397 protein-coding genes, 6 tRNA genes, 3 pseudogenes and 2 riboswitches (2 of these 408 cut by a window edge) are annotated in these 456,523 nt (G+C 67.5%); of the genes and pseudogenes, 190 read left to right on the top strand and 216 right to left on the bottom strand.

The window, feature by feature from the left end:
• Both ACEN9H_RS18210 and ACEN9H_RS18205 read left to right on the top strand, forming a co-directional pair.
• Nucleotides 1-822: the 3' portion of a LacI family DNA-binding transcriptional regulator gene (locus tag ACEN9H_RS18210; RefSeq protein WP_413671530.1), read on the top strand. Its footprint begins 216 nt before the window's first position; only the last 822 of its 1,038 coding nucleotides appear in the window; its start codon lies off the left edge, out of view; it ends in the stop codon at nt 820-822.
• A 98-nt stretch (nt 823-920) separates the two neighbouring features.
• Entirely contained in the window at nt 921-1,643 is a 723-nt protein-coding gene (locus ACEN9H_RS18205) for an SDR family oxidoreductase (protein WP_413671529.1), read from the top strand.
• Here ACEN9H_RS18205 and ACEN9H_RS18200 read toward each other — a convergent pair.
• Genes ACEN9H_RS18200 through ACEN9H_RS18175 form a run of 6 tightly spaced genes read right to left on the bottom strand, consistent with a single transcriptional unit; the run spans nt 1,605 to nt 9,944 of the window.
• Entirely contained in the window at nt 1,605-2,474 is an 870-nt protein-coding gene (locus tag ACEN9H_RS18200) for a LysR family transcriptional regulator (protein ID WP_413671528.1), read from the bottom strand. The genes ACEN9H_RS18205 and ACEN9H_RS18200 overlap by 39 nt on opposite strands.
• 27 nt (nt 2,475-2,501) lie before the next feature.
• Nucleotides 2,502-3,536, bottom strand: a complete 1,035-nt coding sequence (gene tssA, locus ACEN9H_RS18195) for a type VI secretion system protein TssA (RefSeq protein ID WP_413671527.1) — start codon at nt 3,534-3,536, stop codon at nt 2,502-2,504.
• 14 nt (nt 3,537-3,550) lie between these two features.
• Complete coding sequence (locus ACEN9H_RS18190) at nt 3,551-4,345, bottom strand: OmpA family protein (RefSeq protein ID WP_413671526.1); 795 nt, start codon at nt 4,343-4,345, stop codon at nt 3,551-3,553.
• Between the two features lies 1 nt (nt 4,346).
• Nucleotides 4,347-5,333, bottom strand: coding sequence for a type VI secretion system-associated protein TagF (gene tagF / locus ACEN9H_RS18185; RefSeq protein ID WP_413671525.1), 987 nt, complete (start codon nt 5,331-5,333; stop codon nt 4,347-4,349).
• Complete coding sequence (gene tssM / locus ACEN9H_RS18180; protein WP_413671524.1) at nt 5,330-9,088, bottom strand: type VI secretion system membrane subunit TssM; 3,759 nt, start codon at nt 9,086-9,088, stop codon at nt 5,330-5,332. Before tssM ends, tagF begins: the two co-directional genes overlap by 4 nt.
• 16 nt (nt 9,089-9,104) lie before the next feature.
• The gene (locus ACEN9H_RS18175; protein WP_413671523.1) at nt 9,105-9,944 is read right to left on the bottom strand and encodes a M15 family metallopeptidase; all 840 of its coding nucleotides are present in this window, start codon (nt 9,942-9,944) and stop codon (nt 9,105-9,107) included.
• Between the two features lie 199 nt (nt 9,945-10,143).
• Between ACEN9H_RS18175 and ACEN9H_RS18170 the strand changes: the two genes are divergently transcribed.
• On the top strand, nt 10,144-10,935 hold the full coding sequence (locus ACEN9H_RS18170; protein WP_413671522.1) for a hypothetical protein: 792 nt from the start codon (nt 10,144-10,146) through the stop codon (nt 10,933-10,935).
• Nucleotide 10,936: 1 nt separating this feature from the next.
• Here ACEN9H_RS18170 and ACEN9H_RS18165 read toward each other — a convergent pair whose 3' ends face one another.
• The 4 genes from ACEN9H_RS18165 to ACEN9H_RS18150 all read right to left on the bottom strand — a co-directional run bounded on the left by ACEN9H_RS18165 (nt 10,937) and on the right by ACEN9H_RS18150 (nt 15,072).
• A complete protein-coding gene (locus tag ACEN9H_RS18165; RefSeq protein ID WP_413671521.1) occupies nt 10,937-11,716 on the bottom strand; it encodes a substrate-binding periplasmic protein in 780 nt (259 codons plus the stop codon).
• A 9-nt stretch (nt 11,717-11,725) separates the two neighbouring features.
• The gene (locus tag ACEN9H_RS18160) at nt 11,726-12,085 is read right to left on the bottom strand and encodes a c-type cytochrome (RefSeq protein WP_413671520.1); all 360 of its coding nucleotides are present in this window, start codon (nt 12,083-12,085) and stop codon (nt 11,726-11,728) included.
• A gap of 90 nt (nt 12,086-12,175) precedes the next feature.
• Nucleotides 12,176-13,840, bottom strand: coding sequence for a pyrroloquinoline quinone-dependent dehydrogenase (locus ACEN9H_RS18155; protein ID WP_413671519.1), 1,665 nt, complete (start codon nt 13,838-13,840; stop codon nt 12,176-12,178).
• A gap of 29 nt (nt 13,841-13,869) precedes the next feature.
• Nucleotides 13,870-15,072, bottom strand: a complete 1,203-nt coding sequence (locus ACEN9H_RS18150; RefSeq protein ID WP_413671518.1) for a hypothetical protein — start codon at nt 15,070-15,072, stop codon at nt 13,870-13,872.
• A 265-nt stretch (nt 15,073-15,337) separates the two neighbouring features.
• Here ACEN9H_RS18150 and ACEN9H_RS18145 point away from each other — a divergent pair, with 265 nt between their 5' ends.
• From ACEN9H_RS18145 to ACEN9H_RS18105, 9 genes are all read left to right on the top strand, one after another.
• Complete coding sequence (locus tag ACEN9H_RS18145; protein ID WP_413671517.1) at nt 15,338-16,348, top strand: thiamine pyrophosphate-dependent dehydrogenase E1 component subunit alpha; 1,011 nt, start codon at nt 15,338-15,340, stop codon at nt 16,346-16,348.
• A gap of 15 nt (nt 16,349-16,363) precedes the next feature.
• Nucleotides 16,364-17,431: an alpha-ketoacid dehydrogenase subunit beta gene (locus ACEN9H_RS18140; protein ID WP_056125893.1), complete on the top strand. Its 1,068-nt coding sequence runs from the start codon at nt 16,364-16,366 to the stop codon at nt 17,429-17,431.
• The gene (locus ACEN9H_RS18135; RefSeq protein ID WP_413671516.1) at nt 17,428-17,673 is read left to right on the top strand and encodes an acetyl-CoA carboxylase biotin carboxyl carrier protein subunit; all 246 of its coding nucleotides are present in this window, start codon (nt 17,428-17,430) and stop codon (nt 17,671-17,673) included. The genes ACEN9H_RS18140 and ACEN9H_RS18135 overlap by 4 nt, the downstream gene beginning before the upstream one ends.
• A 3-nt stretch (nt 17,674-17,676) precedes the next feature.
• On the top strand, nt 17,677-18,354 hold the full coding sequence (locus ACEN9H_RS18130) for a dihydrolipoamide acetyltransferase family protein (protein WP_413671515.1): 678 nt from the start codon (nt 17,677-17,679) through the stop codon (nt 18,352-18,354).
• Complete coding sequence (locus tag ACEN9H_RS18125) at nt 18,354-19,127, top strand: biotin/lipoate A/B protein ligase family protein (RefSeq protein WP_056125899.1); 774 nt, start codon at nt 18,354-18,356, stop codon at nt 19,125-19,127. Before ACEN9H_RS18130 ends, ACEN9H_RS18125 begins: the two co-directional genes overlap by 1 nt.
• A gap of 11 nt (nt 19,128-19,138) precedes the next feature.
• Nucleotides 19,139-19,714 carry a gluconate 2-dehydrogenase subunit 3 family protein gene (locus ACEN9H_RS18120; RefSeq protein WP_160408995.1) on the top strand — a complete coding sequence of 192 codons (576 nt, stop codon included), beginning with the start codon at nt 19,139-19,141 and terminating at the stop codon, nt 19,712-19,714.
• A 34-nt stretch (nt 19,715-19,748) separates the two neighbouring features.
• On the top strand, nt 19,749-21,326 hold the full coding sequence (locus tag ACEN9H_RS18115; RefSeq protein WP_413671514.1) for a GMC family oxidoreductase: 1,578 nt from the start codon (nt 19,749-19,751) through the stop codon (nt 21,324-21,326).
• Nucleotides 21,327-21,334: 8 nt separating this feature from the next.
• Nucleotides 21,335-22,348 carry a lipoyl synthase gene (lipA, locus tag ACEN9H_RS18110; RefSeq protein ID WP_413671513.1) on the top strand — a complete coding sequence of 338 codons (1,014 nt, stop codon included), beginning with the start codon at nt 21,335-21,337 and terminating at the stop codon, nt 22,346-22,348.
• An 83-nt stretch (nt 22,349-22,431) separates the two neighbouring features.
• On the top strand, nt 22,432-24,384 hold the full coding sequence (locus ACEN9H_RS18105; RefSeq protein ID WP_413671512.1) for a sigma-54-dependent Fis family transcriptional regulator: 1,953 nt from the start codon (nt 22,432-22,434) through the stop codon (nt 24,382-24,384).
• A 3-nt stretch (nt 24,385-24,387) separates the two neighbouring features.
• Here the strand turns inward: ACEN9H_RS18105 and ACEN9H_RS18100 are convergent, their stop codons facing one another.
• From ACEN9H_RS18100 to ACEN9H_RS18070, 7 genes are all read right to left on the bottom strand, one after another.
• On the bottom strand, nt 24,388-25,644 hold the full coding sequence (locus tag ACEN9H_RS18100) for a HupE/UreJ family protein (RefSeq protein WP_413671511.1): 1,257 nt from the start codon (nt 25,642-25,644) through the stop codon (nt 24,388-24,390).
• Nucleotides 25,617-26,207: a VOC family protein gene (locus ACEN9H_RS18095; RefSeq protein ID WP_413671510.1), complete on the bottom strand. Its 591-nt coding sequence runs from the start codon at nt 26,205-26,207 to the stop codon at nt 25,617-25,619. The genes ACEN9H_RS18100 and ACEN9H_RS18095 overlap by 28 nt, the downstream gene beginning before the upstream one ends.
• Before the next feature lie 163 nt (nt 26,208-26,370).
• Entirely contained in the window at nt 26,371-27,060 is a 690-nt protein-coding gene (locus ACEN9H_RS18090) for an MOSC domain-containing protein (protein ID WP_413671509.1), read from the bottom strand.
• The gene (locus tag ACEN9H_RS18085) at nt 27,057-27,284 is read right to left on the bottom strand and encodes a hypothetical protein (protein WP_371762804.1); all 228 of its coding nucleotides are present in this window, start codon (nt 27,282-27,284) and stop codon (nt 27,057-27,059) included. The genes ACEN9H_RS18090 and ACEN9H_RS18085 overlap by 4 nt, the downstream gene beginning before the upstream one ends.
• Entirely contained in the window at nt 27,281-27,985 is a 705-nt protein-coding gene (locus ACEN9H_RS18080; protein ID WP_413671508.1) for a glutamine amidotransferase, read from the bottom strand. The genes ACEN9H_RS18085 and ACEN9H_RS18080 overlap by 4 nt, the downstream gene beginning before the upstream one ends.
• Nucleotides 27,982-28,527, bottom strand: a complete 546-nt coding sequence (locus ACEN9H_RS18075) for a carboxymuconolactone decarboxylase family protein (protein WP_413671507.1) — start codon at nt 28,525-28,527, stop codon at nt 27,982-27,984. The genes ACEN9H_RS18080 and ACEN9H_RS18075 overlap by 4 nt, the downstream gene beginning before the upstream one ends.
• An 84-nt stretch (nt 28,528-28,611) precedes the next feature.
• The gene (locus ACEN9H_RS18070) at nt 28,612-29,265 is read right to left on the bottom strand and encodes a MarR family winged helix-turn-helix transcriptional regulator (RefSeq protein ID WP_413671506.1); all 654 of its coding nucleotides are present in this window, start codon (nt 29,263-29,265) and stop codon (nt 28,612-28,614) included.
• A gap of 96 nt (nt 29,266-29,361) precedes the next feature.
• Here ACEN9H_RS18070 and ACEN9H_RS18065 point away from each other — a divergent pair, with 96 nt between their 5' ends.
• Nucleotides 29,362-29,670, top strand: a complete 309-nt coding sequence (locus ACEN9H_RS18065) for a hypothetical protein (RefSeq protein WP_413671505.1) — start codon at nt 29,362-29,364, stop codon at nt 29,668-29,670.
• Between the two features lie 39 nt (nt 29,671-29,709).
• Complete coding sequence (locus tag ACEN9H_RS18060) at nt 29,710-30,975, top strand: cytochrome P450 (protein ID WP_413671504.1); 1,266 nt, start codon at nt 29,710-29,712, stop codon at nt 30,973-30,975.
• Here the strand turns inward: ACEN9H_RS18060 and ACEN9H_RS18055 are convergent.
• The 11 genes from ACEN9H_RS18055 to ACEN9H_RS18005 are packed head-to-tail and all read right to left on the bottom strand — an operon-like array spanning nt 30,962 to nt 43,828.
• On the bottom strand, nt 30,962-31,585 hold the full coding sequence (locus tag ACEN9H_RS18055; RefSeq protein ID WP_413671503.1) for a hypothetical protein: 624 nt from the start codon (nt 31,583-31,585) through the stop codon (nt 30,962-30,964). The genes ACEN9H_RS18060 and ACEN9H_RS18055 overlap by 14 nt on opposite strands.
• A 54-nt stretch (nt 31,586-31,639) precedes the next feature.
• Entirely contained in the window at nt 31,640-32,719 is a 1,080-nt protein-coding gene (locus tag ACEN9H_RS18050) for a protein-glutamate methylesterase/protein-glutamine glutaminase (RefSeq protein WP_056125911.1), read from the bottom strand.
• 6 nt (nt 32,720-32,725) lie between these two features.
• Entirely contained in the window at nt 32,726-33,544 is an 819-nt protein-coding gene (locus tag ACEN9H_RS18045; RefSeq protein ID WP_413671502.1) for a CheR family methyltransferase, read from the bottom strand.
• A 3-nt stretch (nt 33,545-33,547) separates the two neighbouring features.
• Nucleotides 33,548-34,063: a chemotaxis protein CheW gene (locus ACEN9H_RS18040; protein ID WP_371771266.1), complete on the bottom strand. Its 516-nt coding sequence runs from the start codon at nt 34,061-34,063 to the stop codon at nt 33,548-33,550.
• A 14-nt stretch (nt 34,064-34,077) separates the two neighbouring features.
• Nucleotides 34,078-36,240 carry a methyl-accepting chemotaxis protein gene (locus ACEN9H_RS18035; protein WP_413671501.1) on the bottom strand — a complete coding sequence of 721 codons (2,163 nt, stop codon included), beginning with the start codon at nt 36,238-36,240 and terminating at the stop codon, nt 34,078-34,080.
• A gap of 16 nt (nt 36,241-36,256) precedes the next feature.
• On the bottom strand, nt 36,257-38,173 hold the full coding sequence (locus ACEN9H_RS18030; RefSeq protein ID WP_413671500.1) for a methyl-accepting chemotaxis protein: 1,917 nt from the start codon (nt 38,171-38,173) through the stop codon (nt 36,257-36,259).
• Between the two features lie 30 nt (nt 38,174-38,203).
• Nucleotides 38,204-39,844, bottom strand: coding sequence for a methyl-accepting chemotaxis protein (locus ACEN9H_RS18025; protein ID WP_413671499.1), 1,641 nt, complete (start codon nt 39,842-39,844; stop codon nt 38,204-38,206).
• Between the two features lie 24 nt (nt 39,845-39,868).
• Nucleotides 39,869-41,989, bottom strand: coding sequence for a chemotaxis protein CheA (locus ACEN9H_RS18020; protein WP_413675598.1), 2,121 nt, complete (start codon nt 41,987-41,989; stop codon nt 39,869-39,871).
• A 2-nt stretch (nt 41,990-41,991) separates the two neighbouring features.
• A complete protein-coding gene (locus ACEN9H_RS18015; protein WP_371762816.1) occupies nt 41,992-42,294 on the bottom strand; it encodes a lipid asymmetry maintenance protein MlaB in 303 nt (100 codons plus the stop codon).
• A gap of 44 nt (nt 42,295-42,338) precedes the next feature.
• Nucleotides 42,339-42,707: a response regulator gene (locus ACEN9H_RS18010; RefSeq protein WP_056128750.1), complete on the bottom strand. Its 369-nt coding sequence runs from the start codon at nt 42,705-42,707 to the stop codon at nt 42,339-42,341.
• A gap of 14 nt (nt 42,708-42,721) precedes the next feature.
• Nucleotides 42,722-43,828, bottom strand: coding sequence for a methyl-accepting chemotaxis protein (locus tag ACEN9H_RS18005; protein ID WP_413671498.1), 1,107 nt, complete (start codon nt 43,826-43,828; stop codon nt 42,722-42,724).
• A 351-nt stretch (nt 43,829-44,179) separates the two neighbouring features.
• On the opposite strand from ACEN9H_RS18005, the gene ACEN9H_RS18000 reads away from it, so the two are divergent.
• Nucleotides 44,180-44,932 carry a sulfite exporter TauE/SafE family protein gene (locus tag ACEN9H_RS18000; RefSeq protein WP_056128757.1) on the top strand — a complete coding sequence of 251 codons (753 nt, stop codon included), beginning with the start codon at nt 44,180-44,182 and terminating at the stop codon, nt 44,930-44,932.
• An 86-nt stretch (nt 44,933-45,018) separates the two neighbouring features.
• On the opposite strand, the gene ilvD is transcribed toward ACEN9H_RS18000, so the two are convergent.
• Nucleotides 45,019-46,881, bottom strand: a complete 1,863-nt coding sequence (gene ilvD, locus ACEN9H_RS17995; protein ID WP_413671497.1) for a dihydroxy-acid dehydratase — start codon at nt 46,879-46,881, stop codon at nt 45,019-45,021.
• Nucleotides 46,882-47,167: 286 nt separating this feature from the next.
• Between ilvD and ACEN9H_RS17990 the strand changes: the two genes are divergently transcribed.
• Together ACEN9H_RS17990 and ACEN9H_RS17985 are read left to right on the top strand one after the other, a co-directional pair.
• Nucleotides 47,168-49,501, top strand: coding sequence for a pyrroloquinoline quinone-dependent dehydrogenase (locus tag ACEN9H_RS17990; RefSeq protein ID WP_413671496.1), 2,334 nt, complete (start codon nt 47,168-47,170; stop codon nt 49,499-49,501).
• A gap of 102 nt (nt 49,502-49,603) precedes the next feature.
• Nucleotides 49,604-50,503, top strand: a complete 900-nt coding sequence (locus ACEN9H_RS17985) for an alpha/beta hydrolase (RefSeq protein ID WP_413671495.1) — start codon at nt 49,604-49,606, stop codon at nt 50,501-50,503.
• A 259-nt stretch (nt 50,504-50,762) separates the two neighbouring features.
• Here ACEN9H_RS17985 and ACEN9H_RS17980 read toward each other — a convergent pair whose 3' ends face one another.
• On the bottom strand, nt 50,763-51,656 hold the full coding sequence (locus ACEN9H_RS17980; RefSeq protein WP_160409010.1) for an NAD(P)/FAD-dependent oxidoreductase: 894 nt from the start codon (nt 51,654-51,656) through the stop codon (nt 50,763-50,765).
• Nucleotides 51,657-51,828: 172 nt separating this feature from the next.
• Between ACEN9H_RS17980 and ACEN9H_RS17975 the strand changes: the two genes are divergently transcribed.
• A complete protein-coding gene (locus tag ACEN9H_RS17975) occupies nt 51,829-52,533 on the top strand; it encodes a TetR/AcrR family transcriptional regulator (protein ID WP_413671494.1) in 705 nt (234 codons plus the stop codon).
• A 43-nt stretch (nt 52,534-52,576) separates the two neighbouring features.
• On the opposite strand, the gene ACEN9H_RS17970 is transcribed toward ACEN9H_RS17975, so the two are convergent.
• Together ACEN9H_RS17970 and ACEN9H_RS17965 are read right to left on the bottom strand one after the other, a co-directional pair.
• Nucleotides 52,577-54,244 carry a sodium:solute symporter family transporter gene (locus ACEN9H_RS17970; protein ID WP_413671493.1) on the bottom strand — a complete coding sequence of 556 codons (1,668 nt, stop codon included), beginning with the start codon at nt 54,242-54,244 and terminating at the stop codon, nt 52,577-52,579.
• 231 nt (nt 54,245-54,475) lie between these two features.
• A complete protein-coding gene (locus ACEN9H_RS17965) occupies nt 54,476-56,080 on the bottom strand; it encodes a methyl-accepting chemotaxis protein (protein WP_413671492.1) in 1,605 nt (534 codons plus the stop codon).
• Between the two features lie 203 nt (nt 56,081-56,283).
• Here ACEN9H_RS17965 and ACEN9H_RS17960 point away from each other — a divergent pair, with 203 nt between their 5' ends.
• The 14 genes from ACEN9H_RS17960 to ACEN9H_RS17895 all read left to right on the top strand — a co-directional run bounded on the left by ACEN9H_RS17960 (nt 56,284) and on the right by ACEN9H_RS17895 (nt 68,943).
• Complete coding sequence (locus ACEN9H_RS17960; RefSeq protein ID WP_258853805.1) at nt 56,284-56,934, top strand: cytochrome c3 family protein; 651 nt, start codon at nt 56,284-56,286, stop codon at nt 56,932-56,934.
• On the top strand, nt 56,913-57,677 hold the full coding sequence (locus ACEN9H_RS17955) for a hypothetical protein (protein WP_413671491.1): 765 nt from the start codon (nt 56,913-56,915) through the stop codon (nt 57,675-57,677). The genes ACEN9H_RS17960 and ACEN9H_RS17955 overlap by 22 nt, the downstream gene beginning before the upstream one ends.
• A gap of 21 nt (nt 57,678-57,698) precedes the next feature.
• Entirely contained in the window at nt 57,699-59,675 is a 1,977-nt protein-coding gene (locus tag ACEN9H_RS17950; RefSeq protein WP_413671490.1) for a 4Fe-4S dicluster domain-containing protein, read from the top strand.
• On the top strand, nt 59,672-61,036 hold the full coding sequence (gene nrfD, locus ACEN9H_RS17945) for an NrfD/PsrC family molybdoenzyme membrane anchor subunit (protein WP_056128782.1): 1,365 nt from the start codon (nt 59,672-59,674) through the stop codon (nt 61,034-61,036). Before ACEN9H_RS17950 ends, nrfD begins: the two co-directional genes overlap by 4 nt.
• A complete protein-coding gene (locus tag ACEN9H_RS17940) occupies nt 61,033-61,569 on the top strand; it encodes a DUF3341 domain-containing protein (protein ID WP_413671489.1) in 537 nt (178 codons plus the stop codon). The genes nrfD and ACEN9H_RS17940 overlap by 4 nt, the downstream gene beginning before the upstream one ends.
• Complete coding sequence (locus ACEN9H_RS17935) at nt 61,566-62,162, top strand: c-type cytochrome (RefSeq protein WP_413671488.1); 597 nt, start codon at nt 61,566-61,568, stop codon at nt 62,160-62,162. The genes ACEN9H_RS17940 and ACEN9H_RS17935 overlap by 4 nt, the downstream gene beginning before the upstream one ends.
• Nucleotides 62,159-63,166 carry a hypothetical protein gene (locus ACEN9H_RS17930; RefSeq protein WP_413671487.1) on the top strand — a complete coding sequence of 336 codons (1,008 nt, stop codon included), beginning with the start codon at nt 62,159-62,161 and terminating at the stop codon, nt 63,164-63,166. Before ACEN9H_RS17935 ends, ACEN9H_RS17930 begins: the two co-directional genes overlap by 4 nt.
• Nucleotides 63,159-63,479: a hypothetical protein gene (locus ACEN9H_RS17925; RefSeq protein WP_413346231.1), complete on the top strand. Its 321-nt coding sequence runs from the start codon at nt 63,159-63,161 to the stop codon at nt 63,477-63,479. Before ACEN9H_RS17930 ends, ACEN9H_RS17925 begins: the two co-directional genes overlap by 8 nt.
• Complete coding sequence (locus ACEN9H_RS17920; protein WP_413671486.1) at nt 63,476-64,231, top strand: SCO family protein; 756 nt, start codon at nt 63,476-63,478, stop codon at nt 64,229-64,231. The genes ACEN9H_RS17925 and ACEN9H_RS17920 overlap by 4 nt, the downstream gene beginning before the upstream one ends.
• The gene (coxB, locus tag ACEN9H_RS17915; RefSeq protein ID WP_413344591.1) at nt 64,221-65,171 is read left to right on the top strand and encodes a cytochrome c oxidase subunit II; all 951 of its coding nucleotides are present in this window, start codon (nt 64,221-64,223) and stop codon (nt 65,169-65,171) included. Before ACEN9H_RS17920 ends, coxB begins: the two co-directional genes overlap by 11 nt.
• Entirely contained in the window at nt 65,146-66,729 is a 1,584-nt protein-coding gene (gene ctaD, locus ACEN9H_RS17910; protein WP_413344589.1) for a cytochrome c oxidase subunit I, read from the top strand. The genes coxB and ctaD overlap by 26 nt, the downstream gene beginning before the upstream one ends.
• Nucleotides 66,726-67,370: a cytochrome c oxidase subunit 3 gene (locus ACEN9H_RS17905; RefSeq protein WP_413344588.1), complete on the top strand. Its 645-nt coding sequence runs from the start codon at nt 66,726-66,728 to the stop codon at nt 67,368-67,370. The genes ctaD and ACEN9H_RS17905 overlap by 4 nt, the downstream gene beginning before the upstream one ends.
• 1 nt (nt 67,371) lies before the next feature.
• Nucleotides 67,372-67,698 carry a cytochrome C oxidase subunit IV family protein gene (locus ACEN9H_RS17900; RefSeq protein ID WP_413671485.1) on the top strand — a complete coding sequence of 109 codons (327 nt, stop codon included), beginning with the start codon at nt 67,372-67,374 and terminating at the stop codon, nt 67,696-67,698.
• A gap of 93 nt (nt 67,699-67,791) precedes the next feature.
• Complete coding sequence (locus ACEN9H_RS17895; RefSeq protein ID WP_413345677.1) at nt 67,792-68,943, top strand: diguanylate cyclase; 1,152 nt, start codon at nt 67,792-67,794, stop codon at nt 68,941-68,943.
• Nucleotide 68,944: 1 nt separating this feature from the next.
• Here ACEN9H_RS17895 and ACEN9H_RS17890 read toward each other — a convergent pair whose 3' ends face one another.
• The 9 genes from ACEN9H_RS17890 to galB all read right to left on the bottom strand — a co-directional run bounded on the left by ACEN9H_RS17890 (nt 68,945) and on the right by galB (nt 80,953).
• The gene (locus ACEN9H_RS17890) at nt 68,945-69,739 is read right to left on the bottom strand and encodes a YdcF family protein (RefSeq protein WP_413671484.1); all 795 of its coding nucleotides are present in this window, start codon (nt 69,737-69,739) and stop codon (nt 68,945-68,947) included.
• Between the two features lie 53 nt (nt 69,740-69,792).
• Nucleotides 69,793-70,977: a family 1 glycosylhydrolase gene (locus ACEN9H_RS17885; RefSeq protein ID WP_413344061.1), complete on the bottom strand. Its 1,185-nt coding sequence runs from the start codon at nt 70,975-70,977 to the stop codon at nt 69,793-69,795.
• On the bottom strand, nt 70,978-72,135 hold the full coding sequence (locus ACEN9H_RS17880) for an L-lactate dehydrogenase (RefSeq protein WP_413344063.1): 1,158 nt from the start codon (nt 72,133-72,135) through the stop codon (nt 70,978-70,980).
• Between the two features lie 12 nt (nt 72,136-72,147).
• A complete protein-coding gene (locus ACEN9H_RS17875) occupies nt 72,148-73,776 on the bottom strand; it encodes a GMC family oxidoreductase (protein ID WP_413344065.1) in 1,629 nt (542 codons plus the stop codon).
• Nucleotides 73,773-74,384, bottom strand: a complete 612-nt coding sequence (locus ACEN9H_RS17870) for a gluconate 2-dehydrogenase subunit 3 family protein (protein WP_413671483.1) — start codon at nt 74,382-74,384, stop codon at nt 73,773-73,775. Before ACEN9H_RS17870 ends, ACEN9H_RS17875 begins: the two co-directional genes overlap by 4 nt.
• Nucleotides 74,381-75,199 (bottom strand): hypothetical protein, encoded by an 819-nt coding sequence (locus ACEN9H_RS17865; protein WP_413675597.1) that lies wholly within the window; start codon nt 75,197-75,199, stop codon nt 74,381-74,383. The genes ACEN9H_RS17870 and ACEN9H_RS17865 overlap by 4 nt, the downstream gene beginning before the upstream one ends.
• Before the next feature lie 77 nt (nt 75,200-75,276).
• Nucleotides 75,277-77,064 (bottom strand): thiamine pyrophosphate-requiring protein, encoded by a 1,788-nt coding sequence (locus ACEN9H_RS17860; RefSeq protein WP_413671482.1) that lies wholly within the window; start codon nt 77,062-77,064, stop codon nt 75,277-75,279.
• A gap of 17 nt (nt 77,065-77,081) precedes the next feature.
• Nucleotides 77,082-78,083 carry an SDR family oxidoreductase gene (locus ACEN9H_RS17855; RefSeq protein WP_413671481.1) on the bottom strand — a complete coding sequence of 334 codons (1,002 nt, stop codon included), beginning with the start codon at nt 78,081-78,083 and terminating at the stop codon, nt 77,082-77,084.
• A gap of 104 nt (nt 78,084-78,187) precedes the next feature.
• Nucleotides 78,188-80,953, bottom strand: a complete 2,766-nt coding sequence (gene galB / locus ACEN9H_RS17850) for a beta-galactosidase GalB (protein WP_413675596.1) — start codon at nt 80,951-80,953, stop codon at nt 78,188-78,190.
• 162 nt (nt 80,954-81,115) lie between these two features.
• Between galB and ACEN9H_RS17845 the strand changes: the two genes are divergently transcribed.
• Nucleotides 81,116-83,824, top strand: coding sequence for a glycosyl hydrolase 115 family protein (locus ACEN9H_RS17845; RefSeq protein ID WP_413671480.1), 2,709 nt, complete (start codon nt 81,116-81,118; stop codon nt 83,822-83,824).
• 125 nt (nt 83,825-83,949) lie between these two features.
• A complete protein-coding gene (locus tag ACEN9H_RS17840) occupies nt 83,950-84,840 on the top strand; it encodes an SDR family NAD(P)-dependent oxidoreductase (RefSeq protein ID WP_413671479.1) in 891 nt (296 codons plus the stop codon).
• Here the strand turns inward: ACEN9H_RS17840 and ACEN9H_RS17835 are convergent.
• The 3 genes from ACEN9H_RS17835 to ACEN9H_RS17825 all read right to left on the bottom strand — a co-directional run bounded on the left by ACEN9H_RS17835 (nt 84,829) and on the right by ACEN9H_RS17825 (nt 89,566).
• Entirely contained in the window at nt 84,829-87,366 is a 2,538-nt protein-coding gene (locus tag ACEN9H_RS17835) for an EAL domain-containing protein (protein WP_413671478.1), read from the bottom strand. The genes ACEN9H_RS17840 and ACEN9H_RS17835 overlap by 12 nt on opposite strands.
• Nucleotides 87,367-87,429: 63 nt before the next feature.
• Entirely contained in the window at nt 87,430-88,884 is a 1,455-nt protein-coding gene (locus ACEN9H_RS17830) for a sensor histidine kinase (RefSeq protein WP_413671477.1), read from the bottom strand.
• Nucleotides 88,868-89,566 (bottom strand): response regulator transcription factor, encoded by a 699-nt coding sequence (locus ACEN9H_RS17825; protein ID WP_371764907.1) that lies wholly within the window; start codon nt 89,564-89,566, stop codon nt 88,868-88,870. The genes ACEN9H_RS17830 and ACEN9H_RS17825 overlap by 17 nt, the downstream gene beginning before the upstream one ends.
• 66 nt (nt 89,567-89,632) lie before the next feature.
• Between ACEN9H_RS17825 and ACEN9H_RS17820 the strand changes: the two genes are divergently transcribed.
• The 5 genes from ACEN9H_RS17820 to ACEN9H_RS17800 all read left to right on the top strand — a co-directional run bounded on the left by ACEN9H_RS17820 (nt 89,633) and on the right by ACEN9H_RS17800 (nt 101,212).
• On the top strand, nt 89,633-90,871 hold the full coding sequence (locus tag ACEN9H_RS17820) for an ABC transporter substrate-binding protein (protein WP_413671476.1): 1,239 nt from the start codon (nt 89,633-89,635) through the stop codon (nt 90,869-90,871).
• Nucleotides 90,872-91,087: 216 nt separating this feature from the next.
• Nucleotides 91,088-94,114, top strand: coding sequence for a TonB-dependent receptor (locus ACEN9H_RS17815; protein ID WP_413671475.1), 3,027 nt, complete (start codon nt 91,088-91,090; stop codon nt 94,112-94,114).
• 167 nt (nt 94,115-94,281) lie between these two features.
• The gene (locus tag ACEN9H_RS17810) at nt 94,282-96,609 is read left to right on the top strand and encodes a dockerin (protein ID WP_413671474.1); all 2,328 of its coding nucleotides are present in this window, start codon (nt 94,282-94,284) and stop codon (nt 96,607-96,609) included.
• Nucleotides 96,610-96,906: 297 nt separating this feature from the next.
• Nucleotides 96,907-99,249, top strand: coding sequence for a dockerin (locus ACEN9H_RS17805; protein WP_413671473.1), 2,343 nt, complete (start codon nt 96,907-96,909; stop codon nt 99,247-99,249).
• A gap of 61 nt (nt 99,250-99,310) precedes the next feature.
• Nucleotides 99,311-101,212: a sialate O-acetylesterase gene (locus ACEN9H_RS17800; protein ID WP_413671472.1), complete on the top strand. Its 1,902-nt coding sequence runs from the start codon at nt 99,311-99,313 to the stop codon at nt 101,210-101,212.
• Here the strand turns inward: ACEN9H_RS17800 and ACEN9H_RS17795 are convergent, their stop codons facing one another.
• Nucleotides 101,213-102,013 (bottom strand): LytR/AlgR family response regulator transcription factor, encoded by an 801-nt coding sequence (locus tag ACEN9H_RS17795; RefSeq protein ID WP_413675595.1) that lies wholly within the window; start codon nt 102,011-102,013, stop codon nt 101,213-101,215. It abuts the gene before it with no gap.
• A gap of 2 nt (nt 102,014-102,015) precedes the next feature.
• A complete protein-coding gene (locus tag ACEN9H_RS17790) occupies nt 102,016-103,128 on the bottom strand; it encodes a sensor histidine kinase (RefSeq protein WP_160409928.1) in 1,113 nt (370 codons plus the stop codon).
• Nucleotides 103,129-103,242: 114 nt separating this feature from the next.
• Here ACEN9H_RS17790 and ACEN9H_RS17785 point away from each other — a divergent pair, with 114 nt between their 5' ends.
• The 3 genes from ACEN9H_RS17785 to ACEN9H_RS17775 all read left to right on the top strand — a co-directional run bounded on the left by ACEN9H_RS17785 (nt 103,243) and on the right by ACEN9H_RS17775 (nt 107,380).
• Nucleotides 103,243-104,208 (top strand): MBL fold metallo-hydrolase, encoded by a 966-nt coding sequence (locus ACEN9H_RS17785; protein ID WP_413671471.1) that lies wholly within the window; start codon nt 103,243-103,245, stop codon nt 104,206-104,208.
• Nucleotides 104,209-104,471: 263 nt separating this feature from the next.
• Complete coding sequence (locus tag ACEN9H_RS17780; protein WP_371769535.1) at nt 104,472-106,814, top strand: family 43 glycosylhydrolase; 2,343 nt, start codon at nt 104,472-104,474, stop codon at nt 106,812-106,814.
• A gap of 11 nt (nt 106,815-106,825) precedes the next feature.
• Nucleotides 106,826-107,380 carry a PEP-CTERM sorting domain-containing protein gene (locus ACEN9H_RS17775; RefSeq protein WP_413671470.1) on the top strand — a complete coding sequence of 185 codons (555 nt, stop codon included), beginning with the start codon at nt 106,826-106,828 and terminating at the stop codon, nt 107,378-107,380.
• A gap of 5 nt (nt 107,381-107,385) precedes the next feature.
• Here the strand turns inward: ACEN9H_RS17775 and ACEN9H_RS17770 are convergent, their stop codons facing one another.
• Nucleotides 107,386-108,114: a siderophore-interacting protein gene (locus ACEN9H_RS17770; protein WP_413671469.1), complete on the bottom strand. Its 729-nt coding sequence runs from the start codon at nt 108,112-108,114 to the stop codon at nt 107,386-107,388.
• Nucleotides 108,115-108,202: 88 nt separating this feature from the next.
• Here ACEN9H_RS17770 and ACEN9H_RS17765 point away from each other — a divergent pair, with 88 nt between their 5' ends.
• Nucleotides 108,203-108,622 (top strand): MarR family winged helix-turn-helix transcriptional regulator, encoded by a 420-nt coding sequence (locus tag ACEN9H_RS17765; protein ID WP_413671468.1) that lies wholly within the window; start codon nt 108,203-108,205, stop codon nt 108,620-108,622.
• Here ACEN9H_RS17765 and ACEN9H_RS17760 read toward each other — a convergent pair.
• Both ACEN9H_RS17760 and ACEN9H_RS17755 read right to left on the bottom strand, forming a co-directional pair.
• A complete protein-coding gene (locus ACEN9H_RS17760) occupies nt 108,619-109,683 on the bottom strand; it encodes an oxidoreductase (RefSeq protein WP_413671467.1) in 1,065 nt (354 codons plus the stop codon). The genes ACEN9H_RS17765 and ACEN9H_RS17760 overlap by 4 nt on opposite strands.
• A 22-nt stretch (nt 109,684-109,705) precedes the next feature.
• The gene (locus ACEN9H_RS17755; RefSeq protein ID WP_413671466.1) at nt 109,706-110,920 is read right to left on the bottom strand and encodes an ROK family protein; all 1,215 of its coding nucleotides are present in this window, start codon (nt 110,918-110,920) and stop codon (nt 109,706-109,708) included.
• A 501-nt stretch (nt 110,921-111,421) separates the two neighbouring features.
• Here ACEN9H_RS17755 and ACEN9H_RS17750 point away from each other — a divergent pair.
• Nucleotides 111,422-114,772, top strand: coding sequence for a TonB-dependent receptor (locus tag ACEN9H_RS17750; protein WP_413671465.1), 3,351 nt, complete (start codon nt 111,422-111,424; stop codon nt 114,770-114,772).
• A gap of 784 nt (nt 114,773-115,556) precedes the next feature.
• Nucleotides 115,557-117,227, top strand: coding sequence for a TIM-barrel domain-containing protein (locus ACEN9H_RS17745; protein WP_413671464.1), 1,671 nt, complete (start codon nt 115,557-115,559; stop codon nt 117,225-117,227).
• Between the two features lie 57 nt (nt 117,228-117,284).
• Here ACEN9H_RS17745 and ACEN9H_RS17740 read toward each other — a convergent pair whose 3' ends face one another.
• From ACEN9H_RS17740 to ACEN9H_RS17715, 6 genes are all read right to left on the bottom strand, one after another.
• Entirely contained in the window at nt 117,285-117,731 is a 447-nt protein-coding gene (locus tag ACEN9H_RS17740; protein WP_413671463.1) for a DoxX family protein, read from the bottom strand.
• Between the two features lie 11 nt (nt 117,732-117,742).
• Nucleotides 117,743-118,501 (bottom strand): putative DNA-binding domain-containing protein, encoded by a 759-nt coding sequence (locus ACEN9H_RS17735; RefSeq protein WP_413671462.1) that lies wholly within the window; start codon nt 118,499-118,501, stop codon nt 117,743-117,745.
• Nucleotides 118,498-119,334, bottom strand: coding sequence for a DUF692 domain-containing protein (locus tag ACEN9H_RS17730; RefSeq protein ID WP_413671461.1), 837 nt, complete (start codon nt 119,332-119,334; stop codon nt 118,498-118,500). Before ACEN9H_RS17730 ends, ACEN9H_RS17735 begins: the two co-directional genes overlap by 4 nt.
• A 61-nt stretch (nt 119,335-119,395) precedes the next feature.
• A complete protein-coding gene (locus tag ACEN9H_RS17725) occupies nt 119,396-119,671 on the bottom strand; it encodes a hypothetical protein (protein WP_056128887.1) in 276 nt (91 codons plus the stop codon).
• Between the two features lie 26 nt (nt 119,672-119,697).
• Nucleotides 119,698-120,450: an alpha/beta hydrolase gene (locus tag ACEN9H_RS17720; RefSeq protein WP_413671460.1), complete on the bottom strand. Its 753-nt coding sequence runs from the start codon at nt 120,448-120,450 to the stop codon at nt 119,698-119,700.
• 15 nt (nt 120,451-120,465) lie between these two features.
• Nucleotides 120,466-120,732, bottom strand: a complete 267-nt coding sequence (locus tag ACEN9H_RS17715) for a DUF2282 domain-containing protein (protein WP_413671459.1) — start codon at nt 120,730-120,732, stop codon at nt 120,466-120,468.
• 570 nt (nt 120,733-121,302) lie between these two features.
• On the opposite strand from ACEN9H_RS17715, the gene ACEN9H_RS17710 reads away from it, so the two are divergent.
• Nucleotides 121,303-124,419, top strand: a complete 3,117-nt coding sequence (locus tag ACEN9H_RS17710) for a TonB-dependent receptor (protein ID WP_413671458.1) — start codon at nt 121,303-121,305, stop codon at nt 124,417-124,419.
• Between the two features lie 117 nt (nt 124,420-124,536).
• Here the strand turns inward: ACEN9H_RS17710 and ACEN9H_RS17705 are convergent, their stop codons facing one another.
• The gene (locus ACEN9H_RS17705) at nt 124,537-125,694 is read right to left on the bottom strand and encodes an alkene reductase (RefSeq protein ID WP_413671457.1); all 1,158 of its coding nucleotides are present in this window, start codon (nt 125,692-125,694) and stop codon (nt 124,537-124,539) included.
• Between the two features lie 86 nt (nt 125,695-125,780).
• On the opposite strand from ACEN9H_RS17705, the gene ACEN9H_RS17700 reads away from it, so the two are divergent.
• A complete protein-coding gene (locus ACEN9H_RS17700) occupies nt 125,781-126,158 on the top strand; it encodes a winged helix-turn-helix transcriptional regulator (protein ID WP_056128905.1) in 378 nt (125 codons plus the stop codon).
• 40 nt (nt 126,159-126,198) lie between these two features.
• Here the strand turns inward: ACEN9H_RS17700 and ACEN9H_RS17695 are convergent, their stop codons facing one another.
• Complete coding sequence (locus tag ACEN9H_RS17695) at nt 126,199-128,259, bottom strand: family 43 glycosylhydrolase (protein ID WP_413671456.1); 2,061 nt, start codon at nt 128,257-128,259, stop codon at nt 126,199-126,201.
• A 292-nt stretch (nt 128,260-128,551) separates the two neighbouring features.
• Here ACEN9H_RS17695 and ACEN9H_RS17690 point away from each other — a divergent pair, with 292 nt between their 5' ends.
• Nucleotides 128,552-129,541, top strand: coding sequence for a GlxA family transcriptional regulator (locus tag ACEN9H_RS17690; RefSeq protein WP_413671455.1), 990 nt, complete (start codon nt 128,552-128,554; stop codon nt 129,539-129,541).
• Here the strand turns inward: ACEN9H_RS17690 and ACEN9H_RS17685 are convergent.
• The 4 genes from ACEN9H_RS17685 to ACEN9H_RS17670 form a co-directional block, all read right to left on the bottom strand.
• Entirely contained in the window at nt 129,514-130,278 is a 765-nt protein-coding gene (locus tag ACEN9H_RS17685) for an SDR family oxidoreductase (protein ID WP_413671454.1), read from the bottom strand. The genes ACEN9H_RS17690 and ACEN9H_RS17685 overlap by 28 nt on opposite strands.
• A gap of 13 nt (nt 130,279-130,291) precedes the next feature.
• Nucleotides 130,292-130,771 carry a carboxymuconolactone decarboxylase family protein gene (locus ACEN9H_RS17680; RefSeq protein WP_056128915.1) on the bottom strand — a complete coding sequence of 160 codons (480 nt, stop codon included), beginning with the start codon at nt 130,769-130,771 and terminating at the stop codon, nt 130,292-130,294.
• A 126-nt stretch (nt 130,772-130,897) separates the two neighbouring features.
• Nucleotides 130,898-131,710, bottom strand: coding sequence for a DMT family transporter (locus tag ACEN9H_RS17675; RefSeq protein WP_413671453.1), 813 nt, complete (start codon nt 131,708-131,710; stop codon nt 130,898-130,900).
• A complete protein-coding gene (locus ACEN9H_RS17670; RefSeq protein WP_413671452.1) occupies nt 131,707-132,705 on the bottom strand; it encodes a LysR family transcriptional regulator in 999 nt (332 codons plus the stop codon). The genes ACEN9H_RS17675 and ACEN9H_RS17670 overlap by 4 nt, the downstream gene beginning before the upstream one ends.
• A 201-nt stretch (nt 132,706-132,906) precedes the next feature.
• Here ACEN9H_RS17670 and ACEN9H_RS17665 point away from each other — a divergent pair, with 201 nt between their 5' ends.
• Nucleotides 132,907-133,302, top strand: a complete 396-nt coding sequence (locus tag ACEN9H_RS17665; RefSeq protein ID WP_056128923.1) for a cupin domain-containing protein — start codon at nt 132,907-132,909, stop codon at nt 133,300-133,302.
• Here ACEN9H_RS17665 and ACEN9H_RS17660 read toward each other — a convergent pair.
• The 6 genes from ACEN9H_RS17660 to ACEN9H_RS17635 all read right to left on the bottom strand — a co-directional run bounded on the left by ACEN9H_RS17660 (nt 133,280) and on the right by ACEN9H_RS17635 (nt 142,739).
• The gene (locus ACEN9H_RS17660; RefSeq protein ID WP_413671451.1) at nt 133,280-135,187 is read right to left on the bottom strand and encodes a response regulator; all 1,908 of its coding nucleotides are present in this window, start codon (nt 135,185-135,187) and stop codon (nt 133,280-133,282) included. The two genes, ACEN9H_RS17665 and ACEN9H_RS17660, sit on opposite strands and share 23 nt — an antisense overlap.
• Nucleotides 135,184-136,686 carry a sensor histidine kinase gene (locus ACEN9H_RS17655; RefSeq protein ID WP_413671450.1) on the bottom strand — a complete coding sequence of 501 codons (1,503 nt, stop codon included), beginning with the start codon at nt 136,684-136,686 and terminating at the stop codon, nt 135,184-135,186. Before ACEN9H_RS17655 ends, ACEN9H_RS17660 begins: the two co-directional genes overlap by 4 nt.
• 69 nt (nt 136,687-136,755) lie before the next feature.
• Nucleotides 136,756-138,549: a sensor histidine kinase gene (locus ACEN9H_RS17650; RefSeq protein ID WP_413671449.1), complete on the bottom strand. Its 1,794-nt coding sequence runs from the start codon at nt 138,547-138,549 to the stop codon at nt 136,756-136,758.
• Between the two features lie 398 nt (nt 138,550-138,947).
• Nucleotides 138,948-140,315, bottom strand: a complete 1,368-nt coding sequence (locus ACEN9H_RS17645; protein WP_413671448.1) for an MFS transporter — start codon at nt 140,313-140,315, stop codon at nt 138,948-138,950.
• Nucleotides 140,302-141,354 (bottom strand): glucokinase, encoded by a 1,053-nt coding sequence (locus tag ACEN9H_RS17640; RefSeq protein WP_202114473.1) that lies wholly within the window; start codon nt 141,352-141,354, stop codon nt 140,302-140,304. Before ACEN9H_RS17640 ends, ACEN9H_RS17645 begins: the two co-directional genes overlap by 14 nt.
• 44 nt (nt 141,355-141,398) lie before the next feature.
• Nucleotides 141,399-142,739: a GH1 family beta-glucosidase gene (locus ACEN9H_RS17635; RefSeq protein ID WP_056131084.1), complete on the bottom strand. Its 1,341-nt coding sequence runs from the start codon at nt 142,737-142,739 to the stop codon at nt 141,399-141,401.
• 191 nt (nt 142,740-142,930) lie between these two features.
• On the opposite strand from ACEN9H_RS17635, the gene ACEN9H_RS17630 reads away from it, so the two are divergent.
• Nucleotides 142,931-143,950, top strand: coding sequence for a LacI family DNA-binding transcriptional regulator (locus ACEN9H_RS17630; RefSeq protein ID WP_371764946.1), 1,020 nt, complete (start codon nt 142,931-142,933; stop codon nt 143,948-143,950).
• Between the two features lie 8 nt (nt 143,951-143,958).
• On the opposite strand, the gene ACEN9H_RS17625 is transcribed toward ACEN9H_RS17630, so the two are convergent.
• Nucleotides 143,959-144,705 (bottom strand): SDR family oxidoreductase, encoded by a 747-nt coding sequence (locus tag ACEN9H_RS17625; RefSeq protein WP_413671447.1) that lies wholly within the window; start codon nt 144,703-144,705, stop codon nt 143,959-143,961.
• A gap of 112 nt (nt 144,706-144,817) precedes the next feature.
• On the opposite strand from ACEN9H_RS17625, the gene ACEN9H_RS17620 reads away from it, so the two are divergent.
• The 5 genes from ACEN9H_RS17620 (at nt 144,818) to ACEN9H_RS17600 (ending at nt 150,219) form a co-directional block, all read left to right on the top strand.
• Entirely contained in the window at nt 144,818-145,729 is a 912-nt protein-coding gene (locus ACEN9H_RS17620) for a LysR family transcriptional regulator (RefSeq protein ID WP_413671446.1), read from the top strand.
• 82 nt (nt 145,730-145,811) lie between these two features.
• Nucleotides 145,812-147,500, top strand: a complete 1,689-nt coding sequence (locus ACEN9H_RS17615) for an alkaline phosphatase family protein (RefSeq protein WP_413671445.1) — start codon at nt 145,812-145,814, stop codon at nt 147,498-147,500.
• Nucleotides 147,501-147,586: 86 nt separating this feature from the next.
• Entirely contained in the window at nt 147,587-149,038 is a 1,452-nt protein-coding gene (locus ACEN9H_RS17610; protein WP_413671444.1) for a Ppx/GppA family phosphatase, read from the top strand.
• A 68-nt stretch (nt 149,039-149,106) separates the two neighbouring features.
• The gene (locus tag ACEN9H_RS17605) at nt 149,107-149,553 is read left to right on the top strand and encodes a nuclear transport factor 2 family protein (protein WP_413671443.1); all 447 of its coding nucleotides are present in this window, start codon (nt 149,107-149,109) and stop codon (nt 149,551-149,553) included.
• A 21-nt stretch (nt 149,554-149,574) separates the two neighbouring features.
• A complete protein-coding gene (locus ACEN9H_RS17600; RefSeq protein WP_160409912.1) occupies nt 149,575-150,219 on the top strand; it encodes a GNAT family N-acetyltransferase in 645 nt (214 codons plus the stop codon).
• On the opposite strand, the gene ACEN9H_RS17595 is transcribed toward ACEN9H_RS17600, so the two are convergent.
• Nucleotides 150,146-151,318, bottom strand: coding sequence for a helix-turn-helix domain-containing protein (locus tag ACEN9H_RS17595; protein WP_413671442.1), 1,173 nt, complete (start codon nt 151,316-151,318; stop codon nt 150,146-150,148). The genes ACEN9H_RS17600 and ACEN9H_RS17595 overlap by 74 nt on opposite strands.
• Nucleotides 151,319-151,364: 46 nt before the next feature.
• Entirely contained in the window at nt 151,365-152,750 is a 1,386-nt protein-coding gene (locus tag ACEN9H_RS17590) for a polysaccharide deacetylase family protein (RefSeq protein ID WP_413671441.1), read from the bottom strand.
• Nucleotides 152,751-153,181: 431 nt separating this feature from the next.
• On the opposite strand from ACEN9H_RS17590, the gene ACEN9H_RS17585 reads away from it, so the two are divergent.
• Complete coding sequence (locus ACEN9H_RS17585) at nt 153,182-154,117, top strand: hypothetical protein (RefSeq protein ID WP_413671440.1); 936 nt, start codon at nt 153,182-153,184, stop codon at nt 154,115-154,117.
• A 95-nt stretch (nt 154,118-154,212) separates the two neighbouring features.
• On the opposite strand, the gene ACEN9H_RS17580 is transcribed toward ACEN9H_RS17585, so the two are convergent.
• Both ACEN9H_RS17580 and ACEN9H_RS17575 read right to left on the bottom strand, forming a co-directional pair.
• The gene (locus ACEN9H_RS17580; protein ID WP_413671439.1) at nt 154,213-155,355 is read right to left on the bottom strand and encodes a helix-turn-helix domain-containing protein; all 1,143 of its coding nucleotides are present in this window, start codon (nt 155,353-155,355) and stop codon (nt 154,213-154,215) included.
• A 1-nt stretch (nt 155,356) separates the two neighbouring features.
• Nucleotides 155,357-156,148, bottom strand: a complete 792-nt coding sequence (locus tag ACEN9H_RS17575) for an AraC family transcriptional regulator (RefSeq protein WP_413671438.1) — start codon at nt 156,146-156,148, stop codon at nt 155,357-155,359.
• A gap of 89 nt (nt 156,149-156,237) precedes the next feature.
• On the opposite strand from ACEN9H_RS17575, the gene ACEN9H_RS17570 reads away from it, so the two are divergent.
• Both ACEN9H_RS17570 and ACEN9H_RS17565 read left to right on the top strand, forming a co-directional pair.
• Nucleotides 156,238-157,452 carry an MFS transporter gene (locus ACEN9H_RS17570; RefSeq protein WP_413671437.1) on the top strand — a complete coding sequence of 405 codons (1,215 nt, stop codon included), beginning with the start codon at nt 156,238-156,240 and terminating at the stop codon, nt 157,450-157,452.
• Nucleotides 157,453-157,640: 188 nt separating this feature from the next.
• Nucleotides 157,641-158,579, top strand: coding sequence for a S41 family peptidase (locus ACEN9H_RS17565; protein WP_413671436.1), 939 nt, complete (start codon nt 157,641-157,643; stop codon nt 158,577-158,579).
• A 39-nt stretch (nt 158,580-158,618) separates the two neighbouring features.
• Here the strand turns inward: ACEN9H_RS17565 and ACEN9H_RS17560 are convergent, their stop codons facing one another.
• The 6 genes from ACEN9H_RS17560 to ACEN9H_RS17535 form a co-directional block, all read right to left on the bottom strand.
• Nucleotides 158,619-159,083 carry an N-acetyltransferase family protein gene (locus ACEN9H_RS17560; protein ID WP_413671435.1) on the bottom strand — a complete coding sequence of 155 codons (465 nt, stop codon included), beginning with the start codon at nt 159,081-159,083 and terminating at the stop codon, nt 158,619-158,621.
• Between the two features lie 89 nt (nt 159,084-159,172).
• Nucleotides 159,173-159,646, bottom strand: a complete 474-nt coding sequence (locus ACEN9H_RS17555; RefSeq protein ID WP_413671434.1) for a SixA phosphatase family protein — start codon at nt 159,644-159,646, stop codon at nt 159,173-159,175.
• Nucleotides 159,612-161,765 (bottom strand): polyphosphate kinase 1, encoded by a 2,154-nt coding sequence (gene ppk1, locus ACEN9H_RS17550; RefSeq protein WP_413671433.1) that lies wholly within the window; start codon nt 161,763-161,765, stop codon nt 159,612-159,614. The genes ACEN9H_RS17555 and ppk1 overlap by 35 nt, the downstream gene beginning before the upstream one ends.
• 111 nt (nt 161,766-161,876) lie before the next feature.
• The gene (locus ACEN9H_RS17545) at nt 161,877-162,386 is read right to left on the bottom strand and encodes a DUF1993 domain-containing protein (RefSeq protein ID WP_413671432.1); all 510 of its coding nucleotides are present in this window, start codon (nt 162,384-162,386) and stop codon (nt 161,877-161,879) included.
• The gene (locus ACEN9H_RS17540) at nt 162,383-163,255 is read right to left on the bottom strand and encodes an AraC family transcriptional regulator (RefSeq protein ID WP_056131153.1); all 873 of its coding nucleotides are present in this window, start codon (nt 163,253-163,255) and stop codon (nt 162,383-162,385) included. The genes ACEN9H_RS17545 and ACEN9H_RS17540 overlap by 4 nt, the downstream gene beginning before the upstream one ends.
• Nucleotides 163,256-163,341: 86 nt before the next feature.
• Nucleotides 163,342-166,353, bottom strand: coding sequence for a two-component regulator propeller domain-containing protein (locus ACEN9H_RS17535; protein WP_413671431.1), 3,012 nt, complete (start codon nt 166,351-166,353; stop codon nt 163,342-163,344).
• A 133-nt stretch (nt 166,354-166,486) separates the two neighbouring features.
• Between ACEN9H_RS17535 and ACEN9H_RS17530 the strand changes: the two genes are divergently transcribed.
• Nucleotides 166,487-167,173, top strand: coding sequence for a hydrolase (locus ACEN9H_RS17530; RefSeq protein ID WP_056131159.1), 687 nt, complete (start codon nt 166,487-166,489; stop codon nt 167,171-167,173).
• A 50-nt stretch (nt 167,174-167,223) separates the two neighbouring features.
• On the opposite strand, the gene ACEN9H_RS17525 is transcribed toward ACEN9H_RS17530, so the two are convergent.
• A complete protein-coding gene (locus tag ACEN9H_RS17525) occupies nt 167,224-168,339 on the bottom strand; it encodes an RNA-guided endonuclease InsQ/TnpB family protein (RefSeq protein WP_413671430.1) in 1,116 nt (371 codons plus the stop codon).
• Nucleotides 168,340-168,443: 104 nt separating this feature from the next.
• Here ACEN9H_RS17525 and ACEN9H_RS17520 point away from each other — a divergent pair, with 104 nt between their 5' ends.
• The 3 genes from ACEN9H_RS17520 to ACEN9H_RS17510 all read left to right on the top strand — a co-directional run bounded on the left by ACEN9H_RS17520 (nt 168,444) and on the right by ACEN9H_RS17510 (nt 169,793).
• The gene (locus ACEN9H_RS17520) at nt 168,444-168,722 is read left to right on the top strand and encodes a XapX domain-containing protein (protein ID WP_160409902.1); all 279 of its coding nucleotides are present in this window, start codon (nt 168,444-168,446) and stop codon (nt 168,720-168,722) included.
• Nucleotides 168,706-169,101, top strand: a complete 396-nt coding sequence (locus ACEN9H_RS17515; protein ID WP_413671429.1) for a response regulator — start codon at nt 168,706-168,708, stop codon at nt 169,099-169,101. The genes ACEN9H_RS17520 and ACEN9H_RS17515 overlap by 17 nt, the downstream gene beginning before the upstream one ends.
• 68 nt (nt 169,102-169,169) lie before the next feature.
• Nucleotides 169,170-169,793, top strand: coding sequence for a response regulator transcription factor (locus ACEN9H_RS17510; protein WP_413671428.1), 624 nt, complete (start codon nt 169,170-169,172; stop codon nt 169,791-169,793).
• Nucleotides 169,794-169,795: 2 nt separating this feature from the next.
• On the opposite strand, the gene ACEN9H_RS17505 is transcribed toward ACEN9H_RS17510, so the two are convergent.
• From ACEN9H_RS17505 to ACEN9H_RS17465, 9 genes are all read right to left on the bottom strand, one after another.
• Nucleotides 169,796-170,551, bottom strand: a complete 756-nt coding sequence (locus tag ACEN9H_RS17505) for a hypothetical protein (RefSeq protein WP_413671427.1) — start codon at nt 170,549-170,551, stop codon at nt 169,796-169,798.
• A 105-nt stretch (nt 170,552-170,656) separates the two neighbouring features.
• Entirely contained in the window at nt 170,657-171,487 is an 831-nt protein-coding gene (locus ACEN9H_RS17500; protein WP_413675594.1) for an alpha/beta fold hydrolase, read from the bottom strand.
• A 231-nt stretch (nt 171,488-171,718) separates the two neighbouring features.
• Nucleotides 171,719-172,414: a YoaK family protein gene (locus tag ACEN9H_RS17495; RefSeq protein WP_371764968.1), complete on the bottom strand. Its 696-nt coding sequence runs from the start codon at nt 172,412-172,414 to the stop codon at nt 171,719-171,721.
• 16 nt (nt 172,415-172,430) lie between these two features.
• Nucleotides 172,431-174,293, bottom strand: coding sequence for an amidohydrolase (locus ACEN9H_RS17490; RefSeq protein WP_413671426.1), 1,863 nt, complete (start codon nt 174,291-174,293; stop codon nt 172,431-172,433).
• 24 nt (nt 174,294-174,317) lie between these two features.
• The gene (locus tag ACEN9H_RS17485) at nt 174,318-174,644 is read right to left on the bottom strand and encodes a helix-turn-helix domain-containing protein (RefSeq protein ID WP_371769582.1); all 327 of its coding nucleotides are present in this window, start codon (nt 174,642-174,644) and stop codon (nt 174,318-174,320) included.
• Nucleotides 174,637-176,652: a sensor histidine kinase gene (locus ACEN9H_RS17480; RefSeq protein WP_413671425.1), complete on the bottom strand. Its 2,016-nt coding sequence runs from the start codon at nt 176,650-176,652 to the stop codon at nt 174,637-174,639. The genes ACEN9H_RS17485 and ACEN9H_RS17480 overlap by 8 nt, the downstream gene beginning before the upstream one ends.
• 130 nt (nt 176,653-176,782) lie before the next feature.
• Entirely contained in the window at nt 176,783-179,020 is a 2,238-nt protein-coding gene (locus ACEN9H_RS17475; RefSeq protein WP_413671424.1) for a molybdopterin cofactor-binding domain-containing protein, read from the bottom strand.
• Nucleotides 179,017-179,475, bottom strand: a complete 459-nt coding sequence (locus ACEN9H_RS17470) for a (2Fe-2S)-binding protein (protein ID WP_056131184.1) — start codon at nt 179,473-179,475, stop codon at nt 179,017-179,019. Before ACEN9H_RS17470 ends, ACEN9H_RS17475 begins: the two co-directional genes overlap by 4 nt.
• Nucleotides 179,472-180,728: a c-type cytochrome gene (locus ACEN9H_RS17465; protein WP_413671423.1), complete on the bottom strand. Its 1,257-nt coding sequence runs from the start codon at nt 180,726-180,728 to the stop codon at nt 179,472-179,474. Before ACEN9H_RS17465 ends, ACEN9H_RS17470 begins: the two co-directional genes overlap by 4 nt.
• A gap of 213 nt (nt 180,729-180,941) precedes the next feature.
• Here ACEN9H_RS17465 and ACEN9H_RS17460 point away from each other — a divergent pair, with 213 nt between their 5' ends.
• Nucleotides 180,942-181,898, top strand: a complete 957-nt coding sequence (locus ACEN9H_RS17460; RefSeq protein ID WP_413671422.1) for a TIGR03571 family LLM class oxidoreductase — start codon at nt 180,942-180,944, stop codon at nt 181,896-181,898.
• Here the strand turns inward: ACEN9H_RS17460 and ACEN9H_RS17455 are convergent.
• Nucleotides 181,879-182,814 (bottom strand): LysR family transcriptional regulator, encoded by a 936-nt coding sequence (locus ACEN9H_RS17455; protein ID WP_413671421.1) that lies wholly within the window; start codon nt 182,812-182,814, stop codon nt 181,879-181,881. The genes ACEN9H_RS17460 and ACEN9H_RS17455 overlap by 20 nt on opposite strands.
• Before the next feature lie 110 nt (nt 182,815-182,924).
• Between ACEN9H_RS17455 and ACEN9H_RS17450 the strand changes: the two genes are divergently transcribed.
• Nucleotides 182,925-183,092, top strand: coding sequence for a hypothetical protein (locus ACEN9H_RS17450; protein WP_371764976.1), 168 nt, complete (start codon nt 182,925-182,927; stop codon nt 183,090-183,092).
• A gap of 5 nt (nt 183,093-183,097) precedes the next feature.
• Here the strand turns inward: ACEN9H_RS17450 and ACEN9H_RS17445 are convergent, their stop codons facing one another.
• From ACEN9H_RS17445 to ACEN9H_RS17430, 4 genes are all read right to left on the bottom strand, one after another.
• Nucleotides 183,098-183,937 (bottom strand): alpha/beta fold hydrolase, encoded by an 840-nt coding sequence (locus ACEN9H_RS17445; RefSeq protein WP_413671420.1) that lies wholly within the window; start codon nt 183,935-183,937, stop codon nt 183,098-183,100.
• Nucleotides 183,938-184,060: 123 nt separating this feature from the next.
• Nucleotides 184,061-185,008: a LysR substrate-binding domain-containing protein gene (locus ACEN9H_RS17440; protein WP_413671419.1), complete on the bottom strand. Its 948-nt coding sequence runs from the start codon at nt 185,006-185,008 to the stop codon at nt 184,061-184,063.
• Between the two features lie 33 nt (nt 185,009-185,041).
• Nucleotides 185,042-185,641, bottom strand: coding sequence for an NAD(P)H-dependent oxidoreductase (locus ACEN9H_RS17435; protein ID WP_413671418.1), 600 nt, complete (start codon nt 185,639-185,641; stop codon nt 185,042-185,044).
• Between the two features lie 291 nt (nt 185,642-185,932).
• Nucleotides 185,933-187,606 (bottom strand): AMP-binding protein, encoded by a 1,674-nt coding sequence (locus ACEN9H_RS17430; RefSeq protein ID WP_413671417.1) that lies wholly within the window; start codon nt 187,604-187,606, stop codon nt 185,933-185,935.
• A gap of 225 nt (nt 187,607-187,831) precedes the next feature.
• Between ACEN9H_RS17430 and ACEN9H_RS17425 the strand changes: the two genes are divergently transcribed.
• From ACEN9H_RS17425 to ACEN9H_RS17410, 4 genes are all read left to right on the top strand, one after another.
• Nucleotides 187,832-188,533, top strand: a complete 702-nt coding sequence (locus ACEN9H_RS17425) for a pirin family protein (RefSeq protein ID WP_413671416.1) — start codon at nt 187,832-187,834, stop codon at nt 188,531-188,533.
• A gap of 50 nt (nt 188,534-188,583) precedes the next feature.
• Nucleotides 188,584-189,003, top strand: a complete 420-nt coding sequence (locus ACEN9H_RS17420) for a DoxX family protein (RefSeq protein WP_056131209.1) — start codon at nt 188,584-188,586, stop codon at nt 189,001-189,003.
• 80 nt (nt 189,004-189,083) lie between these two features.
• Nucleotides 189,084-189,467, top strand: coding sequence for an OsmC family protein (locus ACEN9H_RS17415; protein ID WP_160409893.1), 384 nt, complete (start codon nt 189,084-189,086; stop codon nt 189,465-189,467).
• A 1-nt stretch (nt 189,468) separates the two neighbouring features.
• Entirely contained in the window at nt 189,469-190,389 is a 921-nt protein-coding gene (locus ACEN9H_RS17410) for a pirin family protein (RefSeq protein WP_413671415.1), read from the top strand.
• Nucleotides 190,390-190,391: 2 nt separating this feature from the next.
• Here the strand turns inward: ACEN9H_RS17410 and ACEN9H_RS17405 are convergent, their stop codons facing one another.
• On the bottom strand, nt 190,392-190,589 hold the full coding sequence (locus ACEN9H_RS17405) for a hypothetical protein (RefSeq protein WP_056131219.1): 198 nt from the start codon (nt 190,587-190,589) through the stop codon (nt 190,392-190,394).
• Between the two features lie 103 nt (nt 190,590-190,692).
• Here ACEN9H_RS17405 and ACEN9H_RS17400 point away from each other — a divergent pair, with 103 nt between their 5' ends.
• The gene (locus ACEN9H_RS17400; protein WP_413671414.1) at nt 190,693-192,474 is read left to right on the top strand and encodes an amidohydrolase; all 1,782 of its coding nucleotides are present in this window, start codon (nt 190,693-190,695) and stop codon (nt 192,472-192,474) included.
• On the opposite strand, the gene ACEN9H_RS17395 is transcribed toward ACEN9H_RS17400, so the two are convergent.
• Nucleotides 192,471-193,370 (bottom strand): LysR family transcriptional regulator, encoded by a 900-nt coding sequence (locus tag ACEN9H_RS17395; protein ID WP_413671413.1) that lies wholly within the window; start codon nt 193,368-193,370, stop codon nt 192,471-192,473. The genes ACEN9H_RS17400 and ACEN9H_RS17395 overlap by 4 nt on opposite strands.
• 107 nt (nt 193,371-193,477) lie before the next feature.
• Here ACEN9H_RS17395 and ACEN9H_RS17390 point away from each other — a divergent pair, with 107 nt between their 5' ends.
• Nucleotides 193,478-194,467, top strand: coding sequence for an aldo/keto reductase (locus tag ACEN9H_RS17390; RefSeq protein ID WP_413671412.1), 990 nt, complete (start codon nt 193,478-193,480; stop codon nt 194,465-194,467).
• Nucleotides 194,468-194,490: 23 nt separating this feature from the next.
• On the opposite strand, the gene ACEN9H_RS17385 is transcribed toward ACEN9H_RS17390, so the two are convergent.
• Nucleotides 194,491-194,736, bottom strand: a complete 246-nt coding sequence (locus tag ACEN9H_RS17385) for a hypothetical protein (RefSeq protein ID WP_413671411.1) — start codon at nt 194,734-194,736, stop codon at nt 194,491-194,493.
• On the bottom strand, nt 194,729-195,133 hold the full coding sequence (locus ACEN9H_RS17380) for a hypothetical protein (RefSeq protein WP_413671410.1): 405 nt from the start codon (nt 195,131-195,133) through the stop codon (nt 194,729-194,731). The genes ACEN9H_RS17385 and ACEN9H_RS17380 overlap by 8 nt, the downstream gene beginning before the upstream one ends.
• Nucleotides 195,134-195,335: 202 nt before the next feature.
• Here ACEN9H_RS17380 and ACEN9H_RS17375 point away from each other — a divergent pair, with 202 nt between their 5' ends.
• Nucleotides 195,336-195,977 (top strand): PEP-CTERM sorting domain-containing protein, encoded by a 642-nt coding sequence (locus ACEN9H_RS17375; protein ID WP_413671409.1) that lies wholly within the window; start codon nt 195,336-195,338, stop codon nt 195,975-195,977.
• 57 nt (nt 195,978-196,034) lie between these two features.
• Here ACEN9H_RS17375 and ACEN9H_RS17370 read toward each other — a convergent pair whose 3' ends face one another.
• Genes ACEN9H_RS17370 through ACEN9H_RS17345 form a run of 6 tightly spaced genes read right to left on the bottom strand, consistent with a single transcriptional unit; the run spans nt 196,035 to nt 202,135 of the window.
• Entirely contained in the window at nt 196,035-196,508 is a 474-nt protein-coding gene (locus ACEN9H_RS17370; RefSeq protein ID WP_413671408.1) for a hypothetical protein, read from the bottom strand.
• Nucleotides 196,505-196,909, bottom strand: a complete 405-nt coding sequence (locus ACEN9H_RS17365) for a tetratricopeptide repeat protein (protein WP_413671407.1) — start codon at nt 196,907-196,909, stop codon at nt 196,505-196,507. Before ACEN9H_RS17365 ends, ACEN9H_RS17370 begins: the two co-directional genes overlap by 4 nt.
• Entirely contained in the window at nt 196,902-197,630 is a 729-nt protein-coding gene (locus tag ACEN9H_RS17360) for an SMI1/KNR4 family protein (RefSeq protein ID WP_413671406.1), read from the bottom strand. The genes ACEN9H_RS17365 and ACEN9H_RS17360 overlap by 8 nt, the downstream gene beginning before the upstream one ends.
• Before the next feature lie 31 nt (nt 197,631-197,661).
• The gene (locus ACEN9H_RS17355; protein ID WP_413671405.1) at nt 197,662-198,912 is read right to left on the bottom strand and encodes a PAAR domain-containing protein; all 1,251 of its coding nucleotides are present in this window, start codon (nt 198,910-198,912) and stop codon (nt 197,662-197,664) included.
• Nucleotides 198,913-199,755 (bottom strand): DcrB-related protein, encoded by an 843-nt coding sequence (locus tag ACEN9H_RS17350; RefSeq protein WP_413671404.1) that lies wholly within the window; start codon nt 199,753-199,755, stop codon nt 198,913-198,915.
• Between the two features lie 4 nt (nt 199,756-199,759).
• Nucleotides 199,760-202,135, bottom strand: a complete 2,376-nt coding sequence (locus ACEN9H_RS17345; RefSeq protein ID WP_413671403.1) for a type VI secretion system Vgr family protein — start codon at nt 202,133-202,135, stop codon at nt 199,760-199,762.
• A gap of 138 nt (nt 202,136-202,273) precedes the next feature.
• Between ACEN9H_RS17345 and ACEN9H_RS17340 the strand changes: the two genes are divergently transcribed.
• The 13 genes and pseudogenes from ACEN9H_RS17340 to ACEN9H_RS17280 all read left to right on the top strand — a co-directional run bounded on the left by ACEN9H_RS17340 (nt 202,274) and on the right by ACEN9H_RS17280 (nt 213,892).
• Nucleotides 202,274-206,758 carry a DUF6861 domain-containing protein gene (locus ACEN9H_RS17340; RefSeq protein ID WP_413671402.1) on the top strand — a complete coding sequence of 1,495 codons (4,485 nt, stop codon included), beginning with the start codon at nt 202,274-202,276 and terminating at the stop codon, nt 206,756-206,758.
• Complete coding sequence (locus tag ACEN9H_RS17335) at nt 206,755-207,078, top strand: hypothetical protein (protein WP_413671401.1); 324 nt, start codon at nt 206,755-206,757, stop codon at nt 207,076-207,078. The genes ACEN9H_RS17340 and ACEN9H_RS17335 overlap by 4 nt, the downstream gene beginning before the upstream one ends.
• A 607-nt stretch (nt 207,079-207,685) precedes the next feature.
• Nucleotides 207,686-208,090 carry a hypothetical protein gene (locus ACEN9H_RS17330; RefSeq protein ID WP_413671400.1) on the top strand — a complete coding sequence of 135 codons (405 nt, stop codon included), beginning with the start codon at nt 207,686-207,688 and terminating at the stop codon, nt 208,088-208,090.
• Complete coding sequence (locus tag ACEN9H_RS17325) at nt 208,087-208,242, top strand: hypothetical protein (protein WP_413671399.1); 156 nt, start codon at nt 208,087-208,089, stop codon at nt 208,240-208,242. The genes ACEN9H_RS17330 and ACEN9H_RS17325 overlap by 4 nt, the downstream gene beginning before the upstream one ends.
• A 152-nt stretch (nt 208,243-208,394) precedes the next feature.
• Nucleotides 208,395-208,709 carry a hypothetical protein gene (locus ACEN9H_RS17320; protein ID WP_413671398.1) on the top strand — a complete coding sequence of 105 codons (315 nt, stop codon included), beginning with the start codon at nt 208,395-208,397 and terminating at the stop codon, nt 208,707-208,709.
• 156 nt (nt 208,710-208,865) lie between these two features.
• Nucleotides 208,866-209,237: pseudogene (locus ACEN9H_RS17315) on the top strand (transposase); the annotation flags it as partial.
• 232 nt (nt 209,238-209,469) lie between these two features.
• Nucleotides 209,470-209,706 (top strand): transposase, encoded by a 237-nt coding sequence (locus tag ACEN9H_RS17310; protein ID WP_413671397.1) that lies wholly within the window; start codon nt 209,470-209,472, stop codon nt 209,704-209,706.
• Between the two features lie 336 nt (nt 209,707-210,042).
• Nucleotides 210,043-210,177 carry a hypothetical protein gene (locus ACEN9H_RS17305; protein ID WP_413675593.1) on the top strand — a complete coding sequence of 45 codons (135 nt, stop codon included), beginning with the start codon at nt 210,043-210,045 and terminating at the stop codon, nt 210,175-210,177.
• Between the two features lie 11 nt (nt 210,178-210,188).
• Nucleotides 210,189-210,746 (top strand): SMI1/KNR4 family protein, encoded by a 558-nt coding sequence (locus ACEN9H_RS17300; RefSeq protein WP_413671396.1) that lies wholly within the window; start codon nt 210,189-210,191, stop codon nt 210,744-210,746.
• Between the two features lie 314 nt (nt 210,747-211,060).
• Complete coding sequence (locus ACEN9H_RS17295) at nt 211,061-211,456, top strand: DNA/RNA non-specific endonuclease (protein WP_413675592.1); 396 nt, start codon at nt 211,061-211,063, stop codon at nt 211,454-211,456.
• Nucleotides 211,386-211,916, top strand: a complete 531-nt coding sequence (locus tag ACEN9H_RS17290) for an SMI1/KNR4 family protein (protein ID WP_413671395.1) — start codon at nt 211,386-211,388, stop codon at nt 211,914-211,916. Before ACEN9H_RS17295 ends, ACEN9H_RS17290 begins: the two co-directional genes overlap by 71 nt.
• Before the next feature lie 24 nt (nt 211,917-211,940).
• Nucleotides 211,941-212,165 (top strand): HNH/ENDO VII family nuclease, encoded by a 225-nt coding sequence (locus ACEN9H_RS17285; protein ID WP_413671394.1) that lies wholly within the window; start codon nt 211,941-211,943, stop codon nt 212,163-212,165.
• 1,265 nt (nt 212,166-213,430) lie between these two features.
• The gene (locus ACEN9H_RS17280) at nt 213,431-213,892 is read left to right on the top strand and encodes a VOC family protein (protein WP_413671393.1); all 462 of its coding nucleotides are present in this window, start codon (nt 213,431-213,433) and stop codon (nt 213,890-213,892) included.
• A 67-nt stretch (nt 213,893-213,959) separates the two neighbouring features.
• Here ACEN9H_RS17280 and ACEN9H_RS17275 read toward each other — a convergent pair whose 3' ends face one another.
• Nucleotides 213,960-214,910: an AraC family transcriptional regulator N-terminal domain-containing protein gene (locus ACEN9H_RS17275; protein WP_413671392.1), complete on the bottom strand. Its 951-nt coding sequence runs from the start codon at nt 214,908-214,910 to the stop codon at nt 213,960-213,962.
• Nucleotides 214,911-214,990: 80 nt separating this feature from the next.
• On the opposite strand from ACEN9H_RS17275, the gene ACEN9H_RS17270 reads away from it, so the two are divergent.
• Entirely contained in the window at nt 214,991-216,055 is a 1,065-nt protein-coding gene (locus ACEN9H_RS17270) for an aldo/keto reductase (RefSeq protein ID WP_413671391.1), read from the top strand.
• Between the two features lie 6 nt (nt 216,056-216,061).
• On the opposite strand, the gene ACEN9H_RS17265 is transcribed toward ACEN9H_RS17270, so the two are convergent.
• The 3 genes from ACEN9H_RS17265 to ACEN9H_RS17255 all read right to left on the bottom strand — a co-directional run bounded on the left by ACEN9H_RS17265 (nt 216,062) and on the right by ACEN9H_RS17255 (nt 219,818).
• Nucleotides 216,062-216,619 (bottom strand): TetR/AcrR family transcriptional regulator, encoded by a 558-nt coding sequence (locus tag ACEN9H_RS17265; protein ID WP_413671390.1) that lies wholly within the window; start codon nt 216,617-216,619, stop codon nt 216,062-216,064.
• Nucleotides 216,620-216,850: 231 nt separating this feature from the next.
• Entirely contained in the window at nt 216,851-218,758 is a 1,908-nt protein-coding gene (locus tag ACEN9H_RS17260) for a putative bifunctional diguanylate cyclase/phosphodiesterase (RefSeq protein WP_413671389.1), read from the bottom strand.
• 88 nt (nt 218,759-218,846) lie between these two features.
• Nucleotides 218,847-219,818 (bottom strand): GlxA family transcriptional regulator, encoded by a 972-nt coding sequence (locus ACEN9H_RS17255; RefSeq protein ID WP_413671388.1) that lies wholly within the window; start codon nt 219,816-219,818, stop codon nt 218,847-218,849.
• 173 nt (nt 219,819-219,991) lie between these two features.
• Here ACEN9H_RS17255 and ACEN9H_RS17250 point away from each other — a divergent pair, with 173 nt between their 5' ends.
• Nucleotides 219,992-220,666: a M24 family metallopeptidase gene (locus ACEN9H_RS17250; protein WP_413671387.1), complete on the top strand. Its 675-nt coding sequence runs from the start codon at nt 219,992-219,994 to the stop codon at nt 220,664-220,666.
• Here the strand turns inward: ACEN9H_RS17250 and ACEN9H_RS17245 are convergent.
• The 3 genes from ACEN9H_RS17245 to ACEN9H_RS17235 are packed head-to-tail and all read right to left on the bottom strand — an operon-like array spanning nt 220,657 to nt 223,238.
• Nucleotides 220,657-221,544 (bottom strand): LysR substrate-binding domain-containing protein, encoded by an 888-nt coding sequence (locus ACEN9H_RS17245; protein WP_413675591.1) that lies wholly within the window; start codon nt 221,542-221,544, stop codon nt 220,657-220,659. The genes ACEN9H_RS17250 and ACEN9H_RS17245 overlap by 10 nt on opposite strands.
• A gap of 31 nt (nt 221,545-221,575) precedes the next feature.
• Nucleotides 221,576-222,475, bottom strand: coding sequence for an SDR family NAD(P)-dependent oxidoreductase (locus ACEN9H_RS17240; protein ID WP_413671386.1), 900 nt, complete (start codon nt 222,473-222,475; stop codon nt 221,576-221,578).
• A gap of 13 nt (nt 222,476-222,488) precedes the next feature.
• Complete coding sequence (locus ACEN9H_RS17235) at nt 222,489-223,238, bottom strand: SDR family oxidoreductase (RefSeq protein WP_413671385.1); 750 nt, start codon at nt 223,236-223,238, stop codon at nt 222,489-222,491.
• Between the two features lie 239 nt (nt 223,239-223,477).
• Between ACEN9H_RS17235 and ACEN9H_RS17230 the strand changes: the two genes are divergently transcribed.
• Nucleotides 223,478-223,813 carry an energy transducer TonB gene (locus ACEN9H_RS17230; protein WP_371765008.1) on the top strand — a complete coding sequence of 112 codons (336 nt, stop codon included), beginning with the start codon at nt 223,478-223,480 and terminating at the stop codon, nt 223,811-223,813.
• A gap of 200 nt (nt 223,814-224,013) precedes the next feature.
• On the top strand, nt 224,014-224,706 hold the full coding sequence (locus ACEN9H_RS17225; RefSeq protein ID WP_371765009.1) for a hydrolase: 693 nt from the start codon (nt 224,014-224,016) through the stop codon (nt 224,704-224,706).
• Between the two features lie 66 nt (nt 224,707-224,772).
• On the opposite strand, the gene ACEN9H_RS17220 is transcribed toward ACEN9H_RS17225, so the two are convergent.
• Nucleotides 224,773-225,237 carry a hypothetical protein gene (locus tag ACEN9H_RS17220; RefSeq protein ID WP_056131294.1) on the bottom strand — a complete coding sequence of 155 codons (465 nt, stop codon included), beginning with the start codon at nt 225,235-225,237 and terminating at the stop codon, nt 224,773-224,775.
• Nucleotides 225,238-225,378: 141 nt separating this feature from the next.
• Here ACEN9H_RS17220 and ACEN9H_RS17215 point away from each other — a divergent pair, with 141 nt between their 5' ends.
• Nucleotides 225,379-225,870 (top strand): lysozyme inhibitor LprI family protein, encoded by a 492-nt coding sequence (locus ACEN9H_RS17215; protein WP_413671384.1) that lies wholly within the window; start codon nt 225,379-225,381, stop codon nt 225,868-225,870.
• Between the two features lies 1 nt (nt 225,871).
• Here the strand turns inward: ACEN9H_RS17215 and ACEN9H_RS17210 are convergent, their stop codons facing one another.
• From ACEN9H_RS17210 to ACEN9H_RS17195, 4 genes and pseudogenes are all read right to left on the bottom strand, one after another.
• Nucleotides 225,872-226,279: a response regulator gene (locus ACEN9H_RS17210; protein WP_413671383.1), complete on the bottom strand. Its 408-nt coding sequence runs from the start codon at nt 226,277-226,279 to the stop codon at nt 225,872-225,874.
• Between the two features lie 16 nt (nt 226,280-226,295).
• Nucleotides 226,296-226,956 (bottom strand): annotated as a pseudogene (locus tag ACEN9H_RS17205) (response regulator transcription factor).
• A complete protein-coding gene (locus ACEN9H_RS17200) occupies nt 226,928-228,397 on the bottom strand; it encodes a sensor histidine kinase (RefSeq protein ID WP_413671382.1) in 1,470 nt (489 codons plus the stop codon). Before ACEN9H_RS17200 ends, ACEN9H_RS17205 begins: the two are co-directional and overlap by 29 nt.
• 71 nt (nt 228,398-228,468) lie before the next feature.
• Nucleotides 228,469-231,183: a putative bifunctional diguanylate cyclase/phosphodiesterase gene (locus ACEN9H_RS17195; RefSeq protein ID WP_413671381.1), complete on the bottom strand. Its 2,715-nt coding sequence runs from the start codon at nt 231,181-231,183 to the stop codon at nt 228,469-228,471.
• 181 nt (nt 231,184-231,364) lie between these two features.
• Between ACEN9H_RS17195 and ACEN9H_RS17190 the strand changes: the two genes are divergently transcribed.
• Nucleotides 231,365-232,093 carry an SDR family oxidoreductase gene (locus tag ACEN9H_RS17190; RefSeq protein ID WP_413671380.1) on the top strand — a complete coding sequence of 243 codons (729 nt, stop codon included), beginning with the start codon at nt 231,365-231,367 and terminating at the stop codon, nt 232,091-232,093.
• Here the strand turns inward: ACEN9H_RS17190 and ACEN9H_RS17185 are convergent.
• Nucleotides 232,090-232,800: a glutathione S-transferase N-terminal domain-containing protein gene (locus ACEN9H_RS17185; RefSeq protein WP_413671379.1), complete on the bottom strand. Its 711-nt coding sequence runs from the start codon at nt 232,798-232,800 to the stop codon at nt 232,090-232,092. The two genes, ACEN9H_RS17190 and ACEN9H_RS17185, sit on opposite strands and share 4 nt — an antisense overlap.
• 98 nt (nt 232,801-232,898) lie before the next feature.
• On the opposite strand from ACEN9H_RS17185, the gene tssF reads away from it, so the two are divergent.
• Genes tssF through ACEN9H_RS17170 form a run of 3 tightly spaced genes read left to right on the top strand, consistent with a single transcriptional unit; the run spans nt 232,899 to nt 238,191 of the window.
• On the top strand, nt 232,899-234,740 hold the full coding sequence (gene tssF / locus ACEN9H_RS17180; protein ID WP_413671378.1) for a type VI secretion system baseplate subunit TssF: 1,842 nt from the start codon (nt 232,899-232,901) through the stop codon (nt 234,738-234,740).
• Complete coding sequence (tssG, locus tag ACEN9H_RS17175) at nt 234,731-235,732, top strand: type VI secretion system baseplate subunit TssG (protein ID WP_413671377.1); 1,002 nt, start codon at nt 234,731-234,733, stop codon at nt 235,730-235,732. The genes tssF and tssG overlap by 10 nt, the downstream gene beginning before the upstream one ends.
• Before the next feature lie 53 nt (nt 235,733-235,785).
• Nucleotides 235,786-238,191, top strand: coding sequence for a heavy metal translocating P-type ATPase (locus ACEN9H_RS17170; protein WP_413671376.1), 2,406 nt, complete (start codon nt 235,786-235,788; stop codon nt 238,189-238,191).
• Here the strand turns inward: ACEN9H_RS17170 and ACEN9H_RS17165 are convergent.
• The 4 genes from ACEN9H_RS17165 to ACEN9H_RS17150 all read right to left on the bottom strand — a co-directional run bounded on the left by ACEN9H_RS17165 (nt 238,172) and on the right by ACEN9H_RS17150 (nt 243,474).
• Nucleotides 238,172-240,154 carry a TonB-dependent receptor gene (locus ACEN9H_RS17165; RefSeq protein WP_413671375.1) on the bottom strand — a complete coding sequence of 661 codons (1,983 nt, stop codon included), beginning with the start codon at nt 240,152-240,154 and terminating at the stop codon, nt 238,172-238,174. The two genes, ACEN9H_RS17170 and ACEN9H_RS17165, sit on opposite strands and share 20 nt — an antisense overlap.
• Before the next feature lie 95 nt (nt 240,155-240,249).
• Entirely contained in the window at nt 240,250-241,617 is a 1,368-nt protein-coding gene (locus ACEN9H_RS17160) for a multicopper oxidase family protein (RefSeq protein WP_413671374.1), read from the bottom strand.
• Nucleotides 241,614-242,999 (bottom strand): TolC family protein, encoded by a 1,386-nt coding sequence (locus tag ACEN9H_RS17155; protein ID WP_413671373.1) that lies wholly within the window; start codon nt 242,997-242,999, stop codon nt 241,614-241,616. Before ACEN9H_RS17155 ends, ACEN9H_RS17160 begins: the two co-directional genes overlap by 4 nt.
• Before the next feature lie 127 nt (nt 243,000-243,126).
• The gene (locus ACEN9H_RS17150; protein WP_413671372.1) at nt 243,127-243,474 is read right to left on the bottom strand and encodes a hypothetical protein; all 348 of its coding nucleotides are present in this window, start codon (nt 243,472-243,474) and stop codon (nt 243,127-243,129) included.
• A 132-nt stretch (nt 243,475-243,606) separates the two neighbouring features.
• Between ACEN9H_RS17150 and ACEN9H_RS17145 the strand changes: the two genes are divergently transcribed.
• Nucleotides 243,607-243,996, top strand: a complete 390-nt coding sequence (locus ACEN9H_RS17145) for a hypothetical protein (RefSeq protein ID WP_156403795.1) — start codon at nt 243,607-243,609, stop codon at nt 243,994-243,996.
• Here the strand turns inward: ACEN9H_RS17145 and ACEN9H_RS17140 are convergent.
• On the bottom strand, nt 243,957-244,907 hold the full coding sequence (locus ACEN9H_RS17140) for a cation diffusion facilitator family transporter (RefSeq protein WP_056131341.1): 951 nt from the start codon (nt 244,905-244,907) through the stop codon (nt 243,957-243,959). The genes ACEN9H_RS17145 and ACEN9H_RS17140 overlap by 40 nt on opposite strands.
• A gap of 87 nt (nt 244,908-244,994) precedes the next feature.
• Here ACEN9H_RS17140 and ACEN9H_RS17135 point away from each other — a divergent pair, with 87 nt between their 5' ends.
• Complete coding sequence (locus ACEN9H_RS17135) at nt 244,995-247,685, top strand: GNAT family N-acetyltransferase (RefSeq protein WP_413671371.1); 2,691 nt, start codon at nt 244,995-244,997, stop codon at nt 247,683-247,685.
• Complete coding sequence (locus ACEN9H_RS17130) at nt 247,682-248,179, top strand: N-acetyltransferase family protein (protein WP_413671370.1); 498 nt, start codon at nt 247,682-247,684, stop codon at nt 248,177-248,179. The genes ACEN9H_RS17135 and ACEN9H_RS17130 overlap by 4 nt, the downstream gene beginning before the upstream one ends.
• Nucleotides 248,180-248,346: 167 nt before the next feature.
• Here the strand turns inward: ACEN9H_RS17130 and ACEN9H_RS17125 are convergent, their stop codons facing one another.
• The 4 genes from ACEN9H_RS17125 to ACEN9H_RS17110 form a co-directional block, all read right to left on the bottom strand.
• Entirely contained in the window at nt 248,347-249,615 is a 1,269-nt protein-coding gene (locus ACEN9H_RS17125) for a DEAD/DEAH box helicase (protein WP_413671369.1), read from the bottom strand.
• A gap of 45 nt (nt 249,616-249,660) precedes the next feature.
• On the bottom strand, nt 249,661-251,034 hold the full coding sequence (locus tag ACEN9H_RS17120; RefSeq protein WP_413671368.1) for a D-amino acid dehydrogenase: 1,374 nt from the start codon (nt 251,032-251,034) through the stop codon (nt 249,661-249,663).
• Nucleotides 251,021-251,125: riboswitch (TPP riboswitch) on the bottom strand. It overlaps the preceding gene by 14 nt.
• A 91-nt stretch (nt 251,126-251,216) precedes the next feature.
• A complete protein-coding gene (locus ACEN9H_RS17115; protein WP_267873850.1) occupies nt 251,217-251,345 on the bottom strand; it encodes a hypothetical protein in 129 nt (42 codons plus the stop codon).
• 65 nt (nt 251,346-251,410) lie between these two features.
• The gene (locus ACEN9H_RS17110; RefSeq protein WP_413671367.1) at nt 251,411-252,082 is read right to left on the bottom strand and encodes a hypothetical protein; all 672 of its coding nucleotides are present in this window, start codon (nt 252,080-252,082) and stop codon (nt 251,411-251,413) included.
• A gap of 178 nt (nt 252,083-252,260) precedes the next feature.
• Between ACEN9H_RS17110 and ACEN9H_RS17105 the strand changes: the two genes are divergently transcribed.
• Together ACEN9H_RS17105 and ACEN9H_RS17100 are read left to right on the top strand one after the other, a co-directional pair.
• Nucleotides 252,261-252,764, top strand: coding sequence for a hypothetical protein (locus tag ACEN9H_RS17105; RefSeq protein ID WP_056131354.1), 504 nt, complete (start codon nt 252,261-252,263; stop codon nt 252,762-252,764).
• Between the two features lie 79 nt (nt 252,765-252,843).
• Nucleotides 252,844-254,148: an NAD(P)/FAD-dependent oxidoreductase gene (locus tag ACEN9H_RS17100; protein WP_413671366.1), complete on the top strand. Its 1,305-nt coding sequence runs from the start codon at nt 252,844-252,846 to the stop codon at nt 254,146-254,148.
• A 15-nt stretch (nt 254,149-254,163) separates the two neighbouring features.
• Here ACEN9H_RS17100 and ACEN9H_RS17095 read toward each other — a convergent pair whose 3' ends face one another.
• Nucleotides 254,164-254,877 (bottom strand): sensor histidine kinase, encoded by a 714-nt coding sequence (locus tag ACEN9H_RS17095; protein WP_413671365.1) that lies wholly within the window; start codon nt 254,875-254,877, stop codon nt 254,164-254,166.
• A 156-nt stretch (nt 254,878-255,033) separates the two neighbouring features.
• Here ACEN9H_RS17095 and ACEN9H_RS17090 point away from each other — a divergent pair, with 156 nt between their 5' ends.
• Nucleotides 255,034-255,543 carry a hemerythrin domain-containing protein gene (locus tag ACEN9H_RS17090; RefSeq protein WP_413671364.1) on the top strand — a complete coding sequence of 170 codons (510 nt, stop codon included), beginning with the start codon at nt 255,034-255,036 and terminating at the stop codon, nt 255,541-255,543.
• Between the two features lie 9 nt (nt 255,544-255,552).
• Here the strand turns inward: ACEN9H_RS17090 and ACEN9H_RS17085 are convergent, their stop codons facing one another.
• On the bottom strand, nt 255,553-257,208 hold the full coding sequence (locus tag ACEN9H_RS17085) for a response regulator (RefSeq protein ID WP_413671363.1): 1,656 nt from the start codon (nt 257,206-257,208) through the stop codon (nt 255,553-255,555).
• A gap of 226 nt (nt 257,209-257,434) precedes the next feature.
• Between ACEN9H_RS17085 and ACEN9H_RS17080 the strand changes: the two genes are divergently transcribed.
• Nucleotides 257,435-257,881, top strand: a complete 447-nt coding sequence (locus ACEN9H_RS17080; RefSeq protein ID WP_229412137.1) for a hypothetical protein — start codon at nt 257,435-257,437, stop codon at nt 257,879-257,881.
• 52 nt (nt 257,882-257,933) lie between these two features.
• Here the strand turns inward: ACEN9H_RS17080 and ACEN9H_RS17075 are convergent, their stop codons facing one another.
• The 5 genes from ACEN9H_RS17075 to ACEN9H_RS17055 all read right to left on the bottom strand — a co-directional run bounded on the left by ACEN9H_RS17075 (nt 257,934) and on the right by ACEN9H_RS17055 (nt 266,818).
• A complete protein-coding gene (locus tag ACEN9H_RS17075) occupies nt 257,934-260,252 on the bottom strand; it encodes a TonB-dependent receptor (protein ID WP_413671362.1) in 2,319 nt (772 codons plus the stop codon).
• Between the two features lie 309 nt (nt 260,253-260,561).
• Nucleotides 260,562-261,488, bottom strand: a complete 927-nt coding sequence (locus tag ACEN9H_RS17070) for a hypothetical protein (protein WP_413671361.1) — start codon at nt 261,486-261,488, stop codon at nt 260,562-260,564.
• A 133-nt stretch (nt 261,489-261,621) separates the two neighbouring features.
• The gene (locus ACEN9H_RS17065; RefSeq protein ID WP_413671360.1) at nt 261,622-262,644 is read right to left on the bottom strand and encodes a diguanylate cyclase domain-containing protein; all 1,023 of its coding nucleotides are present in this window, start codon (nt 262,642-262,644) and stop codon (nt 261,622-261,624) included.
• A 158-nt stretch (nt 262,645-262,802) separates the two neighbouring features.
• A complete protein-coding gene (locus tag ACEN9H_RS17060; RefSeq protein WP_413671359.1) occupies nt 262,803-265,847 on the bottom strand; it encodes an ATP-binding protein in 3,045 nt (1,014 codons plus the stop codon).
• A 248-nt stretch (nt 265,848-266,095) separates the two neighbouring features.
• Nucleotides 266,096-266,818 carry a response regulator gene (locus ACEN9H_RS17055; protein ID WP_413671358.1) on the bottom strand — a complete coding sequence of 241 codons (723 nt, stop codon included), beginning with the start codon at nt 266,816-266,818 and terminating at the stop codon, nt 266,096-266,098.
• A 718-nt stretch (nt 266,819-267,536) separates the two neighbouring features.
• Between ACEN9H_RS17055 and ACEN9H_RS17050 the strand changes: the two genes are divergently transcribed.
• On the top strand, nt 267,537-268,121 hold the full coding sequence (locus ACEN9H_RS17050; protein WP_413671357.1) for a YfiR family protein: 585 nt from the start codon (nt 267,537-267,539) through the stop codon (nt 268,119-268,121).
• Nucleotides 268,121-270,010, top strand: coding sequence for an ATP-binding protein (locus ACEN9H_RS17045; protein ID WP_371765043.1), 1,890 nt, complete (start codon nt 268,121-268,123; stop codon nt 270,008-270,010). The genes ACEN9H_RS17050 and ACEN9H_RS17045 overlap by 1 nt, the downstream gene beginning before the upstream one ends.
• A 49-nt stretch (nt 270,011-270,059) precedes the next feature.
• Here the strand turns inward: ACEN9H_RS17045 and ACEN9H_RS17040 are convergent, their stop codons facing one another.
• The 7 genes from ACEN9H_RS17040 to ACEN9H_RS17010 all read right to left on the bottom strand — a co-directional run bounded on the left by ACEN9H_RS17040 (nt 270,060) and on the right by ACEN9H_RS17010 (nt 276,056).
• A complete protein-coding gene (locus tag ACEN9H_RS17040; RefSeq protein WP_202114470.1) occupies nt 270,060-270,611 on the bottom strand; it encodes an FxDxF family PEP-CTERM protein in 552 nt (183 codons plus the stop codon).
• A 409-nt stretch (nt 270,612-271,020) separates the two neighbouring features.
• Nucleotides 271,021-271,097: transfer RNA gene (locus tag ACEN9H_RS17035), tRNA-Arg, on the bottom strand.
• A gap of 104 nt (nt 271,098-271,201) precedes the next feature.
• Nucleotides 271,202-272,463 (bottom strand): IS3 family transposase gene (locus ACEN9H_RS17030; RefSeq protein WP_413671356.1). Its coding sequence is split into 2 segments (ribosomal slippage): nt 271,202-272,116 and nt 272,119-272,463, totalling 1,260 coding nucleotides; the frame shifts between segments, so codons are not numbered across the junction.
• Between the two features lie 90 nt (nt 272,464-272,553).
• A tRNA-Arg gene (locus tag ACEN9H_RS17025) sits at nt 272,554-272,630 on the bottom strand.
• 48 nt (nt 272,631-272,678) lie between these two features.
• Nucleotides 272,679-274,454, bottom strand: a complete 1,776-nt coding sequence (locus ACEN9H_RS17020; protein ID WP_413671355.1) for a S8 family serine peptidase — start codon at nt 274,452-274,454, stop codon at nt 272,679-272,681.
• Nucleotides 274,455-274,543: 89 nt separating this feature from the next.
• Nucleotides 274,544-274,630, bottom strand: a riboswitch (cyclic di-GMP riboswitch).
• Nucleotides 274,631-274,935: 305 nt separating this feature from the next.
• Complete coding sequence (locus tag ACEN9H_RS17015; protein ID WP_413671354.1) at nt 274,936-275,568, bottom strand: PEP-CTERM sorting domain-containing protein; 633 nt, start codon at nt 275,566-275,568, stop codon at nt 274,936-274,938.
• A 411-nt stretch (nt 275,569-275,979) separates the two neighbouring features.
• Nucleotides 275,980-276,056, bottom strand: a tRNA-Arg gene (locus ACEN9H_RS17010).
• Nucleotides 276,057-276,206: 150 nt separating this feature from the next.
• On the opposite strand from ACEN9H_RS17010, the gene ACEN9H_RS17005 reads away from it, so the two are divergent.
• Entirely contained in the window at nt 276,207-277,061 is an 855-nt protein-coding gene (locus ACEN9H_RS17005) for an SPFH domain-containing protein (protein WP_229502066.1), read from the top strand.
• 12 nt (nt 277,062-277,073) lie between these two features.
• Nucleotides 277,074-277,268, top strand: a complete 195-nt coding sequence (locus ACEN9H_RS17000) for a hypothetical protein (RefSeq protein ID WP_056131399.1) — start codon at nt 277,074-277,076, stop codon at nt 277,266-277,268.
• A 38-nt stretch (nt 277,269-277,306) separates the two neighbouring features.
• Here ACEN9H_RS17000 and ACEN9H_RS16995 read toward each other — a convergent pair.
• From ACEN9H_RS16995 to ACEN9H_RS16985, 3 genes are all read right to left on the bottom strand, one after another.
• A tRNA-Arg gene (locus ACEN9H_RS16995) sits at nt 277,307-277,383 on the bottom strand.
• Nucleotides 277,384-277,428: 45 nt separating this feature from the next.
• The gene (locus ACEN9H_RS16990; protein ID WP_371763470.1) at nt 277,429-277,890 is read right to left on the bottom strand and encodes a GNAT family N-acetyltransferase; all 462 of its coding nucleotides are present in this window, start codon (nt 277,888-277,890) and stop codon (nt 277,429-277,431) included.
• Between the two features lie 62 nt (nt 277,891-277,952).
• Nucleotides 277,953-278,029 (bottom strand) — tRNA-Arg (locus tag ACEN9H_RS16985).
• Between the two features lie 87 nt (nt 278,030-278,116).
• Here ACEN9H_RS16985 and ACEN9H_RS16980 point away from each other — a divergent pair.
• Nucleotides 278,117-282,022, top strand: a complete 3,906-nt coding sequence (locus tag ACEN9H_RS16980) for a two-component regulator propeller domain-containing protein (RefSeq protein ID WP_413671353.1) — start codon at nt 278,117-278,119, stop codon at nt 282,020-282,022.
• Here the strand turns inward: ACEN9H_RS16980 and ACEN9H_RS16975 are convergent.
• Both ACEN9H_RS16975 and ACEN9H_RS16970 read right to left on the bottom strand, forming a co-directional pair.
• The gene (locus ACEN9H_RS16975) at nt 282,019-282,963 is read right to left on the bottom strand and encodes a D-2-hydroxyacid dehydrogenase (protein WP_413671352.1); all 945 of its coding nucleotides are present in this window, start codon (nt 282,961-282,963) and stop codon (nt 282,019-282,021) included. The two genes, ACEN9H_RS16980 and ACEN9H_RS16975, sit on opposite strands and share 4 nt — an antisense overlap.
• Nucleotides 282,964-283,079: 116 nt before the next feature.
• Nucleotides 283,080-283,409: a hypothetical protein gene (locus ACEN9H_RS16970; protein ID WP_056131410.1), complete on the bottom strand. Its 330-nt coding sequence runs from the start codon at nt 283,407-283,409 to the stop codon at nt 283,080-283,082.
• A 211-nt stretch (nt 283,410-283,620) separates the two neighbouring features.
• On the opposite strand from ACEN9H_RS16970, the gene ACEN9H_RS16965 reads away from it, so the two are divergent.
• Both ACEN9H_RS16965 and ligD read left to right on the top strand, forming a co-directional pair.
• Complete coding sequence (locus tag ACEN9H_RS16965; RefSeq protein WP_413671351.1) at nt 283,621-285,291, top strand: M28 family metallopeptidase; 1,671 nt, start codon at nt 283,621-283,623, stop codon at nt 285,289-285,291.
• Nucleotides 285,292-285,364: 73 nt separating this feature from the next.
• Complete coding sequence (gene ligD / locus ACEN9H_RS16960) at nt 285,365-287,956, top strand: DNA ligase D (RefSeq protein WP_413671350.1); 2,592 nt, start codon at nt 285,365-285,367, stop codon at nt 287,954-287,956.
• A gap of 56 nt (nt 287,957-288,012) precedes the next feature.
• Here the strand turns inward: ligD and ACEN9H_RS16955 are convergent, their stop codons facing one another.
• Genes ACEN9H_RS16955 through ACEN9H_RS16945 form a run of 3 tightly spaced genes read right to left on the bottom strand, consistent with a single transcriptional unit; the run spans nt 288,013 to nt 290,397 of the window.
• Complete coding sequence (locus ACEN9H_RS16955) at nt 288,013-288,309, bottom strand: hypothetical protein (protein WP_307168578.1); 297 nt, start codon at nt 288,307-288,309, stop codon at nt 288,013-288,015.
• Nucleotides 288,310-289,404, bottom strand: a complete 1,095-nt coding sequence (locus ACEN9H_RS16950) for a Ku protein (protein ID WP_413671349.1) — start codon at nt 289,402-289,404, stop codon at nt 288,310-288,312. It abuts the gene before it with no gap.
• A 21-nt stretch (nt 289,405-289,425) separates the two neighbouring features.
• Nucleotides 289,426-290,397: an SDR family oxidoreductase gene (locus ACEN9H_RS16945; protein ID WP_413671348.1), complete on the bottom strand. Its 972-nt coding sequence runs from the start codon at nt 290,395-290,397 to the stop codon at nt 289,426-289,428.
• A 147-nt stretch (nt 290,398-290,544) separates the two neighbouring features.
• On the opposite strand from ACEN9H_RS16945, the gene ACEN9H_RS16940 reads away from it, so the two are divergent.
• From ACEN9H_RS16940 to ACEN9H_RS16890, 11 genes are all read left to right on the top strand, one after another.
• Nucleotides 290,545-291,981, top strand: coding sequence for a diguanylate cyclase (locus ACEN9H_RS16940; RefSeq protein WP_413671347.1), 1,437 nt, complete (start codon nt 290,545-290,547; stop codon nt 291,979-291,981).
• Nucleotides 291,982-291,995: 14 nt separating this feature from the next.
• Complete coding sequence (locus ACEN9H_RS16935; protein WP_413671346.1) at nt 291,996-293,648, top strand: SulP family inorganic anion transporter; 1,653 nt, start codon at nt 291,996-291,998, stop codon at nt 293,646-293,648.
• A 91-nt stretch (nt 293,649-293,739) separates the two neighbouring features.
• Nucleotides 293,740-293,901, top strand: a complete 162-nt coding sequence (locus ACEN9H_RS16930; RefSeq protein ID WP_156133696.1) for a hypothetical protein — start codon at nt 293,740-293,742, stop codon at nt 293,899-293,901.
• 256 nt (nt 293,902-294,157) lie between these two features.
• On the top strand, nt 294,158-294,982 hold the full coding sequence (locus ACEN9H_RS16925; RefSeq protein WP_413671345.1) for an urease accessory protein UreD: 825 nt from the start codon (nt 294,158-294,160) through the stop codon (nt 294,980-294,982).
• A gap of 9 nt (nt 294,983-294,991) precedes the next feature.
• The gene (locus ACEN9H_RS16920; protein ID WP_371763482.1) at nt 294,992-295,294 is read left to right on the top strand and encodes an urease subunit gamma; all 303 of its coding nucleotides are present in this window, start codon (nt 294,992-294,994) and stop codon (nt 295,292-295,294) included.
• A 7-nt stretch (nt 295,295-295,301) separates the two neighbouring features.
• Nucleotides 295,302-295,607 carry an urease subunit beta gene (locus tag ACEN9H_RS16915; RefSeq protein WP_413671344.1) on the top strand — a complete coding sequence of 102 codons (306 nt, stop codon included), beginning with the start codon at nt 295,302-295,304 and terminating at the stop codon, nt 295,605-295,607.
• Nucleotides 295,607-297,307, top strand: coding sequence for an urease subunit alpha (ureC, locus tag ACEN9H_RS16910; protein WP_413671343.1), 1,701 nt, complete (start codon nt 295,607-295,609; stop codon nt 297,305-297,307). The genes ACEN9H_RS16915 and ureC overlap by 1 nt, the downstream gene beginning before the upstream one ends.
• Nucleotides 297,308-297,322: 15 nt before the next feature.
• Nucleotides 297,323-297,823, top strand: coding sequence for an urease accessory protein UreE (ureE, locus tag ACEN9H_RS16905; protein ID WP_413671342.1), 501 nt, complete (start codon nt 297,323-297,325; stop codon nt 297,821-297,823).
• Complete coding sequence (locus ACEN9H_RS16900) at nt 297,820-298,485, top strand: urease accessory protein UreF (RefSeq protein WP_413671341.1); 666 nt, start codon at nt 297,820-297,822, stop codon at nt 298,483-298,485. The genes ureE and ACEN9H_RS16900 overlap by 4 nt, the downstream gene beginning before the upstream one ends.
• 13 nt (nt 298,486-298,498) lie before the next feature.
• Nucleotides 298,499-299,110: an urease accessory protein UreG gene (gene ureG / locus ACEN9H_RS16895; protein ID WP_056131442.1), complete on the top strand. Its 612-nt coding sequence runs from the start codon at nt 298,499-298,501 to the stop codon at nt 299,108-299,110.
• Nucleotides 299,111-299,121: 11 nt separating this feature from the next.
• Nucleotides 299,122-299,736 (top strand): HupE/UreJ family protein, encoded by a 615-nt coding sequence (locus ACEN9H_RS16890; protein ID WP_413671340.1) that lies wholly within the window; start codon nt 299,122-299,124, stop codon nt 299,734-299,736.
• Here ACEN9H_RS16890 and ACEN9H_RS16885 read toward each other — a convergent pair.
• On the bottom strand, nt 299,710-300,342 hold the full coding sequence (locus ACEN9H_RS16885) for a 1-acyl-sn-glycerol-3-phosphate acyltransferase (protein WP_413671339.1): 633 nt from the start codon (nt 300,340-300,342) through the stop codon (nt 299,710-299,712). The two genes, ACEN9H_RS16890 and ACEN9H_RS16885, sit on opposite strands and share 27 nt — an antisense overlap.
• A gap of 160 nt (nt 300,343-300,502) precedes the next feature.
• Here ACEN9H_RS16885 and arsC point away from each other — a divergent pair, with 160 nt between their 5' ends.
• The 4 genes from arsC (at nt 300,503) to ACEN9H_RS16865 (ending at nt 305,774) form a co-directional block, all read left to right on the top strand.
• Nucleotides 300,503-300,850, top strand: a complete 348-nt coding sequence (arsC, locus tag ACEN9H_RS16880) for an arsenate reductase (glutaredoxin) (RefSeq protein WP_056131450.1) — start codon at nt 300,503-300,505, stop codon at nt 300,848-300,850.
• A 101-nt stretch (nt 300,851-300,951) separates the two neighbouring features.
• Nucleotides 300,952-302,430 carry a glycoside hydrolase family 30 protein gene (locus ACEN9H_RS16875; RefSeq protein ID WP_413671338.1) on the top strand — a complete coding sequence of 493 codons (1,479 nt, stop codon included), beginning with the start codon at nt 300,952-300,954 and terminating at the stop codon, nt 302,428-302,430.
• A 256-nt stretch (nt 302,431-302,686) separates the two neighbouring features.
• Nucleotides 302,687-304,795: an elongation factor G gene (gene fusA, locus ACEN9H_RS16870; RefSeq protein WP_371763492.1), complete on the top strand. Its 2,109-nt coding sequence runs from the start codon at nt 302,687-302,689 to the stop codon at nt 304,793-304,795.
• Between the two features lie 148 nt (nt 304,796-304,943).
• Nucleotides 304,944-305,774, top strand: coding sequence for an aldo/keto reductase (locus tag ACEN9H_RS16865; protein WP_413671337.1), 831 nt, complete (start codon nt 304,944-304,946; stop codon nt 305,772-305,774).
• A 7-nt stretch (nt 305,775-305,781) separates the two neighbouring features.
• Here the strand turns inward: ACEN9H_RS16865 and ACEN9H_RS16860 are convergent, their stop codons facing one another.
• The 3 genes from ACEN9H_RS16860 to ACEN9H_RS16850 are packed head-to-tail and all read right to left on the bottom strand — an operon-like array spanning nt 305,782 to nt 309,268.
• On the bottom strand, nt 305,782-307,527 hold the full coding sequence (locus ACEN9H_RS16860; RefSeq protein ID WP_413671336.1) for a putative bifunctional diguanylate cyclase/phosphodiesterase: 1,746 nt from the start codon (nt 307,525-307,527) through the stop codon (nt 305,782-305,784).
• Nucleotides 307,524-308,885, bottom strand: a complete 1,362-nt coding sequence (locus tag ACEN9H_RS16855; protein WP_413671335.1) for a diguanylate cyclase — start codon at nt 308,883-308,885, stop codon at nt 307,524-307,526. The genes ACEN9H_RS16860 and ACEN9H_RS16855 overlap by 4 nt, the downstream gene beginning before the upstream one ends.
• Nucleotides 308,882-309,268: a phosphonate transporter gene (locus tag ACEN9H_RS16850; RefSeq protein WP_371763496.1), complete on the bottom strand. Its 387-nt coding sequence runs from the start codon at nt 309,266-309,268 to the stop codon at nt 308,882-308,884. The genes ACEN9H_RS16855 and ACEN9H_RS16850 overlap by 4 nt, the downstream gene beginning before the upstream one ends.
• A 166-nt stretch (nt 309,269-309,434) precedes the next feature.
• Between ACEN9H_RS16850 and ACEN9H_RS16845 the strand changes: the two genes are divergently transcribed.
• Both ACEN9H_RS16845 and ACEN9H_RS16840 read left to right on the top strand, forming a co-directional pair.
• Nucleotides 309,435-310,724 (top strand): AMP-binding enzyme, encoded by a 1,290-nt coding sequence (locus ACEN9H_RS16845; protein ID WP_413671334.1) that lies wholly within the window; start codon nt 309,435-309,437, stop codon nt 310,722-310,724.
• 126 nt (nt 310,725-310,850) lie between these two features.
• The gene (locus tag ACEN9H_RS16840) at nt 310,851-311,219 is read left to right on the top strand and encodes a hypothetical protein (RefSeq protein WP_413671333.1); all 369 of its coding nucleotides are present in this window, start codon (nt 310,851-310,853) and stop codon (nt 311,217-311,219) included.
• A 26-nt stretch (nt 311,220-311,245) separates the two neighbouring features.
• On the opposite strand, the gene ACEN9H_RS16835 is transcribed toward ACEN9H_RS16840, so the two are convergent.
• Both ACEN9H_RS16835 and ACEN9H_RS16830 read right to left on the bottom strand, forming a co-directional pair.
• Nucleotides 311,246-311,692: an acyl-CoA thioesterase gene (locus ACEN9H_RS16835; RefSeq protein ID WP_056131469.1), complete on the bottom strand. Its 447-nt coding sequence runs from the start codon at nt 311,690-311,692 to the stop codon at nt 311,246-311,248.
• A 78-nt stretch (nt 311,693-311,770) separates the two neighbouring features.
• Nucleotides 311,771-312,637: an endonuclease/exonuclease/phosphatase family protein gene (locus ACEN9H_RS16830; protein WP_413671332.1), complete on the bottom strand. Its 867-nt coding sequence runs from the start codon at nt 312,635-312,637 to the stop codon at nt 311,771-311,773.
• Between the two features lie 130 nt (nt 312,638-312,767).
• On the opposite strand from ACEN9H_RS16830, the gene ACEN9H_RS16825 reads away from it, so the two are divergent.
• Entirely contained in the window at nt 312,768-313,148 is a 381-nt protein-coding gene (locus ACEN9H_RS16825; RefSeq protein ID WP_413671331.1) for a hypothetical protein, read from the top strand.
• 19 nt (nt 313,149-313,167) lie between these two features.
• On the opposite strand, the gene ACEN9H_RS16820 is transcribed toward ACEN9H_RS16825, so the two are convergent.
• From ACEN9H_RS16820 to ACEN9H_RS16810, 3 genes are all read right to left on the bottom strand, one after another.
• Complete coding sequence (locus ACEN9H_RS16820) at nt 313,168-313,986, bottom strand: hypothetical protein (protein WP_413671330.1); 819 nt, start codon at nt 313,984-313,986, stop codon at nt 313,168-313,170.
• 2 nt (nt 313,987-313,988) lie between these two features.
• The gene (pepN, locus tag ACEN9H_RS16815; protein WP_413671329.1) at nt 313,989-316,637 is read right to left on the bottom strand and encodes an aminopeptidase N; all 2,649 of its coding nucleotides are present in this window, start codon (nt 316,635-316,637) and stop codon (nt 313,989-313,991) included.
• Nucleotides 316,638-316,832: 195 nt separating this feature from the next.
• On the bottom strand, nt 316,833-317,897 hold the full coding sequence (locus ACEN9H_RS16810; protein WP_413671328.1) for an alkene reductase: 1,065 nt from the start codon (nt 317,895-317,897) through the stop codon (nt 316,833-316,835).
• Nucleotides 317,898-318,059: 162 nt separating this feature from the next.
• Between ACEN9H_RS16810 and sugE the strand changes: the two genes are divergently transcribed.
• Nucleotides 318,060-318,380 (top strand): quaternary ammonium compound efflux SMR transporter SugE, encoded by a 321-nt coding sequence (gene sugE / locus ACEN9H_RS16805; protein WP_056131479.1) that lies wholly within the window; start codon nt 318,060-318,062, stop codon nt 318,378-318,380.
• An 18-nt stretch (nt 318,381-318,398) separates the two neighbouring features.
• On the opposite strand, the gene ACEN9H_RS16800 is transcribed toward sugE, so the two are convergent.
• A complete protein-coding gene (locus ACEN9H_RS16800) occupies nt 318,399-319,166 on the bottom strand; it encodes a substrate-binding periplasmic protein (RefSeq protein ID WP_413671327.1) in 768 nt (255 codons plus the stop codon).
• Nucleotides 319,167-319,371: 205 nt separating this feature from the next.
• Between ACEN9H_RS16800 and ACEN9H_RS16795 the strand changes: the two genes are divergently transcribed.
• From ACEN9H_RS16795 to ACEN9H_RS16780, 4 genes and pseudogenes are all read left to right on the top strand, one after another.
• The gene (locus ACEN9H_RS16795; RefSeq protein WP_413671326.1) at nt 319,372-320,412 is read left to right on the top strand and encodes a glycosyltransferase family 2 protein; all 1,041 of its coding nucleotides are present in this window, start codon (nt 319,372-319,374) and stop codon (nt 320,410-320,412) included.
• Nucleotides 320,409-322,007: an ArnT family glycosyltransferase gene (locus ACEN9H_RS16790; protein ID WP_413671325.1), complete on the top strand. Its 1,599-nt coding sequence runs from the start codon at nt 320,409-320,411 to the stop codon at nt 322,005-322,007. Before ACEN9H_RS16795 ends, ACEN9H_RS16790 begins: the two co-directional genes overlap by 4 nt.
• 4 nt (nt 322,008-322,011) lie before the next feature.
• Nucleotides 322,012-322,875, top strand: a complete 864-nt coding sequence (locus ACEN9H_RS16785; RefSeq protein ID WP_413671324.1) for a phosphatase PAP2 family protein — start codon at nt 322,012-322,014, stop codon at nt 322,873-322,875.
• A pseudogene (locus ACEN9H_RS16780) lies at nt 322,868-323,095 on the top strand (lipid-A-disaccharide synthase N-terminal domain-containing protein); the annotation flags it as partial. The gene ACEN9H_RS16785 and the pseudogene ACEN9H_RS16780, both read left to right, overlap by 8 nt.
• 24 nt (nt 323,096-323,119) lie before the next feature.
• Here ACEN9H_RS16780 and ACEN9H_RS16775 read toward each other — a convergent pair.
• Nucleotides 323,120-323,731: a LysE family transporter gene (locus ACEN9H_RS16775; protein ID WP_371763509.1), complete on the bottom strand. Its 612-nt coding sequence runs from the start codon at nt 323,729-323,731 to the stop codon at nt 323,120-323,122.
• Between the two features lie 68 nt (nt 323,732-323,799).
• On the bottom strand, nt 323,800-324,774 hold the full coding sequence (locus ACEN9H_RS16770) for a succinylglutamate desuccinylase/aspartoacylase family protein (RefSeq protein WP_056131492.1): 975 nt from the start codon (nt 324,772-324,774) through the stop codon (nt 323,800-323,802).
• A 99-nt stretch (nt 324,775-324,873) separates the two neighbouring features.
• Here ACEN9H_RS16770 and ACEN9H_RS16765 point away from each other — a divergent pair, with 99 nt between their 5' ends.
• On the top strand, nt 324,874-326,022 hold the full coding sequence (locus tag ACEN9H_RS16765) for an acyltransferase family protein (RefSeq protein ID WP_413671323.1): 1,149 nt from the start codon (nt 324,874-324,876) through the stop codon (nt 326,020-326,022).
• On the opposite strand, the gene ACEN9H_RS16760 is transcribed toward ACEN9H_RS16765, so the two are convergent.
• The 3 genes from ACEN9H_RS16760 to ACEN9H_RS16750 form a co-directional block, all read right to left on the bottom strand.
• The gene (locus ACEN9H_RS16760) at nt 325,991-326,476 is read right to left on the bottom strand and encodes a hypothetical protein (protein ID WP_413671322.1); all 486 of its coding nucleotides are present in this window, start codon (nt 326,474-326,476) and stop codon (nt 325,991-325,993) included. The genes ACEN9H_RS16765 and ACEN9H_RS16760 overlap by 32 nt on opposite strands.
• A gap of 108 nt (nt 326,477-326,584) precedes the next feature.
• Nucleotides 326,585-327,478, bottom strand: coding sequence for a pirin family protein (locus tag ACEN9H_RS16755; RefSeq protein WP_413671321.1), 894 nt, complete (start codon nt 327,476-327,478; stop codon nt 326,585-326,587).
• A gap of 25 nt (nt 327,479-327,503) precedes the next feature.
• On the bottom strand, nt 327,504-328,097 hold the full coding sequence (locus ACEN9H_RS16750; protein ID WP_413671320.1) for an FMN-dependent NADH-azoreductase: 594 nt from the start codon (nt 328,095-328,097) through the stop codon (nt 327,504-327,506).
• Between the two features lie 109 nt (nt 328,098-328,206).
• Between ACEN9H_RS16750 and ACEN9H_RS16745 the strand changes: the two genes are divergently transcribed.
• A complete protein-coding gene (locus tag ACEN9H_RS16745) occupies nt 328,207-329,118 on the top strand; it encodes a LysR family transcriptional regulator (RefSeq protein WP_371763403.1) in 912 nt (303 codons plus the stop codon).
• A gap of 3 nt (nt 329,119-329,121) precedes the next feature.
• Here ACEN9H_RS16745 and ACEN9H_RS16740 read toward each other — a convergent pair whose 3' ends face one another.
• Entirely contained in the window at nt 329,122-329,688 is a 567-nt protein-coding gene (locus tag ACEN9H_RS16740; RefSeq protein WP_413671319.1) for a DUF7010 family protein, read from the bottom strand.
• Nucleotides 329,689-329,744: 56 nt separating this feature from the next.
• Complete coding sequence (asd, locus tag ACEN9H_RS16735; RefSeq protein ID WP_413671318.1) at nt 329,745-330,596, bottom strand: archaetidylserine decarboxylase; 852 nt, start codon at nt 330,594-330,596, stop codon at nt 329,745-329,747.
• A gap of 145 nt (nt 330,597-330,741) precedes the next feature.
• Here asd and ACEN9H_RS16730 point away from each other — a divergent pair, with 145 nt between their 5' ends.
• The 4 genes from ACEN9H_RS16730 to ACEN9H_RS16715 all read left to right on the top strand — a co-directional run bounded on the left by ACEN9H_RS16730 (nt 330,742) and on the right by ACEN9H_RS16715 (nt 339,142).
• Nucleotides 330,742-332,916 (top strand): TonB-dependent receptor plug domain-containing protein, encoded by a 2,175-nt coding sequence (locus ACEN9H_RS16730; RefSeq protein ID WP_413671317.1) that lies wholly within the window; start codon nt 330,742-330,744, stop codon nt 332,914-332,916.
• 279 nt (nt 332,917-333,195) lie between these two features.
• The gene (locus ACEN9H_RS16725; protein ID WP_413671316.1) at nt 333,196-336,051 is read left to right on the top strand and encodes a TonB-dependent receptor; all 2,856 of its coding nucleotides are present in this window, start codon (nt 333,196-333,198) and stop codon (nt 336,049-336,051) included.
• A gap of 73 nt (nt 336,052-336,124) precedes the next feature.
• Nucleotides 336,125-337,645: a tryptophan halogenase family protein gene (locus tag ACEN9H_RS16720; protein ID WP_413671315.1), complete on the top strand. Its 1,521-nt coding sequence runs from the start codon at nt 336,125-336,127 to the stop codon at nt 337,643-337,645.
• Nucleotides 337,646-339,142: a glycoside hydrolase gene (locus tag ACEN9H_RS16715; RefSeq protein WP_413671314.1), complete on the top strand. Its 1,497-nt coding sequence runs from the start codon at nt 337,646-337,648 to the stop codon at nt 339,140-339,142.
• Nucleotides 339,143-339,144: 2 nt separating this feature from the next.
• Here the strand turns inward: ACEN9H_RS16715 and ACEN9H_RS16710 are convergent, their stop codons facing one another.
• The 6 genes from ACEN9H_RS16710 to ACEN9H_RS16685 form a co-directional block, all read right to left on the bottom strand.
• Complete coding sequence (locus tag ACEN9H_RS16710; protein WP_413671313.1) at nt 339,145-339,981, bottom strand: EamA family transporter; 837 nt, start codon at nt 339,979-339,981, stop codon at nt 339,145-339,147.
• Nucleotides 339,978-341,213 (bottom strand): TCR/Tet family MFS transporter, encoded by a 1,236-nt coding sequence (locus ACEN9H_RS16705; protein WP_413671312.1) that lies wholly within the window; start codon nt 341,211-341,213, stop codon nt 339,978-339,980. The genes ACEN9H_RS16710 and ACEN9H_RS16705 overlap by 4 nt, the downstream gene beginning before the upstream one ends.
• Before the next feature lie 73 nt (nt 341,214-341,286).
• Nucleotides 341,287-341,967: an HD domain-containing protein gene (locus ACEN9H_RS16700; RefSeq protein ID WP_413671311.1), complete on the bottom strand. Its 681-nt coding sequence runs from the start codon at nt 341,965-341,967 to the stop codon at nt 341,287-341,289.
• Nucleotides 341,948-342,616, bottom strand: coding sequence for a ribonuclease HI family protein (locus tag ACEN9H_RS16695; protein WP_413671310.1), 669 nt, complete (start codon nt 342,614-342,616; stop codon nt 341,948-341,950). The genes ACEN9H_RS16700 and ACEN9H_RS16695 overlap by 20 nt, the downstream gene beginning before the upstream one ends.
• A 52-nt stretch (nt 342,617-342,668) precedes the next feature.
• The gene (locus tag ACEN9H_RS16690) at nt 342,669-343,235 is read right to left on the bottom strand and encodes a binary toxin-like calcium binding domain-containing protein (RefSeq protein WP_413671309.1); all 567 of its coding nucleotides are present in this window, start codon (nt 343,233-343,235) and stop codon (nt 342,669-342,671) included.
• Between the two features lie 133 nt (nt 343,236-343,368).
• Nucleotides 343,369-343,587 (bottom strand): hypothetical protein, encoded by a 219-nt coding sequence (locus ACEN9H_RS16685; RefSeq protein ID WP_413671308.1) that lies wholly within the window; start codon nt 343,585-343,587, stop codon nt 343,369-343,371.
• Nucleotides 343,588-343,772: 185 nt separating this feature from the next.
• On the opposite strand from ACEN9H_RS16685, the gene ACEN9H_RS16680 reads away from it, so the two are divergent.
• The 7 genes from ACEN9H_RS16680 to ACEN9H_RS16650 all read left to right on the top strand — a co-directional run bounded on the left by ACEN9H_RS16680 (nt 343,773) and on the right by ACEN9H_RS16650 (nt 354,881).
• Complete coding sequence (locus tag ACEN9H_RS16680; RefSeq protein WP_413671307.1) at nt 343,773-346,796, top strand: penicillin-binding transpeptidase domain-containing protein; 3,024 nt, start codon at nt 343,773-343,775, stop codon at nt 346,794-346,796.
• Nucleotides 346,797-346,893: 97 nt separating this feature from the next.
• Entirely contained in the window at nt 346,894-348,114 is a 1,221-nt protein-coding gene (locus tag ACEN9H_RS16675; protein ID WP_413671306.1) for a hypothetical protein, read from the top strand.
• Nucleotides 348,107-348,670 (top strand): hypothetical protein, encoded by a 564-nt coding sequence (locus ACEN9H_RS16670; protein ID WP_413671305.1) that lies wholly within the window; start codon nt 348,107-348,109, stop codon nt 348,668-348,670. Before ACEN9H_RS16675 ends, ACEN9H_RS16670 begins: the two co-directional genes overlap by 8 nt.
• Nucleotides 348,667-349,701 carry a hypothetical protein gene (locus tag ACEN9H_RS16665; RefSeq protein WP_413671304.1) on the top strand — a complete coding sequence of 345 codons (1,035 nt, stop codon included), beginning with the start codon at nt 348,667-348,669 and terminating at the stop codon, nt 349,699-349,701. The genes ACEN9H_RS16670 and ACEN9H_RS16665 overlap by 4 nt, the downstream gene beginning before the upstream one ends.
• Nucleotides 349,698-350,690: a hypothetical protein gene (locus ACEN9H_RS16660; RefSeq protein ID WP_413671303.1), complete on the top strand. Its 993-nt coding sequence runs from the start codon at nt 349,698-349,700 to the stop codon at nt 350,688-350,690. Before ACEN9H_RS16665 ends, ACEN9H_RS16660 begins: the two co-directional genes overlap by 4 nt.
• Before the next feature lie 34 nt (nt 350,691-350,724).
• On the top strand, nt 350,725-352,692 hold the full coding sequence (locus ACEN9H_RS16655; protein ID WP_413671302.1) for a hypothetical protein: 1,968 nt from the start codon (nt 350,725-350,727) through the stop codon (nt 352,690-352,692).
• Complete coding sequence (locus ACEN9H_RS16650) at nt 352,689-354,881, top strand: SUMF1/EgtB/PvdO family nonheme iron enzyme (RefSeq protein ID WP_413671301.1); 2,193 nt, start codon at nt 352,689-352,691, stop codon at nt 354,879-354,881. Before ACEN9H_RS16655 ends, ACEN9H_RS16650 begins: the two co-directional genes overlap by 4 nt.
• 186 nt (nt 354,882-355,067) lie before the next feature.
• On the opposite strand, the gene ACEN9H_RS16645 is transcribed toward ACEN9H_RS16650, so the two are convergent.
• The 3 genes from ACEN9H_RS16645 to ACEN9H_RS16635 form a co-directional block, all read right to left on the bottom strand.
• Nucleotides 355,068-356,546, bottom strand: a complete 1,479-nt coding sequence (locus tag ACEN9H_RS16645) for an FHA domain-containing protein (protein ID WP_413671300.1) — start codon at nt 356,544-356,546, stop codon at nt 355,068-355,070.
• Between the two features lie 134 nt (nt 356,547-356,680).
• Complete coding sequence (locus ACEN9H_RS16640; RefSeq protein ID WP_413671299.1) at nt 356,681-357,640, bottom strand: PP2C family protein-serine/threonine phosphatase; 960 nt, start codon at nt 357,638-357,640, stop codon at nt 356,681-356,683.
• Between the two features lie 40 nt (nt 357,641-357,680).
• A complete protein-coding gene (locus ACEN9H_RS16635; RefSeq protein ID WP_413671298.1) occupies nt 357,681-358,934 on the bottom strand; it encodes an MFS transporter in 1,254 nt (417 codons plus the stop codon).
• 107 nt (nt 358,935-359,041) lie between these two features.
• Between ACEN9H_RS16635 and ACEN9H_RS16630 the strand changes: the two genes are divergently transcribed.
• Entirely contained in the window at nt 359,042-359,512 is a 471-nt protein-coding gene (locus tag ACEN9H_RS16630) for a GNAT family N-acetyltransferase (RefSeq protein ID WP_413671297.1), read from the top strand.
• Here ACEN9H_RS16630 and ACEN9H_RS16625 read toward each other — a convergent pair.
• The 5 genes from ACEN9H_RS16625 to ACEN9H_RS16605 form a co-directional block, all read right to left on the bottom strand.
• On the bottom strand, nt 359,486-359,902 hold the full coding sequence (locus ACEN9H_RS16625) for an SH3 domain-containing protein (RefSeq protein WP_413671296.1): 417 nt from the start codon (nt 359,900-359,902) through the stop codon (nt 359,486-359,488). The two genes, ACEN9H_RS16630 and ACEN9H_RS16625, sit on opposite strands and share 27 nt — an antisense overlap.
• A 7-nt stretch (nt 359,903-359,909) precedes the next feature.
• Nucleotides 359,910-361,442, bottom strand: coding sequence for a hypothetical protein (locus tag ACEN9H_RS16620; RefSeq protein ID WP_413671295.1), 1,533 nt, complete (start codon nt 361,440-361,442; stop codon nt 359,910-359,912).
• Entirely contained in the window at nt 361,412-363,727 is a 2,316-nt protein-coding gene (locus ACEN9H_RS16615) for an FtsW/RodA/SpoVE family cell cycle protein (protein WP_413671294.1), read from the bottom strand. The genes ACEN9H_RS16620 and ACEN9H_RS16615 overlap by 31 nt, the downstream gene beginning before the upstream one ends.
• Nucleotides 363,724-364,659: a protein kinase domain-containing protein gene (locus tag ACEN9H_RS16610; RefSeq protein ID WP_413671293.1), complete on the bottom strand. Its 936-nt coding sequence runs from the start codon at nt 364,657-364,659 to the stop codon at nt 363,724-363,726. Before ACEN9H_RS16610 ends, ACEN9H_RS16615 begins: the two co-directional genes overlap by 4 nt.
• Nucleotides 364,660-365,135: 476 nt before the next feature.
• On the bottom strand, nt 365,136-365,636 hold the full coding sequence (locus ACEN9H_RS16605; RefSeq protein WP_413671292.1) for a glycine zipper domain-containing protein: 501 nt from the start codon (nt 365,634-365,636) through the stop codon (nt 365,136-365,138).
• A gap of 206 nt (nt 365,637-365,842) precedes the next feature.
• Here ACEN9H_RS16605 and ACEN9H_RS16600 point away from each other — a divergent pair, with 206 nt between their 5' ends.
• Complete coding sequence (locus ACEN9H_RS16600; RefSeq protein ID WP_413671291.1) at nt 365,843-366,985, top strand: metallophosphoesterase; 1,143 nt, start codon at nt 365,843-365,845, stop codon at nt 366,983-366,985.
• Nucleotides 366,986-367,065: 80 nt separating this feature from the next.
• Nucleotides 367,066-368,511, top strand: coding sequence for a M20/M25/M40 family metallo-hydrolase (locus ACEN9H_RS16595; RefSeq protein ID WP_413671290.1), 1,446 nt, complete (start codon nt 367,066-367,068; stop codon nt 368,509-368,511).
• A 44-nt stretch (nt 368,512-368,555) separates the two neighbouring features.
• Here ACEN9H_RS16595 and ACEN9H_RS16590 read toward each other — a convergent pair whose 3' ends face one another.
• The 3 genes from ACEN9H_RS16590 to ACEN9H_RS16580 all read right to left on the bottom strand — a co-directional run bounded on the left by ACEN9H_RS16590 (nt 368,556) and on the right by ACEN9H_RS16580 (nt 370,868).
• Complete coding sequence (locus tag ACEN9H_RS16590) at nt 368,556-368,900, bottom strand: DUF1566 domain-containing protein (protein ID WP_229412127.1); 345 nt, start codon at nt 368,898-368,900, stop codon at nt 368,556-368,558.
• Between the two features lie 185 nt (nt 368,901-369,085).
• Nucleotides 369,086-369,757 carry an SOS response-associated peptidase gene (locus ACEN9H_RS16585; RefSeq protein ID WP_056131587.1) on the bottom strand — a complete coding sequence of 224 codons (672 nt, stop codon included), beginning with the start codon at nt 369,755-369,757 and terminating at the stop codon, nt 369,086-369,088.
• Between the two features lie 82 nt (nt 369,758-369,839).
• Nucleotides 369,840-370,868, bottom strand: coding sequence for an acyltransferase (locus ACEN9H_RS16580; protein WP_413671289.1), 1,029 nt, complete (start codon nt 370,866-370,868; stop codon nt 369,840-369,842).
• A 231-nt stretch (nt 370,869-371,099) separates the two neighbouring features.
• On the opposite strand from ACEN9H_RS16580, the gene ACEN9H_RS16575 reads away from it, so the two are divergent.
• The 3 genes from ACEN9H_RS16575 (at nt 371,100) to ACEN9H_RS16565 (ending at nt 373,455) form a co-directional block, all read left to right on the top strand.
• Nucleotides 371,100-372,239, top strand: coding sequence for a diguanylate cyclase (locus ACEN9H_RS16575; protein WP_413671288.1), 1,140 nt, complete (start codon nt 371,100-371,102; stop codon nt 372,237-372,239).
• Between the two features lie 70 nt (nt 372,240-372,309).
• Nucleotides 372,310-373,278: a glycosyltransferase family 2 protein gene (locus ACEN9H_RS16570; RefSeq protein ID WP_413671287.1), complete on the top strand. Its 969-nt coding sequence runs from the start codon at nt 372,310-372,312 to the stop codon at nt 373,276-373,278.
• A 90-nt stretch (nt 373,279-373,368) separates the two neighbouring features.
• Nucleotides 373,369-373,455 (top strand) — tRNA-Leu (locus ACEN9H_RS16565).
• Between the two features lie 157 nt (nt 373,456-373,612).
• On the opposite strand, the gene ACEN9H_RS16560 is transcribed toward ACEN9H_RS16565, so the two are convergent.
• Nucleotides 373,613-373,879 (bottom strand): hypothetical protein, encoded by a 267-nt coding sequence (locus ACEN9H_RS16560; RefSeq protein ID WP_413671286.1) that lies wholly within the window; start codon nt 373,877-373,879, stop codon nt 373,613-373,615.
• 163 nt (nt 373,880-374,042) lie between these two features.
• On the opposite strand from ACEN9H_RS16560, the gene ACEN9H_RS16555 reads away from it, so the two are divergent.
• From ACEN9H_RS16555 to ACEN9H_RS16510, 10 genes are all read left to right on the top strand, one after another.
• Nucleotides 374,043-374,837, top strand: a complete 795-nt coding sequence (locus ACEN9H_RS16555; RefSeq protein ID WP_371769714.1) for a hypothetical protein — start codon at nt 374,043-374,045, stop codon at nt 374,835-374,837.
• Nucleotides 374,838-374,850: 13 nt separating this feature from the next.
• Nucleotides 374,851-377,067 (top strand): penicillin acylase family protein, encoded by a 2,217-nt coding sequence (locus ACEN9H_RS16550; protein WP_413671285.1) that lies wholly within the window; start codon nt 374,851-374,853, stop codon nt 377,065-377,067.
• A gap of 88 nt (nt 377,068-377,155) precedes the next feature.
• Nucleotides 377,156-377,707, top strand: coding sequence for a thymidine kinase (locus ACEN9H_RS16545; protein ID WP_056131610.1), 552 nt, complete (start codon nt 377,156-377,158; stop codon nt 377,705-377,707).
• A 12-nt stretch (nt 377,708-377,719) separates the two neighbouring features.
• Nucleotides 377,720-378,280, top strand: a complete 561-nt coding sequence (locus ACEN9H_RS16540) for a hypothetical protein (RefSeq protein WP_413671284.1) — start codon at nt 377,720-377,722, stop codon at nt 378,278-378,280.
• A gap of 165 nt (nt 378,281-378,445) precedes the next feature.
• Complete coding sequence (locus ACEN9H_RS16535) at nt 378,446-380,710, top strand: carboxy terminal-processing peptidase (RefSeq protein WP_413671283.1); 2,265 nt, start codon at nt 378,446-378,448, stop codon at nt 380,708-380,710.
• A gap of 189 nt (nt 380,711-380,899) precedes the next feature.
• Nucleotides 380,900-381,772, top strand: coding sequence for a PEP-CTERM sorting domain-containing protein (locus ACEN9H_RS16530; protein WP_413671282.1), 873 nt, complete (start codon nt 380,900-380,902; stop codon nt 381,770-381,772).
• 141 nt (nt 381,773-381,913) lie between these two features.
• Nucleotides 381,914-383,104, top strand: coding sequence for an acyl-CoA dehydrogenase family protein (locus ACEN9H_RS16525; protein WP_413671281.1), 1,191 nt, complete (start codon nt 381,914-381,916; stop codon nt 383,102-383,104).
• An 8-nt stretch (nt 383,105-383,112) separates the two neighbouring features.
• Entirely contained in the window at nt 383,113-384,333 is a 1,221-nt protein-coding gene (locus ACEN9H_RS16520; RefSeq protein WP_413671280.1) for an acyl-CoA dehydrogenase family protein, read from the top strand.
• Nucleotides 384,330-384,800, top strand: a complete 471-nt coding sequence (locus tag ACEN9H_RS16515; protein ID WP_413671279.1) for a MaoC family dehydratase — start codon at nt 384,330-384,332, stop codon at nt 384,798-384,800. Before ACEN9H_RS16520 ends, ACEN9H_RS16515 begins: the two co-directional genes overlap by 4 nt.
• Complete coding sequence (locus ACEN9H_RS16510) at nt 384,793-385,260, top strand: MaoC family dehydratase (RefSeq protein WP_413671278.1); 468 nt, start codon at nt 384,793-384,795, stop codon at nt 385,258-385,260. The genes ACEN9H_RS16515 and ACEN9H_RS16510 overlap by 8 nt, the downstream gene beginning before the upstream one ends.
• 4 nt (nt 385,261-385,264) lie before the next feature.
• Here the strand turns inward: ACEN9H_RS16510 and ACEN9H_RS16505 are convergent, their stop codons facing one another.
• Together ACEN9H_RS16505 and ACEN9H_RS16500 are read right to left on the bottom strand one after the other, a co-directional pair.
• Entirely contained in the window at nt 385,265-386,197 is a 933-nt protein-coding gene (locus tag ACEN9H_RS16505; protein WP_056131635.1) for a diguanylate cyclase domain-containing protein, read from the bottom strand.
• Nucleotides 386,194-390,669, bottom strand: coding sequence for a PAS domain-containing protein (locus ACEN9H_RS16500; protein ID WP_413671277.1), 4,476 nt, complete (start codon nt 390,667-390,669; stop codon nt 386,194-386,196). The genes ACEN9H_RS16505 and ACEN9H_RS16500 overlap by 4 nt, the downstream gene beginning before the upstream one ends.
• Nucleotides 390,670-391,125: 456 nt before the next feature.
• Here ACEN9H_RS16500 and ACEN9H_RS16495 point away from each other — a divergent pair, with 456 nt between their 5' ends.
• The 11 genes from ACEN9H_RS16495 to ACEN9H_RS16445 all read left to right on the top strand — a co-directional run bounded on the left by ACEN9H_RS16495 (nt 391,126) and on the right by ACEN9H_RS16445 (nt 402,028).
• A complete protein-coding gene (locus tag ACEN9H_RS16495) occupies nt 391,126-392,832 on the top strand; it encodes a GspE/PulE family protein (protein ID WP_160409818.1) in 1,707 nt (568 codons plus the stop codon).
• Between the two features lie 9 nt (nt 392,833-392,841).
• Nucleotides 392,842-394,089: a type II secretion system F family protein gene (locus ACEN9H_RS16490; RefSeq protein ID WP_056131643.1), complete on the top strand. Its 1,248-nt coding sequence runs from the start codon at nt 392,842-392,844 to the stop codon at nt 394,087-394,089.
• Nucleotides 394,090-394,099: 10 nt separating this feature from the next.
• Nucleotides 394,100-394,585 carry a hypothetical protein gene (locus tag ACEN9H_RS16485; RefSeq protein WP_413671276.1) on the top strand — a complete coding sequence of 162 codons (486 nt, stop codon included), beginning with the start codon at nt 394,100-394,102 and terminating at the stop codon, nt 394,583-394,585.
• 46 nt (nt 394,586-394,631) lie between these two features.
• A complete protein-coding gene (locus ACEN9H_RS16480) occupies nt 394,632-395,150 on the top strand; it encodes a type II secretion system protein (RefSeq protein ID WP_056131647.1) in 519 nt (172 codons plus the stop codon).
• A gap of 221 nt (nt 395,151-395,371) precedes the next feature.
• A complete protein-coding gene (locus tag ACEN9H_RS16475; RefSeq protein WP_413671275.1) occupies nt 395,372-396,319 on the top strand; it encodes an agglutinin biogenesis protein MshI in 948 nt (315 codons plus the stop codon).
• Nucleotides 396,316-396,987, top strand: coding sequence for a PilN domain-containing protein (locus ACEN9H_RS16470; RefSeq protein ID WP_413671274.1), 672 nt, complete (start codon nt 396,316-396,318; stop codon nt 396,985-396,987). The genes ACEN9H_RS16475 and ACEN9H_RS16470 overlap by 4 nt, the downstream gene beginning before the upstream one ends.
• The gene (locus tag ACEN9H_RS16465) at nt 396,984-397,691 is read left to right on the top strand and encodes a hypothetical protein (protein WP_413671273.1); all 708 of its coding nucleotides are present in this window, start codon (nt 396,984-396,986) and stop codon (nt 397,689-397,691) included. The genes ACEN9H_RS16470 and ACEN9H_RS16465 overlap by 4 nt, the downstream gene beginning before the upstream one ends.
• Nucleotides 397,676-398,074: a hypothetical protein gene (locus ACEN9H_RS16460; protein ID WP_413671272.1), complete on the top strand. Its 399-nt coding sequence runs from the start codon at nt 397,676-397,678 to the stop codon at nt 398,072-398,074. Before ACEN9H_RS16465 ends, ACEN9H_RS16460 begins: the two co-directional genes overlap by 16 nt.
• A gap of 12 nt (nt 398,075-398,086) precedes the next feature.
• Nucleotides 398,087-399,904, top strand: coding sequence for a pilus (MSHA type) biogenesis protein MshL (mshL, locus tag ACEN9H_RS16455; RefSeq protein ID WP_413671271.1), 1,818 nt, complete (start codon nt 398,087-398,089; stop codon nt 399,902-399,904).
• Nucleotides 399,905-400,798, top strand: a complete 894-nt coding sequence (locus tag ACEN9H_RS16450; protein ID WP_413671270.1) for an ExeA family protein — start codon at nt 399,905-399,907, stop codon at nt 400,796-400,798.
• A gap of 12 nt (nt 400,799-400,810) precedes the next feature.
• Complete coding sequence (locus ACEN9H_RS16445; protein ID WP_413671269.1) at nt 400,811-402,028, top strand: tetratricopeptide repeat protein; 1,218 nt, start codon at nt 400,811-400,813, stop codon at nt 402,026-402,028.
• Nucleotides 402,029-402,035: 7 nt separating this feature from the next.
• Here ACEN9H_RS16445 and ACEN9H_RS16440 read toward each other — a convergent pair whose 3' ends face one another.
• Together ACEN9H_RS16440 and ACEN9H_RS16435 are read right to left on the bottom strand one after the other, a co-directional pair.
• The gene (locus ACEN9H_RS16440; RefSeq protein WP_413671268.1) at nt 402,036-403,193 is read right to left on the bottom strand and encodes a pyridoxal phosphate-dependent aminotransferase; all 1,158 of its coding nucleotides are present in this window, start codon (nt 403,191-403,193) and stop codon (nt 402,036-402,038) included.
• Nucleotides 403,190-403,660 (bottom strand): putative toxin-antitoxin system toxin component, PIN family, encoded by a 471-nt coding sequence (locus ACEN9H_RS16435; protein ID WP_413671267.1) that lies wholly within the window; start codon nt 403,658-403,660, stop codon nt 403,190-403,192. The genes ACEN9H_RS16440 and ACEN9H_RS16435 overlap by 4 nt, the downstream gene beginning before the upstream one ends.
• Nucleotides 403,661-403,698: 38 nt before the next feature.
• Between ACEN9H_RS16435 and yaaA the strand changes: the two genes are divergently transcribed.
• Entirely contained in the window at nt 403,699-404,469 is a 771-nt protein-coding gene (gene yaaA / locus ACEN9H_RS16430) for a peroxide stress protein YaaA (RefSeq protein ID WP_413671266.1), read from the top strand.
• A 215-nt stretch (nt 404,470-404,684) separates the two neighbouring features.
• Here the strand turns inward: yaaA and ACEN9H_RS16425 are convergent, their stop codons facing one another.
• Entirely contained in the window at nt 404,685-405,524 is an 840-nt protein-coding gene (locus ACEN9H_RS16425; protein ID WP_413671265.1) for an outer membrane protein assembly factor BamD, read from the bottom strand.
• Nucleotides 405,525-405,591: 67 nt separating this feature from the next.
• Here ACEN9H_RS16425 and ACEN9H_RS16420 point away from each other — a divergent pair, with 67 nt between their 5' ends.
• On the top strand, nt 405,592-406,629 hold the full coding sequence (locus tag ACEN9H_RS16420) for an RluA family pseudouridine synthase (protein WP_413671264.1): 1,038 nt from the start codon (nt 405,592-405,594) through the stop codon (nt 406,627-406,629).
• On the top strand, nt 406,629-407,423 hold the full coding sequence (pgeF, locus tag ACEN9H_RS16415; protein WP_413671263.1) for a peptidoglycan editing factor PgeF: 795 nt from the start codon (nt 406,629-406,631) through the stop codon (nt 407,421-407,423). The genes ACEN9H_RS16420 and pgeF overlap by 1 nt, the downstream gene beginning before the upstream one ends.
• Nucleotides 407,424-407,434: 11 nt before the next feature.
• Here pgeF and ACEN9H_RS16410 read toward each other — a convergent pair whose 3' ends face one another.
• Nucleotides 407,435-407,704 carry a hypothetical protein gene (locus ACEN9H_RS16410; protein WP_413671262.1) on the bottom strand — a complete coding sequence of 90 codons (270 nt, stop codon included), beginning with the start codon at nt 407,702-407,704 and terminating at the stop codon, nt 407,435-407,437.
• A gap of 50 nt (nt 407,705-407,754) precedes the next feature.
• On the opposite strand from ACEN9H_RS16410, the gene phaC reads away from it, so the two are divergent.
• The 4 genes from phaC to ACEN9H_RS16390 all read left to right on the top strand — a co-directional run bounded on the left by phaC (nt 407,755) and on the right by ACEN9H_RS16390 (nt 413,131).
• A complete protein-coding gene (gene phaC, locus ACEN9H_RS16405; RefSeq protein ID WP_413671261.1) occupies nt 407,755-409,509 on the top strand; it encodes a class I poly(R)-hydroxyalkanoic acid synthase in 1,755 nt (584 codons plus the stop codon).
• A 175-nt stretch (nt 409,510-409,684) separates the two neighbouring features.
• Nucleotides 409,685-410,239 (top strand): polyhydroxyalkanoate synthesis repressor PhaR, encoded by a 555-nt coding sequence (phaR, locus tag ACEN9H_RS16400; RefSeq protein WP_413342679.1) that lies wholly within the window; start codon nt 409,685-409,687, stop codon nt 410,237-410,239.
• Nucleotides 410,240-410,452: 213 nt separating this feature from the next.
• A complete protein-coding gene (gene rimO / locus ACEN9H_RS16395) occupies nt 410,453-411,856 on the top strand; it encodes a 30S ribosomal protein S12 methylthiotransferase RimO (protein ID WP_413671260.1) in 1,404 nt (467 codons plus the stop codon).
• 108 nt (nt 411,857-411,964) lie between these two features.
• On the top strand, nt 411,965-413,131 hold the full coding sequence (locus ACEN9H_RS16390; RefSeq protein WP_413671259.1) for a cystathionine beta-lyase: 1,167 nt from the start codon (nt 411,965-411,967) through the stop codon (nt 413,129-413,131).
• Here ACEN9H_RS16390 and ACEN9H_RS16385 read toward each other — a convergent pair whose 3' ends face one another.
• Entirely contained in the window at nt 413,132-413,494 is a 363-nt protein-coding gene (locus ACEN9H_RS16385) for a DUF4870 family protein (RefSeq protein ID WP_413671258.1), read from the bottom strand.
• A 46-nt stretch (nt 413,495-413,540) separates the two neighbouring features.
• Nucleotides 413,541-413,984 carry a thioredoxin TrxC gene (gene trxC / locus ACEN9H_RS16380; RefSeq protein ID WP_413671257.1) on the bottom strand — a complete coding sequence of 148 codons (444 nt, stop codon included), beginning with the start codon at nt 413,982-413,984 and terminating at the stop codon, nt 413,541-413,543.
• Between the two features lie 113 nt (nt 413,985-414,097).
• On the opposite strand from trxC, the gene ACEN9H_RS16375 reads away from it, so the two are divergent.
• Genes ACEN9H_RS16375 through ACEN9H_RS16365 form a run of 3 tightly spaced genes read left to right on the top strand, consistent with a single transcriptional unit; the run spans nt 414,098 to nt 416,031 of the window.
• The gene (locus tag ACEN9H_RS16375; protein WP_413671256.1) at nt 414,098-414,883 is read left to right on the top strand and encodes a DUF72 domain-containing protein; all 786 of its coding nucleotides are present in this window, start codon (nt 414,098-414,100) and stop codon (nt 414,881-414,883) included.
• Entirely contained in the window at nt 414,847-415,605 is a 759-nt protein-coding gene (locus tag ACEN9H_RS16370; RefSeq protein ID WP_413671255.1) for a Mut7-C RNAse domain-containing protein, read from the top strand. Before ACEN9H_RS16375 ends, ACEN9H_RS16370 begins: the two co-directional genes overlap by 37 nt.
• A 12-nt stretch (nt 415,606-415,617) precedes the next feature.
• Nucleotides 415,618-416,031 (top strand): hypothetical protein, encoded by a 414-nt coding sequence (locus tag ACEN9H_RS16365; RefSeq protein ID WP_371762486.1) that lies wholly within the window; start codon nt 415,618-415,620, stop codon nt 416,029-416,031.
• Here the strand turns inward: ACEN9H_RS16365 and ACEN9H_RS16360 are convergent.
• From ACEN9H_RS16360 to ACEN9H_RS16325, 8 genes are all read right to left on the bottom strand, one after another.
• A complete protein-coding gene (locus ACEN9H_RS16360; RefSeq protein WP_056131699.1) occupies nt 416,028-416,438 on the bottom strand; it encodes a hypothetical protein in 411 nt (136 codons plus the stop codon). The genes ACEN9H_RS16365 and ACEN9H_RS16360 overlap by 4 nt on opposite strands.
• A gap of 181 nt (nt 416,439-416,619) precedes the next feature.
• The gene (locus ACEN9H_RS16355) at nt 416,620-416,967 is read right to left on the bottom strand and encodes a hypothetical protein (RefSeq protein WP_056131704.1); all 348 of its coding nucleotides are present in this window, start codon (nt 416,965-416,967) and stop codon (nt 416,620-416,622) included.
• Nucleotides 416,964-417,419, bottom strand: a complete 456-nt coding sequence (locus ACEN9H_RS16350; RefSeq protein ID WP_413671254.1) for an N-acetyltransferase family protein — start codon at nt 417,417-417,419, stop codon at nt 416,964-416,966. The genes ACEN9H_RS16355 and ACEN9H_RS16350 overlap by 4 nt, the downstream gene beginning before the upstream one ends.
• Entirely contained in the window at nt 417,403-417,978 is a 576-nt protein-coding gene (locus ACEN9H_RS16345) for a hypothetical protein (protein ID WP_413671253.1), read from the bottom strand. Before ACEN9H_RS16345 ends, ACEN9H_RS16350 begins: the two co-directional genes overlap by 17 nt.
• 4 nt (nt 417,979-417,982) lie before the next feature.
• Nucleotides 417,983-418,786, bottom strand: coding sequence for a lipid II flippase Amj family protein (locus tag ACEN9H_RS16340; RefSeq protein WP_413671252.1), 804 nt, complete (start codon nt 418,784-418,786; stop codon nt 417,983-417,985).
• A 123-nt stretch (nt 418,787-418,909) separates the two neighbouring features.
• Nucleotides 418,910-419,530, bottom strand: a complete 621-nt coding sequence (locus ACEN9H_RS16335; RefSeq protein WP_413671251.1) for an ATP-binding cassette domain-containing protein — start codon at nt 419,528-419,530, stop codon at nt 418,910-418,912.
• Nucleotides 419,531-419,538: 8 nt separating this feature from the next.
• Nucleotides 419,539-420,258 carry a hypothetical protein gene (locus ACEN9H_RS16330; RefSeq protein WP_413671250.1) on the bottom strand — a complete coding sequence of 240 codons (720 nt, stop codon included), beginning with the start codon at nt 420,256-420,258 and terminating at the stop codon, nt 419,539-419,541.
• A 6-nt stretch (nt 420,259-420,264) separates the two neighbouring features.
• Nucleotides 420,265-420,675, bottom strand: coding sequence for a hypothetical protein (locus tag ACEN9H_RS16325; protein ID WP_413671249.1), 411 nt, complete (start codon nt 420,673-420,675; stop codon nt 420,265-420,267).
• Nucleotides 420,676-420,852: 177 nt separating this feature from the next.
• Here ACEN9H_RS16325 and ACEN9H_RS16320 point away from each other — a divergent pair, with 177 nt between their 5' ends.
• Both ACEN9H_RS16320 and ACEN9H_RS16315 read left to right on the top strand, forming a co-directional pair.
• Nucleotides 420,853-421,992: a glycerate kinase gene (locus tag ACEN9H_RS16320; protein WP_413671248.1), complete on the top strand. Its 1,140-nt coding sequence runs from the start codon at nt 420,853-420,855 to the stop codon at nt 421,990-421,992.
• A 49-nt stretch (nt 421,993-422,041) separates the two neighbouring features.
• Nucleotides 422,042-423,208 (top strand): aminotransferase class V-fold PLP-dependent enzyme, encoded by a 1,167-nt coding sequence (locus ACEN9H_RS16315; protein WP_413671247.1) that lies wholly within the window; start codon nt 422,042-422,044, stop codon nt 423,206-423,208.
• Here ACEN9H_RS16315 and ACEN9H_RS16310 read toward each other — a convergent pair.
• From ACEN9H_RS16310 to ACEN9H_RS16290, 5 genes are all read right to left on the bottom strand, one after another.
• Nucleotides 423,187-423,909 carry an ABC transporter ATP-binding protein gene (locus ACEN9H_RS16310; RefSeq protein ID WP_413671246.1) on the bottom strand — a complete coding sequence of 241 codons (723 nt, stop codon included), beginning with the start codon at nt 423,907-423,909 and terminating at the stop codon, nt 423,187-423,189. The genes ACEN9H_RS16315 and ACEN9H_RS16310 overlap by 22 nt on opposite strands.
• Nucleotides 423,910-423,918: 9 nt before the next feature.
• Nucleotides 423,919-425,865, bottom strand: a complete 1,947-nt coding sequence (locus tag ACEN9H_RS16305; RefSeq protein WP_413671245.1) for an ABC transporter permease subunit — start codon at nt 425,863-425,865, stop codon at nt 423,919-423,921.
• Nucleotides 425,862-426,752 carry a branched-chain amino acid ABC transporter permease gene (locus ACEN9H_RS16300; RefSeq protein WP_056131728.1) on the bottom strand — a complete coding sequence of 297 codons (891 nt, stop codon included), beginning with the start codon at nt 426,750-426,752 and terminating at the stop codon, nt 425,862-425,864. Before ACEN9H_RS16300 ends, ACEN9H_RS16305 begins: the two co-directional genes overlap by 4 nt.
• Nucleotides 426,753-426,916: 164 nt before the next feature.
• Entirely contained in the window at nt 426,917-428,074 is a 1,158-nt protein-coding gene (locus tag ACEN9H_RS16295; protein WP_413671244.1) for an ABC transporter substrate-binding protein, read from the bottom strand.
• A gap of 224 nt (nt 428,075-428,298) precedes the next feature.
• Nucleotides 428,299-428,706 carry a hypothetical protein gene (locus ACEN9H_RS16290; RefSeq protein WP_056131734.1) on the bottom strand — a complete coding sequence of 136 codons (408 nt, stop codon included), beginning with the start codon at nt 428,704-428,706 and terminating at the stop codon, nt 428,299-428,301.
• A gap of 180 nt (nt 428,707-428,886) precedes the next feature.
• Between ACEN9H_RS16290 and ACEN9H_RS16285 the strand changes: the two genes are divergently transcribed.
• From ACEN9H_RS16285 to ACEN9H_RS16270, 4 genes are read left to right on the top strand one after another with little or no spacing between them, the layout of a single operon-like run.
• Complete coding sequence (locus ACEN9H_RS16285; RefSeq protein ID WP_413671243.1) at nt 428,887-429,780, top strand: EamA family transporter; 894 nt, start codon at nt 428,887-428,889, stop codon at nt 429,778-429,780.
• Nucleotides 429,777-430,292: an N-acetyltransferase family protein gene (locus ACEN9H_RS16280; protein WP_413671242.1), complete on the top strand. Its 516-nt coding sequence runs from the start codon at nt 429,777-429,779 to the stop codon at nt 430,290-430,292. The genes ACEN9H_RS16285 and ACEN9H_RS16280 overlap by 4 nt, the downstream gene beginning before the upstream one ends.
• 32 nt (nt 430,293-430,324) lie before the next feature.
• Nucleotides 430,325-431,308, top strand: coding sequence for an aldo/keto reductase (locus ACEN9H_RS16275; protein ID WP_056131747.1), 984 nt, complete (start codon nt 430,325-430,327; stop codon nt 431,306-431,308).
• A complete protein-coding gene (locus ACEN9H_RS16270; protein ID WP_413671241.1) occupies nt 431,308-432,309 on the top strand; it encodes a ThuA domain-containing protein in 1,002 nt (333 codons plus the stop codon). Before ACEN9H_RS16275 ends, ACEN9H_RS16270 begins: the two co-directional genes overlap by 1 nt.
• Here the strand turns inward: ACEN9H_RS16270 and ACEN9H_RS16265 are convergent.
• The 8 genes from ACEN9H_RS16265 to ACEN9H_RS16230 form a co-directional block, all read right to left on the bottom strand.
• On the bottom strand, nt 432,266-434,767 hold the full coding sequence (locus ACEN9H_RS16265; RefSeq protein ID WP_413671240.1) for a TonB-dependent receptor plug domain-containing protein: 2,502 nt from the start codon (nt 434,765-434,767) through the stop codon (nt 432,266-432,268). The two genes, ACEN9H_RS16270 and ACEN9H_RS16265, sit on opposite strands and share 44 nt — an antisense overlap.
• 330 nt (nt 434,768-435,097) lie before the next feature.
• Complete coding sequence (locus ACEN9H_RS16260) at nt 435,098-435,487, bottom strand: hypothetical protein (protein ID WP_413671239.1); 390 nt, start codon at nt 435,485-435,487, stop codon at nt 435,098-435,100.
• Between the two features lie 178 nt (nt 435,488-435,665).
• A complete protein-coding gene (locus ACEN9H_RS16255; RefSeq protein WP_413671238.1) occupies nt 435,666-436,085 on the bottom strand; it encodes a hypothetical protein in 420 nt (139 codons plus the stop codon).
• Between the two features lie 31 nt (nt 436,086-436,116).
• Nucleotides 436,117-437,349 (bottom strand): SGNH/GDSL hydrolase family protein, encoded by a 1,233-nt coding sequence (locus tag ACEN9H_RS16250; protein ID WP_413671237.1) that lies wholly within the window; start codon nt 437,347-437,349, stop codon nt 436,117-436,119.
• An 82-nt stretch (nt 437,350-437,431) separates the two neighbouring features.
• Nucleotides 437,432-438,280, bottom strand: a complete 849-nt coding sequence (gene serB / locus ACEN9H_RS16245) for a phosphoserine phosphatase SerB (RefSeq protein ID WP_413671236.1) — start codon at nt 438,278-438,280, stop codon at nt 437,432-437,434.
• A gap of 20 nt (nt 438,281-438,300) precedes the next feature.
• Nucleotides 438,301-441,750: a transcription-repair coupling factor gene (mfd, locus tag ACEN9H_RS16240; protein ID WP_413671235.1), complete on the bottom strand. Its 3,450-nt coding sequence runs from the start codon at nt 441,748-441,750 to the stop codon at nt 438,301-438,303.
• Nucleotides 441,751-441,890: 140 nt separating this feature from the next.
• Entirely contained in the window at nt 441,891-442,178 is a 288-nt protein-coding gene (locus ACEN9H_RS16235; RefSeq protein WP_413671234.1) for a hypothetical protein, read from the bottom strand.
• 182 nt (nt 442,179-442,360) lie between these two features.
• Complete coding sequence (locus ACEN9H_RS16230) at nt 442,361-444,757, bottom strand: penicillin-binding protein 1A (protein ID WP_413671233.1); 2,397 nt, start codon at nt 444,755-444,757, stop codon at nt 442,361-442,363.
• 180 nt (nt 444,758-444,937) lie between these two features.
• Between ACEN9H_RS16230 and ACEN9H_RS16225 the strand changes: the two genes are divergently transcribed.
• Nucleotides 444,938-447,193, top strand: coding sequence for an OPT family oligopeptide transporter (locus ACEN9H_RS16225; protein ID WP_413671232.1), 2,256 nt, complete (start codon nt 444,938-444,940; stop codon nt 447,191-447,193).
• On the opposite strand, the gene ACEN9H_RS16220 is transcribed toward ACEN9H_RS16225, so the two are convergent.
• Entirely contained in the window at nt 447,194-448,087 is an 894-nt protein-coding gene (locus tag ACEN9H_RS16220; RefSeq protein WP_413671231.1) for a LysR substrate-binding domain-containing protein, read from the bottom strand.
• Between the two features lie 136 nt (nt 448,088-448,223).
• Here ACEN9H_RS16220 and ACEN9H_RS16215 point away from each other — a divergent pair, with 136 nt between their 5' ends.
• Nucleotides 448,224-449,153 carry an NAD-dependent epimerase/dehydratase family protein gene (locus ACEN9H_RS16215; RefSeq protein ID WP_413671230.1) on the top strand — a complete coding sequence of 310 codons (930 nt, stop codon included), beginning with the start codon at nt 448,224-448,226 and terminating at the stop codon, nt 449,151-449,153.
• 48 nt (nt 449,154-449,201) lie between these two features.
• Here the strand turns inward: ACEN9H_RS16215 and ACEN9H_RS16210 are convergent, their stop codons facing one another.
• Complete coding sequence (locus ACEN9H_RS16210) at nt 449,202-450,704, bottom strand: peptide MFS transporter (RefSeq protein ID WP_413671229.1); 1,503 nt, start codon at nt 450,702-450,704, stop codon at nt 449,202-449,204.
• A 235-nt stretch (nt 450,705-450,939) separates the two neighbouring features.
• Here ACEN9H_RS16210 and ppnN point away from each other — a divergent pair, with 235 nt between their 5' ends.
• The gene (gene ppnN / locus ACEN9H_RS16205) at nt 450,940-452,310 is read left to right on the top strand and encodes a nucleotide 5'-monophosphate nucleosidase PpnN (RefSeq protein ID WP_056131785.1); all 1,371 of its coding nucleotides are present in this window, start codon (nt 450,940-450,942) and stop codon (nt 452,308-452,310) included.
• A 153-nt stretch (nt 452,311-452,463) separates the two neighbouring features.
• Here the strand turns inward: ppnN and lysS are convergent, their stop codons facing one another.
• The 3 genes from lysS to prfB form a co-directional block, all read right to left on the bottom strand.
• Complete coding sequence (gene lysS / locus ACEN9H_RS16200; protein WP_413671228.1) at nt 452,464-454,008, bottom strand: lysine--tRNA ligase; 1,545 nt, start codon at nt 454,006-454,008, stop codon at nt 452,464-452,466.
• 23 nt (nt 454,009-454,031) lie between these two features.
• Nucleotides 454,032-454,700 carry an HAD family hydrolase gene (locus ACEN9H_RS16195; protein ID WP_413671227.1) on the bottom strand — a complete coding sequence of 223 codons (669 nt, stop codon included), beginning with the start codon at nt 454,698-454,700 and terminating at the stop codon, nt 454,032-454,034.
• A 4-nt stretch (nt 454,701-454,704) separates the two neighbouring features.
• A protein-coding gene (prfB, locus tag ACEN9H_RS16190; RefSeq protein ID WP_156403785.1) for a peptide chain release factor 2 occupies nt 454,705-455,809 on the bottom strand; the annotation gives its coding sequence in 2 pieces (ribosomal slippage) (nt 454,705-455,727 and nt 455,729-455,809; 1,104 coding nt in all).
• Between the two features lie 77 nt (nt 455,810-455,886).
• On the opposite strand from prfB, the gene ACEN9H_RS16185 reads away from it, so the two are divergent.
• Nucleotides 455,887-456,523: the 5' portion of a bifunctional 2',3'-cyclic-nucleotide 2'-phosphodiesterase/3'-nucleotidase gene (locus tag ACEN9H_RS16185; RefSeq protein WP_413671226.1), read on the top strand. 1,388 nt of this gene lie beyond the right edge of the window; 637 of the gene's 2,025 nt are visible here — the first part of the coding sequence; the start codon lies at nt 455,887-455,889; its stop codon lies off the right edge, out of view.

The raw sequence follows: 456,523 nt of genomic DNA, 5'->3' as shown, positions 1-456,523 counted from the left end.
TTGTACAGCAATCCCAGCGAAGCCTTCCTCAGCGCGTTCCTCGTGGGCGCGCTCACGGAGTGCGGCCAGAGCGGCGCGCACCTGATCCTGGAGCACTGCGACAACCTGAAGAGCCAGCGCAAGGCGATCGACCGATTGATCGACGACGGCGCCGACGGCATCCTCGTGCCGCCGCCGCTGTGCGATTCGAAGTCGGCCCTCAAGATGCTGGCGGAACTGGGCATCCCGTCCGTCGCCGTGGCCACGGCGCGGCCGTCGCCGCAGATGTCCGCGGTGCGCATCGACGACTACGAAGGGGCGCTGACGATGATGCGACACCTGCTCGCGCTGGGCCACACGGACATCGGCTTCATCAAGGGCGACCCGGAGCACACGCCGACCCAGTTGCGCTACCAGGCGTTCATCGACGCGATGCGCGGCGCGGGCCTCGACGTGCCCGCCGAGCGGGTCGCGCAGGGCATGTTCACGTACCGTTCCGGCCTGCTGGCGGCACGCGAGCTGCTGGGGCAACCGACGCGGCCGACCGCGATCTTCGCCAGCAACGACGACATGGCGGCCGCCGTCATCGCGGTGGCGCACGGGATGCACCTGCAGGTGCCGGACGATCTTACGGTCTGCGGCTTCGACGACACGCCCGTCGCGACGACCGTGTGGCCGGAACTGACGACCATCCACCAGCCGATCACGGACATGGCGCGCAGCGCCGTCGCGCTGCTGATCGAACACGTCCGCGCGCAGCGCTCGGGCCACGCCTATGAGCGGCGGCACCAGCTGATGCCGTACACGCTGGTGGTGCGCGAGTCCACGTCCGGCGCCGAGTAAAGGTCATCGGCGTTTCCGATGGCGCCGATCGCTTTTTCCCGTTTCTCTTTCCGGGACGGTGCGCCGACAATCCCGCCATCGATGTCACGGGAGGGGAAATGAACAAGGAAAAGGTATTGGTCGTCGGCGGCAGCTCGGGGATGGGACTGAGTCTCGCACGGTCGCTGCTCGCGGACGGCAACGCCGTCGTCATTGCGGGGCGCTCGCCCGACCGGCTGGATCGGGCGCGGGCCGCGCTGGCCGACGTGGGCGACGTCCACACCGTCGCCGCCGACATCACGCGGGAGGACGACATCGTCCGCCTGTTCGGCGAATGCGGCCACCTGGACCACATCGTGTCCACCGCTGCGGACATCGAAGGCGCGTATGAACTGCTGCCCGACCTGGAACTGGCCGCGGCGCGCAACGTCTTCGATTCCAAGTTTTTCGGGCCGCTGCTGTTGGCGAAGCATGGCGCGTCCCGCCTCGCCGCGCACGGCTCCATTACGTTCACGTCCGGGATCGCGGCCTACCGCCCGGCACCGCGCGGGTCCGTCGTCGCCGGCGTCAACGGCGCCCTCGCGTCCCTCGCGTACGCGTTGGCCGTCGAGCTGGCGCCGATCCGGGTCAACGTCGTATCGCCGGGCTGGGTCGATACGCCGATCTGGCAGCACGTCGCGGGCGCCGAGGCGCCGGCCCGGCTGCACGCCATGGCGCAGAAGCTGCCCGCCGGCCGCATCGGCCGCCCCGACGACATCGCCGACGGCATCCGCTTCCTGATGCGCAACGGCTACGCCACCGGTTCAGTGCTGCATCTCGACGGCGGCCACCGCCTCGTGTAACGCGATCAGCCCGGACGACGCACGCGCGCGCCAGGCAAGTGAAACGGGCACCGTGGCGCCTTCGCCATGCCAGGGCACGATCGCGACGGGCGCCTCTGCGAGCGCCGGCACCATGCGCGGCACGATGGCGCAGCCCAGGCCCCGTTCGACCATGCGGACGATCGCCGCCACGCTGTCGGACTCCCCGGCGATGACGGGTTCTCCCTCCACGCGCGACCGGAACGCCGCCTCGAACATCCGGCGATAGGCGCAGCCCGACGCGGTCACGAGGAAGCGTTCGTGTGCGACGTCGTCGTGGCCGGCGCTCGCACGCGCCGCCAGCCGATGGCCGGGCGGCACGATCAGCACGAGGCGCGCCTGGGCGATCACGCTGCACGCGAGGTCGTCGTCCTGGGGAAGCGTACCGAAGAAGAGGGCGGCGTCCAGCATGCCGTCCTTCACCTGCGCATGCAGTGCCGACGTCTGGGCCACGGTCACGCGGACGGCGATGTCCGGATGGGCGGCCGCCATGCGCGCCACGACGTCCGGCAGGAACGCGGCGGCGAGGGTCTCGATGCCGCCCACCGCCAGCGTCCGGCACGCGCTGCCGGCCGCGGCCAGCACTGCGTCGCGCGCCTCGTCCGCCAGGCCGATCAGCCGGTCCGCGTAATCGAGCATGCACGTGCCCGCCGCCGTCAACGCGAGCCTGCGGTTCGAGCGGTCGAATAGCGCCACGCCGAGGTCGGCCTCCAGCGCCTGGATCTGCTCCGTCACGCTCGATTGCGTGCGGTGGATTTGCCGCGCGGCCTCGCTGAGGTTCAGCGTGCGGGCGACGCGGACGAAGGTTTTCAATCGTTTGAGGTCCATGATGCGGAGAGTTTACCCCGCCGGCGGCACCCCCAGCATTTCCTCGAGATGGGCCAGCGCGCCCTGGTCCTTGACCACGGAACGCAGCCACGTGTGCAGGTCCTGCTCGCCCGCGGCCGCGGCCTTCTCGACGAAGTACGACACGGGGCTGTGCGGCTCCGTCTCGCGGAAGAACTTCGCGATCAGGCGCAGTTGCGCGATCGCGTCCGCGCGCGAGCGGATCGCGCCGGCGGCCGCGGCCTGCGGCTGCGGCGCCGCCACTACGGCTTGCGCCACGGCGGACGGTTCCGCGGGGGCTTCCGCGGCAACGACGGCCTGCGGCGCGGCCGCGGGCGCCGGCAGCGTGTGCAGCAGCGCCTGCACGGCTTCGCGCGCCTGCGAAAAACCGGGGCTGTCCTGGCCCAGGCGTGCGTCGGCCGCGCGTTCCAGTTGCGCGAGCGCGTCCAGGCAGTGTTCCGCGTCCGCGCGCATGCCCTCGATGAAGGCGGTTGAGTTGCCGCGTTTTGCCGCTTCCATGTCCGCCAGGCGCGGCGGCGTGTCGGCGTCGCCGCCGGCCGCGGCGCGGCGGCGTGCGGCTTCGAAATCGACGGTGGCATACGCGGTGCCGCGGCCTTCCGTCAGCGGCATCTCGCGCACGAGGGCGCGCGTGCGCGACAGGATCCACGCGAGGTTGCCGATGCGCTGTTCCTGGTCGCCCCCGTCCGCCTCCGGATACAGGCCCAGGTCCCAATAACGCTCGCACAGGCCGGCCAGCACGCGGAACCCTTCGCCCAGGCCGCGCATGTGGTGGCGCTTGGCAGCGGCCTCCGTGAGCCAGACGGCGAGGCGCAGGTCCTTCGTCTGTTCGGCCAGCAGCCGCGCGCAGCGGTCGACGACGAAGCCCCAGTCGGCCTCCTTCAGGTCCGTGACCCATTCGCCCTGCGCGAGCGACGGGTCGTCGAACTGGCGCGCGCGGGCGATGGCGTCCAGGTCGGGCGAGAAGGCGAGGTCGGCGCCGCATGGGGCGGCGTCGGAGATCGGGGCGAGCAGGGCGTCTGCGTTGAACATGATGTCTTTCCTGGTCATTGCGCGAGGCGGAATTCGATGCGGCGGTTGCGCGCGCGGCCCTCGGCGGTGTCGTTGCTGGCGATGGGGCGGTCCGGGCCCTGGCCGCTGGCGGACAGGTTCTCTTCCCCGATGCCGTGCGCGGCCAGGTAGGCTTTCACCGTGGCGGCGCGCGCCTGGCTCAGGCTCACGTTGCTGGCGCGCAGTCCGGCGCTGTCGGTGTGGCCGATGATCTCGATGCGGCGGCCCTTGAGCTTCTGCATCGCCGCGACCATCTCATCGAGGATCGCGCGCCCGGTCGGCGTCAGGGTCGCCTTGCCGCTCTCGAATTCCACGGTGCGGTTGGCCAGCGTGTTGTCGAGCAGGGCCTGTTCGGCGGCCGAGACGCGCAGGCCGTTGTTGACGGTGTAGGTCGGATTCAGGTTGGTGGCGACGTTGCTCGCGATGCGCTGGCGCAGCGCCTCGTTCGCAACTTCGCCGCGCAGGCTGACGTTGCTGCCGTCGATCTTGAGCTGGCCGCGGCTGATCTGGCGCAGGTCCGGCGTGATCAGCTTCTGCACGTAGCCGTTCCAGTTCGCGGGCATGGCGACGGGGCCGATGGCGATCTGGTCGACGACGCGGTCGGCGCCGTAGACCTCGCGCAGCTTCGCGAGCACGGCGGCCTTGGTCGCCTCGTCCGGCACGGTGCCGCTGGCCGTGACCTGGCCCGGTTGGGCGGCGGCGGGGGCGGGCGCGGTGTTCTGCGCGGCGGCGATGCCGGCGTGGCACGTGACGAAGAACGCGAGGAAGGCGCGCTGGGTGAAGATTCGCATATCAGGTTCCGATGAATGCCGCGGCGACGGAATCGAGCGCGGACTTGAGGGACAGGCTGCCCTGCGCCAGCCAGGCGGAGAGCTTGCGCACGGCGTAGTCGCCGTCGACCTGGTCCTCGACCCATTCGAGGTCGGCGAAGCCGATGAGGTGGTCGAGGCCCGCCTGCGGGTCGATGAGGGTGCGCAGCGTCTGCGCCGATGCGCCGGAAAAGCCGACGACGAGCGCCGGCCGGCCGTCCAGCCGCGTGACGAACAGCGCCAGTTCGAAGTCGGCGCGTGCGAGGAAGGGCGCGATCACGTGCATCCAGAACGTGGCCACGAGGTTGCGGTGGATCGGGTCTTCCGGCAGCGGCAGCACGAGGCTTTTTTCCAGGCGCCCGGACCCGCTGGCCAGCACGGGCTGAAGCAGCATGCCCAGCGCCAGCAGCACCTGGCGGGTGGAGACGGCGAAGCCGGCGTCCGCCAGCAGCGCGTCCAGCGCGGCGATCGTCTGCACGTCGAGGAAGTCGTCGAACGCGGGGTCGTACGCGGCCGCGCGCAGGTCCAGGTCGATCGGCTGGCTGCTTGCGGCGGCCAGCGGCGCGGCCGGATCGCCCGCGTTGCGCACGCCCGCCGTCAGCGTCTCGAGGCGGCTCCACAGGCGCGTGAACACGAGCGGCGTCGTGGGCAGGAACGCGGCGGGTTCCGCGATTTCCATCGCGCCGGCCATCAGGAACGGATAGCGCCGGCTCGATTCGTCGCTGCTGGCGACGATGTGGCCGCCGATCGCGTGGCGCCGGCGCGGACCGACGAACGCGAAGTGCAGCGGCGCGGCGGCGTCGTACGCGAGCTTCCAGCGCGCGTTGGTGCTCATCAGGTCCATCGCTTCCGACAGCCAGTCGTCCAGCACCTTGAGGAGGGCCGGACTGGCGCTGCCGCGCACGAAGTCGCCGCGGCTGGGCAGCTTGCCGAAATAGCCGACGCTGACGGGGGTCGTGAGGCGGCTCATTGCGCACCTCCCGCCAGCGCCGTCTGCACCGGGGCGGTGCGCGGCGCCGTGATCGTTTCCGGCAGGCGCAGGCGCTTGAAGCCCTGGCCCGACGTGGACGCCTGCACCGGTGCCGGTGCGGGCGCGGGCGCGGCCGGCAAGACCTTCAGGTTCGCCGTCACCGTGACGCCGCCGGCCTGCCACGACAGCTCGAACGCGCCGTCGGGCTTGCGCTTGCGCTGGGCCGCGTCGATCATCTTCTTCAGGCCGAAGTGGCCCGGCTCGTCCAGCACGACGACGTTGCGGCCTTCCGGCGTGAGCGCGGTGATCTTCGCGCCCGGCACGCCCTGCGGATTCGGCCACACCATGTGCACCCACGGTTGCGGCTGGCCGCGCCAGCGCAGCGACTGGCCGTCGATCTCCAGCGTGAATTCGGTGGCGCCCTGCGTACCCAGCGCCTGCAGGTCGAAGCGCGTCTGCGCCTCGCCGCCGCTGCTCGCCGCGGCATTGGCGACGCCGCCGGCCGCCAGCGGCGCGACCCAGCCCGGGAAGCTCGCGACGACGTTCGGCGCCAGGTTCACGCCCATGTCCGCCCACGTGCGTGGGCTGAGCGAATCGCCGCGGCGCACGACCAGCGGACCCACCGTCGTGTTGAAGAATTTCGCGATGGCGCCATCCGGGCCGAAGACCTGGCCGATCTCCGCATTGCTCGCCTCGGCCTTGGACTCCGTCGAGAACGGATACTTCGTCGCCAGGTCGCGGTTGAACGGCTGGACGACCTGCGCCGCCCACACCTTGTTGATCTCCGCTTCCGCCGGCTGCACGATCACGGCGAACGTCTGCATCAGCGGGCGCACGAGCACGGGGCGCAGCGCCTGGCGCTGGACGTCCGTCATCCCCACCAGCATCTGCTCGTCCACGTATTTCAGCGCGTCGGCCAACTCGGAGCCGCTGCCGTCCAGCGTCTGCTGCATCAGCTGCTTGGCGCCGGGGCCGGGGTCGCCCTGGTTCTTGATCTGGTTGAAGCGGGCGCGCAGCTTCGACAGGTTGTCGACGTAGCCGCGCATCAGCGAGGCATCCTTGTCGCGCGCGATCACGAGGCGGGCGACGCCGGCGAATTCGCGGCCGACGGGGCCCAGCGCCGGGGTGGACGCGGCTTGCGTGCCTTGCGCCGGCAGGCTGACGTTCACGATGGCCGGCTTCTGGCGCAGGATCGTTTCGCGGAACCAGCCCGTCAGGCCGCTCTGCGCGCGCTGCAAGGTGGCGCCGGCCAGCGTCGGGTTGTCCCACGACGTCTGTTCGTACACGGTCGACACGAGCTTGTTGATCGGCGAATTCTGCGGATCGCCCAGGCGGTTCATCGCGGCGGCGGCGCCGTCGAAGCCTTCCAGGTCCTTCACCGTCACGCCCTGCATGAACTTCTGCCATTCACGCGCGTACTCCGTCTTGTACAGGTCGACGAGCGATTTCTGGATCTGTTCCGGGCTCCCTTCCAGCGTGAGGTCGTCGCGCGCGGCGGTCTTCAGCACCCAGTCGGCGCTCTGCAGCTCGCGGTTGGCGGCGTCGCGGAACGCCTGCTGCACGAAACCTTCCCAGGCCTGGCGCGTGAATGCGCCGGAGATGGCGTAGCTGCCGAGGACGAGGTCCTTGTCCTGGTCGCCGACAATGCGCGCCACGGTGATCGACGGGTAGCGCGTCGCGGCGCGCGCCTTCACGTCGGCGTACACGCGTTCCCTCGCCGGCATGCCGCGCACGACCTTGCGCAGGCTGTCGCGGGTCTGGTCGACGAGCGCGAGACGCGTGTCGATGACGGGCCACGACGGGTCGTTCACCTGCGCGAGGTAGAACGAGATCATGCGCTCGGCACTGCGGATCATCTGCTCGCGCGGCATCGCGCCGCGGTTCGATTCCAGCCAGTTGCGCCAGAAGCGCGTCAACTGGTCGTTCAGGTGGGCGCTCTCGGCGCGCGATTTATCGCCCAGCATCAGGTACGTCTTCAGCGCGTTGTACGCGTCTTCGGTGTCCGCGGGCGACGCATCCTTGAACTGCTGCGGCGCGTCGGCCGCCGGGGCGGTGCCCGCCGGCTTGTTCAGCGGCTGCAGCTGGCCCGCATTGCCGTTCACGTCGACGAGGTACGATTCCAGCGATTGCCCGACGGGCTTGAGCATCAGTTCGCGCACGCCGGCGAAGTACTCTTCCTTCAGTTTCCGGTTCAGCAGGTTGCCCTGGTACAGGCCGAGGCTGAGGCTCAGCGGGCGGTGTTCGGCATAGCGGTCGAGCTGTTCGATGCGGTCCTGCAGGATCTCCAGCGCCTGGAAGCGCGACTGCAGGTCGAGGCTCTTGCCCTGCACGCGGATGGCCTGGTCCAGGTCGGCCTGGACGTTGGCGACGAGCTGGCGGTTGTTCATGTACGACCAGCTCCAGCCCCCGAGCGCGAGGCCGACGATGGCCGTCGCGGCGAAGAACGCGGCATAGCGCAGGCGCGTCTTGGCGGGGCTGGCGTACTGCGCCACGAGGTCCTTGTCGGCGAAGATCACCTTGCGGAACAGGTTCAACAGGAAGTAACCCTGCTGCTGGTGCTGGTCTTCGTGCGCGGGCGGCGCGAGGCGCAGGTCGAAGCGCTGCGCGACGCGGGCCGACGACGTGGACACCGTCTCGCCTTCCTGCAGCGCGCTCGTGAAGTAGAAGCCGCGGAACACGGGCTTGAACTGGAACGGGTTGTCCTCGAACAGCGTGGCGACGAACGCGTGCAGCGCGGGCTTGATCGACGCGAATTCGAGCGGGAACGTGAACACGCCGGACGGCATGCTCTCGCGCCGCTGCAGCGCCATGTTGGCGAGGCTCAGTTCCTTGAGGCCGTCGTACAACTCGTCGAAGCGGGCGTCGAACTGGTCGAGCAGGCGTTCGCTCGTCACGTTCTGGTCGTAGGGCAGGGTGGCGCCCCACACTTTTTCGCGCTCGGCGCGCTCGCTGTCCTGGAAGAATTCGTTGAAGCCGTCGATCAGGTCGGCCTTCGTGAAGACGACGTAGACGGGCGCGTGCACCTCCAGGCGCTCCGTCAGTTCCTGCACGCGCTGGCGCAGGTTCTTGGCCAGGTTGATCGCGAACTCGGGGCGGTTGCGCGTGAGCTCCGCGATGCTGACGGCGATGATCACACCGTTGATCGGCGCCTTGCGGCGGTGCTTCTTGAGCAGGTCGAGGAAGCCGAACCACTCGGCGCGGTCCTGGTCGACGACTGAGTAGCGCCCGGCCGTGTCGAGCAGGATGCCTTCGGTCGTGAAGAACCAGTCGCAGTTACGCGTGCCGCCCACGCCCTGCACGACCTTGCTGTCGGCGAAGGGGAACTGCAGGCCCGAGCTGGCGATCGCGGTACTCTTGCCGGCCGCCGGGTTCCCGATGATCATGTACCACGGCAGTTCGTACAGCGCGGCGCTGCCGGACAACTGGCCCAGCTTGGAACCCTTGATCGTCGCGATGGCGTCCAGCAGGCGCTTGCGGATCACTTCCGTTTCCTGGCGCTGGGTGGCGTCCGGGACAGGCTGGTCGGCTTGCTGCTCGAGCATGTCGCCGATCTGTTTGGCCTTGCGGGCATGGCGCCAGCGGCGGAACAGCCAGATGGCGGCGCCGACGGCGAGCGCGATGCCGAGCACGATCCACGGCAGCGAGGCAGGCCATTGCAGCAGCCGCGCGGCCACGAACAGCAGCGCGGCGAAGGCCACCCAGCCGATGAGGGCCAGGCTGGTGCGGGTGGTCAGGAAATCCCAGATTTTTTGCATGATTACGAGAGTGTGATTAATGCTTCATGACCCCGGGCAGGCGCAGTTCCGTATGCCCGAAGTCCATCATTTTCCAGCGTCCGCCCCACGTGAGGCCGACCGATTCGGCCACCTGGCCGTACAACTGGTAGCCGCGCATCGCCCATGGATCCTTTTCCGAGATCACGAGCTTGCCGTCGCGGACGAACGCGCAATCGGCGGCGAGGCCGTACTGGTGCCAGCTTTGCCACGAACGCGCGTTCGTGACGCCCGGTCCCAGCGCGGCCAGCGCATCCTGGCGCGCGGGACTGCGGTAGCCTTCCAGGATCGCCATCTCGTAGCCATGGCGCTCCTTCATGATCCGGAAGACGGTCAGCAGGCGCTGCGTGTAGTCGGCGTTCAGCATGGCCCAGTCGCGGCGCGCAGAAGCGAGCAGCGGCCGTTCCTGCGCCACTTCGGCCGTCGTGAACGCGAGCGGCGGCAGCGGGGGCGGCGGCACGAGCTGCTCGCCCTGCAGCAGGTCGGCCACCTGCGCGTTCATGGGGCGCTCCGTCGACTCGTAGCCGTTCAGCGTGGGCCGTTCCGCGAGCAGCAGGGCGGCCAGCGGCGGCAGGCAGACCAGCGCCGCGCCGCACGCGCAGGCGATCCAGTGGCGCCGCACGAAGCCGGCCAGGCTGTCCGCCGCCGCGCGGCCGTTCGCGGCCAGCGCATCCGCGTCGCGCAGGCGCTGCTGCGCGAGCGCGCCCGCACGCCGGCCGAGCCGCAGCCCGGCCCCCGCCAGCGCGTTCAGCACGAACTCGCGGCCAGCCGGAAACAGCACCATCCAGCTGATCGCGCACGCCAACACGAAATACGCCGTTACTGCCAACACCCACACTGCTCTCTCCGGAAGCTGTTCACATTGTTGTCGAAGAAATATTTCCCGAAAGTATAAATCCGGTAAGCGAGAACCCCGCGCACGATTGAAAAAACGCAAAAACTCACCAATTGTGTTAATCGCGCACGATTAAAAGCAAAATAGAGGCACAATTGTCTTGATTCTTGTAAAGTAATGCAAACTTTTTTAAGGAGCTGATTTGCAACATCAAGGCGATCGCCCGGTCCGTGGCGGCCGGCCCAGCCTGCTCTCGCCCGAAGAGCAGCCGGTTCAGGAGCGGCAGGGCATCCTCAGTTCGCTGGACGGCATGCCCGGGCAGGCAGCGGCGGCACCCGGGCCGCGGCCCCGTTCGCGTGCGCTGGCCTGGGGCGGCGTGGCCGCTGGCGTGGTCGCCGTGTGCGGCGCGTTGTTCCTGTTCGGCGGGGGCGACGAACGGTCCGTGCCTGCCGCGGCGCCGGTCCAGGTCGCGGCCGCACCGGCCGCACCGGCCGCGCCGTCCGTCACACCGGTCGCGCTGCCGGCGCCCGCACCGGCACCGTCGGCCGCCGTGCTGCACGACGAGCCGGCGGCGCCGGTCGAGCCCATGACCAATCCGCTGGCCGACATGGCGCCGGCCGCGCCGCACAAGGAACGTGCGGCCAAGCCGGAGAAGTCCGCGAAGGCGGAGAAGGCCGAACGCAAGGAAGCGCATGCGAAGGCTGCGCATGCGAAAGCCCAGGAGCGGGCGCGCGAGGCCGCGAAGGACAAGAAGACGAAGGCGAAGCCGGGCGCGGTGCGCGAGCAGGACAGCGACGTCGTGCTGCTGGCGGCCCTGATCGGCCATATGGAGCCGAAGCGGGGCAAGGCGACGCCGGCGGAACAGCTGGCGTCGTGCCGCCGCTACAACGCGGCCGGCGAAGAGCAGTGCCGCGCACGGGTGTGCGCCGCGGCGGCCCCCAAGGAGCCCGCGTGCAAGCGTGTGCACGCCGCGCGCGCGGACGCCGAGTCGTGACCTAGCGCTGCCCGGCCGGCGGCCGGTACGCGCCGTAGCGCAGCCCGATCGCCGCGATGGCGCCGTCGGCCAGGCGCGCGCGCACGATGCCGTTCACGCGGGCCAGCGTGGCGGCGTCCGTGTCGAGCAGGTCGATCGCCACGTCGAAGGCGAATTCGGCCGGATCGAGCAGCGTGTCCAGCACGCGCAGGTTGGCCGCGCCGGCTTGCTGCCGATACCAGCCGGCCGCCACGTCCGACACGACGCCGGCGTCCGCGTCGCCCCGCACCACGGCGCCGATGATCTCGGGATCGGTCCGGAACCGCACCCACACGGGCACGCCGTGCGCATCGAGCCAGCGGTGCGCCCACGAGCCGCTCGGCACCGCGACGTGGCCCGTGCGCAGCGTGTCCAGCGTGGCGGCGGGACCGCGCCCCGTGTCCACCACGACCGCGCCGGCCCGCATCCACGGCACCGTCAGCACGTTGCGCCACGACGTCGGGCGGTCCTCCGCCCTGACGACGGCCGCGCCCATGATCGCATCGCAGCCCACGCGGCGGGCGAGCTCGCGGCGCGGGATCCAGCGCACGGCGAGCGCAAGACCGAGGTTGGACGCGACGAGCCGGCCCAGGTCGACGTACAGCCCTGCGGGCGTGCCGTCGCGCCGCGAGAACGGCATGTCGTCCGGCGCCGCGCAGATCACGAACTCGTTCGACGCCGCCATCTCGGGCAGCGTACGCGCCTGTGCGGTGGCTGCCACGCAGGCCAGGGCGACCAGGCCATGCTTCCGAAGACGCGCCATGGCGGCCTCCTATTGCGCCGCGCCGGCGTTCTTCAGCGACAGGATGTACGCGGTGAGCTCCTGGATCTGCTGCTCGTTGAACGCGCCTTTCCACGCCGGCATGTTGAAGGCGCCGCGCTGCTTGCCGTTCGCGATCGTCTCCATGACGTATTCCTTGGTCAGGTCGTCGCGGCCCTGCAGCGGGGCCGCCTTGCCGCCCGAACCGGCATTGCCGTGGCAGTAGACGCAGCTCTGGTTGAAGCGCTTCGCGCCCGCCTCGATCATGGCCTGGTCGGGCTTGGCGGGGCCGGAAATGGTCGGCGCGACGGCCATGGCGGCGGATGCGCACAGCAGCTGGACCGCGAGGGCGCAGGCGATGGGTTTGAACATGAGTGTCTCCTTGATTGTCGTTAGTTGTGAAAGCGGGCGCGCGCGGCGCCCGCGTTGAAGCAAAAACGAGCGCGCCGTGCGCGCTGAACGTCACTCGAGCGCGAACACGACCATCGCCGCGCCGCCCGTCAGCTGCTTCACGGCCGGGAAGGCGGAGGCCATGAAGCCGGGCGCCAGCGAGCCCCAGCCGCTCGGCACGGCGATGTACTGCTTGCCGTTCACCGCATAGCTGACGATGCCGCCGCGGATGCCGGAGCCGGTCTGGAACTTCCACAGCTCCGCGCCCGTGTCGGCGTCATACGCGTGCACGAAGCCTTGCGGATCCCCGTTGAACACGAGGCCACCGCCCGTCGTCAGCACGCTGCCCAGGCCGGGGACCGGGTACTTGACGCTCCATTTCAGTTTGCCCGTGAGCGGATCGCGCGCATCGAGGCGGCCTTCGGCGGGACGGTCCGGCGGCGGCACCGCCTCCAGCTTGTCGACGCCGAGGTACAGGCTCGCGATGCCCATGCCGGACGTCTCCTGCTTCGCCGGGATGACGTTCTGGCAGACTTCCATCGCGTTCGTGTACCACAGCTTCGTCTTCGGGTTGTACGCGCCCGCGTTGTAGCTGCGTGTGCCGAGCAGGTAGGGGCACAGCAGGGTCTCCTTCCCGACCGGCATCTCGCGCCGGCCGATCAGTTCCCCGGTCTTCGGATCGATCGTCTTGACGAAGTTGTAGGTCTGGCTCAGGGGCCACACGTTTTCCAGCTTGCCGTCCGCCTTGTCCATCACGAACACGAAGCCGCTCTTGTTCAGGTGGACGACGACGTCCTTGCCGTCCTTCTTGAGGAGCAGGGCCTCGTACGTGGAGTCGTAGTCGAACGTGTCGTGCGGGATCTCCTGGCGATGCCATTTCAGCTTGCCCGTCTTCGGGTCGAGCGCCAGCAGGCTCGCCGTGTACAGGTTGTCGCCCTTGCGGCCGTCGCCGTAGAAATCCGGCGCCGCGTTGCTGGTGCCGATGAAGAACGTGTCCGACGCGGCGTCGTACGTGCCCGGCATCCAGGCGCCGCCGCCCGCGACTTCGCCCGTGTCGCCGGGCCAGCTGGCCGAGTCGTCGCGGATCGTGTCGAAGGTCCACATCTTCGCGCCCGTGAGGGCGTTCACCGCGTAGATCTTGCCGCGCTGCGCCTGATCGCCGCCCGTCGTGCCGCCGATCAGGACGTCGCCCGCCAGCACCGGCGAGGACGAGAACAGGCAACCGAAGCATTTCTTCAGGTCCGTCAGCTGCGTGGACCACACTTCCTTGCCGGTCTTGTCGTCGATGGCGACGAAGCGGCCGTCCAGCGTGCCGAGGTAGATGCGGCCGTGGCCCATCGTCAGGCTGCGGCCCAGCGACGCATAGAAACTCTCGGACGCGACGGCGGCCAGCTTCGGCTGGTAATGCCACAGCGGCTTGCCGGTGGCGCCGTCCAGCGCGAACACATTGTTGTTGGGGCCCACGTAGTACAGCACGCCGTCCTTGACGAGCGGCGTGGAGACGAGGCCGGACGTGATGTCGCCCGGCTGGTGGATCCACACGGGTTTCAGCTGCTTGACGTTGCGCGTCGTGATCTGGTCCAGCGGCGAATAGCGCCAGGCGTTCGACGTGCGGTGGTATTGCGTCCAGTTGGCGGCGTCCTCGTCGTCGTGCGCGGCCGCCGGCTGCGCGAGGGAGAGGGCGAGCAGGAAGGCGGCGACGGCGGCCGCCGTGTTGGAACGGGTGGTCGGATGCATGTTGGATTCCTCGGAATGCGTTGGATGGATTACCACACGAAGCGGCCGCCGAGGGTCGCGTAGCGGGTGTTGGTCGGCCGGCCGAACACGGGGTTCAGCGAGAACGTCGAGCGCGCGAGTTCGGCGTACACGGTCACGTGCGGGTTCACCGCGTAATAGGCGCCGCCGATGCGCGATTGCGCGAGGTGGCCCGGCGTGCTCGCCGTGTCGTCGATGCGCGTGCGGCCGTAGCTCGCGCGCAGCGACAGCGCATCCGTCGCATGCCACACGAGCTGGGCGAAGCCGCCGCGGCTGCGGCGTTCGCGCCCGGCCGCGTCCAGCGCGTCGACGTCCTGCATCAGCACGGACCCGAGGCCGTCCGCCTTGAAGCCGGACAGGTGGAAGTTCAGCGGGCCCACGTCGACCGTCGTGCCGGCCGAGATGCCGCGCGTGTGCACGTCGTCCTGCACGCAGGCGCCGCCGCCCGCGACGGTGCAGTGGCGCGCCGTCTGCCATGTGAAGTCGCCGTACAGCTTGAACTTCGCGCTGCCCAGCTGGTCGTTGTAGTACACGCCGCCTTCCACGCGCGGCGAATTCGTCTGGTCGGCGCCGGCGCCCGTGAACGTGTTGCGGATCTGGCTCGGGTCGTACAGCGCCACCGAGAACGACAGCGGCACGGTTTTCGGCGAGTTGTAGCGCAGGCCCGCGTTGAAGTTGGTGTACATGTAGCCGGCGTTGAACGTCGCGGCCAGCGCATTCGTCGTGTTGACGACGTCGTAGCCCGTCAGGCCGCCCGCCAGCACGGACGCATCGGCCAGCACGGGTTCCGCCTGGTAGATGCCGTAGGACTTGCCGATCACGATCTCGCCCCAGGACGCGGACGCCTTCGCCCACATTTCGCGCGGGTCCAGCGACTTGCTGCCCGTGTTGCCGACGTTGCCCGCGTTGCGGAAGTTGCCTTCGCCCGACTGTGAATTGATGTACAGGCCCACGCGGCTGCTGTACGTGATCCCGTCGATGGCGGGCGAGGTGACGGTGAACGCGAACAGGCTCGGCGTCGTGCCGGAGGTCATGCGAAAGCCCGTCGTGCCGGCGTCGTCGCCGTTCTGGCGGTGCGCCTGCACGATGATCCAGCCGTCCGTGCCGAGCTTCCAGCCGCCCGGCGTCTCGAATTCCACGGCCGCGTGGGTGGAACCCGCGACCGCGCAGGCTAGCAGCGCAAGCAGCTTGCGCGTCTTGTGTGTCTCTTTCATGTCGTCTCCATTGATTGTTGTAGGTACTGCGCTGGTCGCATCTGCAAAAACGGTGCCACCACGCCGCTTCTCTCTTGCAGGGCTGCGCGCGGCCGTCCGCGCTGAAACAGATGTCGCAGCCGGGCGGCCCGCGCCTGCGACAGATGGCGCGTCCGGGCGGCCGGAACAGGCGTTTTTGCCCGTCGCGACGGGGGAAACGGGCATGGCATCGAATTTGCTGAAGGGGTAGGTGCATGCACCAACCCACAGACAAGGAGACAGCAACATGCAGCCGACACGGGAACACCTGCTCTGGATGTACGAGAAGATGATCGAGATCCGCGAGTATGAAGAAACGATGGCGAAGGTTTACCTCGAGGGCAAGCTGCCCCCGAAGATCCAGAAGGGCCTCGCGTTCGACATCGGCGCCGGCCCCGTGCCGGGCGAGATGCACCTCGCCGCCGGCCAGGAGCCGGTCGCCGTCGGCGTGTGCGCGCACCTGGGCAATGACGACAGCGTCGTCGGCGCGCACCGCTCGCACCATTTCGCCATCGCCAAGGGCGTGCCGCTCGACGCGATGACGGCCGAGATGTTTGGCAAGGACACGGGGCTGGGCCGCGGCAAGGGTGGCCACATGCACCTGTTCCACGTGCCGACCAAGTTTTCCTGCAGCGGCATCGTGGGCGCCAGCGCACCGCAGGCCTGCGGCGCCGCGCTCGCGGCGCGCAAGCTGGGCAAGGACTGGGTCGCCATCGCGTTCTTCGGCGAAGGCGCCGCCAACCAGGGCGCGTTCCACGAGGCGCTGAACCTGGCCGCCGTGTGGAAGCTGCCCGTCGTCTTCGTCTGCGAAGACAACAAGTACGGCATCTCGGTGGAGAAATCCGTGTCGACGTCGGTCGCGTCGAACGCCGTGCGCGGCGCCGGCTACGGCATGCCGGGCGTGCTGGTCGAGCGCAACGACGCGGTCGAGGTGTACGCGGCCGCCGGCGCCGCCATCGCCCGCGCGCGCCGCGGCGAAGGCCCGACCCTCATCGAAGTCAAGACGGACCGCTACTTCGGCCACTTCCAGGGCGACCCCGAGACCTACCGCCCGAAAGGCGAAAGCGCCGCGCTGCGCCAGGACGATCCGATCGGGCGGCTCGGTGCGCGCCTGCGTGCGGAAGGGCTGATCGACGACGCGCAGGACCAGGCGATGCGCCAGCGCATCGCCGGCCGCGTGGAAACCGCGTTTGCCTTCGGCCGCAACAGCCCGTACCCGGCGCCGCAGGACGCCCTGAAACACGTATTCGCCGAATGAGACAAGGAGACCCACATGCAAAGCACAATTAAAACCGGCGTACGCACGCTCACCATGGCGCAGGCCATCGCCGAAGCCATCGGCCAGGAAATGGAACGCGATCCGTCCGTGTTCGTGATGGGCGAGGACATCGGCAAGTACGGCGGCATCTTTTCCGCCACCACGGGCCTGCTCGACCGCTTCGGCCCCGAGCGCATCATGGAGACGCCGATCTCGGAAACAGCATTCATGGGCGCGGCCGTGGGCGCGGCGGCGGAAGGGCTGCGTCCCATCGCGGAACTGATGTTCGTCGACTTCTTCGGCGTCTGCTTCGACCAGATCTACAACCACATGGCGAAGAATTCGTACATGTCCGGCGGCGCACTGAAGCTGCCGGTGGTGATCACGACGGGCATCGGCGGCGGCTACAACGACGCGGCCCAGCACTCGCAATGCCTGTACGCGAGCTTCGCCCACATGCCGGGCCTGAAGGTGGTCGTGCCGTCCAATGCGTACGACGCGAAAGGCCTCATGGCCCAGGCGATCCGCGACGACAACCCGGTCGTGTTCTGCTACCACAAGGGGATCATGGGCCTGTCGTGGATGTCCTACTTCGAGGGCAGCACGAACGCCGTGCCCGAGGAAGCCTATGCGATCCCGTTCGGCGAGTCGCGCATCGTGCGCGAAGGCAGCGACGTCACCATCGTCACCCTGAGCCAGATGGTGCAGAAGGCGGCCATCGCGGCCGAGCAGCTGGCGCAAGAAGGCATTTCCGTTGAGGTGCTGGACCTGCGCACCATCGTCCCGCTCGACCGCGCCGGCGTGCTGGCCTCGGTCGCCAAGACGGGCCGCGTGCTGATCGCGGACGAGGACTACCTGAGTTTCGGCCTGTCCGGCGAGATCGCCGCGCTCGTCGCCGAGCACCTCGACACCATCCAACTGCGCGCGCCGGTAAAACGCCTCGCGGTGCCCGACGTGCCGATCCCGTTCAGCCGGCCGCTCGAACAGGCCGTCATCCCGCAGGTGGACGCCATCGCCGACGCGGTGCGCGGCCTGATGCGCGCGCAACCCATTCATCAACTTCAACAAGGAGCACAAGCATGATCGACGTGAAACTGGACGGTGGCGTCTGGGACGATGTGGAAGAGGGCACGGAAGCCCTGCTGCAGGACTGGCAGGTCGAAGTGGGCCAGCAGGTGGCGGCGGGCCAGACGCTCGTCGTCGCGGAACTGGTCAAGACGACGCACGAGGTGACGGCGCCCGCCGCCGGCCGCCTGGCCGCCATCGAGGTCGCCGCGGGCGACACGTTCGGCCGCCACACCGTGCTGGCGCGGATCGAGGGGTAGGCCATGGATGCCGTGACCGTACCCGCGACGGTGCCGCTGACGGGGATGCGCGGGGCCATCGCACGCAACATGGAGCAGGGCTGGCGCGTGCCGCGCGTGGCGCAGTCGGTCGAGGTGGACGTGACCGCGCTGCAGGCCCTCCGGGCGGCCGCGCCGGAGGACGGGCGGGTCAGCCTGACCGCCTACGTGCTGCGCGCCGTCGCGCTGTGCCTGCGCGAGCACCCGCGCCTGAATGCCCGCATGCGCGAGAAGGACATCGAGCTGCTGGACGACGTCAACCTGGGCCTGGCCGTCAGCCTGGACGACGGCCTGATGGTGCCCGTGCTGCGCAACGCCGACCGCAAGAGCGCGGCCGAGCTGGGGCGCGAGGCGCGCACGCTGGCGGAAGGCGCGCGTGCCGGTACGCTGTCGGCCGGCAGCTACCAGCGCGGCACGTTCACCGTGACGAACCTGGGCAATACCGCCATCGACAGCTTCACGCCGATCATCAACAGCCCGCAGGTGGCCATCCTCGGCGTGACGCGCGTCGCGGCCCGGCCGGTGGCGCGCGGGAGCGAGGTCGCGATCGCGCCGATGATGGGCCTGCACCTCGTGTTCGACCACCGTGCCGTCGACGGCTTCCCGGCCGCGCTGTTCCTGACGGACCTGAAACGGCGGCTGGAAGCCGCGAAGGAGCTGTAATGGATGCCCGGATGGTCTTCATCGACACGGTGACCTCGTACGAGGAACAGGCGTGGAACGCGGCCCAGCTGCGCGAACCCGTCACCGAGCCGCGCGTGCGCCTGTGGACCTACCGGGTGCCCGGCGTCGTGCTGGGCTGCTCGCAGGCGGCGCTGCGCGAGCGGCTCGTGGCCGGCCATGCGCTGGCCGGCTCCGTGGTGCAGCGCGGCTCGGGCGGCGGCGCCGTGCTGACGGGGCCGTGGATGGTCAGCGCGTCCGTCGTGCTGCCGCCCGACCATCCGCTGCTCGGCCGCAGCACGCTCTCCAGCTACCGCTGGCTGGGCGCGCTGCACGCGGGCCTGTTGCGCGACGCCGGCATTCCCGCCTATGCGATCCCGCCCGAGGAAGTGCGGCTGCGGCCGGGCGACGCGCGCCTGAAGTGGGCCTGCTACGGCGGGCTGTCGCCGTGGGAGGTCGTCGTCGGCACGCGCAAGATCGTCGGCCTGGCCCAGCTGCGGCGCCGCACGGGCGTCCTGATGACGTCGGGGACGCTGATCGCGCCGCCCGACTGGTCGCTGCTGTGCGGCGCGCTCGGGCAGGAAGCCGCCGATGCGGCGCTGCTGGACGACTGCACCACGTCGTTCGCCCAGCAGCTCGGCGCCCCCGTGCTGGCGGAGGTGCTGGCCGAGCGCCTGCACCACATGCTCACCGACGTGCTGGGCGCCGCGTCCGACGCGTTCCCCCCGCGGCCGCCCGGCGCCGCGCCGGTCCATTTTCCCACCCTGTCTCATTGAAAGAGGTTCACATGAAAGATCAACCATCGAACGCATGCACGGGCATGCGCGTGCTGCCGAAGGTCGTCACCGTCACGCGCCGCGGCTTCCTGCGCGGCGGCGCCATGGCCATCGGCGCGGCGGCCGCAGGCCCGGCCGCGCTGGCCGCCTCCAGCGACAAACACCTGGCGCAGGACTTTCCCACGCTGGGCGCGGCCACGGCACAGACCTTGCTGCGCATGGCGCGCGACGTCTTCCCGCACGACAAACTGGCGGACCGCTACTACGTCGAGGCGATCCAGCCGTTCGAGCGCGCGGCCGCCAAGGATCCAAAGCAGGCGGCCCTGTTCCGCGACGGCGTGCGCGACCTGGACAAGGCCGCGATGAAGCGCTTCGGCAAACCCTATGCGGCCGTGAAGCGCGAGCCGGAGCGCGTCAGCCTGCTGAAGGCGATCGAGCCGTCGCCGTTCTTCCAGAAGGTGCGCGGCGAGATGGTGACGAGCCTGTACGACAACAAGGCCGTGTGGCCGCTGCTCGGCTACGAGGGATCGTCGTGGGAGCAGGGCGGCTACATCAACCGCGGTTTCAACGACATCGACTGGCTGTAAACGCCCACACCATAACAAAAGACAGGAGACGGCAATGAGCAAGAAAATCGAACTGGGCGACGACGACGCCATCGTCATCATCGGCTCGGGCGCGGGCGGCGCGACGCTGGCCAACGAACTGGCCCAGCGGGGCGTGGACAAGATCGTGATCCTCGAAGCGGGCAAGCATTTCACGCAGGCGGATTTCGAGAACGACGAGTGGGCCATGTTCAACAAGATCTCGTGGCTCGACAAGCGGATCTCGGCCGGCGGCTGGCACCACACGAAGACCTACCCGAACCTGCCGGCGTGGATCGTCAAGGCGGTGGGCGGGTCGACCGTGCACTGGTCGGGCGTCGCGCTGCGCTTCCAGGAGCACGATTTCAGGACGCGCACGATCTACGGCAAGGTCGACGGCGCCAACATCCTCGACTGGCCCATCTCGCTGGCGGAGCTGGAGCCATACTACGAGCTGGCGGAAAAGAAGATGGGCGTGGCCGGCACCCGCGCGAGCGGCCTGCCGCCGATGCCGGAATCGAACCAGACCAAGGTGGTGGCGGCCGGCGCGCGCAAGATCGGCTACAACAAGATCATCCGCCCCGTCGCATCGAATTCGCAGCCGTACGACGGGCGTCCCGGCTGCCAGCAGATCGGCTTCTGCATGCAGGGCTGCAAGGTTGGTGCAAAATGGTCCACCCTGTACACGGAAGTGCCGAAGGCGCTGGACACGGGCCGTGTCGAACTGCGCCCGGAAAGCATGGTGCTGCAGATCCAGCACGACAGGACGGGCAAGGTGAACGGCGTGCTGTACGCCGACAGCCAGGGCCGCCACGTGCTGCAGAAGGCGCGCCTCGTCGCCGTCGCCGGCAATTCCATCGAGTCGCCGCGCCTGCTGCTGAACTCCGCGTCGTCGATGTTCCCGAACGGCCTCGCGAATTCGTCCGGCCAGGTGGGCCGCAACTACATGAATCATTCGACGGCGGCCGCCGTGGCGATCCACAAGAAGCCCGTGTACATGAACCGCGGCTTCGACATCGGCGCCGTCGTCGCCGACGAGGTGGCGCTGAACACGCAGCGCGGCTTCAACGGCGGCTACTATCTCGAAGGCCTGGCCCTGGGCCTGCCGTACACGGCGGCCTTCATGAAGCCGGGCGGCTGGGGCCGGGACGTGACGTCGGCGCTGGAGATGTACGACCACATGACGGCGATCTGGGTCTGCGGCGAAGACATGGCGCGCGAACAGAACGGCATCACCCTGCACCCGACCGAGAAGGACCAGTACGGCCTGCCGATCCCGATCGTGTCCAAGACGTACCACAAGAACGACAACGCGATCGCGGCGCACGGCCTGGTCCAGTTCCGCAAGCTGTCCGAAGCGGTGGGCGCCACCCGCGTGATCGACATGCCCGCGTACCCGGCCAGCCACAACCTCGGCACGAACCGCATGAGCGAGCATGCGCGCGACGGCGTCGTCAACAAATGGGGCCGCACGCACGACGTCAAGAACCTGTACATCTCCGACGGCAGCCAGTTCGCGTCGAGTTCCGCCGCGAATCCCACGTTGACCATCGTCGCGCTGGCGATCCGCCAGGCCGAGCACATCGCGGGCGAGCTGGCACGCGGCGCGGTGTAGGAGCAGAGATGAAGCCGACCTCCAAACAGCTGGGCGCGGCCAAGACGAGCCGCATTCCCATCAAGATCGTGCCGGCCGAGCGCTTGCCGAAACCGGACTGGATCCGCACGCGGGCGCCGGCGCCGTCCTCGCGGTTTTTCGAGATCAAGGCCATCCTGCGCGCGAACGCGCTGACGACGGTGTGCGAGGAGGCGAGCTGTCCGAACATCGGCGAATGCTTCGGCAAGGGCACGGCCACGTTCATGATCATGGGCGACAAGTGCACGCGCCGCTGCCCGTTCTGCGACGTGGGCCACGGCCGGCCCGATCCGCTCGATGCCGCGGAACCGGACCGGCTCGCGCGCACGGTGGCGGCGCTCGGCCTGCGCTACGTCGTGATCACGTCCGTCGACCGCGACGACCTGCGCGACGGCGGCGCCGGCCACTTCGCCGCCTGCATCCGCGCGGTGCGCGCCGCGGCGCCGGCGACCCGCATCGAAGTGCTGGTGCCGGACTTCCGCGGACGCCTGGATTCCGCGCTGGAAGCGCTGGATGCGGCGCCGCCCGATGTCCTGAACCACAACATCGAGACCGTGCCGCGCCTGTACGGGCCCGTGCGGCCCGGTGCCGACTATGCGCATTCGCTGGCGCTGCTGGAACGGTTCAAGGAGCGCCATCCGGACGTGAAGACCAAGTCGGGCCTGATGGTGGGCCTGGGCGAGACCGACGACGAGGTCGAGGACGTGCTGCACGACCTGCGCGCGCACGGCGTGGACATGGTGACGATCGGGCAGTACCTGGCGCCGTCCGGGGCGCACCTGCCCGTGCGCCGCTACGTCACGCCGGACGCGTTCGCGCGCCTGCGCGACGCCGCGGAAGCGCTGGGCTTCGCGCATGCGGCCGTGGGCCCGCTCGTGCGGTCGAGCTACCACGCGGACGTGCAGCATGCGGCGGCGGACCTGGACCGCGGCTGGCTGTTCGGCGCCAGCGATCCGCTGGACGAACTGCAGCCGTTCCGCGCCGCACCCGAACACATGGGATGAGTTTTCAGTTCATAAATGGAGTACCATAAACCGTAAGTACACGACCGGCAAACGACGAGTTGCCGGCGCTGCAGGAGACGACGATGACGAACCAGACACAAAGCCGGCACATCGACAACGTGATGTCGGTGGCCATGCACGGTACCGCCGCGAACGGCGCCAACGAGTTGATCCACAACTCGTGGCGCCGCTGCGTGAACGACTACGGGCTCGATCCGGCGCGCCCGAAGGCGCCGCACATCGTGACGTCCGCCACGCTGCGCGCGCACCAGGAGCAGATCGAGGAATTCATGCAGGTGGCCCGCGTGGGCATGGAGCAGATGTACAAGCGCGTGTCCGGCCTCGGCTACGTGCTGCTGCTGACGGATGCGCAGGGCGTCACCGTCGACTACATCGGCAACGACGCGCGCGCGCCGGACCTCAAGAAAGCGGGCCTGTACCTGGGCGCCGAATGGAGCGAGCGGTCGGCCGGCACCTGCGGCGTGGGCACCTGCGTGGCCGAGCAGACGGCGCTGACGTGCCACCGGGACGACCATTTCGATCCCACCCACATCCCGCTGACCTGTTCCGCCGCGCCGCTGTTCGACCCCGAGGGCAAGTTCCTCGCGGTGCTCGACCTGTCCGCGCTGACGTCGCCCACGTACAAGGAAAGCCAGCACCTCGCGCTGCACCTGACGATGATGTATGCGGAAATGATCGAGGACGCGAACTTCCTGCGCCATTTCCAGGACCGCTGGATCCTGCGCCTCGGCACGGCGTGGGCGCTCGTCGAGGTGAGCGGCGAGATCATGCTGGCCTATGACGACGACGGCGTCGTGGTCGGCGCCAACACGGGCGCACGCCGGCTGTTCGGCCGCGCGGCCGGCGACGTCGTCGGGCAGCCGCTCACGGCGCTGTTCGACCTCGCGCCGGACGACCTGCTGCGGCTCGCGCGCGCCGGCACGATGGGCGAGCGCTCGATCGTCACGCGCGGCTCGAACCAGATGTTCTACGCGAGCGTGAAGGCGCCGCGGCCGCGTCCGGCCGCGCGCGGCAGCGTCGTCGTCGAGGTGGCGGACAGCGCCGCGCCCGCCCACCATCCGGAACTGGATTGCCTGGCCGGCGACGACAACACGATGCGGCGCCTGCTGGACCAGGCCAAGCGCCTGCTGAACCGCAAGCTGAACATCCTGATCCACGGCGAGACGGGCACCGGCAAGGAAGTCATCGCCAAGGCGCTGCACCGGTCGAGCGAACGCGCCCACAAGCCGTTCGTCGCCGTGAACTGCGGCGCGATTCCGGAGTCGCTGATCGAAAGCGAATTGTTCGGCTACACGGCCGGCGCGTTCACGGGCGGCCGCGCGAAAGGCATGAAAGGCCTGATCCTGCAGTCCGACGGCGGCACCCTGTTCCTCGACGAGATCGGCGACATGCCGCTGCACCTGCAGACCCGGTTGCTGCGCGTGCTGTCGGAAAAGGAAGTCCTGCCGCTCGGCGCGGACAAGCCCGTCCCGGTGGACCTGACCGTGATCGCGGCATCGCACCGCGACCTGCGCAACCTGATCGGCGCCGGCAGCTTCCGCGAAGATCTGTATTACCGCCTGTGCGGCGCGACGCTCCATCTGCCGGCGCTGCGCGACCGCGCGGACAAGCGCTACCTGATCGAAAAAGTCCTGGCCGAGGAGGCGGAACTGCTCGGCATGGATGCGCACCTGGCGCTGGACGCCATGCACGCCATGCTGTGCTTCGCGTGGCCGGGCAACATCCGCCAGCTGCGCAACGTGCTGCGCTTCGCGCTGGCGGTGTCCGACGGCCGGACGATCACGGCGGCCGACCTGCCGCAGGAATTGACCGAGCAGTTTTCCGTCCTGCCGGCCGCGCCTGCAGTCCCCGCCATTGCTTCCGGCGGCGAGGACTGCGAGGCCGCGCCGCTGCTCGACGCGCTCGTGCGCCACAAGTGGAGCGTGACCAAGGTGTCGGAAGAGCTCAACCTGGCGCGCGCCACCGTGTACCGCTACATGAAGAAGTACGGCATCGTCCCGCCGAACCAGCGCTAGCCGTCACGCGAAGCCCGTCTGGAGCGCATCCCAGACGGGTCCCGTCCGTTCCATCACCCAGGCCAGCGACACCACCGCGACGCCCAGCGCGACGCACCGGCGCACGCTGTCGTCGCGGCCCGGTACCACGCGCCGCGCGCCCGCCAGCAGCAGCCACACGGCGGCGCCGACCAGCAGCTGGCCCGCTTCCACGCCCACGTTGAACGACACGAGCGACGCGACGACGTTCGGGCCCGTGTCCGACAGGAGTTCGCGCAGCCCGACGGCGAGGCCGCAGCCGTGCACGAGGCCCACGACGAAGACCAGGGCCGGCGTACCCCCGCGTTCGCGCCGGCCCGCCATCAGCAGCGCGGTCCCGAGCACGGACAGCGCGATCAGCAGCTCCACGCCGGGGATCAGCCACGGCCGGTCGGGCAGCAGGCCGTAGAAGCTGGCCGCGATGGCGCACGCATGGCCCGCGCTGAACGCGGTGATGCGCAGGGCGATCGCGCGCAGGCGCATGTCGCCCGCGACGAGGCACACGACCAGCAGCAGGTGGTCCGCTCCTTCGAGGATGTGGGCGGCGCCCGCGCGGATGAACTGCCAGGCCGACAGCCACCAGGAAGGGTTGACGTCGATGGCCGCGCCATCCATGCGGTACTGGTCCGTCGCGCCGGCGCGGTGCGACAGCAGGATCGTGTTCAGCGGCGCGTCCGACAGCTTGCCCGGCGCGAGCGTGCCGGCGAAGCGGAAGGCCGCGGGCCGCACGCCGGGATACGCGATGGCGGCGTCCAGCACGACGTCGCCGATGTCCGGCATCGCCGCCGGCAACGGCGTGGGCGCCGCTGCCGCCGCGCGCGCTTGCGCGGGCGTGGCGAACGGCGGCACGCTGCCCTTCACGTGCAGGGCGGCCGCCAGCACGTTCGGGGCGACCGCCCGGCCGTCGACGGACACCGTGTGCGCGGCGGCGAGCACCCGCGCGGCCGCCAGCGGATCGACGGCGGCCGTGTCCACGTAATGAAACCACTGGCCGCTTTCCTTCCTCGCGACGACGTACGGTGCCGGTCCCAGTGGCGCGAGCGACACGCGGTAGTACGCGGTCATGCCCGCCGCGTCGTAGGTGAAATGCACGACCCGCACGCTGACCCGGCCGTCGAAATGCGCCCACGCGCTGCCGGGCAGGCACACCGCGACGAGGATCGTGGCGCAGATCGCGACGCATTTCGCGGCCAGCACCACCATCGTCGCCGTCTTCATTTGGCCGGGGAGCGCGGATCCCACAGGGCGCGCCTGGCCGTCTTCTCGTAGGCCATGCCCTTCGGCGTGCTGACGATTTCCAGCTGCAGGCCCCATGGTGCGAGGAAGTACATCCACGTCAGGCCGGCCGCCGGACCTTCCGTGAACGTGCTGGGCGCGCCCAGCGTGCGCACGCCTTTCGATTTCAGGTAGGCGACGGCCTTGTCCATGTCGTCGACGTAGAACGCGAGGTGATGGCCGCCGACGTCGCTGTTGCGGGGCGGTGTCTTGCCCTGGTTCGGCGCCGAATATTCGAAGATCTCCAGGTTCGTGCCATGGCCGCAGCGGACCATCTGGAAGCGCTTGATCTCGGCGCGCGGGTTGACGTTCAGGTGCACGTTCATCCAGTCGTCGGCGAACTTGAATGAACCGAGCTTGATGGATTCCTCGCAGCCGATGACGTCGACGAAGAAGCGGACGGCGTCGTCCATGTTCGGCACCGTGAGGCCCACGTGGTGGGCACCTTCCATGCCGGGCATGGCGGCGTGGGCGCTGAAGGGCAGGGCGAGGGCGAGGCCGATGCCGGCCAGTGTGCGTTTGAAGTTCATGCTGTCTCCTGATGTTGATGGTGGTCCGCCGTCGCTGCGGCGGCATCCAGGAGAGAGCAAATTGCAAGCCAGGCCGGCGCCAGGGGCGCGCGCCCCTGCGCGGGCCGCGCGGGCGGCACATCTGTCGCGCAGGTGCGCAACATCTGTCGCAGCCCGCGCCGCCTCACGGCTCGGCAAGCCGGCGCGACCAGTCCTCGATCCGCCGCGTCTCGACGCGGCGCGCGAACGCCGTCCGCCAGCTGGGCGCAAGCGGAGCGAGGGCGGCCGCGCGGCGCCATTCATCACGCAGTTGCGCCGCATCGGCCGGGAACAGCGCGCGGATCAGCCGGGCCAGCGGCCAGTCCGGGCAGGGACGCTCCAGCAGCACGAAACCGTCGCCGGGCGCGATCGCGCCTTCTTCCAGCACGCGGTAGTACCAGCCGGTGGCGCCCGAACGCTGCATGGCGAGCGCCGCGTCCGGACGGGCGAAGCGGCGGTTCAGCTTCCAGCACGGTTGCCGTCCCTGCGACACCTGCAGCAGCACGGTGCCGGCCCGGTAGACGTCGCCGATGCACACGTCTTCCTCCGTGATGCCGTACGTCGCGACGTTCTCGCCGAACGCGCCCGGCGCGAGCGGCACGGGACTGTCCGGCCAGCGCACGCGCCAGGCCGCGTAATGGTCGGCCGCGTAGTGGTGCACGGCCTTTTCCGGCCCGCCGTGGTAGACGGTGTCGCCCTGCGCATCGCCATCGAAGCCGTGCACGGACAGGCGCACGGGCCCGGCGCGCGGCTGCTTGACGATGCCGCTGGGGACAGGCGGGTCCCCGAGCGGCCGCACGGGGCCCGTGAACAGCGCGGCGATCGTGGCGTTCATGCGTGCGCGGCTACGTCGCCGATGCGCGAGTGCGGCGCGACGGGCAACACGCGGCCATCGACGACGAGGCAGGGCAGGTCGCGCACGCCGGACGCCATCGCGTCGAACGCGGCGTCCGGGGCGAGGCCGAGGTCGACGACGGCGAGGTCCGGCATGGCCGCCTGCAGCACGCGCGCGATGTCGAGGCAAACGTTGCAGCCGTCGTGGTAGAGGGTCGGGGTCATGGGGTCTCCTGTGGTTGGATGCCGGCCAGCCAGCGGCGCAGCAGTTCGGTGCCCGCGAGGGCGAGATCCCGGCCGTGGCGGGCGGTCGCGGCGCGCAGGGCGTGCAGGTCGGTGCCGGCATGGGCCAGTTCCACCGCATGCCCGGCCAGCCATTCCTCCAGCGCGGCGGCGGCGAACTCGACGTGGCATTGCAGCGCCAGCGCGTGGCTGCCCACCGCGAAGGCCTGGCACGGCGTACCGTCGGTGGCGGCGAGGCTCGCGCTGCCGTCCGGCGGCACGATGTTATCGCCATGCCAGTGCAGCACCGGGATGCCGCGCAGCGCGTCCAGCGGGCCGGCGTCCGCGCCGAGGTCCAGCCGCGACCAGCCGATCTCCATCGCATGGCGGCGCACGATGCGGCCGCCGAGGGCGACGGCCATCAGCTGGGCGCCGAGGCAGATGCCGAGCGTCGGCCGGCGCAGCGCGAGCCGGTGCGCGAGGCCGGCCAGCTCCGCGTTCAGCCATGGATACGCCGGTGCGTCGCCGACGCCGATCGGGCCGCCCAGCACGACGACCAGGTCGGCGTCGCGCCACTCGTCCAGGCTGAATGGCGCGGCGCCCGCATGGCGGTACTCGACGGCGTAGCCGGCCCGTTCGAGGGGCCCGGCGAAGACGCCGAGATCCTCGAAGCGCACGTGGTAAAGAGCGAGGCACTTCATCATTTGGCGCGCAGGCCGACGTGCGGGAAGTCGACCGGCACGGCGAAGGCGACGTTCACGTAGTTGGTGAAGAGGTTCAGGGCCACGTGCGCCATGATCTCCATGATCTGCCCGTCGTCGAAGCCGGCATGGCGCAGCGCGTCCACGTCGGCAGCATCGACCTTCGCGCGCTGGCGCACGACGCGCGTGGCGAAGGCCAGCGCGGCGGCCGTCTTCGGATCGTCGGCGTGGCCGGCCTGCGCCGCGGCCATCTCGTCCGCCGTCGCGCCGGCCTTGCGGCCCAGGACCGTGTGCGCGGCCAGGCAGTATTCGCAATCGTTGATGTCGGCGACGGCGACGGCGATCTGTTCCCCGAGTTTCGCACCCAGCGTGCCGTCGCCGAGGGCGCCGAACGCGCCCCACATGCTGGCCAGCGCTGCCGGCGAATTGGCGACGGCGCGGAACATGTTGGGCGTGGCGCCGAACGCGCCATGGATCTGGTCGAGCAGGTCGCGCGAGGGGGCTGCGGCGGTGGCGCGGGTCTGGAGGGCGAGGCGTGCGGTCATGATGTTTCCTTTCATGTTGAACTACATTAGGAGTCCTAAATATTAAGGACAAAAAAATCTCGGGCGAATACCGCCCGGTTGAACTCAGGCGAATGCCGCCCAGTTGCGCCGTTCCGTGACCGGATCCGTCGGTTCCTGTTCGGCGCAATCGATCCTGAGGAAAGCAATCGGTAGCGGCGCCTTGACGAGCGCGCAATGGTGCGGCGCGGGGCTGCCCGGGAACTTGTTCGCCTCGAAGTAGCGGCACGACAGGCATGCGCGCAGGGCGGGGAAGCGCTCCGTCTTCTGCAATTCCGCGATCAGCTTGAACAACCCGACGAGGAGCCGCTCCTGGACTTCCCGGTCGAGCGCGGCCGCGGCATCGTCCGCGAATCCCAGCGCCTTCGCCTGCTTCTCGGCCAGCGTCTTGCCGGCCTCCGTCAGCCACAGCGCGGTCGCCCGCTTGTCGTCCTCGGCCCGGTCCTTGCGCACGAGGCCCTTGGCGACGAGGGCTGCCACGGAATCGCTGGCGCTCGCCGCCGACACGGACAGCTGCACCGCGAGCCACGACAACCGCACGCCATGCGTACGGTCGCGCAGCAGCTGCAGGATGTCGGCCTGCGTCGGGTTCAGGTTCTCCGCCGTCGCGAACTCCCACATGCCGGCCCGCAGCACGCTCGCGACGCGGTTGATCGCGACGACGATGCGGGCCGAAATGTCCGGGGTGCCATCCCATGGGGTTTCGGGTTTCAGTTCCATGGACGGCATCATAACACGGCCGGGATAATGGTAAAGAGTCCTAACTAATATTTTTCGACCCGCCGTTGTAGACTGGGCGTCGACAAGGAGAAACACATGGATGACCTGACGAGAGCCGACATCATCAAAATGGGCTGGGGGATACACCGCGTGGTCGAGGAGCGCCTGCTGAGCCACCCGGCAACCAAGGGCACCGACGACTGGCTCGACAAACAACGCCTGTTGTTGGCCGACATGGCGATCCACCTGCTGCAGACGGCGCTGAAGCCGGGCGAGATCGAGCTCGACAAGCTCAGGAACAACCTGCACGCGGTCCTGACGATTTCGGACCAGTTTCTGCCGCACGCCGGCCTGAAACAGGCAACCGCGACTATTTACGACGGCGGGTGCCGCGCCGAAAGATGATAAAGTGCGGCCCGGAATAACCATCAGCTTGAGAATCGCATGAGAGATTTCGCGCAAGTCGTGCCCGATGCTTCGGACACGGCACCGTTCGACGCCGCCTTCCTGCACGATCCGTATCCCACCTATCGCCGCCTGCGCGCGGCGGGACCGGTGCTGTGGCGCGACGACGTGTTCCAGGGCGCGTGGGTGCTGACGCGCCACGCGGACATCGAGCTGGCGCTGCGCGATCTGCGCTTCTCGTCGCAGCGCACGGGCGGCTGGGTCAAGCGCATCCCCGGCGTCGACGCGAGCCTGTCGGGACGGCGCGCCCAGGCGGGCCTCGACCTGTTCCAGCGCCTGTTCGGCAGTGCGATGGTGTTCCTGGACGGCGCCGACCACCAGCGCGTGCGCAAGGCGATGGCGGCCGGTTTTCATCCGACCCTGATCCGCACCTTGCGGGCCGACGTCGAGCGGCTCACCGACGAGTTGCTGGACGGCCTCGACGCGCACGCGGGCTTCGACTTCATCGCCGAAGTCGCGCGGCCGCTGCCGTCGCGCGTCATCGGCCTGATGCTGGGGATAGACCGCGAGGACGAGGCGCGCTTCATGGCGTGGTCGGACGACCTGGCCGCCTTCATCGGCGCGCTGCAGCCCACGGCCGACCAGTTGCGCGCGGCCCAGCGCAGCCTGCTGCAGATGGTGCGCTATTTCGATGCGCTGCTGCCCGCGCGCCGGGCGTCCCCCGGCACGGATCTCGTCAGCCGCCTGCTGCAGGCCGAGGCCGCGGGCGAACTGCGCGCGGACGGCGAACTGCTGGCGCAATGCGCGATGCTGCTGTTCGCCGGCCACGAGACGACGCGCAACCTGCTCGGCAATGGCCTGTACACGCTGCTCACGCACCCGGACGCGTGGGCGCGGCTGCGCGCGGACGAAGACGGCATGACCCTGGCCATCCGCGAACTGCTGCGCTACGACAGTCCCGTGCAGTACACGGGCCGGCGCGTCGCCACGGAACTCACGCTGCACGGCACGACGCTCGGGCGCGGCGACCTCGTGATCGCGCTGATCGGCGCGGCGAACCGCGATCCGGAGCGCTTCGCCGATCCGGACACGTTCGACATCACGCGCCGCGCCGGCAGCCACCTGTCGTTCGGCAGCGGGCCGCACGTCTGCATCGGCGCCGGGCTGTCGCTGCTGGAGGCCGACGTCGTGCTGCGCGCCGTGCTGCGCCGCTGGCCGACGCTCCGCCTGGTGGACGCGGCCCCGCGCTGGAACGGCATCGCCGGCCTGCGCGGGCTGGCCGCGTTGCCCGTCAGCGTTTCGTGAAGCGCTCGACGGCGTCGTAGTTGACGGCGTTCGACTTGACCTCGACCAGTTCGCCGCCCACGATGGCCAGCCCGTCGAACGGCGCCGGTTCGGCCGCGTAGATCCGGTCGGGCACGCACACGGAACCGCCCGCGTAATCGATGCACCAGTTGGGCTGGCCGTCGACGATCTTGCGGCTGACGAAGGTGCCCGTCAACGTGACGCTGCGTTGCGGCTGCTGCGCCGTCACCTTGTCGATGGAGGCCGAGACCGATCCCGGCATGATGGAGGACGCGACGGTGCCCACGTACGTCGCCGTCGTGGGGGCGCTCCACACCTGCGTGGCGATCACGTCGCCCGTGCAGGCCGTGTTGGCGTAGTAAGTCGTCGTGACGGCGATCGTGAGCGCATTGTTCGATCCGGCCGCGCGCGCGATGACGGCCGTGTCGACCGCGTGCGACGCGCACGCGGAGGCCCACGTGCCGACGTACGCGTCGAGGTTGCCGTTGCTGGACACGGGCGGCGTCAGCGGGGTATTCCCCGTGCCGGCGCTGCCGCCGCCACCGCCGCACGCGCTCAAGGAGGCCGTCAGGCAGGCGGCGAGCGCGGCGATACACATTCCTGTTTTCATCTCGTTCTCCTGGCATCAGCTTCTGGATCGGCTGTTCAGGGAGATGATACGCGATCAGCGCACCCCGAGCTGCTGCAGGATCTCGCGGTCGATCGCTTTCAACGGCACGGATTTCTCGACGCCGCCCCGTTTCACGGCTTCCTTCGGCATGCCGTAGACGACGCAGCTGTCCTCGTCCTGCGCGACGGTGCGCGCGCCCGCCTTGCGCATCTCGAGCAGACCGGCCGCGCCGTCGTCGCCCATGCCCGTCATGATGATGCCCAGCGCGTTCGCGCCCGCGTGCCTGGCGACGGAGCGGAACAGCACGTCGACGGACGGGCGATGGCGATTGACGAGCGGGCCGTCGATGACGTCCACGTGGTAGTTGGCGCCGTCGCGCCGCAGCAGCATGTGCTTGCCGCCCGGCGCGATCAGCGCGCGGCCCGGCAGTACGCGGTCGCCGTGGCGCGCCTCGCGCACCTCGATCTGGCACAGGCCGTTCAGGCGGTCGGCGAAGGCGGCCGTGAATTTTTCCGGCATGTGCTGCACGATGACGATGCCGGGCGTGACGCGCGGCAGCGCCGTCAGCACTTCTTCCAATGCCAGCGTGCCGCCCGTGGAGGTGCCGATGGCGACGACGCGCTCGGTCGTGCGCAGCAGGGCACGCGTCTCGGGCGCGGCCGCCAGCACGGCGTCCGCGGTCAGCTTCGCGGCGACGGGCGCGGGCGCGGCGCGTGCCGCGAGCCTGCGCACGTTCGCGTGGCTCGCCGCGCGCACTGCGGCGATCAGTTCGTCCGCGCTCTCGCTGAGGAAGTCCTTCAGGCCCAGCTTGGGTTTCGTGATGATGGACACGGCGCCCGCGGCCAGCGCGGCCATCGTCGTCTCCGCGCCTTTTTCGGTCAGCGTCGAGCAGATGACGACGGGCGTGGGCCGCTCCGCCATGATCTTGCGAAGGAACGTAATGCCGTCCATGCGCGGCATCTCCACGTCCAGCAGGATCACGTCGGGCCAGGCCTGCTTCATGCGCTCGATGGCGAGCAGCGGGTCGGCCACGGCGTGCAGCAGGCGGATGCCGGGCGCGGATTCCAGCACCGCGCCGACGACCTTGCGCACGACGGCCGAGTCGTCGACCACCATCACATCGATTGTTTTCATGCCGGATTACGGTAGACGGTAGACGGAAGGGATCACGGCACGGAGCACGTCGCCCATCTCCTGCAGGCTTTCCGAGTGGCCGATGAACAAATGGCCGCCCGGCTTGATGCGCTGCATGATGCGCGTGACGACCTGGCGCTTGGTGTCGCCGTTAAAGTAGATCATCACGTTGCGCAGGAAGACGAGGTCGTAGGTGCCCAGGTCGCCGGGCAGCGCCGTGTTCAGGTTCACCTGGCGGAACTGCACGCGCTCGCGCAGGCCGCGTTCCACGAGCAGCGTGCCCTGCTGGTCGCGGATGCCCTTCAGGCAGTAGCGGCGCAGGTAGTCCTGCGGCACGTGGGTCGCGCGTTCCATCGGATAGTGGCCGGTGCGGGCGCGCTCCAGCACGCGCGTGCTGATGTCTGAGGCCACGACTTCCCACGGCGCCGATCCCAGCACGTCGGCCAGCACCATCGCGATGCTGTACGGTTCCTCGCCGGACGAGCAGGCCGCGCTCCACACGCGGAACGGCGCATTCGCACGCAGGGACGGGCGCGCCGTCTCGGCCGCTTCGCGCAGCAGCTCGAAATGGCGCGCCTCGCGGAAGAAATAGGTCTCGTTCGTGGTCAGCAGGTCGACGGCCAGCTGCACCTCGTCCTTGTGCGCGCCGTCCGTCAACAGCTTGAAATAGGCGTCGTACGACGGTAGGCCGAAGTGCTGCAGGCGCTTGGCGAGGCGGCCGCTGACGAGGGCCTTCTTCGAATCGGACATCGAGATGCCGGCGATGTCGAAGATGAAGCGCTGGAAGCGCGCGAACTCGCCCTGGCTGATCGAGCAATGCTGCATGGTTCAGGCGGCGAGGGCGTCGGCGCCGGCCAGGTCGGGCAAGCCGTCCAGCGCGAGCACCTGCTGCACGTTCAGCAGGATGACGAACTTGCCGTTCACCTTGCCCATGCCGGCAATGAAGTCGCCGCGGATGCGCGTGCCGAACGACGGCGCGGGCTCGATGTCGGCGGCCGGAATGTCCAGCACGGCGCTGACGGCATCGACGACGACGCCCGTCAGCTGGCGCTCGCCGTCGTGTTCCAGCTCGACGATGACGATGCACGTGCGCTTGCCCGCCACGGATTGCGGCCGGCCGAAGCGGGCCGCGAGGTCCATCACGGGCACGACGGCGCCGCGCAGGTTGATCACGCCGCGGATCGCGTCCGGCATCATCGGTACTTCCGTGAGGCCGGAGAACTCGATGATCTCCTTGACGGCCATGATGCCGATGCCGAAGGCTTCGCCGCCCAGCATGAAGGTGAGGTATTGGGCGGACTGGCCGGCGGCCGCCGCGTTGGCTGCTTGGTTCGTGTGATTCATTCGGTCACCGCGGGTCAGAAATTGGTGAAGTTGGCTTCGTCGGGCGCGGCCAGCGGCGCCGCGGCACCGGCCAGGCGCAGCGGGGAACGCTTGGCGCGGGGCGCCGGGCGCGGCACGGCCGCCTGGCCCGCGGCGCCGGCCGCGAGGCGGAAGAAGCCCATCGTCTGCTGCAGCTGCTCGGCCTGGGAACTCATTTCCTCGGCCGTCGCGGCCAGCTCTTCGGAGCTCGAGGCGTTCTGCTGCGTCGTCTGGGACAGCTGGCCCACCGCCGCGTTGATCTGGCCGACGCCTGCCGACTGCTCTTCCGACGCGGCCGTGATTTCCTGCACGAGGTCCGACGTCTTGCGGATGTTCGGCACCATCTGGTCGAGCAGGGTGCCGGCGCGTTCCGCCAGCTCCACGCTGTTGGTCGCCACTTCGCCGATCTCCTGTGCCGCGACCTGGCTGCGTTCGGCCAGCTTGCGCACCTCGGCGGCGACGACGGCGAAGCCCTTGCCGTGTTCACCGGCGCGGGCGGCTTCGATGGCCGCGTTCAGCGCCAGCAGGTTGGTCTGGTAGGCGATGTCGTCGATGATGCCGATCTTCTTGGCGATCTGGTTCATCGCGGCCACGGTTTCCTTCACGGCGGCGCCGCCTTCGGTCGCTTCGTGCGCAGCCTTGGTCGCCATGCCGTCGGTGACTTTCGCGTTCTCGGTGTTCTGCGCGATCGATGCCGTCATCTGCTCGATCGACGCGCTGGTCTCCTCGACGCCCGCCGCCTGTTCGCCCGATGCCTGCGACAGCGACTGGGCCGTCGCGCTCACCTGCTCGGACGCGCTGGCGAGGGAATCGGCGGCCGCGTTGACCTCGGCCACCACCTGCGCCAGCTTGTCCACGGTGTTGTTCGCGTATTCCTTCAGCTTGGCGAACTCGCCCTCGTAGGACTTGTCGATGCGCTTGGTGAGGTCGCCTTCCGACATCGCGCCCATCACGCGCACCACGTCCTCGACCGATGCGCTCGTCGTCGCCACCAGCTGGTTCAGCCCTTCGCCCATCTCTTTCTGGAAGCCCTGCAGGCCCGCGAGTTCCACGCGCTCGTCGAAGTTGCCGCGATTGGCCGTCTGCACGACGCGGCGCTGGCCCTCGATCACCTGCGTCAGCTTGTGCACGGTGTTGTTCGTAAATTCCTTCAGCTCGCCGAACGCGCCCTGGTAGGGCTTGTCGATCTGGTTCGAGAGGTCGCCGCGCGACACCGCGCCCATCACGCGCACCACGTCGGCGATGCTCGCGCCGGTCGTCGCCATCAGCTGGTTCAGGCCTTCGCCCATCTCCTTCTGGAAGCCCTGCAGGCCGGCCAGGTCGACGCGCGCATCGAAATTCCCACGGTTCGCGGCTTCCACCGCGGCGCGCTGGCCGTCGATGACCTGAGTGAGCTTCGCGACCATGCCCTTGACGGCGGCCAGCATGCTGGCGTCGTCGCCCGGCTTCGTGTGAATGTCCGCGTTCAGGTCGCCGCCCGCGATGCGGGCCATGACGGCCCCCGCGTACGCCGGCTCGCCGCCCAGCTGGGCCAGCAGGCTGCGGGTGATGTAGAAGCCGAGCAGGCCGACGGCCGCCAGCGTGGCGGCGGCAAAGGCGAGCGACATCGTCTCCGCCGCGTCCTGGATCGCGACGGCACGCTCGCCGCCGTTCTTCGCCAGTTCCTCGTTGTACTTGCGGTGGTTCGCGAACGCTTCCCAGTTCCTGTCCGCCGCGCCGACGTTCGCCATCATCAGGTCGCGCGCCTCCGTGTTCTTGCCGCCGCGCGAGAGCTTCAGCACCTCGTCCACGATGCGGCCGTAGTCCGCGAGGCTGGCGCGGTCGGCCGCGAGCAGGGCCTTGTCCTTGTCGTCCGAAACGAGCGATTCGTATTTCTTCAGCGTCTCGTCGATCTTGCGGCGGTTCTCGTCGATCTGCTGGTCGATCGCGGCCAGTTTGTCCGCGTCGGTCTGTGCGATATGCTGCCACACGCGGGTGCGGTACACGGCCAGCTGTTCGAATGCTTCGTCGAGCGCGAGGAAGCTGGGAATCGAATTGACCGTGCCGTAGCTGGCCGCATCGTAGACGCGGACGAGCTGGTAGCGCCCCATTGCCGCCAGGGCGACGATACCGATGAGCGCTGCCAGCACGAGCAGGATCATCTTCTTTACGACTGTCATGGTATTTCCTTAACTTTTAAAAGCGTGCGAAGTCGGCTTCGTCCGGTGCGCCGACCGAGGCGAGTGCCAGCGTCCCGATCGTCCTCGGGGCATGGCGCTTCACCGTACCTGTTTTGAACGGCTTGCCGGCGGCCGCTTTGATGCTGTGTCCTGCGTCCAGCTTGAAGAACGCCATCGCCTGCTGCAGCTGCTCGGCCTGGGAACTCATTTCCTCGGCCGTCGCGGCCAGCTCCTCGGAACTGGATGCGTTCTGCTGCGTCGTCTGGCTCATCTGGCCGACCGCCGCGTTGATCTGGCCGACGCCGGCCGATTGCTCTTCCGATGCGGCCGTGATTTCCTGCACGAGGTCCGAGGTCTTGCGGATGTTCGGCACCATCTGGTCGAGCAGGCCGCCGGCGCGCTCGGCCAGCTCCACGCTGCTCGTCGCCACTTCGCCGATTTCCTGCGCGGCGACCTGGCTGCGTTCGGCCAGCTTGCGCACCTCGGCGGCGACGACGGCGAAACCCTTGCCGTGTTCACCGGCGCGGGCCGCCTCGATGGCGGCGTTCAGCGCCAGGAGGTTGGTCTGGTAGGCGATGTCGTCGATGATGCCGATCTGCTTCGCGATCCGCTTCATGGCGGCGACGGTCGCCTTCACGGCTTCACCGCCTTCCGCCGCCTCGCGCGCGGCCTGCGTGGCCATGCCGTCGGTGACGCGGGCGTTCTCCGTGTTCTGCGAGATCGATGCCGTCATCTGTTCCAGCGAGGCGCTCGTCTCCTCGACGCCGGCCGCCTGTTCGGATGCCGACTGCGACAGCGCCTGCGCCGTCGCGCTGACTTCTTCCGACGCGGACGCCAGCGACTGGGCGCTGCCGTTGACGTCGCCCACGACCTGCGCCAGCCGGTCCATGGTGCCGTTCGAGTAATCCTTCAGCTTCGCGAACGCGCCCTGGTAATCCTTGTCGATGCGCTTCGTCAGGTCGCCTTCGGCCAGCGCGGACATGACGCGCACGACGTCGTCGATGCTGGCGCCGGTCGTCGTCACGAGCTGGTTCAGGCCATCGCCCATCTCCTTCTGGAAGCCCTGCATCCCGGCCGTATCGACGCGTACGCCGAACTCGCCGCGGTTGGCCGCTTCCACGACGGCGCGCTGGCCGGCGATCACCTGGCGCAGCTTCGCCACCATCTGGCCGACGGCATGCAGCATGCTGTCGTTGTCGCCGCGGCGCAGCGTCACGTCGCCGGACAGGTCGCCGTTCGCGATGCGCTTGAGCAGGTCGGCCGCGTAGGCCGGCTCGCCGCCCAGCGTACGGGTGAGGCTCAGCGTGATCCAGAAGGCCATGCCGATGCCCATCAGGACCGCGGCGGCGCCCAGCAGCGTGAGCCGGTTGCGGGTTTCGAGGTATTCGGCCGACGCGTCCTTGGCCGATTGCTCCATCGCCGCATTCTGGTGTTCGATCAGCTTTTCGATCGCCTTGATGTACGCATCCTGCAGCGGCTGGATCTGCGTCGCCAGCAGCGCTCCGGCCTCGGTGCGCTTGCCTTCGTGCACGAGGCGGACGAACTGGTCCTGCACCACCAGGTTCTTCTGGCGCTGCTGGTTCATGCCGTCCATGATCTGGCGTCCGGAGGCCGACTTGACGAGGTTCTGCAGCTTCTCGATATCCGCGCGCTGGTCGTTGCGCGACTCGTCGATCTGCGCCAGCTCGCGCCGAATCGCTTCCGGATCCTCCGTCAGCACGATGTTGCGCATCGCGGTGGCGATCTCGTGGATGTTGCCGATCGCGTCGTAGCTGAGCACGACCTTCGGATACTTGTCGTTGGCCATATCGCCAACGTTGTCGCTGACGCTGGCGACGCTGTGGATGCCCATCGCGACGACGGCGGCCAGCAACACGCTGACGGTGCCGAAGCCCAATGCCAGGCGGGCGCTGACTTTCAGATTACGGAACATGGCAGTTCTCCTCGGGGCGGCTGCGCGGTATCAGAAACGGGTGAAGCTGGCTTCGTCCAGGTCCGCCTCGGCGGCGTACGCGGGGTTGTGCAGGGCGATGCCCTGGCGCTTCGGCGTCGCGCCCGGATGCGCGGGCGCGCGGCGTGCCGGCTTGCGCGCCGGCGGCGCATCGCCGCCCGCCAGGCGGAAGAACGCCATCGCCTGCTGCAGCTGCTCGGCCTGGGAACTCATTTCCTCGGCCGTCGCGGCCAGCTCCTCGGAACTGGAGGCGTTCTGCTGCGTCGTCTGGCTCATCTGGCCGACCGCCGCGTTGATCTGGCCGACGCCGGCCGATTGCTCTTCCGATGCGGCCGTGATTTCCTGCACGAGGTCCGAGGTCTTGCGGATGTTCGGCACCATCTGGTCGAGCAGGCCGCCGGCGCGCTCGGCCAGCTCCACGCTGCTCGTCGCCACTTCGCCGATTTCCTGCGCGGCGACCTGGCTGCGTTCGGCCAGCTTGCGCACCTCGGCGGCGACGACGGCGAAACCCTTGCCGTGTTCACCGGCGCGGGCCGCCTCGATGGCGGCGTTCAGCGCCAGGAGGTTGGTCTGGTAGGCGATGTCGTCGATGATGCCGATCTGCTTCGCGATCCGCTTCATGGCGGCGACGGTCGCCTTCACGGCTTCACCGCCTTCCGCCGCCTCGCGCGCGGCCTGCGTGGCCATGCCGTCGGTGACGCGGGCGTTCTCCGTGTTCTGCGAGATCGATGCCGTCATCTGTTCCAGCGAGGCGCTCGTCTCCTCGACGCCGGCCGCCTGCTCGGACGCCGACTGCGACAGCGCCTGCGCCGTCGCGCTGACTTCTTCCGACGCGGACGCCAGCGACTGCGCGCCGCCGTTGACGTCGCCGACGACCTGCGTCAGCTTCGCGATCATGTTCTTCATCGCGGTCAGCAACTGGCCGGCCTCGTCACGCGCATGGCTCTCGATGTGCACCGTGAGGTCGCCGGCTGCCAGGCGGTCGGCCGCGTCGACGGCGATGCGCAGGGGGCGGGTGACGGACAGCGTGATGAACGTGGCGACGCACAGCGCGAGCAGGGCGGCGCCGGCCGTCATGGCGAGCACCAGCTGGCGGGTCTCGTCGTACGTGGCGGCGGCCTCGTTGGCCTTCTGCTGCATCTTGTCCGACTGGTGCTTGGCCAGTTCGTCGATCGCGTCGATCAGCTCGCGGTTGAGCGGCATGTAATCCTTGCTGACGTATTCCGCCGCATGCGGGCGGTCGCTGCGTACCAGTTCGAAGAACCGGGCATACGTCGGGTCCAGTGCCGCGTGCTTGTCGATGATCCGCTTGAGCATCTTCTTGCCGGTGTCGCTGGCGACGAGTTTCGTCAGCTCGGCGATGCGGGTGCTCGTGTCGGCGCGCAGTTGTTCGATCAGCTTGCGATAGCGCTCGTTCTGCGCCTCGTCCGCGGTCAGCAGCATGCCGCGCATCTGGCGCGGGAGGTCCACGGTGTCACGGATCAGGTCTTTTGCGATGACGACTTTCGGATACGCGTCCGCCGTGATGTAGGCGGCGGCATCGTTCATGACCGCCATGCGGTTCATGGCCAGCAGCGCGATCGCCAGCAGGAGCAGCAGTACCGCACCGAAGCCGAGGCCCAGGCGGATGCCGATTTTCAGGTTCTTGAGCATGTGGCTCTCCACTTCAGTTAATTGTCAGGCCGCGGCGGCCTGGCTTTCGTGTTCGACGCCGGCCAGCAGGGCCGCCATGTCGAGGATCAGTGCGACGTCGCCGTTGCCGAGGATCGAGGAACCGGACAGGAAGCGCGCGCCGGCGAACACCTTGCCGAGCGGCTTGATCACGGTCTGGAATTCGCCCAGCAGGCTGTCGACGACGAGGCCGGCCTTGCTGCCGCCGTAGCGCACGACGACGATGCTGCGGCGCCGTGCCGGCGCGCCTTTGACGCCGAAGCGTTCCCTCAGGCGCACGAAGGGCAGGGGCTGGCCGCGCAGATCGACCCAGTCGCAGCCCGGCTGTTCGACGAACTCGATGCATTCCTCGACCATGTCCATCGGGATCACGAACACCGACTTGCCGACGCCGACCTGGAACCCGTTGATGATCGCCAGCGTCAGCGGCAGGCGCACCGTGACTGTGGTGCCTTGTCCCTCGGTGCTGGCGATGTCGACGCTGCCGCGCAGCGCGACGATGTTGCGCTTGACGACGTCCATGCCCACGCCGCGGCCGGACAGGTTCGTCACCTGTTCCGCCGTCGAGAAGCCCGGTTCGAAGATCAGGTTGAAGATTTCCTTGTCGGTGAGCGTGCGGCCCGGCTCGACGAGCCCGCGCTCGACGGCTTTCGCGAGGATGCGGTCCCGTTTCAGGCCGCCGCCGTCGTCCGACACTTCGATCACGATGCTGCCGGAGTCGTGGTAGGCGTTCAGCGCGACGGTGCCTTGCGCCGGCTTGCCGCGCGCGGCGCGCACGTCGGCCGGCTCGATGCCGTGGTCCATCGCGTTGCGCACGAGGTGCGTGAGCGGGTCGCCGATCTTCTCGACGACGGTCTTGTCCAGTTCCGCGTCCTCGCCGCTGACCGCCAGGCGGATGTCCTTGCCCAGCTCGCGCGCCACGTCGTGCACGACGCGCTGGAAGCGGTTGAACGTGGCGCCGATCTTCACCATGCGCAGCTGCAGCGCGCTGTCGCGCACTTCCTCGACGAGGCTGGACAGCGTCGACGTGCATTCCAGCAGCTCGGGGATCTGCGTGCGGCGCGCGACGAGGTTGGCGCCCGCGCCCGCGATGATCAATTCGCCCACGAGGTTGATCAGGCGGTCCAGCTTGTCCGCGTCCACGCGCACCGAGCGGCTTTCCTGCTGCTGGCGCGGCGCGTCCGGCGCCTGGCGCTGCTTCGCGAGGGCCGCCTCGACGACGGGTGCGCGCACGGCGCCCTGTTCGACGAGGATCGCGCCGATCGGTTGCGCCGGTGCGCTGCTTGCGGCCTGCGCCGCCAGCGCGTGTTCCAGTTCGTGCGCGGTGACGCTGCCGCAGCGGACGAGCATCTGGCCCAGGCGCTCGCGCTGCGCCGGCGCCTCGTCCAGCCAGGCGAGGTAGCCGGCGATGCGGTTCTCGGGCGGCAGGATGCGGATCGCGCAGTCGTCGCGCACGAAGTCGAACACGCCGTCGATCGTCGCCTTGTCGGCGGTGCTGTGGAAGCCGATCTCGAAGCCGAGGTAGCACGACTCGGGATCGAATTCGTCCAGCGCCGGCAGGTCGTCGGCGATCGTCGCGATGCCGGTGATGGAGCCCAGCTGGCCCAGGTAGCGGATGAACGACAGCGGGTCCATGCCGTTGCGCAGCACGTCGGGGCCGAAGCGCAGCGAGATGTGCCAGTGGCCGGCCGCGCCGTCGCTCGCTTCGGGTTCGGCGGCGCCGGTGGGCGCCGGTGCCGCGCCGCCGTCGAGGTAGGCCTGCAGTTGCGCGACGAGCGGCGCGCCTGCCGCGGCGAGATCCGCGTCGTCCAGCGTGCCGCGCTCCACCGCGTCGACGAGGGCGCCGATGTGGTCGCGGCATGCGAGCAGCAGCGCGACGAGTTCGTCGCCGACGGGGATGGCGCCGTCGCGCACCTTGTCCAGGACGCTCTCGGCCACGTGCGTGAATTCGACAACGGGGTCGAGGCCGAACATGCCGGCCGATCCCTTGATCGTGTGCGCCGCACGGAAGATCGCGTTGACGGCATCGAGGCCGTCGCGCGTGACCGCGAGCAGGGCGGTTTCCATCTGCTCCAGAAGTTCGCGGCTCTCGGCGATGAAGGTGTGTGTCACCTGGTCGATGTCGATGCTCATGCAGGCTCTCCTTCCGCGCTCATGCCGAGCATCGCGAATGCGTCGCACACGGCGGGGCTGGCGCCGCGCAGCACGAGCGCCTTGCCGAGCCGCTGCGCTTCGCGCCGCGCCACGAGCAGCAGCTGCATGCCGGCGCAGTCGAACTCCGTCACCTGGGACAGATCGAGCGCGGGCGCATCGATCGTGCGTACGGCGTCCAGCAGCACGGGATGCAGCTCCGCGGCGCGGTAGATCGTCATTTCGCCTTCGACCGCCAGGCATGCGGCGGCCCCTTGGCTCGTTTCGCCAATAATCGTCATTGCGTCATTGCTCCGGGATGGCCGGCCTGCGCCGGCGCGGTGGGTCAGCCGAACGTCAGCTTCTGGACGGCGGCCAGCAGGGCTTCCGGCTTGAACGGCTTGACCATCCACGCCTTCGCGCCGGCGGCCTTGCCCTGTTCCTTCTTGTCTTCCTGCGACTCGGTGGTCAGCATCAGGACCGGGGTGAACTTGTAGGCGGGTCGGGTCTTCAGTTCGCGCACGAACGCGATGCCGTCCATGTTGGGCATGTTGACGTCGCTGATGATCAGGTTGACCTTCTGGCCGGTCAGCTTGGCCAGCGCGTCCTGGCCATCGACGCCTTCGATGACGTCATAGCCGGCCTGCTTGAGTGCGATGCCGACGACCTGGCGGATCGAGATCGAATCGTCCACCACCATGATGGTTTTTGCCATGGTTAAATCCTAGTCTAGAAAAACGTGATGTCTTCGGCCAGCTGCGGCGCGGGCTTCGCGGTGCTCTTGTGGAGCGTGCGTTCCTCGGCCATCGCGTAGGTGCTTTCGAGTTCGGCGAGCAGGCTGCGGGCATCGAGGCCGCCGCCTTGCTGTTGCTCGTCCAGCCACGAGGGCAGGCGGGCGATGTTGTCGCGCACGTGCGACAGGATCTGGCTGACGCGGTCCTGGAACTGCAGCTGCACGAGCGCGTCGCCGACTTCCGCCTGGATGCCGGCGCTCTCGTGCTGCAGCAGGTCGGACGAGGCCACGAGGGCGTCGGTGACGCCGCGCAGGGACCCGAGCACGTTGCCGATCATCTGTTCGGACGCCTGCACGGCGCGCGTCTCCGCGCGCATGGAGTCCTCGGCCGCGCGGCACGTGACGTCGATCGCGGCGCTGATGCGGCCGACCTGTTCGGCGATGTGCTTGCCCGCGTCGGCCGAACGGTTCGACAGCATGCGCACCTCGCTCGCGACGACCGCGAAACCGCGTCCCGCCTCGCCCGCGCGCGCCGCCTCGATGGCCGCGTTCAGCGCCAGCAGGTTGGTCTGCCACGCGATGCTGGCGACGTCCGCCGCCATCTTCTGCAAGGTGGCCGTGATTTCCTCGAGGCCTTCGATCTTCTGCAGCATCTGCCGCTTGCTGGCGGCCGCGCCGGCCAGCATGTCCAGCAGCGAGCGCAATTCCTTTTCGCTGGCCGCGAACGCGTCGACGATGTTGTCGCCGTTGCGCGCGGTGCCCGACGCGTCCAGTGCCTGGCCGAGGCGGGTGACGATGCCGGAGAAGCGTTCGACGAGGGCGACGACGGCCGTCTCCATCTGGTCGCGCGACGCATCGATGTGCGACGTCCAGACGTCGGCCACGTCGACGCTGAACGCGCGGCGCTCGGCGAGGTCGGCGCCGGCGGATTGCCCGGCCTGCGGCGCGGGCGCACGCAGGGCGGCGAACGCGCCGCCGGCCAGGAGGAGGGCGGCGCACAGCCAGCCATGCCACTGCCAGCCGGCCAGCGGAACGATGACGCAGGTCGCGGCCGCGGCCACGATCAGCGGGGAATAGGTTTGCAGGGGGCGTAGTCGCGGCACGCGGCGCTCCGTCGATGTTCGGGTAGGTTTCGTGTTTGCGGTATCTGGGACCGCACCGGTGCTGATCATGTCAGATCGAATTGCCGTGTAGCAAGCTCTTTGCCGAGAAATGTCATGGATACGCGGGGAAAACAACACTTGATTAAGCGATCAATAACTAAATTTTACAAAAGGATTTTCGATTCGCTACGCGATTTTGACGCCTTGTCAACGCAGCAGGAGTCATCTGATTTGTCGTTCCGATATTTAACAGGCGGGCATGGCGGGCGTGATTGTGCCTTCGGCTGGGCCGAAGCGTGACGCCGGAATTGCCGGATTGCGGGCGCACCGCCCGCAGACTACCATCGTGGCATGAATACTATGATTCCTACGTTCGCGGCAGGCGTGGCGGCCGGTGCGATGAATGCGCTGGCGGGCGGTGGTTCGTTCGTCAGCCTGCCGGCGCTGATCGCGGCCGGTGTGCCTCCGGTCCAGGCGAATACGTCGAGCACCGTCGCGCTGTTTCCGGGTGGATTGGCCAGCGCGTGGGCCTACCGCGACGGCCTGGGGCCGGTCGGCACCGTGCCGCTGCGTGCGCTGCTCGTCGCGACCCTGTGCGGCGGGCTCGTCGGCGCCGTGCTGTTGCTGCGGACGTCATCCGCCGCGTTCACGGCCGTGCTGCCCTGGCTGCTGCTGGTGGCGTCCATCGCGCTCGCGTTCGGGCGGCGCATCGGTGAAGCCCTGCGCGCGCGCTGGCGCATCCATGCACGCGCGGTGCTGGCCGTGCAGTTCGCGCTGGGCGTCTACGGCGGTTATTTCGGCGGGGCGGTGGGGATCATGATGATCGCGATGTGGGGGCTGCTCGACAACCGCGACCTGAAACTGTTGAATGCGCCGCGCACGCTGCTGGTGAGCGCGGCGAACACGGTGGCGGTACTCGCGTTCATCGCGGCCGGCGCGGTGCGCTGGCCGGAGACGCTGGCGCTGCTGGCCGGCGCGACGCTCGGGGGGTACGGCGGCGCGCACATCGGACGGCGGGCGCCGCCGGGCGTGATCCGCGCCGTCACGCTGTGCGCGACGACCGCGATCACGGTTGCCTTCTTCGTCAAAACCTACTTTGTGTGAGGACACCATGCTGCAGGCATTGCTCGCAACCATAGGCGTGCTGGCCATCGCGGCCAGCATCGCCGCCAAGTTCGTCAGGCTGCCGGTCAGCGCTTCAGTTGCGACAGGTCGCGCACCGCGCCGCGGTCGGCCGACGTGGTCAGCGCCGCGTAGGCCCGCAGTGCCTGCGAGACTGCGCGCTCGCGGTTGACCGGCTGCCACGCGGCGTCGCCGCGCGCTTCCATCGCCGCGCGGCGGTGCGCCATCTCTTCAGCCGTCACGCGCAGGTTGATGGTGCGGTTCGGGATGTCGATGTCGATCGTGTCGCCTTCCTCGACGAGGCCGATCGCGCCGCCTTCCGCCGCTTCCGGCGACGCGTGGCCGATCACGAGGCCCGACGAACCGCCGGAGAAGCGGCCGTCGGTGAACAGCGCGCACGCCTTGCCGAGACCCTTCGACTTGATGTACGACGTCGGGTACAGCATTTCCTGCATGCCCGGGCCGCCTTTCGGGCCTTCGTAGCGGATGATCACGACGTCGCCGGCGTGCACCGTGTCGCCCAGGATGCCTTCGACGGCCGCGTCCTGGCTTTCGAACACGCGCGCCTTGCCGGAGAACTTCAGGATGCTTTCGTCGACGCCGGCCGTCTTCACGATGCAGCCCTTTTCCGCGATGTTCCCGTACAGGACCGCGAGGCCGCCGTCCTGCGAGTACGCGTGGGCGCGGTCGCGGATGCAGCCTTCGGCGCGATCGAGGTCGGCGCTGTCGAAGCGCTCGGCCTGCGAGAACGCGACCTGCGTCGGCACGCCGCCCGGCGCCGCGCGGAACAGTTGATGCACGGCCTGGTCGTCGCTGCGCTTGATGTCGTATTTCTCGATCGCGTCGCCCAGGGTCGGCGAGTGCACGGTCGGCAGCGACGTGTCGAGCAGGCCCGCGCGCGCCAGTTCGCCGAGGATGGCGACGATGCCGCCGGCACGGTGCACGTCTTCGATGTGGTACTTGTTCGTCATCGGCGCGACCTTGCACAGGCAAGGCACGTTGCGCGAGATGCGGTCGATGTCGGCCATCGTGAATTCGACGCCCGCCTCGTGCGCGGCGGCCAGCAGGTGCAGCACGGTGTTGGTCGAACCGCCCATCGAGACGTCCAGCGCCATCGCGTTCTCGAACGCGGTCTTGGTCGCGATGCTGCGCGGGAGGATCGTGTAGTCGTCGCCTTCGTAGTGGCGCTTGGCCAGGTCGACGATCAGGCGGCCGGCGCGCAGAAACAGTTCCTTGCGGTCGGCGTGCGTGGCGACGATGGTGCCGTTACCCGGCAGCGACAGGCCCAGCGCCTCGGTCAGGCAGTTCATCGAGTTCGCCGTGAACATGCCCGAGCAGGAACCGCAGGTGGGGCAGGCCGAGCGTTCGATTTCCGCGACGTCGGCGTCGGAGATCTTCGAGTCGCCGGCCTGGATCATCGCGTCGACGAGGTCCAGCTTGATGATCTTCTTGTCGTTGTTGACGACCTTGATCACCTTGCCCGCTTCCATCGGGCCGCCCGACACGAACACGGTCGGGATGTTGATGCGCATGGCGGCCATCAGCATGCCCGGGGTGATCTTGTCGCAGTTCGAGATGCAGACCATCGCGTCGGCGCAGTGGGCGTTGACCATGTACTCGACGGAGTCGGCGATCAGGTCGCGCGACGGCAGCGAGTACAGCATGCCGCCGTGGCCCATCGCGATGCCGTCGTCGACGGCGATCGTGTTGAATTCCTTGGCGACGCCGCCCGCCGCTTCGATCTCGCGCGCCACCAGCTGGCCCAGGTCCTTCAGGTGCACGTGGCCCGGCACGAACTGGGTGAACGAGTTGACGACGGCGATGATCGGCTTGTCGAAGTCGCCGTCCTTCATGCCGGTCGCGCGCCACAGGGCGCGGGCGCCCGCCATGTTGCGGCCCTGGGTCGTGGTGTGGGAACGGTAAGTCGGCATGGTGTCTCCTCGGGAAATCGTAAAACCCCAAGAGTGCCGTGGGTATGGCAAGTTGTCCAATATATGATTCGGTGGGCTGTGATTCGCATTTCATATCACATGCGCAGCAGGGTTTCGAATCGAACGGCCCGCCGCGAAGGCGAGTCCTATAATTTCTTCAACTGAATTCACAAGCGGCAAGCTACGTCTTGTCTGGATGGACCACGGTGTGGCCTGGGTGATGGGTTCGCGTCTTCCCGGCTACGGAGAAAGCACCGAGCCGATTCTAGTGGAGGAGCGTACGGGCATGGCACGGAGATTTCATGGTGTAGCGAGGGCGACGCTGACGATCGCGGCGCTGACGGGGCTCGGCGTCGCACTGTTCAATTATTTCGCGCCGATGACGGGCGTGACCGGAACGATAGGCGCCCTCGCTGTCGTCGTGTCCACCCTGTTGCTGGCGTTGCTCGGCATTGTCCTGGTGCGCGGGCGTACCGGCCGCTCCCGGCTCGTGCCGGTCCTCGCCCTTCTGATGGCGCTCGGCACCCTGGCGGCGGCCTGGCTGCTGCATGAGTTCCTGCTGGTCGCCGCCATGGTCATCGCGCTGCTGGCGCTGGCGGTCGATTCGATGAGTGGTCCGGACAGGCACCCGGTGACGACCGTCGCGTCGCTCTTGCTCGTGCCTGCTCTCTGCATCAGCCTTGGCCTCGCAGCCATCGGCCGGCTGCCGCCTGCGACGGCGCAGGGGGCGGCGGCAGCCGATCATGGTCGCGACTCATCGGGGCAACAACCACCGGCAGCCCCAAAGCCCATCTGGAATAGCTTCCACGGGCAATTGAGCGCGCAGAAATACTCACCGCTGGCGCAGATCGATACCTCGAACGTGGGCAAGCTGAAGCTGGCATGGCAGTACCATACCGGGGATGTCTCCGACGGCAGCGGCGGCAAGCCGCCTACCGTCTGGTCGGCCACGCCCATCTACGCCAACGAGACCCTGTACATCGGCACGCCTTTCTACCGGATCATCGCCCTCGATCCGGCGACCGGAACAGAGCGTTGGCGGTTCGACACCCACTCGACCCTGAAGGCGCTCACGCAGCCCGCGTTGAAGACCCGCGGCGTCGCCTACTGGGAAGCCCGGCATCCGGTCGCGGGCCAGGCCTGCCAGAAGACCGTCTACATCGGCACCATGGATGCGAGGCTGTTCGCCGTCGATGCGGACACGGGAAAGCCGTGCCCCGGCTTTGCCGACCACGGCGTACTCAACGTCAACAAATGGAACAACATCAATGATGCCTGGCCGCTGTCGGTGCTCCAGCCGCCCACCGTGGCGGGCGACCACCTCATCATCGGCTGGGCCGGCAAGGACTGGGCGCTGGCCGAGGCGCCGCCGGGCAGGGTTTTCTCGGTCAATGCGCGCACCGGCAAACTGGAGTGGGTCCTGAACGTTCTTCCCGACGATATCGTCAGGCAGAGCGGCACTGCCAACGTGTGGACCGCGATGTCGGTCGACGAGGAGCTCGGGCTCGTGTACTTGCCGGTGTCGTCGCCTTCGCCCAACTACTGGGGCGGCAATCGCGCCGAACCCGTCCCGCTTGCGACCTCCACCACGGCTGTCGACATCGACACCGGCAAGGTGGTGTGGTCGCGTCAGTGGGTGCACCATGACCTCTGGGACTACGACATCAATTCGGCACCGACGCTGATGGACATCACGGTCGATGGCAAGACGATCCCGGCGCTGATGCAGGCGACCAAGATGGGCTACCTGTTCGTCGTGAACCGCAGGACCGGCGAGGATGTCTGGCCGATCGAGGAGCGCCCGGTCCCTACCGGCAATGTCCCCGGTGAGGTTTACGCGAGGACCCAGCCGGTTCCTACCCGACCTGCGCCGCTGCTGGACCAGTCCCGCAAGCCGAAGGTGTGGTGGATTGCCGACATGGTTGGCTTCGGCCAGTGCTCGCGCCTGTTCGATGCAATGCATTACGATGGCATGTACACGCCGCCGACCGCCGGGGATGCAGGCACGCTGGGCTATCCGTTCAGCGCCGGCGCCGTCCAGTGGGGCGGTGTCGCTTTTGACCCGCGCAGCGAGACGGCGATCGTCAACACGTCACATCTCGTGCAGCAACTCAAGCTGTTGCCACGCGACGTGTACAACAGCGTGGCCAAGGGCTCCGGCGCCGAGCAGGGCTTCTATCCGCAAAAGGGGGCGCCGTTCGGCATCATGCTGGAAAACGCGCTCAACTGGCTCGGCATGCCATGCTGGGAACCGCCCTTCGGCGAACTTGTCTCGATCAATATGAAGACCGGCGCGATCAACTGGCGTCGCCCCGTCGGGGCATCCCAGCAGTACGGCTTCTACATGCCCGAGAGCCTGGGCTCGCCGACCATAGGCGGGCCGGCCGTGACCGCAGGCGGCCTGATCTTCATCGGCGCCTCGATGGATGCGAAAGTGCGGGCCTATTCGCTGGCGACGGGCAAGGAGTTATGGTCCGACCTGGTCCAGGCCCCGGTGGTCGCGAATCCGGCGGTGTACGAATACAAGGGCCGTCAGTACGTCGCCTTCGTGGCCGGCGGCAATCCGATCATCAAGGACCAGGTGGGCGACCAGCTGGCGGTGTACGCGCTGCCACGGTGACCTGTATCGACCGGGCCGCGCGGAGAACGATGGGCAACGATGGTCGAGCTCGATCGCGTGCGCAAGCAGGCCAGGTGTCGGCATGAAAATGTAATATAAGGCATGCTAATCCGAACCATCGTGAATGCGGGGTTGCGCCGCACCCTGAAGCCCCTCTGGAACGACATCCCGTCCGTCGCGCGCATGCGCGCCGCGTATCACCGGATCGACCGCCTGGGGACGCTCGGCAGGCGGCCCGTACGCGTCGATGTCGCCGACGTCGGCGGCGTGGCCGTCGAATGGATCGGGCGGCCCGCTGCGGCGCGCGAGGGCGTCATCCTGTATCTTCACGGCGGCGGTTTCGCGGTGCGTGCCGCGGCGGCCGATCGCCGTTACTGTGCCGGCCTGGCGCGCCGTACCGGATGCCCCGTCGTGCAGGTGCCGTACCGGCTCGCGCCCGAGTTCCCGTTCCCGGCGGGCCTGGACGACTGCTGCGCCGTCTACGCCGGCCTGCTTGCCGCCGGCATCCCGGCGCACAAGATCGTCGTGATCGGGCATTCCGCCGGCGCGAACCTGGCGCTCGTGTCGCTGATGCGGGCGCGGGACAACGGCTGGCCCCAGCCGGCGGGCTGCATCCTGCTGTCGGCGCCGGTCGACCTGACGGCCGGCAGTCCGTCCGCGACCGCCAACGCGGCGCGGGACAGCATGCAGTCACCGAACATCTGGCCTTGGGTGCGGATGACGTACCTTGGCGGCGTCGCGCCGGACCACCCGGACGTGTCGCCCCTGTTCGGCGACTGGGCGGGACTCGCGCCGCTCCATTTCCACGTGTCCGACACCGAGATCATCCTCGACGACAGCAGGCGCGCGGCCGAACGCGCGCGCCGGGCCGGCAACCGCGTGACGCTCACCATCTGGCACGATGTGCCGCACAGCTTTTATTACATGAACGCGTTGCGCGAGGCGTGGCGGTGCCGGGCGGAAGCGGTGGCGTTCATCGGCGCAGCCTTGCAGCGGCGATAGAACATGTCCGCCGTCAAGATCGTTGATGAGCGATGCAGCGCGGCGATAGGCTTGTGGGACAACAGGGGGCAGGTGCGTATAGGCGCTTCGCGGTGGAAAGCGCATAGCCGTGGCCTGCCGCAAGACGTCCTCGAAAGCGAAAGCGCTGCCCACAGGCTGCGCTTTCATTCAGGATTCGCCAGCACCTATCAGCGCGTCCTGCGCGGTGACCGTCGGAACGGCGAATCGCCAGAAGAACGCTGGGAGGGAATCGGCGTACTCAAACCAGCATCGACTGCTGGGCAAAGATGCCGGCCATCGCGCCTTGCCACGTGGCCGTGGTCACCGAGGGCATTTGGGGATTGGCGAGGTCGCCTGCGGCATAGATACCCCGCATGCTGGTTTCGCGGCGCTCGTCGACTTTGAGGGCGATGCCCTGGGGCGTATCGACTGTGGCAAGGCCCAGCGATTCGTGCAGGCGTGCGGATGGCTTGTTGCGCGGATGCGCGAACAGGATGTCGACCGCGACTTGGGGGCCGGCATCGACTTTGACGGTGGTGTTATGGCTCTCGTGGTTGTCAATCTCGGTGATGCGGCCACCGACGACCGGGATGCCGCGGCGTGCCAGATCTGCCCGGATCTCCGGTGGAATGTCATGACCGTTGGCGAAGACCGTCAGGGTGTCGGTCCAGTCGTGGTACAGCCTGACATAGTTGTGCGATGGGGGGCCGGACCAGACGAGGCCCCAATGCCGGCCGGCGACTTCAAAGCCGTCGCAATAGGGGCAAGGCACGATGGAGGTACCCCAGCCTTCGGCGAAGCCCGGAATGCCAGGCATTTGATCGGCGACGCCGTAGCTCAGGATCAGACGGCGCGCTTTGAGGCTTTCGCCATTGCCGGTGAGGACGGAGAAATCGTCTATGGCGCCAGAGACGCTCTCGGCCCGGGCATTGACCAGTTTGATCATGGGATAGCGCGCCAGCTGCTGCCGCGCCTCAACCAGGATATCCAGCGGTGGCTTATGGTCGTGGCCGAGCAGCCCATGCGAATGGTCGGCGAAACGATTGCGCGGCAGGCCGGTATCAAGAACTGTGACCGTGCGGCGGGCACGACCGAGCTGCAGCGCGGCGGCGAGGCCGGCAAAGCTGCCGCCGATGATGATGACGTCATTCATGGTGGTGGGTTCCGTGTTGTCGATGGTTGAGGTTGACTTTGCGGTGGAACGTGCTTGGGCGAGACCGGTGGTGGAAAGCGCGATCAATTTCAATCACAGTGGATTGCACATTTCGGATACTATGCAGTATCCTAGATCGTGAATTAAGATACTGTCAAGTACCGAAAACAACGTGAGCGAAAAAAAACAGGGGCGCCGCGGCCGCCCCACCAACGAAGCACTTGGCCAAACGATAGTCAGCGCCGCAAACGAACTCTTTGTAGAGCTGGGGTTTCAAGCGACGACAATGGACAAGGTCGCCCAGCGGGCGAAGATATCCAAGCTAAGCATTTATCGGCATTTCGAGAACAAGGAGGCGCTGTTCAGCGCGGCCATCACGGCCGGCTGCCATCAGTTGTTTGCGCCACAGACCGTTCTTGAAGGCGTCGACGGTTCGGTCGAAGATCGACTGATGGCGGTGGGATCATCGCTGCTTCGCGTGCTGTTGAGATCAGACGTCCGCAGTGTCGAAGCCATGGTCATGGCCGACAAGACGAATCAAAACTCGTTAAGCAAGCTCCATTACGAAGCCGGCCCCGCCCATGTCATCGCCCAAATCGAGGCCCTGTTGCGTCAGTTGCACGCGAACGCGCTTCTGAACGTGCCCGATCCTCTCGGGTCTGCCCGCCTGTTTGCCGCGCTTTTCAAAGGATCGGATCTCCTGATGATCGCACGCTTCGATCAGGCGAGAGCAGCGGACGACAACGAAATCGAATCCTACTGCCGTTCCGCCGTCACGATGTTCATCGCCGCGCACGGTAGCAACGGCCACGCAGGCGGATGTCCGAAGCTGCAGCGTAGTCCGGCGAAGCCCAGTGCTGGAGTCATCCTGAAATAAAAAAAGGCAGCCCGCAGGCTGCCCTTGTTTTACGCGAAGGTGGTTACCACCACATGCCGTAGATCGTGGCCAGCACGACGCAGATGACGGCCGAGCCCAGGGCAAACGCGCCGTCGACCTTGAACAGCTTGGTGTCGACGATCAGTCCCTTCACCTTGCCGCGGGCGAACACGGTGCTGAGCAGGACCATGCCGGCGACGACCAGCCAGAACACGATGAACATGCGGTCCAGGAACGGGATCTCGTAGACACCGCTGCCGTTGTCGTGGGCGAAGCCGATCGGGGCGAGGAAGGACAGGTCCATCATCCCCGGCAGGAACTTCAGGATGATCGAGAACACGAGACCGCCCACGGTCGCGAACATCGCGGCGCTGGACGTGGTCTTTTTCCAGAAGAAGCCCAGCAGGAACATGGCCAGGATGCCCGGCGAGACGAAGCCCGTGTATTCCTGGATGTACTGGAAGCCGCCCTTCTTGTCGATGCCCATCAGCGGCGCGATCAGCACAGCCAGCAGCATCGACACGACGACGGTCATGCGGCCGATCCACACCATCTTCTGCTCGGTGACGTTCGGGTGGAGGCGCTTCTGATAGATGTCCAGCGTGAAGATCGTGGCGATCGAGTTGGCCTTGCCGGCCAGCGACGCGACGACGGCGGCGGTCAGCGCCGCGAACGCGATGCCTTTCAGGCCCGACGGCAGCAGTGCCAGCAGGGTGGGGTAGGCGCGGTCCGGATTCAGTTCGCCGCCGACGCGCATCGCATCGCCCAGCACGCCGGAACGGTCCAGCGCGAACGCGGCGATACCCGGCATGACGACGATGACCGGCATCAGCAGTTTCAGGAACGCGGCGAACAGCAGGCCTTTGCGGGCGGTGGGCAGGTCGGCGCCCAGCGCGCGCTGCGTGATGTACTGGTTGCAGCCCCAGTAGTTCAGGTTCACGATCCACATGCCGCCGATCAGCGTGGACAGGCCCGGCAGGTCCATGTAGTTCGGGTTGTCGCGGCCCAGCACCATTTCGAAGTGGTCGCGGGTCGAGTTGTACAGGGTCGAGAAGCCTTGCAGCGCGCCGTGGCCGTTGCCGAGTTTGGCGACGAGGTCCAGCGCCAGCCACGTGGTCACGAGGCCGCCGATGACGAGGCAGGTCACCTGGATGACGTCCGTGTAGCCGATGACCTTCATGCCGCCCAGCGTGATGATGGCGGCGAAGACGGCGAGGAACAGCATGCAGGGCAGCACGCCGATGCCGGTGACGCTGCCGATGGCCAGCGCGCCCAGGTACAGGATCGAGGTCAGGTTGACGACGACGTACAGGCCGAGCCAGAACAGCGCCATCGTCGTGGCGACGGCCTTGCCGTAGCGCTGTTCGAGGAACTGGGGCATCGTGTAGATGTGGTTCTTCAGGTAGACCGGCATGAAGAACACGGCGACGATGACGAGCGTGGCGGCGGCCATCAGTTCGTACACGGCGATGGCCATACCAATGCGGAAGCCCGAACCGCTCATGCCGATGAACTGCTCGGCGGAGATGTTGGACGCGATCAGCGAGGCGCCGATGGCCCACCACGTGAGCGAGCCTTCGGCGAGGAAGTAGTCGTGCGAGGCGGAGGTGTTCGCGCTCTTCTTGCGGCGGTAGACCCACAGGCCGTAGCCGGCGACGACGACGAAGTAGAACAGGAAGACAATGGTGTCCAGGCGGGAGATCAGGTTCATGAGCGTTGTCTCGAATGACGGACAGTGCTCGAACGAAGCGCCATCCGCTGGTTGTTATATCGTCCGCCGAAGCCGGCGACGCCGACTCCGAGCTTCCAATCTACAAGAGATTATCGGAAACGCCCAGGAATTGCTATTCCAAAATATGCTTTTCGCACACTTTTATAACATAGTTTGTTTGCGCAAACATCGCCTTCCACGGCGCCGGGCGGCGCCGTGGGGTGGATGAGATCAGGCGACGACGAGCGCCCGGCCGCCGGACGAACGGCGCGCGGCCTCTTCCAGCTTGAACACGCTGACGAGATGGTCGAGCGCCTCGGCCTGTTCGTGCAGGCTCTGGGCCGCCGTCGCCGCTTCTTCGACGAGGCCGGCGTTCTGCTGGGTGACGGTGTCCATCTGCGAGACGGCCTTGTTCACCTGCTCGATGCCGGCACGCTGTTCGCGGCCGGCGTGGCTGATCTCGACCATCAGCTCGTGCATCTGCTGCACGGTCTGCAGCACTTCGCGCATCGTGGCGCCGGCTTCGGAGACGAGACCCGCGCCCGCTTCGACCTGCTGGACGGAGGCGCCGATCAACTCCTTGATTTCCTTGGCGGCGGCGGCCGAACGCTGGGCCAGCGTGCGCACTTCGCCCGCCACGACGGCGAAGCCGCGGCCCTGTTCGCCGGCGCGCGCCGCTTCCACGGCCGCGTTCAGCGCGAGGATATTGGTCTGGAAGGCGATGCCGTCGATGACGGCGATGATGTCGACGATCTTCTGCGACGACGCGTGGATCGATCCCATCGTGTCGACGACGCGCGCGACGGCCGTGCTGCCCTGCTGGGCGACGCCGGCCGCCGTGTCGGCGAGGGCGTTGGCCTGGTTCGCGTGTTCCGCGTTGTTGCGCACGGTCGCGGTCAGCTCTTCCATCGAGGCGGCCGTCTGCTGCAGGGCGCTGGCCTGCTGCTCGGTGCGCGAGGACAGGTCCAGGTTGCCGGCCGCGATCTGCGTGGAGGCGCTGGAGATCGTGCCGGTGGCGGCGCGCACGTTGCCGACGATGTGGGCCAGGTTGCCCTGCATCGCCTTCATCGCGGCGAGCAGGCTCGATTGGTCGCCCGGGCGGGTCTGCACGTCCATCGACAGGTCGCCGGCCGCGATGTGCTTGACGATGTCGGTCGCGTAGTCCGGCTCGCCGCCCAGGCGGCGCATCAGCCAGCGCGTGAGCAGCGTGGCGCCGGCGGCGCCCAGCAGCACGCAGCCGCAGACGAGCGACATGATCAGCACGCGCGATGCCGCATAGCGGCGCGAACCATCGAGCGCGGCGGCGCGCCCGCCTTCGGTGTATTTGTCGACGGCCTTGTCGACGTTGGCGCGGATGGCGACGATCAGCTTGTTCGATTCGCCGCGGATCAGCGACTTGGCCAGGTCGTCGTCGTTCTGGCGCGCGGCGGCGCGGACCTTGGCGTCTTCCGCCATGTAGCGCTGCCACAGGTCGAGGAATTCCGCGTAGCTCTGCTGTTCATCCGGCGATTCGAGCAGCTTGACGTAGTCGTCCTGCATGCCCTTCAGGTCTTGCAGGTCTTGCGCGATCACCTTGTCGTACTTGTCCATCTCGGCCGGGTCGCTGGAGATGATGTATTGCAGCTCGCGCGTGCGGATGCGCGCGACTTGCGACTTGATGTCTTCGATGACGCGGATGCCCGGCATCCAGTGCCCGGACAGGCGCAGCGAGGTGTCGTTGACCTTCGCCAGTTGATGGATCGAGATCGCGCCGACCAGCGCGGTGAGGGCGAGGACGGCGGCGAATGTAATGCCCAGCTTGCTTGCCAGGCGTAAGCGGTTGAACCAGTTCATCATCTGATACTCAAAAATGTTTCTGTAAGCCAACTATGATAACCGACATTCAATGTTGATGTCATGCAATCTGGATATACGTATATTCCACAATCAAATTATTTTGTACAAATGCTTGCTGCCCAGCGGTAACGTGTGCGGTGTTGCATGATTGACAGCCTATACTGCGTTCGTGTGTTCCGGATCCACTACCGTTCTCATGCACGATGACGCCACCGTTCTCCCGTTCCGCAGTCCTGCTCGTCAAGCTGATCCTGCTGGGTCTGCTGGTCGGGGTCGCAACGTGGATCGCGCTGGCCCGCTGGACCATGTCGCCGCGTAACATGACCTTTGCCCCCGTCGCCCAGCCCATCCCGTTCAGCCACAAGCACCACGTGGCCGACGACGGCATCGATTGCCGCTACTGCCACACCTCCGTGGAGAACTCGGCCACGGCCGGGATGCCGTCGACGTCGGTCTGCCTCAGCTGCCATTCGCAGCTGTTCCTCGATTCGCCGCTGCTGGCCAAGCTGCACGACAGCGCCCGCACGGGCAAGCCGCTTCACTGGGCGCGCGTGCACGACCTGCCGGATTTCGTCTATTTCGAACACGACATCCATGTGGCCAAGGGCGTCGCCTGCATCGAGTGCCACGGGCGCGTGGACCAGATGCCCATCACATGGCGCACGGCGTCGCTGGAGATGCAATGGTGCCTGCGCTGCCACCGCGACGCGCCCAACCACGTGCGGCCGCTGAACCAGGTGCTGTCGATGGCGCCGCAAAAGCCGCTCAGCGCGGACGAGATCCGCCAGCTGAACCGCCTGTACCACCTGCGCGATGCCCAGGCGCTGACCAATTGCTCCACCTGCCACCGATGAAGACGCATCCTGTTTTCCCGATCGCCCAGGACGAGCCGGCACGGCGCCGCTTCCTGAAGCTGATGGCCGCATCGGCCGCGCTGGCGGGCGCCGGGTGCAGCGGGCCGCCGGGCGAAACCATCGTCCCGTACGTGACGATGCCGGAGCAGGGCGTGCCGGGCCTCCCCATGTTCTATGCCACCGCGTTCGTGCGCAACGGGCTCGCGCACGGCGTGCTCGTGGAATCGAACATGGGGCGGCCGACGAAGGTCGAGGGCAATCCGGACCATCCGGTGAGCGCGGGCGCCACCGACGTGTTCGCGCAGGCATCCATCCTGCAGTTGTGGGACCCGGACCGGTCGCAGGCCGTGTTCCGCGGCGAGGAGATGGCGACGTGGGGCGCGTTCGAGGCCGCGCTGCAGGCACGCCGTCCCCGCTTCGAACGGGACGGCGGCGCGGGCTTGCGCATCCTGACGGGCACCGTCACGTCGCCCACGCTGGCGGCGCAGATCGCGGCGCTGCGGCAACGGCTGCCGAACCTGCGCTGGCATGCGTGGGACCCGCTGCACGACGAGGGCGCCGCGCCCGGGGCGCAACTGGCGTTCGGCCGGCCGCTCGATCCGGTGTACCGGCTGGACGAGGCGCGGGTCGTGCTCGCGCTGGATGCCGATTTGTTCGGCACGCTGCCCGGCAGCCTGGCGCACGCGCGCGCGTTCACGGCGCCGCGCCGGCTGGGCGACGCGCCGGACGCGAACCGCCGGTAGGTGCGGGAGGCGACGCCCACGTTGACCGGCGCCTATGCCGACGCGCGCCTCGCGCGCGCGCCGCACGAGATCGAGGCTGCGCTGATGCGCATCGCGGCCAGGCTGGGCGTGGGCGCCGACCCGGGCCGCGGCGCCGATGCGACGCTGGACCGGTGGGAGGCGGCGGTGGTGAAGGCGCTGGACGGCGCGCGCGGTCACGCCCTCGTCGTCGCCGGCCCGAACGTGAGCCCGGCCGGCCGCGTGCTTGCCCACGCGCTGACCCAGCGCCTGAACGGTCCGCTCGCCTTCATCGAGCCGGTCGAGCGCAGCCCGCTGGACCACGGCGCGTCGATCGCCGCGCTGGCCGACGACCTGCGCGCCGGCCGCGTCGACACCTTGCTCATGCTGGACGCGAACCCGGCCTACGATGCGCCCGCGGACCTCGATTTCGCCGCGCTGCTGCAGCGGGTGCCGCTCGCCGCCCACCTGGGCCTGTACCGCGACGAGACCGCGCGCGCGGCCGGCTGGCATTTGCCGATGGCGCACTGCTACGAAGCGTGGAGCGATGCGCGGGCCCACGACGGCACGGCGAGCATCGTGCAACCGCTGATCGCGCCGCTGTACGGCGGCCGTTCCGCGCACGAGATCCTCGCGCTGCTGGACGGCGCCGGGACGCGCAATGGCCACGCGCTCGTGCGCGCGACGTGGGGCGGCGAGGACGCGGCGTGGCGCGACAGCCTGCGCCGCGGCAGCGTCGCCGGGAGCGCCGCGCATCCCGTGGCCGTGCCCGGCGCGCGTCCGCCCGGCCCCATGCCCGTGCCGGCCGCGCCGCCGCTCGTCGCCCTGTTCGCGCCCGACCCGGCCGTCGACGGCGGCGCCTTCGCCAACAACGCGTGGCTGCAGGAGTTGCCGCGGCCCCTCACGTCGCTCACGTGGGACAACGCGGCGCTCATCGGTCCGGCGACGGCGCAGCGCCTCGGCCTCGCCGACGGCGCCGTCGCGCGGCTGCGCGTGGAGGGGCGGACAGTGGATGCGCCGGTGCTCGTCGTGGCGGGGCAGGCCGAGGGCGTCGTCACGCTGCCGCTGGGCTATGGCCGGCGCGCGGCGGGCGGCGTCGGGGAGGGCGTCGGCTTCGATGCGTACCGGCTGCGCACCCGCGTTGCCCTGCCCGCGCTGACGGTCGAGCGCACGGGCCGCACGCACGCTCTCGTGGTCCGCCAGAAGGAAGTCGACATGCAGGGCCGCGACCCTGTGCACATACGCGAGCTGGCACGCGAGCGGCCGGCGCAGGCGTCGATGTATCCCGAACGCGAATACAAGGACTACAAATGGGGCATGGCGATCGACCTGAATGCGTGCATCGGCTGCGCGGCATGCACGATCGCGTGCCAGGCCGAAAACAACATCCCCGTCGTCGGTAAGGAGGAAGTGGCGCGGGGCCGCAGCATGCACTGGATCCGCGTCGACCGCTACGTGGCCGGCCCGCGCACCCTGTTCCAGCCCGTGCCGTGCATGCATTGCGAGCACGCGCCGTGCGAGGAGGTGTGCCCGGTCGGCGCCACGATGCACGACAGCGAAGGCCTCAACGTGCAGGTCTACAACCGCTGCATCGGCACGCGCTTCTGCTCCAATAACTGCCCGTATAAAGTCCGGCGCTTCAATTTCCTGCAGTACGCGAACCAGCAAGTGGAAAGCCTGAAGGCGCTGCAGAACCCGGAAGTGACCGTGCGCCGGCGCGGCGTGATGGAGAAATGCAGCTACTGCCTGCAACGGATCACCCGCGCCCGGATCGAGGCCGAGAAGGCGGGACGGCGCATCCGCGACGGCGAGATGGTGACCGCGTGCCAGGCCGTGTGCCCCACGCGCGCGATCCGCTTCGGCGACCTGAACGACCCCGCCAGCGACGTCGTCGCGGCGAAGGCGTCGCCGCTCGATTACCACCTGCTGGAAGAACTCAACACACGCCCGCGCACGAGTTACCTCAGGCGCGTGCTGAACCCCGATCCGGAGCTGGAATGAGTACCCCGGAGAATGCCGACGTGCTGCGCCCCGGCTGGGGCTATGCCAGCGTCACGGACAAGATCGCGGGCATCGTCCTCACCGGCCATTTCGGCTGGCGCTGGTGGACGGCGTTCCTCGTCGCGTCCGCGGGCGTGTGCGCGCTGCTGGCCGCCGTCTCGTGGCTGCTGGTGAAGGGCATCGGCATCTGGGGCGTCGACATGCCGGTCGCGTGGGGCTTCGCCATCGGTAACTTCGTGTGGTGGATCGGGATCGGCCATGCCGGCACCTTCATCTCCGCCGTGCTCCTGCTGCTGCGCCAGAAATGGCGGACGTCGATCAACCGCTTCGCCGAGGCGATGACGCTGTTCGCGGCGGGCATCGCGGGCCTGTTCCCGATCCTGCACCTGGGTCGGCCGTGGTTCTTCTACTGGCTCGTGCCTTACCCGAACGTGATGAACGTGTGGCCGCAGTGGCGCAGCCCCCTGGTCTGGGACTTCTTCGCCATCGCGACCTACCTGACCGTGTCGCTGCTGTTCTGGTACGTCGGCCTGATCCCGGACCTCGCCACCCTGCGCGACCGCGCCGGCCAGCGCGGCCAAAGGAAAAGCCAGGTCGCGTACGGCCTGCTGGCGCTGGGCTGGCGCGGCGAGGCGCGGCACTGGGCGCGCTACGAATGGGCGTATTTGCTGCTGGCGGGGCTGGCGACGCCGCTCGTCGTGTCGGTGCACACGATCGTGTCGCTCGACTTCGCCGTCGGGAACACGCCCGGCTACCACTCGACGATCTTCCCGCCATACTTCGTCGCCGGCGCGCTGTTCTCCGGCTTCGCGATGGTGCTGACGCTCGCGATCCCGCTGCGCGCCGCGTTCGGCCTGCAGGATTTCATCACGGGGCGCCACCTCGCCAACGCGGCCAAGGTGCTGCTGGCCACGTGCTGGCTCGTGAGCTACGGCTACCTCGCGGAGATCTTCACGTCGTTCTACAGCGGCGACATCTACGAGCGCTACATGACGATCAACCGCTTCACGGGGCCGTACGGTCCCGTGTACCTGGCCATGCTGGCCTGTAACGTGCTGGTGCCGCAGCTGTTCTGGTTCCGGCGCGTACGTCACAGCGCGGCGCTGCTGTTCGTGCTGAGCCTCGTCATCAACTGCGGCATGTGGATGGAGCGCTTCCTCATCGTCGTCACGTCGCTGCACCGCGACTACCTGCCGTCCGCGTGGGGCATGTTCTATCCGACGCGCTGGGACTGGATCACCCTGTTCGGTTCCATCGCGCTGTTCGTCTGGCTGTTCCTGCTGTTCGTGCGCTTCCTGCCGCTGATCTCGATCGCGGAGATGCGCGAGCTCGTACGCGAATCGGCGAAGGGGGAGGCATGAGCGGACCGGCCATGTACGGCCTGCTGGCCGAATTCCCCAGCGCGGACGCTCTGTGCGCGGCCGCGCGCCATGCGCGCGACAACGGCTACACGCGCGTGGAGGCCTATTCGCCGTTCGCGATCGAGGGGCTGGACGACATCGTCGGCGCCGACAAGGGCTGGATCGCGCCGCTCACGCTGCTGGGCGGGATCCTCGGCGGGGCAGGGACGTACTTCCTGCAATGGTATGCGGCCGTCGTCGACTACCCGATCAACATCGGCGGCCGGCCCCTGCACAGCTGGCCCGCTTTCATCCCGGCCACGTTCGAGATCACGATCCTCGGCGCGGCCGTGGCGGCCGTGCTCGCGATGTTCGTGCTGAACGGCTTGCCGCGGCTGTACCATCCGCTGTTCGAGGTCGAGGAATTCGAACTGGCGAGCCGCAACCGCTTCTTCCTGTGCCTGCCCGCGCGCGACCCCGTGTTCGCGCCCGGCCCCGCGCGCGACCTGCTGGAGGAACTGCACCCGCTGCTGCTGCGCGAGGTGCCGGCATGAAGCGCATCCTGTTCACACTTTCGTTATGCGTCCTGGCTGGCTGCGAAGGCGCGAAACAGGACATGTACGACCAGCCGCGCTATAAAACGTATGCGCCGAGCGCGCTGTTCGAGGACGGCGCGTCCGTACGGCCCCCTGTCGCCGGCACGGAGCCGCGTGCGCGGGGCGCGTTCGCCGACAGTTCCGGCGGCCGCGCGGGCACGGACCTCGTGCGGCGCGACGCGCTGGCGGAAGACGCGCAGGCGAACCCGTATCCGGTCGACATGGCACTGTTGAAGCGCGGCCAGGACCGCTACATGATCTATTGCATGCCGTGCCACAGCCCGGCCGGCGACGGCGATGGCCTCGTCGTGCGGCGCGGCTTCCCGGCGCCGCCGACGTATCACCAGGACCGCCTGCGCAATGCGCCCGACCGCCACATCTACGACGTCATCAGGAACGGCTACGGCGTGATGGCGCCGTACGGCGACCGCGTGGAGCCCGCCGACCGCTGGGCCATCGTCGCCTTCGTCCGCGCGCTGCAACTGAGCCAGCATGCGGACGCGGCGAGCCTGCCGCCGGACGTGCGCGCGCACCTGGGAGCGCAGCCATGAAGGCGCGCACGCTCGTCGTACTGGCGCTCGTCGCCGCGGTCGCCGGCTGGCGCCTCGACCTGCGCGCGCTGCTGGCCAGCTATCTCGCCGCGTGGTGGTTCATCACGGGCGCGCTGCTGGGCGGTCTCGCCAACGTGTGGCTGCACCAGCTGACGGGCGGGGCGTGGGGCGAAACGATCCGCGGCCCGCTGCTGCGCGCGGCGCGCTGGCTGCCGCTCGCGTGCATCCTGTTCCTGCCCGTGCTGCTGGGCGCACCGCTGCTGTATCCGTGGCAGCACGGCGTGCAGGACGGCGCATTCCGCCAGATATGGCTGAGTCCCGTCTTCTTCACGATCCGCAGCATCGGCTATCTGCTGCTGTGGTGCGGACTTGCCATCGTCGAGACGCGCGCCCGCACGCGGTCGCCTTTGCGCGCGGCCCTGTGCCTGGTCGCCTACGGCTTCTCCGTGAGTCTCGCGGCCGTGGACTGGATCATGTCGCTGCAGCCCGAGTGGTATTCCAGCGTGTTCGGCTGGCTGGCGGGCACGGGCCAGATGCTGACCGGGCTCGCGCTGGCCGTGCTGCTGATCGACCGCGGCGCGGCGCGCAAGCGCCTGCCCGACCTCGGCAACCTGCTCATGATGTACGTGCTGACGTGGGCCTACCTCGCGTACGTGCAATTCCTGATCATCTGGGCCGCGGACCTGCCGCACGAAATCGCGTGGTACCTGCGCCGCGGCGCGCCCGGCTGGCAGGCCGTCGCGTGGGTGCTCGTCGTCGGCCACTTCGCCGGGCCGCTGTGCATCCTGCTGTCGCGCCACGCGAAGACGGCGCCCGCGCTGATGGGCGTGCTGGCCGCCGCGCTGCTGGCGGCTCACCTGCTGGACTGCTGGTGGCTCGTGCTGCCGTCCGTCGAGCATTTGACGCGCCACTGGCTGTGGCTCGCGCCGCTCGTCGCGGCCGGGTTCGGACTGGCGGCGTGGCTCGCGCTGGACAGGACGAGGAAGGAGCGTATCCATGCCTGACTACACGGGCGGCGATCTCGACCTGCGCGGCCTGCGCGTCGGTGCCTGCATCATCGTGGCCGGCATCGCCTGTGCGCTCGGCGCGGCCGCGCTGATGCTGGGCGAGCAGGCGCCGGCCGCGAACACGCCGCCTCACGCATTCGCCGGCAAGGCCCCGCTGCTGCAGCCGGCCCCGCAGCCGGACCGCGCCGCCTACCTCGAGGAAAAGCGCCGCGCGACGCAGGCCTATGGCTGGGTCGACCGCGAAGCCGGCATCGCCCGGATTCCGCTGGACGAGGCCATGAGGCTGATGGCGGCGAAGGGGGCAAGATGATCGCCGCACTCGCCTTCCTGCTGATGCTTGCCTGCGGTCCGGCCGCCGCGCAGGCCCTGCAACTGCCGCCGCCCCCGGCCGCGCGCTTCGATCCCGTGCCCGGCACCCGGCTGCCGCTCGACGCCGTGCTGCGCGACGATGCCGGGCAACCCGTCCGGCTGGCCGCGTTGTTCGACCGTCCGGTGGTGCTGGTGCCCGGCTATTACACGTGCCCGAACCTGTGCAGCACGGTGTTCGAAGGCGTGCTGCAGGCGCTCGCGCTGTCCGGGCTCGCGGCCGGGGACTATCGCCTCGTCGGCCTCTCCATCGATCCGCGCGACGGCGCCGCCGCGGCCGCGGAGAGAAAGCGTGCGTATGCCGCGCTGCTGCCTGGCGGCGCGCGCGATCTCGCGCTGCTGACTGGCGACGCGCAAACGCTGGCGCGGCTGGAGAACGCCCTCGGCTACCGCTCCGTGGCGGACAAGGACACTGGCGAGCTGGCCCACGCGGCCGGCTTCGTCGTGCTGGACGCCGACGGCCGCATCGCGCGCGCCTTCTCCGGCGTGCGCTTCGATCCGGCCGCGCTGCGCGCTGCGGTCAGGACACCGGCGCCCTCGTTCGGCGAGCAGGTGCTGATGCTGTGCGCGCACTTCGCGCCCACGTCCGGCCGCCACACGGCGGGTGCGCTGGCGTTCGTGCGCGCAGGCGTGCTGCTGTTGCCGTTGCTGTTCCTGGGCTGGCTGTGGCGGCGGGGAGGGCGCCGTGCGTCCTGAATTCCACCTGCTCCCGGCCGACGCCGCCGTCTCCGCCACGCGCCTGGACAGCCTCGCGCTGTGCCTGCTGTTGCTGTGCGGTGCCGTCGCGCTGGTGCTGTTCGTGCTGATGGTCGGCTTCTCGATCCGCTACCGGGCCGGTTCCAGCGCGGACCGCACGCACGTGCCGAAGAAGGGGCTGCCCGTCGAAATCGCATGGACCGTGATCCCGCTGCTGCTGTTCCTCGGGATCTACGCATGGGGCGCGATCGACTACCTGAAGCTGTACCAGGCCCCCAGCAATGCGATGCCCGTGTTCGTCGTCGCGAAGCAGTGGATGTGGGAGGCGGAGCACCGCAACGGCCGCAGGGAAAAGGGCGAGCTGCACCTGCCGCTGGGCCGGCCGATCCGCATGGTGATGACGTCGCAGGACGTGATCCACAGCTTCTTCGTGCCGGACTTCCGGGTGAAGCAGGACGTCGTCCCGGGCCGCTACACGTCCATCGTGTTCACGCCCAGCCGCACGGGCGAATACCGGCTGTACTGCGCGGAATACTGCGGCACGGAGCACGCGATGATGCTGGGCCGGATCGTCGTCATGCGGCCGGCGGCGTTCGCGCAGTGGCTGGACGCGGGCCCGCACCAGCCGGGCATGGCGGCGCGCGGCTACGAACTGTATCGCCGCTACGGCTGCAGCGGCTGCCACGACCCGGGATCGAACGTGCACGCGCCCAACCTCACGGGCCTGCTGGGCCGGCGCGTGCATCTCGCGGACGGCCGCGAACTGACGGCGGACGAGCCGTACGTCCGCGATTCCATCCTCGTGCCCACGAAGGACGTCGTCGCGGGCTACGCGCCCATCATGCCCTCGTTCGCGGGGCAGATCGGCGAGGAAGACATCCTGGCCATCATCGAATACATCAGGGAGAGCGCGCATGACGAGCTACCTCGCGGGCGGTGACAGGCTGGCCGACTGGCTGACGACGCGCGACCACAAGCGCATCGCCGTGCTGTACGCCATCTCCATCACCCTGTTCTTTTTCCTGGGCGGCGTGGCGGCGGCATTGATCCGCCTGGAGCTGGCGACGCCGCAGGGTGACCTCGTCAGCGACGACACGTACAACAAGCTGTTCACGGCGCACGGCATCATCATGGTGTGGCTGTTCCTGATTCCGTCGATCCCCGCGGTGCTGGGGAATTTCCTGATGCCGCTGATGATCGGCGCGCGCGACCTCGCCTTCCCGCGGCTGAATCTCGCGAGCTGGTACCTGTACCTGGCGGGCGGCGCGATCGTCCTGTGGGCGCTGCTGGCGGGCGGCGTCGACACCGGGTGGACGTTCTACACGCCGTTCTCGTCGATGTTCTCGAACTCGCACGTCGTCGCGGCGCTGTGCGGGGTGCTGGTGCTCGGGTTCTCGTCGATCCTGACGGGGCTGAACTTCATCGTCAGCGTGCACACGCTGCGCGCGCCGGGCCTCGGGTGGTTCCGCCTGCCGCTGTTCGTGTGGGCGAACTACGCGACGTCGCTGATCCTCGTGCTGGCCACGCCCGTGCTGGCGATGACCCTGGTGCTGGTCGCGATCGAGCGGCTGTTCCAGGTCGGGATCTTCGACCCGGCGCTGGGCGGCGACCCGCTGCTGTTCCAGCACCTGTTCTGGTTCTATTCGCACCCGGCCGTGTACATCATGGTGCTGCCGGCGATGGGCGTCGCCAGCGAGATCATCCCGTGCTTCGCGCGCCGGCCCGTGTTCGGCTACCGCTTCATGGCGTACGCGATCCTCGCCATCGCCGTCATCGGCTTCCTCGTGTGGGGCCACCACATGTTCGTCAGCGGCCAGTCGATGTACGCGGGGATGGTGTTTTCGCTACTGTCGTTCCTCGTCGCGATCCCGTCCGCGATCAAGGTGTTCAACTGGACGGCCACGCTGTACAAGGGCAGCATCCGCTTTTCCGCGCCGATGCTGTACGCGCTGGGTTTCGTCGGCCTGTTCACGATCGGCGGGCTGACCGGCCTGTTCCTCGCGGCGCTCGCGCTGGACGTGCACCTGTCCGACACCTATTTCGTCGTCGCGCACTTCCACTACATCATGGTGGGCGGCTCCGTGATGGCCTACCTGGGCGGCATCCACTTCTGGTGGCCCAAGGTCACGGGGCGGATGTATTCGGAAACGTGGGGGAGAATCGCGGCCCTCGTGATCTTCGCCGGCTTCAACCTGACGTTCTTCCCGCAATACCTGCTGGGCTATGCGGGCATGCCGCGCCGCTACCACAGCTATCCGGAAGAATTCCAGCTGCTGCACGTGCTGTCGTCCGCGGGCGCCGTCACGCTGGCCATCGGCTACCTGATGCCGCTCGGTTACCTCGCATGGTCGCTGCGCCATGGCGCGCGGGCGCCGGCGAATCCATGGCTGGCCACGGGACTCGAATGGCAGACGGCGTCGCCGCCGCCCGAACACAATTTCGCGACGCCGCCGGTCGTCGTGCGCGAGCCGTATGCCTACACGCCGGAGGGGCCATGAACGCGCCGGTCCTGGAACCGCAATTCCGCGACCACGCGCAGCAGGACTTCGCGCGCTCGTTCGGCATGTGGGTGTTCCTGTCCAGCGAGCTGCTGTTCTTCGGGCCGCTGCTGTTCGGCTACCTGTATCTGCGCATGCACCACCCGGAAGCGACCGGAATGGCCAGCCGCCACACGGACATGCTGCTGGGGACCGTCAACACGGCCGTCCTGCTGACCAGCAGCTTCTGCATGGCGCTGGCCGGCCACGCGGCGCAAAAAGGGAACGACATGCGGGATCGCCGCCGCGCCGCGCGCCTGCTGGCACTGACGGCGGCGCTGGGCATTGTCTTCCTCGCCATCAAGGGCGTCGAATGGCACCAGGAATTCGACGAGCACCTGTTCCCCGGCGCCGGCTTTCACCCGTCCGACGGCAGGGACCTGGGCACCGTCCACGGCATGGAACTGTTCTTCCTGCTGTACTTCGCCGCGACCGGCCTGCACGCGCTGCACCTGTTCATCGGCGTGTCGGCCTGCCTGTGGCTGATGCGCAGTCCGCGCGCCGAAGCCGTGGAACTGGCCGGCCTGTACTGGCACTTCGTCGACGTGGTGTGGATCTTCCTGTACCCGTTGCTGTACCTGTCCCTGCGCTCGGGAGGCTGACGTGGACCGGACCGTACGCCCGCTGGTGCTCACGTGGCTCGCGCTGATGGCGCTGCTGGCCACGACGGCCGCCTGCGCGCTGCTGCGCCTGGGCTGGCTGAACACGGCGATCAGCCTCGCGGTGGCGCTGGCGAAGGCATTGCTGGTGGCGTTCGTGTTCATGCGCCTGAAGCGCGCGCCCGCGCTGCTGCGGCTCGCGGCCGTCGCGGGCGCCGTCACGCTCGCGCTGCTGTTCGGGCTCGCGCTGACGGATTACACGACGCGCACGGCACTCAAGGCGCCGTGGCAACAGCCGGCGACGGTGGCGCCGCGGCTGGGGAGCCGGTAAGCGATGTAAGTAAATTTCCGTATGGCAAATTTAGTTACCTTGAATTAAAATGACTGGTTGCCGCCATTCGCCCCGCTTCCACCGAATCCCGCCGTGTTGCCCCAAGATCCCCAACGTCCCAACCTGGCCATCGACTGCCGCCGCGCCGAGTTCGCGGACCCGGCCAGCGAGTCACGCTTCACGCGCCACTTCCTGCCCGAGCGGAACCGCCAGCTGAAGGCCAGCCTGCTGTTCGCGGCCGCGTTCTACGTCGCGTTCGCGGCCACCGACTTCGCCACCCTGGGCGCCACGGCGATCGCGTGGATGCTCATGGGCCTGCGCATCGTCGTGGCGCTCGTGGGCCTGGGCTGCTTCGCGGCCATCGTCCGCCGCCCGCGGTCGGTGCGCGTGTCGATCCGGGCCGCGTGTACCCTGCTCGTCGTCGCGCTGGCCGTGTTCATGGTCGTGTGCTGGTTCCAGCCGGAGGTGCTGGCGTGGAATGCGATGTCGCAGGCACTGATCCTGATGGCGGTCTACGTCACAATCCCCAACCGTTTCATCTACGCGGTGGCGATCGGCGTCGGGTCCAGCATCGTGTTCGCCGCGCTGCTGGTCATCCAGGGCAATCTGCGGGCGGACGACCTCTTGACCCTCGTGCTGCTGCTCGTGATGGGCAATGCGCTCGGCTATATCGCCGCGCGCCGCTTCCACGTCGCCCAGCGCGAACAGTTCCGCGCCTCGATCCAGCTGCAGCAGCTGGCCGACCGCGATCCGCTGACGGGCTGCTACAACCGCCGCTTCCTGCAAAAAGGCCTGTTGAACGCGGAGCTCGAGCGCACGAGGCGCTACGGCACGCCGCTGTCGGTGGTCCTGTGCGACCTCGACCATTTCAAGCGCATCAACGACACCTACGGCCACGCGGCCGGCGACCAGGTGCTGGCGGATTTCGCCGGCCTGCTGCTGTCGCTCACGCGCGACACGGTCGACAGCGTGGTCCGCTACGGCGGCGAGGAATTCCTGCTCGTGCTGCCGCAGACGGACCTCGCGGGCGCGCAGACGCTCGCGGAACGCATCCGCGCGGCCTTCGCCGACGCGCCCGGCGCAACCGTCAAGGCGACGGCGAGCTTCGGCATCGCGTCCGTGCCCGCGCAGGCGCCGGTGCTGCCCGCGTCGTCCGAAGCGCTGATCGGCGCCGCGGATGCGCAACTGTATGCCGCCAAGCGGGGCGGGCGCAACAGGGTGTGCGCGACGCTCGCCGGACGGTGAATCAGCGGCCGCCGGCCGCGCGCACGCGGTACCAGGCGAGGCCGATCCACTCGTACGTCGCATACCACGACCGGCGCATGCCCTCGGCGCTGGGCACCCAGGCGTGGATCGACAGCGGCTGGCGGCCGAAGAACATCGTGGGCGCGCTGACGACGTCCAGCCCGGCGCGCGCGAACACGGCGCTGGCGCGCGGCATGTGCATCGCGTCGGTGACGAGCAGGATCCGGTGGATGCCGTGCGCGCGCAGGATGGCGGCGCTGAAGGCCGCGTTCTCCGCCGTGTCGCCGGAGCGGTCCTCGAGCCACTTCACCGGCACGCCGAAGTCTTCGCGCAGGGCGGCGGCCATGCTGTCGGCTTCCGAGCCGCCGGGGTTGCCCTTGTCGACGCCGCCGTTGCCGCCGCTGACGAGGATGGGCAGTCCCGTCTCGCGCTGCAGGTGCGCCGCGTAGCGCAGGCGCGCGAGGGCGACGTAGTCGGGGATGTCGCGGTCCCCGTATTCGGGGGCATGCCGCACGCGGCCTGCCGCCAGCACGACGATGGCCTGGGCGCCGGCACGTTCGGGTTCCTGCAGCGGGGTCGTCAACCGCTCCAGCGGCGCGACGAGGAGAGTGGCGCCGCCCGTCGTCGACAGGAATGCCAGCAGCGCGAACCCGGTGCCGGCGACGACGCGGCCGGCGCGCGGCCGGCGGCGCCACAGCACGAGGCCGATGACGATGACGAGGAACAGGCTGGCGGGCGGCAGGATCAGGCCGCGCGGGATCAGGTTGACGATGTCGAGCAGCGGTGCGAAGGTCATGGATCGTGGGCGTGATGGTGGCGCCCGGAGTAGACCGCAGCCGGGCCGCCGCGTCAAGCCTGCATTGCGCCAGTACGCCCATCCCAGGCCGCGATCAGGTCGCGGTACGCCGTCCCGACGGGCCGGATGCGGCGGTCCAGGTCGTACAGCCCGCGCGGATTGACGATGCCGCGGTCTTCGCGCAGTTCGAAGTGCCAGTCGACCTGGTCGGTCAGCGAATACCACGTGAAGCCGACGACCCGCACGCCGCTCCGCATCAGACCGCGCACGTGGGCCCACTGGCAGCGCAGCCACTCGCGCGCTTCGTCGCCGCGCGGGCCCTGGTCGAGGTTCGTTTCCGTGTGCATCAGCGGCAGGCCGTAGCGCTGTGCGTATTCCTGCGCGATCATCGCGTACCCAAGTGTTTCGCCCGCATCGCGCGCCGTGCCGTCCGGTTCGACGTCGTGTTCGTTCGTCATGTAGTAATCGGTGCCGAGGATGCAGCGGTCGCGCAGCGCGTGGTCTTCGAAGAAGCGGCATTCGTCCGGTGTCATGCCGTGCGCCAGCACGAACTCGCGCTGTACCGGCTCGAGCGGGCGGCCGTAGTTGAAGTCGAGCGACAGGAAGCGCAGCCGGTTGCGCCGTTCGGCTTCCGCGACGGCGCCGGGATGCGTCGCGTGGAAGTATTCGCTCGATTCGCTCTGGATGAACACGGCGTCGGGGCGCAGCGTCACGATCTCGTGCATCGCCAGCACGTTGGCGCGGGCCAGGTGCTTCAGCGCCGTCACGTACGACCGGAAATCGCGCGCCTGCTCGTTCCACCACCCGAACAGCGCGGAGAATTTCGCGCACACGTACATTTCGTTGACGGGCGTGTACAGCCGGATCCACGGATAGCGCGTCGCGAAGGCCCGGGCATAGCCCTGGAACAGCGCCGGGAAATCCGGGTTCTGGAAGTTGCCGACCCAGTCCGGCACGCAGAAGTGGCACAGGTCGGCGACGGGGTCGATGCCGAGCCGCTGGAGTGTCCCGAACGCCTGGTCCGCGAATGCCCAGTCGTAGCGGTCCGGCCCCAGCCACGTGCGGTGCAGCGGCACGCCGTAGCGCAGGGTGCGGACGCCCAGGTGCGCCACCAGCGCGAAGTCCGTCTGCCACAGCCGGTAGTGGCCGCATTCTTCCATCTGGTCGCGGCGGATGCGGCCATCGGCTATCGTCGGTGCGCTGTTCTCGATTCCGGTGGCGAACATGAACGGCAGCATTCAGCGCCTCCCCAGCGGCGGCTGCGCGGTGACGACGCCCGGCTCGATGCGCTGCAGGTTGTCGAGGCCCGTGAGCAGCATGCAGTCCTGCAGTTCCTGTTCCAGCAGGGTGAGGGCGCACGCGACGCCTTCGCGCCCGCGCGCGGCCAGGCCGTACAGCCACGCGCGCCCGGACAGGCAGGCGTGGGCGCCGAGGCCGATCGCCTTGACGATGTCGCCGCCCGTGCGGATGCCGCCGTCGAACAGGACTTCGATGCGGTCGCCCACGGCATCGACGATTTCCGGCAGCACGGAGATCGACGACGGCGCGCCGTCCAGCTGGCGCCCGCCGTGGTTCGACACGATGATGGCGTCCGCGCCGATGTCGATGGCGGTGCGCGCGTCGTCCGGATTCATCACGCCTTTCAGGATCAGCTTCCTCTGCCATTTCTCGCGCACCCAGCGCGCCGTGTTCACGTCGAACGAAGGATCGAACTGCTCCTCGATCCACTTCGACAGCGAGCCGATGGAGCCGGCCTCCTTGATCTCGTGCTCGAAATTGCCGAACGTATGGCGCTTGCTGCCCGCCATGTTCGCGAGCCAGCGCGGGTGGCCCACCATCTGCATGATGTTCGCCGGCGTCAGGCGCGGCGGCACCGCGAGGCCGTGCTTTTCGTCGGCCCAGCGCTTGCCCTGCGTGTGCAGGTCGATGGTCAGCACGAGCGCCGAGCAATTTGCATCGTGGGCGCGGCGCATCAGGCTTTCGTTGACCTTGTGGTCCTTCATCAGGTACAGCTGGAACCAGAACGGTTGATTGATCGCCTCCGCCACGTCCTCGATGGAATTGATGGAGCACGTCGACAGGCAGAACGGCACGCCGAAGTCCACCGCCGCGCGCGCCGCCTCGCATTCGCCATTGGCCCACGTGAGGCCCGCGAGGCCCGTCGGGCCGAGGGCAAGCGGGATGCGCGCGGGGTCGCCCGCCATCGTGACGCCGGTGTCGCGGTGCGACACGTCGCGCAGGCTGTGCTGGCGCAGCGCGAGCGCGCGCATGTCGTCCAGGTTGCGCCGCACGGTCAGCTGCTGTTCGCTGCCGCCGTGGATGTAGTCGAACACGACGCCGGGCAGGCGTTCGCGCGCGAGGCATTCGAGGTCGAAGATGCTGGCTACCTTGCTCATGTCCGGTCCTTCCTACAATTCCCCGCGCGCCGCGAGCGCCCGGATGCGCGCGCCCATGCGGCAGGCGAGGGCCTGGATCGTCAGCGACGGATTCACGCCGCCCGCCGTCGGGAACAGCGAGCCGTCGCAGATCCACAGGTTCGGCACGTCCCAGCTGCGGCCGTCCGCATCCACGACGCTCGTCTCCCGGTCGCCGCCCATCCGGCACGTGCCGAGGATGTGGCTCGTGTCGTCGCTCGTCCAGGTGTCCTTGCCGCCGGCCGCCGCCAGCATCTCGCCCATGAAGCGGCGCGCGTGGTCCTGCATGCGGCGGTCGTTGGCGGAATATTCGAACGTCACGTGCGCGACGGGCAGGCCGTGGCGGTCGCGCACATCCGCCAGTGCCACGCGGTTGCACGCGCGCGGCTCCGTCTCGGCGACCGCGACGAGGCCCGCCATGTGGTTGTAGTCCGCCATCTCGCGGCGCAGCGCCATGCCCCATAGATGCCGTTCCGTCACGAGCAGCTGGGCCCACGCGCGCGGCAGCGGGCCCTGGCTCATGAACGCATAGCCGCCATGGAAATCCTTGCCCGCGTCCGTGTAATTCCAGTGCTCGCACACGGCCATGTTGGGCGGGCCCTTGTACCAGCGGATGGCTTCGTCGAACCGGGCCCACACGCCGGGGCCTGCGTGCGTCGTCAGGTGCGTGCCGACGAGGCCCGAGCCGTTCGCGAGGCCTTGCGGGAAGCGGCCGCACGCGGAATTCAGCAGCAGGCGCGGCGTCTCGATCGCATAACCCGAGACGACGACGTTGCGCGCGCGCTGGAAGCGCCAGGCGTCGTTGCGGCGATAGTGCACGCCCGCCGCGCGGCCGTCGGCGCCGAGTTCGATGCGGCCGGCCATCGCGAGGTCGCGCACTTCCGCGCCCGCCGCCAGCGCGCGCGGAATCCACACGATCAGCGCGCTCTGCTTCGCATTCGTCGCGCAGCCGAAGTTGCAGAAGCCCCGGTACACGCACGGCGGCGATTTTCCGCGCGGTGCCGACACGGTCGCCAGCGGCACGGATGACCACCTGATGCCCATCTTTTCCGCGCCGCGCGCGAGCACGAGGCCCGCCGCGTTCATCTCGTGTTCGCGGTACGGGTAGCGGCGGCGCGGCGGTCCCCACGGATAGTTGACCGGGCCGGACACGGCCAGCGCCCGCTCCGCCTCGTCGTAATAGGGCGCCAGTTCGTCATACGTGATGGGCCAGTCGAAGCCGTAGCCCAGTTGGCTGCGCGATCGGAACCACTCGGGCCGGAAGCGCAGCGAGATCATGCTGAAGTGGACGGTCGACCCGCCCACGCCCCAGCCGGAATTGTTCCCGCCGAGGGCCAGTGCATCGGCGCCGCCGGACAGCCGTTCTTCCAGCCAGTACAGCTGTTGTTGCGCTTCCTCGTCCGACGCGAAATCCTCCAGCGGGCGCCAGAACGGGCCCGCTTCCAGCACGACGACGGAAAAGCCGGCCTCCGCCAGCTTGCACGCGAGCGTGGCGCCGCCCGCGCCGGCGCCGACGATGGCGAAGTCCACCACCTCGTCGTCGCCGTATTCGCGCATGCTCACCCAGCCCCCGCGCTTGAATACGTCGGGGGCGCGGCCGCCGCCAGTCCGCGGCGCGGTCACCGCGCCTCCTTCGCTTCCCACGGGTCGCGGCTGTCGAACCCGAGGCGCACGTACCCGCGGGGGTTCGCCGGCCCGCCGAAGCCGATCTCGTTCCAGGCGCGGGGATGCGCGTAATAAAAGCCGGCCGCCGTCTTGAGCAGGTGATGGATGAAGAAGCGCTGCGCGTCGAGACCCTGCCAGCGGGGAGACATGGCGCGGCCGCCTTCGAGGGCATGCAGGAGCGCGTCCTGCGCGTCCGCGTCGAGCCGGACGAACGGGCGGTCGTGCAGCCGGCGCGCCTCGTCGTCGACGGCGGCCAGGCCCTGGCGCCAGGCGGCGCGCAGCGGGGGCATGTCCGGATGGCGGAAGCCTTCGCCGCGGTCGTCGTGCAGCATGGCGTCGATCCACGGCGTGATCGGGATGGGGTGCGCGCGGTCGGGCTGGGGCAGCAGGCGCGCGTGGATCGCGTCCAGCAGGTCCCACTCGTCCTGCGTCAGCCAGCGCCGGGGCGGCACCTCGTCCAGCCGGGCCGCGAGCGTCCGGCGGGTGATGCCGTCGAACGACGGGCTGTCCCACCTGGCCAGCACGTCGTAGCCGGGAAAGCGCGGCGTGGGCGCGTCCTCGTTCATGGCCGCTCCTGCGCCGCACGCAGCGCCAGCGCGGCGCGGCCTGCGAGTGCGAGCGCGGAAAAGCTGGGCGGCGCCGGCAGCGGCGGGCCGGCAAGCAGGTTCTGGCTCCAGTTGCGCCAGCCGCCCATCTGCCTTGCGATGCCGCGGGCGTGGAAAACCATCCCCAGTGCGCCCAGCCACGTGCACGCCTTCAGCAGCGCATCCGTCCGGCGGCGCGGGCCTGGCCGGCCCGGCAGCGCCGCGCCGGCCAGCAGCACGGCCGCCGCGGGCGGCACGCTGACCGGCAGCCACATGGCGGGATGCTGGAACGCGCCCCGGAAGTGCAGCAGCGCCGCTTCCGCGCTCGTGCCGGTGAGGCCGAATGCGGCAAGGCCGCACAGCGCGCGGCCGGACGGCAGGCCGGCGAGCGTGGGCGCGCCGGCGGCGACGGGACGGGCGGCGAGACCCAGCACGCCGGCCAGCGTGAGCGCGGCCGGCGCGCCGAGGGGCGCCGCATAGAACAGATTCGCCCACGACAGCCCGCCGGGCCGGCGCAGCACGTTGTACGCGTGGAAGCCGAGACCCGCCGTGCCGATGGCGCAGGCAGTCGCATACGGTGCGGAAGAGGGCTTCGCGCGCAGCGCACAGCCCAGCACGACGGCCGCGCTGGCGAGCGGCGCGAACATGCCGGGATTCTCGAAGCCGCCGCGGTAGTGTTCCAGCGCGCTGTCGCTCAGCACGGACGCGGCCAGCAGCGCGGCGGCCTGGTACAAGCGGTGGGCGGTCCGGTCAGGTGCGGGCGGAGGCGGCGCGGCCCGTCGCCGTTGCAGCAGCAATGCGCCCAGCGCCAGGCCGAGGGTGGCGGCGCCGAGCGCACGCGCCGTGGAGCGCGCGTGGGCGGGCGCCACCGTGTTCACTTCCTGTCTCCGGGGAGGATGGTGCTGAGCACCTGCTTCGCCACGCCGGCCAGCATCGAGCCTTCGCTCGGGTCGCCCTTGGCGATCGTCGTCATGAAGTGCCTGGCCTGCTCCAGCGTGATGTGCGACGGCAGCGGCGGCACTTCCGGGTCCGTCTTGAATTCGAGGACGACGGGACGGTCCGCCGCCAGCGCCTCGCGCCACGCTTCGCCCACCCGGTCGGGATCGTTGCAGAAGATGCCCTTCAGGCCGATCAACTCGCCGAAGCGGTGGTACGGGACGTCGGGGATCCGCTGCGTCGCCTCGAATTTCGGATTGCCTTCCATGACGCGCTGTTCCCACGTCACCTGGTTCAGGTCCTGGTTGTTGAAGACGCACACGATCCAGCGCGGGTCCTTCCACCGCTTCCAGTACTTCGCCACGGTGATCAGCTCCGCCATGTTATTCATCTGCATGGCGCCGTCGCCGACGAGCGCGATCACGGGGCGGTCCGGGTGCGCGAACTTGGCGGCGATCGCATACGGCACGGCCGCGCCCATCGACGCGAGGCCGCCGGACAGCGAATACATCTGGCCCCGCTGCACCTTGAGGTCGCGCGCATACCAGTTCGCGCAGGAACCGGAATCGCTCGTGACGATCGCGTCGCGCGCCAGCAGCGGCGACAGCTCGTAGCACACGCGCTGCGGATTGATCGGGTTCGCGGATGCCAGTGCCCGTTCTTCCAGCGTCTGGTACGACTCGCGCACTTCCTTTTCGACCTTCGCGCGCCAGTCGGTGTCGGTCTTTTCCTTCAGCAGCGGCAGCAGCAGGCGCAGGGTCTCGGCGCTGTCGCCGTGCAGGTTGACCTCGGCCGGGAAGCGTATGCTCAGCATCGTCGGGTCGATGTCGATCTGCACCGCGCGCGCCTTGCCTTCCTTCGGCAGGAATTCCGCGTACGGGAAGCCGGTGCCGACCAGCAGCAGGGTGTCGCAGTCGTTCATCATCTCCCAGCTGGCCTTCGTGCCGAGGATGCCGATGGAGCCCGTCACCCACGGCAGGTGGTCGGGCAGGGCGGCCTTGCCCAGCAGGGCCTTGGCGCAGCCGGCCTTCAGGCGCTCGGCCACGGCGATGACTTCGTCCGTCGCCTGCAGCGCGCCCGCGCCGACGAGGATCGCCACCTTGCTGCCGGCGTTCAGCACGTCGGCCGCGCGGACGAGATCGGCCTCGTACGGAACGACGCGCGGCTTCGTGTAGCCGATGCCGGAGAACACGGAGCCGTGCTTGCGCGGCGGGTCTTCGTACGGCTTGTCCTGCAGGTCGTTCGGCAGCACGAGGACGCTGACGCCGTTGCGGCCCAGCGCCGTGCGCATGGCGCGGTCGAGCAGGTGGCGCACCTGCGACGGCTGGCTCGCCTCGTAGACGTAATCCGCCACGTCCTGGAACAGGCGCTCCAGGTTCAGCTCCTGCTGGTAGTGCGCGCCGCGCGCCGTCGTCGGCGCCTGGCCGCAGATGGCGAGTACCGGCACGTGGTCGCACTTGGCGTCGTACAGGCCCGTCACGAGGTGGGCCGCGCCGGGGCCGCCCGTCGACAGGCACACGCCCGGCTCGCCCGTGAACTTGGCGTGCGCGGCGGCCATGAAGGCGGCCATTTCCTCGTGCCGCACCTGGATGAACTGGATCTTGCCTTCCGCGCGGTCCAGCGCGCCCAGCACGCCGTTGATGCCGTCGCCGGGATAGCCGAAGATGGTACGGACGCCCCATTCATACAGGCGTTCCACGAAGAAGTCGCCTACGGATTTGCTCATGTCGTGTCCTCGCTGGTTTAGTGTTTGCGCAGTTGCCTCAGGCCCAGCGCCACGCCCGCCGCGCCGATGCCGGCCAGCAGCCACGCGCGGTGCGTCGTCGCCCACAGCTGCAGGCTGCGGGTACTCGCGCCGTCGTCGAAGGTGCCGTGCGCGGCGTACGGTCCGGGCACGGGCCGCCACAGGTTGTCGGGCCGGTCGGCCGGGATGGCACGCGGACCCTGCTGGCCGGCCACGCCCTTGCGGGCCAGGTAGCGGTCGAGCAGGCGCGGGACGAATTTCTCCGCCATCACGGTGGACAAGGTCGGCGCGCCCACGCAGATCTCGGCCCGGCGCGCATGGGCCGCCCAGTAGATGGCGCGCGCGGCGACCTCGGGCTGGTAATACGTGCCGATCGGCTTGGGATGGTGCGTCAACGTGGTCTTGCACCACTCGAATTGCGGCGTGTTCACGCCCGGCATGTCGACGACGGCGATGTGGATATCGCTCCGTTCATGCTCGAGTTCCGTGCGGATCGATTGGGTAAAACCCTTGATCGCGTGCTTGGCGCCGCAATAGGGCGATTGCAGGGGAATCGAGCGGTACGCGAGGGCCGAGCTGACCTGCACGATGGTGCCCCGGTTGCGGGGCCGCATGCGTTTCAGCGCGGCCATCGTGCCCCACACGAAGCCGTGGTAAGTGACGTCGGTGACGCGCCGAAAGTCTTCCGGAGAAATATCGGCGAACGGCGCGAACACGGTCGCCATCGCATTGTTGATCCAGATGTCGATGGGGCCCAGCTCGGTCTCGGCCCGTCCGGCGGCGGCCTCGACCTGGTCATGGTCGGCCATGTCGGCCGGGATGGCGATGGCTTGCGGCGAGCCGAGCCGTTCGGCTTCCGCGCGCGCCGCTTCCAGGCGTTCCGGGTCGCGCGCGATCAGCGCGATGCGTGCGCCGGCGCGGGCGAACTGCTGTACCGCGGCACGGCCGATCCCCGCGCTGGCGCCCGTGACGACGACGACTTCATGGCGTGCTTCCGGCATAACCGAGACCCTCCGATGGTGCGATGCAGGGAAAGCTTAGCACCAACCGTCGATGAGCCTCGTTACGTTATGTTTGTGAAAATGTTCTTGAACAGATGCACATACTATCGGGTTGCCGGACGGCTGAGCAACGTCACGACAGCACCTTTCAGCCCGGCACCATCGGCGCGCACCGTGATCGTGCCGCCGGCACCGGCCCGGGTCCGCACGATGCCCAGCACGAGGCCGTTGAACGCGGCCCTGTCCCTGGCCTGGAACGATTCGAAGCTCGTCGCGTCGCCGTTGTCGGTGGCGACGACGTCCGCCGGCCCCTCGACGGTGAAGCGCACGCGGTCGTTGGCGCGCGGCGCGGGCAGGCCATCCTTGTCGACGATGCGCACGGTGACGAAGGCGAGATCGCGCCCGTCGCTGGCGAGTGCGGTGCGGTCCGCATGCGCCTGCAGCGCGGCCGGGGCGCCGGCGGTTTTCACGGTGTCCCGTGCCCATTCCTTGCCGTTCTTGTACGCGACGACCGTGATCTCGCCCGGCTCGTACTTCACGGCATCCCAGCGCAATCTGTAGGCGAACGGCGCCTTCTTCTGGCGGCCCTGCGACTTGCCGTTGACGAACAGCTCGGCCTCGTCGCCCGACGTGAACACGTGCACGGGCGTGACCTGGCCCACGCGCTCCGGCCACGTCCAGTGCGGCAGTACGTGGACCATCGGCAGGTCCGGGCGCCAGCGCGACTGGTACAGGTAATAGCGGTCCTTCGGGAAGCCGGCCAGGTCGACGATGCCCGAATACGAGCTGCGCGCGCCGTAATAAGGCGTCGGCTCGCCCAGGTAGTCGAAACCGGTCCAGACGAATTCGCCGGCCACGTACGGGTTGTGGTCGAGCTGCGCGAACACCTTGTCGGCGGACGCGCCGAAATCGACGGCGTACAGTTCGTAGCCGCTGACCTGCTGGCTGTGGGAGTCGCCGCCCCGGCCGTCGCGGACGATGGAACTGTTCGACGGATGCACGGGGAACAGATACACGCCGCGGCTGCTGAACGCCGACGCGGATTCCGTGCTGAGGATCATCTTGTCCGGGAATTTCGCATGGAACAGCGGGTACTGCGGGGGCGTGCGGATCCGGTCGGTGCCCTCGAATTCCGGATCCTGGCGGATGCCTTCGCCCTGGTAGTTCAGGCCGATGACGTCGACCTCCGCCGGCAGCGGCATGTCCGACTTGGCGTAGTTCATCGCGGTCGTCGTCGGCCGGGTCGGATCTTCCTCGCGGGCGATCCGGTGCAACTCGTGCGCCACGGCGGCGCCGGCCTTGTCGGTGTACTGCTCGCCGACCTCGTTGCCGATGCTCCAGATGATGATGGACGGGTGGTTGCGGTCGCGCCGGATCATCGCGCGCAGGTCCTGTTCGTGCCAGTCGGGGAAGATCAGGTGGAAGTCCAGCGGGGTCTTCTTGCGTTCCCACGAGTCGAATACTTCGTCCATCACGAGGAAGCCCATGCGGTCCGCCAGGTCCAGCAGCTGCGGGTCGGGCGGGTTGTGGCTCAGGCGGACGGCGTTGGCGCCCATCGCGCGCATGATCTCCAGCTGGCGCTCGGCGGCGCGGACATTGAACGCGGCGCCCAGCGCGCCCAGGTCGTGGTGGTTGTTCACGCCGTGCAGGGGGATGTGCTCGCCGTTGACGAGGAGTCCTCGATCGGGATCGAAACGCACGGTGCGGATGCCGAACGGCGTCTCGGTGCGGTCGACGATCCGGCCGTCCTGGCGCACGGTCGCCACCAGCGCGTAGCGGTGCGGCGTCTGCGTCGGTGGCGGGCCCCACAGGCGCGGCTTGCTCACGGTCGTCGCGCCGCTGACCGTGCCGCTCGTGCCGGCGGCGACCGTCGCCGGTGCCGATACGGCCGTGGCGACGGGCTTGCCCGCGATGTGTCCGCGGTCGTCCAATATATACAGTTCCGTCGTCACCGTCGCGCTGGCCGGCGTGCCGCCCTCGTTGTCGACGGCGACCTGCCACGCCACGCGCGCCGATTCGGCCGACACTTCCGGCGTCGTCACGGTCACGCCCCATTGGCCCACGTGCACGGGCGCCGTCTTCGTCAGCCACACGTTGCGGTACAGGCCCGCGCCCGGGTACCAGCGCGCGGATTCCGGCGGGTTGTCGAGGCGGATCGCGAGCTGGTTCGCACCGCCCGGCCGCAGCCACGGCGTCAGGTCGATGCGGAACGAGTTGTAGCCATAGGGCCAGCCGCCCGCGAGGTGGCCGTTGACCCACACGCTCGCGTACGACATGGCGCCGTCGACGTCGAGGAAGATCTTCTTGCCGCGGTCGGCGGCGGGAATGTCCAGCTTGCGCCGGTACCAGGCCGGGCCCCACGTCTTGAGGCGGCCCATGCCGCCGTACGGGCCCGTCGTCAGGAACGGGCCTTCGATGGCCCAGTCGTGCGGCAGGGTGACGGGGCGCCAGTTGCCGTCGTCGAACGCGAGCTTCGCGAACGGTGCGTCGACGGCCGGTTCCGTCGCGGGACGCCGGTAGCGGCGGGCCGGATCGCGGATGAACGCATTGCCGCTCGGGAGGATCCAGGGCTTCAGCACGGGCGTGTCCGTGCGCGCGACCCGGGCCGCTTCCTCGGGCCTGGCGTCGGCCACCTTGCCGTCCGCGGACGCCGTCACTTGCGGCCGGACGTCGTACAGGTACGGTGCGGAGCCGCCGTCCGGGTCGCCGGCGTGGAAGCGCCAGCCGTCGTCCAGCAGGATGTGCTGGCGTGGCGCCAGGCGGTCGGCCGCCCGGGCCTGGACGGCGAGCGGTGAAAGGGCGGGCAGCAGGCTCGCCGCGACGGCGATGCCGAGCGTGGATACGAGCCGGCGTGCGGCCTGGCGATGCATGTCTTGCACAGTCTCCTCCTGGTAGGCAGCTGCGCATTTGTTATAACATCTTAAATGGTAGCGCAACCATTCGCAGTGTATGCGTGAAGGACTGGATGGTCAAATGCAAATGATCAATTTCTTGATTGTTTCGCCGGCGCCGCAGCACTACCATGTCGGCCCATGCGCCGCCTCGCCCTCATCCTGACCCTCACCGCCAGCCTCGTTCACGCCCAGCCGTTCGAGCTGCACGACACTACCATCGTCCACGCCGGCCAGCCCACGATGCGGCTCGCGGCCGGCATGCTCGCGCGCGACCTCGAACGCGTGAGCGGCACCGCGCCCCCGCTGGCGACGCGACTGGCGGATTGCCCGCGCCGCTGCGTCGTCGTGGGCACGGCGGATTCGGCGCTCGTGCAGGAGGCCGCGCGGGCGCTGGGCGCGGACCTGGCGCCGCTGGCCGGCCAGTCCGAGCGCTACCTGCGGGTGGCGGGCGAGGCGGACGGCCGTGCGCTGCTGCTCGTGGCGGGATCGGACCGGCGCGGCGCGGTGTACGGCGTCGTCGACCTGTCGCGCGAGCTCGGCGTCTCGGCCTGGGAATGGTGGGCCGACGTCGCGCCGGCGCACCTGGACCGCCCGGCCGTCGACGGCGCGCTGCGGCTGTCGCACGCGCCTGCGGTGGCCTACCGCGGCATCTTCATCAACGACGAGGACTGGGGGCTGCAGCCATGGGCGGCCAGGACGTTCGACCCGGCCCACGACATCGGTCCGAAGACCTATGCGCGCGTGTTCGAGCTGCTGTGGCGCCTGAAGGCGAACCTCGTGTGGCCCGCGATGCACGAATCGACGCGGCCGTTCTACACCATTCCCGGCAATGCGCAGACGGCCGACGATTACGCGATCATCGTCGGCACATCGCACGCGGAGCCGATGATGCGCAATAACGTGCGCGAATGGAAGAGCGGCCCGTTCGACTGGTTCCGCAACCGCGACCGCCTCGTCGACTACTGGCGCACGCGCATCGACGAAGTCAAGGGCATGGAGACGATGACGTCGCTGGGCCTGCGCGGCGTGCACGATTCCGCGATGGAGGGCGCGGCCAGTCCCGAACAGGCGCGCGACACGTTGCAGGACGTGTTCAAGGTTCAGCGCGCGATGCTGGGCGAAGCGCAGGGCAAGCCGCCCGCGCGCATCCCGCAAGCCTTCACGATGTACAAGGAAGTGCTGGATTACTGGAACCTCGGCCTGGCCGTGCCCGACGACGTGACGCTCGTGTGGCCGGACGATAACTACGGCTATCTCGCGCAACTGGGGACGGACAGGGAGGGCAGGCGCGCGGGCGGGCAGGGCATCTATTACCACGTGTCGTACTGGGGCCGGCCGCACGACTACCTGTGGCTGGCCACGACGCATCCATCCCTGATCCGCGACCAGCTGGAGCGCGCGTGGGCGACCGGTGCGCGCCGCCTGTGGGTGCTGAACGTGGGCGACATCAAGCCGGCCGAATACCTCACGCAGTACTTCCTCGACGCGGCGTTCGACGCCGACGTGTTGCGGCAGGACCCCGCGCGCCACCTGGAGGCGTGGGCCGCCACGCAGTTCGGACGGGTTCACGCTGCGGAAACGGCGGCCATCCTGCGCGAGTACTACCGCCTCGCGTGGGAGCGCCGCCCCGAATTCATGGGCTGGAGCCAGACCGAACCCACGCGTCCCGTGCGTACCACGGCCTATGTGCGCACGGGCGGCGACGAAGCGGAGCGGCGGCTCGCGGATTACCGCGCGCTGACGACGCGGGCCGAAGCGCTGGCCGCACGCATCCCGGCGCGGCTGCGCGACGCCTTTTTCGAACTGGTGCTGTACCCGGTGCGCTCGAGCGCGAACCTGAACACGCGCATATTGAAACTGGACCTCGCGGCGGAATACGCGCGCCAGCAGCGGCCGTCCAGCAACCTGTACGTGCGCCAGGCGCGGGCGGCGCATGCGGGGCTCGTCGCGGACGCGGCCGCGTACAACGGCCTCGCGGACGGCAAGTGGCGCGGCATCATGGACATCGCGCCGCGCCGCCTGCCCGTGTTCGCGGAGCCCGTGTATCCGACGTGGAGCGTATCGAGCCGGCGCGGCTGCGGCATCGTCTACCCGGCACCATTCGCCGTCGACGGCGACCGGCTCGTGCTGCGCCGGGGCCGGCCCGCCACGCGCACGGTGACGTTGGTGAGCTACGGCGGACAGGATGCGCGCTGGTCCGTGCGTACGGGAACACGCGCCGTGCAGGCGGACCTGGACGGCGGCATGCTGGATGCCGCGCACGGCCACGAACAGCGCATCGTGCTGCGCTACGACGGCGGCGCGGACCCGGCCCTGTCCCTGCAATGCGGAGAGCAGGCCGTGAACCTGCGCTTCGGGGAAGGCGGCATCGTCGCGCTGCGCGCCGGCAGCGCCGCGGCCACGCGCGACTGGACGCCGCAGCCGGGCCTCGGCACGTCCGGCGGCGCGATGCGCGCGCGGCTCGACCTGCCGTCGCGCGCGCTCGCCGACCTGGCGGCCAGTGCGCCGCTGCAGTATCGTTTCGCGACGGCGGGCGACGGCGAGGTGCAGCTCAGGCTCGTCGCGGTGCCCGAGCATCCGCTGACGGCGGCGAACCGCGTGCGCTTTGCCGTGAGCCTCGACGGCGCCGCGCCGGAAGTCGTCGACATCACGACCGTGGGCCGCAGCGAGCAATGGAAGGAAGACGTGCTGTCCAACATGGCGGTGCGCACGTGGCGCGCGGGGCGCCTGGCGCCGGGCATGCATACGCTGGCGGTGCACGCGCTCGACCCCGGCGTCGTGCTGGACCGGATCGACGTCGTGCCGGACGGCGCGCCGGATGACTATGGCATGCCGCCGGCGGATTGAATGATGCTTGGAATTTTAGGCAAGACTTTCGGAAAATCGCCCATGGAACCGTACCCGTCGAGCATCTAGAATCATCTTCCTGGAGTACCTAAAGTCTGGCACTCCGCACGCAGCAAGGAGGAACGATGTCGCAATCCACGCAACCCGTCTGGTTCATCGCCGACGCCACCACCGGCCTCGCCGCAGCACTGGCGGAGGCCGTGCTGGCGTCCGGCCAGCATGCCGTCCTCGCGGCGCGCGCGCCGGGGCAGCTGCAGGCCCTCGTCGAGCGCCATCCGGACCGCGCGCTGGCACTCGCGCTGGACGTGACGGATGCCGCCAGCGTCGACACGGCCGTCGTCGCCGCCGAGCGGCGGTTCGGGCGCATCGACGTGCTGGCGACGAGCGCCGCCCAGCGTTATCCGGGCGCGATCGAGGAAGTCGAGGAGGGCGCCATGCGCGCCCTGTTCGAGGAAAACGTGTTCGGCCCGATCAATCTGGCGCGCCGCGTGCTGCCCGGCATGCGCGCGCGCCGCGCCGGCCACATCGTGATGCTGGCCCGCGCGTCCGTGCAGGCACCCGCGTTCGAAGGCTTCAGCCATGCCGCGCGCTCCGCGCTGGAAGCATTGGCGGAAGCGCTGTTCTATGAAGTGGAACCGCTCGGCATCGGCGTCACGCTCGTCGATCCGGGCAGCGGTGACGACGCCGACGCGGCCGTCCCGCGCGCGGCCGGCATCGCCGACTACGATGGCATGGTGAGCCGCGCGGCACTCGGCCGGGGCGCCGCCCAGGTCGACGCCGCGCGCGGCGCGCAGGCCATCATGCAGGCCGTGGCCGCCGGCCGCGGTCCGCTGCGCCTCGTGCTGGGACGGGCGGCGCTGCAGCGTGCGTACGACCGCCTGCGCGTGCTGAAAGTGGGATTCGATGCGTGGGCGGACCTGGCCGTATCGGCCGACGTCCCGGCACCGGCGCGTCCCGCGCACCCGTTGCCGCCGGCCGGCGGCCGGCCGCGCCGGGCCGTGCGTTCACGCGCCTGACGCGACGGGGCGGCCGAGCAGGGCCGGCACGGCGGCGGCGTCCATCGGCCGCGCGAACAGATAGCCCTGGTATTCGTCGCAGCCGAGCGCGCGCAGCAGCGCTAGCTGCTCCTCGGTCTCCACGCCTTCGGCCACGATGCGCATCGAGAGGCCGTGGCCCAGCGCGACGACGGAGCGGACGATGGCCGCGCTGTCGGCGTCGCGCCCGAGGTCGCGCACGAACGCCCGGTCGATTTTCAGGCGCTGCACGGGGAAGCGCTTCAGGTAGGCCAGGCTCGAATAGCCGGTGCCGAAATCGTCGATCGAGAGTTCCACGCCGAGGTCGCGGATGCCGCCCAGCAGGCGCTCGACGACGTCGACGCGGCTCATCGCGATGCTTTCCGTGATCTCCAGTTCGAGCGCGTGCGGGGGCAGGCCCGCGTCGTCCAGCGCGCCGGCGATCACTCTCAACAGGTCTTTCTGGTAGAACTGGCGGATCGACAGGTTCACGGCGACGCGGGTCGCGATGCCGTGCTCGCGCGCCCAGCGGCTCGCCTGCGCGCACGCGGTGCGCAGCACCCACGTCCCGATCGGTACGATCAGGCCCGTCTGCTCGGCGATCGGGATGAAGCGCGCCGGCGACACGGGGCCGAGCACGGGGCTGTTCCAGCGCAGCAGCACCTCGAAACCGGTCACCTGTCCCGTCGCGATGTCGACCTTCGGCTGGTAGTGCGGCGTCAGCTCGCCGCGCGCCAGCGCATGCCGCAGCTGTTCCTCGATGGTGAGCCGCTCGTCCAGCTGGAGGTGCGTGGACTCGGAATGGAAATGCACTGGTTCGCCCGCGTCGCTGCGGGCGCGGTGCTTGGCGATGTCGGCCAGGCGCATCAACTCGTTGGCGGACGCGGCATCCTGCGGATACGTCGCGATGCCGATCACGGGCGCCAGGTGGAACTCGCGCCCGCCCACGCGCACGGGTTCGGCCAGCAGCGCGTGCAGTTCGAGCGCGACGGCGTCGACGGGGCGGTGGCCCGGCCCCGCCGGCAGCAGCACCGCGAATTCGTTGGCTTTTACGCGTGCGACGCAGAGCGCCGCGGGCGCGAGCCCGTCGAGCCGCGCGGCGACCTTGCGCACGGCGTCGTCGCCCGCTTCGATGCCGAGCAGGTCCGCTACTTCCTGCTGGCGTTCCAGCGCGATCAGCAGCAGGACGATCTGTTCACCCTGCAGCGCGTCCGCCAGCACGCGGCGCAGGTAATTCAGGTTCGGCAAACCGGTCAGCGGGTCGTGGTCGGCCAGGTAGGCGAGGCGCAGTTCGACCTGCTTGCGTTCCGTGATGTCGGTGAGGCTGTTGACGATCTGGACGGCGTCGCCTTCGCTCCTGAGCTGCGCGGCGAGCTGGATCGCGGTGCGGGTGGCGCCGCTGCCGTCGCGGATCTCCGCCTCCAGCGCATGCACGCCGTCGGCCGTGCTGTCCGCATACAGCCTGGCGCGCGCATCGGCGCCGGCCGGGTCGAGCACCTCCGTTTCGAGCCGTCCCGTCACCGCGTCCTCGTTCCGGCCCGTGAACTGCAGGAACGCGCGGTTGAACAGGACGATACGCCGCTTCGCATCGAGCACCCAGAGCGGCGTGGCGAGCGAATCGAGGATGGTCTTCAGGTAGCGCGCACCGTCCGCGAGCCGGCGCTCGCTGGCCTGCAGGCGGGCGATCAGCGCGGCCTGGCGCGCCGCCTCGCGGCTCATGCGCCAGGCCAGTAATGCCAGCGTGACCGACAGCAGCGCCCAGGCCAGCACGGCGATCCACAGCCAGCCGCGCCACACGGCCAGCGTGTCGGACAGGTCGCGCCCCGTGACGATCAGCAGGGGGTAGCCGGCGACCGCGCTGTAGCCGTACAGGCGGCTCACGCCGTCGATGGGACTCGTCGCCTCGAATGCGCCGACGGCCGCGCGCGGCAAATGCGTCTGGAACAGCGGCGTGTGGATGAAGGAGTGGCCGATGGCCCTGGGCAGCGTCGGGCTGCGCACGAGCATCGTGCCGTCGCGCTGGTGCAGCGTGACGGAGCCGCCGTGTCCGAGGTCGGCGGAATCGAAGATGCGCTGGAAGTAGGCGGCGTCCGCCTCGATGACGGCCGGGCCGTTGGGCAGCACCCGCGCCAGGGTGATCGTGGCGGGACCGCCGTCCGGCGGCAGCGCGATGCCGATCTTCGGCGCGCCGGAAGGGAGCGGGCGGCGCGGCGCGTCCGGCCCGAGCCTGCGCACACGTGCGGGAATCGCTTCGGGCGCGCCGCCGGGCAAGGCGGCCGCCGTGTCCGTGCCGTCCTGCGGCGCGTGCTCCGCGGCGCGCGCGAGGGCCAGGTCCAGCGCGAGCGTGGCGTAATGGGTCTGGGCGGCGAAGGCCTCCGCCAGGTTGCGCAGGTTCGTCTGCTCGCGTTCGATCGTGTCGTGGTAGCTCGACACCAGCAGGCCGGCGAGCGTCACCGTGAGAGCGACGATCAGCATGGCCGCAGCCGCGAGCGGCCGCGTGTCGCGCGGGGAAGGGGTCGGAGTGGGCACGTTCGTCAATACGTTGATGTCGAGCCTGAGTATAAACCGGCGGACGCCCGCCGGGGGCGCCGATCACCGCCTGGGCAGGCGGATTGCCACGCGCAGGCCATGCGGCCGTGCATCCTGCAGGTCGACGGTGCCGCCGTGCTGCGCGACGATGTCGCGCACGATCGCCAGCCCGAGCCCGCACCCTTCGCCGTGGTCGGTGGCGCGCACGAACCGTTCGAACACGCGGGCGCGGTCCGCTTCCGGGATGCCCGGGCCGTTGTCGGTGACGGTCACGAGGACGTCGGCGCCGTCCGGCGCGACGCGGACCGTGATCTCGCCGCCGCGGCCCGTGTACTTGATCGCGTTGTCGATCACGTTGGTGAGCGCTTCGCGCAGCAGCAGGGCATTGGCCTCGATGCGCAGCGGCGCGGCGGCGGGCGGCTCGGCGTCGTCCATGCCGAGGTCGACCTGCGCCCGCAGCGCGCGCGGCACGTATTCGGCGACGATCTCCTGCACGAATGCGGGCATGTCCAGCGGCGCCTTGTCGGATGCCGCCGCGGCCTCGGGATCCGCGCGCGCCAGCATCAGCAACTGGTTGATCAGGTGGGCGCCCCGGGTCGCGCTCTGGTCGACCAGTTTCAGCCGCGCGATCAGGGCCGGGTCGTCGGTCGCCGCCATCGCCAGCGCCGTCTGGCTCTTCAGGCCCGCCAGCGGCGTGCGCAGCTGGTGCGCCGCGTCCGCGATGAAGCGTTTTTGCGCGTTCACGTTCTGGCGCACGGACGCGAGCAGGGCGTTCAGCGCGCGAACGAGGGAGTGGACTTCCTGCGGCGCCGATTCGATCCGCAGCGGCGCCAGGTCGAGCGGCGAGCGGCCCTCGACCTCCTTGCGCAGGCGCAGCAGCGGCGCCAGGCCGGCGCCGGTGCCGATCCAGACGATGAGCGTCAGCAGCGGAATCAGCGCGGACAGCGGAAGCAGGGTGTCCATCAGGATCAGCTTGAAGATGTCCTCGCGGTGCGCCATGTTGCGCGCCACCTGCACGAGCATCCATTGCTCCTTGCCTTCCGGCGCGGCGTAAGGGAGATAGAGCGCCGCGATCCTGACCTTGATCGATTCCCGGAGGCCGCGCCCGCCGGCCGGACCGGCGGACCGGATCTCGCCGTCGTAGAAATACGGATCGTTCAGGCGCGGCCGCATGGACGCAGGCGGCATCGGGATGCTGTTGTTGCCGAGGATGAATTCACCGGGCGGCGTGCTCACCATGTAGAACAGGCGGTCGTTGGGATCCGTCTCGAGCACTTCCTGCGCGGCGCGGGGGAAATCGATCAGCAGGCCGCTGCCGATGGGCTTGACGCGCCGCGCGAGCGCCCGGGTGGCCTGGGACAGGGTCGCGTCGGCCGCCTGGTTGACGTAGCGGACGGCCAGCCGGTACGTGGCGAAGCCGCCCGCGACCCACAATACGAGCTGGGGCAGCAGCACCCAGAGGACCAGCTGGCGGCGCAGGGAGAGCGTGCGGGTTCCCCGTTCAGGCCGGTCGTCCATCGGCGCGCTCGACGGCCAGCAGGTAGCCGAGCCCGCGGACGGTGCGGATCTCGAGGCCCGAACCTTCCAGCTTGCGGCGCAGCCGGTGGATGTGGACTTCCGCCGTGTTGCCCGCGCCGACCTCGGTGCCGTCGCCCGCCCACGCGGTGGCGATCTGCTCCTTCGTGACGACCTTGTCGGCATGGACCAGCAGCAGTTCGAGCAGGGTCGCTTCGCGCGGGCTCAGCTCGACTGGTTCGCCGTGGATGACGGCGCGCCGCGCGGCCCGGTCGAAGTGGAGGCCGGACAGCGCGACGTCGGCGGGCGCCGCCGCCGACGACGTGCGTGCGCGCCGCAGGATCGCCCGCAGGCGCGCTTCCAGTTCCGGGAACTCGAACGGTTTCGTCATGTAGTCGTCGGCGCCGGCGTTCAGGCCCGCCACGCGGCTGTCGAGCCGGTCGAGGGCCGTCAGGACGAGCACCGGCAGGTCGGGCCGGGTCGCGCGCAGGTTCTTCAATACCGTCAGGCCGTCGACCATGGGCAGGCCGAGGTCGATGATGGCGATATCGAAGTTCTGCCGGGTGAGCAGGTATTCCGCCACCGGGCCGTTCGGCGCGTGTTCGACGGTGAAGCCCGCGGCTTTCAGTTGCGCGGTCAATCCGTTTGCGAGGATGGGGTCGTCTTCGGCGAGTAAAAGTTGCATTTCTTAATATTAACGGATTTGTGGCGGCGTTACCATCGGCGACCGTTTCGAGCTAAGATGCACGCCATGAAAGTCTTCGCCACGGCAATCGCGCTCGTTACCGCCTGGTGCGCCACTGCCGTACACGCGGGCGAACTCGAGGTGCTCCACTTCTGGGACGTGGGCGACGACGCACGCGCCGTTAACGTGCTGAAATCGACCTTGCAGCGCCAGGGACATACCTGGAAGGACTTCGCCGTGACGGCCGACGCGAACGGCTTTCCGCTCTTCCTGCTGCGCTCGCGCGTCCAGTCGGGCAATCCGCCGGCCGCGGCCCAGGTGAAGGCGCCGGTCATCCGGCAATGGGCGCGCGAAGGCGCCCTGGCGAACCTGGATGCCACGGCACGCGCCGGCCAGTGGGACGCGGTGCTGCCGCGCGTCGTCAGCGACGCCATGAAGTACAAGGGCAGCTACGTCGCCGTGCCGGCCAATATCCACCGCGTCAACTGGCTGTGGATTAACATGCGCATCCTGAAGCGCGCCAATGCCCAGGTGCCGGTCACGTGGGACGACTTCTTCGCCGCGGCCGACGCCATGAAGCGGGCCGGGTATATCGCCGTCACGCACGGCGGCCAGCCCTGGCAGGACTTCCTCCTGTTCGAAAACGTCGTGCTGGGCGTCGGCGGTCCCGAGTTCTACCGCAAGGCGTTCGTGGCACTGGATCCCGGCGCACTGGCGGGCCCGGTCATGGAACAGGCGTTGCAGACGTTCCGCCGCATCAAGCCGTACACCGACGTCGCCGCGATGGGACGCAACTGGAACGTGGCGGCGTCGCGGCTGGCGAACGGCGAGGCGGGCATGCAGTTCATGGGCGACTGGGCCAAGCCCATCTTCCAGACGGCGCAGCGCAGCGGCAGCCTGGAGTTCGCCTGCGTGCCCGCGCCCGGGACGGCCAAGTCCTATGCCTATACGGTCGACTCGTTCGCCCTGTTCAAGGTGAACAGCCCCGCCAAGACCCGCGCCCAGCAGGACTTCGCCGCCGACCTGCTGGCGCCCGGCGTGCAGGAGGAATTCAACCTCGTCAAAGGGTCGATTCCGGTGCGCCAGGGCGTCGACCTCAAGAAATTCGACCGCTGCGCGAAGCAGTCGGCCGCCGCCTTCGAGGCCGCCTCCCGTGGCGGCACACTCGTCCCCAGCATCTCCATGGCCCTGCCGCCCACGGTCGAGGACGCCATGCGCGAAGCCGTCAGCGCCTACTGGCACGACGACCGCATCACCGCCCGCGCGACGATGCAGCGCCTCGTCGCGGCCGCCCGCCGTCCCTGATTCCTCCTGTTGTTCCTTGCGCCGTCGCGCCTCGGCCCGGCGTGTGAGTTTTCGCGCGTATCTATCCGGCCACATCGATGAACATTGTCACTATTTAATTTGACGAGCAAAAACATTGCGGCGTAGACTTAATTAATGCCACATTAATTTAAGGCGCATATTCGTTAACAATGTTTCACGCCGCGTCGACGGCGCATTACAAACCAAGGAGATGATGTGAACCAGTTCAGGAAAACGGCTATCGCCGTCGGCGTGTCTCAAGTCGTGCTGCTCGCCAGCGGCATGGCATACGCACAAACCACCCCCGCCACCGACAACGGGACCACGTCGGTCATCGTGGTCGGCCAGCGCGCCTCGCTGGAAAATGCCCAGAAAATCAAGCAGAACGCCGACGAAGTCGTCGACTCGATCGTTGCCGACGACATCGGCAAACTGCCGGACCGTTCGGTCACGGAGGTGCTGCAGCGCGTGGTCGGCGTGACCATCGACCGCACCATGGCCAAGGGCGACCCGGAACACTATTCGGTCGAAGGTTCGGGCGTGATGGTCCGCGGCCTGAGCTACGTCCGTTCCGAGCTGAACGGCCGCGACTCGTTCTCGGCCAACGGCGGCCGCTCGCTGAATTTCGAAGACGTGCCGCCCGAGCTGATGGCCGGCATCGACGTCTACAAGAACCCGTCGGCCGAACAGATCGAAGGCGGCATCTCCGGCCTGATCAACCTCCGCACCGCGATGCCGTTCGACTTCAAGGGCCGCAAGATGTCGGTCTCGGCGCAGGATACGTATTCCACGCTGAAGAAGGGCAAGCCCCAGCCGTCGTACTCGATGATGTTCTCCGACCGCTGGAAGACGCGCTTCGGCGAATTCGGCGCCCTGTTCGACCTGGCCACGTCGCAGAGCGGCACCCGCACCGACGCCTTCCAGGTCTCGCCTTATTATCCGCGCACCGACGTCGTGCCCGGCCAGACGGTCTGGGTGCCGAACGCCGCGAGCTTCCGTTCGCTGGAATTCGACCGCAAGCGCGACGGCGCCTATGCCGCGTTCCAGTGGAAGCCGAACAGCAACGTCCAGTCGTCGCTCACCTACTTCAAGTCGCGCTACAAGATGAAATGGGACGAGCAGGCGATCTTTGGCCAGTCCAGCCCGTACAACCTGCAGGTCGCGAACGGCAAGTTCGATCCGAAGGGCGCCATGATCAGCGGCGTGCTCACCGATCCGACCGACGGCGGCGTCAACTTCAACGACGACACCCGCACCTCGACGCGCAAGTCGGCCACGACCGACATTTCGTGGAACCTGCGCTGGCGCCTGAACAGCCAGTGGACCGTGACGACCGACCTGCAGAAGGTGCGCGCCACCACCGGCAGTTTCGACTCGACGGTCGCCACCGGCCTGCAGATCCCGCAGATGGGCATGGACATGAGCGCGACGCCGGCCCGCCTGACGTTCGACGACGCCACCAAGGCGTACATGGCCAATGCGAACAATTACTACTGGGGCTTCACGATGGAGCACCAGGATGCGAGCGTCGCCAACGAAAAGGCCTGGAAAACCGACGTCAAGTACGAGTTCGACCACCCCGTGCTGCGCGACCTGCGCGTGGGCGTGCGCCTGACCGACCGCGATGCGACGACGATCAACTCCGTGCCGGGCTATAACTGGGCGGCGATCACCCAGCCGTGGCAGGTGGGCCCGGTCGGTTCGTGGCAGCCGCTGACCCAGCTGGCCTACCTGGGCGATCCACGCTTCTCCGCCGGCACGCACCTGAACACGTTCCCGAACTTCTTCAACGGCAAGGCGTCGGTGCCGGCCGTCGTGTTCCCGAACACGTCGCTGGCCGACGGCTATCCGGGCACGTATTCGCAGCTGCACCAGTATTACAACGTGCTGTGCGCCGAACGCAGCGGCGGCACGCTGGACAGCTGCGGCGCCTGGAAACCGGCGACGTTCGGCACCGATCCGTCGGGCACCAACGACCAGCAGGAGCGCAGCAAGGCCCTGTACACGCAGCTGCGTTTCGGCTTCGACGACCTGAAATATCCGATCGACGGCAACATCGGCGTGCGCTACGTGAAGACGAACATGGTCGCCCACGGCTACACGGTGTTCAGCTTCACGGCCCCGAGCATCCCGGCCGGCGCCACGGTGACCGGCGTGCCGATCCCGAACATCCCGAACTTCCAGCAGAAGCAGGACTTCGACAATTCGTACAGCAACGTGCTGCCGACGCTGAACCTGCGCATGAAGGCGTCGGACAAGCTGCAATTCCGCTTCGCGTACGGCAAGGCGATGTCGCGTCCGGACTTCTCGCAACTGCAGGCCTACACGAACCTGTCGGAAGCGACCACCACGAGCACCAACACCGCGACCAACATCGTCAACGTCAGCAACGTCAGCCTCACCGGCACCGGCAGCGGCAATCCGATGCTGCGTCCGACGATGGCCAAGCAGGCCGACATCACGGCCGAGTGGTATTTCGCGCCGACCGGTTCGTTCACGGCCGCGCTGTTCCACAAGAAGCTCAGCGACGTGATCATCAACCAGAGCTACAACTTCGCGCTGCCGGACGTGAACGGCACGATGCATGACTTCGTGACGACGGGGCCGGTGAACGGCGCGAACGGCACGGCCAAGGGCATCGAACTGGCTTACCAGCAGTACTTCGACATGCTGCCGGGCTGGCTCGCGGGCTTCGGCGTGCAGGCGAACTACACGTACGTGAAGAGCAGCCAGGACCTGTTCCACCCGGTGTACCAGGCGTACTGCTCGGGCGGCAGCGGCGCGGACAACCTGAACCTGAACCTGAACGGTTGCGACGTGGACGGCAAGACCTTCGGCAACCTGCCGCTCAACGGCCTGTCGAAGAACTCGTACAACCTGGCGCTGCTGTTCGACCGTGGTCCGATCTCGGCCCGCGTGGCGTACAGCTGGCGTTCGAAGTCGCTGCAGGCGATCAACGCCAACGGCACGAACGGCGGCGACGGCACCGACACCAACCCGGCCAGCCCGACGTTCGGCCAGCACAACGTGCAGTACGCGCTGCCGACGTGGTCGGATGCCTACGGCCAGGTGGATGCGTCGATCTTCTACAAGATCACCGAGAACCTGTCGTTCGGCCTCGAGGCGCAGAACCTGAACAACGCCATGTACAAGCAGTTGATGCAGCAGGGCGTCGGCTTCAAGATCCGCGGCGCGTACGTGACGGGCCCGCGCTACACGGCCCAGATGCGTTATTCGTTCTGACGCGGACCAGGTCTCTCTCCTCTGCTGACGGCAGATGTTTCAGGCGGCTTCGGCCGCCTTTTTTATTTCTGTTGACAGTGGAAAAGTGTGAGCATTAGACTGCGTTAAGGTTCATTAACTCTTTTGCGCAAAGCGTTAATGTTCCGTCTAATAACACTGGAGACATCATGAAACGGAAACCGAACATCATCATCCCGGCCTTGCTCGCAGCACTCCTCGCCGGCTGCAGCGGCGGCAGCACGACGCCCGGCGCGACGGGCACGGCCGCCCCGGTCCTCGCCGCGACCGTCGGCTCGGCCACCAGCTGGACCAGCGTGAAGTGGGGCGGCGGCGGCTACGTCACCGGCCTGGTCTACCACCCGCGCAATGCGAGCCTGCTGTACGCCCGCACCGACGTGGGCGGCGCCTACCGCTGGGATGCTGCCGCGGCGAAGTGGATCCCCATCACCGACGGCATCGGCTGGGGCGGCGGCGAAGGCCGGTTCCACGGCGTCGAAAGCCTGGCCCTCGATCCGAACAACGACCAGCTCGTCTACATGATGACCGGCGACAGCGTGAACAACGACACGCCCGGCCGCATCTACATCTCCAGCGACCGCGGCAACACCTGGACGCACTACGACCTGCCATTCTCGATCGGCGGCAACGACGACGCCCGGGCCTATGGCGAACGCCTGGCGGTCGACCCGCAGAATCCGACGACGCTGATGTACGGCTCGCGCAAGTCCGGCATCTGGAAGAGCACGGACTCGGGCCATACCTGGAACCAGGTCACGGGCTTCTCGACCCAAACGGTGCTCAAGGGGCCGAACCTGTATGGCGTCGAGCAGATCATCTTCGATACCCCGTTCGTGCAGAGCCAGAACGCGTCGCCGACCCAGATCGTCTGGGCCACCGTCGCCTCCGACTACGCGCAGGCCGCGGGCCTGACCTCGACCCTGTACAAGTCCACCAACGGCGGCGCCACATGGGCGCCCGTCGCGGTCCCGTCCAACGTGGCCGGCTACGATATTCCCCACGTCGTGCGTTCGGCCGACGGCAACTTCTACATGGCGTTCCGCGCGCATCCCGATACGGCCGCGGGCGCCCAGGCCCAGGGTGCCGGCGGTCCCAGCTATCTCTACAAGTTCGGCGCCAGCAACAATGGCATTTGGAACCAGCTCAAGTTCGACGCCAACGTCGGCTTCGCCGGCCTGTCCGTGTCCGGCACCGGCCCGACGACCCGCATCGCCCTGGGCGTGACCGGCTGGGCCGACTCGAACCAGCTCATCCAGTTGTCCGATAACGACGGCCTCGCCTGGCACGAAGCCGAAGCCAACATGCCGCATACCGGCATCGCCGCGGGCGACTGCGCCGGCTGGGTCGAGGGCGTCGCGATCGACCCCGCCAACCGCGACCACATCATGCACATCCACGGCGGCGGCATCTGCGAAACCACGAATGCCTCGGCCAGCACGCCCACCTGGAGTCCCAAGGTCGCCAACCTCGAGGAGACCGTCACGCTGTCCCTCGTCACGGCGCCGGCCGGCGCGCCTTACAAGTTCATCAACAGTGCGGGCGACATCGGCACCTGGGCGCAGACCGACCTCGCGACGCGGCCGACGCGCGGCCCCATGAACTGGTGGAGCAGCGGTAACGCGGCCGACCTGGCGTGGTCCGACCCGACCTACATCGCCGCCTCCGGCGTCGACAACAAGAACGGCCACACGGTCAAGGCGTTCTGGTCGGGCGACGCCGGCAGCAGTTGGAACCAGTTCGCGTCCCTGCCGACCGGCGCCGCGGCCAGCCAGAGCCACGTGCAGAGCATCGCGGTCACGTCGCGCAACAACCTGGTCTGGGCACCGCCCGATGCGGTGCCGTCGTACAGCACGAACAGCGGCGCAAGCTGGACCGCGACCAACCTGCCGGCGTTCACCGCCGTCTGGAACGGCTTCCAGCGCGCCTATCGCGTGGTCGCGGACCGCGTGAATCCGAGCAAGGTCTATGCGTTCGATTCCGGCGGTGCGCCGTGGAGCAGCGAGCCGGGCAAGGTGTACATCTCGTACGATGGCGGCCATAACTTCGGGCTGAGCGGGATGTGGGGTGCGCAGGCCATGGCGCCGAACGCCTGGGGGGACACGGCCATGGTCGTCAACCCGAACGCCGAGGGCGACATCTGGGTGACCGACGGCAATGCCCTGTACCACTCGGTGAATTCGGGCTGGAACTGGGTGCAGGTCGGCTCGTTCGCGTCCGCCAACGGCACGAAGGGCGCCACCAAGGTCGCGCTGGGCAAGGCACTGGCCGGCGCGTCGTACTCGGCCGCGATCTACGTGGAAGGCACGCTGAACGGCCAGTGGGGCATCTTCCACTCCGACGACGGCGGCGCCACCTGGGCGCGCTTCAACGACGACAACCACCAGTTCGGCGACTCCGGCGTGATGGCGGGCGACTGGAACACGTACGGCCGGCTCTACGTCAACGGCGCCGCCCGCGGCATCATCTACAGCAACTGAGCAATACGACCTTGAGGCAAACCAAGACCGCTGCAGTACGGGAACGATCTGCAGCGGTTTTGTCGTTCATTTCCTGTTACGTCTCCTGTAACCGTGAGTTGTGTTGACAGTTGAAAAATACGGGCGTTAAACTCTTTAATGTTTGTTAATAAAAACGAGACAGCACATTAATGTGTTCCGATCGGGGATGTCCAAGAGAACGACACAGTAGTCACCATAACGAGTGCCGGCACACGCATGCGGGCGCAGCCAGGACGGCGGAGCTACGTTCTCAGCCAATCCAATAGAGGAGATCTCATGCATCGGAAGCACCTGTTCATCATTTCGGCCGCGGTTGCGGCGTTCGTCGCGGGCTGCAGCGGCGGCGACCGCACCGCCGGCCCATCGGCCACGGCGCAAGGCCCCGTCCTCGCCGCCACCGTCGGCTCGGCCACGAGCTACACGAGCGTGAAGTGGGGCGGCGGCGGCTACGTCACCGGCCTCATCTACCATCCGACCAGCTACAACGTCATGTACGCCCGTACCGACGTCGGCGGCGCCTACCGCTGGAACGGGGGCGGCTCGTGGACGCCCATCACCGACGGCATCGGGTTCGGCGGAGGCGACGGCGCCTACCACGGCGTCGAAAGCATTGCCGTCGATCCGACCAACGACAACAAGGTCTACCTGGTCACGGGCATCACGTCGCACGACTGGCAAGGCACCCCGATCAACGGCCGCATCTATGTCTCGGGCGACCGCGGTGCCAGCTGGACGCATTACGACCTGCCGTTCCCGGTGGGCGGCAACGAGAATGCCCGCGCCATCGGCGAACGCCTGAAGGCCGACCCCACCAACCCGTCGACGCTGTTCTACGCCTCGCGCACGGCCGGCCTGTGGAAGAGCACGAACTCAGGCCAGACCTGGACCCAGACCGGGTTGTCGAGCAAGGTGCTGTCGGCCAGCGAGATCCAGGGGCTGGGTAGTTCTCCGGTGGGCGTCGAGCAGATCATGTTCGACAACTCGAACGTGGGCGGCGGCGCGACGACGTGGATCATGTACGCCGCCATCGCGCCGGACTACGTGCAGAAGGCGGGCCTGACCTCGACCATGTACAAATCCGTCAACGGCGGCGCCTCGTGGACGCCGGTGGCGGTGCCGTCCAGCGTGTCCGGCTACTACGTCCCGCACATGGTGCGCACCAGCGACGGCAACTACTACGTGGTGTTCAACCAGAACGCCGGGCAGGGCGCCGGCGGTCCCGGCTACCTCTACCGCTTCGGCGGCGTGAGCTTCAACGAGTCCTGGACCCAGCTCGCCACCACCACGCAGGGCGGCTACGGCGGCGTGTCCGTCTTCGGCACCGGCTCGACGGCCCGCATCGCGCTGGCCGTGACCGGTACCTGGAGCGCCGGCCAGCCGGTCGTCCAGCTGTCCGACAACGGCGGCGCCCCCGGGACCTGGCGCGAAATCGCGGACGGCATGACGCATTGGGGCGGCGGGTACAGGGGCTGGGTGGACGACATCGAGATCGATCCGACCAACAAGGATCACATCCTGCACATCCACGGCGGCGGCGTCTGGGAAACCTGGAACGCGTCGGCCACCAACCCGAGCTGGGACGCTCCGGTCAACAACCTCGAGGAAACCGCGACCCTGGCGCTCGTCACGCCGCCGGCCGGTGCGTCGTACAAGTTCGTCAACAGCGCGGGCGATATCGGCAACTGGGTCCAGACGGACCTTGCGACGACGCCGACCCGGACGCCCAACAGCGCCTGGGGCAACGGCGACGCCGCCGACGTGTTGTGGTCCGATCCGAACTACATCGTCGCTGCCGGCATCGTCTCCGGCTCGCCGACGGTCCCCTACGGCGCCTGGTCCGGCGACAGCGGCAACACGTGGTCGAACTTCGCATCGCTCCCCGCCGGCGCCTCCACCAACTTCGCCGACACGGTGAGCATGGTGACGACCTCGCGCAACAACATCGTCTGGGCGCCCGCCAACTCGATCCCGTCCTGGACCACGAACAACGGTGCGAGCTGGACCCAGGCCAGCGGCCTGCCCACGCCCAACGGCGGCCTGAATAACGCCTATCGCCTGGTCGTCGACCGCCAGAGCCCGAACAAGGTCTACGCCTTCGATGGCGGCGGCGCGTGGTGGAACGGCACGACGGGCAAGGTCTACCAGTCGACCGACGGCGGCCATTCGTTCGCGCTGGTCCAGGGTTCGGTCGCGGCGAACTTCGCCCCGAACGACTTCGGGCTCACGACGATGGTGGGCAATCCCAACGCCTCGGGCGACCTGTGGGTGGCCGACGGCAACGCCGTGTACCACTCGACCAATTCGGGCGCGAGCTGGACCAAGCTCTCCGGCTTCGCGACGGTCGCCGCCAGCGGCTCGACGGGGGCGCTGCAAGGCGCCACCAGGATCGCGCTGGGCAAGGCGCAGGCAGGCTCGTCGTACTCGGCCGCGGTCTACGTCGTGGGCACGCGGGGCGGCGTGTGGGGCATCTGGCACTCCGACGACGGTGGCGCAACCTGGGCGCGCTTCAACGATGACGCCCACCAGTACGCCGGCATCGGCGTGATCGCGGGGGACTGGAACACGTACGGACGCGTCTACTTCAGCGGCAACGGCCGTGGCGTGATCTATACTAACTGAGCAGTATCGACCGCCGCGGCACCGGCCGCGGCGGTCTTTTTTTTCATCGAAACGACACATCATGAAGCAGACCTTCCTCTTGCTCGCACTCGCCGCCTGCGTGCCGGCGCACGCGGCCGACCTGGGCCTCGCCCGTATCTTTTCCGACCACGCCGTGCTGCAGCGCGACCAGCCCATTGCCGTGTGGGGCACGGCGGGCGCGGGCGGCAAGGTCACGGTGACCCTGGGCGGCCAGGCGGCGAGCGCCAGCGCCGACGCGCAGGGCAAGTGGAAGGTGCAGCTGCCGCCGCAGCCCGCGGGCGGGCCGTACGCGCTGACCGTGGCCTCGGAGGGGCGGGAAGTCAGCCGCGCCGACATCCTGCTCGGCGACGTTTACCTGTGCTCGGGCCAGTCGAACATGGAATTCCTCCAGCGCGCGTCGACGAACGCCATCGGCGCCACCTATACCGCGCAGAACGACCGCATCCGTTACCTGAACGTCCCGCGCAACAGCGCGCTGGCGCCGCAGGACGACCTCCTCGCGCCGGCCGCTTGGACGCCAATGAACGCGGACACCATCGGCGACGCCTCCGCCGTCTGCTACTACATGGCCCGTTCGCTGCAGGCGGACTACAAGGTGCCGGTCGGCTTCATCCAGGCCAGCTGGGGCGGCACGACGATCCAGGGCTGGATCGGGGCCGAGTCGCTGCGCACCTTCGGCGACTACAAGACGGGCATCGACCTCGTGGCGCAATACGGCACGGATCCCGCGGCCGCGCAGCGCGCCCAGGATGCGCGCACGGAAGCCTGGTGGCGCGCGCACGACCCGGCGACGGCCGCGCAGCGCGCCTTTGTCGCGCCGGACTTCGACGACAGCGCCTGGGAGAGCGTGACGCCGGCGGGCTCCGGTGTCGACGGCGTGACGTGGTACCGCACGACCGTCATGCTGACGGATGCGCAGGCGCGGGCGGCGAACGCGCTGCACCTGGGCCCCGTCGACACGTACGACACCACCTGGGTCAATGGCCAGCGCGTGGGCGGCGCCGGGCTGGCCTGGCTGGGGCGCGACTATACGGTGCCGGCGGGCGTGTTCCAGCCGGGCCGCAACGTGATCGTCATGCGCGTGCTGGGCAGCGGCGGCATGACGGGCGCGCCGGCCAACCGCACCATCGGTTTGAGCGACGGCCAGGCGATCCCGCTGCCGGCCGCGTGGAAGATCCGGCGCGGCAGCGCGCTGAAGGGGCTCGCCGTGCCGCCGGCGCCATGGGACATGCTGACGAGCTACACGACGCTGTACAACGGCATGATCGCGCCGCTGGTCGGCTATAAATTCAAGCTGGCGGCGTGGTACCAGGGCGAGGCGAACGCCGACGCGGCGGACGAATACCGCAGCCTGTTGCCCATGCTGATGCGCGACTGGCGCCAGCGCTTCGGCCAGCCCGCGCTGCCTTTCCTCGTCGTGCAACTGACGTCGTACGGCGCGACCGCAACACAGCCGGGCGCTTCCCAATGGGCCGAGCTGCGCGCGGCGCAGGCCGACACCGTCGCGCACGACCCGCACGCGGGGCTCGCCGTCACGCTCGACGTGGGCGACCGCTTCGACATCCACCCGACCCAGAAGACGGTCGTCGGCGAGCGTCTCGCGCGCGCGGCGCGCGCCGTCGCGTACGGCGCGAAGACGGCGCCCGGCAGCCCCACTGCCGTCGCGGCGGCGCGCAAGGGCAAGGACATCGTCGTGACGTTCCGGGACACGGGCGGCGGCCTCAAGACGTATTCGGCCGACCGCGCGATCGGTTTCGAGGTGTGCGCGGGCAAGGCGTGCCGCTATGCCGACGCGCGCGTCGCCGGCGACCGGATCGTGCTGCCCGGTGCGGCCAGGGCTGGCGTCACGCGCGTGCGCTATGCGTGGGCCGATGCGCCGTTCGTGAACCTGTTCGGTGGCGACGGCCTGCCGGCCGCGCCGTTCCAACTGGACGTGCGCTGATCACATCTGCCTGAACAGGTGCGCGAACAACGGGCTGACGCGCAGCTTGTCGGTCCGGTTGCGCAGGTGCAGCGTCAGCTTGCCGGCGTCGTCGCGGCTGGCGCTCGTCACATGCCGCATGTTGACGATGGCGCCGCGGCTGATCTGGCGGAACTGGTCCGGATCGAGCTGGGGCAGCAGGTCCTTCAGGCTCAGGCGGATCAGCGCGTCGCCGTCGCCGCTGGCCACGTTCACGTACTTGTCGAGCGCCTGGAAGTACAGCACGTCCTGCACGGGAATCATGCGGATGATGTTGCCGACGGCCGCGCGGATCACCGTCAGGCGCTCGGCCGGCGCCGCGGCGGCCGGGAGCAGGGCGCGCATCTGCTCGACGAGTTGCGCGAGGCCGTCATCGGCCGGCGCGTCCCGCAGCGTGAGCACCTGCAAACGCTCGACGGTGCGCGCCAGGCGCGTGTCGCTCACCGGCTTCATCACGTAATCGACGGCGGCCTGCTCGAACGCCTGCACCGCGTAATCGTCGTACGCCGTCACGAACACGATGTGCGGGAACGGACGCGCACCCTCCCAGCGCTCGGCCAGTTCCTGCGCCGCTTCCAGGCCGGTCTGGCCCGGCATCTTGATATCCAAAAACAGGACGTCCGGCTGCAGTTCCAGCGTCTGCTGCACGGCGGCGACGCCGTTCGGCGCGGTGCCGGCGATCTCGAGTTCGGGCCACAGGCGCCGCAGCGTCGCGGCAAGCGTGGCGGCGAGGATCGGTTCGTCCTCGGCGATCAGGGCGCGGACGGTCGCGGGTGTGGTCATGCTCATGCGGTCTCCAGGGGAAGCGTCAATCGGGCCAGCACGCCGTGCGGCTGGGCGGGAATGAGGGTCAGGGCGGCGCGCGCGCCGTACAGCACCTGCAGGCGTTCGCGGGTCGTCGTCACGCCGACGCCGGTGCCCTTGGCCGCGGTCTGCGTGTCGTCCAGGCCGAGGCCCGTGTCGCAGACGCAGATCTCGAGCAGGCCGGCGCGCGCGCTCGCCTCCACGGTCACGGTGCCGCCTTCGATCTTCGGCTCGAGGCCGTGGATGATGGCGTTTTCCACGAGCGGCTGCAGCAGCATCGCCGGCAGCCGCGCGCTGCGCAGTTCGGCCGGCAGGATGCAGCGGTACGCGAGGCGCGCACCCATGCGCACGGCCATCAGGCCGAGATAGGCTTCGGCCGCCTCGAATTCCTGGGCCAGCGTCGTCGTTTCGGCGCGGGTGGCGGACAAGGTGGCGCGCAGGTACTGGATCAGGTGGTCCAGCATCTGGCTCGCCTGTTGCGGATCGATGGCGATCAGGCCCTGCAGGTTCGCCAGCGTATTGAACAGCATGTGCGGCTCGATCTGGGCCTGCAGCAGCCGCAGTTGCGCCTGCAGGGCCTGGCGTTCGATGGTCTCGGCGCGCGCCTTGGCCTCGGTGCGTTCCAGCTTGATGCGCTCGACCCGTTCGCGGTTCAGGATCAGGAGGGCCATCGCGCAGATGGCGAGGAATGTGAGGCCGACCATGCCTTTCTCGCCGTGGTCGTTGGGGTAGTCGGCGAAGTTCGGCAGCGGCCGGCCCAGCATCAGGCTCCCCAGCGAGATGCCGGAAAGATGCGCGACGGGCGCCATCATGACGAGCGCCACGACGCACGGCACCAGCCAGCGCCGGCGCCGCGCGGGATCGTCGAGGAGGGTGAAGCGCAGGCCGTCGAGGACGACCAGCCCCACCAGCCCGACGCAGAGCGAGTACACCATCTGGTCGTACAGCTCGAACGTCCTGCCGTTGACGAGCGTGATCAGGACGGCGATCAGCACGCAGACGATGACGGTCAGGCCGACGTCGTCGGCGATACGGCGCAGGAGCGGCCGGTGCGTGCCCGGCGCCGGCGGGAAGAAGCGGGTGAAAGTATTCATGCCGGAATTGTGCCGCCGGGGGCGGGCGGCGGCAACCCGGCTGCGACGAAACCGCCTTGGGGCCGACCGAAACGGGGCATAATCGGACCGAAACCACTGATTGGCCCATCCAGCATGGAATTCCAGTTCCTCGGCACCTCGTCCGGCACCCCGAGCAAGACCCGCAACGTGAGCGGCCTGGCCCTCCGGGGGCCGGGCGGGGGCTGGTCGCTCGTCGACTGCGGCGAAGGCACGCAGCACCGCATCCTGAATACGACGCTATCGCTGCACGACCTGCGCGCCATCTTCATCACCCACCTGCACGGCGACCACTGCTACGGCTTGCCCGGCCTGCTGGCCAGCGCCGGCATGCTGAACCGCACGGCCCCGCTGGCCCTCGTCGGCCCGCCGGCGCTGCGCACCTTCATCGGCGGCGTGATGGCGACGAGCGAACTGGGTCTGCCGTATCCGCTCGAATACATCGCCGTCGACGGCCTCGCCGGCGCGCCCGTCCTGCCCGACCTGGCCGTGGACGCCATCGCGCTGTCGCACCGGATGCCGTCCTGGGCGTACCGCTTCACGGAGCGCACGGTGGAGCGCAAGCTGGATGCGGCCCGCCTGCGCGCGGCCGGCATCGCGCCGGGCCCCGTCTGGGGCGCACTGCAGCAGGGCCTCGATGCCGTGCTGGACGACGGCCGCGTCCTGCATGCGGCCGACTGGCTGCTGGCGCCGCGCAAGGTGCGCACGGTCATCGTGGGCGGCGACAACGACGACCCGTCGCTGCTGCTGGAGGCGGCGCGCACGGCCGAGGTGCTGATCCACGAGGCGACCTACACGGAAGAGGTGCTAGTGAAAGTGGGGCCGGGGCCGATGCACAGCTCCGCGCTGCGGGTGGCGCGGATGGCGCAGGCGGCCCGGTTGCCGAACCTCGTGCTGACCCATTTCAGTCCCCGCTACCAGGACGGCGCAGGGCCGTTGTCGATGGGTGCGCTGGAGGCGGAGGCGCGCGGCGTGTACACGGGCAGCCTGTTCCTCGCGCGCGACTTCGACCGGTACGTGCTGGGCCGCGACGGCACGCTGGCCGCAAAATATTTTTTGTAAAACGCAAAAAAACCTGCGATATCTTTTTTGGTTTTCGAATCGATTCCATTCCAAAAAAAGTTATCGCGGATTCCCTCATCGATCATCATATTTTTTATTTGCGACCTTAAATCCGTTTTTTTGGAATCGCAGTTGTTTCTCTGCTGAAATCTGTAAATTATCCGGTCGAATCAGTGACTTAGATGCGCTGCCGACCCTGTTGCAAAGCATTTGAAAATGCCGCATTCTCCGTCCGCAACCATAATTATTAGACGGAGACTACAGTGAACAAACCCTTGTCCCTGGCGGGATTGGGCGCGCTATTCGCGTCCTGCTTCATCGCCGCCAATGCATTTGCCCAGGCGGGCGCCACGCTCCCCACGTTCCAGAACGCGTCCGTGCACGACCCGTCGGTGCTCAAGGCCGGCGACACGTTCTACGTGTTCGGCTCGCACCTCGCGTCGGCCAAGTCGAAGGACCTCATGAAGTGGACGCAGATGACGGACGGCGTCAGCGCCACCAATCCGCTGTTCCTGAACGGCTCGAAGAATGTCTACACGGAGCTGGCCGAGACCTTCGCATGGGCGAACACGACGACCCTGTGGGCGCCGGACGTGCGCCAGCTCGCGGACGGCAAGTACTATATGTACTACGACGCCTGCCAGGGCGACGCGCCCCGGTCCGCGCTGGGCATCGCCGTCGCGAACAGTCCGGAAGGCCCGTACGTCAACAAGGGCGTGATCCTGAAGTCGGGCATGTGGGGCCAGGCGAGCTACGACGGCACGGTCTACGACGCGCTGAAGCACCCGAACACCGTCGACCCGAACGTCTTCTTCGACAACGCGGGCAAGCTGTGGATGGTCTACGGCTCGTACTCGGGCGGCATCTTCATCATGCAGATGAACCCCGCCACCGGCTTCCCGTATCCGAACCAGGGCTACGGCAAGCGCCTCACGGGCGGCAACCACTCCCGCATCGAAGGCGCGTACATCATGTACAGCCCGGCCACGTCGTACTACTACCTGTTCACGTCGTTCGGCGGCCTCGATGCCAACGGCGGCTACAACATGCGCGTCGCGCGCTCGACCAATCCGGACGGTCCGTACTACGACGCCCAGGGCAATGCGATGGCGAACGTGAAGTCGGATCCGGGCAAGCCGCTGTTCGACGACGCGTCGATCGCGCCCTACGGCGTCAAGATGATGGGTAACTTCCTGTTCGAGCGCAAGCTGGGCGAGGCGGGTACCGGCATCGGCACGGGTTATGTCTCGGCGGGCCACAACTCGGCCTGGTACGACCCGGCGACCGGCAAGCACTTCCTGATCTTCCACACGCGCTTCCCGGAACGCGGCGAGCAGCACGAGGTGCGCGTGCACCAGATGTTCATGAACGCGGACGGCTGGCCCGTCGTGGCGCCGTACCGCTACGCGAACGAGACGGCGGCGACCGTGCGTCCGGAATTCGTGTTTGGCGACTACCTGTACGTCAACCACGGCAAGGACATCACGGCGACCATCAAGAAGTCGCAGCTGATCACGCTGAACGCCAACGGCAGCATCACCGGCGCAGTGACCGGCACGTGGCGCAGGATGGGCACCAACCAGGTGGAGATCAACCTGCCGGGCGCGTCGACGTACAAGGGCGTGCTGCTGACGCAGTGGGACGAGACGTCGAAGTCGTACGTGACGACGTTCACCGCGTCGTCGCGCGAAGGCGTGGCCATCTTCGGCAGCCGCCTGATCCCGCGCACCGACATGCAGGTCGCGACCGCCATCTACAATGAGCTGAGCCTCGGCGCCACGACCGCCGTCACGGGTAACCTCGCGTTGCCGACGAGCGCGGCCCGCAATGCCGTCATCAGCTGGACGTCGTCGAACCCGGCGGTGGTCAGCAACACGGGCGTCGTGACGACGCCGGCCAGCGGCGCCGTGAACGTCACGCTGACCGCGCGCATCACGAAGGGCACGGCCACCCTGACGAAGACGTTCACCGTCACCGTGCGCAAGCTGGGCGGTCTCGTCGCGTACTACGCCTTCGACGGCAATCTCGCGGATTCGAACGGCGCCTTCGCGGCTGGCTCGGTCAGCGGCGGCAAGATCGACACGGCGGGCGGCAGCCTGACGTACGGCGCCGGCATGCGCGGCAACGCGGCCGTGTTCGACGGCGCGACCGGCGTGCGCCTGCCGAACGGCCTGATCTCGTCGAACACGTACACCGTCGCGATGTGGCTGAAACCCGCGCAACTGACGGCGTTCACGACGACGTTCTTCGGCGCGCGCACGACGGATTCGTGGGTCAGCTTCCTGCCGATGGGGCATGGCGGCGTGGGCGGCGCGTCGATGCTGTGGTCGGGCGCCGCCTGGTACGACGCGGGACTGGGCATGAACATCCCCGTGAACCAGTGGTCGCACGTGGCGTTCACCGTCAACAATGGCGCCGTCAACGTGTACGTGAACGGCGTCAAGCGCTTCTCCGGCACGAACTTCCCGAACGTGTTCACGACGACGACCGGCACCTTCGCGCTGGGCGTGAATTACTGGGACACGCCGTACAAGGGCGCGATCGACGAACTGCGCATCTATAACGCGGCCCTGAGCGATGCCGAAGTCGCCGGCATCGCACACTGAAAGGGATGGACATGAAGAAGACGATCATCGGCCTGCTGGCCATGGCGACCTGCGCGCTGGCGCATGCGACGGTCATCCATTTCGACGACCTGTCGGGCGACGAGTCGTTGCCCATCGACGCCGGCTACGCGGGCTTCAACTGGGACAACATGGGGACCGTCAGCGCCGCCGCGTATCCGGGCAGCGGCTTCGAGGCGGGCGCCGTGTCGCAGTCGAACGTCGCCTATAACTGGTACGGCAACCCTGCGACGATCACGAAGGCGGACGGCAACGCGTGGGAGTACACGGGCGCGTGGTTCACGTCGGCGTGGGTCGACCAGGAGATCTCGTTCGAAGGCTGGCGCAACGGCCAGCTGCTGTTCGCGTCGAGCGCGTTCACGCTGGACACGACGACGCCGCGCTGGATCCAGCTCGACTGGGCCGGCATCGATACGCTCGTCGTCTACAACAGCAGCCCGACGGCGTGGGCGATGGACGAGTTCACGGTGCCGGAGCCGGGGTCGCTGGCCTTGATGGGGGTGTCGCTGGCCGGGTTGATGACGGCGCGGCGCCGGCGCAAAGCCTGACGTCGTTATTCGAGGTTCTCGTGGTGCTCGGCGACGCCCTGTTTCCAGTACGCCGACACCCGCGTCGCCTCGCGCGGCACGCCCTGTTGGTTCAGCACCTGGCGCACCCGCGCCATCATTGACGCTTCGCCGCCGCCCCACGCGAATCCGCGGCCGGGCGGCGGCGCGAGCGCCTGCAGATCGGCGACGAGCGCCTCCGGCGTATCGAACCAGCGCAGGTCCACGTCGGCGCCACTCCTCAACACGCGCCGGTCGGCCGGCGCCGCGTGCACGAGCACGATCGCCCGGCTCCCGCCCGGCAGTTCTTCCAGCCGCCGCGCGATGGCGGGGAGGGCGGTCGCGTCGCCCGTCAACAGGTGCCAGTCGAGTTCCAACGGCACGATCATCGAACCTTTCGGCCCGCCGACGAGGGCGCGCTGCCCCACCACCGCGTTGCGTGCCCAGTCGGACGCCTTGCCGTCGCCGTGCAGCGCGAACTCGATCGTGAGTTCCAGGGCTTCGCGGCTGAAGCGCCGTGGGGTATAGTCGCGCCTCACCTGTTCTCCGTCCGCGTCCGGGAACATGAACTTGACGTGGTCGTCGAACGACAAGGACGTGAAATCGGCCAGCGCGTCGCCCGTGAAGGTGATGGCGGCGAAGCCGTCGCCCAGGCGTTCGATGCGCGCCACGGTAAGGTCGCGCAGCTTGAGTTCGTGGCGTACGCGGCGGACGAAGGGGTCTGCAGAGTGCTGCATCGTTTCTCCGAATTAGTTGATAATGTCCCTCATTATGCGAACAATAGTTGATGAAGTCAACCAAAATCCCCCATCGCCCGCGCTCGAGGTGCTGGAACGCGTCCACGCGATCATGCACCTGTACCGTTCGGCCCAGCAGCGCAGCCTGCGCGCGGGGCCGCACGACCTGGCGCACATGGAGATCAAGGTACTGGGTTTCTTCGCGCGCCGGCCCGGTGCGACGCAGAGCGACCTCGCCGCGCATTCGGGACGCGACAAGGCGCAGCTGGCGCGCCTGATCCGCGGCCTGCGCGACCGCGGGCTGCTCGACGCGGCCGCGGACGAGACGGACAAGCGCAGCACGCGGCTGTCGCTGTCGGAGGCGGGCAAGGCGATGTTCGCGGCGCTGCACCGCCATGACGGCGCGCTGGCCGAGACGGCGCTGGAGGGGATTGCGGAGGCGGACCGCGCGACCCTGCTCGACTTGCTCGAGCGGGTGCGCGCGAACCTGGAGGCGGGGCAGGCTTAAGCCGGGATGTCGGACAGCAGCACTTCACGCCGTTCCGCCGCGCTGAGGCGGCCGGCATCCAGCAGGCGCATGACGGTCAATGCCTGGCGCGCCGGCACCGGGTTCGGCGCCTTGCCGAGCAGCGCGTCGCGGATGCCCGCGTAGTACGACGGGTACGCGCCGTTTTCGGTCGGCAGCGGCGCCGGCGTCACCTTGCCGTCGCGCTGAACGGCCAGCACGCCGGTTTCGGCGTCCACGCCCCACGCGGCCGCATCGCCGCTGGGCGTGCGGCCCGCGATCAGGTCCGCTTCCTGCGGGTCGAGGCTCTGCTTGACCCAGCTCCCGTTCAATCCATGCAGCGCCACGCGCGGGCGCGCGACGGCGGCCAGCATGCTGGCGCCGAGGTCCACGCGCAGGCCGTCCGCATAGCGCAGGCGCGCCTGGAACTGGTCTTCGCAGCGGCCGCCGGGACGCAGGACGGGCAGGTCGGCCTCGATGGCGAGCGGCTCGCCGAAATACAGCAGGGCTTCGTCGATCAGGTGCGGGCCCAGGTCCATCCAGATGCCGCCGCCGGCCTCCACCTCTTCCTTCCAGCGCGCCTGCGGCTGCGGGCGGAAGCGGTCGAAGTGCATCGCGGCGTGGCGGACCTGTCCCAGCGTGCCGCCGGCCAGCAGGCGCAGCGCGGTGCGCGTCGTGCTGTCCCAGCGGCGGTTGTGATAGACGCTCAGCAGCAAACCCTTGTCCTCGGCCAGGCGCACGAGTTCCGCGGCCTGCGCGGCGGTATCCGTGAACGGCTTGTCGACGACGACGTGCTTGCCGGCTTCCAGCGCGGCCTTCGCCAGCGGATAGTGCGTCACGTTCGGGCTGGCCAGCACGACGAGGGCGACGTCCGGATCGGCGAGGAGGGCGGCCGGCGCCGCATGGACGGCGACGGCGCCGAGGTCGGCGCGTACCTTGTCCGGATTGCGGCTGGAGACGGCGGCGATGGCGAGGCCCGGGGTCGTGCGCAGCAGCGGCGCGTGGAAGACCTGGCCGGCGAAGCCATAGCCGATGAGTCCAACATTGATCGTGTCAGCGGTCATTCTATTCCTTGTGATGGGGCGGTCAGTGCGGCAGCGCGAGTCCGGCCGGACGGGTGGCCGTAGCGCGGCCGGTCTCGCGCTCGATGCGCAGCACGTCGAGCGGACGCGTGACGCGGTAGCGCGCGAGCGCGGCGGCGCCCACGGCGACGGCCTGGGCGCCGAAGTGCGAGGTGCGGATGTCGGGCGGCGACAGCATGGCGGCGTGCGCGTACGCGGCCAGCACGTGCCGTGCGGGTTCGATGAAGGTGTCGCCCAATTGCAGCGCGGGGCCGCCGATGACGATCGCCATCGGGTCGAAGCCGGCCCACAGGTTGTTCAGCAGGATGCCGAGCTGGCGGCCGGCCGCGTCCACGGCGGCGCAGGTCGCCGGGTCGCCGTCGGCCACGCGCCGGAACAGGTTTTCCAGCGCCGGATGGCTGGGACGTTCGCGGCCCAGCAGCGAGCCGAGGCCGATCAGCGCGTCGGCGCAGCCGCGCCGGCCGCACTGGCACAGCGGGCCGCCGGCCTGCAGGATCGCGTGGCCCACCTCGCCGGCATAGCCGTGCAGGCCCGTCAGCAGGCGGTCGTTGACGATCACGCCGGCGCCCACGCCATACCCGATCGACAGGTAGATCAGCGGATCGGTGCCCGACTGGTCGGCGAATTCGAATTCGCCCAGCGCTGCCACGTTCGCCTCGTTCTGCATGTACAGCGGCAGCCCGTCCAGCGGCGAGCCGGCGACGTGCGTCTGCACGATGCCGGCCACGTCGATGTCGCGCCAGCCCAGGTGCGGCGCGTGGCGCAGCAGGCCCAGGGCCTCGTCGACGGCGCCGTGCAGGCCGATGCCCACGCCGAGCACGCGCCGCGGCTTGCCGTGGCCGGCAGGGCGGGCGAGCCGCTTCGCCAGTTTCACGAGCGCGAGCGCAACGAGGCGGATGCAGGAGGCGGGATCGGCCGGGTCTTCGTACGTGAGGATGCGCGTGTCGAGCACTTCGCCCAGCAGGTTCGTCGCGACGACGCGGGCCTCGTCCACGCCCAGGTCGGCGCCCAGCAGGGCGAGCCGCGCCGGGTCCAGGTGCAGGGGCGTGGCGCGCCGGCCCACTTCGCCCGTCACGAGCAGTTCGCTTTCCGTGAGCCAGCCTTCGTCGACCAGTTCGCGCACGAGGAGGCTGATCGTGGATTTCGTCAACCCCAGCACATCGGCCAGCGCCGCGCGCGACAGTCCAGGCTGGATGCTGACCTGGCGAACCAGTGCCATGCGATTCAGTTGCTTGAGGAGTTGCTGGTCACCGGTAACGGGCATGGGTGGGAAAAATCAAGTGGGTTGTGATGATTATGCAACAGATTGGAAAATTTTGTTGGTCATGCATTATGCATAATCATAACCCCCGCGCTGTCGGCTGGTGAAAAGTATAACGGGATGGGCTTTGTAGCGGTTCCGAACGAAGTGATTGATTTATTTATGAAATCGATTTCTTGAGCAAAAACCGGACACGGTCGTACGTATGTTACGTAATACATCATTCTCACGAATAACCACCGTCCAAACCGGTGCGCGGACGCCTCCGAAGCGTGCAAACTTTGGTTCGACCGATTGACCAATGGAAGTAATGTTCTTAATCTTAAATAAATGATGTCCGCTATCAGTGACCAAAGAGTCAATCCATGAAGCGGATACGCCAGGAGTAGTACCACCACCACCACGGACGTCGCCGCCCAGCGGGCGGGGCGTTTTTTTCGAGAGACGAGAGGAGACACAGTGCTGCACACCAAGAGGGTCTTTACCCACCACCTGAACACCAGGCACCGCCTGATCAGCCTCGCCGTTGCGAGCGCCTGCGCCGCCCTGGTTGCACCGGCATTCGCACAGGACGCGAGCAATGGTGCTTCCAATGGCATCGCATCGCCCAACGACCCGGCCGTCACCGCGCCGGTGCAGGGCGTCGCGACGAACACAGTCGTCGTGAAGGGTATCCGCGCCAGCATGCAGTCCACGCTGAACCTGAAGCGTAACTCCGATGGTATCGTCGACGGCATCGTCGCCGACGACATCGGCAAATTCCCCGACACCAACCTCGCCGAATCGCTGCAGCGCATTTCCGGCGTGTCCATCGACCGTTCGCGCGGCGAGGGCGCCAACGTCACCGTGCGCGGCGTCGGCCCCGACCTGAACGTCGTGCTGCTGAACGGCCGCCAGATGCCGACCGCCAGCCTGGCCGACCAGGCCGGCCGCGCATTCGACTTTTCGAACCTCGCTTCGGAAGCCGTGTCGCAGATCCAGGTGTACAAGAGCGCACGCGCCGACACGCCCCCGGGCGGCATCGGCGCCACGCTGAACATCATGACCGGCCGTCCGCTCGATCTGGGCAACCAGGCCAGCATCGGCGTCAAGGCCGTGTACGACAAGTCGAACAACAACCTGCCGTCCATCGACGCCGGCAAGAAGGTCACGCCGGAAGTCTCGGGCCTGTACAGCACCACGTGGAACGACGGCATGTTCGGCCTTGCGGTCACGGGCAGCTACCAGTCGCGCAACCTGGGCGTGAACCAGGCGGCCATCACCAACGGCTGGCTCGGCCCGTACCAGGGCAACACCGTCAGCGACGACCCGGGTCCGATCCCCGCGAACGGCGCCGGCGTGACGAATCCGCCGAAGGCGTCCGACATCTACCTGACGCCGCAGAACCTGTCGTACTTCGTGCGCGGCTCGCAGCGCCAGCGTACCAACGGCCAGCTGACGTTCCAGTTCCGCCCGGTCAAGGAACTGACGACCACGCTGGACTACACGTACGCGCAGAACAAGATCCAGACCAAGTACCACGAACTGTCGGTCTGGTTCAATCACCCGCTGAACGCCCAGACCAGCAGCTGGACCAACGGCCCGCTCGCGTCGCCGATCTATTATGAAGAGCAGGTGAAGAACCAGGACTTGGCGATGAACGGCGGTGACTTCGCCACCAAGTCGACCCTGGACTCGATCGGCTTCAACACGCAGTGGCGCGCCTCGCCGGCCCTGCGCCTGTCGCTGGACATGCACCACTCGCAGGCCAAGGCCGAGAAGGACAGCCCGTTCGGTTCGAACAACGACCTCGCGACCGTCACCTTCAGCCGCAACACGACCGGCGTCGACTTCTCGCAGGAGATGCCGATCCTCGTCATCCCGGGCGGCGCCAACTACCAGGCCTCGCCGAACCAGGTGTCCGGTTCGTGGTTCCAGGATGGCCTGAACAAGATGAAGATCGACCAGATCCAGGCCGGCGGTAGCCTGAAGCTGTTCCAATCGTCGAACCTGAACTTCGGCCTGTCGCACACGAAGGTCAACAACCACTCCGTGTTCCAGCAGGTGCAGCGCGACACGTGGGCGGGCGGCACGTCGAACAACGCGGGCGTCGACTATGACCAGAGCCTGTGGCATGCCGACTCCATCAGCCAGTACTTCAGCAAGCTGGGTGGTTCGGGCGATCCGCGCATGTACAACCAGTTCATGCTGTTCGACTTCGCCAAGGTGCGCGACAACGCGATCAAGGTCACGGGCGACCAGGCCGGCTACACCCCGAGCCTCGCGAACCCGAGTTTCGACCGCACCACGATCGAGAAGACCAAGGCGTTGTACATGCAGTTCAACACCGACTGGGATACCGCGCTGCCGATGCACACCGGTATCGGCTTCCGCTACGAGAAGACCGACGTCGCCTCGACCGGCCTCGCCAAGCTGCCGGTCGGCGTGCGCTGGATCTCGCAGAACGAACTGCCGGTGGACTTCGGCAGCCAGGTCTTCCAGACCCAGCACGGCAACTACAGCAACTTCCTGCCGACCGTGGACTGGGACATGGACCTGCGTTCCGACCTGAAGGTGCGCGCGAGCTACGGCGTGTCGATCGGCCGCCCGCGCTACGACCAGATTCAGGGCGGCACCACGTACAGCTCGACGGCGGGCGTGACGGGCGTGACGGGCAGCAGCGGCAACCCGGCGCTGACGCCGGTGAAGTCGAAGAACCTGGACCTGTCGGCCGAGTGGTACTACACGAAGCAGAGCATGGTGTCGCTGGGCCTGTTCCACAAGGACCTGTCCGACTACGCGGGCCAGACCGTCGTCACGTCGCCGTCGCCGACGGCGCTGACGCCGGTGGGCGGCGCCTACTGGAAGTCCGCGATCGCGTCGGGCTGCGTGGCGACCGACACGACGTGCATGCGCGACTACATCCTGAAGAACTACAACGGCCAGCCGGGCGTGACGTCGACGGGCATCAACGGGGAAGGGCACTACACCGGCACGATCACCGGCGTGCAGGGCGACCCGGCGCTGCCGTACCAGATCACGACGTACATCAACCAGAAGAAGGCCTCGCTGAAGGGTGCGGAAGTCAACTGGCAGCACATGTTCAGCAACGGCCTGGGCTTCCAGGCGAACTACACGTACGTGAAGTCGGACCTCAAGTACGACAACCTGGGCACGGGTAACCAGTTCGCGCTGGTCGGCCTGTCGAACTCCGCCAACCTGGTCGGTATCTACGAGGACGACAAGTGGTCGGTGCGCCTGGCCTACAACTGGCGCGGCGAGTTCCTGGCGAACGTGGCCGACAACGGCAAGCCGAACCCGCAATACGTCGAGCCGTATGGCCAGACCGACCTGTCGATCGGCTACAACGTCAACAAGAACCTGTCCGTGTCGCTCGAGGCGATCAACCTGAACGACTCGACCCAGCGCACGCACGGCCGCAGCGACCAGCAGGTGCTGCAGGTCACGACCGGCGGCCCGCGCCGCCAAGGCGAGCATGCTGCTGCTGCTGTTCGAGCAGGCCGAGCTGCTCGTCACCTGCTGCGCCTGCTCGATCGAAGGCTGGTCTCGGCAAGGCCCTCGCCGCTGGTCGAACTGGCCGAGCTACGACGGCCGACCAGTCGATACTTCGATCAATACCTGGCGCTGGCTGGTCGACCACGAGATCTGCTGTTCCCGCCGCATGGTGCTGCCCGCCTGCACCGGCGTGATGGGAACAGCCTGCAGGCGACCTTGCTCTCCGCGCGAGCTGATCCAGTCCAGCTGAAATGTTTAACTGAACTGTTTGATGGGTATGCAGAAAATTTGCTGAGCTTCCTGGGTATGTTTTAGTGACAGTATGACTAAGCACAAGGATAATAGTAATAAGTTCAACAATACAGCACAAGCCTGCAAAAGTTTATAGATGTCTAAACACAGCAGAAGGATGCAACAGACATTCAGAATGAGAAGCCCAATATCATGGTGCTATCATGAGAACAAGGCCTGGATACCCCTCATGAGGAGACTTGATAGACGACATCAAAATTGCATTGACAGCAATACGAAAGCTGAAACACAAATCAGTGATACTCTGCTGTCAAGGACACCCCGGGACGCACGAAACAAAGGTTGCAGTGGCATCGGAACATTGTCCATGCAATGATCATGCCGACAAGGACTATTCCAGGCCTGGACACAACGTAGCAGCACCAGATAATGGAGAACGCCATTGCAATAGACGACACATGCCCTCACTCTGTCAAGATCGCACGGGGATGTGCAGGACCACGGGTGCATGCTGGAGCCAAGCTGGAAGACTACAAGTCATGGTTGGGTGGGTTGCAGTCAAGATCTGGGTATATGGATCTGAGATGCAGGGCGAGATGGGGCTGCTGGAGATTACCCCTCACAGGGGAAGACCCACCAGCCAGGGGACGCAAAGCCAGGAAGGCTGCCCAGATTGGAGGACATTACAAGGGAATGGAACGAGACCTGACGGGTCCCCACCTGTGTGGCTGCACGCTCATATCACAGCACATCAGGTGCATGACGGCAACACCAAGACCCACCTGAAAAGCAAACCATGTGTCACCAGACACACTGTGGGATGGGACCCGTTTATCACACAGCCATCATGGGTATCCATGGGCACGAGCTGCAGTTCATCCACATGAGCGCAGCTGGCCTGGCCATTCCATGGCAGACCACCGACGAGATCTACTCGGGCTACGCGCGCCTGACCGGCAAGACGCCGATCCCGCCGAAGGCCGCGTTCGGCCTGATCCAGTCGAAGGCGCGTTACGACAGCCAGCAGGAAGTGCTGCGCGTCGCGAACACCTATCGCCAGAAAAAATACCCGCTCGACGTGATGGTCGTCGACTGGTTCTACTGGACCCGCATGGGCCAGATGGACATCAACCCGGCCGAGTTCCCGGACCCGGACGGCATGAACAAGCAGCTGCACGACATGGGCATGCAGTCGATCATCTCGATCTGGCCGCGCTATGAAACGGCGGGCCGCTACTTCAACGAGCTGGATGCGAAGGGCTATCTGCTCAAGGACAAGGACGGCAAGACCGTCGACGGCCTGCCGTTCCGTTCGGACCGCACCGGTGGCCTGATCGACGCGACCAATCCGAAAGCACGCCAGTGGTTCTGGGAGAAATCGCGCGACAACATCCTGTCGCACGGCTTCGACTACCCGTGGCTCGACGAGACCGAACCGGACCTCGTCCCGGACGGCTACTTCTACTCGATCGGCTCGGGCGACCGTTACCACAACCTGTTCCCGCTGCTGCACGTGGAAGGCTTCGCCGACAACATGCGCACGTGGAAGCCGAACAAGCGCGTGCTGATCCTGTCGCGCGCCGCCTATCTCGGCTCGCAGCGTACGGGCGCGCTGTTCTGGTCCTCGGACGTGAACGCGACGTGGGAAGCGCTGCAGCGCCAGATCCCGACGGGCCTGAACATGACGGCGTCCGGCATCGCGCTGTGGGGTAACGACATCGGCGGCTGGCAGGGCATCCCGGGCAAGAGCGACGGCACCAAGCCGCCGCTGCTCGATCCGTCGGATGCGCGCGACGTCGTCGGCCAGAACGACGACTATCCGGAGCTGCTGACCCGTTGGTTCCAGTACGGTACGTTCCTGCCCACGCTGCGCCTGCATGGCCAGCACAAGCACACGGACATCTGGTCCTTCGGCAAGCAGGCGGAAACCATCCTGGCCCGCTACGATACGCTGCGCTACCAGCTGATCCCGTACATCTACAGCCAGGCCAAGTTCACGCACGACACGGGCGCACCGTTCATGCGCGCCCTGTGGATGGACTTCCCGAACGACCCGAACGTCGCCAACATCGGCACGCAATACATGTTCGGCCCGGCGTTCCTGGTGGCGCCGGTGACGGAGCAGGGCCAGACGGAGAAGAACGTCTATCTGCCGGCAGGCACCGACTGGTACAACTTCTGGACCGACGAGAAGCTCGCCGGCGGCCAGTGGGTCAAGGTCGCCGCACCGATCTCGCAGATCCCGGTGTTCGTGAAAGCCGGTTCGATCGTCCCGCTCGGCACCGAGATCCAGTCGACCGCGACGAAGCAGGGCATCGCTTCGGTCAAGGTCTACCCGGGCCGCGACGCAACCTTCGACCTGTATGACGACGACGGCGTGTCGTACGATTACGAGAAGGGCAAGGGCACGACGACCCGTCTGCAGTGGAACGACGGTGCCGGCAAGCTCGAGGCCCGTGGCGGCGATGCGAACCTGGCGAAAAACCTGCCGTCGCTCATGAAAGTCGTCGGCAAGTAATCGCGGTACGCATGGTGGGCACGTTTCATTCGAGGCCCTCGGCCTCGAATGCCCACCCTACGGCCGCGTCGGATGCGTAGGGCGGGCTCCCCGAGCCCGCCAATTCCCAGTTACCCGGTCCAGCGACCAATTCCCACCTCCTTGCGCCACCAGCGGCAACAGCAGCGCCGCCCAGCTCAAATGCGTCGGCCACGCATCCGGATACACGAAGATCTCGATGACGGCCGTCATCCCCAGCAGCCCCAGTGCCGCGCCCCGCGTGCACAGTCCCAGCACGAGCAGCAGCGGAAACACGTGTTCGGCCGCCGCCGCCATCTGCGCCGCCAGTTCGGGCGGAATCAGCGGCAGCGCATATTCGGACCGGAACAGTTCGTACGTCGAGTCCTTGATCGTGAACAGGCCTTGCACCTTCGTGCGCCCCGACAGGAAGAAGATCGCCGCGACGGCCACGCGGTCGAGCAGCAGCAGCGTGGCGTCGGGCAGCAGGCGGGCAGTATTCAGCATGGTGGTTCCTTTCATGATTGACGGATGCCGCTCACGCGCGTGAGCAGCTCGTTGCCGATCCACTCGGCGAGCAGCGCGCCGGCCCTGGCGATGCCGTCGTCCGCGCCGAGGCGCTCGACGAGCCGCGTGCACAGCGCGCCGAAGCTCCCTTCGGCGCGGGCGAACTGCAGCGCTTCGAAATCCGCAGCCGCGAGCACGCGCAGGCGCGCGACGTGGCCGCGGCGCCAGACGATCGCGCCTGCGGGCGCGGGCAGCATCGCCGCCTCGGGCGCCTCGATGCCGTCCTGCAGCGCGGACCAGATGTCGGCCGCGTTGGTCGTCAGCCGCGCCATGTGCAGCGACGGCGCGAAGCCCAGGCGCGCGCGGTCCCAGTCGGCGTGCGCGAGGCGGGCCGGATCCAGCGGCGCGGCGTCGCGCGCGACGAAAGCCGTCGCCAGCGACCACTCGATCCACGCCAGTTCGTGCAGGTCCGGGTTGTCCGGGAAGACGGTGCGCAGCGTCGCCTCGACACCGGCGCCGTAGGCATCCAGCGTCCACGCGCGCGGCGGGTTGCGCTGGATATGCACGGCCGCCGCGTGCCGGAACGCGGCGTCGCCGATGAACGTGCGGAGAATCGGATAGGTCGCTTCCAGGCAGCCCATCAGCTGGACGCGGTAGTTGTTCTGGTAGACGTCGAGGCCGCGCCGATCGGCGGCCAGGCGGTGCGCGCAGGCCATGTCGGCCGTCGTCAGCCAGCGGCGGAAGTCGCGCTGCATCATGTTCAAATTCATGCCGCCTCCCTGAGCCCGAGGCGCCGCGCGAGCGCCAGTTCGGCCAGCAGCTCGGACAGCGGCGGGATGTCGGCATCGCGCTCGATCATCGTCGCGACGGGGCCGCAGCGCGCGACGGCGTGCGCGTAGAGGGCCCACACGCCATCGGGCACCGGCTGGTCGTGCGTGTCGATCAGCAGCCCGTCGCCCTGGCTGTGGCCCGCGAGGTGGACCTGGCGCACGTGCTGCGCGGGGATGCCGTCGAGATAAGCGAACGGATCGAAACCGTGATTCGCGGCGCTGACGTACACGTTGTTCACGTCCAGCAGCAGGCCGCAACCCGTGCGCTCGCACATGCGCGCGAGGAACTCCCATTCCGTCATGGGCGCGCCGGCAAAGGCGAGATAACTGGACGGATTCTCGAACAGCAGCGCGCGGCCCAGCGCGTCCTGGGCGCGGGCGATGTTCGTGCAGACGACGTCGAGGGCTTCGTCCGTGTACGGCAGCGGCAGCAGGTCGTGCGAGTTGAAACGGCCGATGCGCGACCACGAGAGGTGATCCGACACATACAGGGGGTCGACTGCGGCGACGAGCGCCTTCAGGCGCACGAGGTAGTCGCGGCGCAGGCCGTCGGCGGAACCGATCGACATCGACACGCCGTGCAGCGCCACCGGATGCCGTTCGCGCACGCGGCGCAGGATGTCGAGCGGCTTGCCGCCGGCCACCATGAAGTTTTCGGAGATGACTTCGACGAAGTCGACGGGGACGTGCGTCTCGAGGAAGTCGCGGTAGTGTTCGCGCCGCAGGCCGAGGCCGTAGCCGGCGAACGTCGGTGGGGAGGGATGGGCTGGCATGGCTCGCTCATTGTCGAAAGTGATACGTCGCCCCCGCCTGCGCGGGGGCGACGTCGTGCTGTCATTCCTTCTCGGTCAGCGTGCCGCCGAGCGCCTTGCATTCCGTCGGCGTCTTGACGATCACGCCCTGGCCCTTGCACTGGTTCAGGCCCTTGCAATCGTTCTTCGCCGTGGCGCACAGGCTTTCGCCCTTGCAGCCGTTGACGCCGTAGCAGCGGCCCGGCTGTTCCTTGCCGTTGTCCGCTGCGTGCGACGGGTTGGCGATGCCGAGCGTGGCGATGGCGAGGAGGGCGGCGGCGCCGGCCAGGCCGACGCGGTTCGTACGTTGTGCTTTCATGGTGTTCTCCTTGTGGTGTGGGTGAATCAAAGGGTGTCGCGGGCGGCCCGTTCGATGACCTGGGCCACGTCCTCGGGACGCGACATGTGGACGGCGTGGCTGCCCCGGATCTCGACGATCTGCGCCCTGGCGCGGCGGTACATCATGCGTTGCGTGTCCGGTGCGAGGATGCGGTCTTCCGTCGCGACGACGGCGTAGCTGGGCTTCGCGTGCCACACCGCCGCGGAACTGGGCGTGCCGAGGAACGCGAGGCCGACGGGCGTCTGCGACGCAGCCAGGAAGTTGGCGCGGTTGGGCGTCAGGTCGGCCGCGAAGTCGTCATGGAAGCGTGCGCGGTCGGCCCAGTGGTAGCCGGCGAAATCGGCCTCGATCGGCGCCGGCATGCCGTCCGGGCCGCGCAGCAGCTGCAGGGGACTTTCGCCCACTTCGGGCGCCAGCGCCGCAACGTACACGAGGGCCTTCACCTTCGCGCCGCCGCCGGCGTTGCCGATCACGGCGCCGCCGATCCCGTTGCCGACGAGGACCACGTTGCCGAACTGCTGGAACAGCACGCGGCGGGCGATGGCGACGTCGCCCTCGAACGTCGCGTGCGCGGCCGGCACGACGGTCACGTGGTAGCCCTTCTGGCTCAGGATGTCGTGGACGACGTGCCAGCCGGAGGCATCGATGAACTCGCCGGGCACGATCACGATGTTCTTCGTGGCTGCGGCAGCCGGATCGGCGGCCAGCGCGGGCAGGGCGAACGCACCGGCGGCCATGGCGGCAACGAGCGTTTTCATGGTCGCGTTCATCGCTTACTTGCGCGGCGCGAGGGAGCCGTAGCCCTGCGGCGTCTTGATGCTCGTGCACGTGCCTTTCTCGACGAGCATCCAGGCGTCGCCCTGGTAATCCTTCTTCGCCGTGCCGGCGCAGGAGGTGCCGGCGCCGGCCGCGCATTCGTTCTGGCCGGCGAGCGCCACGCCATAGCATTTCTCGGTCGGCTTCTTCGCTTCGGCGGCCTGGGCGCCGGCGCACAGGGTCAGGGCCAGCGTGGCGGCCAGCGCGGTGTGGGTCGTCTTCATCGGTCTCTCCTTCGGTTATTCGACGCGGCGCGTCGGTGAACGTCATGAGACCAGCCCGGTGTGTCGGGGGATTGTCCGTTGCATGTCCGGAAACCCCGGCAATGTGTCGACGCGGAATTACGACACATTCGGACACAAACCCGATGAGGCATGCAGCGCGAATAAGGTCAGACATCCTATGTGTTGTTATCGCATAACACCGCTAACACGATTTTTATGGTAGCGGATAGCAAATCTCAGAGGGAGCGCCCTCGTCTATGAAGCGAGGGATATGAATTCGAGTATCGATAGCGAAAAAAAATTTATTGGTTCGATGATATTTACTCAAGTATGGTACTTACATGTCAGACGTCGTACTTGAACAACAAGCTTTTTGGGTGTTTTCATCGATAGTCCGGCGCAGTTCCTGCCGTGGCCAAAAATGTTAGCGTTTAACATTTTGTGTTAGGGCGAGCGCAAAAAAATACCGAACAAGGAGAACCGTTACCGGAAAATGAACGCAGCACCGACCATCTCACTGCAAGACCAAAAAGGCCACAAGGCCGCTAGAGAAGAAGAGAGAGGAGACAAATGATGCACCACTGGAACAGCGCCGCTCGGCGCAAGGCGCCGTATTGCCGCAACGCGTTTGCACTGACCGTCCTGGCCGGCCTCGTGTCCAGCGCCTGGGCGCAGGACAACACCGAACTGAAGGCACAGGGCAGCGCCCCGACCGTTACCGTGACGGGCTACCGCAGCTCGCTGGCATTGTCCGCGCTGGAGAAGCGCGAGAACAACGGCCTCACCGACACCGTGTTCTCCGAGGACATGGGCAAATTCCCCGACCCGAACATCGCCGACGCGCTGTCGCGCGTGCCGGGCGTCACCGTGACCCGCGCGTCGATCGACGGCGAAGGCATGAACATCTCGATCCGCGGCATGGGTCCGGCGTTCACCCGCGTGCTGCTGAACGGCGCCCCGATGGCATCCGCTTCGGCCGGCAGCTGGGGCGGCAACATCAGCGCGAACCGCGAAGTGGACATGGACTTCCTGCCGTCCGAACTGTTCCGCAGCGCGACCGTGTACAAGAGCCAGCAGGCGGACATCAGCGAAGGCGGCGTGGCCGGTACCGTCAACATGCGCAGCGTGCGCCCGTTCGACAAGAACGGCTTCCGTTCGGCCTTCACGGCCAGCGGCAACTACCGCGACAAGGACGGCAAGTGGGGCAACACGGGCTCGGCCCTCGTCAGCAACACGTGGAACACGCGCTTCGGCAAGGTCGGCGCGCTGTTCGGCTTCGCCTGGGGTAACACGAAATACCATACCGACGTGTTCCAGACCGTCGACATGCGCACGTTTCGCCTGAATGCGGACCAGCGCAACGCCTCCGACCCGGCCTCGATCGGCGGCGACTACTTCAACAGCCCGACCACCGTCCCCAGCGGCATGGACCTGTCGTCCCTGCCGGCGTACGCGCAGGCCGTGCTGAAGCCGGGCGCGCCGATCGACCGCGCGATGCTGCTGGCGCTGAACCCGGGCGCGACGATTCAGCAGATCGACAACGGCCTGATGGGCCGCCTGCCGCGCTACCTGGTATACGACGGCGAGCGCCGCCGCCGCGGCGAGACGCTGAGCTTCCAGTGGCAGCCGAACGAGGACTGGATGGTCTACACGGACCTGATCTTCGCCCAGAAGGGCAACAAGATGCAGCAGGAAGACATGGCCGCCGGCATGCGCGCGAACACCCCGATCCCGATCGGCCTGACGTTCGACCGCAGCGACTGCTCGGCCTATTGCACGATCACGGGCGGCACGCTGGCGAATACCTTCTGGGGCCTGGAATTCCGCCCGATGAAGGAAAACACGCACTTCCGCAGCATCAATCCGGGCTTCGAGTGGCACGCGTCCGACCGCCTGACCATCGACGGCCACGTCAATTACACGGACAGCGAGTTCTACCGCGACATGCCGACCGTGCTGGTGGCGACGCAGTCGGCGCCGACCGTCGTCAAGTACGACAACACGACGCCCGGACAGATTCCGGTCATGTCCAGCAACATCGACATCAACGACCCGACCAAGTTCGGCTGGTACCAGGCGGGCCAGGGCCTGTCCGGCCTGCGCGGCGACGTCTACCAGCGCCGCAACACCACCAAGGGCTCGCGCCTGAACCTGAACTGGGGCGACGACACGTTCGCGATCAAGGTGGGCGGTTCGTTCGACGACATCACGCGCCGCTACACGGACTACGGCAACGCCGACCCGTGGATGAACTACACCTGCGGCAACCAGACCAGCTACCAGTTCATCCAGCCGAACACCGCGCTGCAGGGCCAGTGCGACGGCCGCTTCGCGCCGGGCGCGATCCCCGCCACCGCTTATCCGGGCTACGGCACCGGCTACACGCAGGGCCAGACGGCGCCGCTGACCTACCTGGGCTCCGTCGTCACGAACGGCGACCTGGCGAAGTACGTCCACAAGAGCGATCACGGCTTCATCACGGTCGACTGGGACAAATTTGCCAAGGACACCAACTACGAGAAATACCGTGAACTCTTCTTCGCCGCGCCGACGACCAACGGCGGCTACCTGCGCGAGAAGGTGACGGCGTTCTACGTCGAGACCAATGGCCGCTTCCCCGTGTTCGGCCGTACGCTGCGCTACAACGCCGGCGTGCGCTACGCGACGACGGAGCAGACGATCGGCGCCCCGGTCAGGACGGCCGACCCGCGCAACGCCGCCCAGGGGCTGCAAAACGGCGGCCGCTACCCGGACCTGCAGACGTGGGTGTACGAGACGACCAAGTACCACAACATCCTGCCGTCGTTCAACCTCTCGTACAACCTGACGAAGAACGTGATCGCCCGCCTGTCCGGCTCCAAGTCGCTCACGCGCGCCAACCCGGCGGACCTGCACCAGACCCAGCTCTCGATCGGCGACCAGGGCGTCAACCAGGGCAACGTGACGAACCCGAACCTGAAGCCGTTCAAGGCCAACAATCTGGACGCGGGCGTGGAATGGTATTTCAGCCGCGAGGGCTATGTCGCGCTGTCCGGCTTCGCCAAGGACATCGTGAGCCGCCCGGGCCAGCGCCAGATCGATTACCTGCTGTCCGACCTGGACAAGATCTACGGCACGGTGGGCCTGACGGACGCGCAGCAGGCGGCCGTGGACGCCGCCGGCGGTCGCGACAAGAAGCACGTGATCATCACCGAGCCGTACATGATCGACTCCAAGCTGAAGGTACGCGGCCTGGAATTCACGTGGCAGCAGCCGCTGGACATGCTGCCGGTAAAAGGCTTCGGCTTCACAGGCAACTTCACGTACACGAAGCAGAAGGATGAAGCCGCGGGCGCACCGCCGGTGGCCGGCGTCCCGCCGCGCACCAACAACCTGACCGTGTATTACGAGAAGGACGGCCTGAACCTGCGCGTGTCGCGCCAGTACCAGTCCAGCCTGATCAGCAACACGAACACGGGTCTGGGCAATGGCGTGTATGCGTATTCGACGGGGCGCTCGCAGGTCGACATGTCGGCCGGCATGAACCTGCAGAAGGTGTTCGGCTTCGGCTACAACGCGGACCTGACGGTCAGCGTCTGGAACCTGAACAACGCGAAGAGCCAGAACTACACGGCGTTCTCCAACGCGATCTTCGACGAGAACAAGCCGGGCCGCAGCTACACCATGTCCCTGCGCACCTCGTTCTGATCACTTAGTTGCGTCTCCCCGGGCCGTTTTGCTGGCGGTCCGGTATTCATGGAGCGGTCGTGTTTCCGGCCGCTCCTTTTTTTTGTCGCTGTTTCCGGCCCGCAGGCGGCGCGCCCGTCAGGCCGCGCGAGCGTCGCCGTCGGGCGTCGAGTAGACCGGGAAGTCCGTATATCCGGCTTCGCCACGGCGCGTGTAATAGACCGAGGGGTCCGCTTCGACCAGTGGCCAGCCGTGCCGCAGCCGTTCGGCCAGGTCGGGGTTCGCGATATAAGGCCGGCCGAAGGCGATCAGGTCGACGAGGCCGGTGTCGAGAGCACGTTGCGCACTGTCGCGGCCGTTGAAGCCGCCACACCAGATGATCGCACCCTTGAACTTCGTTCGCACTTCCGCAAGCAGGGCGTGATCGATGTGGCTGGCCTTGAACTCGGCGGTTTCCATATTCCCTTCGGGCATCAGCTCGTACACGAGATGCAGATAGGCGACGCCGCGGCGCCCCAACTGCTCGGCAACATGGATCAGGGTTTCCACCGCAAGAGGGTCCGTCGACATGGCGTTGAATGTTCCGAACGGGGACAGGCGCACGCCGACGCGTCCGGGGCCAAGCTCCCGTACCGCCGCCTCGACGACCTCCATCAGGAAACGGGTACGGTTGGCCGCGCTTCCGCCCCCATAGCGATCCGTACGGGTATTCAGTACCGAGTTCATGAATTGATCGAACAGGTAACCGTTGGCACCATGGATTTCGACCCCATCGAAGCCGGCGTCGCGGGCATGGGCGCATGCCTGGGCGAAGGTCGTCACCAGTTCCGCGATTTCATGGGTATGAAGCGCCCTGGGCGCGCCGGCCGGGACATGCCCCAGCCTTCCGTCCGGGCCGTGTGCGAAGACAGTCGCCTCAGCCCTTTCATCGGAGACGCCCAACGGCGCCTGCCCGTCCGGCATCAGCGACGGGTGCGCCATCCTGCCTACGTGCCATAACTGCAGGAAGATCGTGCCCGCTGCGCGGTGCACTTGTTCCGTCACCTTGCGCCAGCCCGCTCGCTGGGCTTCCGTGTAGATGCCGGGCGTCAGCGCGTAGCCGTTGCTCGATGGCGCAACGTCGGTCGCCTCGGTCACGAGCAGGCCGCCGCTTGCCCGTTGCGCGTAGTAGGCCGCCATGAGGTCGTTGGGAACATCGCCTTCGGACGCCCGCGTACGTGTCATGGGCGCCATCACGATCCGGTTCTTCAGCTGAACAGATCCGCCAAGCATAAAAGAGTCGAACAGGTCTATCATGGATTTCCTTCGGGTTGGTTCGGTCGAAAGAAAATCTTAATGTTCGATGGCCCCCGCGATCTACACACCAATCGGTCAGCAGAGAAATGAAGATCATGAAGCGATTGCCGGGCTTGCCGGTCGAGCGTGCGCTGGGTGTCCTCGCCGGACGCTGGAAAGCGGTGCTTTTGTATGTATTGTTGGACGGGCCGCAACGGACCCGTGATCTGGAGCGGCGTATCGTCGGGATATCGCAAAAGGTGCTGATCGAGCAGTTGCGCGCGCTGGAAGAACACGGGACGGTGACGCGACGGTCAAGTGCCGGGGACCCCCAGGGCGTCGAGTACCAGCTCACCCCGCTCGGCGCGAGTCTGAAGCCCGTCCTGGAATCGCTCATCGATTGGGGGACGTTTCACGCCACCGAGCTCGACGAAGCGGACAGGCTGCTGCCCTGCGCCGCCGTCGTGCGCCATCGCGCTGCCTGAAAGCCGCGCGCGACCGGAATGCGCCGCTCGCGCGCGGCGATTATCGCTGGATGGGCGACCAGGTGAACCGCACCCCGTCGCTCCCATCCGGCACCGGCCCCGGACTGTCCGCCCGCACCGCATGCGTGACCGGATCGACCCGCACGAACCGGTTCGTCACCAGCGACATCAGCACCAGTTCCCCGGTCGGCGTCTCGATCCACTGGAAGCTCTCCGCCTTGCCGGGCGACCCTTTGCGCACACCCACGTTACCCTTCGCGTCGACGCTGACCCAGGCCGCGCCGGACTGCAGGGCGACACGTCCGAGACCCATGTCCTTCACCCGATACGGCGCCACCTTGCGGCCGGTCTTGAACTCCGCGAGCTGGATGTGCTGCCCGAACGGGATCGCGCGCATCAGGCCGTGCGGATTCGGCTGGTAGACGTCGATGCTGTCGAAATCCGCGTGCCCGCCCGTCTTCCCTGACTGGTTGTAGTTGAAGAGGGCATAGCGCACGCCCTGGAAGGTCTTCAGCTGGAACACCATCGTGAAGGGCTCGCCGATGGGTGCGAAGTCCTTGCCGTCGACGGACCAGGAAAAGCGCGCCTGCTCGGTGAGGAAGTCGCAATCCGCGCGCAGCTGGACGCGCGTGGCGCCGGCCGGCAGCGGCACGCGCACGGTGCGGTTGGTGATCTGGTCGTACAGTGCCACTTGCAGGCCGGTCGCCGTCTTTTCCACGCCCAGCGTCGCATACGGCAGGTTCAGCAGGGCGAGGCCGGCGACGTCGCCGGCAGCCAGTCCGGACGCATCCAGCGTCACCGTCGGCGACGAGCGCGGGCCGATGGCGCGCTGGGTCAGGCTGTTGCGGGCCTGCCAGAACGACGTCGCCGGCAGCGCGTGCAGGCGCAGGAAGCCGGGGCGCTCCGTCAGCGACCACTGGCCGTCGACCGGCACGTGGTTCCACTGCCAGAGCGGCTGCAAGGTCGTGCCCGAAAAATCGTCGCTGCGCGCAAACGGTACCGCGATCGGGGAGGGCGCGGCCGTCTTCGGCTTGACCCACGTGCGCGGATTGCGGCCCAGGTTGCCCGGCAGGCCGAAGTACGGCCAGCCATCCTTCCACGTGATCGGGGAAAGACTGAGCAGGCGGCCGACCGAATTAAAATCCATCATCGAGAAGCCCCACCATTCGCCGGCCGGCGTCAGCACGATGCCGCCCTGGTGCAGCGAGTTGGCGTTGCGGGCCGACGGGTCCGGCGGCTCGATCGCGGGCGGGGTATTGTTGTCCTTCAGGCGGTAGCCCTTGGCCATGCCGAAGTCCTCGTCCTTGCTGATGGCCTGGTTCACTTCATACGGACCGTCGACCTTGTCCGCGCGCGCGGCGGGCATGCGGAAGCCGCCCGCGTAGTTGGCCGAGAGGATGTAGTACTTGCCCTGGATCTTGTAGATGTGCGCGCCTTCGCCCATGCCGGCGTCCTGCGCGAACAGCACTTTCTCGGTGCCGGGCACGATGTCGGTCAGGTCGTCCGTCAGCTGCGCGATGTGCATGCGCTGGTGGTCCCACACGACCCACGCCTTGCCGTCGTCGTCGAACAGGACGGACAGGTCGTGCAGGCTGCGCTTCATCTCGCGATGCGTCCAGGGACCGCGCGGATCGGTGGCGGAGAAGATCTGCGTGGCGCGGCCGTTCACGTTGCTGAAGATGTAGAACGTGCCGTTCCGGTAGCGCAGGCTCGGGGCCCAGATGCCCTGGCCATAGATGCTCTTGCCGTCCTCCAGGCGGTAGGCCGGGCCGAAGTCCAGCTTGTCGACGGCATAGCCGAGGAATTCCCAATTCACGAGATCGCGCGAGCGCAGGATCGGCAGGCCGGGCATCGCGTGCATCGTCGTGCCGGTAAGGTAGAACCAGTCGCCCACGCGGATCATGTCGGGGTCGGAGAACTCGTCGTAGAACAGCGGGTTCGTGAACGTGCCGTTGCCGTTGTCCGGCGTCCAGGTGGACGTGGACAGGCCGGTGGCGGGGCGCAGTTCTTCCTGCGCGCGTGCGCCCATGCAGGCGATGGCGGCGCAGAGGGCGAGGACCGTCGCGGCAAGGCGCGGCGGGCGGGGGCGGTGTACGGTCATGTGCGGTCCGGTGGATTCAGGGCATCCGGCAATGTAGGGCATGCATGGTAGCGATGTCAAAGCCGCGGTCCCGCGCCGCCGCGGGCAGCGCCCGCGTAGGCTCGCCGGCCAAGTCATTGTTATTGCAGGGGTTTTGTAAGGCTGGCGAGATAATTGCAACTAACCGACGAATGCGATACCGAACCCGGTATCGGTCGCCAGGAAAAAATCATCGCAGGACGCAGGCGTCGCGGGCCCTTGACACCGTTTTCACGCGCAGTAAGATCGCACGATTCACTCAGCCGTACGTACGATGACATCCACGCCCGCCGCACCGCTCGTCCTGTTCGTCGCCTTCCCGGGCATGGGTCTGCTCGACCTGACCGGACCGCAGACCGTGTTCTGGTGCGCCGCCAAGCGGATGGCGGAGCGGGGCCTCGTGCCGTACGATCGGCACACGGTCAGCGCGGACGGCGGCCTCGTGGTGACGGCCGAAGGCGTCGCGCTCGACACGCTGCCGGCCGCGCAGTTCGCCGGGCGCGCGATCGACACGATCCTCGTGCCCGGTGCGCCGGGGATCTCGGCCGTGCTCGCGGACGTGGGCACGACGGTCGACTGGATCGCCGGCGCCGCGCCCCACGCGCGCCGCGTCACGTCCGTATGCACGGGCGCGTTCCTGCTCGCGCAGGGCGGGCTGCTGGACGGACGGCGCGTGGCGACGCACTGGAACATGGCGGACGTGCTGGAACAACGCTTCCCCGCGCTCGAAGTCGACCGCGAAGCGATCTTCGTGCGCCAGGACCCCGTGTGGACGTCGGCCGGCGTCACGGCCGGCATCGACCTCGCGCTGGCCCTCGTCGAAGAAGACTGCGGGCGCGCGCTCGCGATGGACGTCGCGCGCGAACTGGTCGTGTTCATGAAGCGTGCCGGCGGCCAGGCGCAGGAGAGCGAACTGCTGCGCGCCCAGGTGCGCGACGACGCGGCGTTCGATGCACTGCACGGCTGGATCCTCGACAACCTGCACGACGCCGGTCTCACCGTGGAACGCCTGGCCGCGCGGGTCCATATGAGCGCCCGCAACTTCGCCCGCGTCTACAAGCAGAAGACCGGCCGCCCGCCGGCGAAGGCGGTGGAACTGTTCCGCATCGGCGCGGCGAAGCGCATGCTGGAACAGTCGGAAGCGAATCTCGCCCAGGTCGCCCGCCAGTGCGGCTTCGGCGACGAGGACCGCATGTGCACCGCGTTCCGGCGCAACCTGGGCGAGACGCCGTCGGCTTACCGCAAGCGGCTCGCCGGCGCCTGAGCCTGCAGCCAGTTGCCGATGCGGCTGGCGCCGAGGCGCGCGGTACCCTGCGGCACCAGCGTGTCCTCCTTCAGCTCCGCGCCGAAATAGCGTGCGTGGACGTCGGCGCGCACCGTGCGCGTGTCGCCCTTGACCGCGAGGTAGTCGCGCACGAGGTCGGACAGGCGGAAACGGTCCGGCCCCGCGATCTCGACGATGCCGTTCACGGGCGCACCGAGGACCACGTCCGCCAGCGCCGCCGCCACGTCGTCCGAGGCGATGGGCTGGATGTACGCGGGCGACAGGGCGATCGTGTCGTCCTGGCCTGCCGATGCAGCGATCCCGCTGAGGAATTCGAAGAACTGCGTCGAGTGCACGATGGTGTACGGCAGGCCTGATGCGCGAATGAGCTCTTCCTGCGCGATCTTGGCGCGGAAGTAACCGCTCTCTGCGAGGCGCTGCGTGCCCACGACGGACAAGGCCACGTGGTGCCGCACGCCCGCGCGGCGTGCGGCAGCCAGCAGGTTGCGGCCCGAGGTCGTGAAGAAGTCGAGGACGGCGTCGTCCGCGAACGACGGCGAGTTCGCCACGTCCACGACGACGTCGCAGCCTTCCAGCGCCGCGTCCAGGCCTTCGCCCGTCAACGTGTTCACGCCCGAGTTGGGAGATGCGGCCAGCGCTTCATGGCCGCGCGCACGCAGCAGGGTCACGAGCTTGCTGCCGATGAGGCCCGTGCCGCCGATGACGACGATGTTCATGGATGTCTCCTCGTTACGCGAGATTGGCGCGGTCCAGGCCGAAGTCCTTGTCGTACGAACCCGGCACGGTCTGGAACGCGACGTTGATGCGGTTCCACGCATTGGTCGCCATGATCTCGTAGGTCAGGTCGACGAGTTCCTGCTCGGTGAGCTGGCTGCGCACGCGCTCGTAGATCTCGTTCGGCACGCCCTGGCGCGACAGCGTCGTCAGCGCTTCCGTCCACGCCAGCGCGGCCCGTTCGCGCGGGGCGAACAGGGTCGATTCGCGCCACGCGGCCAGGTGATGCAGGCGCAGCGCGCGCTCGCCGTGGATCGTGGCCTGCTTCACGTGCATGTCGATGCAGAAGGTGCAGCCGTTGATCTGCGACGTGCGGATGGCGACGAGGTCGCGGATGCTTTCCTCGATGCTGCCGTCGTTGATCAGGGTGCCCAGTTCGACGAGCTTCTTGAAGAGGGCGGGGGACTGCTTGAGGTAGTTGATACGCTGGGTCATCTCGTTCTCCTTGGTGGTTGTGGTACGAAAGGAGTGTAGGCAGCGCGCCGCGCGGCCGGTAGGCGGCTGGCCGGCCGCACGGTGGTGCCAGAAACGCACCAATGAGCGCACCGATGAGCGCACCAGTCAGCGCGACAGGCGCACCCCGGCGACGACGAGCAGCAGCGCGGGTCCGAGGCGCCACCAGCTGCCTGCGGACACGGCGCCCGTGACGGCCAGCGCGAGCGTGGACAGCACGGGCGTCAGGTAGGACAGCGACCCGATCGTCGCCGCGCGGCCCGTGCGCATGGCGCGGTCCCACAGGACGAACGAGAGGCCGAGCGGCCCGATGCCGATGGCGGCCATGCCCGCGAGCTCCGTGCCGGACGGCCGGTACGGTGTTTCGAACAGCGCGTGCGCCGCCAGCGCGAGCAGGCCGGCGCCGAGGCAGAAACCGCCCGTGGCCCAGGACGAATAGGCGGGCAGGCGGGCCGGCGCCAGCGAATACACGGCCCACGTGAACGCGGCGAGCACCGCGAGCGCATGGCCGGCGAGATGCGTGACGGTGGGCGCGGACGGTGCGATGACGAGCGCGCCGCCCGCGAAGGCGATGACGCAGCCGGCCAGTTGGCTGCGCCGCAGCGGCACGGCGCGCCGGGCCAGCACGACGATCAACAGCGGCCACAGATAATTCAGCAGGTTCGCCTCGGCGATGGGCGCGAGCCGGAACGCGGCCACGAGGCACGCGTGGTACAGGAACAGGCTGGCGATCCCGAAGCCCAGGATGGCGGCCGGCACCCTCCATTCGCGCCACCGGTGGATGGACGCGAGGCCGCCGCAGCACAGCGCGACGCCGGTCAGCAGCAGCGGCGGCGCGTCGCCCGCCAGCCGCACGAGGGTCGCGAACAGCGCCCACAACAGGATGGCGCCGAGCGCGCACGCCCAGGCGGTCCGGCTCATGGCCGGCCTCCGCCCGCCAGGTCGGGATCGTCGAGGCCGAGGGCGCGTATGCGCTGCGAGATGTCGTCGACGAAGACGCGCACGCGCATCGGCATGTGGTGCCGGCTCAGGTAGCAGAGAAAGTGCCCGCGGTCGTCCGGCGCGTATTCCGCCAGGCAGGCGACGAGGCGCCCGGCGCGCAGGTGCTCGCGGATCTGGTAGCCGGCCATCTGGGCGATGCCGTCGCCGTCGAGGACCGCCTGCAGCACGAGGTCGGCGTCGTTGAAACAGAGCCACCCCTGCGGCGTGTGCTTGCGCACCGCGCCGTCGACCTTGAATTCCCAGTCGAACAGCCGGCCCGACGCGAAGCGGAAGTTGACGCAGCAGTGGCCCGCCAGTTCGTCCGGCGTGCGCGGCAGGCCGTGGCGCTGAGCGTATGCCGGCGACGCGCACACGAGCATGTGCATCGGGACCAGCTTCTTGGCGACGATCTGGCTGTCGTCCATGCGGCCGTTGCGGAAGGCGACGTCGATGCGGTCCGACGTGAAATCGGTGGGGCGGTCGTCGAGGATCAGGTCGACCGTGATGTCCGGGTAGCGCGCATGAAAATCCTTCAGCAGCGGCGCGACGATCTTGCGCCCGAAGCCCACGGTGGACGAGATGCGCAGGTGCCCGCGCGGGATGCCGGTACGGAGCTCGCGCATCTCGTCGAGCGCCTGGAAGATGCGGTCGACGCCGGGCCGGCAGCCCTCGAAGAAGCGCTGGCCCTCGGCCGTGAGGGACGTGCTGCGCGTCGTGCGCAGGAACAGCCGCGTGTCGAGCTGGGTCTCCAGTTTCAGTACACTGCGGCTGACGGCGGAGCGCCCGATGCCGAGCCGCTCGGCCGCCCGGGCGAAGCTGCCTTCGTGGACGACGGCCATGAACGCGACCACGCCTGCATACGTTGTCGCGAAGCTGGATGCCAGCGCGTCGTTGCAATCGGGGCTGGGAAGAACGGAAGTGAGGCTGCGGGGCACGGCGGTCCTGTCGGTACGTAAGTACGCCGATGGTAGGCCTGCTCCCCTTCGGCGGCAATGACAAGAATCCCCGATTTCCTGCCAGCGTCCCGCGCGCCGATTGGTGTTTTTGCGGCACCGCCGCGCGTCCCCGCCGGCGCCTGTCGCAGGGCAGGCGCCCTGTCTACACTGGCGTTTTCACGCACAACGAGGACCTCGATCATGTTCCGCTACCTTCCCCTTGCCCTGGCCGCCTGCGCCACGCTCGCCCATGCGGCCCCGCCCGAACCCGTTGTCACGACGCTGATGCACCAGGCGCTGGCCGACGCGCCGGGCAAGGAAGTCATGATGCTCACCGTCGACTACGCGCCCGGCGCGGCCGATCCCGTGCACCGCCACGACGCGCACGGCTTCGTCTACGTGCTCGAAGGGACCATCGTCATGGGCGTGGAGGGCGGCAAGGAAAAGACGCTGCGCGCCGGCGAGACTTTTTACGAAGGGCCGCGCGACGTGCACACGGTCGGCCGCAACGCGAGCCGGACGAAGCCGGCGCGCTTCGTCGTGTTCCTGCTGAAGGACAAGGACAAGCCGGCGCTCATCCCGGTGGGGAGCCATTGACGGCAGCGAGCAGCTGCGCCATGTCGACGGGCTTCACGAGCCGCACGTCGAAGCCCGCGTCCAGCGCCTGGCCGCCGTCGTGCTCGATGCCCCAGCCGGTCACGGCGACGAGCCGCACGGCCGCGCCCCACGCCTGTGCGCGTACCCAGCGCGCGATCTCGTAGCCGTTCGCGCCCGGCATGCCGATGTCCAGCACCATCACATCCGGACGGTGCGCGTCGGCCAGGGCCATCGCGGTGATGCCGTCGAAGCCCGTGTGGACCGTGTGTCCCTCGGCTTGCAGCAGCAGCGCCAGCAGGTTCGCCGCGTCGGCATTGTCGTCCGCGAGCAGCACGCGCAGGCCGCGGGCGTCGCCGTCCGCCGCCGGTGCGTTGGATGCTGCGGCAGGCGCGGGTTGCGCCAGGGCGGGCAAGGTCACGCGGATGCGCGTGCCCTGGCCCACGCCCGCGCTGAACGCGCGCACGGTGCCGCCATGCAGGCCGACGAGCGAGCGCACGACCGCGAGGCCGATGCCCAGCCCGGGCGTGCCGCCGTGCGCCTTCGTCTCGCCCTGCGAGAACATCTCGAACACGCCGTCCAGCCGGTGCGGCGCGATGCCGATGCCGTCGTCGGCGACCTCGATCACGGCGTCCATGGCGTCGCGCGCCACGCGCACCTCGATGTGTCCCGGCGTCGGCGTGAACTTGGCGGCGTTGACGAGCAGGTTGGCGACGACTTGCGTGAGGCGGACCTCATCGCCGACGACCATCACCGGTTCCGCCGGCAGCGACAGGCGCAGGTCGTGGCCCTTGCCCTCGAGCGTGGGCAGGGCGTTCTCGCACGCGAGTTCGGCGATCCCGCGCAGGTCGAGCGCCGCCCGGTGGAGTTCGACGCGGTTGTGGGCGATGCGGCTCAGGTCCAGCAGCTCGTCCAGCATCTTCGCCATGTGGCCGATCTGGCGGTCGATCACGTCGGTGGCGCGGGCGCGCACGGCGGCGTCGTCCGGGGCCTGGCGCAGCAGCGCGATCGAATAGCGCGCGGCGCCCAGCGGGTTGCGCAGCTCGTGCGCGAGGATCGCCAGGAATTCGTTCTTCTGGCGGTCGGCCCGTTCCAGTTCCTCGGTCTTGCGTTCCAGGTTCTGGCGCGTCTCGATGTCGGCCGTGACTTCGCGCGCCGTGCCGATCACCATCGACGGCTTGCCGTCCGCGCCGCGCAGCACGCGCGCGCTCGACGCGATCCAGCGCACGATGCCGTCGGCGCCGCGGAACCGGTATTGCATGCGGTAGTGGTCCGCACCCGCGAACGCGGCCTTCCACGCGTCGACCACGCGGGGCCGGTCCTCGTCGTGGATGTCGGCCAGCCAGGCATCCACGGTCGCCGGCGCATGGCCGGGCGGCTGGCCCAGCATCGGCCCGAGGTCGCTGGAGGCGGCGATCGAGCGGTCGCGCGGATCGTACTGCCACGTCGCCATCCCGGCCGACCGCAGCGCGATCTCCAGGCGCGCCTGCGCCTGTTCGGCCCGCGCGCGCTGCGCCACGTTGTCGAGGCAGGCACGCACCGCATAGCCGATGCGCGGGTAGTGCTTGGGCGTCTTGGTGATGTAGTCGTCGAGGCCTTCCTTCATGGCCTCGACGGCGATTTCCTCGTTGCCGCTCGCGGTGAACATGATCACGGGACGCGCGGGGAAGCGGCATTTCAGCTCGCGCAGGACCGTGATGCCGTCCGTGAAGCGCAGGCGGTAGTCGGTGATGGCGATGTCGAAGCGGCCGTCGGCGAGCGCCGCCGCCAGCGTCTCCGGGCTGCCTGCCTCGGTGATGCGGACGTCGGGAAAATGCCGCCCCAGCTCGCGCACGACGAGCGCCCGGTCGTCCGGGCTGTCGTCGACGAGGAGGGCGGCGAACGTCACACAGGCTCCGGCGGCGCGGGCAGGTCGACCACGAACGTGGCGCCGCCGCCCGGAGCCGACTCCACGGCGACGCGGCCGCCCATGCGCTCGACGCCCTTCTTGACGATCGCGAGGCCGATGCCCGTGCCCGGATATTCCTCTTCGCTGTGCAGGCGTTCGAACACGTTGAAGATGCGGGCCTGGGCCGCCGGTGCGATGCCGATGCCGTCGTCGCTGACCGTGACGCGCACCATCGATCCCGCTTCGCTTGCCGCGATGCGCACGACCGGCGCTGCGCCGGGCCGCACGAACTTGACGGCGTTCGACACGAGGTTCGTCAGCGCCTGCACGACGGTCTGGCGGTGCGCGCGCACGGTGAGATCGTCCGGCACCTCGATCTGCAGCCGCGCCTTCGCCTGCTGGATCTCGGCGTGCAGCGCGGCCGTCACTTCGTGCAGCGCGTCGTTGACGACGACGTTTTCGGTGGCGATCTCGGTGCGCGACAGGCGCGCGAATTCCAGCAGGTCGGTCACCATCGTGTCGACCCGGTGCGCGACGGCCTCGATACGGCCGATGTACAGGCTGGCCTTGTCGAGGTGGCCCTCGGCGAAATCCTGCTTGAGGACGTTGGCATAGCCCTGGATCGTGCGCAGCGGCTCGCGCATATCGTGCGAGACGGAGAAGCCGAACGTCTCCAGTGCCTCGTTCGCATCCTGCAGCTGGCGCGTGCGCGTGGCGATGCGCTGTTCCAGGTCGGCGTTCAGGCGCAGGATCTCCAGTTCGGCGCGGCGCAGCGACGTCACGTCGTCGACGATGCCGTCGACCGCGTCGTGCCCGTTTACGCGCACGCGCACCAGCCTCACCTTGAAGGCGCGGCCGCCCATGTCGAGGTCGCCCGCGTCGAGCTGCAGGTCGGCCGCATCCAGGGTCGCCTTCAGTTCCGGGATGTGCTGCCGCACGTCCTCGATCAGCGGGTGGTGCGCCGCCTTCGTGAATTCGCCCGACCCGAGACCCAGCATGCTCCAGAACGCGCGGTTGCCTTCCTCGATCTCGCCTTCGAGCGACATGCGGAAGACGCCCACCTGGATGTTCTCGAGCAGCGATGCGAGCCGCGTTTCGCTGCGGATGGCGCGCGAGCGGATCTCGGTGCGGTCGAGGCACGTGCGCACGGCGACGGGCAGCCGCGCGTAGTGGCGCGGGCTCTTGATGACGTAGTCGTCCAGGCCGTGCTTCATGGCTTCGACCGCGATTTCCTGGGTGCCCGTCGCGGTGAACATGATGACGGACAGTTGTGGAACGTGCGCCTTGATCAGCTTGAGCACGTCCAGGCCGGTCGTCCAGCGCATCTGGTAGTCGGTGATGGCGAGGTCGAACGGGAAGCCGGCTGCGGCGACCTGTTCGAAGCCTGCGCGGTCGCCCACTTCCGTCGACTGGCACCCTGGAAAATGGCGTTCGAGTTCGCGGCGGGCGAGCAGGCGGTCGTCGGGATTGTCGTCGAGGAGGAGAAAGCGCAGGGGCATGGTGGGTTCGCGGACGAGGCTTGGCGTGGTGCAGGGACTTCTATTGTAGCCGTAATATGACTGGCCCCGTCAGGCCACCGGCGGCGCATCCGCCGGCGCGGCGGCAGGCAGGGGCTGCGGACGCGGTCGTTGCAGGCACAGTCGGAACACGGTGCCGGCCGGCGCCGGTTCGACCCGGATCGTGCCGCCCAGGCGCTCCACGCCCTTTTTCACGATCGCGAGGCCGATGCCCGTGCCCTGGTACTGGTCTTCGCCGTGCAGGCGCTCGAACACATCGAACACGCGTTCGCGCTTGTCTTCCGGAATGCCGATGCCGTTGTCCGCGATGCGCACCCAGGCCGCGTCGGCGTTGACGTGGGCATCGATGCGCACGTGCGGCGTCACGCCCGGCGCGACGAACTTGATCGCGTTGCCGATCAGGTTCTCGAATACCTGCACGAGGACCGCTTCGTTGCCGAGCACCGCCGGCAGCTGGGAGGCGGCCTCGATGCGGGCGCCGGCGGCCGCGATCTGCATCTCCATGTCGCCCAGCGCGAGCTGCACGACGCGGTCCAGTTCGACGGGCTGCAGGCGCAGCTCCGCGCGCGCCAGCTGGCTGTAGGCGAGCAGGTCGGTCACGAGCCGGTCCATGTGCTGGCTGACGGCGAGGATGCGGCGCAGGAACCGTTCGCCCGCGGCGCTCAGCGTGGCCGCCTCGTCTTCCAGCAGCGCGGCCGCGTAGCCCTGCACGTTGCGCAGCGGCGCGCGCAGGTCGTGCGCGATCGTGTGGGCGAAGGCGCGCAACTCGATGTTGGCCTCCGCCAGCTGCTCCGTACGGTCCTGGATGCGGTGTTCGAGCAACAGGTTGGCGTCGGCGAGTTCGCGCTGGGCGTGCTTCAGCGCCGTCACGTCCAGCATGCTCATCACGGCGCCGCGGACCTCGCCGTCGACGAGGAGGGGCTGGCAGTTGAGCTGCCACGCGCGCATCCGCTCCGGTTGCGCGGAGCTGCTGCCGGTTATCGGAATGCCGGTCACGGCCTGCTTCTCGCGCAGCGCCGCCCGCAGCGCGGCGGCCAGTGCGTCGTCGTCGCTGCTCGAGCCGGCGATGCGGAATACCGTCGTCAGCAACTGGTCGCGCGCTTGCGCCTCTTCGCAGCCGAGCAATTGTTCCGCGACCGTGTTCATGAACCGCACGCGGCCGAACGTGTCGACCGCGATCACGGCTTCGCCGATGCTGCGCAGGGTCGCGTCGAGGTTGGCCCGCTGATCGGCAAGGAAGTCGGCGTCGCGGCGCGCCATGGCCCGGACGAAGAACAGCAGCGCGACCGACAGCACGGACACGGCGCCGGCGGCTGCGATCGTGCGCGCGCGGTCGGTGCCCGCGGCCGCGTCGCGCAGCACGAGCAGCCGCTCTTCCTCGGCCAGCAACGCGGCGATGCGCAGGGCGATTGTCTGGCGCAAGGCCCGCTCGCCTTCCTTGCTGGGATAAGCCATGGCGCGCTCCATGCCGGTGCGCAGGTTGCGCACGTACTCGTCCAGCAGGCGGCGCAGGTCGGCCAGCGTGCGCTGCTGGGTTGGATTGTCGCTCGTCAGTTGCGTCAGCGTTTGGAGTGCGCGGGGCAGGGCGGTCAGGCGCTCCTGGAAATCCGCATCGTCGCGCCGACTGTATTCGAGCCGCAGCGATTTCTGCAGCGCATCGGCCTCGTTGATCAGGCTTTGCGTGCCCTGCACGTGCTGCAGCACCTCGCGCGTGTGGTTGACCCAGCGCCAGGACGCGGCCGTGCGCTGGATGCTGGCGGCAAGCGTGGAGATGCCTGCGAGCAGTACAGCAATGCTGATGGCCGCTGCGATATTGACGTACCGATGTGTTCTTTGGATGAGCATTGTGTCGGCGCCGGGCTTCATGTTTAACTATTCTACCCATGTAGGGGGCGATTGCGGGCTCGACGACGTGTGTGTCCCCTGTGTTTCGGGATGGCCATTCCCATCTGCCGGGCCGGAACTAATTCGGGGTCAGAGCACATTTTCCGAAAAATTCGGGGTCAGAGCACTTTTTGGTGCAAAGTCTTTCAGGCAAACCTGTTGGTCGGAAGGACCGGTGCTTCGCTCGTACACGCACCGGTACGACGCTGCTGATGGGAAAGCAATGGCTAAGTGAACATTGATCGAAAATGTGCTCTGACCCCGAATTCGGCAAAAAATGGGGTCTGACCCCGAATCTGGGAAATTGGCGCGAAAAAAAAGCCGGGCGCGCGGCCCGGCTTGAAATGACGGCCTGGATCTCAGGCCGCGCGGTGACTGGCGTTCGCGTCGTTGGCGGCCGGGGCGAGCTTGGCGCTGTCGCTGCCGGCGCCCATGCCGTCGTCGTGGTGGAACGGCGCGAACCACGTCGCGAGGAACGACGGGATCGTGGCGATCATGACGGCGACGAAATAGCTGACGTAGCCCAGGTATTCCTGCAGCATGCCGCTGAGCGAGCCCGTGACCATCATGCACAGTCCCATCAGGCCCGTGCCGAACGCGTAGTGCGTCGTCGTGTACTTGCCCGGCGCGAGCTGCTGCATCAGGTAGATCATGTAGCCGACCGAGCCGAAGCCGTAGAAGAATTTTTCCACGATGACGCCGGCTGCGATGGTCCACGAATCCGTGGGCAGCGTCATGGCCATCGCGAGGAAGGTCAGGTTCGGAATGTTGACGGCGCAGCACAGGATGAACAGCGTGCGCTTCAGGCCGCGCTTCGCGACGAACATGCCGCCCAGCAGCGAGCCGGCGAGCACCGCGATCAGGCCCCAGGTGCCGTAGATGATGCCCAGGCTCTCGTTGGAGAGACCGAGACCGCCCTTCGCGGCCGAATCGACCATGAAAAAGGGGCCGATCTTTTCCAGCATGCCGATGCTGAAGCGGAACAGGAAGGCGAAGGCGATCATCTTCCACACGTCGCGCTTCTGGAAGAACGTGACGAACGAATCGAGCAGGATGACCGCGGCGCCGCGCACGTTCGTCGGCGTGTTTTCCGCGCGCGCGCCCTCGGGCATCACGCGCGCATGCCAGGCGGCCATCACGAGGACGAGGCCGGCGACGATGAAGAAGATCACGCGCCACGCGTCCATCCAGTCCGGCCCGAAGACCTTCGGATCGTGGTGGAACACGTCCGTGTGCAGGCGCCCGCTCAGGTAGACGAGGAAGCCGGAAGCGACGATCGGCCCGACGTTCCACGACAGGCTCTGCACGCCGCAGTACAGCGCCTGCGTGCGCGTGTCGAGCGACGTCACGTAGACGCCGTCGCTGGCGATGTCCTGCGTCGCGCCGATGAACGACATCAGGACGAACAGGGACAGCATCACCACCATCCAGTTGGGCAGGCTCATCGCCAGCCCGGCGCCGGCGAAGCCCAGCGCGATGAGCACCTGCATCAGCAGCACGAAGAATTTCTTCGTCCGGTACATCTCGACGAACGGCGCGAACAGCGGCTTTGCCGTGTAGGCGAAGATCAGCAGGCTCGAATACGCGGCGGCGCGCGTATTGTCCATGCCGATGTTCTTGAACATGATGGCGGTCACGCTCGTCAGCATGATGTAGCCCATCGCCATCGTGAAGTACCCGGTGGGTACCCACAGCAGGGGGTGGCTGATGCGGTCAGGCGTGCGCATGATGGGTCGAGGTGACGGAGTCGATCGGGGCGCGCTGCGCCGCGGCGCGGGCGTCGACGAGCTGCTGGTCCAGCATCGCGGCGGCGCCGGCCAGGGCAGGGTACGGCGCGTGGATCACGTACACCGGGATCTGCTTGCAAAAGTCGGTGAAGCGGCCCTTGTTCTCGAAGCGGGCGCGGAACGACGACTTCGCGAAGAACTCGCCCAGGCGCGGCACGACGCCGCCGCCGATGTAGATGCCGCCGCGCGCACACAGCGTCACGGCCACGTTCGCGGCCATCGTGCCCAGCGCGCCGCAGAAGACGTCCAGCACTTCCGCGCACAGTTGATCGCCCGCCAGGCCGCGCTCGACCACCTGCGCCGGTTCCAGCGCCGCGCCGGCGACGCCGTCGATGGCGCACAGCGCCTCGTGGATGGTGGCGAGGCCCGGGCCCGAGATCAGGCGCTCGGCCGACACGTGGTCCCACTTCGTCCAGCAGTACGCGAGGATCGCCTGTTCGCGCGCGTTCGACGGCGAGAAGGCGACGTGGCCGCCTTCGCTCGGCAGCACCTTCCAGCGGCCGGCGTCGGGAATCACGCCGCCGACGCCGAGACCCGTGCCGGCGCCCACGAGGCCGATCACGGCGTCCGGGCTCACGCGGGTGCCGCCGACCTGTTCGAGGTCCGCGTCCGCCAGGCTGGGCACCGACATCGACAGCGCGGCGAAGTCGTTCACGACGAGCAGCGTGTCGAGGCCGAGGTCGCGGCGCGCGGCGTCGATCGAGAACTGCCAGTGGTGATTCGTCATCTTGATGAAATCGCCCTCGACCGGATTCGCGATCGCGATCACGGCATGGCGCAGTTCACGCGCGGCGCCGGGATGGCCGGCCAGGTAGGCACGCACGGCATCCGTGAACGTGGCGTGGGCGGCGCAGGCCAGCGTCGCGATTTCCTCGATGCGGCCGGGGCCGCGCTGCAGCGCGAAGCGGGCGTTCGTCCCGCCGATGTCGGCGAGCAGGCGGGCGCCGCCGAAAAGCACATCATCCATGGTGTCCCTCATGTCTTCCTCGGTCTCCTGTTTTTCTCACCTCACCCCCGTGGGGGTCAGGCTGCGCGCAATGCGGCGCGCTGTCCGGCGATGAAGTCGCGGTACCACAGCGCGCTCGCTTTCGGGATGCGCTGCTGGGTCGCGTAGTCGACATACACGATGCCGAACCGCTTCTCATAGCCGGAATTCCATTCAAAATTGTCCATCAGGCTCCACAGGAAGTAGCCGCGCACGTCCACGCCCGCGTCCATCGCGGCCTTCAGGGCCTCGAGGTGGGTGCGGACGTATTCCACGCGCTGGGTGTCGTCGACCTGGCCGTCGGCGCCGACGCTGTCGACCGCGGCCATGCCGTTTTCCGTAATGTACACCGGCGGCAGGTCCGGGTATTCCTGTTTCAGCTGCACGAGCAGGTCCGTCAGGCCCTGCGGGTAGATTTCCCAGCCCATGTCGGTGAAGCCCAGGCCGCCTTCCGGCTTGCGCGGCGGGACTTCCGCGCTCATGACTTCGCGGCGGTAGTAGTTCACGCCCAGGAAGTCGAGCGGCTGGGCGATGATGTCGAAGTCGCCGGCATGCACGACCGGCGCGTTCGCGCCATGCGCTTCCAGCGACAGGGCGGGATAGCGGCGCTTGAAGATCGGGTCCATGAACCACTCGACCGAATTGGCCCATTCCAGTGCGGCCAGGCGGCGGTCGGCTTCCGTGTCCGTGGCCGGTTCCGCGGTCCACTGGTTCAGCACGATGCCGAGCTGGCAGGTGGGATTCACCGCGCGCATCGCCTGCATGGCCAGGCCGTGCGACAGCAGCAGGTGGTGCGACACCTGGATCGCCTGTTTTTTATCCGCGACGCCGGGCGCGAACTGGCCGTTGCCGTAGCCGAGGTTCGCCGTGCACCACGGCTCGTTGTGCGTGGCGATGCTGGCCACGCGGTTGCCGAAGCGGCGCGCCACTTCGGCCGCGTAGTCGGCGAAGCGGTGCGCGGTGTCGCGCGACATCCAGCCGCCGTCGTCCTGCAGGCCCTGCGGCAGGTCCCAGTGGTACAGCGTGATGTGCGCGACGATGCCTTTTTCGTCCAGCGCGTCCAGCAGGCGCGTGTAGAAATCGAAGCCCGGTTCATTCCATGCGCCCTTGCCGGTCGGCTGCACGCGCGCCCACGCCATCGAGAAGCGGTAGGCGTTCACGCCCAGCGACGCCATCATCGCCACGTCGTCGCGGTAGCGGTTGTAGTGGTCGCACGCGACGTCGCCGTTGCTGCCGTCGATGATGTTGGCCGGATCGTGCGAGAACGTATCCCAGATCGAAGGGCCCTTGCCGTCGGCGTCAAAGGCGCCTTCGATCTGGAAGGCGCTGGTGGCGACGCCCCACGTGAAGTTGGAAGGAAAACGGATGGAGTCGGTCATGGCGCGTTGTAGTCGTTATGAGGATGAACTTGGAATTCGTTTGAAATCGATTTCATCGTACATGCGTCATCGGCAGGGTGTCAACACCATTTTTTCCTTCCAAGCATCAATGCTACATGTCAAACGGGCATGTCTGGTGTATATTCACGAGCTTCGCGGCAGCCGCCGTGTAACGATGCAGGCCGAAACGCATGAAAAAGGATTCCAGCAGTTCGCCGATGGTCACGGTCCACGAGGTCGCCCGTGTGGCGGGCGTGTCCGCGGCGACGGTCTCGCGCTTCCTGAACGGCACCGCCAAGGTGTCGGAGGAAAAGCGCCAGGCCATCGAAAGCGTCATCGAAAAGCTCAATTACAAGCCCAATGTGCTGGCCCAGAACCTCAAGACGGGCAGCTCGCGCACGATCGGCGTCCTGACGCAGTCGCTCGTGTCGGGCTACTTCGCCGACGCCATGGCCGGCATCGACGAGGCCCTGCAGGGCACGGGCTACGCGCCGCTGATCGTGTCCGGCCACTGGCATGCGGACGAGGAGGCCGAGCGCATCGAGCTCCTGATCGCGCGCCGCGTGGACGGCCTCGTCATCCTGAGCGGTAAATTGAAGGATGCGCAGATCCTGAAACTGTCGCAGCGCGTGCCCATCGTCGCCTTCGGCCGCGACCTGAGCGCGCCGCGTGCGTACGGCTTCTGCCTGGATAACTATTGGGGCGCGTGCGAGGCGGTGAGCTATCTGATCGAGCAAGGCCACCGCAACATCGCGTTCATCACCGGCCCGTCCGACCATCAGGATGCGCTGGCCCGCCTGGCCGGCTACCGCGACACGCTGGCGAAGCACGGGATCAAGGAGCAGCAGCAGCTGATCGTCGGCGGCGACTTCCAGGAATCGAGCGGCCTGCTGGCCGTCGAGCGCCTGCTGGAATCGGGCCAGCGCTTTTCCGCGATCTTCTGCGCGAACGACCTGACCGCGTACGGCGCCCGGCTGGCGCTGTACCGGCGCGGCATCCGCGTGCCGGAGGACATTTCGGTGATCGGCTTCGACGACCTGCACAGCTCGATGTACACGACGCCGCCGCTGACCACCGTGCGCCAGCCGCTGTTCGACGTCGGCAAATGCCTGGGCCGCGCGATCGTCAAGATGATCGGGCACGAGATGCTCGACATCGAGGTGCCGCAGCTGAACCTCGTCGTGCGCGAGTCCGTCAAGCGCGTCGACTGAACCCCGGTTTACGCTGCGAAGCCGCCGTCGACCGCCAGGTCCGACCCCGTGACGAAGCTCGCCTCCGGGCTCGCCACCCAGGCGACCATCGCCGCGACTTCTTCCGGCCGGCCATGGCGCGGCAGGGCCATGAAGCCGTGCAGCGATTTGCCGAAATCCGTGTCGGCCGGATTCATGTCCGTATCGACGGGCCCCGGCAGCACGTTGTTGACGGTGATGCCGCGCGGCCCCAGGTCGCGCGCCAGGCCTTTCACGAGGCCCGTCAGGGCCGACTTGCTCATCGCGTACACCGCGCCGCCGGCGAACGGCATCCGCAGCGCGTTCGTGCTGCCGATGTTGATGATGCGGCCGCCGTCCGGCAGGTGGCGCGCGGCCGCTTGCGCCGCGGCGAACACGGCGCGCACGTTCACGGCGACCGTCTTGTCGAAGTCGGCGAGCGAGAATTCCGTCACGTGGCCGCCGAGGAAGACGCCCGCGTTGTTGACGACGATGTCCAGCCGGCCGAATTTGCGCGCGGCCGTGTCGATGGCGGCGGCGAGCGCCTGCGCATCGGCCACGTCGGCGCGCAGCGCGAGGGCCCGGCCGCCGGCCGCTTCGATGCGGCCGGCCAGCGCCTGCGCGGCGTCGTCCGATGACTGGTAGGTGAAGGCGACCGCCGCGCCGTCGCGCGCAAGACGCTCCACGATGGCCGCGCCGATGCCGCGCGATCCGCCGGTGACGAAGGCGACTTTGTCGTTCAGGTTCGTGTTTGCCATGATGCTCTCCATTCGGTTGGGGTGGTTGATGTCTGCAGTATCATTCCAACTCCCGGTTCAAACTAGCCGGTCAAAAAGCACAAGACTTTCAACCCTTAGTTAAAGGTCGGCCATGGAGCATCTGGATTCCTTCATCTACAGCGCCGAGGACGGCGGCTTTTCGGCGGCGGCGCGCCGCCTGGGCCTGACGCCGGCCGGTGTCAGCAAGAACGTGGCCCGGCTCGAGGCGAACCTGGGCGTGCGCCTGTTCCGGCGCAGCACGCGCAAGCTGAGCCTGACGGAGGAGGGCGAGCAGTTGCTGCGCGAGGTGGCCGAGCCCTGGCACCGCATCCAGGACGCGATGGCCGTCGTGCGCCAGGGCGCCAACCGCGCCGCGGGGCCGCTGAAGGTGGCGATGGCGCCGGCCGTCGGGCGCATGCATTTCGTGCCGATGCTGGCGGAATTCCGCCGCCGCTATCCCGAGGTGCTGCCCGACCTGCACTTCGATAACCGCCAGGTCGACCTGATCGCGGAAGGGTTCGACGTCGCGATCGGCGGCGGCGTCGAGCTGCCGCAGGGCGTCGTCGCGCGCGAGCTGGCGCGGGTGCGCATCGTGCTCGCGGCGTCGCCCGACTACCTGGCCCGACGCGGCACGCCCACGCATCCGGACGACCTGGCCGCGCACGACGGCATCGCGCGCCGCTCGATCCGCACGGGCCGGCTGCAGGTACTCACGCTGCGCGACGACGCGGGCCGCGTGGCGCCTTACGATCCGCGGCCCGTGGCCGTGCTGGACGATCCGGAAGCGATGGCGCATGCGGCCGCCGCCGGTCTCGGCATCGCGCTGCTGCCCGCGCCGCACGCTGGGCCGCTGCTGGCGGACGGGCGCCTCGTGCGCATCCTGCCGGACTGGTATGCAGAGACGGGGCCGTTGTTCCTCTACTATTCGAACCGGCGGCTGCTGCCCGCCAAGACGCGGGTGTTCGTCGATTTCGTCGTCGAGCGTTTTCGGGCGCTGGGGTTGGCGGCGCACTTCGCCGGCTGACCTGCCTGTCACGGAACTGACATCTGGCCTTAATACAATGTACGATTGCCAACACCAGCAACCCGACAGAAAGACCGACCGCATGAGACCGTCCTGGCTGAAGACTTCGCTCACCCTGATCACCTGTTCCGCGCTGTGGCTGCCCGCATTGGCCCCCGCCGCGGGCGCCGACAAGCCGGCCGCATCCGGCCAGGCCGCCGCGCAGGTGAAGCCGCCGAAGCTCGTGGTCGTGGTGGTCATCGACGGCCTGCCGGCCGAGCAGGTCCAGCGCTACCGCGACCAGTTCGGCCCCGGCGGCCTGCGCCGGCTGCTGGAGCAGGGCGCGTCGTTCACGGATGCCCATCAGGCGCACGGCATCACCGTGACGGCCATCGGCCACTCGGCCGTGCTGACCGGCGCGTATCCTTACCGGCATGGCATCATCGGCAACAACTGGATCGCTCCGGACGGCAAGCAGGTCTATTGCACCGAGGACACCCGTTACCACTACATCGACGAAGAGACGGACCCGCACGACGGCACGTCGCCCGCGAACCTGCGCGTGGACACCCTCGGCGACCAGTTGCGCTACGCCACCGGCAACCGCAGCAAGGTCGTGACCGTGTCCGGCAAGGACCGCGGCGCGATCCTGCTCGCGGGCAAGACGGGCACCGCGTACATGTTCATGGACAAGACGGGTGACTTTGCCAGCAGCACCTATTACATGGACAAGTATCCGGCCTGGGTCGAACGCTTCCGCGCTTCGAAACCGCAGGACCGCTACTATGCGAAGTCGTGGAAGCCGCTGCTGGACGACAAGGCCTACGCGGACGACGCCCCGTACCCGGAAGCGACGACGTCCAGGCCGAACCGTTTTCCTTTCACGTTCTACAGCGAGAGCGGCAAGCCGGCCGCCGACTATTATGGCCGCTTGAAGGTGAGCCCGGCCGTGGATGAACTGACCCTCGAGTTCGCGGAGGCCGCGGTCGACGGCGAGCAGCTGGGCCGCAATCCGACCGGCGCGCCGGACCTGCTGGGCGTGAGCCTGTCCGGCCACGATTACGTGAACCACGCGTACGGCCCGGAAAGCCGCATGTCGCACGACCACCTGCAGCAGATCGACCGCAAGATCGGCGAATTCTTCGCGTTCCTCGACAAGCGCGTGGGCCTGGACAACGTGCTCGTCGTGCTGACGGCCGACCACGGCTTCGCCAACACGGCCGAGTTCGCGCGCACGCAGCATGCGGACGCGCTGCGCGTGAATCCGAAGACGCTGCTCCAGAACCTGAACGCCGCGCTGGCCGAACGCTTCGGCGGCGCGAAACTGGTCAAGACGTCGCTGCTGCCCGACATCCACCTGGACGACGACGCCATCGTCAGTAGGGGCCTCGTCCGCGCCGACGTGGAAAACGCCGCCGCCCGGTTCCTGCTGGCGCAGCCGGGCATCTCGGCAGTCTTCACGCGCACGCAGCTGGAGCAGGGCGTCGCCGCGACATCGCGCCTCGGCACGCTGATGCAGCGGGCGTGGAACAGCCAGCTGTCCGGCGACCTGCTGGTGGTCACGACGCCGTACACGATCTTCAGCAGCGGATCGTCGGGCGCGAGCCATGGCACGCCGTGGCAGTACGACACCTCGGTGCCGTTATTGATCATGGGCAGGCGCTGGATCCGCCCGGGCGAGCAGGCCGGCTATGCGGAAGTCGTCGACATCGCCCCGACGCTGGCGCAGATCCTGCACGTACGCCGTCCGGCGGGCGCGGAAGGCCGTGTGCTGAAGGAGGCGCTGCGTTGATGGCGTTCCCTGAAGACGTAACGGGAGACGCGGGAGCGCCGGGGGCCGTTATACTGCCGTCAACGCCACTCAACGCGAGCCCATCCATGTACGCAGCAGTCGACCTCGGCTCCAACTCCTTCCGCCTGCACATCGGCGAGCCGATTGCGGGCCAGATCCACATCGTGCGCACGGCGCGCGACCCGATCCGCCTCGCGGCCGGCCTCGGCCCGGACAATGCGCTGTCCGAAGCAGCGGTCGAGACGGCGCTGCGCACCCTGCGTGACTTCAGCGGCATCCTGCGCCAGTTCCGGCTGGACGCGGTGCGCGTCGTCGCGACCAACACGATGCGCGTGGCCACCAATGCACAGGCCGTGCTGCCGCGCATGGAAGAGGCGATCGGCCATCCGATCGAGATCATCTCCGGCGAGGAAGAAGGGCGCCTGATCTACATGGGCGTCGCACGCGCACTGGGCCGGCGCACCGGGCGGCGGCTCGTGATCGACATCGGCGGCGGCTCGACGGAAGTGATCGCGGCGCACGGCGACGACATCCATATCGTCGAATCGTTCAGCACCGGCACGCATCCGCAGAGCGCCACGTATTTCCGCGGTGGCCACATCAGCGCGGACGCGTTCGAGACGGCCGTCAACGCGGCGCGCGCCCAGTTCGAGGACCTGGCCGACCAGTACCGCCAGCATGGCTGGGATGCGGTCTACGGCTCGTCGGGCACGATGCGCGCGATTAACGAGGTCATCTCGCGCAACCGGATCGGCGACGGCACGATGTCGCTGGCGAGCCTGCTCGCGCTGCGCGACAAGCTGGTCGAACTCGGTCACGTCGACGCGTTCGACCTGCCGGGCGTGAAACGCGAGCGCGTGATCGTGATGACGGGCGGCCTGTCGATCCTGATCGGCGTGATGCAGGAGCTGGGGGTTGCCGCCATGACAGCGATTAACGCCGGCCTGCGCCTCGGCGTGCTGTCCGACCTGGAACTGCGCGCCAACCGCCACGACCGCCGCGACCTGGCCATCCAGGACTGCATGCGCCGCTTCGGCGTCGACGCACAGCGCGCCGCGCGCACGGCGGCCATCGCGAAGACCCTGTTCGACAAGCTGGCGCCGCAGGACGAAGCCGTCGTCCACCACCTGCTGCGCAGCGCCATGCTGCACGAGGTGGGGCAGGCAGTCTCGCACACGGGCGCGCACAAGCACGCGGCCTACATCGTCGAACACGCCGACCTGCCCGGATTCACGGCGCGCGAGCAGCGGCTGATGAGCCTCATCGTGCTGGGCCAGAAGGGCAACCTGCGCAAGGTGCGGGAGGTATTGGGCGTGCCCGACCTGTCCAAGGCGGTGCTCGCATTGCGCCTTGCCGCCGTGTTCATGCACGCGCGCGTGGATGGCGACGTGGACGCCGTCCGCCTGCGCATGAAGGGCCGGATCGACATCGAGACGCCGCGCGGCTGGCTGCGCCAGCACCCGACGGTCGCCGCCTGGTTCGAAAAAGAGGCGGAGGCGTGGAACGACGTGGGCGTGCCGTTCAGCGTGACCACCTGACCACCCTTGAAATCCCCGGCGCGGAAGCGATACTGGAAGTCCGATCATCGACTTTCAGGAAGAGGATCATGAACGAGCAAGCCAACATCAGCCTGATCAAGCAGGCGTACGACGCGTACGGCAGGGGCGACATTCCAACGCTGCTTGGCCTGGCCGCGCAGGACATCGACTGGGAACTGCCCGAGGTGGAAGGCATTCCGTTCAGCGGCAAACGCCATGGCGTGAGCGAGATGGCCGATTTCTTCCGCATCCTGGCCGAGTGCCAGGAACCGCGCGAATTCCAGCCGGACCGCTTCATCGCCCAGGATGACCAGGTGGTCGTGCAGGGCCACGGCACGTTCGTCGTCAAGGCCACCGGCGCCGAGTTCAGCGGCGACTGGTGCCATGTCTTCCGCGTCGCCGGCGGCAAGATCGCCAGCTTCAAGGAATACGACGATACCCACCAGGCCGCCCAGGCCTACCGGCCGCGGGGTGCCGGCGCGGGCATCACCACGCCGCAGCCGTCTGTTCATTAACGCTCTGCTATCATGGGGGACATGAACCCCGTCCCCCTCGCAGGCCGCCACGTGCGGCTCGAACCGTTCGACGAGACGCTCCGTGCACCCGTGCGCAGCGCGCTCGATTGCGACCCCGACGCGTGGCGGCTGTTCGCGATCAACGGGCAGGGCGACGGCTTCGACGGCTTCTGGGACAGTCTCAACGCGCAGGTGGCGCAAGGCGGCTGGATCGCCTACGCCATCCGCGCCGTCGCGACCGGCGCCGTCGTCGGCACCACCAGCTTCCTGAACATCAAGCCCACGCGCCAGACCGTGGAAATCGGCGGCACGTTCATCCATCCGGACGTGCGCTCCACGTCCGTCAACGCGGAAGCGAAATACCTGATGCTGGCGCACGCGTTCGGGAGCGGCATGCGCCGCGTCGAGCTGCTGACGGATGCGCGCAACGTGCGCAGCCAGGCCGCCATCGCGAAACTGGGCGCCGCGCGCGAAGGCGTGCTGCGGCGCGAAAGAGTCACCTGGACCGGGCACGTGCGCGACAGCGTGCTGTTCGCGATCACCGACCTCGACTGGCCGGACGTCCGGGCGGGTCTGGCGCGCCGGCTCGGCGTCACCGCTCCGGCAGGCCCATGCGGGTTCCGTGACGCCGGAACGCCCCGGGCGTGCAGCCATATTCTTCCTTGAACAGCTTGTTGAAGTACGAGACGTTCGCATAACCGACCGCGAACGCGATGTCCGCGATGGGCATGCCGGCCTGGTCGGTCAGCAGCCGCGCCGCTGCCGTCAGCCGCAATTGATTGACGTAGGCCGTGAAGGTCATGCCGAGCTCCGACTTCAGGATCTCGTTGATCTTGTCGCGGTCCGCGCCGATCCGCGCCGTCACCGTGCCCATGTCCAGGTCGGGGTTCATGTAATGGGTGCCGATGTAGTGGAGGATGGCGGCCTTTTCCTTGTCCCTGAACGGTTCCAGGGTCAGCTGCCGGTAGGCGACGAACTGCCTGTCGTTGTTCAGTTGCGACTGCAGGCTGGCGACGAGCGCCCGCGCGTGTCCGTGCAGGAACCAGGCGGCGAACGCGCCCCAGCCGATCACCGAGATGACCGCCAGCGCGACGGCGTAGCGCTCGTCGTGGCCGTGCAGCGTGAATTCGCTGATCTCGACCCTGGAATCGGTGTCGCGCGGACTCTTCTGGGTGACGCCGAACACGAATCTGCCGACCTGCCCCAGATCGTAGGACTGGCGCGCCGGGTCGACCTTCGCCGTCTGGAACCACCATGGAGGAATCGTCAGGCGGGTCAGGTCCAGCGATACCGGCGTTCCCTGCTCGCTGCAGGAGAAGTAGGTGAGCGGCGACGGGTAGGTATGAAACAGGCCCGGCGTCGAGATGCCCGGGGCGAACGTGGACAGGCTGAACAGCAGTGAATTGGCGGGCGCGCATCGGGCGACGAACGTGACGGTGGTGTACGTCGACAGGTCCGCCGGCCCCGCCTTGGCCTGGCCATCTTCCAGCAGCATTTCGGCCGCCACGTAGGGATAACTGGCGGCGGGCGTGACCCGGAAGTCGAAGCGAAGCGCAGCGCGGCCCGGTTCCAGGATGCGAATGGTCGACGTGCCACCCAGGATGGCGTCCGTGATGACGTCCGGGCGCCAGTGCACGCCGCCTCGTTCCCTGGGAATGAGCGAGGCGGACGGGTGGCTTTGGCGGATGCAGAACCAGGCGACCAGCGCATCGGCCACCAGGACGAGGATGAGCGCAACCAGCGCCTTCTTGTAGAACTCTTGCATGGGCCTCGTTCGTGATTCTCCCGCGCGGGGAGAATCATTGTAGCCGCTACTGCGTCCAGCTCAGCGACTGCGTATCGAGCGACACCTCGTAGTAGCCGCGGCGATCCCAGGCCAGGGGCTTGCCGTTCTGCGACAGCGTGCCGCCGTTCACCACGACGCGCAGCTTGCGGCCCGACGGGAAGTCGGCCGGCAGCGTCCAGCGCCAGGTCGTCACGCCGGCGCTGGCGGTGGGCGTGGCCGCCTGCAGCAACTGCTGGCCGCGCCAGTAGGCGCCGACGTTGACCACGCTGTCGATCCATACCGTGCCCAGCGCCTTGGCATGGGCCATGTTGCCGGTGACCGCGCCGATGTCCACCCCGCCGCCCCAGTCCTGCGTGGTGGGCAGCAGCGTGTGGAACAGATAGATCATCCAGCGGCCCTGGTTCGCGGCGCTGTCGAATTTGGACGGGTCGCCCGGGAACTCGGCGAGCGGCAGGTTCTGCGCGTCGCTGCCCGTGCCGGGCGCCACCATGCCCGGCCACACGCCGCGCGAAACGAGGAAGCGGGCTGCGGCCGCCGCCTTGTAGTCCGTGTCGCCGAACGGGTAGGCGGACGTCCAGACGGCGGACTGTCCGAGCTTCGTGCGGATGTAGACGCCGGTGTCGTCGAACTCGGCCCCGGCGCTGCCCAGGCTTGCCGGACAGGTATTCGGATCGTTGTCGGTCAGTTCGGCGGCCCGGCAGTGGTGGGTCGTGTGGTTGCCGATTTCCGAACCCTGGGCGACGGCGTCCTTCCACGTGGCGTCGTAGTTGGGATACCAGTTGGCGACCGGGTTGACGTAATACGTGACGCGGACGCGCTGCGCCCTCAGGTCCGGATAGTGATCGATCTGCGACGGCTGCGAGTCGTCGAAGGTATAGGACAGGGCGGCCTTGAAGCCGGCCCAGTCGAGCACGCGCAGCCCGGGCTGCCCCGTGGTGCCGCCGGGCCGGACCACGTCGCTCGCCGCCAGCGGCAGCGGCAGGCCGGCCGCGCCGCCGTCGTTCCACGGAAGCACTTGTATCTTCAGCGGGGCCTGGCTGGTGCGCTGGCCGTCGCTGACCTGCACGCTGAGGTCGTAGTCGTTGTGGCCATCGGCGTCGCCGGGATGCGCGGTGTCCGGCGCCTGGCGGAACGAGAGCGCGCCGGTCGCCGGATCGATCTTGAAGCGCGCCGCATCGCTGCCGGCGATGGACCACGTGGCGGTACGCCCGCCGGCGACGGTCGCCGTCGGGAGCAGGAAGGTCGCGGTCAAGCCTTCATGGACGCCCAGGCTGGCCGGCACCGACAGGACGGGGGCGGCCGCGGCCGCGCCGCCGGCGCCCGCCTGCACGTCGGGCGCGTTGATGACACCGCTGCCCCCGCTGCAACCGGACAGACATGCCGCGAGCAGGGCAGGGATGGCGGCTAGCATGTGGTATTTCCTGTTCAAGATGGACTCCTCCAATCGATATTCTTGGCCCTCGATCGTAGGCATCTGCCAGGCGGCTCTCTAACGCTTATTGCGGAAATTCCCGGTGTGTGCAGAAATTTGCATGAATTTCGGCAGATTTTTTTAGATGGCGAGACAAAAGCGTTCGCCATGCTGCTGACAGAGGAGCGAGCGAGCCAACGAAAGGTCCGCGCAACTTATCTTGGACATGAAATCGTCATTTCAAGCGCTTGCTATAAAACAAAAATTTGCGGCCTGATCGTTGCGGATTTACAATCACGGAAGCGATATGGCACTCGGCCGCAATTATGCCGGGCGGGTGTTTTTCATGGCCACTTGATTTTTGATTCGAGGACGCCCCTGCATGGGCTGCGTACTTGTCCACTTCTACTTTATTTACTCTCTGCTATATCATGGCATTTGCTGGAAAACTGCGCACGCGTCGTAAAGCCACCCCTGGTTCGAATTCTACAAGCAAACCCGTTGCTTCGAAAACAAACGTCGTCTGTTATCCGCGCACCGTGCAGGAGCAAGAATACGCAAAGAAACAGCGAGAGCGAATGCTGGAATATAAAGTTGGTGCGTTGGATAATAGCGGCAATACGATCAGTAGAATTTATTCAAGGGGCGACGATTTTTTAATCTATGAAATTGCAGATCAGAAGGAATCAGAATCGTTTCGTGTTCTTGTCGATACTCAGCTGGAAGAAGATCCAAACGGCTATGTTCGTCAGTATGAAAAGATAAAGCCCGAGCTCGGAGAGTTCAGGTCAATTCTTTATAAGGGAGTGTACGACAAGTCAATCAAGCACCGCGCAGCCGCAGCGGTGTCGACGGCAATTCGCGGCGATATTGATACAGCTCGCCAAATATTTCAAAAGATTAATAAGCAGGTTCATGAAGAGTATGAGTCCATCTCATCTGGGCGCATGCGATATGTCGGCGCCGCATTTGTTTTGGTTTGTATTTTCATACTCGTTTCTTTCATTTTATATGTCTGCCGGGCGGGTTCGTGGATTTTGCATATTCCTCTAGTCAAAAATTTCTTGTATGCGGCGACTTTTTCATCAGTGGGAGGGTTTGTTTCTATATGCATGAATTTGCGCGAGATTGAGTTTGAGCGGGCCTTGAGCTCTTGGAAATATTCGGTTTATGGTGCTCAACGAATCTTGCTGGCGGCTTTCTTCGGTGTCATAGCGTATCTCCTGATTGCCAGTGATGTATTACTTTCATTTTTAACAAAATCGCCGAATAGTTATCTGGCGATTATGGCGATCTGTGTAATTTCCGGATTCAGTGAAAAACTCATTCCTAACGCATTAAGGCGTCTGGAATCCAAAGAAGATTGATTTGTCGCGATCCGTCATGGCTGGGGCCGAGTCAGGTCACGCTGACTTTGCAATATCATTGATTGGATAACCGCAGAGCAACTGAAGGGGCGGTATCAGGCGTCGTAATAGTCGGAAGTCATTTCGCGCTTGTTTGCTAGCCTCCTGAACTCCCTGGGAGAACAACCGTATTCTTCCTTGAACAGCTTGTTGAAATACGAACCATTGGCATACCCCACCGAATACGCGATTTCTGCCACGGTCGCACCGGCTTCATCGGTCAGCAACCTGGCCGCTTCGGTCAACCTCAGCTTCTTCAGGTAGCCGGCAAATGTCATGCCGAGTTCCGTCTTCAGCACGTCATTGACTTTGCCGCGGGTCGCGCCCGTGCCGGCGGCGACGGCGTCCAGGTCCAGTCCGGCTTGCGCGTAATGGGTCGCGATGAAGCGCAGGATGGCGGCCTTTTCCTTGTCCTCGAACCGTTCGACGGTCAACTGGCGGTATGCCACGAACGACAGATCCTTCCTGAGCCGGGCCGCCACCGTCGCCCCGAGGGCGCGCGACTGCGCCCGGAAGAACCCGATGCCGAAGGCGGTCCAGCCGGCCACCAGAACCGTCGCCAGCGCGACGAGGTAGCGGTCGTCGCGGCCATGCAGCGTGAGATCGCTGATCTCGACCTGCGCATCGAGCCCGTGCGGGCTGTACTGGCTGGCGCCGAATTCCAGCTTGATGACACGGTCCAGCGCATACGACCGGCGTGCGATGTCGACGTGTTCGGCGTCGTACCACCAGTCCGGAATGGACAAACGCGTGAGATCCAGCGAGACCGGCATGCCTTTCTCGTTGCAGGAAAAGAAAGTCATGGCGGGCTTCGCGACACCACCTTCGAGCACGGCGATGTTGAGGGTCAGCGCATTGGCGGGCGCGCATTTCGCGAGGAAGGAAACGGTCGAGTACTTCGACAGATCCGCCGTCCCATCGAATTGCAGCGCCGCCCACGCCCAGGGATGCGGGATGGCGTCCGCTACCCGGAAGTCGAAGCGGAGCGATTGCCGCGTGGCGTCCTGGATGCGCACCGTCGACGCGCCGCCGAACGGGGCGTCCGTGATGGCGGCGGCGTGCCAGTGCGGCGCCGTGCGATCCCGCGGCAGGAGCGAAGCGGACGGCGCGCTGCGATGGATGCAGAAACCCGCGATCAGCGCGTCGGCGGCCAGCAGCAGCACGAACGCGCCGAGGGCCTTCCGGTAAAAGTGCTGCATGTCAGCGCTGCGCGAAAAACGCCGACGGCGAACAGCCGAACGTCTTCCTGAACATGTGCGAAAACGCGGACTGGCTCGTGTAGCCCAGTTCTTCCGCCACGCGCGCCAACGGCATCCCGCGCGCGATCAGCGGCGCCGCATGCGCCAGCCGCACCTGCTGGCGCCATTCGGTGAAACTCATCCCGAGCTCCCGCTCGAACAACCGCGCCAGCGTGCGTTCGGAGGCGCCCACCTGGCGCGCCCAGTCGGCCAGCGTGTGCGTGGCGCCCGGTGCGTCGAGCAGGCGTTCGCACAGGCTTTGCAGCCGCTTGTCGCGCGGCAGCGGCACGCGGATCGGCAGCGCGGGCGAGAGCGCCAGTTCGTCCAGCATCAGTTCGGACAGGAGCGTCGCGCGCGGCGACGGTTCCAGCTGCGGCAGTTGTTCCAGTGCGAGGATCAGTTCGCGCAGCAGGGTCGACACTTCCAGCACGCGGCATTCCTCGCCAGGGAAGGGCGAGCGCGCGGCGTGGATGCGCACGGGACGCAGGCGCACGGGTTCGAGCACGGTGACCTCGTGCACGACGCCGGGCGCCGTCCAGATCGCGCGCGACGGCGGCACGATCCAACTGCTGCCGGCGGCCGTCAGGCGGATCACGCCTTCGCGTGCATAGGTCAGCTGGCCGAACGTGTGCGTGTGCGGCGCAACATTATCCAGCGCCACCAGGTCGCGCGCCGTCAAGGTGACGGGCCGCGCCGGCGTGGGATCGAAGCAGTCGGGCAACGGCTGCGTATGGTGGACGACGGGAATGCTCACGGATGGCCGATTCTCGATAGAAGTTGTCCTGCTATCGTAATTCAGCCGTGGTCCATTTGCCTACACTGGCGTTTTCCCCTGGAGTAAATATGTCACAAGACAGCACCCTGCGCGCCGACGCGCGCGTGATCGCCCTGGTGGGCCTCGCCCACGGCACGTCGCACTTCTACCACCTGATCCTGGCCGCGCTGTTCCCCTGGCTGAAGCCCGCGTTCGGCCTCAGTTACGCGGAACTGGGCCTGCTGCTGACGGCGTTCTTCGTCGTGTCGGGCGTCGGCCAGGCGCTGGCCGGCTTCGTCGTCGACAAGGTCGGCGCGCGCAGCGTGCTGTTCTTCGGCATGACGATGCTGGGCGTCTCGGCCCTCGTGCTGTCCGGCGCCGGCAGCTATGCGGCGCTGATGGGGGGCGCGCTGCTGGCCGGCGTCGGCAACAGCATTTTTCATCCGGCCGACTACACGCTGCTGAACCAGCGCGTCTCGCGCGCCCGGCTCGCGCACGGCTTTTCCGTGCACGGCATCAGCGGCAACATCGGCTGGGCCGCGGCGCCGCTGTTCATGACGACGGTCGCCGCGTTCTCCAGCTGGCGCATGGCGCTCGCCTGCGCGGCGATCCTGCCGTTCGCGGTGCTGGCCATCCTGGTCCTGAACCGGGCACGCCTGGCCCCCGAACGCAAGCAGGCCGTTGCCGCGGCACCTGTGACCGGCGAGGGCACCTTGTCGTTCCTGCGCCTGCGTGCCGTGTGGATGTGCTTCGCGTTCTTCTTCCTGACGGCCGTGGCGCTGGGCGGCATCCAGGCCTTTGCCTCGATCGGCCTGATGCAGCTGTACGGCATCTCGCGCGAGCTGGCGACGGGGTCGTACACGGCCTACATGCTGGCGTCGGCGGGCGGGATGCTGCTCGGCGGCTTCATCGGCGCTGGCCGGCAGGACCACGACCGCACGGTCGCCATCGCGTTCGCCGTGGCCGCCGCACTGGCGCTGCTGCTGGGCGTCGCCGTCGTGCCGGGCTGGCTCGCGTTGCCGCTGATGGCGCTCGTCGGCTTCTTCTCGGGCATCGCGGGACCGTCGCGCGACCTGATGATCCGCGCGGCGGCGCCGAAAAATGCGACGGGGCGGGTGTACGGGATCGTCTATTCCGGGCTGGATGCGGGGCTGTCCGTGGGGCCGGCGTTGTTCGGGCTCGTGATGGATGCGGGGCATCCGGGGTGGCTGTTTGCGGGGATCGCGCTGTTCCAGGCGCTGGCCATTGTCACGGCGGTGGGTGTCGGCGGCGGGACGAGGGGTGCGCGCTTGCAGAATGCGTGAGTGCCCGGGCGCCACCCGGCACTGATGCCGGATTGTTGTAGACAAAGATGTCTATATCGGGCTACGCTCTTGAAACTATCCAGTCAAACAGGAGCAAATCAATGCGTCGATACATAGCAGCCGTGGTGGTCCTTCTGTCGGCCTGCGCAGCTCACGCCGAGTCTCCATCAGGTACGGAACGGACGACGTTGATCGCCAGCGTCATCGATCAGTTACAGGCTTCGTACATCGACGTTGAACAGGCCAACAAGCTGGCGCCGATTCTTCGACATGCCGATTTTAGTCAAGCGGTCGACGACGAGGCGTTTGCCGGAGCCGTCACCGCGTTGATGCAGGGCGTCACGAAGGATCAGCATCTGCGTTTGCTCTACCGTGCAAAGCAATTTCAGTCGCGCGGAAGCGGTGTTCCTGCATCGACCGAAATCGCTGAATGGCAGGCTGGCTGGAAGAGAGATAATTATGGAATCGAACGTGTCGAACGTTTGCCCGGCAATATTGGCTATTTCAAAATAAACTACTTCTGGGATGCTGCCGGGGCGGCTCCGTCCATCGCCGCGGCGATGACCCTGCTGGCCTATACGGACGCGCTGATTATCGACTTGCGTGACAATGGCGGCGGGGATGCAGATGAAGTGCCGTTAATCGCCAGCTATCTGTTTGATGAACGCACGCACCTGAGTGATTTCTACAGGCGCGAGGGAAATATAACGGAGCAGCAGTGGACTTACCCTGCCGTCGCCGGGATCCGGTATGGCAAGGCAAAGGAGGTCTACGTCCTGACGAGCAAGGCGACGTTTTCCGCAGCAGAAGGCTTGGCCTATGCCCTGAAGAATTTGAAAAGAGCCACCATCGTTGGGGAAACGACAAGAGGTGGAGCGCATCCATCACGCATGAGGCGCTTGAACGACCATTACGAAATGATGGTGCCAGCTTCCACGGTGCGAGATCATGTCACCGGGAAGGATTGGGAAGGCGTAGGCGTATTGCCGGATGTCTCGGTTCCTGCTGAAGAAGCGCTGACGATGGCTCAGGTAATGATCCTGAAAAAGAGACTTGCCGATAAGCCGAATGCAGAGAACCGGGACGAGATCAGGAAACGTCTCGCTGCGCTGGGCCCTGGACGTTGACGGCACGAGATCCGCAATGAACAGGTTTTGCCGGCGCTCCTATAAATCCACGCCCATGAAACTGGTGCCCGCAACGGGATTGAATGTCACGGGCGCTGCAGGCAAGAAACCCAGGGATTCGTAAAGCCGCCGGGCGGCTGTGAACTCGGGCAAGACGTCGAGGCACATGCGGCCGTAGCCGGCCGCGCGGGCTTCGGCCAGGATGCGCTCGACGAGCCGGCGCCCCAGGTTCTGCCCCCGCCCGGCCGGGCGGACGTACACGCGCTTCATCTCGCAAATCTCGTCGTTCACCGCGCGGAAACCGGCGCAACCGACGACGGCATCGGCATCCCATGCAAGGAACAGTCCGCCTTTCGGGGCGTCATATTTGCCGGGAAGGGCCGCAAGCTCGTCTTCGTAGTTCTGGAAGTCCAGGCTGACGCTGGTACTGCCGATATATTCGCGGAAGATGGCAATTACCGCATCGAGATCTTCGGGAAAGCGGGCACGTTTGATATTGGTCATGATATTGCGAGGGGGATCGGCGAACAGCCATAGTATGCTGCGGCACGCCAACGAATCAAGGTGCCGCGGTACCGTCCCGCCCCGTGTCGTCAGCGCAGCTTGCCCACGATATCCGGCCCTACCGCCAGCCTGACGAACGGCGCCGGCTCCTCCTCGCCCTTGCTGGCAATCCAGAACACGCTGGCCTTGCGGATCTTCCAGTCCTGCGCGGTTCCGGCAAGGATCAGCGACGCCACCTGGCCGAGCAGCGGCTGGTGCCCGACCACGACGACGGGATTCTTGTTGTCCGGCCAGCCGGCCGCTTCCAGGATGCGCTCCGCCGACGACTCCGTGTTCAGCGCTTCCACGGTGATGAACTTGCGGCCCAGCGCCTGCGCCGTCTGGACGCAGCGCGCGGCGGGGCTGGACAGGATGCGGCAGTGCGACGGCAACTGGCGGTCGAGCCATGCGCCCACGCGCGACGCGTGGCGCGCACCCTTGGCCGTCAGCTCGCGCAACTGATCGCCCTGGCGGTCGGGCACGTGCGGCTCAGCCTCGGCGTGGCGCCACAGGATCAGTTCCATGGTCGTTCTCCTTGTTATGTCCGTGGGCGGTGCTTTGCGCGCCCAGCGTCTCCATCAGGAATTGCTGGGCGCTGAAGGCCGCCTGGCTGCCGCGTGCCTTGCGGCGCTTGTAGCGGCCGTCGCTGCCCAGTTCCCAGGCATTGACGTTGTCCTTCAAATAGACTTGCAGGCCCTCGCGCAGCACGCGCTTCTTGAGCGCCGGTGAGCGGACGGGGAAAGCCACTTCGACCCGGCGGAACAGGTTGCGGTTCATCCAGTCCGCGCTGCCCAGGTAGATGTCGTTCTTGAGATTGTTGCGGAAGTAGTAGACGCGCGTGTGTTCGAGGAAGCGGCCGACGATCGAGCGCACGCGGATGTTCTCGGACAGTCCCGGCACGCCGGGCCGCAGCGAGCACGCGCCGCGCACGATCAGGTCGATGCGCACGCCGTCCGCGGACGCTTCGTACAGCGCGCGGATCACGGATTCGTCGGTCAGCGAATTCATCTTGGCGATGATGCGCGCCGGCTTGCCTTCGCGCGCGATCGCCGCTTCCTGGCGGATCGCCTTGACGATTTCCTTCTGCAGCGTGAACGGCGCCAGCCACATCGCCGACAGCTGCGTGGGCCGCGTCATGCTCGTGAGGTGGATGAACACTTCGTTGACGTCGGCCGTGAGCTCGTCGTCCGACGTGAGGAGGCCGAAGTCCGTGTAGAAGCGCGCCGTCGTCGGGTTGTAGTTGCCCGTGCCGAGGTGGGCGTAGCGGCGCAGGCCGTCCGGTTCGCGGCGCAGCACGAGCGCCATCTTCGCGTGCGTCTTGAGGCCGACGACGCCGTACACGACCTGGGCGCCGGCTTCTTCCAGCCGCTCGGCCCAGTTGATGTTCGCCTCTTCGTCGAAGCGCGCCATCAGTTCGACGATGACGGTGACTTCCTTGCCGCGCAGGGCCGCGTTGATCAGCGAATCCATCAGCTCGGAGTTCGAGCCGGCGCGGTAGATCGTCTGCTTGATCGCGACGACGTTCGGATCGGCCGCGGCGCAGCGCACGAATTCGATCACGGGCTGGAACGACTGGTAAGGATGGTGCAGCAGGATGTCCTGCTTGCGCAGCACGGAGAACGTGTCGTGCGCGTTCACGAGCTTGGCCGGGAAGCCCGGCGAATAGGGCGTGAACTTCAGGTCCGGCCGGGCATTGCTGTTGGCGATCTCCAGCAGGCGCCCCATATTGACCGGGCCGTCCACCGTGAACAGGCGCGAGCGGTCGATCGAGAACTGGTCGAGCAGGAAGTCGGCCAGGTGCTTCGGGCAGCCGCGCGCGACTTCCAGGCGCACGGCGAAACCGTAGTTGCGGCTATGGAGTTCGCTCTGCAGCGCCTGGCGCAGATTCTTGACTTCTTCCTCGTCCACCCACAGGTCGCTGTTGCGGGTGACGCGGAACTGCGAGTACGACACCACCTCGCGCCCCGTGAACAGGTCCGCCATGTGGGCCTGGATCACGGACGTCAGCAGGCAGTAGGACGCGCCCGGCTTGTCCGACAGTTCGTCCGGCAGGCGGATCAGGCGCGGCAGCACGCGCGGCGCCTTCATGATCGCGATGCCAGTGCCGCGCCCGAACGCATCCTTGCCGGCCAGTTCGATGATGAAGTTCAGGCTCTTGTTGATCACGCGCGGGAACGGGTGCGCGGGGTCGAGGCCGACCGGCGTGAGCAGCGGGCGCACCTCCTTGTCGAAGTACTGCTTGACCCACGCCTTCTGCGCCGGGTTGCGGTCCGAACGGCGCAGCAGGTGGATGCCGTTCGCGGACAGCTGCGGCAGGATCTGGTCGTTCAGCAGCGCGTACTGGCGCGCGATGATCTGGCGGCATTCGTCGGCGGCGCCGTCCAGGTCGGCCTGGCCGGGCTCCGGGCCGCCGTGCGCCTGGTGCTGGGCGAGCAGGCTGGCGACGCGGACCTCGAAGAATTCGTCCAGGTTGCTGGAGACGATCGTCAGGAAGCGCAGGCGTTCGAGCAGCGGGACGGATGGATCTTCCGCGTTTTCGAGCACGCGCCGATTGAATTCGAGCAGCGACAGTTCGCGGTTGAGGAACAGGTGTGGGCTATCGGGCGGAAGCGCGGCAAGGGCCTCGTCCGTTTTTAACTTCATATCCATTTTTCGGGAATATTTCACTCGTGACAATGGAGTGTAGAAGTCGATTATGACAACATTGTGACAGAGAATGCTCTGCAGCTCCGCCCTGTCACAATTGATAGTCCGTCATTGCGTATCGAATGTAAAACCGGCCGGATAGCGATGGTAGCCATCGAAGTCGGCTTTCCCGACCGGCACGCCGCCCTGGCGCGCGATCGCATACACCATCGAATAGTGAAAAAAGAAGTTGGGCACGGCATACATCTGATAGTACTCGGCGGCCGGCAGGTCCAGCTCCGCGAAGCCGGCCGTCGTGCGCACGCGCCGCGCGTCCATGCCGGTGAAATCCGCATCGGGGATCGCCGCCAGGTATGCCATCGTCTGTTCGAGCTCCGCGTAGATGCCCGGAAACGCAGCATCCCCGTCGCCGCGGAACGAGACGATCTCGCGTCCCGCCAGCGGGCAGGCGGCGCGCAAGGTGAACCCGATCGCGACCCGGGCCTGCTGCAGCAGCGGGAACATGTCCGGGTGCAGGCGGCGGCCCGCGACGGCGACGTCGAACGCCTCGACCTGCTTCAGGATGGCGTCCAGTTGTCCCAGGTAGTGCAGGAAGAGCCGGGTGGGCGTGACCGTCATACGACGGTCTCCCGAACGCGCCGCAGATCGTCGCGCGGCGGCCGTCCGAACATCCGGCTGTACTCGCGCGTAAACTGCGACGGACTTTCGTAGCCGACCTGGTAGGCCACGGCCGCCACGTCGCAACTGGCGGCCGCGAGGCGGGCGCGCGCCTCGTGCAGGCGGATCTGCTTCTGGTATTGCAGGGGGCTCAGCGACGTGAAGTCCTTGAAGTGGCGGAACAGCGACGACGCGCTCATGCCGCTCACTGCTTCCAGCTGCTGCGTCGAGACGGGTTCGGCGTAATGCTGCTGCAGCCAGCGGATCGCACGGCCGATGCGCGACGCGCGGCTGTCGGCCAGGCCCACCTCGCGCAGCATCGGGCCGTGCGGGCCGGAGAGCAGGCGCCACAGGATTTCCTTCTCCAGCAGCGGCCGCAGGATGCGCACGTCGTCCGGATGGTCGAGCAGGGTCACCAGGCGCCCGACGGCATCCAGCAGCTGGCTCGACGCCGCATGCACGGCCATCGGCGCCGCGGCCGGCGGCGCCTCGGCTTCCGCTTCGACGATCAGGCCCGCGATCTCGGCCGGGCGCAGCGTGAGCGCGACGCCGAGATACGGCTCGTCCTCGCTGGCGTGGGTCACCTGGCCCGTAGACGGCATCGTCAGCGACACGATCACGCAGTCGCCGGGACCATATTCGTAGGTGCGCCCGCCGATCGTCGAGCGCTTGCGGCCCTGCAGGATCAGCGCGAACATCGGCTCTTCGATGCCGCTCATCGGCAGGGTCGGCGTCGTGACCGAACGCACCCGCAGCCCGGGCACGATGCAGTCCGGGCCCGTGCCGGCGTGGCGCATGGCGAGGTGGCGAAGGTCGTGGAGAGTCATCATGATGTCGTTCGTTCGTAAAGGCAGCAGATGTCATTACGGGACAGTGATCGTAACATGTTCGACGCTACCAAGACACATATGCATCTCTATGGCTGGCCGGCCGGGACGCCGCCGGCGAGGCGGCGCCACCACGGCCGCCGCGCCGGACGCTCGTACGCCTGGCCGGCGGGCACCGTGAGCGCGACGACCGTCCCACGTTCGGCTCCCGGTCCGATGTCGAGCCGCGCGCCGATCGCCGCCGCGCGCTCGCGCATGCCCGCGAGGCCCCAGTGGCCGGGCCGGGCGGCCTCGCGGATGCCGCGGCCGTCGTCGCGCACCCGCAGTTCGAACGCCTGCTCGCCGTAGGTCACCTCCAGCACGACCTCGTTCGCATGCGCGTGCCGGAACGCGTTCTGCAGCGCTTCGCGGGCGATGAAGCATGTTTCCTGGGCCACGTCGCGGCACAGCGTGCGGCGCTGGCCCGCCACGCGTACGTCGAAGCGCACGCCGAACTGCTCGCCGAGGATGTGACCCAGCGGGACGACGGCGCCGACGAGGTCCTCGGCCGGCGCCGCCGCGCCGCGCAGCGCCGTCAGTTCGTCGCGGCCTTCGCGCAGCGCGTCGCGCGCCTGTTCGAGCGTGCGGTCGATCAGCGGACGGTCGGGGCAGTCCTGCGGCAGCCGGTCGCGCGCGTGCTCGAACAGCATCAACAGGGCCTGCACGGATTGCATCAGCGTGTCGTGCAAGGTGCGCGCGATGCGTTCGCGTTCGCCCGCGCGCTCCTGCAGCAGGCGGCGCAACTGCAGCGTGACCCGGCGCAGGCGCAGCCGGTACAGCAGCCAGGCGCCCAGCGCGAGGAGGGCGGCGCACAGCGCCTTGAACGGCGCGCCCTGCACGAACGTGGGCGCGATCGTGACGTCGAGCGCGGCGCCCGTCGGGTTCCACACGCCGTCCTCGTTGGCGGCGCTGACGGCGAAGCGGTAGCGGCCCGGCCCCAGGCGCGTGTAATAGGCCGTGCGGCGCGGGCCGGCGTCGCGCCAGTCGTCGTCGACGCCTTCCAGTTTGTAGCGGAAACGGACCCGTTCCGGCATCGTGAAGCTGGGGGCCGTGTAGGCGATCTGCAGGTCGCGCGTGCCGGCCGGCAGGATCAAGCCGCCCGCCGCGTCGAGCGTGCGTCCGCCGGCGGACACGCTCGTGATGTGCACGGGCGGCGCCAGCCGGTTGCGGGGCAGGCGCGCCGGGTCGATCCACGCGGCGCCGTCGGTGCCGTGCAGCCACAGGCGGCCGTCGGGCGTCTCCAGCAGGCTCGATTGCCCCGAACGGAACTGGGCGATGCCGGGATAGCCGTCGCTGGCGTCGAACAGGTCGTACGTGGCGATGGTGCCGGCTGGCGCCTCCAGGAAGGCGCGCCACTGCGCGGCCGGGATGCGTACGAGGCCGCGGCTGCCGTTCAGCCACAGGTTCCCGTCGGCGCGCAGCAGCATGCCCGTGATGCCGGCGAGCGCCTGCGGGTCGGCCAGGCGCACCGGAACGAAGCGGCCGCCGGCGAGCATGGACAAGCCTTTGTCGCCGGCGGCCAGGAGCACGCCGCCGGCGTCGATCACGCGTCCCACGACGCCGACGTCGAGGCCGTCCGCCATGCCGTAGCGCCTGGTCTTCCCGTCGAGCAGGGCGACCACGGTGCTGTCGCGATAGCCGAACCACAATGCGCCGCGCGCGTCACGCGCCATGCTCACCGGGAGCTCGTCGGGCAGACCGAATGCACGCGCCGGCGCCCAGCGGCTGCCGTCCCAGCGGTACAGCCGGTCGTAGGCGAACCCGGCCCACAGTCCGGTGCCGTCGTCGAGCATCGTGCGCACGCCGCCGTCCATGGCGGCCTGCGGCACGCCGTCCGGGAACGGGATGCGGGTCGTCGTGCCGCCCTTGCGCCGCTCGATGACGCCGCGGCGTGCCACCAGCAGGGCGCCGTCGGCGCCGGTGGCCAGCACCTGCACGTCCCGTTCGGGCCGTTCGACAAGACGGGTGCCGTCGTGCATCCACAAGCGGGGCTGGCGGATGAACTCCGCGCTCGCCCACAAGCGGCCGGCATCGTCCAGGGCCAGCGAGACGTTGGCATACCCCGGCGGCAGCCCCACCGGAACGACCCGGTCGCGCCGGAAGCGGTCGACGCCGCGCCGCGTGCCGAGCCAGACGTTGCCCTCGTGGTCCTCGAACATGGTCATCGCGTCGCCGCTGATCAGGTTCGCGGGTGGACGTTCGCCGGGATCGGTGCGCGGGTGCAGGACCTCGGTGCGCGCCAGCGCGTCCGGTCCCAGCCGGTAGAGTCCAACCCCCGCATGCCACAGGTTCCCGTCCCGGTCGAAGATGGCGTCGAACGAATACGATGTCGTCCACCAGTCGCGCGGGTGCGGCGGGGTGGCCAGGCGCTCGGGCAGGCGCGTGATCTTGTCCAGGTACCACAGCCACAGGTGTCCATCCGGGGCGGCCATGATGTTGAAATGCTGGCCCGTGAGGCCCGTCGGCACGAAGCGGTCGACGCCGGGGTCGCGATAGAACAGCGCGTTCTCGGTATTCACCCACAGGCGCCCGGAAGGATCGCGCCGCAGGCCTTCCGAGGTGCCGTCGAGTCCCCAGTCCGCGCCGATCTTGCGCCAGCGGCTGCCTTCGAGCATGAACAACCCCTTGCTCGTCGCGGCCCACGTGCGTCCGCGCTCATCCGCCACGACGGAGTAGACGCCGCCGGGCTCGTAACCGTCGGCCTCGGCATAATGGCGCAGGCGGCCGTCGCGATACACCGACAGGCCGTTGAAGCGGTACCCGATCCACAGCGCCCCGTCGGGAAACGCGCGCACCGTCGCGATCACGTTGGACAGCAGGGGCACGCCGCCCAGCGACCGGATGTGCTCGAAGCGGACGCCGTCGAAGCGGTACAGGCCGGACGGCGTGGCGAACCACATGAAGCCGTCCCGGTCCTGCGTCATCTCCCACACGTCGCCCGGCATGCCGTCCTTGCTCGTCCAGGCGTCGTGGTGCAGCTGGGCGATGGAAAGCGTGGGGTCGAGCGCGTGCGCGCTGCCGGACAACAGCGCGAGGAGGAGGACGATGGCGGAACGGAACATTGACCGGATTGTAAAGCACGCCGTGCCTGTGCGCCTATACGAACGGATACTGGCAATGGAGGAGGGGCGGGACTACCATGGCCTGGCCGGTGCACCACCAACCATCTTTTCATCCCTCCCAGAGGATCATCCCATGAGCAATCCAAAACTCGAAGTGCTGACGCCGCAGAACAGCCAGATCATCTTCATCGATCACCAGCCGCAGATGGCTTTCGGCGTGCAGTCCATCGACCGCCAGGTCCTGAAGAACAACACCGTCGGCCTCGCCAAGGCGGCCCGCACGTTCAACATCCCGACGACGATCACCACCGTCGAGACGCAAGGCTTCTCGGGCTATACCTACCCGGAACTGCTGGACGTGTTCCCGAACCAGCCCATCCTCGAGCGCACCTCGATGAACTCGTGGGACGACCAGAAAGTGCGCGACGCGCTGGCCGCCAACGGCCGCAAGAAGATCGTCGTCGCCGGCCTTTGGACGGAAGTCTGCAACACCACGTTCGCCCTGTGCGCGATGCTGGAAGGCGGCTACGAGATCTACATGGTGGCGGACGCCTCGGGCGGCACGAGCAAGGAAGCCCACGACTACGCCATGCAGCGCATGATCCAGGCCGGCGTCGTGCCGGTGACCTGGCAGCAGGTGCTGCTGGAGTGGCAGCGCGACTGGGCGCACAAGGACACCTATGACGCCGTGACCGGCATCGCCAAGGAGCATTCGGGCGCGTACGGCATGGGCATCGACTACGCGTACACGATGGTGCACAAGGCACCGCAACGCGGCACCACCAGCCACGAAACGCTGGCGCCGGTACCGGCACGCTGATTTTTCGCGCGCGCCGGCCATCCCGGTGCGTGCGTCCGCAGCTCCGGCGCCTATCCGCGCCGGGGCCGCTCCCACCATTCATCCACAGGGGGATGCTTGACGTTTTCCCTACTCTGAAGGACGGGGATTCCTGCAGCCAGCGTCGCACGTCCGCGACGGAGAATGTTTATCGCAGCATTGATATCGCGATCATGTGTACAACCGCAAACACTACACTGCCACTCTCTTATTCCAAGGTCTGCGATACCTTTCGGCCGCGAATCGGGTATGGCGCCACAATTCGAACAGACTTGGGAAGTAAAACTTTCGTCGACTTCCTCGAACCACGCGCCATGCTTAACAGCCTTGTACGCCAGTTGATGTCGGAAGCTCGACCAGCCAGCATCAAGAACAGACTTCGCCATGCTGGTCCTGGCGAGTCTGGCGGCGGCAACATTACCGACCGCGATATAGTCGAATTGCCGAACAATGCGGTCCGAGAGTTTGTGCAGAAAGTCGTTGCGGCGGTTCGCTATCTTCGCGTGGATCGCCTTGGCGCGCCGCTTTTTGTGGGCGCGCTGCGCCAGTGCGAGCGCTTGCTCGGCACCACGATAGATACGCTGCGCTTCAATTTTTTCGCCGGTGGAAAGCGTCGCGAAGGCTTTCAGGCCGAGGTCGATACCGACACCGCGCAACGGTCGGCGGGCACTGCTATCGGGCGTGGCCACATCGATCACGATATTCAGGTACCAGTTCCCTCGTGTATCACGCGAAAAGTTGGTGCCATCCTTGATCTTCCCTTCGGGCAGCGGCCGGCTGTTAAACACGCGGAAGGTATTGTCTGCGAAGCGAAACGCATCACCTTCTCGCTTCAGTTCCCGTCCTTTAATCGGCACCCAGCCCAACGAACACTTGCCGCGATAGCGAAGATAAGGTCGCTTCTTTTGCGAACGCGATCTTGCATACTGTTCGCAGACCGCATTCACGGTGCCGGAATGCAGGCCCAGGTCCTTGCTGCTCCCGGTCGTCAGCTTGTTCAGGTCAAAGCCCGAGAGCCAGGGGCGGCCAAAACGCAGCGCATCCTTTTGCCGATCGTTGCAGTAATTCCAGACGAAGTTACACGCACGCGACTGCCTGTCAAGCAGCCGGTTAAGCGATTTCACCCGGTAACGATAAACAAGAATCATGCTGTGATTATATGCAGCGTTTTTAGCAACCGAAAGGTATCGATTGCTGTGCAATCGGCTCCTTTCCTCCCCGAACTGAAGGACGGGGTTTCTCGGAGCAGCTGATGAAGTTCTACCTGGTTTCCTTGGCAGTCGGCCTGCTGGTCGGCTGCATCTATGCATTGCTGGGGGTCCGTTCCCCCGCGCCGCCGGCGATCGCGCTGATCGGGCTGTTCGGCATGCTCGTGGGCGAGCAGGCCGTGCCCATCGCCAAGCGCCTGATCTCGGGCGAGCCCGTCACCGTGTCCTGGTTCCGCAGCGAGTGCGTGACCCGCATCAGCGGCGTGACGCCGCCCCCGCCCGCACCGGCGGACAACAAGGCTGGCCATGATCGCGCAGCCTGACGGCAGCCAGACGGTGCTCGTGGTGGACGACGACGACACCGTCCGCACCGGCATGCTCGGCCTGCTGCGCGCGGCCGGCTACGCGGCCCAGGGCTACCCGAGCGCGGCCGCCGCGCTGGACGCCTGCGACCCCGTGCGCGCCCACTGCGCCGTGCTCGACATTCACATCGGCGTGCCGGACGGCTTCGCGCTCGGACAAAGCCTGCGCGCGCTGGCGCCGGGCCTGCCCATCATCTTCATCACGGGCGACGACGATCCCGCGCTCGTGCACCGCGCGGGCAGCGTTGGCGCGCTGACGCTGCTGCTCAAGCCGGTCGACGCCGACGGCCTGCTGGCGCTGATCGATTCGATCCCGGTGCCGCCGGACGCCGTCCGGTGATGGCGGCCCCTCCGCACAACCCGGTGTTTTCCGCTATGCTTGCGTCTGCAACAGACGAGGAGGCAGGCATGGGCGAGCGGATGGTGATGGTGGTGGACGACGATGCGAACGTGCGTTCCGGCCTCGAACACCTGCTCGAGGCGGAGGGGTACGACGTACGCGCGTTCGCCGACGCGGCCGACTTCCTCGTGCAGCCGGCGCCGCCGGTGCCGGCCTGCCTGATCCTCGACATGCAGATGCCGCAGCTGGACGGCATGAGCGTACTGCAGCACATGGCCGAGCGCCACCTGGCGTTGCCCGTCATCTTCCTGACCGGCCACGGCACCATCCCGCTGTCCGTGGCCGCGATGAAGGCCGGCGCCAACGAATTCCTCACCAAGCCCGTCGATCCCGACGCGCTGCTGGCGGCCGTCGACGAGGCGCTGGCCAGCGATGCGAGCCGCATCGCGCAGCGCCGCGAAGCGGACGAACTGGCGCGCCGCCACGCCCAGCTCACGCCGCGCGAGCGCGAAGTGTTCGGCCTCGCCATCGGCGGGTTGTTGAACAAGCAGATCGCGGACGAAATGGGCATCAGCGAGATCATGGCCAAGGTCCACAAGCGCAACCTGATGCAGAAGATGCAGACGCGCACGCTGGCCGAACTGGTGCGCATGGCCGAGAAGCTCGGCATCGTGAGCGTGCGCAGCCGCTGAGCCTACCTGTCGACCGGCGTCGCGACCACCGCGCCGTCCGGGTCGAGCTCGAACGTCACGCGGGCGTTCTTGAACAACATCCTCCGGAAGATCGACCTGTTCAGGTACGCCGGGGTGCCGTAATCCGGGGGCGCTTCAATATCCTCAAGTCCGTATTTTTCCATGACGCCGACCGTGGCCGTCCACCATTCGGTATCGTAGTGGACGGGCTGCGCCCCGAGCAGGACGAGCGCGCCGTCGAATCCGATTTCCTTGAAATACGCTGTCTCCAGGTCGCGCACGTCCGCGACCGTCGAGTAGCGCCTGAGCGCCGCGACGGCGAACCTTGCGTAGGGATCGGGGTCGGGCCGCATCGCCAGCGCGACCTGTCTGCGGTACTCGTCCAGCGCTTCGGTGAATTCCCATGCCTGCACGCCGCCATGCCACATCACGACACTGTCGGGCGCGATGATCTTGTGCCTGCCGGCGGCGAATACGTAATTGGCGCAGGCGGATGCGCAGAAGAAATTGACCCGCACGTCCGCATGTTTCTGTCGCACCCACCTGCCCAACTTGATGCCGGCGTCGAGAATGCCACCAAGGGAGGAAATGGACAGCTGCGTTACCGGCTTGTCGTCGTTCAAGCGGATGAATTCGTCGACCGCCTTGATCGTCAACGGGCCAGTGTAGCGGACCTCGTCGGCGGCTGCCGGCAGGGATGCGAGACACGACGCGGCGGCGCTGATCGCGATGCGCCGGAACAGGGAAAGAGGGACCATGCCGGTGTTGGATATCGATAACATATCCGATTGTACCGGCAGCGGCGGCCTGGAGGCTCACACAATGTCACGTGATCCGGCGCGGGGCCGGACCACGTTCACACGTCAACCCTTGATGAAGGCGAGGATGTCGGCGTTGATGACGTCCGCATGTGTCGTCGGCATCCCGTGCGGGAAGCCTTTATAGGTCTTCAGCGTACCTTTCTGCAACAGCTTGGCGGACAGCACGCCGGAGTCGGCGTACGGCACGATCTGGTCGTCGTCGCCGTGCTGGACCAGCACCGGCAGCGTGATCTTCCTGAGGTCCGCCGTGAAGTCGGTCTGCGAGAACGCGACGACGCCGTCGTAATGGGCCTTGGCGCCGCCCATCATGCCCTGGCGCCACCAGTTCTGGATGATGCCTTCCTGCGGCTTCACGCCCGGGCGGTTGAAGCCGTAGAACGGGCCGGACGGCAGGTCGCGGTAGAACTGCGCGCGGTTCGTGGCCACCTGCTGCTGGATGCCGTCGAACACGTCCTTCGGCAGGCCGCCCGGGTTCGCCGCGGTCTTGACCATGATCGGCGGCACGGCCGCGATCAGCACGGCTTTCGACGCGCGCGCCTGGCCGTGGCGGGCCAGGTAGCGCACGACTTCGCCGCCGCCCGTCGAGTGGCCGACGTGGATCGCACCCTTCAGGTCCAGGTGTTCGACGACGGCCGCGAGGTCGTCCGCGTAGTGGTCCATGTCGTGACCGGAGCCGACCTGTGTGGAGCGGCCGTGGCCGCGGCGGTCGTGCGCGATGACGCGGAAGCCGCGCAGGACGAAGTACATCATCTGTGAATCCCAGTCGTCGGAACTCAACGGCCAGCCGTGCGAGAACACGATCGGCGTGCCGCTGCCCCAGTCCTTGTAGAAGATGTCCACGCCGTCCTTCGTGCGTACGTAGCTCGACGTCATGCGGGCGGCGCCGCCTTTCGCTTCGGTCGCGGCCTGGGCCGGGCCGGCGGCGGCCAGCATGGCCAGGGGCAGCGCGGCGGCGCCGCCCAGCATGCTGCGGCGCTTGGCGTTCATATCGTTCATATCGTTCATATCGTTTTCCCTTTCGTTTGGTGTTGTTGTGATGAACCGATGTTCCGTCGCTACGATGCCCGATGCGAGCGCTAAAAACCACTCGCCGGAATGCAGGGATTACGCTGCCGCCGGTGCCGCCTCCAGTGCCGGCCAGTCCAGCAGCACGAGCCATCCGAGCAGCACGAGCGCCGGTACGAAGCACCAGAATCCGAACGCCATCCACGCCATGCCGCCCGCGACGCAGCCGAGCGCGAATGCGAGCACGGGCCAGAAGAACTTCACGAAGCGCGCCTTGACGGCCGGCGTGGCGCGGCCCGTGGCCAGGTCCGTCATGTCGATCAGGAGTTCCGTCACGTTGCCGGTCATGACCGTGGTGGGCGCGATGCGGCCCAGCTGCAGCTTGCCGACGGCGTTCTGCACGCCCATGGCCGCGGTGCCCAGCATGCCGGTCACGAGGACCAGCGGCGCTTCCGGACCGGCCAGCGGCGACGCCGCCAGGCCCGCGATCGTGAACAGCGCCAGCAGCACGAACTGCATGCCCAGCAGCGGGCGGGCCGGATTGTGGCCCAGGCGCGCGCAGCGCACGTCCATCAGGCGCGCCACGACGACGCCGGCCGCGAACGCGGGAATCGCGAGGAATTTCAACGGCAGCACGCCGGCGTGCGACGGCCGCGCGAGTTCGCTGCCGATGAGGACGAAGTTGCCCGTCACGTGCGCCGTGAACAGGCCGAACAGGCCGACGAACGCGGACGTGTCGATGTAGCCGGCCAGCAGGCCGAGGCCGACGCCGAGCGTCAGGTCACTGGGTTTCATGGACATGGTCTCCTCCTCAGAACGCAAAGCAGCTGCAGCCGAACGCGCCCCAGAACGCGCTGAAATCCGACACCGGCACGTCCGACTTGCGCGCGCGGTCGTGCGCATGCGCGTGGACGGAGCACGCGCCGCGGCACTGGTGCGGCAGTGTCGCGGCGACCGGTTGCTGGACGGGGCGGTAATGGCCCGGCACCTTCGCCACGGGCGACCACTCGGGCAGGACGGGAATCGTGGGCGGCGCGAGCTTGTCGAACGCGCCCTGGCCGAACACGATGCGGCCTCCCACCACGGTCAGCACGGATTCGATGGCCTTGATCGCGTCCTCGTCCACGCGGAAGTAGTCGGCGGACAGCACGGCCAGGTCGGCCAGCATGCCTGCCTGGATGCGGCCTTTCTGCCCCTGCTCGCTGGAGAACCAGGCACTGCCCGCGGTCCACAGTTCCAGTGCGGTGTGGCGGTCGAGGCGCGACCCCGTATCGTACAGGCGCAGGCCGCCGACGGTGCGGCCGGAGACGAGCCAGTACAGCGCGGTCCACGGGTTGTAGCTGGCCACGCGGGTCGCATCCGTGCCGGCGCCGACGGGCACGCCGGCGTCCAGCATGCGCTTGATCGGCGGCGTCGATTCGGCGGCCTTCGCGCCGTAGCGGTCGACGAAGTACTCGCCCTGGAACGCCATCCGGTGCTGGATCGCGATGCCGCCGCCCAGCGCTTTCACGCGCTCGATGTTGCGCGGGGTGATGGTCTCGGCGTGGTCGAACATCCAGCGCAGGCCGTTGAACGGGATCTCGCGGTCGACTTTTTCGAACACGTCCAGCATGCGCGAGATGGATTCGTCGTAGGTCGCATGCAGGCGGAACGGCCAGCGGCTCGACACGAGGTGGCGCACCACTTGCTCGAGTTCATCCTCCATGCCGGCCGGCAGGTCCGGGCGCGGTTCCAGGAAGTCCTCGAAGTCGGCGGCGGAAAACACGAGCATCTCGCCGGCGCCGTTGTGGCGGTACCAGTCGGTGCCCTGGCCCGGCGTCACCATCTCCGTCCACGTCTTGAAGTCGTCGAGTTCCTTGCCCTTGTTCTGCGTGAACAGGTTGTAGGCGATGCGGATGGTCAGCTGGTCCTGCGCGGCCAGTTGTTCGACGACCTGGTAATCCTCGGGATAGTTCTGGAAGCCGCCGCCCGCGTCGATCGCGCTCGTGAGGCCGAGGCGGTTCAGTTCGCGCATGAAGTGGCGGGTCGAATTGATCTGCTGCTCCAGCGGCAGCTTCGGGCCTTTCGCCAAGGTCGCGTACAGGATCATCGCGTTCGGGCGCGCGATCAGCATGCCGGTCGGGTTGCCGGCGGCGTCGCGCACGATTTCTCCGCCCGGCGGGTTCGGCGTCGTCTTGTCGTAGCCGACGGCGCGCAGCGCGGCGCGGTTGAGCAGGGCGCGGTCGTACAGGTGCAATACGAACACGGGCGTGTCGGGCGCCGCCGCGTTGAGTTCTTCCAGGGTCGGCATGCGCCGTTCCGCGAACTGGAATTCGTTCCAGCCGCCGACCACGCGCACCCACTGCGGGTTCGGGGTGCGGTCGGCCTGCTCCTTCAGCATGCGCAGCGCGTCGGCCAGCGACGGCACGCCTTCCCAGCGCAGCTCGAGGTTGTAGTTCAGGCCCCCGCGGATCAGGTGCAGGTGCGAGTCGTTCAGGCCCGGGATGACGGTGTGGCCGTCCAGGTCGATCACGCGGGTCGTGTCGCCGCGGTGGCGCATGACGTCGGCGGCGTCACCGACGGCGACGAAGCGGCCGTCGGCGATGGCGACGGCGTCCGCCTGCGGGTTGGACCGGTCCAGCGTGTGGAAGCGGCCGTTGGTGAGGATCAGGTCGGCGATGGCGGGTAGGTTCATGGTTTCCTCCAGAATGTAAATATATTACTGCGCGCGGCTGTACTGCAACGGCGACAGGCCCGTGCTGCGGCGGAAGCTGCGGCAGAAATGGCTCTGGTCGGCGAAGTGCAGCAGCATGGCGATTTCGCACACGCTGTGGCGGCGGTCCAGCAGCAGCCGGCGCGCGTGCTCGATGCGGCGCCGCATCAGGTAGCGCATGGGCGGGTCGCCCGTCGTGGCGCGGAACAGGCGCGAAAAATAATGGCGCGACAGGCCCGCGTGGCCGGCCAGGTCCGTCAGGGTGAGCGGCTCGGTCAGGTGGTCGTCGATGTAGCGGCAGACGCGTATCACGGGTGCGGGATTCTCAGGCATGGTCGCGGCTTTCCGAGGGGGGCACGACGCCGGCGATGCTGCGCACGGGCAGCACGACGCGGAACAGCGCGCCGTGCGGCTCGGCGGCCGTGCATTCGATGCGGCCGCCGTGCGCCTCGACGATGGCGCGGCTGATCGACAGCCCGACGCCCGTGCCGTGCGGCTTGGTCGAATACAGGGCGTCGAAGATGCGCTCGCGGTCGGCCGGCGCGATGCCGGGGCCGTTGTCGCGCACGCGCAGCTCGACCAGCGCGGGGCCGGCCGGCACGGATTCGAGCACGATGCGGCGCGGCCGGTCGCTGACACAAGCCAGCGCCTCGATCGCGTTCAGCAGCAGGTTGATGAGTACCTGCTGGATCTGGGCGCGGCTGGCGTGGATCTGGCGCTCCGGCAGCAGCAGGCGCGTCTCCAGCTGCACGTTCTGGCGCACCATCAGCGCGCGCAGCAGTTGCGCCACTTCGCCGACCGCCGTGTCGAGTGCGAACATGCTGGCCGCTTCGCCCTCGCGCCGCGCGAGGCCGCGCACGCTGCGCACGATGTCGCCGGCCTGGCGGCCGCAGGCCGTGATCTGTTCCAGCGCTTCCAGCGCGCGCGTCGTGTCGGGCTGGCCGCGGCGCAGCCAGCGCCGGGCGGCCGCCGCGTGCAGCAGGATCGCGGCCAGCGGCTGGTTGACTTCGTGCGCGATCGTGATGCCGAGTTCGCCGACCGTGCCGGCGCGGGCGGCGCGCGTCTGCTGGTCGTGGTCGGGTGCGGCGGGCGCCGCGTCCCAGGCCTGCATCAGGTCGCGCACGCGGCCGTGCGCGCCCCAGTCGCGCCAGGCGTCCAGCGCGAGCTTGCGGTAGCCCGGCAGCGCGCCGGCAAGGCCGTTGCGGGCGCACAGGCCGGCGGCGCCTTCCCAGGCCAGTGCGGCAATCCACGCCTGGCCGGCCGACTGGGCCTGCGCGGCCGCGCGTTCGTAGGCGGTGAGCGCCCGGCCGGCCCCCGCGGCATCCTGTTCGACCGCGAGCGCGAGCAGCGCCATCGCGCCGGCGACGTCGGGCGCGCGCCGGGCCCAGGCCTGCAGGGCGCGGCGATGGACGCGCAGCGCGGCCGTGGCGCCCGGCACATGGTCGAGCCGCGCCAGCGTCAGCGCGCCGAACAGGTGATACGGCAGCAGCTCGCACGGGGGCGTGAGCGGCGTGACGAGCTGGCGCGCGGCGGCCAGCGCCGCACGTGCGGCGCCTGTGTCGCCGCACAGCCAGGCGGCCTGCAGGCTGCCGAGCCAGCACCCGAACTGCATGGCGTCGGCGGGCACCGTCGGCAGGTATGGCGTGCGCGGGCCGTCCGCGAGCGCGCGGAACAGGGCGATGCGGCTGTCCAGCTGGCTGGTGGCGACGGAAACGTTGCCAAACGGGACCGACTGACGGACGGCGTCGGCGTAATGGAGCAGCTCGGCCAGCGGCGCGCCGCACAGCAGGCGCACGCCCGTCCACAGCACGGCGTTGCGAGCCAGCGTGTCCGGGCGTCCGGCTTCCAGGCGGCAGGCCTCGGCCTGCAGCAGCGCCGCTTCGCGCAGCGGTGCGCAGCGGGACAGGATGAGCGTGGCGTGGGCGCGCAGCACGGCGCCGGCGACGGCGCGCGCATCGTCATGGCGGGCGCGCACGGCGCAGGCGTCGGCCAGCAGCATGGCGCGGCGGCCGCCCCTGAAGCGGTCGAGCGCGACGGCCGCCAGCAGCACGGCGGCCAGCAAGGTCGCATCGCGCGGGCCGTCCAGCAGCGCGCGCCGGATCTCCGCTTCGATCAGCGCGCCGGGCAGGCGGCCGGCGTTGAAGGCATCCTGCAGCGCGTCGGCGAGCAGTGGGTCGGCGGCCAGCACGGGAGCGTCGGCCAGCGTGGGCATGCCGGCGGCGCACAGCAGCTGCCAGGCGCGCCGGCAGGCGGCGATATGGGGCTCGGACGCCGCGGCGCCGGCGTCGAGCGGGGCGGGCGGGGCACAAGCAGGTTCGTTAGGTACGGTGGTTCGATTCATCTGCGCGCTCAAGAGTGCCGCCGGCGGGAATTGGGCCGGAGCTGAACCAGTATCGCGGCCTTGCAGGACAATCCCCTCATACGAAAGGATGATCGATGCGGGTCTTGAATGCATGGCGAGCATCTCGGCCTCAGGCGGGGAAGGGCCGCCCGAGCAGCGGCAGGTCGTGACGGCGCGCGCCGGTCGCGTTGGCCAGGCCGTTCGCGAGCGCGGCCGCCATCGGGCCCTGGGCGGCTTCCGCCACACCCAGGAAGGGTAGGCCGGGCTGGTCCAGCAGGTCGACGTCGATCCGCTCCGGCACGCCGGAAAAGCGCAGGATCGGGTACGTGCTCCAGTCCATGCTGGCGATGCCGTCCGGGCCGTAGCGCAGCTGTTCGTGCAGGGTCCAGCTCGCGGACTGGATGATGCCGCCTTCCAGCTGGTTGCGCGCGCCGTCCGGATTCACGACCTGGCCGCAGTCGGCGGCGCACGCCACGCGGACGATGCGCACGGTGTTCTTGTCCTGGTCGACGGCCAGTTCCAGGGCGATCGCGACGTAGGCCATGATGTTCTTGTACTGGCCGAAGCCGAAGCCGTAGCCGTGCCCCGGCGCCGGCTTCGACTTGCCCCAGCCGAAGCGCGCGGCCGCCTTTTCGATGACGGCGCGGGCGCGCGGCTCGCTCCCCAGGTGGTCGAGGCGCAGGCGCACGGGGTCGACGCCCGCCAGCTGCGCCAGCTGGTCCATCGTCCCTTCGATCGCCGTGATGTTGATGTGCGCCCCGAGCGAGCGCATGGCGGAGCTGCGCAGCGGCGTCACCGGCAGAAAATGGTTCACGACGCGGGCGTTCGGGATGGCGTACAGCGGCAGGGCATTGCGGTCGCCGCCGCCTTCGGGCATCGGCATCGGCTGCGACGGCGACGGCGCAATCGGCTGCGCCAGCAACCACGCGGGGAGCAGCTTGCCCGCATTCCCGGGCCGTTCGTTGTGCGAACCGCTCCACAGCGCGTAATCCCAGTGCGAGATGCGGCCCTGGCCGTCGAGCGCCGCGCGCACGGTCGTCACCATCGCGGGGGCGTACGGCTCCCACAGGTTTTCCTGGTCGCGCATCAGCTGCACGCGCACGGGCGCGCCGGGCACGGCACGCGCGAGCAGCGCGGCATCGGCCGCCACGTCGTCGGCGCCGTTCTGGCCATAGCAGCCCGACCCCTCCGTGTGGATGCAGCGGACTTTATCGAGCGGCATGCCGGTCAGCTCCGCCAGCGCGGCGCGCAGCGGATACACGCCCTGCGTGTGCGTCCAGACGGTCAGCATGTCGCCGTCCAGCCGGGCGACGGCGCACGATGGCCCGATCGAGCCGTGCATCACGTACTGCTTCGTGTAGCGGGCAGAGACGCCGGGGCCGGCCGCCGGCGAGTTCACCTTGCCGCGGTCGAGGATCGTGATGTGCTGCGCGGGCAGTCCCTGCAGGGTCGCGTGGATGGCGTCCGCCTGCGGCAGCGGCGCGCCGCCCTGCCACTGCGCGTTCGCGGCCAGCGCATTCATCGCCTGCACGGCGCGCCATTCGTCGTCCGCCAGCACGGCCAGGTAGTCGCCGTCGCGCACGACGTGGCGTACGCCCGGCAGGCGCCGGATGCCATCGAGGTCGGCGCGCACGAGCTTCGCGCCCGGACGCGGTGGCCGCACGACGCGGGCGTGCAGCATGCCGGGCAGGCGCATGTCCTGCACGTACGCCACGCCGCCCGTGACTTTCGCCGGGATGTCGAAGCGGGCGAGCGGCTTGCCGATCAGGCGGTAGCGCGCGGGCGGACGCAATGGCGACGTCTCGCTGGCCGCGCGGTGCAACCCGGCCGCGTCGAGACCGCGCAACGCCTCGCCGTAGTGCATGCTGCGGCCGTCGGGGCCGACGGCGCGGCCCGCGCGCAGGAAGACCGTCTCCGGCCCCACGCGCCATTGCGCCGCCGCGCCCTGGCGCAGCAGTGCCGCCACCTGGCTCGACGCATGCAGCAGCGCGCTGCCGCTGTCGGCCATCGTGTGGCTGCCGGCCGTGAACCCTTCGTTCGGCGTGCGCGCCGTGTCGCCCTGGACGAACTCGATGTCGCCCGGCTGCAGTTCCAGCTGTTCGAGAGCGACCTGCGCGAGCGCCGTGCGCACGCCGGTGCCCAGTTCGACCTTGCCGCTGAAGACCGTCACCTTGCCGTCGGGCGCCACGCGGATCCACGCGTCCAGGAACGGCGTGCGTTGCAGGCTGCCGGCCAGTTTGGCATTGGCGACCGGCGGCACGCCCATCCCATTGAATTCGGCGCGCGCGGCGCGCGGCAGCAGCGCGAAGGCGAGGACGAGTGCGCCCCCTTCGAGGAAGGCGCGGCGGCCCTGGTTGACTTCATTCATGCGGGTTCTCCCGCCGCGGCGCGGATGGCCGCGAGGATGCGGTGGTGCGTGCCGCAGCGGCACAAGTTCGGTTCCATGTGGCGGCGGATTTGCTCGTCGGTCGGATGCGGCACCTTGTCGAGCAAGGCCTGCGCCCGCACGATCATGCCGGCGATGCAGTAGCCGCACTGCGCGGCCTGGTGTTCGATGAACGCGGCCTGCAGCTTGCCCGGCCTGGCGGCGCTGCCGAGCCCCTCCACGGTGCGTACCTTGCGCCCGGCGCAGGCGGCCAGCGGCGTCACGCAGGAAAACACGGGCTTGCCGTCCAGCTGGACGGTGCACGCGCCGCACTGGCCCATGCCGCAGCCGAACTTGGCGCCGTTCAGGTTCAATTCATTGCGCAGCACGTACAGCAGCGGCGTGGCGGGATCCGCGCGCAGCTCGTGCGCGCGGCCGTTGACTTCGATCTTGGTCATGGTTGCATCTCCTTGCGCAGCTTCGCGCTGGCGGCGGCCACGCCGGGCCAGGCGGGACGGCCGGCGCCGGTGCGGACCCACGCGGCCAGCTCGGCGACCTGGGCGTCGGACAGCACGTCGGCGAACGGCGGCATGTAGGCGGCAGCCGCGCCACCGGGCGCGGGGCGTTCCCACGGGATCCCGTGCAGCACGGTCTGGATGAAATTGGATGGATCGTCGCCCAGCACGGCGCTGCTGCGGTCGAGACCCGGCCGTCCGCCCAGGCGCATCATCGGTGCGGCCGGCGTGTGGCAGCCGGCGCAGGCGGCCGCGAACAGCGCGGCGCCCGCCGTCCCGGTGTGTGCCGCGGCGGGGACGGCCGCCGCGGCGGCAGGCTGCTGGATCGTCATCAGGTAGGCGGCCATCGCCTCGACGTCCGCGCGCGGAACGCCGGCGAGGCGCGCGGTCACGGGCCGCATCGGCCCCTTCGCGGCTCCGTGGGCGAGCGCCAGGCCGCCCTGCAGATAATCGGCGAGTTCGGCGCGCGTCCACGGCGCGCTGCCTTGCGCGAGGCGAGTGAGCGCGGGCGCATGCCAACCGTCGACGGTGCCGCCCTGGAACGCGGGACTGCGCTCCCCGCCCAGCACATTCATGCCGCTGTGGCAGGACGCGCAATGGCCGAGCGTATCGACGAGGTAACGGCCCCGCTCGACCTGGCCCGTGCCGGGCGCGGCACCGTCGCCGGGACGCAGGTACAAGGCATTCCAGAACGCGAGTAGGGGCCGGAAATTCAGCGGGAACGCGAGGTCGTTGTCCGGCTGTTTGACGCGCACCGGCGGGCGCGACATCAGCCAGGCGTAGGCCAGTTCGATGTCCTCGTCGGACATCCTCGTGTAATGGATGTAGGGGAAGGCGGGATACAGCAGGTGGCCGTCGCGCGCCACGCCTTCGCGCAGGGCGCGCTTGAACGCGGCGCTGGTCCAGCGGCCGATGCCCGTCTCGGGATCGGGCGTGATGTTGGTGCTGTAGATGATGCCGAACGGCGTCTTCAGACCGAGGCCGCCGGCATAGGCGGGACCATCGGGTGCGGTATGGCAGACCATGCAGTCGCCCAGCGCCACGACGCGCGCGCCGGCCGCGAGGACGGCGGGAGAGAGTGGCGGCGGGGGGCCGGCGGCGGGCGCGATGGCTTCCGGGCGGGTCCAGGAATACAGGCCGCCCAGAACGACGGCCACGAAGGCCGTGCCAGCGGCGGCGAGGGTGCGCAGTCTCATCGTGGGTTCCTTGATTCAGTTGCGGCGATTGTCGATTCCTGCCGCCCCATCGTCTAGTTATACAAACGGATACGCGAAGGGCTAGCGGCAGGCCGTCACTGTAGCGCCGGACCGCCCGGTCGATTGATGCTTTTGGCGCAAGAGTGTCTTGCGCGGCGGGCGCCGACGCGCGCGCCGCCGACGCGGTATGCTGGGCGTTCGCAGGAGATATCCATGACCGATACCGCTTACAACCGCGCCTGGCACCGCGTGCTGGGCGCGCGCCACCTCACGCTGGGCCTGATGACGCCTCTCGCACGCGCGTCCGGCGCGCCGGCCGACATCGCGCGCGAGACGGCGCTTGCCGCCCGTGCCGACGCGCTCGGCATCGCCGCGCTGTGGACCCGCGACGTGCCGCTGATCGTCCCGCAGGGCAGCACGCGGGAAGCCGCGGTGCTGGACGATCCGTTCATCTGGCTGACGCTGCTGGCCGGCGCGACGGCGTCCGCCGCATTGGGCACAGCCGCCGCCGTGCTGCCGCTGCGCCATCCGCTGCACGTGGCCAAGGCCGCGTGGTCGCTGGACCGGCTGAGCGGCGGCCGCTTCATCCTCGGCCTCGGCTCGGGCGACCGGCCGGAGGAACTGGCGCCGTTCGGTGTCGACAGCGCGCCGGAAGTCCTGTTCCGCGAGCGCTGGCAGACGCTCGCCGCCGCGCCGTCGACGGATGCGCGGGTGCGTGCGGACCTGCTCGAGGACACGGGCGGCTACGCGCCGACACCGCTGCCCACCGCGCGCATCCCGCTGCTCGCGGTGGGCACCGCGCGCCAGTCCCTGCAATGGATCGCGGCGCACGCGGACGGCTGGGCCACGTACCACCGCGAGGAAGCGCGCCAGCAGGGCCGCATCGCGCTGTGGCAGCGGGCGCTGGAAGAGCGCGCCGGCGGCGTGGCGAAGCCGTTCGTGCAGTCGCTGCAACTGGAACTGCTGGCCGACCCGGACGCGCCCGCGGCCGCGCTGGAACTGGGCCTGCGCGCCGGCCGCCGCGCGCTGCTGGGCTATTTCGAGCGGATGGCGGCGCTGGGCGTGGCGCACATGCTCGTCAACCTGCAGGGGCCGCGGCCCGTCGAGGACCAGGTCGAAGAACTGGGGCGCGAGATCGTGCCGCGGTTGCCTACGCTGGCGCTGCGCTAGGGTGGTCGCCCAGGTCCTGCGCCGCGAGATGTTCGGCCAGCAGGTCAACGAAGGCACGGATCTTCGTCGAGTTGCGCCGGCTCGCGGGATACAGCGCGTACAGCCCGACGTCCATCGGGCCCGGATTGACGCGGTAGCCGGGCAGCACCTGCACGAGCGTGCCCGCGCGCAGGTCGCGCTGCACGAGCCAGCGCGCGAGCATGGCGATGCCGAGGCCGCCCAGCGCGGCCTGGCGCAGTACTTCCGAATTATTGGCGTGAACGACGCCGCGCACCTCGACGTCTTCCGCGTCGGCTTTCGAATCGTCGGCCTGCAGGCGCCACGTGCGGCGGCCCGCGCCGAACGCGAACTGCAGGCAGTCGTGCGCCGCGAGGGCGATCGGCGTCTCCGGTGCGCCATGCGCGGCCAGGTAGGCCGGGCTCGCGCACAGCACGCGGTCGTGGGCGGCGAGCTTGCGGGCGACGAGGTTCGATTGCGGATCGAGGCTGCCGATGCGGATGGCCACGTCGATCGCTTCGTCGACGAGGTTGGCGGGCGCGTCGTCCAGGCGCAGGTCGAGCGTCAGGCGCGGGTGGCGCGCGCGCAGCGCGGGCAGGATCGGCGCCACGTACAGGGTGCTGAAGGTGACGGGGGCCGCCACGCGCAGCACGCCGGCGGCGCCGTCCGCCGCCGCTTCGTCGGCCGCGTCCAGGCGTTCCAGGATGCGCAGGGCTTCTTCGTAGTACGTGCGGCCCGCGTCCGTCAAGGTGACGCTGCGCGTGGACCGGTTGAGCAGCACGGCGCCGAGGCGGCCTTCGAGCGCGTCGACGAGGCGGGCGACGGACGACGTGACGAGGCCGAGCCGGCGCGCGGCGGGCGAGAAGCCGCCGGTGGCGGCGACGGTGCAAAAGGCTTTCAGTTCGGCGAAGCGGTCCATCTTATCCTCGGCGTGTGTGTTTTTCGGTACTCATACCAAAGGATACTGTCCCGTGCGCCGATCTGCACCTACCATGATTTCGTGATCGATGTGGCCGGCCTGGGGAGGCGATGATGCGTTACTACCTGACGTTCGTGATGCTGGGCCTCCTGATGGGCGGCCTGTGTATCGTGCTGGAAGTGCATACGGCGGCGCCGGCCGTCGCGATGATGGGGTTGTTCGGCGCCAGCGACGCGCCGGCGCCCGCGCCCTGCGCGGACGCGGCGCTGCCGGCGTGACTGCATCAGGAGCGCAGGAACGCGAGCAGGTCGGCGTTCAGGCGGTCCTTGTGGGTGAAGGCCAGGCCGTGCGGGCCGCCTTCGTAGACGACCAGGCGGCCCTGCGGCAGGATCTCGACGGCGCGGCGCGCGGTGGTGTCGATCGGGACGATCTGGTCGTCGCTGCCGTGGATGACGAGGGTCGGGATCGTCATCTTCTCGAGGTCTTCCGTGAAGTCCGTTTCCGAGAACTGCTTGATGCATTCATACGCGGCGCGCACGCTGCACTGCATGCCCTGCAGCCAGAACGTGTCGCGCGCGCCCTGCGAATCCTTGGCGCCTTCGCGGTTGAAGCCGTAGAACGGGATGCTCAGGTCCTTGAAGAACTGGGCGCGGTCGGCCTGCACGCCGGCGCGGATGCCGTCGAACACGGACATCGGCACGCCGTTCGGGTTCGCGTCCGACTTGACCATCTGCGGCGTCACGGCGCCCACCAGCACGGCGCGCTTGACGCGGTCGGTGCCGTGGCGGCCGATGTAGCGCGCGACTTCGCCGCCGCCGGTCGAGTGGCCGACGTGCGTCACGTCGGTCAGGTCCAGCGCTTCGACCAGTTGCGCCAGGTCGTCCGCGTAGTCGTTCATGTGGTTGCCGTGCCAGGGCTTGCTCGACAGGCCGTGGCCGCGGCGGTCGTGGGCGATGACGCGGTAGCCGTGGTTCGCCAGGAACATCATCTGGTCTTCCCAGGCGTCGCCCTGCAGCGGCCAGCCGTGGCTGAACACGACGGCGGGACCATGGCCCCAGTCCGTGAAGTGGATGATGGTCCCGTCGCGGGTCGTGATGGTATTGGCGGTGCGGGTGATGGTCATGGCGTGTCCCTTCAGGTTGGTGGCTGGAAGCCGGAAGGGACAGCGCGCGCCGCCGCATCCGGACCCGGACATTGTCGGGAGCGGCGCGTGGGCGGTCTAGTCATACGAACGTATAGGTTTTGCTTACCCGGCAGTATCGGGTGTTGCCTTATCGACCGGGCAGTTGAGGGCCAGCATGCGCTCTACCGGCGACGAGGTCCGCATGCGCTCGCGCCACCACTTCAGCGCGGCGCCTTCCTCGCCCGTGCGCCACGCCATGTACAGCGTCTCGTCCGGCTTCGGTTCCTCGACTTCCTTTTCCACGAGGCGGCCGGCCGCGATGTCGGCGCGGGCCCAGGCCTCGGGCAGGAAGCCGAAGCCGAGGCCCGCCAGCTGGAATTCGTACTTCGTCTGCATGTCGGGCACGGTCAGGGTGTCCTGGCCGAACAGCAGGCCTACCGTGCGCGCCTGCAGCAGCCGGACGGAGTCGGCGACGGACACCGCGCGGTGCGCCGTCAGCTCCGCCTTGCCCAGGCGGTGCCGGACCCCGGCCAGCGGGTGGGAGGGCGCGACGACGAACACGAACGACATCGTCCCGAGCGGTTCGGCCGTGTAGCCGCCGCCGGACGGCCCTTCGCCGGCCGCGCCCACGAGCAGGTCGACGCGGCGGTCGAGCAGGCTTTCCCACGTGCCGGACAAGGCTTCGCGCACGATGCGCAGCCGGGTCTGGTCGGCCACTTCATAAAAGGCGCGGATGTCGTCCTGCAGGCCGAGCGGGGCGAGGGCGGAGTCCATGCCGATGGTGAATTCGGTCTCCCAGCCGGACGCCACGCGGCGCACGCGGCTCTCCAGGTCGCCCGCGGCCTTGAGCAGGTAGCGGCCTTCCTTCAGCAGCTCTTCGCCGGCCGGCGTGAGGACGACGCGCGGGCCGAAGCGTTCGAACAGCTGCACGCCCAGGTCGTCCTCCAGCTTGGAGACGGTGTACGAGATCGTCGACGGCACGCGATACAGTTCCTTCGCGGCGGCCGAGAAGCTGCCGCGGCGGGCGATGGTGTCGACGGTGAGGAGGGCGTCCAGGCTGAGTCTGAGCATGTGCGGGCAATCGAGGGCGAAGGGCGCATCGTATCAGGCGCGCGCCCACTTCGACAACGTCCTTCCGATCCGGGCACGGAACGCGTGCACCTGATCCGGCGCGAGCGACTCGGCCCGGTACAGCGACAGCATCCCGAACCGGCACTGCGGCGCGCACGTGCCCAGCAGCGCCGTCTTCAGCACGCGTTTCACGGGCTGGCGCAGGATGAAGCGGTCGACCCACCACGGCGAGCCGAGCGACGTGATCGCGAGCGCGTGCCGCAGCTTGTCCAGGCGCGGCCGGATCGGCCCCAGGTCGCCGGCGTGGTCGTAGGCGACGCCCGGCGCCCACACGCGGTCGAACCAGCCTTTCAACATGGCCGGGAAACCGAACCACCAGGTCGGGAACACGAGCACGAGGGCCTCGGCGGCCTGCAGGCGCGCGATGTGCGTCCCGGTGGCGTCTGCGTCGAACACCGGCCCGTAGTAGCTCGCGCGTTCCGTCGCCGTCAACGCCGGCGCGAAGCCGGCGCCGTACAGGTCTTCGACGACCACGTCGTGGCCGTGGGCGGTGAGGGTGGAGATGGCGTGCTGCGCCAGCGCGCGGCACAAGCTGTCATGGGCGGGGTGGGCGATTACGACGAGACACTTCATGTATGCGTTCCTGGGGAGTAAGAGCCGTCGCCCCCGCGCGGGCGGGGGCCTGATTTTGCGAGCGATAACGCAGCCCTAGCAAACTTGGATCCCCGCCTGCGCGGGGACGACGTGCTAAGTCGGAAACTCGTGCACGATGTCATGGACGGGGTGGGCGATTACGACGAGACACTTCATGTATGCGTTCCTGGGGAGCAAGAGCCGTCGCCCCCGCGGCGGGGGGGCCCAAATTTTTCGCCCTAAAACGCAGCGCGAGAAAACCTGGATCCCCGCCTGCGCGGGGACGACGTGCTAAGTGTGCAGGCCCAGTTCATCGGCTGCTTCCTTGCGCAGCATGAACTTCTGGATCTTGCCGGTCACCGTCATCGGAAACCCGTCCACGAACCGGATATAGCGCGGGATCTTGTAGTGCGCGATCTGCCCCTGGCAAAAGGCGCGGATCTCGTCCGCATCTGCGTGCTCGCCCGGCCGCAGCACGATGCACGCGCACAGCTCCTCGCCGTATTTCGGATCGGGCACGCCCACGCACTGCACGTCCAGCACCTTCGGGTGGCGGTATAAAAACTCCTCGACTTCGCGCGGGTAGATGTTCTCGCCGCCGCGGATCACCATGTCCTTGGCGCGGCCCACGATGCGGCAATAGCCGTCCGCGTCCAGCGTGGCGAGGTCGCCCGTGTGCATCCAGCCGGCCGGATCGATCGCTTCGCGCGTGCGTTCGTCGTCGCCCCAGTAGCCGAGCATCACCGAGTAGCCGCGCGTGAGCAGCTCGCCGGTGCCCCCGCGCGGGACCACGCGGCCGTCCGCGTCGACGATCTTGACTTCCAGGTGCGGGTGGATCCGCCCGACCGTGCCCACGCGGCAGGCGAGCGGGTCGTCGACCGAGGTCTGGAAGCTGACGGGCGACGTCTCCGTCATGCCGTAGGCGATCGTGATCTCGTCCATGTGCATTTGCCGGATCACGCGCTGCATGACTTCCATCGGGCAGGGCGAGCCGGCCATGATCCCCGTGCGCAGGCTGCCCAGGTCGAACGATGCGAACCCGGGATGGTCCAGCAACGCGATGAACATCGTCGGCACCCCGTGCAGTGCCGTGCAGCGCTCGGCCTGCACGGTAGCGAGAACCGCGCCTGCATCGAAACCTTCGCCGGGATAGACCATCGCGGCGCCGTGCGTCATGCACGCGAGGTTCCCCAGCACCATGCCGAAGCAGTGGTACAGCGGGACGGGGATGCACAGGCGGTCGCGTTCCGTCAGGCGCATCGCCTCGCCGATGAAGAAGCCGTTGTTCAGGATGTTGTGGTGCGTGAGCGTGGCGCCCTTCGGCGCGCCCGTCGTGCCGGACGTGAACTGGATGTTGACCGGGTCGTCGAACTGCAGGGTGCGCGCCACGTCGTGCAGGCGCGCCAGGTCGGCCGGGGTCGCGCATTGCGCCACCGTGTCGAAGTCCAGCATGCCCGGTGTCGATTCGTGACCGAGCCGGATCACGTGGCGCAGCTCGGGCAGCTTCGCGCTGCGCAGTTCGCCGGGTGCGGCGCCATCGAGTTCGGGCACGAGGTCGCGCAGCATGCCGAGGTAGTCGCTCGACTTGAAGCCGGGGGCGAGGATCAGCGCGCGGCAGCCGACCTTGGCCAGTGCGTATTCCAGCTCGGCGCGGCGGTAGGCCGGATTGATGTTGACCATGACGAGGCCGGCCTTGGCGGTGGCGAACTGCGTGAGCACCCATTCCGCGCGGTTCTGCGACCAGATGCCGATGCGGTCGCCGGGGTCCAGGCCGAGGCCCAGCAGGCCGGCCGCGAGCCGGTCCGCGCGTTCGCGCAGCTGGCGCCAGCTCCAGCGCACGCACTGGTGCGGGATGACGAGCGCATCGCGGTCGGGATGGCGCTCGGCGATGCGGTCGAGATGGGCCCCGACCGTGTCGCCGATGAGGGGGAGCGAATGCGCTCCGTGGACGTAGCTGGCCTGCATCTGTGTCTCCTGTTTATCCCTTCCGACACAGTGTAGCGTCCCGCATTGCGGGCGACTATCGAAAAAATCGATCATAGACCATAAAACAACTCGTTTTTCTTCTTGCCCGGCACCGTCCATAATGCTTTCCATGGCAACGCGCTTTCGACGGCAGCGAGTCGACAAGGAAGCGCAGTGTGTTCGAAGAGTTCGAACACAGAACTTTACAATCACAAGGAGAACATCATGCTGAAAGTACGTAAAAGCTCGGACCGCGGTGTCGCCAGTTTCGGTTGGCTGCGCTCGCAGCACACCTTCTCGTTCGGTCACTACCACGACCCGGCGCACATGAATGTCGGCCCGCTGCGGGTGATCAACGAAGACCGCGTGGCCGCGGGCCGCGGCTTCGATCCGCACAGCCACAAGAACATGGAGATCATCTCCTACGTGCTGGACGGTGCGCTGGAACACAAGGACAGCATGGGCAACGGTTCGGTCCTGCGCTACGGCGACGTGCAGCGCATGAGCGCCGGCACCGGCGTCACCCACAGCGAGTACAACCACTCGGCGACCGATCCGGCGCACTTCCTGCAGATCTGGGTGATCCCGGCCGAGGCGGGCGGCGAGCCGGGCTACGAAGAGAAGCACTTCGACACCGACAGCAAACGCGGCACGCTGCGCCTGATCGCGTCGAACGACGGCCGTGACGGCTCCGTCTCGCTGCGCCAGGACGCCGCCATCTACGCGACGATCCTCGACGGCAGCGAGCGCGCCGACCATGCGCTGCTGCCGGGCCGCCAGGCCTACGTGCAAGTGGCACGGGGCAGCCTGACCGTGAACGGCTGCGCCCTGGAAGCCGGCGATGCCGTCCAGGTCAGCGAAGAGGCCGTCGTGGCGCTGTCGGACGCGAAGGATGCCGAAGTTCTGCTGTTCGACCTGCCGGTCTGAACCTGGTGAACATTAACGAGTCAAACGCAACGATATTCAAGGAGAAGATCATGGAAACCACTAAACTGTATCCCGTCGGCCGCGCCCTGGTGGGCGCCCTGTTCCTGGCATCGGGCATCAACAAGATCATCGGCTTCGGCTACGTGGCCGGATGGATGAACAGCCTGGGCATCCCGGCGGCCGGGTTGCTGCTGGCGGGCGCGATCCTGCTCGAGGTCGGCGGCGGACTGGCGCTGGTTACCGGGATCCAGGCGAAATATGCGGCGCTGGCGCTCGCGCTGTTCACGGTGCCCGTCACCCTGATCTTCCACGGCTTCTGGCATGTGGACGCGGCCGAGTTCCAGAACCAGCTGAACCACTTCCTGAAGAACGTGGCGATCTTCGGCGGCCTGCTGGCCCTGTTCGACGTCGAACGCCAGCGTGAGACGAGCGCCGCACGAGTGAATGTCCTGCGCAGCCGGGCTGCCTGACACGAGTACAATCAGTCCGCGACCTGGCGTACACGGGTGGCGGACATCCACGCAAACGAAAGAGACGAGGAGAACGAGCCATGGAAGTGACGACGCATCGCGGCACGGGGCCGCTGCAGCAGGTGATCGAGATCGGCCAACACCGCATCCTGACGGACGTCAAGCCGGAATTCGGCGGTGAGGACAGCGGCCCGGAACCGCACGACATCCTGGCCGCCGCGCTGGCGGCCTGCACGACGCTCACCGTGAGCCTGTACGCCAGGCGCAAGGGCTACCCGCTGGACGAAATCAAAGTCTCGATCAAGCATGGCCAGGAAGGCGCGGCCTACGGCCTGCACCGCACGATCGAATACATCGGCGCGCTGGACGACGAGACGAAGGCGCGGCTGACCGACATCGCCAACAAATGCCCGGTGCACAAGACGCTGTCGGGCACCATCCAGATCACCACGGAGGCTATCTAGCATGGACGCGTTCGAACACGAAAGCCTGGAAACCATCGTCGTTCCCCGCACGCACGACCTGGGCGGCGGCTTCGAAGTGCTGCGCGCGCTGCCGCACAAGGATCGCAGGATGGTCGGTCCGTTCGTCTTCCTCGACCAGATGGGGCCGCACGTCTTCCACGCGGGCGAGGGCATCGACGTGCGGCCGCATCCGCACATCGGCCTGGCCACCGTCACGTACCTGCTGGACGGCCAGATCCGCCACCGCGACAGCCTCGGCACCGTGCAGGACATCAAGCCGGGTGAGGTGAACTGGATGACGGCCGGGAAGGGCATCGTCCACTCCGAGCGCACCGGCCCGGACGTGCGCGCCGCCGGCTCCAACCTGTTCGGCCTGCAGTGCTGGGTGGCGCTGCCGAAGGACAAGGAAGAGTGTGATCCCGCCTTCGCGCACGTCGGCTCGCAGGAGCTGCCGATCCTCGACGGCGACGGCGCCACCGCCCGCATCATCGCCGGCAGCTATTTCGGCAAGCGCTCGCCCGTGCCCGTGCAATCGCCGCTGTTCTACGTCGACCTGGCGCTGCAGCCGGGCGCGCGCCTGACGCTGCCGGCCGAATATCCGGAACAGGCGCTGTACGTGGTCGACGGCACGCTCGACCTGGGCCGCGACGGCCGCTTCGAACAGGGCCAGCTGCTCGTGCTGAAACCGGGTGCGACGGTCACGCTGGCGGCGACCGAGAACCGGGGCGCCCGCGTGATGCTGCTGGGCGGCGAGCCGATGGATGGCCCGCGCTACCTGACGTGGAATTTTGTGTCGAGTTCCTCCGACCGCATCGAGCAGGCCAAGGAAGACTGGAAAGCCCAGCGCTTCCCGCAGGTGCCGGGCGAGACGGAATTCATTCCCTTGCCCGATCTGCCGGGCCGGCCGGTCCGCTATCCCTGAGCCTAGCCCTGGGCGTCCGCGCTGCGCGGCGGCGGCACCGCATGGCGCCGCTCGTCCGGGCGCGTGAGCACCCGCATCGCAATCTCGAACGGCACGCCCAGCGACGCCAGTGCGCGCGCGGGCGAGCGGTTCTGTTCCTGGGCCTCGTGGATCGTTGATTCGATCATGAGGGCGGTCTTGTAGTCGCTTCGTCGTTCCATCGTTCGATGCTAACACGAAGGCTGCGCGCCCGGTCGTAAGACAGTGGTGGCGCGCATGACGATCCGCTAACCTGCCCCCGTTGAAAAACCGAAGAAAGACATCATGAATACGATTCGTATCCCCGCGCTGCGCGCTGCCCTGGCCGCAGCGGGCTTCCTCTCGGCCGGCGCCGCCTTCGCGCAGGCCGACCTGATCCTCACGAACGGCAAGATCGCCACGATGGCGAAAGAAGGCGAGTTCGTGCAGGCCATCGCCGTCAAGGACGGCAAGGTGCTCGCCACCGGCAGCAACGCGAACGTGCTGAAATTGAAGCGCGCGAACACGCAGGTGATCGACGCGCACGGCCGCACCGTGATCCCGGGCCTGAACGACTCGCACCTGCACGTGATCCGCGAGGGCCTGAACTACAACATGGAGCTGCGCTGGGACGGCGTGACGTCGCTGAAGCGCGCACTGGAGATGCTGAAGGAGCAGGCCGCGCGTACGCCGGACGGCCAGTGGGTGAAGGTCGTGGGCGGCTGGAACGAATGGCAGTTCGAGGAAAAACGCTTGCCCACGCTGGAAGAAATCAACGCCGCCGTGCCGGACAAGCCCGTGTTCATCCTGTACCTGTACGGCCTCGGCTTCCTCAACAAGAAGGGTGTCGAGACGCTCGGCTACGACCGCAACACCAGGTACAAGGATGGCGAAGTGGAGCTGGACGCGAACGGCCAGCCGACCGGCAAACTGATCGCCAAGCCGAACGCGCTGATCCTGTATTCGACGCTCGCGAAGACGAACAAGCTGGGGCACGACGACCAGGTCAACTCCACCTTGCAGTTCTACCGCGAACTGAACCGCCTGGGCGTGACGAGCGCCATCGACGCTGGCGGCGGCTTCCAGAACTACCCGGACGACTACGGCGTGTCGCTGGAACTGGCGAAGCAGGGCAAGCTGACGGTGCGCACGGCCTACTATCTGTTCGCGCAAAAGGCCGGCAAGGAACTGGAAGACTTCCAGCGCTGGCTGACGATGACGCATCCGAAGCAGAACGACCACATGCTGTACCCGAACGGCTTCTCGGCGGAAGGCGCGGGCGAAAACCTCGTCGCCAGCGCAGCCGACTTCGAGAACTTCCTGGAGCCGCGCCCGGACCTGCCGGCCTCGATGGAACACGACCTGGAACCCGTCGTGTCGCTGCTCGTGAAGAACCGCTGGCCGTTCCGCCTGCACGCGACGTACGGCGAGAGCATCGCGCGCGATCTCGACGTCATCGAGAAGGTCGATGCGCAGACGCCGCTGAACGGCCTGCGCTTCATCATCGACCACGGCGAGACCGTGACCGACGCCGACCTCGCGCGCATCAGGAAGCTGGGCGGCGGCATCGCCGTGCAGGACCGCATGCACTTCCAGGGCGAATCATACTGGAAGCGCTACGGCGAACAGACGCGCCAGATGCCGCCGATCCGCAAGATGCTCGCGCAGGGCATCCCCGTCGGCCTGGGCACGGACGGCACGCGCGTCTCCAGCTACAACCCGTGGCCGTCCGTGTACTGGGCCGTCACCGGCAAGACCGCCGGCGGCCTGCAGATCTGGCAGGACGGCGACCGCCTGTCGCGCTTCGAAGCCCTGAAGCTGATCACGACGGGGTCCGCGTGGATGAGCGGCGAGGAGAAGGTCAAGGGCACCCTGAAACGCGGCCAGTACGCCGACTTCGTCGTGCTGCCGCAGGATTACTTCGGCATGGACGCGGAGGGCATCAAGCGGCTCGAGAGCGTGCTTACCGTCGTCAACGGCAAGGTCGTGTACGGCGCGGGCGACTATGCACCGCTCGCACCGAAGGCGCTGCCGGTGTCGCCGGCGTGGAGTCCCGTCGCGACGTACGGCGGCTACCAGAAGCGCTAAGCCTCGCCCGCCAGCGCGGCGCGCGCCGCGTCGACCGTCTCCGCGAGGAAGTCGGCGACGGCGCGCACCCGGCTGGATGCGGCGAGATCCGCATGCAGCACGAGCCAGACGCCGTCGCTGAACACGTCGCCCGGCGCCAGCACGCGTACGAGATCGGGATCGGTGACGAGGAAGTCGGGGATGATGGCGAGGCCGAGCCCCGCGCGCGCGGCCGCGATCTGCGCGCGCAGCGTGGACACGGCCAGCACCACGCGCGCATCCGGCGCGCGCTTCGCGAGCCACTGCGCGGCCGGCAGGTGCGCGTGCGCTTCGTCCCACGTGATCATGGCGCGGCCCGCGAGCGGATCGTCGGCAGGTGCCGGATGGCGTGCGAGATAGTCGCGGTGCCCGTACACGCCATACGACATCGCACCGAGCCGGCGCGCCTTCAGGTTGCCGTGGCTGGGGCGCACGAGACGCAGCGCGAGATCGGCGTCGCGCCGGCCCAGTTCCACGGCGGCCGTCGTCGTGACGATCTCCAGGCGCAGCTGCGGATGGCGCGCGACGAAACGGGGCAGGGCGGGGATCACGAGGTCGGATGCGAGGTTGTCCGACGTGGCCAGGCGCACGAGGCCCGACACGCCGGGACTCAGGCCGGACGCGCCCCGTTCGAAGGCGAGCATGTTGTCCTCGACCGCCTCCGCGCGCCCGAGCAGTTCGCGGCCTTCGTCCGTCAGGTGGTAGCCCGTCTGGTGGCGGGCGAACAGGCGCGTGGACAAACGTGCCTCCAGCTCGGCGATGCGCCGGCTGACGGTCGACTGGCTCACGCGCAGCACGTCCGCCGCGCGCGTCAGGCTGCCGCCGCGCGCCACTTCCAGGAAAAATTTGAGATCGTTCCAGTCCAAAGGGTTTTCCATTTTTGGAAAATGATCCGCCGATTATTGGTGTTTTCTTTGCAAGGCGCAACGACTACATTGTCACCAAGCCGCCGCGGGCGGCATTTTGCAAAAAAAGGATGAAGAACATGCTGACGACTCGACAACTGGGATCCCAAGGACTGCAAGTCTCCGCCATCGGCCTGGGCTGCATGGGCATGAGCCACGCCTACGGCACGCCGGACGACGCGGAATCGATCGCGACGATCCACCGCGCCATCGACCTGGGCTGCACTTTCTTCGACACGGCGGAAGTGTACGGCCCGTTCACGAACGAGGAATTGCTGGGCCGCGCGCTGGAAGGCCGGCGCGACCGGGTGCAGATCGCGACCAAGTTCGGCTTCGTCATCGGCAAGGGCCATTTCGCCGGCGCCGACAGCCGCCCCGAGCACATCCGCGAAGTCGTCGAGGCCTCGCTGAAGCGCCTGCGCACGGACCGCATCGACCTGTTGTACCAGCACCGCGTGGACCCGAACGTGCCGATCGAGGACGTGGCGGGCACCGTCAAGGACCTGATCCGCGAAGGCAAGGTGCTGCACTTCGGCCTGTCGGAAGCGGGGGTTGCGACGATCCGCCGCGCGCATGCCGTGCAGCCCGTGTCGGCGCTGCAGAGCGAGTACTCGATCTGGGAGCGCAACCTCGACGCCGACGTGCTGCCCGCGCTGCGCGAACTGGGCATCGGCCTCGTGCCGTTCAGCCCCCTCGGCCGCGGCTTCCTGACCGGTACGGCGAAGCGCGCCGAGGACTATCCGGCCGACGACTTCCGCGCCCAGAACGACCCGCGCCTGCAGGGCGAGAACTTCGACCGCAATCTCGCGATCGCCGGCCTCGTGAAGGAGATCGCGGCACGGCACGGCGCGCTGCCGGGGCAGGTGGCGCTGGCATGGCTGCTGGCGCGGGGGGACGACATCGTGCCGATTCCGGGGACCAAGCGCCGTACGTATCTCGAGCAGAATCTCGCTGCGGCCGATCTCAGGCTGGATGACGAGGACCTGCGCCTGCTGGACGGGGCGCTTGAGCAGATCGGCGTGGCGGGGGCGCGGTACAACGAGAAGGCGATGGCGATGGTGGATCGTTGATGGGGGGCGCGGCCTCGCGCATGTCAAGCGTTCCCCGTGGCGTAGCGCAGGTTCTCGACCGGTACCCCGGCGCGCTGGCTCGCATAGATGACTTTGGCGACGCCGGTGTAGTACTCAGGCTTCACCGGTTCGATCACGAGCGCCATGTTCGGGTTGTCCCGCAAGGCCGACCTGAGCGCGTCGACCAGTTCGGCATTCCCGGCCATGACGCGCCCATCGATGCTGATCGTCTCGTCATCGGTCACGCGCACGTGCAGTGAGTCATCCATGGCGCGCGGCCCGGTTCGCGCCATCCGTCGGCTCCAGCCGGCAGTTGTCGAGCGAAGGATCGATGACGTCGACCGGCCCGAACCACTGGTAGACGCCCACGAAGCCGCCGGTGCGGAGAATCCAGGCTTTTTTCGTGCTGCGATCCATGACGATGGTGTGGTGGAAGCCATCCAGCACATTGCTTGCGTCCGGCATGCGCACGCGGATGAACGGGCCGCCGTGGGCCGTGTCGGGTGCGGCGGATTCCGGCACCGCGGTGTTGAAACCCGAGAACGAGATGCCATAGCGCTTCGCCAGCGAGTCGGACAGTGGGCAGGCAAGCGCCTGCGCCGAAGACAGGCCGATGGCGGTGGCCAGCACCAGGTGTTTCATCGTGATTTCCAGTCGTGTGTTCATGTCGTTTCGAATCGGCCCCGCGTAACGATAGCACCTCGGCCGCGCTACAGGCTCACACATTTTCACGCACGCGCGTATGCGTCATGGATGGGCGCGCACGCTTGCGCCAGGCTGTGGACATGAGCTTGAGTACTGCATAGTATCGCTACCGCTCCAGCCTGCCCGCACAGGGCCTTCTCAACTCAACGTCAACGTCCATCCGATGAAAAAACTGTTTTGCTCGCTGTTCCTGTCGGCCTGCGGTCTTGCCGCCATGCCCGCTTTCGCAAGCCCTGTCCTCATCGATTTCGAACACGTCCCCGGCGCGGACGGCGTGCTGGGTACCGCCGACGACGTGCCGACCGCCTCCACCTTCCTGCAACCGCTGGACCAGCTGTACGCCGCGCTCGGCCTGAGTTTTATCCAGGGGACGCTGCTCCAGGCCGACTTCTACGATGGGAATCCATCGAATCACTTCATCAGCTCGACCTATCCGATTGCGCTGCTGAGCAAGCCCGTGACTGCCATCGGCATCGACAGTTTTTCGTCGTGGGATGTGAACCTGGTCGCGTACGACAAGAATGGCCAGACCATCGCCAGCGCAGTGCTGGCCAACCCGAATCCGGGCGGGAACAACCTGCGTGGGCATGTGGCGCTGACCAGTGCGCAGGACATTTATGGATTCGCGATCTACGCGGACGATCCCAACCACATCCTCAACCTCGATAACCTGGAACTGACTTTCGCCGATCCGGCGGCCGCCGTTCCGGAGCCGTCCAGCCTCGCACTGATCGGGCTCGGCGTGTCGCTGGCGGGGCTGATGCGGCGTGCGAAGACGCAGGGCAAAGTGGCCGGGAAGGCCTGAGCCGGCGCGCGGCCCGGCGTGCCGGAAAGCGCCGGGCTGGCATCGCTCAACGCGCGCTCATTGTCTCTCGACGCGAATGATATCGTCGTATTGTCCGAATTCGGGCCTCATGTCGTAAAGCGGCGCTGGATCGAACGACGACGTTGCGGTTTCCGCGCGATGCGGGCGGAAATATTCGCGCCGGATCCGCATCGTGCCGCTTCGATCGAATATGTACGTCACGCCACCCGTCACGTTGTCGGTATCGGCCTCGAACTCCCGATGAACCGCCATCGTCATGAACAGCTTCCCGGCCTCGACTTCGTTGAATGCATACGTCAGCGATTCGCGGAGCAGGCTGTCGAGAAAACCGACGACAACGACCTTGGCGGCGACGTCCACGAAACAATACGGCCGTTCGGCGCTGCCGACGAGCGCCGTATAGGGTTGCCGCTGCAAATGCGCCGCCTCGGCCTTCTCGGCAGGCCAAAGCTCGGTCGTCCTTTTCTTCGCACGGAACCAGCTTTTGCAGTAATGGACAGGGTGTTTCACAGCGAGATCCTTGTCTCGAGAAACGCCAGGTATCTGGCATCGTCTTCCATGAAGAGATCGATCCCGCCACCCATGTACGCGCGCGTCAGTTCGTCGGCTGCCTTGTCGAAGAGACGCTGTTCGAAGTAGATCTGCCCAAGACGCAGGTGAATGTAGGCGTTGCCGAGTCCTTTTGGACAGTGGACCGCGTTATAAAAACACTTGAATGCCTTGTCGAAGTCCTGCGCGTGGAAGTGCACGTCGCCCAGCGCCACATAAATCCACGTCGCCGCTTCCCACTGCCCAGGCTCCCCGGGCAGCAATTTCAGCGCCGCGATGTATTTCTGTTTGGCGTCGTCGGGTCGACCGGCCGACGCCAGCGCATCGCCTTCCTTGCACAGGGCGGCGATCCGCTCATGCACCGTGGCGGTCAGCTTCTTCCAGAAAAATGCCGACCCAGGCATCCAGCACGCCCCAGAAATCGACCGGCTCTGGATTCTCGGGATCTTCGTGCCACCAGATGACTCCCGTCGCTTCGCCGTTGCCCACGCAATTCAGGCACAGGTAATCGCCGGCGCCGTTGTGAAAGACGGCGACGGTTCGCGAGATATCGATGGGCAGCCGGCGTGCGGTGTCGTCGTCGATGTCGAACTTGTCGTCGGACAGGAATGCCCAATCCTCGACCGGCAGCGGTCCCATCGAATTTGCCGGCAGGAAGGTCCACCCGTCGTGCAACTGCGTATAAAAATCGCGGAATTTGGCGGGCACCCAGTCCCAGACCGGACGCAGGCGCTCCGGCACGTCGGTGATCGGCGCGCGGCCGCGGAAAAAGTTCAGGTCCTTGCCGCCGACGGTGTAGAGATACAGCAGCGACAGGGTGTCGTCCTGCTCGCGCATCACGTACAGGTGCTTCAGCATCGTGCGCAGGAAATCCTGGACGCTGGGCCACTCCGCGGCGAAGTCGCTCCATTCCGTGAGCAGCGCGAGCCTGCGGCCGTGTTCCTGCTCGTCGAGGAAGCGCAGCCACTGCACGGGCACGGCCGGATCCGCTTCCGCTTCGGCCGGCGAGGCCATCAATGCGGCCGGCTGCACGAACTGCTGCAATTCATTCAGTACCGCGTTCTTGTCGGGTGTTGTTGTCATCGCTTCGTCTTTCAGTGATTGCCGGTGCACGCTAGCCGCCGCCCAGGAGATTATAAATCTGCTGTTGCAACTCGGCCGCCATGTCGACCTCTTTCTGCATCATCTCCTGCCGGAATGCCGGGTCCACGGCGATGCCGCCTTTCTTGTATTCGGTCCAGTCGGCGAACGATTTCGCGCCCTTCGACGTATTCGCCGTCTCGCTCAGGCCGATGAAGTTGCGGGGATTGTTCAGCACCGCGAGCTGATCTTCCTGCGAGAGCCGGGCGAATCCCTCCATTTCCGTGATCTGCTTCATCGACACGATATGGTCCGCGTGCAACGGCTTCGTCACCGTCAGGCCCGGCAGTGCCCGGTCGGGCATCGGCAAGGTCACGCCTTCGTTGACCTGCTTTTGAATCGCGGAACTCGGCGTCTTGGCGCGCAGCCGCGCATACGTCGATGCCGAGACGCGTGCCGGCGGCTCGGCGGCCGTCGCAGGCGGGCGCAGCGAGACGCGAACGTTCCCGCCGTTCATGCCCAGCGTGCCCGGTTCGACCGACACCTGGACCCGCTGCGCGAACTCCCACGCCCCCGGCGCCGCCTTCGCCCCCAGATACCCGCCCAGGAAACTGCCCGCGATCGCCGACCATTTCTGGCCGTCGCTGCCTTCGCCGAACATCTTGCCGCCGACCCAGCCGCCGCCGATCCCGCCCGCGAACGCGCCGACCAGGCCGCCCACGGCGATCACGGGCCCGGCGAGGACGATCGCCGAGCCGACCCCGACGACCAGCAGCGACGCATGCACCCAGCCCGGCACGAGGTTTTCCGGATTGATCGTGTCGGTCTGCGCCGTGCCGCCGCCGATGTAGACGTTATTCGAACCTTTCGTGATGACGGCGCTGCAGCCCGTCTTGTCGTCCACGCGCGCGGCCGGCATGCCGTTGATGTAGACCTGGCCGCTGCCCGTCGCGATCGGTATCGGTCCCGGATGCTTGGAGCACGCGACCATGTCGACGTGGGCGCGGGCCGCAGCCAGGTTGTTGACGAAGACATTGGACGATCCGGTCATCGCGATGGCGCCGGTGACTTCCTTGGCCGCGAAGCTCATCGTGCTCATCGCTTCGCCCAGGCCCGCACCCATGGCCGCGCCCGCGCCGACGACGGCCACGGCCGCGAGGCCGCCCGTGCCCACGATCGCCACCCCGGCCACCGCGATGGCCGCGCCGATGAGCAGGCCTTTCAGGAGCCAGCTCATGGTCGGGCTGTGCCCGATCGGGTCTCCCAGCCGTGCCGCCGCCGGCATCTAGCGCTCCGCCACCTGATCGAGATGCGCGCGCACCTCCGTCAGACTGTAGAACGGCACGGACGACGAACTGGCCTGGATGTACTGGGCCAGATGCAGCCGTTCCGCCAGCGCCGGTCCCGGTGGTTCCGCCTTGCGTTCCAGCGTGACCGTGCCCGATGGCCGCAGCAGCGACAGGCCGGCGTTCGTACGGGAGACGTTCGCCTGCAGGCGCGTGCCCTCGGCGTCATAGAATTCCCAGTGGTCCTGGTTGACGTCGCGCGCAGACAGTTTGCTGCCCGCCTCGTGCCTGTCCGCGAACACGTGCAAGGTCTTGCGCGGTTCGGACAATGCGAAGATCGTCGGCAGGGCGGGGGACGGCGCCGCGGGCGGCCCGTCCTGAGCCTTCGGCAGCGGGCGGCGCAGCCTGATGCTGTCCACGATGGCGTCGAACGCGGCATTCCACTCGTCGCTGAACTCGCGCAGGCACGTCGCCGCCATCAGCATGGCCTCGATCGTGCCCGGCTTGCTGCCCTGGACCAGCGTGATGACCTGGCGCTGGTGCATGAAGCCCGCCTCGTTGCGCCAGCTGTAGGCCAGTTCCAGCGCCGGTGCGCCGTCCACAAGGCGTTCCGTCATCGCCTTCAGCTGGAAGCGTGGCAAGGCGCGCGTCAGTTCCTTCGTCAGGCGCTCGCCGAACTGGTCCAGTTGTTCCTCGGGCTTGACGTCCGCGTGCGAGACGACGACGTTGAACTCGCTCGGACCATCGTCGCGCAAGGTGAACATGTGCATCGTCTTGTCCTTCAACTGCGCGGGCAGTTCGAAGGTGGCGTGGTTGGCGTGGTACATGGCGCGCTCGCTCATTTGCTCATTTGTTCAAATCGATCCGGCTGCCCATCACGGCGACGTTCACGCCCTGGATCAGGATCGTGCCGTCGGCCTGCAGCACGATCTTGCTGCTGCCGACTTCCAGCGTGATGTCGGTGTTGGCCTTCAGGTGGATGTGCTCCGTCTGCGACGTCAGCTCGATGTTCTGCTTCGCGGTCTGGTGCAGGTGGGCCGTTTGCGCCACGAGTTCGATGTTCGTCTTGGCCGTCGCGTGGATGTAGTCGTCTTCGGCGGTCAGCTCGATGTTGGTTTTCGCCGTGTCGTGGATGTGGCCCGTCTGCGCCGTCGTCACGATGTACTGCTTGACCGTGTTGGTCTGGTAGCCCGTGCTGACCGTATTGGTCTGGTGCGGTCCGTTGACGACGGTCGCCTGCGTGTTCTGCACGGTCGTGACCATATCCTTCTGCGAATGGATGTTGATCAGTTCCTTGCCCTTGCTGTCATGGATCACCATCTCGCAGAAGCCGCCGCCGCCCGGCGTGGAGCGGCTCTTGAAACCCATCATGTGGGCGCCATCCGGCAGGCCGTACGGGACCGGTTGATCGGCATTGAACAAACGTCCCGTGCAGACGGGGCGGTCCGGGTCGCCCTCGAGGTAGTCGATGATGACTTCCTGCCCGATGCGCGGCACGGAAATCGTGCCCCAGCCACGCCCGGCCCACGGCTGCGAGACGCGGATCCAGCACGAGCTGCGTTCGTCGCGGCGGCCGTAGCGGTCCCAGTGGAACTGCACCTTGATGCGGCCGTACTGGTCCGTGTGGATTTCCGTACCCTTGGGGCCGACGACCGTGGCCGTCTGCGGTCCGGGCATGCGCGGCGGCGGGTGCGCGCGGCGCGGGCGGTAGGGGATCTTGCGGCGGATCGCGGTGAACGTGTTGCGGTAGACGTCGCTCTGGCCCCGTTCGAAATAATTGTTGCGGGCGCTGACCTGCACCGACAGCACGAGGAAGTCGTTGTCGCCCTCGGTGGCCGGATCGAACCAGTGGTGGCCCTGCAGCTTGAACGTGCGTCCGGCAACGAGGCCGCGGCAGTCGGAGGCGCCCGTGAAGACCTTGGCCTGCCACTCCAGTACCTCCAGGCGCTGGCGCGCTTCGCGCTGGCCGTCGTCCTTGTCCTTGTACGAGAAGGCCGGGTTGCCGTCATAGATTTCCATGGCCGGCATGTCACCCTGCTGCGTCACGGTGGGCAGCTCCACGTACTGCATCGCATTGGGCGCCTTGAAGTCGAACGTGTTCAAGGCGACCTTGGTCGGCTGCAGGTTGCGTTCGGCGGCGAACGCCGTCACGCTGTCGCGGTCGTGCCAGCGGTTGCCGCCGTTGAATTCGACGTCGGCGTGATCCGGCTGCGGCGGGCAGAACGCGCCCGAGCGCGAATCGTCGCTGATCACCATCACGTGGCCGTTCGGCTTGTGGTCGAAATAGTAGAACAGCCCGTATTTTTCCATCAGACGGCAGACGAAGTGCTCGTCCGTCTCGTCGTACTGCACGATGTAGTTTTCGGGCCGGTAGGTCTGGCTGACGCGGAATTCGTAGGCGGCGAGGCCGTTGTAGTCGCCTTTGAAGATCGTGTCCAGCACGTCGAGCACGCTCTGGTCCTGGAAGATGCGCGAGTTGACGCGCTGCTTCAGGTAGCTGAGCCAGGGCACGATCTGCGCGTGATAGAACGCGAAGCCGCCGTCCGCATGGCTGAAGCCGAACGAGTGCACGTAGCCGTTGACGAAGTGTTCGCTGCCGTCCGCGAGCTGCACGCCCACGCTGACGTTCTTGCCCATCAGGTCTTTCAGGTCGATGGCGGCGTTTTCCGAAATCAGGCTGAGGTTGAACACGAACTGGTCGGACATGGCCGACGAGCCGCTCAACGACTCGATCAGCAGGGTCTTGTCGCCCTGCAGCGGCGAATAGAAACGCAGCAGGCGCTTGCCGTCGTTGAACTTCGCCAGCAGGGATGTCACGACCGATGCGGCGTCGTCCTGTCCGGCGGGATCGATATTCGGCGGCACGTAGTGCGGCTCGTTGCCGGCGAAATCGTTCACGGCCTGGCCCGCCAGGGGGTGTTCTTCGATGGCGAGATGTTCTGCCGCCGCATCCTGCGCCAATGCTGCGGGCTGGCCCGCACTTTGTGCCGCGCGTTGTCCCGCATGGTCGGCCAACGCGCCGGCGTGCTGCGCCAGCGAGTGCGCCTGCGATGCGACCTGGAGCGCCTGGGCCAGCTGCGGACTGGCGTGGCCGGCCAGACCGACGACGCCCGACGCCAGGGCCGCGCCGCCCGAGCCGGCTTTCAGCAGCGTAGCGGTGTCGAGGGCGGTGCCGGCCACGCCGAGCGCCTTGATCCGGTTATCGAGCGAATCTGATGACATATCGCAGCTCCTGCATCGAATGTGTCCTCCGCACGGGGGATTGTTAGATTTATGTTAAATCATGTATATACTATCAGAAATTTCCTGTTCGTTAAATCGGCCATTGGCGCCGTTCACAATTGTTTTCCTGCGAGCACCATGTCTGACTCTTCGAGCAACTGGACCGATCTGACGCGCACCCTCGACACCATGCAGCGCCACTATGCCCAGGCCGGCGCGCAGGCCCGGCTCGACATCGCGCGGCGCGTGCAGCGCTGGTCGAACGAGGCGAGCGCGACGCTCGGCCGCATCGCCGACGCGGGCGCCGACATGGGCGGCGTGCGCAACGCCCTGGCCGTCAAGCAGGCGCTCGACGCATCCCGGACGCGCTTCGCGGAACTGCTCAGGCAGCAGTTCGCCGGCCTGAACTTCGCGGTGATCGTCGACGTGTTGTACGAGGTCATGAAGCAGATGGCGCTCTACCTGGGCGGCGGCGCCGTGCTCGGTGCGGCGGCGGGCGGGGCGCTGGGATCGCTGGCTTTTGGCGTGGGCGCGATCCCGGGCGCGGCGGTGGGCGCGCAGGCGGGCGTCGCGATCGGCGGCGAGATCCTCGTCTGGATGGGTCTCGGGATGCTGGTCATGGACATGAGCAGCACGGTGCCGGACCTGTGCCGGCACGCCGCCCACGGTTTCGCGACCGCCTGGCACGCCGGCGACCTGCCGACGGACGCGACCGCCCGGCGCACGACGATGCTGCGTGAGGCGACGGAATCGTTCGCGCAAGGGCAGATGCTGCTCGTGAAGGCAATCCTGACGGCGCTGGTGCTGTACCTGTCGCGCGGCCAGGTGCAAAGTTCGCTCCTCGTGCGCAACCTGTCGAACAGCAGGTTGGGTCCGAAGTTCGCGGAATGGGTCGGCCAGAACCGTGACAAGCTGATGACGCATCCGAACCTGCAGCCCAGGCTCGCCTCGGCGCAAGGCCAGGCCGAAGCCGGCGCGGGCAAGGGCGTCGCGAGGGAACCGGTGGAGGTGCAGAAACCGGCAGAGAAGCCGTCGGAGGTCAAGCGCGGCGTCGCCACCAGCAAGCCGCCGTGCAACCTCGTCGGCCAGCCCGTCAACCCGATCACGGGCGACAAGATCCTCCTCGGCGACCTGGACCTCGACTTCGCGTTACCCGCGCCGCTGCCGCTGGTCTGGCAGCGCACGTACAGCTCGGCGCTGCACCGCGTCGGCTGGCTGGGCCAGGGCTGGGCGCTGCCCATCAGCGACAGCCTGCAACTCAGCGCCGACGAGGTCGTCGTGCTGGACGCGTTCGACCGCGGCATCACGTTCTCGCTGCCGCGGGTCGGTGACGCGATCTATTCGCCGTCCGAACAGATCACGCTGGCGCGCACGGGAGATACGACGTTCGAGCTGGTCGACAACAATGGCCTGCGCACGCAATTCGCCGTCCTGTACGGCGACGGCATCGCCCGCCTGACGGGCTGGCAGGACGCCAACGACAACCACATCCGCGTCACGTACGACGCCCGCCGGCTGCCCGCGCGCGTGGACGACAGCGCGGGGCACAGCCTGGCCCTCGAGTTCGGCCGGGTCGCGGGCGGCATGCGCCTGCTGGGCGTGACCTTGATGCCCGCGGAACCGGAAGACAGCGCGCATACGCTGGTGTCCTACGAGTACGACGGCGCGGGCGACCTGCGGCGCGTGCGCAACCGCGCGGGCGACGTCGTGCGCGAGTTCGGCTACCGTAACCACGTCATGGTGGAGCACGGCCAGCCGGACGGCCTCGTGTCGCGCTATGAATACGACGTCGAGGGGCCGGATGGGAAGGTGCTGCGCAACTGGACCAACACGGGCCAGTGGTGGGCGTTCCGCTATCTCGACAAGGAAACGATCGTCACCGACCAACTGGGCCGCGCGCAGCACTACCGGTTCGACGCGCACGGGCGCCTGGTCGCGCAGGTGGATGCGGCGGGCGGCGTCACGACGCATCGTCTGGACGACAACGACAACCTGCTCGAACTGACCGACCCGGCCGGCCGCACGGTGCGCTACCGCTACGACGAGCGCAGCCGCATCGTCCGTGTCGAGCGGGGCGGGCGGGGCACGGGTATCGTCTACGACGCGCGCTTCGACAAGCCGGCCCTCATCACCGACGCCCTCGGCGCCACGACGGTACTGCGCTACGATGCGCAGGGCAACCTGACCAGCGTGACGAACGCGCTGGGCCAGCGGACCGCGTACCAGTACGACGACCGCGGCCTGCCGGTGAAAGTCACCGACGCGCGCGGCGGCGTCAAGGCACTTGCCTACAACCGCGCCGGGCAGCTGATCCGCTACACGGACTGCTCGGGCAGCACGAGCAGTTTCGATTACGACGACCAGGGGCGCCTCGTGCGCGCGCTCGACCCGAACGGCAACGCGAGCACCTACGCCTACGACGCGCTCGGCCGCCTGCACGCCGTGACGCATGCCGACGGGACCACGGAGCGCTACGAATACGACCGGCTGGGCCGCCTCGTCGCCCACGTCGACGCCGCGGGCCACCGCACCGCCTACGAACTCGATCGCGACGGCAAGCCGCTGAAACGCATCGACGCGCGCGGCGGCGTGCTGGAATACCGCTACGACACGGCCCGCCGCATCGCGGAACTGATCAACGAAAACGGCGACGTGCACCGGTTTGTTTACGACACGCTGGACCGGCTGGCGGAAGAGACCAGTTTCGATGCGCGCGTGACGCGCTACCGCTACGACGACAGCGGGTTCATCGTCGGCAAGGACGAACTGGGCTGCGCGCCGCGCACGGAGACCACGCCGATCGCGACGACGTATGTGCGCGATGCGCTGGGCCAGCTGACGGAAAAGGTGATCTCGCGCGTGACGGGTGCGGCACAGGCGCAGCAAATGCGGTTGCGCTTCGCCTACGACGCGCTGGGGCGCATGACGCAGGCGATCAATGCGGATGGCGTTGTCAGCATGGCGTATGACGCAGTCGGCCAACTGATCTCGGAGCAGACCGACGCATCGGGTACGTCCTTCGTGCTGCGTCACGCCTATGACGAGCTGGGCAATCGAGTGCAGACGACGCTGCCGGATGGCCGCATCCTGAACAACCTGTACTACGGCTCGGGTCACCTGCACCAGGTGAACCTGGACGGCGAGGTCATCACCGATATCGAACGGGACCGGGCGCATCGTATGATCGCCCGCACGCAGGGGGCGCTCGTCAGCCAGTTCCGGTACGACGCGGTGGGGCGGCTGTTGTCGCAGACGGCGGGCGAGGGCGCGTCGACCGTCATCGCGCGGCAGTACGAGTACGACGAGGTGGGCAATCTCGTGTCGATCGACGATCAGCGCAATGGCGTGACGCGTTACAGCTACGATCCGATCGGACGCATTTTGTCGGCCGTGCAGCCGCAGTTGAGTGAGCGGTTTGCGTTTGACCCCGCGCATAACCTGCTCGATGCCACCGTGGCGCCGGTTGGCCGCGTCGAAGGTAACCGTATTCGCGTGTATGAGGACAAGCGTTACGACTACGATGCGCATGGCAATGTCGTCGAGAAGCTGGTCGGCAAGCATACGCGGATGCGGTTCGAGTGGAATCCGGGTCATCAGCTTGTTCGCAGTGTAGTCGCACGTGGGTCGTCCGATACTGCGCAGACCGTCAGTTATGCCTATGATCCGTTCGGGCGCCGGATTGCGAAGCGGGATGCGTTTGGCGTCACGCAGTTCGTGTGGGATGGGAACCGGTTGCTGTGCGAGCAGCGGGGGAGTCATTCGAGGACGTACGTGTATGGCGAGGATGCGTTCGTGCCGCTGGCGCGGGTGGATACCGTCGCTGATGCGGGTGGCGCGGCGCGGGCTGAGGTGCGGCATCTGCATACGGATCATCTCGGGACACCGCGGGAGATGACCGATGCGGGTGGGCGGGTCGTGTGGGCTGCGCGGTATCGGGCGTGGGGGAATGTGCTTGAGGTTGTACAGGAAGTGGTGTCCGCTGTTCTACCTTCCGATGAGATCGCGGAGGCGCAGCCTATTCGGTTCCAAGGGCAGTACTACGACAGCGAAACGGGGTTGCATTACAACCGGTTCCGTTACTATGATCCGGATATTGGCCGGTTTGTTTCGATTGATCCGATTGGGCTAGGCGGCGGTGTTAATACTTTTTTATACTCGGCCAATCCAACTGCTTCGATTGACCCGTTCGGTCTAAGTCCTTGTAAGCCCGGTAGCTCAGACGAAAATCGCTTATTCCGGGCGATTAGGCCGGACGAATTAGAGTCGATCGAGGCCGGAAATGGTATCGTAAGGCCAACGCCTTCGCATAAAACAACGCCAACACAGCATATCGCAGGTACAAAACATAGTCGTGATCCGTTTATCTCAACGACCAAGAATGAGAACGTTGCTAAAATAAAGTACGGTTCAGATCAGGGGAGAGGTCTACAGGGCCCATATATTGAGATCGATAAATCGAAGATATCTGTGGAAAATATTTTCGATTTTTCGACGAAAGAGCTCGCTGCTATGTTAAAAACGCCTTTTACGCGCGCTGCGGCGGTGGCTGATGAGGAGGTGCTGATTTATGGAGGCATTCCGCAGGAAGCGATCATTAGGATCGAAAAAGGAGTAGTCGAATGAAGAAGGAGCTTAAGCTGGAAGTCATGGAGAGTATGGACGAATTCGCACATGCTGTACGAATGAATCGTGATTATAGTGATGATCAATTCGAGCGAGTAAAAGCTTTGCTTTCTGATCTCGCCGGCGCGGTGAGAAATGATCATGTCATAGACAAAGACCTCGCGTTGAGCCTATATGCTTTGCCTCAAACTGTCCGGAATATGTTTCTTTCATACGAAGGGTCGATTGAAACGAGGCCCCAACGGTTTGATAGACTTGAGGACGCATGGATAGATTTGGATGCCCTTGTATTGGAATGCCTTCAACCTCCTGACGTGTGAGCAGGACGAAACATTAGTCGAGTGTTCGTTGGGCTAGCAGGTCGATGAGTTCGGGATGACGCAGTCTGTGCGTTTTCTAAGAGCAGTATGTCGACACCGTAATCGGATTTCATTACAACCGGTCCTTGCTAGGCTCGTCAGGCATTAGCTCAACCGAAAACAGTATAGGGCAGCCCAGTACTCGCCTGTGTGCCAAATGCAACTCGCTCTGGCGTGGCGCACACCTCTGCGGCGAACTAACTCGTCATTCACGACCATTGAGAATTCATCGGTTATGGCGAAATACTCCGCGAAGATAATTTGTCGCTAGCAAGGAAAGATTGGAATCGGCAAGGAGCTTTGTCGAATTTCTCTCTGCACTTTCGGGCAATCCAGACTTTATTTGATGATCGTATATGCAAAGATATGAGGGCAGGTAGCTTCTTCGATTATTGGAATGTTATTTTTTGTCTGCTATTGACCACGGTCATGGGCATGAATAAGTCCGCCGGGAAGTCTATCGGCGGGCCAGGATCCCTGTGCGTTTCACCTTCCGCCTAATGCCGTGCCCTCAGAGTGGAGTGTAATTCCGCCGGGAACCGTTCCATCCACACCATTAGCTCAATAGATGATTGCATTAATAGAAAACACCAAGCAAATTTTTGAAGATTATCATCGTTTTGGCGACGGGCTAATTTTATCGTTCGGGTACTTTTACGCATCTAATGAGCCGCTCGTTGCAGAAATAGTTCTTTACGCTCGAAATCATAAGCTGGACGGCAACGTTTGGCGCAAGGTTAAAGTGGTGGTTAGAGACGTCGAGGAGCTCGTTGCAAAAGTTAAGGGAAATCAATTTAATTCCATATCCTCCGGAGTGAAACTGCTTAACTTTGGAGATTTGTGGTGTATTGATATTGACGGCGATTACAGTCTGGCTGGCGACCCGAGTTCCCTGGATGAAGTGCGCGAGGACGGACAGTGCTACGTCATTGGGCGCCAAGTCGAAGCTTGCGAACTCAACGAAGTTGCATGACAACGATGATGGTCTCTTTGGCAGCGGCAGAGGTGGAGAAATTAGTTGCTGCCCATCAATCGGCAATTGATTTTGGATTGCCCTCTGATGCGGTCAGCGATGAATGGCTGGTAAATGCAGAAAACGCGCTAAATCGAAACTTGCCAGAATAATATAAGTGGTTTCTCAAGCAATATGCAGGCAGCGAAAGCCAACAGTGTGGATATATCTCCATAATAACAATGAAAGAATAGGGTTGGCGAAGAGCTTCACCGAATTCCTATCGGCGCTCACCGATAATCCAGATTTTATTTGAAAGTCTTATATGCAAAGATATGAGGGTAAGCCTCTTTGTCGATTATTGGAATGTTATGTTCTGTCTGCTATTGATAAATTGGATGAAGAGCAATGTGAAGCTTTGCGCCGTATTGAGTCAAAGCTAGCTCTCACATACAATCGAAGTGGAACATGGCGTGAGATAATTCACGATAAAATGGGCTTCCCTGACTCTCTGCCGCAAAAAATCCGTGAAATATGGGAAGATAACCTGGTGCGCGTTCGCGCTAACGGAGGGGAAATCGATCCAAATGAGTTCGCAATGGCATTTGTGGACCAGAATTTTCCTGAGGTTTGCGCCTGATTAAACGGAGTGCTAGGTGCGTCTTTTGGCTGGGGTTCATGAGTTGCCAACAATGCCAAAGAGTAGGGCTGCTCCATCAGCAAGCGCAATATGAAGCAATTCCGAGCGTGGAAGTGCGGTGTGCGCTGACATTGAACCCAGCCAGCGTGTGTTGTCATGATGAAACCCCGGATCAGTCTGTTTACCGAGCAGGAGCGTGAAGACCGGCGCGCGTTATTCGGTGGTCCATTGGTTGGCCTGGTCGAGCATGTAGATTTCGAGGCGCTGGCAGCAAGAATCGATGTGGCTGCGCCGCGTCCTTCGCGTGCCAAGGGCGGCCGTCCGCCGTACCCGACGGTCCTGATAATCGAGATCCTGATACTGCAGCAGTTGGACAACCCGGCCGATGACACGCCGGAGTATCAGCTGCTGGGCCGCCGCAGCGTCCTGCGTTTCCTGGACCTGACTGAAAGCAGCAGCATCCCGCACGCCAAGACGATCTGGCTGTTCCGTGATCGCCTGGCGCGGGCCGGCGTAGGCAACCAGGTATTCGAGCAGGTCCAGCAACAACCGCTGGCGCAGGGCTATCTGACACGCTGCGGCCAGATCGTCGACGCCTCGCTGGTGCAGGCCCCGGTCCAGCGCAACAAGCGCGAGGAAGCTGAAACGGTCAAGGAAGGCACGATGCCTTTGAATTGGAAACCGCACAAGCGCGCAAAAGGACGTCGATGCAAAGTGGACCAAAAAGCACGGCAAGACCCACTTCGGCTACAAGCTGCACGTGAACGTCGACAAGCGCTGCAAGCTGATCCGCAAGATCCCCATCACGCGTGCTGCCGTAGCCGATACCGTTGTCTTCGAGGAACTGCTCGATCCGGGCAACACCAGCCAGAACATTTACGCCGACCGTGGCTACCCCAGCATTGAATGGGTGACCCGGTTGAAGCAGGCCGGTTGGCGTACACACATTCAGCGGCGCGGTCATGCGACCAAGGGCATTTCCGAGACACAGCAGTGACGCAACCGCGCGATCGCCACGCCGCGCGCCCGTGTCTAGCATGTAGTCGGCTTCTGGCGCTGATGGGCGAAAAACTGGTGCGCTGTCTCCGGGCGACTGCCGCAATCAAATCACGTTGATGAAGCGACGTGGCAACGCTGAAGCAAGCATTACATCGCCTTGCTCATGCTGAAAACCGGGTTATTCGAGGCCGCCATAATGCCCAGGGATTACCGAGGGAGAAGGTGAGTTTTGAAAACAATGGAGCACTAAATATCCAGAGTCACTCAGTGCGAATAATCGCTATTTGATCGAAAACTATGCTCGATTAAAGGTGTCGTCAAGGATTGATCAAACCTGATAAATGTATTTCCTGAGCATAGTAGTTATATGAGCGATATCTTGATTCATCACCATGTGAATCAGGGCCAATATACGATTCCGGTCCCTGGCAAGACACACGATGGCTCTGGTGGTATATGGCACTTATAGAAAGGATTCTAATGAAACTTCTGTCCGTTGAAGAGATTGAAGCGGAGCTGGATAGGGAATTTACTCCGCTCGAGCCGACATTATCAGGATTCAGGCTCATCGAAAAAAATACTCCTGACAGCCCTATCAAGTCCGCAGAAAAATTAATCTCGACCAATTTCCCCAATGGCTTTCGAGAACTCATCGCCAAATTTGATTTTGGTAACCTTACAATTGGTCCAGTAGTATTTTGTTCTTCTGGGGATTACCTTGCGGAATTAGTTGATCTGAACTCGAATGTGATGTGGTGGGGAGGAGATCAGCGGCCAGAGAATATAATAATGATCGCTAACTCAGACCCTTTTGCTATCCTCTTGAATACAAATTCCGGTTCGGTTTACGCATTCGATTCTGAAACCGGCTGGAAAAAATCAAAGAAGATATCCGACGATTTCTTTGGGTTTTTTTTCGCTTTGAGTACCGTCGTCTTGACACGTAATCAAACTTTGGACCGCCGTAAACTGGCAGAGGAGATCTTGGAAGAGATTGGTGCCGAAGATTTCGAATTTTGGCTTCGTCTTGCAAACTAGAGCTAAGCGAGCAGGTTGTAACCTTGGTAAAATATTAATGCCGATCCTTGCAAGATGATGAGCTCAGGGTTCACGCATCCGTGTGCGCTGTTAGCCTTCGCACGGTTCTGCTAAAGGGTCTTAGCTGGTGGAAGCAAGCAATTAATAATATCCGGGCGTAAAGCGCTAACTTTACCGAACCTGTGGCCTGATCGTTGGCGACGATGAACTCGGCAACCGGCCTCAGACGACACTGCCGGATGGCCGCATCCTGAACAACCTGTACTACGGCTCGGGTCACCTGCACCAGGTCAACCTGGACGGCAAGGTCATCACTGACTATATTCCCTCCAGGGTGGACCGGTAATGGAAAAAAGTTTAACCAAGCCCGTGGACATCTCCTCGGAAACCAACTCGGGGGCTCCGGTGATATTGCGGAAAATTTAGTCACATTGCAGAAAAATTGGACGAATAGCCCAGTGATGCGCGGATATGAGGGGCAGGTGCGAGCGGCCGTGGAGGGTGGGCAAACCGTGCAGTATTCCGCGACGCCTAATTGTAATGGATTAAATCTGATACATCGAGGAGTAACTCTCATTGGTGAAGGGCAAAATAGTTTTAGTCTGGTGTCACAATTCTCAACCCTATTGGATTCTAAAAATGAGCGTCAGCGACGTCGCAAGATTGATTACTCCGCCAAACAATCCAAACGAAGCTCCCCAACAGCGTGATTGGTCGAATATTGAAGCCGCGCTTGCAACTTCTCTTCCCGAAGATTATAAAGAGTTTATAAACTTATTTGGCACTGGGAAGATAGATAATTTCATATGGATATTCAATCCGTTTTCACAAAACGAAAATGTAAATTTGGCAACGAAAGTTCATGTTCAGTTGACTGCATTGTTCGAACTTCAGGCGTACGGAGAGGTGTTGCCTTATAAGTTATTTCCTGAGTCTAATGGAGTTTTTCCATTCGGAATCACCGAGAATGGCGATGTATTATACTGGCATACAGTCGGGCAGCCCGATGCGTGGACGGTGCTAGTCAATGAAGCTTGGTCGCCCGATTGGGAAGCGTTTGGGATGATAATGACAGAATTTTTATTCAAAGTTTTAGGTCGTCAAATACGCCCTAACGCGTTCCCAAGCGCCTTTCCTAGCGCCACACCGAATTTCATTCGTGGACATTAAAAGGCTTCGAGGTTCGTCTCAACGGTGTCCAAAGGCGACGAACGAATTGGTACTTTTGATCCAGATTTAGTCACGTCGTGGCGCACAAGCGGGAAAGTTATTTTCGGAACGAATATTGAGAGAATGGCGACAGGTCGCGCGTCGATTGGCACGGATGGGAAGCCCATACACCTTCACCACATGCTCCAATCAAATGACAGCGCGATAGCTGAGTTGACGCAGACCTTCCAACAGAAAATAGTAAAATAATTCACATTAATCCCAACGTTATCCCTTCGCGGATTGATCAGTCTTCAAAAACGGCAAATGTCCGATATCTCAGGCTCCCATCGGACGAGCATGTGTTGTACGCTGAGAATTTTTATGAGTTTCTTGGGAAACGATTTGATGCTGATGGCTCATGATGCCTCAATTCAGCGGTTTGGATTTCGCAAGATATTTAGCCGTCAATTTTTCGCGAGAATTCTTCTCAAATAAATAAATTAGTTGACGCGCTCGTCGACGCGGTAGCGTCAGCCGTGGTGCGCTGCGGATGATTTTGGGATTGTTTGTGAAAATATATCATTCGATTCAGAATTTGCTTGGTGAGTTACACGGACTTAACTGGGATTCGGCACTTTTTATTAATGGAAGTGCGTGGCGGTGCGATCCTCAGCACACAGAGATCCTCGTTTTGGAAGGGGATGGAGAGCTCGAAGACGTCGTTCCATGGACGCATTTGCCAAAGATTGCGGAAGTTAGGAATGTGCGGCAACTATTTGATATGGAAACTTTTCGAGATGTAGTTAATTTCGAACGGAAGAGAAATCCTGGAGCGTCTGTTTCGGAAATCATCTTCGCCATAAATTTTTATCGTGAGAATGATGACTTCTATGATCCGCGGAAATGATTGACCGGTAAAAAAGCACTGGGTTTCGTGGAATAATGCTAGTAAAAATGGGCTTACCACCAAGCCCGGGCCACCCGGATATACACCTGGTTCGGGTAAAGGCTTCCTTGTCGGTGAGGAATTTCCCGGGTATCCATGGGAGTCTTATGCTAGATTTCACTAAAATAAATTTCAGCGACGCAGCTATAAGTGCCATACGCGTATCAGAGTCGTCAGTAGAGATCGACTATCTCGATTGGCAAGAACGGAAGCATACTTTGATCTTCGTTAACGTAATAAGCTGTTGTATGTTCAGTCCTTACGGAAGAGCATTGAGCCACGGTGAGTTGGAGACTGGAACGGATTACATTCGCGATTGTTGCAATGTGGCGGACGAGAATTCTTTTGAGCATTTTTTTGCCTTTAATTTCGTCGATGCCTGGGCCGACTCAAAGATATTGCGCATTGTTGCTGAGGCCGTGACAGAAAGACTCTAAGTAGTCATATATGCACTGGTGTGCTCATTAGCGACGCACGCCGAGTAGGTAAAAGCTCAGATCGAGCGTGACGATGGCCTTACGTCGTATTATGAAGGCCTTGAGGCTGGATTCTTCAAGTCAACGATGGCCGATCCGCCATCTCGTCGATGCGAACGGCATCCGGAGAGTTTTACGACAGAATCGAAAGCGCGTTCCTCATGATGGCTCCGGTAAAAATCACCATTCCTGTGTCCGATTACGAGAAGGTCGAGCGATACTACAAGGATGTGCTTCAGTTTGAACTGCAGGAAGACTTGTTCTTTTTGCCTAATGGCGCGCGCGATGTTGCGCTGAAGCTCCTAATAGTCGATGCGGCGTCACGGGAAACGAGCCCACCACGCCGTCATTTCCCCATTTTTAGCTTTTTGCTCCACAGTAATTTTATGTCGTACTGCGACAAGCTGATGTCGCGGGGCGCTGTCTTTGAGTCCGTGATATCGCACCCTGGCGGCTACTACGCACTGCTATCGGATCCTGAAGGAAATCAGTTTGAAGTCGAATGCGAAAATTTTGATGAGGTAAATAAGGGAGTGGATCCTTTCAGTTGGCCTTTTTACAAACGCTATTAGGTCCGCATGTCGATTTCGTACCCTGCAATCAGGTCTGCGTCTTTGCAGTGGGAACGCCGATCCAGCCTCAGTGCGCCGCCCCCGCAGCCTCTCGCAACCTGCCCGCATCCCTGCCCGGCGGCACCCCAAACAACCGCGCATAATCCCGGCTGAACTGCGACGGACTCTCATACCCGACGCGGTATCCCGCACTGGCCGCATCCATCCCTTCGGCCACCATCAGCCGCCTCGCCTCCTGCATGCGCAGCTGCGTGCGGAATTCGAGAGGACTCATCGCCGTCACCGCCTTGAAATGCGCGTGAAAGGTCGACCGGCTCATGCGCGCCACGTCGGCCATCTCGTCGATGCGGCAGTCGCGCGCGTAGTGCGCGCGCAGCCAGACGATGGCGCGCGCAATCTGGTTCTGGCGGCTGTCGCCCCGCGCCATGCGGCGCACGATGCGGTTGCCGGCGCCCGTCAATAGCCGGTACAGGATCTCGCGCGTGACGAGCGGCGCCAGCGCGTCGATGTCGGCCGGCGTGTCGAGCAAGCGCGTCAGGCGCAGCGCCGCGTCGAGCAGCTCGGGCGTCGTCCGGTTCAGCGCCATGCCCATGTCTTCTCCACCATCCTCATCGGCGGGCGGATGCCGCAACGCCAGGTCACCCAGCGCCACCATGTCCAGGTCGAGACTTAGGCACAAATACGGCCGCTCTGGCGACGCCTCGATCACGGCGCCCGTCACGGGCAGTTCGACGGAGGCGACGAGGTAGTACGCGGGGTCGTACACGAACGCCGTCGTGCCGAGCACCGCGCGCTTGCGGCCTTGCGCGACGAGGCACAGCGTCCGTTCGTACAGCACGGGCATGGGCATCGTCGGGCTGGACGATCGGATAAGGCGCACGCCCGGGAGAAGCGTGTCGTGAATGCCGTCCACGGGGGTGTGGCGGGCGATGGCGGCGGCAAAGAGTGCGAGCGTATCCATGCCGGCAAGGATAGCAGGGACGATGACGTGCGTGCGCGCCCCCGGACGATCGTGCAAGCATGTGCGACGTTTGCGCTACCGTCGATCGGCTGTGCGGCCCGACACTGTGCCCACTTTCAACTGCACAGGAGATCACCATGACCGCACTCGATCAATACCGCCTGCTGGGCCGCTCCGGCCTGCGCGTCTCGCCGCTGGCGCTCGGCACGATGACCTTCGGCCAGGACTGGGGCTGGGGCGCCGACGAATCCGAGGCCCGGCACATCTTCGATGCCTACGTCGACCGCGGCGGCAATTTCGTCGACACGGCCGTCAACTACACGAACGGCGCGTCCGAGCGCATCCTCGGCAAGCTGATGGAAGGGCGGCGCGACCGCATCGTCCTGTCGACCAAGTTCACGATGGCGCGCGATCCGGGCGATCCGAATTCGGGCGGTAACCACCGCATGAATCTCGTGCGCTCCGTCGAGCAGAGCCTGCGCCAGCTCGGCACCGACCGCATCGAACTGCTGCACCTGCACGCCTGGGACGACACGACGCCGCCGGATGAAGTCCTGCGTGCCCTCGACGACCTGGTGCGGGCCGGGAAGGTGCTGTACCTGGGCATCTGCAACACGCCCGCCTGGCGCGTGGCGCAGCTGCAGACGATCGCCGACCTGCGCGGCTGGTCGCCGTTCGTCGCGCTGCAGATCGAATACAGCCTCGTCGAGCGCAGCGTCGAACACGAATTGATGCCGATGGCGCGCGCGCTGGGACTCGGCGTGATGCCGTGGTCGCCGCTGGGCGGCGGTCTCCTGAGCGGCAAGTACGGGACGTCCGACCTCGCCACCAACGACGCGCCCGGCGTGGCGGACACGCGCAAGGGCGTGATCGCGTCGACCGGGTTGCTGAACGCGGCGTCGCTGCGCATCGCGGAGGAAGTGAAGGCCGTGGCGCGCGAGACCGGCGCCAGCGCGGCGCAGGTGGCGCTCGCGTGGACCTTGCTGCATCCGGCCGTCACGGCGCCGGTCATCGGCGCACGCACGCTCGCACAGGCCCAGGACAACCTGGGCGCGCTGGACGTGAAACTGGATCCGGACCACGTGGCGCGCCTGGATGCGGCCAGCCGGCCGGCGCCCATCTTCCCGCAACGCTTTACCGAACGGCCGCTCGTGCAGCAGCTCGTGTTCGGCGGCGCGGCGGTGGAACGGCGCGGCCGGTGACGGGCGTCAGGCCTCCGGTGCGGCCGGTTGCATGGCGCCGCGCACGGCCGTGAGGATGGCGTCCGACGCGCTGCGGTCTGAAACGGCGCGCGCGAGCGTCAGTGCGCCGACCATCGCGGCGAGGGCGACGATGCCCTCGTCGCCGGCGGCGGGCGCCAGGCGGCAGTCGGCCAGCAGCGCCGTCATGCGCGCCACCATGGCGTCGGCCGTCGCGCTGGGCTGGCCGCGCAGGCCCAGTTCCGCGGCCAGCGTGGGCAGCGGGCAGCCTTCGCCCGGCTCGTCGCGGTGGTCCGCCGACAGGTAATGGTCGATGACGGCGCGCGGCGCGGCGTCCGCCGACGGCAGCCAGCGCTCCAGCGTCTGCTGGACGGCGGCTTCCAGCGACGCCTGCACGAGGGCGTCCTTCGATTCGAAATGGGCGTAGAAACCGCCGTGGGTCAGGCCGAGCGCCTTCATCAGCGGCACGAGGCCCGTGCCTTCGATGCCGTCCTTGCGGAAGCGGCGCGACGCTTCGCCGATGATGCGCTGGCGCGTTTCGGCCTTATGGTTACTCGAGTAACGCATGCTTGTGGGATTGGTCTGCAATGATCGGATGCGGTCCGTGCGGCCGAGAGCGACGGACCCGTTGAGCGACGGATGCGTCTCATGAATTTAGGCAACGCTCCGTGTCACCATTGTAAGCGTTCGCGTTGGATCCCGCAATTCCGGCCATGGAATTGTGCGTCAATGTTGCGCACCGACGTACATACGATCGGTGTCCGCGGATTTACCGATACAAGAATAATAACGTATTGGTTATTTTGCAAGCGCGGTGTCAGTCGCTGCCGGAACGTGGGGCGCGGCCCCGTGCTTGCGCAGGTACTCGGCGCAGGCGTCGGCGTCGAGCGGCTTGCTGAAGTAATCGCCCTGGATCTGGTCGCAGCCCGCGCTGCGCAGGGCGGCCAACTGCCCGTCGTTCTCTACGCCTTCGGCGATGACTTCCAGCCGCAGCGTGTGTGCCATGGCGATGATCGCCTTCACCATCGCCAGCGATTCCGCGCTCTGGTGCACGTCGAGGACGAACGAGCGGTCGACCTTCAGCTTGTCGACGGGCAGGCGCTTGAGGTAGCTGAGGCTCGAATAGCCGGTGCCGAAATCGTCGATGCTGAGCGTGGTGCCCAGTTCGCGCAGCTGGCGCATCAGGTCTGCGGTGCGGACCGGGTCGTCCATCGAGATGCTTTCCGTGAGTTCCAGCTCCAGCAGGCGCGGGGGCAGGCCGGATTCACGGAGGACGGCGCCGACGAGCGCCACGACGTCCGTGCCCAGGAACTGCTTGCCGGACAGGTTGACGGCCACGGGCACGTCGGGCACGCCCGCGTCGCTCCACGCGCGGCGCTGGGCCACGGCGGTGCGCAGGATCCATTCGCCGATCGGCACGACGAGGCCGGACTCCTCGGCGATCGGGATGAATTCGGCGGGCGAGATGCTGCCGTGCTCGGGATGCTTCCAGCGCACGAGCACTTCCAGGCCGGCGACGCCGCCGCTGCGCAGGTCCGTCTTGGGTTGATAGTTCAGATACAGTTCGCCGCGCTCGATCGCATGGCGCAACTGGTTTTCCAGCGTGAGCTTGCGCTGCAACGCCTGGTTCAGTTCTTCCGAATAACGCTGGATCTGGCCGCCGCCCAGCGCCTTGGCGCGGCGCACGGCCATCGTCGCGTTGTTCAGCAGGAGGTCGCCGTCGGTGCCGTCCTCCGGGAAGATCGCATAGCCGATGCTGCACGTGAGCGGGATCGCGCCGCCCGGCGTCTTGAACTCGCGCGTGGCGGCCTGCAGCAGCTGGCGCAGGCGGTCGCGCGCGACGCTGTCGTCGCCGAGGCCCGGCAGCAGCACGACGAATTCGTCGCTCCCGGCGCGCGCCAGCATGTCGCCCGGCCGCAGCAGGTTCTGCAAACTCCACGTGATGGCGACGAGCGCCTTGTCGCCTTCGTGGTGGCCCAGCAGCTCGTTGAGACGCTTGAACTTGTCGATGTTGATCGTCGCGACCAGCGTGTGCAGGCCGTCGCTCTTCCATTTGTCGAGGTTCTGGCCGATCGTCCGCACGAGCACCTGGCGGTTCGCGAGGCCCGTCAGCATGTCGTGCGTGAGCAGGAATTCGACCTGGCCCGCGGCCGCCGCGAGGTCGGGATTCGCATTGTCGACATAGACGTGCGAGTGCAGCGATTGCGCCGCGGTCGCCAGCTGGCGGAAGTGGATCAGCTGTTCCGTCATGCGCGCGAGGTCGCGCAGGATGTCCAGTTCTTCTTCGTTCAGTGTGCGCGGAACGCGGTCCAGTACGCACAGGGTCCCCAGCGGCATGCGGTCGATCGAGTACAGCTGCACGCCCGCATAAAAGCGCACGTGCGGCGGATTGACCACCATCGGGTTGTCGGCGAAGCGCGCATCCTGCGTCGCGTCCGGGACGATCAATGGCTCGTGGTCGAGGATCGCGTGGCCGCAGAACGAGATCTCGCGGCGCGTGCCCGTCATGTCGATGCCGCAGCGCGACTTGAACCACTGGTCTTCCTCGGCGACGAGCGAGACCAGTGCGATCGGCATCTTCAGCAGCCGGCTCGCCATGCGCGTGATGCGGTCGAACGCGTCTTCCGGGGCGCTGTGGAGGAGGCGGGTGGCGTGCAGCGCCGTCAACCGGCGCGCTTCGTCGAGCGGTATCGATGGGGTCTGCATGTCGTGTCATGAGGAGCTTCGTTGAGACACATTTTGCCACGAGCGGCAAAGCAGAGGCACGAGCTTGGCATGGCGTTGCAGCCAGGAATTAATCACGCTGGCGGAATGCGCCGAAATGCTGGCGATAATCGAGCGCGCTGACGCCCAGGTGGCGCAGGAATGCCGCGCGCATCCGCGCCGCCGTGCCGAACCCGCAGCGGTGCGCGACCGTCTTGAGGGGCTGGTCGGCACGTTCGAGCAGGGCCCTGGCCGCGTCCACGCGCGCCCGCTCGACGAATTCCGCCGGCGTGACCCCGGCCGCGCGCGCGAACTGGCGCGCGAAGTGGCGCTCGCTCAGCGCCGCCACCCGCGCGAGGTCGGCCACGGTCAACGGTGCGTCGAGGTGGGCGAGCACGTGGTCCTGGACGGTGCGCAGCACCGAATCGTCGCCCACGTACGGCGTCAGGTAAGGGCTGAACTGCGACTGCCCGCCGCTGCGCTGGGTGAACACGACGAGGCGCTTGGCCACGTTCAGCGACACGTCGGCGCCGTGGTCTTCGTAGACCAGGTGCAGCGCGAGGTCGATGCCCGCCGTGACGCCGGCCGACGTATAGACGGGACCGTCGCGCACGAAGATGCGGTCCGGCTGGACGGCCACCCGCGGAAAGCGCGCGGCCAGCAGCGCGACGTCGTTCCAGTGCGTCGTCGCGCGGCGGCCGTCCAGCAGGCCCGCGTGCGCGAGCAGGAACGCGCCGTTGCAGACGGACGCGATGCGCGGGCAGCGCGCGGCCATCGTGCGCAGCCACGCGGCCAGCGCGGTGTCGGCCGGCTGGCGCGGCAGGTCCGGGCCGCCGGGGACCAGCAGCAGGTCGGGCGCATCGACTTCTTCGTCGTAGCGCGCATGCGGCTGCAGCAGCATCGCGTTCGAGCACGCGACGGGGCCGTCCACCGTGCCGAGCACGCGCATGCGGTAGTGGTCGCGCGGCGCGAGGAAGCGGTTGGCTTCCGCGAACACGTCGAGCGGACCCGTGACGTCGAGCGACTGCACGCCGGGAAAGGCGAGGATGGCGATGGTGGGCAAGTGGGGGCTCCTGGGATCGACGAGTACGCCTTCACTATAGCCGCGCGTGCGCGGCCGCGGCGGGGCGTGGCGGGAAATGCGCGCACCGTGGCGGGAAACCGGTGCACGCGGCGGGCGCCGGCGCGCGGCCCGGCGCCAGAATGTCGTCATCCCCAACACACGAAAGGACGACCATGGACAACACCGCGGAACGCGTGGGCCCCGCATTCTCCGTCGACGGCATGCTGCGCGCACGCCTGGAGACCCGCAAGGCAATCGGCGCGATCGCGCAGCGCATCCGGCCCGGCATGGTGGAAGAAGACGCCGTCGCCATGGCGCGCGACGTCATCGCCACGCAGGGCCACACCCTCAGCTGGCACCCGGTGCGCGTGCGCTTCGGCGCCAACACGATCCTGCCGATGAAGCGCGCGTCGACACCCGGCATCGTGCTGGGCGAGCACGATATCTTCTTCATCGACATCGCGCCGCGCGTGGAGCACTGGGAAGGCGACGGCGGCGCCACGTTCACGGTGGGCGACGCGCCCGCGTACGCGCGCTGCGCCGCCGACGCCGAGCGCCTGTTCCATGCCGTGCGCCAGGCGTGGAAGACGCAGGACTGGAGCGGCAGGAAGCTGTACGAGTTCGCGCAGCAGCGTGCGCGCGACATGGGCTGGGACCTCGATCCGGACCTGCCCGGCCACCGCGTCTCCGACTTCCCGCACGCGGCGCTGCACACGGGCGCGCTGGCCGATTACGACCACGCGCCATCGAGCATGCGCTGGATCCTCGAGATCCATCTGCTCGATCCGCAGCGCCGCTTCGGCGCGTTTTTCGAGGACATGCTGCTCGACGACGCCGACTACGTTTGACGGAAGCACTGCACGAGAAAGTCCGCGAACACGCGCACGCGGGCCGACAGCTGGCGCGCGTGCGGATACATCACGGAGACGGGGATGGTGGGCGGCGGCATGTCCGCCAGCACCTCGACCAGGTGGCCGTCCGCGAGCTGCCCGGCGATGCGGTAGCGCGGCACCTGCACGAGGCCGAGGCCGGCGAGGGCGGCCGCCGTATAGGCTTCCGTGCCGGTGACGGAGACGACGCCGGGCGGCGTCGCCAGCTTCAGGCCAGCGTCCGTCATGAATTCCAGCGGATACGGCCGGCCCGTCGCCGTCGACACGTAGTGCACGGCCTGGTGATGCACGAGGTCCGTCAACGCGGCCGGCGTGCCGAAGCGGTCGAGGTAGGCGGGGCTCGCGACCGTCACCTGCTCGATGTCGGTCGCGCGCCGCGCCACCATCGACGAATCGTGCAGCTGGCCCGCGCGCAGCACGCAGTCGACGCCTTCGCGCACGAGGTCCACGAGGCGGTCGTCCTCGCCCACGTGAAGCTGGATGCGCGGGTAGCGCGCGAGGAAGCCGGACAGCGCGGGAAAGACGAAGTAGCGGGCCAGCGTCGGCTGCAGGTTCACGCGCAGCAGGCCCGCGGGCTCGCTGCCGCGGAAAGCGTCTTCCGCTTCGTCGAGGTCGGCCAGCAGGCGCACGCACCGTTCGTAGTAGGCGGCGCCATCCTGTGTGGGCGCGACGGCGCGCGTCGTCCGTTCCAGCAGGCGCGTGCCGAGGCGGTTTTCCAGCCGCTTGATCGCGTTGGTGGCGGTGGCGCGCGGGATCAGGAGATCCTCGGCGGCCTGCGTGAAGCTGCGGCGCTCCACGATGCGCACGAAAATCTGCATTTCCTGAAACCGGTCCATCTGCGTCGACATGCGCCACCTCCCTCCGCGATTATACGGTCGGCGCGGCTGGCACGAGCAGGTCGGCGATGCCGATGCGGCGGGCGAAGTCCACGCGCACGGCCTCGGAGACTTCCAGCACCTCGCGCGCGCCGTCGCCGACGAAGTCGACCACCGTGCGGAACGGCCGCCGGCCGCGCGGCAGGCCGACGATGCGCACCAGTTCATCGGCCACGGCCTGCGGATCGGCCTCCGGCGGCGTCAGCGCGTCGAGGCGTTCGCCCACCTGGTCCAGCACCCCGTCGTAGCGGGCATACGCGGCGATCCGTCCGGCGTCCGCCGGCTTGCCGGCGCTGGGGAAGTGCTCCGTGCCGCGCGTGAACGCGCCGGGGACCATGATCGCCGTCTCGATGCCGAAGCGGGAGACTTCGTACGACAGCGACACCGCGAGCGAATCCATCGCCGCCTTCGCCGCGCCGTATGGGCCGAGGAAAGGCGGGAAGCCGCCCTTCGTCGTCGTGCTGGAGATCCACAGCAGCAGGCCGGACTCCTGGGCGCGCAGCCGGGGCAGGGCGGCGCGCAGCACGCGCTGGGCGCCGAGGAAGTTCGTGTCCAGCACCTTGGCCACTTCCTCGGCCGTGAAGGCTTCGGTCGGGCCGACGACGAGGTGGCCCGCGTTCTGCACGACGACGTCCAGCCGGCCCTGTTCGGCGACGACGGCCGCGACGGCCGCGTCGCACGAGTCTTGCGACAGCACGTCCAGTTCAAGCGGCCGCAGGTCGGCGCCATGTTGCCGCGCCCAGTCGCGCGCCGCGGCGGCGCGGGCCGCATTGCGTCCGGCGATGTCGCGCATCGTCGCGTAGACCGTGTGGCCGGCGCGGGCCAGCGCCTGTGCCGAGAGTTTGCCGATGCCGCTGCCGGCGCCCGTGATGAGGATGATGGCCTTGTCCATGGTTGCGACGTCCTTAGGCCATGCCGCCGTTGGCGCGCAGGATCTGGCCGTTGACCCAGCCGCCGTCCGGACCGGCCAGGAAGGACACGACGCCGGCGATGTCGTCGGGCTGGCCCAGGCGCTCCAGCGGCGCCGATTGCGCGATCTGCTGGATCAGCTCGTCCGATTTCCCGTTCAGGAACAGCTCCGTCGCGACGGGGCCCGGCGCCACGGCGTTGCAGGTGATGCCGCGGCCGCGCAGCTCTTTCGCGAACACGCGGGTCAGCGCTTCCACCGCGCCTTTCGTGGCGACGTACACGCCATAGGTCGGCGGCGCCATGTGCAGCACGCTCGTCGAGAAGTTGACGATGCGGCCGCCGTCGTTCAGGCGCGACGCGGCCTCGCGCATCGTGTTGAAGGTGCCCGTGACGTTGATCGCCATCGTGCGTTCGAACTGCTCGTCGGTCGTCTCGGCGATCGTCACGTACGGCAGGATGCCGGCGTTGTTGACGAGGATGTCCACGCGGCCGAGCTTTTCTTCGATCGCCGCGAACATCGCTTTCACGTCGTCGACCTTGGCGACGTCGGCGCGCACGGCGATGGCACGGCCGCCTGCGGCTTCGATGGCGGCGACGGTCGCGTTGGCGGCCGCTTCGTTGCCGGCATAGTTGACGGCGACGGCGAACCCGTCGGCGGCGAGGCGCTTCGCAACGGCGGCGCCGATGCCGCGCGAGGCGCCGGTGACCAGGGCGACGCGGGCGGTGTGCTTGGCTTGGGTGTTCATGTTTGATCTCCTTCGGTGGTTGACAGTGAGATCATGATGATTGATTTCTAGGCGAAGATAATCGCCAGAAAAGCGGCTTCAGAATTCGCTTTCCAATAACAATATGGTTTGTTTATCGTGCGATATCACCGGACGACGCATAACTGCTATTCCAACAATAAATTTTTCAACGATGCTGCAGCGCAGTAAATTGGATTCGTAGCAGCGATCCTTTCGAACCCAACCTACTGGAGCTCATCATGATCGGTAAACGTCACGTTGTCGCCATCGCTTCCGTGCTCTCCCTGGCTGCCCACGCCGAGCCGGCCGCGCGCCTGAAACCCGCCACCTGCGGCGTTCCCGCCTATACCGCGGACCTCAAGGACGACTACCTGCAGGGCACGGTCCGCCTCGCCGTGCTGGTGGGCGCCGACGGTTCGGTGAAGCAATCCAAGGTCGTCGAGTCCAGCGGCCATCGCGCGCTGGACAGGGCCTCCCTGCGTGCCAGTTATACGTGCAAGTTCGGCGTGGCCGCAAAAGACGGCGTCGGTGAGCCGGGCTGGTCCACCGTGCAGTACAAATGGATCAACGATTGATCCCGGCCAGGGCTGCCGGCGCCTCGTCGTCGGCAGCGCCAACGATGTTCGAAAAAATCGATAAAAGACTGGCAATTTTCTCGTTTTTTTAAACCCGAGCGGCCGAGCATAATGTCTCCATCGCAGCGAACAACGAAGCGCAAAGCTTCGAAATGTTCGATGCAATATCGAACCCCAACCCGATAACATTGGAGAACATCATGAGCAACGCCAAACTCGAAGTCCTGACCCCGCACAACTCGCAACTGATCATCATCGACCACCAGCCGCAGATGGCATTCGGCGTGCAGTCGATCGACCGCCAGACCCTGAAGAACAACGTGGTCGGCCTGGCCAAGGCGGCCAAGGCCTTCGACATCCCGACCGTGATCACCACCGTGGAAAGCGATTCGTTCTCTGGCAAGACCTACCCCGAGATACTGGATGTCTTCCCCGGCAAGGCCATCCTCGAACGGACGTCGATGAATTCGTGGGACGATCAGAAGGTGCGCGATGCGCTCAAGGCCAATGGCCGCAAGAAGATCATCGTCGCCGGCCTGTGGACGGAAGTGTGCAACACGACCTTCGCGCTGTCCGCGATGCTGGAAGGCGACTACGAGATCTACATGGTGGCCGATGCGTCGGGCGGCACGTCGAAGGATGCGCACGACTTCGCGATGCAGCGCATGGTGCAGGCCGGCGTCGTGCCCGTGACGTGGCAGCAGGTGCTGCTCGAATGGCAGCGCGACTGGGCGCACCGCGACACCTACGATGCCGTGATGAAGATCGTCACCGAACACTCGGGCGCATACGGCATGGGCGTCGACTACGCCTACACGATGGTGCACAAGGCACCGGCGCGCAACCAGGGCGACAACCCCGTGCTGGCCCCGGTTGCGGCGCCCGTACGCTGAGTCGTCTGCAGGCCGGCGGCGACCGCGTCATCGGCGTGGCGAATCCGGTGCGCGGCGTTCGCGCCGTCAGCGGCGCGTCGCCAGCGCGACGATGGCGGCGCCGGCGGCCACCACCAGCGCGTCCTCGACGAGGCCGCTGCGTGTCTGGCCGACCCGGGCCATCGCGCGCTTGCGGGCCGCGAGCGTCAGGTAGGCCAGGGGCACCGCCGTCGCGACCGCGGCCACCGCGCCCTCCCGTTCGCGTCCCCGCGGCGCCAGCGCCGACCCGGCGATTCCCGCACTCATCGTGCGCGCCAGCAGGCCCAGGAATACCGTCCGGTCGGGCGCCGTCTTCATCTTGTCACCCAACAATTCACCGACGCCCATCGCGAGGGCACCGAACTTGAACAGCGGACGGTCCAGCAGGGCGAGCTTGCCGGGCGTGCCGCGGTGGGCGAGGCGGGCGGTCGCGAGGGCGGCCATCGGCGTCATCGAGCGGGCGCTGGCCACGGCGCCGATCAGGATGGAAGAGAGCAGGTTGCGGAGTGCCATGGTCATCGTTCCGAAGCGGTAGGGATGGCCAGTCTAGCGGCAGTCCGGCCGGGCCCGGCGCACGCCAGCGGACCGGAGGCGTGCTTGCCTTGCCGTAACGTGCGTGGCAGACTTGGCGGGCCATTTACCTGCAAGGCTCCCATGCACATTCGTTCGTCGCTGGCCGTCCTGGCCTGCCTTGGCCTGCTCGTTGCGCATGTCGCGCCAGCGGCTGCGGACCCGGACATCGCCGAGCAAAAACACGCGCGCTGTGAAGATGCCGGTCCGATGATCGAGATCTCTGCCTGCATGCATCGCGAGCTGGAGGAATCGGATGCGCGCGTCGACCTCGTGTACACGCTGCTCCGGAACGCCCTGGCCAGACCGGACGGACTCGTGAGCGCCCAGCGGGCGTGGCAGGCCTATCGCGACGCGCAATGCACGTTCGAGAACGAAGGACTCGAAGGCGGGTCGGCACGGACGTTCTCGACGGACCTCTGCCGTACGCGGCTTGCCGAGCGCCGCATCGTCGAACTCGAACAGGTCATGCCCTGCAACGGGTGTGTCGAATTCAAGCCTGAGTATTACGAGGCCAAGGCCGGCAAGGCGTTCACGCTGCCGCCCCGTGCGCCCGGCCAGCCCGCGCGGCGCTGACTCAACCGGCGCCGGCGCAGGCCAGCCGCACGCACTCCGCCAGCTGTTCGGCATCGACGGGCTTGGCGAGAAAACACGCCGCGCCGCCGCGCAGCGCGCGCAGCCGCACGTGGTCGTCCGCGAACGCCGTCATCAGGATCACGGGCGGCGCCGCCGCGATGGCCCGCACCCGTTCCAGCAAGGCCAGGCCGTCCATGCCGGGCATCTGCACGTCGCTGACGACGCACTGGATGTCGTCGAGGCCGTGCGCCAGCAACTGCTGCGCGCCGCCGAACAGGCTCACGCGGTAGCCGCAGGCGCGCAAGAGGCCGCGCAGGCTCGTGCCCACGTCGGGGTCGTCGTCGACGAGCGCGACGTGAGGGGCGGGCAACTGGGTATCCATGCCGCGCAGCATACCGCGCTGGCCCATGCGCACGGAATCATACCTAGGTATGAGTGGCATCCTGGCCGTGTGTGCTCTCATTTTCCGCGCCCAGGGCCTCGGCCATGCGCACGAGGTCCGCGAACGTCTTCGCCTCCATCTTGCGCATCGCATTGCCGCGGTGGATCTTGACGGTGATTTCGCTCGTGCCCGTTTCCCCGGCGATCTGCTTGTTCATCAGGCCGCGCACGGCCAGCGCCATGACCTGTTTTTCGCGCGGCGTGAGCGCCGCGTAGCGGGCCGCCAGCGCCGCGTGCGCCTGGCGCTTCGCGCGCCGTTCGCGGTCGCGCGCGAGGGCCTGGTGGATTGCGTCCAGCAAGTCCTGCTCGCGGAACGGCTTCGCGAGGAAGTCGACGGCGCCGCCTTTCATCGCGCGCACCGTCATCGGGATGTCGCCGAAACCCGTCATGAACACGACCGGCAGCGGCACGCCGTCGCGGTTCAGCTGGTCCTGCAGATCGAGGCCGCTCGCGCCCTGCAGCCGGACGTCCAGCAGCAGGCAGCTGCACACGTCCGGCCGGCGCGCGCGCGAAGTCGGCCACGCTGCCGTAGGCGGCCACCTCCATGCCGACGGAGCGCAGCAGCCCGGAAAGGCTGTCGCGCACGCCGGCGTCGTCGTCGACGACGTACACGAGTTCAAGGGAGGGCGTCGGACTGCTGTTCATGGAGGAGGGCTTCCTGATGAATGGGGAGGTCGAAACTGAACGTGGAGCCGGGCGGCGTGCTGCGCGCGGCGATGCGGCCGCCGTGGCGCGCGATGATCGAGCGGCAGATCGGCAGGCCGAGGCCCATGCCGTCGGCCTTGGTCGAAAAGAACGGCTCGAACAGGCGCGCGCCGTCGGCGTCGGCGATGCCCGGGCCGCTGTCGCGCACGCTCACGCGGGCCATGCAGTCGTCCTGGCGCGTGCGCAGTTCCAGGCGGTTGTCAGGCAAGCCGTCCATCGCCTGCAGCGCGTTCATGACGAGGTTGATCAGGACCTGCTGCAGCTCGATGCGGTCGCCCATGACGGGCGCCAGGCCGGGGGCCAGCTCGACACGCAGTGCCAATGGCCGGCGGTCCAGTTCGCGCTGCAGCAGCTCGACCGTGTCCTGCACGAGCGCGTTCAGGTCCAGCGCCACGTGCTCCGGTTCGGTGCGGCGGGCCAGCGCGCGGATGCGGCGGATGACCTGGCCGGCGCGTTCGCTGGCCTGCACAATGCCGTCCAGCGCGGCGAGGGCTTCGGCGATGTCGGGCTGCGCACGCCCCAGCCAGCGCCGCCCGGCCTGGGCGTTGGCGACGATCGCGGTCAGCGGCTGGTTGACTTCGTGCGCGACGGAGGCCGCGAGTTCGCCCAGCATGCTCACGCGGGCCGCGTGCGCCAGCTGGACGTGCGACGCGTGCAGTTCCTGCTCGGCTTCCACACGCGCCGTGACGTCCGTGACGGCGCCCAGGTATTCGCAGCGGCCGTCGGCGTCGTACGAGGCCTCGGCCAGCACATGCACGTGGCGGACCGTGCCGTCCGGAAGCAGCAGGCGGTGCGCGACGTCGATGTGGCCTTCGCAAGCCAGCGTCCGGCGCAGGGCGGCGCTGACGAGCGCACGGTCTTCCGGCAGCGTGTGCGCGAGCACGCGCTCCATGTCGGGCGCGGCGTCGCCCGCGTAGCCGAAGATGCGCGCGGCTTCCTCGGACCACACCATCGCGCCGTCCGGCACGCGGATGCCGAAGCTGCCCGTGCGGGACAGGCGCTGGGCGCCGGCGAGGAAGGCCTGGCTGCGGCGCAGGGCCTGTTCGCGCTGGCGCAGCCGGTCGGTGGCCTGCTGGCGCTGGATCACGAGCCAGGTCGTGATGGCGATGGCCGCGATGCTGACCAGTGCGCGCCCGGCGGGCGAGGGCGCCACGTGCAGCCCGTGCGCGACGACGTAGGCGCCCATCGTCAGCAGTCCGCACGCGGCGCCCAGCGCGAACGTGTACCGGCGCGGCCACACGGGCGATGCGAGCAGCAGCACGACGACGTACATCACGGCGATGGCCGTGTCGAGCCGGGTGAAGGCGTCGACCACGAAGATCGCGGCGGTGAGCAGCAGCAGGATGGCGGATTGCACGGGGTGGGTGCGGCGTCGCGGCATGTAAGGACTCCAGTTCAGCCGCGAGGATACAACGGCGCGCGTCCGCGGCCAACTGGCAGAATGGATGGTCTTCAGGCTGGCGCGGCTTCTTCCTCGGTCATCCCGGCCAGCTCGGCGAGCGCCATCGGCCGGGCGAACAGATAGCCCTGGAAGCCGCCGCAGCCGAGCGCGCGCAGTGCGTCCCACTGCGCTTCCTCCTCGACGCCCTCGGCCACGACGTGCAGCCCCAGGTTGCCGGCCAGGTGCACGATGGCCTGGACGATGCTCGCGGCGTGCGGCACGCGCAGCATGTCGTGCACGAACGACTGGTCGATCTTGAGCTGGTCCAGCGGCAGCCGCTGCAGATAACTCAGCGACGAATAGCCGGTGCCGAAATCGTCGAGCGAGAAGCCGATGCCTTGCTCCTTCAGCGCCGTCATGCGCGCGATGGTGTCCTCGACGTCGGCCAGCAGCACGCTTTCCGTCAGTTCGAGCTTGAGGCGGCGCGGGTCGGCGCCGCTGTGCGCGAGGATCTCGAGCAGGCGCGGCACGAAGTCCTCCTGGCGGAACTGGCGCGCGCTGACGTTGACGGCGATCGTGAAGTGCTCCGTGGCGGCGTCGCCGCCCCAGCGCGCGAGCTGGCGGCACGCTTCCTGCAGCACCCAGTCGCCGATGCCGACGATCAGCCCGGACTTCTCGGCCTGGGCGATGAACGCGCCGGGTCCCGTGAGCCCCTGTTTCGGATGGTGCCAGCGGATCAGCGCCTCGACGCCCACCATCAGGCCCATCGGGTTGACGACGGGCTGGTAGTACAGCTCGAACTCGCGCCGCGCCAGCGCGAAGCGCAGATCGGTCTCCAGGCTCGTGCTGGCGTCGACGGCGGCCTGCATGCTGGGGTCGAAGAAGCGGAACGTGGCGCCGCCGGCCGACTTGGCTTCGTACATCGCCATGTCGGCCTGGCGCAGCAGGTCGTGCACGACGTGGTTGGCGTTGCCGAACAGGGCGACGCCGATGCTGGGCGTGCTGCGCAACTCGTGGCCGTCGAGCGTGTAGGCGAGGGACAGCGTGGCGAGGATCTTGCCGGCCACCAGCTCGGCGTGGGCCGTGGCGTCGACGGCCGACGTCCCGAGGTCTTCCAGCAGCAGCACGAATTCGTCGCCGCCGAGGCGGGCCACGGTGTCCGCCTCGCGCGTGACCTGCTGCAGCCGGAACGCGACCATTTCCAGCAGCCGGTCGCCCATGTCGTGGCCGCGCGTGTCGTTCAGCGTCTTGAAGTTGTCCAGGTCGACGAACAGCACGGCGCCGAAGCCGCCGTTGCGCTCGCACTTGGCGACCGCGTGGCCCAGGCGGTCCATCAGCAGGCGCCGGTTCGGCAGGTTCGTCAGGCCATCGTAGAACGCGAGGTGGGCGATGTCGGCCTCGGCCTGCTTGCGCGCGCTGATGTCGGTGCGTGTGCCGACCATGCGGACGGGCTGGCCGTCCGCCGCGCGCTCGACGACCTTGCCGCGCGACTGCACCCACACCCAGTGGCCGTTGCGGTGGCGCATGCGGAACTCCGCCTCGAACGCGGGGACGGCGCCCTGCAGGTGCTGGTCGAGCGCGTGGCGCAGCGGCTCGCGGTCGTCCGGGTGGACGGGGGAGAACATGTCGCGTTCGCCGCCCTGGCGGTTCTGCTCGTCGCGGGTGTAGCCGAGGATGGCGCAGGCGCGGCCATCCACCGTGCGCCGGCCGGACGGGATGTGCCAGTCCCACAGACCCAGGCTCGCGCCGTTCAGCGCCAGCTCCACGCGCTCGGCGGCGGCGGCACGTTCGGCTTCGGCATTGCGCGCCAGGCGTTCCAGCGCGGCGCGGCGGCGCTGGGCGAACAGCAGGGCGGCCGCGCAGGCGGACCAGAACAGGGTCCAGGCCGCGGTCGACACGAGCGCGAGGCGGTGCCAGCCGGCGTCGATGCGGCCGGCGTCGCGCGCGAGGGCGACGACGAGGCCGCGCTCCATGCCCAGGTTTTCCATCCGCATGCTGCGCTGGACGACGAGACGGTCGACGCCGTCGGCCCCCACACCGCGCCGGACCGAGACCCGTTCGCCGCCGGCGCGGTGCGCGGCCAGCATCGCATCCGGATGCAGCGCGCCCGCGCGCATCGTTTCCGGATCGGGCGGGACGTACAGCAGGCGGTGGCCGTCGAGGTCGGTGATCGTGATCGTCATGTCGGGCGCGTACAGCGCGGAGCGCATCACGGCGTCGAAGTATTCCGGATTCAGGATCGCGGCGACGGCGCCGTGGCCGCAGCCGTCGCCCGCGTCGAGCGACATCGCTGCCTTCAGGTTGAACTGGTTCGGCTGCAGCTCGTATGGATCGGACAGGTACAACGTGCGGCCGTCGCACATGTGCGGCAGCTGGGCGAGGAAGCGCCTGTCGTCGAGGCGGCGGTCGCCGAGGTTGTCGTCGGTGATCGCGATGCGGCCGTCGCGGCCGACGGCCAGCAGCGCGCGCACGCCCGGCATGGCGCGCTTCAGGGATTGCAGCAGCGTGCGGCGGCAGGCCAGGTCGCAGCCGCTGTCCGGCGCCAGCGCGGCGCGCGCGCCGTCCAGCGCCCAGCGGATGCCCTCGAGCTGGCGGTGCAGGGTCTGGTCGATGACGACGGCTTGTGCCCGCATGCGGTCGGCGTCCTCGGACAGCGCCCCGGCGCGCCCGGTCCACACCATCCACACCAGCACGAGGCCGGACGAGACGAGACCCGCGCCCAGGATCAGCCATTCGGTGAGGCGGCGGCGCGCGGCGGTCAAACGGAGCAGGCGATGCAGGGGCATGGGGGTCTCCTTGTCGAAATGCCAGCATCGTAGGCCGGCCGCCGCCGGCGCGCCATCAGACCTTGGTATGGGTCCTCATACGTTCGCTCATACGTTCGCTCATACGTTCGTATAGGTGCGCACGATTGGCGCTAGGACGTCCTTGGGTTAACATTTGATTCACCCGCCCCAGGAGATTCCCATGAAAGCAATCGTCACCGGCCACACGAGGGGCCTCGGCGCCGCGCTCGCCGCCAATCTGCTGGCGCGCGGCGTACCCGTCCTCGGCCTGGCGCGCACCCGTTCGGCCGACCTGGCGGACGCGTATCCCGACCTGTTCGAGGAAGTTGAACTGGACCTGGCCGACAGCGTCGCGCTGTCGCGCTGGTTCGCCGACGGCATGCTGGGCGATTACCTGGACGGCACCGGCGCCGTCCTGCTGCTGAATAATGCCGGCATGGTGAGCCCCGTCGGCCCGCTCGACGCGCAGGATCCGCAGGCCGTGCTGCGCGCCGTGCAGTTGAACGTGGCCGCACCGATGGCGCTCGCCGCCGCCGTCGTGCGCGCCAGCGGCGGCGCGCAACGGCGCATCCTGCACATTTCCAGCGGCGCCGGCCGCAATGCCTACCCGGGCTGGAGCGTCTACTGCGCCACCAAGGCGGCCCTCGACCACCACGCGCGCGCCGTCGCCCTCGACTGCGAACGCGGGGTGCGCATCTGCAGCCTGGCGCCCGGCGTCATCGATACGGACATGCAGGCCGAGATCCGCGCCACGACGGAAGACCGCTTCCCGCTGCGCAAACGCTTCGTCAGCCTGAAGGAGACGGGCGCGCTCGTCGAGCCGGACGAATGCGCCGAGCGGCTGGTCGACTACCTGCTCGGCGCCGGTTTCGGCGCCGAGGTGGTCGCCGACCTGCGCACACTCTCTTAAGGGGCCGGGGCGCGCGGGATCTGCAGCCCTTCGATGACGGCGGGGCGCGCGCGGAACGCTTCCAGCACGCGGCCCACTTCCGGAAAGCGGTCGAAGCCGACGATCTCGGCCGCGTCGTAGAAGCCGACCAGGTTGTTCACCCACGGGAAGCAGGCGACGTCGGCGATCGTGTACTCGTCGCCCATGATCCAGTCGCGGCCTTTCAGGTGGCCGTCCAGCACGCCCAGCAGGCGCTTGGCTTCGTGCACATAGCGGTCGCGCGGGCGCTTGTCCTCGTACTCGCGGCCGGCGAATTTATGGAAGAAGCCCAGCTGGCCGAACATCGGGCCGATGCCGCCCATCTGGAACATCAGCCACTGGATCGTCTGGTAACGCAGCGCCGGATCGGCCGGGATCAGCTTGCCCGTCTTCTCGGCCAGGTACAGCAGGATCGCGCCCGATTCCCACAGCGGCAGCGGCTTGCCGCCTGGGCCGTCGGGGTCGATGATCGCGGGGATCTTGTTGTTCGGGTTCAGCGACATGAATTCCGGCGTCGTCTGCTCGTTCTTGTCGAACGCGATGCGGTGCACCTCGTAGGGCAGGCCGATTTCCTCGAGCATGATCGCCACCTTGACGCCGTTCGGCGTGGGCAGCGAATACAGCTGCAGGCGGTCGGGGTGCTGGGCGAGCCATCTCTGCGTGATGAGGAACTGGTTCAGGTCGGTCACGGCGCTCTCCTTCGGTTTGATTGCATTGATTGTACTCAAGATACGGTTTTCCGCCGGATGGGAGCATGCATCTTGGTCTTGGGCAACGATAGGAAGCCATGGACGACCTGCTGCGCTATTACGAGGAAGAGCTGGGATTGTTCGGCCAGTTCGCGCGCGAATTCCGCGCCCGCTATCCCAAGCCCGCCGGCGACCTGCACGTGGCCGGCGAGACGTGGGACGATCCCGGCGTCGCCCGGCTCATACAATCCGTCGCGCTGCTGTCCGCCCGCATCAACAAGCGTCTCGACGACGACTACCCCAAGTTCACGGAAGCGCTGCTCGACAGCCTGTACCCGCACTACCTGCGGCCGCTGCCGTCGTATTCGATCGTCCAGGTGGGACAGCGCGGGCCGGCCGAAGTGCCGGACACCCCGTCCGTGCTGGCGCGCGGGACGATGCTGCGCTCGAGCGCGGGCACCGACACGCCGTGCCTGTTCCGCACCGTCTACGACGTGCTGCTGGCGCCGCTCACGGTGGAGCGCCTCGCGTTCGTGCCGCTGCTCGACGCGCCGCGCACGGCGCGCGCACCGCGCGGGGCCGGTTGCGGCATCAGCCTGACGATCGCGGCGGCGCGCGGCGACGTCGGCCGCCTTGCGCCGGCGTGGCGCCTGTTCGCGGACGGCGAAGCGTCGACCCGCGCCGCGCTGATCGACGCGCTGTTCCTCCGCTGCGCCGCGGCCTGGGTGCAGCCGGAAGGCGACAAGGGCTGGCTGCCGCTGCCGCGCGTACCGCTGCGCCTGGCCGGACTGGCGGACGCGGATGCCATGCTGCCATATTCCGCCCGCTCGCATCCGGCGCCGCGCCTGCTGACCGAGTATTTCTGTTATCCGGAAAAATTCAATTTCGTCGACGTCGACCTCGCGGCGCTGGCCGGCCTGCTGCCGCCGCGCTGCCGCCGTTTCACGCTGCACCTGGCGCTGTCCGGCATCGCGCCCGATTCCGATACGGCCCGCCTGCTGGCCGGCCTGGATGCGCGCAGCCTGCTGCCGGGCTGCACGCCGGTCGTCAACCTGTTCCCGAAGGCCGGCGCGCCGGTGCAGCTCGCGTACACGAGCGCCGACTATCCGCTGCTGGCCGACGGCGCGCACGCGGGTGCTTACGAGATCCACAGCGTGGACGCCGTCCGGCTCGTGCGTGAAGGGACGGGCACGGTCACCCGTTTCGATCCCCTCTATGCGCCGGGCGACGAGGGCAGGGCGGGCGGCGAAGCGTCGCACCGCGCGCACTACTGGATCGCGCGGCGCGATGACGCGACGGCGGCCGTCAGCCCCGGCCACGAAATGCGCATCGCCCTCGTCGACGCCGATTTCCACCCGCTCGACGCCGCCGGCGCCACTCTGTCCACGGAACTGACGTGCAGTAACCGCGACGTGCCGTCACGCCTGCCGTACGGCCAGCCGCAGGGCGACTTGCGCAGCGACGAGCTGTCCACGCTGGCGCCCATCCGCATGCTGAGGAAACCGACACCAGGCCGGCGCTTCGGCGGCACGCGCGGGTCGCACTGGCGCCTGATCGCCCACCTTGCGCTGAACCACGCGGGCCTGACGATGGCGGGCCTGGCCGATTTCCAGAAAATGCTGGCGCTGTACGATTTGCCGCGGTCCCCGGTCGCCCAGCGCCAGATCGCGGGCATCGTGGGGCTCGAACACGGCACGGTGCGCGCATGGGTGGGCGCGGCGCCGGTCGCGAGCCTGATGCCGGGCATCGGCATCCGCCTCACCGTCGACGAGGACGCGTTCGCGGGCACGGGACTGTATCCGTTCGTGCAGGTCCTCGACCAGTACTTCGCGCTGAACGGCCACCTGAACTGCTTCACGCGGCTGGAAGTCGTGTCGCAACAGACCGGGCGCGAGATCATCGCCTGCTCTCCGCGCACCAGTAGCGGCGGATGGACCTGATCGCCCGCCTGCTGGCCGAGCCCCAGCGCTTCGACTTCGTCCAGGCCGTGCGCCTGTTGCTGCTGGCGCTCGGCGAGCGCGGCATCCCCGAACGGCGCGCACTGGCCCGCCACCTGCGCTTCGCGAACAGCCTCGCGCTGGCGTTTCCTCCCAGCCAGATCGAGGCCGCGGCGCCGGATGCCGACGGCTACCGCCTGACGCCGAGCTTCATGGGCCTGCTGGGCGCGCACGGGGCGCTGCCGCTGCATGTGACCGAGCGCCTGCTCGCGCTGCCGCAGGACGGGCAGGACGCGCAGGCGGCCCGCGCCTTCCTCGACATGTTCAGCACGCGCATGCTCGCGCTGTGGTACCGGGCGTGGCAGAAATACCGGGTCGAGCACCTCGTGGCCGCCCCGCGCGACGCCTTCCTCCCGCTGTTGCTGGCGCTGGCCGGCGTGCCCGGCGGCGGCGTGTTCGCACACGACGGCGTGCCGGACACCGCGCTGGCCGCGTTCGCCGGCCTGCTGCGCCGGCGGCCCGTGTCGGGCGCCGTACTGGGCCGGGTGCTGTCCAGCCATTTCGGCGTGGCCGTGCGCGTGCAGGAGGGCATCGGCCACTGGGACCCGCTGGCCCCGGGCGAGCAGGCCGTCGTCGGCGCCAACGCGCTGCTCGGCCGGCGCGCGCTGCTGGGGGAACGCAGCTGGCGGCCGGACTTGCGCGTGCGCGTGCGCCTCGGCCCCCTCGACCGTGCCCGCTACGATCACTTCCTGCCCGGCGCGCCGGGCGCCCGGGCGCTGCGCACCCTGCTGCGCCTGTTCGCCGTGCCGACCCTCGCCTACGATATCGTGCTCGTGTTGCGTCAGGCGGACCTGGGGCCGGCGCAACTGGACGCGTCCGGGCGCCGGCTCGGCCTGGACAGCTACCTGTTGTCGGCACCCGCCGCGGCCGACCGGGCCGACCTCTGCTACGAACTCCGCCCGCTGGATCCGCTGCCCGCTTTACAATCCGCTTGACCTTCCCATTGTGGGAAGGCATATCCTGTACTGGCAATCACAGGAGGATACCCATGGCGATCGATATCGACATCAGTGGAATGACGTGCGCCTCGTGCGTGGCGCGCGTCGAAAAGGCGCTCAAGGCCGTGCCGGGCGTGCGCGACGCGAGCGTCAACCTGGCCACGGAACGCGCGGCCGTGCAGGGCGAGGGGCTCGACCTGCAGGCCATCCTGGCCGCCGTCGAGCAGGCCGGCTACACGGCGCGGCCGACCGGGACCCCGAAGGCGGAGGCGGCGCAGGGCCTGCCGACGTGGTGGCCCGTGGCGCTGGCCGCGCTGCTGAGCCTTCCCCTCATCGCGCCGATGCTGCTGGCGCCGTTCGGCATCGACTGGATGCTGCCCGGCTGGCTGCAACTGCTGCTGGCGACGCCCGTCCAGTTCTGGCTCGGCGCGCGTTTTTACCGCGCGGGTTGGAAAGCGCTGCGGGCCGGCGCCGGGAACATGGACCTGCTCGTGGCCATCGGCACGTCGGCCGCGTATTTCCTGTCGCTCTGGCAGTTGTTGAATGCGGGCGGCCACGGCCACCTTTATTTCGAATCGGCCGCGGTCGTCATCACGCTCGTGCTGCTCGGTAAATGGCTGGAAGGCCGGGCGAAGCACCAGACCGTCGCGGCGATCCGTGCGCTGGAGGCGCTGCGGCCTTCGGAAGCCATCGTCCGGCGCGCCGGCCAGGACACGGTCATCGCCCTCGACGCCCTGCGCGCCGGCGACCTGATGGTCGTGCGGCCGGGCGAGCGCGTGCCGGCCGACGGCAAGGTCGTGGAAGGCGCGAGCCACCTCGACGAATCCCTGCTGACGGGGGAAAGCCTGCCCGTGGCGAAGGGTGAGGGCGACCGCGTGACGGGCGGCGCCGTCAATGGCGAAGGCCTGCTGCTCGTGGAAGCGACCGCGGTCGGTGCGGACAGCATGCTGGCCCGGATCATCCGCATGGTCGAGGATGCGCAGGCCGCGAAAGCGCCGATCCAGCGCCTCGTCGACAAGGTCAGTGCCGTGTTCGTGCCCGTCGTGCTGCTCATTTCCCTGGTCACGCTGCTGGCCTGGGGCTTCGCCACGGGCGACTGGCAGCAGGCGTTGCTGAACGCCGTCGCCGTGCAGGTCATCGCGTGCCCGTGCGCGCTGGGCCTTGCCACGCCGACGGGCATCATGGTCGGCACGGGCGCCGCCGCGCGCCACGGGATCCTCATCAAGGACGCGGAAGCGCTGGAGACGGCGCACGCCCTGCAGATGGTCGTGTTCGACAAGACGGGCACGCTGACGGAAGGCCGTCCCCGCGTCGTGGCGCTGGAAGGGGACGTCCCGCAACGGCTGCTGGCGCTGGCCGCGGCCGTGCAGCAGGGCAGCGCGCACCCGCTGGCGCGGGCCGTGACGGACCTGGCGGCCGCGCAGCACGTGGCCGCGCCGGCCGCGACGGAATCGGCCGCATTGCCGGGCCGTGGCGTGCGGGCCCGCGTGGATGGCGCGGCCGTCTGGATCGGCAACCGCCGATTGCTGGACGAAATCGGTGCCGGCGCCCCGCCCGCCGCATTGGTGGCCGCGGCCGAACGCCACGAAGCGGACGGGCGCACCGTGTCGTGGCTCGCGCGCGAAGCGGGCGGCGGCATCGTCGTGGAAGGCGTGCTCGCATTCGGCGACAGCCTGAAACCGACGAGCCGCGCCGCCATCGCCCGCCTGCGCGACCTCGGCGTCGACAGCATGATGCTCAGCGGCGATAACGAAGGCAGCGCGCGCGCCGTCGCGCAGGCGCTGGGCCTGACGCGCTGGGTCGCGCAGGTGCAGCCGCAGGACAAGGCGGACGTCGTGCGCGGCCTGATGGCAGAAGGCCGTACAGTGGGCATGGTGGGCGACGGCATCAACGACGCGCCGGCGCTGGCGGCGGCCCACGTGGGCATCGCGATGGCCGGCGGCACGGACGTCGCGCTGCACACGGCCGGCGTGACCTTGATGCGCGGCGACCCGCTGCTCGTCGCGGAGGCCATCGACATCTCGGACCGTACGTGGCGCAAGATCCGCCAGAACCTCGTGTGGGCGTTCGTCTACAACGTCGTCGGCATCCCCGTCGCGGCACTGGGCCTGCTGAATCCCGTGCTGGCCGGCGCGGCGATGGCGCTGAGTTCCGTCAGCGTCGTTACGAATGCGCTGCTGCTGCGGCGCTGGCGGCCGGCGCCCCGGCCCGCACCCGACATCATTCCAACCCAACCCCAAGGAGCACACAAGATGTATGAACTCACCGTCGAAGACATGAGCTGCGGCCACTGCGTGGGCCGCGTCACGAAGTCCGTGCAGGCCCTCGACAAGGATGCGAAAGTCGAAGTCGACCTGCCCACGAAGAAGGTCAAGGTCGACAGCACCGCGGACCTCGACAGGATCGCCGAGGCGATCGTGGCGGCCGGCTATCCGGTCACCGCGAAAAGCGTTTGACGAGCCCCACGTACACGCGCCGGGCGACGAAGTGGTCGAACCCGACCTGGTGGAATGCAGGCGTGTCGGTCCGATAGGCACGCAGGCTGCCGTCGAAGATGTCGTTGGCGTTCACGGTCAGGCCGAGCGTCTTGCCCAACGCGTGTTTCCACGTGAGGTTCACGCCGCTCGTCGGCCCGTAGCGGCCCTGCGGCGTGATGCCGGCCGACTGGGCGTGCGCGTCGACGGACACGTCGCCGTACCCGACCCTGACGTTGACATAAGCTGCGACGGCGTCCTGGTCGAGCACCACGCGGTAGACGCCGCCGTCCGCGCCGAGCTGCAGCGGTCCGCCGGGCTTCCAGTCCAGCGAGGCCGTGACGCCGGCCGAGCGGGCCTCGCCGCCGTTCCGTTTCGACGTGACCAGCACGTCATGCTCGAACGTGCGTGCATCGACGACCGTATCGCGGCCCGTGCGGTAGAACGCGTCCAGGCTGCCGGTCACGTGCGGTGTCTCCTTGTTCACGCCGATCTCCCATGACCCCAGGCGTTGCGGTCCCAGCCCCGGATTGCCCCGCCTGAGGTTCTGCGCGTCGACATACGTCGTGAACGGATTCAGGTCGCGCGGATCGGGCATCTGCAGGCTGCGGCGGTAGCTGAGCGTCAGGTCGGTGTCGTCTTGCAGCCCATACTTCACGTGCAGGCTCGGATCGAACGCCCGCCAGCGCGCGATGCGTTCGGCCCGGCCGCCCAGCAGCGCTTCCCATTTGCCGATCACGATCCGGTCGGTCACATACGCCGCGGCCGACGTCGTCGTCACGGTGTACGTATTGGTCGTGTTGCGGTCCGGCGTTTCGGCGCCCGTGGCGGGATCGACGGCGGCCTGGACGTTGCCGATCGAGTCGGACTTGTGCTGGATGTCGAGGCCCAGGCCCCACTGGCCGCGCGTCCAGTCGACCGTGGCCTGGTCGAGGCGGCGCGCCGTCCTGCCGGCGCCGCGGCTGTAGGCGGTGGCGCGCGCGGGCACGACGAACACGTCGCGGTACGACTTGTCGACCAGGGCATCCGTGGTGCTGTGTTGAATCGACGCCTTCAGCGCGCTGCCGTTCTGCTGGTGGCTGTAGCTCAGGCTCGCGCTGTCGTCGGACTGCTCGTTGGGGCCGTACGAGATGCGGTGGTGGATGGTTTCGCCGGCGCCTTCGCGCTCCTCGCCCAGCACGTCGAACAGGGGCCGCGACCGGCGCCCGCTGTGCCGCAAGGTCATGCCGATGCTGTCCGAATCGCCCAGCGCGTAGTCGATACCCAGCGCGGCGCTGTCGACCACGCGGCGCACGAACACCTCCGAGGATTGCACCGTCTGCCCGGCCCGGCCTGTAAGCGGATCATGCCAATCGACGGCCGACCGGCGCACCTTGCGCGTGCCGTCGTGGCGGTGCGCCACGTTGGCGTGCACGCTCAATCGACCCCGCGTCACATCGCCCGACGCACCGGCATTCCACAACGCCTGGTCCGTCGCGCTGCCCTGGACCTGCGCATGCGCGCCGGGCTTGCGGTTGCGCTTCAGGACGATGTTCACGATCGCGCCGCCATTGGCATTCCGTGCGGCGGACGGATTCGTGATGACTTCCACGCTCGCGATGTCGGCGCCGCTCATCGTCTGCAGCGCCACCGCGCGGTCCTCGCTCGATCCGGACAGCAGCGCCGTCGGCTTGCCGTCGACGAGGACCGTGACCTGCGTGTTGCCCCGAACGGCGATCTGGCCGTCGGCCGTCACCGCCAGCTCGGGCGTCGCCTGCAGCACGTCCTGCGCGGACCCGTTGGCGGCGCGCGGCGCGTTCGACACGTCGTGGACGGTCTTGTCGATCTTCCTCACCACCGCCTCTTTCCTGGCGGTGACGGTCACGGTCGGGGCGGGCGGATCTTCCGCGCGGGCCAACGGCGCGGCGAGGGCGAGCAGGAGGGCGGCATGATGGGGCTTGATCACGGTGTCCTTTCAATCCGGTGGACCAGATTGTCGGAGACGACCGGCGTCGGCGCGCGACCTGTGTGACCAACGCCCCGATGGGCGTGACGGGACCGTCAGTGGCCCTCGTGCCCACCCCGTTTGGCCGTCCCGATCACCGCCCCGGACGCCGGCGCCGCCGGTGCGCCGACCGGGTCGGGCACGGGGCCCGTCCACTCGCGCGCCACCGTGCCGGCGGGATGCCGGTACCAGCCCGGATCGCGGTAATCGCCGCGCGCGAGTCCCTCGCGCACCTTGATGACGGTGAACATGCCGCCCATCTCGATGTCGCCGAACGGCCCGCGGCCCGCCATCATGGGCAGCGTGTTCTCCGGCAGCGCCATGCGCATGCCGCCCATCGAGCCGCCCTTGTCGCCCATGACCATATAGCCCGGGACGAGGTCGTTGATCTTCTTCGCCACGCCGGCCTGGTCGACGCCGATCAGGTTCGGCATGGCGTGGCTCATCGCGTTCATCGTGTGGTGCGATTTATGGCAGTGGAACGCCCAGTCGCCGGGATTGTCGGCGACGAATTCGATGGCGCGCATCTGGCCCACGCCGATGTCGACCGTCACCTCGGGCCAGCGCGCGGTCGGAGGGATCCAGCCGCCGTCCGTGCCCGTCACCTCGAAGCGGTGGCCGTGGATGTGGAACGGGTGGTTCGTCATCGTCAGATTGCCCATGCGGATGCGCACCTTGTCGTCCTTGCGCACGACCATCGGGTCGGTGCCGGGGAAGGCGCGGCTGTTGATGGTCCACAGGTTGAAGTCCAGCATCGTGTTCACGTTCGGCGTGTAGTTGCCCGGCTCGATGTCGTACGCGTTCAGCAGGAACACGAAGTCGCGGTCGACGGCGTGCTGGCGCGGGTCCTTCGGGTGCGTGACCCAGAAGCCCATCATGCCCATCGCCATCTGCGTCATCTCGTCGCTGTGCGGGTGGTACATGAAGGTGCCGGCGTAGTGCGCGACGAATTCGTAGACGAACGTCTTGCCCGGCGCGATCGCAGGCTGCACGAGCCCCGCCACGCCATCCATCCCGCTCGGGAGGATCTGGCCGTGCCAGTGGATCGTCGTCGCCTCCGGCAGTTTATTGGTCACGAAGATGCGCACCCGGTCGCCCTCGACGACCTCGATGGTGGGGCCCGGACTCTGGCCGTTGTAGCCCCACAGGTTCGCCTTCATGCCGGGCGCGATCTCGCGCACGACGGGTTCGGCGACGAGGTGGAATTCCTTGACGCCGTCCTTCATGCGCCACGGCAGACTCCAGCCGTTCAGGGTGACGACGGGGTTGTACGGGCGGCCGCTCGGCGGATGCAGCGGCGGCTGGGTGGCGGGCGACGACTGGACCGGGGCTTCCGGAATGGCGGCCGCGCCGGCCTTCGACACGAGCGAGGCGCCGACCATGGCGCCGGCCGCGCCGGTGATGAAGTTTCTGCGGCTGGTCATTGGGTTTGTTCCTTGTTCAATCGGGTGCCGAGCGTGGCTTCCAGTTCGGCGTGGGCGGTCCAGAAGGTGTCCAGCGCCTCGATGTAGGCGTCGACCGCTTCGGCCTGCGCGCGCGCATCGGCCAGCAGGTCGTGCGGACTCGCGAGCATGCCGTTGTAGCGCAGCAGGACTTCCTTCCCGATTCTTTTACGCAGCGGGAGGATCGTGTCGCGGTAATGCTTCGCCACGTCGTACGCGTTGCGGTAGGCGAGATAGCCTTCGCGCGCCTCGCTGCGCGCCGTGACGGCCGTGAGCGCGACCTTGTTCACCGCCTGCATGTACGTGGCTTCGGCACGGGCGACGCGCGCGCCGCCCCAGTCGAACAGCGGCAGTTCCAGCGACAGCGAGTAGCCGCGCCCGGTCGGCTCGCCGGTCTGCGTCTTGTTGGCGACACCGAGGTCCAGCACGTTGATGAAGCGCGTCGTGCGCGTGAGCCCGAGATCCGCCGCGGTGGCGGCCGCCTCGGCCTGTGCGGCGCGCACGTCCAGGCGCTGGGCCAGCGCGATGCGTTCGACGTCCGCCAGTTCCGCCGGCGCGGCCGGCAGGTCGGGCAGATGGTCGGGCAGGGCGTAGTCCGCCTCCCGGCCCCACAGGCCCAGCGCGCGCGTGAGGCGTTCGCGCGTGCTCGTTGCGCGCTTGTCCGCGCGTGCGGCGTCGCGCGCCGCTTCGGCCAGGAACACCTGTTCGCGCGCCAGTTCGAGCTGGTTCGTGTTGCCGGCGTTCGCCATGCGGCCGGTGAGCTCCGCGCCCGCTTGCGCGGATGCCTGCACGCGGCGCGCGTACTCCAGCGCCTGCCGCGCGGCAACCGCCTCGACCCACGCCGTGCGCGTCTCGAGGGCGTGGCGTTCGATGGCCGCGCCCACGTCGCGTTTCACCTGTTCGAAGCGGCGGGTCTCCATCCGGGCGGCCAGCGGCGTCGTCAGGAGGCCGACGAGGTCGAACGTGATGCCGCGCTCGATCTCGAGGGCGCCGCCGCCGGCGAGCCGCGTGAAGTCGAACGACGGGTTGCGGGGCCGGGCCGCCTGCGCGAGATCCGCCTGGGCGATGCCGACGTTCCAGTACGTGGCCTGCAGGCCCGGGTGGTTGACGAGGGCAATGCGCACGGCCGTGTCCATGTCCAGCGGCCGGCCTTCCCGGAACACGGGCAGGTCGCGCAGCGATGCGGCGAGCGCGCCTTGCCCGGTGGCGTCGCGCGTCAGTTGCGGCGCGGTGCCGATGCGGTTTTGTGTCGTGGCGGCGACGTCGCCGAAGCCGCCGTCCGGCGTGACCGTCGCGCAGCCGGCCAGCAGGGCCAGCGCGGCGGCCGCGCCCGCACGCGGTAAAAGTCGTTGTCGCGGGTTCATTTCATCTCCCCGTGGGCGCCCAGCGCCATGGCCAGCGCGTACGTCTGGATGAGTTGTTTCATGTCGTCCTCGTTGCGAATGCGTGAATGGCACCGCCGCGCACGGGCGCAGGCGGCGACTACAGCGATCAGGCGGCGAGGCGGCGGGGAGGACGTTCGAGCAGGGGCGGGTCGACGCTGGCCAGGTGGCCGGCGCGGAAGGGGATCGCGATGGAAGGCGGTGGAAACGCCGGCGGGACGAGCGGCACGGGCACGAGCGCGACGACGATGCAGCAGTCGCCGCAGACGCTGCGGTGCTTGTGCAGGTGATCGCCGTCGTCCGCCTTGGCCGCGGCGTGGCAATGCTGCGCGACCGGCGCCGCGTGCGCGACGGCCGGCGCACTCACGGACGGCAGCATGCGTGCCGCGGCCAGGCCCTGGAAGGGCAGGGCGAGCAGCAACAGCCAGACGATCAGCGAGCGCATTACGGTCTTCATCGGGCGCATTCTAGCACGATGGACTGTTGCATTTCGATGCATCCAGGTCGCAATACCTGATGCAAAAATGGCCACGCATGCTAGCATATTGCTATTACAACGAGAACAAACGGGAATGGGATGTTGAGGCGCGTGTTCGCGATACGGACCATGCGCAGCCAGCGCCAGGTAGGCGAGCGGGCCGCGCAGGTCATCGACCGGGTGATCTTCGACATGGGTGTGGATCGCCTCGTACAAGGCTCGTTCGCGCTGGATCGCCACTTGCGCCCGCACTTTTCCAGCGCGCCCGTCATGCGGGGCCGCGACGGCGTCGCGGTGGCGCTGGCGCAGCTGGCGGAATGCGCTGTGCTGTCCGCCGTGGCGAAGCGCAATCCCGATCCGGCGGTGTTGCGGTTGCACACCGCGGCCGTCGTCGACGGCCTGCTGCGCGAGTTCCGCGCCCGCTCGCCGCGGTTCCGGGCGTTGCCCGTCGTGCGGGCCGATCAGCGCATCGCCGAGCGCAGCGCGCCCGATTCGAAATAAATGTGGCGGATGGCCGGATACACGGCCGCCACCGCCTTTTCCAGGCGCTCGATCGCCGCCTCCACTTCGTCGATGCGCATGCCGCGGTTGAAACGCACGGCCGCCGTCAGCAGGACTTCGTCCGGCCCGAGCTGCATGCTGAGCAGCTTGCCGACGTCCTCGATGGCCGGATCGTCGCGCAGGATCTCGCACACGCGCCGCGTGGCGTCCGTGCCGATGCCTTCGCCGACGAGCAGCGCGCCGGTCTCGCGCGCGAGAGCGAACGCGGCGCCCACGAGCAGGAGGCCGATCAGCACCGACGCGGCCGGATCGAAATACGGGCTGTCGAACACATGGCCGAGCAGGATGCCGGCGGCCGCGATGGCGAGGCCCAGCAGGGCGGCCGTGTCTTCGATGAACACGGTGAACACGGAGGCGTCCTTGCTCGCGTGGACCGTCTGCCACAGCGAGGCACCCGGCTTGCGCCGCTTGTTCAACGCCTTGCGCGACACGTTCCAGCTATAGCCCTCGAAGCACGCCGACACGCCCAGCACGACGTAGTTCCACATCGGATCCTCGAGCGGCTCCGGATGGCGCAGCGCGCTGATGCCGTGGTAGATGGAGAGTCCGCCGCCCAGCGAAAACACGGACAGCGCGACGAGCAGCGCCCAGAAATACAAGGCCTTGCCGTAGCCGAACGGGTGGCGCTTGTCGGGCGGCTTCTCGCTGTTGCGCTCCCCGACCAGCAACAGGAATTCATTGCCCGTGTCGACCGCGGAGTGGATGCCTTCGGCGAGCATCGCGGCGCTGCCCGTGATGGCGGCGACGATGAACTTGGCGACGGCGATGCCCAGGTTGGCGAGGATCGCCGCGTAGATCACCTTGCGCGAGCCGCCATCTTTTCCGCTTTCTTCCTTGTTTGTTTCCGTCATGGTGTGTGAGCGCTGATATCATCCTGTCTATGTCGAACCAAGTGTAGCCAATCCGCGTGGTGGGGCTTGCACGGCTGGGAGCGGTGGATGAGCGTACGTAATCTCAAGCAACTGTTTGCCCCGAAATCGGTGGCGCTCGTCGGCGCGTCCGAACGTCCGGGAAGCGTCGGCGCGACCATGCTGCGCAACCTGCGCGAAGGGGGCTTCAAGGGGCAGTTGTACCCCGTGAACCCGAAGTACGAGACGCTGGACGGCCTGGAGGTCTGGCCGGACGTCGCGCGGCTGCCGGCGGCGCCGGACCTGGCGATCATCTGCACGCCCCCGTCCACCATCCCCGGCATCGTGCGCAGCCTCGGCGAGCTGGGGACGCGGGCGGCCATCGTGATGAGCGCCGGCGTGTCGACGGCGCGCGACCTGCGCGGCCGCAGCATCAAGCAGGCGATGCTCGATGCCGCCAACCCGTACTTGCTGCGCATCCTCGGCCCGAACAGTTCCGGGCTGCTGGCGCCCGGCATCGGCCTGAACGCGAGCATCGCGATGGGCGGCGCGGCGGCGGGGCGGATCGCGTTCGTGTCCGAATCGGGCGCGCTGATGGCGGGCGTGCTCGATTGGGCACGCACGCGCAACGTCGGCTTTTCCACGATCCTCGCGCTGGGGGAATCGTCCGACGTCGACTTCGGCGACGTGCTCGATTACCTGGCCAGCGATCCCGGCACCTCCGCGATCCTGGTGCATGCGGAAAGCGTGCGTTATGCCCGCAAGTTCATGTCGGCCGCGCGCGCGGCGGCGCGCAGCAAGCCGACCTTGATGCTCAAGGCCGGACGCTCGCTGGAAGCGGCGACGGCCGGGGCCTGTCTCTCCGGCGTGCTCGCGCGGCCGGATGACGTCTACGACGCCGCGATCCGCCGCGCCGGCATGCTGCGCGTGTACACGACCGACCAGCTGTTCGCCGCCGTGGAGACGCTCGCCCGTGCGAAGCCGCTGTTCGGCGAGCGGCTGGCGCTCCTCGGCAACGGCGCCGGCCCCGTCGTGCTGGCGAGCGACGCGCTGCAATACGGCGGCGGCCAGCAGGCCGAACTCGCGCCGGAGACGGTGTCCAGGCTGCGCGACCTCGTGCCCGAATGGAGCGGCACCGGTGAGCTGAACCTGCGCGGCGATGCGCCGCCGGAGCGCTACCGCGACGTCATCGACGTGCTGCTGCACGACCCGCAGGCCAACGCCGTCGTCATGATCCACGCGCCGAACGCCGTCGTCGATCCGGCCGACGTGGCGCGCGCCGTGGCGCCGCTGGCGAAGGCGTCGTCGCGCAACGTGCTCGCGTGCTGGCTCGGGCTGCAGTCCGTGGGCGAGGCGCGCACGATCGCGTACGAAGCGGGCATGCCGGCCTACCGCACGCCGGAAGCGGCCGTGAACGGCTTCCTGCAGATCGTGAACTTCCGCCGCAACCAGCAGTTGCTGATGGAAGTGCCGGCGTCCGTCGGCGACGGCGAACCGGACCGCGAACGCGCGCGCGGCCTCGTGCGCGCCGCGCTGGAACGGGGACGCCGGACGGGCCGTTACCTGCTGGACGACCCGGACACGAAGGCGATCCTCGACGCCTACGGCATCCCCACCGTCCCTACGCGCGCTGCGGCGACGCCGGACGAGGCGGTGGCGATGGCAGCGGACATCGGCTATCCGGTCGCCGTGAAAATCCTGTCGCCGGACGTGGTGCAGAAGTCGGACGTGGGCGGCGTCTCGCTCGACCTGGACTCGCCCGACGCCGTGCGCGCGGCGACGGAGCGCATGGCGCGACGCCTCGCGGAACTGAAGCCGGATGCGCGCCTGGACGGCTTCATCGTACAGGCGATGGCGCGCAATCCGGAAGCGCACGAACTGATCGCGGGCGCGGCGACCGACCCCGTGTTCGGGCCCGTGATCCTGTTCGGCCAGGGCGGCCTCGCGGTGGAAGCGGTGAACGACCACGCCGTCGCGCTGCCGCCACTGAACACGGTGCTGGCGCGCGACCTCATCGCGCGCACGCGCGTCGCGCGCCAGCTGGCCGGCTACCGCAATCACCCGGCCGCGGACCTGGACGCGATCGCCGCCGTGCTCGTGCAGGTGGCGCGCCTCATCGCCGAGGTGCCGGAGATCGTCGAGCTGGACATCAATCCGCTCCTCGCGGACGCCAACGGCGCCGTCGTGCTGGACGCGCGCATGCGCATCGCGATGGCCGACCGCGCCGGCAATGCGCTCGACCGGCTCGCGATCCGGCCGTATCCGGTCGAGCTGGAAGACGTCGTGCCGTGGCAGGGCGGGACGATCCTGCTGCGGCCGATCCGCCCGGAAGACGGCGCCGCCCACGTGGCGTTCTTCAACGCGCTGACGCCGGACGACGTCCGCTACCGCATGTTCGTGCGCGTGCGCGAGCTGCAGCCCGCGCAGCTGGCGCGCTTCACGCAGATCGACTACGACCGCGAGATGGCCTTCATCGCCACGCGCATGGGTCCGGACGGCCATCCCGAGACGCTCGCCGTGGCCCGCGTCGTGGCGGACCCGGACAACATGAGCGCGGAATTCGCCGTGACGGTGCGCTCCGACCTGAAGGGCAAGGGCCTGGGCGTCATGCTGATGAACAAGCTGATCGCGTACTGCCGTGCGCGCGGCACGCGCGAGATCGTGGGCGAGGCGCTGCCGCAAAACGCGCCCGTCATCGGCCTCGTGAAGAAGCTCGGGTTCACCGTCGGGCCGGTGGACGAGGACGAGGGGGTGCGTAAATTCTGGCTGGAGCTGCGGTGACGTCGAACGACAAGATGGAAATGCGGCCGGCAACACGTGGCGATGCAGGCGCGATGCTCGGACTGTTGCAAGCGGTGTGCGCGGAAGGCAGCGCACTGCCGTTCGTCGACGGCATCGATGCGGACATGATCGATCAGGTCTGGCTGGGAGCCAGGGGCTGTGTGCTCGCCTGCGACGGTGGCGGCGTGCTCGGCATGTATCGCTACGGGCCGGCCATGCCGGGGCGAGGTGCACACGTCGCCACGGCCACCTTCCTGGTCGGCGCACACGCACGGCGTCGTGGCGTCGGCCGGGCGCTGGTCGAACATTGCATGGCCTCGGCGAAGGCTGCCGGCTTTCGGGCCATGCAGTTCAACCAGGTCCTCGGCTGCAACCTGCCAGCGCTCGCCCTGTACCGCAGCCTGGGCTTTGCCGTCATCGGGACCGTGCCCGACGCGTTCGATCATATCCGGCACGGCTACGTCGATGCTCATATCATGTACCGGGCGCTTTGACCGGGGCACCCCGCTGGCTCGTGTTAAACCGTGATTCGCGGAAGGCAGTGCGCAGGTGCTCGACTGCGGTCCGAACGCGATGCCGCTGACGCTCCTCTTTTACGTGTTCTTCCGCGCCGGGCATTACCTGGCGCTGCAGCCGGGAGCGCGCGGCGCCGGCAGACCGCTCAGCGCCTGAACCGCACGTCTTCCTGCACGACGGGTGCGTCGCCACGCGCGTCCTTCGTGCCGCCTTTCGGTTTCTTCGGTTTCTTCGGCTTCTTGACGACCTGCCCGGCCGCATTTGTCTGCGGCACGCGGTGCTCGGGCTCGAAGCCGGCTTCCTCCTGGCGCTCCAAGGCCTGCTGCGTCAGCGCCTCGATGGCGGCCAGCTGCTGGACTTCGTCCGCGCACACGAGCGACACCGCGTCGCCGGACGCCCCCGCGCGGCCCGTGCGGCCCGTGCGGTGCACATAGTCTTCCGCCACGATGGGCAGGTCGACGTTGACGACGACCGGCAGTTCCTCGATGTCCAGGCCGCGCGCGGCGACGTCGGTCGCGACGAGCACGCGCACCTCGCCCGCCTTGAAGCGGTCGAGCGCGCGCAGGCGGGCGGGCTGCGGCTTGTCGCCGTGGATCGAGTCGGCCGCGATGCCTTTCGCGTCGAGCAGGTCGACGAGCTGGTCGACGCCCTTGCGCGTCTTCACGAACGCGAGGACCTGCGGCCAGTCGTGGCGCTTCAGCAGGTGCAGGAACAGGTCCGGCTTGCGCTTCTTGTCGACCGGGACGATCCACTGGCGGATCGCCTTCACGGTCGTGTTGCGCGGCGTGGCCTCGATGCTGACCGGATCGGCCAGCAGCTTCGTCGCCAGCGCCCGGATCGGATCGGAGAAGGTGGCGGAGAAGAGCAGCGTCTGGCGGCGTTTCGGCAGCAGCGCGAGCAGGTTGTCGATGTCGCGCGAAAAGCCGAGATCGAGCATGCGGTCCGCTTCGTCCAGCACGAGCGTCTGCACCTGGTTGAAGCGCACCGCGTTCTGGCGCTGCAGGTCGAGCAGGCGGCCCGGCGTAGCGACGAGGACGTCGACGCCTTTACGCAGGCGCATCATCTGCGGATTGATGCTGACGCCGCCGTACGCGACCATCGTGCGCAGCGGCAGTCCGGCCCCGTAGGCGCGCACGCTCTCGTGCACCTGTTCGGCCAGTTCGCGCGTCGGCACGAGGATCAGGGAACGCGCCGAATTGGCCGCCACCTGCACGCCGTCCATCACGAGCCGCTGCAGCAGGGGCAGGGCGAAACCGGCCGTCTTGCCGGTGCCTGTCTGGGCGGCCGCCATGACGTCGCGCCCGGCCAGCACGGCGGGAATCGCCTGCGCCTGGACGGCGGTGGGCGTGGTGTAGGACAGCGAGGCGAGGGTGCGCGTGATCTGGTCGATCAGGCCGAGCGATGCGAACGACATGGTGGCGGAAGCGGCTATTCTTTTCGAAAGGCGACAGTGTAACCGCTAAGCCTCGAAACCGCCGGTAAATGCGAAGTCGACCTCGGGCCTTCTCCCCGACACGATGTCCGCGATCGCCCGCCCCGACCCGCAGCCCATCGTCCAGCCCAGCGTGCCATGCCCCGTGTTCAGGTACAGGTTCGCGAACCGCGTGCGGCCGATGTACGGGACGTTCGACGGCGTCAGCGGGCGCAGGCCGGCCCAGTATGTCGGGTTGGCGTAGTCGCAGGCATCCGGGAACAGCGCGCGCACGCGGCGCGTGATCGCGTCGCAGCGCACGGGGTTCAAGTCGCGCGTGTAGCCGTTCAGTTCGCACGTGCCGGCCACGCGCAGGCGGTCGCCGAGGCGCGAGAACACGAGCTTGTGGCCGTCGTCCGTCAGCGAGACCGTGGGCGCCGCGTCCGGGTCGAGGATGGGATAGGTGGCGGAATATCCCTTGCCCGGATAGATCAGCAGCCGGATGCCCAGCGGCGCCAGCAGGCCGACGGAAAAACTGCCTAGGGCGACCACGACGGCGTCCGCATGCAGCACGCGGTGCCGGCCGTCCGCATCGATGATTTCCACGCCGCGGATGCGGTCGCCTTCGGCCAGCAGGCGCGTGACGGTCGTGTTGTAGGTGAAACGGATGCCGGCGGCCGCGCCGCGTGCCGCGAGCTGCGTCGTGAAGCGATGGACGTCGCCCGATTCGTCGGTGGCCGTGAAGTCGGCGCCGACGAGCTTGCGGCGCACGGTCGCGAGGGCCGGCTCGATCCGCACGGCCTCGTCGGCATCGACCGTCATGCGCGGGCAGCCCAGGTCGCGCATCGCGGCGGCCGCATGGCAGGCCCGCTCGAATTCCCGTGCGTCCGTGTAGAAGTGCAGGATGCCGCGCGTGAGGCTGTCGTACTCGATGCCGGTGCGCGCACGCAATGCCTGCAGGCTGCGGCGGCTGTACTCGGCCATGGCGACGATCCGGCGCAGGTTGGCGGCCACGCGGCCGGGCGCGCATTCGCGCACGAACTGCAGGCACCAGCGCCATTGCAGCGGATCGGCCTGCAGGCGGAACAGCAGCGGCGCATCGGCGCGGCCCAGGGACTGCACGACCTTCAGCAGGCCGGCGGGCGTGGCCCACGGTTCGGCGTGCGAGACGGAGATCTGGCAGCCGTTGGCGAAGCTCGTCTCCTGCGCGGCGCCGCTCCGGCGTTCGATGACGGTGACGTCGTGGCCGGCTTCGGCGAGATACCAGGCGGATGCGGTGCCGACGACGCCGGCGCCCAGGACGATCACGTTCATGGGCGCGCGACCGGGTCGATATCGGGATGATGCATGCGGCTCCTCGTAAGTGCGACGGGTGGAGCCGGCAAGGGAGTACCGGAGCCGGTGCGCGACCGGAATCCGCATGCTTCCCTTCGCTGGCATTACCCAGATCAGGTTCGGAGGGTGTTTCTCACCCGCAGCCGCGGTGGCGGCTGCAGGACCCCTAGCGTTGCCTTATGGCAGGGAAGATTCTAACACGAGGATGCAACGGGACACCGGCCCGCGGTGGGGCCGGAAGTGGGGCAGGCCGCGCGGCAGGCGCGCGGTCAGGCCGTGACGGCGATGGCGGCCGAGGCCAGCACGACGGTGGGTTTCACCGGTTCGCGCCGGTCCTGGCAGGCCACCAGCATGAGGCAGGCCAGGAGCAGCAGGCTCCAGCGTGCGCGATGGTTCATGATGTGCGCCTCCTTTGGCGGCATCCTAGCGCAACGCCGCGGCGCGCGGCGCGCCGGTCACATCGTCAGAACTGGTAGCCGATGCTCGCGCGCACGACCGGATAGACCTTCAACGCATCGACGTCGTCGCGCAGGCGCAGGCGTTCCACGGCGACGTCGTTGGCGAGGGTCTTGCAGACCGTGTTCGACACCGTGCAGCCGACGCTGGCCAGCTGGACGTTCGGGTTGCCCTGGTAGAAGACGCCGAGATCGACGTTCGTGGTCCAGCGCGACGAGCGGGCCAGCGCGTTGCCCCAGCCGATGCCGAGGTAGGGCGCGGCCTTGCGGTAGTCGATGCGGCCCGTCAGCAGGCCGACGTCGGCGGCCGTGTACGCGTGGCCGTTCAGCGTGAAGCCGCCGAGGCCGTTGGGCTTCGCCTTCGCATTGAACTTGTTGCCGTTGTAGACGAGGCCACCGGTCAGGTGGAAGCTGCTGCCTTCGGTCAGGTACCAGTCGAACAGCACGTCGAACGTCTGCAGCTTTCCCTTGATGTCGTAGTCGACGCCGCCGGACGTCTTGTCGAAGTCGTGGCGGAAGTAGTTGACGCCGAAGCGCCCGTTCAAATAGGTTTCCATCGGCACGACGACGTGGAAGCCCACGCCGGTGGAGCCGACGTCGGCCGTTGCGCCGACCTGCGCGTTGGCGGCGCCCGCCGCCAGCAGGGCGGCCGTGGCCAGCACGGTGTATTTCGCGAACATCGATAGCCTTTCAGTGGTTGAGGCCGCGATTGTAGCTGCGCACTTACCGCAGTGGAATTGTTGCGCTGCGGTTTGTTGTAATCCCGCCCGGAACGACAATGTAAGCAGGTGTTGCAGTGAATTGTGCATATGATTTCGTTTGATAAACTTCATTTAAACATTACAACGAGGTCATCCTATGAAAGCCCTGATCTTCGGCGTGGCGCTGTGCGCCGCCTCCCTCCCGGCCCTGGCCCAGACCAACGTCTCCGTCAGCATCGGCCAGCCCGGCTTCTATGGCCGCATCGACATCGGCGACTACGTGCCGCGTCCCGTCGTGTACGCGCCGCAGCCGGTGATCATCACGCCGGCGCCGCACTACGTCGCGGAGCCCGTGTACCTGCGCGTGCCGCCGGGCCACCGCAAGCACTGGGCCAGGTACTGCGGCCGCTACGGCGCCTGCGGCCGTCCGGTCCTGTTCGTGCGCGACGAGTGGTACACGAACACCTATGTGCCGCGCTACCGCGAGCATGTCGGCTACCGCGGCGACTACCGCGGCGGCCCGCGCGAAGTGCGTGTCGTCGAGCGCGTCGAGTACCGCGACGACCGCGGCCATGGCGACTGGGACCGCGGTCACGGCCACGGCAATGGTCATGGCCATGGCAACGGTCACGGCAAGGGTCACGGACACGGCCACGACTGATCCGTGCCGGGCGGTTTCGCCGCCCCGTAGTAAACTGCCTGCGTGAGCCCGGCAACGGGCGCGACCGACGGAGGCAGGCTTGCAAAGCGATATCGTGATCGTGGGCGGCGGGGCTGGCGGACTGGAGCTGGCCTGCAAACTGGGCCGCAAACTCGGCCCGGACAAGGTGACGCTGGTCGACAGCCGGCTGTACCACGTGTGGAAACCATCGCTGCACGAGGTGGCGGCCGGCACGCTGGACATCCACCAGGAAGGCCTGTCGTACCAGATGCTCGCGCACGACCGCGGCTTTTCCTTCGTGTACGGCGCCATGACGGCGCTGGACGCGGCCGCGCGCCGCATCACGATCGCCCCCGTCACCGCGGCCGGCGACGGCGAGGAGGTGCTGCCCGAACGCACGCTCGGCTACCGCTCGCTCGTGATCGCCGTCGGCAGCACGTCGAATTATTTCGGCGTGCCCGGCGCGCGTGAACACACGATTTCCCTGAATGCCACCGAGGACGCGGAACGGTTCCGCCTGCGCCTGCTGCGCCTGCTCGCCCAGGCCGAGCAGCAGAACGAGGACGGCGCCGGCGGCTCCGGCCTCGACATCGTCATCATCGGCGGCGGCGCCACGGGCGTCGAACTGGCGGCGGAATTGCGCGAAGCGTCCGGCGTGTATGCCGCGTATGGCTTCCGGCGCCTGCAGGTCAAGCGCGACGTGCGCATCACCCTGCTCGAGGGCGCGCCGCGGATCCTCGCGCCGCTGCCCGAGCGGGTGTCCGCCGCGGCCGCGCGCCTGCTCGACCAGCGCGCCATCCGCGTCGTGACGGATTGCCGCGTGAACGGCATCGGCCCGAAACAGGTCAGCGACAACAAGGGCAATGTCTATCCGGCCGACCTGTGCGTGTGGGCGGCGGGCATCCGCGCGCCGGAATTCCTGGGCTCGCTGGGGCTGCCGGTCGCGAAGGGCGGCCAGATCGAGGTGGACGCGCACCTGCGCGTACAAGGCGTGCCCGACGTGTATGCGCTGGGCGACTGCGCGGCCTGCACGGACGGCAACGGCAAGCCCGTGCCGCCGCGCGCCCAGGCCGCGCACCAGCAGGCCGACTACCTGCTCAAGACGTTCCTGCGCCTCGACAAGGGCGAACAAGCGCAGAAGGATCCCTACGTCTACCGCGATTACGGGTCGCTCGTCTCGATCGGCCGCGAGACGACGGTGGGCAGCCTGATGGGTTCGCTACGGGGCGCCAGCCTGTTCGTGGAAGGGTTCATGGCGCGCATCATGTACATGAGCCTGCACCTGATGCACCACAAGGCCGTGCTGGGGTCGCTGCGCACGGGCCTGATGGCGTTCGCGCGCTTCCTGATCCGGCGGACGACGCCGCTCGTCAAACTGCACTGAGCGTGACGTCGTCTCTCAGGTTCCCTGTTTTGGAAAGACCAGCGTGAGCGCGGTGCCCTTGCCGTCCGGTCCGGCGCCGATGGTCAGGGTGCCGCCCAGCGTGCGGGCCCGTTCGCGCAGCATGCGCAGGCCGTAGCAGTTCGCGGGCGGCGAGGCGGCCGTGCCGGGGCCGACGCCATCGTCGCGCACCGTCAGCATGGCCTGGTCGCCGTCGTCGTCGAGGATCACGTCGACCTTCGCCGCCTGCGCGTGCCTGACGATGTTGCGCAGGCCTTCCTCGGCGCAGCGCAGCAGTGCCACGCCCTGGGCGCGGGTGTAGTCGGGATCTTCGTCCGGCATGCTGGCTTTCGCCTTGATGCCGTGTTCGCGGCCCCATTCCTGCACGAGTTCCGCGATGGCGGCCTTGGGACCGAGGAATTCCAGCTTGTCGTTCCAGAGCGCCAACTGCATCTTGCGGTTGGTCTCGATGATGTTGTTCAGCAGTTGCTTCATCTGCGCGGCGCGGTCGCGCTGCGGCTGGTCCTGCAGGTGCTGCGACAGCAGGCCGAGATGCATCGTCAGCGCCGTCATCGACGAACCGAGGCTGTCGTGCAGCCGGCGGGCCAGCAGGCGTCGTTCTTCGTCCCAGCAGGTCGTCATATGGGCCAGGAGTTCGGCCAGCTCGGCGGCACGCGCCGCATGCTGGCTGTCTTCTCCGGAATCCGGCGGATGAGGTTCCGAAACTTTCATGAAGGCAACCAAATTATGTTTCTCGGGATGATACAACAGCTTGGGCCGGGACGGCGCAGGAATCGTCTTTGTGAGTTCCCGTACAGTCCGATGTTGCAGATCCGGTCATTCTAAGGGCTCTGGCCGAGCGCCGATAACCCCACTGAAGGAGTCAACATGAGCACGAGAACCCAATCCGGCGCACAGGCCGGCACCCAGTCGAACACCATGGCCGCAGGCCAGGACGCCATCGCCCTCCTGACCGCCGACCACCGCGAAGTGGCCGAGATGTTCGAACAGTTCGAGCAGCTGGGCGACCGCGCCACTACCAGCAAGGAAAAGCTGAAGGACAAGATCTGCAAGGCGCTGATCGCCCACACGACCATCGAAGAGGAAATCTTCTATCCGGCCGTGCGCGCGGCAAACGTCGAGGAGGGCGAGGACATGGTCGACGAGGCGATCGTCGAGCACGCCGCGGCGAAAGACCTCATCAAGCAGCTGCAGGAAATGCAGCCGGACGACGAGCTGTACGACGCGAAAGTGAAAGTGCTCAGCGAACAGATCGAGCACCACGTCAAGGAAGAAGAGAAAGAGATGTTCCCGAAGGCGAAGAAGGCGGGTCTCGACCTGCTGGCGCTGGGCCAGGAAATGGCATTGCGCAAGCAGGAACTGATGTCGACGCTGTAATCCTGTCGGTCAGCCGGCGGCCGCCGGCTTGATTTGCGGCCGGCCCGCGTCGTCCGGAGCGGGCGCCGCGGCGGCCAGCTGTTCGAGCAGGGCATTCAGATCCACGGGCTTCACCAGGTGCAGGTCGAAGCCCGCCTCCATGACGCGGCGCTGGTCTTCTTCGAGACCGTAACCCGTCACCGCGATCAGCCGGATCGCACGCGCCGCCGGGTCCTGGCGCAAGCGGCGCGCCACTTCGTAGCCATCGATGCCGGGAAGTCCGATATCGACGAGGGCCACGTCCGGCGTTTCCGAGCATGCCACGCGTACGCCTTCCAGGCCGTCGCCTGCCTGCAACACCGGATAGCCGAACGAGGCGAGCATCGTCGCCATCATCTCGCGGCCGTCGTCGTTGTCTTCGATCAGCAGGATTTTCGGCTTGCCCGCTTCCTGCGGCCGGGCGCGCGCGGGCGCGTCGGCGGACAGCGCCGCGTCGGTGCGCGGCAGGCGGATCTCGAACGTGCTGCCGCTGCTGTTGCCGGGGCTGCAGGCGCTCACGGTGCCGCCATGCAGTTCGACGAGGCGGCGCACGAGCGACAGGCCGATCCCGAGGCCGCCCTGCGAGCGGTCGATCGAGATCGCGCCCTGCACGAACACGTCGAACACGTGCGGCAGCAGGTCCGGCGCGATGCCGACGCCGGAATCGCTCACGCGCAGCACGACGTCTTCGCCGATCGGCACCACCGTGATCTCGATGCGGCCGCCGGCCGGCGTGTATTTCAGCGCGTTGTCGATGAGGTTCGTCGCGATCTGTTCCAGCCGCGTCGCGTCGCCGTCGACCCAGGCCGGCGCCAGTTGCGCGTCGATGTCGTAGCCGGTCGTGCGGCCCGTCGCGCGGAACGTGTCGAGGCAGCTGGAGACGAGCGTGGCGATGTCCAGGCGCTTGCGCGACAGCAGGATCTTGCCTGACATGGCGCGCGACAAATCCAATAAATCGTCGACGATGCGCGACAAATGCTGGCTTTGGCGCTGGATGATCACGCGGGCCCGCGTGATCGCATCGCCGCTGACGCCCGGCATGCCGAGCAGCGAACCGGCGCTGCTGATGGCGGACAGCGGGTTGCGCAACTCATGGCCCAGCATGGCGAGGAATTCGTCCTTGGCGCTGCTCTTGCGTTCGGCCGCGCGCCGCTCTTCCATCTCGCGCACGAGACGTTTATTGGTCGCGGTCAGCTCGGTCGTGCGCTGGGACAGCTTTTCCGCCTGGCGCTTCAGTTGCTCGTTCTTCGTCGCGAGCGCCACGAACACCTGCACTTTGGCGCGCAGCACCTGCGGGATCACGGGCGTGAACAGGAAATCGGCGGCGCCGCGCTGATAGGCCTTCAGGCGGTCGATCTCGTCGGCGAGGAAGGCCGTGACGAAGATGATCGGGATGTCGGCGGAGCGGGGACGCAGGTGGATCGCCTCGGCCGTTTCGAATCCGTCCATGCCGGGCATGTTCACGTCGAGCAGGATCACCGCGAAATCGTGACGGAGTACCTGGCGCAGCGCATCCTGGCCGGAGCGCGCGGACAGGACCTCGTAATTGCTTTCGTCGGCCCATTGCTCCAGCAGGCTCGTCAGTGCAAGCAGGCTGGCGGCGTCGTCGTTGACGACGAGAATCTTCGGTTTTTCGGTAAGGGACACGGCGTTCGAACAGGCTCGGAAACTGTATTCACAAGCTCGGCAGGATAGCAGAGCATGCCGTTTTGCAAAATAAGTTGATAAAAACTGTTGCAATTCGTCATGGTAGCACGGGCGCGTCCTTACCCGAAAACCAATCGTGCGCGGTCATCGTTCGGTGCCGCACATACCGTGTCAAGGCCGTATGCGATAGTGGCAACGTGTCAGGGGCCCACTTGAAAGGACAGACATGAATATTCAAATCATCGTAAACGACACCCATCACGACAAATGTTTCCGCGAACTGGTGCACCAGCCCGTGACGGCGCTGCGCGACGTCACCCAGCAGCAGGCGGATGCGTTGCGTGATGCGTTCGGTATCAATACCATTGCCGACCTGGCAGACCTGAAGGTCGTGAAATGGGCCCGTGCGATCCGCACGATGGCCAGCGCCGAGGCCGAGCCGCGCGAAGCCATGGCCAAGGAAACGCTGCTCGACGACGCCGTGGAAATGACGTTCCCGGCCAGCGACCCGGTGTCGGTGGCATCCAGCATCACCCGTATCGAGGTAGCGCCGGAAAAGGTGGATGCAAGCTCGGACCACCAGAACGCGGCCGCCATCGAGGCGCACAACGAGCAGGCGGTCGGTTGCCGGGCGCTGGGCCCGGGCGGGGAAAAGACGGCCGGAGCCGCCTGATCCATCGCGGGCGTGCGCCAGGCGGCGCACGCCCGCTGTTGCTATCGGATCATCAGAAGTTCACGCGGAACTGCGCGCCATAGTTGCGCGGTTCGTTGACGATGCCCGTGAGGTTGTCGAAGTCGATCGCCGCCACCACCTGGATGCGGTTGGTGATGTTGCGGGCGAATGCGGCAACCTCGTACTTGCCGTTGTCCCACTTGTAGCCGACCCGCAGGCCGCCTTCCAGCAGGGCCTTCGCCTTGTACTCCTTGGCTTCGTACAGGAACATGTTGTACTCGGTGCGGTACGACCAGTCCGTCAGCGCATACAGTTCACCGTCGGCCAGCGGATGCGAGTAGCGCAGCGTGAAGTTCGTCTGCCATTTCGGCGAACGGGGCAGCGGCAGGCCGTTCAGCTTCTGCGTGTACGGGAACGGGCCGGGCGCGCCGGTCGGGGTGCAGCCGTTCACGCCGCCCGTGTTGGGCTGGTTGCCGCAGGTCTGCACGAACAGGTTCGGATCCTTGATCTCGGTGTCGTTGTAGCTCGCGCCGATGCTCGCGCGCCAGTCGTCCGCCAGGATCGCCTGGAAGTCCAGTTCCACGCCCTGGCCCGTGACCTTCTCCGCGTTGATCAGCTGGTTCATATTGATCGTGCCGCTGCCGGCCGTCAGCTGCTTGTCCTTCACGCGGTACTGGAACGCCGTCGCGGACAGGCGCGCGCGGCGGTCGAGCAGGTCGGCCTTGATGCCCGCTTCATACGACAACGCCTTTTCCGCACCCGCGATCGACGGTTTGTCGCCGAGGCCGTTCAGGCGGCCCTGCATCGATGGTGCGCGGTAGCCGGTCGCCACGCGCGCGAACAGATTCGTGTCTGCATCCAGCGCATACGTCGCCGATGCATCCCAGCTCACGTTGTGCGAATCGCTGTGCAGCGGCAGCGGGCCGCTCGTCTGCGGCGGTTCGAAGCGCTGCGCGACGAAGTCCTTGTTGTCGCTCGTATAGCGCACGCCGCCGCGCAGTTTCAGCTGGTCCGAGACCTTGTAGTTCAGCGTGCCGAACACCGCCCACGAACGGGCGTCCTGCGTCTGCGTTGCGTAGGCGTCGTTCTGCGGATTGCCCGGCGCCAGCGTGTTGAAGCTGATCGAATCGATGCGGATGTGTTCGTTGAAATAGAACACGCCGGCCATCCACTGGAGCGGATCCTTCGTGTTCGATTCGAGGCGGAATTCCTGCGTCGTCTGGTCGTGTTCCGGCAGCAGGTCGGCCGTCTCGACGGTGAACGGGATGAAGGCGTTCTGGCCAGGATAGTTCGGTCCCATCGGTGGGGCATACACGGCGCCGAAGCCGCCGTCCACGTCGCCGCGGCTGTAGAAGGACGCGTGCTCGTAACCCGTGATCGAGTGCAGGGTCATGCCGTCCAGGTCCCAGCGCAGGCGCAGGTTGGCGCCGCTGGTGCGCAAGGTCTGGCTGTTGCCGCCGTCGGTGGGGTAGCGGTCGTAGTCGAAGCCGTCGACGAGGTCGTTCGTGCCCTTCTTGATGATATTCGCGCGGAACAGGGTCGCATTGCCCTTCATGTCGCGGCCGTGGGCATTGAACAGCGCGGAGAAGTCGCGCGTCGGCTTGAACAGCAGCTGGATGCGCGCGGCGTTGTCGTCGTAGCCTTCGAAATCGCGGGTGTAGGCGTTGGGCCGCGGGTTGTGCACGCGGTCGTTGCGGTGCTGCGACTGCAGCGAGACGCGCAGCGCCAGCATGTCCGACAGCGGCACGTTGTACGCGCCTTCCGCATTGATCGTGCCGTAGTTGCCGGCGCCGAGCACGGCATAGCCTTCCGTCTTGAACACCGGTTTCGCGGAATCGAACTTGATCACGCCGGCGGGCGAGTTACGGCCGAACAGGGTCCCCTGCGGGCCGCGCAGCACTTCGACCTGGTCCACGTCGAACACGGGGAAGCCCTTCAGCATGGGGCTTTCCTGCACGATGTCGTCGACAACGAGGCCGACCGGCTGCGACGCATTCAGGTCGAAGTCGGTATTGCCCTGGCCGCGGATGTAAAAGCGGGGGAACGAGCGGCCGTAGTCCGATTCGACGTTCAGCGAGGGCGAGCGGCCCGCCAGGAAGCGGATGTCGGCGCCGCCCGACGTCAGCACGTCCAGCTTCTCGCCCTTGATGGCGGTGACCGACATCGGGACTTCCTTGAGGTTCTCGGCGCGCCGCTGGGCGGTCACGATCACGGTTTCCAGGCGCTGGCCGGCGGGCTTCGCGACGGCGGCGTTGTCTTGTGCGGTGGCGGCCTGGTCCGGCTCATCCGCCAGGGCAATCATGGGAAAGGCGCTCGTCACGGCGGCGGCGAGCAGCGTGCGGGCGAACAGGCGGGTAGGGCGTACGCTCATGGATATCTCTTCCTTGTCTTGATGCTTGTTTTTATTCTCTTTGTCATTTGGCAAAGATTACTCATCCTAGCAGTAAAGACATTTCGAAAAGATGTCGATGTATATATTTTGAAAACGTATAAATTGCTTAACTAAACGGTATTTGCCTGTGCCGACCGACTGTTGCATAGTGACGGGTTGCCGTTCACGATCGTATTTGCGGATTCCAGAGAGAGGACGGCGGCGAAAGCCGGTGCCGGGGCATCCCGTGGCATGCCCGGCGTATGATTCAAGCAACGTTTCCCCTGTTGTTAATGGCCAACACCGACGCTAGTTCTGCAGGTCCGGCGGGATGTCGTAGCTGAACGTCCTGGTGTCGAACATCAGCTTCCAGGTTTGTGCTTCCACCGGCTTGTCGTCCAGCGTGCCGCCCGCCGTCACCGTGATCGGCACGGGGATATTGCCGTTGACGGTGGCCGTGCGATAGGTCCAGCGGCGCTTGTCGCAGCGGGTCGGCGGTATGCCGCCGTCGTCGCCATCCTCCGTGTTCGCGATCTGCGCCAGCCAGGCGTCGTACGCGGCCTTCGCGTCCGCGCAGGACCCCTCCGGTTTCCCGTCGCGTGCGGCGAGGAATTCTCCCAGCACGGCGATCTGGCCGTCGTGCGGTGCCAGCACCGTATTCATGGTCGTGACGGCTTCGCTGTCCGGCTCGGCGTCCCAGCGCGTCTTGACGACCCAGCCCCACAGGTTGTCGCTGAGGGCTTCGAAGCGGACCTGTTCAGGCTTGACCGGGGCGTTGGAGAGGAAGCGGACCTGCGTATTTTCCTGGGCCAGGCCGCCGTCCTTGCCGTCCGGGTGCACGTAGAACACGCCATACACCGCCTGGCCGTCGCCGTTCACGGCGGCCCCGCCTGCGACGAAATACAGCTCGTCGCCAGCCGCCCCGTCGGGAATCTTCGCCTGCTGCACCACGCGCATCAGATACGTCACGCTGTCTTCGCCCACGTACAGCCACCCCTTTTTCGCGGCGGAGTATTTGCCGTAGGTCTGGCCCATCACGTCGTCGATGACGGCGGCTTCGTCGATCGTGACGCGTTTGCGCGCATCTTGCGCGTGCAGCCAGTAAGCAAGCGCGATCAGGGCCAGGGCGAGCGCGCCGACCGTGGCCAGCACATACAGCACCAGGCGGCTCCAGCGGCGGGACGGCCGGGCAGGGTGGACGGGCGTGGCGGTAGCCGGTTCCTTCAGGTCTTCCATGAGATCCTCAAAAGTAAAAAATCGAAAATGCTAAATTGCAATTGTGAAATCTTACATTAGAGGTGGGGAATGTTGTAAAGAGAAAAACAAAATGCCCGCGCAAGGCGGGCATTCGAGATGGGGACGGCGACGGTCAGCGATGCTGCGCCAGCTCCGGCGATGGCGCGACGGCCGGCGTGGCCGGTGGCGGCATGGTCGGCTTGACGGCCAGCGCGGCCTGGCGCGCGGCGCTGCCGTTGGCGCAATAGCGGTTCTTGCCGGCGCGCTTCGCTTCGTACAGCGCGTAGTCGGCGATGCTGATCAGGTCGACGACGTTTTCCGCGTCGTCCGGATACAGGCTGATGCCGATACTCGTCGACAACTGCAGGGTCAGGTCGTTGATGAAGAACGGTTCGGACAGCGCTTCGACGAGCTTGGCGGCCGGTCCCTGCGCATCGGCCAGGCTGTGCACGTCGGCCAGCAGGACGATGAATTCGTCGCCGCCAAGGCGCGCCACCGTGTCTTCCTTGCGCGAATTCGACAGCAGGCGTTGCGACACCATCTTGAGGATCTCGTCGCCGTAGGCGTGGCCGTATGTATCGTTGATCGCCTTGAAGCCGTCCAGGTCGAGGTACATCACCGCGGCCTTGTGGTGGTTGCGGTTGGCGTGCTGCAGGGCCGTTTCGATGCGGTCTTCCAGCAGGCGGCGGTTCGGCAGGCCGGTGAGGGCGTCGAGCAGCGCCAGTTCCTGCTGGGCGCGGCTGTACTGGGCCAGTTCCTTGTACAGCAGGCGCACTTCCAGCATGTTATGGATGCGCTTGTGCACTTCGAGCAGGTCGAACGGCTTGCTGATGAAATCACGGGCGCCGGCTTCCAGCGCGGCGATCTTGAAGCTGGGCTGTGCCGTCAGGGCGAGCACGGGCAGGTAACCGCCCTGTTCGATTTCCTTCAGGCCTTTCATGACCTGGAAACCGTTCAGGCCCGGCATTTGCAGGTCGAGCAGGATCAGGTCGTAGTTGTGTTCGCGATGCAGCGGGCACACCTGTTCCGGCAGCATCGTCGAACTGACGTCGGTGTAGCCTTCCTCGCGCAATATCTCTTCCATCAGTTCGATATTGTCCGGGGAATCATCTACGACCAGGATCTTCGCGTTCAGGATGTCTTGTCGGCTGGGCATGCGTACTCTCGTCAAATCAAGGCCGGTATTATTTGTTCCTTAACTACTCATACCAGCTCTAGAACAACATTTCATAGTCTAGCAAAACGCCGAGAATTTCTTGTAGGACAGCGCCGCGTCCTTGGGTAGGAACATCTTTCGTATTCCTCGAGTCCCTATTAGCGTACGCCATTTCTGCCCGCCGTGGCTGCGTCGGCACGATTCACGAACGGGGACGAGGGGCCGACAACGGAAGCAACTGTTGCAATTAGTTCACTCGGTTCGACCGGTTTGGAGATATGCGCCGAAAATCCGGCCTCCAGCGCGCTTAGCCGGTCTTCCGAGCGGGCGAATGCGGTCAGGGCGATGGCCGGGACCTGGCTGCCTTCCTCGCGTCCCAGGTGGCGGACCCAGTCGAGCAGTTCGAAGCCGTCCACTTCCGGCATGCCCAGGTCGCTGATCAGGAGGTTCGGCACGCGTTCCTTGAACAGGGCGAACGCATCGCGCGCGCTGGCGGCGATACGGACGGACGCGCCGCAATCGCTCAGGATGCGCTTGATCAGTTCGCGCGCATCGCGGTCGTCGTCGACCACCAGCACGTTGACGCCGGACAGGTCGAGCACCGTCATCTCCGGCGTGGCGGGCGTCGGCAGGATCATCGCGGCGCGTGCGCTGCGCGTCGCCGGCGGTTGCTGCTTGGCGAGCGGCAATTCGATGGTGAAGCTGGCGCCCTTGCCTTCGCCGGCGCTCTCGGCGCGGACGGTGCCGCCGTGCTGCTCGATCAGGTGTTTCACGATCGCGAGACCCAGGCCGAGGCCGCCGTGGCGGCGCGTCATCGATGCGTCCGCCTGGCGGAACCGTTCGAATACGTGGGTGATGAATTCCGGCCGGATGCCCGCGCCGTTGTCGCGCACGGTGATGGCGACGCTCGCATCGTTGCGGGCGAGTTCGATGCCGACCTGGCCATCGCGCGGCGTGAACTTGATCGCGTTCGACAGCAGGTTCCACACGACTTGCTGCAGGCGCGCCGGATCGCCCGCGACGAGGCCCGGATCGGCCGCGTACTGCTTGTCGATGCGGATGTTTTTCGCATCGGCCGCGGGGCGCACCGTCTCGATGGCCGCGTCGATGAAGCTCGCCGGCGCCACGGCCTGCATGTCGAGCAGGACCTTGCCGGACGTGATGCGGCTCATGTCGAGCAGGTCTTCGATCAGCTGGGCCTGGGCGCGGGCGTTGCGCTCGATCGTCTGCAAGCCTTTCTGCAGGTCGTTCTGGTCGCGGCTGCCGCGCCGCAGCACCTGGGCCCAGCCGAGGATCGCCGACAGCGGCGTGCGCAGTTCGTGCGACAGCGTGGCCAGGAATTCGTCCTTCATCTGGCTCGTCCGTTCGGCCTCGGCGCGCGCCTGGCGCTCGCTTTCGAGCAGCACCTTGCGCTCCTCGGCCGCGCGCTGGGCGGCTTCGTACAGCCGCACGTTGTCGATGGCGACGGCGGCCTGGGCCGCGATGCCGCGCACGATGCGTTCCGTGCGTTCGCTGAACACGTCCGCTTCGGGGTGGCCGAAGAACATGGTGCCGAGCAACTCGCCGGAATGGCCGACGACGGGCACGGCGAGATAGCTGCGCACGGCCGGGTGACCCGCCGGCAGGCCGAACGGGGGCGCGTCGTGCAGGCGTGCGTCGAGCGTGACGTCGCCGGAGCGGATCACGCCCGCCGGATGGTCCAGCAGGCCCGGGCCGAACAGGCCGGTGGGACCGGCCGCGCCGAACGCTTCGAATCCGACCGGACTGCCGCCGGACACGGTGTACAGGGTGAACAGGTTGTTCGCATCGGGCTCGTTGCCGTCGTTGCGTCCGTGGTACAGGAACGCACCCTGGCGCGCGCCGGCGATGCCCGTGGCGGCGTCCGTGGCGACTTGCAGCAGCGAGCGCAGGTCGCGTGTGGAAGCGAGCGCGCTGCCGGTGCTGTTGAGCAGTTCGAGCACGTGCGATTCGTCCCGCAGCGCCTGCTCGGCCCGCTTGACCTCGTCGACGTCCGTGTCCGTGCCGAACCAGCGCAAGACCTTGCCGTGGCGGTCGCGGACGGGATTCACCCGCGTGAGGAACCAGCGGTACTGGCCGTCCGCGCCACGGATCGGGTATTCCATTTCGAACGGATTGCCGCTCTTGATGCTGGCGCTCCAGCGCTCCAGCACGGCAGGCAGCACGGTCGGCTCGACGGCCGTCTGCCAACCCCAGCCCACGACCTGGTCCGGCGTCGTGCCGGTGTATTCGAACCAGCGCTCGTTGAACCAGACGATGGCGCCGTCGGCCTGCGCCATCCAGGCCAGCTGCGGGATCGTGTTGGCCAGCGCGCGCAATACCTCCTCGCTCTGGCGCAGGGCATCCGCGGCGCTGCGCCGGGCCGTGACGTCCTGCACCACGCCGGTCATGCCGAGCACGCCTTCGCGCCGCGCCTGGTCGGCGTAATCGGCGCGGCCCACGAGCGCCACCCAGCGCGGTTCGCCGCTCGGGCCCGGCAGGCGGCATTCCAGTTCGAGGTCGCTGTGGCCGGCAAAGGCTTGCAGCACGGCGCGGCGCACGCTTTCGCGGTCGCCCGGGTCGATGCGGGCGCGCAGTTCGCTCCACGCGAGCGGCTGCTCGGCCGGCAGGCCGAAGATGGCGGCCGCCCGTTCGCCCAGCATCACGCGGTCGCTGGCGGCGTCCCAGCGCCAGTCGCCCAGGCGGCCCGCGGCCAGCGCCACCTGCAGGCGGCTGTTGCCTTGCTGCAGGGCCTGCTGGTCGGCCTTGCGCCGGTTGATGTCCTGGAAGTACAGCGTCAGGCCGTCCGGCGACGGATGGGCGCGCACCTCGAACCAGCGTTTCAGCGCCGGCCAGAAGAATTCCTGGATCGCCGTCTCGCGGCTGACCATCGCGCGCCGGTAGACGGTTTCGAGCATGCTGCCGCGCAGTTCGGGGAACGAGGCCCACAGGTCGTGGCCGACCAGGCTGGGGCGGGTCTTTTGCAGGGGCGCGAGCATCTCCAGCGCGCGCCCGTTGATGTACATGATGCGCCATTGGTGGTCGACCGCGCAGAAGCCGTCGACCAGGCTCTCGAGCATGTTTTCCATGCGCGCATTGGCCGCGCGCAGGGCTTCGCGCGCTTCCTGCAGTTCGCGCGCGGTCGCGGCCGCGGCAGCAGCGGGCTGCGCGGAGGGATGCCGCAGCTCGTCGCGCTCGTTGCTCACCGTACGCCTCCCCGCGAGACCACCGCGGACGGCGCCGGGTCGAGCATGTCTGTCAGCTCGGAGAGGCGGGGTGCACTGCCGGTGGGCTCGAAATCAATCATCGCGTTGGGCTCTGCGCGCGCGACGGTGGTGCCGCGCAAAATGGACGGGCACAGCCGTCGCGGGCACGTCCGTCCACGGCGCGTAATGAGCCGTACACCGATTCTAGCCCAGCCCGGGCGCTTTGTTGCACACCTTTGGGCCATCGTTCAGGTGCGCACCGGCAGAGGATGCGCCACCTTGTCGAGCGCCTGCTGGAGCTGGTCCAGCTCGTAGGGCTTCTGCAGCGACAGGTAGGGGAATTCAACGTGGCGCAGCAGGGTGTCGCCATAGCCCGACGCGAAGATCACCCGCATCGACGGCGCTTGCGTCACGGCCTGGCGTGCCAGGTCGACGCCGGACATGCCGGGCAAGCTGACGTCCGTGAACAACACGTCGTATTGCCCGGCCGCCAGGCGCGCCAGCGCGTCGTTCGGATGGCCGACGCCGTCCGCCTCGTGGCCGAAGGCGCGCAGCATCTCGCACACGAGGTATTGCGAGTCGACGTTGTCTTCGACGACGAGGATGCGCATGGGACCGGCCGACTCGGCCGGCACTTCCGCCACGGGCGCGGCGGGCGCCAGCGCGCACAGCACGCCCGCGACGGCGTCGCCGTCCGCCCGCACGGGCGTGAAATACAGGTCGTAATGGCCGCTGCCGCCCGCGCTGCCCGCGAACATGAGGTTGCGGTCCGGCGCGTACGCGGCCTCGCCGCTCCAGGCGCGCCGCAGCTCGTCGCCCGCCACCGCCAGCGGCGGCGGCATCACGGGCGGTACGCCGCCGCCGGGGACCCGTCCGTACGCCGGCCCGGCCAGCGCGCCGTAGGCGTCGTTGAACAGCATCGTCATGTCGCGTCCCCACACGAGCAGCATGGGCAGGGGCGTGTTGAACATGACGTCGGCGGCCAGCCTCAGTGCCTGCGGCCATTGCTGCGGTTCGCCGAGCCGGGAAGCGGACCAGTCGTAGGAACTGGAAGAGTGTGCGGACCTGCCGGGATGGAGCATAGCGCGGTAAATATTGTTATCTAAACGAAAAGAGGTTGCATAGTACCCCAAATTGTAAGCAGGGGGCGACACGACTGCGCGTCCTGCGCAGAGTCGGAAAAGACGGCAACCGGGTCGTAAAACAACAACATCGTGCACTATAGATATTGCGCCACAGCATAGGTGGCACTGTGCGGGCGCCGGGGCAAAAAAAAAGCCCGCTACGAGAGCGGGCTGAATCTATCCTTGGAGGAGAATAGAGGAGACAGGTTCATAATGCTGCATCGCAAAAAAGAAATCCAATTTAGATTTGTAATGTCAGCCATTGCTTTTATAAATGACTCAGCCGTGCACGCTTCAATCGGGTCACTCTTGGTGCACCAAAGAAAATGTTCTACGATAGCAAAATGTTTAAAGACGCCTTGCTGTCGTTTTCGTATTTTCCAGTCGATCCATGCGTATGGACGCTGCCGCTGCGCGCCGCGTTGGCATGGTCGACCATACCCGGCTATCATGGACCGTCCATTTCCGGCCGTTCCGTAGGGCGCCGAAAGCCCGGGCGCTTCCTGCCACCGTCTCCAGTCCAGGGTTTGCCATCCGGCCGATGCATCGTCAACTGAAGCCATCCATGAATCGAGGCCTGCGGCGGTCCTTTGTCGGCTGGGCGCTGGCCTCGCTGGCCGTGCTGTGCGCAGGCGTCGGACTGATGCCGCCCGCGCGCGCGCAGAGCGCCGTGCCCGGCGTGCCGCTGGAGCGGCGCGTGAAGGCCGCCTTCCTGTACAAATTCCTCGGCTATACCGATTTTCCCGCGAGCGCGTTCGCCGACGCCACGGCGCCGCTGACGATCGGCGTGATCGGCGCCGACGACCTCGCCGTCGAGCTGGCGCGCGTGGTGGCCGGACGCACCGTCAACAACCGCACGATCGAAGTGCGCGAACTGCGCGAAAGCGATGCGGCGGCCCGGGTGCACCTGCTGTTCGTGGGCGGGAGCGATCCGCAGCGGGTCGCGCGCATCGTGCACCAGGCGCTGGGCGCGATGCTCGTCGTGACCGAATGCGACAACGGCTTGCAGCTCGGTAGTGTGATCAATTTCCGCATCGTCGACGAGCGGGTCCGCTTCGACGTCGCGCTGGATGCGGCGGAACGCAATGGCATCAAACTCAGTTCGCGCCTGCTGACGGTGGCGAACCGGGTGCAGAAAGGAGCGCAGTGATGGTGGTGCGCGACGGCGGCACGGTCCGCGGCAAACTGATTCTGATGGCGGTATCGACGACGTTCGTCGCGTTACTGGCGGCTTCCGTCGCCATGTTGCTGTTCGACCTGCGCGCGTTCCAGCGCTACTGGACGGATGACCTGATGACGCAGGCCGACATCATGGCGCGTGTGACCGCCCCGGCCCTCACGTTCAACGACGAGGAGACGGCGCGCCAGAACCTGGCCGTCCTGCGCGTGCGGCCGCAGATCCTTGCCGCCGCGATCTACACGAGCGACGGCACGCGCTTCGCCACGTACGCGGCGGCACCGAACCAGGCGATCCCGGCGCGCCCGGCGCCGTCCGGCTACCGCATCGAGGGCGGCGAAGTGGCGGTGTTCCGCAACATCGTGGAAAACGGCGAGATGGTCGGCACGGTCTACCTGCGCTCGCGCTACGGCCTCGTCGACCGCCTGTTCAGCTACGGCGCCATCCTCGGCGCCGTGATGCTGGGCGCGCTGTTGATCGCGGGCCTCGTCGCGTCGCGCCTGCAGGCGGCCATCACGCGGCCGCTCGCGGCCGTGACGAACGTCGCGCGCCAGGTGATGCAGCGGCGCGACTTCACCCTGCGCGTGCCGGGCAACGACAGCGGAGAAATCGGCGTGCTCGTGGCCGCCTTCAACGACATGCTGGCCGAGATCGGCCGCCGCTCGCACGCGCTGCAGGAAGCGAATGCGACCCTCGAACACGAGATGCAGGTGCGCGAGCGCGCGGAGGAGGCGCTGCGCCTCGCGGACCGCCGCAAGGACGAATTCCTCGCCACGCTGGCGCACGAGCTGAGGAACCCGCTGGCGCCGATCCGCACGGGCCTCGACATCCTGCGCCTGCGCAGCGGCGACGCGCAGGCGACCCAGCGCGCGACCGACATCATGGAGCGCCAGCTGCGCCAGATGGTGCGCCTCGTCGACGACCTGCTGGACGTCTCGCGCATCAATACCGGCAAATTCACCATCAAGAGCGGCCGCGTGGAGCTGAAGGCGGTCGTCAATGACGCGCTGGAAGTCGTGCGGCCGTACATCGAGCTGCATGGCCACGAGCTGACGATCGACCTGCCGGACCGCCCCGTGTTCCTGAACGGCGACGCGACCCGTCTCGCGCAAATCCTCTCGAACCTCTTGAATAACGCCGCCAAATACACGAATCGCGGCGGCCGCGTGGGCCTGAGGGCGACGGTGGACGACCGCACGCTGACGCTGGTCGTGTCCGACACCGGCATCGGCATCGCGCCGGACATGCTGGATACCGTGTTCGAGATGTTCGTGCAGGTCGATTCGACGCTGGAGCGTTCGGTGGCCGGCCTGGGCGTGGGGCTGTCGCTGGCGCGCAAGCTGGTCGAGCTGCACGGCGGCTCCATCGAGGCGCACAGCGCGGGCCTCGGCCATGGCAGCCAGTTCGTCGTGCGGCTGCCGATCGTCGTCGAGCCGGAGCTGCCCGCGAAGCCGACGCCAATGTCGTTCATCAGCGCGGAAACGTACCGCATCCTGCTCGCCGACGATAACGTCGACTTCGTCAACAGCATCGGCGCGCTGCTGACGGCGATGGGGCATAGCGTCGTGATCACGCACAATGGCGCGGATGCGCTGGCCGCGGCCAAGCGCTTCTGTCCGGATTACGCCTTCCTCGACATCGGCCTGCCGCAGATGTCCGGCTACGACCTGGCGCGGGGCATCCGTGACCTGTCGTGCTGCACGATGACCGTCATGGTCGCCGTCACGGGCTGGGGCCAGGAAAAGGACCGCCAACTGGCGTTCGAGGCCGGCTTCGACCACCACATGGTCAAGCCCGTGCGCTTCGAGCAGATCGAGGAAATCCTGGGGAACCGCAGCGTCATCAAGAAGCTGCGCACATAAAAAAAGCGGAAGCGCGTGCGCTTCCGCCCGACTCATGCGAAGGGGGCTGTCAAGCCGGCTTGGCCTGCTTGCGGCGACGAGCCAGGAAGCCCAGGACGCCGAGGCCGGCCAGCATCATGCCGTAGGTTTCCGGTTCCGGCACCGGGGCAGCCAGGGACACCGCGCCGCCGAAGCTGGCGGCCTGGTCCGACACCAGGTTGCCGCTCACTTGAAGGTAGTAGTTGCCGGCAGCCAGGTTGTCGCTCGAGATCGTCCAGACGTCGATGTCGCCGGACTGCAGCGATTTGCCCGACGAGATCAGCGCGTTGCCGGTGGCGTTGTACAGGGACACGCCGGTGATGTCGAGACCGGTGTCGGCGCTGCGGCTCACCGACGAGATGATGGCGTCGAGGTTCCAGCCGGTGGTGCCTTCGACGGCGAAGGTGAAGCGGTCGGCAAAGGTATTGCCGTTGTTACCGGTTGCGAACGTGTCGCCGAAGAAGCCGGCGCCGTCGGTCAGGTCGAGGACCTGCGGGGTGTTGCCGACGGTGGCCGCCATGGCAGCGGTGGAAACGAACGACGCAGAAGCCAATACAACAGCAGCAATCAGTGATTTTTTCATTTCTTACCTCGCAAAGAAACAGCCGCGTCCTGCAGCTTGGTTTTCAAGAATCGGGGAAGTTCATCGTATCAAACCATCGATAAAAAGCACGGAAAATCACCGAAGTGTGCGCTACTTCGCGGAAAGATGCTGAACATAAATAGTTTCCGCCAGGATGCGATTTTCACCCGCTTTTCATAGAGGAGTTGGTGTGTCTGGCATCAGTCATCGGCGGCGAGCAGCCAAATTGCATAGTATTTGTAGGTTCACTCCTACGTAAAGACGCGAGAAAATCCGCCGCTGAGCTTTTTCTGTTTGCAGACAGGCATTGGGCGATCGTCAAGATCGCAGGGGATACGGCTAAAAGACCGGAGGAGGGGACGCGGCAATGAAAAAGGCCAGATCCTGCGATCTGGCCTTTCGTATAAGCTGGTGCGGCTGGCAGGAATCGAACCCACGACCCCTTGGTTCGTAGCCAAGTACTCTATCCAGCTGAGCTACAGCCGCCCGAGGCACGCATTATAGCGGCGAATCACGGTTTCGCAAAGGGCAATGATGCTGGTGGCAGTAATCCGCGAACACAGCTGACTAGTCCTGAAATAGGTTGACGGTCAAACGTAGCAAGATTCGCTAGATTCTTGCGCTCTCAAAGACGCCCGGTGTACTTCATCGGGCGTTTTGTATTTCAGGGCCAAGTGTGGCCGCTCGTTGTTGTAGATGTCCACCGATTGCTTAACCATGCGCCTTGCTTCGTTCAGGTCTTGAGGACGCCCTAGCAAGTACTCGGTCTTGAGGATACCGTTGATTCTTTCGGCCAAGGCGTTTTGGTAGCAGTCATAGCCGTCGGTCATCGAGCAGGTCAGCCCATATTTCTGGTGCAGGGCCTGATAGGTGCTGGCGCAATATTGGACGCCGCGGTCGGAATGATGAATCAACGCTTGGCGGCCATGCCGTGAGCGCAGCGCGTTCTTCAAAGCTTGCGCTACCTCCTCGGTTTGCAAGGTGGCGTGGACGTGGTATCCGACGATCTTGCGTGAGAACGCATCCGTAACGAGGCTCAGATACACGCATTGCTGCTGGGTGGGAATGTAGGTGATATCGGCAACCCAGAGCTGCTCGGATCGCTGTGCCGTCTCGATAGCTGTTCCAGGTTTGAGCAGATTGGGATGCTTGTAGAATCGATGAAAGCTGTCAGTCGTCTTGTGGTACGCCTTGGATCGGGCCACCAGCAGATGAGCGCGCTTCAACGTCGCGAACAAAGCGTCGCGCCCCAGTTTGATGCCGGCAGCTGAAAAACGACCGTGCAAGAGATGATGCAGCTTTCGCCCGCCGATACGTGGCTGGCGTCGGCGGACTTCTCGCACCATTTCCTCTACCTTCCCATCACGCTCCTGCAAGGCTACCTCAACCCGGATCTGTTGATAGTACGCCTGCCGGCTAAGGCCTATGAACCTACACGCCTTGGCGAGACTCAAGCCAACTACCTGCCTTTGCTCGATGACTCGCCGGAAGGCTTTTTTGGCAGCTTGACCCCGTACTCTTTGCGGATCACTTCCAGCATCGCCTCAAACAACTGCGCTTTCTGGTTGGCATCCTTGAGCTGCGTCTCCAGTTCCTTGATGCGCTGCTCAGGCGTTTGCGGTTTGGGTTGCTTGCTCACGGGATCGCTCCTGTGCTGGTTGGGTCCCTTGAGGCTACCCCAATCCTGCCGGCCATGCTTGCGCAGCCACTTCAGCACCGTCGAACAACCCTGAATCCCATATCGCTGCTGCGCCTGCTTGTACGTCAGCTCGCCCCTTTCCACCTCATCAACTACGGCAAGTTTAAAGGCCAGGGTGTAGTCGCGTTGCGTACGCTTTACCCTCTCGTCCATGTCGACACTCCTTGAAAGTGTCAATCTATTCCAGGACGGGTCAAGCCAAAGAAAAAGGCCAGATCTTGCGATCTGGCCTTTCGTATAAGTTGGTGCGGCTGGCAGGAATCGAACCCACGACCCCTTGGTTCGTAGCCAAGTACTCTATCCAGCTGAGCTACAGCCGCCCCGAGGCCGGCATTATAGCGGACTTTTTCCTTTTGGCAAATACGAGATCACTTCGTCGTCACGGTGACCGACGTGCTGCTGGTATTGCCCGCCGCATCGCGCGCCGTCGCGGTGATGGTGTGCTGGCCGGCAGCGGCCTTGCGCGTGTTCCAGTTATAGCCGAGCGTACCGCCCGTGCCCTGGGCCTTCGTCTGGCCGTCGATGACGAGCGTGGTCTTGATGCCGGCGGCGCCTGCGTCGTCCGTCGCGTTGATCGAGACCGCGACGTTGCCGTTGACCGCACCCGCCACCGGATTGCCGATGGCGACGGCAGGCGCCGTCGTGTCCTTGCTGACCGTCGTCACGCTGTTGGCGACGTTGACGGCGACGGCGGCGGACTGGCCGGCGTTACCCGCAGCGTCGTAGGCGACGGCGACCAGGCTGGCCATGCCGTTGGCGACGCCGCTCGAGTCCCAGCTGAAGCTGTACGGCGCGGCGGTGTCCGTGGCGACCACGGTACCGTTGACCTTCAGGTCGACGCGCGCCACGCCCACGTTGTCGCCGGCATTCACGGAGACGCCGACGAGGCCGGAGACCGAGCTGTTCGCCAGCGGCGCGGCGATCGATGCGAGCGGGGCGGTCGTGTCGACCGGCGGCTGGTAGGCCACGGTGGCGCGCAGGGCGGCGGCGGCGTCCACGCGGCCGTAGCCGAACACCGGATCGCGGCCGGCCGCGCCGAGATCGACGGCCGTCGAGTACAGCAGCGACTGGATCGTGTTGCCGCCCAGGTCGGGACGGGCCGCCATCATCAGCGCGGCGACGCCGGCCGTGACCGGGGCCGAGAACGACGTGCCGTTCCATGCCGAATAGCCGAGCGAATTGTTCGTCGTCCAGATGTTCGTGCCCGGCGCCGCGATGGTGACGAAGCTGCCCCAGCTCGAGAAGCTGGCCTTGGCGTCGTTGCTGTCGGTGGCCGACACGACGACCAGCGCCGGATCGGGCGTCACGTTCTCGTCGACGTTGTTATTGCCGGCGGAAACGAACACGAGACCGCCCTTGCTGTTCATGTAGCGGGCCGCGCTGAGGATGGCGGAGCTGCCGGCGATGCCGGTATAGCTGATGTTCGCGATCCGTGCCCCGTGGTCGGCCGCATACGTGATGCCGCTGGCGATCGTGCTGAAGTAGGCGTGGCATCCGGTGCTGTCGCTGTAGGCGATGCGCAGGGGCATGATGCTGGCCGCGCCCGCGATGCCGGCCACGCCTGCCGCGTTGTTGGACGTGGCCGCCGCCGTGCCGGCGACGGCGGTGCCGTGCCCGCAGACGTCCGTCAAGTCGGTGTTGCTTCCATAGACGTTATAGCCCGCGACGAGGCGGTCCTTGAGGTCGGGGTGGTTGACGTTCACGCCCGAGTCGAGCACGGCGATCGTCACGCCGCGGCCGAGGGAGCTGTCCCACGCGCTGGTCGCGCCGATCTTGTTCAGGTGCCACTCGCTGCCGGCATACGGGTCGGTCACGGCCAGCGCGGCCGGCACGATGCGGTCGAGTTCCGCGAATTTGAGTTCGGGGCGGTGCGCCAGCTTCGCGACGACGGCCACTTCCGACGCGTTGGCCGGCAGGTCGACGATTTGCAGGCGGCTTTGTCCGACCTTGCGGCGCTTGCCGCCGTGTTCCTTGAGGATGCGATCCAGGGCCGCGTCCGACAGGCCCGGGCGCGCCTCGACCAGGATGCGGCCGCGCGCATAGCCGGCGTCTTGCGCGGCGAGGGCGGACTGTGCGGCACCGATGGAAAGGGTGCTGGCGATCAACATCGGCAGCAGGCTGAGGGAGGTGTGTGCGGACTTCATCACGTACGATTCCTTGAGATAAAAATTAGCAGGATCGTGCGCAATGACGTTCTGTCGCGACAGGCGGGGGCCCGTATCGAAAGCTGGCATCTGGCAGTCCTGCCGTCTTGGAGCCTAAGCTCGTTAGACCGTTGACTTTGCGTCACCCGCTTTCGCGGGCTTTGCCCTTTTCAATAAGCAGCGTTCAGCTGTTTCGGGAAATCATAATCGTTTCCGGAAATAAATTTACTGCGAAATGGAAAGAAAATGTAAGCGTATCTCGATTTAATTGCGTCGGCGCAACAGTTCAATATCGAAAGTGAAATGGGTGTGATAATGAAATTAATACATTCCGGGGTAAAGAGAGGGAATCAGAAAAAGCGAAACGATTAAAAACAAGGAAAGCGACTTGCAGTCAAATCAAGGTTTTTTATGAGCCTGGAATAAAAAAAGCCCACCGGGCGGTGGGCTTTGAAATGAGCGAGGAATGCGGCCGAGAAAATCAGCCTTTGCGGCGCAATTTGGTCATGCCGAGCAAGCCGAGGCCGAGAAGTGCGAGTGTCGCGGGTTCCGGCACTTCGCCGCCGCCCGAATCTCCCGATCCGTCGCCATTCCGGTAATACACGGAGATGTGCGAGATATTGTGCACGGTCGAGGCGCCATTCAGCGGGAACGGCGGATCGGTGAACGGCGACGAATAGGTGCCGCCGTAAGGCATCTTCAGCAGATACCCGACCAGGTCGGTATTGTCGCCGTCCTTGAAGATCAGCATCACGTCCTGCGGTGCGGGGGAGCCGCCGGCATAGATGTAGGTGCCCGACACGTTGTTGCCGGTGAAGTTGAACAGTGCCGAGGTGTCGCTGCCTCCGGACGAGTCCATGTTGTCGTACTTCCCGTCGAACAGCCAGTTCGAGATGCCGAAGAAGCCACCGGAATTGATGGTGGAGAGATTGTTGTCATTCTGGTTGGCGTCGATCGGCGAGAGAATTGCGCAATTACTGGTATTACTGACTTTGCCCGAGATATCGTAGGCGGGCGATACGCCCGTACACGATACCGTGGCGGCAAATGCGCCTTGTGCAGCGAACAGTATGGAGCAGGCTACGCTGGCTTTTAGAAGATTCGTGCGGAACATGATTTCTCCCTGGTTTCAGATGGGTGGTAATGCAATGATTAATGCTGCAATGACCGTGCCAGGAAATGGAAGCCTTGTGTTTACAGCGATTTAATTTAGAAACTCTTGGTTAAAAAAGATCGATGTAAATTTATTCGACAGATATAGTTGTTTCTAATCAAGTGATCTAAAGAAAGATAGAACGAAACGATGAGATAGATCGCTGCAGTGGAACATTCATTTCCGGCGAGATCGGACAAAGGCGGCGCCGCAATGCCAAGAATATTGCGTAATGGAATTGAGCGAGGCGAGGCGGTGCGCGTCCAAGAAAACGGCAAAGACCGAAAAGACGGAAAACGTCGCAGAACGGCCCGCATCAATGAAAAATGGCTCATAAACCGCAATGCGTTTTATGAGCCATTCGTAATGAGTTGGTGCGGCTGGCAGGAATCGAACCCACGACCCCTTGGTTCGTAGCCAAGTACTCTATCCAGCTGAGCTACAGCCGCCCGAGGCCGCATTATAGCAGGCTTGCCCCGAATGACAAAATGGAATGCTTGACAACGCGGAAAGGTGATCCTAAAGTGATATCACTTTCATATAACCTCATGGGACCCTGCATGTCCGCACACACTCGTCACGAAATACCGCTCTCTTCGATGAATGGTTACCTGGCCCTGGCCGGCGGCATCCTCGCCGTCCTGGCCGGCGCCTGGCTGGTCCACCTGTCCGTTCTGGGCAGTATGGCGGGCGGGGCGGCGCTGGTGGGCATCGCGCTCGTCCTTGCCGGCGTGTTCGTATGCGCAGGGCTGTACATGCTGCAGCCGAACGAGACGGCCGTGCTGACCTTGTTCGGCCGCTACATGGGCACGGACCGCGGCGAGGGCCTGCGCTGGGCGTTCCCGCTGTATCGCAAACGCAAGCTGACCGTGCGGGCGCGCAACCTCAATATGTCGACGCTGAAGGTCAACGACAAGCGGGGCAATCCGGTGGAGCTGGCCGCCGCCGTCGTCTGGCGCGTGCGCGATACGGCGCAGGCGCTGTTCGAGGTCGACGATTTCGAGCGCTACGTCAGCGTGCAGGCCGAGGCGGCGCTGCGCCACCTGGCCGCGCAATACGCGTACGACGAGGGCGAGGACCTCGCGCCGGGCGAAACGACCCTGCGCGGCGGCGCGGCGGAAGTGGCGCACGCGCTCAGCGTGGAACTGACGGCGCGCTTCGAGGCGGCGGGCGTCGAAACGCTGGATGCGAAGCTGACGCACCTGGCCTACGCCCCCGAGATCGCCCAGGTGATGCTGCGCCGCCAGCAGGCGCAGGCGATCATCAGTGCGCGCGCCCGCATCGTGCATGGCGCCGTCACGATGGTGGAAGATGCCCTGAAAGGCCTGGCCGAGCGCGAGATCGTCGAGCTGGACGCGGAACGCAAGGCGTCGATGGTCAGCAATCTGCTGGTCGTGCTGTGCTCGGACCGCGACGCGCAGCCCATCATCAATGCAGGCACCCTGTACAACTGAGGCGGTGCGTCGATGGCAAGTCCCGGCAAGAAGTCCTATCCGCTGCGGATCGATCCCGCGTTGTGGGAGCAGTTGCAGCGGTTGGCCGCCAACGATTTGCGCAGCGTGAACGCGGAGATCGAATTCCTGCTGCGCGAGGCGCTGGCGCGGCGGGGCATCCGGGTCGGGTCCGCTCAGCCGGATGCGGAAGAGGGGGGCGCAAAATGAAAAAGGCCAGATCTTGCGATCTGGCCTTTCGTATAAGCTGGTGCGGCTGGCAGGAATCGAACCCACGACCCCTTGGTTCGTAGCCAAGTACTCTATCCAGCTGAGCTACAGCCGCCCGAGGCACGCATTATAGCAGCGGTTTCCAGTTTGGCAAAGCGCGTTACAGCTCGTGCGTGTACACGATGAAGCCCAGATGCCGCGCGACCTTGTCGTAGAGCGCGCGCCCGGCCGCATTGTCCGTGTGCGTCTGCCAGTACACGCGCGAACTGCCGGCCGCGCGCGCCTTGTCGTAGACGGCTTCGATCAATTGTCGGCCGACGCCCAGTCCACGCCTGTCGGGTGCGGTGAACAGGTCTTGCAGGTAACAGACGTCGTGCAACCGCGTCGTGCTGCGATGAAAGATGTAATGGGCGAGGCCGACGATACGGCCGGATGCCTCGGCGACCAGCGCGTGCACGGGCTCGGCCGGATCGAAGAACCGGTGCCACGTGACTTGCGTAATGGATTCGGGCAGGGCCGTCGGGCCGCTGCGTCCGTAGAAGGCGTTATAGCCGTCCCACAGCGGGCGCCAGCCGGCGAGGTCCTGGGGATCGAGGGGGCGAATGATGAGCTGGTCGGACATGATGAGATGTGGCGCAGCAAATGGAAAAGGCCAGATCTTGCGATCTGGCCTTTCGTATAAGTTGGTGCGGCTGGCAGGAATCGAACCCACGACCCCTTGGTTCGTAGCCAAGTACTCTATCCAGCTGAGCTACAGCCGCCCGATGCACGCATTATAGCAGTGGCATGACGAATGAGGAAGTCTTAATTTAATTCAACATTTTCGGGGGTTCTGGTAGATTAGCCCTGTGTCCTGGAAACCCGAACTCCTCCCATCCGTCAACCAAGCGCTGCGGCGCATCCTGTGCGGCCTGCTGCTGGCCTGCGTGTGCTCGCTGGCGCTGGCGGGCAGTCCGCGCAGCCTGCGTTTCGAGCGCATCGGGCTTGAAGAAGGACTGTCGCAGGAATCCGTCCTCGCGATCCTGCAGGATCACGACGGCTTCATGTGGTTCGGCACGCAGGCGGGCCTGAACCGCTTCGACGGCTACCGCAACCAGGTCTTCCGCAACGACCCCAACGACCCGGCCAGCCTGGCCGACAACTACGTGCAGGCCGCGTACGAGGATAGCCAGAACCGGCTGTGGTTCGGCACGCGCGGCGGACTCGCGCGCTTCGATCCCGCGAGCCGCAAGTTTATCCGGGTGCCGCTGCTGGCCGGCACCGACCGCAATGCGCGCAACAGCGCCGTCACCGCGATCATCGGCGATGGCGCCAACGGCCTGTGGGTCGGCACCAGCGACGGCGTCGTGCACGTCGATCCGGCGACGGGCGCGCTGCGCACGCTGCGCCACGATGGCCGGGATCCCGGCAGCCTGCGCGACGACCGCGTCACGGCGCTCGCCCTCGACCCGCGCGGCGGCCTGTGGGTCGGCACCGGCGTCGGTCTCGACCACCTGCCGGCGGGCGCCGCCCGCTTCGCCCATTACGACATCGACACCGGCAAGCGCAATGCGGTCGCCGCGTTGTCGATGGGCCCGCGCGACACGCTGTGGATCGGCACCGACGCCGGCCTGGAAGCGTGGCGCATCGGCCAGGGTGCGCCGCAGCGCCACCATGTCGGTGCCGACGAAGGCATGGACGACGGCCGCGTGCAGTCGCTGTACCACGACCAGGGCAACACGCTGTGGGTGGGCTCGGAACTCGACGGCCTCAAATGGCGCGACCCGACGACCGGGCGCTTCATCGGCTACACCAGCCAGCCCCTCGACCGCCACACGCTGTCCGACAACCGGGTCATGTCGATCTGGGTCGACCGCACGGGGACGCTGTGGGCGGGCACGATGTTCGGCGGCGTCAGTCGCGCGGACCTCGCCAGCGGCGGCTTTTCCCGCTTCGCGCTGTTGCCGGGGCAGGTGGCGGACCCGCGCAGCGCGCGCAAGATCCGCAGCATCGCCGTCGGCGCCGACGGCCGCCTGTGGCTGGGCACGACCGGCGGCGGCATCCTGCACCTCGATCCCGAAAGCGGCCGCGTGGACATGCTGCGCCACGATCCGCGCGACCCCGCCAGCCTGCCGGACGACACGGTCAGCAGCGTGCTGCCGGGACGGGGGCGCTTGTGGGTTGGCTCGCCCAGCGGCCTGTCGTGGCGCGATCCGGCGACCGGCCGTTTTACCCCCGTGCCGCTGGGGCGCGAGGCGGGCGCCAACTGGGTCCAGGCGCTCACGCTCGACCGCACCGGTGCGCTGTGGGTCGTCACGCGCGGCGGCCTGTTCATGCTGGAGGCGGACGGCACGCTGCACGGCTGGCGTCACGATCCGGCGAATCCGGCCAGCCTGGGCGACAACTATGGCTTCGCCGTGTTCGAGGACCGTGCCGGCACGATCTGGATCGGCACCGAGAATGGCCTCGACCGCTACGACCGCGCGACGAACACGTTCACGCACTTCCGCCACGACGCGCGCGACCCCGCGAGCCTGGGCCACAACCGCGTCTATTACCTGCAGGAGTCAGCGCGCGGCGACCTGTGGGTCGGCACCGCGGGCGGCCTGCACCGCATGCAGCGGGAGCCCGGCGGCAAGACGGCGTTCCGCAGGTTTCCCGTCGCGCCCACGCGCGAGCAAGTGCCGATCGGCGGCATCCTCGAAGACGGCAACGGCCAGATCTGGGTCAGCACGACGACGGGCCTGACCCGCGTCGATCCGGAGACGGGGCGCTACAAGAACTACACGGCCAAGGACGGCCTGACGGACGGCTCGTACTTCGTCGGCTCGGCGGCGCGCGGCGCGGACGGCGAGCTGCATTTCGGCGGCATCAACGGCATGACGTCGTTCCAGCCGGAGGACATCCACGACAACCCGTTTCCGCCCGCCGTCGTCATCACCGACTTCCTCGTGTTCAACCGGCCGCGCGCGCTGCCCGTCGCCGTCGACCGCCTGCGCGCCATCCGCCTGAGCCACCGCGATTCCGTGTTCACCCTGGAATTCGCCGCGCTGCACTACGCCGATCCGCAGGCGAACCGCTATGCCTACCGGCTGCTCGGCTTCGACCAGGACTGGACCGAGACGGACGCCCGCAAGCGCTTCGCCACCTACACGAACCTCGATCCGGGCGAGTACGTGTTCGAGGTGAAGGCCGCCAACAAGGACGGCGTGTGGAGCGAACGTCCGGCTACCCTGAACATCTCGATCCCGCCCCCGTTCTGGATGACGTGGTGGTTCCGCCTGCTCGTGGCGACCGTGCTGGCGACCATCGCCGTCGCGCTGTACCGCTTGCGCGTGCGCGCGCTGGTGCAGCAGAAGGCGCGCCTGGAACGCCAGGTCGGCGCGCGCACGGCGGAACTGGTGCTGCAGAAGGAGCAGGCGGAAAAGCGCAAGCAGGAGGCCGAGGCGCAGAAGGAAGCGGTGGAGCAGGCGCGCCGCAACATCGCCCTGCTGTCCGACATCGGGCGCGAACTGACGGCGAACCTCGACGGCGAGGCGATCATGGCCAACGTGTACGGCCAGGTGCGCCAGTTGATGGACGCGCCGCTGTTCGCGATCGGCGTGGCGCGCGTGGACGGGCCGATCGACTACCCGTACGTCGTCGCCGACGGCCGCCGCGTGCCCGAACAGGGACGCCTCCCCGCGCGCGTGCGCGGCCTCGGCGAATACTGCCTCGCGACGGGCGAGGAGATCCTGATCGGCGACCTGGCGCGCGACTACGCCCGGTTCGCGGGACTCGTGCGCGACGTGCTGGGCGCGGATCCCGCCAGCACGGACGCCGACACGCCGCCGGCGCCGCGCTCGCTGATGTTCGTGCCGATCCTCGTGGGCCAGCGCGTGCTGGGCGTGATCACAGTGCAGAGCGGCCGGCCCGGCGCGTACCAGAACGTGCAGCTCGACATGCTGAGCACCCTGGCGTCCTATGTCGGCGTCGCGCTGGACAATGCGGACGCCTACCGCCAGCTGAAGGAAACCCAGGCCCAGCTGGCCGCGCGCGAAAAACTCGCGTCGCTCGGCTCCCTCGTCGCGGGCGTCGCGCACGAATTGAACACCCCGATCGGCAACAGCCTGCTGATGGCCAGCACCCTGGAAGAAAAGACGAACGCGCTGGCCGACCGCTTCGCGCACAACGCGCTGAAGAAATCGGACCTGGAGACGTGGATCGCGGCGGCGCGCGAAGCGGCTGGCCTCATCGTGCGCAGCCTGCACGGCGCGGCCGACCTCGTGAACAGCTTCAAGCAGGTGTCGGTGGACCAGGCCAGCACGCAGCGGCGCCGCTTCGACCTGGACCAGGCCTGCCACGAGATCGCGGCGACGATGATGAACCAGGTGCGCCGTGCCGGCCACACGCTCGACCTGCAGGTCCCGGCCGGCATTGCGATGGACAGCTATCCCGGCCCGTTCGGCCAGGTCGTCATCAATTTCATCAACAACGCGCTGCTGCACGCGTTCGACGCGCCGGGCGGCCACATGCGCATCGATGCCCGGCCGCTGGACGGCGACCGCGTGCGCATCGAATTCGCCGACGACGGCCGCGGCATCGCGCCGGAGCACTTGTCGCGCATCTTCGATCCATTCTTCACGACGCGCATGGGACAGGGCGGCACGGGCCTCGGCCTCAACATCGCCTACAACCTCGTGACCACGCTGCTGCAGGGGACGATCCGGGTCGAGAGCCGGCCCGGCCACGGCACGGTGTTCATCATCGAGCTGCCGCTGCGGGCGGACGGTTAGACCACGTTGGTCGGCTTCCCGGCCACCCACGCCTCGAGATTATCGACCAGCATGTCGGCCAGCGTCTGCATCGCGCCGCCGCTGGCCCACGCCACGTGCGGCGTCAGCACGAAGTTCGGCAGACGCAGTTGCAAGAGCGGATTGTCGGGCACGGGCGGCTCCTTGCTCAGGACGTCGAACCCTGCGCCGGCGATCGTGCCCTCCGTGAGCGCCCGCGCCAGCGCCGCTTCGTCGACGAGGCCGCCGCGCGCCGTGTTGACCAGGATGGCGCTCTTCTTCATGGCCGCGAGCTCGCGTGGTCCGATCATGTGGCGGGTCTGGTCCGTCAGCGGCAGGTGCAGGCTGACGACGTCCGACGTGGCCAGCAGCTCGTCCAGCGGCAGTTGCACGACGTCCGTGTCCGCCACGGGCGAGCGCGACGTGACGGCGACCTCCATGCCGAACGCGCGCGCGATCTGGGCGACGCGGCGCCCCAGCGCGCCATAGCCGACGATGCCGAGGCGGCTGCCGGCCAGGTCGCCGATCGGGTAGTCGAGCAGGCAGAAACGCGTCGACGCCTCCCAACGCCCGTCCTCGACGTCGGCCACGTAGGCGCGCAGGTTGCGGCGCACGGCGAGGATCAGCGCGAAGCAGTGTTCGGGCACCGAGACCAGCGAGTAGTTGCGGATGTTCGCGACGACGATGCCCCGTTCGCGGCAGGCGGCGAGGTCCACATTGTCCGTGCCCGTCGCGGCCACGGCGATCATCTTCAGGTCCGGCAGTTGCGCGATCGCGTCCGCGCGCAGCGGCACCTTGTTCGTGATGGCGATCGTGGCGCCGTGCAGGCGTTCGACGACCTCGTTCGCGTTCGTGGCGGGGTAGTCGCGCCAGCGGTGCTCGAAGGAGGGTGTGCGGATGTTCGCGATCAGGCTGTCGCGATCGAGGAAGACGATGTCGTGCATGGTAGTCCCGGCTGATAACGGACTGCCATTGTAGATCGCGGACGAAAAAAAGACAGGGCGAACCCTGTCTTCGGAGGATGGAGGGGCTTGAGCCGGTTATGCGCTGCCGGAGGGGCTTACTTGGCAGCGGCGGCTTTCTGGTCTGCGTGTGCCTCGGCCTTGTCGGCTGCGGCTTCCGCCTTGGCTTTGGCGGCTTTCTTGTGTGCTTTGGCTTTCGTCTTCGCGGCGTCGGCCTTGGCGACGGCGACGTCCGCATTGGCTTCCGCGGCTTTCTTCTCCAGCTTCGCGTCGGCCTTCACGTCGGCCTTTTCTTCCTTGGCTTCCGCCTTCGCGGCCTTCTTGTCGGCTTTCATTTCTGCATGGGTCGTGGCCGGGGTGGCGGTCGTCTGGGCGTACACCGAGGTGGCGAACAGGCCTGCGATCAGGGTAGCGACGATTTTGTTCATGGCGGTGTTTCCTTCAGGTGTCGTTAAGGGGTGCTACTGGGCCAGAAACGCGGCCGTGCGGCGGGTGGTTGACGATGCTTTACATCCCGTTACAAGTGTACGTACGGAAATCCTTTTGTCGGAACGATGTTTGACAGTGGAAATCATTCGAACGATACTTTGGCGGCACTATCCGTGCCCATCCAATAATTCGACGCCCAAGAGACCGCTCGTGAGACCACAAACTTCCCTCCGTACCACCCTGACTGCCATCGCGCTCGCCACCGCGGCGCTGGCCGCCCAGGCCGCAGACGCCGTCCACATCGATCCGAAAATCCTGTCGCAGGACGTGAAAGTCCTGTCGTCCGACGAGTTCGAAGGCCGCGGCCCGAACACGGCCGGCGAGACGAAGACCGTCAACTACATCATCGACCAGTTCAAGCAGGCCGGCCTGCAGCCGGGCGGCGATCTCGTCGACGGCAAGCGCGGCTGGACGCAGGACGTCCCGCTGGGCCGCTTCGAGATCAGCGGCCCGGTCGACGTGTCCGTGACCGCCGGCGGCACCACGAAGACCTTCACGCAGGGTAATGAAGTCGCCGTGCGCGCCGCGATGACGGGCGCGAAGAGCGTCGACTTCAAGAATGCGCCGCTCGTGTTCGTCGGCTATGGCGTGACGGCACCGGAACGCAAGTGGGACGACTTCAAGGGCCAGGACCTGAAGGGCAAGCTGGCCGTCGTGCTGATCAACGACCCGGACTTCGAGACGGGCAAGGGCGACTTCGGCGGCAAGGCCATGACCTACTACGGCCGCTGGACCTATAAATTCGAGGAACTGGCCCGCCGCGGCGCGCTCGGCACGCTGATCGTGCACGAGACCGCGCCGGCATCGTACGGCTGGGCCACGGTGAAGAATTCGAACACGAACGTCCAGTACGACATCGTGCGCAAGAACCCGCTGGAAGCGCACGCGCCGGTGGAAGCGTGGATCCAGCGCGACGTCGCCGTCGACCTGTTCAAGCATGCCGGCCTGGACTTCGACAAGCTCAAGAAGCAGGCGCAGGCCCGCACCTTCAAGCCGGTCGAGCTGAAGGGCGTGACGATGTCCGCGCACTACGCCGTCGACGCCAAGGTCATCACGTCGAAGAACGTGCTGGCCGTGCGTCCGGGCAGCGAGCACCCGGACCAGGTCGTGATCTATAGCGGCCACTGGGACCACCTGGGCGTCGGCCTGCCGGACGCGAAGGGCGACAAGATCTACAACGGCGCCGTCGACAACGCCACCGGGATCGCCGCGCTGCTGGAACTGGGCCGCGCCTATGCCAAGGCCCCGGCACCGAAACGCAGCGTCGTCTTCCTGGCCGTGACGGCGGAAGAGAAGGGCCTGCTGGGCTCGGAATACTACGCGAACAACCCGGTCTACCCGCTGGGCAAGACGGTCGGCGTGATCAATATGGACGCGCTGAGCCCGTATGGTCCGTCGCGCGACTTCACGATCTCCGGCAGCGCCAAGCTCGACCTGCTCGACCGGCTGGTCGCGAAGGCCAGGCAGAACGGCATCCGCTACTCGGCCGATCCGAAACCGGAAGCGGGCCACTTCTTCCGTTCCGACCACTTCCCGTTCGCCAAGCACGGCGTCCCGGCGATCTCGTTCGGTTCGGGCGAGGACTGGGAGCAGGGCGGCGTCGCAGCGGGCAAGGCCGCCGAGGACAAATACGTGTCCGTCGCGTACCACCAGCCGGCCGACGAATGGAGCGCCTCGTGGCCGTTCACCGGCATGGCGCGCGACCTCGGCGTGCTGTACTCGGTGGGCCGCGACCTGGCCGATTCGGGCGCCTGGCCGAACTGGTCGAAGGACTCCGAGTTCCGCGCGGCGCGCGACGCGAGCGCATCGGAGCGCAAATAACGTGGGTTAACTGGCGAACAGTCGCGTCTGCAGCTACTGCCTACACTAAGGCACACACTGCAGAGGTGATGCCATGCCCGACCCGTTAAAGCTGTACAAGGCCAAGCGCGATTTCAAGATCACTGCCGAGCCCGCAGAGGGTGGGGAGGCCAGCAAAGGTCTCCTCACCTTCGTGATCCAGAAGCACTGGGCCTCGCGCCTGCATTACGATTTCCGTCTGGAACTGGACGGCGTCATGAAGAGCTGGGCCGTACCGAAAGGCCCCAGCTACGACACCCACGACCGCCGCATGGCCGTGCACGTGGAAGACCACCCCATCTCGTATTCCGATTTCGAAGGCACGATCCCGCCGCACCAGTACGGCGCGGGCAAGGTCATCATCTGGGATAAAGGGACGTGGGAACCCGTCGGCGACCCGCGCCAGGGTTATGAAAAGGGCGAGATCAAGTTCGAGATGCACGGCCACAAGATGCACGGCCGCTGGGTCCTCGTGCGCCTGCGCGGCCACGAGGACGACAAGCAGGAACCGTGGCTGCTCATCAAGGAAAACGACGAGTACGCGAAACCGGCCGCCGAGTTTTCCGTCGTCGACGAGTTCCCCGACAGCGTGAAGGACCTGCCGATGCCGGAGCATGGCGCCGAGGCGAAGGTGGAGGAACTGAAGGCAGACAAGCCGGCGCCGAAAAAGGCGGCGCAGGCAAAGCGCGGCGCCATGCCCGCCGGCGCCGTCAAGGCCGAGCTGCCCGAGACGCTGACGCCCGAACTGGCGACCCTCGTCGACGGCCCGCCCGCCGATCCGGAGAACTACATCTACGAGATCAAGTTCGACGGCTACCGCATGGTCACGCGCGTGCAGGGCAAGGACGTCCGCCTCGTCACCCGCAACGGTAACGACTGGACCGACAAGCTGAAACCGCTGCAGCAGGAGATTCGCCGGATGAAACTGCCGGACGGCTGGTACGACGGCGAGATCGTCGTCCACGACGAGAACGGCAAGCCGAATTTCAACCTGCTGCAGCTGGCCTTCGACGGCTCCAACAGCGCGCAGATCGTCTACTTCCTGTTCGACGCCCCGTACCTCAAGGGCTACGACCTGCGCGACGTGCGGCTCGACGAGCGCCGTCCGTTGCTGCAGGAGGCGCTGGCGGCGCGGCCGTCGGACACGGTGCGCTTCTCCGCAGAATTCGGCACGGACCCCGCGCAGCTCGTCGTGGCCGCGTGCCAGATCGGGCTGGAGGGTGTGATCGGCAAGCGCAAGGACTCGCGCTACGTCACGCGCCGCTCGCCCGAGTGGATCAAGCTGAAATGCGGCCAGCGCCAGGAATTCGTCATCGGCGGCTACACCGATCCGCATGGCGCCCGCACGGGCATCGGCTCGCTGCTGCTCGGTTACTACGACAAGGATGGCGTGCTGCGTTACGCGGGCAACTGCGGCAGCGGGTTCAACGGCGCATCGCTGCGCCACATGCGCGAGGTGCTGGAAGCGATCGAGACGGACGAGAATCCATTCCCGCCGCGCGCCGTGCCGGGACGGACGAACCACTGGGTGAAGCCGGAGCTGGTCGCGGAAGTCAGCTTCTCGGAGTGGACGGCCACCGACTCCATCCGCCACCCCGTATTCCAGGGCCTGCGCAAGGACAAGCCGGCGAGGAGCGTCGTGCGCGAACTGCCCAGGCACATGCAGGAGGTCCCCGTGGAGAATGCGAAACCCACCCGCAAGCGGACGACGAAGAAGGCCGAGCCACAGAGCGGCCTGCCGGGCAATCTTCCCGCCACGTTCAAGGTGACGCACGGCGACCGCGTGATGGATGCGGAGAGCGGCGTCACGAAGGTCGAGATGGTGCGCTATTACGCGCTCGTCGGCGAGCTGATGATGGAACACCTGAAGGGCCGCCCCGTCTCGCTGGTGCGCGCGCCCGATGGCGTGGGCAAGGAGCTGTTCTTCCAGAAGCACGTCGTCGACACCGCGAAGATGCCCGGCGTCGCGCAGATGGACCAGGCGCTGGACCCGGACCACCCGCGCATGACGGAGATCGCGACGATCGAAGGCCTGCTGTCCAGCGCGCAGTGGAATGTCGTCGAGATCCACAGCCAGAACGCGACGGCGAAACACTACGACACGCCGGACCGTATGGTGTTCGACCTCGACCCGGGCGAGGGCGTCGACTTTTCCAAGGTGCGGGAAGCGGCCCAGCTGATGCGCGCCTTCTTGCAGGAGCTGGGCCTGAACCCGTTCCTCAAGACGAGCGGCGGCAAGGGCTTGCACGTGGTCGTGCCGCTGAAGCCCAGGCTGGACTGGGACACGGTGAAGGATTTCTCGCGCGCGATCGTGACCCACCTGGCGAAGACGATCCCGGACCGCTTCTCCGCCAAGAGCGGCGCGAAGAATCGCGTCGGCCGCATCTTCATCGACTACCTGCGCAACGGCCGCGGGGCGACGACGGTGGCCGCGTGGTCGGCGCGCGCGCGGCCCGGCCTGGGCATCTCCGTGCCGGTGCGCTGGGAAGAACTGCCGAAGCTGAAGTCGGGCAGCCACTGGACCGTCAAGAACGTGCATACCCGGCTGGACGAGGGCAATGCGCCGTGGGCGGGCTACGACAAGAGCGCGGTCACGCTCACCAAGGCCATGAAGGCGCTGGGGTTCAAGGCGGAAAAGAAAGAGTAGGGAGACGCCGTCGTCCCCGCGCAGGCGGGGATCCATGCCGAGTCTACATAAGTGGCTCAGTATGGGTTCCCGCTTTCGCGGGAACGACGTGTCGGGGTATCGTCCACCGGATCCCCCTGCTCGTTGCGGAAGATCGCGCGCACGTTCATCGCGGCGAGGCCGGCCTGCAGCGCGATCAGCGCCCACGCCTCGTCGTGCACGCCCCACACGATCCACAGCACGTTACTGAGAATGAAGGTCCAGAACCCGATCACGCGCTTCCTGGCGTGACGGGCGCCGACGAGAAAGGCGGCCACCAGCGTGACCGCCATCGCGGGCCATTGCAGCAGGTCCAGCAGCGTATCGACATCCACTCAGGCGGCCTTCCTGCGCCGCGCGGGCGCCGCTTTGGCTGCAGGTATCGCCGCGGCCCTGGCGGCGGTTTTCTTTGCCGCCGTCTTCGTCGCCGTTTTCGTCGCGGCCGACTTGGCCGCCGTCGTACGTTTTGCGCTCGCGTGCGTGGCCGCATGCGAAGGCGCCTTGCGCGCGCGTGGCGGCGGCCGATTGCCCGTGTCCTTGTCGGTATCCCCGTCGTCCTTCGCCGGTTTTCTCGACTTGCGCGACGGCGGCGGCTCGTCGTCGTCGTCATCGTCCGCCGCGGCGGCCTTGGCCGGCTTCTTGCCCAGGCTGGCCTGCAGCAGCGAGACGAGGTCGATGACGTTTGACTTGGCGGGTTTCTCTTCTTCCGGCTCCGGTTCGGTGAGCGTCTTGGTCTGGTTGGCGGCGATCTTCTTCTTGATCAGCGCCATCACGTCCTCGCGGTACGTGTCGTGATACTGCTGCGGCTTCCATTTCTCGCTCATGCCTTCGACGAGCGCCCTGGCCATCTGCAATTCCTTCTCCGTGACCTGCGCCGCCTTCGCGTCCGCCGCCGGGATTTTCAGCTCGTCGGTGGGACGGATCTCGTCCGGGTAGCGCAAGGTGTTCAGCACGATGGTGTCGCCCACGCAGACGAGGGCGGCAAGGTGCTGCTTGACGCGGATGACGACGTTGGCGATGCCGATCTTGCCGACGTCGCGCAGGGTCTCGCGCAGCAGCGCATAGACCTTGTCGCCGCCCTTGCCGGGCGCGAGGTAGTAGGGCTGTTCGTAGTAGATCAGCGGGACCTGCTCGGCGTTCACGAACGCGATGATGTCGATCGTCTGCGTCGCTTCCGGGTTGGCGCGGCGCAGGTCCTCGTCGGACAGCACGACGTATTCGCCGTCACTGTACTCGTAGCCCTTGACGATGTCGTCCCAGGAGACTTCCTTGCCGGTGGCCTTGTTGTAGCGCTTGAAGCCGATCGGCGCGAAGTCGCGCCGGTCGAGCATCGACAGGTCGAGCCCCTGGTCGCTCGCCGCCGGATACATCTCGACCGGGATGTGCACCAGTCCGAAGCTGATCGCACCCTTCCACATGCTGCGTGCCATTTTGAGCTCCCTGGATGAGAATTATTCGCCCACCGACCCCGTGATCGGCAGCACGACGCCCGTCACATAGCCCGAGCAGACGTTGGACGCCAGATAAACGTACGCCGGCGACAGTTCTTCCGGCTGCGCGGGACGGCCGAACGTCGTGCTCTGGCCGAACTTGGTGATGTCTTCCGGCGACTGGTCGGCCGGGTTCAGCGGCGTCCACACGGGGCCGGGCGCGACGGCGTTCACGCGGATGCCCTGGTCCAGCAGGTTGGCGGCGAGGGACATCGTGAAGGCGTGGATGGCGCCCTTGGTCGTCGAATAGTCGAGCAGCTTCTTCGACCCCTTCAGGCCCGTCACGGAGCCCGTGTTGATGATCGAGGCACCGCGCTTCATATAGGGCAGGCAGGCCTTCGCCATGTGGAAGTAGCCGTAGATATTCGTGCGCATCGTCTCGTCGAAACGGTCTTCCGTCAGGTCGAGCAGCGACTCGGCGTGTTCCTGGAACGCGGCGTTGTTCACCAGGACGTCGAGGCGGCCCCACCTGGCGACAATCTGGTCGACGGCCTGCTGGCAGAATTCCATATCCTTGACGTCGCCGGCGACCGTCACGCATTTCGTGCCCTCGGCCTCGATCAGGCGCTGCGTCTCGGCCGCGTCTTCGTGTTCGTTCAGGTACAGGATCGCGACGTCGGCGCCTTCGCGCGCGAACAGGATCGCGACGGCGCGGCCGATGCCGGAATCGCCGCCGGTCACGATGGCGACCTGGCCGGCCAGCTTGCCGCTGCCCTTGTAGTGCTCGGCCATGAACTTCGGCTTCAGTTCCATCTGGGCTTCGATGCCCGGCTTGGCCAGGTGCTGGGCGGGGAAGTCGCCGCTGGGCTGCTGGATCCCCGTCTGGGCCGCGCCACCCGAGCCCTGGTCACCCTTCTGCATGCTGGCGTCGTGCTGGTCCTGGCGGTTCTGGATGGCTTTCTGCTTGTTCGCTGCGTCGTCCTGTGTTGCCATGGTGCTCTCCTTGTGCATGATTCCGCCAGTATTCCCGCCCCGAGGACGCGCTGACGGTGCGCTTCCACACATTGCGCGCATTTGCTGGCTGTTACAGGTGCTTTGTGGCAAACTTGTTAGCGTAACAAAGTATTCCAGAGGTGATTCATGCTAGAGCAGACCGCGATATACCTGAGTCCGATGGCGCAACGGCGCGCCGAATTCGGGGACGCCTGCGCCTCCCTGTTCGCACGCCTGTACCTGGCCGACAGCGCCGACGTCGCCGCGAGCCTGATGGCGCGGGAGCAGCCGGACCTGCTCGTGATCGACCTCGACCGATTCGAGCCCAGCATCGACGCGGAAGCCCTCAGCGACCTCGTCGCCCGCCGCGCCGGCGCACCCGTGCTGTTGCTGTGTCCGTTCGCCGGTGCCGCCTGGCTGCCCGCGCTGATGGCGCACGGCCCCGTGCACTATGCCGTCACGCCGCTCGACGCGGCCGCGCTGCGCGCCGCGGTGGGCACGCGCCGCGCGCAGCCGGAAGCGCCGGCGAGCGACGCCGCCGGCCTGCGCACCCTGCTGGACCTGCGCGCCCGCGTGCAGGCCGCGCTGGACGAGGCGGAAGATGCACATACTTTGTCCGAAGCCTTGTGCGCCGCGCTGTGCGCGTGGCCGGGCGTGCTGCATGCGGGCGTCTTCCTGCTCAAGGACGGCAACGATTTGCAACTGGAAGCCCAGCAGGGACCGGAAGGATTGCTGCTCGGCGCGCTGCTGCAGCGCACGGACCGCCTCCTGCAGGCACCGCTGCGCCACGCATTCCCCGGCCTGCTGGCCGCGGCGGGCGGCACGGCGGCGTTGATCGAGGTCCCGGAACAATCGGGCGAGCCGGCATTGGCGGAAGGCCTGCGCGCGCACGGCGTCGCGATGGCGCTGGGCCTGCCCATTCCCGCCGACGGTCCCGGCACGCCGCGCGGCGCGCTGTCGCTGCTGTTCGGCGCCGCACGTGCACTCACGCCGGACGAGTGGGCGACCTTGCAGGACGTGACGCGCCTGGCCGCGTTCGGCCTGCGCCTCGTCGCCATCGGCCAGGAAAACGAACACCTGACGGCGCGCCTCACGTACATCTCGACGACGGATGCGCTGACCGGCGTCGCGAACCGCCGCCACGGCGAGGAATTGCTGGAAAAAGAGATCAAGCGCGCCCGCCGCTACCGCGTGCCGCTCGCGCTGCTGTCGTTCGACATCGACCGTTTCAAGGCGGTCAACGACACCTACGGCTATCCCGTCGGCGACGTGGCGCTGCGCACCGTCGCCGACACGACGCGCGCCGTGCTGCGCGCCAGCGACATCCTCGTGCGCTCGGGCGGCGAGGAATTCCACATCATCGCGCCGCACACGAGCGCCATCGACGGTTTGAAAATGGCGGAAAAGGTGCGGGTGGCGATCGAGCAGGCGGAGATTCCCGGCTGCGACCACGTGACGGTGAGCCTCGGCGTGGCCCAGCTGGGCGAGCAGGAGAGCGGCGATTCGCTGACGCAGCGCACCGACGCCGCCCTCGCGCGCGCCAAGCGGGCGGGCCGCAACTGCGTCGAACTGGCGATGCAGTGAGCAGCATGGTGTCGATGACTCCGCGGCTGCTCGGCTGGCTGCGGGCGTACCGCCGCGGCGATCTCGCGGGCGACGTGGGTGCCGGCATCGTCGTGGCCATGATGATGATCCCGCAGGGCATGGCCTACGCGCTGGTCGCCGGCCTGCCGCCCGTCGCGGGCCTGTATGCCAGCATCGTGCCGCCGCTGCTGTACGCGCTGTTCGGCACCAGTTCCTCGCAATCCGTCGGGCCGATGGCGATCATCTCGCTGATGACGGCGTCGGCGCTGGCGCCCCTCGCATCGCCCGGCAGCGCGCTGTACGGCATGCTGGCGGCGCAGCTGGCGCTGGTGTCCGGGGCCGTGCTGCTCGCGTGCGGCCTGCTGCGCGTGGGCTACCTCGCCAACTTCTTCTCGCGTCCCGTGATGAGCGGCTTCACGCTGGGCTCCGCCGTCGTCATCTCGCTGGGGCAGGTGCGCACCTTGCTGGGCGGCGCGCTGCCCCACGTGCACGGTCCCAGCGCCGCGCTGGGCGTCGGGAGTATCGCGCTGCTGCTGTTCGCGCGGCGCTGGCTGGCGCCGCTGCTGCGCCGGCTCGGCATGCCGTCCGGCGCGGCCGACGTCACCTCGCGGTTGGCGCCGATGGTGCTCGTCCTGGGCGGCATCGCGCTCGTGGCATCAATGCGCCTCGACCGCATGGGCGTGCAGGTGATCGGCGCCGTGCCGTCCGGGCTGCCGGGCTTGAGCCTGGCGACGTCCGCTGCGCATTGGCAGGAACTGCTGAAACCGTCCCTCCTGATCGGCTTCATGAGCTTCCTGATCGCGATGTCGGGTGCGCAGACGCTGGCCCTGAAACGCGCGGAAAAGCTGCACACGAACCGCGAACTCGTGGGGCTGGGCCTGGCCAACGTCGGCAGCGCGCTGTCCGGCGGCTTTCCCGTGACCGGCAGCCTGTCGCGCTCGGCCGTGAACTTCGCGGCCGGCGCGCGCACCCAGCTGGCGGGCGTGATCACGGCGGCGCTGCTCGCGGGCGCGCTCGTGCTGCCCACCGGCTGGCTCGCGCTGCTGCCGCTGCCCGTGCTGGCCGCGACGATCATCGTCGCCGTGCTCGGCCTGCTGGACTGGTCGACCCTGCGCACCGCATGGCACTACGACCGCGCCGACGCGCTCGCGCTGCTGGCCACCAGCGGCGGCGTCCTGCTGCTCGGGGTGGAGGCGGGCGTCGTGCTGGGGCTGCTGCTGTCGCTGGGGACGATGATCTGGCGCGAGAGCCGGCCTCACATCGCGGTGCTGGGCCGGATTCCGCACACTGAACACTTCCGCAACATCGACCGGTATGCGGCCGAGACGGACCCGAACCTGCTGCTGCTGCGCGTGGACGCGGGGCTGTTCTTCGGGAATATCGAAGCGGTCAGCGAGCGCATCGAGGAAGAACTGGCCGCGCACCGCGAGGCGCGCCATCTCGTGCTCGTGCTGTCGGCCGTGAACGCCATCGACAGTTCGGCGCTGTTCGGGTTGCTCGAATTGAATCGCGCCCTGGCCCGGCGCGACGTCCGGCTGCACCTGGCCGAGGTCAAGGGGCCGGTGCTGGACCGTCTGCGCGCGTCGACTTTGTTGAGTGAGCTCAGCGGACGTCTCTTTTTAAGTACAGCAAATGCCTGGAATGCCCTCGCACGGCACGACACGTGATTGCAAGCAAATCCCAGCTGTGGCAGGATGGAACCACGGTTTTAGAGAAAAGGTGGATATCATGCCGCGCCCAAGTACTATCGTTATTCTGTTGTCAACCGTCGCCTTGCTCGCCCTCGGCTTCGCCGCCGCTGTCCCGGCCGGCATCGCCCTGGCGCTGACGTTCGAACTGGCCGCCTACAAGCGCGCCGCCGACCGCGAACGCGCCCTGCGTCCGGTCCGTATCGCCCGCCCGCTGCGCCGCCGCCGCTGATCGTTTCCAGCCCCGGTTCGCCCGCTTGACCGGCATTCTTCGCCGGTCGGGCCCGCGGACACCCTCTGTTTCCCCCTCCCTGGTCGCCACGCGCGGCCGTCTGCCGGCTTCACCTTTGATATTGCCGAAATCATATTGATCACCTGATCTGGGCGTGCGCCTGCACCGTTCCGGTGCCGCAGGTGCCGTGCTGGTGCGCCGCGTCCACCGGTTCCTCCGTCCCGCGAGTGGCACGCATCGTGCTAACTCATCGGGTATGCCCTTTGACGACCCAACTTGCACCACCTGGCACGCCTCCCTGCGCCTCGGCTTCGCCCGTGACGGCGGCTGCACGCGGCTCGTCCGACGCGAGCACCGCGGGCCGCTGCGCGTGCAAAAGGCGCTGTACCCGGAAGGCCCTGGCGCCTGCCACGTGATCGTCGTGCATCCGCCCGGCGGCATCGTCGGCGGCGACCGGCTCGACATCGCGCTCGACGTGCCGGCGGGCTGCCACGTGCTGGCCACGTCGCCCGGCGCCGCGAAGTGGTATCGCGCCAACGGCCGCACATCGCGCCAGGACGTGCACCTGGCCGCCGGTCCCGGCGCCGCGATCGAATGGCTGCCGCAGGAAACCATCGTGTACGACCACGCCGACGTGATGCTCGCGCACGACGTCGACCTGGCCCCGGGCGCCGTCTACATCGGCAGCGAGGTGCTGTGCTTCGGCCGGCGCGCGTCCGGCGAACGTTTTACGCGCGGCCGCGTGGGGCAGCGCACGCGCATCCGCGTCGGCGGGCGGCCCGTGTGGCGGGAGCAGGGCGGCGCCACGCCCGCGCTGCTCGCGAGTCCGCTGGGCATGGATGGACACGGCGTGTGCGCGACGCTCGTCGCCGTCGGCAAGCCCGTGCCCGCGGGTCTGCAGGACGCGGTGCGCGCCGTCGATCCGGGTCTCGCCGTCAGCCAGGTGAAGCACGTGTTCGTGGCGCGCTTCCTCGGCGACGACAGCGAACGGGCCCGTGCCGCGCTGACGGGGGCCTGGACGGTGCTGCGGCCGTACCTGCTGGACCGGCCGGCCACGCCGCCGCGCATCTGGAAAACGTAAAGGATCGCCATGGACCTGACCCCACGCGAAAAAGACAAGCTGCTGATCTTCACGGCGGCGCTGCTGGCCGAACGCCGCCGCGCGCGCGGCCTGAAGCTGAACTACCCGGAAGCCGTCGCGCTGATCACGGCCGCGATCATGGAAGGCGCCCGCGACGGCCGCAGCGTGGCCGAGCTGATGAGCGAGGGCACCCTGATCCTGACGCGCGCGGACGTGATGGATGGCGTGCCGGAGATGATTCCGGACATCCAGGTCGAAGCCACGTTCCCGGACGGCAGCAAGCTCGTCACCGTCCACAACCCGATCCCGTGAGCGCCCCATGATCCCCGGCGAATACTTCCTCGAGGATGGCGACATCCCACTCAACGCGGGCAGCCGCACGGTGACGCTCGTCGTCGCGAACGCGGGCGACCGTCCCGTGCAGGTCGGCTCGCACTACCATTTTTACGAAGCGAACGATGCGCTGCAGTTCGAACGCGAGCAGGCGCGCGGCATGCGCCTGAACATCGCGGCCGGCACCGCCGTGCGCTTCGAGCCGGGCCAGCGGCGGACCGTCGAACTGGTCGACCTGGGCGGCGCGCGCATCGTGCACGGCTTCCAGGGCCGCGTGGAAGGAGGCGTCTGATGGCCGCGCTCTCCCGCCAGGCGTATGCCGATATGTACGGACCGACGACGGGCGACCGCATCCGCCTCGCCGACACGGCGCTCGTCATCGAGATCGAAAAGGACTACGCGATCTACGGCGAGGAAGTGAAATTCGGCGGCGGCAAGGTGATCCGCGACGGCATGGGCCAGTCGCAGCGTGTGCGCGCGGACGTGATGGACACAGTGATCACGAACGCCGTCATCGTCGACCACTGGGGCATCGTCAAGGCCGACATCGGCATCAAGGACGGCCTGATCGCAGCCATCGGCAAGGCCGGCAATCCGGACATCCAGCCGGGCGTGACGCTGGCCATCGGCGGCGCGACGGAAATCATCGCGGGCGAGGGCATGATCGTGACGGCGGGCGGCATCGACACGCACATCCATTTCATCTGCCCGCAGCAGATCGACGAGGCGCTGATGTCCGGCATCACGACGATGCTCGGCGGCGGCACCGGTCCCGCCGTCGGCACCGCGGCGACGACGTGCACGCCGGGCGCGTGGCATATCCACGCGATGCTGATGGCGGCCGACGCGTTCCCGATGAACCTCGGCTTCTTCGGCAAGGGCAACGTGAGCCAGCCGCGGCCACTCGAAGAGCAGATCGAGGCCGGTGCCGTCGGCCTGAAGCTGCACGAGGACTGGGGCAGCACGCCGGCCGCGATCGACAATTGTCTTTCGGTCGCCGAGCGCATGGACATCCAGGTCGCGCTGCATTCCGACACGCTGAACGAGGCCGGCTTCCTGGAGTCCACGCTGGCCGCGTTCAAGGGCCGCACGATCCACACGTTCCACACGGAAGGCGCGGGCGGCGGGCACGCGCCGGACATCATCGCCGCCGTCGGCCAGGACAACGTGCTGCCGTCGTCGACGAACCCCACGCGCCCGTACACGGTGAACACGCTGGACGAGCACCTCGACATGCTGATGGTCTGCCACCACCTCGACCCCGCCATCGCGGAAGACGTGGCGTTCGCGGAATCGCGGATCCGCCGCGAGACCATCGCCGCCGAAGACATCCTGCACGACCTGGGCGCCATCTCGATGATGTCGTCCGACTCGCAGGCGATGGGCCGCGTGGGCGAGACCATCACGCGCACGTGGCAGACGGCGCACAAGATGAAGGTGCAGCGCGGCCCGCTGGAAGGCGATACGTCCCGCAGCGACAATGCGCGCGTAAAACGCTACGTGGCCAAGTACACGATCAACCCGGCCATCGCGCACGGTCTTTCGCATGCGGTGGGCTCGCTGGAGCCGGGCAAGATCGCCGACATCGTGCTGTGGCGGCCCGCGTTCTTCGGTGTGAAGCCGTCGATGATCCTGAAAGGCGGGATGATCGCGGCGAGCCTGATGGGCGACCCGAACGCATCGATCCCGACGCCGCAGCCGGTGCACTATCGCCCGATGTTCGGTGCGTTCGGCGGCGGGCTCCGCAAATCGTTCACGTTCGTGTCGCAGGCCGCATTCGACCTTGGTATCGCGCGCGGGCTCGGGCTGGCGAAGACCGTGATCCCGGTGCGCGGCACGCGGGGACTGCGCAAGCGCGACATGGTCCACAACGGGGCCACGCCGCACATGGAAGTGGATCCGGAAACGTACGAGGTGCGCGCCGACGGGCGCCTGCTCGTGTGCGAGCCGGCCAGGGTGCTGCCCCTCGCGCAGCGGTATTTCCTGTTCTGATCATCCGGAGCCATCATGATGTCACTGCATACGAAGATCGCCCACGCGGACACCGTCCACGACCTGCTCGAGCTGCCGTACGACCAGCGCGAAAGGTGCCGCCAGCGCGCGCGGCTCGTATCCGGCGAGGAAGTCGCCCTGTTCCTCGTACGCGGCGCCGTGCTGCGCGACGGCGACCTGCTCACGGGGGAAGACGGACGCGTCGTGCGGGTCGTCGCCGCACCCGAGCCGACGTATCTCGTGCGCTGCGCGAACCCGACGCTGCTCGCGCGATGCGCCTTCCACCTCGGGAACCGCCACACGCAGACGCAGGTCGGCGCGGGCTGGCTGCGGATCCGCGTCGATCCGGTGCTGAAGGACATGGTGGTCGGCCTGGGCGCGCACGTCGAGGAAGAGCAGGCGAAATTCGAACCGGAAGCGGGCGCGTATGCGGGCGGCCACGGCCATCACGATCACCGCGGCCTGCTGGCGCCCGTGCCGCTGCGCCAGAAGATCCACCGGCCGGCGGACGCATGAACGCCGCGAGCCTGCTGCACCTGCTGCAGTTCGCGAGCCCGGCGCTGCCGATCGGCGGCTACAGCTATTCGCAGGGCCTGGAGACGGCCATCGAGGCAGGCCGCGTGCACGATGCGGCGAGCGCGCACGCGTGGCTCGTGCGCTATCTCGACGAGGTGCTGGCGCGCTGGGACGCGCCGCTGCTGTGGCGTTTGTTGAGCGCGTTCGCCGCGCGCGATACCGCGGCCATTGCAGAGTGGAGCGCCTGCTTCCTCGCGTCGCGCGACACGGCCGAGTCGCGCGCCGAGACCGTCCAGATGGGCTATTCGCTCACGCGGCTGATCGCGGAACTGGGCGTGGCCGACGTGAGCCTGCTCGGCGACGAGGTGACGCTGCCGGCCGCCTACGCATGCGCCGTCGACGCCCTCGACGTCCCGCATGAAGAGGCAGTGTTGGCGATGCTGTTCGCGTGGGCCGAGAACCAGGTGCTCGTGTGCGTGAAGTCGGTGCCGCTGGGGCAGGTGGCGGGGCAGCGCCTGCTGCTGTCGCTGCGGCCCGATCTCGAACGCGCGGCCGTGACGGCCCGCGCCTTGCCCGATGCGGACCTGTCGAACTGGTCGCCCGGCCTGTCCATGCTGTCGATGCGGCACGAAGTGCAGCATGGGCGGTTGTACCGTTCCTGAAAGAGGTAAAGCAATGACATCGAATCCCCTGCGGGTCGGCATCGGCGGACCGGTCGGTTCCGGCAAGACGGCACTGTGCGAGATGCTGTGCCGGCGCATGCGCGACCGCTACGACATGGCCGTGATCACCAATGACATCTACACGCGCGAAGACATGGAAATTCTGCTGCGCGCGAACGCGCTGCCGCCCGAGCGGCTGATGGGCGTGGAGACGGGCGGGTGTCCGCACACGGCGATCCGCGAGGATGCGTCGATCAACCTGGAGGCCATCGCGCGGCTGCAGGCGGACTTTCCGGCACTGGAACTCGTGCTGGTGGAATCCGGCGGCGACAACCTCGCGGCCACGTTCAGCCCCGAGCTGTCGGACCTCACCCTGTACGTCATCGACGTGGCGGGCGGCGAAAAGATTCCGCGCAAGGGTGGACCCGGCATCACGCGCTCCGATCTTCTCATCATCAACAAGACGGACCTCGCGCCGCACGTGGGCGCCGACCTGGACGTGATGGCGCGCGACGCGCAGCGCCAGCGCGGGGCGCGGCCGTTCGTGTTCACGAATCTGCGCACGGGCGAGGGCGTGGACACCGTCGTTTGCTTCATCCGCGAGCAGGGATTACTTGACCAGTGAAAGGGAAAGCCATGAAATGGAACGACAACACGAACACCCGCGTGCGTCACGAAGGCCCGTCCCCGCGTCCGCGCACGCGCCTGGGCGGTGCGGTCGCCGCGCTTGCGACCCTTGCCGTGGCGCTGCCCGCCGCCGCGCATCCGGGCCATCCCGACGGCGGCTTCGCGGCCGGCCTGCTGCATCCGCTGACGGGGCTGGATCACCTGTTCGCGCTGCTGGCTGTCGGCCTGTGGAGCCGGCAGCAGCGCCATGGGGCCGTGCTGCCGCCCGCGTTCCTCGTGATGATGGCGCTCGGCGCGGCCTGTGCCGGCGCGGGCCTCGTGCTGCCCGCGCTGGAGGCGTCGATCGCCGCGACCGTGCTGCTGCTGGGGATGCTGGTCGCGTGCGCGCCCGGCCTGCAGCGGCGCCTGCCGCCGCAGGTGGCGGTCGTCGTGGTGGGTGGGTGCGCCTTCCTGCACGGGCTGGCGCATGGGCGGGAACTGGCGGGGATGGCGAGCGGCGCCGGCTTCCTCGTCGCGAGCGCCCTGGTGATGCTGGCCGGCGCGCTGCCGGGGGAACGCGTGCGCCGCATGGCCGGCGCCGCGATCGGCGCGGCCGGCTTATACCTGCTTGCGGGCGTCGTCTGAACGCGGCCCTGGTTCGGCCAGGCGGATCGGCGCCGCCTTCTCCGGATACAGCGCGCGCACGCCGTCGTACGCCTGCGCGATGGCCGCCATGTCGGCCGCCTCGTCGCCGGTCATCGTCAGCGTGCGCGTGACGTCGATGACCTTCTTGCCGTAGTCGAGCGAGACGAGCAGCACCGGCACGTCGGCGGCCAGCGCGATGCGATAGAAGCCGCTCTTCCAGTGCGGTCGGTAGCTGCGCGTGCCTTCCGGCGTGATGGCGAGCCAGAACCAGTCGGCCGCGTGCATCGTCTGCGCGAGGCGCCGGATCGCGCCCTGCGGCGAGCTGCGGTCGATCGCCACGCCGCCCCAGTAGCGCATCAGGGCGCCCATCGGGCCGCGGAACAGCGAATCCTTGGCGAGCCAGCGGAACTGGATGCCGACGGCCCACTTGGCCAGCAGGCCGATGGGGAAATCCCAGTTCGACGTGTGCGGATACACGACGACGATGCCGTGCGCACCTGGCAGGGGTTTGAAATTGAAGCGCCAGCCGAACGCGTTCAGCAGGCGCAGCGCGGCGCGCTGGCGCAAGGTCGGCAGCCCCTCGGGGCGCACCAGGTAGTCGTCCATGTTCTCTCCTTACGGCGGGCCGTCTGCAAGCAATGGTAATTGCGCCTCGGCAAGCAAACCGGGCATTTTATAGCGCTACCAGAGGGCGGACAAGCAAAAAAACTGGAAGCGTTGCGACCGCGTCGGTATCATCCTTGGCTCTCAAACAAGGATTTTCAAGATGGACATCACGATTTTTCACAATACCCGCTGCGGCACGTCGCGCACGACCCTCGAGGCGATTCGCGCGACCGGCGTCGAGCCGCGCGTCGTCGATTATCTGGCGCAGCCGCCGACGCGGGACGAGCTGAAGGACCTGATCGCCCGGGCGGGTTTGCAAGTGCGCGACGCCGTGCGCAGCAAGGAAGCGCTGTTCAAGGAACTCGGCCTGGACGATCCGGCCACGACCGACGACGCGCTGCTCGACGCGATGGTCGCGCATCCGATCCTCATCAATCGCCCGTTCGTCGTCACGACCAAGGGTGTGCGGCTGTGCCGGCCGTCCGAGCTGGTGCAAGAGATTCTGTAAAACAGCCTTTTGACATCGTGAAACGACGAGTGGTATAGTCGTCCGGCTTCGATTGGTAACGTTTCCAATCGCGCGGCCGACAACACACGACAGGAGACACGATGACGACGAGACGAGATGCAATGCGGCTGCTGGGCGCCGCGACACTGATGGGAGGCCAGGTGGCCGTGGCCGGCCGGACCGCGGCAGCGCCCGCAACCGCCCCGGCGGCCGGCGCCACCGGCTGGCAGGTCGTGACGTCCGCACCCGGCGCCGACCGCTTCGCCGCCCGTCCGCTCGGCGCCTTCCAGCCGGCAGGCCAGCCGCCGGAGACGGACATCGCCGTCTTCGTCGATACGTCGAAGCGCTACCAGGAAGTGTTCGGCTTCGGCGGCGCCGTCACGGACGCCGTCGCCGAGGTCCACGCGACCCTGACGCCGGCGCAGCAGCAGGCGTTCCTGGCGGCGTACTTCGACCCGCGCGCGGGCCTGGGCTACAACATCCTGCGCACGACGATCCACAGTTCCGACTTCGGCAGCGGCAGCTACACGTACGTGCGCGACGGCGACCGGTCGCTCGCATCGTTCAGCATCGCGCCGGACCTGAAGCTGCGCGTGCCGCTGCTGCGCGCCGCGCTGGCGGCCGCGCGCGCCCACGGTACGGACATGCGCGTGTTCGCCAGCCCGTGGAGCGCGCCGGCATGGATGAAGTCGAACCAGAGCATGCTCGCCGGCGGCAGCCTGCTGCCCGAGTACCGCGACACGTGGGCGCGCTACGTCGTGAAATTCGTCCAGGCGTACGAGCAGGCCGGCATCCCGCTGTGGGGCCTGTCGGTGCAGAACGAACCGATGGCGAAGCAGAAGTGGGAGTCGATGATCTTCAGCGCCGACGAAGAAACCCGCTTCCTCGGCGACCACCTGGGCCCCGCCCTGACGGCGGCGGGACTGGGCCGCAAGAAGGTCATCGTGTGGGACCACAACCGCGACCTGCTGCCGCAGCGCGCCGCGACGATCCTGGCGGATGCGAAGGCGCGGCCGTACATCTGGGGCGTCGGCTACCACTGGTACGAGACGTGGGCCGGCGGCGAACCGATGCACCGCAACGTCGCCGCCGTGCACGCGGCCTGGCCGGACGTGAACCTCCTGATGACGGAAGGCTGCATCGAGAAATTCGATCCCGCGCGCCTGCAGGACTGGGCCAACGGCGAACGCTACGGCCGCGAGATGATCGCAGACCTGAACGCGGGTTCCAGCGGCTGGGTCGACTGGAACATGCTGCTCGACAGTCGCGGCGGCCCGAACCACAAGAACAACTTCTGCTTCGCGCCGCTGCACGCGAGCGCCGACGGCCAGCTCGTGTTCACGCCCATCTACACGGCCATCGGCCACTTCAGCCGCTACATCCGTCCGAAGGCGCGCCGCGTGGGCGCCACGACGAGCCGCAGCACGCTCGATGCGACGGCGTTCCGCAACGCGGACGGGCGCCTGGCCGTCGTCGTCATGAACCGCAGCGACCAGCCGCAGCGGTACCGGCTGTTCGTCGACCGGCAGGAGGTGGCGGTCGAGATTCCGGCGCGGGCGCTGCAGACCATCGTCGGCTGAGCTCCACGCTGCGTCGTTCCCGCGAAGGCGGGAACCCATGCTGAGTCACAGTATGACGCGACGTATGGATTCCCGCTTGCGCGGGAATGACGCTGTATGCAGCGTGGTTTGACGTGGCACGGCGCCAGCACAAAAACCGCACTTCAGTTACATTGTGCGGCTATACCCTCTGTCTTAAGACCGGTTCACGCAGCCCGGCCTTGAAAGTGGGGGTATATGCACTTACATTGGCGTTCCGTATCCACAGGAGATTGTGATGAGCCGTAAGACCCCCATCGAGCGTTACCGCAACATCGGCATCAGCGCCCATATCGATGCCGGCAAGACCACCACCACGGAGCGCATCCTGTTCTACACCGGCGTGAATCACAAGATCGGCGAGGTGCACAACGGCGCGGCGACGATGGACTGGATGGAACAGGAGCAGGAACGCGGCATCACGATCACCTCGGCCGCGACGACGGCCTTCTGGAAGGGCATGGGCGGCAACTTCGCCGAGCACCGCATCAACATCATCGACACGCCGGGCCACGTCGACTTCACGATCGAGGTCGAGCGCTCGATGCGCGTGCTCGACGGCGCCGTCATGGTCTACGATTCCGTCGGCGGCGTGCAGCCGCAGTCCGAGACCGTCTGGCGCCAGGCCAACAAGTACAAGGTGCCGCGCATCGCGTTCGTCAACAAGATGGACCGCGTGGGCGCCGACTTCTTCCGCGTCCAGCAGCAGATCCGGGACCGCCTGAAGGGCAACGCCGTGCCGATCCAGATCCCGCTCGGCGCCGAAGAGCATTTCGAGGGCGTGATCGACCTCGTCAAGATGCAGGCCATCCGCTGGGACGACGCGAGCCAGGGCGTGCGCTTCGCGTATGAAGACATCCCGGCCGACCTCGTGCCCGTCGCGGAAACATGGCGTGAGACGATGATCGAAGCGGCCGCCGAGGCGACGCCCGAGCTGACGGAGAAATACCTGAACGGCGAGGCGCTGACGGAAGACGAGATCAAGGCCGCGCTGCGCGCGCGCACGATCGCGGGCGAGATCGTGCCGATGCTGGCCGGCTCCGCCTTCAAGAACAAGGGCGTGCAGGCGATGCTGGACGCCGTTATCGAATACCTGCCGTCGCCGGTGGACGTGCCCGCGATCGCCGGCCACGACGAGGACGATAAGCCTTTGGAACGTCATCCGTCCGATGACGAGCCGTTCTCCGCGCTCGCCTTCAAGATCATGACCGACCCGTTCGTGGGCCAGCTGACGTTCTTCCGCGTGTACTCGGGCGTCGTGAATTCGGGCGACACCGTGTACAACCCGACCAAGGGCCAGAAGGAACGCCTGGGCCGCATCCTGCAGATGCACGCCAACGAGCGCAAGGAGATCAAGGAGGTCTTCGCGGGCGACATCGCGGCGGCCGTCGGTCTGAAGGGTGTCACGACGGGCGATACGCTGTCCGACCCGGACAAGGTCATCGTGCTGGAAAAGATGACGTTCCCGGAACCCGTGATCTCGCAGGCGGTAGAACCGAAGACGAAGGCCGACCAGGAAAAGATGGGCATCGCGCTGTCGCGTCTCGCGCAGGAAGACCCGTCGTTCCGCGTGCGGACGGACGAGGAATCGGGCCAGACGATCATGTCCGGCATGGGCGAGCTGCACCTGGAAATCCTCGTCGACCGCATGAAGCGCGAGTTCGGCGTCGAGGCGACGGTCGGCAAGCCGCAGGTGGCGTACCGCGAGACGATCCAGAAGGCCGTCGAGAACGTCGAAGGCAAGTTCGTCAAGCAGTCGGGCGGCAAGGGCCAGTACGGCCACGTCGTGCTGAAGCTGGAACCGCTGGAACCGGGCAAGGGCTACGAGTTCGTCGACGCCATCAAGGGCGGCGTCGTGCCGCGCGAGTTCATCCCCGCGGTCGACAAGGGCATCCAGGAGACGCTGCCGAACGGCGTGCTGGCCGGCTACCCGGTCGTGGACGTGCGTGCGACCCTGACCTTCGGTTCCTACCACGACGTGGACTCGAACGAGAACGCGTTCCGCGTGGCCGCGTCGATGGCGTTCAAGGACGCCATGCGCAAGGCGGCGCCGGAACTGCTCGAGCCGATGATGCAGGTCGAGGTCGAGACGCCCGAGGAGTTCACGGGCAACGTGATGGGCGACCTGTCCACGCGGCGCGGCGTCGTGCAGGGCATGGACGAGATCCCGGGCGGCGGCGGGAAGCTGATCAACGCGGTCGTGCCGCTGGCGGAGATGTTCGGCTACTCGACGACCCTGCGTTCGCTGACGCAGGGGCGGGCCACGTACACGATGGAGTTCAAGCATTACGCTGCGGTGCCGAAGCATATCCTCGACCAGATTGCGACGGCCAGGGCGGCGAAATAACGTCGTCCCCGCGGAGGCGGGGACCCATGCTGACGTTGCGGTTACGCGACTTGCGCAGCATCGCCAGCGCAGTATGGGTTCCCGCTTCCGCGGGAACGACGGTGTTTGATTTTGCTGTATCTTCGTGTTTTCGAATCCGGAGACCACGATGACTCAACTCCCCATCCTCGGCCAGGGCACCTGGAACATGGGCGAAGACCCGTCCGCCCGCGCGACCGAGGTGGCCGCGCTGCGGCTCGGCCTTGATCTCGGCATGACCCTGGTCGACACGGCCGAGATGTATGGCGAGGGCGGTGCCGAGGAAGTGGTCGGCGAAGCCATCGCCGGCCGCCGCGACGATGTCTACCTCGTCAGCAAGGTCTACCCGCACAATGCGTCGCGCGCGGGCGTGCGCGCCGCGTGCGAGCGCAGCCTGCGGCGCCTGCGCACCGACCATCTCGACCTCTACCTGCTGCACTGGCGCGGCGGCGTGCCGCTGGCGGAGACGCTGGAGGCGTTCGAGCGCCTGCGCGACGAGGGAAAGATCCGCGCCTATGGCGTCTCGAATTTCGACACGGACGACATGCTGGAAGCGGCCGCGCTGCCCGGCGGATCGGGCATCGCGGCGAACCAGGTGTTGTACAACCTGGTCCAGCGCGGCATCGAATGGGACCTGCTGCCGTGGTGCCGCGAGCGCGGCATCCCCGTGATGGCGTACTCGCCGCTGGAATCGACGCCGGCCGGGCAAAGGCCGCTGTTGACCCGTCCGCAACTGGGCGAGGTGGCGCGCCGCCACGGCGTCACCCCGGCCCAGGTCGCGCTCGCGTGGCTGCTGCGCCAGGACGGCGTCGTCACGATTCCGAAGGCCGTGCAGCCGGCCCACGTGCGCGCGAACCGCGCCGCGCTCGACCTCGCGCCGCAACTCACGGCCGATGACCTGGCGCTGCTGGACGCGGGCTTTCCGCCACCCGGCCGGCGCCGGCCGCTGGCGATGCGCTGAACGCGGTTCAGCGGGTCGTCAGCCAGTCGAGCAGGTCGGGCGAGGCGAGCGGACGGCTGAACAGATAGCCCTGGCCCTTGGCGCAGGACTGGGCACGCACGGCGGCGGCCTGCGCCTCCGTCTCGATGCCTTCGGCCACCGTGCTCATGCCGAGGCTCTGCGCCACCTTCACCGTCGCCTCGATCAGCACGCGGTGGTGGTGGCTGGTGTCGGCCTGGCACACGAACGAGCGGTCGATCTTGACCGTGTCCACCGGCAGCTGGTGCAGGCTGGAGAGCGATGAATAGCCGGTGCCGAAATCGTCCAGCGCCAGCGTGACGCCGATGGCCTTCAGTTCGTGCAGGCGCTGCTGCACCTGCTGGTCCTGGGCCGCCAGGCTTTCCGTCACTTCCAGCTGCAGCTGGTCCGGACGCATGCCGTTCTGCGCCAGCACGTCGCGCACGACGGCGGGCCAGCCCGGTTCCGCCAGCTGCGCGCGCGACAGGTTCACGGCCAGCAAACGCGGCGCGCGTTCGCCCAGGTCGCGCTGCCACGCGGCGAAGTCGCGGCATGCACTGCGCAGCACGAAGTCGCCCAGTGCGCCGATGAGGCCCGATTCCTCCGCCACCTGGATGAATTCGATGGGCGGCACGACGCCGCGCACGGGATGGCGCCAGCGCACGAGCGCTTCGACGCCGGCGCCATGGTCGGTGGCGCCGTCCGGGCGCAGTCCGACGACGGGCTGGTAGACGACGAACAGCTGGTCCTCGACGAGGGCCTGGCGCAGGTCGGATTCGATGTCGGCGCGGCGCGCGGCCCGTTCGCGCATCGCGGTCTCGAACGCGATGCAGCGGGCGCCGCCCGCGCGCTTGGCCTCGACCATCGCGATGCTGGCGTCGCGCAGCATCTCGCCGGCGGACGCGCCCGCGTCGGCGCTCCACACGAGGCCCATGCTCAGGCGGACGACGATATCCTGGCCGTCCAGCGCATGGGGCCGCGCCAGCGCGTCGAGCAGGCGCGTGGCCACGCGCTCGGCGTCGCCGCGGCTGCGCAGGCCGTCCAGCACGACAGCGAATTCGTCGGCGCCGACACGGGCCGCCATCTGGCCCGCGCCCGCGTGCGGGTCGATGCGGTCGCTTGGCGGGCGCAGCGTGGCGCGGATGCGGTCGCCGATCTGCACGAGCAGGCGGTCGCCGGCCGCCTGGCCCAGCGCGTCGTTGACCTGGCGGAAGCGGTCGCAATTCATGAACATGAGTGCGAAGCCGCCGCCGTCGGCAACCGGGGCCCGGCCCAGCATCTGCTGCAGCTGTTCCAGCACGGCTTCGCGGTTGGGCATGCGCGTGAGCGCGTCCGTGCGCGCCTGGCTGCGCAGGCGGCGCGCGAGGCGCTCCTGCTCGCGCTGCACTTCCGCGGTGGCGTCGGTCACGGTGGCCATCAGCCGCGTGCCGTCCAGCTTCAGGACGCTCAGCGACAGCACCTGCGGTCCGCCCGGCGCGGCCGCATCGCCCAGCTGCACGCGCAGGCCTTCGCACACGACGCCGGACGGCGCCGCGAAGTCCGCCGTCATGGCGCGCAGCTGCGGCGCCACGTCCTGCAGCACCGTGAACAGGTTATCGAGGCTGCCGTCGCGCGCGAGCGGCATCAGGAGGCTGGACGACATCGGGTTCAGCATGTCGACCGTGCCGTCCAGGCCCGCCTGCACGAGGCCGATGGGCGCGCGGTAGAGAAACTGGACCAGTGCCTCGTAGGCGTCGACCTTGTTCGTGTCGATCATCGGCGCGCCTCGCTGGCCAGGGCCGGATGCCAGCGTTCGACGCGGTCGCGGCCCGCCGCCTTCGCGGCGTACAGGGCCTGGTCGGCGCGTTTCATCAGGCCGTCCAGGCCGGGCGCCTCGCCGTCGCACACGGCGACGCCGGCGCTGACCGTGCACGCGATGTGCGCGCCGTCGTACGCGACGGGGCGGCCGGCGACGAGCCCGCGCAGCCGTTCGGCCACGGCGACGGCGGCATCGAGGCCGGTCGACGGCAGCAGCACGGCGAATTCCTCGCCCCCCACGCGCGCGACGACGTCGACCTGGCGGAACGTGGCGGCCAGCAGCTGCCCCAGGTGGCGCAACACGGCGTCGCCGCCGGCGTGTCCATGGCGGTCATTGATGCGCTTGAAGTGATCGGCGTCGAGCAGGACCAGGGCCGTCGGCCGCGGCGCGCGGCGGTTGCGGTCCAGTTCCAGTTCCGCCGCTTCGAAAAACGCGCGGCGGTTGGCGACGCCGGTCAGGTGGTCGCAGAACAGCGATTTGCGGCGCGCATCGAGTGCTTCGCGCTTGTCGCTGACGTCGCGCAGCACGAGGCAGTACGCGGCTTCGCCCGGCTCGGCCATGTCCGCATCGCGGTCGGGCAGCGGCGAAATCATCGCGCTGGCCCAGAACTCGCTGCCGTCGGCGCGTACGCGCGGGCCTTCGTCGAGGCTCCAGCCGTTCTGGTCGGCCTCGCGCAGGCGGTCATGGGTGTGGTCGGACGTCGTCGCGCCCTGCGGATAGAACACGGAATACGGCTGGCCGACGACGTCTTCGCCATGCCCGGTGACGCGCGCGATCGTCTCGTTCCACGCGCTGACGCGGCCGGCGCCGTCCAGGCCGACGAGGGCGTAATCGGTGATGCTCGTCAGGAGGGCGCCCAGCCACGCCTCGTTCTGGCGCAGCTGGCGGTCGCGCCGCACCTGTTGCGTGACGTCGGCCAGCACGGCCATCAGGCGCGTTCCGTCCAGCTTCAGCAGGGTCAGCGACAGCACCTGCGGCGTGCGGCCATCGACGTGGATGTGCAGGCCGTCGCACAGCATGCCGCGGGGCCGCGCGAACGCCGCGCACAGGTGGCGCAGTTCGGGCGCGACGCCCGCGAGCGCGTCGAACAGGTTGACCAGGTTGCCGTCCTGCTGCAGCGGCATCAGCAGCTGGGCCGAGACCGGGTTGATCATGAGGATCTCGCCGTCGGCCGCCGTCTGCACGAGGCCGACGGGAGCCAGGTACAGGAACTGCATCAGCGCCTCGTGCTCGGCAGCGAGGCGGTCGTAGGCGTCGCCTACGCGCACGTCGCCTACGCGCATGTCGCCTGCGCGCATGTCGGTGCCCGCCGTCATGCTTTGCGCTGGACGAGCACGTAGCGCACGGGCGTATGGGGCGCGGCCAGCAGGCGCAGGGCGACTTTTACCGGGCGCATGCGCAGGGTCAGCACGTAGTCGATGGTGTCGTCGAGCGTCGTGCCGTCGTCCTGGGCATCCTCGAAGCGCTGCGCCACCATGAAATTGTTCAGGCAGGGCGCCACGTTCGTGAACAGCGGCTGGCCCAGCACGCGCGGCGGCGTGAGCCCGGCCGCTTCCGATTCCGTGCGGTTGTACTGGCACACGGTGGTGTCGCCGTCGAAGCCGATGACGCCGAAATCGAGGCGGTCGAGATCGTCGCCTGCCAGTTGCGCGAGGCGCGCATGCAGATCCGGAGTGGCGAAGGACAGGTCGGCGGTCATGGGAAGCTCCAGCGGAATGATGTTGCAGGGAAGAAAGGCATAGTGACATGGCGTCATGTCTCTGTCAAACCAATCGTGCGCGCATGTCACATTGGCGCGTCCGTACACATTTGACAGCGGCGTGCCGGCCCGTCATAGTCTGCGCGCTCATCGACGACGGAACATCATGCCGGTACGATCACATTCTGCCTCAAGTGCCACCGGGCGCGGCGCCTGCCGGGACGCGTGGTGGACGCACGGCGATGCGCTGCGGCGCGTCGTCACGGACCTGCTCGCCGCCGAGCTGGCGCAGATGCGGCCCGGCCGGCCGGTGTCGACCGCGCCGTGGTTGCCCGAGACCCAGTTCGTGCGCGACCTGGGCGTCGATTCGCTGGAGCTGATGGGCCTGTGCACGGCGCTCGTCGAGGCGTTGCACCTGCAGCACGGCGGCATCGACGAGCAATTGCTCGCCCGGCCATGCAGCGGCGACTGGATCGCGAGTGCGCGGGCGGGACTGGACGCGTGCGCGGCAGCCGGCGTAGGCACTGACGAGGCTGCCCTGACGTTCCGCACGTCGGGCAGCAGCGGCAGCCCGAAGCGTTGTACGCATGCGCTCGCCATGCTGGAGCAGGAGGTGGCCGTGCTGGCGTCGCTCGTGCCCGGCCGGCGCCGTGTGCTGAGTGCCGTGCCCAGCCACCATATCTACGGCTTCCTGTTTACGGTGCTGATGCCGCGGTGGCTCGCGCGCGCGGTCGAGCCGGTCGAGGTGATCGACGTGCGCCGGGCCGGTCCGGCCGCACTGGCCAGCCTGGTGCGGCCCGGCGACCTCGTCGTCGCGCACCCGGGGTGGTGGGAAGCGGCCGCACGGGTCACGCCGGCATTCGGCGCGGATATCGTCGGCGTGACGTCGACCGCGCCATGTCCGGATGCGCTCGCCGCTGCGCTGGCCGCCGCCGGCCTGCGCCTGCTGCAGGTCTACGGCAGCTCGGAAACGGCCGGCGTCGGCTGGCGCGGCCGGGCAGACGAACCGTTCACCTTGCTGCCGTACTGGTCCCGCACGGACGATCCGGCCACGCTGGCGCGCACCCTGCCGGACGGTATGCCACCGCGGTATCCGCTGCAGGATCGCCTGGACTGGTCCGACGGCACGCATTTCCTGCCCGCGGGACGCATCGACGACGCGGTTCAAGTCGGCGGCATGAACGTGTTCCCGGCCTATGTGGCGGACGTGCTGGCCCAGCATCCGCAGGTGCGCGAGGCGGCGGTACGGCTGATGCGGCCCGACGAAGGCCGGCGCCTGAAAGCCTTCGTCGTGCCGCAACCCGGTGCCGACGCCGACGCGCTGCGCGCCGATCTGCCCGCGTGGATCGCGGAACGGCTGACGGCGCCCGAGCGGCCCGCGGCGTGGACGTTCGGCCCGCGCCTGCCGCGCCAGGCCAGCGGCAAGCCGGCGGACTGGATCATCGACGCCGAATGATGCCAGCGCGTGCCGGCGGTGCTTGATCGCATCGGCCTGGCGGCTGCGCGCACGGAATCTTGCGGCCTTGTTCCACTCCAACATCGACGGCAGCCGGCCGGTCGGTGGACCAACAGACCCGAGACCATGAACATCCAGATCGAAGCCAAGGACATCGTCCTCGTCCTCGTGGGCGTGGCGAGCAGCGTGGTCGCGAGCTATATTTACCGGTATCTGGAAAGCGCCAGTACCGCGTCGCAGGCGCTGGAACGGGACCTCGAGTCCGCCGACCCGGCCGTCCGCGGCCGGGCGGCACGGCATTGCCTGTTGACGGCCGCGAAATTCTTTGTGTTCGCGAACATCTTCACGGTCGTTTCGGGCGGCGCCTGGATCTTCGGCAACGCCCTGTACGACCTCACGCTGCTGGTGCTGGGGGCGTCGTCGGTGATCGCCATCCTGCTGCTGTGGGGTGCGTTGCGCTGGCTCGTGCGGGCACAGCAGGGGAATTGCGGCTGACGCGCGCGAACGCTGCCCGTGCCGCGTCAGGACGCGGCCTGCGCGTCCACCACCACCGTCATGTACGCGTCCAGGAATTCCTGCGGCATGCGACGCGGGCGGCCGCTCGACAGTTCGATGCACACGAGATCCCAGCGGCCGCGCAGCACCGTCGCGCCGTCGCGTTCGCGCACGAGCTGGAAGCGGCGCCGCATCGCCAGCTTGCCGTCGCCCGCGACGAGCCATGTGCCGAGCACGAGCGCTTCGTCCGCAAAGGTCGGCAGCAGGTAATCGTATTCGCCGCGCCGGATCGCCATGGCGCGGTCGAGGCGCCGGTAATCGTCCAGCGACAGGCCCAGCGCCTCCGAGTGGGCCCACCCGGCCTGTTCGCACCAGCGGACGTAGACGGCGTTGTTGGTGTGGTTCAGCCCGTCGATGTCGGCCGCTTCGGGCACGCGAGGCAGGGTGAACGGGTGCGGGTAATCCCAATCCAAGAAAAGTCCTTCCAGTTGCTGCGGTGCCGTCTATTCTACGTCGGCGCGCACACAGGATGGTCTTTACGGCCGCGCTGCTCATGCCAGCTCCAGTAGCAGCGGCTGGTGGTCGGATCCGGCCGCGGCCGTATCCACGCGGAGCGTGCGCACCCGTGGCGCCAGCGCGGGGCTGACACAGGCGTAGTCGAATGGGCAAGGCAGTTCGGCCGTGGTGTCGCGCAGGCCCACGGTCGGCGCATGCGGTTCGCCGGGATGCGCCAGTTCCCAGGCGTCGCGCCACAGGGGGCCGCCGTCCGGCCCCGGCGCCAGCAGGCGCGCGTGGCCATCCGAGCCGGGCACCATGTTGAAGTCGCCGGCGAGCACGGCGGCGGCGGGATGCGGCAGCGGCGCGAACGGGACGCCGCGCGGACCGTCGGGCGCCGCCGCCGGCGCACCGGAGACGCCCGCGTGCGCGTGCGCTTCCGCCTGGAGTGCGCGCAGATGCTCGACCTGGGCCATGCGCTGGCGCGCCGAAAAATATTCGAGGTGGACGTTCAGCACGCGCAACATGCCGTCCGCCGTCGCGATGACGGTCTCGAGGGCGGCACGGGGCATCGCGGGCACCCCGGGATCGGGCGGCCAGGGCAGGGCGTGGCGGCGCACGTGGACGATGTGGCCGCGTGCGAACGTCATGCAGCCCAGGCGGCGCGGGGATCCGTCCGGGTTGCGCGTGTCGAGGGCGAACGCGGACGCGGCGTGCAGGTGGTCGAGGCGCCGGGCGAGTCCCGCGAACTGGTCGCCGACCGGCCGGCCGTCGCGCGCGGGCAGGCCGCAACCGACTTCCTGCAGCAGCAGGATGTCGAAACGGGCACCGAACGCCAGCACGCGGTCGGCGATGCGGTCGAGGTCGGCGCCGTCGTCCGGCGTACGGGCGCATTGTATGTTCCAGGTGATCAGTGTGAGCATGGCCGTCCTTTCGAGATCGTCAGGCTAGCGCGGCACCGATGCCGCGGACTGATCCAGCTCAGGCGTGCGCAGCGAACCGCCGGACCGGCGTACGGTCTATGCAAATGACGGAGAGGTGACGATGTACACGATGATTCTTCTGTTGTACCTGCAGCAGGGCCTGGACGTGACGCTCGACCAGGCCAACCTGCGGGGGCAGTACCTGAAGCAGGGCGAGTGCGAAACGGCAGCACGCAGGTTGCGTGGGCCGGTGCCCATTCCCCGCAATTACTCGGCGGCGTGGCAGGACGTCATGTGCATCAAGGTGAACAACAACGTCCGGGTCAACGAGATGAAGCCGGTCGACCTGTCCAAGGCGCTGCAGGCGTATGCCCCCCTGCATTGCCAGGCCGAAGGGGCATGGGAACGGATGGCCGAGCTGTGCCGCGTGCCGGAACAGCCGGGCAATGGCGAGGAAGGAGGTGGCGGCGGGGGCAGTGGCGACAGGCCGGCCAGGTCGGCAAGGCGCTAGCGCGGGGCGGCAGCGGTCATCAGTCCTGGTTCCACACGACGCCCTTGGGGCAGGCGGTGTCGCCGGCGGCGCCCGCGCTTGCCGCAGTGATCGAGCCGGTGCCCGGCATCCCGGCAAGGGGCATGCCGACGCCGCCGGCGCGGCGGCAGCGCACGCGGTTGCCCTGGCGGAAGCGGTAGATGACCACGCCGTCCGGCGACGTGTACGTGTCCGACTGCCAGGTCAGCGTGCGGTCGATGTAGGCGGCCTCGACGCCGCGCTGGAAGCGCGCCGCCGGGGTATCCGCTTCGGTCGGCACGCCCGGTTTGCCCTTGCGGAGTTCGCGGTCGATACGTCCGGCCTGCTGCTTCGCGAGACCTGCCACGAAGCCGCCTTGCGCGGAGCGTGCGCCCGCGCGCGCGTCCATGTTTGGGGCGTCCGGCTGGGCCGTGTCGATGGGGTTGGGCGCGGCGGCGTCCGGCGCCGGTGGTGCGGCGTCGGCAGGTACGTCGGCAGGTACGTCGGCATGCAGGCCGCGACGGGTGGCATGCCGTATGTCGTCGTCGTCGGCACGGTGCACGGGTTCGGGCTGCAGCGCGGGCGCGGCTATGGAAGGCGGGGCCGGCAGGGACGGCTCGGGCAGCAGGTGCACGTCGGGGTCCAGCGGCGGCCGCGCTGGCTGGGCACGTTCGGTTTGCAGGAGGATCGTCACGGCCCGGGGCGGGCGCACGGGAAGGACGCGCCGTTCCTGCGTCCACAGGAACAGCGCCAGCAGGTGGACGGCGCACGTGAGCGCCAGCACGCCGCGCCGGCGCGCGTCGAACGTGGCGTTGGGCAGCGTGTGCGCGCCGTTCCGCATGCTCAGTGCGCGGTCATCGCCTGCTTGATGGTGACGCAGCGCTGGGCGTCCTCCACCGCGTCGACGAGGGCGCGGCGGGTGCCGGCGGACAGGTCCTTGCCGGCGTCGGCCGCCGCTTGCAGGCGCTGGACGGCGGCCGGTGTGCAGCCGGCCGGGATCAATGCCGAACCGTAGGCGCGCATGAAGACGGGGCCGGCCGTCTTGTCGAGCTGCGGCAGGCGTGCAAGACGCGCGCCGGCCGTCTGTTCGTCCAGGCCGTGCTGCTCGGCGGGGTACAGGTGCTGCATCGCCGTGCGCACCTTCGAGAACGGCAGCTTCGTCTGCAGGTCGTGCACGGTGTCCAGCCACTCGGTCTTGACGGCCGGGTCGGGGCGGCTGACGACGGCCGTCAGGGCGGCCGCCTGGCCGGCGTCGGACTTGTCGCGCGCCTGCTCGGCGTCGACGAGTGCCGCGGCGCCGGGGTAGTTGTAGCGGTTCAGGCGGCCGATGATCGCCCAGCGCAGGTCCTGGTTGATCGCGAGGCCGTCGACCTGTTCCTTGCCGTCGAGGAGGGCGGCGAGGCGGCGCAGCGCGTCCGGCGAGCTGGCGACGTCGACATAGGTGCCGAACCAGCGGCGCTGGAAGTTGTCGTCGCCCTTGCTTGCGAGGGTGCTCGTCCAGGCCATGTCTTCCAGTTGGCGGGTGACCGCCTGGGCGTATGCTGCCTGCGGATCCATCAGGTCGAGATAGCGCTTCGCACCAAGGACCTTGCCGAGCACGTCGCCGAGCAGCGTGTAGTCTTTTTCCTGCGGCGCATTGTTGAGTGCCGTGGACAGGAAGTCGTTGAGCGCAAGCTTGCCGTCGCGGACGCCGTCCCACAGGCTTTGCCACAGCATGGCGCGCAGCAGCGGGTCGGCAACAGAGGCCAGGTGGCTGCGTGCGCTGTCGAACGAGCGCGGATCGAGCTGGACCTTCACGAAGCCCCAGTCATCGTAGTTCGGATACACGAGGTCGGGGCAGGCCGCGCCGTTCATGGCCGGGACCGGCGTTTTAGCGCCCATGTACGTGACGGCGACATTGCGTTCGAGCTTGTAGTCCTTGCCGTCCAGGCGGAACGCGGCGACCTGCACGCGTTGTTCGCGCAGGGTCGGCAGGGCCTTGCTTTGCGCAGTCTGGGTGAGCGTGAAGCCGGTGACCTTGCCGGCCTTGCAGGTGTAATTCGCGGCGATCGTGTTGACGCCCGGCTGGTACAGCCATTCCTTCGTCCAGCCCGTCAAGTCGCGGCCGGCGGCCTGGCCGAGGCTGCCGATGAAGTCGTCCAGCTTCGCGTTGCGGTACTGGTATTTGACGAGGTAGTTGTGCACGCCCTTGCGGAACACGTCGGCGCCCAGCAGGTGGCGCAGCTGCATCAGGGTCGACGCGCCCTTGGAATACGTGATGTTGTCGATGTTGTCGAACGCGTTCCGGGTCGACGGCACCGGGACTTCGATCGGGTGCGTGGTGGTGCGCTGGTCCTGCGCGTAGGCGCGCTGCTTGCCGTCCGAGTAAAAGGCGCGCCACGCGTCCTTGAATTCCGTGGCCTCGGCCGTCGCCAGCGTGCCCATGAACGACGCGAAGCTTTCGTTCAGCCACAGGCCGTTCCACCACTGCATCGTGACGAGGTCGCCGAACCACTGGTGCGCCATCTCGTGCATGATGACGTAGGCGAGACGCGCGCGCTGTTCGGCCGTCATGTCGGCCTTGTACATGAAGCCGCGCTCGGCGAACGTGATCGCGGCGGCGTTTTCCATCGCGCCGTACAGGAAGTCCGGCACGAGCACCTGGTCGTACTTCTCGAACTGGTAGGGAATGCCGAAGTAATCGTCGAAGAACGCGAGGCCGGCCTTCGTGTACTTGAACCATTCGGCCGGCTTGATCTGCGCGGCGACCGACTGGCGCGCGAACAGGCGCATCGGGTATTTGCCGCTCGTGTCTTCCCACATCTTGTAGGGACCGGCGTGCATCGAGAAATTGTACGGGCTCAGCTTCTTGGTCTGCGCGAACGTCCAGCGGCGCAAGTCGCCGGCCGGGGCGACGTTCGTCTCGCGCGTGGTCGAGATCACCTGCCAGTCGGCCGGGACGCTCACGGTCACCTGGTACGTGGCCTTCAGGTCGGGCTGGTCGAACACGGCGAACATCTGGTGCGCGGCGGCCGGTTCGAAATGCGAATACGTGTAGACGCGGCCATCGACAGGATCGACCATGCGGTGCAGGCCTTCGCCGTTCGTGCTGTGGGGACGTTCGTAGGCGACGACGACGGTGTTGCGGCCCTTGACCAGGTCCTGGGCGGACAGCGTGAAGAACCAGCCGTTGTAGCGCGGCGTGACGGTCTTGCCGTTGACGGTCAGCGACTTGATCGTCGCCTTGTCGAGGTCGACGGTGAGCGGGCTGTCCGCATCCTTCAGGTCGAACGTCAGGGTCGTCGTACCGCTGAACGTCTCCTTGCCGGTGAGCGTGAAATCGAGCAGGTAGTCGACGTTGGACACGCGCGCCGAGCGGGCGGCCGCGTCGAGTTGCGACAGGTAGGCGTTGTCGGCACGCGCCGGGGTGGTGGCGTGGACGGCAGGGGATGAGGCAAACGCCAGCGCGGTAGCGACGGCGAGCGGCAACAGGCGAGGGTGGCAGGTCTTCACGGGACTCCTTGCGAGGCTGAACGAAGGCCGCGGCTTGTGACCACGGCCAGTAGGAATCTCACAAGAATATCATGTCAGCAATAGTAATCGTATCGGTGACGCCCGCGAATGAAGGTTTTTTTACCGCGATATATGCATGAGAAAGGAGAGAAATGCCCGGACGGGCAGGGTGCGCATCCGGGCATTGGAGCGGCGTCAGCCGTTGGCCTGCAGGACCGGATAGTCCGTATAGCCTTCGGCGCTCGGCGCATAGAACTTGTCCGGACGCGGCGCATTCAGCGGCGCATTGCGCTTCAGGCGCTCCGGCAGGTCCGGGTTCGCGATGAACCATTGACCGAAGGCGACCGCATCCGCGTCTCCGCTCGTCAGCAATTGCTCCGCACTTTCCTTCGTCAGCTTTTCGTTGGCAATGTAAACGCCGCCAAAGATCTTTTTCAGCTGCGGGCCGAGGCGATCCGCGCCGATCGCTTCGCGGGCGCAGATGAACGCGATGCCGCGCTTGCCGAGCTCGCGTGCCACGTAGCCGAACGTGTCCAGCGGCGCCGAGTCGCCCATGTCGTGGGCATCGCGACGCGGCGCGAGGTGCATGCCGACGCGGTCGGCGCCCCATACCTCGATGCACGCGTCCGTCACTTCCAGCATCAGGCGGGCACGATTCTCGATCGATCCGCCATACGCGTCCGTGCGCTGGTTGGTGCTGTCTTGCAGGAACTGGTCGAGCAGATAGCCGTTGGCGCCGTGGATCTCGACGCCGTCGAAGCCGGCGTGCTTCGCGTTCTCCGCGCCCTTGCGGTAGGCGGCGACGATGGCGGGGATTTCCTCGAGCGTCAGCGCGCGCGGGGTGACGTACGGCTTCACGGGGCGCACGAGGCTGACGGTGCCCTTCGGCTGGATGGCCGACGGCGCGACCGGCAGCGCGCCGTCCAGGAACAGCGGGTCGGAGATGCGGCCCACGTGCCACAGCTGCAGGAAGATGCGGCCGCCCGCGGCATGGACGGCGGCGGTGACCTGCTTCCAGCCTTCGACCTGTTCGTCGGACCAGATGCCCGGGGTGTCGGCATAGCCCACGCCCATCGGGGTCACCGAGGTCGCCTCCGACAGGATCAGACCGGCCGAGGCACGCTGTACGTAGTATTCGGCCATCAGGGCATTCGGCACGCGGCCGGCGCCCACGGCGCGCGAGCGGGTCAGCGGCGCCATGATGATGCGGTTCGGCAGCTCGAGGCTACCGACCTTGATCGGGTCAAACAAAGTCGTCATCGGTACTCCTGTTACGTTGATCCGCCGCGTTCGTGCGGCGAAAGAGGGCATCTTAAAGCAGGGTCGGAAATCCTGCAGAGGACGGCTCGATTTCGCCCTGCCGGGGCGGCATCGCCGGACCGCTGCTATACTGGCCGGTTTTTCGTCGGGCAGGAGCAATCGATGAGCTGGATCTACCTGGCCGTGGCTGGCCTGCTGGAAGTCGCGTGGGCGGTCGGACTCAAATACACGGCGGGCTTCACGCGCCTGTGGCCATCCGTGTTTACGCTCGCCACGATGGCGGGCAGCGTCGGCATGCTCGGGCTGGCGCTGCGGACTCTGCCACTCGGTACCGCCTACGCGGTCTGGACGGGCATAGGCACGATCGGCACGGCGGTGGCCGGGATGGTGCTGCTGGGCGAGCCGGCCGGTGCGCTGCGGCTGCTGTCGATCGGACTCATCGCGGCCGGCATCGTCGGCCTCAAATTGCTGACGCCGGCCTGACCGGCATCCGGGCCAACATCAGGGCGTGCCGGCCCAGCGTGCGTAGATGCGGCCCAGCTCGCCGCTGGCCGCCAGCTTGTCGAGGGCGGCGCCCAGCAACGGCGCGAGCGCGGGCGCGGCCCTGCGGCTGACCCAGAAATACGTCGGCTCGTCGGCCAGCACGACCGGCAGCACGCGCACGCGGTTTTCCAGCCCTTCCTTGCGGATCAGGTAGTGCAGGGTGAGGTCGTTGATGTAGGCAAAGCGGCCGTGGCCGGCCAGGATCTTGCGCAGGTTCGCGCGGTTGTCGTCGGTCGCATCGTCGATCCTCACACCGGCCGCGACCAGGCGTTCCGTGAACACGGAGGCGCGCTGCGTCGTGACGAGGTCGCCCAGCCGCGCGAGGTCTGCCTCCGATTCGATCGTCACCGGATCGTTCCTGCGGACCACGAGGTAATGGCGGACCTGGTAGATCGGCTTGCCCACTGGCTGCCCGATGCCGAGCCGGCGTGCCGATGACACGAGGCCGCAGGCGGCATCCAGCGTGCCCGTCTCCAGTCCCGTTTCGATGCCGGACAGCGAACGGCTGGTGCGCTGGTAGCCGGTGAAGCGCAGGCGCGGTTCGATCTTCTGGATGGCCGTCATGATGTCCGGACAGATGCCGGTGACGCGGCCGCCCGCGCGCAGCCACTTCGGTTCCAGCACTTCCTGGGAGGCGACGCGAACCTCCAGCGCCCATGCCGCCGGGCCCGCGGCGAGCGCGCATGCCAGCACCGCGCACCGCACTGTCCTTGCGTAATTTTCCATTCGCATGTCGTTCTGTCGAGATCTTGCGAGACGGCCGATTGTCGCACGACCCGCGCACGTTTGACCTGAATCGTCCCCGCGTCGCGGCCGCGCGCGAAGATACCGCTGCCAGCCCGCCGCGGCCGGCATCGACAAGGAGATGGGATGATGGTCTTCATCGCGACGCCGGGCGCGCTTGCACACGCCGGCCGGCACGGAGTTCGCCATGCGTGAGCCGGGGTCCGGGGCGGGCCATTCGCTCTCCATCGTCGTGCCGCTGCGCGACGAGGAAGACAACGTGCTGCCGCTGGTGACCCAGGTCCAGGCCGCGCTGGCGGGCGCGCCGTGGCCGTGGCAACTGATCCTCGTCGACGACGGCAGCCGCGACCGTACCAGCGAACGCATCCGCGAGGCCGTCGCCGCGGGCCCCCGGCACCTGAGCGGTGCGATCCTGCGCCGCGGCTTCGGCCAGACGGCCGCCATGCAGGCCGGCATCGACCTCGCGCGCGGCACCGTCATCGCCACGCTGGATGGCGACCTGCAGAACAATCCTCACGACATCGTGCGCATGGTGCGCCGCCTGCTCGACGAAGACCTCGACCTCCTCGTCGGCTGGCGCCGCGCGCGCCGCGACGGCCTGTGGCGGCGCCTGCCGTCGCGGCTGGGCAACCGGCTCATCGGCCTGCTGACGGGCGTCCCGCTGCACGACTACGGCTGCACGCTGAAGGTCTACCGTGCCGCCGTGCTGCGCCGGGTGCGCCTGTACGGCGAGATGCACCGTTTCATCCCGAGCTGGATGGCGACCCTCACGTCGCCGGACCGCATCGGGGAGGAAGAGGTGAGTCACTTCCCGCGCCGTCACGGCCGCTCGAAATACGGCGCGTACGGCCTCGGGCGCGCCGTGAAAGTCTTGCTAGACCTGCTCACGATGGTGTTCTTCGTGCGCTTCCGCGCCAGCCCGGGCCACTTCTTCGGGCGCATCGGGCTTGGATGCGGCGGCGCCGGGCTCGCCGCGCTGGGGTGGCTGACGTGGCTGAAGCTGGGCGAGGGCGCCGCCATCGCGGGGCGCCCGCTGCTCCTGCTGGGTATCCTGCTCGTGGTGATCGGCGCGCAATTCGTCTGCACGGGCATCCTCACCGAAATGCTGGCCCGCACCTGGTTCGAAGCGGGCGGGGCGCCCACCTATCTCGTGCGCGAGACGGTCGGCGGCGCCGGCGAGGACCTGCCGTCCCACCAGCGGCCGCGTACGGCACGGGAGCGGCCATGAGCGCGGCGCGTGGTCAAACGGTATCGGTGCCCCCGTCCGGGGCGCGCGCCGTGTTGGGGGCGTGTGCATGGCCCGTCCTGCTGGCGGCGGCCGTGTGGCTCGGGCTGTTTTACAACCTGGGAGCGATCCCGCTGTTCGACGTGGACGAGGGGGCGTTCGGCGAAGCGACGCGGGAAATGCTGGTGCGGGGCGACTACGTGTCGACATGGCTGAACGGCCAGCCCCGCTTCGACAAGCCGATCCTCGTCTACTGGCTGCAGGCCGCATCCGTGCGCCTGTTCGGCCTGGATGAGTTCGCGCTGCGGCTGCCGTCCGCGCTCGCGGCCATGGCGTGGATCGCCGCGATTCACACGTTCACGCGCCACGTCGTCGACCGCGACACGGCCCGGGCCGCCGCGTTCATCGCGGCCACGAGCGCGGGCGTCGTCGTGATCGGCCGGGGCGCGATCGCCGATGCGCTGCTGAACCTGTTTCTCGCGCTGGCGCTGTTCGGCGTCTACCGCGAGCTCGTCGACCCGCGGCCGCGCTGGCGCCGCCGCGCATTCTTCTGGATCGCGCTCGGCGTGCTGACGAAGGGACCGGTCGCGCTGCTCGTGCCGGCCGCGGCCAGCCTGCTCGCGTTCGGGCTGCAGCGGCGGATGGCCGCCTGGTGGCGCGCGGTGCGCGACCCGGCCGGCTGGCTGATCCTGCTCGCCGTCGCGGGGCCCTGGTATGCGCTGGAATACGCGGCCCGAGGCGACGCGTTCCTGGCCGGCTTTGTCATGCGCCACAACGTCGAACGCTTCCTCGTGCCGCTGCAAGGCCACGCGGGCAGCCCGTTCTTCTATGTGCCGGCGTTGCTGCTGCTCATGCTGCCGTACACGGGTCTCCTGCTCGCCGCGCTTCCCGGCATCCGGCGGCTGCGCGCGACGCCGCTCGACACCCTGCTGTGGTGCTGGTTCCTGTTCGTGTTTGGCTTCTTCACGCTGGCGGGCACCAAGCTGCCGCATTACCTGCTGTACGGCGCGACGCCGCTGTTCATCCTGATGGCGCGCGAGCGCCACGCGCTGCGCAGCCGCGTGGCGGCGTTGTGGCCGGCGCTGGTGCTGGCCGCGGCCGTCGCGGCCCTGCCGTTCGTGCTGCGCCTTGCCGCACCCGGCGCGCGCAACGCCTATGCGCGCGAAGCGCTGGGGCGGACCGACATGTTCGGCCCCGCATGGCATGTACAGGCGATCGCTCTCCTCGCTTGTGTGGTGCTGCTGGTGCTGTGGCCCGGCCGGCCGGCCACGGGCGGACCGTGGCCCCGCCTCGTCGCGGCGGCGCTGGCCTGTTCGTACGCCATCGGCGGCCTGCTGCTGCCCGCCGCGGCCGAGCTGCAGCAGGGACCCGTCAAGCGGGCCGCGCTGCTGGCCCGGCAGGCCGGCTGGCCCGTGCGCAGCTGGCGCATCGACGTGCCCAGCTTTTCCATCTACCGCGGCGCCGTCACGCCCGCGACGTCGGCGCCCCGCCCGGGCGACGTCATCCTTACGCGCAGCGACGCGCTGGACGGTTTGCCATCACCCGTCCGCGTGCTGTACCGCGAAGGCGGCGTGCTGCTGGTGCGCGTCGAACGGTGAGGCGATGCCTGTCTCACTGCGCTCGCCCTGGACCTGGCTCCCGCCCGCCGTCGCGCTGGCGCTGGCGGCCGGCATCCTCGCCACGGGCACCAACCGTACGCTGTTCCTGTGGCTGAACCGGAGCGGCCAGGGCGTCGGCGACCTCGTGTGGTTCCACCTGACGATGCTGGGCGATGGCGCGGTGGCTCTGGCCCTCGTGCTGCCCTGGATCCGGCGCGCGCCGCGCCTGTTCTGGGCCGCGCTGCTGGCCGCCGTCGTGGCGGGCCTGTGGACCCAGGTCACGAAGGCGTTCGTCGACGTGCCGCGTCCGTTGTCCGTGCTCGCGGGCGGCGCGTTTCACCAGGCCGGACCGGCCTACCGCCGCGTGTCCTTCCCATCCGGCCACGCCGCGGCCGCGTTCGCGCTCGCCGGTATCTGGGCGATGGGCGTGCGCGGCCGGCGGCTGTGGCGTGGGCTGCTGCTCGTGCTGGCCAGTCTCGTTGGGGTGTCGCGCATCATGGTCGGCGTGCACTGGCCGCTGGACGTGTTGTGGGGCATGTTGGGCGGCTGGCTGGGCGCGTGGTGCGGCCTCGCGCTGCAGGCCCGCCGGCACGGGCCGTGGCCGACGGCGGGACCGGCCGGCAAGCTGGCCGGTGCGGTGCTGATGGCCGTCGCGGCGAGCCTCGTGGTCAGCCGCCACATCGGCATTCCGGCGGTGCTGCCCGCGCAGCGCCTGCTCGCGGTCGCGTGCCTCGCCTGGGGCGCCTGGGAGATCGGTTGCCTGTCCCGAGCACCGCCGATCCGCGCGCCGCAGGTGCGCTGGTGGCCGCGCAGGATCGGCCTGGTCCGGCTCGTCCAACGGGCACAGAGGAGGAGGCAGGATGGCTGACGTGGATGGGTGGCTGCTGCTGGGCTTCGGCGGACAGGCCGTGTTCATGGGCCGGTTCGTCATCCAGTGGCTGGCCAGCGAGCGCGACCGCCGCAGCGTGATCCCCGTGTCGTTCTGGTACCTGAGCATCGCCGGCGCGCTCGTGCTGCTCGCCTATGCGCTGCACCGGCGCGATCCCGTGTTCGTCGCCGGGCAGGGCCTCGGCGTCGCGATCTACCTGCGCAACCTGCAGCTGATCCGGCGCTCAGCGCACGGCGAGCAGGGAGACCTTGGCGGCCAGCACGAGCAGCACGGCGCCCACCGTCCGGTCGAGCCAGACGAGGCGCGCGCGCAGCCACGCCAGCACGGGGCGCGACGAGAACAGCAGCGCGACGAGCGCGAACCACAGCAGCGACTCGGCGACGAGCAGCGTCCAGAGCAGGGCGACGTCGGCCGCGGCCAGGTCCGGCTTCAATGCCTGGGACAGCACCGAGCCGAAGTACAGCATGGCCTTCGGATTGAGCAGGTTCGTGAGGAAGCCGCTGACGAACGCCTTGTGGCCGGCCTGGGCCGCCTGCGCCTCGGGCAGCTGGCCGCGGGAACGCAGGCACTGGATGCCGAGCCAGGCGAGGTACAGCGCGCCGACGACGGCCAGCACGCGCGACAGACCCGGCAGCGCGGCCAGCACGAGCGACATGCCGAGGACCGAGATGAGGACGTAGATGCCGATCGCCGTCGCGACGCCGGCGGCGGCCCACAGGCCGGCACGGCGCCCGGAGACGATGGCGGTGCGGGTCACGACGGCGAAGTCGGGACCCGGTGAGATCAGCGCCAGCGCGTGGATGCCGAGGATGAGGAACAAGGTGTCGGACGTCATGGTCTGAAGGCGGCGTGGACGGTGTCGGACATCGTAGCACCGTCGGCGTCAGTCCGCAGACCTCGGCCTCACTCGCGCCCGAACGCGGGATTCGGACGCGTGAGGTAGTACCACTCGTGGTTCGGCTGGGCATTCACGTCCGGGAACAGGATGCGGCCCGCGAATTCCGCGACGACGGGCGTGCCGTCCGCACGTACGCCGATCTGTTCGCCTTCCGCGACGGGGTCGAAGCTGGCCCACTGGCGCGTGAACTGGTCGCCGGCGTCGAGCTTGTCGTGCACGACGACCATCTGCAGCGCTTCCATCTGTTCGAACGGGATGGGTTGCGGCTCCGGTGCGTCGATGATTTTCAGGAAGGCGAGGGTGTTCATGATCGCCGTGTACGCGACGTCCGGCGCGCGCGGGTCGAGGTGCTGGCCGCATTCGAGCGTCAGCGCGTAGCCGCCCGTGCTGCGCATGTATTCCGTCGTGCCCATGCCGTAGCGCAGTACGGTTTGCAGTTCCTGCGCGTTGCCGCGCGAGCGGCGCTGGACGCCGCCGCCATACGCGGCCATCCAGCCCGTGACGAAGCGGCGCACGCCCAGGCGGCGTGCCAGTGCGCGTTCGGCGCGCATGTGCGTGAACGGTTCCAGCGGGCCCTCGTTGTCGAGTGGGCCGACCATCACGAACGGTTCGCCGTGCGCGGCGTTGAACGAGTGCAGGTCGAGCAGCACGTCGTGCTGCGCGAGCAGCGGGCACAGCCAGTTGGCGACATGGTCTTCGAAGTCGTGCGGTTCGGCTTTCGGGGACAGGTCGCGGTTCAGGTTGCGGTCGCCCGAGCGCGTGTTCTGCGCGTAGGCCTTCGGGTTCACGATGGGGACGAAGGTGACGCTGCCGTTGACGATGGGGAGGGTACCGGCGTCGATCTCCGCCATGATCCGCTGGATGGCCTGGGTGCCGCACTTTTCATTGCCGTGCGTGGCACCCATGATGATGACTTTCGGGCCGGGGCCCTGGCCGGTGTAGTTGACGGACTTGAAGTGCAGCTGGCTGGCGGGGATCATGCGTCGTGTTCCAAAAGAATGAATGCGAAGAATGCTGGCATTGTAGCGTGCCGGCCCCGCCCATGGCATCATCCGTGGTTTTCGTAGATGAATGTGAGCATGGACGGCGTCAATACGGGGACTGCGTCCCGCATCCACGGCCTCGATACCTTGCGCGCCCTTGCGGTCACGCTCGTCGTGCTGCACCACTACACGCTGTTCGTCAGCGACGCGCCCACGTTCGGCTGGGTCGGGACGATGGGCTGGGCGGGCGTCGACCTGTTCTTCGCGCTGTCCGGCTACCTGATCGGCAACCAGATTTTCGCGGCGCTCGGTTCCGCCCGCGGGTTCGGCCTTGGCCGGTTTTATGTGCGGCGGCTGCTGCGCACGCTCCCCAATTTCTGGGTCGTGCTGGCACTGTACGCGTTGTGGCCGGCGTGGCGCGGCGGCACGCCGATGCTCCCCCTGTGGCAATACCTCACGTTCACGCAAAACATCCATCTGCAGCCGGGCACCGCGTTTTCCCACGCGTGGTCGCTGTGCATCGAAGAGCAGTTCTACATGCTGTTGCCGGCGGCCGCCATCCTCGGTGCCGCGCTGGGGCAAGGCGGAGTGCGGCAGCGCTGGGCGTGGGGTGCGTTGCTGCTGGCCGTCGCAGGCGGCATGCTGGCCCGCGCGACGATTTGGCAGGATGGCGAGAATGCACCTAACCGACTCGGTTACTACTACCAGTACATCTACTACTCGAGCTGGTGCCGCGCCGACGAATTGCTGGCGGGCGTGGCGCTCGCGCTGCTGAAGCATCGCGCGCCCGGGTTGTGGCGCCGCCTGCTTGCGCACGGCGCCGCGTTGCTCGCCGCCGGCACGGCCGTCATCGGCGCCACGTTCGCGTGGTTTCTTGACGATCACTATGGATACGCGCAGACGGTGGCCGGCTACCCGCTGCTCGCGCTCGGCTTTGCCCTGCTGATCCTGGCCGCGCTGGCGCCGGATTCCCTGCTGCACCGCGTGCGCGTGCCGGGCGCGGCCAGGCTCGCGCTGTGGTCGTACGCGATCTACCTGACGCACAAATCCGTCAGCATTCTCGTCGCGCAAAGGCTGGCGCAGGCGGGCCACGGGCCGGAGGAGGCGCTCACGATCGCCGCATGCATGGCGGCATCGCTGGCGGCCGGGTGGCTGTTGTACGTCCTCGTCGAGGCGCCGTTCATGCGCCTGCGCGCACGGTGGGACGCGGCGCTCAGCCCCGTACCCGCACCGGCGCTTCGATGACGTCGAAGGCGGCCGGCATGTCGGCCAGCCAGGCTTGCAGGTGGGCGATGCGCATCGACGGGTCGTAGCCGTCCGTGGACGCCAGCGCCGCGCGCAGGCCGGGCAGGGCTTCCGGCGTGCGTGGGCTGTCGCAGGCATCGATCAGCATCGCGACGAGGTCCGTCGGCGCCGTGCCGCCGCGGCGCAGGCGCGCGTGGATGATGGACAGCAGCGCGCGCTGCATGCGCGGTGTCGGATGGGTGATGTGGGCGAACACCATCGGCGTGTTCATGATGGCTTCGCAGATCGCCGTCTCCATCCGGTCCGCCGTCAGGTCGGACGCGATGTCGAAATAGGCGCGGTCCCAGCGTGTGTAGGGATAGCGGTGGCCGGGCGGGAAGGCGTCGACGCTTTCCAGGCCGAGGGCGCGGCTGGCGCGGGACAGCAGGGACGACAGGACGGGGAGCAGCGGCATCGTTAGCGAACGTCAATCATGCAATGCGCGCTAGTGTAGACCAAGAACGGGAAACGCGCGGTGGGCAAACTCCGGGGAGCTCGCCCGCCCGCGCGGGAAACTGGACGATCAGGCTGCCGAAGCTGCGGTGCTGTCGGTGAACTTCCCGTTGCGGAAATCCTCGACGGCCTGGAATACCTCGGCCTGCGTATTCATCACGAACGGGCCGTATTGCGCGATCGGCTCGTTCAGCGGCCGGCCCGCGATCAGCAGCAGGCGCGACGGTTGCGACGCCTTGATGCGCACGCCGTTGGCGGCCTTGGCGTTGTCGAGGATCGCCATGCGCGCCTGCGGCACGGCCTTGCCCTCGACGACGACCTCGCCCCGGAACACGTACAGGAACGCGTTGTGCCCGGCCGGCAGCGCCTGCTCGAACGTGGCGCCCGCGGGCAGCTCGATGTCCAGGTACAGCGGTTCCGTCACCTCGCGCTGCACGGCGCCGGCGACGCCGTGGGAGCTGCCGGCGATCACTTGCACGGTCGCGCCCGAGTCCAGGGTGAAGCGGGGCACGGCTGCGGCGGGAATGTCGCGGTACCACGGTGCGCTCATCTTGTCCTTGGCGGCCAGGTTGAGCCACAGCTGGAACCCTTCCATCAGGCCCTCGTTCTGCTCCGGCATCTCCGAGTGGATCACGCCGCGGCCGGCCGTCATCCACTGCACGCCGCCGTTCGTGATCGCGCCTTCATGGCCGGCGCTGTCGCGATGGCGCATGTTCCCGGTGAGCATGTAGGTGACGGTCTCGAAGCCGCGGTGCGGGTGCTCCGGGAAGCCGGCGATGTAGTCGCCGGCCTTGTCGCTGCCGAACGCGTCCAGCATCAGGAACGGGTCGAGGCGGCGCTGCAGCGCTTGCGTCAGGACACGGTTGATCTTGACGCCCGCGCCATCCATCACGAACTGGCCGCCGACGAGGCGTTCGACGCCGCGGCTGGTGGCCACGGCCTGGGTTTGCACTTGCTGGGTCATGATCTCTCCTTGACGCTGTGATGGTTTATGCCAGTGCTGCGACTGCGGCGTCCGCTTCTGCCTGGCCTTTCGCTGCCGCTTCCGGACCCATCGCGAGGCCCGCCGAGTAGATGAACTGATGGTCCGTCAGGCCCAGGAAGTTCAGCAGCATGCGGATGTGCGGGACTTGCGGGTCGGCATCGAGCGGGTAGATGCCGCCGCGGGCCGCGGCCACGTACACCTTCTTGTTCTTCAGCAGGCCTTCCGGACCGTTCTCCGTGTAGCGGAAGGTCACGCCGGCGCGGGCGATGGCGTCGAACCAGGCTTTCAGCTGGATCGGCATGCCGAAGTTGTACATCGGGGCGCCGAGCACGATCACGTCGGCGGCCTGCGCTTCGGCGATCAGCGCGTCGTCCAGGGCCACGCGGGCAGCCTGGTCGGCGGTGCGCTGGTCGGCCGGGGTGAACAGGGCGCCCAGCGCCGCTTCGTCCAGCACCGGATGCGGGTTCGCGCCCAGGTCGCGCACGGTGACGGTCGCGCCCGGATTGGCGGCGGCCACTTTGGCGACGATCGCATTGGCCACGCGGGTCGATTCGGATTGGGTGCCGCGCAGGCTGGAATTGATCTGCAGGATGTTCATGGTGTCTTCCTTGGTTTGCGTTTCGATATGGACACTTTAGCGGTTCCAAATATCGTGCGGTAGACGGTAGAATGGATAACATTATTCAACTAGTGGAACAATCCCATCTATGGACGTCGAACCGAACGACCTGCTGCTGTTCGCGCGCATCGTCGAGGCCGGCAGTTTCAGCATGGCCGCGCAGCGCCTCGATTTGCCGAAGTCGACCGTATCGCGCCGCATCGCGATGCTGGAGGCGAGCGTGGGCGAGCGCCTGCTGCAGCGGACGACACGGCGTCTGATGCTGACGGAGTTCGGTGCCAGCCTGCTGGAACACGCGCGCAAGGTGGCGGAAGAGGTGGAGGCGGCCGGGGCGCTGGCCCAGCACCGGCAGGCGGCGCCCAGCGGCAAGCTGCGCATCTCGATGCCGCAGGATTTCGCCAACGTCGTCATGGCCGACATGATTCCGCAATTCATGGACCGCTATCCGGCCGTGTCGCTCGAACTGGACCTGTCGCCGCGGCGCGTGGACCTCGTCGCGGAAAATTTCGATATCGCGATCCGCATGGGCGACCTGCCCGAGGACTCCACGCTGGCCGCGCGCCGCGTCGCCATCCAGCAGTTCGGCCTGTACGCGGCGCCGTCCTATCTCGCGCGGCGGGGCTTGCCGGAGCATCCGGACGATCTGCTGCAGCACGACCTGCTGTGCATCCTCAGCCGATCGGGCGGTGCCGTGCCGTGGATTCTGCAGCGGGGCAAGGTGCGTTGGGAAAAGGAGCTGACGGCGCGCCTGACGGCCAATTCGCCGCAGTTGCTAGCGAAGATCGCGAGCAGCGGGGCCGGCATCGCGGCGAGCACGGATTTCATCGTGGCCGAGCACGTCAGGAAGGGAGAACTGGTGCGCGTGCTGCCGGACTGGGATTTGCCCGGCTCGACGGGCTGGGCCGTGTTCCCCGGCCGGCGGCTGATGCCCGCGAAGACACGGGCGTTCCTCGATATGCTGGACGAGGTGTTCTGCAAGGACCGGAACAAGTCCGAATAAGCGTCAGGCCGATATGCGCAACGTGTCCTTCGTGGCGCGCAGCGCGGCCAGCACGATGATGCCGAACACGATCTCGATGGCGCCGCCGGCGAACGCGCCCGCCGCCGGCGCCGCATGCAGGGCGGCCAGGCCGTAGCCCGCCAGCGCCAGCACGGCGCCGCACACCCAGAACAGCTTCGTGCCGAATACCGTGGCGAACGTCAGGTAGCGCCCGCCGATGACGAACAGCATCGCGGGGAAGAACAGCTCGATGCGCCACAGGGCGATGCCGTAGGCGAGGGCGAGCATCATGATCATCCAGATCGTCGTCGCGAAGGCGAGCATGCCGAACGGATTGCCCGCGGCGTGCTTGCCGGAGCGCCCCAGCAGGCGGGTCAGCAGGGAGGACACCGGATGAATCAGCACGCCGCCCGCGTACAGGGCCCAGACGGCGTCGTGCGGCGACTTCCACAGGCAGACGAGACCCGCGATGGTCCACACGGTGCCCGACACGAACAGGCCGGGCGCGCCGCCCAGGTAAGCCGTGCGCATGTCCTGCCGGGCGCCGGCGACGGTAAGGGTGTCCTGCATGGCTTGCCTCCATGAAATAAGGCGTCCATGCTGCCACGAAAAACTTGTCAGTACAATCAGGCCGGCCGGTTGCCCATCGATTCGCCCAGGCGCACGGCGCGTTCCGGCGCCCAGTCCGGGTTGAAGCGGATCGTGTCGGGGCGGAACAGCATGACGATCGTCGAGCCGAGCAGGAAACGGCCCATCTCTTCGCCCTTCTTGAGGACGATGTCGCGGTCATCATAGGTCCACTCCGTCACCTTCTGCATGCGGGGCGGGTTGACGACGCCGTGCCACACGGTCGCCATGCTGCCGACGATCGTCGCGCCCACCAGCACCAGCACGAACGGGCCGTGTTCCGGCGATTCGAATACGCACACGACGCGCTCGTTGCGCGCGAACAAGTTCGGCACGCCGCGCGCCGTCGTCGGGTTCACGGAGAACAGGGCGCCCGGCACGTAGATCATCCGGGTCAGCCTGCCGTCGCACGGCATGTGCAGGCGGTGGTAATCCTTCGGCGACAGGTACAGGTTGGCGAAGCAGCCGTGCTGGAACTGCTTGGCGAGGGACGCGTCGCCGCCGACCAGTTCCGTCGTCGTGAAGCGGTGGCCCTTGGCTTGCAGGATGTGGTGATCGTCGATCGCGCCGAACTGGCTGATGGCGCCGTCGACGGGGCAGACGAAATCGGCCTCGGCCAGCGGACGCACGCCGGCTTTCAGCGGACGGGTGAAGAATTCGTTGAAGCTCTTGTAGCTGGTGATGTCCGGATTCTCGGCCTCCTGCATGTTCACGCCGTACTTCGCGACGAACCAGCGGATCAGCCGCGTCGTCACCGTGCCGCCATTGGCACCGGCCACGCGGCCGGCAAACGTCGTGAGGCGCCGTTTCGGCAACAGATACTGGGGCAGGACTTTCAGGCGATCGGACACGGTAAACCTCGATATGAAGACGCGCCATTATAGCGGCACGGGCCAACGGTAATGCATATCAAAAATATTTACGCGAAAGCAACAAAAAGCCGATGATCTGACGGACAATAGCGGCCGCCTATTTTGCCATTCTGACATGCATACCGTGAAAACGCCATTCCGCCTCACCTTGCTCGCCGCCGCCATCGGCGCCGCGAGCGTCGCTCACGCCCAACAAGCGTCGGCACCGCTTGCGAAGGGGGACAGGATCCAGCAAGTCGAGGTCAAAGGCGCGGCCGACGCCTATGATCCGCGCCGCGACGACACCGCCAGCAAGATCGTCGTCAATCACGACGAGATCGTCAAGTACGGCGACACGAGCGTGCTCGACGTGCTGAAGCGCGTGCCGGGCGTCACCGTCAGCGGGACGGGAGGCGGACGCGGCGGCGAGATCCGGATGCGCGGGCTCGGCAGCGGGTACACGCAGGTGCTGCTCAACGGCGAGCGTGCGCCGGCCGGGTTTTCCATCGATTCGCTGGCGCCGGACGTCATCGAACGCATCGAAGTGCTGCGCGCGGCCAGCGCGGAATTCTCCACGCAGTCGATCGCCGGCACCATCAACATCGTCCTCAAGAAGACGGTGAAAACGGCGCAGCGCGAACTGAAGGCGGGCTATGGCCACGGGCACGACGTGGCGAACCCGTCCGTGAACCTGCAGCTGTCGGACCGCGTCGGCAAGCTGTCGTATTCGCTGTCGGCCAACCTGTCGCGCTCGCACTTCTGGCGCGAGCCGGCGACCGTCGAACGGCATCTCGACACGGCCGGCCATCTCGACGGCCTGCGCCTGGGTGGCCAGTCCGACGCCGCCCGGTTCACGGCCTTCAACCTGGGCCCGCGCCTGAACTGGAGCTTCGCCAACGGCGACACGCTGACGTCGCAGACGTTCTTCAACATCAACCGGTTCCAGAACACGTCCGAGGGACGTTTGTCGACCCGGCTCGGCCCGCTCCCCGCGTATCCGGCGCTGGACCAGACGATGAGCAACGATAACCGCTTCTTCCGCGAAGAGCTGAACTGGGTGCACAAGTTCGCGGGCGGCGGCAAGCTGGATGCCAAGCTGAGCGGCCTGTACGGGGCCCTCGCCAACGCGACCTATCGCACCGGCAGCGGCAACCCGGCGTCGCCCGCGCTGCACGAGGTGATTTTCTCGGCCGGCACGGACCGCGGCATCGGCTCGATGGGGAAATACACGAGCGCCAGCTGGGAAGGCCATGCGCTTGCGTTCGGCTGGGACGGCGGCTATTCGACGCGCGACGATGCCCGGCGCGACCGCGACTATTTCCGGCCCGACGTCGCGCTGCCCGGCGGCGACGAGATCTACAACGCCCATGTCGCCCGGCTGGCCGTCTACACGCAGGACGAGTGGAACGTGACGCCGCGCTGGTCCGTGTACCTGGGCGCGCGCTGGGAAGGCATCCAGACGCGAACCGAAGGCAACACGTTCGCGACGGCGCACTCGCGCTCGACCGTGCGGAGCCCGCTGATGCAGACGCTGTACAAGCTGCCCGGCACGAAGGCCGATCAAGTCCGTTTCGCCGTCACCCGCACGTACAAGGCGCCGGGCCTGCAGAGCCTCATCCCGCACCGCTTCACGTCCGTCAACAACAGCCAGACCGAACCGGATTTCATCGGCAACCCGAACCTGAAGCCCGAGCTGGCGCTGGGCATCGACGCGTCGTACGAGCATTACTGGGCCGAGGGCGCGCTGTTGTCGGCGAGCGTATCGAGCCGGCGCATCGACGACTACACGCGCAACCAGGTGCTGTTCGACGGCACGCGCTGGGTGTCGACGCCGTCCAACGCGGGCCAGGCGCGTACGCACGGCGTGGAACTGGAGGCGAAATTCCCGCTGAAGGCCCTGATCGACACGAGGGAGGCGCTGGACCTGCGCGCGAGCCTGTCGCGCAACTGGTCGACCGTCGATTCCGTGCCGGGTCCGAACAACCGCCTGGACGCGCAGACGCCCGTCTCGGCCACGCTCGGTGCCGATTACAAGCGCGGACCGCTGACCGTGGGCGGCTCGTACGTGTTCAAGAACGGCGGCCAGGTGCGCGTGTCGGCGAACCAGATCAGCTACCAGTCCGTGCGCCGCGACCTCGACCTGTACACGCTGTGGAAATTCGACCCGAAGCTGCAACTGCGCGTCGCCACCGCGAATCTGCTCGCGCAGGACACCATCAGCGAAAGCAGCTACGTCCTGGCGGGCAACGGTACGCAGTCGACGCGCACCATCACGCCGCTGTACCGCAGCGTGCGCGCGACGCTCGAAATGAAATTCTGATCCCGCATCGACGCGCCGCAGCATCGCGCACCGGCCCGGCCACGCCGGGCCGGACGCCTATCCCAATCTATCCGCAATCGTTATACCACCATACAAAATCCGCATAGGATTGTTGCCAATCTTTTCTCGTAACATTGTATTTATGCGACAACGTTGTCGCGCTGCGCCGATGGTTCAGTGCGATGACGTACGCGACATTCCCGCCGGCTGGAATGGGATCCAAACGAGCCGGCAGCATACAAGGCAATGCCCAAAAATTACTATAAGGAGATATTTGCTGTGCGAAACGGAAATGTAAAAACGATTAAAAAGACGATGGTGGCCAACGCTTGTGCACTTCTGGTGGCCGGGCCGATGGCCGCGCATGCGCAGGAGGCGGCCACGGCGAGTGCAAGCGGGGACACGAGCGCCCCGAGCACCGTGATCGTCACCGGTCAGCGCGCGGCGCTGAAGTCGGCGCGCGATCTCAAGCAGGACGCCAATCAGATCGTCGACTCGATCCAGGCAACCGATATCGGCAAACTGCCGGACGTGAGTACGGTCGAGTCGCTGCAGCGGGTCGCCGGCGTCCAGATCCAGCGCCGCTATGGCGAGGGCGGCACCGATTACGACCATCGCACCGAGCCCGCGATCACGATCCGCGGCATTACCCAGGTTCGCAACCTGATCGACGGACGCGACTTTTTTACGGCCAACGGCGGCCGGGCACCGGACCTGGAAGGGCTGCCTTCCGAACTCATGGCCGGCGTCGACGTCTACAAGAACGCGGCGTCCAACCTGATCGAAGGCGGTGTCGGCGGCGTGGTCAACATTCGCACGCGACTGCCATTCGATTCGAAAGAAGACATCAACGTCATTACGCTCAAGTCCAATTACTACGACCGGATTCGCAAATATTCACCCTCGGGTTCGGGCCTGTTGAGCCGCCAGTTCAAGACGGATTTCGGCCGCATGGGCTTCCTGGTGAATGCCACGGCCAGCAAGACCTACTATCGCCAGGACGCCGTTCTTCAACAGCAGCAGCACTGCCTGACGGCAACGGTTGGCAAATGTGCGACCGACGCGGCGCAACCGCCCTCGGCGGCCAAGGTTGCGGCCTACAATTCGATGCCAAACAAGGGGTCTCTCTCGGAACTCTATGTGCCGACATCCTTCGAGATGTACGAGGACTCGGGTGAGCGAAAGCGCCAGGGCCTGGCGCTCGCCTACCAGTGGCAGGTGAACAGCGACGTTCTCCTCACGGCACAAAATCTCTATTCGAACTACACGTTCATCCGTCGCGGCGAATACATCTACGGCGACGACAAGAACAGCGACCCGCGCGCAGCGGCGGGTTCCACATGGACGTGGGCGCCCGATGGCAGCGCCACCAGCGGCACGTTGTCGCCGCAGATTTTTTCATCTTCCCGGTTCGACCAGGATGTTCGCAATCGCACGAACCTGTCCGCGGTGAACGTCAAGTGGCGCATTTCGGACAGGCTCAAGTCGAAGACCGATTTCGCGTACGAACGTGCCAATTACGACGCCGACCGCAATGGCGACTCCATCAAGCTTTACGACAATGAAAACAGAAGCGTCGCCAATATCCCCAACCTGAATCTCGCCTTCGACGTGCGTGGCAGGATCCCCACATTTTCGATCGTCGATCCAGCCAATCCGGGCAATCCTTACGCCTACTTCGGCAATCCGAAGAATTGGTATTATGAGTGGCTCGCCAATGCGGTCGATCGTCACAAGCTGAAGATGTCGGCGCTCAGCCAGGATTTCGACTACGACCTCGGCGATCATTTCTTTACCAAACTGCACGTCGGCATCCGCGCAGCCGATACCAAGGTGCTGTTGCGGGGTAACTGGAACAACACCGGTGTCTGTAACGATACGGGCACCAACCCCAGCTGGGGTGCGTGTCCGCTGATTCCGGTCGCACAACATCCGGATCTCGCCTACGCCGGGCCGTCCAGCAATTTCATGCAGCCGGGTATTGGTTGGCCTGTTGCCGTGTTCCCGGAGTACGCCAATCCCAACTCGAGCGTTCTCGACCGAACCGTCGCGACGTATGCGCAGTTGTTCGCCGGAAAGCCGAATACTTATACGTTCGATACGTCGTTCCGGCCGGGCGATATCAATGAACAACACGAAAAGACGCGGTCGTTCTTCGTCACGGGTGACTTCGGTACAAGCGTATTCGGTTACGACCTCGACGGTACCGCCGGTATGCGCGTCGTGAAGACCGACCAGACGTCGATCGGCTATGTCCAGGACAGCACCGGGTCACGCGCCGCCACGCTGAATAACAGCTACCGGAATTTCCTCCCGAGCCTCAATACACGCCTGCACCTGAACGAGGATGTGCAGGTCCGCTTCGGCTACAGCAAGACGATGACGCGGCCAAACTTTACCGACATGGCCGCCCATGTCCAGCTGAATCCGAACATTCCTTCGCAGTACGACGCCAACGGCCGTCCGACGGGCAGTTCCGGTAATCCGTACCTGAAACCGATGACGGCGACGTCCTACGATTTGACGTTGGAAGACTATTGGGGGACTTCCAATATGGCGTTCCTGGGTTTGTTCAAGAAGGATATCGACGGTTACCTGGCCGGCGGCACGGAACCGATGAACTTCGGTGGCGTCATCTACGATATCGGCACCAGCATCAATCTCGGCAAGGGCTCGGTAAAAGGCATCGAAGCCGGCTTTACCCAGTTCTTTGATTTCCTTCCCGACCCATTCAAGGGATTCGGCATACAGGCCAACTACACTTATGTCGATTCGAAAGTCGAGCTCAAGCCCGGGACCCTCATTCCGTTGCCGAAGTTGTCCAAGAACAGCTACAACCTGATCGGCCTCTATGAAAAAGGACCGTTACAGGCGCGTCTTGCGTACAACTGGCGTTCCTCCTACCTCGACCAGATCAACGGCAGCGGTGTGTTCGGTGCGAACCAGTACGCGGCGCCGTATTCGTCGCTCGATGCGTCGGTGAGCTACCAGATCAACAAGATCTTCACGCTGTCGGCGGACGCCGTGAATCTGAGGAACTCGATGTACCACACCTATGTCGAGCGGCCGTCGGGCGGTTTGTTGTGGCAACTTAACGATCGTCGATACAGCGTGTCCCTGAAGGCAAGCTTCTAACGCCGACATGAGCGAACGCGCCCCCGGTCTTTCCGCGGCGCGCTTTTTGTGCACGCGATCCAAAGGGGACAGGATGGACAAGGATAGATGGATTGGGAAGGTTGTCATCCTCGGCGGCGGTACCGCCGGATGGATGACGGCGGCCGCGTTGTCCCACACGTTTGGGCACGCCGTCGAGATCGTGCTGGTGGAATCGGACGCCATCGGCACGGTGGGCGTCGGCGAGGCGACGATTCCGCCGATCCGCGCGTTTCATCAACTGATCGGCATCGATGAAGCCGAGTTCATACGCGCCACCGGGGCGACGTTCAAGCTCGGTATCGAATTTCGCGGCTGGCGCAACGAGAGTTCGACATATTTCCACCCTTTCGGCGCGTACGGGGTGGAACGCGACATCGGCTACTTCTTCCAGTACTGGCTGCGTTTGAGGGAGCAGGGGCAAGTGTCGGACTTCTCCGAATTCTCGCTATGCACATTAGCAGCGCGACATAACGTATTTGCGCCCGCGTCCGAACGGCCGGGCGATCCGCTTCAGCATCTCCAGTCCGCCTATCATTTCGACGCCGGCCGCTACGCGACATACCTGAAGGGGGTCTGCCTGGCGCGCGGGGTGTCCCACAAGATCGGCGACATGCTGACGGCGGAACGCAACCCCGAAAACGGGTATATCACAGGCCTGAAGCTCAAGTCGGGCGAGCTCGTGCCGGGTGACTTGTTCATCGACTGCTCCGGCGTGCGCGCCATGCTTCTCGGGCAGGCGCTGGGTGTCGAGTATGAAGACTGGTCGCGCTGGTTGCCGATGAACCGCGCCTGTGCGGTGCCTTGTGAACAAAAGCTGGCACTGACGCCCTACACGATTTCCACCGCCAGACCTTTCGGCTGGCAATGGCGGATACCTTTGCAACATCGCGTTGGTAACGGTGTGGTGTATTCGAGCGAATTCGCCACGGATGAAGCGGCAGAGCGGTGTCTGCTGGATGGATTGGAAGGGGAGCCGCTCGCGCCGATCAACCGCATCAAGTTCACGGCGGGAAGGCGCAGGACGCCGTGGACCCGGAACGTGGTCGCCATCGGGCTTGCCAGCGGGTTCCTGGAGCCGCTGGAGTCGACCAGCATCCATTTCATTCAATCCAGCATCCAGCGGCTCATCCGCTATTTTCCGGATGCCGGCTTGTCGCCGGTGTGCGCACAGGCTTTCAACAAGGAGGCGAGCCGGGAAGTCGAAAACGTCAGAGATTTCCTCATACTGCATTACCACGCTACGGAACGTGACGACTCGGCATTATGGCGCTACGTAAAGGCCATGCAGATCCCGGACAGTCTCCAGGAAAGAATTGCGCTGTTCCGTGAGCGAGGACAACTGAACCTCGCTGCCGAAGAACTGTTCCAAAGTACGTCGTGGCATGCCGTCCTGTTGGGGCAGGGTATTCGACCAAGAACCTATATGCCGACCATGGTCCTGCAGGACGACGCCATGCTCGCGAATGCATACGGCAATCTGGAGCGCAACTTCAAGAACATCGTGTCGAGGTTGCCAGATCACGCCGCCTACATCAAGGAACACAAGCTGACCTCGACCATGGAGAATCGCTGAATGAGGTTTCCCAAGGTACTGCGCCACGTGGTTGTCATCGGATTGGGTGTCCTGGCAAGCGGCGCCCATGCAGAACATGCCGACGAAAAGCCGGCATCCGTCCCCGTCGCGATCAATGTCGACTGGCGGCATCCGGCGCCACCGTTTGAAGGATGGGGAACCGCGCTTGCCTGGTTTGCCCATGTGACCGGGAAATTCGCCGAGCCGCAGCGCACCCGGTTGGCCGATCTGCTCTATGGACGGGACGGTCTCGCACTGAATATTGCGCGTTACAATATTGGTGGCGGCAATGCGCCCGGGACACCATCGTATTTGCGGCCCGGTGGAGACATTCCCGGATTCTGGCGCAAGCCGGATGGGTGGAATCCGGACGCGGACGATGCGTGGGACTGGTCCGCGGATGCCGGGCAGCGCTGGTGGCTCGATGCCATCAAAGCGCGGGTCACGCCGCGCGATTTGATCCTCGAGGCGTTTTCGAACTCGCCGCCGTATTTCATGACCCGCAGTGGCCTGGTGTCCGGTAACGTCAATGGGTTGGAGGACAACCTCCTTCCGGGATTCGAAACCCAATTTGCTAAATATCTCGCGCGCGTCACGGCGGAGCTCGAGCGGCGGCACGGTATCCGATTCAGAACGCTGTCTCCGGTCAACGAGCCGAATACACCTTATTGGTTTTCCACCAATAAACAGGAAGGCGCACATTGGTCGCCGGAAGCGCAGTCGCGCATGTTCATTGCGTTGGCCAGGGTCTTGACCGAATACGGCATGAAGACGGAGATATCCGGGCCGGACGAAACCAATCCCCAGACGTTTTTCGTCGACTGGGCCGGCCTGTCACCCGATGCGAAAAGCGTCATCCGGCAACTCAACGTCCATACCTACGAATGGATCGGAAAGAGCGGGGTGCGGGATATTGCGGAAACGTCCGGCAAACGGTTATGGATGTCGGAAGTCGATCTATCGCCCAGCAATGTGCGGGAAGACGTCAACGACATGCGCCCAGCCATCGCGCTCGCGCAGCAGATCGTTACCGACATCAACAGCATGAATCCCCGCGCCTGGGTCCTGTGGCAAGCCATCGAAAACAGGTCGTCCGATCCAAAGAACAGCTCGAACTGGGGTTTGATCAAGGCTGATTTTTCAAACCTGGAGCGACCGGACTATCAGATCACGAAGAAATTCTGGGCGTTTGCCAATTTCACGAGATTCATCAGACCGGGCTTTCGGTTCCTGAAATCCGATAACCCGGATGCGCTGGTGGCTGAAAATCCGGAAACGCATGAAGTCGTCATCGTGGCCGTCAATCCGGGTATCGTGTCGCGGATGCTGGACATTCGGCTGCCGGATGCAAAACGCGGCACGATGACATGCAAGACCTATATGACCCGGGCAGAAGACAGCCTCGCGACCTCGAAACCCGCATCATGCGGCGCCAGGTTGTCCGTGCATGCGCGGCCCATGTCCGTGGTGACTGTCGTTGCGACGCCTCGACAATAGGGTCAGGCCAGCCGCATCGCGACCGCACCGCACGCGATCAGGGTGACGGCCGCCAGCCGTGCGCGGCCGATGGGTTCGCGCAGGATGAAGGCGGCGATCGCGGTCGCGAACAGGATCGACGTCTCGCGCAGCGCCGCGACGGCGGCCACCGGGGCGCGCGTCATCGCCCACAGCGCGATGCCGTACGACCCGACCGACGCGAGACCGCCCAGCGGCGCCACCAGCGGGTGCGCGCGCGCGAACGCCACGAGCGCGCCCATGCGGCCGCGGGCCGTCCAGGCGCCTACCCAGGCGCCCGTCAGCAGGAAGATCCATAGCGTGTACGCGGCCGGCGCGCCGGAGCGCCGTACGCCCTGGCCGTCGATCAGCGTACAGGCCGCGATGACGCCGGCCGTCAGCAGCGCGAACACGGTCGTGCGGCGCGCACCGGCGGCCGGCGCGGCGAGCCCTAGCCCCAGCACGCCGCCGCAGATCAGCAGCATGGCGACCCACTGGCCGGGACTCAGCCGGTCGCCCGTCAGCGGCCCGTTGACGTTGGCGACGAGCGGCGGCGCGCAGCCGCGCATCAGCGGGTAGGCGTGGCTGACCTGGCCGTCGCGGTAGGTCTCGATGAGCAGCAGGAAGTAGGCCGCCTGGACGACGCCCGACGCCGCGATGAACGGCCAGCTGGCCCGCGCCGGTGCCGGCAGGAAGGGGAGCAGCAAAATGGCGACGCAGGCCGACCCGGCCACCACGAGCACGGTCGCGAGCAGCGGCTCGCCGCGCCGCTTGAGCAGCGTGTTCCAGCTCGCGTGCAGCAGCGCCGCGCCCAGCACGGCGCCCAGCACGAATGGCGTCACGCCTGCTCGGCGGCCGGTGCCGTCTCGGGAATGCCGTGGCGGCGGAAGTAGCGGTGCGCGACGAGCAGCGCGGCCGCCTGCATGGCGGCGCACAGGAAGAACGGCCCGCCGACGCGCCAGTCCTGCGGCGGCAGATGGCTCGCGGCGCCCAGCAGCCAGGTGCCGACGAGCGGCGAGACGACGAGGCCGACGCTGCTGATCGATTGCAGGGAGCCCATCAGTTCTCCCTGTTCGCGGCTGGACGACGATTTCGACAGGATGCCCTGCAGCGCCGGTCCCGCGGCGAACGACAGCAGGTTGCACAGGATGAAGACGTACATCATCCAGCCGTGCGTCGCGAGCGCGTACAGGAAGTAGGTGACGGCGCCGGACGCGAGGCCGATCAGCGACAGCCGCACTTCGCCGAAGCGCCGGATCAGCGGCGCGAGCAGCCCGGCCTGCACGACGATCGAGCACACGCCCACGCAGAACAGGGCGATGCCGTTGTCGCGCGGCGTCCAGTCGAAGCGGAACGTCGTGAACAGGACCCACGTCGACTGCAGCATCATTTGCGCGAAGGCGACGAGCGTGTAGACGGTGATCAGGCCGCGGATGTCCGTGCGGCGCACGAGGCGCAGCAGGGAGCCGAACGGGTTGATGCGCGACCACTGGAACGCCGCGCGGCGTTCGCGCGGCAGCGATTCCGGCACGGCAAAGTAACCGTAGACGAAGTTCGCGGCGGACAGCGCGGCCGCCACGTAGAACGGCAGGTGCAATCCCATATTGCCCAGCAGGCCGCCCAGGATCGGTCCGCAGATGAAGCCGAAGCCGAACGCGGCGCCGATCTTGCCGAAGCTTTTCGCGCGGTTCTCCGGCGTGGACACGTCCGATGCGTACGCGGACGCGACGGACATGCTGGCCGACGACGCCCCGCCGATCACGCGCCCGATGAACAGGCAGGCGAGGTTCGGTGCCCAGGCGGTCGCGAGGAAGTTGATGCACATGCCGCCCATCGAATACAGCAGCACGGGGCGGCGGCCGATGCGGTCGGACAGCGCGCCCACCATCGGCATGAACAGGAATTGCATCAGCCCGAACGTGGCGCTCAGCACGCCGTACCACAGCGCCTGCTGCGCGCGGTTGTCGACGAATTCGCCCACGAGGCTCGGCAGCACGGGCACGATCAGGCCGATGCCGAGCATGTCGATGAACACGCAGATGAGGACGAAATTCAGGTTCGCGCTTTTGGCCATGGGCGTCCCGGGACGATGCGGAAAACGTCTATGGTAGCACCGATTGCCCGACAGACAACTGCGTGCTTTTCGATCAAGCTGCCACGTGCGGGATGCCCGTCCATTCGGCCGCGAAGGCGCTGCGGAAGTCCGTCAGGATCGCCAGCCGTTGTGCGGCGAGGCGGCGGCCGGCCTCCGTCTGCATCATGCCCGGCAGGCGCGCCAGCTTCGCGTCGATGTGGTCGAGCGAATACGATTTGTCGTCGAGCGGCCGGTCCAGCGCGAGCGGATCGCTGCCGTGGGCGAGGGCGCTGCCCATGCGGCCCGCGATATAAAACATGCGCGCGAGGCCGACGGCGCCGAGGCCGTCCAGGCGGTCGGCATCCTGCACGATGCGGGCTTCCAGCGTGGTCGCGGGGATGGCGGCGGAAAAGCTGTGCGCTTCGATCGCGTGGGCGACGGCGGCCAGCTTGTCCGCCGGAAAGCCGAGCGCCGCCAGCCGCTCGCTGGCCAGTTCGGCCGACAGGCGCGATGCAATGCTGCGGCGCGGGTCGTCCTTCGGCACGTTGACGAGGTCGTGCAGATAGCATGCCGCCAGCACGACGAGCGGATCGGCCTGGTCGTGGTGCGCCAGCAGCGCCTGCGCATTGCGCCAGACGCGTTCGAAGTGGTTCAGGTCATGGGCGCCGTCAGGGCCCTGGTCGGCGACCGCCTGTGCGGCCAGTTGGGCGAGGCGGGGCCGCCAGCCGTCGAGTTCAGGAAGGAGTGCTTGCATCGGTCTCTAAGTCAATGAGGGCGCGCTGCGACAGCGCGTCGGCCCCGGTGTTCTTGTGGCGCGGCACCCAGCGCAGGCGCACGTCGGGGAGGAGGGCCAGCAGCGCCAGCGCCCGGGCGCGATAGCCGGCCAGGGCGGGCGCCGCGTACAGGTCGGGGCCGGTGACGTCGTCGATCACGACCCGGCTGTCGCCGTGGATGGTCAGCTCGTGCGCGCCATGGGCGGCGGCCGTTTCCAGCAAGGCGATCAGCGCGCGGTATTCCGCCTCGCTGCTGTTGCCGTGGCCGGCCGGCTGGGCCAGTTCGACGACATGGCCGTCCGGGCCTTCGATCCGCACGCCGATGCCGCAGCGGCCCGGGTTCGGTTTCGCGGAGCCGTCGAACCACGCGCGCCATGCGGTCGGCTGCGCATCGCGCCGTGAGGTCGCGGCGGCTTTTGCGGAGGCGCGGGCCGCATCGCGCGCCGCCTGGGCGGCCAGCAAGCCGGTACGCAGCTCGACGAGGGCGGCGAGGCCCGCCGCGCCGGCCGTCAGTTCCAGTGTGCGGCGCAGCGCCGCGTCGGCGGACAGCCCTTCGGCCAGCGCCAGGCGGCGGCTGGCCGCGCGCTCGGCCTTGTAGGCGATCCGGTCCAGGTTCGGAAAGTCGTTCATGCCGAGAGGATACTACAAAGAAAAACAGCGCCGGGTGGCGCTGTTTCCAGGATTAGCGGCGGTAGGGATTGTCCGGCCGGCGATCCCAGCGGTTCGGCACACCGTCGCCGTCACGGTCGCGGTCGTAGCGGTTCGGCACGCCGTCGCGGTCTTCGTCCCAGCGGCGGCCGTTACGCTCGTAGCGGTCGGGGATGCCGTCGCGGTCGCGGTCCCGGTAGTACGGCCGGTCGTTGTAGTACGAACCACGATCGTAGCCGCGGTCATGGCGGCGCTCGAAGCGGTCGGGCACGCCGTCGCGGTCGCGGTCGGGGCCGTACGGCGTCCACGCGGCAGGCTGCATGTACCAGCCGCCATTGCCTTGGTACCAGGCCGGTGCGCGGTAGACATAGCCCGGACGCTCGGCGACCCAGTAACCCGGCGCCCACGTATGGCGATGGCCGGACCATGCCCAGTAGCCGGGTGCCCACACATAGCCGTGGCGCGGCGCGGGGACGCGTTCGTACAACGGGGCCGGCGGGGCGGTGCTGATGGTCAGGCTGACATTGCTGTAAGCCATGGAAGGAAGCGGTGCGGCGGCGGCGCCGATGGCGATCAGGGCGGCAAGTGCGAGGTGTTTCATGTCGGTCTCCAATCCGGACTTCGGATGTGACCAATATAGCGCGGCGGGCAGAACGATTCAGCGGTTGAAGCAGACTCTTACATCTGAAACAGATTGTGTGCGGGGACGGCGGCGACCGTCCCCGCGCTGAACATCATGCGCGGCTCCGCACGCGTTCCAGCGCCAGCATCTGCTGCTTCTCGACCGGCGTCAGGCGCTTGGCGGTGACGTGCACGACCGGGATGCCGGCGGTCGTCGCGAGGACGGGTGCGGTCGCCTGGGCGGGCTTGACGCTGTCGAGTGCCGTGCTGCCGGCGGCGGCCAGGCTGAGTGCGACGATGAAGGCGGCTTCCATGTGCTTGATGACGTTCATGATGCTCTCCTCGGGGTTGAATGGTGCTGCGCTTGTCGATGTGTGTACTGTAGCCACAAGGGTTCCTCGTCTCCACCTGCGTGCGACGAACCGCACGAAATGCGGGACGAAGCGCAGATATGCGGGACCGGCTTTCATCCGCCCCCGGCTAGGCGCGCACGGACACAACGAGGGAGAACCCAGCGATGATCGGAACGCTCGTCGAGGCCGTCGCGGCCAACCGGACGCGCTTGCGGCGCGCGCGCAACCTGCGTGCCGGCACGCGCACGCACGTGGCCGCGCAGCCGCGCGCACGCGGGCCCGCGCCGCTGCGCTGGCTGACGGCAGGCTGCGTGCTGCTGGCCGTGGCGGGCGCCGCGCTCATCGTCGTGCACGCGCGCTGGCTGGCTGCTGCCGGCGCGATGCCGATGGGCGACGGCGCTTCCCGCCTGACGGCCGTGCTGCCGGGCGTCGCGTTCACGGTGCCCGACAGTCCGGGAGTGACGATGCACATGCATGGCGGCACTGCGCTGCTGATCCTGGCGGGCATGCGCGGCGGACCGGCGCAGCGTGTCGACCTGTGCGACCAGCTCGCCGACCGCACGCGTCCCGGCCGCCTGCTGCCGCTGCGGATCGGCTGGGCGTTCGCCGACGCGGCAGGCCTGGTTTCCCCGCGCAACGTGCTGCTGGCGGAACGCCCGATGCCGCGCGTGCGCGTCGACGGCCGCGCCGGGGCGCCGCTGGACGTGCACTGGGACGGGCAGGCGCAGTGGGTCGGCGCCGCGGCACGGGTCGCGCCGGGCGGCGAGGGCTGGCTGGCGTGGCGCGACGGCGCACTGCGGCTGCGCCACCGGCCGAGCAACGCCTGCCCGGCCGCCGGCGAGCTCCTCGTGCAGCTGTACCGCCCCGCACCGACGCCAGGCGCGCTGGTCGTCGCCGTGCCCGCGCACGGCGAACCCGTCGAGACGCTGCTGGCGCCGGGCGGCTACCGCGTGCCGGCGTCGCCCGCGGCCACGCTGGAAGACGAGCAGCTGTTCGCCCAGCTGCAGACCCGCGGCCTCGTGCGCCTGGGTGCGAACGGCGTGGCCGAACTGGCCCCGCCGGACCTTGCCGCATGGCGCGCAGCTGGCAAGACGCCGTGGGACGACGTGAACCTCGACGGCGACGCGTTGCGGCTGCTGGAGCGCTTGTATCGCCGCGCCGACGGCGATTTCGTGCGCGAACAGGTCCGCGTCTTCAATGCCGAGCGGCGGCTGCTCGCGTGGCGCCTGCCGGCCGGCGCGACCGCCGGGTGGCGCGCGGAAGTCGTGCAAGGCACGGCCACGGTGCCCGTGCCGCTGGCCGACGACATGCCCCCCGCCAGCGCCCGCCTGTTCGCCCGGCTGCCGCAGGGCTGGGCCCCGTGGCAGCGGATCGGCGCGTGGCCGGCGGACGGCGGCGTGGCCCGCCTGCGCCTGACCGTACCCGCCGGGACGGCGAGTCTCCGGCTGATGCTGGCTGGCCGCCTGCGCCACGTGGCCGGCGCCCGGTTGCGCGCCGATCCGCAGCCGGGCTGCGACGGCCGCGCGTGCACCGCGCCGGACGAGGTGCAGGTGCTCGACCTGCTGCCCGACGCCGCGGACATCGTGATCGATGCGGAACCGCTGGCCCAGGGGGCGCTGGCCACGCGGGGCGATGCGCGTTACCGCCACCTCGTCGCGCGCGCGGGCCGGCTCGCAGGGCTGGCGCTGGGCGCGGCCGCGCCGCGTCCGTCCGTGCCGCTGGCGGACGTCGTGCTGGCCGACCGCAATGGCATCCCGCTGTGGCGCGACGGTGCGCCGACGGAGGCGGCCCGCGCGGCCGGCCTCGCCACGATGCTGGGCGTGCGCGCGGGCCAGGCCGGCAGCGTCGCCACGTCGGTCGGTCGGGTGCCGGGCGACCGCCATACGGCGCGGATCACCGTGGACCTGCGCCTGCAGGCGGCCGCGCAGGCGGCGCTCGACTGCATCGCGATGCGGCGCGGGCACTGGGATGGCCGCGCCTGCACGGGCGCCGGTCCGGTGCCCGCGGGGCGGCAGGCGGGCGTCGTCCTGCTCGACACGGAGACGGGCGCGATCCTCGCCGCGGCCGGGGCGGGCATGCCCGCCGTGACGCAGGAAAACTGGCGCGAGGCGCGCGACTTCGACCGCATCGACCCGGCCGCCAGCCCGCTGCGCCTGCCCGCGCTGCAGCACGACGGCGGCGCGGAGCGGGCGCCGGGGTCGACGTTCAAGATCGTCAGCGCCCTCGGCCTGGAACTGGCCGCACAGTCCGACCGCCAGCTGGACGCGTTGCTGGACGGCTTGCCGCTCGCCGGCATCGACGCCGCCGCGCACGAACGAGGGTTCGCGTTCCGCACCGATGCGCCGACGTATCCAGTCGACGGCCGCGTGCGCATCACGAACTTCCGCGACCAGGGCCTGGACCGGCGTGCCCAGGACGGCCGGCTGGGCCTTGCGCAGGCGCTCACCTACAGCCTGAACACGTGGTTCGCGTGGACGGGAGAGCTGTCCGACCGGAGCCTGCTCGGCCGGCCCGACGGCGGCGTGCCCGACCTGCAGCCGCTGGAACCGGGCGCGCTGGATCCGGTCCGGCCGATCGTCGCGATGGCGCGCCGGCTCGGCTTCGGCCAGGCGCTGCGGCTGGACGGCGGTTTGCTGCCGGCGGATGGCGGCTGGTCGGCGTGGGACGCGCTGCAGGCGACGCCGGCCGCCATCGACCCGGTCCACACGCGCCACGAACTGCGCCAGATGGCGATCGGCCTGCGCATGCAGGCGACGCCGCTGCAGATGGCGCTCGTCGCCGGTGCCGTCGGGCAGGGGCGGGCGATCGTGCCGCACCTGTTGGGGGAACTCGACGGCAAACCGGCCGCGCCGTCGAACGGCCCGGCCCTGGGCGTGCGCCTCGACCGTGTGCGCGCGGGCATGAAGGGTGTCGTCGACGTGGGCACGGCGGCCGGGGCCTTCCGGGCGCCGGCGCTGGCCGGCATCCGGCGCGGGCTGTCAGGCAAGACGGGGACGGCGCCGGTGGGCGACGGATCGCTGGCGACGGTCTGGTTCACGGGCTGGCTGGAGCCGCACAGCGTGCCGGGACAGGCGCACCGGCTGGCCGTCGCCGTCTTCGTCAGCCGCTCGGAAGCCACGGGCGGCGCGCATGCGGCGCCCGTCGCGGCGGCCGTCCTGGGGGCGCTCGCCGCCAACGGGTCGAATTGAGGGGTATTTGCCGCTCATCTGCGCGCCTCAACGATGTGTTTCTATGGCATGATCTATTACGGTCCTGCTATTAGCGGCCGAACATCGAAGAGGATTTATGCGTTTGCCGGGAACCCGGTACCAGGAACCGGGCTGGGAAGAAGTGCGCAAGTTGCTGGGACAGTGCTCGCTCGCCGCGCTGCGCGGTCTCGATGGCGCACATCCGGACCTGGAAGACTACGTGGAGCGCATGACGGACCAGCTGACGGCCCAGCGCCACAGCGCCCGCGCCCGGGCGGCCGGCAACGGCTACGGCGACACGGTGCACGAGCTGGCGGTGACGCTCGTCGTCGAGCTGCGCGCCCGTCCGGCCGACTGGGACGCCCTGTGTGCCGCGCTGGCGGACGGTCCCGCCGGCGACGCACTCCTGCGCAAGAAGGTGAACGACATGTACGCCGTGCTGCGCGACCGCGTCGACGCCGACAACTACCAGGCCGCCTGCGGCCGTCCGTGCAGCCCGAACCGTATGTACGCGTACCGGATGCTGGACACCGCCTGGCACGACGTCGCCCGCCTGTTCGCCAACTGGCGCGCGCACCGGGCGCAGGTCGGCGTGATCCTCGGCCGCGCGATCGCGGACGGCGCCGACCCCATCGAAGTGCGCCAGCTGCGCACGATCCACGACTGCCGCGCCGAGTGGATCCTGCGCTGGAGCGCCTCGCTGGAGGACTTCGGCGGCGCTCCCGGCCCGCTGCACACGCGTTCCAAGCGCTTCGCCAGCCTGAAGACGGGTCCGGACCGCATCGCGGCCATGCTGCGCGAGATCGGCGATTACGAACAGCTGTCGGCCAACCGCGACGAGGACTGGCTGCAGGACCTGGACGACGCGTCGGTCTGGGTGGAAGATTACTGGCGCGTGCTGCAGGAATCGGACGGCGCGGCGACGCCCGGCCCCGACCGGATCCTGGAAGCGCGGCAGGATGCGCTCGACGCTGCGGCGCCGGAACCCGATCCGGCGCCGGAGGAAGCCGACCCGCGCCTCGAGACGCTCGCGCTGAGCGTTTCACTGCCCCCCGGCTATGTGGCGCAAGCGGTGCCGGACGGCCTGCTGGCGGCCGAGGGCCTGCCGGTGGGACTGGCCGTGTACGCGAAGCTGCTGGGCCCCGACGACGCGTCCTACCCGGACGCGTGGCGCGACCCGGCCACCGGCGTGCTGCCGACGATGCAGCAGCTGGCGGCACTGGCCGAGGTGTCGCTGCCGACGTTGCGCAAGCGGCGCGACGCGGCGATCGCCCGGATGACGGCCGCCTTTGACACGAAGCGAGGACGCGATGCATAGCAACGACACGAGCTCACGCCGGCTGCAGGAAGCCCTGCTGCTGGCCCGCCGCAAGGACGGCGACCGCCTGATGCTGGACGATGCCACGCTGGCCGGGGCGCTGGACGGCAGCCGGCCGCTGACGTCCGGCGAGCGGGCCGCGCTGCAGGCATCGCCGCTGACCGCGCGCCGGCTGCGCCATCTCGCGCTGGCGCGGCGCGCCGCCGCATCGACCGCGTGGCGCGGCAGCCGCGGCGCGCTGCGGGCCGCGAGCAGCGGCGCAGCGGAAGCGGTCGTGACGGACGACGGCTGGTGGACTCTGCATTTCATTGCGGCCGGCGCAAGCTGGCGCACGGTCCTGCAGCTGGCGCCGCAAGCCCCGTTCGCGGAAGCGCTGCTGGTGGCGCGCGCGCCGCTGCGCGTCGTGGACGGCGCCGGCGGCGTGGTGCTCGCCGGCCAGCTCGATGCGGATGGCGAATGCGAAGCCGCCTGGCCGTTTGCCACCGCACCCGCGGACCATTTGCAGGCGCACGGCGCCCGTTTCACCGTCGAACCGTTGGAGGCGGACACACCATGATCCCATTCTTCAAGCGTGCCGCGCCCGTGCACGATGCCTGCACCCTCGGACGCACGGCCGTCGCGCGGCCGCTGTCGCCCGGCTGCGGCGCGCCGCCGGGCTGCCCCGTCGTCATCGTCGACGCCGACGGCCGCCCGCGCCGCGCCACGACGCCGGCCGGGAAAAAGGTCGAGCTGCGTCCCGGCGAACTCGCGTGGGCGTTCCATCCGGGGCCGTACACGATCGCCGTGGTCCCGTACGCGCAGGCGCCCGAGATCGGCCTGCGCACGACGTTCGCCATCGACCCGCAGGACCCCGCCGCCGCGGGCAAGCGCTTCGACCTGTACCTGGCCGCGGAAGCGGATGGTCGCGTCGACCTGGCCGCGCTGGGCATGAAGGTGGAAAGTGCGGTGCGCAGCGCGCTGGAGCAGGGCGCGCTCGAACTGCCGCCGTGCGCGGACATCGACGAGTGGAATGCGTTCCGCCAGGGCCTGAACCGCTTGCTGTACCTGCGCTTCGGCCTGACCGTGGACGATTGCGTGCCCGTCGAACTGGACGGCATCGACTACGCGGCGCAACTCGCCGCGCGCGCAGCCGGAAGCACGGCGGCCGCGACGCCCGCACCCGTGGCGGAGAAGGTCGTGCCGGACCTGGCCGACGCGAAGGCCATGCGCCGGCTGTTCCTCGAACTGCCTTGCCTGATGTGCGGCCTGCGCTTCGGCGCGCTGCCGAACGGGCAGGAACAGTTCCGCCAGCAGCAGGCCTTGCTACAGCGCCTGGACCGCCTGTCCGTCGAGATCACGACGATGCCGGCCCTCGTGCTGGCCGCGCCCGGGCAGCCGCTCGCGCTGGACGAGCAGCTGCGCCGCATGCGCCACAGCCGCCGCGCGACCGTCGCGCTGGACGAGGCGTGGGCGCTGCTGGCCCGCCTCGAAGGCGCGCAGGGAGAGCGCCTGGCCGCGCTGTACGACGAGGCCGAGCGCATCGTCGCCAACCTCGAAGCCGATTGCGCCGGCCGGCGCGCGGCGAAACACGTCGCGGAGGCGGCATGAACGTACCCCAACAGGCCGCGTGCCGCACCCGCCTGCCCGACGGCACGCTGCTCACCGTGACGGCCACGCGGCGCGAGCGCGCCGGCCGCGCTGACGTCAAGTGCACCGTGCCGGGCGACGCGGCATTGGCCGAACGCCTGCAGCAAGTGGTCCGCCTCGCGCGCCACACGGAAGCGAAGATCGACAGCCGCGACCAGGTCGTGCTCAGCGCCGACCGGCTGCCTGTGGGGCGCGACTGCGAACTGGCGTTCGTGCTGGCCGACCGACTCGTGCGCGGCGTGTGGCACGGACGGGACGTGGTCGCCAACGGCTGGTCGGATGCGTGGCAGCTGGGCCGTGTGGACGGCCACGACACGGCGGACGCGTCGCCGGACGCGCTGCTGGGCGGCCCAGACGGCCTGTCCCACCTGGGCCAGCTGGACGGCCATCCCGATCCCGGCGCGCGCGTGTCCAGCGCCCGCGCGTGGTTCCCGCTGCACAGCGGGGGAGACGGCGACGGCCTCGGTTGGGTCGAGGTGAGCGTGCACCCGCTGGAGGGAGAACGCATCGAGGAGGAACAGACGATCGCCGTAGCGGGCGCTGACGCGGCACGCCAGCTGGCGGTGCGCCAGGCGCTGGCCGGTGCGCGTCATTTCGATGGCCGCGGTCTCGGGCGCTGGCGCACGACGGTGCGCTTCAGCGACGCCGCGTTCGCCGGCCGCTCGTACGAACTGGCCCTCGTGCTGGCCGACCGCATCGCGCGCGGCCGCGAATTCATCCCGCGTGCGCGGCTGCTGGCGACGGGCTGCTCCGACTCCTGGCATGCGGGCCGCGTGGATACGGTCGACGGGCTCGCGCCGAAATGCGCGCTGCTGCTGCGCGAAGCCGGGCCGGGCGACCGTATTCTCCTGCCGCATGCGTGGCGCGATGCGCTGCCGGCCGGCTTCGCGGACGACGTCCGTGCGCGCGGCGCGAGCGTGGCGTGCGTGGAGCGGATCGGAATCATTTGATGTAGGCTTGCAGGTGAGCCGGAAGGAGTCGACGATGTTGCGGATGTTTGGATTGGGTGGGGCCAAGTGCCCGCGCTGTTCCCGAGGGACGAGCGCGGCGGACGGCTATTGCACCGCCTGCGGCCTGATGCTCGGCACGCCGCGCAACGAGCCGGTGCTGGTGGAGAACCGCTGGGTGCCCGGCCCGGACGAACTGGCCGTGTTCTTCGGCGTGCGCGCGCTGTCCGGCGTTTTCGTCAAGACCTTGCGCGTGCCCGCCACGGCGCGTGCCTACATCCTGCAGGGCGACCAGGCCACGGAAGTGCCGCAGGGCGAGTACGAGATCGAAGGCTTTTTTACGCGCCTGAACCACCTGCTGCGCGACCAGCATGCGGAGATCCTCGTCACGAGGAGCAGCGCGCTGCCGGTCGAATTCGAGCTGGATGGCCTGGTCAGCGCCGAACATCTCGAGGTGTCCGCGCGGCTCGCGCTGTCCGTGCGGATCGAGAGCGTGCCCGCGTTCGCGCGCCATTTCATGACGATGCCCGGCACCGTGAAGGCCGACCACCTGCGCGAACTGCTGCTGCAGCCGGTGCGCCAGCTGGCGGGCGAATTCGTCGCCGCCCGTTCGCTGCGCGAGATGGCGGGCCAGCGCGAACTGCGGCCGGAACTGGACCAGCACCTGCAGGGCGGCCTCGCCACCCTGTTCGCCGATTACGGCCTCGCCATCGTCCGGGTGGAGACGCTGGCGCTGCGCCACGACCGCTTCGACGCCAACCGCGCCCGCATCGGCAGCCTGTGGCTGGCCGTCGACGAGCAGCGGGTGAAGGTCGAGCATGCGCGCCAGTTGGACGAACTGTATTCGGACGATGAGTGGCGCCGCATCGCGCGCGAGGAAAGCCAGGCGCGTCTCGCGCACCGGCGAGCGGAACTGCGTCAGGGCGCGGGCATCGAGCGCGCGGAGATGAGTTTGCAGAACGCCGAGCGCGCGCAGGCGATCCGCGCCCGCGAGATCGAGCTGTATGGCCGCATCGTCGAGTCCCGCTCGCGCAAGCACGCGATCGAACGGGGCGCGCAGGACCTCGTCGCGGAACTGGAACACGAACTGGCGCAGAAACGCAGCGCGCGCGCGGACCAGGAAACGGAATGGGCCCATCTGCGCGAACTGGCCGCCGTGCGCATGCGCGAAGAGGTCGCCCTCGCGCGCCAGGACGCGGCGCAGGCGCGCACGGTCGCCGCGCAGCGCTTCGCGCACCAGTTGCTGCAGCAGCAGATCCGCAACAAGATCGAGCAGGCGCGCGGCATCGAGGACGCGGCCCGCCAGCGCGCGGAACTGGCACGGCTGCACGCGGTAGAGGAAGACGCGGCGCGGCGCGCGCGCGAGATCGAGGCGCAAGAACATGCGCTGCGGCTGCGGGCGGCGGAGCGCGAGGAGTCGATCGAGGTGGAGGCCGTGCGCCAGCGCGTGGAAGCGCTGCGCCGCGACGGGACGCAGGCCGACGCGCTGGCCCAGCACGAAAAGCTGCTGCGCACGATCGAGGCCGATGCGGCGCTGCAGCGGGTGGCGCTGGATGGCGAGGAGTGCCGGGCCGTGCTGCAGGCCGAGATGCTCGCGGCCGAGCGCGCGCACGAGCTGCGCCGCATGGAGACGCTGGGCGCCGTGGACGACACGACGAAACTGGTCGTGGCCGGCGCGACCAATGCCGCGCTGCTGGCGGACGTGCTGAAGGCGCGCACGCAGGCCGGCATGAGCGCGGAGCAGCTGGCGGCGCAGACGTCGTCGCGCCTCGCGGATGAACAGGTCGAACGCGAGCGCGCGCGGCGCAACGACGAACTGGAACGCGAGCGGCGCCACCAGCTGGAACTGCTGGCGCTGCAGAACGACGTCAACAAGACGGCGCTGGCCACGCAGGCGCAACTGGGCGGCGCGCTGATCGCGGGGGCAATCTGCCGTCATGCGGGCGCCCAGCCCGGCGACCGGTTCTGCGGTACGTGCGGCGCGCCGCTGCCGGCGCGGGGATGATGCAGACGGCGATCGACAAGCTGCGCGAACTGCGCGCGCTGCACGAGGACGGCCTGTTGAGCCGCCAGGAATTCGACAGCCGCAAGAACGCGATCCTCGACGCGGCGTATCCAGCCGACGTACCGGTCGACTTGCCGGTGCGCGCCGGCACCGAGATCGGCCTGATGGCCACGCAGGAAGTGGGGCCGGTGAACCGCCGCTACCGGCTCGAGCGCCTGATCGCGCAGGGCGGCATGGGCGAGGTGTGGCAGGCGACGGACCTCGCCACGCACGCGGAACTGGGCCACAGCGCCCAGGTCGCGCTGAAGATCCTGCCGCCCCGGCTCACGGAAAACTCGCTGCACGCGAAGCTCTTGATCGAGGAAGCGGCACGTGCGCGCCAATTGGCGCACCAGCACATCGTGCGCGTCTACGACTGGGCCCAGGACCCGGCGACCGGCAGCTATTTCATCATCATGGAGTGCCTGGACGGCGAGGACCTCGACGCGCTGCTGGCGCGCGTGGGCCGGCTCGACCTGGCGCGCGCGCTCGACGTGCTGGCGCCCGTGGCCGCCGCGCTGGATTACGCGTGGGAGCGGCACCATCTCGTCCACCGCGACATCAAGCCCGCCAACGTGTTCCTCGCGCGCGGCGGCGACGTCAAGCTGCTCGACTTCGGCATCGCGGCGCGCGCCCGCGCGGGCGGCCTCGCGCTGGAAGCCCCGGCCAGCTCGGGGACGGCGGGCTATCGCGCGCCGGAAGCCAGCGGCGCCGGAGGCGCGCCGGCGCGCGGGCTGGATGTGTATGCCGTCGCCGTCATGCTGTATCAAATGCTGACGGGGTCCTTGCCCGTCGGCGCCGATCCGGCCAGGCCGGCGGCATTGAACGATGCGCAGTGGGCCGTGCTGCGCGCCGGCTTTGCGCAGGATCCGGACGAGCGCCCGGCGAGTGTGACGGATCTGCTCGCGCGCTTGCACGCGGCGCCGGTGGTCGACGAGGCGGCGCAGGCGGCGCAGGCCGCGGCGGACGCCATCGACAGGGAGCGCGCCGCACGCGAGCTGGCGGCGCGCAAGCTGGCGCAGGCCCAGGCGGAAGTCGCGGCAAAAGCGCAGCTCGACCGCCAGCGCCGCGAACAGGAACGGGCCGCGAAACAGGCGGCGGAAGCGGCGCGGGCGGCGCGCAAGGAAGCGCTGCGCCAGCAGTTGCTGGAACGGCGTGCGGCGGAGGCGGAAAAGGCGAGACTGGAGCGCGAGGAAGCGCAGCGCAAACTCGTGCAGGCCAGGGCGGCCGCGGCGTACATCGCGGAACAGAAGCGCGCCCGGCTCGAGGAGGCGGCGCGTGCCCAGGCCGTGCTGACGCAACTGATGCCCACGCCGGCCAGCCCCGTCGCCGACACGGAAGGGGTGCTGCGCGACCGCTTCCTCGGCGGCGACGCCAGGGGGCCGGAACTCGTGCTGCTGCCGACGGGCCGCTTCCAGATGGGCTCTCCCGAGCACGAACGGAAGGTCGCGATGGAAGCCGGCTCGCAGCCGTCCTGGCTGGCGCGCGAGCTGCCGCAGCACTGGGTCGGCATCGAGAAGCCGATCGCGATGGGCCGTTATCCCGTGACGGTCGGCGAGTGGCGCGTGTTCGTGGCCAGCACCGGCTGGCGGCCGAGCGGGGAAACCGACTGGGACGCACCGGGTTTCGCGCAGACCGACCGCCATCCCGTCGTCGGCGTGAACTGGTTCGACGCGATCCGCTACGTGCGCTGGCTGTCAGAAGCGACCGGTAAATCGTACCGGCTGCCGAGCGAGGCGGAATGGGAATACGCGTGCCGCGCCGGGACGAAGACGGCGTTCTCGTTCGGCGACAGGATCACGACCGACCAGGCGAATTACGATGGCAATTTCACGTACAACGGCGGCGCGCGCGGCGAGTATCGGCGCGGCACGACGCCGGTCGGCATGTTCCCTGCCAATCCCTGGGGCCTGTTCGACATGCACGGCAACGTGTGGGAATGGGTGCAGGACGTCGTCCACGACAATTACCATGGCGCGCCGCTCGACGGCGGCGCGTGGGAAGAGGACGGCGACCAGGCCCGCCGCATCCTGCGCGGCGGCTCCTGGCTGTACAACCCGCGCTACCTGCGCTCGGCGCTGCGCAACGGCTTTTCGGCCGCGCTGTCGAACGACATTGTCGGTTTTCGTATCGTACGCGACCTGATGTAGCCAACACGATACGCTGCGGAAATTCGCCGTGTCTCCACCTTGGGCGCATAATGAATCGCACTCTGCAAAGGAGGGGCGATCATGCGAATTCCCAAGGATATCCAGATCCCGTTCATCGTGCTGTCGCTGGAAGCGGTGCTGCTGACCGGCGCGGCGTTGATCTTCCTGATCCTGCGGCCGGGCTGATCAGGCGTCCAGCAGGCGTGCGTGCGCGCGCCGGCGGTCGCCCGTGCGTTCGGCAAGGTCTTCCGGACGCGGGCTGGCCGCGAACCGCACGCGGCCCGTGAACCGGGCGAGCCGGTCCAGCACCGTGGCCGGGCCGATGGCGGTTTCCTGGCCGCTGGCCGGGTCGAGGTGCCAGAAGCCGCCGTCGCGGTGGAACAGGACCGGCATGCCCGCCGCGCGCGGCAGGGCGCCGGACCCCTGCGCCGCCGGCTCGGGCACGACGCCGGGCGCCAGCAGCACGAAGCACTCGGACGCACCGCCGGCATCCACGCGGTGCAGGGTCAGCGCATGCGCGTGCAGCGCGGTCACGACGAACGTCACCACGCCGCGTATGCTGGCCGTCAATTCGATGCGCATCCCGAGGCGCAGGGGGACGGGCACGTGCTTGCCCGGCCAGGCACCGTCCAGCAACAGGCCGTAGCGCGACACGTCCTCGATCTCGAACCCGCCGCGCGCGGGGCGGATGACGGCGTGGCGCGCGGACAGCCGGCGCGTGAGGCCATCCCGTTCGGGCCCGTTCGCGTCGTGGTGTTCCAGCAGCAGGTCGGCCTCGGCGCCGACGGTGTCGAAACGGCCCAGCACGCATTCGTCCAGCGCGAACAGCCGCACGTGGCGCTGGGCGCCGGCGTCCGGTTCCGCGTACACGAGGCAGCCGGTGCTCGCCGGGCATGGATGCGCCGCGCGCTCGGCGGGCAGGTCGATCTCGATCAGGTCTTCGTCCCACGCGATGGTCGGCAGGCCGACGGCCACCTTGCCGCCGCCATTCCCATCGAGGTTCAGCTGGGCGATGGAGGCGTTGCGGGCCTGGATGTCGATGTCCATCGCGCCGCCGCCGGCCAGGCCTTGTACCCGGGCGATGGCGGCATCGTCGGCGCTGATGCGTACGTTCTTGTGCGTGGACAGATAGGTCTGGTGGATCTCGCCCAGCGACGCGTCCGGGCGCGGCACGAGCAGCACCAGCGTCGCGACCCATGTGCGCGCCGGGTGGCGCGCATGGATTTCCAGGTCGACGCGGTACTGGCCATGTTCCCGTCCGCGCGACGAGAATTCCACGAACACGGGCCGCCAGTCGCCGCGCAGGGTGCGCGAAAACTGCAACTGGCCGGCGCCCAGCGGCAACAGCTTCGATTCGAGCAGCAGCGTCAGTTGCGCCGGCGCGTCGTCCGGCATGCCCCGCAATTCCAGCTTGATCGCCTGGCGGCCGCCGGCCGCGCGCGGGTCGAAGCCGCTCACATGCAGGTGCGGCCGGGGTGGCGGCGCCTGGATCGGCGCCGGTATCCGCGCCGCTCCTGCGGCGCGTACGCGTTTCAGCGTCTCGAAACTCGAGCCGAGCACATCGACCGCGCCGGCGGGCTGGCGGTGGCCGTGCGCGCACTGCGCCTCGCCCGGGGCGACCCAGACGGTGCAATGCGGGTGATCGGGACTGCTGCAACGCTTCATGGGCGGTTATCGGTTCGGCAGATGTGGGCTGTGGACGGGTCGTCGGGCCTCAGCTTACGCGATTGTAGCGTAGCGCGGCGCGCGGATTTCATGGTTGAGCAAGACTTTTTTCCAAGATGCATTATTTACCACAGTCATGCCCCCGGCAATGCGGTCTCGTCGCGCGCCGCGCCAGGGACGCGCACGAGGATGGCGCTGACGTTGTCCGGATAAAAGAATGCGGCCGGATGGGCGTCGTAGGCCGCCATCAGCGCGTGCAGCATCGTGGCGGCGTCGGCGGTGCCGGCCAGCAGCTGCGGCCATTGTCCGGCCCAGCCGACCGGGTCCGAGCACGACCACAGGCCGTCCGTCGCCAGCAGGTAGGAGGCACCGGGACGCAGCGCGAGCGGACGGCGGTCGGCCAGCCCGGACAGCCAGGACGGCAGGTTCAGCGGCGACAATTCGTACAGCGGGTCGTTCAGCCGCGTCGGGTCGGCGAACGCGTTCCCGAGCAGGAAGGCCTGGGCGATCTGCGGCCGGTGTTCGCCATGGACCTGGCGCCACCAGTCGGCTTCGCCCAGCAGGCCTGCCATCGCATAGGCGGTGGCGGGGACGTGGTCGACCGTCAGCGGCGCCGCGCGTGCCGGCGTGATCTCGTACAGGCGCGAATCGCCCACGTGGTACAGCAGCGGCGTGTCGTCCGCGCGCAGTTCCAGCAGGGTGAGCGTCGTGCCGGGACGGGGGCCGGGCACGTCGGCGAAATGGCGCTGCAGGTCGGCGTGCAGCGCGTCCAGGCGGCGCGCCAGCTCGGCGCCGGTGGCGCACGGCGGCAGCGCGAGCAGGCCTGCGACGACGGCTTCCGCGGCTTCGCGGCCGTGGCCATGGCCGCCCATGCCGTCCAGCACGGCCAGCCGCGCGTGGCCGGGACGCCAGCCGGGGAGTTTCCGGCGCTGCACGGCCTGGTCCTGCAGCCAGGCGGCGTCGCCGTCCGTGTCGATCAGGAGCAGGTTGTCCTGGTTTTCCGCGCGCAGGCGCGGCCCGGCGCCCAGGCGCGAGCACGCCGCAACGTCCAGGGGGCCGAAGCGCAGCCCGGCAATGAAGGGAGAAATTGGCATCCTTTACTCTAACCGCAAATGCCAAAAGACCAAGCTTCGATTAGATGGGGTTTTGCCGTCCACCCGTCAGCAACACGGCCGCGTTGACGAGCACGCACGCGCCGGCCGCCGCCATCGCGAACCGCACGCCGCAGGCGTCGGCCATGCGGCCCCAGAACAGGCTGCCGAGCGTGTAGCCGCCCGCCATCACGACGAGATAGATGGCCAGGGTGCGCGCCCGCACGTCCGCCGGGAACGACAGCTGGGCGGCCGCGTTCAGGGTCGACACGACGGCCGACCAGGCCATGCCGCCGACCACGATCAGCGGGATGAGCAGCGCCAGCGTATGCAGGAAGGGCAGGATGGCCAGCATCGTGCCGTACACGGCCAGCGCGGCGGCCAGGATCCTGGTCTTGTCGACGCGCGCGCGGATCGCGGGCAGGCAGAATGCGGCCAGCACGGCGCCGGCGCCCAGGCTGCCCATCAGGGTGCCGAACACGCTGGCGTCCATCCGGAGGACGTCGCGCACGAACACGGGCAGCAGGCCCGCGAAGGCGATGGTGGCGAAGAACACGGTGGCCACGTTGCGCAGGATGCGCCGGTAGCGCGGGCAGCCGAACGCCGTCCGCACGCCTTCGCGCAGGCGCGCGCCATAGCCCGCGCAGGGTTTCACGTGCGAGCGGTCGGCGCGCCACCAGGCGCGGTAGATGGCGAGCAGGCCCACGAACGAGATCGCGTTGAGGAGGAACAGCGGACCGGGGCCGATCCATTTGAACAGGACCCCGCCCAGCGCCGGGCCGATGATCGCGGCCGTGTTGTACGACAGGTTGTTGAGGGTCGCGGCGGCTTCCACTTCGTCCGGCTCGACGAGCCCGGACATCGCCGCCTGCCACGCGGGCCACATGAACGCGGAGCCGCAGCCGAGGCAGAACAGCACCATCAGCACGACGGCGTGCGGCGCATGGCCGGAGGCGACGAGGGCGGCCAGCGTGCACGCGCAGCCGGCCATGAACAGGTTGCAGAAGAACAGGAATTGCGGGCGGTGCACGGCATCCGCGACGACGCCCGCGAACAGCGCGAACAGGAAGATCGGGATGTACGTGCACGTCTGCACGAGCGTCGTCGTGGACGCCGAGTGCGAGCTGGACGCGATCAGCCAGGCCGACGCGAACGTCTGGATCCACGTGCCGAGATTGGAGATCAGGTTGGCGCACCACAGGTGCCGGTAGCGCGCATGGCGCAGCGGTTGCGTCAGCGGGATCTTGCGCCGGCCTTGCGTACCCGTCTGCGCCGGGGTGAAGCTGGATGTCGTCATCGGGCCAGTCTAAGTGCGTGGCCCGGCCGGGTCAACGCGGCAGGGGGCGCCCGCGTGGTTTTCCCAACGTGACGTTTCGACAAGGCTGCCGTGTTATCTTGTGACGCATGCAAATACGCCGACTGGAACCCGCCGACATCCCGGCCGCAGCCGCGGTTCTGCGCCGCGCCGCCGAGACGTTCTTCCTGCACGAATCCGCGCCGGAGGACGCTGCCGCCTTCCTCGCCCAGCACGACGCCGCGAGCCTGCGCCGCAACCTGGACGCCGGCTTCGTCTACCACGCGGCCGTCGTCGACGGCGTGCTGGCCGGCTTCATCGGCGTGCGCGGCGGCACGCACGTCTTCCACCTGTTCGTCGACGCCGCATACCAGCGGCGCGGCATCGCGCGGGCGTTGTGGGACGCGGGACGCGCGGCGGCGCTCGGGCCCGGGCACCCGGGTTTCTTTACCGTGAATGCGTCGAATTTCGCCGTGCCGTTCTACGCGTCGCTCGGCTTCGAACGCACGGCGTCCATGCAGGTCGACAAGGTGCGCTACAACCCGATGCGCCTGTTAATGCCGCTCGTCGGTGCGGCGTAGCCACAGGCTGCTCGCCCAGCCTTCCACGCCGCCGCCTTCCACGCGCACGCGCCACCAGTCGCCGTCCGTCGCCCCCGTCGCGCTGACGACCGTCCCCGCGCGCAGCACGCGCATGCGGGCGGCACCCACGCCGCGGTCCTCGCGCAGGTTCAGGTCGTCGACGACCAGGTAGCGGGCGCCGGCGGCCGGGCCGGCTGCCACGGCCACGGCCACGGGTTCCGGCGCGGCCGGCAGCAGCGTGGAGAACAGCAGGCCGATACCGAGCGTGCCGCCGGCGACGACGGCCAGCGCCCGCAGGTTCGGCCGGCGCCACCAAGCGCGCGGCGTGCACCACGCGGCCAGCACGAGCGTCACCGCCAGCGCGCCGGCCCACACGAGCCACGAAGCCATGGCCGCCTCACGCATCGAAGCGCAGCACGTAATGGCCCGCGACGAGGTGGTGCCCGGCCGGCAGGCGGTACGGCTGCTCCGGCGTCGCGGTGTCGATCGCGGCGACGAATGCCAGCTTGTCATCGAGGTGGTACAAGGCCTGCGTGGGCGACAGGCGCGCGATCCGCCAGCCGTCCGGTCCCGCTTCGAAGCTGAACGCGTCGCGCGACAGGCCCAGGCGGTCGGCGCTCGACGGCGGCGTGCCGGCGGCATGCTTGAGGAAGGCCGGCGAATCCAGTACGCGCAGCGCCGCGAGCATGGGGGCGCCCCTCCCGAACGTGAAGCGCGCGCCGGGCGCCACCGGCAGCGCCGGCGGTTGCGGCAGCACGAGCAGGGCGCAGTAGCGGTCGGCCAGCGCGGGCGCGCAGGCGGCCAGTTCCACGCGCGTGCCGTCGACGGGGCTGAACGCGGCCGGCACGGCGATCCGTTCGCGGCCGGCCTGCGTGATCGCCTGCAGCTGGTCCTTGTCGTCGACGGCGAAGCCGATGACCGTGTCCGACGGTTGCGCCGACGGGACGAACGCGCGGTTCAGGTTGATCTCGAGCGCCTGCGCGCCCGTTTCGCGATAGCGCGACAGCCGCGGCAGCGCCAGCGCGGCCAGCGTGACGCGCTGGCGCGACACGGGGGCGTACGTGGCGTCGACGGTTGGCGGTGCCGGGGCGCGCGCCGCCGGCACCGCGGTCAGTTCGGGGTCGGGGACGGCACGCGGTTTCCACACGGCGGGACGGGCGGACGCAGGTTTGACCGGGGCCGGCGCGCGGGTCGTCGCGTTCGGCGTCACGCGCAGCAGCAGGCGCAACGCCGCGCCGGTGGCGTCGACGGCGCCGCGGCGCGACTTGATCGTCCAGTAGCCGGCGGCCGCGTCGTAGCCGCAGTCGAAGGCGTCCTTCGGCCGCACCTGCACTTCGAGCGGAGAGTCCGGTCCGTCGTTGATGAGGAGGACGGCGCCTTCCGCGCCGAACGGCCAGCCCGGCGCGGTGTACGTCGCCTCGTGCGCGTCGTGGCCGATCAGGGTCAGTCTCTGGTTCGGGTAGATGGGGCAGACGGTCTTCCACACCGCGCTGTCGCGCGATACGCTGACGGTGTACTGCACGGCCTCGCCCGGCGCGGGCAGGTAGACGGCATGGCCGAACTTCACTTCGACCTCGCCCGGTTCCAGGCGGTCGGCGCCGACGACGTGGTAACGGACGTCGTCGCCCTGCAGCAGGTCGCCGAAATCCTTGCGGTGCAGCGCGGACAGCGACTCGGCGAGGTCGCGCACGCGGGCGCCGCGCGTGAGGTGGCGGTCGTCGTCGACCTCTTCCTGCGGCAGCACCAGCGTGATGTGGGAAAAGCAGCGCGTCGCGGCGCGTCCGCGCTGTTCGCGCGGCGAGCGTTCCAGCAGGTCGCGCAGCAGCGGACGGCGCGCGAACAGCGCCAGCCCGGGCGCCTGCCAGATGGCGTGGGCGTCGAAGACGTCGTTGATCTTGCCTAGGGCTTCATGTTGGACGTAGACCGGCATGATTCGTTCTCCTCTAAAGTTTGGCTGCTGGCGGCAGCGGCACCTAGCAGGGGGCAGATGAAAAACAGCAGGTGCGAGCCGCCCGCCGACAGGAAGCTCATCGGCTGGCCCATCACCGGGAAGATCGCGAGGTTCGTGCCCCACGACAGCAGGAAGTGGCCGAACGCGAACGCGGCGCCGCCGGCCAGGAAGAAGCAGCGCAGGCGCGCGAGCCACGCCACGCGGAAGTCGCGCGCGTTCGCCCCCGCCAGCCAGCAGCGCAGGGCAAGGCGCAGCAGCGCGGCGAGGAACAGCGCCTGCAGCAGCCACAGGCCGACGGCGGCCGCGAGCCCGTGGCGCGCGAGGTAGAACGACGCGGCGAAATCGTCCTGCACGGCGGGAATGCGCAGCGCGAAGCCCGGATCGCGGCCCAGCGCCGTGACGCCGAATGCGCCGTCGGCGCCCAGCCAGCCGCCCTGCGCGATGGCGCGGGCGCCCAGCAGCAACTGTTGTCCCGTGTGCGGATGCGTGCCGGGATCGAGCCAGACGAGGAAGCGGTCCGCATAGAAATCCCAGCGCGCGATGCCGTCGGCACCCGCGCCGCGCAGCAGGGCCACCGTCGCGACGGCCGCCAGCGCGACGCACGCGAGCGCCAGCGCGGTGCCGCGGCGGCGCGTGGCCAGCGCCAGCGCCAGCATCATCGTGCCGCCCCACAGCGCGAGCAGCACCAGCGGAGAATAGTCGTCGACCTGCACGAGCGCGACGCCCAGCAGCAGCATGAACAGCAGCGCGGGCGCCCCGACCCGAAGCGCACGCCGCCATGCGCCGCCCGGTGCGGGACCGTCCGCGCAGGCGAGCGCCAGGCAGTGCGCGGCCAGTGCGGCCAGCGCCAGCTTGGCGAATTCAACGGGCTGCAGGTCGAATACGCCGGTCTCGTCGCCGTACGCGACCTGCAGCAGCAGCGCGAGCAGCGCGACGCCGGTCAGCAGCAACAGCGCCAGTTCGATGCGCGCCTGCGGCAGCGGCCGCGCCGGGCGCACGACGCTTGCCAATGTCGCGGCGCCGGCGCCCAGCGCGAGCAGCGCCGCGGTCTTGTGGAAGTGGCGCAGCCAGGCGGTGTCCGGCGCGCCGAGGCCCAGGTCCAGCTGGGCGAGCAGGCCCACGGCCAGCAGCGGCAGCGCGGCGGCGAGGACCGGTTCGAGCCGTCGCGGCGCCAGCAGCGCGAACGCGAGCGCAACCCAGGCCACGAGCAGGCCGAGGCCAGGGCCCGCCGGCGTGCCGGTGCGCTGCAGCCAGAACAGGACGGCGCCGCTGCCGGCCAGCAGCAGCGCGAGGCCGACCGCCGCACCCGCGCGCCAACGGTTGGCCGGGTTCAGGACGAGGGCCGTCAGCGCGCCCGTCAGGGCCAGGCCGAGGACGGCCAGCAGCGGCAGCGCGGCGTGTGGCGGCAGATCCCATGGGCCGCGCCGCGTCCACGTCCATGCGACGCCGGCCGGCAGGCGCTTCTGCGTGTCGGCATACAGGGCGACGTGGCCGTTGGGGTGCAGCCGCAGCACGTCGCCACCTGGGGCGAGCAGCAGGCGCGTGCGGCCCGCGACGAGCGTCTGCCCGGCCGCCAGCGGCAGCGGCCGGCCGGCCAGCAATGCCGCGCCGCGGTCGTCTTCCAGCAGCAGCGGCACGGCGGGTGCGGCGCCCAGCTGGAAACCGTCGTCGTTGCGCGCGATGCCGGCGGCGTGCAGGGGCAAGCCCGCGATCGCGATGCGGTTGCCGCAATCGAGGTTGCCGCCGAAGACGAGCGGGCGGCCGAACGCCAGCGCGCGCGGGACGATCCGGTTCCACGCGTCCGCGAAGCGCGCGTCGGGACAGGCCTTTTGCGGCTTGCCGTCGCGGCGCAGCAGGGCGCCGTCGTAGCGCCAGCGGATGGCGCCGGCCGCCAGGTCGACGGCGTCCCCGCCGGCCGCGTCGACGCGCATGCGCAGCACGCCCAACTGGAATTGCTGGCCGGGCTTCAGGGCGACGCTGCCGCTGCGGCGCTGGCGGTTGCCGTCCTGGACGCGCAGCGGAGCACCCGTGCCGTCGTCCGCCGCCCACCACGTGCCATTCTGGTCGCGCCCCAGCCGCAGGCGGCCCGTATCCGCCGCGGGGGCGCCGAGCATGGCGTGGTCGACGTCGAGCGCCGCGCCCGGCGCCAACGCCAGTGCGACCTGCGCGGGCAGCCACGCGGCCGGCGCGCGCAGCAGCGCGAGCATCTGCAGCGCGCACAGGGCGGCGAGCAGCGCGCCGGCGGCAAGGCGGGTGCGGCTCATGCCGCGCTCCGCAGCGGGTTCGCGCCGGCCGCGGCGCGGGCGATCAGGCGGCTGATTTCCAGCGCATGGCGCGGCCGCGCTTCCGGACGCGCCGCCAGCAGCGCGCGCAGCAGCGCCACGGACGCGTCTCCACCGTGGCCGGCGAACAGCGCGGCCTCGTCCGGCGCGAGGATCGCGGGTGCGCGCAGTGCCGCGGCGCCTGCCGTGCCCCGGGCCCGGTAGGCATCCGCGCAGGCGGCGCAAAAGCGCAGCGGAATGCCGGCGACGAGCCAGTAGAGCAGGGCGCCGAGTGCAAAATAGTCGCTGCGCGCGTCGGTCCGGTAGCGGCCGGCGTCATCGGGAAAGAATTGTTCCGGCGCCTGCCACGCCGCGGTGCCGGCATACGAATGCGCGGCGCTGTCCTGCAGGGGGCGATTGGTGCCGAAGTCCGCGAGCTTCAGGGTACCGGTGTGCGCATCGACGAGCAGGTTGGCCGGCTTCAGATCCAGGTAGCGCCAGCCGTATTGGTGGACTTTCGCCAGCGCGGCATTCACCTGCGCCGTCCAGGCGAGGGCCTGCCCGATGCGGGGGCCCTCGCCGCGGCTGCGCAACGTCGCCACGTGGGCGGCGAGGTCGCCGTCCAGCAATTCGAGCGCGAGCGCGGGCTGGCCCTCGTGTTCGCCGCTGTCGAGCAGGCGCACGATGTGGCGCTGGTCCCATGGCTGCAGGCCGCGCAGGAAGGCGATCTCGGCGTCGAAGCACGCGCGCCAGACGACCTGCTGGGGCGGCAACGCAAGGTCCATCTGCGCGCGGTTGACGAGTTTCACGGCGGCCGGCGTGCCGTCCAGCACGGACGCCGCGCGCCACACCTGGCCGTAGCTGGACCCGCCCAGCGGCGCCTGCAGGCGCCAGGCGCCCGCCGTCAACGTGATGATGTCGCCTGCCTCGACCATGTAGCCTCCCGAACGGGCGGCCGGTGCCGCCTCGGCGGGGAATAGCAGGGGGACGGAGAAAACACGTCAGAGCCGACAAGATTGTAGTGCTAACAACTTGTCGAGGCAGCCTTATCCAACGCCACGCTCGGCGCCCGGGTGTTCGCCGTCTGGGTCTTCGTCGTCGGTACCGTGTTCGTTGTCGCGCCGCACGTGCTGCCGGGGAATCTTCGGCATCGCGTCGACGTCCGAGGTGTAGATCCGCGCTTCCGAAGATCCATTCTCGTAGCCAAGCCAGGTCGTCTGGCGACAACTGCACCGCCAGCAATATGGCGAACCATTCGTCGAACGTCAGGCCGCGCATCGTCACTCCTCATGAGTTAACGCGACGATGCGTCTGACCTCTGCAACGAATTTCAGTTCACACAAATAGCGCGAACACAGCCAATAAAAAACCGCGCACGAGGCGCGGTTCTCAAGGTTGGCTGGTGCTGCGATCAGCGGTGCCAGCCACGGTCATGGCCGCGGTCCCAGCCGCCGCGGTCGTGGTCGTAGCCGCCGCGGTCGCGGTCCCAGCCGCGATGGCCGCCGCGGTCGTGGTCGTAGCCGCGGCCCCGTTCGACGACGACGACGTCCGGGCGCGAGTTGTAGTAATAGCGGGGCGATTCCACATACACCGGACGCGACTCGACGTAGGCCGGTGCCGCCTGGTAATAGCCGCCGGAATAGCCGCCGGAATAGCCGTTCGAATAGCCACCCGAGTAGGCGTAGCCGCGGTTGCGGTAATAATAGTCGTCGTTGGTGCGGACCGAATTGCCGACCGCGGCGCCGATGGCACCCCCGACGAGCGCGCCGTCGCGGCCGCCCACGCTGCCGCCGATGGCGGCGCCGGCCAGTGCGCCCACGACCGTGTTCACACCCCGATCGCCAGCCATTGCCGAGGTGGACACGGCAGCTGCGGCCAGGAGCATGGCACCAATGCATTTTTTCTTCAACATGGTTAGTTCCTTGCGCCTCAACGGGGATCGGGATGATCACGACTACGCCAGGCATGCAATCATCATAGATACATCCGTGTATGCTGCCACGCGTTAATACAGAATATTACATCTGCTTCCGCCCCGGTAACATCGGTTACAGGCAGGCCTTGCAGTCGGCGCATGCCGCCCCATCTTGGAAGCGTCACCGACTGTACGAACCTACCATGGCGCGCCGGCGTTCTTTCGTTTCCATCCTTGCCATCCTCCTGCTGTTGCACGCCTACATCGGCCTGCGGCTGTTGCCTGCGCTGGACGCCGGTGTCATCGGCATGCTGGCGGGGGCGGTGCTGCTCGCCGTGTCGGCCGCGCTCGTACGTATCGGCCTCGTCGCGCCGAGCCTGCGCCGCACGCGCTGGACCGAACCGCTCACGTGGACCGGGCTGCTCGCGATGGGCCTGTTTTCCTCGCTGTTCGTGCTGACCCTGCTGCGCGACCTCTTGCTGGTGGCCCTCGCGCTGGGCGGCGCCGGCGGGCCCGGCTTCACCCACGACAGTGCCGTCGCGGTGCCGCTGCTCGCACTGGCCATCACGTGCATCGGGTTCGTCAACGCCCGCCGCGTGGCGCGCGTCGTCAAGGTCGAGGTGCCGATCGACGGCCTGCCGGAAGACCTGCACGGATATTCGATCGCGCAGATTTCCGACATCCACGTGGGCCCGACCATCCGCCGGCCATACCTGAACGCCATCGTCACGAAGGTCAACGCGCTCAGGCCGGATGCCATCGCCATCACGGGCGACCTCGTCGACGGCAGCGTGCAGCGCCTGGCCATGCACACGGAACCGTTGGCGCGCCTGTCCGCGCCGGACGGCACGTTCTTCGTCACCGGCAACCATGAATATTATTCCGGTGCCGAGCAATGGATCGCGGAAGTGCGCCGCCTGGGCCTGCGCGTGTTGCTGAACGAGCACGTGATCCGGCGCCGCGGCGGGGCCAAGCTCATGATTGCCGGCGTCACGGATTACACGGCGCAGCATTTCAATCCCGCCCACAAGAGCGACCCGCACCTCGCCGCCGCGGGCGCGCGGGACGACGTCGCCGTGCGCATCCTGCTGGCTCACCAGCCGCGTACGGCGCCGGCCGCGGCCGACGCCGGCTTCGACCTGCAATTGTCCGGCCATACCCATGGCGGCCAGTTCTTCCCGTGGAATTTGTTCGTGCCGCTGCAGCAACCATTCGTCGCCGGCCTGAACCGCGTGCGCTCCCTGTGGGTGTACACGAGCCGCGGCACCGGGTATTGGGGGCCGCCGAAACGCTTCGGCGCGCCGTCCGAGATCACGCTCGTGCGCCTGGTGCCGGGCCGCGGGTGATTGAGTACGCCAATATATTTCCCCAAAAACAAGCGGATGCGTTATCGTTTTGGTTTTTCCCCGACCAAAGGATTGCAAGCATGAATCGCCTCCGTCTCCCCGCCTTGAGCCTGCTCGCCGCCTGCCTGCTGGGCAGTACCGCGAACGCCGCCACTCCCGGTAATGACCCGGCCGCGCTCGCCAAGGTGCGCGATACGGCCTTGCAAAGCGATTACGCGTACCAGCGGCTGGAAGACCTGACGGACCTGGTCGGCCCGCGCCTGTCGGGTTCGCCCGGCGCCGCCGCCGCCGTGACGCAGGTCGCCGACGAGCTGCGCAAGCTGGGCGCCAAGGTCACGCTGCAGCCGATCAAGGTGCCGCACTGGGTGCGCGGCGAAGAGAAGGCGGCGCTCGTGGACTACCAGGGCCGTCCGGCGGGCGTGACGCAAAAAATCGTGCTGACCGCGCTGGGCGGATCGGGCGCGACGCCGGCCGCCGGCATCACGGCGCCGGTGATCGTCGTGCGCACGTTCGAGGAACTGAAGGCGCGCGCGGCCGAAGTGAAGGGCCGCATCGTCCTGTTCGACGTGCCGTTCGACCAGAACATGGCGGACCGCGGCCTGGCAGGCACCGCGTATGGCCAGGCCGTCGCGTTCCGCGGGGCCGGCCCGCGCATGGCGGCCGAGATGGGCGCCGCGGCGGCCCTCGTGCGCGCCGTCGGCGGTGCCGCTTACCGCATCCCGCACACCGGCGCCACGCTCCTCAACGACGATGCGCGCATCCCGGCGGCGGCGGTCACGATCGAAGACTCGCTGCTGATCGCGCGCCTGTCGAAGCGCGGCCCCGTCACGATGCACCTGACCCTGACGCCGCAGATCCTGCCGGACGCCGACAGCTACAACGTGATCGCCGACTGGCCGGGCAGGGACAAGGCCGACGAGATCGTGATCGTGTCGGGCCACCTGGATTCGTGGGACCTCGCCACCGGCGCCAACGACGATGCGTCCGGGGTCGTCAGCGCGATGGAAGTGATCAACACGCTGCGCAAGCTGGATTACCGGCCGCGCCGCACGATCCGCGTCGTCGCCTGGATGAACGAGGAGAACGGCGGCCGCGGCGGGCACACGTATGACGCCGTCAACAAGAAGCTCGCCGAGAAGCATGTCGCGGCGTACGAGGACGACGGCGGCTCGGGCCGTCCGTTCGGCCTGCACGCGGGCATCGGCGTGGCCGGCGCGAAGCTGCTGGCGCCGCTGCAGGCTGCCCTGTATCCGATGGGCGCGGGCGCATTCCGCCGCGACGACGTCGTCGGTGCCGGCGACCTGCACGACCTGGAAGATTCGGGCGTGCCGACATTCGAACCGTGGATCGATTCTTCCGATTACTTCAATTATCACCATACCCCCGCCGATACCTTCGATAAGGTGAACCCGGAAAACCTGCGCCGCCACGCCGCCGTCATGGCGACGACGGCCTGGTTCCTGGCCAACATGGATCAGCCCATTGGCCGCTCCAACGTCTTCACCGAGGCGAGGACGACGAAGTAATAGCAGCAGCGCTGCGGCAGGCGGCGCACCGCCTGCCGTGGCCGTCATCCGGCGTCGATGCGCCGGATCGCACGGGCATGCCCGCGGAACGGACGGCCGTACACGGTCTGGATGCCGCTGGCAAAATTCTGCCCCCAGACCAGTTGCGGCCGTGTGTCGTGGGACTCGTTCGACCAGTACCAGACGCGGTCGAAGCCTTCACGCAGGTTGGCGAACAGCAGGGCGAGTTCGCGCCGTGTCGGCAGCTCGCCTTGCTGCGCGGCAGCCCATTCGCGCGCGGCAGGCCAGCTGACGTCGGACGCTTCGTCCGGCAGCAGCACCAGGTGGTAGTCGGACTCGCCGTTCTTGCCGAGTATCAGGCCGGCATAGGCTTCGCCTTCCTTCAACATTTCTTGGATCCTCAGGTAGTCACCCATTGCGCAACCCTTTCGTCATGTCTTGCGGTCTCGTATGACCATCGATCGCCGCGCTTGGTTGCGACATTCGATACGACCTAGCTCATAACGGCGTTTGCAATAGCGGTTCTCAGCTTTCGTTGCGAAGCTGCCGAGGCAATGAATGACTGTAGGATAAGCTAGTCGTCCAGCGGCCGGACGATCTCGGGCCCGTCGGCGCCGGCCCGGTTGACGGCCGTGCTGACCTTGTACCATTCGAAGGCATCCGCCGGCACGGCCGCATGGCGCGCCAGTTCGATGGCCTGCTGGGGCGACAGGCCCGGATCGAGCCAGAGTTTCGCGTCTTCCGCCTCCAGCACGACGGGGCGGCGGTCGTGGATGTCCAGCATGCCGCCGGAGGCGTCGTCCGTGACGATGACGAAGCCCGCCTCGGCGCGGTTCTCCTCGAACGGGCCGAAATTGGCGACGGCCAGCATGAACAGCGGGGCGTGGTCCTTGCGGTGGATGTGCCAGGGCTGCTTGTGGCCTTTTTCTCCCGTCCACTCGTACCAGCCCTCGGCGGGCACGATGCCGCGCCCGTTCTTGACGAGCCGCGACCAGTAGCGGTTGGCCAGCTTTTCCAGCCGGGCGTTGATGACGATGGGCACCTTGCCTTCAGCCCATTTCGCGCGGTAACTCCAGAACACGTCGTCCACGCGCTGCTCGCCGTCCTGCACGTGCATGACAGGACGGTAGGTGCCGGGCGCTGCATTCGTCGTCGGTCTCGACTCGCTGTCGAACACGGCATCGGTCCAGCCGATCAGGTTGGCGTAATGGCGCGCGGTCTGGCTTTGGTCAAATCGTCCACACATGGGACGATGGTAGCGCAGATGGGCGACGATGGCCGTCCGTTAGCGCGCCGTGCCGGCCAGTCCGTACGTGGTGGCGCCGGATTCATGCGACGAGGCGGCGCGTGGGCGCGAACCGCCACAACAAGCCCGTCAGCGCCAGCGACAGCGCGAAGACGAGGGCGACGACGATGATATCCCAGCCGGGGATGACGCGCAGCGGCGCATCCGGGCCGGCAAGCAGGTCGACGAACAGGAAGTGCGACGCATAAATCCCCAGTACCAGCGGACCGAGCCCGGCGAGGCGGGGACAGCGCAGCGGCGGCGGATCGGACAGGGCCAGCATCGTCATGCCCAATCCATAGAAATAGGTGCCGAGCACGAAATCCTGTGCCATGTTCGTACCCCAAAGTGTGTGCAGCCAGGCGACCTCGGCCAACTGGAGGGCCAGTCCGCCCAGCGCCAGCGCGGGACCGAGCCGGCGCCATGCGGGCCGCGGGCCCAGGCGCTGCAGACGGACGCCGGTGACGAACATGATCAGGCTGAAGCACGGCCCGTTGCGCATGTTGACGTGCGTGTGGAAGCCGATGGGAGTATCGGCGTATGCCTTGCCGGCGAGGCCGGCCGCGTACAGCGCCAGCGCCAGCACGAGCAGGGTGCGCTCCCGCCCGCGCGCGAGCAGGGCGCCGGTGACGAGTGCTGCCAGTGCAAGTGCTGGCAGGAACCACAGATGGGCCTTGGTGCCTTGCAGCAGCAGGGTGGGCAGGCCGGGCAGGGGGCGCGTGGCGGCCGCCCAGCCCACCGCCGCGACCGTGATGAGGAAATAAATCGCGGACCAGGCGACGAACAGCACGAGGACGCGCCGGGCGAGCGCGACGCCGCCCGTCCGGCATGCGGCACGGTCCCGGCAGCGGCCGGCCCAGAAATAGCCGGACAACATGAAGAACAGCGGCACGGCGAAACGTTCCAGCTGGTCGCATACCGTGCGGGCGTCGAAGCGCAGTCCGACCGCGTCGAGGCCTGCCCGCGGCGCGGTGTGCAGCGCGATGACGGCGGCGATCGCCAGGACCCGGAAGACGTCGACGGACTGGATGCGCGTCGCGGCCGGCCGGCTGCCCTGTTGTTTCTGCATCATCGTGGTCGGCATTTTTTCGACGATTTTGCCAAAAAAGCGTGAACAATTCCTTCTAGGCAATATCACGTCACTCAAATTTGCTAAACTTATGTTTATTTCCACCGCGCAATTTCGCGCGCCTTTCCCGGGACTTGTGCCAGTCTCGACAGTGTTGCACGTCCAGCCCATCCAGCCCGTTTCGATTTGAGCGCCTTACTCCTTTTACTTGTCACCATCGCACTGTCGGCGATCATGCTGATGGTCCTGCGCTCGCTGGCACGCAGCGGGGTGCCCGGCATGCGCGAGTGGACGGTCGCGAACGTCCTGGCCATCGTGGCGCTGCTGCTGTTCGCCGGCCGCGGCCGGATCGCGGACGTGCTGTCGATCGACATTGCGAATCTGCTGTTCCTGTGCGCGCCGGCGCTGATGCATGCCGGCTTCCAGCGCCACCTCGGCCGTCCGGCGCCGTACGGTGCGCTGGCCGTGCTGGTGGCTGCGTCGACCGCGGCGCTGGGCGTATTCCACTACGTCGTGGATGCGATGGCGGTGCGCGTCGCGCTGTCGTCCCTGTTTCACGGCATCGTGTGCGTCGCCATGGCCTGGGGACTGCGGCCCTGGGCGCAGCCCGGCCGGGCCCGTTATCCGATCCGGTTCGCGTTCGGCGCCGCGCTGACCCTGGCGGCGGCCCACGCGGTGCGCGCGCTGATGTACGCGTCCCACCATGACGCCCAGGTCACGCTGTTCGACGCGTCGCCCGTCAACCTCGTCTGCTTTGCCCTCGGCACGCTGGCGCTGCCAGGCCTGACCCTGGGCGCCGTGATGATGGCGAACGCCGGCCTGATCGGCCAGGCCCGGTATGCGGCGGAACACGACCACCTGACGGGCGCCTGGTCGCGCCGCGCCTTCTTTGGCCGCGCCGAGCGCGCTCACGCGGATGCCGTGCGCGCGGGCAGGACGCTGTCGGTGCTGATCTTCGACGTCGACCACTTCAAGTCCATCAACGACACTCACGGCCACGCCGTCGGCGACCGCGTGCTGGCCGACCTCGTCGCACGGACGGCCGCCGTGCTGCGCGGCGACGGGTGCGCCCGCCTGGGCGGGGAGGAATTCGCCGTCCTGCTGCCCGATTCGGATGCGGACGCGGCCGTGTGTCTTGCCGACGAATTGCGGCGCACGCTCGAACGGGCCGCCGTGGCCGGAGCAGGGGGCGCGGCCGTGCGCTACACGGTCAGCGTGGGGGTGGGCAGTCTCGCTGATGGGGAGTCGCTGGCGAACCTGTTGCAGCGGGCGGATGCGGCGCTGTATGCGGCCAAGCGGGGCGGACGGAACCGGGTCGCGGATGCACGGCTCGTGGACGGCGAACGATGTAAGTACGCAACGTCAGGCAGTTAGCGGGTAGGAATTTTCCTACAGCTGAGCTACTATCTGGCAAGCGTTCTTATATTTAGAGCATTGGCCATCCATGCACACCCCTACCGTCACCGTCATCGCCCTCTGCTATAACCACGAGCGTTTCGTGCTGGACTGCCTGGAGAGCATTCGCGCCCAGACGTTCCAGGACTTCGAACTGATCGTGATCGACGACTGCTCGCGCGATCATTCGCCGCAGGTCATCGCGAATTGGTTGGCCGAGCATTATCCGGCGGCCCGTTTCATCCGCCACGAGGTCAACCGTGGTATCTGCGCCTCGCTGAACGAAGCGCTGGCGCTGGCGCAAGGTACGTATGTCAGCATGACCGCCACCGACGACACCTGGCTGCCGCACAAGCTGGCATCGCAGGTGGCGCTGGCGCAATCGCTCGACGCCGACACGGCCGTCATCTATGCCGATGCCGGGCAGATGGATGAGGCGGGGGCATTGCTCCCCAAACCTTTCATCGAGGCGCATGGCGTCACCGACCCGCCGCAGGGACGGATCTTCAGCAGGCTGGCCGACGGTAATTTCATCCCCGCCATGGCGACGCTGATCCGGCGCGATGCACTGGAGGCCGTCGGCGGCTACGACGAACGCCTGAACTACGAAGACTACGACATGTGGCTGCGGCTGGCGGACCGTTATGCCTTCGCTTTCCAGCCCGAGGTCGTGGCGAATTACCGTATCGTGGCCACGTCCATGGTGCGTACCGTGTTTGCCCAGCCGAGCGCCTGGTATCACCACTCGAATTTCCTGATTCGCCAGAAATGGTTGCGCTCGGACCGCCTGACGCCGCAACAGCGCGCGCTGTGGGCCGACAAGATGTGGTGGGCGGCCTATGGATTGTTCGTCCTCGACGACCGGCGCGCCGCGTCCTGCCTGTGGCTGGCGTTCCGCCACTCCGGCCGGCCGCGCGCGGCGGTGCTGGCCCTGACGTTCCGGCTCGGGGTGTCGCGCACGCGGCTCATGCGGCTGCGCCGGGTCGTCACCGGGATGACCCGGGGCACGCCGACCTGACCTCCAGGCCGGAATGACACCCGCGCCATCGCGGTCAATATTGCAATTTCGACCCTGATCGGGTCTGGCTGTGCTAGAATTCGGCGCGCTGCCCGGATGGTGAAACTGGTAGACACCCGGGACTTAAAATCCCGTGCCAGCGATGGCGTGCCGGTTCGATCCCGGCTCCGGGCACCAGGTGCCTCTGCGCATGTGGCAGCTGGCCGTCACTTCTTATTCCGACTGCGATCGTTCCGCACAATGCGAGGCGTTCCGCAATCATCGTCTGGGCCTGAATCTGCCTGACCAGAGCGCGGCCAATATCAACCGATCGTTATTGAGCATGGTGCAAACCTCAACCGTTGGTCTGTAAACCGTCTCGACGGTGAGGATGCGCCGCACCGAACGGCCGCACGACGGCCGCCGCTGCCGCCACCAGCACATGCGGAGGACGGGGTCCCAGCCGCCTTCCTCCAGGGCGCGTCAGTACGCGCAGCGCGACGTCGAACGCCACGCCGTCCTCTTGCAGGAGGCGGGCGGCGCGGGCGGTGCCATGGTGCCGGCTGGCGTCCAGCACGGCCTCGATGAACATGGCGGAGATGCGGTCATGGCGTCGATTCATCGTTCGCTCCCTGAAGGCTGAGTCCACATCATTGTGCGCCGATCCGGCCGATGTTGCCATTCAACATGCATGACGCGTGCCGGCCGGCGGCGCATGGTGTAGCATGCGGGGCGATACGCCCGCGGCCGCCATCGCCGCGGCAGGAAACATGCAAGGACATATTTTGAATATCACGATCAACGAGGAACTCCGCTCTTTCATCGACCCCCTCACGCCCGTCGAATACGCCGCGCTCGAACGCAGCCTGCTGGCCGACGGCTGCCGCGACGCGCTCGTGCTGTGGCGCGACGTCCTGATCGACGGGCATAACCGCTACGACATCTGCACGAAGCACGGCATTGAGTTTCGTACGGTCAACAACGACAAGTTCGACTCGCTCGAAGACGTCATGCTGTGGGTGATCGACAATAACCTCGCGCGCCGCAGCGTGTCCGACTTCCAGCGCGGCATGCTCGCGCTGCGCAAGAAGGAAATCGTCGCCGCGCGCGCCGCCCAGCGCGCCGCCGAGGCGCCGCCGGACCAGCCGGCGCCCGAGCCTGCCGACGATCCGGTCGACCCGCCGTGGAGCACGCGCGAAGACGTGGCCAAGGCCGCGCGCGTGTCGGCCAACACGCTCAGCCAGATCGAGCGCATCCGCAAGACGGCGGCGCCGGAACTGGTCGACGCCGTGCGCAGCGGGACGATTTCCGTCAGCGCCGCCGCCAGCGTCGCGTCGCTGCCGCCGGAAGCGCAGGTCGCGGCCGTCGCCGGTGGACGCAAGGAGCTGCAGCAGGCCGCGCGCCAGGTGCGCGAACAGAAGACGGGCGCCAAGCCGAAGAAGGAGACCGTGCCCGACTCGCCGGAAGACCAGGTGAAGGCCTTGCGGGCCCAGGTCGGCGAATTGAAGGACCGCGTCGCCACCCTGATGACGGAAAACGAAGTGCTGCGCCAGAAGCTCGCCGCGCTCGGCGGCGCCTGATCGAGGCGCCCTCATGACGCTGTCCCGCGCGACCCCGGTCGCCATCGCCTGCGCCGCGCTGTTCGCGCTCGTCCAGCCCGTGGCCGCGCATGCCGCCGCGCAGCCGCATGCCGCCTCGACGTCTTCCGAGCGCGCGCGCCTGCAGGCCCAGGCACGGCGCGTGACGATCCTGCGCGACAAATGGGGCATCCCGCACGTCTTCGGCAAGACCGATGCGGACGCCGTGTTCGGCACGCTGTACGCGCAGGCCGAGGACGATTTCAACCGCGTCGAGCTCAATTACATCAACGCGCTGGGGCGGCTGGCCGAGGTCGAGGGCGAGAAGGAAATCTGGCGCGATTTGCGCATGAAGCTGTACATCGACCCGGCCGAGCTGAAGGCAAAGTATGCGGAGAGCCCGGCCTGGCTCAAGAAGCTGATGGATGCGTACGCGGATGGCCTGAACTGGTATCTCGCCACGCATCCGCAGGTCAAGCCCAGGCTGATCACGCGTTTCGAGCCGTGGATGGCGCTCGCGTTCAGCGAGGGCAGCATCGGCGGCGACATCGAGACCATCGACCTGAAGGCCTTGCAGGCGTTCTACGGGACGGCACCGGCGCCCGCCATGGCGCTGGCCGACAAGGGCTTCGATCCGGAGCCGCGCGGTTCCAACGGCTTCGCCATCGCGCCGCGCCTGGCGGCCGGCGGCCACGCGCTGCTGCTGATCAATCCGCACACGTCGTTCTACTTCCGGCCCGAGATCCACATGGTGAGCGGGGAGGGCCTGAACGCGTACGGTGCCGTCACATGGGGCCAGTTCTTCATCTACCAGGGCTTCAACGACCGCATCGGCTGGATGCACACGTCCGGCGGCGGCGACGTCATCGACGAGTACCTGGAAACGGTGGCGCGGCGCGCCAGCGGGTTCGTCTACAAGTACGGCGCCGGCGAACGCACGGTGCGCGCGAAGACGATTGTGCTGCCTTATCGAACCGCGCACGGCATGGCCACGCGCACCGTCACGGCGTACTTCACGCACCACGGTCCCGTGATCCGCGCGCAGGACGGCAAGTGGGTCGCGGTGCGCATGATGGACGACCCGATGCACGCGCTGATGCAGTCGTACGGCCGCACGAAGGCGCGCGACTACGCGGCGTTCCGCAAGGTGATGGACCTGCGCACGAATTCGTCGAACAACACGGTGTACGCGGATGCCGACGGCAATATCGCCTACTTCCACGGCAATTTCATCCCGCGCCGCGACCCGCGCTTCGACTGGACGAAGCCCGTCGACGGCAGCGACGCGGCCACCGAGTGGAAGGGCCTGCACGACGTCGGCGAGACGATCACGGTGTTCAACCCGGCGAGCGGCTATATCTCCAACACGAACAACTGGCCGTGCACGGGCTTCGGCGCGAGCAGCCCGGATTGCGCGACGTATCCGGCCTATATGTGGTCGCTGCCGCAGAATCCGCGCGGCGTCCACGCGGAGCGCGTGCTGCACGATGCGCGCGACGTCACGCTCGACGGCCTCATCGCGAAGGCCTACGACAGCTACCTGACGGCGTTCGAACCGCTCGTCCCGGCCGTGGTGAAGGATTGGGAGGCGCTGCCGGACGACGATCCGCTGAAGGCTCGCCTGGCCGACCAGGTGGCGCTGCTGCGCGGCTGGGACCTGCGCTTCTCGACGGCGTCGGTGCCGACGTCGCTTGCCGTGTACTGGGGCCAGGACATGGTCGCGCAGGCATCGAGCCGCGCGAAGGCGCAGCATGTTCCCGTCATCGATTTTGTGCAGACGCGGCTGACCTCGCGCGAACGGCTGGATGCGCTGGCGCGCGCGAGCGACAAACTGCAGGCGGACTTCGGCAGCTGGAAGACGCCGTGGGGCGAGATCAACCGCTTCCAGCGCCTGTCCGGCGCCGTCGGCCAGCAGTACGACGACGACAAGCCGAGCCTGCCCGTCGGCTTCACGTCCGCCAACTGGGGCTCGCTCGCGTCGTTCGGCATGACGGCGAAGCAGACGACGAAGCGCATCTATGGCGACCGCGGCAACAGTTTCGTCGCCGCCGTCGAGTTCGGCCCACGCGTGCGTGCGAAGAGCATCCTGGCCGGCGGCGAGAGCGGGGATCCGGCCTCGCCCCATTTCGCGGACCAGGCCGCGATGTACAGCCGCGGCGAATTCAAGGACGTGCTGTATTACAAGGAAGATATCGAAAAACAGCTCGAGCGCAAATACCATCCGGGCGAGTGACGGCGGCCCGCTGCGCCATGTCCGATTGCCGGCGGGATTGTTATAATCCTCGGATCGTACAACGGCAATTCCAGGGCAGGACAGGGCAGTGGCAAAACTCTATTTCAGGTATTCGGCAATGAACGCGGGCAAGTCGACGTCGTTGCTGCAGGTGGCGCACAACTATGAAGAGCAGGGCCAGAAGGTCCAGTTGTACACGGCCGCCATCGACGACCGCTACGGCGTCGGCCAGATCACCTCGCGCCTGGGTCCGCAGCGCCAGACCGACGTGTTCGACACGACCACGAATTTCCTCGACAAGGCGCCGGTCGTGTCCTGCGTGCTCGTCGACGAAGCCCAGTTCCTGACGAAGGAGCAGGTCGTGCAGTTGCACCAGCTGGCGCAGGTGCGCGGCGTGCCCGTCATCTGCTACGGCCTGCGCAGCGATTTCCGCGGCGACCCGTTCCCCGGCTCCGCGCACCTGCTGGCGCTGGCCGACGATATCGAGGAAATCAAGAACATCTGTACGTGCGGCAAGAAGGCGACGATGAACATCCGGGTCGATCCGGAAGGACGCCGCATCCGCGAAGGCGAGCAGGTCAGCATCGGCGGCAACGAGAGCTACCGCCAGGCCTGCGCCCGCTGTTTCTACCTGGGCTGACGCGCCGCGGCCATGTCCTGGCTTGCGGGCTGCGCCTCCCATTTGCCCGCCTGGGCCTGCGGCCTGGGCGAGATGCTGCTGTATCTCGTGCCGTCGCTCGCGCTCGCGTTCCTGATCTGGATGGTGACGCGGGCGCACCCCGTCTTCTTCCTGTTCAGCGCCGTCGGCACGTTCTGCCACGAGCTCGCGCATTTCTCGGTCGGGCTGCTGCTGGGCGCCGAACCCGTCGGTTTTACCATCATCCCGCGCCGCAACGGGCGCGTGTGGGAGCTCGGCTCCGTCTCGTTCGCCAACCTGCGCTGGTACAACGCCGCGCCCGCGGCGCTGGCGCCTTTCCTCGTGCTGTTCGTGCCGGTGACCGTGGCCTGGTGGCGCACCCGCGCCCCGTGGCACTTCGGTCCGGCCGACCTGGCGCTGACCCTGCTGCTGGCACCGCAGTTCCTGTCGTTCTGGCCATCGCCCGTCGACTGGAAATTGAGCGCGCGCAGCTGGCCTTATCTGTTGATCATCGCGGCGGGCGGCCTGGCTTACTGTTGGTTTCAAACCAGTTTGTTTCGATTTGTAAAAGGGTAGGCCCGAGGGCGCCATGAAGACTTAAGCTCGGCTGAAGACGCGTACAAGCCGGCTCTGCGCCGCCGCGCTATCCTGTAGAATGGGTTGCATCCGCCGCTGCGTCGGCGCGACTGCCGGCCCTCCCGCCTGGCAGTCGCATGAATATTCCCGTCCGGAGAACCAAGAATGAAGAAGCAGTTGTTGACGGTCGCGCTGGCGTTTGCCATGTCGGCCCACGTGGTCACGGCGCAGCCCGAGAAGGTTGCCGCGGTCAAGACCGACACGGCCCCCATCGTCCAGATCAAGCCGGCCCCCGCCCAGACCCAGGCCGCCCTGTGGGCCTCGCGCGTGCTCGCGCGCTACCACTACAAGGCGACGCCGCTGGACGACGCGATGTCCGCGAAGATCTTCGACGCTTACTTCAAGGCGCTCGACAGCGAAAAACTCTACTTCACCCAGGCCGACATCGACAGCTTCGCGCCCGTGCGCACCAAGCTGGACGATGCGATCAACAACGAAGACCTGACGGTCCCTTTCCAGATCTACAACGTCTACCAGCAGCGCTTCTTCGACCGCATGACGTATGCGCGTGAGCTGTTGAAGGGCAAGTTCGATTTCACCACGGACGAATCGCTGCAGATCGACCGCGAGAAGGCGCCGTGGGCGAAGAACGAGGACGAGGCGAAGGACCTGTGGCGCAAGCGCGTCAAGAACGACTGGCTGCGCCTGAAGCTCGCCGGCAAGGACGAGAAGGCGATCCGCGAGACGCTGGACAAGCGTTACGAGGGCTACCAGAACCGCCTCAAGAAGCTGAACAACGAAGACGTGTTCCAGATGTTCATGAACGCGTACGCGATGGCCATCGAGCCGCACACCAACTACCTGGGCCCGCGCTCGGCCGAGAACTTCGACATCGCCATGCGCCTGTCGCTGGACGGCATCGGCGCCGTGCTGCAGTCGCGCGAAGACTACACCGTGATCCGCGAGATCGTCCCGGGCGGCCCGGCCGACAAATCCGGCAAGCTGAAGGTGGGCGACCGTATCGTCGGCGTCGCGCAGGGCAACGGCCCGGTCACGGACGTCATGGGCTGGCGCATCGACGACGTCGTGCAGCTCGTGCGCGGCGAGCGCAACTCGACGGTCCGCCTGGACGTGCTGCCGGCCGACGCCGGCCAGGACGGCAAGCACACGACGATCTCCCTCGTGCGCCAGAAGATCAGCATGGAAGAGCAGTCGGCCAAGAAGAAGGTCATCGAGGTCACGGACAACGGCGTGAAGCGCCGCATCGGCGTGATCCAGCTGCCGACCTTCTACCAGGACTTCGAGGCGCGCCGCAAGGGCGACAAGGACTTCAAGAGCGCGACGCGCGACGTGAAGCGCATCCTCGGCGAACTGAAGAAAGAGAAGGTCGACAACGTCCTGATCGACCTGCGCAACAACGGCGGCGGTTCGCTGATCGAGGCCGTCGAGCTGACGGGCCTGTTCATCGACAAGGGCCCGGTCGTGCAGCAGCGCAGCGCCGAAGGCCGTGTCGAAGTCGAGAGCGACACGGACGCCGGCCTGGCGTGGGACGGCCCGATGGGCGTGCTGATCAATCGTGGTTCGGCATCGGCATCGGAAATCTTCGCCGCCGCGATCCAGGATTACGGCCGCGGCATCATCATCGGCGAGCCGAGCTTCGGCAAGGGCACCGTGCAGACTCTGATCAACCTCGACCGCTTCTCGCAGAACGACAAGATGAAGTACGGCGAGCTCAAGATGACGATCGCCCAGTTCTTCCGCATCAACGGCGGCACCACGCAGCTGCGCGGCGTCACCCCGGACATCAGGTTCCCGGTCACGTCGGACGACGACAACTTCGGCGAATCGTCCTACGACAACGCGCTGCCGTGGGTACAGATCAAGCCGGCGACGTACATGCCGTCGGGCGACCTGAAGGAGCTGTTCAACCCGCTGCAGAAGAAGCACGATTCCCGCGTCGCGAAGGACCGCGACTTCCTGGACATCGAGCAGGACATCGCCGAGGCGCTGAAGGTCCGCAAGGACAATCTCATTTCGCTGAACGAGACCGTGCGCCGCAAGGAGCGCGAGAACCAGGAAGCGAAGGCCCGGCTGCGCGAATCGCGCCTCGCCGGCAAGGACAATCCGGATGAGCCGGTGTCCGGTCCGGGCAGCAAGGAGCAGCGCGGCAAGGTGCCGACGCCGACCAGCCCGAAGAAGACGAATGTCGTGCTGAAGGGCGCGGCGAGCGCGGACGACGGCCTGCAGGGCGACGAGCGCAGCCTGACAGCGGAACTGGCCGCCGAGAAGGCCGCCAAGAACGCCAAGGACGTGTATCTGCAGGAGGCTGCCCACATCCTGGCCGACGAGGCCGGCATGTTGAAGGCCGACACCCGCATGGCGTCGCGCGCGATGCCTTACATGTCGATGTTGAAACAACCCGGCAATTGATTGGTTGCCAAATGTGAAATAACCACTAGTCAAGCATTCATCCTTACCGGATGGCTGAAGGCGAGGCTCCCCTGGGAGTCTCGCCTTTTTTTATGCCGCTCAATTGAAAATTGTATTTTTTATAGGTGTGCTACAGTCACTCAGCAGTTAATTTAACAATAACTTTATGAACTGAGCAAGGAGTGCAATATGACAACTCGTTACCTCATCGCGGCGGCTCTGCTGGTCGGGAGCGCATGCGGAGCCCAGGCAGCAGTGGTCTCGGGGAACCAATCTGGCTTCCTGTCCGGATGGACCGGCGGGAACGGCGCGGACGTGGTCAGTTCGGGCGTGCTGGCGAACGGCACGAGCCTGGTCGGCGGCGCCGCCTACGGCAGCGGCAACCTGGCCGAAACGCTGTACCAGAAGGCCAGCGCCAACGTCGGCCAGAGCGGTGCGCCGGTCAAACTGACGTATTCGCAGGGCATCGAAGGCACCTATCTGCTGAGCACGAGCAACGCCAGGTTGGCGGCGATGCTGGGTAACGGCATGGCGGTGGTGTCCACCAGCGACGGCAAGGTCGTCACGGTGGGCCAATCGGGCAGCGTGACGGTGGGCAACGGCGGCGGCTTCGGCGGCGGCTTCGGCAACGGCGCGATCGGGGGCGGCGCGTCCGGCGGCGGCAGCGCGTCGAATGGCGGCGGCGGGTCCGGCGGGGGCACGGCGGTGGCCGGCGGTGGTTCCACCAAGGGCGGCGGCTCGACGAATGCGGGCAACGGCGTCGACGGCGCCCCGTCCGGCAATTACAACAACGGGAACGGTGCGACGGTGATCACGCCGGCGGCCGGCGGCCAGGAAGGCGGCGCCATCGTCGAACTGCCGATCCCGGCTCAGAACGGCCATGCCGGCGGCAACACCGGCAACGGTGGCGGCATCGGCGGCGGCATTGGCGGCATCAGTGACGATGTCGGCGTGGGCCTGCCGGCCGCGCCCGCGGCGGCCGTGCCGGAACCGTCGTCGATCGCCCTGATGATGGCGGGCATGCTGGGCGCGATGGGCATCGTCCGTCGCCGCAAGCGCTGATCGACACGGCACGCGGCAGCACGAACGCCCCCGCCCGCGCGGGGGCGTTTGCATTTGTACGCCGCGTTTCTCGCCGGATGATTTCGGGTACAATCTTTTGAACGGTCGTGCTTTTTTGGCCGGCATAACAAAGGAGACAACATGGACCTGACCTATACCGGCGACGACCTGGCCTTCCGCGACCAGGTGCGTGCCTTCCTCGAGGCCGAGCTGCCGGCCGACCTGCGCCACAAGGTGGCCGACCACCTGCGCCTGCACAAGGACGACTACGTGCGCTGGCACCGCATCCTCGCGCGCCAGGGCTGGGCCGCGCCCGGCTGGCCGCGCGAGTACGGCGGCCCCGGATGGACGCCCGTGCAGCGCCACATCTTCGAGGAAGAATGCGCCCGCGCCGGTACGCCGCCCGTGCTGCCGTTCGGCGTGAACATGGTCGCGCCCGTCATCATGGCCTTCGGCAGCGAGGAACAGAAAGCGTACTACCTGCCGCGCATCCTCGCGTGCGAGGACTGGTGGTGCCAGGGCTATTCCGAGCCGGGTGCCGGGTCCGACCTCGCGTCGCTGAAGACGACGGCGGTGCGCGACGGGGATCACTACATCGTCAACGGCCAGAAGACGTGGACGACGCTGGCCCAGCACGCCGACATGATCTTCTGCCTCGTGCGCACCGACCCGGCCGTGCGCAAGCAGGAGGGCATCTCGTTCCTGCTGATCGACATGCATGCGCCGGGCGTCACCGTGCGCCCCATCATCATGCTCGACGAGGACCACGAGGTGAACGAAGTCTTCTTCGACAACGTGCGCGTGCCGGTGGCGAACCTCGTCGGCCAGGAAAACCGCGGCTGGACGTATGCAAAATACCTGCTGGGCCACGAGCGCACGGGGATCGCGGCCGTGGGCCGGTCCAAGCGCGAGCTGGCCCGGCTCAAGGCGCTCGCCCGGCGCGAGCAGAAGAACGGCGCGCCGCTGCTGCGCGATCCGCTGTTCGCGGCGAAAGTGGCGGACCTCGAGATCGAGCTGATGGCCCTCGAGATGACGGTGCTGCGCGTGCTGGCGCAAGCCGACAAGGCGCCGGGACCGGAAGCGTCCGTGCTGAAGGTGCGCGGCACCGAGATCCAGCAGCGGCTGTCGGAATTGATGGTCGAGGCGGCCGGCCCGCTGGCGCTGCCGTTCGACCCGGCCTACCTGGAAGGCGAGCAGGCGCACAGCGCCATCGACGACGACTTCGCCGCGCCGCTGCTGCCGCATTACTTCAATTTCCGCAAGACGTCGATCTACGGCGGCTCGAACGAGATCCAACGCAACATCATCTCCCAGATGATCCTGGGCCTGTGAGGAAAGACATGGACTTCAACTTCAAGGAAGAGCAGCTGCAACTGGCGGATGCGCTCAAGCGCTGGATCGCGCGCGACTACACGTTCGAGGCGCGCCGCGCCATCGTCGGGTCGCCGGCCGGCGTGTCGGAGGCCGCCTGGGCCACGCTCGCCGAGCTCGGCCTGACGGCGCTGCCGCTGCCGGAAGCGCAGGGGGGCTTCGATGGCGATGCCGTCGACATGTTCGTCGTGATGCAGGAACTCGGCCGCGGCCTCGTTGTCGAACCGTATTTCGCAACGATGTTCGGCGCCGAATTCCTCCGTCGCGGGCGTGCGCATGAAGCGCTGCTCGAACGCGTGGCGGCGGGCGACCTGAAACTGGCTTGTGCGCTGGGCGAGCGCCAGTCGCGTCACGACTTGCGCGATATCGCCATGCGTGCCACCCGGGACGGTGCAGGCTGGCGCCTGAACGGCGAAAAGAAGGTCGTGCTGCATGGCGCGCAGGCCGGCGTGCTGATCGTGTCGGCCAGGACGGCCGGTGCGCAGCGCGACGAGGACGGCATCACGCTGTTCGCGGTGCCGGCGGACGCGGCGGGCGTGGTCATGCGTGACGTGCGCATGCTGGACGGCCAGCGTGCGGCCGACGTGCTGCTGCGCGACGTGACGGTCGGTGCCGATGCCGTGATCGGCGCCGTGGACGAAGGCTGGACCATCCTGGAAGCGGCAGCCGACCATGGCGCCGGCCTGCTGTGCGCGGAAGCGTTGGGTGCGATGGACGCGCTGTTCGGCGCGACGCTCGACTACCTCAAGACGCGCCAGCAGTTCGGCGTGCCGATCGGTAAGTTCCAGGCCTTGCAGCACCGCATGGCCGACATGTACGTGCATCTGGAGCAGGCCCGTTCGATGGCGCTGCTGGCCGCCGTGCGCCTGGCCGCCGAGCAGCGGGCCGCCGAGCACCAGGCCGCCGAGCAGCAGGCCGCCGGGCACCAGGCCGAAGATGCGCGCACGGACGGTGTCGCCGAGCGCCGCCGCGCGGTCGCGGCCGCCAAGTACCGCGTGGGCCAGGCCGCCCGCTTCGTGGGCCAGCAGGCGATCCAGTTGCACGGCGGGATGGGCGTGACGGACGAGTTGCCGGCGTCGCATTATTTCAAGCGCCTGTCGACGATCGAACTGACACTGGGCGATTGCGACCATCACCTGGCCCGCTTCATCGCGCAGCCGGGCTTTTACGATGACGAGGAGGCGGCATGAAAGCGTACTGGTATTTCGAGGATTTCGAACCCGGCCAGGACATCGACCTGGGCACGCGCACCGTCACGGAAGACGAGATCGTCGCGTTCGCGCGGGCGTTCGATCCGCAGCCGTTCCATCTCGATCGCGGCGCGGCCGAGGCGTCGATCTTCGGCGGCGTGATCGCCAGCGGCTGGCACACGTGCAGCATGATGATGCGCATGGTCGTCGACGGGCTGATGAACCGGTCGGCCAGCATGGGCTCGCCCGGCCTGGACGGCGTGCGCTGGCTCGCGCCCGTGCGCGCGGGGGACACGTTGAACGTGCACTACCGGACCACGCGGGTGAAGGCGTCCACGTCGAAGCCCGACCGCGGCATCGTCTGGTCGACGTGGGTCGCGCTCAACCAGCATGGCGAGACCGTGTGCACGGTCGAGGGCATGGGCATGTTCGGGCGCCGGCCCGGCGGGGAGGCGCGCCATGGCTAGCGCCCTGCACGAAGTGACGGGGCTGGACGCGCTCCGGGGCCTCGTCGGCACGGAGCTGGGCCGGTCGCGCTGGTTCGAGATCGGCCAGGACCGCATCGCGACGTTCGCCGACGCCACCGACGACCACCAGTGGATCCACATCGATCCCGAACGCGCGGCGCGCGAATCGCCGTTCGGCGGGACCGTGGCGCACGGCTTCCTCACCCTGTCGTTGCTGCCGTCGATGCTGGCCGACGTCCTCGTCATGGTCGACGCGAAGCTCGTCGTCAACTATGGCTTGAACAAGGTGCGGTTTCCCGCGCCGGTGCCGGCCGGCAGCCGCGTGCGCGCGGCGATCGTGCTGGCGGCATTGGAGGATGACCATGGATCGAGCCAGCTCACACTCGACGTCACGGTCGAGCGCGAGGGCGGCACGAAGCCCGTGTGCGTGGCCGAATTCCTCGTGCGGCGCTACGCGTGACAGGCTAGGCGGCGCAGTCGGCGCCGCCCAGCTTGTAGCGGTTGCGGCCCTCGGCCTTGGCCTGGTACAGCAGGGCGTCGGCCACCTGGATCAGGTCGGCCGGGATGCTGTGTTCGCCCGGCACCATGCAGGCGATGCCCATGCTGGCAGTCAGGCGGGAGGCCGTGGGCGACGCGGCATGCGGGATCGCCATCTGCTCCAGCTCCGTCATCAGGCGGTGCGCCACGCCGGTGGCGCCACGGCCGTCCAGCTGCGGCAGCAGGATCGCGAATTCCTCGCCGCCGTAGCGCGCCACGAGGTCCTGCGTGCGCGCGGCGGCGCGCCGCATCGCGGTCGCGAACTGCACGAGCGTCGCGTCGCCGGCCTGGTGGCCGTAGTGGTCGTTGTACAGTTTGAAGTGGTCGATGTCGACGAGGATCAGCGCCACCGGCAGACCCGCGCGGCCGCAGCGGCGCCATTCGGCGTCGAGGCGCTCGTCGAAGGCGCGGCGGTTCGCGACGCCGGTCAGGGCGTCCGTGAGGATCAGCGCGCGCAGCGCGTCGCGCTGGCGCTTGACGGTCAGCTGCGTGCGCACGCGGGCGCGTACGACGGCGGCGTTCACCGGCTTGCTGATGAAGTCGGCCGCGCCGGCGCCCAGGGCGCGCGTCTCGTCCTCGGGCGACTTCAGCGCCGTCACGAAGATCACGGGGATGTCGCTCGTCTCGGGCGCCGCCAGCAATTCCTTGCAGACGGCATACCCGTCCATGCCGGGCATGACGGCGTCGAGCAGGATCAGGTCGGGCTGCTGGGTACGGGCGATCTCGAGCGCGCGTGGACCGTCCATCGCGAACAACACCTCGTGCTCGTCCTGCAGGGCGCCGTGCAGAATCTGGATATTTTCCATCGCATCGTCGACCACCAGGACGCGGCCGTTGACGGCCATGTCGGTCCAGCTCATGCATCCTCCTTCGTATCCAGTAGCGTCCGCACCAGTTGCGCCGCCTCTTCGAAGCGCAGGGTCGCCACGGCATCCGCCAGCGGGGCCACCTGGCATGGTTCGAGGCGGGCGAGGGCGGGGCGCAGCGTCTCGAACTGCGCGATCGCTTTCATGTTGTTATTGTGGAGCAAATCGAGGAGCTGCGCCAACTCGCGCTGCAGGATAGCGCTATCTTCCGGCGCCGCCGCCGGCGCGGGCTTGGCCTCCGGCGCGGGGAGGTCGCGTGCCGCTTCCAGCACGATGGACAGCGCGGCGTCGAGACGGGCGAGGCGCAGCGCGAGCGCCGCCTCGTCCTCGCTGCGCAGCGCCTGTTCCAGCTCCAGCGCCTGGCTCGCCACGTCCGTCGCGCCCAGGTTGGCCGCCACGCCGCGCAGGCGGTGCGCGGCCTGGCCCGCCCCGGCGCGGTCGCCGGCGTCGAGCAGGGCGCGGATGTCGGCCACGGCGCCGCCCTGCGAGCTCTCGAAGCGCCTGAACAACGCGGCGAAGCTGGCGAAATTGCCGCCGAAGCGGGGCAGCGTCGCCTTGAGGTCGATGCCGGGCAGGTAAGCCGGCACGGCCAGCCCGGCGGCGAGCGCCGTCTGCGCCGCTTCGGACGGGGACGCCGCCGGCCGGCCCGTGACGCGGACCAGCATGTTCACCAGTTCGTCCACGTCGATCGGCTTGGCGAGGTAATCGTTCATGCCCGCGGCCAGCGCGCGGCGGCGGTCCTCGTCCAGCGCGTTGGCCGTCATCGCGATGATCGGCAGCCGGTCGAGCCCCATGGCGCGGATCGCGTGGGTCGCCTCGAAGCCGTCCATCACGGGCATCTGCAAGTCCATCAACACCGCGTCGTAGTGCGCGCTGCAGTTGGCCGAATGTTCGGCGAGCATGCTGACGGCGCTGCGGCCGTTGGCGGCGAAATCGACGCTGGCGCCCGCGTGCACGAGCACGTAGTTCGCCACTTCCTGGTTGAGCAGGTTGTCCTCGACGACGAGCACGCGCATGCCGGCCAGGCGCCCGCCCAGCGGCGTCGGGCGTCCGCTCGCCGGCGCGGGCGCGCCGCTGTGCAGTTCCGCCAGCGCGTCGGCCACCGCGCCCGGCGTGAACGGTTTCGCGAGCACGGCGTCGATGCGCAGGTCGGCCGCCACGGCGTCGAGGCGCTCCCGCTCCGGGTCGGCCGCGAGCAGCGCGCAGCGGGGCAGGGAAATCGCCTGGTCGGCGCGCGCGAAGGCGATCACGGACGCGCCGTCCAGGTCGCCCAGCACGCTGTCGACGAACGCGACGTCGAACGGCCCGGCACTGCGCAGCAACGCGAGCGTGTCCGCGCCGCTGGCGGCCGTCTCGACGTGCCAGCCGCGGCCCGCGAGCAGGGCGGCCAGCGCGGCGCGGCTGCTCGCGTTGTCGTCGGCGACGAGGACGCGCAGCGGCGCCGTTTCTGGTTGTGCGGGCGCGGCATCGCCGGCGACGCGGAACGGCGCCGTGAAGCGGAACGTGGCGCCCCGCTCGGGCACGCTGTCCACGCGCAGGTCGCCGCCCATCAGTCGCACGAGGCGGCGGCTGATGGCGAGGCCCAGGCCCGTGCCGCCGTACTTGCGGCTCGTGGACGTGTCGGCCTGCGAGAAGGCCTCGAACATGCGCTGCTGCTGCTCGGGCGGGATGCCGATGCCGGTGTCGCGCACGGTGAACGCCAGCGCGTCCGGACCGGCGGGTTCGATGGTGAGCACGACTTCTCCACGTTCCGTGAACTTGATCGCATTGCTGACGAGGTTGAGCAGCACCTGGCCGAGGCGCATCGGGTCGCCCACGAGGCGCGCCGGCACGTCCGGGTGGACCGCGAACACGGGTTCGATGCCCTTGTTCCACGCGCTCGTGGCGGACATCGCGGCGATGCTGGCGAGGACGTCGTCGAGTGCGAACGGCGTCTGTTCGAGCACGAGCTGGCCCGCTTCCACCTTCGAATAATCGAGCACGTCGTTCAGCATCGACAGCAGCGATCGCGCGGCCATCTGCATGCGCGCGACGTAGCCCCGCTCGCGCCGGCCCAGGTCGGCCTCCTCGAGCAGGCGCGCGAGGCCGATGATGGCGTTCATCGGCGTGCGGATCTCGTGGCTCATGTTGGCAAGGAACTCGCCCTTGGCGCTGCTGGCCGCTTCGGCCGCGTGCAACGCTTCCTCCAGGCGCGACTGGGTGCGTTTCAGCTCCGTGATGTCCGCGTGCAGCATGTAGAAGCCTTGCACGCGCCCGTCGGCGTCGAAGTCGGGGATGTAGCTGCCCCATGCCTGGATCACCTTGCCGGAGCCCTTGCGGTGCAGCCTGCGCTCGAAGAACTGGCGCTCGCCGCGCAGCACGGCCTCCAGGTGCGGCATCACTTCGCGGATCTGGTCTTCGTCGATGAGTTCGACCAGCGTGTGCCCGATCACGTCGGCGGCGTCGCGTTCCAGCCAGTCGAGATAAGGCTTGTTGGCGAAACGGCAGCGCATGTCCGCGTCCCAGTAGCCGACCAGCGCGGGCAGGTGGTCCGTCACGGTGCGGATCATGCGCTCGCTCTCTTCCAGCCGGCGGCTGGCGGCGCGCAGCGCGGCGGCCGTTTCCACGCGCGCGGTGATGTCGCGGATGGTGCCCTGCACGATGCCGCGGCCGCCGATGTCGACGCTGTTCAGCAGCACGTCGGCGTGGAACAGCGAGCCGTCGCGGCGGCGGTAGATCCACTCGAAGCGGTTGCCGCCGGTGTCGAGCGTGCGCCGCATCGCCTCGTGCCACAGCTCGTCCGAGCGGCGGCCGTTCGGCTGGAAGTCGGGCGAGCTGCTGGCCGGCGCCATCGCGAGGAATTCGTCCGCACCCGCGCAGCCGAACAGGTCGATCGCCGCCTGGTTGGCGCTGATGAAGCCGGCCCCGTAGGCGATCAGCACGTGGGCGTCGCCCGAGCCTTCGAACAGCGCGCGGAACATCACCTCGTTGTCGCGGTTGCGCTGTTCCTGGCGCTTGCGCTCCGTGATGTCGAGGACGACGGCGTTGATGCCGACCAGGTCCCGATCCCGCCCGTACACCGGGTAGTAGCTGCAGATCCAGTGGCGCATGATGCCCGGCTCCGCGGGCGATTCTCCGCTGTCCTCGACATCGATCAGCGGTCGCCCCGTCGTCAGCACCTGGCGGTAGGGCCGTTCGATGTGGATGCCCCGTTCGCCCAGCAGGTCGGGCAGGGTGTGGCCGATGTGGGCGCTGGCGGGAAGCGCGTTCACGGCCGCGAGGTAGTCGTTGATCATCACGACCTTCAGGCTGCGGTCGAGGAACGCGAGGCCTACCGGCGCCGTCGCGTACACGGTCGCCAGCATGGCGGAGGAACGCTGCAGTTCGTCGGTGCGCTCGGCCACGAGCGACTCGAGGCCGGCGCGGTATTGTTGCAATTCGCCTTCGACCTTGCCGAGCGCGCGGGCGACGGTCGCCGCCTCGCGGATCGCCAGCGGCGGGATCACGAGCGCCTCGCCACGGCCGAGGGCCGCTGCCGGCTCGGTCAGGGCGCGCACCGAGCGCGCGATCGAATCGCCGATGCGCCAGGCCAGGCCCAGGCTGACGGCGAGCATGACGGCGATCCACGCGAGCGTCGTGGCGGGATCGGGCCCGAGGATCTCGCGCGCGGCGTGGCGCGGAAAGCCGATCGCCACGGCCCAGTCGTGGCCCAGCGTGCGCGCATAGGCGGAGTACATGGCCTGCGGACCGTGCGCCGTCAGCTCGACGATGCCGACCGGGCCGCGGGCCACCGCCTTGATCAGCTCCGGATGCATCCTGTCGCCGATCCCGTGCGGCGTGTGGCCGCGGTAGGCGACCAGCCTGCGGTTGTTGTCGAACACGATCGCGCTCCAGCGCGCCGGCAGGTTCTGGTTCGCGAGCAGTTCCTGGAAGCGGCGCGGGCGCAGTTCGACCGTCACCGCATACGCGACCTTGCCCTCGCGCCAGACCGGCACGCTGATCGAGATCACCCAGGGCTGCGTGGCGTCGCCCCGGTGCAGGCCGGACGTGACGGCGTCGCCGTTGGCGAAGACGGCGCGGATGTCGGCCTCGTTGCCGCGGGGCGGGAGCGTGCTGCCGAGAGCGTGCCGCGTGTCGAGGAGGACTTTGCCGTCCGGCGCGCTGACCGCGACCGCATAGGCGGGGAATTCGGGGCGCAGCAGCCGGCGCGTCGCCGTGTAGAACGCGGCCAGGTCGCCCCTGGCGAGATTCGCCTGGTTGGCCAGGGTGCGCGCCGCCGTTTCGCCGTTGGCCAGGTCGCGGTCGACGGCCGCGGCCAGTGCGCGCGCGATCATCTCCGCATCCTCGGCAACGTGGACCCGTTCGCGCTGGTCGGCATCCCTGGCGAACACGATGTAGCCGATCAGGATCGGCAAGGCGCACGCCAGCACGAGCGTCACGAGCTTGGCGCGTATGGAAGGGAGAGAACGACGTTGTAACAGCTGCACAGCAAGCTCCGCGGATAATGCGCAGCCCAGGCGCCTTGCGAGCATGGTAGCCCAGCAGCCACCTCATGTAAATTCGGGGTCAGAGCACATTTTGGGCAGGTGCCGCAGCCGCAAGTGTCTGTTTTATCGAAGATTTAACGCCGCGCGTCGGGGCGAAAGTGGACCTGACCCCGAATCTTGGCAACATTTGTTTCTTAAATTCGGGGTCAGAGCACATTTTCGGCAGGTGCCGCACCCGCAAGTGTCTGTTTTATCGGAGATTTAACGCCGCGCGTCGAGGAAAAAGTGGACCTGACCCCGAATCTTGGCAACATTTGTTTCTTGCATGGCATGCAGGAGTGACATGGAGTCGCGCGGACGATACGTTTTGCCTTACGTAAAGTCATTCTCCATGTTAATTTTTCGTTCCTCTGGAATACAATGAAGGACTAGTCCTACATTGATCGAAGAGGTGGTATGGCCCGGCCCGAAAAAGTCCGACTTGGCGAAATCCTGGTGCAACAAAAGCTGTTGTCGGAAGACCAGCTGAACCAGGCGCTTGCCGACCAGAAGCGCACGGGCCGCAAGCTCGGCCGCGTGTTCGTCGAGAGCGGTTTCGTCACGGAAGAGCAGATCTCGGGCGCACTGGCGCGCCAGCTTGGCATCCCTTACCTCAACCTCAAGTTCTACAACATCAACCAGGACGTCGTGCGCCTGCTGCCGGAAACGCAGGCGCGCCGCTTCCGCGCGCTCGTGCTGGAAGACCGCGGCGAGACGATGCTCGTCGGCGTCTCCGACCCGACCGACCTGTTTGCCTACGACGAGATCGCGCGCCTGCTCAAGAAGGGCGTCGAGCTGGCCGTCGTCAACGAGACGGAAGTGCTGCAGGCCATCGACCGCATCTACCGCCGCACGGGCGAGATCACGGGCCTGGCGCGCGAGCTCGAACAGGACCTGGGCGACACGACCTCCGTCGACTTCAACGCGCTGTCCGCCAACTCCGGCCTCGAAGAAGCGCCGGTGGTGAAACTGCTGCAGTCGGTGTTCGACGACGCGGCCCAGGTGCGCGCGTCCGACATCCACATCGAGCCCCAGGACGGCCGCCTGCAGATCCGCTTCCGCATCGACGGCGTGCTGCACCTGCAGACGGAAGCCGACATCAAGATCGCGACACCGCTGGCGCTGCGCCTGAAGCTGATGGCGGACCTGGACATCTCGGAAAAACGCCTGCCGCAGGACGGCCGCTTCGCCGTCAAGGTGCGCGGCCAGCGCATCGACGTCCGTATCTCGACGATGCCCACGCAGTACGGCGAATCCGTCGTCATGCGTCTGCTGAGCCAGGTGGGCATGAACTTGCGCCTGGATGCGATCGGCATGCCGGCCGCGCTGGTGGAACGCTTCCGCGCCATCGTCCAGCGGCCGAACGGCCTCGTGCTCGTGACGGGGCCGACGGGTTCCGGCAAGACGACCACGCTGTACAGCGCCCTGGCCGAGCTGAACTCCGTCGAGAAAAAGCTCATCACGGTCGAGGACCCGATCGAATACCGGCTGTCCGGCATCAACCAGGTGCAGGTCAACGACAAGATCGAGCTGAATTTCGCGCGCGTGCTGCGTTCCGCGCTGCGCCAGGACCCGGACATCGTGCTCGTCGGCGAGATGCGCGACCAGGAGACGGCGCAGATCGGCCTGCGTGCCGCCATGACGGGCCACCTGGTGTTGTCGACCTTGCACACGAACGATGCGGCATCGACGCCGCTGCGCCTGATGGACATGGGCGTGCCGCGCTACATGGTGAGCGGCTCGCTGCAGGCCGTGCTGGCGCAGCGTCTGGTGCGCGTGATCTGCGAAAGCTGCTCCGAGCCGTACCAGCTGCCGGCGCCGGAACGCGCCTGGCTGCGCGCCGAACTGGGCGACCGCGCCGAAACGGTGCCGTTCTTCCACGGGCGCGGCTGCTCGCACTGCAATGGCACGGGCTACCGCGGCCGCACGGGCGTGTACGAACTGCTGGAGATGACGCGCGCCGTCAACGAAGCCGCCAACCACCCGGACCCGTCGCACTTCCTGAAGGTGGCGCATGCCGAGATGCGCGGCGAGACGCTGCGCCGCAGTGGTGTGCGCCTCGCGATCCAGGGCCGCACGACGGTGGCGGAAGCCATGCGGATCAGCAACCAGATGGAAGACTGATAAGCGCTTATGCCGTTCTTTGCCTACAAGGGCCGCAACGCGCGCGGCGAATTGATGCAGGGGGTGCTGGAAGGCGCCGACAGCAGCGCCATCGCCGACCAGTTGTTCGGCACGGGCGTCACGCCGCTCGACATCACCCCGACCACCCGCAAGGCGACGACGCCGGGCAACGCCGCGGGCGCGAACGACAGCCTGTGGGAGCGCCTGACGCGCAAGAAGGTCACGTCGATCGACGTGCAGCTGTTCAGCCGCCAGATCTACACGCTGCTGAAGTCGGGCGTGCCGATCATGCGCGGCCTCGCCGGGTTGCAGGAATCGGCGACCAATAAAAGCTTCGCGCGCGTGATCCAGGACCTGCGCGAATCGCTGGACGCGGGCCGCGAGCTGTCGACCGCGATGCGCCGTCATACGGAATGCTTCACGCCGTTCTACCTGTCGATGGTGCGCGTGGGCGAGATGACGGGCCGCCTGGAAGAAGTCTTCCTGCGCCTGTTCGACCACCTGGAATTCGACCGCGACATGCGCGACCGCGTGAAGACGGCGATGCGCTATCCCACGTTCGTCATCATCGCGATGATCGCGGCGATGGTCGTCGTGAACGTGTTCGTGATCCCACAGTTCGAAAAGGTCTTCCAGAGCTTCCACGCCGAGCTGCCGCTGATGACACGCATCCTGATCACGACGTCGCGCTTCACCGTCGAGTACTGGCCCGTCATGCTTGGCGCCGCCCTGGCGGCCTTCTTCGGTGTGCGGGCGTGGACGCGGACCGTGTCCGGACGCCTGGCGTGGGACCGCTGGAAGCTGCGCTTCCCCATCGCCGGCAAGATCATCCACAAGGCCACGATGGCCCGCTTCGCGCGCAGCTTCGCGCTGTCGATCCGCAGCGGCGTGCCGATCGTGCAAGCCCTGTCCGTCGTCGCGCAGACGGCCGACAATGCCTACCTGACCATGCGCCTGGACCAGATGCGCGACGGCGTCGAGCGGGGCGAAAGCATCCTGCGCACGGCGACCAACGCCCAGGTGTTCACGCCGATCGTGCTGCAGATGATCGCCGTGGGCGAGGAATCCGGCTCGCTCGACGACCTGATGGACGAGATCGCGCAGATGTACGAGCGCGAGGTCGATTACGAGCTCAAGACGCTGTCCAGCCAGATCGAGCCGATCCTGATCACCTTCCTCGGTGCGATGGTGCTCGTGCTGGCGCTCGGCATCTTCCTGCCGATCTGGGACCTGGGCAAGGCAGCCCTGCATCATTGACGAGGCATCCATGATTCGTGTGAAGACAGCCCGCGGGTTCACCCTGTACGAATTCGCGATCGTCGCCGCCATCACGGCGGCGCTGTCGACCGTGCTGCTGCACCGCCTGGACGGCTACCGCCGCGCGGCCGAGGACGCGGCGGCGCGCCAGACCGTGGCCGCGCTGCGCACGGCGCTGCAGGTCGAGGTGGCCCGCCATCCCGGTACGCTCGCGGCGCTCGCCGGGCAGAATCCGATGCGCCTGCTGGCACGGCCGCCGGCCGATTATCTTGGCGAATTCGCACTATCCGAGCAGGGTAGCGTGGCACGAAACGGGTGGGTGTTTGACCCACGCGACAAAACCCTTGTCTATCTCACCTCGGAACGAGAAAGATTTGCTTCAGGCAAATCGGAATTGCCCAGGTTCAAGGTAGAATTCACTCATACACCTGCTGACGCAGGGAAACAAATGATGAGCCTTGCATTGAATGAAATCGGTGTGCAAGGCGGTCGTTAATCAAAACCCACGCGGCCGGGAACGCCGCACCTAAATCGGAGAGAGCATGAAAGTAAGTATCAAGAACAATGCGCAGGGCGGCTTCACCTTGATCGAATTGATCGTCGTGATCGTTATTCTGGGCATCCTGGCTGCGACGGCATTGCCGAAGTTTGCCAACCTGGGTAGCGATGCCCGCGTGGCCAGCCTGAATGCTGCGAAAGGTGCACTCAGCGCGACCGCGGCTATGGCGCATGGCAAGTTCATGGTCGATCCGAACGTGACCACGACCAAGCAACTCACGGTCGAAGGCGTGACGATGAACATCAACACCACGACCGGCTATCCGGTGGCGGACAGCAATCTCGCGGAGGCCGCCGGCATGAAGGACGGCGTCGACTATAAGGTCATCGCGACGGCCGCTACGACGGGTACGAATGCTTCGGGTGCGTCGATCAAGCTCGTACCGCAGAGTCTTGCGGGCACGACCAATGAGGCGAACTGCTACGTCCAGTACACCGAGGCAACGACGGCGGGCGGCGCACCGTCGATCAAAGTGAACGGCACGGCGGCAAACTGCAACTAAGCGTTTTTACGCTGCACCGATCGGGACCGCAACGCGCGGTCCCGATTGTCGTTTACGGGCCGAATGCTGCGTATTGACCACACCCCATTAGTAGTTCCACACGGAAAACCAAATATATTCTCCCAGAGTAAAAATTTGGTATCGGAATTTCCTACCGCTTGAATATAATCAAGCCTCTATCGCACTTATCTCGACCAAGTCACGGATAACCATCGCCACGCATGGGTTTTTTCAGTAAAGCACAGAACAATGCAGCCTGGCTGGCCATGGTGCCGCAGCGCGACGGGATCGCGGCGGCCAGCGTGCGCCGTGGCGCGGACGATGGCGCGAAGCCGGCCGTGACGCATGCCGTCTTCTTTCCCGGCGCCCCGTCCGCGGACAGCCTCGACAGGGCCGCGAAGGAGATGCACAGCGCGAGCTACCGCTGCACGACCGTGCTGGCCGGGGGCGATTACCAGTTCATGTCGGTCGAATCGCCGAACGTCCCGCGCGAGGAACTGAAAAGCGCCATGCGCTGGCGCCTCAAGGACATCCTCGATTTCCCCATCGACGACGCCACCTTCGACGTCCTCGACGTCCCGCTCGACCCGAACGCCGTCGTGCGCCCGCAGCAGAGCGTGTTCGCGATCGCGGCGCGCAACAGCATCGTGTCCGCGCGCCAGAAGATGTTCAACGCGGCCAAGGTGAAATTGCGCGCGATCGACATCCCCGAGATGGCCCAGCGTAACGTGTCCGCGCTGCTGGAGCAGGACGGCCGCGGCATCGCGCTGCTGTCGTTCGGCGAGGACGGCGGCCTGTTGACCGTGTCGTGGCGCGGCGAGCTGTATCTGTCGCGCCGCATCGACGTCACGCTGGCCCTGCTGCTCGACGACGACCACGACCGCAAGCACCAGGCCTTCGACAAGATCACGCTGGAGCTGCAGCGCTCGCTCGACAACTTCGAGCGCCAGTTCTCGTTCATCAGCGTGGCCAAGCTCGTGCTCGCGCCGACCGGCGCCACGGGCCTCGAAGACTACCTGTCGAGCAACCTGTACACGCGGGTCGAGACGCTCGACCTGGCCGACGTGCTCGACCTCGATCGCGTGCCGGACCTGGCCGATCCGGGCCGCCAGCAGCGCTTCTTCGTGCCCATCGGCGCCGCGCTGCGTGTCGAGGAGGGCGCGGCATGAGCCAGCAGATCAACCTGTTCAATCCCGCGTTCCAGCCGCAGAAGAAGATCTTCTCCGTCAACGCGATGGCCGGCGCGCTCGGCGTGCTGGTGCTGCTCGTCGTCGGCACGGGCGTGTACGCCAAAGTGCGCATCGCGCAGCTGGAAGCGAGGGTCGCGCGCGGCGAGGCGGAGGTGCAGGCCGCGCAGAAACGACTGGAAGCCGCCACCGCCGAATTCGCACCGCGCACGAAGGACGGCCGCCTCGAAGCGGAGGTGGCCGCGGCCCAGGCCGAGCACGATGCCTTGCGGCGCGTGGCCGACGTCATCCAGCGCGGTGACCTGGGCAATACCGAAGGCTATGCGGAATACTTTCGCGCGCTGGCGCGGCAAAGCGTCGACGGCCTGTGGCTGACGGGCGTGACCATCACGGGCGCCGGCACGGAGATCGGCGTGCGCGGGCGCGCGCTCGATCCGGCCCTCGTGCCGGGCTACCTCGCGCGCCTGCGCAATGAACGCGTCCTGCAGGGCAAGCCGGTGGGCAGCATGCAGATCGGCCAGGCGTCCACCGTCAAGGTGCTCGGCGCCGACGGCAAGGAGTCCGATGCACCGGCACCGTACGTCGAATTCAGCCTGCAGTCGGCCGCCGCCGGTGCGGCACCGGCGCCGGCCACCGGAGGCCAGCCATGAAGCGCCGCTGGCTCCAGTTCACGGCGCGCGTGGAAGCGCTGCAGCCGCGCGAACGCATCATGGCATTCGGCGCCGCCGTCGTCGTGCTCGTGTTCTTCGCGAATACCTTCGTGTTCGGGCCGATGTCGCGCAAGGAAGCCGCGCTGCGCTCGACCCTGCAACAGCAGACCATCACCATCGGCGGCATCGCGGCCGACATCGAAGGCAAGGCGCGCGCCTACGGCAACGATCCGAACGAGGCGCTGCGCAAGCACCTGGGCGAATTGCGGGCCGAGACGGCGCGCACGAGCGACGAGCTGCGCACGATGCAGAAGGGCCTCGTGCCGCCGGAACGCATCGCGCCGCTGCTGGAAGCGATCCTGCGCGCGAACGGGCGCCTGAAGCTCGTGTCGCTGAAGACGCTGCCCGCGTCGACGCTGACCGACGGCGCGGCTCCGGCAGCGGCAGCGGCGGCACCGGCACCGGTGCCGGCCGCACCGCCGCCGCCCGTCGTGAAATCGCCCGACCTGCTGTACCGCCACGGCGTCGAACTGACGGTGCGTGGCAGCTATCTCGACATGGTCGACTACATGCAGGCGCTGGAGACGCTGCCCACCCAGCTGTTCTGGGGCAAGGCGCAGCTGGATGCGGAAGCGTATCCGAACGTGCGCCTGACCCTGACGCTGTACACCCTGAGCCTGGACCCGAAATGGATGAAGCTGTGATTCCGACGACGATGAAGCCGGCCCTGCGCGCCGCATTCCTGGCGCTGCTGCTGGCGGGCGGCGCCCACGCGCAGCCGTTGCAGGATCCGACGAAACCGCCCGCGGCGGCGACGCCGGTCGCGCTGGGTCCGCAGGCCGTGAACAGCGGCCCGCAGCTGCAATCGATCCTGATCGGGCGCGCGGCGGGCGGGCGCCACGTGGCCGTCATCGACGGCGAGACGGTGCGCCAGGGCGAGAGCTTCCGCGGCGCGAAGGTCGTGCGCATCCGCGAGAACGAGGTGGAACTGGCGCGCGGCGGCGAACGCCAGGTGCTGCGCCTGTACGCCGAAGCCGAAGGCGCCATCCAGGGCGACCACGCCGCCACGGTCACCGTGCGGCGCTGACAGAGGATGAGGATGAACGACAAGCGTATCCCGATGCGTTCCATGGCGGCGGCCGCCGCGGCGCTGCTGGCACTGTCCGGCTGCCAGACGACGCCCAGTTCGGCCACCTACGACAACATCAAGGGCGAGGTGGCGAGCGGCGCGAACAAGCGCCCGGCCGCCGCGCCGACGGTCGACGCGGCCGTCGCCGACGCGCTGCTGCCGCCGGCCGCCGCGCTGGCGACGCAACTGCCGAAGGCGCGGCCCGCGCTGGAAGAGCGTTTCAACGTCTCCTTCAACAACGTGCCGGCGCAGCAGTTCTTCCGCTCGATCGTCGCGGGCACGCGCTACAACATCCTCGTGCATCCGGACGTCGCCGGCACCATCACGGCGAACCTGAAGGACGTGACCCTGCCGGAGACGCTCGACGCGATCCGCGAGATGTACGGCTACGACTACAGGATCGACGGCACGCGCATCTCGATCAAGCCGCTGACGATGCAGACCAAGATGTTCCACGTGAACTACCTGGTCGGCAAGCGCTCAGGCATGTCGAGCACGCGCGTGACGTCGACGTCGGTCGCGAACGCGGTCAACAACCAGAACGGCAACGGCTACGGCAACAACGGCAACAACCAGGGCCAGAACCAGAACGGCAACAACGGCAACAACCAGAACAACAACGGCAACAACCCGAACGGCCAGAACGGCGGGCAGATGGACAGCACGGACGTCGCCACGACGTCCGCCAACGATTTCTGGGGCGACCTGAAACTGGCCATCGAGGCCATCGTGGGATCGAAGGAGGGCGGCCGCAGCGTCGTCGTCAGCCCGCAGTCGGGCGTGCTCGTGATCCGCGCGATGCCGGACGAGCTGCGCAACGTCGACGCCTACCTGAAAGCCACCCAGCTCGCCGTCGACCGCCAGGTGATCCTGGAAGCGAAGATCCTCGAAGTGGAGCTGAACGACAGCTACCAGAGCGGCGTCAACTGGGCATCGTTCGCGTCGATCAAGAGCGGCCACGACAACCGCGTCTCGGGCGGCATGATCGCGCCGGGCGCCACGCTCACGCCGCTGCCGTTCGGCGGCGGCCAGCCGGCCGTGATCACGGATCCGAGCACCGGCCTGTCGGCCAGCAGCGGCTTCTCGCTGTCGAATGCGGCGGGGGCGGCCGGTTCGATGTTCGGCCTGGCCGTGCAGACGGCGAACTTCGCGGCGCTGATCTCGTTCCTCGAAACGCAGGGCACCGTGCACGTGCTGTCGAGCCCCCGCGTGGCGGCCGTCAACAACCAGAAGGCCGTGCTGAAGATCGGTACCGACGAGTTCTACGTCACCGGCGTGCAGACGACCACGAACTCCACGACGACCGGCAACACCGTGTCGCCGAGCGTCACCCTGCAGCCGTTCTTCTCCGGCGTGGTCCTCGACGTCACGCCGCAGATCGACGAGAAGGGCAACATCCTGCTGCACGTGCACCCGTCCGTGAGCCAGGTCTCGACGATCAACAAGTCCGTCAACCTGGGCACGGCCGGCAGCCTGAACCTGCCGCTCGCGGCATCGGCGACGTCGGAACTGGACAGCATCGTGCGCGGACAGAACGGCCAGGTCGTCGCCATCGGCGGCTTGATGCGCCAGTCGTCGACGGCGGACGATTCGCAGCTGCCAGGAACAGGCAAGGTGCCCGTGCTGTCGGCGCTGTTCGGCGCGAAGAAGCGCGTGAACCAGAAGCGCGAACTGGTCGTGCTGATCAAGCCGACCATCGTCGAGGGCATCAACAACTGGAACGACGACCTGCTCGACACGGGCCGCCGCATCGAGCAGCTCGACCCGCGCACCCGGGGGAGCCGCTGAATGTACACGGCCCACTTCGGCCTGCGCGAACTGCCGTTCGGGATCACGCCGGACACCAGCTTCTTCTTCGGCGCCCCGCATTCGCAGGAAGCCCTGAACACGCTGCTCGTCGCGGCGCGCGGCGGCGAGGGCTTCATCAAGATCACGGGCGAAGTCGGCACCGGCAAGACCCTGTTGTGCCGCAAGTTCATGGCGACACTGGGTCCGGAATTCGTCACCGCGTACATCCCGAACCCGTACCTCGAACCGCGCACCCTGATGCTGGCGCTCGCGGATGAGCTGGAAGTCGGCTACGACAAGGACGCTGATCAGCACCAGGTCCTGAAAGCGATCACGCACCGGCTGCTGCAGCTGGCGGGCGAGGACAAGCGCGTGCTGCTGTGTCTCGACGAGGCGCAGGCGATGCCCGTCGAGACGCTGGAGGCGCTGCGCCTGCTGACGAACCTGGAGACGGAAAAGCGCAAGCTGCTGCAGATCGTCCTGTTCGGCCAGCCGGAGCTGAACCGCAAGCTGGAGCTGCAATCGATCCGCCAGCTCGCCCAGCGCATCACGTTCCACTATCATCTCGGTCCCTTGAGCCGCGACGACCTCGATTACTATGTGGCGCACCGCCTGCGCGTGGCCGGGTATGATGGGGCGCGCCTGTTCTCGCGCGCTGCGGTGGCCCGCCTGTACGCCGCCAGCGGCGGGGTGCCGCGCCTCGTCAACATCCTCGCGCACAAGGCCATGATGCTGTGCTACGGCCAGGGACGCCAGCAGGTCGTGCGCGCGCACGTGAACCTGGCCGCGCGCGACACGCTCGCGACGAGCAGGCGCCGTGTGTGGCCCTGGGCCGCATCCGCCGCCGCGCTGGCCGCCGCCGGCGCGGGCCTGGCCTGGGCGTTGAGCCATTGACGGGGAGCCGGTATGAGCCTGATTAACAAGATGCTGCAAGACCTGGACGCGCGCGGCACGCCCAAGGACGGCGAACTGCCGGGCCAGGTGAAGCCGGTCGCGCGCGAGCCGTACCGGCTGAACCGGCGCGCGATCGCGGCCGCCGTCGGCGGCTCGCTCGCCGCCAGTGCAGTCTGCTGGCTGGTCTTGACCCGACCGCACCGCGCGCCGGCACCGGCTGCGCCGGCGCCCGCCGCTGCCGTCCGGGTGGCGCCGGTGGTCACGGGCCCCGTGCAGGCTTCTCCGGTGGTGGCCGTGCAGGCGCCCGCCGCGCCGGCGGCCCCGCCGCCCGCCTTGGAAAAGACCGCAGACGCGCCGCCGACGCAGCACATGACGCGGGCGGAGCGGCGCGCGGAACACAAGCGCCTCGCGCAAGAGAAAGCCGCGGCGCGCAAGGCGGAGAAGGCGGAGAAGGCGGCGTCCGTGCGCGCGCAGGACGTGGCGCCGATGGAACCGGACAGCGCGGAAGCGCGCGCGGCGCGGCGCGCCATGGCGCAGGCGCTGGCCGCACGGGGCAAGTCCCCGAAGACGACGTCCGCCGCGATGGTGGCCGCCGCGCGCGCGGCCGCGCACGACGACGCGGCGCCGAAGGGCAAGCGCGGCGTCCAGGGCCGCCAGGAGACGGGCGCCCAACGCGCGGAAGGCGAATACCGGCGCGCGCTGGCGAGCCTGCAGGAAGGCCGCATGATCGAGACCGTCGCGGCGCTGGAGCAGGCGCTGAAATACGAACCGGCGCACGAGGCGGCGCGCCAGACTCTGGTCGGCCTGCTGATCGAGGCGAACCGCAACGACGAGGCGATGCGCCAGCTGCAGCTGGGCCTCACGCTGGACCCGCGCCAGCCCGCGATGGCGATGCTGCTCGCGCGCCTGCAGATCGAGCGCGGGGGCAACGGCATCGACACCCTGATGCGTACCTTGCCGTACGCGGGCAACGACGCCGACTACCACGCCTTCCTGGCGGCCGCGCTGGCACGCCAGCAGCGTCACCGCGAGGCGGCCGAGCAGTATCACCAGGCCGTGCGCGCGGTGCCGTCGAACGGCGTGTGGTGGATGGGCCTCGGCATCTCGCTGCAGGCCGAGAAGCGCAACGGCGAGGCGCTCGACGCGTTCCAGCGGGCGCGTGCCGGCGGCGGGTTGTCGCAGGAATTGCAGGGGTTCGTGGAGCGCCGCATCCAGCAGCTCTCGCACTGAGCCCGCGTCACACTGTCGCCAACCGCTCCAGGGCGCCGTTCAGCGTCTCGTCCTTTTTCGCGAAGCAGAACCGCACGATGCCGGATTCCGTCGGCTTGCTGTAAAAGGCCGACACGGGAATCGCGGCCACCTTGATCTCGCGCGTGAGCCACTGCGCGAATTCCGATTCGCTCAGGTCCGAAATCCCGTCGTAGCGCACGCACTGGAAATACGTGCCGTCCGCCGGCAGCAGGGTAAACCGCGTGTTCGCCAGCCCCGCGCGGAACAGGTCGCGCTTGCGCTGGTAGAACGCGGGCAGGTCGCGCCACGGCGCCGGGTCGCGCATGAAGGCGGCCAGGCCGGCCTGCATCGGCGTGTTCACGCTGAAGACGTTGTACTGGTGGACCTTGCGGAATTCCGCCATCAACGGCGCCGGCGCGGCCACGTAGCCCACCTTCCAGCCCGTCACATGATAGGTCTTGCCGAAGCTCGAGACGACGAACGCGCGCGCCGCCAGCACGGGATGGCGGCTCACCGACGCATGCGGCTGGCCGTCGTAGACCATATGCTCGTACACCTCGTCCGACAGGATCAGGATATCGGTTCCGTCGACAACGGCGGCCAGCGCATCGAGGTCGGCCCGGCGCAGGATCGTGCCGGTCGGGTTGTGCGGCGTGTTCACGACGATCATCCGCGTCCTGGGCGTGACGGCCGCCGCGACGGCATCCCATGGCACGCTGTAGCCGCCGGCGTCCACGCGCATCGCGACGGGCACCGGCACGCCGCCGGCCAGGGTGATCGATGGCTGGTAGCTGTCGTAGCAGGGCTCGATGACGATCACCTCGTCGCCCGGATGCACGGCGCACAGGATCGCGGTGATGATGCCTTGCGTGGCGCCGGCCGTGACCGTGATCTCGGTGGCGGCATCGTAGGCGTGGCCGTACAGCGCGGCCAGCTTGGCGGCGATCGCCTCGCGCAGCACGGGCAGGCCGGTCATCGGCGCGTACTGGTTGTGGCCCGCGCGCATGGCGGCGTCGACGGCGTCCAGCAGGCGCGGATCGCAGTCGAAGTCGGGGAAGCCCTGGCCCAGGTTGACGGCGCCGTGCTCGGCCGCGAGCGCGGACATCAGGGTGAACACGGTGGTGCCGACGGCCGGCAGGCGCGATTGCAGGACGGGTGTGGTCATGGTGCGTACGGGTTGGATGGGGCTGCCGGGGCCTCGGTCTTGACCCAGGCGTCGGGCGTCATGATGCGGAAGAGGTTCTCGCGCGCGGCGCGGCGGGCCAGTTTCAACAACGCCTTGTCCTTCGTGACGAGGACGGCGGCATCGGCATCGCGCGCGATCTCGAGGAATTTCTGGTCGTCGCGGTCCGTGCAGACGGGCAGGCGCAGCGCGCGCGACGTCGGCGCCACGACCTCGATCAGGGCGTCGAAGGCGGCCTCCGCATGCGGACGGGTATCGTCGTCGAGCGGCAGGTGAGAATAATGCAGCACGATCCGGTATTCGTCGCGGCAGTCGGCGCGCGTGACGGCGCGCACCTTACCGGACTCCAGCGCGGCGAGCAGGGGCGCCCAGCGCGGGTCGCGGAAAACGAACAGGTCGAGGCAGACGTTGGTGTCGATGACGATGGGTTTCGCTGAAGCAGGTATCATGTCAGCAATTTTACCCGCTGTACGTGTTTTATAACTAAATGCTGATCGTTCTCTCGCCCGCCAAGTCCCTCGACCTCGAATCGCCACCCACCACGCAGGAGCGCACGACGCCCCGCTTCATCGACGATGCCGCCGAATTGATCCGCGTTCTCAAGCCGAAATCGCCGGCCGAGATCGGCGCGCTGATGGATATCTCGGACCAGTTGTCGGTGCTGAACGTGACCCGTTACGCCGACTGGCACCCGGACCACGCCGACGCGCGCCAGGCCATCATGTCGTTCGACGGCGACGTCTATACGGGCCTGGCTGCGCGCACGCTCGGCAAGCAGGCGCTCGGCTATGTGCGCGACCGCGTGCGCATCCTGTCGGGCCTGTACGGCGTGCTGCGACCGCTGGACGCCATGCATCCGTACCGCCTGGAGATGGGTACGCGCCTCGCGAACCCGCGCGGCAAGGATTTGTATGCCTTCTGGGGCGAGCGGGTGACGGCCGCGCTGAACGCGGACCTGAAGGAAGCGGGCGCGCCGGTCCTCGTGAACCTCGCGTCCGAAGAATACTTCAAGTCCGTCAAGCCGAAGCTGCTGGACGTGCCCGTGATCACGCCCGTGTTCGAAGACTGGAAGAACGGCAAGTACAAGATCATCTCGTTCTTCGCCAAGCGGGCGCGCGGGATGATGGCGCGCCATGCGGCCGAGCAGGGCATCACGGACGTCGAGCGCCTGAAGGACTTCGACGTGGACGGGTATGCGTACGACGAGGCCGTCTCGACGGACAAATCCTGGGTGTTCCGCCGGCGCATCGAAGGCTGACGACGTCGACAAATTCGGGGTCAGAGCACTTTTTTGCGCAAGGTCCTCGAAGTAAGTTCTGCGCGTGTCGCCGGGCGCGAATGTCCATGGACGGCGTGCACGCGCGCAGAGCGTTGCCAGAGCAACGGGTCGCAGGATATTGATCGGAAATGTGCTCTGACCCCGAATTTTGGGCCAGGGGGGCGAAAAAAAGCCCGCTTGCGCGGGCACTGGGGTTACTGCACGGCGTCTTTCGGCGCCGGTTTGGGGCCGGCCTTGGCCCAGAACTTCCACCACGGCGCGTCGCCCGAACCCTTGCCGCCCAGGAAGCGGCTGTTCGGGTAGTTCATGGTGAAGATGCGCTGCGTGTCGTCGCGCAGCTCGAACATGCCGAGCTTGTCGTAGGCGCGAATCATGATGAACAGCGCTTCCTCGCGCGCCGGGGATTCGCTGAACTGGGTAACGGCGCCCTGGGCGCGGTTCAGCGCGGCCAGGTAGGCGCCGCGGCGGTAGTAGTAGTTCGCCACGTGCACTTCGTACTGCGCCATCGCGTTGATCAGGTAGTTCATGCGGGCGACCGAGTCCGGCGCGTATTTGCTGTTCGGGAACTTGTCGACCAGTTCCTTGAACGCGGCAAACGCTTCGCGCGTCGCCTTCGGGTCGCGCTCGGTCGGATCCTGGGCGTAGATGAAGCTGAGGAAGCCGATCTGGTCGTTGAAATTAATCAGGCCGCGCAGGTAGTACATATAGTCGACCTGCGGGTGGTTCGGGTGCAGCTTGATGAAGCGTTCGACGGCAGCCAGCGCCTCGGCCTGGTCCTGCGCCTTGTAGTGCGCATAGGCGATTTCCATCTGCGCCTGGGCGGCGTAGGTGCCGAACGGATAGTTGGATTCGAGGCGTTCGAACAGCTTGATCGCGGCTTCGTAGTGGCCGCCCGCCATTTCCTCCTGCGCGTCAGCGTATAATTTCGATGCTGACACGTTCTTGTTTTCGTCGGATCTTTCCGGCAACAAACCGCAAGCTGACAAACTGAGCAGGACGCTAGTCAGGACTAATACAGACAATTTTTTTTGCATAAGCTCTTAGTGCAAGAAAGTTTTACCGAGATTCAACGAACGGCTGATTATAGCCGATGGGACTGACGTGATATTAACTGCTGCGCCGAATTCGGCGGAAAACCTTTTCGACCCCGACCTGGATGAGGACCTCGACGCCGAGCTCGATGCCGGCACCGGTGGCCCTGATTATTCTCCGATCACCCTGGAACTGGAGCCAGAACACTGCGGCCAGCGGTTGGACAAGGTCGTGGCCGGGTTGGTGCCCCAGTTCTCGCGCAGCCGCCTGCAGCAATGGTTCGACGAAGGCCACATCCTCGTCGACGGCAAGCCGGCGAAGGGCAAGAGCACGGCCTATGGCGACGAGACGGTCACCGTCGTGCCGCAGCCGGCGCCCGAGGATACGGCCTACACGCCGGAAGCGATGGAACTGGACATCGTCCACGAGGACGACGCCATCATCGTCATCAACAAGCCGGCCGGCCTCGTGGTGCATCCGGGCTCGGGCAACTGGTCGGGCACCCTGCTGAACGGGCTGCTGCATCACTGCCCGCAACTGGTGTCCGTGCCGCGTGCCGGCATCGTGCACCGCCTCGACAAGGACACGAGCGGCCTGATGGTCGTCGGCAAGACGCTGGAAGCGCAGACGGACCTCGTGCGCCAGCTGCAGGCGCGCACGGTGAAACGCGAATATTTCGCGCTCGTGTGGGGCACGCCGCGTGCGTACGGCACCATCGATTCGGCGATCAGCCGCGATGCGAAGGACCGCGTCAAGATGGCCGTGTCGAACAGCCCGTCGGCGAAGCCGGCCATCACGCACTACGAACTGCTGGAGACGGGTGAGCTCGACCGCCGCCCGGTCAGCCTCGTGCAATGCCGCCTGGAGACGGGCCGCACGCACCAGATCCGCGTGCACATGCAGTCGCTGGGCTACAGTCTCGTCGGCGACACCGTGTACGGCAAGCAGCACCTGCGTTCGTTCTTCCACCGCCAGGCGCTGCAGGCGCGCCGGCTTGGGCTCACGCACCCGGCCACCGGCGAGCACATGGAATGGGTCGTGCCGCTGGCCGACGATTTCGCGGAACTTCTGGAACAGGCCGGGATCGAAGAACCGGAAGCGATCTGATGCCGGAATCCGATCTGCAGGACGCTGATCTGATCCATCCCGCGACCCAATGGCCCGATCTGCCTGACGCGTTCGGTGCCCTGGCCACGACGCGGCGCGGCGGCGTCAGCATGGGCCCGTACGGCGACGGGCGCGACGGTGGCGGGCTGAACCTGGGGCGGCACGTGAACGACGATCCGGAGGCCGTGCAGGCCAACCGGATGCGCCTGCGCGCGCGCCTGCCGGGTCCGCCCGCGTGGATCGCGCAGGTGCACGGTCCCGACGTCGTCGATGCGGCGGCCGTCCAGCCGGGCGGTCCCGTGCTTACGGGCGACGCGAGCATCGCGACGGTGCCTGGCGTCGTCTGCGCCATCCTCACGGCGGACTGCCTGCCCGTGCTGTTCGCGGACCTGGGCGGCAAGGTCGCGGGCGCCGCGCATGCGGGCTGGCGCGGGCTGGCCGGTGGCGTGCTCGGTCAGACGGTCGCGGCCATGCGCGCGGCTGGCGCGGGCGAGATCACGGCCTGGCTCGGGCCGGCGATCGGCCGGGACGCGTTCGAAGTGGGCAGCGACGTGCTGGCCGCCTTCGAGGCCGCGTTGCCGGGGCAGGTGGACGATGCTTTCCGGCCGTATGCGGGGCGACCGGGCAAGTATCTGGTGGACATGTATTTGTTGGCGCGTCGCATGCTGGCCCGCGACGGGATCACGCGCGTCCATGGCGGTGACCGCTGCACGGCGAGCGAAACCGACTGGTTCTATTCTTATCGCCGCGATGGCGTGACGGGCCGGCAGGCCAGCCTCATCTGGTTGAAATAAGCGCGGGCCGTTCAGCGGCCCCCATCGCGGCCGTGTCCGGCCGCACCGCCATCGGCGCCCGCCACATGGCCTGCCACGGGCACGACCGGTGTTCCGTCCGCCGTCCTCGACGCCGCCTGCGCCGCGCGGGCGCGCCGCCGTCTTGATCCCGCAAGGTAAAAAACGATTGAGAATGGCAACACGCCATAGCCGAAAAAAGTCATAATGCCGCCAACCACAGTCGGCTCCGTCGCCGCCATCAGGGTTACGACGTACATCCATCCTATGGCTACGATCCACATGCGATGCTCCGGTTGCTGTCGATAAAACGATTCTACACAATGGACGCCTTATGAATACGCCTGATGCTACCCCGCAGATGCTTGCCGCACCCTGGATGGCGCCGTTTGCGCAATTCACCGATCCCTCCGCCTGGCAGTCCTGGATGAAACTCCCCGACGGTGCCGACGGCTCGGCAGCGTTCGCACCGGTGGCCAAGATGCTGGGCGATATCGGCGCCGGGCTGTCGCAGGGCAAGCTGGAAGCGCTGCGCAACGATTACCTGCAAAAGGCGATGAAGCTGTGGCAGGATCTTGTCACCGGCAAGCTGCCGTCGTTCAGCGACCGCCGCTTTTCCGCGCCCGAGTGGACGGCGAACGCGATGTCCGCGTACAGCGTCGCGTCCTACCTGCTGAATTCCGAATTCCTCATGGCGCTGGCCGAGGCCGTCGAAGCGCCGCCGCGCGACAAACAGAAAATCCGCTTCGCCGTCCAGCAGATCGTCGATGCGATGTCGCCCGCGAACTTCCTCGCGACGAATCCGGAAGCCCAGCAGAAAATGATCGAGACCAAGGGCGAGAGTCTCACGAAAGGCTTGCAGAACATGCTGGCCGACCTGCAGAAGGGCCGCATCTCCCAATCGGACGAGTCCGCGTTCGAAGTGGGCCGCAACGTCGGTATGACACCGGGCACGGTCGTGTTCGAGAATCACTTGTTCCAGCTGATCCAGTACACGCCGGCGACGCCGACCGTGCACGAGGTGCCGCTGCTGATGGTGCCGCCGTGCATCAACAAATACTACATCCTCGACTTGCAGCCGGAGAATTCCCTCGTCCGCTACCTGGTGGAGCAGGGCAATACGGTGTTCATGCTGTCCTGGCGTAATCCGGACCAGAGCCTGGCCGGCACGACGTGGGACGATTACGTGGAGCAGGGCGCGATCCGCGCGCTGGACGCCACGCGCGCCATCACGGGCCAGGACAAGGTGAACGTGTTCGGCTTCTGCGTGGGCGGCACGATCGCCGCGACCGCGCTGGCCGTGCTGGCCGCGCGCGGCCAGAAGCCGGCCGCCACCCTGTCGCTGTTCACCACGCTGCTCGATTTCTCGGACACGGGCGTGCTCGACGTGTTCGTCGACGAGACCCAGGTCAAGCTGCGCGAGCAGCAGTTGTCGCGCGGCGGCCTGATGCCGGGACGCGACCTGGCGACGACGTTCTCGGCACTCCGTCCGAACGACCTCGTGTGGAACTATGTCCAGCAAAACTACCTGAAAGGCAAGACGCCGCCCGCGTTCGACCTGCTGTACTGGAATGCCGACAGCACGAACCTGCCGGGCCCGATGTATTGCTGGTACCTGCGCAATACCTATCTCGAGGACAAGCTGAAGGTGCCGGGTGCGCTGACGGTGGCCGGCGTCAAGGTCGACCTTGGCGCCATCGATTGCCCGACCTTCCTGTACGGCTCGAAGGAAGATCACATCGTGCCGTGGGAAGCGGCGTTCGCGTCGATGGGATTGCTCAACCCGAAGAAGCCGAAGAACAACCGTTTTGTGCTCGGCGCATCGGGACACATCGCCGGCGTGATCAACCCCGCGTCGAAGAACAAGCGCAGCTACTGGGTCAACGAGGGCGGCAAGACGCGGCCGAAGACGGCGGCCGACTGGTTCGCCGGCGCCGTCGAGAAGAAGGGCAGCTGGTGGCCGGAATGGGCGAAGTTCCTCGTCGAACACGGCGGCAAGGAAGTCGCGCCGCCCGCACAGCCGGGCAATGCGCAGTATCCGGCGATCGAGCCGGCGCCGGGCCGGTACGTCAAGGCCAGGGCCGATTGAAGAGGCGGCAGCCGCGTTGCGAAAAAAATCATTCAGTTGCTCAGCGAATAATTGCTGCACCTGCGTTCGCAACGTGGTATTTTTAGCGGATATCCTCTTGGAATCGGAGACGCCGCAGGAGATCCCCGCGGTCGCCGCATAATAAATGCGCTACGGCGCTGTACATGGAAATGAGATGAGTAGTGTCAAAAAAAGCACTGAACGCCTGATCAAGAAGTATCCGAACCGCCGGCTGTACGACACCCAGACCAGTTCTTACATCACCTTGTCCGACGTGAAGCAACTCGTCCTCGATTCCGACGAGTTCACGGTCGTGGATGCCAAGACGAACGAAGACCTGACCCGCAGCATCCTCCTGCAGATCATTCTCGAAGAGGAAGCGCACGGCGTGCCGATGTTCTCCAGCGGCGTGCTGTCCCAGATCATCCGCTACTACGGCCACGCGATGCAGGGCATGATGGGGTCCTACCTGGAAAAGAACGTGCAGGCGTTCACCGACATCCAGAACAAGTTCGTCGGCTCGGCCGCGGGCGCGATGGAAGGCAAGCCGTTCAGCACCGAGATGTGGACCCAGTTCATGAACATCCAGGGCCCGATGATGCAGGGCATGATGAACAACTACATCGACCAGAGCAAGAACCTGTTCCTGCAGATGCAGGAGCAGATGCAGAGCCAGAGCAAGGCGATGTTCGGCGCGTTCCCGTTCGGGGTGCCGCCGGAGAAGAAATGAGTGCATAAAGCACGGCGCACTCAAATCTGTCATTTCCGGCATTGCCGGAAATGACTTCCCGCGTAGGCGGGAATCCAGGTTCCCAGGCGCTCCCGCGGCGCTGAAACTGGGCCCCTGCCTTCGCAGGGGCGACGTTCCAAGGCCATCGATTTCCCTCCGCCCCCGCTTCCTGTACAATCGCGGATTGCCCTGAACGTTTGCCGCAATCCGACAATGCAAGAACTCCGCCGTAATCCTCCCCCCGCCACCTCCGACGCCGCCGGCAATGCCGTGCCGCCGAAGGTCGGTTTCGTCTCGCTCGGCTGCCCGAAGGCGCTCGTCGACTCCGAACAGATCCTCACGCAGCTGCGCGCGGAGGGTTACGAGACCGCCAAGTCGTATGCCGGCGCGGACCTCGTGATCGTCAACACCTGCGGCTTCATCGACGCGGCCGTGCAGGAATCGCTGGATGCGATCGGCGAGGCGCTGGCCGAAAACGGCAAAGTGATCGTCACGGGCTGCCTCGGCGCCAAGAAGGATGCATCGGGCAGCGACATCATCACCAAGGTGCACCCGAAGGTGCTCGCGGTGACCGGTCCGCACGCCGTGGCCGAAGTGATGGAGTCCGTCCACATCCACCTGCCCAAGCCGCACGACCCGTTCATCGACCTCGTGCCGGACCACGGCGTCAAGCTCACGCCCAAGCACTATGCCTACCTGAAGATTTCGGAAGGCTGCAACCACCGCTGCAGCTTCTGCATCATCCCGTCGATGCGCGGCGACCTGGTGTCGCGTCCCATCCACGACGTGCTGCAGGAAGCGGAGAACCTGTTCAAGGCGGGCGTCAAGGAACTGCTCGTGATCTCGCAGGACACGAGCGCATACGGCGTGGACGTCAAGTTCCGCACCGGCTTCTGGAACGGCCGCCCCGTCAAGACGCACATGACGCAGCTGATGGAAGCGCTGGGCCAGTTGGCGAAACAGTACGGCGCGTGGGTGCGCATGCACTATGTGTACCCGTACCCGCACGTGGACCAGGTGATTCCGTTCATGGGCGAGCACGTCCTGCCTTACCTGGACATCCCGCTGCAGCACGCGCATCCGGACGTCCTGAAGCGCATGAAGCGCCCGGCCAGCGGCGAGAAGAACCTCGACCGCATCCAGGCATGGCGCAAGATGAACCCGGACCTCACGATCCGCTCGACGTTCATCGCCGGCTTCCCGGGCGAGACGGACGCGGAATTCGAATACCTGCTGGACTTCCTCAAGGAAGCGCAGATCGACCGCCTGGGCTGCTTCGCCTACTCGCCGGTCGAAGGCGCGACGGCGAACGAGATCGCGAATCCGGTGCCGGACGAGGTCAAGGAAGAGCGCCGCGCACGCGTGATGCTGCTGCAGGAAGAAATCTCGGCGCAGCGCCTGCAGGCGAAGGTCGGCAAGACGATCCGCGTGCTCGTCGACGAAGCGGGCCCGCGCGAAGCGGTCGGCCGCTCGGCGGCGGATGCGCCGGAAATCGACGGCGTCGTCCACATCAAGCGCGCCCTCACGCCGGGCAAGGCCAAGCCGGCCGTGGGCGAATTCATCGACGTGGTCGTGACGAAGGCGGATGCGCACGACCTGTGGGCGACGGTCGCCTGACAACGACCTCGTCATTCCCGCGCACGCGGGAAACCATACTGAGTCGGCTGAAGTGACTCGGCATGGGTTCCCGCTTTCGCGGGAACGACGATACATGGAGCATCCGACGTGACGAAGACAAAGTCCATCCAGACCACGCTCACCCACAGCGACTACCGCCCGCCGGCCGGCTTCGCCGCATACCCGACGCCGATCCACCACGCGTCCACGGTCCTGTTCAAGGACGTGGCCAGCCTGCGCTCGGGCGACTGGCGCAGCAAGCAGGCCTATACCTACGGCCTGCACGGCACGCCCACGACGTTCACGCTGGAAGCGCGCCTGGCCGCCATCGAAGGCGGCACGCATTGCCTGCTGACGCCGTCCGGGCTCGCCGCCATCTCGATGATCCTGCTGGCGCTGCTGAAGTCGGGCGACGACGTCCTGCTGCCCGATAACGTCTACAACCCCACGCGCGAGCTGGGACGCTGGCTCGCGAACGACTTCGGCGTCTCCGCGCGTTTCTACGATCCGCTCGTGGGCGCGGGCATCGCGGACCTGATCCAGCCGAACACGACACTGATCTGGACCGAGGCGCCGGGCTCCGTGTCGATGGAAGTGCCGGACCTGCGCGCAATCTGCGCGGCGGCGCACGACAAGGGCATCCTGGTCGCGCTGGACAACACCTGGGCCGCAGGCCTCGCACTGCGCGGCTTCGACGTCGGCGCCGACATCGTCATGCAGGCGCTGACGAAATACCAGTCGGGCGGCTCGGACGTGCTGATGGGCGCCGTGATCACGCGCGACACCGCCATCAACGACCGCATCGCGACGTCGCACATGCGCCTCGGCATGGGCGTGGGCGGCGACGATGCCTGGCTCGTGCTGCGCGGGCTGGAAACGATGAAGCTGCGCTTCGACGCGCACGATGCGTCCGCGCGCAAGGTGGCGGCGTGGCTGGAAGGCCGCCCCGAAATCGCGAAGGTGCTGCACCCGGCATTCGAGGATTGCCCCGGCCACGACGTGTGGAAGCGCGATTTCACGGGCGCGGGCGGCCTGTTCTCCGTGGTCTTCGACGCGCGTTTTTCGGGCGAGCAGGTGGACCGCTTCGTCGACGCGCTGGCACTGTTCGGCATCGGGTACAGCTGGGGCGGGACGCACAGCCTCGCGGTGCCGTACCGGATGCAGGGGATGCGGCGCGGCTGGCCCGAGACGGGCCCGCTCGTGCGCTTCAACATCGGCCTCGAAGGGACCGACGATCTCATCGCGGACATCGAGCAGGCGCTCGGCCGGCTCTGATCACACCGGCATCGCGCGGTTGTTGTTCAGGTCGAGGAAGCCGCGGATGATCCGGTACGCCATCCACAGCCATGCGCCGGCACCGACGAGCCACGCGATCGGAATCCCGATGATCGTGATGGCAAGCACCACCGCGACCACCATCCAGACCAGGTAGAACCAGAACGACCGGATCATCCACGTGTGGTGGCTGTACACCATCGTCCCGGCCGTATCGGGCCGGCGCATGTAATTTACGATCAGCACGAGGATCGACAGCGTGCCGAGCGAAAAGAAAAACGTGAGCGCATGCGCGACGTACAGGATGCGGGCGAACTGCTTGGCATCCTCGAGGCCGCGTTCGTAGACGAGTTCCTGGGCCATGATCTCTCCTGGTTCTAGATTGCCATTACCATAACCGATCGGCCGCTCATGCGGCGCGCGCGGTCTGCTGCACCCACGCGACGAGGCGGTTCGCATCCATCGCCCCGGCCTGGCGCGCGATCTCCCGGCCGCCCTGGAACAAGGCGATCGTCGGGATGCTGCGGATGTTGTAGCGCGCCGCGAGATCCTGCGATGCTTCCGTATCGACCTTCAGCAGCCGCGCGTGCGGTTCCAGCCGGCCGGCGGCCTGCGCATACGCGGGCGCCATCATGCGGCACGGGCCGCACCACGCGGCCCAGAAATCGACGAGGACGGGGATATCGTTGCGTCCGACGTGCTTGTCGAAGCGGGCGGACGACACGTCCGTGGGCTGGGCCGTGAACAGCGCCTTGGCGCATTTGCCGCAGACGGGCTGGTCGGCCAGGCGCTCGCCCGCGACGCGGTTGACGGCGTCGCAGTGCGGACAGACGATGTGCAGGGACTCGGCCATGGTGTTCCTCCTGTAGGTAATCGATATTCTGGGCCCGGTGGCGCGTGCGCCGTCGATCATGCCGTTCGACATAGAATCGGATGCCGGGCGGATGCCCTCCAACATGGGTCCAGATGAGCGAATTGCAATCCACGGCAGTCAATCGGCCCCTGATCGGCTGCGCCGGCTGGGGCCTCAACAAGGACGTGGCGGCCGACTTCCCCGTCGAAGGCAGCCACCTCGAGCGCTATGCGGCCGTGTTCCCCGCGGTCGAGATCAACTCGTCGTTCTACCGGCCGCACCAGCCGCAGACGTACGCCCGCTGGGCCGCCAGCGTGCCCGACGCCTTCCGTTTCTCCGTCAAGCTGCCGAAGGCGATCACGCACGAGGCGAAGCTGCGCGACGCGGACGCGTTGCTCGACCGTTTCGTCCGCGAGGCCGGCGAACTGGGGCAGAAACTGGGCTGCGTGCTCGTCCAGCTGCCGCCCAGCGGCGTGTTCGATGCGGAGACCGTCGCCGATTTCCTGCCGCGCCTGCGCGCACGCTTTCCCTGCATGGTGGCGCTGGAAGGGCGCCATCCGACTTGGTTCGGCGACACGGCGACCGCGCTGCTGCGCGAGCACGGCGTCACGCGCGTGATGGCCGATCCGCCCGCCGGCCAGCCCGGACCGCACGCGCCGACGACGGCGTCGACCTACATCCGCCTGCACGGCACGCCGCGCATCTACTACTCGTCCTATCCGCCCGAGTTCCTGCGCGAGGTCGAGCAGCGGATCGTCGCGATGACGCAGCCCGGCGCGGACCTCTGCTGCATCTTCGATAACACGGCCGAGGGCCATTCGGTGCCGAACGCACTGGAGGTGCTGCGCGGCGTGGACGAATCATGGTCAGCGCGACGTTCCGCTTCTACGGCGAACTGAACGACTTCCTCGCGCGCGAGCGGCGCGGCCGTTCCTTCGCGGCGCCGTGCGCGCGCGCCGCCACGACCAAGCACATGATCGAGGCGCTCGGCGTGCCGCACACGGAGGTGGAACTGGTGCTGCTGAACGGCGAGCCGCGGGGACTGGACGACATCCTGGAAGAGGGCGACCGCATCGCCGTCTACCCGCGCTTCACGACCTTCGATGTGGCCGACGTGGCGCGGCTGGACCAGCGTCCGCCGGGACGCGCGCGCTTCGTCGCGGATGCGCATCTCGGCGGTCTCGCGCGGCTGTTGAGAATGGCGGGGTTCGACACCATCTACCGCAATACGCTGAACGACGCCGAAGTCGAAGCGATCGCGCTCGATGACGGCCGCGCCGTGCTGACGCGCGACCGCGAACTGCTCAAGCGCCGCGGCATCGTGTACGGCTGCTACGTGCGGGCATTGAAGGCGGAAGCGCAGCTGCGCGAAGTGGCCGAGCGCTTCGGCCTGGCCGAGCGCATGCGCCCGTTCACGCTGTGCCTGTCGTGCAATGCGCCGCTGCGGCCCATCGCGAAGGCGGAGGTGAGGGACCGGCTGCCGCCGCGCGTGGCCGCCACGCAGGACGAGTTCAGCACGTGCGACTGCTGCCACGGCGTATTCTGGAAGGGCTCGCACTGGCGGCGCATGGCAGGCGTATTAAATGAGATACACTACTTGCCCGGACGAGCCATCCGTTGACAGCGTGACCCCATGTTGCAACAAGTATCGATACCCATCCGCACCGAATGTCCCCCCGGCGCCTGCGTCTGCGAGCGCGAGATCCTGCTCGCCGATCCGGACGCGGACCTGCGCCCGCTGCGCCTCACCCGCACGGAAGAGCAAAAACTGCTCGAGCGCATCGACGCCGTCGCCAGCTACGACGACCTGAAACGCCTGCAGGACCGCATCCGCGCCAACCTCGGCGTCGAACTGAAGATCGCGCCCGGTCCGAACGAGGTGCGCACCTTGCGCGGCATCCTCATCGTGCTGGAAGACCGGCCGGGCCTGTGCAAGAAGGTGCGCCAGTCCGTGCCCGCGGCCGTGCGCAGGGTGCTGGAACGCCATCCCGGGATCACGTACGCGATCCTCGATGCGCACGATCTGTTCGGGGCGGGCGGCGGCTAGCGCTGCGCGATCGACACCGAGGTGAGCACGACCTCGGCCATGCCGACGCCCGGCACGTAGCGCAGCGTCATGTCGTTCTCGTCGTTGCCGCGGCTGAATTCCATGGTCACATTACCGTCGCCGGACACGAACTTCCGGGGCGATATGGCAAGGAGTCGCAGCGGCCTGTTCCGGTCGATGAGGACGTCAACGTGGCGCATGTCGGGACGCACGTCGACGGACCAGCCGTTCGACATCTCGTACGTGCCCGCGATCTGCCGGGCTTGCTCGTTGCGCAGGCGGTAGGGCCCGTCCATGGGTTTGACCTGGACGACGGCGACGGGGTCGTCCGGCGCCAGGGTTTGCGCCTGCGTGCCGGACGCGGACACGAGCAGGACGGGGATGAGCATCAGGTACAGGGGACGCATGATCGTTCCTTCACGAAGTACATGGAGACTTCGGTCAGGCATCGCGTCGCAACGGCACGATGTCGGCCGCCGGTGTGGTCATCCCAGTCTAGGGCGGCGCACGCCAACCGCAAGGCGGCCAGCGCGTGTATCACGAAACAATCTGATTTTGCCGGGGACCAGACCGGCGCGGCATGACGCGTTACTCGTCGAAATCCTCGGCCAGGTTCTTCCACCCCTTGCTTTTCGCGAACGGCGCGAATTCCTCGGGCGCCTCGAGCACGATGAGACGGCTCTCCTGCAGGCCCGGATCGCTGTGGCCGAAGTCCGGCCCCTTGTACCCGACGGCGCGCAGCCGGTCGATAATGGCGCGCACGAGGACGGAGTCCTTGTAGGCGCCGGGGTCGAGACGGTCCTTGAATTTCACGTACACGTCGATGATCCCGTAGCCCTCGTCGAAAATGCGGATCGACTTGACGTCGAGGTTACGGCCATTGGCGTCCCTGGCCTGGAATGGGCCGGACAGTTCAATATCGGAATCGGTAGTCATGGCGCCAAGGATACCACCGGGCGCGCCAACGTGTACGCGATCTCGGTGGCGCCGATGGGCGCGCGGCGCCAGCCTTGGGCCGCATAGAAGCGGTCGGCGCGGGTGCCGGCGCCGGTCGTCAGCCGGATCTGCGCGTGGCCTTGCGCGAACAGCCAGGTCGCCGCCCGCTCGAGCAATGCCTTGCCGAGTCCCCGTCCTTCCTGGCCCGGCTGGATGAAGAGCGCCCAGATCGACGCGTTCACGTTGTCGGCGTAGCTGAACCCCACGATGCCGCCATCGGCTTCGGCTACCCAGCCGCGGCCCGACCGTTCCAGATAATCCTCGTACATCGCGACCGTGATCCGTGTGGGGTCGCGCAAGGCGTTCTCGGTGACGGCCAGCCGGATGCGCGACATGGCGGGGATGTCGGCGTGGGTTGCGCGGCGCAACAGCAAATCAGCGGCGTGTGACATCGGATCTGAAGTGTGAAAGGACTCGGGTGCCCGGATAGTCGGCCCGATCGGGAAATACCCGGCGATGATAGCAGTTCCAGTAGCTCGTCACGCGCCGCGCCAGGGTTGCGAGCCAGGCCGGGTTGGCGCGTGCGAACGGCGCGAGAGTCGACGCGTCGCGCGTCACGATCCAGCGCGCGACGTCCTCGACGATCTCGATCACGTACTCGCCGGACAACTGCACGATGTAGGGCATGAGCCACGCTTCGTCGCTGTCGAGAATCTGCGCGAGGCATGCCTGCCGCACGTGACCGTCGACATGCCGCGTTCCCAGGCAGGCGACGATGCGCCGCTCGGCGCCCTGCGCATCGTCCAACGCGCGCCGCAGGCGGGCAGGGTCGTAGTAGAGCCGATAGGGAATGTGCATTGTTGCGCCATCCACGTTGACGTCGAAGGTGCCGTGCGGGGGCGCGAGCTCGTCCTGCGCGACGACGGCAATGGCCGCGCGCACGGAAGGGCGCAGCGCGGATGGGAAGCCGAGCGATTCGTCGGGCCTGGCCTGGCGCGGGCGGGTCAGCATGGCGTCATATGACGCGGGCCACGGACGCGATCAGCAGCGACGCCGGTACCAGCAACGCCTGCGCGGCGACGGTGCCCGCCAGTCGGCTGCCGACCAGCCAGACGATGGCTTTCCTGAACTGGCTTTCCGTGACGTTGCCTTCGACGACATCGTCCGTCATCCCCGACATGTGCGGGTCGATGAACACGGCCATCATGATGGTCGCGCCGCCGTTGATGATCGAGGAGAGCTTGCTGGAGGTGACGCGGACCGACGGGTCGAGCACGCCGGCATACAGGGCCGCGAACACGCCGACGGTCCAGAGCGCGGTGGCGCCGACGTTCAGCAGCGTGATCCGGCCCGACACGCCATGTCCCGACCGGAATCCGGTCATGTTGCGTGCGGCGGGCATGCGGGCGACGTCCCGGACGTACGACAGGCCTCCCTTGAAGAAACCGTGGAGGATCAGCTTCGGGATCGAGCGATGTGCCTGGAAATGCAGGACCGCACGGCAGAATACACGCTGGAACGTCGGAATCAGCAGGGCGCCCGCCACCGTCGCAAGACTTGCGGATACGAGCAGCCAGCGAAAATCGGCGAACAGCGCGCCGCTGGCGAGCGCGTCGAGATGGGTCTCGACGCGCTTCGCCAGGAACGGGCCCAGGAACGAATTCGACGTCCGCGACACGAGCATGAGAATGCCGAACAGGGCCAGCGACACGGCGATCCGCCCGGTCCGTACGCCGGCGATCCGTACCGAATACGCCAGGGTCCCGATCAGGTGGATCACGAACGTCAGGAAGCAGATGAAGAAAAGTTGCGTGTCCATGTCGGCCAGCCGGTTCATTGCACGACATACACCGCGTCCTGCTGCCGGCCATGCGCCGGCGGCGACGCCGGCGCGGCGGCCACCGCGACGAGTGAAGCAGGCTGTGTCATCGCACCTCCCCGATTAACGGTCTGTGAGTGTTTCGAATTCTATCTCTGCCGCGCCGATCGCATCCGCGAATGCCTTGTCGTGCGTGGACATGAAGACGACTGACGTGTCCCGTTGCGCCGCCAGCAGGTCGGCGAGTACGGCGCGCGCGTCCGCATCGAGGCCGTTCGACGGTTCGTCGAGCAGCAGCACGGCGGGTTCGCCGATCCACGCCGCCGCCAGCATCAGCTTCTTTTGCGTGCCCAGCGACATGGCGCCGCAGCGCGTGTCGAGATGGCGCGCGAGGCCGAAGCGTTCGACGATCCGGGTGACCTTGTCCGGGATCGCGCAGCCTTTGGCCCAGGCCACGAACGCCAGCAGTTCGCGGCCCGTCACGAACGGGTACACGGGGCACTCGTCCGGCGCGTAGGCCAGGCGGGCTTTCGCGGCGGCCGGTTGCGCGCGCAGGGAGTGGCCGTCGATGACGATGTCGCCGCCGTCGGCCTCGTCGACGCCGGCCAGCACCCGCAGCAAGGTCGATTTGCCGATACCGTTCGGCCCCCGTAATGCGTAGGCGCCCGCCGCGAAGCGTCCGGTCCGCCGCTGCAGGACGGGCCGGGATCCATATGATTTGCTCACGTCGTCGAAGCGCAGCATGGTGTCTCCTAAAGCAGGCAGGCGAACGTGCCTGCCGTCCAGCAGCCCGCCGCGATGGTCGTCAGGACGACGGCATGTCGGTCGCTGATCAGTTGGGGCGTGCGCAGTGCGCACAGCAGGGCCGCGTTCGAGGCCAGCGCCGCCAGCGCGTGCGCCGGCGCGGCGCCGATGGCCCACGCGCAAGCCGTCAGCGCAGCCAGGAACGGCAGGGCCGCCGCCAGCACGGCCGCCAGGTCGTACCGGCGCCACCAGGCGGCGGCCAGCGGCAGCGCACCCAGGTAGCCCATGCTGGCGCGATGCGCGCGATGCAGGCCGCGAAACAGGCCGCTGAACGCCAGGGCAATGGCGCCCTCGGCCAGCAGCACGGTGGGAAAGCTGCGGGCATCCCGCTCGAACAGCATCACGAGGCCGACGGCCGCCGCCGCGATGGCCGCGGCGGTCAGGCATGTTGCGAGCAGTTCGCCGCGGCGCTCGCGCAACAGAACGGCGAGCGACATCTGCAGCGCGGCGCCACGGCGTCCGCCCGGTGCGGGCGGGCTGGCGCGGCGCGCGTGCGGGCGTGGTATGCGGCGTGGTGCGCGGGGCCGCGGTTGCATGACCAGGGCACATGCCGCCGCCGCGCCCACGAGCAGGTTCGCGGCAAGGTCGAGCCGCGTGCCGAACGCCGCCCCCGCCAACACCGCGCCGGCGGCCACGCCGGGCCACGCGCCGGCACGCCGTTCCAGCACGGCCTGTTACGCGACCAGGGCCAGCAGCGCGACGTCGGCCAGCAGCACGGCGTGGGCGGCCGGTGCGCCGCGGCCGGCCGTCAGCCCCAGCGCGCAGGCGGTGACGACCAGCAGCGGCGAATCGGCCAGCAGCAGCACGGCCAGGTCGGCACGGTGGCGCTGGCGCGGGGTGAAAGGCAGCGATCCGGCGAATGCCATGAACGGACCGCCCGCGACCTGGTCGCGCTGCATGGCGACCCAGGCGGCCGCGAGCAGCAGCAAGGCGAGCAGATAGCCCGTGCGCCAGATCGCGCCGTGGCCGGGTGCGAGCAGGGTCAGCAGGGGGCGCGCGTAGGTGTCGAGGTTGCCGAAGGCGGACGCGTTGGCCGACGCCAGCACGCCGGTGGCGAGCAGGATGGCCTGCCAGCGGCGCAGCAACAGGCGTGCGGTGCTGATGGCATACCAGCGCAGGCGCAGGCGGACGAGCGGTGAGCGGATGGCGTTCTCCTGGGTCGGGTCGCAGGATTATGAACGACTTTTTGTCGATAAAGCAATATATTCCCGCTGAAGTCAGGGCTCGTATATCCTTGCGGGCATCGAGATCAAGGACAACCCATGAAGATCGTCATCGCCCCCGATTCGTTCAAGGAAAGCCTGACGGCGCTGCAGGTGGCCGACGCCATCGAGGCCGGCATGCGCGAGGTCTGGCCCGACGCGACCTACGTGAAGGTCCCCGTGGCCGACGGCGGCGAGGGCACGGTACAGGCCATGATCGACGCGACGGGCGGCCGGCGCGTGGACGTGCGCGTGACCGGCCCGCTGGGCCAGGCGGTGGACGCGTTCTACGGCGAGGCCGGCGGCATCGCCGTGATCGAGATGGCGGCGGCCAGCGGCCTGGAAGGGGTGCCGCCCGACCTGCGCGATCCGCGCACGGCCACGAGCCGCGGCACGGGTGAACTGATCCGAGCGGCGCTCGATGCCGGCGCGCGCAGGTTCGTGCTGGGCGTGGGCGGCAGCGCGACCAACGACGGCGGCGCCGGCATGCTGCAGGCGCTGGGCGTGCGCCTGCTCGATGCGGACGGCAAGGACCTCGGCCCGGGCGGCGCGGAACTGGCGCGCCTCGACCGCATCGACGTTTCAAGGCTCGACCCGCGCGTGCGCGACGCCGAATTCCGGATCGCGTGCGACGTCGACAACCCGCTCGTCGGCCCGCGCGGGGCATCCGCCGTGTTCGGCCCGCAGAAGGGCGCGACGCCGGCGATGGTCGCCCAGCTCGACGCCGCGCTCGCGCATTATGCGGAGGTCATCCGGCGCGATCTTCACGAGGACATCGCGCAAACCCCTGGCGCGGGTGCGGGCGGTGGCATCGCGGCCGCGATGATGGTGTTCCTGAAAGGGCAGCTCAAGCCTGGCGTCGAGATCGTGCTTGATGCCGTGGGGCTCGATGCGGCCGTGCGCGACGCGGACCTCGTCGTGACGGGAGAAGGCCGCATCGACGGCCAGACCGTGCACGGCAAGACGCCGATGGGCGTGGCGAACGTCGCGCGCCGCCACGGCAAGCCCGTCGTCGCCATTGGCGGCAGCCTCGCGGTCGATGCGGATGCCGTGCACGCGCACGGCATCGAGGTCGTGGTCGCGGCGGTCGCGCGGCCGTGTTCCGTCGCCGAGGCGCTGGCCGCGGGCGTAGACAACCTGCGCCGCGCGGCGCGCAATCTCGCGGCGGCGCTGGCGCTGGGGGGGCGCCTGCAGCCTTGACCGGGGCGGGCTATGATGGCGGTTGCACAACGCCCGACAGGAGCCCGTCTTGACCGCCATCCTTCCCGACGACGAATCGTTCTGGTCCACCGTCCGCGCGCAATACACGCGCTCGCCCGACTTCATCAACCTGGAGAACGGCTACTTCGGCATGCCGGCCGATCCCGTGCGCGCGGCGCTCAAGCGTTACCAGGACGAGGTCGACGTCGAGAACGCGTTCTTCCTGCGCAAGCGCTGGCCCGCGCGCCTCGCGCACGTGAAGGCGCTGCTCGCCGGCTTCACCGGCGTAGCGCCCGATGAGCTCCTGATCACCCGCAGCGCCGTCGAGTCGTTGAACATCGTGTTCCAGGGTTATCCGTTCGAACCCGGCGACGCGATCCTGATGGCGCGCCACGACTACGACTTCAGCCACGACATCGTTCGCATGGTCGCGGCGCGCAAGGGCCTGGCCGTCATCGAGGTGGACGTGCCCCACGACCTGGAAGACGAGGACGCGATCGCGGCGCTGTACGCGGACGCGATCACGCCGCGCACCCGCGTGCTGCTGATCACGCACATCGTGCACCGTACCGGCCGCATCATGCCGGTGGCGCGCCTGGCCGCGCTGGCGCGCGAGCGTGGCGTCGATCCCATCGTCGATGGAGCCCACGCACTCGCGCAACTGGACTACCGGATCCCGCAACTGGGCACGTCCTTCGCGGCGTTCAACCTGCACAAATGGGTCGGCGCGCCGCTGGGCACGGGCCTGCTGTACATCGCACGCGAACGCATCGCCGACATCGCGCCGCTGTACGGCGACGTGACGTTCGGCCGCACCGACATCGACAAGCTGGGCGCGTTCGGCACCGTGCCGCCGGCGCCGATCATGGCCATCGAGGACGCGCTGGCGTTCCACGCGGCGATCGGCGCGCGCAACAAGGAAGCGCGCCTGCGCTGGCTCGCGCGGCGCTGGATGGACCAGGTCCGCGACCTGCCCGGCGTGCAGATCTACACGCCGCGCGATCCGGCCCTGCACTGCGCGTTGGGCGCGTTCGGCATCGGCGGCGTGCCGGCCGCGGAGGTCGCGCGGGGGCTGATGGATGAACACCGCATCTTCACCGTCACCCGCACATTCGGCGGCACCGAGATCGTGCGCGTGACGCCGCACCTGTACAACGGGCCCGAGGACCTCGATGCGCTGGCGGATGCGATCCGTCAGTGGGCGCCGCCCAGGTAGGCCGCGACCACCTTCGGATCGTTCTTCAGGTTCGCGGCGGGGCCGTGCACGGCGATGCTGCCGTTCTCCAGCACATAGCCGTAATCGGCCACGTTCAGCGCGGCCTGGGCGAACTGCTCGACGAGCAGCATGGTGACGCCTTCCGTCTTCAGCCGCGCGATGATGCGGAAGACTTCGTCGACGAGGATGGGCGCGAGGCCCATCGACGGTTCGTCCAGCAGCACGACGTCCGGATTCAGCATGACGGCGCGCGCCATCGCCAGCATCTGCTGCTCGCCGCCGGACAGGGTGCCGGCCAGCTGCGTGCGGCGTTCCTTCAGGCGCGGGAACAGTTCCAGTGCCCGCTCCAGGTCGTGCGGCACGTCGCCCTTCGGCCGCGAGCGGGTGAAGCGCGGGAAGGCGCCCAGCAGCAGGTTGTCCGTGACGGTCATCGTCGCGAACACGCGCCGCCCCTCCGGCGAATGGGCGAGGCCCGCGCGCGCGATGCGATGCGAATCCATGCCGGTGATGTCGCGGCCGGCGAGCATTACCTTGCCGCCGCGCGGCTTGATCATGCCGGAGATGGCGCGCATGGTCGTCGTCTTGCCGGCCCCGTTGGAACCGATCAGCGTGACGAGTTTGCCTTTCGGGACTTCCAGCGAGATCCCGTGCAGCACTTCGACCTTGCCATAGGCCGCGTGCAGGTTGTCGATGGTGAGCATGCGGTCTCCTCAGACGGCGGCGGAGGCGGCGGGTTCGCCGGCGCCGCCCAGGTAGGCTTCGATCACGCGCGGGTCGGACTGCACGCGCGCCGGCGTGCCTTCGGCGATCTTCTGGCCGAAATCCAGCACGGTGACGGTGTCCGAGATCGACATCACGACGTCCATGTGGTGTTCGATGAGGACGATGGTGATGCCGTGGTCGCGGATCTTGCGGATGATGGCCATCAGCTCGCGGATGTCCGGCGCCGTCAGGCCCGCGGCCGGTTCGTCCAGCAGCAGCAGGCGCGGGTCGAGCGCCAGCGCGCGGCCGATCTCCAGCAGGCGCTGCTTGCCGTAGGGGAGGTTGCGCGCTTCTTCGTCGGCGAGGTCGGCGAGGCCGACGAAACTCAGGATCGCGGCCGCCCGCGCGCGCGCGGCCAGTTCCTCGCGCAAGCGGCGCGGCGTGTGCAGCATGGCGTCGAACACGTTCGAGCGGAAGCTGTGGTGCAGGCCGACGAGGATGTTTTCCGTCGCCGTCATCTCGCCGAACAGCTGCACGTTCTGGAACGTCCGCGCGATGCCGCCGAGCGCGATCTGCGCGGGCGTGCGGCCCGTAATGCCGCTGCCCGCGAAGACGACCCGGCCGGCTGTCGGTTTATAAATGCCGGTGAGGACGTTCATCATCGTGCTCTTGCCCGACCCGTTCGGCCCGATCAGGCCGTGCACGGTGCCGCGCGCGACGGCCAGGTCCACCTGGTTCAGCGCCTTCAGGCCGCCGAACTGCATCAGCACCTGCTCGACTTTCAGCAGATCGCCGCCGGTGGCTTCCGCCTGCGGCACGCCGGCGAACGGATCGCCGCCGTGGTCCGCCAGCGCGCGCGCATGCGTGCGGCCGCGCCCGAGCAGGTCGCGCAGGAAGCCCACGATGCCCTCCTGCAGGTAGTAGACGACGAACAGCGTCATGAGCCCGAAGATCGTCAGGCGCCAGTCGACCATGCTTTCCAGCTTGTAGGAGACCACGGCCAGCGCCAGCGTCGCCACGACGGGGATGGCGACGCGGCGCGCGGTCGTCTTGCGGCGCGCCAGCAGCAGCCCCGCGCCGACGACGGCGAGGAGCGCGGCGCCGACGGCGATGCGGCGGAACAGGTCGATGTCGGACAGGAGGCTCGGCAGCATCACGACGATCACGGCGCCGATCAGCGCGCCGCTGCGGGTCTTGCGGCCGCCCATGATCACCGCGAGCAGGAACAGGATCGTCAGCTCGAAGTTGTACGTGTTGGGCGAGATGTATTGTTCGGAATAGGCATACAGGCTGCCGGCCAGGCCCGCGAAGCCGGCGCTGATCACGAACGCATAGACTTTATAACGGTACACGGAGACGCCCATGCAGTCCGACGCGATGGGACTGTCGCGCAGCGCCTCGAACGCGCGGCCGATATGCGATTTCAGAAGCCGGTGCACGAGCAGCAGCGACACGATCATCAGCGCGGCCACGGCATAGTAGTACTCGACTTCCGACAGCTCGTGCCCGGCCACGGTGGGCTTCGTCAGCATGATGCCCATCGGGCCCTCGGTGAGGAAGGTCATCTCGTTGATGAGGATTTGCACGATGGTGCCGAAGGCCAGCGTCACCATCGCGAGATACGGCCCCGTCACCCGCAGGGCGGGCAGGGCGAGGATCGCGCCGAACAGCGCCGCACCGGCGATGCTGGCCGGGAGCGTGAGCCACCACGCGGCGCCGAGTTTCATCACGAGCACGCCGGTCACGTACGAGCCCACGCCGAACAGGCCGGCATGGCCCAGCGACACCTGGCCCGTGTAGCCGACGACGATGTCGAGGCCGAACAGCAGGATCGCGTAGATCAGGATCGTCTCGACGAGGTGGATGTAGTACGGGTTCCCGACCAGCACGGGAAAGGCGGCCAGCAGCGCGATGCCCGCGATCGCGCCGCTCCAGGTCAGCTTGTTCATCGTCATACCTTCTTGATGGCGGCCTTGCCGAACAGGCCGGACGGCTTCACGGCCAGCACGAGCAGCAGCAGGACGAGGCCCGGCACTTCCTTGTAGCCGGTCGACAGGTAGAAGCCGGTCGCGGTCTCCGCGATGCCGAGGATGATGCCGCCGACGATGGCGCCCATGCCCGACGTCAGCCCGCCGATGATCGCGACGGCGAACGCCTTCAGGCCCAGCGACGCGCCCATCGTGGCGCTCGTGAGCGTGAGCGGTGCGACGAGGGCCCCCGCGAAGGCGGCCGTCGCGGACGACAGCGCGTACGAGAACGTGATGACCATGCCGGTGTTGATGCCCATGAGGCCCGCCGCGTCGCGGTCGTTCGCGGTGGCGACGACGGCCTTGCCGTAGATGGACTTGCGGTTGAAGATCTCGACGGCGAACATGATGGCGAGCGCGCCGACGATCACGGCCACCTGCATCGGCTGCACGTTCGCGCCGAGCACGGTGAACGGTTCGGACGACAGTGGCGACGGGAAGGGCAGCACGTCCTTGCCCCAGATGTTCTCGGCCACGTTCTTGAAGATGATGGCGAGGGCGATGGTCGACATGATCCAGCCGAACTCCGACTTGATGCGGATCGCGGGCCGCACGGCAATCCATTCGACGAACACGCCCTGCAGCGCGCCGAACAGGACGACGATGGGAATCATCAACCAGTAGCCGAGATAAGGCCCGCCGTGGATGGTGCCGACGAGCGACAGGCCGACGAGCGCGCCGAGCATCAGCGCCTCGCCCTGGCCGAAGTTGAGGGTGCCGGACGTGGCGAACGTGAGCTGGTAGCCGAACGCGATCACGGCATAGATCATGCCGAGCGCGATGCCGGACACGACGAGTTGGAGCAGGATCTCCATGGTTCCTCCAGGGGCGGCACGTGGATAGAGCTCGTCGTTCCCGCGCAGGCGGGAACCCATGCTGAAGGGCCGAAGCCGGGCCTCGTTCGAACTGCGGGATGTCCGGGATACGGAATCCGGTTCGTCAGTATGGGTTCCCGCTTCCGCGGGAACGACGGATTACGTTACTTGGCCTGTACCACTCGCCCATCCTTCACTTCACCGAACTTGGTGTTCTCGAAGTTGATGGCCTCATGGTCCGTATGCGAGTACGGCTTGTTGTAGGTGGTGACGACGCCTTCGACCGGCGTCTTGAGGTCTTCCAGCGCGGCGGCGATCTTCGGACCCTCGGTGCTGCCGGCCTGCTGGATGGCGGCGGCGAGCAGGTACACGGAATCGTAGCCCTGCGCGGCCGACACGGCCGACGGCATGCGGCCGCCCGGCGGGTTGTAGGCCTTGATGTAGGCGTCGATGAACGCCTTGCGCTTCGGCGTGTCCGGGTTCTGGATGAAAGTCTGCGGCATGCGGGTGCCGTCGCCGTTCTTGCCCGCGTTGTCGATGAAGTTGGCCATCGCGAGCGTCCAGCTGCCGACGATCGGCACTTTCCAGCCCAGCTTCTGCATGCCGTTGGCGATCTGCGCCAGCTCGGGGCCGATGCCGTAGGTGAGGACGACGTCGGCGCCGGCCTGCTTGGCGCGCAGCAGCTGCGCCGTCATGTCGACGTCGCCGATGTTGTATTTCTCGACCACGACCGGCTTCACGCCTTTCTTGTCGAGCACCTTCTCGAGGTCTTCGCGGCCCAGTTGGCCGTAGTTGGTGGAGTCGGCGAGGATCGCCGGCTTCTTGAAGCCGCGGCGCGTGATCGCTTCCTCGACGATCATCGCGGACTGGATGGTGTCGTTCGCGGAGTTGCGGAAGATGAAGTTTTGCGGCTGGTTCGCGAACTGCTTGGTGACGATGGAGCCGGTGGCCACGTTGTTCATCACGGGGATCTTCGCCTGCTGGTAGAAGCGCTGCGAGGCGAGGGCGACGCCCGTGTTGATGTAGCCGACGGTGGCGGCGACGCGCTCCTTGTTGATGAGTTCCTGCGCGACCTGCACGCCGCGTTCGTTCTTCGCTTCGTCGTCGCGTTCGACCAGTTCGATCTTGCGGCCCAGCACACCGCCCTTGGCATTGATCTCAGCGGCGGCGAGACGGACGCCATCGCGCATCGACACGCCCATCGGCGCCGACCCGCCCGTGAACGGACCGGACACGCCGATCTTGACCGGCTCCGACGCCATGCCCGACATCGAAAAACCCAACACTACCCCTGCAACCAATGCCTTTACCTTGAAATTCATTGTCGTCTCCGTAGTCGTATTCTCGTTTTACGCCGGGCACCGCGGACCAGTGCCGGGCCCATCGTGAGCCGATTGTAGAATGGCAATCAGACAACAGCAATCGATTGATGTGACGCGATGCAACATGCGTCATTCATGCAAATGCGTAAGGAAAGCGTCAGGCAGCAGGGGTACCGGCGAAAAAAAAGCTGCGCCGAAGCGCAGCCTTGTCGGTGGAGCGGACGTCAGCGGTGACGCCACCCGCCGCGATGGCCCCAGCCGCCGCGATGGCCGCCGCTCCAGTGGTTCCAACTGAAGCCGAGGCCGATCGAGATCGGCGGATACCACAGCGGGTCGGCATACACCGGGGCCGGCGCGTAGATCGGCGCGGGCGCGTAGACCGGCGGCGCGACGTACACCGGCTGGGTCACGACGGTCGCCGGGGCCGGGGAATAGGTCACGCGGCCGGCGTCGCCCGATGCCGCCGCGGCCGCGCCGGTCCCCGGCGCCACCGGCGTCACGGACACGACCTGCCAGCCGTTGGCGTCGGGTTGCGAATAGGCGCGCGTGCCGTAGTTGGCCGGCGCCGGGTAATACGTGGCGCAACCGGTCAGGGCGGCGGCGCAGGAAACGATAATAGCGAGCTTGATCATGGCGGTTCTCCTCACCTGCCAACTATAAAGAATCCGTTGGCGCGTGCCTGTTGTTTTACAGGCTGTTACAGATGTTCATGATCCGGAAAAAGAGCGTTACCGGGCCAGTCCCATCGTAGCGCCGGCGGAGGGGGGCGGATTGATGATATCGTTGCAGGTTTCGCTACACGCCGCTTTTCGATGTCTTCTTCCACGCGTCCGTCCGTTGTTCCCTACGCAGCCCTGCTGTTGTCCCTCGTCTCCCTGACGACGGGCGCTTCGCTCGCCAAGCACCTGTTCCCCGTCGTCGGCGCGGCCGGCGCCACCGCGATGCGGCTGACCTTCGCCGCCGTGATCCTCGCGATCGTGTTCCGGCCGTGGCGCATCGGCGTGCGGGGTGATGGACGCGCGCTGCTGCAATACGGCCTGTCGCTGGGCGCCATGAACCTGAGCTTTTATTCGGCGCTGGCGTATGTACCGCTGGGGATCGCGATCGCCGTCGAGTTCACGGGGCCGCTCGTCGTGGCCGTGGCGACGTCGCGCCGGCGCCTGGACTTCGCCTGGATCGCGCTCGCGTGCGTGGGTCTCGCCCTCCTGCTGCCGCTGGGCGGCGATGCGCCGGCGGTGGACTGGCGCGGCATCGCGTTCGCGCTCGTCGCGGGCGCCTGCTGGGCCGTGTACATCCTGGCGGGCAAGCGCGCCAGCGCCGCCTACGGCGCGGCCGCGTCGAGCTGGGGCACGGTTCTCGGCGCGCTGATCGCCGCGCCGGTCGGCATCGCGCACGCGGGCGCGGCGCTCTTGGCCCCGTCCGTGCTGCTGCTCGGCTTGGCCGTGGCCGTGCTGTCCAGCGCGATCCCCTATTCGCTCGAGATGGTCGCGCTGCGCCGCCTGCCGGCCAACACGTTCAGCACCCTGCTCAGCGCGGAGCCGGCCATCGGCGCGCTGATGGGCCTCGTGCTGTTGGGGGAGCACCTCGACGTGTCGCAGTGGCTCGCGATCGGGCTCATCGTCGCGTCGTCGATCGGCGCCGCGACCAGCGCGAGCCTGGCCGCGCGCCGCCGTCCCGCCGATGCCGAACCGCCGGTGCCGCTATGACTGAACGGATCCGGCTGCTGCAGGAAGACGACTGGGCCGCGTTCCAGCAATTGCGCGTCCAGGCGACCGTCGAGTCGCCGCTCGCGATCTGGCCCACGCGCGACGAAGAGGCGGGACGCACGCCGGCCGAGGTCCGCGCGCGCATCGCGTCGACGGCATTCCAGGCCGTGTTCGGCGCGTTTGTGGGCGATGAACTCGTCGCGATCGCCGGCCTGCGGCGCGAACCGCTGGCGCAGGTGGCGCACAGGGCGATGCTGTGGGGTGTCTACGTGCATCCGGCGCATCGGCGCGGCGGCCTCGCGCGGCGCCTGCTGGCCGCCACGTGCGCGCATGCGCGGGCGCAGGGCGTGCTGCAGATCCACCTGGCGGTGAATGCCCGGAACCCGCGCGCGCTCGCCCTGTACGAGTCGCTCGGGTTCGTCCCCTATGGCCGCGAGCCGCGCACCTTGCGGGTCGACGGCGTTTTTTACGACGAGATCCTGATGGCGCTGCCGCTGGATCGGGTACAGTAGCGCACCCACACAACGACTAACGAGGGAAGACGATGCAGCGACGACAACTGGGCCCCGACGGCCTGACGATACCGGAAATCGGCCTGGGCTGCTGGCAGCTGGGCGGCGGCTGGAGCAACGACTGGAACGACGACATCGCCCAGCAGACCTTGCAGACGGCGATCGACGCGGGCGTGCGCTTCATCGACACGGCCGACGTCTACGGCGACGGCGCCAGCGAGCGCTCGATCGGCCGCTTCCTCGCCGGCCGCAAGGATGCGGATATCGTCGTGGCGACGAAACTGGGCCGCGCGGGTATTTACCCGGACGGCTACACGCGCGCGTCGCTGCGCGAAGCGACGCAGCGTTCGCTCGAGCGCCTGCGGGTGGACGCGCTGGACCTCACGCAGCTGCATTGCGTGCCGACGGAGGTGATGCGCCAGGGCCACGTGTTCGACTGGTTGCGCGAGCTGCAACAGGAGGGCTTGATCAAGCGCTGGGGCGCCAGCGTGGAGTCGGTCGAGGAAGGCCTCATCTGCCTGGCACAGGACGGCCTGACGTCGCTGCAGGTGATCTTCAACATCTTCCGCCAGAAGCCGGCCGAGGAACTGTTCCCGCGCGCGGCGGACAAGAAGGTCGGCATCATCGTGCGCCTGCCGCTCGCGAGCGGCCTGCTGGGCGGGAAGATCACGCGGGCGACGACGTTCCGCGACGACGACCACCGCAATTTCAACCGCGACGGCGCGATGTTCAACGTGGGCGAGACGTTCGCCGGACTGGAACTGGAGCGCGGCATCGCGGCCACCGAGCAGGTGGCGGCGCTGGTGCCGGCCGGGATGACGATGGCGCAGATGGCGCTGCGCTGGATCCTCGACCACCCGCAGGTGTCGGTGGTGATTCCCGGCGCGAGCCGCCCGGAGCAGGTGCGGGCCAACGTGGACGCGGCGGCAGTGCAGCCGCTGCCGGCGGACCTGCACGAGAAACTCGCGGGTGTGTACCGCGCCCACGTGCGCGACTTCATCCGCGGGCCGTACTGATGATGCGCGCCGGTGCGCTGGCCGCGCTCGTCCTGGCCGCAACGATGGGCGGCGCAGCCGCGCAAACCGGATCGAACGGCACCTGGGCCGGACCGCCCGCCAACGCGGGCCCCATCGCCGTCACGCCCCCGCCGCCGGGCGCGGCGCCGGCGTCCCCGGTGCCGCCCGGCATGCGTTCGCCTTCGCCCAAGCATGTGCTGGTACTGGGCGGGGCGCGCGGCTGGCATCACGATTCGATCCCGGCCGGGATGGCCGCCGTCTACAACTGGGGCCGTGCGACGCATCTGTGGGACACCGAGATGCGCACGGAATTCAGCCTCGTCAACGGACGCGGCGGCCAGCCGATGACGGCCGGCTTCCAGCCCGTGGGCCTGCGCGACTTCGATGCGATCGTCGTCGTCAGCGCGACCGGCGACTGGGGGCTGGACGCTTCCCAGAAGGCCGCGCTGCTCGACTTCGTGCGTGCGGGCGGGGGACTCGTCGCGATCCACGGCGGCGTCGACGCGAACCACGGCTGGAAGGAATACGTGGACATGGTGGGCGGGGCGTTCGTGTCCCATCCCTTCAACAATCACGCGTGGCCGCTGTTCCCGTTCCCGCTGCGGACCGAGAACCGCGACACGCCGATGACGTCGTTCCTGCCGGCGCGCTGGATCCGGCAGGACGAGCTCTACGTCGTGCGGAATTTCTCGCGTGCCGACTCGGAAGTCCTGCTCAGCATGGACGGCGAGCGGCTGGACATGACGCGCATCCCGGAGCAGCTGCCGCCCGACCGCGACATCCCCGTCGCCTGGATCAAGCAGTACGGCAAGGGACGGGTGTTCGCGTCCACGATCGGGCACGCGAAGGAAGCCTTCGACGACCCCGACGTGGCGCGCATGTACACGGAGGCGATCCGCTGGGCGCTGCGCCTGTCTGGAGACGACGCGCGCCCACGTCCCTCGGTGATTCCCGCGCTTACAGCGCCACGTCCAGGCGGGCAGACCAGGAACGGCCGTTGATGCCGAACGGGCAGGTCTCCCAGCAGTAGGTGAAGCCCAGCTGCGGGAACGGCGCCGCCTTGACCGGGTCCCACTTGGTCGGGAACGTGTTGAAGATGTTGTTCGAACCGACGGTCAGGCTGGTCGACTTCGAGAAGTTGTAGCGCACGGTGGCGTCCACGATCCACTTGCCGTCCCAGGTCTGCACGAACGGGGCGGTGAAGCCCTGGCCCTGCACCTCGCCGTACCAGTTGGCGCGTACGTTGCCGTTCCACTGGCCGTGCGTCAGGTCGGCCGCCAGCACGTGGTGCTGGCGCGGCTGGCCGCGTTCGATCAGGGTCACCTGCGAGTCGTCGAACAGCTGGGCGCCCGTCAGCACCGGCGAATCCGAATGGCGGCCCGTCACCGACGTGCGGTTGAAGTCCAGCTGCGCGGACAGCACGAGCGTCGTGGCCGGCCAGCGGGTCGTGTGCTCGGCGACGATGTCCAGGCCCTTCGTTTCGGTATCGATCGCGTTCGTGAAGAACTGCGCCTGGCCGACCTTGAGCGGATCGAGGATGGCCTTGATCGGGCAGGCGGCGGCCGTCGCGCACGCACCCGATTCCGGCGCGATGTTCGACGAGAACACGATGCGGTTGTCGATGTCGATGCGCCACAGGTCGGCGGTCACCGAGAAGTTCGAGGCCGGACGCAGGATGATGCCCACGCTGCCGTTCTTCGACGTTTCTTCCTTCAGGTTCGGAATGCCGAAAGCCTTGGTGACGGCGCTGCCTTCGCGGGCCGTCAGCGTCTCGGTCAGCACGCCGGCGCCGTTCAGGTTCGTCGACACGGAGCTGTAGAACTTCTGCTGCACGCTCGGTGCGCGGAAGCCGGTCGACAAGGTGCCGCGGAAACCCACCTGGCGGCTCGGGTCATAGCGCAGCGACAGCTTGCCGGTCGTCGTGCTGCCGAAGTCCGAGTATTTTTCCCAGCGCGCGGCGGCGCCGACCAGCAGTTGCGGCGTGATGTTGTATTCGGCGTCGGCGTACAGCGCGATGTTGTGGCGTGCATCGTCGACGGCGGTAGCGGGCGTGTAGCCGGGGAAGCCCTGCGTGCCCGACGCGGCGGCGCCGCCCGTCTGGTCCTTGATCACGATGGCCGGATTGTTGGTGCGGCCGTACTGGTACGAGACCGGGTCGCCGGCGTCGATCGCATAACCGTCGCGGCGCCATTCGAAGCCGGTCGCGAAGTTGATCTTCCTGCCCAGGACGTCCAGCGGGCCGCGCAGGTCGGCATTGAACGTCGTCTGCTTGAATTTCAGCTTGCCGGTATCGGCTTCCAGCGGGGACTCCGCATAGATGCCGCCGCCCGGTTTCGGCTCGAACCAGTAGCTGACGTTGATCGTGCTCTTTTCGTGGAAATCCAGCTCGCTGCGGCCGTGGTTGAGCGAGACGTCGACCTTCCAGTCGTTCGCGAGGTCGCGGCGGTAGCCGACGGCCAGCGACGCATCCTTGACGGTGGTGCGGATGTTCGGCAGGAAGCCGTTCGGGTAGACGGCAGGCACGTTGCGGCCGTCGCCCGCGGAGCGGAAGAAGCCGGCCGAATCGCCCGTGCGGTGCGATACGCCGCCGAAGGTATAGAACTCGCCTGCGCTCGACACGGGAACGGCCGAGTTCCACCAGAAGTACTTGTCTTTCGCGAGGCTGTCGCCGATGCGCTGCGTGACGCGCGGCGGGTCGACCCGGAGGGAGTCCACGCCCGCGCGGTTGGTTTCGCCGCGGTGGCGGGCCTCGGCCGTCAGGTTGATGTAGCCGCCGTCGCCGATCGTCCAGCCCTTGTTGACGCTGCCCTGGCGCAGCTCGCCGCCGCCCTCGGTCGTGCCGCCGACGGTGCCGGACAGCTGCGTTTCGTTGGTCTGGTTCTTCAGCACGATGTTGATCACGCCGGCGATCGCGTCGGAACCGTACTGCGCGGCGGCGCCGTCGCGCAGCACCTCGATGCGCTGGATCGCCGACATCGGGATCGCGTTGATGTCCGTACCGGCCGAGCCGCGGCCGATCGTCTGCTGCACGTTGACGAGCGCCTGCTGGTGGCGGCGCTTGCCGTTCACGAGCACGAGCAGCTGGTCGGGGCCCAGCGAGCGCAGGGTGGCGGGGCGGATGATGTCGGTGCCGTCGCTGATGAACGTGGTCGAGAAGTTGAAGGACGGGTCGAGCGTCTGCAACAGCTTGCCCAGTTCCACCGGACCGGCCATCGCCATGTCCTTGGCGCCGATCAGGCCGACCGGCGCGGCCGAGTCCAGCGCCGTGCGCGCGGTCGAGCGCGAGCCCAGCACCACGACGGACGCCATGCCCTTGTCGGCGGGCGGCTGTGCCTGCGGCGCAGTGGCGGGGGGAGGATCGGCGGGGGTCTCTTGGGACCAGGCGGGAGAGAAGGCCAGGAACAGCGAGGAAGCGAGCAAAGTGCGGGTGAAGATGGGTACGGCGCGGAGTTGGGTCATCCTTATTCTCTCGTCGATGGTTGTTGTTGTGAGAACGCCCAACCGCACCGGGTGGATGCCGGCCAGGCGTGACCCAGTGTAACGAGCGCCCAGCCGTATTCACAATCGTCACCTGTCTATACTGTTGTGAAATTGATGCACGACGGGCAATCTTGCTTGTTGTGATAGACGAATTACGGCTATTCTGGGGAGGATGCCAGCATTGTCGGCCACGCTAGGGGCCGTTGGCGAGCATGAAAATTCCGAATATGCATATACGCGGAATGTCACAAAGTTGCTGATTTGTTAGCGAGGGACAGGCCCGGCGGCGCGCCGGGCCAGGGTGGACGGTCAGGCCGATACGTCGATGGTGGAGCCCGGCGCGGCGGTGGGCGAGGTCGTTGCGGACGCGCTGTAGGTCAGCGATGCTGCGCCGCCGGCTTGCGTCCGGTGGCTCCGGTGGTGCTGCGCGCCCTGCGTCCCGCCGCTGGCTTCCTTGCGGTCGTCGCGCAGCTTCGCGAGCGCCTGTTTGGCCGCATCGGCGTCGCCGCTGTCGAGGGCCTTGCCAATGGCGGCGATATCCTGGGCGCGTTGGCTGGTCGCGCCGGACGCATCTGTCGTGCCCTGGCGGTTTTTCTGGAGCGTGTCGAACGCCGCCTTGGCGCTCGTGAGGTCGCCGTTGTTGATGCCGTCGACGAGCGATTTCATCGCGCCGCCGCGGGAGGCGGGCTGTGGGGACACCGAGGTGGTCGAGACTGCGGATACGGTCATGCTGATTCTCCCGTGAGTTGATAGGAGGCGCCGATCGCGTCGTTGCGTCGAGCGCCCAGCCTTATAACGTCACGGGCCGGCAAACCTGATGGGCAAGCGGGGCGGTTTTACCCCGCTTTACATGCATTACGCGCCGTCCATGTAGCGGTCACACGTAGACATTGATCGTGTTGACGATGCCCTGCGCGACGGCGTCTTCGACCGCGACGCTCGTCAGTGCGGGATTCGATTTCAGGATCGTGCCCCAGTCGCCCGGCACGGCGGCCGCAACGGACGTGCTGGACGCTGCGGACGTGTCCACGGATGCGGCGGGATCGGTCGGCGCCGGCGCGGCCGTGTCCGCCTGCGCCATGCCGGCCTGTGCGATCGCGTTCAGCAGGCCCGTCGCGTCATACGTCTGGACGCCGCTGTCGCGGTTGCCGAGTGTCGCGACGATGCTCGCTTGTTCGGACAGGTTCGACAGGGTCACGCGAGTCGTCGGATCCTGCGTCGCCGTCTCGGGTGGTGTCGTCGTCACGGACGTGTTTGGCGTCGAGGTGGTCGTCGATGAGATGGAAGAGATGGCCATGATATTCACCTGAGTTGTTGCCACAAGCAAACTATACACCGAACCAGCCCAACGGTATCGCTTTCGCCATGGCTTCGTAGCCGGGATCGTTCGGATGCAGGTGATCCCCGCCGTCGTAGGCCGGCAGCAGCCGCGTGGGACGGCCCGGATCGCGCAGCACGGCGTCGAAGTCCGCCACGGCATCCCAGGCGCCGGACGTCCGGATCCACGCGTTGGCGCGCTGGCGCACGGCATCGCGCGCCGTCGTGAAATACGCATGGCCTTCGTACGGCGGCAAGGTCGTGCCGATGACCTGCATGCCGCGCGTGCGCGCCCGGGCGATCAGTTGCAGCCAGCCTGCTTGCAGGGATTCCGCGGGGACGGGACTCGACGCAGAGCTATAGAGGATGTCGTTGATGCCGATGAGGACGAACAGCCAGCGCGCGCCGGCCGTGGCGAGCACGTCGCGGTCGAAACGTTCCAGCGCGTCGCGGCCGGACAGCAGCGCCGTCGGATAGTCCGTCAGCAGCGAATTCGCGCTGATGCCCCGGTTGACGACGGCGATGGGCGCTCCGCCGGGCAGGGTCTCGGTGCGCAGGCGGCGCGCCAGGTAGTCGGTCCAGCGGCGGTTGGCGTTGCTCGTGCTGCGCACGCCATCCGTCAGCGAATCGCCCAGGGCCACGATCGCGGACGGCGTGCCGGCGGCACTCGTCACGTCGACTTCGGTCAGGAACGGCCACGAGGCCAGCGTGCGCTGCACGGGCAGGGTGTTCGCGCCCGCGTAATTGCCGGCGACGGACACGTAGTTCGTCTGGAGCGCGAGGTCGTGGATCGACGTCGCCTGCGTGCTGCCTGGCAGCCAGAGGCTGACGGCCAGGTCGGCCAGCGCGGGCACGGCGAAGTCGACGGGGTCGGAGACCAGCGGATCGCCCGGTGCGACGGTGGCGCCGGGCGATCCGCCGAACGTCAGGTCGCGCCCGCTGCCTGCGAGGAGGCTGGCGCCGCTGGAGCGCACGCCGATGTGGGCGGCGCCGATGCGCAAAGGCCCGCTGCCCATTTCATTCGACAGCCGCACGCGCACGCGGTTGCCGGGGATGCTCGTGTGGACGATCAGGCGCAGCGTCTGGTTGCTGAACGTCTGCAGGCTGGCGGACGGCGGCGGACCGGCCGGCGCCGTGCCCCACGTGGCGCACCAGGTGCTGGAGGACTGGGCGCGGACGGCCGGCAGCGTCAGGCAGCCGGCCAGTGCCGGCAAGGCGTGGAGAAATGTGCGGCGTGACGGCATCGCGGGCTCCGTGATCGACGAGCGGACCCCATCAATCTACACATGCACACCGCATAAGCCTTGCGCCAGATCAGGAGAGGCGTCAGGCGAGGACGGCAAGCAGGCCGTCGAGGCCAGTGACATTCAGCGCCACGTCGGCCTGCGCGCGCACCACGGGCTTGGCGCGGAAGGCAACGGACAGGCCGGATACGCCCATCATCTTGAGGTCGTTGGCGCCGTCGCCCATGACGATCGCCTGCTTCGTATCGATGCCCAGCTCGGCACACACGCGCTCCACGGTACGCTTCTTTTCTTCCGCGTCGACGATGCCGCCGACGACTTTACCGGTCAGCACGCCGCCGGCCGCTTCCAGCACGTTCGCATGGGTGTAGTCGAGACCCAGGCGGGTCTTGAGGCGTTCGGTGAAGAAGGTAAAACCGCCCGAGACGAGCAGCGTCTTGAGGCCCGCGGCCTGCACGGCCTGCAGCATCGCTTCGCCGCCCAGCGAGATGCGCAGGCGTTCTTCGTACACGCGCTCGAGCGCGTCGACCGGCAACCCTTCCAGCAGCGCGACGCGGCGCGTGAGGCTTTCCGAGAAATCCAGTTCGCCGCGCATCGCGGCTTCCGTGATCGCGGAGACCTGCGGCTTGAGGCCCTGCATGTCCGCGATCTCGTCGATGCACTCGATGGTGATCAAGGTGGAATCCATGTCCATCGCGACCAGCTTGAAATTGGCCAGGGTCAGGTCCGCGTCGACGAACGTCGCGTCGATGCCGGCGGCGTGGGCGGCCGTCTCGACCTGCGCTTTCAGTTCCGGCGTGAAGTCGAACCCGTCGCAGCGCAGCGCGTGCGCGTGGACTTCGGTGGTGCGTGTCGGACGGGCGAGGGCGGCGATCTGTGCGAGTGCGGCCTGGTCGGCCGCTGGACCCTGGAGGACGAGCTTCTTGGACATGATAGGTTCGGAGTTCTGTTTTAAGCGAGGAGTTGTTTGATGGTCTGCTTGACCTGGTTCACGCGCGCGGCCAGGTCCGGCATGTTGGCCGTGATGCGCAGCTTGTCCTGGCCGGCCAGCTTGACGTGGCGGTTCTTTTGAATGAGCGTGATGATCCTGATCGGGTCGATGGGCGGCTTTTCCATGAACTGCAGGCTGGCGGCATCCGCATGCGCGTCGATCTTGACGATGCCGACCGACTTCGCCGCGATGCGCAGGCGGTGCGTCTCGATCAGCGCCTTCACGGCATCGGGCAACTTGCCGAAGCGGTCGATGAGTTCTTCCTGCATGTCGTCGATGCGGCCCTGCTCCTCGCAGTTCGCGAGGCGCTTATAAATCGACAGGCGCTCGTGCACGTCGCCGCAAAAGTCCGCCGGGAGCAGGGCGGGCACGTGCAGGTTGATCTCCGTCGTCGACGACAGCGGCGCGCTCATGTCCGGTTCGCGGCCCGCCTTCAGCGCCTTCACCGCTTCGTTCAGCATGTCGGAGTACAGCTGGAAGCCGATTTCCAGCATCTCGCCCGACTGGTTCTCGCCCAGCACTTCGCCGGCGCCGCGGATTTCCAGGTCGTGCATGGCGAGATAGAAGCCGCTGCCCAGTTCTTCCATCTGCTGGATCGCGTCCAGGCGGCGCTGCGCCTGCTTGGACAGTCCGAGCACGTCGTTCACGAGCAGGTAGGCATAGGCCTGGTGGTGCGAGCGGCCGACGCGTCCGCGCAGCTGGTGCAGCTGGGCGAGGCCGAACTTGTCGGCGCGGTGCATGATGATCGTGTTCGCGGTCGGCACGTCGATGCCGGTCTCGATGATCGTCGTGCACAGCAGGATGTTGTAGCGCTGGGCGACGAAATCGCGCATCACCTTTTCCAGGTCGCGCTCGTGCATCTGGCCGTGCGCGACGGCGATGCGCGCTTCCGGCAGCAGCTCGCGCAGCATCGCGAGGCGGTTCTCGATCGTCTCGACTTCGTTGTGCAGGAAGTAGATCTGGCCGCCCCGTTTCAGCTCGCGCAGGCAGGCCTCGCGGATGACGGAGCCGTCCTCGCTGCGCACGAACGTCTTGATCGCGAGGCGCTTCTGGGGCGCCGTCGCGATGACGGAAAAGTCGCGCAGGCCTTCCAGCGCCATGCCCAGCGTGCGGGGAATCGGCGTCGCGGTCAGCGTGAGCACGTCGACTTCGGCGCGCAGGGCCTTCAGCGCTTCCTTCTGGCGCACGCCGAAGCGGTGTTCCTCGTCGATGATGACGAGACCGAGGCGCGTGAACTTCACGTCCGGCGACAGCAGCTTGTGCGTGCCGATCACGATGTCGACGGTGCCGTCGGCCATGCCCTTGATCGCGTTGTTGATCTCCTTGCCGGTCCGGAAGCGCGACAGTTCCGCGATGCGCACGGGCCAGTCGGCGAAGCGGTCGGAGAACGTCTGCGCGTGCTGCTCCGCGAGCAGCGTGGTCGGCGCGAGGATCGCGACCTGCTTGCCGCCCATGACGGCGATGAACGCGGCGCGCAGGGCCACCTCGGTCTTGCCGAAGCCGACGTCGCCGCACACGAGGCGGTCCATCGGCCGGCCCGACGTCATGTCCTGGATGACCGCGGCGATGGCGGCGCGCTGGTCCGGCGTTTCGTCGAAGCCGAAGCTTTGCGCGAAGTTTTCGTAGTCGGTGGCGGAATATTCGAACGAATGCCCCTGGCGCGCGGCGCGGCGGGCGTAGAGGTTCAGCAGCTCGGCCGCCGTGTCGCGCACCTGTTCCGCGGCTTTTCTCTTCGCCTTGTCCCACTGGCCGGAGCCGAGCGTGTGCAGCGGCGCGTCGTCCGGCGCGGCGCCCGAGTAGCGCGAGATCACGTGCAGCTGCGACACCGGCACGTAGAGCTTCGACTCTTTCGCGTATTCCAGGTGCAGGAATTCCGTCTCGCCTTCGCCCAGGTCCATGCTGACGAGGCCCAGGTAGCGGCCGATGCCGTGATTGATGTGCACGACGGGATCGCCGATCTTCAGCTCCGACAGGTCGCGCACCATCGACTCGACCTGCGAGCCCGCTTCCTGCTTCTTCTTGCCCGCGCGGCGGCCGGTGCCCGCGTACAGCTCCGTCTCCGTGATGAACACGAGATGGCCGGCGCCTTCTTCCATCAGCTCGAAGCCCGCCTGCAGCGGCGCGACGCCCAGCACGACCTTCGCCGCCGTCGCGCGCAGGCCGTCGAAGCCTTCGATCAATGCGAGGTCCAGCTTGTACTCGTTGAAGTACTGCTGCAGGGTCTCGCGCCGGCCGGCCGATTCGGCGCAGATCATCACGCGCTTGCCGGCGGCCTGCATCAGGTACGAGCGCAGGTTCGCGAGCGGGTCGTCGAGGCGGCGGTTGACGGCGATGTCGGGCACTGGCGCGGACAATTCGGACGCGCCCGCGTTCGCGTCGCGCGCGATGGCCCAGCGGCCGTGCGGCTTGGCCTGCACGAAGAAATCCTCGGCGCCGAGGAAGATCTCCTTCGGTTCCAGGAGCGGGCGGTCGCGGTCGCTCTTGAGGAATTTGTAGCGCGATTCGGTATCGAGCCAGAAGCGCTGGATAGCCGACTCGATGTCGCCGACGAGGGCGAGGCTCGATTCGTGCGGCAGGTAGTCGAACAGCGTGGCCGTCCCGTCGAAGAACAGCGGCAGGTAGTATTCGATGCCGGCCGAGGCGATGCCGTTGCCGATGTCCTTGTAGATCGTCGACCGCGACGGATCGCCTTCGAAGCGTTCGCGCCAGCGGCCGCGGAAGGCCGTGCGCGACGCCTCGTCCATCGGGAATTCGCGGCCCGGGAGCAGGCGCACTTCCTTCACGGGGTACAGCGAGCGCTGGGTGTCGGCGTCGAACGTGCGGATCGTCTCGATCTCGTCGCCGAACAGGTCCAGGCGGTACGGCAGCGCGGAACCCATCGGGAACAGGTCGATCAGGCCGCCGCGCACCGAGTATTCGCCCGGCGACATCACCTGCGTGACGTGCGTGTAGCCGGCCAGGGTCAGCTGCGCTTTCAGCTTCGCTTCGTCCAGGCTTTCGCCCTGGCGGAAGAAGAACGTGTAGGCGGCCAGGAACGACGGCGGCGCGAGGCGCACGAGGGCCGTCGTCGCGGGCACGACGAGCACGTCGCACTGGCCGTTGCGGACTTCGTGCAGCGTGGCGAGGCGTTCGGACACGAGGTCCTGGTGCGGCGAGAACGCGTCGTACGGGAGCGTCTCCCAGTCCGGCAGCAGGTGGCAGGACAGCTTGCCTTCCGCGAACCAGGGAATTTCATCGAGCAGGCGCTGGCCGTCGCTGGCATTCGCGACGATCACGGTCAGCATCTGCTTCCTGGCTTTGAGCGCGAGGGCGGCGACGGCGAGCGCATAGGCATCGGCCGAGCCATGCAGCTGGGGCAGGGCGAAACGGGTTCCGGGCTTGGGAAGGTGTTTGGTGAGGTCGAAGGGCATTGACGCGGTGCTGTTCGGGTTCGTCAGGACGAGCGTCCATTATAGTCGAACAACGTGCGGGCCGCCCTCGTGCCGAGTCGGCCGTCCGGCCCCGGTCGGCCGGAGTCGTCCGGCCGGGGGGGGCCGGACGACGGAGACGGTTACTGGTTGCCGGTGGTCTGGGCCGGTGCCGGGTTGGTACCCTGGCCGGTGGCGTTCGAGTTGCCGGTCCCGCCGGCGGAGATGCCGGTCGGCGTCGTGCTGGTGGCGTTGGTCGCGGTGCCCATGGTGCCGGATTCCGACGTGCCGGTCGAGCTCGAACCCGAGCTGGTCGACATCGCGCCCGACGAGGAGCTGCTGCTGTCGCTGCCGCTGGTGCCGGTCGAGCTGCATGCGGCCAGGGACATGGCCATCAGGCCGCCGATCAGAAGGGCTTGGTACTTTTTCATATTGACTCCTTTTGTAAAAGTGACGCCATCATGGGGGCACACTTTTGCGTTCGAAATAGGATGAGTTCGTACAGACATGTAGGACTGGACGTACGATCTCTTCCATTTGTTGCAATGCGATTGCCGGCCTGCCAATGAAAACGGGCCGCACGCGGCGGCCCGTTCGTCGAGTGACCCGCAGGTCAGAACAGCGTATTCGACGGCTGCTGTTGTTGCGGCACCGGCCGCACCGGCTGCACCGGCTGGCCAGGCTGGCCAGGCTGGCCCGGCGGGACCATGCCGTCCACCGGCTGCACTGCGTTCGGATCCGGCGCCTGGTCGAGGTCGATGCCGCCGAGGGTCGGCGTTTCCGCGAACTCGGCATACACCCAGTCGTCGTTCTCGCGCACGACGCCTTCCGGCGCCAGGCGCTCTTCCTGCTGCGGGCGCTTGGCCAGCGCCACGCGCATGTAGTCGATCCAGATCGGCAGCGCGACGGTGGCTCCGAATTCACGGCCGCCCAGCGATTTCGGATCGTCGTAGCCCATCCACGCGACCGCGACGACGTTGCCGCCATAGCCCGAGAACCAGCCGTCCACGGCATCGCTCGTCGTACCGGTCTTGCCGGCGATGTCCGTGCGGCCCAGTGCCTTGGTCGCTTCCGCGCCCGTGCCGTAGCGGGTCACGTCGCGCAGCATGCTGTCGGTGATGAAGGCGTTGCGCGGGTCGAGCACGCGTTGTTCGTCGGTGTGTTCGGCGGGCGCCTTCGCCTCCTGGATGATCTTGCCGTCGGCATCCTCGATGCGGGCGATCAGGTAGGGCTGCACGCGGTAGCCGCCGTTCGCGAAGACGGCGTATGCGCCGGCCATCTGCAGTGGCGTCGCGGCGCCGGTGCCCAGCGCCAGCGTGTAGTTCGACGGCTGGCGCGTGAGGTCGAAGCCGAACCTGGCGATGAATTCGTGCGCATACGGCACGCCGACGGCGCGCAGCAGCCGCACGGACGGGACGTTCTTCGATTCGGCCAGCGCACGGCGCATCGTGATCGGACCGTCCCACTTGCCGTCGTCGTTCTGCGGCGACCACGTCTTGCCGGCATCCTCGCCCGGCATGTCGAGCGGCGCGTCGAGGATGAGCGTGCCTGGCGAATAGCCCTTGTCGACGGCGGCCGAGTAGATGAACGGCTTCATGCCGGAGCCGGGCTGGCGGTACGCCTGCGTTACGTGGTTGAACTTCTGGAAGTTGTAGTCGAAGCCGCCGACGAGCGCGTGGTAGGCGCCCGTATCGGCATCGATGGCGACGAAGGCCGCGGCCACCTGCGGCACCTGCGCGACGCTCCAGTTGCCTTTCGCATCCTTCGCGACGCGGATGATCGCGCCCGGCGTCAGCTTCATCTTTTCCCTGGCGCTGGACGACAGGCCGGCCTGCGCGAATTTCAGGCCGGCGCCGGTGAGGTCCACCGTGTCGCCGTCGGCCGTCTCTACGCGTACCGTCTTGCCCGTCGCCGACAGCACGACGGCCGGGATCAGGCCATCGCTGGTCGGGCGCTTGCCCAGCGCGTCGCCGATCGCGTCTTCGCGCTCGACCGGGTCGGACGGCAGTTCCATGCGGTCTTCCGGACCGCGCCAGCCGTGGCGCTGGTCGTACGTGAGCACGTTGCGGCGCACGGAGGCGTAGGCGGCGTCCTGCTCGGGCTTCAGGATCGTCGTGTAGACCTTGATGCCCTTCGTGTACGCGTCTTCCTTGAACTGGCTGTAGACGGCTTGGCGCGCCAGTTCGGCCACGTATTCCGCGTGCGTGCCGAATTCCTGCACGCCGCGCTGGTTGACGCGCAGCGGTTCGGCCATGGCCTTCTCGTATTGCGCCTCGGTGATGTAGTTCAGTGCGCGCATGCGGCCCAGCACCGCGTGCTGGCGCTCGCGCGCCCGCTTCGGATTCGCGACCGGATTGTGGCGCGCCGGGTTCTGCGGCAGGCCCGCCAGCATGGCCATCTCGGCGACCGACAGCTGGTCCAGCGTCTTGTTGAAATAGATGCGCGCGGCGCTGGAGAAACCGTAGGCGCGCTGGCCCAGGTAGATCTGGTTCATGTACAGTTCGAGGATCTCGTCCTTCGACAGGGCGGTCTCGATCTTGTACGCGAGCGCGATCTCGTTGATCTTGCGCGTCAAACGCTTTTCGCGCGACAGGAAGAAGTTGCGCGCGACCTGCATCGTGATCGTCGACGCGCCGCCGGAACCGAATCCGCCGCGCAGGTTCGACCCGACCGCGCCCATCGCGCGCTTCCAGTCGATGGCGCCGTGCTCGTAGAAGCGGGCGTCCTCGATGGCGAGCAGCGATTTCTTCATCAGGTCCGGGATTTTATTGATTGGGACGAAATCGCGGTGCTCTTCGCCGAACTCGCCGATCAGGACGTTGTCTGCCGTATAGATCCGGAGCGGGATCTTGGGCCGGTAGTCGGTGACGGCATCCAGCGCCGGCACGTTGGGCAGCACACGGAACACCACGTAGCCGGCAACGCCGGCAATGAACAGGACGACGAGGGCGGCCGCGACGGCCAGGATGGGGAGCAGGAAGCCGCGCTGGCGGCGGGGGATAGTTGCCAAAACTGAACTCTCTTGATGGGGGTCGTAAAACCCCGTTGAGGCCGTAAACACGGGCGGTTTAAGAAATTATAATCCGCTTTTCTTAACCTACGGCATGTGAGATAGTCACGCTTTCAAGGGCTGCGTGGCGATCCCGGCAGTCCTGTTTGACTCTACCCACGCCTGAAGGAAATCCCTCCGATGCCCTACGATCCCCATCCGCCCGCGGTCAAACCGTATATCCCGGCGTCGGCGGACCTCCCCGAACTGACATGGCGCGCCCTGATCATGGGCACCGTGCTCGGCATGGTCTTCGGCGCATCGTCGCTGTACCTCGTGCTGAAGGTGGGGCTGACCGTCAGCGCATCGATTCCCGTGGCCGTCATCGCGATCACGCTGTTCGGGCTCGCCAAGAAGATGGGCGGACGCGAATCGACGATCCTCGAAAACAGCATCACGCAGACGGCCGGTTCGGCCGGCGAATCGCTCGCGTTCGGCCTCGGCTGCACCATGCCCGCGATCATGATCCTCGGCTTCGACCTGGAGATCTCGCGCGTGATGCTCGTGGGCGTGCTGGGCGGCCTGCTGGGCATCCTCATGATGATCCCGATGCGGCGCACGATGATCGTCGACCAACACCGCGAACTGAAATACCCGGAAGGCACCGCGTGCGCCGAAGTGCTGAAAGCCGCGGCCACGGAAACGTCGCGCGCGGCCGCCGGCGAAGTGCGCGACGCGGATTCAGACGAAGCCAGGGATGCCCGCCGGCGCGCCTTCATCATCTTCGGCGGCTTCGGTCTCGGCCTGCTGTACAAGGTTCTCAATATCTCCCTGAAGCTGTGGAAGGACACCGTCAACTTCATCTTCGACGCACCGCTGAAATCCGGTTCGGCCGGCGCCGAGATCTCGCCGGAGCTGCTGGGCGTCGGCTACATCATCGGCCCGCGCATCGCGATGATCATGGCGGGCGGCGGCGTGCTGTCGTACCTGCTCCTGATCCCGATGATCAAGTTTTTCGGCGACGCGCTGACGGTGCCGGTGGCGCCGGGCACGATGCTGATCCGCGACATGAGCCCGGACGACGTGCGCAGCGCCTACGTGCTGTACATCGGCGCGGGCGCCGTGGCGGCCGGCGGTCTCATTTCGCTCGTGCGCTCGCTGCCCACGATCTGGAACGGCCTGAAAGGCGGCCTGTCCGGCATCGGTAAAGCGTCGAACGTGGATACGTCGCTGCGCACCGAGCAGGACATGCCGCTGAAATGGGTCGTCATCGGCTGCCTGGGCATCATCGCCGTGATCACGTTCGCGACGCCGCTGCACATGAACGTGCTGGGCGCGCTGCTGATCCTCGTGTTCGGCTTCCTGTTCTCGACCGTGTCTTCGCGCCTGACGGGCGAGGTGGGCTCGTCGTCGAATCCGATTTCCGGCATGGCCGTGGCGACCCTGCTGTTTACGTGCCTGATCTTCCTCGTGATGGGCTGGACGGGCGGGCGCTACTACGTGACGGCGCTGTCGGTCGGCGCCATCGTCTGCATCGCCGCCAGCAACGCGGGCACGACGTCGCAAGACCTCAAGACGGGCTTCCTCGTCGGCTCGACGCCGAAACTGCAGCAGTACGCGATCCTCGCGGGCGCGCTCGCGTCCGCGCTGATCCTTGGCCCGATCCTGTTGAAGCTGAACGACGCGGGCACCGTGTACGTGCCGGCCGCGCAGGTGGCGCCGCACATCAGGACGGACGCATCGAAGCTGACGGAGTCCGCGCAGTTGCAAGGCCCGCAGGCCGCATCCGATCACGCCACGTATAAAGTCTGGCAGAAGACGGACACGGTCGGCGGCCCCGCCGGCAAATACCTCGTGCGCGCCGACGGCTCGCTCGCCTGGCTCGTCGACCCGGGCATCAACGGCCAGTACCACACGCGGCCGGACGGCACCGAGGTCAAGAAATTCGATGCGCCGAAGGCCGTGCTGATGTCCTACATCATCAAGGGCATCCTCGACCACCAGCTGCCATGGACCCTCGTGCTGTTCGGCGTGATGGTGGCGGTCGTGCTCGAGATGTCGGGCGTCGCGTCGCTCGCGTTCACGGTGGGCGTGTACCTGCCGCTCGTGTCCACACTGCCGATCGCGATCGGCGGCATCATCCGCTGGATGGTCGACCGCCGCAACAGCGCTCTGCCGCAGTACCAGGGCCTGAACGAGGAAGAATTGCAGGCCGCGGGCGACCGCAGCTCGGGCACCTTGCTGGCCTCCGGCTACATCGCGGGCGGCGCGCTGGCGGGCATCATCATCGCCATCACGGCCGGCGTGATGACGGGCTTCGACGATGCGATGAACAAGTGGGCCGAGGCCGCGAATCCGTTCTTCGCGGGCGCCGGCGCGGACCTGCTGTCGATCCTGCCGTATGCGGCGATCTGCGTGCTGTTGTACGTCGTGGGCCGAGAAAAAGCGCGCAAATAATCAGGCGATCGTCGCCTTCATCGCCTCCATTTCCGCGACGATCCAGTCGCGGAAATGCTGGACCTTCGTCATCGCCTCCTTGTGCGGATTGACGAGCAGGCGGTACCCGTAGCCGAACGGCGCGCTCTTGCACGCGAGCTGAAGGAGTGTCCCCGCGCGGATGTCCTCGAACGCGATCCCGTACGGCACGAGGCCGATCCCCTGGCCCGCGACGGCCGCCTGCGCCAGCACGCCCCAGTGGCTGTACGTGCGCGCAAAATCGTAATCGCCTTTCAGCGCGCGGTTCTCGTTGAGGAGCTGCAGCCAGGTTTCCGGCGTGCGTTCGCACAGCAGCGGGAACCGGGTCAGGTCCGACAGCTGCAGGGCGTCCTGGCCCTCTGCCAGCAGATCCGGGCTGTACACGGGCACGAGCCGTTCGCGGAACAGCAGGGCGGGGTCGTCGTCGCGCACGGGGCCGTAGCGGATCGCCACGTCGACGGCATCGTCCTCGATGTCCACGGGGGTGTCGTTCGAGTCGATGCGCAGGTCCAGCTCCGGATGCAGCTTGGTGAAGCGCGACATGCGCGGCACGAGCCACTTGATCGCGAACGAGTGGGTCGTCGAGATGCGCAGCACCGCTTCCTCGTCGCCCCGCTGCAACGCCGCCACTTTCCCGCGCAGGTCCGCCAGCATGCGCGCGACCACGATCGCCAGTTCCTGTCCCTTGGCCGTCAGCGCGATGTGGCGCGGATGCCGCACGAACAGCGGAAAACCGATGGCTTCTTCCAGCTGCTTGACCTGCAGGCTGACGGCGGCGGGCGTCTTGTGCAGCTCGCGCGCGGCCAGCTTGAAGCTGCCCCAGCGCGCGGCGCAATCGAAATCGATCAGGCCGGAGAGGCTGCGCAGCGGTTTCACGCCATCCCCGAGCGTAAGTTTTTCTTATTCATAAGATTTATTTTTCTCGTTTGAACAATTGCCGTTCTAGTTACAGAATATAACGGATTCACCAAAACAGTGCTACGAGCCTCGCCCACAGACTAAGGAAAACTTCATGCCCAAGAATGTCCTGGTGATCGGCGGTACCCGTTATATCGGCAAGCTGCTCGTGCAGCGCCTGCTGCGCGCCGGCCATCGCGTCACCATCGCGACGCGCGGCTATGCGCCCGACCCGTTCGGCGACCGCATCGCGCGCGTGCGCGTCGACCGCCGCAACGAGACCGCGATGCGCAACGCGTTCGCCCATCTCGGCCCGTTCGACATCGTGTACGACCAGATGTGCTACAACCCGCTGGACGCGGCCATCGCCGTGCGCACGTTCGCGGGCAAGGTGGGGCGCTACGTGATGGCGTCCACGATCGACGCCTACCGCGCCCTCGGCTACGGCCACGCCGACCCGCTGCGCGAGAGCGACCTGGCCGTGGAGGCGCAGCGGATCGACACGGGCTATCCGTGGCACGACCCGTGCCGCGCGACCGAGTGCTATGTCGCGGGCAAGGTGCAGGCGGAGGCCTATCTCGTGCGCGACGGCGCGCTGCCCCTCGTGACGCCGCGCCTGGCGCATGTGCTGGGCGGGCCGGAAGACTTCACCGGCCGCCTCGCGCACTACGTGGAGCTGGCGCGCATGAACGGGGTGCTGGAATACTCGAACCCGGACGCTGTGCTGTCCTTCATGCCGTTGCAGGGCGCGGCCGACTTCCTCGTGTGGGTCGGGATGCAGGATTTCACGGGGCCGGTAAATGCGGCCTGCGACGGCGCGCTGTCGGCAAAAAGCCTGTACGAGCGGGTCGGCGCCGTGCTCGACACGCCGGTACGCATGCGCCGGCGCGTGCCCCCGGCGGAGATGGGGCGCCTGTCGCCGTTCGACGTGCCGGGGGCAATGGTGCTCGACACCTCGCGCGCGCAGGCGCTGGGCTACCGGTTCGGCCATTGCGAGGACTGGATCGACGATACGATCCAGTTGCACGACCTGGCGTTCGTGTAAATGACAACGGCGGCCCGCGGGCCGCCGTCGCTGCCGAAGCGTCGAGATTTACTTCACGCCATGCATCAGTTTCTGGATCAGCGGTGCGACCAGGAACAGCAGCACGCCGGCGCCGATCAGGGCCCAGAAGCCGAACGTGTAGCCGGACAGCGCCGATTCCACGGTCATGCCTTTTTCACCCGAGACGACGGAAGCGAAGATGCCCGACAGGTTGTTGCCGATACCGGTGGACAGGAACCAGCCGCCCATGCCCAGGCCCACGAGGCGGGTCGGCGCGAGCTTGGTCACCATCGACAGGCCGATCGGCGACAGGCACAGTTCACCGATGGACTGGATCACGTACACCATGAACAGCGTCCAGAACGGGATCTTGCTGTCGGCGCCGACGAGGTGCTGCAGCGCGAACATCAGCAGCAGGAAGGCGAGGCCGTTGAAGATCAGGCCCAGGCCGAACTTGCGCGGGATCGACGGGTTCTTGCGGCCCATCGCGACCCACACGGCGGCGACCATCGGCGCGCACACGATGATGGCCAGCGTGTTCACGGACTGGAACCAGCCGGTCGGGAACGTCCAGCCGCTGAAGTCGCGGCGCACGATGTATTCGGCCAGGAAGGTGAACGAGCTGCCGGCCTGCTCGAAGAAGCACCAGAACATCACGTTGAAGAAGAAGATGACGAGCATGGCGATCGTCTTGTCGCGCACGACCGCGCCGCCGCGGATGCCTTCCACCATCAGCATGATCGCGAGGATGATGAAGAGGACCGACAGCACGCCCTGCAGCTTTTCCGCGCCCAGCTTCAGCAGGAAGTACACGACCGGGATGACGAGCAGCGAACCGATGACGACGCCGACGAGGCGCACCGGATTGGTCAGCGGGCCGTGGGCGGCGCCGATACCCTTCAGCATGCGGCGGCCGATCTGGAACCAGATCAGCGACAGGATCATGCCCACGCCGGCGGCGAAGAACACGACCTTGTACGCGGGCACGCCGGTCTGGCTGGACATGCTCTGCGCCAGCGCGCCGGTCAGGATCGGGGCGAGGAAGCCGCCGCCATTGATGCCCATGTAGAAAATCGTGAAGCCGGAGTCGCGGCGCTGGTCGTTGATGCCGTACAGCTGGCCGACCATGGCGGAGATGTTCGGCTTGAACATGCCGTTGCCGACGATGATCGTGGCGAGACCCAGCTTGAAGATGTCCGGGTTGGGGATGGTGATGGCGAACAGGCCGGCCACCATGAACGACGCGCCCACGAGGATCGAGCGCTGGTAGCCGATCACGCGGTCGGCGATGTAGCCGCCGAACACGGCGCCGGCATACACCAGGGCGAGGTAGGAACCATAGGTCAGGTTGGCGTCGGCCTGGCCCACGCCGCTGCCGCCGTAGAACTGGGCGACGATGTAGAGCACCAGGGCCCAACGGATGCCGTAGAAGGCGAAGCGTTCCCAGAATTCGGTCATGAACAGCATCCAGAGGGGCGCCGGATGGCCCATGATCTGCTTGAATTCCGGGACCGCCTTCGGTTCGGCGGTTGAAGTAGCTGCACCGCTCATGCGGTTCCTCCCCTAATCTTTTTAAGAGTGATTGTCTTTTCCTGGCCGGCGTGTCCTGGGTAAGGACCCCGGCTAGCGTCGCATTTTAGTGGAAATCGTGCATATGGGGCCAGCTTTTTACAGCTCAGCCGTATGCGGAATCGGCATAAGCGAAAACGGAGACGCAAACTCGGTTGACTTGTCGTATATTGGTGCAAAAGCCACACCGATTCACAGTAGAGAAAAGGAATACACCATGAACTACGACGTTGTCGATACGCTGATTTCTCCGGAAGGCCGGTTGGAAGTCCTGTCCAAGGCCGAAGTGGCCAAGCTCCTCGATACGAGCCAGGGTGGGCTATACCAGATCTTCCGCAAGTGCGCGCTGGCGGTGCTCAACTCCGGCAGTTCGATCGACGACGGCAAGGAGCTGCTCGAACGCTACAAGGATTTCGACATCAAGATCATCCAGCGCGAACGCGGCATCAAGCTCGATATCCGCGGCGCGCCCGCCCACGCCTTCGTCGACGGCAAGATGATCAAGGGGATCCACGAGCACCTGTTCTCGGTCCTGCGCGACATCGTCTACGTGAACTTCGAGGTGACGGACAATCCGCGCTTCGACCTCACGCGCCCGGAAGGCATCACCGACGCCGTCTTCCACATCCTGCGCAACGCCAACGTGATCCAGCCGCAGCGCAATCCGAACCTCGTCGTGTGCTGGGGCGGCCACTCGATCAACCGCGTCGAGTACAACTATTCGAAGCACGTCGGCTACCAGCTCGGCCTGCGCGAACTCGACATCTGCACGGGTTGCGGCCCGGGCGCGATGAAGGGCCCGATGAAGGGCGCCACCATCGGCCACGCGAAGCAGCGCCTGCAGGGCGGCCGCTACCTCGGCATCTCGGAGCCGGGCATCATCGCGGCCGAGTCGCCGAACCCGATCGTCAACGACCTCGTGATCATGCCGGACATCGAGAAGCGCCTGGAAGCCTTCGTGCGCACCGGTCACGGCATCGTCGTGTTCCCGGGCGGCGCCGGCACGGCGGAAGAGATCCTGTACATCCTCGGCATCCTGCTCCACCCGGACAACGCGGAACAGCCGTTCCCGCTCGTGTTCACGGGTCCGGCGACGGCGCGCGAGTACTTCGAACAGATCGACCACTTCATCGGCCTGACGCTGGGCGAGGCGGCGCAGCGCCGCTACAAGATCATCATCGACGACCCGGACGCGGTGGCGCGCGAGATGCAGCAGGGGATCCGCCAGGTGCGCGAATTCCGCAAGTCGCGCAGCGACGCGTACTACTTCAACTGGGGCCTGCGCATCGACCCGGAATTCCAGAAGCCGTTCCGTCCGACGCACGAGAACATGCGCAACCTGTCGCTGCACAAGAACCAGGAAACGCATTTGCTGGCCGCGCACCTGCGCCGCGCGTTCTCCGGCGTCGTCGCTGGCAATGTGAAGGAAGAGGGTATCCGCGCGATCGAACAGTTCGGCAAGTTCGAGATCCACGGCGAGAACGAGATCATGGCGCCGATGGATGCGCTGCTGCAGTCGTTCGTGGAGCAGAGCCGCATGAAGCTGCCGGGCAAGGAGTATGTGCCCTGCTATCGGGTGGTGCGATAAGATAAATAACGCAAGAACACCGTCGTCCCCGCGGAGAACACCGTCATCCCCGCGGAGGCGGGGATCCAATGTTGCGCGCGTTGCGGCTGCGCGTGCAAATTGGGTCCCTGCCTTCGCAGGGACGACGTTCTGAGTTAACGTGATGCGTGACGCTTAATCTTCCTTGCGCAGGTGCGGGAACAGCAGCACGTCGCGGATGTTCGGCGAATCGGTGATGATCATCATCAGACGATCGATACCGATGCCGCAGCCGCCGGTCGGAGGCATGCCGTATTCCAGCGCGCGGATGTAGTCGGCGTCGTAGTACATCGCCTCTTCGTCGCCCGCCTGCTTCGCTTCGACCTGGGCCAGGAAGCGTGCCGACTGGTCTTCCGGATCGTTCAGCTCCGAGAAACCGTTGGCGATCTCGCGGCCGACCATGAACAGCTCGAAACGCTCCGTGATGCCTTCGCGCGAGTCCGATGCGCGCGCCAGCGGCGACACTTCGACCGGGTAGTCGATGATGAAGGTCGGTTCCCACAGCTGCGCTTCCGCCGTCTCTTCGAACAGCGACAGCTGCAGCGCGCCCAGGCCCGAGATGACGTGCGGCTTGACGCCGAATTTCGCCAGCTCCGCCTTCAGGAAGTCCATGTCGTGCAGCTGTTCGTCCGTGTAGTGCGGGGCGAACTTGTTGATGGCCTGGACGATCGTCAGGCGATGGAACGGCTTCGACAGATCGAGCGCGCGGCCGCCGTACGTCAGGTCGGCCGTGCCGTGCGCGTCGATGGCGGCCTGGCGGATCACGGCTTCCGTGAAGTCCATCAGCCACTTGTAGTCGGTCCACGCGGCGTAGAACTCCATCATCGTGAATTCCGGATTGTGGCGGATCGACACGCCCTCGTTGCGGAAGTTACGGTTGATCTCGAACACGCGATCGAAGCCGCCCACGACGAGGCGTTTCAGGTACAGCTCCGGCGCGATGCGCAGGAACATCTGCATGTCGAGCGCGTTGTGGTGCGTGATGAACGGCTTTGCCGCGGCGCCGCCCGGGATCGGGTGCAGCATCGGCGTCTCGACTTCCATGAAGCCGTGGTCCTGCATGAAGCGGCGGATCGACGAGATCGCGGCCGTGCGCGCCTTGAACGTGCGGCGCGTTTCCTCGTTCATGATCAGGTCGACGTAGCGCTGGCGGTACTTCGTTTCCTGGTCGGCGAGGCCGTGGAATTTGTCCGGCAGCGGACGCAGGGCCTTGGTGATCAGGCGCAGCGTCGTGACCTTGACGGTCAGTTCGTCGGTCTTGGTCTTGAACAGCGTGCCCACGACGCCGAGGATGTCGCCCAGGTCGTAGTGGCGCAGCGCTTCCATCGCCTCTTCGCCCGTGTTGTCCAGGGTGACGTAGATCTGGATGCGGCCGTCGGCGCGCGGGCCCGACGCATCCTGCAGCGTCGCGAAGGCGGCCTTCTTGCCCGCTTCGCGCTTCAGCATCATGCGGCCGGCCAGCACGACCTGCTGCGGTTCCGCTTCCAGCTGTTCGCGGGTCCAGCCGCCGAACTGCCCGGTGAGATCGGCCGCCTTGTGCTGCGGGACGAAGTCGTTCGGGAACGCGATGCCTTTTTCGCGGATCGCGGCCAGCTTGGCGCGGCGCTCGGCGATGATCTTGTTGTCTTCGGCCGCGAGAGTCGACGGCTCGTGTTGTTGTTCTTGGTTTTCGGTGCTCATGTCAGTATCGGTCTAGTTTGGGATCATGGGGTGCCGAGCAGGTCGCCGACGCGCACGTCGCCGACGTTCAGGTCTTCGTAGTGTTCGACGATGCGGATCACGTTGTCGAATTCGCGGAACGCGTCGGCGGGCAGGGTGGTCGTGATGACGACGGCCTTCATGCCGGCGCGGCGCGCCGCTTCCACGCCCATCGGCGCGTCTTCGAACACGATGCAGCTGCGCGGGTCCACGCCCAGCTTCTCGGCCGCTTTCAGGAATACGTCCGGATGCGGCTTGCCGCGCGCGACGTCGGCCGCGCCGACGACGGTGTCGAAATGGCGGCGCAGGTCCAGCTCGTCGAGCGTGAAGACGATGTTCGCGGGCGGGGCGGACGTCGCCACCGCCAGCTTCACGCCTTGCGCGCGCGCGGCCGTCACGAAGTCCTCGAAGCCCTGGATCGCGCTGCGGTGCGGGCCATACATCTCGCGGTACAGCGCATCTTTTTCGTGCGCCAGCACGGCGATCTCGTCGTCCGTGATCTCCGGGCCGAGGCGCTCGCGCAGGATCTCGCGGCCCTGCGCGCCCGCCGTCTCGCGGAAGAACGCGTCGGCGTCGTACGTCTTGCCGTGGCGCTCGAAGAACGCCAGCCAGGAATCCGTGTGGAACGCCATGTTGTCGACGATGGTGCCGTCCATGTCGAAGATGAAGGCCATCGGCTTACACCCCTTGCTTCAGCGAAGCGGAGATGAAGTCGTCGAGGTCGCCGTCCAGCACGTTCTTCGTGTTGCCGGTCTCGAAGCCGGTGCGCAAGTCCTTGATGCGCGACTGGTCGAGGACGTACGAACGGATCTGGTGGCCCCAGCCCACGTCGGTCTTCGAATCTTCCAGCTTCTGCTGCTCGGCCATGCGCTTGCGCAGCTCCAGCTCGAACAGCTTCGCGCGCAGCATGTCGAACGCTTCGGCCTTGTTGCGGTGCTGCGAGCGGTCGTTCTGGCACTGCACGACGATGCCCGACGGGGCGTGCGTCAGGCGCACCGCGGAGTCGGTCTTGTTGATGTGCTGGCCGCCCGCGCCGGACGCGCGGTACGTGTCGATGCGGACGTCGGCCGGGTTGATGTCGATTTCGATCGACTCGTCCACTTCCGGGTACACGAAGATCGACGAGAACGACGTGTGGCGGCCGTTGGCGGAGTCGAACGGCGACTTGCGCACGAGGCGGTGCACGCCGGTTTCCGTACGCAGGTGGCCGTAGGCGTACTCGCCCTCGACCTTGATGGTGGCCGTCTTGATGCCGGCGACCTCGCCCTCGGACAATTCCATCACCTCGGCCTTGAAGCCCTTGCGCTCGCAATAGCGCAGGTACTGGCGCATCAGCATCGACGCCCAGTCCTGGGCCTCGGTGCCGCCGGCGCCGGCCTGGATGTCGATGAAGCAGCTGGCGTGGTCCATCGGGTTGCTGAACATGCGACGGAATTCCATCGCCTCGATGACCTTCTTGATCTCGTCGGCATCGCCTTCGACCGATTCGATCGTGGCGTCATCGCCTTCTTCGCGGGCCATCTCGAACAGGTCGGACGCGTCCGCCAGGTCGGCGCGCGCCTTTTCCAGCGTGAGGACGACGCCTTCCAGCGCCTTCTTCTCGCGGCCCATGTCCTGGGCGCGTTTCTGGTCGTTCCAGATGGCGGGGTCTTCCAGTTCCTGGTTGACCTGCTCTAACTTCTCCGCTTTGCGGTCGAAGTCAAAGATACCTCCGAAGTTCGGCTTCACGGCTGGTCAGGTCGTTCAGCAGGGACGAGAGGGCATTGATGCGTTCAGCTTCCATGGTCTGTGGCAATTTTCTGTGGTTGAATCGAACCGGAGATTATACCTTAGTGCGCGCATGCTTTATGATGCGAGCCCATGACGCGCCACCTTTCCCATCTGTTCCGCCTGCTGCCGCTCGCGGCCATGGCCTCCGCGGCCGGCGCGGCGCCTGTGCCGCGTGCACCTTTGCCAGCAGGCACTCATGCCACGCTCGCGATCCTGGAGACCACCGACCTGCACGCGAACGTCGTCGGTTACGATTATTTCAAGCTGGCGGCCGACCCGTCGCTGGGCCTGGACCGCACGGCGACCCTGATCGCCCAGGCGCGGCGCGACTTCCCGAATACGGTGTTGCTCGACAACGGCGACACGATCCAGGGCAGTGCGCTGGGCGATTACCAGGCCGTCGTCGCGCCGGTGAAATGCGGCGAGCTGCTGGGCATCCACAAGGTGATGAAGCGGCTCGGCTATGACGGCGGCGGCGTCGGCAACCACGATTTCAACTATGGCCTGGGTTTTCTCGGCCAGGTCACGGGCAACCGCTTCGACGTGCCCGGCGTCCCGCGCTCGCAGAAGCCATGCGCCGGCCCCGGTTTCCCGATCGTGCTGGCGAACGTCGTCAGCGTCAGGACGCACCAGCCCCTGTTCGCGCCGTACCGCATCATCGAGAAGCGCGTGCACGCCGAGGACGCCGCCGGAAAGCCCGTCGAGGCGACGGTCAAGGTCGGCATCA

This window comes from Massilia cellulosiltytica (assembly GCF_047325105.1).
Taxonomy (GTDB): Bacteria; Pseudomonadota; Gammaproteobacteria; order Burkholderiales; family Burkholderiaceae_D; genus Telluria; species Telluria orientalis.
Note: the sequence above shows the minus strand (reverse complement) of the source record. Positions and strands in the feature narration are given on the sequence as shown.

Coding starts and splice junctions, on each gene's coding strand:
- ACEN9H_RS18205 (WP_413671529.1), top strand. CDS start 921: ATGAACAAGGAAAAGGTATTGGTCGTCGGCGGCAGCTCGGGGATGGGA.
- tssA (WP_413671527.1), bottom strand. CDS start 3,536: ATGTTCAACGCAGACGCCCTGCTCGCCCCGATCTCCGACGCCGCCCCA.
- ACEN9H_RS18190 (WP_413671526.1), bottom strand. CDS start 4,345: ATGCGAATCTTCACCCAGCGCGCCTTCCTCGCGTTCTTCGTCACGTGC.
- tagF (WP_413671525.1), bottom strand. CDS start 5,333: ATGAGCCGCCTCACGACCCCCGTCAGCGTCGGCTATTTCGGCAAGCTG.
- tssM (WP_413671524.1), bottom strand. CDS start 9,088: ATGCAAAAAATCTGGGATTTCCTGACCACCCGCACCAGCCTGGCCCTC.
- ACEN9H_RS18165 (WP_413671521.1), bottom strand. CDS start 11,716: ATGGCGCGTCTTCGGAAGCATGGCCTGGTCGCCCTGGCCTGCGTGGCA.
- ACEN9H_RS18160 (WP_413671520.1), bottom strand. CDS start 12,085: ATGTTCAAACCCATCGCCTGCGCCCTCGCGGTCCAGCTGCTGTGCGCA.
- ACEN9H_RS18155 (WP_413671519.1), bottom strand. CDS start 13,840: ATGCATCCGACCACCCGTTCCAACACGGCGGCCGCCGTCGCCGCCTTC.
- ACEN9H_RS18150 (WP_413671518.1), bottom strand. CDS start 15,072: ATGAAAGAGACACACAAGACGCGCAAGCTGCTTGCGCTGCTAGCCTGC.
- ACEN9H_RS18145 (WP_413671517.1), top strand. CDS start 15,338: ATGCAGCCGACACGGGAACACCTGCTCTGGATGTACGAGAAGATGATC.
- ACEN9H_RS18140 (WP_056125893.1), top strand. CDS start 16,364: ATGCAAAGCACAATTAAAACCGGCGTACGCACGCTCACCATGGCGCAG.
- ACEN9H_RS18135 (WP_413671516.1), top strand. CDS start 17,428: ATGATCGACGTGAAACTGGACGGTGGCGTCTGGGACGATGTGGAAGAG.
- ACEN9H_RS18130 (WP_413671515.1), top strand. CDS start 17,677: ATGGATGCCGTGACCGTACCCGCGACGGTGCCGCTGACGGGGATGCGC.
- ACEN9H_RS18125 (WP_056125899.1), top strand. CDS start 18,354: ATGGATGCCCGGATGGTCTTCATCGACACGGTGACCTCGTACGAGGAA.
- ACEN9H_RS18120 (WP_160408995.1), top strand. CDS start 19,139: ATGAAAGATCAACCATCGAACGCATGCACGGGCATGCGCGTGCTGCCG.
- ACEN9H_RS18115 (WP_413671514.1), top strand. CDS start 19,749: ATGAGCAAGAAAATCGAACTGGGCGACGACGACGCCATCGTCATCATC.
- lipA (WP_413671513.1), top strand. CDS start 21,335: ATGAAGCCGACCTCCAAACAGCTGGGCGCGGCCAAGACGAGCCGCATT.
- ACEN9H_RS18105 (WP_413671512.1), top strand. CDS start 22,432: ATGACGAACCAGACACAAAGCCGGCACATCGACAACGTGATGTCGGTG.
- ACEN9H_RS18095 (WP_413671510.1), bottom strand. CDS start 26,207: ATGAACTTCAAACGCACACTGGCCGGCATCGGCCTCGCCCTCGCCCTG.
- ACEN9H_RS18090 (WP_413671509.1), bottom strand. CDS start 27,060: ATGAACGCCACGATCGCCGCGCTGTTCACGGGCCCCGTGCGGCCGCTC.
- ACEN9H_RS18085 (WP_371762804.1), bottom strand. CDS start 27,284: ATGACCCCGACCCTCTACCACGACGGCTGCAACGTTTGCCTCGACATC.
- ACEN9H_RS18080 (WP_413671508.1), bottom strand. CDS start 27,985: ATGATGAAGTGCCTCGCTCTTTACCACGTGCGCTTCGAGGATCTCGGC.
- ACEN9H_RS18075 (WP_413671507.1), bottom strand. CDS start 28,527: ATGACCGCACGCCTCGCCCTCCAGACCCGCGCCACCGCCGCAGCCCCC.
- ACEN9H_RS18070 (WP_413671506.1), bottom strand. CDS start 29,265: ATGGAACTGAAACCCGAAACCCCATGGGATGGCACCCCGGACATTTCG.
- ACEN9H_RS18065 (WP_413671505.1), top strand. CDS start 29,362: ATGGATGACCTGACGAGAGCCGACATCATCAAAATGGGCTGGGGGATA.
- ACEN9H_RS18060 (WP_413671504.1), top strand. CDS start 29,710: ATGAGAGATTTCGCGCAAGTCGTGCCCGATGCTTCGGACACGGCACCG.
- ACEN9H_RS18055 (WP_413671503.1), bottom strand. CDS start 31,585: ATGAAAACAGGAATGTGTATCGCCGCGCTCGCCGCCTGCCTGACGGCC.
- ACEN9H_RS18050 (WP_056125911.1), bottom strand. CDS start 32,719: ATGAAAACAATCGATGTGATGGTGGTCGACGACTCGGCCGTCGTGCGC.
- ACEN9H_RS18045 (WP_413671502.1), bottom strand. CDS start 33,544: ATGCAGCATTGCTCGATCAGCCAGGGCGAGTTCGCGCGCTTCCAGCGC.
- ACEN9H_RS18040 (WP_371771266.1), bottom strand. CDS start 34,063: ATGAATCACACGAACCAAGCAGCCAACGCGGCGGCCGCCGGCCAGTCC.
- ACEN9H_RS18035 (WP_413671501.1), bottom strand. CDS start 36,240: ATGACAGTCGTAAAGAAGATGATCCTGCTCGTGCTGGCAGCGCTCATC.
- ACEN9H_RS18030 (WP_413671500.1), bottom strand. CDS start 38,173: ATGTTCCGTAATCTGAAAGTCAGCGCCCGCCTGGCATTGGGCTTCGGC.
- ACEN9H_RS18025 (WP_413671499.1), bottom strand. CDS start 39,844: ATGCTCAAGAACCTGAAAATCGGCATCCGCCTGGGCCTCGGCTTCGGT.
- ACEN9H_RS18015 (WP_371762816.1), bottom strand. CDS start 42,294: ATGACGATTATTGGCGAAACGAGCCAAGGGGCCGCCGCATGCCTGGCG.
- ACEN9H_RS18010 (WP_056128750.1), bottom strand. CDS start 42,707: ATGGCAAAAACCATCATGGTGGTGGACGATTCGATCTCGATCCGCCAG.
- ACEN9H_RS18000 (WP_056128757.1), top strand. CDS start 44,180: ATGAATACTATGATTCCTACGTTCGCGGCAGGCGTGGCGGCCGGTGCG.
- ilvD (WP_413671497.1), bottom strand. CDS start 46,881: ATGCCGACTTACCGTTCCCACACCACGACCCAGGGCCGCAACATGGCG.
- ACEN9H_RS17990 (WP_413671496.1), top strand. CDS start 47,168: ATGGCACGGAGATTTCATGGTGTAGCGAGGGCGACGCTGACGATCGCG.
- ACEN9H_RS17985 (WP_413671495.1), top strand. CDS start 49,604: ATGCTAATCCGAACCATCGTGAATGCGGGGTTGCGCCGCACCCTGAAG.
- ACEN9H_RS17980 (WP_160409010.1), bottom strand. CDS start 51,656: ATGAATGACGTCATCATCATCGGCGGCAGCTTTGCCGGCCTCGCCGCC.
- ACEN9H_RS17970 (WP_413671493.1), bottom strand. CDS start 54,244: ATGAACCTGATCTCCCGCCTGGACACCATTGTCTTCCTGTTCTACTTC.
- ACEN9H_RS17965 (WP_413671492.1), bottom strand. CDS start 56,080: ATGATGAACTGGTTCAACCGCTTACGCCTGGCAAGCAAGCTGGGCATT.
- ACEN9H_RS17960 (WP_258853805.1), top strand. CDS start 56,284: ATGACGCCACCGTTCTCCCGTTCCGCAGTCCTGCTCGTCAAGCTGATC.
- nrfD (WP_056128782.1), top strand. CDS start 59,672: ATGAGTACCCCGGAGAATGCCGACGTGCTGCGCCCCGGCTGGGGCTAT.
- ACEN9H_RS17940 (WP_413671489.1), top strand. CDS start 61,033: ATGAGCGGACCGGCCATGTACGGCCTGCTGGCCGAATTCCCCAGCGCG.
- ACEN9H_RS17935 (WP_413671488.1), top strand. CDS start 61,566: ATGAAGCGCATCCTGTTCACACTTTCGTTATGCGTCCTGGCTGGCTGC.
- ACEN9H_RS17930 (WP_413671487.1), top strand. CDS start 62,159: ATGAAGGCGCGCACGCTCGTCGTACTGGCGCTCGTCGCCGCGGTCGCC.
- ACEN9H_RS17925 (WP_413346231.1), top strand. CDS start 63,159: ATGCCTGACTACACGGGCGGCGATCTCGACCTGCGCGGCCTGCGCGTC.
- ACEN9H_RS17920 (WP_413671486.1), top strand. CDS start 63,476: ATGATCGCCGCACTCGCCTTCCTGCTGATGCTTGCCTGCGGTCCGGCC.
- ctaD (WP_413344589.1), top strand. CDS start 65,146: ATGACGAGCTACCTCGCGGGCGGTGACAGGCTGGCCGACTGGCTGACG.
- ACEN9H_RS17905 (WP_413344588.1), top strand. CDS start 66,726: ATGAACGCGCCGGTCCTGGAACCGCAATTCCGCGACCACGCGCAGCAG.
- ACEN9H_RS17890 (WP_413671484.1), bottom strand. CDS start 69,739: ATGACCTTCGCACCGCTGCTCGACATCGTCAACCTGATCCCGCGCGGC.
- ACEN9H_RS17885 (WP_413344061.1), bottom strand. CDS start 70,977: ATGCTGCCGTTCATGTTCGCCACCGGAATCGAGAACAGCGCACCGACG.
- ACEN9H_RS17880 (WP_413344063.1), bottom strand. CDS start 72,135: ATGAGCAAGGTAGCCAGCATCTTCGACCTCGAATGCCTCGCGCGCGAA.
- ACEN9H_RS17870 (WP_413671483.1), bottom strand. CDS start 74,384: ATGAACGAGGACGCGCCCACGCCGCGCTTTCCCGGCTACGACGTGCTG.
- ACEN9H_RS17860 (WP_413671482.1), bottom strand. CDS start 77,064: ATGAGCAAATCCGTAGGCGACTTCTTCGTGGAACGCCTGTATGAATGG.
- ACEN9H_RS17855 (WP_413671481.1), bottom strand. CDS start 78,083: ATGCCGGAAGCACGCCATGAAGTCGTCGTCGTCACGGGCGCCAGCGCG.
- galB (WP_413675596.1), bottom strand. CDS start 80,953: ATGCATCGCCAGGCCGCACGCCGGCTCGTATCCACGCTCGGCATCGCC.
- ACEN9H_RS17845 (WP_413671480.1), top strand. CDS start 81,116: ATGCGCCGCCTCGCCCTCATCCTGACCCTCACCGCCAGCCTCGTTCAC.
- ACEN9H_RS17840 (WP_413671479.1), top strand. CDS start 83,950: ATGTCGCAATCCACGCAACCCGTCTGGTTCATCGCCGACGCCACCACC.
- ACEN9H_RS17830 (WP_413671477.1), bottom strand. CDS start 88,884: ATGGACGACCGGCCTGAACGGGGAACCCGCACGCTCTCCCTGCGCCGC.
- ACEN9H_RS17825 (WP_371764907.1), bottom strand. CDS start 89,566: ATGCAACTTTTACTCGCCGAAGACGACCCCATCCTCGCAAACGGATTG.
- ACEN9H_RS17820 (WP_413671476.1), top strand. CDS start 89,633: ATGAAAGTCTTCGCCACGGCAATCGCGCTCGTTACCGCCTGGTGCGCC.
- ACEN9H_RS17810 (WP_413671474.1), top strand. CDS start 94,282: ATGAAACGGAAACCGAACATCATCATCCCGGCCTTGCTCGCAGCACTC.
- ACEN9H_RS17805 (WP_413671473.1), top strand. CDS start 96,907: ATGCATCGGAAGCACCTGTTCATCATTTCGGCCGCGGTTGCGGCGTTC.
- ACEN9H_RS17800 (WP_413671472.1), top strand. CDS start 99,311: ATGAAGCAGACCTTCCTCTTGCTCGCACTCGCCGCCTGCGTGCCGGCG.
- ACEN9H_RS17795 (WP_413675595.1), bottom strand. CDS start 102,013: ATGACCACACCCGCGACCGTCCGCGCCCTGATCGCCGAGGACGAACCG.
- ACEN9H_RS17790 (WP_160409928.1), bottom strand. CDS start 103,128: ATGAATACTTTCACCCGCTTCTTCCCGCCGGCGCCGGGCACGCACCGG.
- ACEN9H_RS17785 (WP_413671471.1), top strand. CDS start 103,243: ATGGAATTCCAGTTCCTCGGCACCTCGTCCGGCACCCCGAGCAAGACC.
- ACEN9H_RS17775 (WP_413671470.1), top strand. CDS start 106,826: ATGAAGAAGACGATCATCGGCCTGCTGGCCATGGCGACCTGCGCGCTG.
- ACEN9H_RS17770 (WP_413671469.1), bottom strand. CDS start 108,114: ATGCAGCACTCTGCAGACCCCTTCGTCCGCCGCGTACGCCACGAACTC.
- ACEN9H_RS17760 (WP_413671467.1), bottom strand. CDS start 109,683: ATGACCGCTGACACGATCAATGTTGGACTCATCGGCTATGGCTTCGCC.
- ACEN9H_RS17755 (WP_413671466.1), bottom strand. CDS start 110,920: ATGGCACTGGTTCGCCAGGTCAGCATCCAGCCTGGACTGTCGCGCGCG.
- ACEN9H_RS17745 (WP_413671464.1), top strand. CDS start 115,557: ATGGGTATCCATGGGCACGAGCTGCAGTTCATCCACATGAGCGCAGCT.
- ACEN9H_RS17740 (WP_413671463.1), bottom strand. CDS start 117,731: ATGCTGAATACTGCCCGCCTGCTGCCCGACGCCACGCTGCTGCTGCTC.
- ACEN9H_RS17735 (WP_413671462.1), bottom strand. CDS start 118,501: ATGAATTTGAACATGATGCAGCGCGACTTCCGCCGCTGGCTGACGACG.
- ACEN9H_RS17730 (WP_413671461.1), bottom strand. CDS start 119,334: ATGCCAGCCCATCCCTCCCCACCGACGTTCGCCGGCTACGGCCTCGGC.
- ACEN9H_RS17725 (WP_056128887.1), bottom strand. CDS start 119,671: ATGAAAGCACAACGTACGAACCGCGTCGGCCTGGCCGGCGCCGCCGCC.
- ACEN9H_RS17720 (WP_413671460.1), bottom strand. CDS start 120,450: ATGAAAACGCTCGTTGCCGCCATGGCCGCCGGTGCGTTCGCCCTGCCC.
- ACEN9H_RS17715 (WP_413671459.1), bottom strand. CDS start 120,732: ATGAAGACGACCCACACCGCGCTGGCCGCCACGCTGGCCCTGACCCTG.
- ACEN9H_RS17710 (WP_413671458.1), top strand. CDS start 121,303: ATGATGCACCACTGGAACAGCGCCGCTCGGCGCAAGGCGCCGTATTGC.
- ACEN9H_RS17705 (WP_413671457.1), bottom strand. CDS start 125,694: ATGATAGACCTGTTCGACTCTTTTATGCTTGGCGGATCTGTTCAGCTG.
- ACEN9H_RS17700 (WP_056128905.1), top strand. CDS start 125,781: ATGAAGATCATGAAGCGATTGCCGGGCTTGCCGGTCGAGCGTGCGCTG.
- ACEN9H_RS17695 (WP_413671456.1), bottom strand. CDS start 128,259: ATGACCGTACACCGCCCCCGCCCGCCGCGCCTTGCCGCGACGGTCCTC.
- ACEN9H_RS17690 (WP_413671455.1), top strand. CDS start 128,552: ATGACATCCACGCCCGCCGCACCGCTCGTCCTGTTCGTCGCCTTCCCG.
- ACEN9H_RS17685 (WP_413671454.1), bottom strand. CDS start 130,278: ATGAACATCGTCGTCATCGGCGGCACGGGCCTCATCGGCAGCAAGCTC.
- ACEN9H_RS17680 (WP_056128915.1), bottom strand. CDS start 130,771: ATGACCCAGCGTATCAACTACCTCAAGCAGTCCCCCGCCCTCTTCAAG.
- ACEN9H_RS17675 (WP_413671453.1), bottom strand. CDS start 131,710: ATGAGCCGGACCGCCTGGGCGTGCGCGCTCGGCGCCATCCTGTTGTGG.
- ACEN9H_RS17665 (WP_056128923.1), top strand. CDS start 132,907: ATGTTCCGCTACCTTCCCCTTGCCCTGGCCGCCTGCGCCACGCTCGCC.
- ACEN9H_RS17655 (WP_413671450.1), bottom strand. CDS start 136,686: ATGCCCCTGCGCTTTCTCCTCCTCGACGACAATCCCGACGACCGCCTG.
- ACEN9H_RS17650 (WP_413671449.1), bottom strand. CDS start 138,549: ATGCTCATCCAAAGAACACATCGGTACGTCAATATCGCAGCGGCCATC.
- ACEN9H_RS17645 (WP_413671448.1), bottom strand. CDS start 140,315: ATGCGCACGCCTGACCGCATCAGCCACCCCCTGCTGTGGGTACCCACC.
- ACEN9H_RS17640 (WP_202114473.1), bottom strand. CDS start 141,354: ATGAGGGACACCATGGATGATGTGCTTTTCGGCGGCGCCCGCCTGCTC.
- ACEN9H_RS17635 (WP_056131084.1), bottom strand. CDS start 142,739: ATGACCGACTCCATCCGTTTTCCTTCCAACTTCACGTGGGGCGTCGCC.
- ACEN9H_RS17630 (WP_371764946.1), top strand. CDS start 142,931: ATGAAAAAGGATTCCAGCAGTTCGCCGATGGTCACGGTCCACGAGGTC.
- ACEN9H_RS17625 (WP_413671447.1), bottom strand. CDS start 144,705: ATGGCAAACACGAACCTGAACGACAAAGTCGCCTTCGTCACCGGCGGA.
- ACEN9H_RS17620 (WP_413671446.1), top strand. CDS start 144,818: ATGGAGCATCTGGATTCCTTCATCTACAGCGCCGAGGACGGCGGCTTT.
- ACEN9H_RS17615 (WP_413671445.1), top strand. CDS start 145,812: ATGAGACCGTCCTGGCTGAAGACTTCGCTCACCCTGATCACCTGTTCC.
- ACEN9H_RS17610 (WP_413671444.1), top strand. CDS start 147,587: ATGTACGCAGCAGTCGACCTCGGCTCCAACTCCTTCCGCCTGCACATC.
- ACEN9H_RS17605 (WP_413671443.1), top strand. CDS start 149,107: ATGAACGAGCAAGCCAACATCAGCCTGATCAAGCAGGCGTACGACGCG.
- ACEN9H_RS17600 (WP_160409912.1), top strand. CDS start 149,575: ATGAACCCCGTCCCCCTCGCAGGCCGCCACGTGCGGCTCGAACCGTTC.
- ACEN9H_RS17595 (WP_413671442.1), bottom strand. CDS start 151,318: ATGCAAGAGTTCTACAAGAAGGCGCTGGTTGCGCTCATCCTCGTCCTG.
- ACEN9H_RS17590 (WP_413671441.1), bottom strand. CDS start 152,750: ATGCTAGCCGCCATCCCTGCCCTGCTCGCGGCATGTCTGTCCGGTTGC.
- ACEN9H_RS17585 (WP_413671440.1), top strand. CDS start 153,182: ATGGCATTTGCTGGAAAACTGCGCACGCGTCGTAAAGCCACCCCTGGT.
- ACEN9H_RS17580 (WP_413671439.1), bottom strand. CDS start 155,355: ATGCAGCACTTTTACCGGAAGGCCCTCGGCGCGTTCGTGCTGCTGCTG.
- ACEN9H_RS17570 (WP_413671437.1), top strand. CDS start 156,238: ATGTCACAAGACAGCACCCTGCGCGCCGACGCGCGCGTGATCGCCCTG.
- ACEN9H_RS17560 (WP_413671435.1), bottom strand. CDS start 159,083: ATGACCAATATCAAACGTGCCCGCTTTCCCGAAGATCTCGATGCGGTA.
- ACEN9H_RS17555 (WP_413671434.1), bottom strand. CDS start 159,646: ATGGAACTGATCCTGTGGCGCCACGCCGAGGCTGAGCCGCACGTGCCC.
- ppk1 (WP_413671433.1), bottom strand. CDS start 161,765: ATGAAGTTAAAAACGGACGAGGCCCTTGCCGCGCTTCCGCCCGATAGC.
- ACEN9H_RS17545 (WP_413671432.1), bottom strand. CDS start 162,386: ATGACGGTCACGCCCACCCGGCTCTTCCTGCACTACCTGGGACAACTG.
- ACEN9H_RS17540 (WP_056131153.1), bottom strand. CDS start 163,255: ATGATGACTCTCCACGACCTTCGCCACCTCGCCATGCGCCACGCCGGC.
- ACEN9H_RS17535 (WP_413671431.1), bottom strand. CDS start 166,353: ATGTTCCGTTCCGCCATCGTCCTCCTCCTCGCGCTGTTGTCCGGCAGC.
- ACEN9H_RS17530 (WP_056131159.1), top strand. CDS start 166,487: ATGAGCAATCCAAAACTCGAAGTGCTGACGCCGCAGAACAGCCAGATC.
- ACEN9H_RS17525 (WP_413671430.1), bottom strand. CDS start 168,339: ATGATTCTTGTTTATCGTTACCGGGTGAAATCGCTTAACCGGCTGCTT.
- ACEN9H_RS17520 (WP_160409902.1), top strand. CDS start 168,444: ATGAAGTTCTACCTGGTTTCCTTGGCAGTCGGCCTGCTGGTCGGCTGC.
- ACEN9H_RS17515 (WP_413671429.1), top strand. CDS start 168,706: ATGATCGCGCAGCCTGACGGCAGCCAGACGGTGCTCGTGGTGGACGAC.
- ACEN9H_RS17510 (WP_413671428.1), top strand. CDS start 169,170: ATGGGCGAGCGGATGGTGATGGTGGTGGACGACGATGCGAACGTGCGT.
- ACEN9H_RS17505 (WP_413671427.1), bottom strand. CDS start 170,551: ATGGTCCCTCTTTCCCTGTTCCGGCGCATCGCGATCAGCGCCGCCGCG.
- ACEN9H_RS17500 (WP_413675594.1), bottom strand. CDS start 171,487: ATGACGTCGAGCTACGTACGCACGAAGGACGGCGTGGACATCTTCTAC.
- ACEN9H_RS17495 (WP_371764968.1), bottom strand. CDS start 172,414: ATGAAACCCAGTGACCTGACGCTCGGCGTCGGCCTCGGCCTGCTGGCC.
- ACEN9H_RS17490 (WP_413671426.1), bottom strand. CDS start 174,293: ATGAACCTACCCGCCATCGCCGACCTGATCCTCACCAACGGCCGCTTC.
- ACEN9H_RS17485 (WP_371769582.1), bottom strand. CDS start 174,644: ATGCCTGAGAATCCCGCACCCGTGATACGCGTCTGCCGCTACATCGAC.
- ACEN9H_RS17480 (WP_413671425.1), bottom strand. CDS start 176,652: ATGAATCGAACCACCGTACCTAACGAACCTGCTTGTGCCCCGCCCGCC.
- ACEN9H_RS17475 (WP_413671424.1), bottom strand. CDS start 179,020: ATGAATGAAGTCAACCAGGGCCGCCGCGCCTTCCTCGAAGGGGGCGCA.
- ACEN9H_RS17470 (WP_056131184.1), bottom strand. CDS start 179,475: ATGACCAAGATCGAAGTCAACGGCCGCGCGCACGAGCTGCGCGCGGAT.
- ACEN9H_RS17465 (WP_413671423.1), bottom strand. CDS start 180,728: ATGAGACTGCGCACCCTCGCCGCCGCTGGCACGGCCTTCGTGGCCGTC.
- ACEN9H_RS17460 (WP_413671422.1), top strand. CDS start 180,942: ATGACCGATACCGCTTACAACCGCGCCTGGCACCGCGTGCTGGGCGCG.
- ACEN9H_RS17455 (WP_413671421.1), bottom strand. CDS start 182,814: ATGGACCGCTTCGCCGAACTGAAAGCCTTTTGCACCGTCGCCGCCACC.
- ACEN9H_RS17450 (WP_371764976.1), top strand. CDS start 182,925: ATGATGCGTTACTACCTGACGTTCGTGATGCTGGGCCTCCTGATGGGC.
- ACEN9H_RS17445 (WP_413671420.1), bottom strand. CDS start 183,937: ATGACCATCACCCGCACCGCCAATACCATCACGACCCGCGACGGGACC.
- ACEN9H_RS17440 (WP_413671419.1), bottom strand. CDS start 185,008: ATGCTCAGACTCAGCCTGGACGCCCTCCTCACCGTCGACACCATCGCC.
- ACEN9H_RS17435 (WP_413671418.1), bottom strand. CDS start 185,641: ATGAAGTGTCTCGTCGTAATCGCCCACCCCGCCCATGACAGCTTGTGC.
- ACEN9H_RS17430 (WP_413671417.1), bottom strand. CDS start 187,606: ATGCAGGCCAGCTACGTCCACGGAGCGCATTCGCTCCCCCTCATCGGC.
- ACEN9H_RS17425 (WP_413671416.1), top strand. CDS start 187,832: ATGCTGAAAGTACGTAAAAGCTCGGACCGCGGTGTCGCCAGTTTCGGT.
- ACEN9H_RS17420 (WP_056131209.1), top strand. CDS start 188,584: ATGGAAACCACTAAACTGTATCCCGTCGGCCGCGCCCTGGTGGGCGCC.
- ACEN9H_RS17415 (WP_160409893.1), top strand. CDS start 189,084: ATGGAAGTGACGACGCATCGCGGCACGGGGCCGCTGCAGCAGGTGATC.
- ACEN9H_RS17410 (WP_413671415.1), top strand. CDS start 189,469: ATGGACGCGTTCGAACACGAAAGCCTGGAAACCATCGTCGTTCCCCGC.
- ACEN9H_RS17405 (WP_056131219.1), bottom strand. CDS start 190,589: ATGGAACGACGAAGCGACTACAAGACCGCCCTCATGATCGAATCAACG.
- ACEN9H_RS17400 (WP_413671414.1), top strand. CDS start 190,693: ATGAATACGATTCGTATCCCCGCGCTGCGCGCTGCCCTGGCCGCAGCG.
- ACEN9H_RS17395 (WP_413671413.1), bottom strand. CDS start 193,370: ATGGAAAACCCTTTGGACTGGAACGATCTCAAATTTTTCCTGGAAGTG.
- ACEN9H_RS17390 (WP_413671412.1), top strand. CDS start 193,478: ATGCTGACGACTCGACAACTGGGATCCCAAGGACTGCAAGTCTCCGCC.
- ACEN9H_RS17385 (WP_413671411.1), bottom strand. CDS start 194,736: ATGGATGACTCACTGCACGTGCGCGTGACCGATGACGAGACGATCAGC.
- ACEN9H_RS17380 (WP_413671410.1), bottom strand. CDS start 195,133: ATGAACACACGACTGGAAATCACGATGAAACACCTGGTGCTGGCCACC.
- ACEN9H_RS17375 (WP_413671409.1), top strand. CDS start 195,336: ATGAAAAAACTGTTTTGCTCGCTGTTCCTGTCGGCCTGCGGTCTTGCC.
- ACEN9H_RS17360 (WP_413671406.1), bottom strand. CDS start 197,630: ATGACAACAACACCCGACAAGAACGCGGTACTGAATGAATTGCAGCAG.
- ACEN9H_RS17355 (WP_413671405.1), bottom strand. CDS start 198,912: ATGCCGGCGGCGGCACGGCTGGGAGACCCGATCGGGCACAGCCCGACC.
- ACEN9H_RS17350 (WP_413671404.1), bottom strand. CDS start 199,755: ATGAGCGAGCGCGCCATGTACCACGCCAACCACGCCACCTTCGAACTG.
- ACEN9H_RS17345 (WP_413671403.1), bottom strand. CDS start 202,135: ATGTCATCAGATTCGCTCGATAACCGGATCAAGGCGCTCGGCGTGGCC.
- ACEN9H_RS17340 (WP_413671402.1), top strand. CDS start 202,274: ATGTCTGACTCTTCGAGCAACTGGACCGATCTGACGCGCACCCTCGAC.
- ACEN9H_RS17335 (WP_413671401.1), top strand. CDS start 206,755: ATGAAGAAGGAGCTTAAGCTGGAAGTCATGGAGAGTATGGACGAATTC.
- ACEN9H_RS17330 (WP_413671400.1), top strand. CDS start 207,686: ATGATTGCATTAATAGAAAACACCAAGCAAATTTTTGAAGATTATCAT.
- ACEN9H_RS17325 (WP_413671399.1), top strand. CDS start 208,087: ATGACAACGATGATGGTCTCTTTGGCAGCGGCAGAGGTGGAGAAATTA.
- ACEN9H_RS17320 (WP_413671398.1), top strand. CDS start 208,395: ATGCAAAGATATGAGGGTAAGCCTCTTTGTCGATTATTGGAATGTTAT.
- ACEN9H_RS17300 (WP_413671396.1), top strand. CDS start 210,189: ATGAAACTTCTGTCCGTTGAAGAGATTGAAGCGGAGCTGGATAGGGAA.
- ACEN9H_RS17290 (WP_413671395.1), top strand. CDS start 211,386: ATGAGCGTCAGCGACGTCGCAAGATTGATTACTCCGCCAAACAATCCA.
- ACEN9H_RS17280 (WP_413671393.1), top strand. CDS start 213,431: ATGCGAACGGCATCCGGAGAGTTTTACGACAGAATCGAAAGCGCGTTC.
- ACEN9H_RS17270 (WP_413671391.1), top strand. CDS start 214,991: ATGACCGCACTCGATCAATACCGCCTGCTGGGCCGCTCCGGCCTGCGC.
- ACEN9H_RS17265 (WP_413671390.1), bottom strand. CDS start 216,619: ATGCGTTACTCGAGTAACCATAAGGCCGAAACGCGCCAGCGCATCATC.
- ACEN9H_RS17260 (WP_413671389.1), bottom strand. CDS start 218,758: ATGCAGACCCCATCGATACCGCTCGACGAAGCGCGCCGGTTGACGGCG.
- ACEN9H_RS17250 (WP_413671387.1), top strand. CDS start 219,992: ATGGACAACACCGCGGAACGCGTGGGCCCCGCATTCTCCGTCGACGGC.
- ACEN9H_RS17245 (WP_413675591.1), bottom strand. CDS start 221,544: ATGGACCGGTTTCAGGAAATGCAGATTTTCGTGCGCATCGTGGAGCGC.
- ACEN9H_RS17240 (WP_413671386.1), bottom strand. CDS start 222,475: ATGGACAAGGCCATCATCCTCATCACGGGCGCCGGCAGCGGCATCGGC.
- ACEN9H_RS17235 (WP_413671385.1), bottom strand. CDS start 223,238: ATGAACACCCAAGCCAAGCACACCGCCCGCGTCGCCCTGGTCACCGGC.
- ACEN9H_RS17230 (WP_371765008.1), top strand. CDS start 223,478: ATGATCGGTAAACGTCACGTTGTCGCCATCGCTTCCGTGCTCTCCCTG.
- ACEN9H_RS17225 (WP_371765009.1), top strand. CDS start 224,014: ATGAGCAACGCCAAACTCGAAGTCCTGACCCCGCACAACTCGCAACTG.
- ACEN9H_RS17220 (WP_056131294.1), bottom strand. CDS start 225,237: ATGGCACTCCGCAACCTGCTCTCTTCCATCCTGATCGGCGCCGTGGCC.
- ACEN9H_RS17215 (WP_413671384.1), top strand. CDS start 225,379: ATGCACATTCGTTCGTCGCTGGCCGTCCTGGCCTGCCTTGGCCTGCTC.
- ACEN9H_RS17210 (WP_413671383.1), bottom strand. CDS start 226,279: ATGGGCCAGCGCGGTATGCTGCGCGGCATGGATACCCAGTTGCCCGCC.
- ACEN9H_RS17200 (WP_413671382.1), bottom strand. CDS start 228,397: ATGCCGCGACGCCGCACCCACCCCGTGCAATCCGCCATCCTGCTGCTG.
- ACEN9H_RS17195 (WP_413671381.1), bottom strand. CDS start 231,183: ATGCCCCTGCATCGCCTGCTCCGTTTGACCGCCGCGCGCCGCCGCCTC.
- ACEN9H_RS17190 (WP_413671380.1), top strand. CDS start 231,365: ATGAAAGCAATCGTCACCGGCCACACGAGGGGCCTCGGCGCCGCGCTC.
- tssF (WP_413671378.1), top strand. CDS start 232,899: ATGGACGACCTGCTGCGCTATTACGAGGAAGAGCTGGGATTGTTCGGC.
- tssG (WP_413671377.1), top strand. CDS start 234,731: ATGGACCTGATCGCCCGCCTGCTGGCCGAGCCCCAGCGCTTCGACTTC.
- ACEN9H_RS17170 (WP_413671376.1), top strand. CDS start 235,786: ATGGCGATCGATATCGACATCAGTGGAATGACGTGCGCCTCGTGCGTG.
- ACEN9H_RS17160 (WP_413671374.1), bottom strand. CDS start 241,617: ATGACCAGCCGCAGAAACTTCATCACCGGCGCGGCCGGCGCCATGGTC.
- ACEN9H_RS17155 (WP_413671373.1), bottom strand. CDS start 242,999: ATGAACCCGCGACAACGACTTTTACCGCGTGCGGGCGCGGCCGCCGCG.
- ACEN9H_RS17150 (WP_413671372.1), bottom strand. CDS start 243,474: ATGAAGACCGTAATGCGCTCGCTGATCGTCTGGCTGTTGCTGCTCGCC.
- ACEN9H_RS17140 (WP_056131341.1), bottom strand. CDS start 244,907: ATGACGGAAACAAACAAGGAAGAAAGCGGAAAAGATGGCGGCTCGCGC.
- ACEN9H_RS17135 (WP_413671371.1), top strand. CDS start 244,995: ATGAGCGTACGTAATCTCAAGCAACTGTTTGCCCCGAAATCGGTGGCG.
- ACEN9H_RS17125 (WP_413671369.1), bottom strand. CDS start 249,615: ATGTCGTTCGCATCGCTCGGCCTGATCGACCAGATCACGCGCACCCTC.
- ACEN9H_RS17120 (WP_413671368.1), bottom strand. CDS start 251,034: ATGCGGATTCCGGTCGCGCACCGGCTCCGGTACTCCCTTGCCGGCTCC.
- ACEN9H_RS17115 (WP_267873850.1), bottom strand. CDS start 251,345: ATGAACCATCGCGCACGCTGGAGCCTGCTGCTCCTGGCCTGCCTCATG.
- ACEN9H_RS17110 (WP_413671367.1), bottom strand. CDS start 252,082: ATGTTCGCGAAATACACCGTGCTGGCCACGGCCGCCCTGCTGGCGGCG.
- ACEN9H_RS17105 (WP_056131354.1), top strand. CDS start 252,261: ATGAAAGCCCTGATCTTCGGCGTGGCGCTGTGCGCCGCCTCCCTCCCG.
- ACEN9H_RS17095 (WP_413671365.1), bottom strand. CDS start 254,877: ATGAAAGTTTCGGAACCTCATCCGCCGGATTCCGGAGAAGACAGCCAG.
- ACEN9H_RS17090 (WP_413671364.1), top strand. CDS start 255,034: ATGAGCACGAGAACCCAATCCGGCGCACAGGCCGGCACCCAGTCGAAC.
- ACEN9H_RS17080 (WP_229412137.1), top strand. CDS start 257,435: ATGAATATTCAAATCATCGTAAACGACACCCATCACGACAAATGTTTC.
- ACEN9H_RS17075 (WP_413671362.1), bottom strand. CDS start 260,252: ATGAGCGTACGCCCTACCCGCCTGTTCGCCCGCACGCTGCTCGCCGCC.
- ACEN9H_RS17070 (WP_413671361.1), bottom strand. CDS start 261,488: ATGGAAGACCTGAAGGAACCGGCTACCGCCACGCCCGTCCACCCTGCC.
- ACEN9H_RS17065 (WP_413671360.1), bottom strand. CDS start 262,644: ATGCCCAGCCGACAAGACATCCTGAACGCGAAGATCCTGGTCGTAGAT.
- ACEN9H_RS17055 (WP_413671358.1), bottom strand. CDS start 266,818: ATGTTCAACACGCCCCTGCCCATGCTGCTCGTGTGGGGACGCGACATG.
- ACEN9H_RS17050 (WP_413671357.1), top strand. CDS start 267,537: ATGAATCGAGGCCTGCGGCGGTCCTTTGTCGGCTGGGCGCTGGCCTCG.
- ACEN9H_RS17045 (WP_371765043.1), top strand. CDS start 268,121: ATGGTGGTGCGCGACGGCGGCACGGTCCGCGGCAAACTGATTCTGATG.
- ACEN9H_RS17040 (WP_202114470.1), bottom strand. CDS start 270,611: ATGAAAAAATCACTGATTGCTGCTGTTGTATTGGCTTCTGCGTCGTTC.
- ACEN9H_RS17020 (WP_413671355.1), bottom strand. CDS start 274,454: ATGAAGTCCGCACACACCTCCCTCAGCCTGCTGCCGATGTTGATCGCC.
- ACEN9H_RS17015 (WP_413671354.1), bottom strand. CDS start 275,568: ATGTTCCGCACGAATCTTCTAAAAGCCAGCGTAGCCTGCTCCATACTG.
- ACEN9H_RS17005 (WP_229502066.1), top strand. CDS start 276,207: ATGAATGGTTACCTGGCCCTGGCCGGCGGCATCCTCGCCGTCCTGGCC.
- ACEN9H_RS17000 (WP_056131399.1), top strand. CDS start 277,074: ATGGCAAGTCCCGGCAAGAAGTCCTATCCGCTGCGGATCGATCCCGCG.
- ACEN9H_RS16990 (WP_371763470.1), bottom strand. CDS start 277,890: ATGTCCGACCAGCTCATCATTCGCCCCCTCGATCCCCAGGACCTCGCC.
- ACEN9H_RS16975 (WP_413671352.1), bottom strand. CDS start 282,963: ATGCACGACATCGTCTTCCTCGATCGCGACAGCCTGATCGCGAACATC.
- ACEN9H_RS16970 (WP_056131410.1), bottom strand. CDS start 283,409: ATGAACAAAATCGTCGCTACCCTGATCGCAGGCCTGTTCGCCACCTCG.
- ligD (WP_413671350.1), top strand. CDS start 285,365: ATGCCCGACCCGTTAAAGCTGTACAAGGCCAAGCGCGATTTCAAGATC.
- ACEN9H_RS16950 (WP_413671349.1), bottom strand. CDS start 289,404: ATGGCACGCAGCATGTGGAAGGGTGCGATCAGCTTCGGACTGGTGCAC.
- ACEN9H_RS16945 (WP_413671348.1), bottom strand. CDS start 290,397: ATGGCAACACAGGACGACGCAGCGAACAAGCAGAAAGCCATCCAGAAC.
- ACEN9H_RS16940 (WP_413671347.1), top strand. CDS start 290,545: ATGCTAGAGCAGACCGCGATATACCTGAGTCCGATGGCGCAACGGCGC.
- ACEN9H_RS16935 (WP_413671346.1), top strand. CDS start 291,996: ATGACTCCGCGGCTGCTCGGCTGGCTGCGGGCGTACCGCCGCGGCGAT.
- ACEN9H_RS16925 (WP_413671345.1), top strand. CDS start 294,158: ATGCCCTTTGACGACCCAACTTGCACCACCTGGCACGCCTCCCTGCGC.
- ACEN9H_RS16920 (WP_371763482.1), top strand. CDS start 294,992: ATGGACCTGACCCCACGCGAAAAAGACAAGCTGCTGATCTTCACGGCG.
- ACEN9H_RS16915 (WP_413671344.1), top strand. CDS start 295,302: ATGATCCCCGGCGAATACTTCCTCGAGGATGGCGACATCCCACTCAAC.
- ureC (WP_413671343.1), top strand. CDS start 295,607: ATGGCCGCGCTCTCCCGCCAGGCGTATGCCGATATGTACGGACCGACG.
- ureE (WP_413671342.1), top strand. CDS start 297,323: ATGATGTCACTGCATACGAAGATCGCCCACGCGGACACCGTCCACGAC.
- ACEN9H_RS16900 (WP_413671341.1), top strand. CDS start 297,820: ATGAACGCCGCGAGCCTGCTGCACCTGCTGCAGTTCGCGAGCCCGGCG.
- ureG (WP_056131442.1), top strand. CDS start 298,499: ATGACATCGAATCCCCTGCGGGTCGGCATCGGCGGACCGGTCGGTTCC.
- ACEN9H_RS16890 (WP_413671340.1), top strand. CDS start 299,122: ATGAAATGGAACGACAACACGAACACCCGCGTGCGTCACGAAGGCCCG.
- ACEN9H_RS16885 (WP_413671339.1), bottom strand. CDS start 300,342: ATGGACGACTACCTGGTGCGCCCCGAGGGGCTGCCGACCTTGCGCCAG.
- arsC (WP_056131450.1), top strand. CDS start 300,503: ATGGACATCACGATTTTTCACAATACCCGCTGCGGCACGTCGCGCACG.
- ACEN9H_RS16875 (WP_413671338.1), top strand. CDS start 300,952: ATGACGACGAGACGAGATGCAATGCGGCTGCTGGGCGCCGCGACACTG.
- fusA (WP_371763492.1), top strand. CDS start 302,687: ATGAGCCGTAAGACCCCCATCGAGCGTTACCGCAACATCGGCATCAGC.
- ACEN9H_RS16865 (WP_413671337.1), top strand. CDS start 304,944: ATGACTCAACTCCCCATCCTCGGCCAGGGCACCTGGAACATGGGCGAA.
- ACEN9H_RS16860 (WP_413671336.1), bottom strand. CDS start 307,527: ATGATCGACACGAACAAGGTCGACGCCTACGAGGCACTGGTCCAGTTT.
- ACEN9H_RS16855 (WP_413671335.1), bottom strand. CDS start 308,885: ATGACGGCGGGCACCGACATGCGCGCAGGCGACATGCGCGTAGGCGAC.
- ACEN9H_RS16850 (WP_371763496.1), bottom strand. CDS start 309,268: ATGACCGCCGACCTGTCCTTCGCCACTCCGGATCTGCATGCGCGCCTC.
- ACEN9H_RS16845 (WP_413671334.1), top strand. CDS start 309,435: ATGCCGGTACGATCACATTCTGCCTCAAGTGCCACCGGGCGCGGCGCC.
- ACEN9H_RS16840 (WP_413671333.1), top strand. CDS start 310,851: ATGAACATCCAGATCGAAGCCAAGGACATCGTCCTCGTCCTCGTGGGC.
- ACEN9H_RS16830 (WP_413671332.1), bottom strand. CDS start 312,637: ATGCTCACACTGATCACCTGGAACATACAATGCGCCCGTACGCCGGAC.
- ACEN9H_RS16825 (WP_413671331.1), top strand. CDS start 312,768: ATGATTCTTCTGTTGTACCTGCAGCAGGGCCTGGACGTGACGCTCGAC.
- ACEN9H_RS16820 (WP_413671330.1), bottom strand. CDS start 313,986: ATGCGGAACGGCGCGCACACGCTGCCCAACGCCACGTTCGACGCGCGC.
- ACEN9H_RS16810 (WP_413671328.1), bottom strand. CDS start 317,897: ATGACGACTTTGTTTGACCCGATCAAGGTCGGTAGCCTCGAGCTGCCG.
- sugE (WP_056131479.1), top strand. CDS start 318,060: ATGAGCTGGATCTACCTGGCCGTGGCTGGCCTGCTGGAAGTCGCGTGG.
- ACEN9H_RS16800 (WP_413671327.1), bottom strand. CDS start 319,166: ATGGAAAATTACGCAAGGACAGTGCGGTGCGCGGTGCTGGCATGCGCG.
- ACEN9H_RS16795 (WP_413671326.1), top strand. CDS start 319,372: ATGCGTGAGCCGGGGTCCGGGGCGGGCCATTCGCTCTCCATCGTCGTG.
- ACEN9H_RS16790 (WP_413671325.1), top strand. CDS start 320,409: ATGAGCGCGGCGCGTGGTCAAACGGTATCGGTGCCCCCGTCCGGGGCG.
- ACEN9H_RS16785 (WP_413671324.1), top strand. CDS start 322,012: ATGCCTGTCTCACTGCGCTCGCCCTGGACCTGGCTCCCGCCCGCCGTC.
- ACEN9H_RS16775 (WP_371763509.1), bottom strand. CDS start 323,731: ATGACGTCCGACACCTTGTTCCTCATCCTCGGCATCCACGCGCTGGCG.
- ACEN9H_RS16770 (WP_056131492.1), bottom strand. CDS start 324,774: ATGATCCCCGCCAGCCAGCTGCACTTCAAGTCCGTCAACTACACCGGC.
- ACEN9H_RS16765 (WP_413671323.1), top strand. CDS start 324,874: ATGGACGGCGTCAATACGGGGACTGCGTCCCGCATCCACGGCCTCGAT.
- ACEN9H_RS16760 (WP_413671322.1), bottom strand. CDS start 326,476: ATGCCGCTGCTCCCCGTCCTGTCGTCCCTGCTGTCCCGCGCCAGCCGC.
- ACEN9H_RS16755 (WP_413671321.1), bottom strand. CDS start 327,478: ATGACCCAGCAAGTGCAAACCCAGGCCGTGGCCACCAGCCGCGGCGTC.
- ACEN9H_RS16750 (WP_413671320.1), bottom strand. CDS start 328,097: ATGAACATCCTGCAGATCAATTCCAGCCTGCGCGGCACCCAATCCGAA.
- ACEN9H_RS16745 (WP_371763403.1), top strand. CDS start 328,207: ATGGACGTCGAACCGAACGACCTGCTGCTGTTCGCGCGCATCGTCGAG.
- ACEN9H_RS16740 (WP_413671319.1), bottom strand. CDS start 329,688: ATGCAGGACACCCTTACCGTCGCCGGCGCCCGGCAGGACATGCGCACG.
- ACEN9H_RS16720 (WP_413671315.1), top strand. CDS start 336,125: ATGGACAAGGATAGATGGATTGGGAAGGTTGTCATCCTCGGCGGCGGT.
- ACEN9H_RS16715 (WP_413671314.1), top strand. CDS start 337,646: ATGAGGTTTCCCAAGGTACTGCGCCACGTGGTTGTCATCGGATTGGGT.
- ACEN9H_RS16705 (WP_413671312.1), bottom strand. CDS start 341,213: ATGGCCAAAAGCGCGAACCTGAATTTCGTCCTCATCTGCGTGTTCATC.
- ACEN9H_RS16700 (WP_413671311.1), bottom strand. CDS start 341,967: ATGCAAGCACTCCTTCCTGAACTCGACGGCTGGCGGCCCCGCCTCGCC.
- ACEN9H_RS16695 (WP_413671310.1), bottom strand. CDS start 342,616: ATGAACGACTTTCCGAACCTGGACCGGATCGCCTACAAGGCCGAGCGC.
- ACEN9H_RS16690 (WP_413671309.1), bottom strand. CDS start 343,235: ATGAAACACCTCGCACTTGCCGCCCTGATCGCCATCGGCGCCGCCGCC.
- ACEN9H_RS16685 (WP_413671308.1), bottom strand. CDS start 343,587: ATGAACGTCATCAAGCACATGGAAGCCGCCTTCATCGTCGCACTCAGC.
- ACEN9H_RS16680 (WP_413671307.1), top strand. CDS start 343,773: ATGATCGGAACGCTCGTCGAGGCCGTCGCGGCCAACCGGACGCGCTTG.
- ACEN9H_RS16675 (WP_413671306.1), top strand. CDS start 346,894: ATGCGTTTGCCGGGAACCCGGTACCAGGAACCGGGCTGGGAAGAAGTG.
- ACEN9H_RS16670 (WP_413671305.1), top strand. CDS start 348,107: ATGCATAGCAACGACACGAGCTCACGCCGGCTGCAGGAAGCCCTGCTG.
- ACEN9H_RS16665 (WP_413671304.1), top strand. CDS start 348,667: ATGATCCCATTCTTCAAGCGTGCCGCGCCCGTGCACGATGCCTGCACC.
- ACEN9H_RS16660 (WP_413671303.1), top strand. CDS start 349,698: ATGAACGTACCCCAACAGGCCGCGTGCCGCACCCGCCTGCCCGACGGC.
- ACEN9H_RS16655 (WP_413671302.1), top strand. CDS start 350,725: ATGTTGCGGATGTTTGGATTGGGTGGGGCCAAGTGCCCGCGCTGTTCC.
- ACEN9H_RS16650 (WP_413671301.1), top strand. CDS start 352,689: ATGATGCAGACGGCGATCGACAAGCTGCGCGAACTGCGCGCGCTGCAC.
- ACEN9H_RS16645 (WP_413671300.1), bottom strand. CDS start 356,546: ATGAAGCGTTGCAGCAGTCCCGATCACCCGCATTGCACCGTCTGGGTC.
- ACEN9H_RS16640 (WP_413671299.1), bottom strand. CDS start 357,640: ATGCCAATTTCTCCCTTCATTGCCGGGCTGCGCTTCGGCCCCCTGGAC.
- ACEN9H_RS16635 (WP_413671298.1), bottom strand. CDS start 358,934: ATGACGACATCCAGCTTCACCCCGGCGCAGACGGGTACGCAAGGCCGG.
- ACEN9H_RS16630 (WP_413671297.1), top strand. CDS start 359,042: ATGCAAATACGCCGACTGGAACCCGCCGACATCCCGGCCGCAGCCGCG.
- ACEN9H_RS16625 (WP_413671296.1), bottom strand. CDS start 359,902: ATGGCTTCGTGGCTCGTGTGGGCCGGCGCGCTGGCGGTGACGCTCGTG.
- ACEN9H_RS16620 (WP_413671295.1), bottom strand. CDS start 361,442: ATGCCGGTCTACGTCCAACATGAAGCCCTAGGCAAGATCAACGACGTC.
- ACEN9H_RS16615 (WP_413671294.1), bottom strand. CDS start 363,727: ATGAGCCGCACCCGCCTTGCCGCCGGCGCGCTGCTCGCCGCCCTGTGC.
- ACEN9H_RS16610 (WP_413671293.1), bottom strand. CDS start 364,659: ATGGTCGAGGCAGGCGACATCATCACGTTGACGGCGGGCGCCTGGCGC.
- ACEN9H_RS16605 (WP_413671292.1), bottom strand. CDS start 365,636: ATGTTGAAGAAAAAATGCATTGGTGCCATGCTCCTGGCCGCAGCTGCC.
- ACEN9H_RS16600 (WP_413671291.1), top strand. CDS start 365,843: ATGGCGCGCCGGCGTTCTTTCGTTTCCATCCTTGCCATCCTCCTGCTG.
- ACEN9H_RS16595 (WP_413671290.1), top strand. CDS start 367,066: ATGAATCGCCTCCGTCTCCCCGCCTTGAGCCTGCTCGCCGCCTGCCTG.
- ACEN9H_RS16590 (WP_229412127.1), bottom strand. CDS start 368,900: ATGTTGAAGGAAGGCGAAGCCTATGCCGGCCTGATACTCGGCAAGAAC.
- ACEN9H_RS16585 (WP_056131587.1), bottom strand. CDS start 369,757: ATGTGTGGACGATTTGACCAAAGCCAGACCGCGCGCCATTACGCCAAC.
- ACEN9H_RS16580 (WP_413671289.1), bottom strand. CDS start 370,868: ATGATGCAGAAACAACAGGGCAGCCGGCCGGCCGCGACGCGCATCCAG.
- ACEN9H_RS16575 (WP_413671288.1), top strand. CDS start 371,100: ATGCTGATGGTCCTGCGCTCGCTGGCACGCAGCGGGGTGCCCGGCATG.
- ACEN9H_RS16570 (WP_413671287.1), top strand. CDS start 372,310: ATGCACACCCCTACCGTCACCGTCATCGCCCTCTGCTATAACCACGAG.
- ACEN9H_RS16560 (WP_413671286.1), bottom strand. CDS start 373,879: ATGAATCGACGCCATGACCGCATCTCCGCCATGTTCATCGAGGCCGTG.
- ACEN9H_RS16550 (WP_413671285.1), top strand. CDS start 374,851: ATGACGCTGTCCCGCGCGACCCCGGTCGCCATCGCCTGCGCCGCGCTG.
- ACEN9H_RS16540 (WP_413671284.1), top strand. CDS start 377,720: ATGTCCTGGCTTGCGGGCTGCGCCTCCCATTTGCCCGCCTGGGCCTGC.
- ACEN9H_RS16535 (WP_413671283.1), top strand. CDS start 378,446: ATGAAGAAGCAGTTGTTGACGGTCGCGCTGGCGTTTGCCATGTCGGCC.
- ACEN9H_RS16530 (WP_413671282.1), top strand. CDS start 380,900: ATGACAACTCGTTACCTCATCGCGGCGGCTCTGCTGGTCGGGAGCGCA.
- ACEN9H_RS16525 (WP_413671281.1), top strand. CDS start 381,914: ATGGACCTGACCTATACCGGCGACGACCTGGCCTTCCGCGACCAGGTG.
- ACEN9H_RS16520 (WP_413671280.1), top strand. CDS start 383,113: ATGGACTTCAACTTCAAGGAAGAGCAGCTGCAACTGGCGGATGCGCTC.
- ACEN9H_RS16515 (WP_413671279.1), top strand. CDS start 384,330: ATGAAAGCGTACTGGTATTTCGAGGATTTCGAACCCGGCCAGGACATC.
- ACEN9H_RS16510 (WP_413671278.1), top strand. CDS start 384,793: ATGGCTAGCGCCCTGCACGAAGTGACGGGGCTGGACGCGCTCCGGGGC.
- ACEN9H_RS16505 (WP_056131635.1), bottom strand. CDS start 386,197: ATGAGCTGGACCGACATGGCCGTCAACGGCCGCGTCCTGGTGGTCGAC.
- ACEN9H_RS16495 (WP_160409818.1), top strand. CDS start 391,126: ATGGCCCGGCCCGAAAAAGTCCGACTTGGCGAAATCCTGGTGCAACAA.
- ACEN9H_RS16490 (WP_056131643.1), top strand. CDS start 392,842: ATGCCGTTCTTTGCCTACAAGGGCCGCAACGCGCGCGGCGAATTGATG.
- ACEN9H_RS16485 (WP_413671276.1), top strand. CDS start 394,100: ATGATTCGTGTGAAGACAGCCCGCGGGTTCACCCTGTACGAATTCGCG.
- ACEN9H_RS16480 (WP_056131647.1), top strand. CDS start 394,632: ATGAAAGTAAGTATCAAGAACAATGCGCAGGGCGGCTTCACCTTGATC.
- ACEN9H_RS16475 (WP_413671275.1), top strand. CDS start 395,372: ATGGGTTTTTTCAGTAAAGCACAGAACAATGCAGCCTGGCTGGCCATG.
- ACEN9H_RS16470 (WP_413671274.1), top strand. CDS start 396,316: ATGAGCCAGCAGATCAACCTGTTCAATCCCGCGTTCCAGCCGCAGAAG.
- ACEN9H_RS16465 (WP_413671273.1), top strand. CDS start 396,984: ATGAAGCGCCGCTGGCTCCAGTTCACGGCGCGCGTGGAAGCGCTGCAG.
- ACEN9H_RS16460 (WP_413671272.1), top strand. CDS start 397,676: ATGGATGAAGCTGTGATTCCGACGACGATGAAGCCGGCCCTGCGCGCC.
- mshL (WP_413671271.1), top strand. CDS start 398,087: ATGAACGACAAGCGTATCCCGATGCGTTCCATGGCGGCGGCCGCCGCG.
- ACEN9H_RS16450 (WP_413671270.1), top strand. CDS start 399,905: ATGTACACGGCCCACTTCGGCCTGCGCGAACTGCCGTTCGGGATCACG.
- ACEN9H_RS16445 (WP_413671269.1), top strand. CDS start 400,811: ATGAGCCTGATTAACAAGATGCTGCAAGACCTGGACGCGCGCGGCACG.
- ACEN9H_RS16440 (WP_413671268.1), bottom strand. CDS start 403,193: ATGACCACACCCGTCCTGCAATCGCGCCTGCCGGCCGTCGGCACCACC.
- ACEN9H_RS16435 (WP_413671267.1), bottom strand. CDS start 403,660: ATGATACCTGCTTCAGCGAAACCCATCGTCATCGACACCAACGTCTGC.
- yaaA (WP_413671266.1), top strand. CDS start 403,699: ATGCTGATCGTTCTCTCGCCCGCCAAGTCCCTCGACCTCGAATCGCCA.
- ACEN9H_RS16425 (WP_413671265.1), bottom strand. CDS start 405,524: ATGCAAAAAAAATTGTCTGTATTAGTCCTGACTAGCGTCCTGCTCAGT.
- pgeF (WP_413671263.1), top strand. CDS start 406,629: ATGCCGGAATCCGATCTGCAGGACGCTGATCTGATCCATCCCGCGACC.
- ACEN9H_RS16410 (WP_413671262.1), bottom strand. CDS start 407,704: ATGTGGATCGTAGCCATAGGATGGATGTACGTCGTAACCCTGATGGCG.
- phaC (WP_413671261.1), top strand. CDS start 407,755: ATGAATACGCCTGATGCTACCCCGCAGATGCTTGCCGCACCCTGGATG.
- phaR (WP_413342679.1), top strand. CDS start 409,685: ATGAGTAGTGTCAAAAAAAGCACTGAACGCCTGATCAAGAAGTATCCG.
- rimO (WP_413671260.1), top strand. CDS start 410,453: ATGCAAGAACTCCGCCGTAATCCTCCCCCCGCCACCTCCGACGCCGCC.
- ACEN9H_RS16385 (WP_413671258.1), bottom strand. CDS start 413,494: ATGGCCCAGGAACTCGTCTACGAACGCGGCCTCGAGGATGCCAAGCAG.
- trxC (WP_413671257.1), bottom strand. CDS start 413,984: ATGGCCGAGTCCCTGCACATCGTCTGTCCGCACTGCGACGCCGTCAAC.
- ACEN9H_RS16375 (WP_413671256.1), top strand. CDS start 414,098: ATGAGCGAATTGCAATCCACGGCAGTCAATCGGCCCCTGATCGGCTGC.
- ACEN9H_RS16370 (WP_413671255.1), top strand. CDS start 414,847: ATGGTCAGCGCGACGTTCCGCTTCTACGGCGAACTGAACGACTTCCTC.
- ACEN9H_RS16365 (WP_371762486.1), top strand. CDS start 415,618: ATGTTGCAACAAGTATCGATACCCATCCGCACCGAATGTCCCCCCGGC.
- ACEN9H_RS16360 (WP_056131699.1), bottom strand. CDS start 416,438: ATGCGTCCCCTGTACCTGATGCTCATCCCCGTCCTGCTCGTGTCCGCG.
- ACEN9H_RS16355 (WP_056131704.1), bottom strand. CDS start 416,967: ATGACTACCGATTCCGATATTGAACTGTCCGGCCCATTCCAGGCCAGG.
- ACEN9H_RS16350 (WP_413671254.1), bottom strand. CDS start 417,419: ATGTCACACGCCGCTGATTTGCTGTTGCGCCGCGCAACCCACGCCGAC.
- ACEN9H_RS16345 (WP_413671253.1), bottom strand. CDS start 417,978: ATGCTGACCCGCCCGCGCCAGGCCAGGCCCGACGAATCGCTCGGCTTC.
- ACEN9H_RS16340 (WP_413671252.1), bottom strand. CDS start 418,786: ATGGACACGCAACTTTTCTTCATCTGCTTCCTGACGTTCGTGATCCAC.
- ACEN9H_RS16335 (WP_413671251.1), bottom strand. CDS start 419,530: ATGCTGCGCTTCGACGACGTGAGCAAATCATATGGATCCCGGCCCGTC.
- ACEN9H_RS16320 (WP_413671248.1), top strand. CDS start 420,853: ATGAAGATCGTCATCGCCCCCGATTCGTTCAAGGAAAGCCTGACGGCG.
- ACEN9H_RS16310 (WP_413671246.1), bottom strand. CDS start 423,909: ATGCTCACCATCGACAACCTGCACGCGGCCTATGGCAAGGTCGAAGTG.
- ACEN9H_RS16305 (WP_413671245.1), bottom strand. CDS start 425,865: ATGACGATGAACAAGCTGACCTGGAGCGGCGCGATCGCGGGCATCGCG.
- ACEN9H_RS16300 (WP_056131728.1), bottom strand. CDS start 426,752: ATGGAGATCCTGCTCCAACTCGTCGTGTCCGGCATCGCGCTCGGCATG.
- ACEN9H_RS16295 (WP_413671244.1), bottom strand. CDS start 428,074: ATGAATTTCAAGGTAAAGGCATTGGTTGCAGGGGTAGTGTTGGGTTTT.
- ACEN9H_RS16290 (WP_056131734.1), bottom strand. CDS start 428,706: ATGATCAAGCTCGCTATTATCGTTTCCTGCGCCGCCGCCCTGACCGGT.
- ACEN9H_RS16285 (WP_413671243.1), top strand. CDS start 428,887: ATGTCTTCTTCCACGCGTCCGTCCGTTGTTCCCTACGCAGCCCTGCTG.
- ACEN9H_RS16280 (WP_413671242.1), top strand. CDS start 429,777: ATGACTGAACGGATCCGGCTGCTGCAGGAAGACGACTGGGCCGCGTTC.
- ACEN9H_RS16275 (WP_056131747.1), top strand. CDS start 430,325: ATGCAGCGACGACAACTGGGCCCCGACGGCCTGACGATACCGGAAATC.
- ACEN9H_RS16270 (WP_413671241.1), top strand. CDS start 431,308: ATGATGCGCGCCGGTGCGCTGGCCGCGCTCGTCCTGGCCGCAACGATG.
- ACEN9H_RS16265 (WP_413671240.1), bottom strand. CDS start 434,767: ATGACCCAACTCCGCGCCGTACCCATCTTCACCCGCACTTTGCTCGCT.
- ACEN9H_RS16255 (WP_413671238.1), bottom strand. CDS start 436,085: ATGGCCATCTCTTCCATCTCATCGACGACCACCTCGACGCCAAACACG.
- ACEN9H_RS16250 (WP_413671237.1), bottom strand. CDS start 437,349: ATGCCGTCACGCCGCACATTTCTCCACGCCTTGCCGGCACTGGCCGGC.
- serB (WP_413671236.1), bottom strand. CDS start 438,280: ATGTCCAAGAAGCTCGTCCTCCAGGGTCCAGCGGCCGACCAGGCCGCA.
- mfd (WP_413671235.1), bottom strand. CDS start 441,750: ATGCCCTTCGACCTCACCAAACACCTTCCCAAGCCCGGAACCCGTTTC.
- ACEN9H_RS16235 (WP_413671234.1), bottom strand. CDS start 442,178: ATGAAAAAGTACCAAGCCCTTCTGATCGGCGGCCTGATGGCCATGTCC.
- ACEN9H_RS16225 (WP_413671232.1), top strand. CDS start 444,938: ATGCCCTACGATCCCCATCCGCCCGCGGTCAAACCGTATATCCCGGCG.
- ACEN9H_RS16215 (WP_413671230.1), top strand. CDS start 448,224: ATGCCCAAGAATGTCCTGGTGATCGGCGGTACCCGTTATATCGGCAAG.
- ACEN9H_RS16210 (WP_413671229.1), bottom strand. CDS start 450,704: ATGAGCGGTGCAGCTACTTCAACCGCCGAACCGAAGGCGGTCCCGGAA.
- ppnN (WP_056131785.1), top strand. CDS start 450,940: ATGAACTACGACGTTGTCGATACGCTGATTTCTCCGGAAGGCCGGTTG.
- lysS (WP_413671228.1), bottom strand. CDS start 454,008: ATGAGCACCGAAAACCAAGAACAACAACACGAGCCGTCGACTCTCGCG.
- ACEN9H_RS16195 (WP_413671227.1), bottom strand. CDS start 454,700: ATGGCCTTCATCTTCGACATGGACGGCACCATCGTCGACAACATGGCG.